At 73.0% G+C, this 448,876-nt stretch carries 430 protein-coding genes, 11 tRNA genes, 1 other RNA gene, 7 pseudogenes and 2 riboswitches; of the genes and pseudogenes, 189 read left to right on the top strand and 260 right to left on the bottom strand.

Annotation, left to right across the window (positions count from 1 at the left end; translation table 11 throughout):
* Positions 1-70: 70 nt before the first annotated feature.
* The 3 genes and pseudogenes from ACZLMO_RS02245 to ACZLMO_RS02235 form a co-directional block, all read right to left on the bottom strand.
* Positions 71-538, bottom strand: a pseudogene (locus ACZLMO_RS02245) (helix-turn-helix domain-containing protein); the annotation flags it as partial.
* The gene (locus ACZLMO_RS02240) at positions 535-933 is read right to left on the bottom strand and encodes a VOC family protein (protein WP_094450497.1); all 399 of its coding nucleotides are present in this window, start codon (positions 931-933) and stop codon (positions 535-537) included. The gene ACZLMO_RS02240 and the pseudogene ACZLMO_RS02245, both read right to left, overlap by 4 nt.
* An 11-nt stretch (positions 934-944) precedes the next feature.
* The gene (locus ACZLMO_RS02235; protein WP_411267718.1) at positions 945-1,181 is read right to left on the bottom strand and encodes a helix-turn-helix domain-containing protein; all 237 of its coding nucleotides are present in this window, start codon (positions 1,179-1,181) and stop codon (positions 945-947) included.
* A 33-nt stretch (positions 1,182-1,214) separates the two neighbouring features.
* Here ACZLMO_RS02235 and ACZLMO_RS02230 point away from each other — a divergent pair, with 33 nt between their 5' ends.
* The gene (locus ACZLMO_RS02230) at positions 1,215-1,394 is read left to right on the top strand and encodes a hypothetical protein (protein WP_229116000.1); all 180 of its coding nucleotides are present in this window, start codon (positions 1,215-1,217) and stop codon (positions 1,392-1,394) included.
* 361 nt (positions 1,395-1,755) lie between these two features.
* On the opposite strand, the gene ACZLMO_RS02225 is transcribed toward ACZLMO_RS02230, so the two are convergent.
* The 3 genes from ACZLMO_RS02225 to ACZLMO_RS02215 form a co-directional block, all read right to left on the bottom strand.
* Positions 1,756-2,376, bottom strand: coding sequence for a DDE-type integrase/transposase/recombinase (locus ACZLMO_RS02225; RefSeq protein ID WP_463652734.1), 621 nt, complete (start codon positions 2,374-2,376; stop codon positions 1,756-1,758).
* Positions 2,373-2,666, bottom strand: coding sequence for a transposase (locus ACZLMO_RS02220; protein ID WP_463652733.1), 294 nt, complete (start codon positions 2,664-2,666; stop codon positions 2,373-2,375). The genes ACZLMO_RS02225 and ACZLMO_RS02220 overlap by 4 nt, the downstream gene beginning before the upstream one ends.
* Positions 2,667-2,766: 100 nt before the next feature.
* The gene (locus tag ACZLMO_RS02215) at positions 2,767-3,057 is read right to left on the bottom strand and encodes a winged helix-turn-helix transcriptional regulator (RefSeq protein WP_463652732.1); all 291 of its coding nucleotides are present in this window, start codon (positions 3,055-3,057) and stop codon (positions 2,767-2,769) included.
* A 152-nt stretch (positions 3,058-3,209) separates the two neighbouring features.
* On the opposite strand from ACZLMO_RS02215, the gene ACZLMO_RS02210 reads away from it, so the two are divergent.
* A complete protein-coding gene (locus ACZLMO_RS02210) occupies positions 3,210-3,959 on the top strand; it encodes an NAD(P)H-dependent oxidoreductase (RefSeq protein ID WP_463652731.1) in 750 nt (249 codons plus the stop codon).
* Between the two features lie 4 nt (positions 3,960-3,963).
* Positions 3,964-5,130: an epoxide hydrolase family protein gene (locus tag ACZLMO_RS02205; protein ID WP_463652730.1), complete on the top strand. Its 1,167-nt coding sequence runs from the start codon at positions 3,964-3,966 to the stop codon at positions 5,128-5,130.
* Positions 5,131-5,236: 106 nt separating this feature from the next.
* Here the strand turns inward: ACZLMO_RS02205 and ACZLMO_RS02200 are convergent.
* The 5 genes and pseudogenes from ACZLMO_RS02200 to ACZLMO_RS02180 all read right to left on the bottom strand — a co-directional run bounded on the left by ACZLMO_RS02200 (position 5,237) and on the right by ACZLMO_RS02180 (position 7,942).
* Positions 5,237-5,680, bottom strand: a pseudogene (locus ACZLMO_RS02200) (SRPBCC family protein).
* Positions 5,673-5,981: pseudogene (locus ACZLMO_RS02195) on the bottom strand (ArsR/SmtB family transcription factor); the annotation flags it as partial. The pseudogenes ACZLMO_RS02200 and ACZLMO_RS02195, both read right to left, overlap by 8 nt.
* Before the next feature lie 409 nt (positions 5,982-6,390).
* Positions 6,391-6,696, bottom strand: a complete 306-nt coding sequence (locus ACZLMO_RS02190; protein WP_463652729.1) for an NIPSNAP family protein — start codon at positions 6,694-6,696, stop codon at positions 6,391-6,393.
* 78 nt (positions 6,697-6,774) lie between these two features.
* Positions 6,775-6,996, bottom strand: coding sequence for a hypothetical protein (locus ACZLMO_RS02185; RefSeq protein WP_463652728.1), 222 nt, complete (start codon positions 6,994-6,996; stop codon positions 6,775-6,777).
* A 73-nt stretch (positions 6,997-7,069) separates the two neighbouring features.
* Entirely contained in the window at positions 7,070-7,942 is an 873-nt protein-coding gene (locus ACZLMO_RS02180) for an alpha/beta fold hydrolase (RefSeq protein WP_463652727.1), read from the bottom strand.
* Positions 7,943-7,998: 56 nt separating this feature from the next.
* Here ACZLMO_RS02180 and ACZLMO_RS02175 point away from each other — a divergent pair, with 56 nt between their 5' ends.
* Together ACZLMO_RS02175 and ACZLMO_RS02170 are read left to right on the top strand one after the other, a co-directional pair.
* Positions 7,999-8,382 (top strand): helix-turn-helix domain-containing protein, encoded by a 384-nt coding sequence (locus ACZLMO_RS02175; RefSeq protein ID WP_463652726.1) that lies wholly within the window; start codon positions 7,999-8,001, stop codon positions 8,380-8,382.
* 123 nt (positions 8,383-8,505) lie between these two features.
* A protein-coding gene (locus ACZLMO_RS02170; RefSeq protein WP_463652725.1) for an IS3 family transposase occupies positions 8,506-9,653 on the top strand; the annotation gives its coding sequence in 2 pieces (ribosomal slippage) (positions 8,506-8,776 and positions 8,776-9,653; 1,149 coding nt in all).
* On the opposite strand, the gene ACZLMO_RS02165 is transcribed toward ACZLMO_RS02170, so the two are convergent.
* Positions 9,580-9,828, bottom strand: coding sequence for a hypothetical protein (locus tag ACZLMO_RS02165; RefSeq protein ID WP_463652742.1), 249 nt, complete (start codon positions 9,826-9,828; stop codon positions 9,580-9,582). The genes ACZLMO_RS02170 and ACZLMO_RS02165 overlap by 74 nt on opposite strands.
* Between ACZLMO_RS02165 and ACZLMO_RS02160 the strand changes: the two genes are divergently transcribed.
* The gene (locus ACZLMO_RS02160; protein ID WP_463652743.1) at positions 9,781-9,954 is read left to right on the top strand and encodes a hypothetical protein; all 174 of its coding nucleotides are present in this window, start codon (positions 9,781-9,783) and stop codon (positions 9,952-9,954) included. The two genes, ACZLMO_RS02165 and ACZLMO_RS02160, sit on opposite strands and share 48 nt — an antisense overlap.
* A 134-nt stretch (positions 9,955-10,088) precedes the next feature.
* Here ACZLMO_RS02160 and ACZLMO_RS02155 read toward each other — a convergent pair whose 3' ends face one another.
* On the bottom strand, positions 10,089-10,562 hold the full coding sequence (locus ACZLMO_RS02155; RefSeq protein ID WP_184241636.1) for a MarR family winged helix-turn-helix transcriptional regulator: 474 nt from the start codon (positions 10,560-10,562) through the stop codon (positions 10,089-10,091).
* Positions 10,563-10,622: 60 nt separating this feature from the next.
* Here ACZLMO_RS02155 and ACZLMO_RS02150 point away from each other — a divergent pair, with 60 nt between their 5' ends.
* Positions 10,623-11,870 (top strand): multidrug effflux MFS transporter, encoded by a 1,248-nt coding sequence (locus ACZLMO_RS02150; RefSeq protein ID WP_463652724.1) that lies wholly within the window; start codon positions 10,623-10,625, stop codon positions 11,868-11,870.
* A gap of 50 nt (positions 11,871-11,920) precedes the next feature.
* Complete coding sequence (locus ACZLMO_RS02145) at positions 11,921-12,574, top strand: NAD(P)-dependent oxidoreductase (protein WP_184241647.1); 654 nt, start codon at positions 11,921-11,923, stop codon at positions 12,572-12,574.
* Between the two features lie 601 nt (positions 12,575-13,175).
* Here the strand turns inward: ACZLMO_RS02145 and ACZLMO_RS02140 are convergent.
* Positions 13,176-13,248: transfer RNA gene (locus ACZLMO_RS02140), tRNA-Ala, on the bottom strand.
* A 286-nt stretch (positions 13,249-13,534) separates the two neighbouring features.
* On the opposite strand from ACZLMO_RS02140, the pseudogene ACZLMO_RS02135 reads away from it, so the two are divergent.
* Positions 13,535-13,729: pseudogene (locus tag ACZLMO_RS02135) on the top strand (integrase core domain-containing protein); the annotation flags it as partial.
* Between the two features lie 56 nt (positions 13,730-13,785).
* Here ACZLMO_RS02135 and ACZLMO_RS02130 read toward each other — a convergent pair.
* Positions 13,786-14,715, bottom strand: coding sequence for a hypothetical protein (locus ACZLMO_RS02130; RefSeq protein ID WP_463652723.1), 930 nt, complete (start codon positions 14,713-14,715; stop codon positions 13,786-13,788).
* Between the two features lie 104 nt (positions 14,716-14,819).
* Here ACZLMO_RS02130 and ACZLMO_RS02125 point away from each other — a divergent pair, with 104 nt between their 5' ends.
* A complete protein-coding gene (locus ACZLMO_RS02125) occupies positions 14,820-15,065 on the top strand; it encodes a helix-turn-helix domain-containing protein (protein ID WP_463652722.1) in 246 nt (81 codons plus the stop codon).
* On the opposite strand, the gene ACZLMO_RS02120 is transcribed toward ACZLMO_RS02125, so the two are convergent.
* The 8 genes from ACZLMO_RS02120 to ACZLMO_RS02085 all read right to left on the bottom strand — a co-directional run bounded on the left by ACZLMO_RS02120 (position 15,053) and on the right by ACZLMO_RS02085 (position 25,783).
* Complete coding sequence (locus ACZLMO_RS02120; RefSeq protein WP_463652721.1) at positions 15,053-15,298, bottom strand: hypothetical protein; 246 nt, start codon at positions 15,296-15,298, stop codon at positions 15,053-15,055. The two genes, ACZLMO_RS02125 and ACZLMO_RS02120, sit on opposite strands and share 13 nt — an antisense overlap.
* A 178-nt stretch (positions 15,299-15,476) precedes the next feature.
* Complete coding sequence (locus ACZLMO_RS02115) at positions 15,477-16,016, bottom strand: antirestriction protein ArdA (protein WP_463652720.1); 540 nt, start codon at positions 16,014-16,016, stop codon at positions 15,477-15,479.
* Positions 16,017-16,141: 125 nt separating this feature from the next.
* Positions 16,142-17,698, bottom strand: a complete 1,557-nt coding sequence (locus ACZLMO_RS02110; RefSeq protein WP_463652719.1) for a recombinase family protein — start codon at positions 17,696-17,698, stop codon at positions 16,142-16,144.
* 233 nt (positions 17,699-17,931) lie between these two features.
* Positions 17,932-19,029, bottom strand: coding sequence for a DUF3644 domain-containing protein (locus tag ACZLMO_RS02105; protein WP_463652718.1), 1,098 nt, complete (start codon positions 19,027-19,029; stop codon positions 17,932-17,934).
* A gap of 14 nt (positions 19,030-19,043) precedes the next feature.
* Entirely contained in the window at positions 19,044-22,019 is a 2,976-nt protein-coding gene (locus tag ACZLMO_RS02100; RefSeq protein WP_463652717.1) for a type III restriction-modification system endonuclease, read from the bottom strand.
* 3 nt (positions 22,020-22,022) lie between these two features.
* Positions 22,023-23,978, bottom strand: coding sequence for a DNA methyltransferase (locus ACZLMO_RS02095; protein WP_463652716.1), 1,956 nt, complete (start codon positions 23,976-23,978; stop codon positions 22,023-22,025).
* Positions 23,975-25,078: a redox-regulated ATPase YchF gene (gene ychF / locus ACZLMO_RS02090; protein WP_463652715.1), complete on the bottom strand. Its 1,104-nt coding sequence runs from the start codon at positions 25,076-25,078 to the stop codon at positions 23,975-23,977. Before ychF ends, ACZLMO_RS02095 begins: the two co-directional genes overlap by 4 nt.
* A 9-nt stretch (positions 25,079-25,087) precedes the next feature.
* Positions 25,088-25,783, bottom strand: coding sequence for a hypothetical protein (locus tag ACZLMO_RS02085; RefSeq protein WP_463652714.1), 696 nt, complete (start codon positions 25,781-25,783; stop codon positions 25,088-25,090).
* 113 nt (positions 25,784-25,896) lie between these two features.
* Here ACZLMO_RS02085 and ACZLMO_RS02080 point away from each other — a divergent pair, with 113 nt between their 5' ends.
* The 4 genes from ACZLMO_RS02080 (at position 25,897) to ACZLMO_RS02065 (ending at position 31,210) form a co-directional block, all read left to right on the top strand.
* Positions 25,897-26,598 carry a response regulator transcription factor gene (locus ACZLMO_RS02080; protein ID WP_463652713.1) on the top strand — a complete coding sequence of 234 codons (702 nt, stop codon included), beginning with the start codon at positions 25,897-25,899 and terminating at the stop codon, positions 26,596-26,598.
* Positions 26,595-27,908 carry a HAMP domain-containing sensor histidine kinase gene (locus tag ACZLMO_RS02075; protein WP_463652712.1) on the top strand — a complete coding sequence of 438 codons (1,314 nt, stop codon included), beginning with the start codon at positions 26,595-26,597 and terminating at the stop codon, positions 27,906-27,908. The genes ACZLMO_RS02080 and ACZLMO_RS02075 overlap by 4 nt, the downstream gene beginning before the upstream one ends.
* 120 nt (positions 27,909-28,028) lie before the next feature.
* The gene (locus ACZLMO_RS02070; protein WP_425714814.1) at positions 28,029-28,850 is read left to right on the top strand and encodes an ABC transporter ATP-binding protein; all 822 of its coding nucleotides are present in this window, start codon (positions 28,029-28,031) and stop codon (positions 28,848-28,850) included.
* Positions 28,851-28,852: 2 nt separating this feature from the next.
* On the top strand, positions 28,853-31,210 hold the full coding sequence (locus tag ACZLMO_RS02065) for an ABC transporter permease (protein ID WP_463652711.1): 2,358 nt from the start codon (positions 28,853-28,855) through the stop codon (positions 31,208-31,210).
* Positions 31,211-31,226: 16 nt separating this feature from the next.
* Here ACZLMO_RS02065 and ACZLMO_RS02060 read toward each other — a convergent pair whose 3' ends face one another.
* Positions 31,227-31,808 carry a YetF domain-containing protein gene (locus ACZLMO_RS02060; protein ID WP_425714812.1) on the bottom strand — a complete coding sequence of 194 codons (582 nt, stop codon included), beginning with the start codon at positions 31,806-31,808 and terminating at the stop codon, positions 31,227-31,229.
* A 225-nt stretch (positions 31,809-32,033) separates the two neighbouring features.
* Here ACZLMO_RS02060 and ACZLMO_RS02055 point away from each other — a divergent pair, with 225 nt between their 5' ends.
* On the top strand, positions 32,034-33,290 hold the full coding sequence (locus tag ACZLMO_RS02055) for a DNA recombination protein RmuC (RefSeq protein ID WP_425714811.1): 1,257 nt from the start codon (positions 32,034-32,036) through the stop codon (positions 33,288-33,290).
* A gap of 116 nt (positions 33,291-33,406) precedes the next feature.
* On the opposite strand, the gene ACZLMO_RS02050 is transcribed toward ACZLMO_RS02055, so the two are convergent.
* The 5 genes from ACZLMO_RS02050 to ACZLMO_RS02030 all read right to left on the bottom strand — a co-directional run bounded on the left by ACZLMO_RS02050 (position 33,407) and on the right by ACZLMO_RS02030 (position 37,755).
* On the bottom strand, positions 33,407-34,018 hold the full coding sequence (locus ACZLMO_RS02050) for a hypothetical protein (protein ID WP_425714810.1): 612 nt from the start codon (positions 34,016-34,018) through the stop codon (positions 33,407-33,409).
* A gap of 25 nt (positions 34,019-34,043) precedes the next feature.
* Positions 34,044-34,745 (bottom strand): hypothetical protein, encoded by a 702-nt coding sequence (locus tag ACZLMO_RS02045; protein ID WP_425714809.1) that lies wholly within the window; start codon positions 34,743-34,745, stop codon positions 34,044-34,046.
* 130 nt (positions 34,746-34,875) lie between these two features.
* A complete protein-coding gene (locus ACZLMO_RS02040; protein WP_425714808.1) occupies positions 34,876-35,106 on the bottom strand; it encodes a hypothetical protein in 231 nt (76 codons plus the stop codon).
* Positions 35,107-35,318: 212 nt separating this feature from the next.
* Positions 35,319-36,368, bottom strand: a complete 1,050-nt coding sequence (locus ACZLMO_RS02035; protein WP_425714853.1) for a 4-hydroxy-3-methylbut-2-enyl diphosphate reductase — start codon at positions 36,366-36,368, stop codon at positions 35,319-35,321.
* 100 nt (positions 36,369-36,468) lie between these two features.
* The gene (locus ACZLMO_RS02030; RefSeq protein ID WP_425714807.1) at positions 36,469-37,755 is read right to left on the bottom strand and encodes a hypothetical protein; all 1,287 of its coding nucleotides are present in this window, start codon (positions 37,753-37,755) and stop codon (positions 36,469-36,471) included.
* A 122-nt stretch (positions 37,756-37,877) separates the two neighbouring features.
* Between ACZLMO_RS02030 and ACZLMO_RS02025 the strand changes: the two genes are divergently transcribed.
* From ACZLMO_RS02025 to ACZLMO_RS02010, 4 genes are read left to right on the top strand one after another with little or no spacing between them, the layout of a single operon-like run.
* Entirely contained in the window at positions 37,878-38,294 is a 417-nt protein-coding gene (locus tag ACZLMO_RS02025) for a DUF3151 domain-containing protein (RefSeq protein WP_425714806.1), read from the top strand.
* Entirely contained in the window at positions 38,291-39,544 is a 1,254-nt protein-coding gene (xseA, locus tag ACZLMO_RS02020; RefSeq protein WP_425714805.1) for an exodeoxyribonuclease VII large subunit, read from the top strand. The genes ACZLMO_RS02025 and xseA overlap by 4 nt, the downstream gene beginning before the upstream one ends.
* Before the next feature lie 12 nt (positions 39,545-39,556).
* Positions 39,557-39,961, top strand: a complete 405-nt coding sequence (locus tag ACZLMO_RS02015) for an exodeoxyribonuclease VII small subunit (RefSeq protein WP_463652710.1) — start codon at positions 39,557-39,559, stop codon at positions 39,959-39,961.
* Positions 39,958-40,668, top strand: coding sequence for a carbonic anhydrase (locus tag ACZLMO_RS02010; RefSeq protein WP_425714804.1), 711 nt, complete (start codon positions 39,958-39,960; stop codon positions 40,666-40,668). The genes ACZLMO_RS02015 and ACZLMO_RS02010 overlap by 4 nt, the downstream gene beginning before the upstream one ends.
* An 85-nt stretch (positions 40,669-40,753) precedes the next feature.
* On the opposite strand, the gene ACZLMO_RS02005 is transcribed toward ACZLMO_RS02010, so the two are convergent.
* Both ACZLMO_RS02005 and ACZLMO_RS02000 read right to left on the bottom strand, forming a co-directional pair.
* Positions 40,754-42,007, bottom strand: coding sequence for a PhoH family protein (locus ACZLMO_RS02005; RefSeq protein WP_463652741.1), 1,254 nt, complete (start codon positions 42,005-42,007; stop codon positions 40,754-40,756).
* Positions 42,008-42,468: 461 nt separating this feature from the next.
* Positions 42,469-43,224, bottom strand: a complete 756-nt coding sequence (locus ACZLMO_RS02000; protein ID WP_425714803.1) for an isoprenyl transferase — start codon at positions 43,222-43,224, stop codon at positions 42,469-42,471.
* Positions 43,225-43,374: 150 nt separating this feature from the next.
* Between ACZLMO_RS02000 and trhA the strand changes: the two genes are divergently transcribed.
* The 3 genes from trhA to ACZLMO_RS01985 all read left to right on the top strand — a co-directional run bounded on the left by trhA (position 43,375) and on the right by ACZLMO_RS01985 (position 45,989).
* The gene (trhA, locus tag ACZLMO_RS01995; RefSeq protein WP_425714802.1) at positions 43,375-44,160 is read left to right on the top strand and encodes a PAQR family membrane homeostasis protein TrhA; all 786 of its coding nucleotides are present in this window, start codon (positions 43,375-43,377) and stop codon (positions 44,158-44,160) included.
* Between the two features lie 153 nt (positions 44,161-44,313).
* The gene (locus ACZLMO_RS01990) at positions 44,314-45,456 is read left to right on the top strand and encodes a PPK2 family polyphosphate kinase (RefSeq protein ID WP_463652709.1); all 1,143 of its coding nucleotides are present in this window, start codon (positions 44,314-44,316) and stop codon (positions 45,454-45,456) included.
* A 299-nt stretch (positions 45,457-45,755) separates the two neighbouring features.
* Entirely contained in the window at positions 45,756-45,989 is a 234-nt protein-coding gene (locus ACZLMO_RS01985; RefSeq protein ID WP_425714800.1) for a hypothetical protein, read from the top strand.
* 70 nt (positions 45,990-46,059) lie between these two features.
* Here the strand turns inward: ACZLMO_RS01985 and ACZLMO_RS01980 are convergent, their stop codons facing one another.
* Both ACZLMO_RS01980 and mca read right to left on the bottom strand, forming a co-directional pair.
* A complete protein-coding gene (locus ACZLMO_RS01980; protein WP_463652708.1) occupies positions 46,060-46,422 on the bottom strand; it encodes a hypothetical protein in 363 nt (120 codons plus the stop codon).
* Positions 46,419-47,393 (bottom strand): mycothiol conjugate amidase Mca, encoded by a 975-nt coding sequence (gene mca, locus ACZLMO_RS01975; protein WP_463652707.1) that lies wholly within the window; start codon positions 47,391-47,393, stop codon positions 46,419-46,421. Before mca ends, ACZLMO_RS01980 begins: the two co-directional genes overlap by 4 nt.
* 160 nt (positions 47,394-47,553) lie before the next feature.
* Here mca and ACZLMO_RS01970 point away from each other — a divergent pair, with 160 nt between their 5' ends.
* A complete protein-coding gene (locus ACZLMO_RS01970) occupies positions 47,554-48,051 on the top strand; it encodes a DUF4307 domain-containing protein (RefSeq protein ID WP_463652706.1) in 498 nt (165 codons plus the stop codon).
* 145 nt (positions 48,052-48,196) lie between these two features.
* A complete protein-coding gene (gene greA, locus ACZLMO_RS01965; protein WP_425714796.1) occupies positions 48,197-48,685 on the top strand; it encodes a transcription elongation factor GreA in 489 nt (162 codons plus the stop codon).
* Between the two features lie 85 nt (positions 48,686-48,770).
* Here the strand turns inward: greA and ilvA are convergent, their stop codons facing one another.
* On the bottom strand, positions 48,771-50,006 hold the full coding sequence (ilvA, locus tag ACZLMO_RS01960) for a threonine ammonia-lyase (RefSeq protein WP_425714795.1): 1,236 nt from the start codon (positions 50,004-50,006) through the stop codon (positions 48,771-48,773).
* A 1-nt stretch (position 50,007) separates the two neighbouring features.
* Complete coding sequence (locus ACZLMO_RS01955; RefSeq protein ID WP_425714794.1) at positions 50,008-51,486, bottom strand: AI-2E family transporter; 1,479 nt, start codon at positions 51,484-51,486, stop codon at positions 50,008-50,010.
* A gap of 191 nt (positions 51,487-51,677) precedes the next feature.
* Here ACZLMO_RS01955 and msrA point away from each other — a divergent pair, with 191 nt between their 5' ends.
* Positions 51,678-52,325: a peptide-methionine (S)-S-oxide reductase MsrA gene (gene msrA / locus ACZLMO_RS01950; RefSeq protein WP_463652705.1), complete on the top strand. Its 648-nt coding sequence runs from the start codon at positions 51,678-51,680 to the stop codon at positions 52,323-52,325.
* A 75-nt stretch (positions 52,326-52,400) separates the two neighbouring features.
* On the opposite strand, the gene ACZLMO_RS01945 is transcribed toward msrA, so the two are convergent.
* From ACZLMO_RS01945 to ACZLMO_RS01935, 3 genes are all read right to left on the bottom strand, one after another.
* The gene (locus ACZLMO_RS01945) at positions 52,401-54,611 is read right to left on the bottom strand and encodes an NADP-dependent isocitrate dehydrogenase (RefSeq protein ID WP_463652704.1); all 2,211 of its coding nucleotides are present in this window, start codon (positions 54,609-54,611) and stop codon (positions 52,401-52,403) included.
* A gap of 101 nt (positions 54,612-54,712) precedes the next feature.
* On the bottom strand, positions 54,713-57,223 hold the full coding sequence (locus ACZLMO_RS01940) for an excinuclease ABC subunit UvrA (RefSeq protein WP_463652703.1): 2,511 nt from the start codon (positions 57,221-57,223) through the stop codon (positions 54,713-54,715).
* Positions 57,224-57,353: 130 nt separating this feature from the next.
* Positions 57,354-58,190 (bottom strand): MerR family transcriptional regulator, encoded by an 837-nt coding sequence (locus ACZLMO_RS01935; protein WP_425714790.1) that lies wholly within the window; start codon positions 58,188-58,190, stop codon positions 57,354-57,356.
* A gap of 157 nt (positions 58,191-58,347) precedes the next feature.
* On the opposite strand from ACZLMO_RS01935, the gene ACZLMO_RS01930 reads away from it, so the two are divergent.
* The 3 genes from ACZLMO_RS01930 (at position 58,348) to ACZLMO_RS01920 (ending at position 61,284) form a co-directional block, all read left to right on the top strand.
* On the top strand, positions 58,348-59,604 hold the full coding sequence (locus tag ACZLMO_RS01930) for an LURP-one-related/scramblase family protein (protein WP_463652702.1): 1,257 nt from the start codon (positions 58,348-58,350) through the stop codon (positions 59,602-59,604).
* Positions 59,605-59,698: 94 nt separating this feature from the next.
* Entirely contained in the window at positions 59,699-60,265 is a 567-nt protein-coding gene (locus ACZLMO_RS01925; RefSeq protein WP_463652701.1) for an aspartate-alanine antiporter-like transporter, read from the top strand.
* Positions 60,266-60,339: 74 nt separating this feature from the next.
* Positions 60,340-61,284 carry an aspartate-alanine antiporter-like transporter gene (locus ACZLMO_RS01920; RefSeq protein ID WP_463652700.1) on the top strand — a complete coding sequence of 315 codons (945 nt, stop codon included), beginning with the start codon at positions 60,340-60,342 and terminating at the stop codon, positions 61,282-61,284.
* Positions 61,285-61,326: 42 nt separating this feature from the next.
* Here the strand turns inward: ACZLMO_RS01920 and ACZLMO_RS01915 are convergent, their stop codons facing one another.
* Positions 61,327-61,788, bottom strand: a complete 462-nt coding sequence (locus ACZLMO_RS01915; RefSeq protein ID WP_463652699.1) for a P-loop nucleotide/nucleoside kinase family protein — start codon at positions 61,786-61,788, stop codon at positions 61,327-61,329.
* Positions 61,789-61,872: 84 nt separating this feature from the next.
* Here ACZLMO_RS01915 and ACZLMO_RS01910 point away from each other — a divergent pair, with 84 nt between their 5' ends.
* The gene (locus tag ACZLMO_RS01910) at positions 61,873-63,078 is read left to right on the top strand and encodes a GNAT family N-acetyltransferase (protein ID WP_463652698.1); all 1,206 of its coding nucleotides are present in this window, start codon (positions 61,873-61,875) and stop codon (positions 63,076-63,078) included.
* Between the two features lie 7 nt (positions 63,079-63,085).
* Positions 63,086-63,661 (top strand): hypothetical protein, encoded by a 576-nt coding sequence (locus ACZLMO_RS01905; protein ID WP_463652697.1) that lies wholly within the window; start codon positions 63,086-63,088, stop codon positions 63,659-63,661.
* On the opposite strand, the gene ACZLMO_RS01900 is transcribed toward ACZLMO_RS01905, so the two are convergent.
* Entirely contained in the window at positions 63,623-64,354 is a 732-nt protein-coding gene (locus ACZLMO_RS01900) for a M50 family metallopeptidase (protein ID WP_425714784.1), read from the bottom strand. The two genes, ACZLMO_RS01905 and ACZLMO_RS01900, sit on opposite strands and share 39 nt — an antisense overlap.
* 54 nt (positions 64,355-64,408) lie before the next feature.
* Positions 64,409-65,431 (bottom strand): hypothetical protein, encoded by a 1,023-nt coding sequence (locus ACZLMO_RS01895; protein WP_463652696.1) that lies wholly within the window; start codon positions 65,429-65,431, stop codon positions 64,409-64,411.
* A 107-nt stretch (positions 65,432-65,538) separates the two neighbouring features.
* On the opposite strand from ACZLMO_RS01895, the gene ACZLMO_RS01890 reads away from it, so the two are divergent.
* The 3 genes from ACZLMO_RS01890 (at position 65,539) to ACZLMO_RS01880 (ending at position 68,004) form a co-directional block, all read left to right on the top strand.
* The gene (locus ACZLMO_RS01890; RefSeq protein WP_463652695.1) at positions 65,539-66,807 is read left to right on the top strand and encodes a sensor histidine kinase; all 1,269 of its coding nucleotides are present in this window, start codon (positions 65,539-65,541) and stop codon (positions 66,805-66,807) included.
* On the top strand, positions 66,804-67,433 hold the full coding sequence (locus ACZLMO_RS01885; RefSeq protein WP_425714781.1) for a response regulator transcription factor: 630 nt from the start codon (positions 66,804-66,806) through the stop codon (positions 67,431-67,433). The genes ACZLMO_RS01890 and ACZLMO_RS01885 overlap by 4 nt, the downstream gene beginning before the upstream one ends.
* Positions 67,434-67,593: 160 nt before the next feature.
* Entirely contained in the window at positions 67,594-68,004 is a 411-nt protein-coding gene (locus tag ACZLMO_RS01880) for an FKBP-type peptidyl-prolyl cis-trans isomerase (protein ID WP_425714780.1), read from the top strand.
* Between the two features lie 340 nt (positions 68,005-68,344).
* Here the strand turns inward: ACZLMO_RS01880 and ACZLMO_RS01875 are convergent, their stop codons facing one another.
* Positions 68,345-69,250 carry a Bax inhibitor-1/YccA family protein gene (locus ACZLMO_RS01875; RefSeq protein ID WP_425714779.1) on the bottom strand — a complete coding sequence of 302 codons (906 nt, stop codon included), beginning with the start codon at positions 69,248-69,250 and terminating at the stop codon, positions 68,345-68,347.
* Positions 69,251-69,493: 243 nt separating this feature from the next.
* On the opposite strand from ACZLMO_RS01875, the gene ACZLMO_RS01870 reads away from it, so the two are divergent.
* The 5 genes from ACZLMO_RS01870 to ACZLMO_RS01850 all read left to right on the top strand — a co-directional run bounded on the left by ACZLMO_RS01870 (position 69,494) and on the right by ACZLMO_RS01850 (position 75,319).
* Positions 69,494-70,420, top strand: a complete 927-nt coding sequence (locus tag ACZLMO_RS01870) for an ABC transporter ATP-binding protein (RefSeq protein WP_463652694.1) — start codon at positions 69,494-69,496, stop codon at positions 70,418-70,420.
* Complete coding sequence (locus ACZLMO_RS01865) at positions 70,417-71,241, top strand: ABC transporter permease (RefSeq protein ID WP_425714777.1); 825 nt, start codon at positions 70,417-70,419, stop codon at positions 71,239-71,241. Before ACZLMO_RS01870 ends, ACZLMO_RS01865 begins: the two co-directional genes overlap by 4 nt.
* An 11-nt stretch (positions 71,242-71,252) precedes the next feature.
* Complete coding sequence (locus ACZLMO_RS01860) at positions 71,253-72,770, top strand: sensor histidine kinase (protein ID WP_463652693.1); 1,518 nt, start codon at positions 71,253-71,255, stop codon at positions 72,768-72,770.
* Positions 72,767-73,471 (top strand): response regulator, encoded by a 705-nt coding sequence (locus ACZLMO_RS01855; RefSeq protein ID WP_425714775.1) that lies wholly within the window; start codon positions 72,767-72,769, stop codon positions 73,469-73,471. Before ACZLMO_RS01860 ends, ACZLMO_RS01855 begins: the two co-directional genes overlap by 4 nt.
* A 792-nt stretch (positions 73,472-74,263) precedes the next feature.
* Positions 74,264-75,319, top strand: coding sequence for a hypothetical protein (locus ACZLMO_RS01850; RefSeq protein WP_425714774.1), 1,056 nt, complete (start codon positions 74,264-74,266; stop codon positions 75,317-75,319).
* Between the two features lie 204 nt (positions 75,320-75,523).
* Here ACZLMO_RS01850 and ACZLMO_RS01845 read toward each other — a convergent pair.
* Positions 75,524-75,597 (bottom strand) — tRNA-Leu (locus ACZLMO_RS01845).
* Positions 75,598-75,751: 154 nt separating this feature from the next.
* Between ACZLMO_RS01845 and ACZLMO_RS01840 the strand changes: the two genes are divergently transcribed.
* The 7 genes from ACZLMO_RS01840 to ACZLMO_RS01810 all read left to right on the top strand — a co-directional run bounded on the left by ACZLMO_RS01840 (position 75,752) and on the right by ACZLMO_RS01810 (position 82,059).
* Entirely contained in the window at positions 75,752-75,886 is a 135-nt protein-coding gene (locus tag ACZLMO_RS01840) for a hypothetical protein (RefSeq protein ID WP_425714773.1), read from the top strand.
* An 85-nt stretch (positions 75,887-75,971) separates the two neighbouring features.
* Complete coding sequence (locus ACZLMO_RS01835; protein ID WP_463652692.1) at positions 75,972-78,893, top strand: DUF4040 family protein; 2,922 nt, start codon at positions 75,972-75,974, stop codon at positions 78,891-78,893.
* Entirely contained in the window at positions 78,890-79,354 is a 465-nt protein-coding gene (locus tag ACZLMO_RS01830; protein WP_425714771.1) for a cation:proton antiporter subunit C, read from the top strand. The genes ACZLMO_RS01835 and ACZLMO_RS01830 overlap by 4 nt, the downstream gene beginning before the upstream one ends.
* On the top strand, positions 79,351-81,051 hold the full coding sequence (locus ACZLMO_RS01825; RefSeq protein ID WP_463652691.1) for a monovalent cation/H+ antiporter subunit D family protein: 1,701 nt from the start codon (positions 79,351-79,353) through the stop codon (positions 81,049-81,051). The genes ACZLMO_RS01830 and ACZLMO_RS01825 overlap by 4 nt, the downstream gene beginning before the upstream one ends.
* Positions 81,048-81,410: a Na+/H+ antiporter subunit E gene (locus ACZLMO_RS01820; protein WP_463652690.1), complete on the top strand. Its 363-nt coding sequence runs from the start codon at positions 81,048-81,050 to the stop codon at positions 81,408-81,410. The genes ACZLMO_RS01825 and ACZLMO_RS01820 overlap by 4 nt, the downstream gene beginning before the upstream one ends.
* Positions 81,407-81,664 (top strand): MrpF/PhaF family protein, encoded by a 258-nt coding sequence (locus ACZLMO_RS01815; RefSeq protein WP_425714768.1) that lies wholly within the window; start codon positions 81,407-81,409, stop codon positions 81,662-81,664. The genes ACZLMO_RS01820 and ACZLMO_RS01815 overlap by 4 nt, the downstream gene beginning before the upstream one ends.
* Positions 81,661-82,059: a cation:proton antiporter gene (locus ACZLMO_RS01810; protein WP_425714767.1), complete on the top strand. Its 399-nt coding sequence runs from the start codon at positions 81,661-81,663 to the stop codon at positions 82,057-82,059. Before ACZLMO_RS01815 ends, ACZLMO_RS01810 begins: the two co-directional genes overlap by 4 nt.
* Positions 82,060-82,063: 4 nt before the next feature.
* On the opposite strand, the gene ACZLMO_RS01805 is transcribed toward ACZLMO_RS01810, so the two are convergent.
* From ACZLMO_RS01805 to ACZLMO_RS01765, 9 genes are all read right to left on the bottom strand, one after another.
* A complete protein-coding gene (locus ACZLMO_RS01805; RefSeq protein WP_463652689.1) occupies positions 82,064-83,011 on the bottom strand; it encodes a Ppx/GppA phosphatase family protein in 948 nt (315 codons plus the stop codon).
* A gap of 34 nt (positions 83,012-83,045) precedes the next feature.
* On the bottom strand, positions 83,046-83,546 hold the full coding sequence (locus ACZLMO_RS01800; protein WP_463652688.1) for a DUF501 domain-containing protein: 501 nt from the start codon (positions 83,544-83,546) through the stop codon (positions 83,046-83,048).
* Positions 83,546-84,313, bottom strand: a complete 768-nt coding sequence (locus ACZLMO_RS01795; protein ID WP_425714764.1) for an FtsB family cell division protein — start codon at positions 84,311-84,313, stop codon at positions 83,546-83,548. Before ACZLMO_RS01795 ends, ACZLMO_RS01800 begins: the two co-directional genes overlap by 1 nt.
* 380 nt (positions 84,314-84,693) lie before the next feature.
* On the bottom strand, positions 84,694-85,974 hold the full coding sequence (eno, locus tag ACZLMO_RS01790; protein ID WP_425714763.1) for a phosphopyruvate hydratase: 1,281 nt from the start codon (positions 85,972-85,974) through the stop codon (positions 84,694-84,696).
* Positions 85,975-86,181: 207 nt separating this feature from the next.
* Positions 86,182-86,718, bottom strand: a complete 537-nt coding sequence (locus ACZLMO_RS01785) for a hypothetical protein (RefSeq protein WP_425714762.1) — start codon at positions 86,716-86,718, stop codon at positions 86,182-86,184.
* A gap of 49 nt (positions 86,719-86,767) precedes the next feature.
* Positions 86,768-87,214, bottom strand: coding sequence for a hypothetical protein (locus ACZLMO_RS01780; protein WP_425714761.1), 447 nt, complete (start codon positions 87,212-87,214; stop codon positions 86,768-86,770).
* Positions 87,211-90,945 (bottom strand): transcription-repair coupling factor, encoded by a 3,735-nt coding sequence (gene mfd, locus ACZLMO_RS01775; protein WP_463652687.1) that lies wholly within the window; start codon positions 90,943-90,945, stop codon positions 87,211-87,213. Before mfd ends, ACZLMO_RS01780 begins: the two co-directional genes overlap by 4 nt.
* Before the next feature lie 190 nt (positions 90,946-91,135).
* On the bottom strand, positions 91,136-91,738 hold the full coding sequence (gene pth / locus ACZLMO_RS01770; protein ID WP_425714759.1) for an aminoacyl-tRNA hydrolase: 603 nt from the start codon (positions 91,736-91,738) through the stop codon (positions 91,136-91,138).
* Between the two features lie 91 nt (positions 91,739-91,829).
* The gene (locus ACZLMO_RS01765) at positions 91,830-92,486 is read right to left on the bottom strand and encodes a 50S ribosomal protein L25/general stress protein Ctc (protein WP_463652686.1); all 657 of its coding nucleotides are present in this window, start codon (positions 92,484-92,486) and stop codon (positions 91,830-91,832) included.
* 225 nt (positions 92,487-92,711) lie between these two features.
* Between ACZLMO_RS01765 and ACZLMO_RS01760 the strand changes: the two genes are divergently transcribed.
* Positions 92,712-93,464 (top strand): dienelactone hydrolase family protein, encoded by a 753-nt coding sequence (locus ACZLMO_RS01760; RefSeq protein ID WP_463652685.1) that lies wholly within the window; start codon positions 92,712-92,714, stop codon positions 93,462-93,464.
* Positions 93,465-93,487: 23 nt separating this feature from the next.
* Here the strand turns inward: ACZLMO_RS01760 and ACZLMO_RS01755 are convergent, their stop codons facing one another.
* From ACZLMO_RS01755 to ACZLMO_RS01745, 3 genes are all read right to left on the bottom strand, one after another.
* A complete protein-coding gene (locus ACZLMO_RS01755) occupies positions 93,488-94,462 on the bottom strand; it encodes a ribose-phosphate diphosphokinase (RefSeq protein WP_425714756.1) in 975 nt (324 codons plus the stop codon).
* Positions 94,459-96,021, bottom strand: a complete 1,563-nt coding sequence (gene glmU / locus ACZLMO_RS01750) for a bifunctional UDP-N-acetylglucosamine diphosphorylase/glucosamine-1-phosphate N-acetyltransferase GlmU (protein ID WP_425714755.1) — start codon at positions 96,019-96,021, stop codon at positions 94,459-94,461. Before glmU ends, ACZLMO_RS01755 begins: the two co-directional genes overlap by 4 nt.
* Before the next feature lie 77 nt (positions 96,022-96,098).
* Positions 96,099-96,170 (bottom strand) — tRNA-Gln (locus tag ACZLMO_RS01745).
* An 86-nt stretch (positions 96,171-96,256) separates the two neighbouring features.
* Between ACZLMO_RS01745 and ACZLMO_RS01740 the strand changes: the two genes are divergently transcribed.
* From ACZLMO_RS01740 to ACZLMO_RS01720, 5 genes are all read left to right on the top strand, one after another.
* Entirely contained in the window at positions 96,257-96,901 is a 645-nt protein-coding gene (locus ACZLMO_RS01740; protein WP_463652684.1) for a TetR/AcrR family transcriptional regulator, read from the top strand.
* A 172-nt stretch (positions 96,902-97,073) separates the two neighbouring features.
* The gene (locus tag ACZLMO_RS01735) at positions 97,074-98,075 is read left to right on the top strand and encodes an ABC transporter ATP-binding protein (RefSeq protein ID WP_463652683.1); all 1,002 of its coding nucleotides are present in this window, start codon (positions 97,074-97,076) and stop codon (positions 98,073-98,075) included.
* Complete coding sequence (locus tag ACZLMO_RS01730; RefSeq protein ID WP_463652682.1) at positions 98,072-99,274, top strand: ABC transporter permease; 1,203 nt, start codon at positions 98,072-98,074, stop codon at positions 99,272-99,274. Before ACZLMO_RS01735 ends, ACZLMO_RS01730 begins: the two co-directional genes overlap by 4 nt.
* A gap of 277 nt (positions 99,275-99,551) precedes the next feature.
* The gene (locus tag ACZLMO_RS01725; RefSeq protein ID WP_425714752.1) at positions 99,552-100,070 is read left to right on the top strand and encodes a MarR family winged helix-turn-helix transcriptional regulator; all 519 of its coding nucleotides are present in this window, start codon (positions 99,552-99,554) and stop codon (positions 100,068-100,070) included.
* Positions 100,071-100,310: 240 nt separating this feature from the next.
* On the top strand, positions 100,311-101,381 hold the full coding sequence (locus ACZLMO_RS01720; protein WP_425714751.1) for a tartrate dehydrogenase: 1,071 nt from the start codon (positions 100,311-100,313) through the stop codon (positions 101,379-101,381).
* 89 nt (positions 101,382-101,470) lie between these two features.
* Here ACZLMO_RS01720 and ACZLMO_RS01715 read toward each other — a convergent pair whose 3' ends face one another.
* On the bottom strand, positions 101,471-102,361 hold the full coding sequence (locus ACZLMO_RS01715; protein WP_463652681.1) for an alpha/beta fold hydrolase: 891 nt from the start codon (positions 102,359-102,361) through the stop codon (positions 101,471-101,473).
* Positions 102,362-102,497: 136 nt separating this feature from the next.
* On the opposite strand from ACZLMO_RS01715, the gene ACZLMO_RS01710 reads away from it, so the two are divergent.
* From ACZLMO_RS01710 to ACZLMO_RS01680, 7 genes are all read left to right on the top strand, one after another.
* Positions 102,498-103,409 (top strand): LysR substrate-binding domain-containing protein, encoded by a 912-nt coding sequence (locus ACZLMO_RS01710; protein WP_425714749.1) that lies wholly within the window; start codon positions 102,498-102,500, stop codon positions 103,407-103,409.
* A 30-nt stretch (positions 103,410-103,439) separates the two neighbouring features.
* Entirely contained in the window at positions 103,440-103,880 is a 441-nt protein-coding gene (locus ACZLMO_RS01705; RefSeq protein WP_425714748.1) for a hypothetical protein, read from the top strand.
* Positions 103,877-104,128: a hypothetical protein gene (locus ACZLMO_RS01700; RefSeq protein ID WP_425714747.1), complete on the top strand. Its 252-nt coding sequence runs from the start codon at positions 103,877-103,879 to the stop codon at positions 104,126-104,128. The genes ACZLMO_RS01705 and ACZLMO_RS01700 overlap by 4 nt, the downstream gene beginning before the upstream one ends.
* A 258-nt stretch (positions 104,129-104,386) precedes the next feature.
* The gene (locus tag ACZLMO_RS01695; RefSeq protein ID WP_463652680.1) at positions 104,387-107,539 is read left to right on the top strand and encodes a WecB/TagA/CpsF family glycosyltransferase; all 3,153 of its coding nucleotides are present in this window, start codon (positions 104,387-104,389) and stop codon (positions 107,537-107,539) included.
* Positions 107,526-108,434 carry a hypothetical protein gene (locus tag ACZLMO_RS01690; RefSeq protein WP_463652679.1) on the top strand — a complete coding sequence of 303 codons (909 nt, stop codon included), beginning with the start codon at positions 107,526-107,528 and terminating at the stop codon, positions 108,432-108,434. The genes ACZLMO_RS01695 and ACZLMO_RS01690 overlap by 14 nt, the downstream gene beginning before the upstream one ends.
* Positions 108,431-109,108, top strand: a complete 678-nt coding sequence (locus ACZLMO_RS01685) for a hypothetical protein (protein ID WP_463652678.1) — start codon at positions 108,431-108,433, stop codon at positions 109,106-109,108. The genes ACZLMO_RS01690 and ACZLMO_RS01685 overlap by 4 nt, the downstream gene beginning before the upstream one ends.
* Entirely contained in the window at positions 109,105-110,466 is a 1,362-nt protein-coding gene (locus ACZLMO_RS01680; protein ID WP_463652677.1) for an O-antigen ligase family protein, read from the top strand. Before ACZLMO_RS01685 ends, ACZLMO_RS01680 begins: the two co-directional genes overlap by 4 nt.
* Here the strand turns inward: ACZLMO_RS01680 and ACZLMO_RS01675 are convergent.
* From ACZLMO_RS01675 to metG, 21 genes are all read right to left on the bottom strand, one after another.
* The gene (locus ACZLMO_RS01675) at positions 110,403-111,683 is read right to left on the bottom strand and encodes a rhamnosyltransferase WsaF family glycosyltransferase (RefSeq protein ID WP_463652676.1); all 1,281 of its coding nucleotides are present in this window, start codon (positions 111,681-111,683) and stop codon (positions 110,403-110,405) included. The genes ACZLMO_RS01680 and ACZLMO_RS01675 overlap by 64 nt on opposite strands.
* Position 111,684: 1 nt before the next feature.
* Entirely contained in the window at positions 111,685-112,809 is a 1,125-nt protein-coding gene (locus ACZLMO_RS01670; RefSeq protein ID WP_463652675.1) for a glycosyltransferase family 2 protein, read from the bottom strand.
* On the bottom strand, positions 112,806-114,344 hold the full coding sequence (locus ACZLMO_RS01665) for an oligosaccharide flippase family protein (RefSeq protein ID WP_463652674.1): 1,539 nt from the start codon (positions 114,342-114,344) through the stop codon (positions 112,806-112,808). Before ACZLMO_RS01665 ends, ACZLMO_RS01670 begins: the two co-directional genes overlap by 4 nt.
* The gene (locus tag ACZLMO_RS01660; protein WP_463652673.1) at positions 114,341-115,549 is read right to left on the bottom strand and encodes a glycosyltransferase; all 1,209 of its coding nucleotides are present in this window, start codon (positions 115,547-115,549) and stop codon (positions 114,341-114,343) included. The genes ACZLMO_RS01665 and ACZLMO_RS01660 overlap by 4 nt, the downstream gene beginning before the upstream one ends.
* Positions 115,550-115,583: 34 nt before the next feature.
* Positions 115,584-116,762, bottom strand: a complete 1,179-nt coding sequence (locus ACZLMO_RS01655; RefSeq protein ID WP_463652672.1) for a DegT/DnrJ/EryC1/StrS family aminotransferase — start codon at positions 116,760-116,762, stop codon at positions 115,584-115,586.
* A complete protein-coding gene (locus ACZLMO_RS01650; RefSeq protein WP_463652671.1) occupies positions 116,762-117,712 on the bottom strand; it encodes a DUF6492 family protein in 951 nt (316 codons plus the stop codon). Before ACZLMO_RS01650 ends, ACZLMO_RS01655 begins: the two co-directional genes overlap by 1 nt.
* Complete coding sequence (locus ACZLMO_RS01645; RefSeq protein WP_463652670.1) at positions 117,709-118,920, bottom strand: glycosyltransferase family 4 protein; 1,212 nt, start codon at positions 118,918-118,920, stop codon at positions 117,709-117,711. The genes ACZLMO_RS01650 and ACZLMO_RS01645 overlap by 4 nt, the downstream gene beginning before the upstream one ends.
* Positions 118,917-119,633: a NeuD/PglB/VioB family sugar acetyltransferase gene (locus tag ACZLMO_RS01640; RefSeq protein ID WP_463652669.1), complete on the bottom strand. Its 717-nt coding sequence runs from the start codon at positions 119,631-119,633 to the stop codon at positions 118,917-118,919. The genes ACZLMO_RS01645 and ACZLMO_RS01640 overlap by 4 nt, the downstream gene beginning before the upstream one ends.
* Positions 119,633-120,835, bottom strand: a complete 1,203-nt coding sequence (locus tag ACZLMO_RS01635; RefSeq protein ID WP_463652668.1) for a DegT/DnrJ/EryC1/StrS family aminotransferase — start codon at positions 120,833-120,835, stop codon at positions 119,633-119,635. Before ACZLMO_RS01635 ends, ACZLMO_RS01640 begins: the two co-directional genes overlap by 1 nt.
* Positions 120,832-121,926: a dTDP-glucose 4,6-dehydratase gene (locus tag ACZLMO_RS01630; protein ID WP_463652667.1), complete on the bottom strand. Its 1,095-nt coding sequence runs from the start codon at positions 121,924-121,926 to the stop codon at positions 120,832-120,834. The genes ACZLMO_RS01635 and ACZLMO_RS01630 overlap by 4 nt, the downstream gene beginning before the upstream one ends.
* Positions 121,926-123,044 carry a Gfo/Idh/MocA family protein gene (locus ACZLMO_RS01625; protein ID WP_425714731.1) on the bottom strand — a complete coding sequence of 373 codons (1,119 nt, stop codon included), beginning with the start codon at positions 123,042-123,044 and terminating at the stop codon, positions 121,926-121,928. The genes ACZLMO_RS01630 and ACZLMO_RS01625 overlap by 1 nt, the downstream gene beginning before the upstream one ends.
* On the bottom strand, positions 123,044-124,699 hold the full coding sequence (locus ACZLMO_RS01620; protein WP_425714730.1) for a sugar transferase: 1,656 nt from the start codon (positions 124,697-124,699) through the stop codon (positions 123,044-123,046). The genes ACZLMO_RS01625 and ACZLMO_RS01620 overlap by 1 nt, the downstream gene beginning before the upstream one ends.
* 345 nt (positions 124,700-125,044) lie before the next feature.
* Entirely contained in the window at positions 125,045-127,735 is a 2,691-nt protein-coding gene (locus ACZLMO_RS01615) for a LuxR C-terminal-related transcriptional regulator (RefSeq protein ID WP_463652666.1), read from the bottom strand.
* Positions 127,732-130,338: a helix-turn-helix transcriptional regulator gene (locus ACZLMO_RS01610; protein WP_463652665.1), complete on the bottom strand. Its 2,607-nt coding sequence runs from the start codon at positions 130,336-130,338 to the stop codon at positions 127,732-127,734. The genes ACZLMO_RS01615 and ACZLMO_RS01610 overlap by 4 nt, the downstream gene beginning before the upstream one ends.
* A 912-nt stretch (positions 130,339-131,250) precedes the next feature.
* Positions 131,251-133,458, bottom strand: coding sequence for an alkaline phosphatase (locus ACZLMO_RS01605; RefSeq protein WP_463652664.1), 2,208 nt, complete (start codon positions 133,456-133,458; stop codon positions 131,251-131,253).
* A 135-nt stretch (positions 133,459-133,593) separates the two neighbouring features.
* Positions 133,594-135,504 (bottom strand): ABC-F family ATP-binding cassette domain-containing protein, encoded by a 1,911-nt coding sequence (locus ACZLMO_RS01600; RefSeq protein WP_463652663.1) that lies wholly within the window; start codon positions 135,502-135,504, stop codon positions 133,594-133,596.
* Positions 135,504-136,580 (bottom strand): 4-(cytidine 5'-diphospho)-2-C-methyl-D-erythritol kinase, encoded by a 1,077-nt coding sequence (locus ACZLMO_RS01595; protein WP_425714724.1) that lies wholly within the window; start codon positions 136,578-136,580, stop codon positions 135,504-135,506. Before ACZLMO_RS01595 ends, ACZLMO_RS01600 begins: the two co-directional genes overlap by 1 nt.
* On the bottom strand, positions 136,577-137,593 hold the full coding sequence (rsmA, locus tag ACZLMO_RS01590; RefSeq protein ID WP_425714723.1) for a 16S rRNA (adenine(1518)-N(6)/adenine(1519)-N(6))-dimethyltransferase RsmA: 1,017 nt from the start codon (positions 137,591-137,593) through the stop codon (positions 136,577-136,579). The genes ACZLMO_RS01595 and rsmA overlap by 4 nt, the downstream gene beginning before the upstream one ends.
* Positions 137,594-137,738: 145 nt before the next feature.
* Entirely contained in the window at positions 137,739-138,797 is a 1,059-nt protein-coding gene (locus ACZLMO_RS01585; protein WP_425714722.1) for an aggregation-promoting factor C-terminal-like domain-containing protein, read from the bottom strand.
* A gap of 328 nt (positions 138,798-139,125) precedes the next feature.
* A complete protein-coding gene (locus ACZLMO_RS01580) occupies positions 139,126-140,094 on the bottom strand; it encodes a TatD family hydrolase (RefSeq protein WP_425714721.1) in 969 nt (322 codons plus the stop codon).
* Positions 140,091-141,950 carry a methionine--tRNA ligase gene (gene metG / locus ACZLMO_RS01575; RefSeq protein WP_425714720.1) on the bottom strand — a complete coding sequence of 620 codons (1,860 nt, stop codon included), beginning with the start codon at positions 141,948-141,950 and terminating at the stop codon, positions 140,091-140,093. Before metG ends, ACZLMO_RS01580 begins: the two co-directional genes overlap by 4 nt.
* Before the next feature lie 130 nt (positions 141,951-142,080).
* Between metG and ACZLMO_RS01570 the strand changes: the two genes are divergently transcribed.
* Positions 142,081-142,692, top strand: a complete 612-nt coding sequence (locus ACZLMO_RS01570; RefSeq protein ID WP_425714719.1) for an isochorismatase family protein — start codon at positions 142,081-142,083, stop codon at positions 142,690-142,692.
* Positions 142,693-143,008: 316 nt separating this feature from the next.
* A pseudogene (locus ACZLMO_RS01565) lies at positions 143,009-143,809 on the top strand (IS256 family transposase); the annotation flags it as partial.
* Positions 143,810-144,228: 419 nt separating this feature from the next.
* Here the strand turns inward: ACZLMO_RS01565 and ACZLMO_RS01560 are convergent.
* From ACZLMO_RS01560 to ACZLMO_RS01530, 7 genes are all read right to left on the bottom strand, one after another.
* Positions 144,229-144,804, bottom strand: coding sequence for a TlpA family protein disulfide reductase (locus ACZLMO_RS01560; protein WP_425714718.1), 576 nt, complete (start codon positions 144,802-144,804; stop codon positions 144,229-144,231).
* Complete coding sequence (locus ACZLMO_RS01555) at positions 144,801-145,454, bottom strand: copper resistance CopC family protein (protein WP_425714717.1); 654 nt, start codon at positions 145,452-145,454, stop codon at positions 144,801-144,803. Before ACZLMO_RS01555 ends, ACZLMO_RS01560 begins: the two co-directional genes overlap by 4 nt.
* A 137-nt stretch (positions 145,455-145,591) precedes the next feature.
* Positions 145,592-146,383: a M23 family metallopeptidase gene (locus tag ACZLMO_RS01550; RefSeq protein WP_425714715.1), complete on the bottom strand. Its 792-nt coding sequence runs from the start codon at positions 146,381-146,383 to the stop codon at positions 145,592-145,594.
* A gap of 464 nt (positions 146,384-146,847) precedes the next feature.
* Positions 146,848-148,821 (bottom strand): bifunctional copper resistance protein CopD/cytochrome c oxidase assembly protein, encoded by a 1,974-nt coding sequence (locus ACZLMO_RS01545; RefSeq protein WP_425714714.1) that lies wholly within the window; start codon positions 148,819-148,821, stop codon positions 146,848-146,850.
* Positions 148,822-148,889: 68 nt separating this feature from the next.
* A complete protein-coding gene (locus ACZLMO_RS01540; protein WP_463652662.1) occupies positions 148,890-149,030 on the bottom strand; it encodes a hypothetical protein in 141 nt (46 codons plus the stop codon).
* 71 nt (positions 149,031-149,101) lie between these two features.
* On the bottom strand, positions 149,102-150,013 hold the full coding sequence (locus ACZLMO_RS01535; protein WP_425714712.1) for a cation diffusion facilitator family transporter: 912 nt from the start codon (positions 150,011-150,013) through the stop codon (positions 149,102-149,104).
* On the bottom strand, positions 150,013-150,393 hold the full coding sequence (locus tag ACZLMO_RS01530) for an ArsR/SmtB family transcription factor (protein WP_425714711.1): 381 nt from the start codon (positions 150,391-150,393) through the stop codon (positions 150,013-150,015). Before ACZLMO_RS01530 ends, ACZLMO_RS01535 begins: the two co-directional genes overlap by 1 nt.
* 94 nt (positions 150,394-150,487) lie before the next feature.
* Here ACZLMO_RS01530 and cmtR point away from each other — a divergent pair, with 94 nt between their 5' ends.
* From cmtR to ACZLMO_RS01485, 9 genes are all read left to right on the top strand, one after another.
* Positions 150,488-150,847, top strand: coding sequence for a Cd(II)/Pb(II)-sensing metalloregulatory transcriptional regulator CmtR (gene cmtR, locus ACZLMO_RS01525; RefSeq protein WP_425714849.1), 360 nt, complete (start codon positions 150,488-150,490; stop codon positions 150,845-150,847).
* Complete coding sequence (locus tag ACZLMO_RS01520) at positions 150,844-152,751, top strand: heavy metal translocating P-type ATPase (RefSeq protein ID WP_425714710.1); 1,908 nt, start codon at positions 150,844-150,846, stop codon at positions 152,749-152,751. Before cmtR ends, ACZLMO_RS01520 begins: the two co-directional genes overlap by 4 nt.
* A 61-nt stretch (positions 152,752-152,812) precedes the next feature.
* Entirely contained in the window at positions 152,813-153,421 is a 609-nt protein-coding gene (locus ACZLMO_RS01515) for a cadmium resistance transporter (RefSeq protein ID WP_425714709.1), read from the top strand.
* A 97-nt stretch (positions 153,422-153,518) separates the two neighbouring features.
* The gene (lspA, locus tag ACZLMO_RS01510; RefSeq protein WP_425714708.1) at positions 153,519-154,031 is read left to right on the top strand and encodes a signal peptidase II; all 513 of its coding nucleotides are present in this window, start codon (positions 153,519-153,521) and stop codon (positions 154,029-154,031) included.
* A gap of 107 nt (positions 154,032-154,138) precedes the next feature.
* Complete coding sequence (locus tag ACZLMO_RS01505; RefSeq protein ID WP_425714707.1) at positions 154,139-154,588, top strand: methyltransferase family protein; 450 nt, start codon at positions 154,139-154,141, stop codon at positions 154,586-154,588.
* 64 nt (positions 154,589-154,652) lie between these two features.
* Entirely contained in the window at positions 154,653-155,315 is a 663-nt protein-coding gene (locus tag ACZLMO_RS01500; protein ID WP_425714705.1) for a DsbA family protein, read from the top strand.
* 4 nt (positions 155,316-155,319) lie between these two features.
* Positions 155,320-155,952, top strand: a complete 633-nt coding sequence (locus ACZLMO_RS01495; RefSeq protein WP_425714704.1) for a vitamin K epoxide reductase family protein — start codon at positions 155,320-155,322, stop codon at positions 155,950-155,952.
* A 176-nt stretch (positions 155,953-156,128) separates the two neighbouring features.
* A complete protein-coding gene (locus ACZLMO_RS01490) occupies positions 156,129-156,578 on the top strand; it encodes a TlpA family protein disulfide reductase (RefSeq protein WP_425714703.1) in 450 nt (149 codons plus the stop codon).
* 3 nt (positions 156,579-156,581) lie between these two features.
* A complete protein-coding gene (locus ACZLMO_RS01485; protein WP_425714702.1) occupies positions 156,582-157,370 on the top strand; it encodes a cytochrome c biogenesis CcdA family protein in 789 nt (262 codons plus the stop codon).
* Between the two features lie 21 nt (positions 157,371-157,391).
* Here ACZLMO_RS01485 and ACZLMO_RS01480 read toward each other — a convergent pair whose 3' ends face one another.
* Positions 157,392-157,637 (bottom strand): M23 family metallopeptidase, encoded by a 246-nt coding sequence (locus ACZLMO_RS01480; protein WP_463652661.1) that lies wholly within the window; start codon positions 157,635-157,637, stop codon positions 157,392-157,394.
* Positions 157,638-157,677: 40 nt separating this feature from the next.
* Here ACZLMO_RS01480 and ACZLMO_RS01475 point away from each other — a divergent pair, with 40 nt between their 5' ends.
* Positions 157,678-157,908, top strand: a complete 231-nt coding sequence (locus tag ACZLMO_RS01475) for a hypothetical protein (RefSeq protein WP_463652660.1) — start codon at positions 157,678-157,680, stop codon at positions 157,906-157,908.
* Between the two features lie 196 nt (positions 157,909-158,104).
* On the opposite strand, the gene rsmI is transcribed toward ACZLMO_RS01475, so the two are convergent.
* Complete coding sequence (rsmI, locus tag ACZLMO_RS01470) at positions 158,105-158,947, bottom strand: 16S rRNA (cytidine(1402)-2'-O)-methyltransferase (protein ID WP_425714700.1); 843 nt, start codon at positions 158,945-158,947, stop codon at positions 158,105-158,107.
* 61 nt (positions 158,948-159,008) lie between these two features.
* Between rsmI and ACZLMO_RS01465 the strand changes: the two genes are divergently transcribed.
* On the top strand, positions 159,009-160,985 hold the full coding sequence (locus ACZLMO_RS01465; protein ID WP_425714699.1) for a dolichyl-phosphate-mannose--protein mannosyltransferase: 1,977 nt from the start codon (positions 159,009-159,011) through the stop codon (positions 160,983-160,985).
* 65 nt (positions 160,986-161,050) lie between these two features.
* Here ACZLMO_RS01465 and ACZLMO_RS01460 read toward each other — a convergent pair whose 3' ends face one another.
* Entirely contained in the window at positions 161,051-162,490 is a 1,440-nt protein-coding gene (locus ACZLMO_RS01460; RefSeq protein WP_425714698.1) for an aldehyde dehydrogenase family protein, read from the bottom strand.
* Positions 162,491-162,701: 211 nt separating this feature from the next.
* On the opposite strand from ACZLMO_RS01460, the gene ACZLMO_RS01455 reads away from it, so the two are divergent.
* On the top strand, positions 162,702-163,433 hold the full coding sequence (locus ACZLMO_RS01455; protein WP_425714697.1) for a DNA-3-methyladenine glycosylase I: 732 nt from the start codon (positions 162,702-162,704) through the stop codon (positions 163,431-163,433).
* Between the two features lie 89 nt (positions 163,434-163,522).
* Here ACZLMO_RS01455 and ACZLMO_RS01450 read toward each other — a convergent pair whose 3' ends face one another.
* Positions 163,523-163,780: a type II toxin-antitoxin system Phd/YefM family antitoxin gene (locus tag ACZLMO_RS01450; protein WP_425714696.1), complete on the bottom strand. Its 258-nt coding sequence runs from the start codon at positions 163,778-163,780 to the stop codon at positions 163,523-163,525.
* A gap of 188 nt (positions 163,781-163,968) precedes the next feature.
* Between ACZLMO_RS01450 and ACZLMO_RS01445 the strand changes: the two genes are divergently transcribed.
* From ACZLMO_RS01445 to ACZLMO_RS01420, 6 genes are all read left to right on the top strand, one after another.
* Positions 163,969-165,036 carry a homocysteine S-methyltransferase family protein gene (locus ACZLMO_RS01445; RefSeq protein ID WP_425714695.1) on the top strand — a complete coding sequence of 356 codons (1,068 nt, stop codon included), beginning with the start codon at positions 163,969-163,971 and terminating at the stop codon, positions 165,034-165,036.
* Positions 165,037-165,094: 58 nt separating this feature from the next.
* Positions 165,095-165,202: riboswitch (TPP riboswitch) on the top strand.
* Positions 165,203-165,249: 47 nt separating this feature from the next.
* The gene (locus ACZLMO_RS01440) at positions 165,250-165,969 is read left to right on the top strand and encodes a YkoF family thiamine/hydroxymethylpyrimidine-binding protein (RefSeq protein ID WP_425714694.1); all 720 of its coding nucleotides are present in this window, start codon (positions 165,250-165,252) and stop codon (positions 165,967-165,969) included.
* A complete protein-coding gene (locus tag ACZLMO_RS01435) occupies positions 165,966-166,565 on the top strand; it encodes an ECF transporter S component (RefSeq protein ID WP_425709303.1) in 600 nt (199 codons plus the stop codon). Before ACZLMO_RS01440 ends, ACZLMO_RS01435 begins: the two co-directional genes overlap by 4 nt.
* Entirely contained in the window at positions 166,562-168,424 is a 1,863-nt protein-coding gene (locus tag ACZLMO_RS01430) for an ABC transporter ATP-binding protein (RefSeq protein WP_425714693.1), read from the top strand. The genes ACZLMO_RS01435 and ACZLMO_RS01430 overlap by 4 nt, the downstream gene beginning before the upstream one ends.
* Positions 168,421-169,221: an energy-coupling factor transporter transmembrane component T family protein gene (locus ACZLMO_RS01425; RefSeq protein WP_425714692.1), complete on the top strand. Its 801-nt coding sequence runs from the start codon at positions 168,421-168,423 to the stop codon at positions 169,219-169,221. Before ACZLMO_RS01430 ends, ACZLMO_RS01425 begins: the two co-directional genes overlap by 4 nt.
* Before the next feature lie 49 nt (positions 169,222-169,270).
* The gene (locus ACZLMO_RS01420) at positions 169,271-170,716 is read left to right on the top strand and encodes an LLM class flavin-dependent oxidoreductase (protein WP_425714691.1); all 1,446 of its coding nucleotides are present in this window, start codon (positions 169,271-169,273) and stop codon (positions 170,714-170,716) included.
* On the opposite strand, the gene ACZLMO_RS01415 is transcribed toward ACZLMO_RS01420, so the two are convergent.
* Positions 170,683-171,366, bottom strand: coding sequence for a response regulator (locus tag ACZLMO_RS01415; protein ID WP_425714690.1), 684 nt, complete (start codon positions 171,364-171,366; stop codon positions 170,683-170,685). The two genes, ACZLMO_RS01420 and ACZLMO_RS01415, sit on opposite strands and share 34 nt — an antisense overlap.
* Before the next feature lie 203 nt (positions 171,367-171,569).
* Here ACZLMO_RS01415 and ACZLMO_RS01410 point away from each other — a divergent pair, with 203 nt between their 5' ends.
* Positions 171,570-172,271 (top strand): sensor domain-containing protein, encoded by a 702-nt coding sequence (locus ACZLMO_RS01410; protein ID WP_425714689.1) that lies wholly within the window; start codon positions 171,570-171,572, stop codon positions 172,269-172,271.
* The gene (locus ACZLMO_RS01405) at positions 172,268-173,464 is read left to right on the top strand and encodes a sensor histidine kinase (protein ID WP_425714688.1); all 1,197 of its coding nucleotides are present in this window, start codon (positions 172,268-172,270) and stop codon (positions 173,462-173,464) included. Before ACZLMO_RS01410 ends, ACZLMO_RS01405 begins: the two co-directional genes overlap by 4 nt.
* A 92-nt stretch (positions 173,465-173,556) precedes the next feature.
* Here ACZLMO_RS01405 and ACZLMO_RS01400 read toward each other — a convergent pair whose 3' ends face one another.
* A complete protein-coding gene (locus tag ACZLMO_RS01400; protein ID WP_463652659.1) occupies positions 173,557-174,285 on the bottom strand; it encodes a DUF1345 domain-containing protein in 729 nt (242 codons plus the stop codon).
* A 299-nt stretch (positions 174,286-174,584) separates the two neighbouring features.
* Here ACZLMO_RS01400 and ACZLMO_RS01395 point away from each other — a divergent pair, with 299 nt between their 5' ends.
* Positions 174,585-176,315 (top strand): hypothetical protein, encoded by a 1,731-nt coding sequence (locus ACZLMO_RS01395; protein ID WP_425714686.1) that lies wholly within the window; start codon positions 174,585-174,587, stop codon positions 176,313-176,315.
* Positions 176,316-176,395: 80 nt separating this feature from the next.
* Positions 176,396-178,156: a chaplin family protein gene (locus ACZLMO_RS01390; protein ID WP_425714685.1), complete on the top strand. Its 1,761-nt coding sequence runs from the start codon at positions 176,396-176,398 to the stop codon at positions 178,154-178,156.
* Positions 178,157-178,312: 156 nt separating this feature from the next.
* On the opposite strand, the gene ACZLMO_RS01385 is transcribed toward ACZLMO_RS01390, so the two are convergent.
* From ACZLMO_RS01385 to ACZLMO_RS01370, 4 genes are all read right to left on the bottom strand, one after another.
* Positions 178,313-179,113: a hypothetical protein gene (locus ACZLMO_RS01385; RefSeq protein WP_425714684.1), complete on the bottom strand. Its 801-nt coding sequence runs from the start codon at positions 179,111-179,113 to the stop codon at positions 178,313-178,315.
* A 269-nt stretch (positions 179,114-179,382) separates the two neighbouring features.
* Positions 179,383-180,633: an RNA polymerase sigma factor gene (locus ACZLMO_RS01380; protein WP_425714683.1), complete on the bottom strand. Its 1,251-nt coding sequence runs from the start codon at positions 180,631-180,633 to the stop codon at positions 179,383-179,385.
* Positions 180,621-180,992, bottom strand: a complete 372-nt coding sequence (locus tag ACZLMO_RS01375) for a YciI family protein (RefSeq protein WP_425714682.1) — start codon at positions 180,990-180,992, stop codon at positions 180,621-180,623. The genes ACZLMO_RS01380 and ACZLMO_RS01375 overlap by 13 nt, the downstream gene beginning before the upstream one ends.
* 121 nt (positions 180,993-181,113) lie before the next feature.
* The gene (locus ACZLMO_RS01370; RefSeq protein WP_425714681.1) at positions 181,114-181,710 is read right to left on the bottom strand and encodes a phosphoribosylanthranilate isomerase; all 597 of its coding nucleotides are present in this window, start codon (positions 181,708-181,710) and stop codon (positions 181,114-181,116) included.
* Between the two features lie 208 nt (positions 181,711-181,918).
* Between ACZLMO_RS01370 and ACZLMO_RS01365 the strand changes: the two genes are divergently transcribed.
* The 4 genes from ACZLMO_RS01365 to ACZLMO_RS01350 all read left to right on the top strand — a co-directional run bounded on the left by ACZLMO_RS01365 (position 181,919) and on the right by ACZLMO_RS01350 (position 185,823).
* Positions 181,919-182,476 carry a Uma2 family endonuclease gene (locus ACZLMO_RS01365; protein ID WP_425714680.1) on the top strand — a complete coding sequence of 186 codons (558 nt, stop codon included), beginning with the start codon at positions 181,919-181,921 and terminating at the stop codon, positions 182,474-182,476.
* A 124-nt stretch (positions 182,477-182,600) separates the two neighbouring features.
* Complete coding sequence (locus tag ACZLMO_RS01360; protein ID WP_425714679.1) at positions 182,601-183,800, top strand: DUF418 domain-containing protein; 1,200 nt, start codon at positions 182,601-182,603, stop codon at positions 183,798-183,800.
* 5 nt (positions 183,801-183,805) lie between these two features.
* Positions 183,806-185,170, top strand: coding sequence for a sensor histidine kinase (locus ACZLMO_RS01355; protein WP_425714678.1), 1,365 nt, complete (start codon positions 183,806-183,808; stop codon positions 185,168-185,170).
* A 53-nt stretch (positions 185,171-185,223) separates the two neighbouring features.
* A complete protein-coding gene (locus ACZLMO_RS01350; protein WP_425714677.1) occupies positions 185,224-185,823 on the top strand; it encodes a response regulator in 600 nt (199 codons plus the stop codon).
* Positions 185,824-185,894: 71 nt separating this feature from the next.
* On the opposite strand, the gene ACZLMO_RS01345 is transcribed toward ACZLMO_RS01350, so the two are convergent.
* Positions 185,895-186,740: a hypothetical protein gene (locus ACZLMO_RS01345; protein ID WP_425714676.1), complete on the bottom strand. Its 846-nt coding sequence runs from the start codon at positions 186,738-186,740 to the stop codon at positions 185,895-185,897.
* Between the two features lie 216 nt (positions 186,741-186,956).
* Between ACZLMO_RS01345 and ACZLMO_RS01340 the strand changes: the two genes are divergently transcribed.
* From ACZLMO_RS01340 to ACZLMO_RS01330, 3 genes are all read left to right on the top strand, one after another.
* The gene (locus ACZLMO_RS01340) at positions 186,957-188,468 is read left to right on the top strand and encodes a CHAD domain-containing protein (protein WP_425714675.1); all 1,512 of its coding nucleotides are present in this window, start codon (positions 186,957-186,959) and stop codon (positions 188,466-188,468) included.
* A 32-nt stretch (positions 188,469-188,500) separates the two neighbouring features.
* A complete protein-coding gene (locus tag ACZLMO_RS01335; protein ID WP_463652658.1) occupies positions 188,501-189,106 on the top strand; it encodes a dihydrodipicolinate synthase family protein in 606 nt (201 codons plus the stop codon).
* A 249-nt stretch (positions 189,107-189,355) separates the two neighbouring features.
* Positions 189,356-190,795, top strand: coding sequence for a CAP domain-containing protein (locus tag ACZLMO_RS01330; RefSeq protein ID WP_463652657.1), 1,440 nt, complete (start codon positions 189,356-189,358; stop codon positions 190,793-190,795).
* A gap of 314 nt (positions 190,796-191,109) precedes the next feature.
* Here the strand turns inward: ACZLMO_RS01330 and ACZLMO_RS01325 are convergent, their stop codons facing one another.
* The 8 genes from ACZLMO_RS01325 to ACZLMO_RS01290 all read right to left on the bottom strand — a co-directional run bounded on the left by ACZLMO_RS01325 (position 191,110) and on the right by ACZLMO_RS01290 (position 199,232).
* A complete protein-coding gene (locus tag ACZLMO_RS01325; RefSeq protein ID WP_425710257.1) occupies positions 191,110-191,901 on the bottom strand; it encodes a cytochrome c biogenesis CcdA family protein in 792 nt (263 codons plus the stop codon).
* Positions 191,898-192,461 (bottom strand): TlpA family protein disulfide reductase, encoded by a 564-nt coding sequence (locus ACZLMO_RS01320; RefSeq protein WP_425710258.1) that lies wholly within the window; start codon positions 192,459-192,461, stop codon positions 191,898-191,900. The genes ACZLMO_RS01325 and ACZLMO_RS01320 overlap by 4 nt, the downstream gene beginning before the upstream one ends.
* A gap of 277 nt (positions 192,462-192,738) precedes the next feature.
* Positions 192,739-193,053 carry a metal-sensitive transcriptional regulator gene (locus tag ACZLMO_RS01315; protein WP_425710259.1) on the bottom strand — a complete coding sequence of 105 codons (315 nt, stop codon included), beginning with the start codon at positions 193,051-193,053 and terminating at the stop codon, positions 192,739-192,741.
* A gap of 50 nt (positions 193,054-193,103) precedes the next feature.
* Positions 193,104-195,056: a heavy metal translocating P-type ATPase gene (locus ACZLMO_RS01310; RefSeq protein ID WP_463652656.1), complete on the bottom strand. Its 1,953-nt coding sequence runs from the start codon at positions 195,054-195,056 to the stop codon at positions 193,104-193,106.
* Positions 195,057-195,384: 328 nt separating this feature from the next.
* Complete coding sequence (locus ACZLMO_RS01305; protein ID WP_463652655.1) at positions 195,385-195,654, bottom strand: hypothetical protein; 270 nt, start codon at positions 195,652-195,654, stop codon at positions 195,385-195,387.
* Between the two features lie 33 nt (positions 195,655-195,687).
* Positions 195,688-198,012, bottom strand: coding sequence for a heavy metal translocating P-type ATPase (locus ACZLMO_RS01300; protein ID WP_463652654.1), 2,325 nt, complete (start codon positions 198,010-198,012; stop codon positions 195,688-195,690).
* Positions 198,002-199,018, bottom strand: a complete 1,017-nt coding sequence (locus ACZLMO_RS01295; protein ID WP_425714670.1) for a heavy-metal-associated domain-containing protein — start codon at positions 199,016-199,018, stop codon at positions 198,002-198,004. Before ACZLMO_RS01295 ends, ACZLMO_RS01300 begins: the two co-directional genes overlap by 11 nt.
* 1 nt (position 199,019) lies before the next feature.
* A complete protein-coding gene (locus ACZLMO_RS01290) occupies positions 199,020-199,232 on the bottom strand; it encodes a heavy-metal-associated domain-containing protein (RefSeq protein ID WP_425710264.1) in 213 nt (70 codons plus the stop codon).
* A 388-nt stretch (positions 199,233-199,620) separates the two neighbouring features.
* On the opposite strand from ACZLMO_RS01290, the gene ACZLMO_RS01285 reads away from it, so the two are divergent.
* The 4 genes from ACZLMO_RS01285 (at position 199,621) to ACZLMO_RS01270 (ending at position 202,793) form a co-directional block, all read left to right on the top strand.
* A complete protein-coding gene (locus ACZLMO_RS01285) occupies positions 199,621-200,082 on the top strand; it encodes a DUF6153 family protein (RefSeq protein WP_425710265.1) in 462 nt (153 codons plus the stop codon).
* 112 nt (positions 200,083-200,194) lie between these two features.
* Positions 200,195-200,785, top strand: a complete 591-nt coding sequence (locus ACZLMO_RS01280; protein WP_425714669.1) for a DUF305 domain-containing protein — start codon at positions 200,195-200,197, stop codon at positions 200,783-200,785.
* Positions 200,786-200,861: 76 nt separating this feature from the next.
* Positions 200,862-201,482: a CueP family metal-binding protein gene (locus ACZLMO_RS01275; protein WP_425714668.1), complete on the top strand. Its 621-nt coding sequence runs from the start codon at positions 200,862-200,864 to the stop codon at positions 201,480-201,482.
* A gap of 1,017 nt (positions 201,483-202,499) precedes the next feature.
* The gene (locus ACZLMO_RS01270) at positions 202,500-202,793 is read left to right on the top strand and encodes a SemiSWEET family sugar transporter (RefSeq protein WP_425714469.1); all 294 of its coding nucleotides are present in this window, start codon (positions 202,500-202,502) and stop codon (positions 202,791-202,793) included.
* Between the two features lie 254 nt (positions 202,794-203,047).
* Here ACZLMO_RS01270 and ACZLMO_RS01265 read toward each other — a convergent pair.
* A tRNA-Ala gene (locus ACZLMO_RS01265) sits at positions 203,048-203,120 on the bottom strand.
* A 145-nt stretch (positions 203,121-203,265) separates the two neighbouring features.
* Positions 203,266-204,465, bottom strand: coding sequence for a hypothetical protein (locus ACZLMO_RS01260; protein ID WP_425714468.1), 1,200 nt, complete (start codon positions 204,463-204,465; stop codon positions 203,266-203,268).
* Positions 204,466-204,676: 211 nt separating this feature from the next.
* Between ACZLMO_RS01260 and ACZLMO_RS01255 the strand changes: the two genes are divergently transcribed.
* Positions 204,677-205,471 carry a hypothetical protein gene (locus ACZLMO_RS01255; protein ID WP_425714467.1) on the top strand — a complete coding sequence of 265 codons (795 nt, stop codon included), beginning with the start codon at positions 204,677-204,679 and terminating at the stop codon, positions 205,469-205,471.
* 218 nt (positions 205,472-205,689) lie between these two features.
* Here the strand turns inward: ACZLMO_RS01255 and ACZLMO_RS01250 are convergent, their stop codons facing one another.
* Complete coding sequence (locus tag ACZLMO_RS01250; RefSeq protein ID WP_425714466.1) at positions 205,690-206,310, bottom strand: GNAT family N-acetyltransferase; 621 nt, start codon at positions 206,308-206,310, stop codon at positions 205,690-205,692.
* A gap of 127 nt (positions 206,311-206,437) precedes the next feature.
* Between ACZLMO_RS01250 and ACZLMO_RS01245 the strand changes: the two genes are divergently transcribed.
* A complete protein-coding gene (locus tag ACZLMO_RS01245) occupies positions 206,438-207,115 on the top strand; it encodes a 5-formyltetrahydrofolate cyclo-ligase (RefSeq protein ID WP_425714465.1) in 678 nt (225 codons plus the stop codon).
* Between the two features lie 9 nt (positions 207,116-207,124).
* Here the strand turns inward: ACZLMO_RS01245 and ACZLMO_RS01240 are convergent, their stop codons facing one another.
* Entirely contained in the window at positions 207,125-209,965 is a 2,841-nt protein-coding gene (locus ACZLMO_RS01240; protein WP_463652653.1) for a penicillin acylase family protein, read from the bottom strand.
* Between the two features lie 130 nt (positions 209,966-210,095).
* Between ACZLMO_RS01240 and ACZLMO_RS01235 the strand changes: the two genes are divergently transcribed.
* The 3 genes from ACZLMO_RS01235 (at position 210,096) to mscL (ending at position 211,696) form a co-directional block, all read left to right on the top strand.
* Entirely contained in the window at positions 210,096-210,476 is a 381-nt protein-coding gene (locus ACZLMO_RS01235) for an FmdB family zinc ribbon protein (RefSeq protein ID WP_463652652.1), read from the top strand.
* A 95-nt stretch (positions 210,477-210,571) separates the two neighbouring features.
* Entirely contained in the window at positions 210,572-211,225 is a 654-nt protein-coding gene (locus tag ACZLMO_RS01230; protein WP_463652651.1) for an SAF domain-containing protein, read from the top strand.
* Positions 211,226-211,309: 84 nt separating this feature from the next.
* Positions 211,310-211,696 (top strand): large conductance mechanosensitive channel protein MscL, encoded by a 387-nt coding sequence (gene mscL / locus ACZLMO_RS01225; protein WP_425714461.1) that lies wholly within the window; start codon positions 211,310-211,312, stop codon positions 211,694-211,696.
* Between the two features lie 186 nt (positions 211,697-211,882).
* Here mscL and ACZLMO_RS01220 read toward each other — a convergent pair whose 3' ends face one another.
* The 3 genes from ACZLMO_RS01220 to ACZLMO_RS01210 form a co-directional block, all read right to left on the bottom strand.
* Positions 211,883-212,098 carry a hypothetical protein gene (locus tag ACZLMO_RS01220; protein WP_463652650.1) on the bottom strand — a complete coding sequence of 72 codons (216 nt, stop codon included), beginning with the start codon at positions 212,096-212,098 and terminating at the stop codon, positions 211,883-211,885.
* Positions 212,095-216,591: a hypothetical protein gene (locus ACZLMO_RS01215; RefSeq protein ID WP_463652649.1), complete on the bottom strand. Its 4,497-nt coding sequence runs from the start codon at positions 216,589-216,591 to the stop codon at positions 212,095-212,097. The genes ACZLMO_RS01220 and ACZLMO_RS01215 overlap by 4 nt, the downstream gene beginning before the upstream one ends.
* 273 nt (positions 216,592-216,864) lie before the next feature.
* Positions 216,865-216,937: transfer RNA gene (locus ACZLMO_RS01210), tRNA-Arg, on the bottom strand.
* Positions 216,938-217,080: 143 nt separating this feature from the next.
* Between ACZLMO_RS01210 and ACZLMO_RS01205 the strand changes: the two genes are divergently transcribed.
* Positions 217,081-217,722, top strand: a complete 642-nt coding sequence (locus tag ACZLMO_RS01205) for an SRPBCC family protein (RefSeq protein WP_463652648.1) — start codon at positions 217,081-217,083, stop codon at positions 217,720-217,722.
* A gap of 2 nt (positions 217,723-217,724) precedes the next feature.
* A complete protein-coding gene (gene rocD / locus ACZLMO_RS01200) occupies positions 217,725-218,936 on the top strand; it encodes an ornithine--oxo-acid transaminase (RefSeq protein WP_463652647.1) in 1,212 nt (403 codons plus the stop codon).
* Positions 218,937-219,029: 93 nt separating this feature from the next.
* On the opposite strand, the gene ACZLMO_RS01195 is transcribed toward rocD, so the two are convergent.
* The 4 genes from ACZLMO_RS01195 to ACZLMO_RS01180 form a co-directional block, all read right to left on the bottom strand.
* A complete protein-coding gene (locus tag ACZLMO_RS01195) occupies positions 219,030-219,932 on the bottom strand; it encodes a universal stress protein (RefSeq protein ID WP_463652646.1) in 903 nt (300 codons plus the stop codon).
* A 252-nt stretch (positions 219,933-220,184) separates the two neighbouring features.
* The gene (locus ACZLMO_RS01190) at positions 220,185-221,024 is read right to left on the bottom strand and encodes a C40 family peptidase (protein ID WP_463652645.1); all 840 of its coding nucleotides are present in this window, start codon (positions 221,022-221,024) and stop codon (positions 220,185-220,187) included.
* Between the two features lie 3 nt (positions 221,025-221,027).
* The gene (locus ACZLMO_RS01185; protein WP_463652644.1) at positions 221,028-221,813 is read right to left on the bottom strand and encodes a C40 family peptidase; all 786 of its coding nucleotides are present in this window, start codon (positions 221,811-221,813) and stop codon (positions 221,028-221,030) included.
* Between the two features lie 7 nt (positions 221,814-221,820).
* A riboswitch (cyclic di-AMP (ydaO/yuaA leader) is annotated at positions 221,821-221,969 on the bottom strand.
* 370 nt (positions 221,970-222,339) lie between these two features.
* Positions 222,340-223,017 (bottom strand): metal-dependent transcriptional regulator, encoded by a 678-nt coding sequence (locus tag ACZLMO_RS01180; protein ID WP_425714453.1) that lies wholly within the window; start codon positions 223,015-223,017, stop codon positions 222,340-222,342.
* 190 nt (positions 223,018-223,207) lie between these two features.
* Between ACZLMO_RS01180 and serC the strand changes: the two genes are divergently transcribed.
* Positions 223,208-224,314: a phosphoserine transaminase gene (gene serC, locus ACZLMO_RS01175; RefSeq protein ID WP_463652643.1), complete on the top strand. Its 1,107-nt coding sequence runs from the start codon at positions 223,208-223,210 to the stop codon at positions 224,312-224,314.
* A gap of 52 nt (positions 224,315-224,366) precedes the next feature.
* On the opposite strand, the gene ACZLMO_RS01170 is transcribed toward serC, so the two are convergent.
* Both ACZLMO_RS01170 and ACZLMO_RS01165 read right to left on the bottom strand, forming a co-directional pair.
* Positions 224,367-225,701 carry an MFS transporter gene (locus ACZLMO_RS01170; RefSeq protein WP_463652642.1) on the bottom strand — a complete coding sequence of 445 codons (1,335 nt, stop codon included), beginning with the start codon at positions 225,699-225,701 and terminating at the stop codon, positions 224,367-224,369.
* 7 nt (positions 225,702-225,708) lie between these two features.
* The gene (locus ACZLMO_RS01165; RefSeq protein ID WP_463652740.1) at positions 225,709-227,139 is read right to left on the bottom strand and encodes an NCS2 family permease; all 1,431 of its coding nucleotides are present in this window, start codon (positions 227,137-227,139) and stop codon (positions 225,709-225,711) included.
* Positions 227,140-227,360: 221 nt separating this feature from the next.
* Here ACZLMO_RS01165 and ACZLMO_RS01160 point away from each other — a divergent pair, with 221 nt between their 5' ends.
* Entirely contained in the window at positions 227,361-228,308 is a 948-nt protein-coding gene (locus tag ACZLMO_RS01160; protein WP_463652641.1) for an NAD(P)-dependent oxidoreductase, read from the top strand.
* Positions 228,309-228,394: 86 nt separating this feature from the next.
* Here ACZLMO_RS01160 and ACZLMO_RS01155 read toward each other — a convergent pair whose 3' ends face one another.
* From ACZLMO_RS01155 to ACZLMO_RS01140, 4 genes are all read right to left on the bottom strand, one after another.
* A complete protein-coding gene (locus tag ACZLMO_RS01155) occupies positions 228,395-229,675 on the bottom strand; it encodes an MFS transporter (RefSeq protein ID WP_425714449.1) in 1,281 nt (426 codons plus the stop codon).
* Positions 229,672-230,613, bottom strand: a complete 942-nt coding sequence (locus tag ACZLMO_RS01150; RefSeq protein ID WP_425714448.1) for a hypothetical protein — start codon at positions 230,611-230,613, stop codon at positions 229,672-229,674. The genes ACZLMO_RS01155 and ACZLMO_RS01150 overlap by 4 nt, the downstream gene beginning before the upstream one ends.
* The gene (locus ACZLMO_RS01145) at positions 230,610-231,527 is read right to left on the bottom strand and encodes a DUF3027 domain-containing protein (protein ID WP_425714447.1); all 918 of its coding nucleotides are present in this window, start codon (positions 231,525-231,527) and stop codon (positions 230,610-230,612) included. Before ACZLMO_RS01145 ends, ACZLMO_RS01150 begins: the two co-directional genes overlap by 4 nt.
* A 135-nt stretch (positions 231,528-231,662) precedes the next feature.
* The gene (locus ACZLMO_RS01140; RefSeq protein ID WP_425714446.1) at positions 231,663-232,037 is read right to left on the bottom strand and encodes a cold-shock protein; all 375 of its coding nucleotides are present in this window, start codon (positions 232,035-232,037) and stop codon (positions 231,663-231,665) included.
* Between the two features lie 326 nt (positions 232,038-232,363).
* Between ACZLMO_RS01140 and ACZLMO_RS01135 the strand changes: the two genes are divergently transcribed.
* From ACZLMO_RS01135 to ACZLMO_RS01090, 10 genes are all read left to right on the top strand, one after another.
* Positions 232,364-234,358 (top strand): TPM domain-containing protein, encoded by a 1,995-nt coding sequence (locus ACZLMO_RS01135; RefSeq protein ID WP_425714445.1) that lies wholly within the window; start codon positions 232,364-232,366, stop codon positions 234,356-234,358.
* Between the two features lie 145 nt (positions 234,359-234,503).
* Positions 234,504-235,322, top strand: a complete 819-nt coding sequence (locus ACZLMO_RS01130; RefSeq protein ID WP_463652640.1) for a PspA/IM30 family protein — start codon at positions 234,504-234,506, stop codon at positions 235,320-235,322.
* 272 nt (positions 235,323-235,594) lie between these two features.
* Positions 235,595-236,776 (top strand): ABC transporter substrate-binding protein, encoded by a 1,182-nt coding sequence (locus ACZLMO_RS01125; protein WP_463652639.1) that lies wholly within the window; start codon positions 235,595-235,597, stop codon positions 236,774-236,776.
* A 91-nt stretch (positions 236,777-236,867) separates the two neighbouring features.
* The gene (locus ACZLMO_RS01120) at positions 236,868-237,725 is read left to right on the top strand and encodes a branched-chain amino acid ABC transporter permease (protein WP_463652638.1); all 858 of its coding nucleotides are present in this window, start codon (positions 236,868-236,870) and stop codon (positions 237,723-237,725) included.
* Complete coding sequence (locus ACZLMO_RS01115; RefSeq protein WP_463652637.1) at positions 237,712-239,511, top strand: branched-chain amino acid ABC transporter ATP-binding protein/permease; 1,800 nt, start codon at positions 237,712-237,714, stop codon at positions 239,509-239,511. Before ACZLMO_RS01120 ends, ACZLMO_RS01115 begins: the two co-directional genes overlap by 14 nt.
* Positions 239,508-240,266 (top strand): ABC transporter ATP-binding protein, encoded by a 759-nt coding sequence (locus ACZLMO_RS01110; RefSeq protein WP_463652636.1) that lies wholly within the window; start codon positions 239,508-239,510, stop codon positions 240,264-240,266. Before ACZLMO_RS01115 ends, ACZLMO_RS01110 begins: the two co-directional genes overlap by 4 nt.
* A gap of 475 nt (positions 240,267-240,741) precedes the next feature.
* The gene (locus tag ACZLMO_RS01105; protein WP_425714439.1) at positions 240,742-242,208 is read left to right on the top strand and encodes a dicarboxylate/amino acid:cation symporter; all 1,467 of its coding nucleotides are present in this window, start codon (positions 240,742-240,744) and stop codon (positions 242,206-242,208) included.
* Between the two features lie 270 nt (positions 242,209-242,478).
* Complete coding sequence (locus tag ACZLMO_RS01100) at positions 242,479-243,045, top strand: NYN domain-containing protein (RefSeq protein ID WP_425714438.1); 567 nt, start codon at positions 242,479-242,481, stop codon at positions 243,043-243,045.
* A gap of 67 nt (positions 243,046-243,112) precedes the next feature.
* A complete protein-coding gene (locus ACZLMO_RS01095; protein WP_425714437.1) occupies positions 243,113-243,871 on the top strand; it encodes a response regulator transcription factor in 759 nt (252 codons plus the stop codon).
* Complete coding sequence (locus tag ACZLMO_RS01090; RefSeq protein ID WP_425714436.1) at positions 243,871-245,775, top strand: sensor histidine kinase; 1,905 nt, start codon at positions 243,871-243,873, stop codon at positions 245,773-245,775. Before ACZLMO_RS01095 ends, ACZLMO_RS01090 begins: the two co-directional genes overlap by 1 nt.
* Before the next feature lie 107 nt (positions 245,776-245,882).
* Here the strand turns inward: ACZLMO_RS01090 and ACZLMO_RS01085 are convergent, their stop codons facing one another.
* The 4 genes from ACZLMO_RS01085 to ACZLMO_RS01070 are packed head-to-tail and all read right to left on the bottom strand — an operon-like array spanning position 245,883 to position 251,468.
* Entirely contained in the window at positions 245,883-247,574 is a 1,692-nt protein-coding gene (locus tag ACZLMO_RS01085) for an FAD-binding oxidoreductase (RefSeq protein WP_425714435.1), read from the bottom strand.
* Positions 247,571-248,425 carry a lysophospholipid acyltransferase family protein gene (locus ACZLMO_RS01080; protein ID WP_425714434.1) on the bottom strand — a complete coding sequence of 285 codons (855 nt, stop codon included), beginning with the start codon at positions 248,423-248,425 and terminating at the stop codon, positions 247,571-247,573. The genes ACZLMO_RS01085 and ACZLMO_RS01080 overlap by 4 nt, the downstream gene beginning before the upstream one ends.
* Complete coding sequence (locus ACZLMO_RS01075; RefSeq protein WP_425714433.1) at positions 248,422-249,201, bottom strand: SDR family NAD(P)-dependent oxidoreductase; 780 nt, start codon at positions 249,199-249,201, stop codon at positions 248,422-248,424. The genes ACZLMO_RS01080 and ACZLMO_RS01075 overlap by 4 nt, the downstream gene beginning before the upstream one ends.
* Positions 249,198-251,468, bottom strand: a complete 2,271-nt coding sequence (locus tag ACZLMO_RS01070; RefSeq protein ID WP_425714432.1) for an SDR family oxidoreductase — start codon at positions 251,466-251,468, stop codon at positions 249,198-249,200. The genes ACZLMO_RS01075 and ACZLMO_RS01070 overlap by 4 nt, the downstream gene beginning before the upstream one ends.
* A gap of 218 nt (positions 251,469-251,686) precedes the next feature.
* Here ACZLMO_RS01070 and ACZLMO_RS01065 point away from each other — a divergent pair, with 218 nt between their 5' ends.
* The 3 genes from ACZLMO_RS01065 (at position 251,687) to ACZLMO_RS01055 (ending at position 254,491) form a co-directional block, all read left to right on the top strand.
* On the top strand, positions 251,687-252,949 hold the full coding sequence (locus tag ACZLMO_RS01065; protein WP_425714431.1) for an HD domain-containing protein: 1,263 nt from the start codon (positions 251,687-251,689) through the stop codon (positions 252,947-252,949).
* Between the two features lie 243 nt (positions 252,950-253,192).
* Positions 253,193-253,483, top strand: coding sequence for a WXG100 family type VII secretion target (locus ACZLMO_RS01060; protein ID WP_425714430.1), 291 nt, complete (start codon positions 253,193-253,195; stop codon positions 253,481-253,483).
* Between the two features lie 57 nt (positions 253,484-253,540).
* Positions 253,541-254,491: a DUF4031 domain-containing protein gene (locus tag ACZLMO_RS01055; RefSeq protein ID WP_425714429.1), complete on the top strand. Its 951-nt coding sequence runs from the start codon at positions 253,541-253,543 to the stop codon at positions 254,489-254,491.
* Positions 254,492-254,624: 133 nt separating this feature from the next.
* Here the strand turns inward: ACZLMO_RS01055 and ACZLMO_RS01050 are convergent, their stop codons facing one another.
* Together ACZLMO_RS01050 and ACZLMO_RS01045 are read right to left on the bottom strand one after the other, a co-directional pair.
* The gene (locus ACZLMO_RS01050; RefSeq protein WP_425714428.1) at positions 254,625-255,935 is read right to left on the bottom strand and encodes an MFS transporter; all 1,311 of its coding nucleotides are present in this window, start codon (positions 255,933-255,935) and stop codon (positions 254,625-254,627) included.
* 52 nt (positions 255,936-255,987) lie between these two features.
* A complete protein-coding gene (locus tag ACZLMO_RS01045) occupies positions 255,988-256,395 on the bottom strand; it encodes a universal stress protein (RefSeq protein ID WP_425714427.1) in 408 nt (135 codons plus the stop codon).
* Positions 256,396-256,496: 101 nt separating this feature from the next.
* On the opposite strand from ACZLMO_RS01045, the gene ACZLMO_RS01040 reads away from it, so the two are divergent.
* Positions 256,497-257,258 (top strand): hypothetical protein, encoded by a 762-nt coding sequence (locus ACZLMO_RS01040; protein ID WP_425714426.1) that lies wholly within the window; start codon positions 256,497-256,499, stop codon positions 257,256-257,258.
* Positions 257,259-257,414: 156 nt separating this feature from the next.
* Here the strand turns inward: ACZLMO_RS01040 and groL are convergent, their stop codons facing one another.
* Positions 257,415-259,040 (bottom strand): chaperonin GroEL, encoded by a 1,626-nt coding sequence (gene groL, locus ACZLMO_RS01035; protein WP_425714425.1) that lies wholly within the window; start codon positions 259,038-259,040, stop codon positions 257,415-257,417.
* Positions 259,041-259,267: 227 nt separating this feature from the next.
* On the opposite strand from groL, the gene ACZLMO_RS01030 reads away from it, so the two are divergent.
* Positions 259,268-260,881, top strand: coding sequence for a glycoside hydrolase family 15 protein (locus tag ACZLMO_RS01030; protein ID WP_425714424.1), 1,614 nt, complete (start codon positions 259,268-259,270; stop codon positions 260,879-260,881).
* A gap of 39 nt (positions 260,882-260,920) precedes the next feature.
* Here the strand turns inward: ACZLMO_RS01030 and ACZLMO_RS01025 are convergent, their stop codons facing one another.
* From ACZLMO_RS01025 to ACZLMO_RS01015, 3 genes are all read right to left on the bottom strand, one after another.
* Complete coding sequence (locus tag ACZLMO_RS01025; protein ID WP_425714423.1) at positions 260,921-261,100, bottom strand: DUF5302 domain-containing protein; 180 nt, start codon at positions 261,098-261,100, stop codon at positions 260,921-260,923.
* 137 nt (positions 261,101-261,237) lie between these two features.
* Positions 261,238-261,864, bottom strand: coding sequence for a LytR C-terminal domain-containing protein (locus ACZLMO_RS01020; protein ID WP_425714422.1), 627 nt, complete (start codon positions 261,862-261,864; stop codon positions 261,238-261,240).
* 67 nt (positions 261,865-261,931) lie between these two features.
* Positions 261,932-262,231 (bottom strand): DUF3263 domain-containing protein, encoded by a 300-nt coding sequence (locus tag ACZLMO_RS01015; RefSeq protein WP_425714421.1) that lies wholly within the window; start codon positions 262,229-262,231, stop codon positions 261,932-261,934.
* Positions 262,232-262,645: 414 nt separating this feature from the next.
* Here ACZLMO_RS01015 and ACZLMO_RS01010 point away from each other — a divergent pair, with 414 nt between their 5' ends.
* From ACZLMO_RS01010 to ACZLMO_RS00990, 5 genes and pseudogenes are all read left to right on the top strand, one after another.
* Positions 262,646-263,617: an NAD(P)-dependent oxidoreductase gene (locus ACZLMO_RS01010; RefSeq protein ID WP_463652635.1), complete on the top strand. Its 972-nt coding sequence runs from the start codon at positions 262,646-262,648 to the stop codon at positions 263,615-263,617.
* Positions 263,614-264,144 carry an AbrB family transcriptional regulator gene (locus tag ACZLMO_RS01005; protein ID WP_425714419.1) on the top strand — a complete coding sequence of 177 codons (531 nt, stop codon included), beginning with the start codon at positions 263,614-263,616 and terminating at the stop codon, positions 264,142-264,144. The genes ACZLMO_RS01010 and ACZLMO_RS01005 overlap by 4 nt, the downstream gene beginning before the upstream one ends.
* The gene (locus tag ACZLMO_RS01000) at positions 264,141-264,764 is read left to right on the top strand and encodes an AbrB family transcriptional regulator (RefSeq protein WP_463652634.1); all 624 of its coding nucleotides are present in this window, start codon (positions 264,141-264,143) and stop codon (positions 264,762-264,764) included. Before ACZLMO_RS01005 ends, ACZLMO_RS01000 begins: the two co-directional genes overlap by 4 nt.
* 10 nt (positions 264,765-264,774) lie before the next feature.
* Complete coding sequence (locus ACZLMO_RS00995; protein ID WP_425714417.1) at positions 264,775-265,452, top strand: uracil-DNA glycosylase; 678 nt, start codon at positions 264,775-264,777, stop codon at positions 265,450-265,452.
* A 246-nt stretch (positions 265,453-265,698) separates the two neighbouring features.
* Positions 265,699-267,342: pseudogene (locus ACZLMO_RS00990) on the top strand (ABC-F family ATP-binding cassette domain-containing protein); the annotation flags it as partial.
* Here the strand turns inward: ACZLMO_RS00990 and ACZLMO_RS00985 are convergent.
* The 3 genes from ACZLMO_RS00985 to ACZLMO_RS00975 all read right to left on the bottom strand — a co-directional run bounded on the left by ACZLMO_RS00985 (position 267,329) and on the right by ACZLMO_RS00975 (position 270,748).
* Positions 267,329-267,404 (bottom strand) — tRNA-Thr (locus ACZLMO_RS00985). The pseudogene ACZLMO_RS00990 and the gene ACZLMO_RS00985 overlap by 14 nt on opposite strands.
* Before the next feature lie 45 nt (positions 267,405-267,449).
* On the bottom strand, positions 267,450-268,328 hold the full coding sequence (locus ACZLMO_RS00980) for a DsbA family protein (protein ID WP_463652633.1): 879 nt from the start codon (positions 268,326-268,328) through the stop codon (positions 267,450-267,452).
* A gap of 236 nt (positions 268,329-268,564) precedes the next feature.
* Positions 268,565-270,748 carry a serine/threonine-protein kinase gene (locus tag ACZLMO_RS00975; protein ID WP_463652632.1) on the bottom strand — a complete coding sequence of 728 codons (2,184 nt, stop codon included), beginning with the start codon at positions 270,746-270,748 and terminating at the stop codon, positions 268,565-268,567.
* Between the two features lie 198 nt (positions 270,749-270,946).
* On the opposite strand from ACZLMO_RS00975, the gene ACZLMO_RS00970 reads away from it, so the two are divergent.
* The 4 genes from ACZLMO_RS00970 to ACZLMO_RS00955 all read left to right on the top strand — a co-directional run bounded on the left by ACZLMO_RS00970 (position 270,947) and on the right by ACZLMO_RS00955 (position 276,089).
* Positions 270,947-272,596, top strand: a complete 1,650-nt coding sequence (locus ACZLMO_RS00970; protein ID WP_425714414.1) for an alpha,alpha-trehalose-phosphate synthase (UDP-forming) — start codon at positions 270,947-270,949, stop codon at positions 272,594-272,596.
* Entirely contained in the window at positions 272,593-273,444 is an 852-nt protein-coding gene (gene otsB / locus ACZLMO_RS00965) for a trehalose-phosphatase (RefSeq protein ID WP_425714413.1), read from the top strand. The genes ACZLMO_RS00970 and otsB overlap by 4 nt, the downstream gene beginning before the upstream one ends.
* A gap of 156 nt (positions 273,445-273,600) precedes the next feature.
* A complete protein-coding gene (locus tag ACZLMO_RS00960) occupies positions 273,601-274,725 on the top strand; it encodes an ABC transporter ATP-binding protein (protein WP_463652631.1) in 1,125 nt (374 codons plus the stop codon).
* Positions 274,726-274,865: 140 nt separating this feature from the next.
* Positions 274,866-276,089, top strand: coding sequence for a DUF4032 domain-containing protein (locus tag ACZLMO_RS00955; protein ID WP_463652630.1), 1,224 nt, complete (start codon positions 274,866-274,868; stop codon positions 276,087-276,089).
* Between the two features lie 88 nt (positions 276,090-276,177).
* Here ACZLMO_RS00955 and ACZLMO_RS00950 read toward each other — a convergent pair whose 3' ends face one another.
* Genes ACZLMO_RS00950 through cysS form a run of 3 tightly spaced genes read right to left on the bottom strand, consistent with a single transcriptional unit; the run spans position 276,178 to position 279,034 of the window.
* A complete protein-coding gene (locus ACZLMO_RS00950; RefSeq protein WP_463652629.1) occupies positions 276,178-276,534 on the bottom strand; it encodes a hypothetical protein in 357 nt (118 codons plus the stop codon).
* Complete coding sequence (gene rlmB / locus ACZLMO_RS00945; protein ID WP_425714409.1) at positions 276,531-277,586, bottom strand: 23S rRNA (guanosine(2251)-2'-O)-methyltransferase RlmB; 1,056 nt, start codon at positions 277,584-277,586, stop codon at positions 276,531-276,533. The genes ACZLMO_RS00950 and rlmB overlap by 4 nt, the downstream gene beginning before the upstream one ends.
* Entirely contained in the window at positions 277,586-279,034 is a 1,449-nt protein-coding gene (gene cysS, locus ACZLMO_RS00940) for a cysteine--tRNA ligase (RefSeq protein ID WP_425714408.1), read from the bottom strand. The genes rlmB and cysS overlap by 1 nt, the downstream gene beginning before the upstream one ends.
* A gap of 160 nt (positions 279,035-279,194) precedes the next feature.
* Between cysS and ACZLMO_RS00935 the strand changes: the two genes are divergently transcribed.
* Positions 279,195-280,628 carry an MFS transporter gene (locus ACZLMO_RS00935; RefSeq protein ID WP_463652739.1) on the top strand — a complete coding sequence of 478 codons (1,434 nt, stop codon included), beginning with the start codon at positions 279,195-279,197 and terminating at the stop codon, positions 280,626-280,628.
* A 286-nt stretch (positions 280,629-280,914) separates the two neighbouring features.
* Here ACZLMO_RS00935 and ispF read toward each other — a convergent pair whose 3' ends face one another.
* Genes ispF through ACZLMO_RS00920 form a run of 3 tightly spaced genes read right to left on the bottom strand, consistent with a single transcriptional unit; the run spans position 280,915 to position 282,764 of the window.
* Entirely contained in the window at positions 280,915-281,400 is a 486-nt protein-coding gene (ispF, locus tag ACZLMO_RS00930; protein WP_425714407.1) for a 2-C-methyl-D-erythritol 2,4-cyclodiphosphate synthase, read from the bottom strand.
* A gap of 7 nt (positions 281,401-281,407) precedes the next feature.
* Positions 281,408-282,208: a 2-C-methyl-D-erythritol 4-phosphate cytidylyltransferase gene (gene ispD / locus ACZLMO_RS00925; RefSeq protein ID WP_425714406.1), complete on the bottom strand. Its 801-nt coding sequence runs from the start codon at positions 282,206-282,208 to the stop codon at positions 281,408-281,410.
* A gap of 22 nt (positions 282,209-282,230) precedes the next feature.
* Entirely contained in the window at positions 282,231-282,764 is a 534-nt protein-coding gene (locus tag ACZLMO_RS00920; RefSeq protein ID WP_425714405.1) for a CarD family transcriptional regulator, read from the bottom strand.
* A 164-nt stretch (positions 282,765-282,928) separates the two neighbouring features.
* Here ACZLMO_RS00920 and ACZLMO_RS00915 point away from each other — a divergent pair, with 164 nt between their 5' ends.
* Positions 282,929-283,429 carry a hypothetical protein gene (locus ACZLMO_RS00915; RefSeq protein ID WP_425714404.1) on the top strand — a complete coding sequence of 167 codons (501 nt, stop codon included), beginning with the start codon at positions 282,929-282,931 and terminating at the stop codon, positions 283,427-283,429.
* Positions 283,430-283,498: 69 nt separating this feature from the next.
* Here ACZLMO_RS00915 and ACZLMO_RS00910 read toward each other — a convergent pair whose 3' ends face one another.
* Positions 283,499-284,188 (bottom strand): response regulator, encoded by a 690-nt coding sequence (locus ACZLMO_RS00910; RefSeq protein WP_425714403.1) that lies wholly within the window; start codon positions 284,186-284,188, stop codon positions 283,499-283,501.
* Entirely contained in the window at positions 284,188-285,402 is a 1,215-nt protein-coding gene (locus ACZLMO_RS00905) for a sensor histidine kinase (protein WP_463652628.1), read from the bottom strand. The genes ACZLMO_RS00910 and ACZLMO_RS00905 overlap by 1 nt, the downstream gene beginning before the upstream one ends.
* Positions 285,403-285,565: 163 nt before the next feature.
* Between ACZLMO_RS00905 and phoU the strand changes: the two genes are divergently transcribed.
* Entirely contained in the window at positions 285,566-286,270 is a 705-nt protein-coding gene (gene phoU / locus ACZLMO_RS00900; protein WP_463652627.1) for a phosphate signaling complex protein PhoU, read from the top strand.
* A gap of 91 nt (positions 286,271-286,361) precedes the next feature.
* On the opposite strand, the gene ACZLMO_RS00895 is transcribed toward phoU, so the two are convergent.
* The 8 genes from ACZLMO_RS00895 to topA all read right to left on the bottom strand — a co-directional run bounded on the left by ACZLMO_RS00895 (position 286,362) and on the right by topA (position 295,358).
* On the bottom strand, positions 286,362-287,099 hold the full coding sequence (locus tag ACZLMO_RS00895) for a phosphoglyceromutase (protein ID WP_425714400.1): 738 nt from the start codon (positions 287,097-287,099) through the stop codon (positions 286,362-286,364).
* A 105-nt stretch (positions 287,100-287,204) separates the two neighbouring features.
* Positions 287,205-287,555, bottom strand: coding sequence for a histone-like nucleoid-structuring protein Lsr2 (locus ACZLMO_RS00890; protein WP_463652626.1), 351 nt, complete (start codon positions 287,553-287,555; stop codon positions 287,205-287,207).
* Between the two features lie 386 nt (positions 287,556-287,941).
* Complete coding sequence (locus ACZLMO_RS00885; RefSeq protein WP_463652625.1) at positions 287,942-288,268, bottom strand: hypothetical protein; 327 nt, start codon at positions 288,266-288,268, stop codon at positions 287,942-287,944.
* A gap of 365 nt (positions 288,269-288,633) precedes the next feature.
* Positions 288,634-288,706 (bottom strand) — tRNA-Thr (locus ACZLMO_RS00880).
* Positions 288,707-288,860: 154 nt separating this feature from the next.
* Positions 288,861-290,435: an alpha/beta hydrolase gene (locus ACZLMO_RS00875; RefSeq protein ID WP_425714397.1), complete on the bottom strand. Its 1,575-nt coding sequence runs from the start codon at positions 290,433-290,435 to the stop codon at positions 288,861-288,863.
* Positions 290,436-290,617: 182 nt separating this feature from the next.
* Positions 290,618-291,880 carry a DNA polymerase III subunit delta' gene (locus ACZLMO_RS00870; RefSeq protein ID WP_425714396.1) on the bottom strand — a complete coding sequence of 421 codons (1,263 nt, stop codon included), beginning with the start codon at positions 291,878-291,880 and terminating at the stop codon, positions 290,618-290,620.
* Positions 291,877-292,557, bottom strand: coding sequence for a dTMP kinase (gene tmk, locus ACZLMO_RS00865; protein WP_425714395.1), 681 nt, complete (start codon positions 292,555-292,557; stop codon positions 291,877-291,879). Before tmk ends, ACZLMO_RS00870 begins: the two co-directional genes overlap by 4 nt.
* A gap of 62 nt (positions 292,558-292,619) precedes the next feature.
* Positions 292,620-295,358 carry a type I DNA topoisomerase gene (gene topA / locus ACZLMO_RS00860; RefSeq protein ID WP_463652624.1) on the bottom strand — a complete coding sequence of 913 codons (2,739 nt, stop codon included), beginning with the start codon at positions 295,356-295,358 and terminating at the stop codon, positions 292,620-292,622.
* Positions 295,359-295,513: 155 nt separating this feature from the next.
* On the opposite strand from topA, the gene rlmC reads away from it, so the two are divergent.
* Positions 295,514-296,659 (top strand): 23S rRNA (uracil(747)-C(5))-methyltransferase RlmC, encoded by a 1,146-nt coding sequence (rlmC, locus tag ACZLMO_RS00855; RefSeq protein ID WP_463652623.1) that lies wholly within the window; start codon positions 295,514-295,516, stop codon positions 296,657-296,659.
* A 57-nt stretch (positions 296,660-296,716) separates the two neighbouring features.
* A complete protein-coding gene (locus ACZLMO_RS00850; RefSeq protein WP_463652622.1) occupies positions 296,717-297,283 on the top strand; it encodes a hypothetical protein in 567 nt (188 codons plus the stop codon).
* Positions 297,284-297,292: 9 nt separating this feature from the next.
* Here the strand turns inward: ACZLMO_RS00850 and ACZLMO_RS00845 are convergent, their stop codons facing one another.
* Genes ACZLMO_RS00845 through ACZLMO_RS00830 form a run of 4 tightly spaced genes read right to left on the bottom strand, consistent with a single transcriptional unit; the run spans position 297,293 to position 303,656 of the window.
* Positions 297,293-298,309 (bottom strand): LLM class flavin-dependent oxidoreductase, encoded by a 1,017-nt coding sequence (locus ACZLMO_RS00845; RefSeq protein WP_463652621.1) that lies wholly within the window; start codon positions 298,307-298,309, stop codon positions 297,293-297,295.
* 50 nt (positions 298,310-298,359) lie between these two features.
* Complete coding sequence (gene mtr, locus ACZLMO_RS00840) at positions 298,360-299,799, bottom strand: mycothione reductase (protein WP_463652620.1); 1,440 nt, start codon at positions 299,797-299,799, stop codon at positions 298,360-298,362.
* Positions 299,796-301,349 (bottom strand): methyltransferase, encoded by a 1,554-nt coding sequence (locus ACZLMO_RS00835; protein ID WP_463652619.1) that lies wholly within the window; start codon positions 301,347-301,349, stop codon positions 299,796-299,798. The genes mtr and ACZLMO_RS00835 overlap by 4 nt, the downstream gene beginning before the upstream one ends.
* A gap of 9 nt (positions 301,350-301,358) precedes the next feature.
* Positions 301,359-303,656, bottom strand: coding sequence for a sodium-translocating pyrophosphatase (locus ACZLMO_RS00830; protein WP_463652618.1), 2,298 nt, complete (start codon positions 303,654-303,656; stop codon positions 301,359-301,361).
* A gap of 285 nt (positions 303,657-303,941) precedes the next feature.
* Here ACZLMO_RS00830 and ACZLMO_RS00825 point away from each other — a divergent pair, with 285 nt between their 5' ends.
* From ACZLMO_RS00825 to ACZLMO_RS00815, 3 genes are read left to right on the top strand one after another with little or no spacing between them, the layout of a single operon-like run.
* A complete protein-coding gene (locus ACZLMO_RS00825; protein ID WP_463652617.1) occupies positions 303,942-304,901 on the top strand; it encodes a hypothetical protein in 960 nt (319 codons plus the stop codon).
* Positions 304,901-305,818, top strand: coding sequence for a hypothetical protein (locus ACZLMO_RS00820; protein WP_463652616.1), 918 nt, complete (start codon positions 304,901-304,903; stop codon positions 305,816-305,818). Before ACZLMO_RS00825 ends, ACZLMO_RS00820 begins: the two co-directional genes overlap by 1 nt.
* A 15-nt stretch (positions 305,819-305,833) precedes the next feature.
* Positions 305,834-306,772, top strand: coding sequence for a hypothetical protein (locus tag ACZLMO_RS00815; protein WP_425714386.1), 939 nt, complete (start codon positions 305,834-305,836; stop codon positions 306,770-306,772).
* Between the two features lie 111 nt (positions 306,773-306,883).
* On the opposite strand, the gene ACZLMO_RS00810 is transcribed toward ACZLMO_RS00815, so the two are convergent.
* Both ACZLMO_RS00810 and ACZLMO_RS00805 read right to left on the bottom strand, forming a co-directional pair.
* On the bottom strand, positions 306,884-307,738 hold the full coding sequence (locus ACZLMO_RS00810) for an ABC transporter permease (protein WP_463652615.1): 855 nt from the start codon (positions 307,736-307,738) through the stop codon (positions 306,884-306,886).
* Positions 307,735-308,670 (bottom strand): ATP-binding cassette domain-containing protein, encoded by a 936-nt coding sequence (locus ACZLMO_RS00805; RefSeq protein ID WP_463652614.1) that lies wholly within the window; start codon positions 308,668-308,670, stop codon positions 307,735-307,737. The genes ACZLMO_RS00810 and ACZLMO_RS00805 overlap by 4 nt, the downstream gene beginning before the upstream one ends.
* Positions 308,671-308,763: 93 nt before the next feature.
* Here ACZLMO_RS00805 and ACZLMO_RS00800 point away from each other — a divergent pair, with 93 nt between their 5' ends.
* The 3 genes from ACZLMO_RS00800 to ACZLMO_RS00790 all read left to right on the top strand — a co-directional run bounded on the left by ACZLMO_RS00800 (position 308,764) and on the right by ACZLMO_RS00790 (position 311,037).
* Positions 308,764-309,534: a TetR/AcrR family transcriptional regulator gene (locus ACZLMO_RS00800; protein ID WP_463652613.1), complete on the top strand. Its 771-nt coding sequence runs from the start codon at positions 308,764-308,766 to the stop codon at positions 309,532-309,534.
* Positions 309,535-309,593: 59 nt separating this feature from the next.
* Positions 309,594-310,271, top strand: a complete 678-nt coding sequence (locus tag ACZLMO_RS00795) for a hypothetical protein (protein WP_425714382.1) — start codon at positions 309,594-309,596, stop codon at positions 310,269-310,271.
* A gap of 103 nt (positions 310,272-310,374) precedes the next feature.
* Positions 310,375-311,037: a GOLPH3/VPS74 family protein gene (locus ACZLMO_RS00790; protein ID WP_463652738.1), complete on the top strand. Its 663-nt coding sequence runs from the start codon at positions 310,375-310,377 to the stop codon at positions 311,035-311,037.
* A 7-nt stretch (positions 311,038-311,044) separates the two neighbouring features.
* Here ACZLMO_RS00790 and ACZLMO_RS00785 read toward each other — a convergent pair whose 3' ends face one another.
* On the bottom strand, positions 311,045-311,800 hold the full coding sequence (locus ACZLMO_RS00785) for an anaerobic ribonucleoside-triphosphate reductase activating protein (RefSeq protein WP_463652612.1): 756 nt from the start codon (positions 311,798-311,800) through the stop codon (positions 311,045-311,047).
* Positions 311,797-313,665 carry a ribonucleoside triphosphate reductase gene (locus ACZLMO_RS00780; RefSeq protein ID WP_463652611.1) on the bottom strand — a complete coding sequence of 623 codons (1,869 nt, stop codon included), beginning with the start codon at positions 313,663-313,665 and terminating at the stop codon, positions 311,797-311,799. Before ACZLMO_RS00780 ends, ACZLMO_RS00785 begins: the two co-directional genes overlap by 4 nt.
* A 175-nt stretch (positions 313,666-313,840) precedes the next feature.
* Between ACZLMO_RS00780 and ACZLMO_RS00775 the strand changes: the two genes are divergently transcribed.
* Positions 313,841-316,432 carry a DEAD/DEAH box helicase gene (locus tag ACZLMO_RS00775; RefSeq protein ID WP_463652610.1) on the top strand — a complete coding sequence of 864 codons (2,592 nt, stop codon included), beginning with the start codon at positions 313,841-313,843 and terminating at the stop codon, positions 316,430-316,432.
* 70 nt (positions 316,433-316,502) lie between these two features.
* Here the strand turns inward: ACZLMO_RS00775 and ACZLMO_RS00770 are convergent, their stop codons facing one another.
* The 7 genes from ACZLMO_RS00770 to ACZLMO_RS00740 all read right to left on the bottom strand — a co-directional run bounded on the left by ACZLMO_RS00770 (position 316,503) and on the right by ACZLMO_RS00740 (position 321,384).
* Positions 316,503-316,898: an Rv3654c family TadE-like protein gene (locus tag ACZLMO_RS00770; RefSeq protein WP_425714378.1), complete on the bottom strand. Its 396-nt coding sequence runs from the start codon at positions 316,896-316,898 to the stop codon at positions 316,503-316,505.
* Positions 316,895-317,233: a TadE family type IV pilus minor pilin gene (locus tag ACZLMO_RS00765; RefSeq protein ID WP_463652609.1), complete on the bottom strand. Its 339-nt coding sequence runs from the start codon at positions 317,231-317,233 to the stop codon at positions 316,895-316,897. Before ACZLMO_RS00765 ends, ACZLMO_RS00770 begins: the two co-directional genes overlap by 4 nt.
* Positions 317,234-317,337: 104 nt before the next feature.
* Positions 317,338-317,556, bottom strand: a complete 219-nt coding sequence (locus ACZLMO_RS00760) for a DUF4244 domain-containing protein (RefSeq protein WP_463652608.1) — start codon at positions 317,554-317,556, stop codon at positions 317,338-317,340.
* A gap of 153 nt (positions 317,557-317,709) precedes the next feature.
* Entirely contained in the window at positions 317,710-318,258 is a 549-nt protein-coding gene (locus tag ACZLMO_RS00755; protein WP_463652607.1) for a type II secretion system F family protein, read from the bottom strand.
* A complete protein-coding gene (locus ACZLMO_RS00750) occupies positions 318,255-318,782 on the bottom strand; it encodes a hypothetical protein (RefSeq protein WP_463652606.1) in 528 nt (175 codons plus the stop codon). Before ACZLMO_RS00750 ends, ACZLMO_RS00755 begins: the two co-directional genes overlap by 4 nt.
* Positions 318,783-319,213: 431 nt before the next feature.
* On the bottom strand, positions 319,214-320,413 hold the full coding sequence (locus ACZLMO_RS00745) for a TadA family conjugal transfer-associated ATPase (protein WP_463652605.1): 1,200 nt from the start codon (positions 320,411-320,413) through the stop codon (positions 319,214-319,216).
* Positions 320,410-321,384 carry a CpaE-like family protein gene (locus ACZLMO_RS00740; RefSeq protein ID WP_425714372.1) on the bottom strand — a complete coding sequence of 325 codons (975 nt, stop codon included), beginning with the start codon at positions 321,382-321,384 and terminating at the stop codon, positions 320,410-320,412. The genes ACZLMO_RS00745 and ACZLMO_RS00740 overlap by 4 nt, the downstream gene beginning before the upstream one ends.
* A 292-nt stretch (positions 321,385-321,676) precedes the next feature.
* Between ACZLMO_RS00740 and ACZLMO_RS00735 the strand changes: the two genes are divergently transcribed.
* The 3 genes from ACZLMO_RS00735 to acs all read left to right on the top strand — a co-directional run bounded on the left by ACZLMO_RS00735 (position 321,677) and on the right by acs (position 326,897).
* Positions 321,677-322,792 (top strand): hypothetical protein, encoded by a 1,116-nt coding sequence (locus ACZLMO_RS00735; RefSeq protein WP_463652604.1) that lies wholly within the window; start codon positions 321,677-321,679, stop codon positions 322,790-322,792.
* A gap of 117 nt (positions 322,793-322,909) precedes the next feature.
* Positions 322,910-324,856: a hypothetical protein gene (locus ACZLMO_RS00730; RefSeq protein WP_463652603.1), complete on the top strand. Its 1,947-nt coding sequence runs from the start codon at positions 322,910-322,912 to the stop codon at positions 324,854-324,856.
* 58 nt (positions 324,857-324,914) lie between these two features.
* A complete protein-coding gene (acs, locus tag ACZLMO_RS00725; RefSeq protein WP_463652602.1) occupies positions 324,915-326,897 on the top strand; it encodes an acetate--CoA ligase in 1,983 nt (660 codons plus the stop codon).
* Between the two features lie 23 nt (positions 326,898-326,920).
* Here the strand turns inward: acs and nth are convergent, their stop codons facing one another.
* Complete coding sequence (gene nth, locus ACZLMO_RS00720) at positions 326,921-327,625, bottom strand: endonuclease III (RefSeq protein ID WP_463652601.1); 705 nt, start codon at positions 327,623-327,625, stop codon at positions 326,921-326,923.
* 109 nt (positions 327,626-327,734) lie between these two features.
* On the opposite strand from nth, the gene ACZLMO_RS00715 reads away from it, so the two are divergent.
* A complete protein-coding gene (locus ACZLMO_RS00715; protein WP_425714367.1) occupies positions 327,735-328,412 on the top strand; it encodes a Crp/Fnr family transcriptional regulator in 678 nt (225 codons plus the stop codon).
* A gap of 118 nt (positions 328,413-328,530) precedes the next feature.
* Here ACZLMO_RS00715 and ACZLMO_RS00710 read toward each other — a convergent pair whose 3' ends face one another.
* Genes ACZLMO_RS00710 through ACZLMO_RS00700 form a run of 3 tightly spaced genes read right to left on the bottom strand, consistent with a single transcriptional unit; the run spans position 328,531 to position 329,523 of the window.
* Positions 328,531-329,001 carry a RidA family protein gene (locus ACZLMO_RS00710; protein WP_425714366.1) on the bottom strand — a complete coding sequence of 157 codons (471 nt, stop codon included), beginning with the start codon at positions 328,999-329,001 and terminating at the stop codon, positions 328,531-328,533.
* Complete coding sequence (locus ACZLMO_RS00705) at positions 329,001-329,162, bottom strand: DUF4177 domain-containing protein (RefSeq protein ID WP_425714365.1); 162 nt, start codon at positions 329,160-329,162, stop codon at positions 329,001-329,003. The genes ACZLMO_RS00710 and ACZLMO_RS00705 overlap by 1 nt, the downstream gene beginning before the upstream one ends.
* Before the next feature lie 55 nt (positions 329,163-329,217).
* Positions 329,218-329,523, bottom strand: a complete 306-nt coding sequence (locus ACZLMO_RS00700) for a WhiB family transcriptional regulator (RefSeq protein ID WP_463652600.1) — start codon at positions 329,521-329,523, stop codon at positions 329,218-329,220.
* A gap of 227 nt (positions 329,524-329,750) precedes the next feature.
* On the opposite strand from ACZLMO_RS00700, the gene ACZLMO_RS00695 reads away from it, so the two are divergent.
* The 3 genes from ACZLMO_RS00695 (at position 329,751) to ACZLMO_RS00685 (ending at position 333,455) form a co-directional block, all read left to right on the top strand.
* Positions 329,751-332,207 carry a transglycosylase domain-containing protein gene (locus ACZLMO_RS00695; protein ID WP_463652599.1) on the top strand — a complete coding sequence of 819 codons (2,457 nt, stop codon included), beginning with the start codon at positions 329,751-329,753 and terminating at the stop codon, positions 332,205-332,207.
* Complete coding sequence (locus ACZLMO_RS00690; protein WP_463652598.1) at positions 332,207-333,205, top strand: metallophosphoesterase; 999 nt, start codon at positions 332,207-332,209, stop codon at positions 333,203-333,205. The genes ACZLMO_RS00695 and ACZLMO_RS00690 overlap by 1 nt, the downstream gene beginning before the upstream one ends.
* Positions 333,206-333,378: 173 nt before the next feature.
* Positions 333,379-333,455 (top strand) — tRNA-Pro (locus tag ACZLMO_RS00685).
* 382 nt (positions 333,456-333,837) lie between these two features.
* Here the strand turns inward: ACZLMO_RS00685 and ACZLMO_RS00680 are convergent.
* The 7 genes from ACZLMO_RS00680 to ffs all read right to left on the bottom strand — a co-directional run bounded on the left by ACZLMO_RS00680 (position 333,838) and on the right by ffs (position 343,445).
* Positions 333,838-335,934, bottom strand: coding sequence for an acyltransferase family protein (locus tag ACZLMO_RS00680; protein ID WP_463652597.1), 2,097 nt, complete (start codon positions 335,932-335,934; stop codon positions 333,838-333,840).
* A 206-nt stretch (positions 335,935-336,140) separates the two neighbouring features.
* Positions 336,141-337,193 (bottom strand): aspartate-semialdehyde dehydrogenase, encoded by a 1,053-nt coding sequence (locus ACZLMO_RS00675; protein WP_463652596.1) that lies wholly within the window; start codon positions 337,191-337,193, stop codon positions 336,141-336,143.
* Complete coding sequence (locus ACZLMO_RS00670; RefSeq protein WP_425714359.1) at positions 337,190-338,461, bottom strand: aspartate kinase; 1,272 nt, start codon at positions 338,459-338,461, stop codon at positions 337,190-337,192. Before ACZLMO_RS00670 ends, ACZLMO_RS00675 begins: the two co-directional genes overlap by 4 nt.
* A gap of 149 nt (positions 338,462-338,610) precedes the next feature.
* On the bottom strand, positions 338,611-339,396 hold the full coding sequence (locus ACZLMO_RS00665) for a TSUP family transporter (RefSeq protein WP_463652595.1): 786 nt from the start codon (positions 339,394-339,396) through the stop codon (positions 338,611-338,613).
* A gap of 9 nt (positions 339,397-339,405) precedes the next feature.
* Entirely contained in the window at positions 339,406-340,005 is a 600-nt protein-coding gene (recR, locus tag ACZLMO_RS00660) for a recombination mediator RecR (protein WP_425714357.1), read from the bottom strand.
* A 9-nt stretch (positions 340,006-340,014) separates the two neighbouring features.
* Positions 340,015-343,224, bottom strand: a complete 3,210-nt coding sequence (locus tag ACZLMO_RS00655) for a DNA polymerase III subunit gamma and tau (protein ID WP_463652594.1) — start codon at positions 343,222-343,224, stop codon at positions 340,015-340,017.
* A 124-nt stretch (positions 343,225-343,348) separates the two neighbouring features.
* An RNA gene (gene ffs / locus ACZLMO_RS00650) (signal recognition particle sRNA small type) lies at positions 343,349-343,445 on the bottom strand.
* Between the two features lie 129 nt (positions 343,446-343,574).
* Between ffs and ACZLMO_RS00645 the strand changes: the two genes are divergently transcribed.
* From ACZLMO_RS00645 to ACZLMO_RS00575, 15 genes are all read left to right on the top strand, one after another.
* Positions 343,575-343,659: transfer RNA gene (locus ACZLMO_RS00645), tRNA-Ser, on the top strand.
* A 159-nt stretch (positions 343,660-343,818) separates the two neighbouring features.
* Complete coding sequence (locus ACZLMO_RS00640) at positions 343,819-344,988, top strand: tyrosine-type recombinase/integrase (RefSeq protein WP_463652593.1); 1,170 nt, start codon at positions 343,819-343,821, stop codon at positions 344,986-344,988.
* A 206-nt stretch (positions 344,989-345,194) separates the two neighbouring features.
* A complete protein-coding gene (locus tag ACZLMO_RS00635; protein WP_425714354.1) occupies positions 345,195-345,437 on the top strand; it encodes a hypothetical protein in 243 nt (80 codons plus the stop codon).
* A gap of 76 nt (positions 345,438-345,513) precedes the next feature.
* Positions 345,514-345,729 (top strand): helix-turn-helix domain-containing protein, encoded by a 216-nt coding sequence (locus ACZLMO_RS00630; protein WP_425714353.1) that lies wholly within the window; start codon positions 345,514-345,516, stop codon positions 345,727-345,729.
* Entirely contained in the window at positions 345,722-346,054 is a 333-nt protein-coding gene (locus ACZLMO_RS00625; RefSeq protein WP_463652592.1) for a hypothetical protein, read from the top strand. Before ACZLMO_RS00630 ends, ACZLMO_RS00625 begins: the two co-directional genes overlap by 8 nt.
* A complete protein-coding gene (locus ACZLMO_RS00620) occupies positions 346,051-346,311 on the top strand; it encodes a hypothetical protein (protein WP_425714351.1) in 261 nt (86 codons plus the stop codon). The genes ACZLMO_RS00625 and ACZLMO_RS00620 overlap by 4 nt, the downstream gene beginning before the upstream one ends.
* Positions 346,308-347,723 carry a DUF3631 domain-containing protein gene (locus tag ACZLMO_RS00615; RefSeq protein WP_425714350.1) on the top strand — a complete coding sequence of 472 codons (1,416 nt, stop codon included), beginning with the start codon at positions 346,308-346,310 and terminating at the stop codon, positions 347,721-347,723. The genes ACZLMO_RS00620 and ACZLMO_RS00615 overlap by 4 nt, the downstream gene beginning before the upstream one ends.
* A complete protein-coding gene (locus ACZLMO_RS00610; protein WP_463652591.1) occupies positions 347,720-348,004 on the top strand; it encodes a WhiB family transcriptional regulator in 285 nt (94 codons plus the stop codon). The genes ACZLMO_RS00615 and ACZLMO_RS00610 overlap by 4 nt, the downstream gene beginning before the upstream one ends.
* Positions 348,001-348,213 carry a hypothetical protein gene (locus ACZLMO_RS00605; RefSeq protein WP_463652590.1) on the top strand — a complete coding sequence of 71 codons (213 nt, stop codon included), beginning with the start codon at positions 348,001-348,003 and terminating at the stop codon, positions 348,211-348,213. The genes ACZLMO_RS00610 and ACZLMO_RS00605 overlap by 4 nt, the downstream gene beginning before the upstream one ends.
* 64 nt (positions 348,214-348,277) lie before the next feature.
* Positions 348,278-349,081, top strand: a complete 804-nt coding sequence (locus ACZLMO_RS00600) for a hypothetical protein (protein ID WP_463652589.1) — start codon at positions 348,278-348,280, stop codon at positions 349,079-349,081.
* On the top strand, positions 349,081-349,239 hold the full coding sequence (locus ACZLMO_RS00595) for a hypothetical protein (RefSeq protein WP_463652588.1): 159 nt from the start codon (positions 349,081-349,083) through the stop codon (positions 349,237-349,239). The genes ACZLMO_RS00600 and ACZLMO_RS00595 overlap by 1 nt, the downstream gene beginning before the upstream one ends.
* A 486-nt stretch (positions 349,240-349,725) precedes the next feature.
* Positions 349,726-350,076, top strand: a complete 351-nt coding sequence (locus ACZLMO_RS00590; protein ID WP_463652587.1) for a terminase — start codon at positions 349,726-349,728, stop codon at positions 350,074-350,076.
* A complete protein-coding gene (locus ACZLMO_RS00585; RefSeq protein WP_463652586.1) occupies positions 350,073-350,297 on the top strand; it encodes a hypothetical protein in 225 nt (74 codons plus the stop codon). Before ACZLMO_RS00590 ends, ACZLMO_RS00585 begins: the two co-directional genes overlap by 4 nt.
* 1 nt (position 350,298) lies before the next feature.
* Complete coding sequence (locus tag ACZLMO_RS00580) at positions 350,299-350,556, top strand: hypothetical protein (RefSeq protein ID WP_463652585.1); 258 nt, start codon at positions 350,299-350,301, stop codon at positions 350,554-350,556.
* Positions 350,557-351,105: 549 nt separating this feature from the next.
* Entirely contained in the window at positions 351,106-351,348 is a 243-nt protein-coding gene (locus ACZLMO_RS00575) for a hypothetical protein (protein WP_425714343.1), read from the top strand.
* 392 nt (positions 351,349-351,740) lie between these two features.
* Here the strand turns inward: ACZLMO_RS00575 and ACZLMO_RS00570 are convergent, their stop codons facing one another.
* Positions 351,741-352,361 carry a hypothetical protein gene (locus ACZLMO_RS00570; RefSeq protein WP_463652584.1) on the bottom strand — a complete coding sequence of 207 codons (621 nt, stop codon included), beginning with the start codon at positions 352,359-352,361 and terminating at the stop codon, positions 351,741-351,743.
* Positions 352,358-352,702 carry a DUF6907 domain-containing protein gene (locus ACZLMO_RS00565; protein WP_463652583.1) on the bottom strand — a complete coding sequence of 115 codons (345 nt, stop codon included), beginning with the start codon at positions 352,700-352,702 and terminating at the stop codon, positions 352,358-352,360. Before ACZLMO_RS00565 ends, ACZLMO_RS00570 begins: the two co-directional genes overlap by 4 nt.
* Before the next feature lie 381 nt (positions 352,703-353,083).
* Between ACZLMO_RS00565 and moaA the strand changes: the two genes are divergently transcribed.
* The 6 genes from moaA to moaC are packed head-to-tail and all read left to right on the top strand — an operon-like array spanning position 353,084 to position 357,465.
* The gene (gene moaA, locus ACZLMO_RS00560; RefSeq protein ID WP_463652582.1) at positions 353,084-354,205 is read left to right on the top strand and encodes a GTP 3',8-cyclase MoaA; all 1,122 of its coding nucleotides are present in this window, start codon (positions 353,084-353,086) and stop codon (positions 354,203-354,205) included.
* A gap of 1 nt (position 354,206) precedes the next feature.
* Positions 354,207-354,491 (top strand): MoaD/ThiS family protein, encoded by a 285-nt coding sequence (locus ACZLMO_RS00555; RefSeq protein WP_463652581.1) that lies wholly within the window; start codon positions 354,207-354,209, stop codon positions 354,489-354,491.
* A gap of 4 nt (positions 354,492-354,495) precedes the next feature.
* Positions 354,496-354,918, top strand: coding sequence for a molybdenum cofactor biosynthesis protein MoaE (locus ACZLMO_RS00550; RefSeq protein ID WP_463652580.1), 423 nt, complete (start codon positions 354,496-354,498; stop codon positions 354,916-354,918).
* Positions 354,915-355,721 carry a HesA/MoeB/ThiF family protein gene (locus tag ACZLMO_RS00545; protein ID WP_463652579.1) on the top strand — a complete coding sequence of 269 codons (807 nt, stop codon included), beginning with the start codon at positions 354,915-354,917 and terminating at the stop codon, positions 355,719-355,721. The genes ACZLMO_RS00550 and ACZLMO_RS00545 overlap by 4 nt, the downstream gene beginning before the upstream one ends.
* Positions 355,718-356,992 (top strand): molybdopterin molybdotransferase MoeA, encoded by a 1,275-nt coding sequence (locus ACZLMO_RS00540; protein WP_463652578.1) that lies wholly within the window; start codon positions 355,718-355,720, stop codon positions 356,990-356,992. The genes ACZLMO_RS00545 and ACZLMO_RS00540 overlap by 4 nt, the downstream gene beginning before the upstream one ends.
* Positions 356,989-357,465: a cyclic pyranopterin monophosphate synthase MoaC gene (gene moaC / locus ACZLMO_RS00535; RefSeq protein ID WP_463652577.1), complete on the top strand. Its 477-nt coding sequence runs from the start codon at positions 356,989-356,991 to the stop codon at positions 357,463-357,465. Before ACZLMO_RS00540 ends, moaC begins: the two co-directional genes overlap by 4 nt.
* Positions 357,466-357,569: 104 nt before the next feature.
* On the opposite strand, the gene ACZLMO_RS00530 is transcribed toward moaC, so the two are convergent.
* The 7 genes from ACZLMO_RS00530 to ACZLMO_RS00500 all read right to left on the bottom strand — a co-directional run bounded on the left by ACZLMO_RS00530 (position 357,570) and on the right by ACZLMO_RS00500 (position 367,008).
* Positions 357,570-358,697 carry an XdhC family protein gene (locus tag ACZLMO_RS00530; protein ID WP_463652576.1) on the bottom strand — a complete coding sequence of 376 codons (1,128 nt, stop codon included), beginning with the start codon at positions 358,695-358,697 and terminating at the stop codon, positions 357,570-357,572.
* A gap of 67 nt (positions 358,698-358,764) precedes the next feature.
* Positions 358,765-360,048: a benzoate/H(+) symporter BenE family transporter gene (locus ACZLMO_RS00525; protein ID WP_463652575.1), complete on the bottom strand. Its 1,284-nt coding sequence runs from the start codon at positions 360,046-360,048 to the stop codon at positions 358,765-358,767.
* Positions 360,045-361,613, bottom strand: a complete 1,569-nt coding sequence (locus ACZLMO_RS00520; protein ID WP_463652574.1) for a class I adenylate-forming enzyme family protein — start codon at positions 361,611-361,613, stop codon at positions 360,045-360,047. The genes ACZLMO_RS00525 and ACZLMO_RS00520 overlap by 4 nt, the downstream gene beginning before the upstream one ends.
* Positions 361,614-361,616: 3 nt before the next feature.
* On the bottom strand, positions 361,617-362,876 hold the full coding sequence (locus ACZLMO_RS00515) for a 2Fe-2S iron-sulfur cluster-binding protein (protein ID WP_463652573.1): 1,260 nt from the start codon (positions 362,874-362,876) through the stop codon (positions 361,617-361,619).
* Positions 362,873-363,775, bottom strand: a complete 903-nt coding sequence (locus ACZLMO_RS00510) for an FAD binding domain-containing protein (RefSeq protein ID WP_463652572.1) — start codon at positions 363,773-363,775, stop codon at positions 362,873-362,875. The genes ACZLMO_RS00515 and ACZLMO_RS00510 overlap by 4 nt, the downstream gene beginning before the upstream one ends.
* 1 nt (position 363,776) lies before the next feature.
* Positions 363,777-364,556 carry an enoyl-CoA hydratase/isomerase family protein gene (locus ACZLMO_RS00505; protein ID WP_425714323.1) on the bottom strand — a complete coding sequence of 260 codons (780 nt, stop codon included), beginning with the start codon at positions 364,554-364,556 and terminating at the stop codon, positions 363,777-363,779.
* Between the two features lie 22 nt (positions 364,557-364,578).
* A complete protein-coding gene (locus ACZLMO_RS00500; protein WP_463652571.1) occupies positions 364,579-367,008 on the bottom strand; it encodes a xanthine dehydrogenase family protein molybdopterin-binding subunit in 2,430 nt (809 codons plus the stop codon).
* 90 nt (positions 367,009-367,098) lie between these two features.
* Here ACZLMO_RS00500 and ACZLMO_RS00495 point away from each other — a divergent pair, with 90 nt between their 5' ends.
* Positions 367,099-367,659, top strand: coding sequence for a helix-turn-helix transcriptional regulator (locus ACZLMO_RS00495; RefSeq protein ID WP_463652570.1), 561 nt, complete (start codon positions 367,099-367,101; stop codon positions 367,657-367,659).
* Positions 367,656-368,471, top strand: coding sequence for an alpha/beta fold hydrolase (locus ACZLMO_RS00490; RefSeq protein WP_463652569.1), 816 nt, complete (start codon positions 367,656-367,658; stop codon positions 368,469-368,471). The genes ACZLMO_RS00495 and ACZLMO_RS00490 overlap by 4 nt, the downstream gene beginning before the upstream one ends.
* Here the strand turns inward: ACZLMO_RS00490 and ACZLMO_RS00485 are convergent.
* Both ACZLMO_RS00485 and ACZLMO_RS00480 read right to left on the bottom strand, forming a co-directional pair.
* Positions 368,426-368,977: a gamma carbonic anhydrase family protein gene (locus ACZLMO_RS00485; RefSeq protein WP_463652737.1), complete on the bottom strand. Its 552-nt coding sequence runs from the start codon at positions 368,975-368,977 to the stop codon at positions 368,426-368,428. The two genes, ACZLMO_RS00490 and ACZLMO_RS00485, sit on opposite strands and share 46 nt — an antisense overlap.
* 57 nt (positions 368,978-369,034) lie before the next feature.
* Positions 369,035-369,583 (bottom strand): nucleotidyltransferase family protein, encoded by a 549-nt coding sequence (locus ACZLMO_RS00480; protein WP_425714316.1) that lies wholly within the window; start codon positions 369,581-369,583, stop codon positions 369,035-369,037.
* Positions 369,584-369,825: 242 nt separating this feature from the next.
* Here ACZLMO_RS00480 and ACZLMO_RS00475 point away from each other — a divergent pair, with 242 nt between their 5' ends.
* Positions 369,826-370,059 carry a hypothetical protein gene (locus ACZLMO_RS00475; protein ID WP_463652568.1) on the top strand — a complete coding sequence of 78 codons (234 nt, stop codon included), beginning with the start codon at positions 369,826-369,828 and terminating at the stop codon, positions 370,057-370,059.
* A gap of 68 nt (positions 370,060-370,127) precedes the next feature.
* On the opposite strand, the gene modB is transcribed toward ACZLMO_RS00475, so the two are convergent.
* Both modB and modA read right to left on the bottom strand, forming a co-directional pair.
* Complete coding sequence (gene modB / locus ACZLMO_RS00470; protein ID WP_425714314.1) at positions 370,128-372,302, bottom strand: molybdate ABC transporter permease subunit; 2,175 nt, start codon at positions 372,300-372,302, stop codon at positions 370,128-370,130.
* Positions 372,299-373,072, bottom strand: a complete 774-nt coding sequence (gene modA / locus ACZLMO_RS00465) for a molybdate ABC transporter substrate-binding protein (protein ID WP_425714313.1) — start codon at positions 373,070-373,072, stop codon at positions 372,299-372,301. Before modA ends, modB begins: the two co-directional genes overlap by 4 nt.
* Positions 373,073-373,247: 175 nt before the next feature.
* Here modA and ACZLMO_RS00460 point away from each other — a divergent pair, with 175 nt between their 5' ends.
* The 3 genes and pseudogenes from ACZLMO_RS00460 (at position 373,248) to ACZLMO_RS00450 (ending at position 375,129) form a co-directional block, all read left to right on the top strand.
* On the top strand, positions 373,248-373,748 hold the full coding sequence (locus tag ACZLMO_RS00460) for a MogA/MoaB family molybdenum cofactor biosynthesis protein (protein ID WP_425714312.1): 501 nt from the start codon (positions 373,248-373,250) through the stop codon (positions 373,746-373,748).
* A gap of 216 nt (positions 373,749-373,964) precedes the next feature.
* Positions 373,965-374,258, top strand: a pseudogene (locus ACZLMO_RS00455) (type II toxin-antitoxin system VapB family antitoxin); the annotation flags it as partial.
* A 241-nt stretch (positions 374,259-374,499) separates the two neighbouring features.
* A complete protein-coding gene (locus tag ACZLMO_RS00450; protein ID WP_463652567.1) occupies positions 374,500-375,129 on the top strand; it encodes a LytR C-terminal domain-containing protein in 630 nt (209 codons plus the stop codon).
* Positions 375,130-375,213: 84 nt separating this feature from the next.
* On the opposite strand, the gene ACZLMO_RS00445 is transcribed toward ACZLMO_RS00450, so the two are convergent.
* Positions 375,214-376,587 carry a uracil-xanthine permease family protein gene (locus tag ACZLMO_RS00445; RefSeq protein ID WP_463652566.1) on the bottom strand — a complete coding sequence of 458 codons (1,374 nt, stop codon included), beginning with the start codon at positions 376,585-376,587 and terminating at the stop codon, positions 375,214-375,216.
* 202 nt (positions 376,588-376,789) lie between these two features.
* On the opposite strand from ACZLMO_RS00445, the gene ACZLMO_RS00440 reads away from it, so the two are divergent.
* Positions 376,790-377,311, top strand: a complete 522-nt coding sequence (locus ACZLMO_RS00440) for a DUF4190 domain-containing protein (protein ID WP_463652565.1) — start codon at positions 376,790-376,792, stop codon at positions 377,309-377,311.
* A gap of 42 nt (positions 377,312-377,353) precedes the next feature.
* Positions 377,354-378,088, top strand: a complete 735-nt coding sequence (locus tag ACZLMO_RS00435) for a glutamine amidotransferase (protein WP_463652564.1) — start codon at positions 377,354-377,356, stop codon at positions 378,086-378,088.
* A gap of 99 nt (positions 378,089-378,187) precedes the next feature.
* Here the strand turns inward: ACZLMO_RS00435 and ACZLMO_RS00430 are convergent, their stop codons facing one another.
* Positions 378,188-380,683 carry a choice-of-anchor I family protein gene (locus ACZLMO_RS00430; RefSeq protein ID WP_463652563.1) on the bottom strand — a complete coding sequence of 832 codons (2,496 nt, stop codon included), beginning with the start codon at positions 380,681-380,683 and terminating at the stop codon, positions 378,188-378,190.
* A gap of 304 nt (positions 380,684-380,987) precedes the next feature.
* Between ACZLMO_RS00430 and ACZLMO_RS00425 the strand changes: the two genes are divergently transcribed.
* Positions 380,988-381,179, top strand: a complete 192-nt coding sequence (locus tag ACZLMO_RS00425) for a CsbD family protein (RefSeq protein WP_463652562.1) — start codon at positions 380,988-380,990, stop codon at positions 381,177-381,179.
* A gap of 132 nt (positions 381,180-381,311) precedes the next feature.
* Here the strand turns inward: ACZLMO_RS00425 and ACZLMO_RS00420 are convergent, their stop codons facing one another.
* From ACZLMO_RS00420 to ACZLMO_RS00390, 7 genes are read right to left on the bottom strand one after another with little or no spacing between them, the layout of a single operon-like run.
* Positions 381,312-382,712, bottom strand: coding sequence for an MFS transporter (locus tag ACZLMO_RS00420; RefSeq protein WP_463652561.1), 1,401 nt, complete (start codon positions 382,710-382,712; stop codon positions 381,312-381,314).
* A complete protein-coding gene (locus ACZLMO_RS00415) occupies positions 382,709-383,491 on the bottom strand; it encodes an ABC transporter ATP-binding protein (RefSeq protein ID WP_463652560.1) in 783 nt (260 codons plus the stop codon). The genes ACZLMO_RS00420 and ACZLMO_RS00415 overlap by 4 nt, the downstream gene beginning before the upstream one ends.
* The gene (locus ACZLMO_RS00410) at positions 383,488-384,525 is read right to left on the bottom strand and encodes an ABC transporter ATP-binding protein (protein WP_463652559.1); all 1,038 of its coding nucleotides are present in this window, start codon (positions 384,523-384,525) and stop codon (positions 383,488-383,490) included. Before ACZLMO_RS00410 ends, ACZLMO_RS00415 begins: the two co-directional genes overlap by 4 nt.
* Entirely contained in the window at positions 384,522-385,445 is a 924-nt protein-coding gene (locus ACZLMO_RS00405; protein ID WP_463652558.1) for an ABC transporter permease, read from the bottom strand. Before ACZLMO_RS00405 ends, ACZLMO_RS00410 begins: the two co-directional genes overlap by 4 nt.
* Positions 385,432-386,376 (bottom strand): ABC transporter permease, encoded by a 945-nt coding sequence (locus ACZLMO_RS00400; protein ID WP_463652557.1) that lies wholly within the window; start codon positions 386,374-386,376, stop codon positions 385,432-385,434. The genes ACZLMO_RS00405 and ACZLMO_RS00400 overlap by 14 nt, the downstream gene beginning before the upstream one ends.
* Positions 386,373-387,941, bottom strand: a complete 1,569-nt coding sequence (locus ACZLMO_RS00395; RefSeq protein ID WP_463652556.1) for an ABC transporter substrate-binding protein — start codon at positions 387,939-387,941, stop codon at positions 386,373-386,375. The genes ACZLMO_RS00400 and ACZLMO_RS00395 overlap by 4 nt, the downstream gene beginning before the upstream one ends.
* A gap of 56 nt (positions 387,942-387,997) precedes the next feature.
* Positions 387,998-388,714, bottom strand: coding sequence for a tyrosine-protein phosphatase (locus ACZLMO_RS00390; RefSeq protein ID WP_463652555.1), 717 nt, complete (start codon positions 388,712-388,714; stop codon positions 387,998-388,000).
* Positions 388,715-388,861: 147 nt separating this feature from the next.
* Between ACZLMO_RS00390 and ACZLMO_RS00385 the strand changes: the two genes are divergently transcribed.
* From ACZLMO_RS00385 to ACZLMO_RS00365, 5 genes are all read left to right on the top strand, one after another.
* Positions 388,862-389,500, top strand: coding sequence for a TetR/AcrR family transcriptional regulator (locus ACZLMO_RS00385; RefSeq protein ID WP_463652554.1), 639 nt, complete (start codon positions 388,862-388,864; stop codon positions 389,498-389,500).
* A gap of 178 nt (positions 389,501-389,678) precedes the next feature.
* Positions 389,679-390,104: a YciI family protein gene (locus tag ACZLMO_RS00380; RefSeq protein WP_463652553.1), complete on the top strand. Its 426-nt coding sequence runs from the start codon at positions 389,679-389,681 to the stop codon at positions 390,102-390,104.
* Entirely contained in the window at positions 390,101-391,372 is a 1,272-nt protein-coding gene (locus ACZLMO_RS00375) for an RNA polymerase sigma factor (RefSeq protein ID WP_463652736.1), read from the top strand. The genes ACZLMO_RS00380 and ACZLMO_RS00375 overlap by 4 nt, the downstream gene beginning before the upstream one ends.
* A gap of 108 nt (positions 391,373-391,480) precedes the next feature.
* A complete protein-coding gene (locus ACZLMO_RS00370; RefSeq protein ID WP_463652552.1) occupies positions 391,481-393,478 on the top strand; it encodes a hypothetical protein in 1,998 nt (665 codons plus the stop codon).
* 120 nt (positions 393,479-393,598) lie between these two features.
* Entirely contained in the window at positions 393,599-395,599 is a 2,001-nt protein-coding gene (locus ACZLMO_RS00365) for a hypothetical protein (protein ID WP_463652551.1), read from the top strand.
* 72 nt (positions 395,600-395,671) lie between these two features.
* Here ACZLMO_RS00365 and ACZLMO_RS00360 read toward each other — a convergent pair.
* A tRNA-Ser gene (locus ACZLMO_RS00360) sits at positions 395,672-395,760 on the bottom strand.
* Between the two features lie 372 nt (positions 395,761-396,132).
* Between ACZLMO_RS00360 and ACZLMO_RS00355 the strand changes: the two genes are divergently transcribed.
* On the top strand, positions 396,133-397,011 hold the full coding sequence (locus ACZLMO_RS00355) for a Sir2 family NAD-dependent protein deacetylase (protein WP_463652735.1): 879 nt from the start codon (positions 396,133-396,135) through the stop codon (positions 397,009-397,011).
* A gap of 66 nt (positions 397,012-397,077) precedes the next feature.
* On the opposite strand, the gene ACZLMO_RS00350 is transcribed toward ACZLMO_RS00355, so the two are convergent.
* Positions 397,078-397,749 carry a hypothetical protein gene (locus ACZLMO_RS00350; RefSeq protein ID WP_463652550.1) on the bottom strand — a complete coding sequence of 224 codons (672 nt, stop codon included), beginning with the start codon at positions 397,747-397,749 and terminating at the stop codon, positions 397,078-397,080.
* A 54-nt stretch (positions 397,750-397,803) separates the two neighbouring features.
* Here ACZLMO_RS00350 and ACZLMO_RS00345 point away from each other — a divergent pair, with 54 nt between their 5' ends.
* Positions 397,804-398,274, top strand: coding sequence for a MarR family winged helix-turn-helix transcriptional regulator (locus ACZLMO_RS00345; RefSeq protein ID WP_463652549.1), 471 nt, complete (start codon positions 397,804-397,806; stop codon positions 398,272-398,274).
* Between the two features lie 124 nt (positions 398,275-398,398).
* Here ACZLMO_RS00345 and tadA read toward each other — a convergent pair whose 3' ends face one another.
* A complete protein-coding gene (tadA, locus tag ACZLMO_RS00340; protein ID WP_463652548.1) occupies positions 398,399-398,887 on the bottom strand; it encodes a tRNA adenosine(34) deaminase TadA in 489 nt (162 codons plus the stop codon).
* Positions 398,888-398,970: 83 nt separating this feature from the next.
* On the opposite strand from tadA, the gene upp reads away from it, so the two are divergent.
* Positions 398,971-399,609 (top strand): uracil phosphoribosyltransferase, encoded by a 639-nt coding sequence (gene upp, locus ACZLMO_RS00335; protein ID WP_425714298.1) that lies wholly within the window; start codon positions 398,971-398,973, stop codon positions 399,607-399,609.
* 7 nt (positions 399,610-399,616) lie between these two features.
* Positions 399,617-400,645: an alpha/beta hydrolase gene (locus ACZLMO_RS00330; RefSeq protein ID WP_425714297.1), complete on the top strand. Its 1,029-nt coding sequence runs from the start codon at positions 399,617-399,619 to the stop codon at positions 400,643-400,645.
* Here the strand turns inward: ACZLMO_RS00330 and ACZLMO_RS00325 are convergent.
* Positions 400,608-402,449 carry an MFS transporter gene (locus tag ACZLMO_RS00325; RefSeq protein WP_425714296.1) on the bottom strand — a complete coding sequence of 614 codons (1,842 nt, stop codon included), beginning with the start codon at positions 402,447-402,449 and terminating at the stop codon, positions 400,608-400,610. The genes ACZLMO_RS00330 and ACZLMO_RS00325 overlap by 38 nt on opposite strands.
* Positions 402,446-403,066, bottom strand: a complete 621-nt coding sequence (locus tag ACZLMO_RS00320) for a MarR family winged helix-turn-helix transcriptional regulator (RefSeq protein ID WP_463652547.1) — start codon at positions 403,064-403,066, stop codon at positions 402,446-402,448. Before ACZLMO_RS00320 ends, ACZLMO_RS00325 begins: the two co-directional genes overlap by 4 nt.
* Positions 403,067-403,494: 428 nt before the next feature.
* Here ACZLMO_RS00320 and ACZLMO_RS00315 point away from each other — a divergent pair, with 428 nt between their 5' ends.
* On the top strand, positions 403,495-404,322 hold the full coding sequence (locus ACZLMO_RS00315; RefSeq protein WP_463652546.1) for a tyrosine-type recombinase/integrase: 828 nt from the start codon (positions 403,495-403,497) through the stop codon (positions 404,320-404,322).
* 67 nt (positions 404,323-404,389) lie between these two features.
* On the opposite strand, the gene ACZLMO_RS00310 is transcribed toward ACZLMO_RS00315, so the two are convergent.
* Positions 404,390-404,989: a hypothetical protein gene (locus ACZLMO_RS00310; protein ID WP_463652545.1), complete on the bottom strand. Its 600-nt coding sequence runs from the start codon at positions 404,987-404,989 to the stop codon at positions 404,390-404,392.
* Between the two features lie 168 nt (positions 404,990-405,157).
* Between ACZLMO_RS00310 and ACZLMO_RS00305 the strand changes: the two genes are divergently transcribed.
* The 3 genes from ACZLMO_RS00305 to ACZLMO_RS00295 are packed head-to-tail and all read left to right on the top strand — an operon-like array spanning position 405,158 to position 406,306.
* Positions 405,158-405,346 (top strand): hypothetical protein, encoded by a 189-nt coding sequence (locus ACZLMO_RS00305; protein WP_463652544.1) that lies wholly within the window; start codon positions 405,158-405,160, stop codon positions 405,344-405,346.
* Positions 405,347-405,379: 33 nt separating this feature from the next.
* Positions 405,380-405,877 (top strand): hypothetical protein, encoded by a 498-nt coding sequence (locus ACZLMO_RS00300; RefSeq protein WP_463652543.1) that lies wholly within the window; start codon positions 405,380-405,382, stop codon positions 405,875-405,877.
* 27 nt (positions 405,878-405,904) lie between these two features.
* Positions 405,905-406,306: a hypothetical protein gene (locus ACZLMO_RS00295; protein WP_463652542.1), complete on the top strand. Its 402-nt coding sequence runs from the start codon at positions 405,905-405,907 to the stop codon at positions 406,304-406,306.
* Between the two features lie 101 nt (positions 406,307-406,407).
* On the opposite strand, the gene ACZLMO_RS00290 is transcribed toward ACZLMO_RS00295, so the two are convergent.
* From ACZLMO_RS00290 to ACZLMO_RS00020, 55 genes are all read right to left on the bottom strand, one after another.
* Positions 406,408-406,791, bottom strand: a complete 384-nt coding sequence (locus tag ACZLMO_RS00290) for a hypothetical protein (protein ID WP_463652541.1) — start codon at positions 406,789-406,791, stop codon at positions 406,408-406,410.
* Entirely contained in the window at positions 406,788-408,167 is a 1,380-nt protein-coding gene (locus tag ACZLMO_RS00285; RefSeq protein WP_463652540.1) for a peptidoglycan DD-metalloendopeptidase family protein, read from the bottom strand. Before ACZLMO_RS00285 ends, ACZLMO_RS00290 begins: the two co-directional genes overlap by 4 nt.
* A gap of 12 nt (positions 408,168-408,179) precedes the next feature.
* Positions 408,180-408,545: a hypothetical protein gene (locus ACZLMO_RS00280; protein WP_463652539.1), complete on the bottom strand. Its 366-nt coding sequence runs from the start codon at positions 408,543-408,545 to the stop codon at positions 408,180-408,182.
* A 3-nt stretch (positions 408,546-408,548) separates the two neighbouring features.
* Positions 408,549-409,037, bottom strand: a complete 489-nt coding sequence (locus tag ACZLMO_RS00275; RefSeq protein ID WP_463652538.1) for a hypothetical protein — start codon at positions 409,035-409,037, stop codon at positions 408,549-408,551.
* Positions 409,034-409,525 (bottom strand): hypothetical protein, encoded by a 492-nt coding sequence (locus ACZLMO_RS00270; RefSeq protein WP_463652537.1) that lies wholly within the window; start codon positions 409,523-409,525, stop codon positions 409,034-409,036. The genes ACZLMO_RS00275 and ACZLMO_RS00270 overlap by 4 nt, the downstream gene beginning before the upstream one ends.
* Before the next feature lie 5 nt (positions 409,526-409,530).
* Positions 409,531-414,162 (bottom strand): hypothetical protein, encoded by a 4,632-nt coding sequence (locus ACZLMO_RS00265; protein ID WP_463652536.1) that lies wholly within the window; start codon positions 414,160-414,162, stop codon positions 409,531-409,533.
* Positions 414,159-415,256 (bottom strand): hypothetical protein, encoded by a 1,098-nt coding sequence (locus ACZLMO_RS00260; protein WP_463652535.1) that lies wholly within the window; start codon positions 415,254-415,256, stop codon positions 414,159-414,161. Before ACZLMO_RS00260 ends, ACZLMO_RS00265 begins: the two co-directional genes overlap by 4 nt.
* Before the next feature lie 2 nt (positions 415,257-415,258).
* Positions 415,259-416,236: a hypothetical protein gene (locus tag ACZLMO_RS00255; protein WP_463652534.1), complete on the bottom strand. Its 978-nt coding sequence runs from the start codon at positions 416,234-416,236 to the stop codon at positions 415,259-415,261.
* 10 nt (positions 416,237-416,246) lie between these two features.
* Entirely contained in the window at positions 416,247-417,155 is a 909-nt protein-coding gene (locus tag ACZLMO_RS00250) for a phage tail family protein (protein WP_463652533.1), read from the bottom strand.
* Positions 417,152-421,465: a peptidoglycan DD-metalloendopeptidase family protein gene (locus ACZLMO_RS00245; RefSeq protein WP_463652532.1), complete on the bottom strand. Its 4,314-nt coding sequence runs from the start codon at positions 421,463-421,465 to the stop codon at positions 417,152-417,154. The genes ACZLMO_RS00250 and ACZLMO_RS00245 overlap by 4 nt, the downstream gene beginning before the upstream one ends.
* Before the next feature lie 29 nt (positions 421,466-421,494).
* A complete protein-coding gene (locus tag ACZLMO_RS00240) occupies positions 421,495-421,953 on the bottom strand; it encodes a hypothetical protein (RefSeq protein ID WP_463652531.1) in 459 nt (152 codons plus the stop codon).
* A gap of 59 nt (positions 421,954-422,012) precedes the next feature.
* The gene (locus ACZLMO_RS00235; protein ID WP_463652530.1) at positions 422,013-422,354 is read right to left on the bottom strand and encodes a hypothetical protein; all 342 of its coding nucleotides are present in this window, start codon (positions 422,352-422,354) and stop codon (positions 422,013-422,015) included.
* 25 nt (positions 422,355-422,379) lie between these two features.
* Positions 422,380-422,604 (bottom strand): hypothetical protein, encoded by a 225-nt coding sequence (locus ACZLMO_RS00230; protein ID WP_463652529.1) that lies wholly within the window; start codon positions 422,602-422,604, stop codon positions 422,380-422,382.
* Positions 422,605-422,698: 94 nt separating this feature from the next.
* Positions 422,699-423,370 carry a hypothetical protein gene (locus ACZLMO_RS00225; RefSeq protein ID WP_463652528.1) on the bottom strand — a complete coding sequence of 224 codons (672 nt, stop codon included), beginning with the start codon at positions 423,368-423,370 and terminating at the stop codon, positions 422,699-422,701.
* Between the two features lie 126 nt (positions 423,371-423,496).
* On the bottom strand, positions 423,497-423,871 hold the full coding sequence (locus tag ACZLMO_RS00220) for a hypothetical protein (protein ID WP_463652527.1): 375 nt from the start codon (positions 423,869-423,871) through the stop codon (positions 423,497-423,499).
* On the bottom strand, positions 423,871-424,182 hold the full coding sequence (locus ACZLMO_RS00215; protein ID WP_463652526.1) for a hypothetical protein: 312 nt from the start codon (positions 424,180-424,182) through the stop codon (positions 423,871-423,873). Before ACZLMO_RS00215 ends, ACZLMO_RS00220 begins: the two co-directional genes overlap by 1 nt.
* Positions 424,179-424,808 carry a hypothetical protein gene (locus ACZLMO_RS00210; protein ID WP_463652525.1) on the bottom strand — a complete coding sequence of 210 codons (630 nt, stop codon included), beginning with the start codon at positions 424,806-424,808 and terminating at the stop codon, positions 424,179-424,181. The genes ACZLMO_RS00215 and ACZLMO_RS00210 overlap by 4 nt, the downstream gene beginning before the upstream one ends.
* Entirely contained in the window at positions 424,805-425,248 is a 444-nt protein-coding gene (locus ACZLMO_RS00205; protein ID WP_463652524.1) for a hypothetical protein, read from the bottom strand. The genes ACZLMO_RS00210 and ACZLMO_RS00205 overlap by 4 nt, the downstream gene beginning before the upstream one ends.
* 21 nt (positions 425,249-425,269) lie before the next feature.
* Positions 425,270-425,692: a hypothetical protein gene (locus ACZLMO_RS00200; protein ID WP_463652523.1), complete on the bottom strand. Its 423-nt coding sequence runs from the start codon at positions 425,690-425,692 to the stop codon at positions 425,270-425,272.
* 1 nt (position 425,693) lies between these two features.
* Complete coding sequence (locus tag ACZLMO_RS00195; RefSeq protein WP_463652522.1) at positions 425,694-426,617, bottom strand: phage major capsid protein; 924 nt, start codon at positions 426,615-426,617, stop codon at positions 425,694-425,696.
* Between the two features lie 11 nt (positions 426,618-426,628).
* Positions 426,629-426,991, bottom strand: coding sequence for a DUF2190 family protein (locus tag ACZLMO_RS00190; RefSeq protein ID WP_463652521.1), 363 nt, complete (start codon positions 426,989-426,991; stop codon positions 426,629-426,631).
* 3 nt (positions 426,992-426,994) lie between these two features.
* Entirely contained in the window at positions 426,995-428,287 is a 1,293-nt protein-coding gene (locus tag ACZLMO_RS00185) for a head maturation protease, ClpP-related (protein WP_463652520.1), read from the bottom strand.
* 2 nt (positions 428,288-428,289) lie between these two features.
* Entirely contained in the window at positions 428,290-429,642 is a 1,353-nt protein-coding gene (locus ACZLMO_RS00180) for a phage portal protein family protein (protein ID WP_463652519.1), read from the bottom strand.
* A 17-nt stretch (positions 429,643-429,659) separates the two neighbouring features.
* On the bottom strand, positions 429,660-431,357 hold the full coding sequence (locus ACZLMO_RS00175) for a hypothetical protein (RefSeq protein ID WP_463652518.1): 1,698 nt from the start codon (positions 431,355-431,357) through the stop codon (positions 429,660-429,662).
* Complete coding sequence (locus ACZLMO_RS00170) at positions 431,354-431,986, bottom strand: terminase small subunit (RefSeq protein WP_463652517.1); 633 nt, start codon at positions 431,984-431,986, stop codon at positions 431,354-431,356. The genes ACZLMO_RS00175 and ACZLMO_RS00170 overlap by 4 nt, the downstream gene beginning before the upstream one ends.
* Positions 431,983-432,240, bottom strand: coding sequence for a DNA methyltransferase (locus tag ACZLMO_RS00165; RefSeq protein ID WP_463652516.1), 258 nt, complete (start codon positions 432,238-432,240; stop codon positions 431,983-431,985). Before ACZLMO_RS00165 ends, ACZLMO_RS00170 begins: the two co-directional genes overlap by 4 nt.
* A 1,071-nt stretch (positions 432,241-433,311) precedes the next feature.
* A complete protein-coding gene (locus tag ACZLMO_RS00160) occupies positions 433,312-433,602 on the bottom strand; it encodes a P27 family phage terminase small subunit (protein ID WP_463652515.1) in 291 nt (96 codons plus the stop codon).
* Positions 433,599-434,333: a hypothetical protein gene (locus tag ACZLMO_RS00155; RefSeq protein WP_463652514.1), complete on the bottom strand. Its 735-nt coding sequence runs from the start codon at positions 434,331-434,333 to the stop codon at positions 433,599-433,601. The genes ACZLMO_RS00160 and ACZLMO_RS00155 overlap by 4 nt, the downstream gene beginning before the upstream one ends.
* 236 nt (positions 434,334-434,569) lie before the next feature.
* The gene (locus ACZLMO_RS00150; protein ID WP_463652513.1) at positions 434,570-434,992 is read right to left on the bottom strand and encodes an ATP-binding cassette domain-containing protein; all 423 of its coding nucleotides are present in this window, start codon (positions 434,990-434,992) and stop codon (positions 434,570-434,572) included.
* 298 nt (positions 434,993-435,290) lie between these two features.
* Positions 435,291-435,527, bottom strand: coding sequence for an HNH endonuclease (locus ACZLMO_RS00145; protein WP_463652512.1), 237 nt, complete (start codon positions 435,525-435,527; stop codon positions 435,291-435,293).
* 147 nt (positions 435,528-435,674) lie between these two features.
* Positions 435,675-435,854, bottom strand: coding sequence for a hypothetical protein (locus tag ACZLMO_RS00140; RefSeq protein ID WP_463652511.1), 180 nt, complete (start codon positions 435,852-435,854; stop codon positions 435,675-435,677).
* A complete protein-coding gene (locus ACZLMO_RS00135; RefSeq protein ID WP_463652510.1) occupies positions 435,851-436,105 on the bottom strand; it encodes a hypothetical protein in 255 nt (84 codons plus the stop codon). The genes ACZLMO_RS00140 and ACZLMO_RS00135 overlap by 4 nt, the downstream gene beginning before the upstream one ends.
* The gene (locus ACZLMO_RS00130) at positions 436,102-436,302 is read right to left on the bottom strand and encodes a hypothetical protein (RefSeq protein WP_463652509.1); all 201 of its coding nucleotides are present in this window, start codon (positions 436,300-436,302) and stop codon (positions 436,102-436,104) included. The genes ACZLMO_RS00135 and ACZLMO_RS00130 overlap by 4 nt, the downstream gene beginning before the upstream one ends.
* A 48-nt stretch (positions 436,303-436,350) precedes the next feature.
* Positions 436,351-437,220, bottom strand: coding sequence for a hypothetical protein (locus ACZLMO_RS00125; RefSeq protein ID WP_463652508.1), 870 nt, complete (start codon positions 437,218-437,220; stop codon positions 436,351-436,353).
* A gap of 146 nt (positions 437,221-437,366) precedes the next feature.
* Positions 437,367-438,383, bottom strand: coding sequence for an HNH endonuclease (locus ACZLMO_RS00120; protein WP_463652507.1), 1,017 nt, complete (start codon positions 438,381-438,383; stop codon positions 437,367-437,369).
* Positions 438,384-438,885: 502 nt separating this feature from the next.
* A complete protein-coding gene (locus ACZLMO_RS00115) occupies positions 438,886-439,200 on the bottom strand; it encodes a hypothetical protein (protein WP_463652506.1) in 315 nt (104 codons plus the stop codon).
* Positions 439,193-439,342 carry a hypothetical protein gene (locus ACZLMO_RS00110; RefSeq protein ID WP_463652505.1) on the bottom strand — a complete coding sequence of 50 codons (150 nt, stop codon included), beginning with the start codon at positions 439,340-439,342 and terminating at the stop codon, positions 439,193-439,195. The genes ACZLMO_RS00115 and ACZLMO_RS00110 overlap by 8 nt, the downstream gene beginning before the upstream one ends.
* Before the next feature lie 184 nt (positions 439,343-439,526).
* Positions 439,527-440,249, bottom strand: coding sequence for a hypothetical protein (locus ACZLMO_RS00105; RefSeq protein WP_463652504.1), 723 nt, complete (start codon positions 440,247-440,249; stop codon positions 439,527-439,529).
* 1 nt (position 440,250) lies between these two features.
* A complete protein-coding gene (locus ACZLMO_RS00100; protein ID WP_463652503.1) occupies positions 440,251-440,655 on the bottom strand; it encodes a RusA family crossover junction endodeoxyribonuclease in 405 nt (134 codons plus the stop codon).
* A complete protein-coding gene (locus tag ACZLMO_RS00095) occupies positions 440,652-441,017 on the bottom strand; it encodes a hypothetical protein (RefSeq protein ID WP_463652502.1) in 366 nt (121 codons plus the stop codon). Before ACZLMO_RS00095 ends, ACZLMO_RS00100 begins: the two co-directional genes overlap by 4 nt.
* Positions 441,014-441,262, bottom strand: a complete 249-nt coding sequence (locus tag ACZLMO_RS00090) for a hypothetical protein (RefSeq protein WP_463652501.1) — start codon at positions 441,260-441,262, stop codon at positions 441,014-441,016. Before ACZLMO_RS00090 ends, ACZLMO_RS00095 begins: the two co-directional genes overlap by 4 nt.
* Positions 441,259-441,768, bottom strand: a complete 510-nt coding sequence (locus tag ACZLMO_RS00085; protein ID WP_463652500.1) for a hypothetical protein — start codon at positions 441,766-441,768, stop codon at positions 441,259-441,261. Before ACZLMO_RS00085 ends, ACZLMO_RS00090 begins: the two co-directional genes overlap by 4 nt.
* Positions 441,765-442,079: a hypothetical protein gene (locus ACZLMO_RS00080; RefSeq protein WP_463652499.1), complete on the bottom strand. Its 315-nt coding sequence runs from the start codon at positions 442,077-442,079 to the stop codon at positions 441,765-441,767. Before ACZLMO_RS00080 ends, ACZLMO_RS00085 begins: the two co-directional genes overlap by 4 nt.
* Positions 442,076-442,354 (bottom strand): WhiB family transcriptional regulator, encoded by a 279-nt coding sequence (locus ACZLMO_RS00075; RefSeq protein WP_463652498.1) that lies wholly within the window; start codon positions 442,352-442,354, stop codon positions 442,076-442,078. Before ACZLMO_RS00075 ends, ACZLMO_RS00080 begins: the two co-directional genes overlap by 4 nt.
* Positions 442,351-442,536, bottom strand: a complete 186-nt coding sequence (locus ACZLMO_RS00070) for a hypothetical protein (RefSeq protein ID WP_463652497.1) — start codon at positions 442,534-442,536, stop codon at positions 442,351-442,353. The genes ACZLMO_RS00075 and ACZLMO_RS00070 overlap by 4 nt, the downstream gene beginning before the upstream one ends.
* 10 nt (positions 442,537-442,546) lie before the next feature.
* Positions 442,547-443,317 (bottom strand): hypothetical protein, encoded by a 771-nt coding sequence (locus ACZLMO_RS00065; RefSeq protein ID WP_463652496.1) that lies wholly within the window; start codon positions 443,315-443,317, stop codon positions 442,547-442,549.
* Positions 443,314-443,709: a hypothetical protein gene (locus ACZLMO_RS00060; protein ID WP_463652495.1), complete on the bottom strand. Its 396-nt coding sequence runs from the start codon at positions 443,707-443,709 to the stop codon at positions 443,314-443,316. Before ACZLMO_RS00060 ends, ACZLMO_RS00065 begins: the two co-directional genes overlap by 4 nt.
* 3 nt (positions 443,710-443,712) lie before the next feature.
* Positions 443,713-444,102: a hypothetical protein gene (locus ACZLMO_RS00055; RefSeq protein WP_463652494.1), complete on the bottom strand. Its 390-nt coding sequence runs from the start codon at positions 444,100-444,102 to the stop codon at positions 443,713-443,715.
* Positions 444,099-444,533 carry a hypothetical protein gene (locus tag ACZLMO_RS00050; protein WP_463652493.1) on the bottom strand — a complete coding sequence of 145 codons (435 nt, stop codon included), beginning with the start codon at positions 444,531-444,533 and terminating at the stop codon, positions 444,099-444,101. The genes ACZLMO_RS00055 and ACZLMO_RS00050 overlap by 4 nt, the downstream gene beginning before the upstream one ends.
* The gene (locus tag ACZLMO_RS00045) at positions 444,530-444,853 is read right to left on the bottom strand and encodes a hypothetical protein (RefSeq protein WP_463652492.1); all 324 of its coding nucleotides are present in this window, start codon (positions 444,851-444,853) and stop codon (positions 444,530-444,532) included. The genes ACZLMO_RS00050 and ACZLMO_RS00045 overlap by 4 nt, the downstream gene beginning before the upstream one ends.
* Positions 444,853-445,224 carry a hypothetical protein gene (locus ACZLMO_RS00040; protein ID WP_463652491.1) on the bottom strand — a complete coding sequence of 124 codons (372 nt, stop codon included), beginning with the start codon at positions 445,222-445,224 and terminating at the stop codon, positions 444,853-444,855. The genes ACZLMO_RS00045 and ACZLMO_RS00040 overlap by 1 nt, the downstream gene beginning before the upstream one ends.
* On the bottom strand, positions 445,221-445,499 hold the full coding sequence (locus ACZLMO_RS00035; protein ID WP_463652490.1) for a hypothetical protein: 279 nt from the start codon (positions 445,497-445,499) through the stop codon (positions 445,221-445,223). The genes ACZLMO_RS00040 and ACZLMO_RS00035 overlap by 4 nt, the downstream gene beginning before the upstream one ends.
* A gap of 207 nt (positions 445,500-445,706) precedes the next feature.
* Positions 445,707-445,949: a hypothetical protein gene (locus ACZLMO_RS00030; RefSeq protein WP_463652489.1), complete on the bottom strand. Its 243-nt coding sequence runs from the start codon at positions 445,947-445,949 to the stop codon at positions 445,707-445,709.
* A 109-nt stretch (positions 445,950-446,058) separates the two neighbouring features.
* Complete coding sequence (locus ACZLMO_RS00025) at positions 446,059-446,283, bottom strand: hypothetical protein (protein ID WP_463652488.1); 225 nt, start codon at positions 446,281-446,283, stop codon at positions 446,059-446,061.
* The gene (locus tag ACZLMO_RS00020) at positions 446,280-446,513 is read right to left on the bottom strand and encodes a MerR family transcriptional regulator (protein WP_463652487.1); all 234 of its coding nucleotides are present in this window, start codon (positions 446,511-446,513) and stop codon (positions 446,280-446,282) included. The genes ACZLMO_RS00025 and ACZLMO_RS00020 overlap by 4 nt, the downstream gene beginning before the upstream one ends.
* Before the next feature lie 131 nt (positions 446,514-446,644).
* Here ACZLMO_RS00020 and ACZLMO_RS00015 point away from each other — a divergent pair, with 131 nt between their 5' ends.
* Entirely contained in the window at positions 446,645-446,965 is a 321-nt protein-coding gene (locus ACZLMO_RS00015) for a helix-turn-helix domain-containing protein (protein ID WP_463652486.1), read from the top strand.
* Here the strand turns inward: ACZLMO_RS00015 and ACZLMO_RS00010 are convergent.
* Together ACZLMO_RS00010 and ACZLMO_RS00005 are read right to left on the bottom strand one after the other, a co-directional pair.
* Positions 446,931-447,003: transfer RNA gene (locus ACZLMO_RS00010), tRNA-Arg, on the bottom strand. The genes ACZLMO_RS00015 and ACZLMO_RS00010 overlap by 35 nt on opposite strands.
* Before the next feature lie 105 nt (positions 447,004-447,108).
* Positions 447,109-448,662, bottom strand: a complete 1,554-nt coding sequence (locus ACZLMO_RS00005; protein ID WP_463652485.1) for an SLC13 family permease — start codon at positions 448,660-448,662, stop codon at positions 447,109-447,111.
* Positions 448,663-448,876 lie beyond the last annotated feature (214 nt).

Raw genomic sequence — 448,876 nt, 5'->3', positions numbered from 1 at the left:
TCCCATCACGGTGGCCAGCATCACCACCCAAGCGGGCAAACCAGCTGGCCACCAGTGGGCAGTTCTGATGGCCACCAGCGGGACGAAACACTGACCGCCTATGGGCAGAACTCAACGGCCCTTGACACCGAGCCGTGATCTTGCGGGGTGCTCGATTGGAATCGCCGTCGAGATCAATGGATCGTCGGCGGTTCAACCCAAGGGCGGCCAGGTGCCGGGTCACTGTGCGCCGACTGATGGTGATGCCTTCGGATTCGAGTTCGAACGCGATCCGCGAAGCGGACCACTTGTGGCTGCGACGCAGAGTTTCGATCCGCGCTACAACCTCGGCGGGGGTGGCTGTCGGCTGCCGACGTGGCGTCGAGGGACGGTCGAGCAGGCCGAGTTCGCCGTGGCGGCGGTAGCGATTGACCCACTTCGAGGCGCAGGCGCGAGATATCCCCATGTCGGCGGCAACGTGGGCGATCGGTCGTGTTCGGCAGCGCTCGATGAGTCGTCTTCGACCTTCGAACGATAGCGGAGCATTCCGGTGGGTCATTTGGACTGGCCCCGGAGCTCTCCACCGATGACCCACAGGTGGCCAAACGGGTCCTTGACCCGGCCTTGTCGCTTGCCGTAGGGACGGTCGTCGACTGGAAGCACCACTTCCGCCCCGTGCTCCACCATGTGGTCCGCTGTCGCGTCGGGGTCCGGCACGGTGAGCATGATCAGGACGGGCGAGCCGCCCATTGAGAGTGGATCGTTCCAACCCCACTCCTCCACACTCTGCGCCAGGGCGAAGGTGACGAAGTCGAGCGCGAGTTCAGCGTGGTTCACCACGCCTTGGTCATCTGCGACTCGGAGGTTGACCCGTGCGTTGAGTGCCTGGGTGTAGAACGTGATCGCTGCGTCGGCATCGGAGACCAGCAGTTTGGGGATTAGTTGGAGGTTCATGCCTCCAACGGTCATGGAGCGGGGCGTTGCCAGCCTTGTAGATTTCGGCCCTCCTCATCCAGCCACCCCGTCGGGGTCGTGCCCATGAGCCTGCGGAAATCATGTACCAGATGGCTCTGGTCGTGGTAGCCCGACTCTGCTGCTACTTCGGCCCAGGAGCCCGCCCCCGCGCTGGCGCGGCTCACCGCGCGCCCCAGACGGGCCACGCGGGAGGCAAATTTTGGAGTGGTTCCTAGTGTGTCCAGCATTACGGACCGCAAGCGCCGCGCACTCAGGTGCACGTGGCACGCGAGATCCTCAACCGAGACCGCACCTCCGGTCGCGCGGATGAGATCCAGCGCCTGGAGCGCGTCCTCGGCTCCGGTGGGGTGATCATCCCGGTTCAGTCGCTCAAGGAGTCGGGCTCGCAAGACACCTTCGCGGTAACCGACGGGATGATCTGTCAGTTCCTCGGCCAGTGAGGTCACCCATGGCAGAACCGCATCAGTGCTGACACCGCCTGCGTCCACCTCGCTGAGCGGTACCCCTGTCAGACGCCGCAGTGCCGATGGAGACAGCTCGACGTAGGCCGTTGGCTGCCCTGAGCGCAGCGTGGTAGTCGGACTCGCGAGGCCCGGCCGCATCAGCCCCGCGACGAACCCCGGGGCCTGCGCTACGTTCGCGCCGTACCGAACTTCAATCGGGCCGTCCAGGCTCACTACCAACCGAGCTGACAGTGCTGGCACGGTTCGATGCAGGCGAGGCTGGCCATTGTGCTCGCTGATGGTCACCACGCCGATGCCCGAGGCCCGACATGCCTGACGCAACTCCACCGCCGCATTATCACATCCGCTGAATCCTCACCCTCAAAGCCAGCGGCGCTCCGCGCGCGTCAACAGGGTCATGGCCAGCAACAGCTAGGTGCGACGTCATGCGTGAGTCGATGCTGTAGCCCACGATCCGCCCGGAGTAGGCGTCCTTGATCGCGCACAGGTAGAGCTTGCCTTCGTCGGTCCAGTGCTCGGTGATGTCGGTCAGCCACACCTGATTCGGTGCCGTCGTGCTGGTGAAGTCATGCGTGACGCGGCCCACCTCGTCCTCGATCGCGAGCCGGTCATCGTGCACCGGCGGTCCGGGCCGAGGACGAGCCGAACGCTTCTTCCCGAAGATCGACCACCAGGCGTTCGCTGAACAGATCCGCCACGCCGTACGGGCCGACATGCCTACCCCGGCGTCGGTGGCCTCCTCGTGGAGGTAGCGGTACCCGAAGGCGGGGTCATCACGGTGGGCGTCGAACAACGCGTTGGCGCGATGTGCCCACTCGAGCTCGGAGGCGGTGACCGGGGACGTGAGCCAGCGGTAGTACTGCGCACGACACAACTTCAGTACCCGGCACGTCACCGACACAGGCACCCGGATACGGGCGTCCTTGCCGGCCAGCTCGCGGACGAGCGGGAACATCATTTTGGGGGCAGGTTCGCCTGCGACAGGTACGCCGCCGCTCGACGCAGCACCTCGTTCTCTTGCTCCAACAGCCGGTTGCGGCGCTTAAGCGCACGCAGCTCGCTGTCCTGGGCCGCGCTGACACCTGCCGGGCCGGACTCGGCGGCGTCGGCTTTGCGCAACCACTTGTTCAACGTCATCTCATGGATCCCGAAGTCCTTCGCGACCTGCGCCAACGTCACGCCCGCTTCACGCGAACGAGCAACGCGAACGACGTCCTCACGAAACTCCTTGGGGTACGGCTTAGGCATAACAACATCCTTCCAGCCCGCCCTGGCCGGGCAAGCCAACTCAGATGTCACCTATCCGTGCAGCAGTCCCCCCCTGCGCCACGAGCCCTTGAGGAACCGCTCAGACCTGGGCTGCGTAGTCCTTGCCCCAGGCGTTCATGCTCGTGACGACCGCCCCGAGGGTCCGCTCCAGGTCCGTGAGCGCGTATTCGACACGCGGCGGAACTTCCGGATAGACGGTCCGCTGGACGATGCCGTCCTCCTCGAGCTCGCGCAGCTGCCGGGTCAGTGTGCGAGGCGGGCAGGCGGGCAGTCGGCGCCCGAGCTCAGCTGAACGCAGCGTGCCCTCCTGCAGGTGCTTCACGATCGTGAGCTTCCACGACCCTCCCAGGACCGCGATGGCCACCTCCACCGGGCACACCTCCATCGCTTGCCGAACAGGCCCGCGCATGCACTCCTCCTTACGGCCATGAATGACGGTATGTGCCGTCAATGTTGGTTCTTCCCCTTGATGAAGGCAAGTGCTTGCCTGGACTCATGTCCTGCCGATCGACAATCCTCTGGGTGCTCGCCCATCCCGACCCTGCCTCCCTGAACGGAGCGCTGTTCCGCCACAGTGTCGACCGGCTCGAGAAGACCGGCCATGAGGTGATCACGTCCGATCTCTACGCCATGGGATGGTCGCCCGTCCTGAGCCCCGAGGACATCACCCCTGCCCCGCACCCATTCCGCCCCTCACACGACATCCGTCAGGCCTACGCTGAGGGGCGGCTGGCTCCCGACGTGGCCGAGGAGCAGGACAAGCTCCGCGCGGCCGACGCCGTCGTCCTGCAGTTTCCGATGTGGTGGTACTCGGTGCCTGCCATCCTCAAGGGGTGGTTCGACCGGGTGCTGACAGCCGGATTCGCCTTCGGCACCGACCCCGAGACAGGCAGACGGCTGCGCTTCGAGCAGGGCCCGTTCCGTGGTACGAGGGCGCTGGTGATCACCACGCTCGGAGACCGTCCCGCGGCCATCGGCCCACGCGGAATCAGCGGAGAGATCCACGAGCTGCTGTTCGGCCTGCTCCACGGCACTCTCGCCTACACCGGCATGGACGTCCTTCGGCCGATCCCGATCCCCCGGGCCGACGTCCTGGACGAAGGCGAGCTTCCCGACGTGCTGGCGACACTGGAGCACCGCCTCTCGAGACTCTTCACCGACGACCCCCTGCCGTACCGCCGGCAGTTCAGCGGCGACTACAGCGACCAGTGGGATCTCAAACCGCACATCAGGCCGGGCGAGAGCGGCCTGTCGATCCATCTGGAGGCCTGAAGCCATGACGATTCACGACACCGCAATCCGCCCGTTCTCCTTCCACGCTGACGCCGCACAGCTGGACGCCCTGCGCTCCCGGCTGCAGACGACCAGATTCCCTGAGGCTGAGACCGTGGCGGGCGCCGACTCGCCGACCGGCCAGTGGTCCCAGGGAGCACCGTTGCGGGTGGTCCAGGATCTCGCCCGCTACTGGGCCTCGGCCTACGACTGGCGCGCATTCGAAAGGAAACTGTGCGCACACGATCAGTACACGACGACGATCGACGGCCTGAGCATCCACTTCCTGCACCGACGCTCGTCGCGTGCCGATGCCGTCCCGCTCGTCCTGACACATGGCTGGCCCGGGAGCATTGTGGAGTTCATCGACCTGCTCGACGAGCTGGCGGACCCCTCCGACACCTCAGCTCCCGCCTTCCACGTCGTCGCACCCTCGCTCCCTGGCTTCGGGTTCAGCGGCAAGCCGGAGACGACCGGCTGGGGCACAGAGAGGATCGCCGCAGCCTGGGTCCACCTCATGTCCCGGCTCGGCTACGAACGGTTCCTGGCCCATGGGGGCGACTGGGGTGGGGTTATCACGACCCTGCTGGGCGGACGCTTTCCCGACCACGCGATCGGAATCCACACGACGTTCGCCGAAGGACCGCCCGATCTCCCGGCGGACGGCCTGGACGACGACGCCGTGACATGGGCCGAGCAGACACGGCGATTTCAGGCGACGCGGCTGGCGTATGCCAAGGTGCAGGCCACCCAGCCCCAGACGATCGGATACGGGCTGGTCGACTCCCCCGTCGCCCTGCTCGCCTGGATCCTGGACAAGTTCGCCGAGTGGACCGACACCGCGGACAGCCCCTTCGAGGTCATCCCCATGGATGTATTCCTGGACAATGTGACTCTCTATTGGCTCACGGCATCTGGGGCTTCGGCTGCGCGCATCTACTACGAGAGCCACAATGCACTCGACCCGGCTCTCCAGGTGCACGTGCCCACCGCGGTGACGACCTACCCCGGTGACATCTCCAAGACCCCCCGAGCCTGGGCCGAGGAGCGCTTCCACCGGATCGTGCACTGGGTCGCCCCCGACGCCGGGGGGCACTTCCCTTCCCTGGAGAGACCCACGTTCTTCCTGAACGACCTTCGTGCAGGACTGTCGGCCGTCATGGACGCATGACACGCGTTGCGGCGTCAGCGTCCCTCCGGCCCCATGCAGCCCGAGGACTCCAGCCACCCCTCTCGTGGCTGGCCGACGTCTCCGGTCAGTACATCCAGTGCTCTATTCAGGCCAGGTAGGACGACAGCGAGTCGAGGGTCGAGACCCAGCCGTCGTAGAAGAAGCCGTCGCCCGGGTGGCCGTCCACGCCGCGCAGCTCGAGGGTCAGAAGGGTCCCCTCTCCCTCCGGGGCGAAGGTGAGGGTCAGCAGTGGGGTCTAGTCCGGGTCGGCGTCAGGCTCTCCCCACGTGAAGGACAGGCGCGAGTGCGGCTCGATCTCGCGGTAGACCCCTCCGGTCTCCACTCGGGTGCCGTCCTGGCTGTTCACCATGGCGTAGCGATAACGCCCCCCGACGCGGGCGTCGACCTCGACGCTGTCTTCCGGGGTGGTGGCGCCTTCCGGGTGCCACCACCGGGCGATCTCTGTCGGGTCGGTCCAGGCATTCCATGCCTCTTCGGGGGTGGCATCGAGGTGGCGAGTGAGCGTGAATCCTGTCGTCTTCTCAGTCATGGCGTCCCTCATAGGGAGCTTCTCGGGTGAGGTGGGCTTCGAGTCGGTCGAGACGGTCCTCCCACTCGCTGCGCTGCTGCTCCAGCCACGTCGCGGTGGCGCGGAGTCCGTCAGGGGAGATCTGGCATTCGATCCATCGGCCGCGGCGGACCCGGGTCACCAGGGATGCCTTTTCCAGCACGGAGAGGTGTTGGGAGACGGCAGCCCTGGTCATGGGGTAGTGGGCGGCGAGGTCTGAGACCGTGACGGGCCCGTGGGTCAGGCGGCTGACGATGTCGCGTCGGGTGTGGTCTGCCAGTGCGGCGAACTGGCTGCTGAGCTGGTCGGTCGTGGGACACCTCCATGCGTAAGTAACTGCTTACATGTTAGGAGATGAGCGGGCCGGGTCAAGAGGGGTTCAGGCTGGAGCAGTGCATCGAGCCGAGGTCGCGAGCCTGTTCCGCGGATGCCTCGGCCGTCTTTCTGACCGCCTTCGGGAGACGCTGAAACGTCACGTTCGCGCCCGTGCACCAGAGCGGGCAGGTGGCTGAGTCACCTCGTCGACGGAGCAGACCCGCCCCCCAAGCCCCCCTAGCTGTACTGACCGGACACGTTGATCGAAGGACAGTCGCTAGGTGCGGACGTTCCGTGCTCGATATGTGGCCGACTTGCCCCGGTTCTGGCACTGGAGGCTGTAGAAGCGCCGCTGGGCGTTGCGGCCGCGGGGTTCTTCACTGTGTGAGGGGGCGCATGAAGGTCCGGTCGTAGCGGATCACGCAACCGGAACGGTCGCGAATGAGATCCGCCTCGATGAACTCCGGATCGACGCCGAAGCGTTCGCGGTATGTCTCGTAGGCAGCCAAGCTCTCAAAGCTGAAGAGTGCCTCGGCCTGGTCGCTGGCGCCTTCGGCGGGCAGGAAGTAGCCGTGATGAGTGCCGCCGTGCTTGTTGACGAGACGAATCCACTCTCGAGCGAACTCCTCGAAGGCGTCCAGCTTGGTGGGGTCGATGGTGTAGTGGACGACGCAGGTGATCATCTTTCATCCTAATCATTGATGCCGAGCCTGCACTTCGGCCGTCTCGCGAGCCGAGCCCCCCAAACACGGCAAGCCCGATCAATCAACCTGTCCGATCAGTACATCTAGTTGCATGAAGCCTTGACCTTGTTGACGGCGGCCGGCGTGGCTGACGCTGGTGGTTGTCCGCGGTGCAACCGTGAGGTCGCTGGTAGTTGTAGTGCAGATTCCAGGCAAGAGGCCGTCAGCATGCTCTTGATCGAAGCGCCAGGTGCGCGCGTCGAGGAACTCTTCAGTCCGGATGTGGTTGTAGCGCTCCACTTTCCCGTTGTGCGCGTTGTGCAGGGAGTCTTCTTTCGGGCGACAGCGCTGCGTTCGCGTGCAATGACACGGCCTAAATCATGTCTGGGCCCTGCGGGAATCGCGTAAGCCAATCGCGAAGAGCCGATGATACCGCGGACGGGTCTTCATAGGGGGACAGATGCCCCACGTCGTCAAGCACGACAACGTCAGGGTCGCCGGGAATCCGGGACTGAAGTCTGTATGCCTGCCTAAGGGGGATCCAAGGATCGTCTCGACCCCAGCCTATGCGCGTCGGGCAACGTGTGGAGCCTAGCCTCTCGACCACAGGGCGGGTGTCGCCGACGTTGAGCGCGGCGATCTGCTGGTAGAAAGCCGCCTGCCCGACGGGACCCAACCAAGGAGATGCGAGCGCATAGATGTCCCGGTCGGACAGATTCCACAAGGCGGCACCGGCGATGTATTCCTTCACCAAGGCGCAGTGGAGATTCGCCGGGAGTTGTGCGAACACATGTGCGTTCGCTGCCACCAGTTGAAAGAAGGGCGATCCCCATGGCTCGAGTGTGACGATATCCCAAAGGAACAAGTCGGTGTAATCAAGACCGTGCAGCAGGTGAGCTCTCAGTGCGACCGCGCCGCCGATATCGTGCGCGACCACATGAGGCCGCTGAACGTCCCATGCCTGCATGAGGGAGACCAGCCTCTCCGCTTGCGTGGGCAGGTCGGTCGCCACAGTCGGTCCTTTCTCCGAGTCGCCATAACCCGGCATGTCCCAGAGGAGCACCCGATAGTCACGGCTTAGCTCCCGCGCGACGCGTCCCCAGACCTGTGAGGACCATGGCGTGCCATGGCACAGGACAACGTCGCCCGCCGCTGGGCGTGTGGGTTCCAGAATCCGGGTGGCGATGGACGTCCCGTCAACGACTACGGGGATCGGCTCGGGCAGGAGCGGCTCGTGTGTCATCATGGAGTAAGGCTAAAACCTCAGGTTAACCTGAGGTCAAGACGGAAGGGCGCGCGACGTTGAAGATCGGTGAGGTTGCCAGATGGGTCGGCGTCGATATTCATGTCCTGCGGCATTGGCACGACATGGGGGTTGTCGTTCCAGACCGTGCCGCATCGGGCCATCGGGTATACACCGAGGAGCACATCCGACGTCTGCGCATCGTTCAGGCCTGCCAGGGCATAGGCATGAGCCTTGCGGAGATACGCCTTGTGCTTCACAGAGACGACGAGGGGCGTACTGAGGTCATCGAGCAGAGGCTGCGATGGATCCGCTCACAGCGTGCTCAGCTGGAAGACGCGGAGAAATTCCTCGAACACGTCATCGGCTGCACGCATGATTTCCTCACCCGATGCCCGGACTGCACGAGATACGCTTCGGAGTACCCGCAGGCCACTCGCTAGATGTACTGACCGGGGACGTTGATCAATCGTGAGAAGGGCGTGGGCTGACCCCGTGATGTAGGTCCAGTCGTTGTGTGAGTCGTCTTGATGCTCGCTGCTGCGGGCAGGAAGACTGGTCTCATCATGACGAACACGAGGAAGCGGCACACGCCTGAGCAGGTCGTGCGCAAGCTCGGACAGGCCGACCGGATGCTGGCCGATGGCGCGGACGTCGCGGCGGTGTGCCGCGAGCTGGGCGTGTCGGAACAGACGTACTACCGGTGGCGCAACCAGTACGGCGGGCTCAAGGCCGACGACGCCAAGCGCCTCAAGGAGCTCGAGAAGCAGAACGCCACCCTCAAGCGTCTGCTCGCTGAAGCAGAGTTGGAGAAGGCGGCGCTGAAGGAGCTGGCAGAGGGAAACTTCTAGGCCCGGGCAGGAGGCGCGCCGCCGTCGCTCACCTCATCGCGAAGATGCGGGTGAGCGAGCGGATGGCGTGCCGGCTGACCGGGCTATCCAGGTCCGCCTACCGGCGCACCCTCAAGGCCGATACCGTCGCCGACCCCGACGCCGCCTTGCGTGAATGGCTGCGCGGTTACGCGAAGAAGCACCCCCGCTGGGGCTACCGGCGCGCGTACCACGACGCCCGCGGCGAGGGCTGGCAGGTCAACCACAAGAAGATCCAGCGGCTATGGCGCGAGGAAGGCCTACGCGTGCCCCAGCGACGTCGCCGTAAGCGCATCGGCTCCTCGACCGCGGACGCCCCCAGGGCGTGCGCTCCGAACGTGGTGTGGGCCATCGACTTCCAGTTCGACGTCGACGAGGCCGGGCGTCCGGTCAAGATCGCGTCGATCGTGGACGAGCACACCCGGGTCTGCCTCGGCGGGCTCGTGGAACGCTCCATCACCGCCGACCGTCTCACCGACCATCTCGACGACCTCGTCAAGCTGCACGGCCCGCCCGCGGTCCTCAGAAGCGACAACGGGCCCGAGTTCATCAGCCAGGCGATCGCCGACTGGGCCGGCACCCGCACCGGCTTGTCGTACATCCCGCCCGGCTCGCCGTGGCTCAACGGCTACGTCGAGTCGTTCAACTCCCGCCTGCGCGACGAGTGCTTGAACATCAACAGCTTCTACTCACTGCTGCATGCCCAGGTCGTCATCGGCGACTGGAAGGTCGAGTACAACACCGTGCGACGCCACTCGGCGCTGGGCTACCTCACCCCGGCCAACTATGCTCGCCACTGCACCCACGAAATGGAACCCGACGACTCACACAGAGACCGGACCTAACAACGGGGGCGGCCCACTGCCAGTAGAGCTGATCGAGCATGTAGTCCACGTCGACCAAGAGCGTCGTCAGGGTGGCGGTGCCCTCGGGCTCGTAGGTGAAGACCGTACGCGGGGCAATCAGCACGGCGTGACCAAAAGCGATCGGGTGTTGACGCTCCCCGACGGTGAAAAACACCGAGCCATCGCGGACGACGAGGAACGCCACGCAGTCGAAGACGAGCAGGCCGACCTGCTTCCGAGACTGCCTCGTATCCACCGCGAACGGCTGGAAGAGCGCCGCCCCTTTCAGCACTGCCAGTGAAGCCTTGTGTTAGCCGCAGCGTTCCGCTGCCCGCTTCTCGGTGCGGATGAAGACTGGTCATACGACCACGGGTTCACCTCGAAATGAGAGTGCCAGAGGCTCCAACGGTAGTCGCCTGCGCCTTGCTCCATAACTCAGCTCCGTGCGGGGTCGCTCAGGGCGGTGTCGATGGCCTGGAGAGTGCGCACAGTGGTCAGGACATCTTCGGCAGGCAGGTCGAGCGAGCCGAGCAGATCGCGGTACATGCCCCGCACGATCCCCACCGACCGTGCCGCTTCCTCGGTCAGATGCAGGCGTGCCGCGCGGCGGTCCGCCGGGTCGGGGCGGCGCTCGATCTGCCCTTTGGCGATGAGTCCGCGCAGCGCCGTGCTCGCGTTGCTCGATGTCAGCGACAGGCCCGAGGCCAGCCCCGAGGGGGCCACGCCGGGGTTGGCGTCGATGTGCAGCAGCACCAGGCACTCCAACGGTGACAACGGCGCGACCGCGGGGTCCTGCAACGGGTAGGCGCGCAGCTTCCGCTCCACATGCAGCACCGCGTCCGCGAGCCGCACCAACGGGTCCGCACCGGTTGGTGCCGGCCCGCTCACCGGCTTCTCGTCTTGTCGCATATGCTTATGCTAACATAGCGTTGTTTTCATAACTATAGTTTTAGAAGGAGCCGGGCGGGGATGACCGACACGGGAACAGGGCGACAGGCAGCGGGCACGCCCGTCCAGGCGACGGGCAAGGCGATCGGTGCGGGGCTGTTGTCGACGCTGGCGCTGCTGATGGGGCTCGCCTCGTTCGGGATCGACCTGTACCTGCCGGCGTTCCCGGTGATGACGACGGAGCTGTCGACCACGGCGACCGGGGTGCAGCTATCGCTGACGGCGTTCCTGATCGGCGCTGGGGCCGGGCAGCTGGTGTTCGGGCCGTGGTCGGATCGCGCCGGCCGGGTGGTGCCGCTGGTGTTCGGGGCGGTGCTGTTCGTCGCCGCGAGCGTGACCGCCACGCTCGCAGGCAGTATCGAGCTGCTCGTGGCCGCCCGGCTGGTCCAGGGCCTGGGCGGGGCGGCGGGGATGGTGATCGGCCGGGCGATCATCCTTGACCGTGCTCGCGGCACGGAGGCGGCACGGGCGTTGAGCATCATGATGCTCATCGGCGGGATCGCCCCGATCATCGCCCCGGTCGCCGGCGGTGCCCTGGTCGGCCCGGTCGGATGGCGGGGCCTGCTCGGGATCGTCACCGGCCTGGGCGTGATCGCCCTGGCATGCGTGCTCGTGTTCGTGCGGGAATCGCTGCCCCGCGAGATCCGCAGAGCCCGTGCGGGCACGGCGCGGCGCGGTGGCTGGCGGGGCCTGATCTCGCGGGCCTATCTGGGGAACACGGCCGCGTATGCGTTCGGGATGGCGATCATGATGGCCTACATCTCCGCCTCACCGTTCGTCTACCAGGACATGATCGGCCTGAGCGCGGCCGCCTATGGGATCGCGTTCGCGATCAACGCCGTCGGCCTGATGATCGCCACCACTGTCGCGGCCCGTCTTGCCGGTCGCGTCTCGCTGCGCGGGTTGACCCTCACCGGCCTGACGATCAGCCTGGCCGCGGTCGTCGCGATCGTGATCCTCACCCTCACCGACGCACCCGCCGGGTGGCTGATGGTGCCCCTGTTCGTCGCGACCGCCCCGCTCGGGCTGGTGTTCGGCAACGCGACCGCCCTGGCCATGTCCGCCGTGCCCCCGGCCGCGACCGGCGCAGGGTCGGCGCTGCTCGGGGCGGTGCAGTTCGCCCTCGCCGGCCTCGTCGCCGCCCTGGTCGGCATCGCCGGCGAGCACACCGCCATCCCCCTCGGGGTGACCATGCTCGCCGCCGCGATCATCGCGCTCCTCGGCCTGCTCCTGGCCACACCCCGACCACGGCGGGAACCCGCCGCCTGACCCCCGGCGGCCCTCTATCCATCTCGTTCGATCCATAAGGAGAAGAAACCATGACTCGCATCCATGTCCTCGGCGGCACCGGGTACGCCGGCAGCCGCATCGTCCGCGAGGCCGCCAAGCGTGGCCACCAGGTCGTCTCGTACAGCCGCTCCATCCCCGACAAGCAGACCCCGGGCGTCGAGTACCGGGCCGGTGACGTGCAAGACCCCGCGTTCCTGGCCTCAGCATTCGAGCACACGGACGTCGTGATCTCGGCACTGTCCACCCACGGCGGGCTCGCCGGCAAAGGCCGCCTCCGCGCCCTGCTGTCCACGGCGGCAGGGCTCGCCGCGGAACGAGGCGTGCGCTTCGGGGTAATGGGCGGGGCCGGCTCGCTCCTGATCGCACCAGACGGGCCCCGCCTGGTCGACACCCCCGGCTTCCCCGAGGTCGCCAAGCCCGAATCCCTCGAACTCGCCGGAGCCCTCGACGACCTCCGCGCGAACACCGACGACCGCCTCGACTGGTTCCTCATCAGCCCCGCCGAGAACTTCGGCAAGCACGCCCCCGGCACCGCCCGCGGCCACTACCGCATCGGTGGTGACATCCTCCTGCGCGACGAGAACGGCGTCTCGGAGATCTCCGGCGACGACATCGCCCTCGCCATCACCGACGAGATCGAGAAGCCCGCCCACCACCGCACACGCTTCTCCGTCGCCTACTGACCACCGAAGAGCGGACGCTCTCCACCGACCCCAGGCCGAAGGCCGCGTCGGTGAACGAGGCGAACCGAGAACCTAGTTCACCGTACCTGATGCGCCGATAGAAATAAGGCGGTACTGCCTCGAAACAGGAACACTGTCTTCCCTGCGGTCTCCAATCCTCCTCCTGCTCGCCGCGCCGAGCACGTGACTCAGGACTGATATGTGCCCTCCACTTAGCCCCAAGCATCTTCAGCCACTTACTACTCCGCCTGCCTCTTCTCTTCTGAATGGACGTATCGCTACCTGGCGATAGGTCATCCGCCCCGCTCCTGGTCTTGTGCTTGCCGACCCGAGGAACTGCCGTGAGCAGCCTGCCTGCCTACCTACCGTGGTCTATAGGCTGCGTGTCGGCCCCTCGCGGTGCGGCCCGCTGCGGTGGGGGTCGTGCGCGAATGGGTCGGGAAGCCGCTGTGCCCGCTCTGCGGCTCGCTGCCGCGCTTGCTCCTGCTCGGCGCGCTTGGCTTCGATGCGTTCGGCGGCTTCGTTCACGGGCAGGCTACGGAGTTCGTCGGCTTCGGCCCGAGTCATGGCGGCCCGGTTTCTGGTGTCGCGAGCCTTACGGTGGAGACTAGGGGGATCGAACCCCTGACCCCCGCCTTGCAAAAGCGGTGCTCTACCAGCTGAGCTAAGTCCCCGTGTCCAATAAAATGGATCCTGTAGGCAAAGTCGCAGGCCGAATGCCATCGCTGCGGGTCAGCGAGCTGACCGCGGGCGTCCAGGGCGCACCTGCGGCGCACATTGCGCCAGCCTCCTCAGTATTGCTGGTGCCCCCGAGAGTCCAAGCCGAGGGCTCGAAGGGTCGACGGGGCGCTCATCGCCCAGCCTAGAGCACCCCCGCAGTCGGCCGACGAGTCCACGGGACCGCCGTCACCACTCACTCCCCGACGGCCTCGTCCATCGCGGTCATGAGGTCACCGAGACCGCCTGCGCGACGAGTGCTTGAACATCAACAGCTTCTACTCACTGCTGCATGCCCAGGTCGTCATCGGCGACTGGAAGGTCGAGTACAACACCGTGCGACGCCACTCGGCGCTGGGCTACCTCACCCCGGCCAACTATGCTCGCCACTGCACCCACGAAATGGAACCCGACGACTCACACAGAGACCGGACCTAACAACGGGGGCGGCCCACGGGGCATTCAGTGTCGTGGTCGAAAAATCGTCCTGGTACTCAGCTGGTGATCCAGTTGTCGTTGGAGTCGCGCATGTACCCATCCACTTCACCGGAGACTCCGATGGTTCCATCGGTCATCACCGACAGTTGCACCGTCGCAGTGGCGTCGCTCTTCCCGTCGGCGTCAACCGATGGGAGCTCGATCTCGATCGAGTTGTCCGGGTCGGTCGCGGATGCAGCGCAGTCGCCTACTACGGTGAGCGTCGAGTAGTCATCAGCGATGTATGTGCCTTCCTCAGGTGCGGACTCGTCGAAGTCGGAGAGAGCGTTGGGTTCTTTGCTGGACGTGAGCCCCAGCGCCTGGGTGATGATCCCCGCGTTCGTCGTCTCGCCTTCGCTGCCGCCGCTGAGGTAGCCATCCACCACCTCTTGCCCGGTAGCACCGTCAGTGTAGAAAGTGCCCTGAATCCCGGCGAACATCTGGATGCTGTCTCCGATTTGCTGGGCTGTCAGACCGCGCTCCTCGCCGTCGGCGATGAGCTCATCCACCTCGGCGACAATCTCGTCGATCGAAGATGCTTCGGAGCGTTCCAGAAGTGCCTCCTCTGCCTGCGACCGCTGACCGGCGTCTGATCCTGCCGACACGAGGCCATCGGGCTGGCCGTCCATGTACGTGATCGCCAAGTCAGCCGCACAGACCTGCGCGTTGCCGAGGTCGTGACCGGTCACAGCGACCTGGTCAATGACCATGCCGTCGGCGTCCGCCGCCATCGCCTCGCGGAGGTCGTCGGGAACGCGAACCGTCATTTCACTCGACGGCTCAATGCCGTTCGTCTGGAACTCGTAGACATTGGCAGCGGAGTCGCTGCCGGTCCCGTCAGTCGGGGCCTCTGACGGGTCGGACGAGCATCCAGCAAGGGCGACGCCGAGGATCGCCACAGCGAGCGTTACCGCTGGTCGGTGCAGTGTTCTCTTCATCATTCGCATGCGCGGGTACGCGCGTTCCTCTCTGTTGTCTTGGTCTCAGCACTGATCCTAGTGGAAGCGATGAGTACCTGGTACTCTTCGCTTCCTTTTTTGAGGCTTGAAGAGTGAAGGAAACCCTCAAACACCGCCTGGGCCGGAACCTCCGCGCCCTGCGCGTGTCGAGAGGGCTTACTCAAGAGAAGCTGGCTGAAGATCTCGATGTGACTCCTCGCTATCTCGCGGGCATCGAACGGGGCGAGCGCAACCTCACGCTCGACTCGATCGACGCTCTTGCCGAGGCCCTTCGTGTGGACAACGTCGCGTTGCTCACGGTCGGCGTCGACGCCCCGGCCACGACTCAGCGCTTATAGCGACGGCGGGCAGCAGCGGGACTGATACTGAGGGCATCAGCGACAGTTGCCCAGGAGATGCCCTCGTATGTGGCGACCTGGTGAGCGTGCATGGCGATCTCGTACTCCACCGCATCGCGTAGCGCGGCGAGGTCCCGTAGCTCTGCTTCGGCGCGAGTCATCTCGGGGTTGCCCACCCACCACCGGAACGCGTGGATGTGGTCACGGGCATTGCTCTCTGCGGACATCTTCATTCCTCCTCTTGAGTGCTGACCGGCTTGACGGCGACCTCCGCTACAGAGACAGGGCCGTGGGTGGGGCAGGTGTGGACGCGCCACATTCCTCGGTCGGGTATGACGACATAAGCGCGGTCTGTGAACTCGGGTGGCGAGCAGTCGAAGCACAGGCAGAGCGTCAGTTCGTTGTCCGACATCACAGGCTCCGGAAGATGTAGACGCCGCCATCGGCTGCCGCCTCGACGGTGTAGTCAAAGGCGAGATCCCGCGTCCAAGCGTCCCAGTCGAAGTAGCGGGCTACCTCCTCGGGCACGTCGGCCAGCAGGCCGCTGTCTTCGACGAGTTGCTCGGCGTACTCGCGAAACGATGACCATTCCCCGCAGTAACGTTCTTCAAAGTCGCTGATGCTCGGCAGCCCGTCCCCGTCTTCGATGTAGTCGCCGGACAGGACCCAGGTATTGAGAGCGGGTCTCTCATGTTCAGGCACGTCTTCGAGGATGCGGGCCAGCTCGGCGGCGTCACGAGGTGAGCACTCCGCTGTGATGGGTAGGTTCTCATGATCGAGGCACCAGAGTTCTTCGTGGGTACCAGGGTCGATTGCGCGTCCGTGCAGCTGCGATGTCGTGATCTCATCTGCATCAGCTGCGTTGTGCCAGTCACCAACGAGATTCCCTTCGTTGTAGCACTGGAGGCAGCCGATCCAAACGCGGGGTGTGGTGTCGAAGCTCGTTGTCATAGCGGTCCCCTCTGTCTCGAGGAGAGCGGTGGCGCGACTGGCAGTCAGGCTCTAGTGAAATGACGCGCTTACGCCGCGTCAGCCGCTCTCGGGAGACCTCCCGGGTCCGCTTCGCGGACCGCGGCCTACTTCGACACGATCTCGACCGATGCTGGATCGAACCCTTTGCGCCCTCTTGGCTGCGGGAACACCGTGACAGCAACCAGCGCGTCGATCACTTGACGTCGGATCTCAAGCGATGCGGCTCTGAACGCGCCCGGCGGGTCATCGGTGCCGAGGATTGGTCGCAGCACACCAGCGCGTCCCCGAAGTGCCTTTTGGGCCTCCAGCTCCTGTATGCGCTCCTCGGCGGCGTCGCGCACGCGCTTGAGGTCGCGCCCCTCGATGATCTCCTCGTCGTAGTCGTGCTGCGCACGACTGATCCTGGCTCGTTGGTCGCTGATCGCAGCGTCGAGGGCCTCGGTCTGTGAACTGTCCTTGGGCTTGAGGATCTTCTTCGCCGCGTCATCCTTGGCGAGACGCGCGCTGATTGCGTCCGTGACGTATTCGTCTATGGCAGGACCAGAGCGGACCAAGTGGCCTGGGCACGTGTACCCGCGTGGCGCGCCTGTGACTTTCTTGCCGCAGACCTCTCCAGTCACAGAGACGACGACGCCACAGCGGTACAGTCCACTCCCGAGGCGCTTGCGTTTGGTTGCACCACTGGTGTTGGTCACGCGCTTCTTGTCGTCAAGAATCTCCTGGGCCTTCCACCAGGTTTCGTCATCGACGATCCGCTCCCACTGACCCCGGATCGGCTCTCCGGCGTCGTCGCGGAGGATTTGCGCCTTCCACATCCGGCGACGCTTCCCGTCCGCCTGGGCGAACTTCGGCGTGTAAGTGCTCAGCGCCGCATAACGCGGGTTGCGCAGGATGCCGAGCACGGTCGAAGGCGACCACGGACCGTCTTCGACGATCGGTCGGGGGTCGAGGCCCTGCTTCTCGCGGGCGGCGGCGCGCTCGACGCTCACTGTGTGCGTGTGCTTGGCAAGGGACGAGAGCCCTTTGATCTCCTCGGTACCGCTGAGCGCCCGAGCAAGCGAGCGCAGTGACTCGGGGCGTTCGATCCTCGTGAACAGGTCGTAGATCGCCTTCACTGCTTCGGCTTCGCCGGGGATCACTTCACCGTCGACGGCGTAGCCGAGCGGACGCATACCCTTTGGCGCGCGCCCTTGCATGGCGCGCTGACGCTGAGCTGCAGACTGTCGGGCGCTCTTGCGCTCCATCTCGGCGCGCGCCACTGCGGCCTTGATGCGTGCGTACATGCGCCCGCCGTCGGTAGAGAGATCCGCGTCGCCGTTGGCCGTGACGAGGGCGAGGCCGCGCAGCTCGGCGGCGTCGATCCAGTCCTCCAGTTGCCGGGGCTGCCGGGTGAGCCTATCGAGGTCATAACAGATGATCGCGTCGAACCGTCCGACCAGGTAGTCGGCGACCATGCGGTCGTAGTCCGGACGGATCGCGGACCGGTCGGTGGCGCTCTTGGACTGGTCCACGTATGTCTCGACGATCTCCCAGCGCCGGAACCGGGCGAGGTTCTCGCAGTCCTCGCGCTGGCGATCGATGGCGAGCCCATCCATCTCGCGGTCCTGCGAGATGCGGAGGTAGATGGCTGCCTTGCGGGGTGCGATGGAGCGCTCGTTCATGACTCAAGGTTACCGTTAGACATAAGTGTTGTCCATCACTAATACTGTCTCGCTCTTACATCATGGCCATAGTTCTGTCCCAGCGGGGGCACTGGCTGGCATAACGTACCGACGACCGCTGGTCGATCTGTCAGCGCTGTTCTGTTTGTCCAAACCGCGGAGAGAAGGGCACCTGCGTGTTGCATTGCAATCACCGCAGAGAACGGAAGCCTGGCACGAGCCCAGGCCCGACTTCAGCGCTTCTTTCTTGCTTTCCTAGCGTTGTGTTCGTTGTACTCGACGACCGCTACTTGGATGTCCAATCCGTCGTCCAAGGCTTTCCGTGCGTGCTCCAGGGCTCGATTACTCAGACCCTGCCATGCAATGTTTCCCTTGGAAGTCGTCTTGCACTTGTAGCACGCCGGATCTGATTTGAGACCGAGGTGATGAACCACTGCGTACGCCTGGTGCCGCGTCAGTCCGAGCTTCTCCCCCAGCTTGCTCAGCTTGAGCGAGTACCGGTCGAAAGTGTCGACCTCGCGATATGCGTCAGCTTCTTCGCCCTCACGCGCTGGCCGAACAGGCACCTCCCCTCGCTTGGGGTCGATCCTGAGGCTGATTTCCTGGACCTGATCCGAAGGGCGTGGCGAACCGACGAGCCGCAGGCCGACCACCCCTGGGAACGCCGAGGTCCAGTCGGAGCTCTCCTTCAGGCCCCGCAAAGCGCGATTGATCTCCGCTTCGGTCGGCGGCTCGGTCTCCCCGCGAGCGGCACGGTCGAGGGACATGAGCGGCAACAGGCGCGCCCGCGCCTCGGCGCTGCGCCGCTTGCCAGGACGCAATAGCTCCGCGATTTGCTCGGCCTCCTTGCCGACCACGAGGCCGACGTCGGTGGGCGGGGTAGCCGATACAGGGAGCACTCGCCCGGGCATCACGTCAGTGAGGTCCTGACCGGTGAGGCCGAGCAGCACCTTGCGGAAGATCGTCACAGCCGACCGCAAGTGCAGCCACAGCACGTCATCGCTCATCACAATGACGTCGTGGGTCGCGGTGTCCCGATCCTCCTTTAGAGCGAGCAACACGACTCGGTCCCCCTCGTCAATGACTCCCAACGACGTCTCCGCGACGGTGACGCACTTGCCGAGATCGAAGGAACGATCACTGCCGGAGAACTTGACCTTCTTGCGCTGCTCATAGATCGCGGCCTTCAACAGCATCTCGAAGGCGTGGGCAGCCATCATTACCGTCGCGTACTCCCGCCCTGTCGGGCTCGGCCGATTGAACAGCTCGATGGCGAGGGTCAGCGACTCGACGGCTGTCTCGACGTACTGCTTCGTTTTACGTGCGACCATCCCCAGCCCACCAATCAGTCCGCCAGAACCTGCTTGATCAGCGCCGCGATGTCATCCCGCTGCACCTGCTCACGGAACGTCACCTCGATACCCTCGGAGCTCATTGACTCGAAGAACCGTCGCGCCGCCGTCATCCTGAGCTTCTCGCTTTCTCGCAGGTCGGAGCGCTTCTTGACGTCCTTGGTCTCAATAATGAAGTTGAGCAACAGCCCGCCGTCCTCGCGCTTCAGCACGTACATGAAGTCCGGGCTCGTGGTGCCGCCGAAGTACAGGGGTACTTTGATCGACCGGCGCGGGATCTTCCCGAAGACGATGACCTCGTCGAGCTTGGAGTCGCGGATCGTCTCGGACTCCTTCGGGGAGTCGTACACGAACGCGTCGTACAGGAACTTGTCCGGCACGATGGCCTTCTCGTCGCGGAAGACGCCGATGTTGCCCTGGGTGATGCTCTCGAGAGGAGCACCATCGGCATCGGTGAGCTCCGTACCGAGCACGAGCCCCTCAATCTTCGAGTACGTAAACCGCTCGAAGTAGTTGCTCTCCATCCACTCCGTGAACCCGGCGGCGAATTCGTGCAGGGTCGCCTTGTTGAAGAAGTCCGCCGGGAGGTTCTTCTTCGCGTGGAGACGGACGAGCCCCGCGTGAACACGCTCAATCGGCAGAGCCGTCTGCGAGCGGACACGCTTCAGCCAGACGCCATACGGCATCGTCTCGGTCGCATCGAAGCGGTCCTTCGTCTCCGTTCGGACCTCCAGGGACGAGCTCTCCTCGTCCCTCACGACGACGTCCTGCGCGAACCGGCCGAACTCCTGCCGGTAGATCCCGGCGCTCAGCACCTCGTCGATGCACTCATCGATCTCGTCCGGCGAGAGCTCGTCTAGGCGGAGGTAGTACTTCGCGTTCAGCGTCTCCCAAAGGTCCTTAAGCTCGGAGTACCGCTCGGAACGGATGCCGACCTTGACCTTCTGATTGGCCTTCACGACCTTGTCAGGCTTCAGACCGGTCTTGTTGAACGCGGGGTAGGCGGCGAACAGGTCCTCTTCGCGCCCCGGCACGACGTTCTTGTCCGAATCGACGAGGCCCTGCTGCAAAAGCTCGATGAAGAGGTCCGTCTCCGACTTCCCGAGCTCGTCGGCGATTTTCGGAAGCAGCTCCTTCACCTTGGCCGGGCCCACGGCGACGTCGGAGTTGATCTCGTCGACGAGAGACTCGGCGAACTTCTGCTCCGTGTAGTCGATGAGGTATGTGAGGTAGAACTGCTCACCTGCGAGTCGGGTGCCCTTCGCGTCCACGGGCAGCCGGAGGCCACGGCCCACCTCCTGGAGCTTCGAGATCTCCGATCCCGACGACCGGAGCTTGACGATCTGGAACACGTTCGGGTTGTCCCAGCCCTCGCGGAGCGTCCACTTCGAAAACAGGAATCGACGAGTGTTCGGCGCACCGTTCGCCGTCTCGAAGGACAGCATCGCCTCCTTGTTGCGGAGGATGTCGTCGACCTCGCGCTGGATGGCCTCGTCGGTAGTGGAGTTGTCCGCGGAGAAGTATCCACCGTTCGTCGCCTCGACGTCAGCGAGCGACGCCCGCAGGTAGGCGACATACTCCTTCGCGACGGGCGAGGAGTCGCCCTCGCGCTTCTCGATCTCCGCGGTGAGCCGTGCAGCAAGGAGCTCCTCGAAGCGCTGCCTGAGGTGCCCTTTCGAACCGTCGCTGCCGCGATAGGACTCGATCGAGTCGATGAAGAACAGGGTTAACGTCTTGACCCTGGACGAGCGGCGGAAGTTCTCCCACTCGGTCTCGAAGTGGTTGTCGAGTGCCTGCCGCATCATCAGGCTCTGATAGGTGTCGGAGTAAACCCGGGCCGAGAGGATGTCACCTGTCCCCAGCGCCTGACCGTTGGACAGCGTGACGCCGGACTTGATAGTCGGGTTGTCGGTCTTACCGATCCCATCGATTGTGATGCCCGCGAATGCGCCGTCCGCAATGCCGAGGGACTCCCCCATATCGAAGGTGAGGGACTTCCCCGTGCCGATGTTCTGGAACGTCGCCTGCTTCGGCTTGCGCGCAGAGACGCTCGTGAGTTTCAGGCGCGTCGTATCGCTGCTGCTGTCCTGTGGGTACTGGACCTGGACGCCCTTGACCAACTGCTCGTTGAACGACTCGACGGCACCGAGATTGAACACGAGGTTGTTGTAGTCGGTCTTCCCCGTCTTGCCGAGCTCCGGGAACGTCGCGCCGAAGCGGAAGACTGCCAAGGGCTGGATCTCATCAATGAGCGTCTGATACGCCTTGTTGTCGCGTCGGAAGCGATGCGGCTCATCCATGATGACGATGGGGCGAGTCCCACGAAGCGCCTCGTAGGGGACACTGGTCGTGCCGAGCACCGTCTGGTCGTAGTCGAACGCCATCGTTTTCTTCGACTGCAGCATGCCGTCGGTCATGAGGAGAGCGGAGATCCGACCAGGCGAGAGTCGCGAACCGTGCACGAAGTTTACGACCGAGTTCGGCATCATCTTCCGCCCCTTCGATCGCTTCTGGGGATCGAGGACATCGAGGCGCAGCTCCATCTGCGGGCCGTACGCATCAGCGAAGTACTGGCGCGCGTAGTCCGACCGGATGAACGCCTTCGCGCCTTCCTTGATCGGTGTCGAGGGCACGAGAAGGATGAACTTCGTGAAGCCGTAGAGCCGGTTCAGCTCGTACATGAGTTGCGTGTAGACCAACGTCTTGCCGGTGCCGGTCTCCATCTTGGCGTCGACCCCGAGAACGCCGTCATCCACGTGTCGCCGCCATTGACGAGGGGTCGCAGCGATCCCGTCCACGACACCGGACTGGATCGCGCTGATGTTCTCGCGAATCTGAGGATCGGCCGGATCGAATGCGATGTTCGCCTCGGGCGAGGTACTGGTGTCGAAATCCACGTCCTTGAAGACGCGGGTCAGCGCATTCAGCGCACGCTGCTGATGCTCCAGAGTCTGAAGTCGGATCTGCATGGGTCAGTACCGCTCGATCACCGAGACGGTCTGTCCCGACCGAAGCGAAGTGAGATTCTGCTTCAGCTCGTGCATGACTGAGAACGGCACCGAATACCCGAAGACGACGAGACGCCGCAGATCGAGCTCGCCAGCCTCGATCTTGGCCACGAGCGCCATCACGTCGTCGCTGCCGAGTCCCGGCTCGATGACGTAACCGGAGTCCTCGTAGACCTTCAGCTTGTAGTCATCGAGCCCCACCTCGTTCACTTTCGGCGTCAGACCGAAACCGTCCTGAACGAGCCAAGTAGAAAGCGCGACCTGGTCTCCCGGCGTCCCGTGGGACGCGAACTTCGACACGAAATCGCCAGCAAACATCACGCCGTCCTCATTCGGATCGAAGGCCTGAAGCTGATCGAGCGTCTTCTCACTCGGCTTCTCGAGACGGAATAGACGGAAGCCGTAGTCGATCGTAGCGTTCGACTGATTCTGAATCTGTTCCGCTGAAGCCTGGATCCGCATCCGTCCAAGCTGGTCGATGGTATCGAATCCTGCCGTCGCCGCTTTCGTGCCGGGCGCTACCTTCTCCGGCCACTGGACTGCAATGTGGCGACGTGACCCCGCGTCCTCAGCATTCAACTGCATCACCGCATGAGCGGTCGTCGCCGAACCTGAGAAAAAGTCGAGAACCAGCGCGTCGTCGGGCGCGAACGAAACCAAGTAATTAATCAACGGGACAGGCTTCGGATATGGGAAGGGGCAACCCATCTCAGCAAGCGCGTTTCCCGCGGTCTCAACCGTCCCCAGATTCATAAGCACGGTTAGAATGTGCTGTTGGTCCGCACGCCGGATCTTGACGTTGTCGATGGCTCCTGTGTTCGTGAGTTCGAAGATCGTGTCCTGCCCTTTGGAATCAACAACCGGGGCATACTCGCCAGCAATGAAGCTCCGCAGCAAAGCACCGTTGGCCCAGCCGGTCCGTGCCGTCACTCGGTTGGTGAGCTTTCCTCCCGCGATAACCAAGTCCACGTCGTAGTTGGGAAACTTGTCGGTTCTCGCGGGGATAATCCCTTCGTCGAAACCCGCCGGAAACCCGGGTTCCAGGACGATCTCGGAGACAGGGTTCTTGGGACCATTCTTGACGACCGAGTTGCGGATCTCGGCGTTGAACAGCTTGCTCTCGTCGGACAGGTTCGGGTCCTTGACTCCGGCAATGAACATGTCTGGCACACGCTTCGCATACATGTGCACGTACTCGTGATTGATCTTGACTGTCGCCTGGTTGTCAAGATTCCCATCGGTCCGCCACGCAAAACTCGCGACGAAATTCTGTTCGCCGAACACCTCGTCGCACAGCGCCTTGAGATTCGCCTGCTCGTTGTCATCGATACTGATGAAGATGATGCCGTCGTCAGCGAGCAATTCTTTCGCAAGCTCGAGTCGGGGATACATGAAGGTAAGCCACGCCGAATGCGACGACTTGCCTTGGAGCGCCATCACCCGCTCCGCTTCGTCCGCGTCAAGCCCCACCTTTTCGACCAGGTCCTTCGCCGTGAAGCCGAAGTCGTCCACGTAGACGAAGCCATCGGACCCGGTGTTGTACGGCGGATCAATGTAGATGCACTTGACCTTGCCCGCATACGACCCCAGCAAATGCTTGAGTGCATCGAGGTTGTCCCCGACGATGTACAGGTTCTCCGAGTCAGCGTTCGTCGGCTCGCCGTTGTGCTCGAGATCGGGAACCACCACCGTCTCGGTCCTCGTCGAGGTCAGGTACTTGGCGTACGACTTTCCCAAGAACTTGAGCTCGTAGCCTTCGCGCGACATCGACACGTCGGCTGAGCTCAGCGCCTCTTGCAGGCGATCGAGCCTAAAGTCTCCGTCCGTACCGAAGTACTCTGGCAGGGCCGCGCGGAGGCGCGCCAGCTCGAAGTCGTTCGGCTTGGTGGTCTCGTTCGCGTCGTGCGCGTCTCTGATCATTTCTTGCCCCCAGACGTAAGCCCCGTCCTAAACTCCACGACGTCCCCGTCCTGCATGACGTAGTCCTTGCCCTCCATACGGGCCCGGCCGCGGGAGCGCGCCTCGGTCACGGAGCCGGCCTCGACGAGGTCGTCGAAGCTGATGATCTCCGCCTTGATGAAGCCCTTCTCGAAGTCGGTGTGGATGACACCGGCGGCCTGCGGGGCCTTCCAGCCCTTGCCGATCGTCCACGCGCGGGCCTCCTTCGGCCCGGCCGTGAGGTACGTCTGCAGCCCGAGGGTGTCGAAGCCGACGCGGGCGAGCTGGTCGAGGCCCGCCTCGTCCTGTCCGGACTCCGCGAGCATCTCCGCGGCCTCGTCGGGCTCGAGCTCGACGAGCTCGGACTCGAACTTCGCGTCGAGGAAGATCGCCTCCGCGGGGGCCACGAGCTCGCGCAGCCGGGCCTGCATGTCGGCGTCGGCCAGCCCGTCGTCGTCGGTGTTGAAGACGTAGATGAACGGCTTGGTCGTCATCAGCTGGAAGGTCGCGAGGATCTCCTGGTCGAGCTCCTTCGCGGCGCCGGCGGCGGACAGTGTCTCGCCGCGCTCGAGGATCTCGACTGCCGCCTTCGCCGTCGCGAGCACCTCGGGCTCCCCCTTCTTCACCCGCGCCTCCTTCTCGAGGCGCGGGATCGCCTTCTCGAGGGTCTGCAGGTCGGCGAGGACGAGCTCGGTGGTGATGGTCTCGATGTCCGCCGCGGGGTCCACCTGGCCGTCGACGTGCACGACGTCGGGGTCGCTGAACGCGCGCGTCACCTGGCAGATCGCCTCGGCCTCACGGATGTTGGCGAGGAACTGGTTGCCCAGCCCCTCCCCCTCGCTCGCGCCCTTGACGATGCCCGCGATGTCGACGAACGAGACCGTCGCCGGGAGGATCCGCTCGCTGCCGAAGATGTCGGAAAGCACCTGCAGGCGCGGGTCGGGCAGCGGGACCACGCCGACGTTCGGCTCGATCGTCGCGAACGGGTAGTTCGCGGCGAGCACGCTCGCGCGGGTCAGGGCGTTGAAGAGGGTCGACTTGCCGACGTTGGGCAGGCCGGCGATTCCGATGGTGAGTGCCACCGGGGGAGTCTAGGCGTCCTCGTCGGTTGGAAACCGGTGCGCGTCGGCCACGGACGGGAGCCGTTCGCCACGGTCCGGGGCGGACAGGGCGACCCCTAGGTGGAGGTCCCGGGCAGCGTTGACGAGGATCGCGACCTCGCGTGCGGACATGCCGACGACGCCGGGCAGGTCGATCGCCGGTGGCCGCCCAATCCACGAGCGCCGCACCCGCGCCCGGAGCCGGAACCAGTCACGCCCCGTCAGCTCACCCTCGACGAGCTGGATCCCGAGACCGGTGAGCGGGACGCTCCCCCGCCTGCCGCGCGCCTCGCCGTCGGCGCCGCGCCAGGTCGAGATCCGCGCCGGCCCGAGCGCGTGCCAGGGCAACGGGCCCACGCCCCGCATGGCGAGCCCGCGGGCGTCGAGCACCACGGGCTCCGCCTCGCTCGCCCGCAGGCGAGCGCTCCGAGTACCGACGACGGCGAGCGCGACGATGCCGGCCACGCACAGCACGATCACGCCGCCGAGCATCTGGACCACGGAGAGGAAGCCGAACTCCATGAATGCCGCCACGAGTGCGAGGGCGTGCAGCAGCACGCCCCCGATGAGCACGACGAGCACGATCGCGACGGTCTCGACCACCGGCGCCCTCGTCGCCGATCCCCGCAGCACGAGGGTGCCGGTGGCCCGGAGCCGAGCGACCCCCTCCGCCAGGTACGAGTGCATGCCGCGAAACTATCGACGACCGTGCGAGCCGTCCCCCGGTGATCCGGGGTACCCCGCCCCTGGTACAACTACGGGACAGGACCACCGGCGCGGACCGGCCGGGCGGAGGAGCGATGCACCACGACGTGCTGATGATCGACGACGAGGAACCCCTCGCCGCCTCGACCACCGAGTACCTCGCGAGCTTCGACGTCCGCTCCACCTACGTCACCACCGCCGAGGCCGCCCTCGACCTCCTCGCGACCGACACCGCGACCGTCCTGCTGCTCGACATCAACCTCCCCGGCATGTCCGGGTTCGAGCTGTGCCGCCGGGTCCGCGCCACGTCCGACGCGTCGATCGTCTTCCTCTCCGCCCGCGGCTCCGACGACGACCAGGTCCACGCCCTGACGATCGGCGGCGACGACTACGTCCGCAAGCCGTTCTCCCTCGCGGTCCTCCTCGCCAAGGTCCGCCGCATCCTCGACCGCAGGACCGGCCCGACGCCGCAGGGCACCTCGGGCGCGGACGCGGGCTACGCGGACGATCACCTGAGGGTCGACGCGGCCACGGGCCGCGTCCACGTGGCCGGCGCCGAGGTCTCCCTCACCGCGATGGAGGACCGACTGCTGCGCCGCCTGGTGGCCAACCGCGGGCGCGTGGTGCCCAAGGCCGAGCTGCTCGAGCAGGTGTGGGGCTCGACGTTCACCGGCGAGTCCACCCTGTCCGTCCACGTGCGCCGCCTGCGGACGAAGATCGAGCCCGACGCCGACGCCCCCACCTACGTCCGCACCGTGTGGGGCCGCGGCTACCTGTTTGAGGGCCGCACGCCGTGACGAGGCGGCGGTTCGTCGTCGTCGCCGTGCTCCTCCTCCTCGCGGCTGGCGCGTGGCTCCTCCTCGCACCGGCGCCGACCACGCCCGACGGCGACCCGGTCGCCGCCAACGACGTCCGCGCCCGCACCGAGGCCTCCTGGGGCGACCTATCGCTCGCCGACTACCCGCCCGGACCCGACTTCACGGTGCTCGACGACGACGGCACCGTCCTCCTGGCCCACGGCGAGCCCGTGGCCGACGAGCTCGACGCGGTCCGCGCCCGCGCCTCCTCGCTCGGGGTCGTCGTCGACGGCCGGCGCGTGGGGACGATCCTCGTGCGCGACGCGGAGGCGGACGCCCTGGCCGACGCCGCTCGCGCGGACCGGGTGCGGGCCGGCGTCCTCGTCCTCGCGGCCGCCGCCCTCGTCGCGCTGGTGTGGGTGTCGGTCGAGCGGGGCGTCCTGCGGCCGTTCGCGCGGCTGCGCCGGCACGCCACCGCCGTGGCCGCGGGCGACCTCGACGTGCCGCTGGCGATGGACCGCGGGCGCCCGTTCGGGGAGTTCACCGAGTCGTTCGACCTGCTGCGCACCGAGCTCGCCCGGGCGCGCGCCGCGGAGGCCGAGGCCGTCGCCGCGCGCCACGAGCTGGTCGCCGAGCTGAGCCACGACCTTCGCACGCCGATCGCGTCGATCGTTGCCACGACCGAGCTGCTCGCCCTGCGCACCGACGACCCTGCGGTACGCGAGCGGCTCGACGTGGTCCTCGCCAAGGCCGCGCAGATCGGCGAGCTCGCCGACGACCTCACCGCCGCCGGCGCCGACGCCGCCACCGACCTCGCGGTCGAGCCCCGCACGCTCACGCCCGACGACCTCACCGCCCTCGTGCGCGGGGCGGACACGGCGGGCCTCGTCACCGAGGCGTCGGTACCGGAGGTCCTCGTGCGCGCCGACCCGCGCCGCCTCGCGCAGGTGCTCGACAACGTCCTGCTCAACGCCGCCAAGTACGCGCGCGGCCCGGTGACCGTGACCGGCCGGGTGGACGCCGACGGGATCACGGCCGCCGGCGGGGACGCGGCCGGGGACGTCGACGGGGAGGCGACCGCGGACACGGTCACGCTTACCGTCACCGACTCAGGTCCGGGCCTGCCCGCCGAGGAGCTGACCGCCGTGCTCGGCAGAGGCGTGCGCGGGACGGGGTCCGCCGGCATCCCCGGCCAGGGCCTCGGGCTCTACACCGCCGCCCGGCTCATGGAGCGGATGGGCGGGCACCTCGAGCTGCGGGGAACCACCGCCGGGCTCGCCGTCGACCTCACCCTGCCGCTCGACCGCTGAGCGGGGGGCCGCCGGGGGTTCGTCGTCGGGCGGGGTTCTACCGGAGGTGAGGAGAAGAGTTCAGGAACTCGTCGGAACTCGGCAAGGACCCTCGCGCCTCCCCGCTCCTACGTTGAGGTCATGAGCCACGACACCGCCACCCGGGCCCCCGCCGGGACGCACCGCACCGACGCCACGCCGCCAGGGAGCGAGGACGTCATCGTGGCCCGGCGCCTCTCGACCACGTTCTCGCGCGACGGCGTCCAGCAGCACGTGCTGAAGAACCTCGACCTGACGATCCGGCGCGGGGACCTCACGGTGATCATGGGCCCGTCCGGGGCGGGCAAGTCGACACTGCTCTACGCGCTGTCCGGGATGGACCGCCCCTCGCTCGGCACGGTGACGATGGCCGGCACCGAGATCTCGTCGCTCGGCCAGGACCGGCTCGCCCGGTTCCGGCGCCGCCACTGCGGGTTCGTGTTCCAGCAGGTCCACCTCCTCGACGGCCTGTCGGTGCTCGACAACGTCCTCGCCGTCGGGCTGCTCGTCGACCGCGACCGGCGCCGGGTGACCGCGCGCGCCCGCGAGCTGCTCGAGCAGGTCGGCCTCGCGCCGGCGGACCACGACAAGCTCCCGTCGATGCTCTCCGGCGGGGAGGCGCAGCGCGCCGCCGTCGTCCGTGCGCTCGTCAACTCGCCCGACGTCGTCTTCGCGGACGAACCCACCGGCGCGCTCAACACCGCGCTCGGCGGCCGCGTGCTCGATCAGCTCACCGAGGTCAACGCGGGCGGCCAGACGATCGTCATGGTCACGCACGACACCCGGTCCGCCCTGCGCGGCAACCGGATCCTCTACCTGCGCGACGGCACGATCGACGGCGAGCTCGAGCTCGGCCGGTGGACCGGCGACGACGACGCCCGCCGCGAGCGCCTCACCGCCTTCCTCACCGATCTGGGGTGGTGAGGATGTCCCCGGTCCGGCTGCTGCTGCGCCGCCAGCTGAGGCGCCACCGCCGCCAGACGGTCGCCCTCGCCCTGCTCGCCGTGCTCGCCGGCCTGCTCGGCACGGTCGCCGCGGTGATGACCCTCGACTACCCCGGCCTCGTCGAGAGCCGCACCGAGGCCCTGGACGGCGCCGACGTCGTCTCCGTCGTCCCGGCCGGCGAGGCGACCGACGTGGCCGTGGCGGCGGCCACGGGCAGCGCCGGGGTCGAGGCGCACAGCGTCGAGCCCGTGCTCACCGCGCCGGCCGAGTACGCGTACGGGGACACGACGCAGACGGGCGACCTGCTCGTCGTCGACCTCGACGCCGACCGGCCGTTCGACGAGATCCGCGCGATCGACAACGACCACCCGCCGGTCGACAACCCCGTCCACCTGCCGCTCATCTTCTCCACCGGCGGCGGCTACGAGCCGGGCGACCCGTTCGTCGTCACTGTCGGCGCGCGGGAGGTGACGTTCCACGTCCAGGGTTTCGTCGAGACGGTCACGCTCGGCGTCCCGACGATGGGCTTCCCGCTCGTGGCACTCGACTCCGAGACGTTCGCGGCGACTGCCGAGGACCTCGGGGACGCGTTCGTGCCGGCGAGCCTGCTGCGGGCGCAGACCACCGACGCCGACGCTGCGAACGATGTCGCCCGCGCCGTCACGGACTCCCTCACCTCGGCGGGGCTCGTCTCGGCGACGGACAACACGTGGTCGTACACGATGACGCTCGAGACGATCGCGTCGACCATCGTCATCGGCAGCTCGATCTACGCCGCCATGCTCGGGGCGTTCGCGGTGGTCGTCACGGTCGTCGCCGCGGTCGTCGTCCGCTTCCTCGTGGCCAACCTCGTGCGCGAGGACGTCCGCGCGATCGGCGCGATGCGCGCGGTCGGTTTCTCCGCCGGGCAGGTCACCGCGTCGATCGTGCTCCTCGTCGCGATCCCGGTCGTGCTCGCGGCGTGCGTCGGGGTCGTGCTCTCCCCGCTCGTCCTCCCGCTCCTCGAGTCGTCGATGGCCGCACAGACCGGGCTGCCGTGGGAGGCGGGCATCTCGTGGCCGGGCGCGTTCGTCGTCGTCGGCGTGCTCGGGGCGGTGGCGGCGGGGACGGCCGCGCTCGCTGCGCGGCGGCTGCGGCGCATCCCCCCGGTGGTGGCGCTGCGCGGCGGGCAGCCGGCCCATGTGCCCGGGCGGGACCGGCTGCCGCTCGCCAGCACCCGCGGGCCGCTCAACCTCGTGCTCGGCCTCAAGCGGCTCGTGTCCGCGCCGGGGCAGGCGGTCGCGCTCGGGGTGGTGCTGGCGATCGTCGCGTTCACGGGCTCGACCTGGGCGGCGATCGCCGGGACGCTCGGCCGCTCCGAGCAGGACTTCGTCCAGCTCCTGGTCGGGGACCTCGAGGACGTGCTCGTGGTGGTCGGTGCGGACACGGACCGGACCGAGGCCCTCGAGACGGTCCGTGCGGTCGACGGGGTCGAGGACGCGTTCTACCGGCAGCTCGTGGGTCTGACCGTCGACGGCCTGCCGCTGCGGATCCAGGTCGCCGCCGACCAGGGGCACCCCGAGCGGAGCTCCCTGGCGGCCGGGCGCCACCCGGTCCACCCGAACGAGATCATGCTCGGCGTCACCGCGGCCGACCGGCTCGAGGCGGAGGTGGGCGACCAGGTCCCGGTGACGGTGCAGGGGGCCGAGGCCGACTACCTCGTGGTGGGGATCGTGCAGACCACGCAGCAGGCCGGGATGACGGGCGGGATGACCGAGGCCGCGTGGCACCGGCTCGAGCCGGACGGCGAGCTGACGTCGATGGCCGTGTACGCCTCCGCGGGGGACTCGCCGGCGGACGTCGCGGCGGGCGTGCGACCCGCGCTCGGCGACGACCTCGTGAGCAGCTACGACCTGCGCACGACCATCGGCGGGCAGGTGAGCGTCTACTCGACGATGATCAGCGGCCTCACGGTCGCCCTCGCCGCCCTCGGCGTCGTGATCGTCACCCTCGTGGTCGGTCTGCTCGTCACGACGATGGTGGTGCGCGAGCACCGGTCGTTCGGGATCCGCAAGGCGCTGGGCTTCACCTCACGGGACCTCGTCCGCCAGGTGCTCGCGACGATCCTCCCGGTGGTCGCGCTGGCCGCGGCGATCGGGGCCGGGGCCGCCAGCTTCGCGGCCGAGCCGGTGGCCGGATCGATGCTGGCGGGCGTCGGCCACAGCAGCATCGAGCTCGACGCTCCCCCGTGGCAGCCGCTCGCGATCGTGGCCGGGCTCGTCGCCCTGGCGTGGGTCTGCACGGCGCTCGCGGCGAGCCGCCTGCGGCGCATCTCGCCGTACGGGCTGCTGACGGAGTAGGTCGTCGGGTGCGCCGTCAGGTCCGGCGGGCCTCGATGAGCTCCCGCAGCTCGGCGACGGCCCGCTCGAGGTCGGCGCGGCTCGCGGACTGCTCCTCCGGTCGGATGTCGACCCCGACCTGACCGCCCTGCGTGATCGTCGCCTTCTCCACCTCCGCCGCCGAGTCGGCACCCTGCACGCGCAGGGCGATCGCCAGCTCCTCGCGCGTCATGCCGAGCCGGTGCAACGCCGCGTCGTCGATCCTGCCGTCCTCGATGAGGACGGTCGACCGCCCCTCGAGGAGGGTGCGTGCCCACCCCCAGCGTGCCGCCAGACGCTCGAGCCCCGCGTTCGTGGCGACGAGCACGACCACGCCGAGCACCGCTCCGGACACGGAGAAGTCGTCGCCGATGATCGCGTTCTGGATCGCCTCGCTCAGCAGGAGGACCACCACGAGGTCGAGGCTGTTCATCTGCGCGAGCATCCGCTTGCCCGCCACGCGCACGACGAGGACGACCGCGAGGTAGACGCCGATGGTCCGCAGGACCTTGTCCACCGGCGGGATCTCCATGACGAGGAGCTCCTGGACGAGCGACTGGCTGACGATCTCGAGCGTCATGGCGATCTCCTTCGCAGGACCACGCGGGCTCGCGACCACCGTCGGCCGCGCAGGGTCGCCATCGTCCCACCACGGACGACGCCGTGCCGAGGCCTCCTGTCCTGCTGCGGCGTGACCGGGACAGCGCTCGGAGGCCGGCACCGAGAGCCCGACGACCGCGTCCGGTGCCCGGGCGCCCATCCGGGCCGCCCGTCCGGTGTCGGCGGCTCCTGTGACGATGGCGGCATGACCGTCCCCGCCCCGGTGCTCGTGCTCGTCGTCCTCCTCGCCCTGATCGTCGGGGCGGCCGTCGGTGCCGGCGCTCACGCACTCGTGGTCGGGCGCCGCGAGGCTGCGCGGGCGAGCTCGGGTCGTGACCGTGCGGCGACCGACGCCGCCGAGCTCGGCGCCGCGCGCGCCCGGGCCGAGGAACTGTCCGCCCAGGTCGCGGAGATGCGCGAGCGGGCCACCTCCGACGCCGACGTCCTCCAGGCGCTCGCCCCCCTGCGCTCCGGGCTCGCCGACGTCGGCCGGCAGGTCCAGCTGCTCGAGCGCGAGCGTGCCGCACGCGCCGCCGCGCTGGACGAGCAGCTCGCGGCCGCCCGCCGCGCGGACGCCGAGCTCGTGGCCGCGACCGGCGAGCTCGGCCGGGCGCTGCGCGCGGGCGGGTCACGCGGCCAGTGGGGCGAGGTGACGCTGCGCCGGGTCGTCGAGTCCGCCGGGATGCTCGCGCACGTCGACTTCGACACCCAGCGCACCGCAGGCTCGATCGCCGGCTCGCGCTCGGCCGCCCGCCCGGACCTCGTCGTCCACCTGCCCGGGGGGCGCACGCTCGCGGTGGACGCGAAGGTCCCGATGGACGCCTACCTCGAGGCGAGCGCGATCGACCCCGGAGCACGGGGGGCCGACGCCGAGCGCCGCGAACGGCTGCTCGCTACCCACGCGAAGGCGCTGCGCGGGCACGTCGACGCCCTCGCGTCGCGCGGCTACCACGCGGAGCTCCCGGGGAGCCCCGAGCTCGTCGTGCTTTTCCTGCCCTCGGAGCCGCTGCTCGGGGCGGCGCTCGAGGCCGACCCGGGGCTCCTCGAGCACGCGCTCGCGCGCGGGGTGGCACCGACGTCGCCGTCGTCGCTCCTCGCCCTCCTGCGCGCGGTGGCCTCGGTGTGGAGCGGGGAGAAGGCGGCCGACGAGGCGGGCGAGCTGCTCGAGCTCGGCCGCACCCTCGCCGATCGCCTGGCGACCGTGGCCGGGCACCTCGGCCGGGTCGGGTCCTCCCTGCGTTCAGCCGTGGGGCACTACAACAGCGCCGTCGGTTCGATCGAGGGGCGCCTGCTCGTCACCGCGCGCTCACTCGAGTCGCTCGGCGCCAAGGACCTCGAGCTCGCGCCGATCGACGCCGATGACGCGCAGGTCCGGGCGTTCACGGCGCCGGAGCTCGCCGCGTCGGACGTCGAGGACGGGGCGGCGCAGGTGCGGGCCGTGCGCGGGGAGCGCGCCGGCTGAGGGGCGGCCGCCCGGGGCAGCCGCGGGTCCCCGACGGTGACCCGTGGCCGCTGGGCGGGGTGTGCCGCCGCGGCCCGCGTGGCGGAGCACGGCAGGGCGCAGGGACGCGGCTCGAGTCAGTCGTCCTCCACGCCGGCCGCGAGGGCCGCCCAGACGCCGCCGAGGCACGTGGTCACGGCGCCGATGACGACGACGATCTGTCCGTAGCCGACATCCATGCGGTTCCAGGCGTCCTCCGCCTCGATCCGTCCGCGCAGGGTGACGAGGTCGTGGACGGTGGTCGCCGCGACGGACAGCGCCGCGAGGGCACCGAGGACTCCCGGCCACGCCGGCGCGTGGACGACGAGGAACGTCACCCCGGCCGCCACGGCGACGAGCGCGAGAACGATCATCACCACCGCGGACGAGCTCTCGTCCGTCCCGTGGTGGATGAGGTCCGGCTGCAGCCCGCGCTCCATCGTGACCCACGGGAAGAAGAAGCCGACCACCGAGAGGACACCACCGCCCAGCAGCATCCACCCGTGGATCGGCAGCTCGTCGAGCCGGCGCCGGCGGACGCGGCGGCGCGGCGGGACCTCGACCGGCGGCGCCGAGAACTGGATCTGCGGCGCGCGCGGGACGTCCGCGGGACCGGTCCCATAGGTGCCGTGCAACCCGTAGCGCGGCGGGCGGCCGGCCTTCGAGCGACGCCTGGTGCCGCTGTGGCCCCAGTCCTTCCGCCCGCTCATCGGTCGCGCCGCGCGCCGCTCCGGGTCAGGCGTTCGTCTTCTTGACGAGCGCGATGATGCCGCCGACGAGCCCGACGACGCCGCCCGCGACGACCGCGTACAGCCCGAACCCGATGTCGATGAACTCCTGGGCGCCCTGCGCCTCGATCTCGTCGTTGACGTCGACGAGGTCGTAGAGGCCGATCCCGGCGACAGCCAGGGCGAGGACGAGCCCGACGATCGCCATCCATGCGGCGCCCTTCCGGATCCCGATGAGGACACCGCCGACCGCGGCGAGGACCGCCATCGGGAGGATGAGGAGACCGTCGTTGCCGTCCTCCATGCCGTTGATGCTGTCCGACTGCCCGAACACCGAGACCTCGAGCCAGGGCAGGAAGCAACCGATGGCGGCGATCACGGAGCCGATGACGAGGATCCAGCCGCCGACCGGCAGCGGGACGCGCCTGCCGACGGGCGCCCCGAAGCCCTGCGGGGAGCCGTAGGCCTGGGCGCCCTGGAAGCCCTGCTGGCCGGGCGCGCCGTACGGGGACTGACCGCCGTAGCCCGGCTGCGCCCCGTACCCCGGCTGCGAGCCGTAGCCGCCCTGCGCGCCGTACGGGTCCTGACCTCCGTAGGGGGACGGCGCGCCGTAACCCTGCTGCTCGCCCCATCCGCTCTGGCCGTAGGCGGGTGCCCCGCCCTGTTGGGGCTGGTTCCAGCCCTGACCCCCGTACTGCTGATCACTCATCGCGAGACCTCCGCTCCGTCGGTACGTGGCGCTCCGACGCATCGGCGTCGGGAGCGGGCCGCGTCCGGCGCAGCCACTCGGGCGAGCGTATCCGTCGCTCGTTCCGACGGCGCCCGCCCGGGTGGGGACCTCAGACGGTCGAGCGGGTCCGCCACCTGCGTACCGCTCGGACGACGCTCTCGATGACGCCGGCGCCGCGCCGGTCGTGCGGCTGCTCGTTGAACGGGGTGACCGGCTGGTTGTGCGCGCCGCGGGTGCGGTTGGCGAACGCCTTCCCGCGGGGGGCGAACGTGTGGTCGGACTGCGGGGTGTTCCAGCTCTCGCCGGACCAGTGCCCACCTGACCTCTGCGTCTCGGACATCTCCTCACCTCCGGACCGCCGCGCGCGGCCGACCACCACCGTGTGGTCCACGCGTCGCACGCGTGCGATTCGCCCGATCCTACCGCGCGGCGGCGCGGAACCGAAGGCCTCGCGCGGCATGTCGGGGCGAGCGTCACGCACCCCGGGGCGCGCCGTTCGCGGTCGAGCCGGAGGCCGAGGTCGTCAGGCCGAGGCTGGAAGGGGCAGCGCCGTCAGGCCTGGGCGCGCGGGGCGCGAGCCCGGCGCGGCTGGTCCACCTGGACGCCGGACGCCTTGAGGTCGGCGCGGAGGTTCTTCGGGAGGGAGAAGAGCACGTCCTCCGTGGCGGTCCGCACCTCCTCGACGGCGAGGAACCCGAGCTCCTGCAGCCGCAGCACCACGTTCCGCACGAGGATCTCCGGCACGGACGCCCCGGACGTCACGCCCACCGAGGTCGCGCCGTCGAACCAGGCCGGGTCGATCTCGTCGGCGGTGTCCACGCGGTAGGAGGAGCCGGCCCCGGCGTCGAGGGCGACCTCGACGAGGCGGACCGAGTTCGAGGAGTTCGCCGACCCGACGACGATGACCACGTCGGACTCCGGCGCCAGCTTCTTCACCGCGACCTGGCGGTTCTGCGTGGCGTAGCAGATGTCGTCGCTCGGCGGGTCCTGCAGCGCGGGGAACCGCTCGCGGAGCTTGTTCACGGTCTCCATCGTCTCGTCGACGCTCAGCGTGGTCTGGGAGAGCCAGATGACGCGCTCGGGGTCGCGGACCTCGACCTGGTCGACCTCGTGGGGGCCGTTGACGACCTGGATGTGCTCGGGCGCCTCGCCCTGGGTGCCCTCGACCTCCTCGTGGCCGTCGTGGCCGATGAGGAGGATGTCGAAGTCGTCGTTCGCGAACCGGACGGCCTCCTTGTGCACCTTGGTCACGAGCGGGCAGGTGGCATCGATCGTCGCGAGGTTGCGGGCCGCGGCCTGGGCGTGCACGGCCGGGGAGACGCCGTGCGCGGAGAACACGACGCGGGCGCCCTCGGGGACCTCGTCGGTCTCGGCGACGAAGATCGCGCCGCGGCGGGACAGGGTCTCGACGACGAACTTGTTGTGGACGATCTCCTTGCGCACGTACACCGGGGCGCCGTAGAGCTCGAGGGCCTTCTCGACGGCGTCGACGGCCCGGTCGACACCGGCGCAGTAGCCGCGGGGCGTGGCCAGGAGGATGCGCTTCCCCTCGGGCGAGTCGAAGGACTCGACCTGCTGCGGGAACGCCGACGCGCCGGCCAGGGACTGGATCGTGTCGGTGGAGGTCACGCCTCCAGGATAGGCGGCCGGTGCAAGCCCCGGCCGGGAGGAGGCTGGCCTCACACGGGGCCGGGTGGGGCCGTCAGCGGCCGAGGACCGCTCCCCGGGCGCGGCCGATCCCCCACACGAGGTACCCGCAGGCGAGCCACCCGCCGAGCAGGAACGCGACCGTCGAGACGAAGTCGGACGCCCCGGGATCGACGAACGGGTAGATCGCGTATCCCCAGCGGTCCGACTGCCACATGTAGAGCGCGAGGTAGGCGAACATCGGCAGCACCCACAGGACGGGCCAGTAGCCGGGGACCCGGTCCTGGTTGCGGCCCACCACGAGCCAGTCGAGGACCATCGCCACCGGCAGCACGAGGTGCACGACGAGCGAGAGCCGCTCGTCGAGGGCGCCCTCGAGGAGCGTGATGAACACGACCGAGGTCATCACCGAGTACGTCGTCACCATGCCCCGGAACCAGCCGTGCCGCCCCTCGAGCCGGTTCCGCGCGGGTCCGGGCCCCAGCACCCGCAGCACGGACAGCACCATGACGAGGGCGACGAGGATCGTGTTGACGGTGGTGAAGAACGTCAGCTGCGCGCCCACGCCTTCCCAGCCACCGGCCTCGTAGACGGGCACGAGCGTCTCGTACAGCGCCCAGATCGCGAGCGCCGCGACGGCGAGTCGCCAGAGCACCGAGAGCGTGACGACCGCCCCGTTCGCCGGCGGCAGACCGTTCCGGGTGCCCGCCGGCCGCGGGCCCGGGTAGGGAGCGGCCCCCGACGGCGGACGGCCCGGCGCGTAGGGAGCCCCGGGACCGTAGGGCGCGCCCTGGGCGCCAGGACCGGGACCACCCGGCCCGTACCCCGGGCCACCGGGTCCCGAGGGGCCGAACCCCGGCCCACCCGGGGGCGGGCCGGCCTGCCATCCCGGGCCGCCCTGTCCGCCGGGGCCCCAGCCCGTCGGGGCCGGCTCGGACAGGGCCGGGATCTCGGCGGTGGACACCTGCGCCCCGGGGTCCTGCGGGGTCGCGGCGGAGTCGAACGCACCACGTCCTGGAGTCGGGGCGGATCCGTCCGTGGGCACCCGGTAGGCCCCCTCCCCCTGGGCCTGCGTGGGCGGCAGGTCGCCGGTCGCCTGCGCGTCGACCGGCGCCAGCGGGGCGGTCGCGTCGGCCCCTGGCGCTCCGCCCGCACCGGACCGGCCTGCCGTGACGCCACCGGGACCACCCGGCGCGCCGTTCGTCGTCGTCGGACCGGCCGGTCCCGCCCCCGCCCCCGCCTGCCGCTCGGCCAGCGGTCGCCTCGACGCGCGCACCTGGGCGGCCATCGAGCCGGGGACGGCGACGGTCGGGTCGATCTCGTCGTCGTGGGGGTGAGTCATCGCGGGTCCTCGTCCGTCGTCGTGCAGGTGGTCCGACGTCGAGCGTAGGCAGGTCCGACCGAACCGGCAGCGCGCGGGGCGGACAGAGCGCCCCTGTCGGGCCGCGGTGCGACGATGGGCACATGGCAGACAACCTCCTCGCGCCCGACCCCGTCCGACTCCCCGAGGACGGCCCCGACGCCCCGGCCCGAGCCGCGCTCGACGCCGGCACCGACGCCCGCGAGGTCGCCGCCGCGCACCCCGCCTCGTCCCTCGCCTGGGCGACCCTGTCCCGCGCCGCGCTCGCGGACGACCCGGTCGCCGCCTACGCGTTCGCCCGGACCGGCTACCACCGCGGGCTCGACGCGCTGCGCAAGGGCGGGTGGCGCGGCCAGGGCCCGGTGCCCGCGTCGCACGTGCCGAACCACGGAGTCGTCCTCGCGGTCCTCGCCCTGCGCGAGGCGGCCCGCGCGATCGGCGAGACCCCCGAGGTCGAGCGGCTCTCCGCGCTCGCGGACGACTTCGACCCGGACGCCGAGGCGATCCTCGCCCGCGCGTGAGCGCCGAGAACGCCGGTGAGCGGGCGCCGCTGCCCGCCACCGCCGCCGCCACCACGCCCGAGGCGCCGTGGCCGGTCCGGCTGCTCTCGCAGAAGATCGCCGAGTACGTCGACCGCATGTCGGCGCTCTGGGTCGAGGGGCAGCTCGTCGAGGTCAACCGCCGGCCCGGCGCACGCACGGCGTTCCTCACGATGCGGGACACCGACGCCGAGATGTCGCTGCGGATCTCCATCGCGGCCCGCGCGCTGCCGGACGAGGTCGCGCCCGGCGCCCACGTGGTCGCGCACGCGAAGCCGAGCTTCTGGACGAAGAACGGCAGCTTCAACCTGTGGGCCGACGACCTGCGGGCGGTCGGCGTGGGCGGGCTGCTCGCCCGCATCGAGGCGCTGCGCAAGGTCCTCGCCGCCGAGGGCGTGTTCGACGACTCGCGCAAGCGTCCGCTGCCGTTCCTCCCCCGCGTCGTCGGGCTCGTCTGCGGACGCAACGCCAAGGCGAAGGACGACGTCCTGACGAACGCGCGGCTGCGGTGGCCGGCGGTCCGGTTCGAGGTCCGCGAGGTCGCCGTCCAGGGCGTCGACACGGTCCCTCAGGTCAGCGCCGCGCTCGCCGAGCTCGATGCCATGGACGAGGTCGACGTCCTCGTGGTGGCCCGGGGCGGCGGGTCCGTCGAGGACCTCTTCCCCTTCTCCAACGAGGCGCTCGTCCGCGCGGTCGCCGCGTGCCGCACGCCGGTCGTCTCCGCCATCGGCCACGAGGGCGACTCGCCGCTGCTCGACCTCGTGGCGGACGTGCGGGCCTCGACACCGACGGACGCCGCCCGGCGCGTGGTGCCCGACTTCGCCCGCGAGAGCGCCGGGGTGAACGACGCCCGCACGCGGGTGCGACGCGCCGTCCTCGCGCGCCTCGACCGCGCGGTCGCCGAGGTCGCGGCGCTGCGTGCCCGGCCGGTGCTCGCCCGCCCGGAGTCGATGCTCGAGGGGCCCACCGCCGAGGTCGCCGCGCTGCGGCACCGCGCCCGCGCCTCCCTCGACGGGCGGCTCTCCGCGGCGTCGGCCGAGCTCGCCCGGGCCCACGGGGGCCTGCTCGCACTCTCGCCGGCGGCCACGCTCGCGCGCGGGTACGCCGTGCTGCGGCGGCGCGACGGCCAGGTGGTGCGGGACCAGGCCGAGGTGGCCACCGGCGACCGGCTCGAGGCGATCCTCCACGCGGGCCGCCTCGGGGTCGAGGTCGTCGCCACCCGCGAGGTGTAGTTGACTGACGGCGTGAACGTGAGGATGCAGCACCCCGACTCCCTCGACCCGCAGCGCCGGGCCCGGACCGCCTCCGACCCCGGCTCCCCCGCCGAAGAGACCCGCGGTGACGCCGCGGATGCGGGAGCGGGGGCGTCCGACGCGTCGGCATCCGGCGACGCGCCCGCCCCCGCCGAGGGGGTCGCCGACCTGTCCTACGAGCAGGCCCGCGACGAGCTCGTCGGTGTGGTCCGTCGCCTCGAGTCCGGTGAGCTCTCGCTGGAGGAGGCCCTCGCGCTGTGGCAGCGCGGCGAGGCCCTCGCCGACCGCTGCCAGTCCTGGCTCGACGGCGCCAGACGGGCCCTCGACGAGGCGCGCAGCGAGGCCGAGCCCTCGGGCGAGGAGGACGGCACCGCCGGGACCGGGGTGACCGCGTGAGCGCCGGACCCACGCCCGCCGAGGCGTGGGCGCGCCTGCGCGAGGGCAACCACCGGTTCGTCGCCGACACGATGGAGCACCCCGACCAGTCCGCCGCCCGGCGGACGCAGGTCTCGGTCGACCAGAAGCCGTTCGCCGTCGTGCTCGGGTGCTCGGACTCCCGGGTCGCCGCCGAGCTGGTGTTCGACCAGGGGCTCGGCGACCTGTTCGTCGTGCGCACGGCGGGCCACGTCCTCGACACGACCGTCATCGGGTCGATCGAGTACGGGATCGACATCCTCGGGATCCCCCTCGTGGTGGTCCTCGGGCACGACTCGTGCGGCGCCGTCGGGGCCGCCGTGCAGGCGCTGTCGACCGGCCGGATGCCCACGGGCTTCGTCCGCACGATCGTCGACCGCGTCATCCCCTCGCTCGTCACGCGTGCCGTCCTGCCCGGTGAGGACGACACCGACGCCGGTCGGGAAGCGACGCCGGCCGAGGACGTGGCTCTCACGCTCCCGCCGACCGACCAGCTGCGTCGCCAGCACGTCCGCGCGACCGTCGAGATGCTCGTCGACTACTCGGCCCACGTGCGCCGGGCCGTCGAGGCCGGCGAGACCGCCGTCGTCGGCGTGGAGTACACGCTGGCCGAGGGGACGGCGCTGCTCGTCGACGCCGTCGGGGACGTCGGGGAGACGCCGCTGACGGCGCCCGCCCCCACCCCCTGACCGTCGAGACTGCGGTTCGTCGTCGTCGGACGCAGGTCGCCCCGGCCCCTGAGCGGGACCGGGGCGACGTGCGCGGTTCCGGCTCTCAGACCTCGTAGGTCTCCAGCAGGTCGGTGACCAGGGCGGACACGGCCGACCGCTCGGAGCGGGTGAGCGTGACGTGGGCGAAGAGCTCGCGGCCCTTGAGCGCCTCGACCACCGAGGCGACGCCGTCGTGACGGCCGACCCGGAGGTTGTCGCGCTGCGCGACGTCGTGGGTGAGGACGACCCGCGAGTTCTGACCGATCCGGGACAGGACCGTCAGCAGCACGTTCCGCTCGAGGGACTGGGCCTCGTCGACGATGACGAACGCGTCGTGCAGCGAGCGCCCGCGGATGTGGGTGAGCGGCAGGACCTCGAGGAGGTTGCGGCCCATGACCTCCTCGACCACCTGCGAGTCGACGACGGCGCCGAGCGTGTCGAAGACCGCGTCCGCCCACGGGTTCATCTTCTCGGCCTCGGTGCCGGGCAGGTAGCCGAGCTCCTGGCCGCCCACGGCGTACAGCGGGCGGAACACGAGGATCCGCTTGTGCTCGCGCCGCTCGAGGACCGCCTCGAGGCCCGCGCACAGGGCGAGCGCCGACTTGCCGGTTCCCGCGCGGCCGCCGAGGGAGACGATCCCGACGTCGGGGTTGACGAGGTGGTCGATCGCCACGCGCTGCTCGGCGGAGCGCCCGCGCATCCCGAAGATCTCGCGATCGCCGCGCACGAGCGTCAGGCGCCCGCCCGCGGAGGTCCGTGCGAGGGCCGAGCCGCGCGGCGAGTGAAGGACGATCCCGGTGTTGACGGGCTGGTCGGGCAGGTCCCCGGGGGTGGCGAGGTCCCCGACCGCGAGCGACTCGTCGCTCCACAGCTGGGCCATCTCGGACTCGGTGACGTCCGCCGTCGCCATGCCCGTGTAGCCGGTGTCGACGACCTGGCCGGCGCGGTACTCCTCGGCGTCGAGCCCGACCGCCGAGGCCTTGACGCGCATCGGCAGGTCCTTGGACACGACCGTCACCGCGTTGCCCTCGGCCGCGAGGTTCGCCGCGACGGCGAGGATCCGGGTGTCGTTGTCCCCGAGGCGCAGCCCCGAGGGGAGGACCTGGTCGCTGGAGTGGTTGAGCTCGACCCGCAGCGTGCCGCCGTCCGTGCCGACGGGCACCGGCCGGTCGAGGTGGCCGTGCTTGACGCGCAGGCTGTCGAGCAGGCGCAGCGCGGCGCGGGCGAAGTAGCCCAGCTCGCTGTGGTGCCGCTTGGCCTCGAGCTCGGTGACCACGACGACCGGCAGGACGACGTCGTGCTCCGCGAACTTCGTCATCGCCCGCGGGTCGGAGAGCAGCACCGAGGTGTCGAGGACGTAGGTGCGCAGCGCGGTGCCCTGCGGCTCCGGGACGCCGAGCTCGGCGGCGACCTCGCTCCCCGTGGTGGTGACGGGCTCGGACGCGGTGTGCTGGGCGGCAGTGGTGCTCACGTCGTGCTCCCTCCGGCGCTGGTGCGCGGGTCAGGACCCTCGGCCCGGCACTCGACGCGCCGGCCTCGGACTCGGGGCGGGCGGACGGCCCACGGGGGCCGGCCGGCCCCCGTCACGCGCAACGTGTGCGCCATGGGCGACCTCCCGGAGGACGGCGAGCGTGCCGTCCGTCGGTATCGAAACTACGCCGCGCCCGACAGCGTGGGCGTGAGGCTCGCGGGCGCGGCGAGCAGGTTCGTCAACTGTTCACGTGACCGACACGCGGGTGTCACGGAGATCACCGTCCGACGACGACGAACGGCGCGCGGTCAGCGGCCGAGGCGGCGTTCCCGGTGGGAGAAGTCGCGCAGCGCCCGCAGGAGGTCGACGCGGCGGAAGTCGGGCCAGTAGGCCTCGCAGAAGTACAGCTCGGAGTGCACGGACTGCCACAGGAGGAACCCGCCGAGCCGCTGCTCGCCCGAGGTGCGGATGAGCAGGTCCGGGTCGGGCTGGCCGGAGGTGTAGAGGTGGCCGTCGATGTCCGCGACCGTCAGCGAGTCGGCGACCTCCTCGAGCGACCGCCCCTCGGCTGCGCGCTCGCGCAGGAGCGCCCGCACGGCGTCCGCGATCTCCTCGCGCCCCCCGTAGCCGACGGCGATGTTGACGACCAGGGCGTCACCGGTCGGCGAGGCGGCGGCGCGCAGCCGGTCGGCGATGTCGGGCGGCAGCAGGTCGAGCGAGCCCACGAGCCGGACGTTCCACCGGGCGGTCGCGGCGATCGATGCGACCGAGCCCACGATGATCTCGAGCAGGTCGGCGATCTCGTCCGGGTCGCGGCGCAGGTTGTCCGTGGACAGCATCCACAGCGTGACGACCTCGACGCCGACCTCCTCGCACCACGCGAGCAGCTCGTGGACCTTGTCGGCCCCGCGTCGGTGACCGTCCGCGGTCTGCGCACCGACCGAGCGCGCCCACCGCCGGTTGCCGTCGAGCATGACCCCGACGTGCTTCGGCATCCGCGTCCGGTCGATCTCGGCCAGCAGGCGCCGCTCGTACAGCGAGTACAGCACGTCGCTCGAGCGCACCGTCCACCTCCGTCCGATCGTCGCCGGGTGCGACCATCCCCGCAGCGTAGCGACCATGGCCGGGGCGTCCGCGCACCGCCCGGCCTGGATCGTCGTCGAGCATCGGGGGCGGCGTACCGCGCGAACCTACACAGGTGTAGGTTGTTGGTCATGAACGCCGCTCCCGGGACGCCCGCGCCCGTCGCCCCGGACGACCACGTCGAGCCGGGTGCCCCGGCCGACGCCGCGCACACCGGGACCCCGGCCGACGCCGCGGGTACCGCGCTCCCCGGGGCGCACTCCGTCGCCCCCGGGGCCCACGAGGCCAAGCCGCTCGCCCGCGGCTGGATCCACCTCGTCACGGCGCCGATCGCGCTCGTCGTCGGCCTGGCCCTGGTGGTCACCGCACCGACGCTCACCGCCCGCGTGACGTGCGCGGTCTTCGCGCTCACCGCGGTCCAGCTGTTCGCCACCTCGGCGATCTACCACCGCGGGACGTGGCGGCCACGCCTGGCCACCCTGCTGCGGCGCCTCGACCACACGAACATCTTCCTGCTCATCGCGGGCACGTACACGCCGCTCGCCGCCATCCTCCTCCCGCCACGGACGGCCACGATCCTGCTCTCCGTGGTCTGGAGCGGCGCGCTGCTCGGCACGCTCAGCCGCATGTTCTGGCTCTCGGCCCCGCGGTGGGTCTACACGCCGGTCTACGTGGCGCTCGGCTGGGTGGCCGTGTGGTTCATGCCCGACTTCTGGCACACGGGCGGCCCCGCGGTCGTCTGGCTCCTCGCCGCCGGCGGGCTGGCGTACACGCTCGGCGCCGTGGCCTACGCGCTCAAGCGTCCGAACCCCGCACCGCGGGTCTTCGGCTTCCACGAGATCTTCCACGTCGGCACGGTGCTGGGGTGGGGCTGCCACGCCGGCGCCGTCGCGGTCGCCTGCCTCGCGGCGGCCTGACAGCCCCGGTCCCCCGGCTCCTCGGCGGGCCGGCCCCGTCTGGGCCCCGGCCCGATCGGTCGCGTCCGGACCCCGCCCGACGGCGCACCCCACCTGGGCGTCCGCGTCGCAGTCCTACTAGGGTCGAGGCCCCACCGCGACAAGGAGCTGACCGTGGCCGACGACCTCACCTGGACCGCCTCGCCCGCCGACCTGCTGAGGCCGGGGCCCGACTTCGACCTCGCCACGTTCGACCGCGGGGGCACCCCGGGGTTCGACGGCGACAAGGACGACGGCAAGGCCCTGACCGCCGAGCGCGGCCTGCTGCTCTCCGAGCTGCAGGAGCGGCTGTTCGCCGAGGGGCGGTCGGGCGGCGAGCGCTCCGTCCTGCTGGTTCTCCAGGGGCTCGACACCGCGGGCAAGGGCGGGATCGTCCGGCACGTCATGGGCATGGTCGACCCCCAGGGCATCGACCTGCACTCGTTCGGCGTCCCCACCGAGGAGGAGAAGAGGCACAACTACCTGTGGCGCATCCGCCGGGCCCTCCCGCGGCCGGGACGCATCGGGGTCTTCGACCGGTCGCACTACGAGGACGTGCTCGTGGCCCGGGTCGACGAGCTCGTCGAGGAGGAGGTCTGGCGCAGGCGCTACGCCGAGATCAACCGGTTCGAGCGCACGGTCGCCTCGCGGGGCACGACGATCGTCAAGGTCGCGCTCATGGTCTCCAAGCAGGAGCAGGGGCTGCGACTGCTCGAGCGCCTCGACCGGCCGGACAAGCACTGGAAGTTCAACCCGAACGACGTCACCACCCGAAAGAAGTGGGACGACTACCAGGAGGCCTACGCGGACGTCTTCGCGCGGACGAACACCGACGTCGCACCGTGGCACGTCATCCCCGCGGACAAGAAGTGGTACGCGCGGCTCGCGGTGACGGAGCTCGTCACCCAGGCGCTCATCGACATGAACCCGCGCTGGCCCCGGCCCCGCTGGCGGGTGGCGACGCAGACGGCCGCCCTCCTGCGGACGATGGATCCCGACAACGTCCCCACCAACGAGGAGCGTGAGGAGACGGTCGAGGAGACGCTCGCCGACGAGCGCGAGTTCGCCGCGGCCCTCGCCGAGGTCGCCGCCTCGCCTGCCGACCCGCAGGACGCCGCCGACGAGCAGGACGCGAAGGACACGAAGAAGGACGACAAGAAGGACAAGGACAAGAAGAGCAAGAAGGACAAGAAGAAGGACGACGACGACAAGCCGTCCGAGAAGAAGAAGAAGGACAAGAAGAAGGACGGCAAGAAAAAGAAGAAGAAGGACGACTGAGGCGCCTCCGCCGCGCTCTCGGCAGAAACCGCGCCGGTTGCCGTTCCCTCACCCGCACTCTCGACCACGAGCACGCCCCCTGCCGTTCCCTCACCCGCACTCTCGACCGCGAGGACGGGGACGGGGACGACGTCACCGGGCGATTCGTGACGGACCTCACCGGATTCCGCGTCCCGATCGTGTGACCTCCGCCTGTCTCGGCCGCGACGAGCCGGTTTGACCTACCCACCACCTCCCGGACGGGGGACCATAGGTCCAGGTGCTCGACCGACGCACCGCCGCCCCCCTTGGAGGACACCGTGTTCGCTGCCGACATCCCGCCCGCCGACCTCGTGGTCGACCAGTCCGAGATCGTGATCGTCGAGCACTCCGGTGCCGCCCGCTCGGCCGGTGACGACGGCGTGACCGTCCTCGTCGAGCCGGAGACCGACCCCGCCGCCCTCCCGCTCGAGGGCGCGGACAGCGACGCGACGGCGAGCCCCGACTCGGGCAAGGGCAAGCCCGGCAAGATCATCTGGCGCCCCTACCCCTGATCGGCCCGGCAGCCGGCGGGGGCGACGACGCCCCCGCCGGAGCGCCACCTGCGCGCCCGGCGACGACCCGCTACTCGGCCTCCGTCGACCGCGGAGCGTCCTGCTCGGCCTCCGTCGACCGCGGAGCGTCCTGCTCGGCCTCCGTCGACCGCGGAGCGTCCTGCTCGGCCTCCGTCGTCCCCGCGTCGCCGTCCGCCTCGGACCGCTCCTTGGCCTCCTGAGCCGCACGCACCCGCGCGTTCTGGTCGACCCGGCGCATCTGCCTCACGACGAGGAACCCGAGCGCCACGACCACGGCCGCGAGCGCGAAGAACGCGAAGAACCCCTCGATCCCCGGCGAGACGTCCCACGGCTGCAGCTCGCCGGTCGGTGTCTCGGCCCCCGCCGACCACGGGCCCGCGAGCCCGCCGGCCACGACCGCCCCGGGGATCACCGCGCGGTCCGGTCGGACCCGTGCCCGGTGCCCACGGCGTCGGAGTCAGTGCCCGCCCCCGCGAGGTCGGCCCCGAGGACCGTGACCGGCGACCCGTCGGCGAGCCCCTCGGGCACCACGCCGGCGAACAGGTCGTCCTCCACCGCGTCGGAGACCGGGACCCGGGAGAGCACGAGCTCGAACTCCTCGACCGGCCACACCTGCGCCTCGAGGTCGCGCGGGACCGAGAAGAAGAACCCGTCAGGGTCGATCTGGGTCGCGTGCGCGCGCAGCGCGGCATCGCGTGCCGCGAAGTGCTCGGCCACGTGCACGGCGGCCGTCGCGGGACGACGCTCCACCCCGGCGTCCTCGTCCCGCCTCTCCCGGCGCTCGATCCACTCGGCGAACGGGGACTCCGCGCCACGCTCGAGCAGAGCCTCGTGGACGGCGCGGATGCGGCCCCCGGAGAAGGAGACGTCGTAGTAGACCTTCTGCACCGCCCACGCGGGGCCGGCCTCGGGGTACTGCTCGGGGTCCGCGGCGGCGTCGAACGCGAGCATCGAGATCTCGTGCACGCGCACGTGGTCGGGGTGCGGGTACCCGCCGTTCTCGTCGTAGGTGGTCATCACGTGCGGACGGAACTCGCGGATCTGCGCCACGAGTGCGCCGACGACCACCTCGTCGGGCTCGAGCGCGAAGCACCCCTCGGGGAGCGGCGGCAGCGGGTCGCCCTCGGGGAGCCCGGAGTCGACGAACCCGAGCCACGCGTGCTCGATGCCGAGGGCCTCCGCGGACGCCGCCATCTCCGTCCTGCGCAGCTCGACCATGTTGGCCTCGACCTCGGGGTCGCCCTGCAGCCGAGGGTTGAGCACCGAGCCCCGCTCGCCGCCGGTCGCGGTGACGACCCGCACCCGGTGCCCGTCCGCCGCATACCGCGCCATCGTCGCCGCGCCCTTGCTGGCCTCGTCGTCGGGGTGGGCGTGCACTGCCATCAGCCGGAGCGTGCGGGTCGTCACGGTGGTACTCCTCGTCAGGTTCGGACCGCGGCGCGCGGCTCGGACGGCGGGGGCGCCGTCGGGGACAATGGTCCAACACCCGGGCCTCGGCACGCGAACGGCCCCCGGGTGGTGGACCCACGGAGGAAGCGTAGGCATGACGAGCGGCACGACGGCGAACGGGACCGACGAGGGCCCGGGCGCGGGCCCCGGGCCCGCCTCCGCGGACCCGCAGCCAGGAGCTGCGGCAGGCGCGGGCATCGACCCCGACCTCGTGCGCCGGCGCTACGGCCGCGGCCGCCCGACCGGCAACCGCCGCGCGCAGTGGCTGGTCCCCCTGCTCGGTGCGTTCGTGCTCGTCGCCGGCGCCACAGTCCTCGCCTGGCAGATGTCGAGGGAGCCGTCGGTCTCGGTCGAGCACGTGGGGTACACGGTCGAGGGGCCGGACGAGGTCGAGGTGCGGTTCGTCGTCGTCGCCGACCCGGGCACCGAGGTCGTGTGCACGCTGCGCGCGGTCAACCGCGACTTCACCGAGGTCGGGGTCCGCGAGGTACGCCTCGGCCCCGTGACCGAGCGGCGGACGGCGGCCGTCGAACCGGTCCTCACCTCCGAGCGCGCGGCGTCCGGGCACGCCGAGTCCTGCCGGGTCGCCTGACGTCCGAGAGCGGCCCGAACCCTTCCGAATCGGCGTCATGGTGCTAGGATGGCCGTTTCATGCACCGCCCGGACCCGCCTGGGGCCCGGGCGGTTTCCGTCCGCCGCCGGGCGGCGGACACCATCACTCGACGTAAGGAGCCGTGATGTCCCAGCAGACCGGGACCACCTGGCTGACCCAGGATGCCTACGACCGTCTCACCGCCGAGCTCGAGGAGCTGTCGGGGCCCGGTCGTCAGGAGATCGCCGAGCGGATCGAGCAGGCCCGCTCGGAAGGTGACCTCAAGGAGAACGGCGGCTACCACGCGGCGCGCGAGGAGCAGGGCAAGCAGGAGGCCCGCATCCAGCAGCTGACCGCGCTCCTGCGCGTCGCCCAGGTCGGCGAGCCCCCCGCGGACGACGGCGTCGTCGAGCCCGGGATGGTCATCACCGCCTCGATCGCCGGCAAGAAGCGCACGTTCCTGCTCGGTTCGCGCGAGGCCGCCGAGGGCCTCGACATCGAGGTCTTCTCGGAGTCCTCCCCGCTCGGCCAGGCCGTCCTCGGCCGCAGCGCCGGCGAGTCGACCTCCTACGAGGCACCCAACGGCGCGACCATCACGGTCGAGCTCGAGACGGTCAAGCCCTTCACGGTCTGACGCTGACGGGCCTCAGGTCCGCGACGCCCGAGGGCCCCGCTCGCCGATGCGCGAGCGGGGCCCTCGCGCGTCGGAGGCCCGGGCGTCACGGAGAGTCGTCGAGGACCCGGATCCCGTCCGCCGTGAGCGCCGCGCGGACCTCGTCGCCGTGCTCGGGCCCCTTGGTCTCGATCTCGACCGCGATCTCGACCTCGTCGACCGCGAGGCCGCCGGCGGTGCGCGAGTGCTCGACCGAGGCGACGTTGGCACCGAGCTCGCCGAGCCGGGCGAGCACGCCGGCCAGGGAGCCGGGGGCGTCGCTCACCCGCACGCGCAAGGACAGGAACCGGCCGGCCGAGGCGAGGCCGTGCCGGACCACGCGCAGCAGCAGCAGCGGGTCGACGTTGCCGCCGGAGAGCACCACCACCGTCGGACCGTCGGCGAAGTCGCCCGGGGAGGCGGAGACCGCCGCGAGCCCCGCCGCACCGGAGGGCTCGACCACGAGCTTGGCGCGCTCGACGAGGTGGAGGAGCGCCTGCGAGAGCTGCTCCTCCCCCACCGTCCGCACGTCGTCGACGAGCGCGCGCACGATCTCGAAGGGCACGGTGCCGGGCGTCCCGACGGCGATGCCGTCCGCCATCGTGCGCACCTCGTCCAGCGGCACGGGCCGCCCCTGCGCGAGGGAGGCTGGCCACGCCGCCGCGGACGCCGCCTGCACCCCGACCACCCGCACCCCGGGCCGGACCGCGTGGGCCGCTGCGGCGATCCCGGCGAGCAGCCCGCCGCCGCCCGTGGGGACGACGATCGTCGCGACGTCGGGGACCTGCTCGAGGATCTCGAGTCCCACGCTCGCGGCGCCCGCCACGATGTCGGCGTGGTCGTAGGGGTGGATGAGCGTGCGTCCCGAGGCCGCGCAGTCCGCCTCCGCCTCGGCGAGGCAGTCCATGAGGTGACGCCCGGTGAGGACAACCTCGGCCCCGTACCCGCGGGTGGCCGCGACCTTGGGCAGCGCCGCGTCGTCCGGCATGTAGATCCGGGCCGGGACGCCGAGCTCGCGCGCGGCGAGCGCCACGCCCTGGGCGTGGTTGCCGGCCGAGGCGGCGATGACGCCGTGCGCGCGCTCCTCGTCCGAGAGCCGGCCGAGTCGGACCGCGGCCCCCCGGATCTTGAACGAGCCCGTGCGCTGGAGGTGCTCGGCCTTGAGCCACAGCGGCGCCCCGGTGCGCTCGGCCATCGAGCGGAAGGACAGCACGGGCGTCTCGTGCGCGACCGGTCGGACGATCTCGCGCGCCGCGTCGAGCTCGGCGCGGGTGGGCAGGTGGTCTCCGGTCGGCGTGGTCACGTCAGCGTGCTCCCCCGGGTCGGTCGGACGGGTCACGCCCCACGGTAGGGGCGTCGGGGCGGGCCACGTGCTCCTCGGCGAAGACGTCCGCGAAGGGCTCCTCGTCGGGCTCGTCCGCCGTCGGGGCGTACTCGAGGACCGTCGGCGGCGGACCCCCGGTGCGGTGCAGGTCCTTGGCGAGGTGCGGCTGCGGGTCGCGTCCCGCGAGGTAGAGGCCGACCGAGTTGACGACCGCGACGACCGGGACCGCGAACAGCGCCCCGACCAGGCCGGCCACGGCGGTGCCGCCGGCCACCGCGAGCAGCACGGCGATCGGGTGCAGCTGGACGGCGCGCGACTGGATCATCGGCTGCAGCACGTGGCTCTCGATGAACTGGACGAACAGCACGGCCCCGAGCATGGCGAGCGCGATGTAGATGCCCGAGTCGACGACCGCGACGAGCACGGCGACCGTGCCGGAGATCAGCGCACCGATGATGGGGATGAAGGCGCCGAGGAACACGAGGATGGCGATCGGCAGGGCGAGCGGGACGCCGAGGAGCGCCGCGGCCAGGCCGATCCCGACGGCGTCGACGAAGGCCACGACGATCTGCCCGCGCGTGTAGCCGCTGACCGTGTACCAGGCCCGGATCCCGGCCTCGTGGATCGTGGGTCGGGCACGCGCCGGCGTCAGCCGCACGACCCAGCCCCACAGGGAGCGGCCGTCGGACAGGAAGAAGAACGTGCAGAAGATGGCGATGAAGAAGCCGGCAAAGATCTCGGCGACCGAGGACGTCACGGTGAGGACGCCGGTGGCCAGGGTCTCCGAGTTCTGCGAGATCGCCTGGGTGCCCTGCTCCATCGCCGTGTCGATGTCCGCCTGGTCGAGCCCGAGCGGACCGGTGCCGAGCCACGAGACGAGCTGGTCGATCCCCAGCAGCGCCTGGTCGGCGAGCCGCTGGAAGCCGGACGCGATCGACTGCCCCGCGAGGACGAGGAGCCCGGCGACGACCGCGACGAGCACGACGAGCGAGGCGAGCGCCGCGATCGCCCGGGGGAAGCGCGCGCGCCGGCGGAGGAAGCTCGCGAGCGGGGCGAGCAGGACGGACAGCAGCATCGCGACCATGAGCGAGACGACGATGGTGCGCAGCTGGACGAGCAGCCAGCCGATGATCGCGGCGGCCAGCGTGATGACGACGATCCGCCACGACCACGAGGCGATCGCCCGCATCGTCCACGGCACCGTGCGGTCGGGGGCGGCGCGCAGCTCGTCGTCCGCGCCGGCCGCCCCGGCGTCGACGTCGCCCGGCACGAGGCCCGCCCCCGTCCGGCTGAGCAGCCGCCCCTCCTCCGCCCGGAGCGACTCCCCCGGTCGGGCCGTCTCCCCCGGCCCGTCGTCGGGCTCCCTGCGCGCCGGACGCGCCGCGGCGGCGACCGCCGCGGTGGCCCGGCGCGTGGTCGATCCCAGCGCGGAACGGATGGAGCGTCGGAGGCGGGCCATGGCGTCCTTCGGGGTCGACGGGCGGTCTCCCAGCGTAGTTCGGGAACAGGCGGACGGCCGAGTACGTTGACGGGAGCAGACGCGAGGCGCGGGCCGTGCGTGATCGCGCCCGGGATGCCGCCGGCGCCGCGCGCAGTGCCACCGCGCACCGTCCCACCGCGCCTCCGGGCGCCCGACGAAGGGAGCAGCCCATGAGCCTGTTCGCCCGCCCCGTCCGCCCCACCTCGGCCGAGACCGCGCTCCCGGGCCGGTCCACGCCCGCGTACGCCCCGCCGGACCGCAACATCGTCCTCGACGCCCCGCTGCTCGGCCCGTGGCCCGAGGGCACCCAGGTGCTCTACGTCGGCATGGGCTGCTTCTGGGGTGTCGAGCGGATCTTCTGGCGCATCCCCGGCGTCGTCGGCACCGCCGCCGGCTACACGGGCGGCTACACCCCCCACCCCACGTACGAGGAGGTGTGCACCGCGATGACCGGGCACGCCGAGGCCGTCCTCGTGGCCTACGACCCCGCGGTCGTCACCCCGGACGAGCTGTTCAAGGCGTTCTGGGAGAACCACGACCCGACGACGAAGGACCGTCAGGGCAACGACGTCGGCTCGCAGTACCGCTCGGCGATCTGGTGGACCACCGAGGAGCAGCGCGACGCCGCCGAGCGCACGCGCGCCACGTTCCAGGCCGCGATCGACGAGGTCGGCGGCGGCGCCATCACCACCGAGATCGACGCGTTCGGCGACCAGCCGTTCTACGCCGCCGAGGACTACCACCAGCAGTACCTGGAGAAGAACCCGCGCGGCTACTGCAACCACGGCCCCAACGGGCTGACCTGCAACGTGGCCTGACGAAGGCCCGGGGACGACCGCGGCCGCCCACCTGCCGGTGGGCGGCCGCTGCGCGTCGGGGAGGGCTCTGGCCCGTCAGATCCCGTCGACGATCGCGTTGAGGGTCGCGGACGGGCGCATGACCGCGGAGGCCTTGGCGTCGTCGGGACGGTAGTAGCCGCCGATGTCGGCGGGGCTGCCCTGGACGGCGATGAGCTCGGCGTCGATGGCCTCGATCTGCTCGCCCAGCTGCGCGGCCACGGGGCCGAAGCGCTCGGCGAGCGCGGCGTCCTCGGTCTGCGCGGCGAGCTCGGCCGCCCAGTAGGTGGCGAGCCACGCGTGGGAGCCGCGGTTGTCGATCTGGCCGAGGCGACGGGCCGGCGAGCGGCCCTCGGTCAGCAGCTTCTCCGTGGCGCGGTCGAGCGCGTCGCCGAGCACCCGGGCGCCGGCGTTGCCGTCGACGTCCGCGAGGTGCCGCAGCGACTCGGCGAGCGCGAGGAACTCACCCAGGGAGTCCCAGCGCAGGTAGTTCTCGCCGACGAGCTGCTGGACGTGCTTCGGGGCGGAGCCGCCGGCGCCGGTCTCGAACAGGCCGCCGCCGTTCATCAGGGGCACGACCGACAGCATCTTCGCGCTCGTGCCGAGCTCGAGGATCGGGAAGAGGTCGGTGTTGTAGTCGCGCAGGACGTTGCCGGTCACGGAGATCGTGTCCTCGCCACGGCGGATGCGCTCGACCGAGTACCGGGTGGCCGAGACCGGGTCCATGATCTCGATCGTCAGGCCCTCGGTGTCGTGGTCCTTCAGGTAGGTGCGGACCAGCTCGATGAGGTTGCGGTCGTGGGCACGGGCCTCGTCGAGCCAGAACACGGCGGGGACGCCGGTCGCGCGGGCGCGGGTGACGGCCAGCCTGACCCAGTCCCGGATCGGGGCGTCCTTGGTCTGGCAGGCGCGCCAGATGTCGCCGGCCTCGACGTCGTGGGACATGTGGACGGTGCCGCTCGGGTCGACGACCTCGACCTTTCCAGGCGCGGAGATCTCGAAGGTCTTGTCGTGGCTGCCGTACTCCTCGGCCTTCTGGGCCATGAGGCCGACGTTGGGGACGGTGCCCATCGTGGCCGGGTCGAACGCGCCGTTGGCGCGGCAGTCCTCGATGACGGCCTGGTAGACGCCGGCGTACGAGGAGTCGGGGATGACCGCGAGCGTGTCGTGCTCCTCGCCGTCCGGCCCCCACATGTGGCCGGACGTGCGGATCATCGCGGGCATGGAGGCGTCGACGATGACGTCGGACGGCACGTGGAGGTTGGTGATCCCCTTGTCGGAGTCGACCATGGCGAGCTCGGGGCCGGCGGCGATCGCTGCGTCGAGCGCGGACCGGATCTCGGCGCCGTTCGGGAGGGCGTCGACGCCGGCGAGGATCGCACCGAGGCCGTCGTTGGCGCTGAGCCCGGCGGCCGCGAGGTCGTCGCCGAAGCGGTCGAACACGTCGGCGAAGAAGGCGCGGACCACGTGGCCGAACACGATCGGGTCGGAGACCTTCATCATCGTGGCCTTGAGGTGGACCGAGAAGAGCACGCCGTCGGCCGTGGCGCGCGCGACCTGCTCGGCGAGGAACAGGTCGAGCGCCGCGGCGGACATGAACGAGGAGTCGACGACCTCGCCGGCCTGGACCGGGACGCGCTCCTTGAGGACGGTCGCAGTTCCGTCGGCGGCCACGTGCCGGATCTGCCACACGTCCTCGGCGGGCGCGACGACGGACTGCTCGTTGTGCCGGAAGTCGCCGGCGCCCATCGTGGCGACGTTCGTCCGCGAGTCGGCGGACCACTCGCCCATGCGGTGCGGGTGCGCCTTCGCGTAGTTCTTCACGGCCACGGGCGCGCGGCGGTCGGAGTTGCCCTCGCGGAGCACCGGGTTGACGGCCGAGCCCTTGACGGCGTCGTAGCGGGCGCGGACGTCGGCGGCCTCGGGCGTGTCCGCGTTCTCCGGGTAGTCCGGGAGGTCGACGCCCTGCTCGCGCAGCTCGGCGATCGCGGCGCGCAGCTGCGGCAGGGAGGCCGAGATGTTGGGCAGCTTGATGATGTTGGCCTCGGGCCGGCGGGCCAGCTCGCCGAGCTCGGCGAGGGAGTCGGAGACGACCTGGTCGGCCGGGAGCCGGTCGCTGAAGGCGGCGAGGATGCGGCCGGCGAGCGAGATGTCCCGGGACTCGACCTCGATGCCCGCGGCGCCCGCGTAGGCCTCGACGATCGGCTTGAAGGAGTAGGTCGCCAGCCGGGGCGCCTCGTCGGTGAGCGTGAAGATGATCGTGGACATCGTCGTGCAGCCTCTTCCTCGGGGGCCGGGGATGGTTCGACGTCGAGATTATCCGATCGAGGAGCCCGACGACGCCGTGGCGGGGCCACGGACCGCCTCGCTCAGCGGGTGCCCAGGTGGCGGGCGAGGTACCGGCCGGTGAGCCCGGCGGGGTCGGCGGCGACCTCGTCCGGGGTGCCGGTGGCGACGATCCGCCCGCCGTCCTCTCCCCCGCCGGGCCCCAGGTCGACGACGTGGTCGGCGTTGGCGATCACGTCGAGGTCGTGCTCGATGACGACGACGGTCGCCCCGCGGTCGAGGAGCCGCTGGAGGACGTCGAGAAGCACGCGGACGTCGAGCGGGTGGAGGCCGACGCTCGGCTCGTCGAGGACGAACAGGGTGCCCTCCTGGCGGCGGGTGAGCTCGGCGGAGAGCTTGAGCCGTTGTGCCTCCCCGCCGGACAGCGCCGGGGTGTCCTCGCCGAGGGTGAGGTAGCCGAGCCCGAGGTCGACGAGGGTGCGCAGCCGGCGCGCGACCGGGCGGACGTCACCGACGACGTCGAGGGCCTGGGCGGCCGTCAGCCCCAGCAGCTCGGGCAGGGAGATCGTGCCGCCGCCGGGCACGGGGCGGCGGACCTCGTCGGCGTCGGGGGCGAACCGGGTGCCGCGGCAGTCCGGGCAGGGGACGTCGACGTCCGGCAGGAACTGGACGTCGAGGGTGACCTGGCCGGTGCCGTCGCACCTCGGGCAGCGCAGGGACCCGGTGTTGTGGGAGAGGTCGGCGGCGGTGAGACCCCGCTCCGCGGCGTCGGTCTCCTGCGCGAACGTGCGGCGCAGCTCGTCCATCACGCCGGAGTAGGTGGCGACGGTCGAGCGGACGTTGATCCCGATCGGGGTGGCGTCGACGAGCTGGACGCGCTCGATGCCCGCCGGGTCGAGGTCGCGCACGTGCGACGGGAGCCGCTCGCCGGCGGCGGCCGCGGCGAGCGCGGGGACGAGGCCCTCGAGGACGAGGGTCGTCTTGCCCGAGCCGGACGGCCCGGTGACGGCGGTGAGCCGGCCGCGCGGGACGTCGACGGTCAGCGGGTGGACGGTGTGGATCGCGTCGGTGGCGAGGTGGACGGCGCCGTGGGCGAACACGTCCCCCGCGGCTGCGCGCTCGCGCACGACGACGGGTTCGCTGCCGTCGAGGAAGCCGCCGAGGCGGGACGCCGGGTGCGCGACGACGTCGGCGACGCTTCCTGAGACGACGACGCGGCCGCCGTCGGGGCCGGAGCCCGGGCCGATCTCGACGAGGTGGTCCGCCTCCCGGAGCACCGCCACGTCGTGGTCGACGACGACGACCGAGTTCCCGTCCGCGAGAAGGTCGCGGACGACACCGAGCAGCCCGTCGACGTTCGCCGGGTGCAGCCCGATCGACGGCTCGTCGAGGACGTAGAGCACGCCGGTCGTCCGGTTGCGCACCGCGCGGGCGAGCTGGGCGCGCTGCCGCTCGCCGGTCGAGAGCGTCGAGCCGGCGCGGTCGAGGGAGAGGTAGCCGAGGCCGAGGTCGATGAGCCGGGAACCCATCCGGTCCAGCGTCTCGGCGAGGCCGTCCGCCATCGGGCGCATCTCCGCCGGGAGGTCGGCGCCGACGGTCCGCGCCCACGCGAGGACGTCGTCGAGCGTGCGCGCGGTGACGTCGGCGAGGCTGCTCCCGCCGATGCGGGGCGCGTGGGCCGCGTCCGAGAGGCGGGTCCCGCCGCACGCGCGGCACTCCCCCTCGGAGAGGAACTTCGACACCCGGGCCAGGCGCTTCTCGTCGCCGGCCCGGTCGAGCTCCTTGGTCACCGTGAGGCGCGCGTTGCGGAAGGTGAAGTCGAGCTCGTGCAGGCCGTTGCGGGTGGAGACCGTGATGTGGCGCTTCTCCTCGGGGCCGGACAGGACGATCGCCCGTTCGTCGTCGGTGAGGTCGCGGTAGGGGACGTCGGTGCGCACGCCCATCTCGCGCACGATGTCCGGCTGGACGTTGAAGTTGAAGGTCCGCCACGGCACGACGGCGCCCTCGTCGATCGTCAGCGACGGGTCGGGCACGAGGGTGTCGTCGTCGACGTCCCGGACGACGCCGGTGCCGGAGCAGGTGGGGCACGCGCCGGCCGCGTTGAAGGCGAGGTCCTCGGCGCCCGGCGGGTCGAACACCTCGCCGCACTCCGGGCACGTGAGGGGGACCTCGGCGGCGACGTCGAGGGTCGGCGGGTGGGTGTGGCCGTTCGGGCAGCGGTGCGCGGCGAGGCGGGAGAACATCAGGCGCAGCACGCTGAGCAGCTCGGTCGTCGTCCCGAACGTCGACCGGATGCCCGGGACGCCGGGGCGCTGACGCAGGGCGAGGGCCGCGGGCACGTGCTCGACGGAGTCGACCGCCGCCCGCGGCGCCTGGGCGAGCCGGCGGCGGGTGAAGGTGGACAGCGCTTCGAGGTACCGGCGCGACCCCTCGGCGTAGAGCACGCCCATCGCGAGCGAGGACTTGCCCGAGCCGGAGACGCCGGCGATGCCGACGAGGCGGCGCAGCGGCAGGTCGACGTCGATGCCGCGCAGGTTGTGGACGGCGGCGCCGAGGACGCGGATCGTCGTCGGCTGGTCGTCGGGATCCGTCACCCCCCGATCGTGCCAGCCACGCCCGGAGTCCGTGGACCGCGACGGCGGTCGCCCGCCCGCGAGGCGCGGACGACGGCGCCCGGCCGGTCCGCTCCGGCCGGCCGGGCGCCGTCGTCGGGCATGCCGCGGGTCAGCCGGCGACGACGGGGTGGTGGACCTCCGTCACCTGCTCGTCCTCGGGGGTGCTCGAGGGGTCGGAGTAGTAGGTGTTGAAGACCTTGCCCACGAGTCCGTCCGCCGCGGGCTCGGCGAAGGTGAGGCCGTCGGTGGTCACGCGGTCGCCGATGAGGGCGTGCGCGTCGCTGATCTGGTCGTACGGGCCCACGACGCGCGCGACCACGACCTCCTGGGCGGGCACGTCGACGACCTCCAGCGGGGCCTCGGCGGTGGTGCCCGGTGCCACGGGGAGGTAGACCGACTCGTCCGGGTCCCGCTCGACGTACGTCGGGTCGTGCTCGAACACGCCGCCCGGCCCGGTCGGCCGGATCCCCTGGCGTTCGAGCTCGGGCATCATCCGCCCCCACAGCTGCCCCTCGTCCGAGTACGTGGGGATGGTGCCGCGCAGAGCCACCACCGTCATGGGTACCGTGGTCCGTCGGTCGATCTCGATGCTCATGTCCTGTCCTCTCACCTGGTCGATCATGCGGTCGATGGCCCTCACCCGAGCGGCGGCGTCGCGGCGCTCCTGCTCGACGACGACGCGCTGCGCGCGCAGGGCGTCGGCGAGGGCGGGGGTGCCGCGGGCGGCGAGCAGGGCCGGCATGGCCGCGACGGAGAACCCGACGTCGCGCAGGCGCCGCACGTCGGCGGCGTCGGCGAGCTGCTCGGGCGCGTACCAGCGGCGGCCGCCGTCGTCGATGTGGTCCGGCACGAGCACGCCGTGCTGGTGATAGTGCCGGAGCATGCGGACGCTGAGGCGGCAGCGCTGGGAGAACTGCCCGATGGCGAGGGGTCGGTCGTCGGCCATGCGCACGAGTCTGGCCCCTGCCACGGTGTGAGGAGCAAGCCCCTGCACCGACGGCGCGAGGTCCGCACGTCGCGGCGTCGACGCGCCTCTCACAGGGTGGAGAGCGCTCCCCCGCTCCGACGGGTCCGCGGGGTCGGCGTCCTCCTACCGTGTCGGCATGGAGTCCTTCCTCGAGACCCTTGCCCCCCGTCTCCGGGCCGTTCTGGCCCAGGTCTTCCGCGAGCTGTTCGCCGGCCGCGACCCGGGGACCGTGCCGGCGGCGGCGGTCGTGCACTCCGCGGGTCGCTCGTGGGTCCCCGCGCTGGCCCCGGCGGACGCGGGCGGTGCGGTCGGCCCGGCTGCGGACACCTCGACGACCGGGTCCGACGACGGGGCACGGGCCCGGTGGTGGGCCCCGGGTTGGCCCACGACCGAGGTCGCGGCGTCGGCCGGGCTCCGCGCGCTCGAGATCGAGATCGGGCACTGGGCGGGCACGCACGTCTCCGAGGCCGAGCGCGAGGAGTGGGAGTTCCAGCTGTTCGCCGCCCTCGGTTCCGCCCTGGGCTCTCCCGAGGTGCGCGCCGAGCTGGGCCCCGAGCCCGTCCTCCTCGTGGCCGACCGCGGCGCGAACCCGCACCTGAGCGTCGTCAGCCTCCAGCTCCTCAACGAGAACCACCCGCACCCCGAGCGCGTGGCCGAGGCGAAGGCGTTCTGGGCCAGCGACCCGGAGCCGCTGCCGGAGGAGGCCACGCAGGCGCCAAGCGACGCGGAGCCGGACCCGGCAGCCACCACGGGGGACAGCGCCGCGGCAGGCGTCGCTGCAGGCGCAGCGGGTACCGGCGCCACCGCTGCGGACGGCAGCGAGCTGGGGCGGACCGGCGAGGACGCGGGAGCCCAGGCGAGCACGCCCTCGCTGGTCGACCAGGACGTCGTCGTCATGCACCAGGTGACGTCGTTCCTGTCCAACGACTTCGACATCCTCGACGAGCACGACCGGGCGGTCGGCCGCGTCCTCACCACCGGCTCGGGCTTCTGGGGAGGCAGCCGCACGTTCGAGGTGGCCGACGCCGACGGCACCGTCCTCATGCACGTGGAGGACACGCGCGACTGGGGCCGGGACCGGTACGTCCTCACGGACGGCGCCGGTTCCTCGCTGGCGCACGTCGTCCAGCGCAGCGCGTTCTTCGCGACAAAGGTCGAGGTCGAGGTGACCGACGGCGGGCTGCTCGAGCTGCACGGCAGCTTCTGGGACTTCGACTTCGAGGTCGTCGACGGCGGCACGCGCCTCGCCCGCGTGTCCCGGTCGTCGGCCGGCTTCCTCTCGGGCAAGGACCGCTACGTGGTCGAGCTCGAGGACCGGGCCGGCCCGCGGGAGCGCCTGGCGGTCATCGGGGCGACCATCGCGCTCGACCTCATCCGGGGCAAGAGGAACTGAGGACCGGCGGGCGGCACGGGTCCGTCCGCGAGCGCCGCGGGTCTGCCGCACGCATCACAGCCGCGCCCTCACCCGGCGGGGCTAGCGTGGATGTGTGCTCGACATCCTGGCGGGGACGCCGCTGCTGACGGTGTTCCTCGTCGTCGCGCTCGGCACCGCCCTCGGCGCGATCCCCTTCGGCCCGCTGCGGTTCGGGGCGGCCGGGGCGCTGTTCGTGGGGCTGGCGCTCGGCGCGCTCGACCCACGGCTCGGCGAGGGGCTCGCGCTCGCGCAGTCCATCGGGCTCACCCTGTTCGTCTACACCATCGGCATCGCGGCCGGCCCGTCGTTCTTCCGCGACCTCCGGCGTCAGGCGCCGCTCATGGGTGGCGCCACCGTCCTCGTCGTCGTGTTCGGGCTGCTCGCCGTGGTGGCCGGGACCGTGCTCGACCTCGGGCCCGGTATCACCGGCGGGCTCTTCTCGGGCTCCCTGACGGCCACGCCGGCGATGGCCGCCGCGAGCGACGCGCTCGGCGGATCGACGGACCCGGCCGTCGGCTACGCGATCAGCTACCCGATCGCGGTCGTCGTCACGCTGCTCGTCCTCTCCCGCGTGGCCCGCACCGACCTCCCGGCGCGCCGCGACCCGGCTCCCTTGTCCGCGGCCGGCCTGTCACGCTGACCGTCGACGTCACCCGTCCCCGGCCGATCGCCGACATCCCCGGCATCGCCTTCCTCCCCGGCGAGCCGGCGGGCGTGCGCGTCTCCTACCTCCTGCGGGACGGCGCGGTCACGGTCGCCGACCCCGACGACGCCCTGCGCACCGGGGACCGCGTCCTCCTCGTCGGCGTGCCGGACGCCGTCCGCACCGCCGCGGACGCGCTCGGCACCGCCGCACCCATCGATCTCGCGGACGACCACTCCGTGGTGACCTACCGGCGGTTCGTCCTGTCCGACCATGCGGTCGCCGGGGCCACGGTGGCCGACCTGAGGATCCCCGCGCGGTTCGGTGGCGTCATCACCCGCGTGCGCCGCGGGGACCGCGACCTGCTCGCCCAGCACGACATGACGCTCCAGCTCGGCGACCGCATCCGCGTCGTGTTCCCCCGCGAGCGGCTCGGCGACCTGCGCCGCGTGTTCGGCGACTCCGAGCGCCGCGTCACCGAGGTCGACTTCCTCCCGTTCGGCCTGGGCATCGCGATCGGTGTCGCCGTCGGTCTCGTCGCGATCCCGCTCGGCGGCGGCGCGAGCCTCGCGCTCGGCAGCGCGGCGGGGCCCCTCGTCGTCGGGCTCGTGCTCGGCAGGCTCGGGCGCACCGGGCCGCTCGTGTGGACGATGCCGCTGGCCGCCAACCTGACGATCCGGCAGTTCGGGCTCATGTTCTTCCTCGCCACCGTCGGCCTCGCGAGCGGGCAGGCGTTCGGCTCGACCGCGTTCACCGCCACCGGGCTCGCCGTGGCGCTCTCGTCGGTCGTCCTCCTGCTCGTCGTCCTCGCGCTGTTCGCGCTGCTCGGCCGTCTCGCCGGCCTGTCCACGGCGCGCACGGCCGGCGCCATGGCCGGCTTCATCGGTCAGCCGGTGCTGCTCGGGCACGTGACGTCCATCGTCGACGACGACCGGGCCGAGTCCGGCTACTCCGCCCTGTTCGCCCTTGCCGTGGTCGTCAAGATCGTCGTGGTGCAGGGCGTCGTCGCGCTGTGATCCCTGGCGGGCTCGGCGCTGCGGACCGGGGCGACACCCGGCTCACCGGAGGACCGTGAGCGGTCCCTCCTCCGGCGTCGGGACCTCGAGGTGGTCGTAGTACCGCTCGGCGAGCGCCGGGTCGAGGGCGAAGTCGTCCGCGTGCGCCGCCGCCCGGGCCCGGAGGCGGGCGAGGCACACGTCCTTCGGCGTGGCCAGGTAGATCGTCTCGGGCACGATCCCGGTCGCGCTCAGGATCTCCCGGTAGTCGTCCCGCATCGCGCGTGACCAGAAGGAGAGGTCGACGACCACGTCGCGACCCGCGCGGACGAGATCGAGCAGCCGGGCCCTGAGCTCGTCCTCGATCTCGTCCCGCACCCGCGGGTCGAGCGGCATCGTGCGCTTGCCTCGCACCCAGGCCTCGACGTCGATCGAGAGCCGCACCATCCCGCCCGATTCCAGCTCGCGGGCGACGGTCGACTTGCCGGAGCCGGCGGGGCCGCACATGAGGACGACGCGGGGCATGGCGCGCAGGCTACGGGCGTCCGGACCCTCGCGGCACGGGGATTCCGGTGGCGCCGTGCCTCGGCCGCGCGGGAGGCTGACCGCGTGCCCGACCTGATCTTCGATGACGCCCGCCTTGCCCCGATCTACGACCCGTTCGACCCCGACCGCTCCGACCTCGACGCCTACGTCGACCTCGTCGCCGAGGCGGGCGCGGCCCGGGTGCTCGACCTGGGCTGCGGGACGGGGACGCTCGCGATCCGCCTCGCCGCGGCCGGGGCCGAGGTCGTCGGCATCGACCCCGCCGCCGCCTCCGTGGACGTGGCCCGCGCCAAGCCCGGGGCCGACGCCGTGCGCTGGGTGGTCGGCACCGCCGCGGACGCACCGGCCGCGTGGGCGGACCTCGCGCTCATGACGGCGAACGTCGCCCAGGTCTTTCTCACCGACGAGGACTGGTCGGCGACGCTGCGCGACCTGCGGCGCTCGCTCGTGCCCGGCGGCCTGCTCGCGTTCGAGACGCGCCGCCCGGAGGACCGGGCGTGGGAGGAGTGGGGACGGCGGTACGCGCCCGAGACGATCGACGTGCCCGGCACCGGCGAGGTCACTCAGGAGTACACGCTCCTCGCCGTCGATCTGCCGCTGGTGAGCTTCCGGTTCACCCACACCTTCCACTCCGACGGCGCGGTCGTCGTCTCCGACTCCACCCTGCGGTTCCGCGACCGGGCCGAGGTCACGGCGGACCTGCTCGCGGCCGGGTTCGCCGTGGAGGAGGTGCGGGACGCGCCGGACCGCCCGGGCCGCGAGCACGTGTTCCTCGCGAGGCGCCGGCCGTGGACGGTCCGCCCGGCGGGCGCCGACGACGAGACCCACCTGTGGCGCGGGCTCGCGCGCGCGGAGGGCTGGCGGGGCGGAGAGGAGCGCACGGTCGAGGCACTGCGGGCCGACGGCGACGTGGCGCGCTACGTCGAGGGCTGGACGCCGGACCAGGGCGGCGTCGTCGCGGTCGGTGACGACGGCGAGGTGCTCGGCGCCGCCTGGCTCCGCCTCCTGCCCGCCGACGGGCCCGGGTACGGGTTCGTCGCCGAGGACGTCCCGGAGCTGTCGATCGGGGTGGCGCCGTCCGCGCGGGGCGCCGGTGTCGGCTCAGCGCTGCTCGCCGTGCTGCTCGAGCGGGCCCGCCGGGACGGCCGACGCGCGGTGAGCCTGAGCGTCGAGCGGGACAACGTGGGCGCCCGGCGGCTCTACCACCGCGCCGGCTTCGTGCGGGTCGGCGCGGTCGGCGGCGCGGACACCCTGCTGCGTGAGCTGTGAGCGCCCCGTGAGCGCGCGGTACGCGTTGGTGGTCCGCACCGGTCTCGACGCGGATCGGGCCCTCGCGCGGGTGCTCGACCCGGCGCTGCACGCCGAGGTCGTGCCGCTGACGACGCTGCGTGGCCGCGCTCGGCGTGGACCGCTGCTGCGGGGCGAGAGGTTCACCATGCGCACCGCCCTGGGACCGCTGCGCGTGGACGACCACATGCTCGTCGACCGGCTGCGCACCGACGCGGCGGTCGCCGCTCGTCGAGGGGCGGAAGGTCCGGGAGGCTCGGTCGCGTCGACCGGGGCGCCGACGCGCGACCGGGGAGGCTCGGGCGGCGCCGTGCGGTTCGTCAAGACCGGGCGCGTGCTGCGCGGCGTCGTCCTCGCCCGGGTCGCGCCGGCCGCCGGCGGCGCCGTCGTGCGGTGGGACGCGGAGCTCGCCGTGGCCGGGGTGCCGCGCGTGCTGGACCCGGCCCTCGCCGTCGTCGCGCGTCTTGCCTACGGAGCCGCGCTGCGCCGCATCCTTCGCCCCGGGGCGGCGCCCGGCATCAGCGGGTCAGAACGAGGACAGCAGGTCCGCCGGCAGGACCGGTGACAGCGCGGTCCACGCCCACCACGTGCACAGCGCCGCGACGAGCACGAACGTCCCGGTCCACAGCCAGGACGGCACGCGGGTGAGGTCGGCCAGCTGGGCGGGGTCGTCGCCGCGCCGGCCGGTCGTCGCCACCACGGCGATGTGCCGCCACGCGCCGAGCAGGAGGAACACGCCGGCCGCGAGCGTGAGGATCGCCGCGCCGTCGGGGCCGCCGAACCACCAGACGCCGCCGACCACGGCCGCCGCCCCGAGCACCGCGGCCACGGTGTGCAGCGAGCGGGAGAAGGCGAGCGAGACGAGGAGGACGAGCAGGGCCGCGAGCAGCGCGATCCCCGCCCAGCCCCGCAGGCCGACGTTGACGAGGGCGGCGCCGAGCAGCGCCGGCGCGGGGTAGCCCGCCCAGGTGGTGGCGACCCGGCCGAACCCGCGCCGAGGGCCCACGGTGACGGCGTGGCCCGACATGTCCGAGCTGACGACGAAGCCGGTGAACCGGCGCCCCACGAGGATCCCGACCCCGGCGTGCCCGAGCTCGTGGGCGATCGTCACGGCCGGACGGACGAGACGCCACAGCACCGGCACGAGGACGACGGCGAGCGCCGCGCCGAGCGCGACGAGCGCCCACGTGCCCACCTCGGGGGTATCGGTGGGCCGGGTGCGCTCCCACACGGCCGGCCAGATCTGATCGACGTCCACGGCCCCATCGTCGCAAGGACGAGGGGGCCGTGGACGTCGGGTCCCGGGGTCGGGCTACCGGCCGCTGCCGCGCAGCCGGGCGACGAGTGCGAGGCCGCCGACGATCCCGGCGAGCGCACGCAGGGCGGAGGCGACGACGGTGCCCCACGGGAGGTCGTCGTAGACCACGAGGTCGTTGGGCACGATCGTCACGACGCCGAGGTAGGTGCCCCACGCCGCGAGCGCGCCGGTCCCGGCGAACGCGAGCACGACGGCGACGCGCCGGGCGCCGTCGGTCCGCAGCGCCCACAGCGCGCCGGCGGCGACGCTCCCGATCCCGAGGTCGATGACCCGCTGGACCAGGCCGGCGTCCGTGACGAGGAGGTGGACGACGCTCGCGCCCAGCACGGCGGTCGCGGCGGTCGCGAGCCACGCGCGGGCGCCGCCGGTGACGGGCGGCATCGGGCGCCGGCCCCACCGCGTCCAGGTGTAGACGGCGAACGCGCCGAGGAGGCCGATGCCGAGGCCCGCGAACCCGGCGTAGACCATGCCGAACACCCAGCCGTCGATCGGCGGGAGCTCCGTGGTCGGCTCGGGCGGGTCGACGATCCCGGCCACGAGCTGGACCGGCATGGAGACGAGGATCTGCCCGAGCAGGCCGGCACCGATCCACAGCGGCGGGAGCATGAGCCGCGCGGGCGCCCGGATCCCCCTGCGCGTGATGAGCACGACGGCGAGGACGAGGGCGACGACGTCGAGCCCGGCGGTCGCGACGTTGAGGGCGATCATGCCGGGGCTGTCCCCGAACCCTGCCTCGGCGAGCCCGATGTCGGACCCGGCGAGCCAGGCGACCTTGAGGGCGAGGTACGGCAGCGTCATGAGGATGGCGAACGCCGCGAGGCCGCGCCGGACCGGGCCGACCGGCGGGAGCTCGTCGGTCTGCCGCCGGTCGGTCGGGGCCCCGGTGCTCGGGGTACCGGTGGTCGGGGCGCGGTCGGGCGGGAGCCCGCCGGGTGGGCGGTCGGGAGTCCGCACGGCGGGGCGCGGGCGGGTCTCGTCGTCGTGCGTGGTCGTGGTGGGTGTGTCGGTGGTGTGCATGCCCCGACGCTCCCGCCGGCCGCGTGCCCGTCACCACCCCCTGCCGGGTGGACGCGCTCCCTCGCGCGAGGGATCCCGGGCGCGGCGCGTGCTGCCACGATGTGCGGGTGGCCGGCCGCTGGATCCGAGGACTGCTTCACCTCCTGGTGGGCGGCGCGTGCGGCGCGCTCGTCGCGTGGCTCGGCTACGGCTTCACGGTGACGATCGTGTCCACCGACGGTCCGGCGCAGGTCGCTGTCGCCGCGCTGGTCGCGGTCTCGGCCGCTGTCGTCGTGGCCCTGCTGCTGGCTCCGCCGGTCCGGGCCGCCGAGGTCGCGCTCGCCCGCGCGCTGCTCGCGACCGACGTGCCCGAGCCGCTCGACACGACCTCCCTCGAGGCACGCGGGCGGGGGTTGCTGTGGGCCGGCGTCGTCCTGCTCCTCGGCAGCGTCTCGCTCGGCACGATCCTGTGGGCGGTCCCGCAGGGCGTGGTCCTCGTCGTCGCCGCGTTCGCCCCGGTCACGCGCGAGACGGCGGTGCCGTTCCAGATCGCCGACGCCCACCCGGCCGTGCTCGTCGGGCTCGGTGTGGCACTCCTGGCCGGCGGGATCGCGCTGCAACCGCTCCTCGTCCGGCTGCTCGAGCGGCTCGCCCCGCGCGTGCTCGGGCCGACGCCCGCCGACCGGCTCGCGCACGCCGACGCCGAGCGGACGCGCCTGCGGGCGGCGAACGCGCTCGCCCGGGAGCTGCACGACTCGATCGGGCACTCGCTCACGGCGATCGGCGTCCAGGCCGAGGCCGGCGCGCGCGTGGCCGCGCGAGACCCGGAGCTCGCCCGCGAGTCGCTCGGCCGGATCACCGGGCTCGCGCAGCGCGCGGTCGCCGAGCTCGACGACGTGCTGGGGATGCTCCGGCGGGGGGACGAGGCAGGGCGGACGGCGACGCAACCCGAGCGGAACGGCCTGCCCGACGTGCTCGCGCTCCTCGGGGACCTCGCCCCGGGCGGGACGGAAGGCGTCGAGGTCGGCGTGCGCCCCGGCGAGGTCGACGACGAGACGGCGGCCGTCGCCTACCGCGTGGTCCAGGAGGCGCTGACCAACGCGCAGCGCCACGGGGTGGACGGTCCGACGGGGAGCGTCTCGGTGACGGACGGCCTGCTTCAGATCGTCATCGCGAACCGGATGCGGGTGGAGGACCACCCGGGGCAGGGTCGCCCGGAGCAGAGCCGGCGGAGCCGGGGGCGGCGGAGCCCGGGACGTCACGGACTGCTCGGCATGCGCGAACGGGTCGAGGCGCTGGGCGGCTCGCTCGTCGTCGGCCTCGCGCCCCCCTCCGGGGGCGAGCCGATCTGGCAGGTCCGTGCGACGCTCCCGGCGCGGGTGGAGGAGGAGCCATGACGGCGGTGCTGGTCGTCGACGACGACGCGATGGTGCGGTCAGGGTTCGCGGCGATCCTCGCCGCCGAGGGGTTCGACGTCGTCGGGGAGGCCGAGGACGGGGCGGGGGCCGTCGAGGCCACGCGGCGACTCTCGCCGGACGTCGTCGTCATGGACGTGCGGATGCCGGGGATCGACGGGATCGAGGCCACCCGGCGGCTGCTGCGGCTCACCGACCCGCCGCGCATCCTCGTGGTCACCACCTTCGAGCACGACAGCTACGTCCTCGACGCGCTCGAGTCCGGCGCCCACGGGTTCCTGCTCAAGCGGGCGGGCGCCGACCAGCTCGTCCACGCCGTGCGCACGGTGGCGGCGGCCGAGGGGCTGCTGTTCCCGGCGTCGATCCGCGAGCTCGTGCGCGCGACGTCTCCGCCGGGACCCGCCCTCCCCGCGCTCTCGGCACGTGAGGAGGACGTCCTGAGGCTGCTCGCCCGGGGGCACAACAACGCGGAGATCGGGGCCGAGCTGTTCCTCGGCGTCGAGACCGTGAAGACGCACGTCGCGTCGCTGCTCGCCAAGCTCGGGGTGCGGGATCGGACGCAGGCGGTGGTGCGGGCGTTCACCTCGGGGTTCGTCGACCAGGGATGACGGGGTCAGGCAGGTCGTCGTCGGGCATGTCGTCGTCGGGCATGTCGTCGTCGGGCAGGCTGCCCCGACCGGGACCGACGCGGCTCCTGCCGACGGGCCCGCCTCCCGTAGCGTGGTCGCACCGGCCGCCCTGCGCGGCACCCCAGACGAAAGGATGTTCATGTCCGAGCAGCTGCCCACCGCCACCGGCTCCTTCGGCGAGAGCCCCACGCTCACGTTCCCGACCCCGACCGCGCCCGAGGGCCTCCAGGTCGAGGTCCTCTCCCCCGGCGACGGCGAGGTCGTCGAGGCCGGCGACACGATCGTCGTCAACTACCACGGGCAGGTGTGGGGCGGCGGCGTGTTCGACAGCTCCTACCCGCGCGGCGAGACGATCTCGTTCCCCATCGGCATGGGCGTCGTCATCGGCGGCTGGGACGAGGGGCTGCCGGGCAAGACCGTCGGCTCCCGGGTCCTGCTCTCGATCCCGCCGGAGCACGGCTACGGCGAGCGCGGCGTCCCGCAGGCCGGCATCGGCGGCGGGGACACGCTCGTGTTCGTCATCGACATCGTGGGCGTCGAGCGGCACTGATCCCGGGCGGCACTCATCTCGGTCGGCACTGATCCCGGGCGGCACTCATCTCGGTCGGCGCCGTCCGCGGGTGGTGCTCGATCGGGTGGCGGCGTCGTCGTCGGATGTGAAGCGCATTCTCGGCACCGCTGAGCCGCACGCTCGACCAGCAGGGACGCGCGCACGTTCGTCGAGATTGCGGTTGGGGCCCCAACCGCAATCTCGACGACGACGAACCGCAATCTCGACGTCCACCAACCGCAATCTCGACGACGACGAACCGCAATCTCGACGAACGGACGAACGACGGCGGCCGGTCACCGTGGGGTGACCGGCCGCCGTCGTCAGCGGGTGCCTCGGATCAGTCGTTGCCGCGCAGGATCGCGAGGATGCGCAGGATCTCGACGTAGAGCCAGATGAGCGTGACCGCGAGGCCGAACGCCGCCGCCCACGCGTACTTGCGGGGCAGGCCGGCGTTGACCCCGCGCTCGATCCCGTCGAAGTCGTGCAGGAGGCTGAACACCGCGAGGAGCACGGCGAACGCGCCGACGAGGATCCCGAGCGGGATGCCCATGATCTCGACGCCGGAGCGCATGCCCCACGGGTCGTCGGAGAAGCCGAAGATCATCATGCCGAAGTTGACGAGCGAGAACAGCCCGTAGCCCAGCATGCCGATGAGCATGAAGCGCGTGAGCTTCGGCGTCACGCGCACGGCGCGCGACGTGTACAGCAGGAGGGTCACGGTGGCGACGGCGAAGGTCGCGAGGACCGCCTGGATGACGATGCCCGGGAACTGGCCCTCGAGGACCATCGAGAACGCCCCGAGGAACAGGCCCTCGAGCGCGGCGTAGGCGAGGATCAGCGCCGGGCTGGGGCTGCGCCGGACCGCGTTGACGATCCCGAGGACGAGACCGCCGATGGCGCCGACGATCATCGGGAGGAACGCGTTCTCGATCGGGGTGAGGAACGCGGTCGCGAGGCCGACGAGGATGACGGTGCCGAGGACGAGGCCGGACTTGACGATGACGTCGTCGAAGGTGAGGCGGCCCGTGTCGGCCGGCGCGGCGGCCGCGCCCGAGTACTGCTGCTCGAACCCGCCCATCGGCATCGAGCCGGGCTGGGTCTGCTGGCCGAAGCCGGCCTGGCCCTGCTGCGCGTAGCCGGGCTGGCCGTAGCCCTGCGGGGCGGTGGCGGTCGATGCGGCCGCGCGGCTGCGCTGCCTCGGATCGTCGGAGAACACGCTCCGGTTGAAGTATGGGTTGCTCAAGGGATCCTCCTACCCGCTGAGGCACGGGGGGCGTGATGGGTGTCGCGACCGACGACGTCCGCCGACGGCGTGTCTCCACCCCAGACTATCCGGTGATCCGCCGGACGACAGGTCCCGTGCGGGGCGTTCACCCCAGGGCGTAGAGGAATATCCACCCACGGGGCACGACCGCCACGTACTAGGTTGGCCTGCGTACCGCGTCCGCGCCGGGCGCGGTGGACCACACCCGCCGGGGAGCGACACATGATCGAGGCCCAGGGCCTGACGAAACGCTACGGACCGACACTCGCCGTCGACCGGGTGGACTTCCAGATCCACCCCGGCACGGTGACCGGCTTCCTCGGGCCCAACGGCTCGGGCAAGTCGACGACGATGCGCATGATCATGGGCCTCGACCGCCCCACGGCCGGATCCGTGACGATCGACGGCAAGCGGTACCAGGACCTGCGGGCGCCGCTGCACGAGGTCGGCGCGCTCCTCGAGGCCAAGGCCGTCCATCCCGGCCGCAGCGCCCGCTCCCACCTGCGGGGCCTGGCCGCCACGCACGGGATCGGCCGGCGGCGCGTCGACGAGGTCATCGAGCTCACCGGCATCAGCAAGGTCGCCAGGAAGCGGGTCGGCGGCTTCTCGCTCGGCATGGGGCAGCGGCTCGGGATCGCCGCCGCCATGCTCGGCGACCCCAAGGTGCTCATCCTCGACGAGCCGGTCAACGGCCTGGACCCCGAGGGCGTCCAGTGGGTCCGCACGCTCGTGCGCCGCCTCGCCGACGAGGGCCGAACCGTCTTCATCTCCTCCCACCTCATGAGCGAGATGAGCATGACCGCCGACCAGCTGCTCGTCATCGGCAAGGGGCGCATCATCACCGGCGGCCCGGTCAAGGACGTCATCGACGCCTCGGTGCGTCCCGTCGTCGTCGTCCGCACCCCGCACGTCGACCAGCTTCTCGCCGCGCTCCCGCCGCAGGCCGTCGCCCGGCGGGCCGAGGACGGGTCGCTCGAGGTCGAGGACCTCTCCGCCCCCGAGATCGGCGCCGCCGCCCACCACGCCGGTGTCGAGCTCCACGAGCTCAGCCCGCGCAGCGCCAGCCTCGAGCAGGCCTTCATGACCCTCACGCACGACGCGGTCGAGTACCGCGCCGGCGACAACCCCGGCAGCGAGGTCACCCGATGAGCACCGCAGTCGCACCGCCCGCCGCCCGCGGCCGCGTCACCTGGCTCGGCACCCTGCGGTCCGAGTTCATCAAGTTCTTCTCGCTGCGCTCGACCTGGTGGGTGCTCGGGATCGGCGTCCTGCTCTACGTGGCGTTCCAGTGGGCCACCGTCTGGGGCATCACCGACTCGGTCGACCAGTCGGGCTTCCCCGGCCTCGGCGACATCAACGGCGTCTACCTCCTCGTCCTCGTGGCCGGCATGCTCGCCACCACCTCGGCGATACTCGGGGTGCTGACGATGACGTCGGAGTACTCGACGGGGATGATCCGCGCGACCCTAGCGGCCCAGCCGAGCCGGATCGTGGTCCTGCTCGCCAAGACCGTCCTCATCGTCATCGCGATCGCCGTGCAGACGCTCGTCGCCTTCCTCGCGACCTGGGCGGTGGGCAACCCCTACCTCAGCGACGTCATGGACTCCGTCAGCCTCACGGACGGCGACACGTGGCGCGTGGTCGGCCTGTTCGTCCTCTACACCGTGACGTGCGGGGTGCTCGGCGTCGGCTTCGGCGCGATCTTCCGCTCGACGGCGGCCGGCATCTCCGCCGTGCTCGTCCTGCTCATGCTCGTCCCGATCATCCTCGAGTTCCTCCCCTGGGAGTGGGTCTCGACGGTCCGCGACCTCCTGCCCTCCAACGTGGCGGCGGACTACCTCGCCCCGGAGACCGGCATGCTCGGGATGGAGAAGGCCTACTCCGACACGGTCGGCGCGCTCGTGTCGACCGCGTGGGCGGCCGTCCCGCTCGCCGTCGGCGGGGTCCTCATGGTCCGCCGCGACGCCTGACGGCACTACCGGTGGCGGTCGAGGAGGTCACGGCGCCCGGGGAGCGGCCAGGCTCCCCGGGGGCGACCTCCGCGCACCCGCGGCCGGACGGGGACGGCGCCTCGCGTTCCGGGGCCAGGACGGGGGCTGCCGGGAGGGGGACGGCCGGGACGGGAACGGCCGACGACGACGCCCTCGGGGCGGAGGGGTGGGCCGACCGGGGGACCGACCCGCTCCTGACCGGGGCACTCGGCCGACTCCTCGCCCGCTATCCGGGCGCCCTCGACCTCGTCCTCGCCACGGCGTACGTGGTCGTCATGCTGGGGCTCGCGATCGTCGGTGCCCTCAGCCGGTACACCCCGGTCGCGGTCGTGGGCATCGCCGAGACCCTCGCGCTCGGGGCCGTCATCCTCCTGCGGCGTCGCGCCCCGCTCGTCCTCCTGGGCGTCGCCCTCACGGTGCCAGTCCTCGCCCGCATCGCCGACTCCGGGCTCGAGCCCGACCCTCCGGTCGTCACCATCTGGTCCTACGACCCGACGACGCCGTTGCCGGTGTTCGACATCCTCGTCACCCCGCGGATCTCCCCTGTCGAGATCGTCGCCGTCGCCGTGCTCGTCCTCACCATCGCCCTCGAGCGGCCCGGGCGCACGACGGTCGTCGCCTCGGTGTCCGCCGTCGTCGTCGCCGTCTGCGCGTACCTCGTCTTCGGCGGCGAGGGGGCGCGCATGCTCGACGGTGCCGAGGCCGCCGGTGTCATCGCGGTGGCCGCGCTCGTCGGCTCGAACCTGCGCGAGAGGCGCCGACGGGTCGCCCAGCTCGGCGACCGCGCACGGCGCCTCGCGCTCGAGCGGGACCAGCGCGAGCAGCTCGCGGTGAGCTCCGAGCGCACCCGGATCGCCCGCGAGATGCACGACGTGCTCGCCCACTCCCTGTCCGTCATGGTCACCCTCGCCGACGGCGCCGTGCGCATCATGGACCGCGACCCCGCCCGCGCCCGCTCCGCGCTCGAGCGACTCGCCGGCACGGGGCGCGAGGCGCTCGGCGACACGCGCCGGATGGTGGGGATGCTGCGGGACGACACGCGCGCTGCCCCCGTCGTCGGGGCCGGTTCCCGCCTTCCCGGCGTGAGCGCGCCCCTCGCGCCGCAGCCGGTGGTCGGCGAGCTCGACTCCCTCGTCGAGTCCTTCCGCGGCGCCGGGCTGCCCGTCTCCCTCGAGGTCACCGGCCTGCCGCTGCCGGACGACACGACGCTCAGCCTCACCGTCTACCGGATCGTCCAGGAGTGCCTGACGAACGTGCTGCGGTACGCCCCGGGCTCCCCCGCCATCACGGTGACGATCGCGCGCACCGCGGGCCAGGTGACGATCACCGTGGAGAACGTCGCCGGGGGCGAGCCCACGGTGCCGGGCGGATCGGGGCGGGGTCTCATCGGCATCCGCGAGCGGGTGGCCGTGTTCGACGGCAGCGTGACCGCCGGCCCGACGGATACTGGGTGGCGGGTGGAGGCGCGCCTGCGAGTGGGCGCCGGGACGATGGAGGCACGGACATGACCGACCGGCACGAGTCGAGCGACCAGGGCGTGATCACCGTGCTCCTCGCGGACGACCAGGCGCTCCTGCGGATGGGCTTCCGCATGGTCCTCGACGCGGAGGACGACATCGAGGTGGTCGGCGAGGCCGGGGACGGCCGCACCGCGGTCGCCCAGGCCGCCGCGCTGCGCCCCGACGTCATCCTCATGGACGTGCGCATGCCCGAGCTCAACGGCATCGACGCGACGACCCGCATCGTGCGCTCCCACCCGGGCGCGCGGATCCTCATCCTCACGACCTTCGACTTCGACGAGTACGCGTTCGCCGGCCTGCGCGCCGGTGCCTCCGGCTTCCTGCTCAAGGACACGCCGCCCGCCGACCTCGTCGAGGCCATTCGGCGCGTGGCGAGCGGCGACGCCGTCATCACGCCGCGCATCACCCGCCGGATGCTCGACATGTTCGGCCCTCGACTGCCCGCGACGGGACGGGAGCAGACCCCCGCCGAGCGCGACCCGCGGATCGGCAGCCTCACGTCGCGGGAGCTCGAGGTCTTCACCCTCGTGGCCCAGGGGCTCTCGAACGCCGAGATCGCCGGGGAGCTCGTCGTCTCCGAGACCACGGTCAAGACGCACGTGGGGGCCGTGCTGGGCAAGCTCGCGCTGCGCGACCGCGTCCAGGCAGTGGTGCTCGCCTACGAGACGGGCGTGGTGCAGCCGGCCTGAGTGGCGGCGGGCGGTGCGGACGTCATCCGGGCCTGACTGGTGTGGCCGGCCCGAGTGGCGCGGGCGGTGCGAGCGTCATCCGGGCCTCACTGGTGTGGCCGGCCCGAGTGGCGCGGGCGGTGCGAGTCGCGGCTGAGCTCCGCACCTCCGCCGACTGCTCGGCACCCCACCGAGGGGTTGAAGAGTTGCCGAGGAGTCGGATCGCCGCCGAAGAGTCGGTCAACGCACCGAAACGACAGGCGGCGGAGGTCCACTCGACACGTCCACCGACTCCTCGACACATTCACCCGCTGTTCGACACGCCCACCGACTGTTCGACACGTCCGCTGCGCAAGCGGTCGGCCCGCCGAGGGGTTGAAGAGCCGCCGAGGATTCGGATCACCGCCGAACAGTCGGTCAACGCACCGAAACGACAGGCGGCGGGGGTCCACTCGACACGTCCACCGACTGTTCGACACGTCCGCTGAGCAAGCGGTCGGCCCGCCGAGGGGCAGTAGAGATGCCGAGGAGTCGGATCACCACCGAAGAGTCGGTCAACGCACCGAAACGACAGGCGGCGGGGGTCCACTCGACACGCCCACCGACTCATCGGCACGCCCACCGACTGTTCGACACGCCCACCGACTGTTCGACACGTCCACCGACTGTTCGACGCCCCCTCGGCGCCGCGGGTCCCGATCGCCGGACCACCCGGCAGCCACCGCAGCCCACAGGCGCCCCCCGGCCCCCGCTGTCCACAGGGCCAGCGCGGTACCACCGCCCGGCCGGCGCCCGTCGACCAGTCTCGAGCTCATGACGAACGCCGCACGGGTCCCACGGCCGCCGACGCCCCGGCTGCTCCTCGGCGACCGCCGCCGCTGCTCGGACCCGTTGGCCGGCGACCCCGCGCACGAGACCGTCAGGGTCCGGCGCGGCGCCGTCGCCGTGGTGCGGCGTGACCTCTCCGGTCCCGCTCGACGGCGGGAGGTCTACCGGGCGAGGTGCGTCGCGGTGCAACGACAGGCCCGGTCGAGGCGTGCCCTGACTCTCGAGTCGGCGGCGGCGCTCCACGGGCTGCACCTGTGGGGCTTCCCGACGAGCGTGCCCGTTCTCTACCCGGCGCGCGGGAGTGCGGTGTCTGCCGCGGACGTCGAGATTCACAGATTCTCGGTCCGGCCCGACGACGTCGAGTCCATCGACGGCATCCTCGTCACGACGCTCGAACGCACGGCGATCGACCTGGCTCGTCTGCGCGACCCGGAGTCCGCGATCCTTCCCCTCGACCACGTGTTCGCGAAGCTCTGCCGCGCCGATCGACGGGAACGGGAGCGGGTCGACCGGGACGCGGCCCAGCTCCGCGCGCGTCTGATCGATCGGCTCCGGACGGAGTTCCGCGGCGCTCGCGGCGTCCGTCGCGCCATCCAGCTGATCGGCTGGGCCTCACCGTGGTCGGAGTCGGCGTGGGAGTCCCGGCTCCGCTGGATCGTGCTCACCTGGGGCGTGCGGGACGCGGTTCAGCAGTGCCGGATCGAGACCGAGCACCACCGCTGGTGGGTCGACCTCGCGATCCGGTTCGGGACCTCCGACGACGGGCGTCCGCTCTGGCTCGTCGTCGAGTTCGACGGGCGGACCAAGTACGGCACCGATCCCACGACCACGTCGGACGCGTTGTTGAAGGAGCGCCGACGGTACCACGATCTCGAGCGGGCCGGGCACAAGGTTCTCCACCTCACCGCCGCGGAGGCCACCGATCCGGCCGTCGCCGTCCGCCGGATTCTCGATCGCCTGCCGGACGGCACCCACCTGGCCCTCGACCCCGTCGTCGAGCTCATGAACCCTGCGCCGAAGCCCAGCCGGCAGGCCAGGTAGGCGCGACCCGCACAGCAGGCGCGACCGGCCCGGCAGGCGCGGCCCGCACTGCAGGCGCGACCGGCCAAGCAAGCGCGGCCCGCACAGCAGGCGCGACCGGCCCGGCAGTCGCGACCGGCCCGGCGGGCGAGGTCGGCCCGGCAGTCGCGACCGGTCCGGCGGCGGACACGGCTGAGTCGGCAGGCGCCGCGCCGCGTCCTCATGTGCCCCCAGCGGGACTCGAACCCGCACTGGGCCGGGTTTAAGCCGGCTGCCTCTGCCGATTGGGCTATGGGGGCGCCCGCTCTCGCGAGGCAAGGGTCCATCGTGCCGTACCCGGGCACGATCCGAACCGACGACGACGCCGTCACCACCGCCGACACCACCGGCACCATCACGGCAACACCCTGAAACCGCGCGGGAGTCCACCGAGGCGTGGATACACTGCCGCCGATGCCAGTCACCGTCGACCTCGTGCCCGACGCCGCCGTCGCCGCGTCGGTCTGCACGCTGCCCGTGCACGTGGGCACCAACGGTCAGGTGTCATCCTGGGGCGCACCGCTGGCGGGATTCCCGCCGACCCGATGAGTGCGGCCGGCCCATCCGCGCGAGCGAGACCGTGCGGGTGCGGCCAGTGACAGACCAGTCCCCCATCACCTCCTAGGCGGCACCGTTGCTCACCCTTGCACTTCTGGCCACGCTCCTCGCGTGCGTGGCCGCGATCCCGCTCGGGCGCGTCCTCGGACGCGGCGCCGGCGTCCCGCTGGCCCTGCCACTGCTGATCGGCGCAGGGCTGCTGGTCACGGCCTACGACGGGGTCGGCGAGCCGGTCGACGAGGTGTGGTCGTGGATGCCCACGCTGGGCATCGACCTGGCGCTGAGGCTGGATGGCCTCGCCCTGGTGTTCGCCCTGCTCGTGCTCGTCATCGGCGGCGCGATCCTCGTCTACGCCAGCCGGTATCTCGGCCGCGGGACGCAGTCGCGGTTCTACCTCCTCATGACGCTCTTCGCCGCGGCGATGACGCTCCTCGTGCTCTCCGACGACCTCGTCGTCATGTTCGTCGCATGGGAGATCACGACCCTGTGCTCGTTCTTCCTCATCTCACGGTCCGGCCCCCACGCCCACGAGCCCGCGGTCCGCACCCTCCTCGTCACCGTCGCCGGGGGCCTGAGCCTGCTCGCCGCCGTCACGACGATGATCGCCACCACGGGTACGAGCAGGTTGAGCGAGGTGCTCCGCGACCCGGTGTGGACGCAGGACGGCACCTTCACCACGACGGTCGCCGTGCTCCTCGCCGTCGCCGCCTTCACGAAGTCCGCCCAGTTCCCGTTCCAGGCGTGGCTGCCCGACTCGATGGTCGCCATCACGCCGGTCTCCGCGTATCTCCACGCCGCCGCGATGGTCAAGGCCGGCATCTACCTGCTCCTGCGGTTCTCGCCCGTGCTGTCCGGGGTGCCGATCTGGTCGTGGCTGCTCATCTTCTCCGGCCTCGTCACGGCGCTCATCGGCGCGGCCGGAGCGATGCGCCGACACGACCTCAAGGAGCTGCTCGCCTACTCGACGATCAGCCAGCTGGGACTGCTCGTCGCCGCGATCGGCGTGGGGACCGAGGCAGCCCTCACCGCCGCGGTCGTCCACACGATCGCGCACGCCCTGTTCAAGGCCACGCTGTTCATGCTCGTCGGCGTCATCGACCACGAGGCCGGGACCCGGGACCTGCGCGAGCTCGCCCGGATGCGCATCCGTATGCCGGTGACGACGGGCGCCGCAGCCCTCGCCGCCGCCTCCATGGCGGGCGTACCGCTCCTCCTCGGCTTCGTCTCCAAGGAGTCCCTGCTCGACGCGTTCCTGGGCGCCCCGGGCCCGGGCTGGGTGCCCCTCGTCGTGACGGCGGCGGCCGCCGCCACGTCCGTCCTCACGTTCGCCTACTCGGCCCGGTTCGTGCTGGGCGCCGCCGGTCGCGGCACCGGTCGGCCCGAGATCGACCACCCGTCGACGACACGCCCGACGACGACAAGCCCGACACGCCCGACGACGACAGACCCGTCGAGCGCACCGGCGGCGTCGCTGCGTTCCTCCCCCACCGAGGTCCACGACGGCGATCCCGTGTTCCTCGCGCCCCCCGTGCTCGGCGCGCTCGCCACGCTCGTGCTCGGCCTCGCGCCGTTCCTGCTGGACACGCTGGCCTCCGCCGGCGCGAGCGGCTCGACCGGCGCGGGGCTCGACGTCCACCTCGCCCTGTGGCACGGCCTCACCCCGGCGCTGGGGGTGTCCGCCGGCATCATCTCCGTCGGCGTCGTCCTCGTCCTCACCCGCGCCCGGGTCGACCGCCTCCTCGAACCTCTCGCGTTCCCGTTCTCGGGGCTCGACGTCGTCGACGCCCTGCGCCGCGGCACGATCTCGTTCGGTGGCAGCATCGGCCGTCTCACCTCACCGATGAGCCCGCGCCGTCACCTCGCAATCCCGGCGGCGTCCCTCGCACTCATCGCCGCGTGGATGCTCCTGCGGACGGACGAGCTGCCGGCGCAGGTGGGCGACCCGACCCGACCGCTGGACTGGGTGCTCGTCGCACTGGTCGCCGCGGGCGTCGTCGCGGCCGTGCGGGCGCGGTCGCGGATCTCCGCCGTCGTCGTCACCGGCGTCGCGGGCTTCACGATCAGCCTGTGGTTCGTCGTCCTCGGCGCCGCGGACGTCGCCCTGACCCAGCTCCTCGTCGAGATCCTCACCGTCTGCGTGATGGTCCTGCTCCTGCGCCGGCTCCCCGAGAACTTCCGCCGATCCCCGCTCCGCAAGCGGGTCCCGGCCGCCGTCGTCGCGGCCGCGGCCGGCCTCGCCACGTTCGCCGGGGTATTCGTGCTCACGGGCCGCCGCGAACCGTCGTCGGCGAGCACCTACTACCTCACCGAGGGCGAGTCGATCACCGGCGGTGCCAACATCGTCAACACGATCCTCGTCGACTTCCGTGCCCTCGACACCCTCGGTGAGCTGACGGTGCTGGGCGTCGCGGGTCTCGTGGTCGCCGTCGTCGTGCGGTCGCGCCGCCTCACACCCAGCCGCCCGTCCCCGATCGACCCGCGTTCCCCCATCGCCGACCCCCGCGAGAACACCGTGTTCGTCCGGACCGTGGCGCGAGTCGTCGGTCCGCTGGCCGTGATCCTGTCGGCCGTCCTGCTCCTGCGCGGGCACCATGAGCCCGGCGGCGGCTTCATCGCAGCGCTCGTCGGCGGCAGCGGCTTCGCGCTGCTGTACCTCGCCGCCCCGGCGGACAGCAAGGCCCCGATCCGTTGGCCCTACCTCCTGCTCACGGGCCTCGGCATCATGGTCGGTGCCGGGTCCGGGCTCGCGGGCTACCTCGACGGCTCGTTCCTCGCCCCGTTGTCGACCGACATCCTCGGGTACCACCTCATGTCGTCGCTCGTCTTCGACATCGGCGTCTACCTCGCCGTCCTCGGCCTCGTCCTCGCCTCGTTCAACCTCCTCGGCCGGCCGACGACGCAGACCGGGCCCGGCACGCCGACGGCACAGACCGGCCCGACCGACGCGGCGCCCCGGCGCGAGCACGCCATCCCCACCGACACGGAGGAGGCACGATGACCGTCGCCCTCACCGCCGCGATCCTCGTGGCCGGCGCCGTCTACCTCATGATGCAGCGCGAGATGCTGCGGGTCGTCCTGGGCTTCGTCCTGCTCGGCCACGCCGCGAACCTCGTCCTCATCGCGGCGGGCGGCACGTCCCGTCGGGGCCTGCCGTTCGGCACGCCCGACGACCCGTCCTCGACTGCCGACCCGCTCCCCCAGGCATTCGTGCTCACCGCGATCGTCATCGCCTTCTCGATCACGGTCGTCATGCTCGTCCTTGCCGTGGCCGGGGGTCAGGACGACGACACCGCCGACGGCTCCATGGAGGACGACGACGGGGCCGGTCCCGAGCGGCTCGGCCCGTCCGACTCCGACGGGGACTGGAGCGAGCCCGCCGACGCCCCGGCCTCGCACCGGGACGCCGACCCACGCAGCACCCGCGCACGACCGGCCGAGGACCCGGCGGTGAGCTCGTGAACACCGCCGTACTTCCGCTGTTCGTCGCCGTCCCGCTCCTGGTCGGTGGCCTTCTCGTCGTCGTCGGGGATCGTCCGCGGGTGCAGGCGGTCACGTCCTTCGCGGTGCTCGCGGCGTCGCTCGCCGGCGGGGTCGCGCTCGTGGCCCACTTCCGCGACGGCGGGGCGATCGCTCATGACGTCGGCATGTGGGAGACGGGGATCGCGATCCCGTTCGTCGCCGACATGTTCTCCGCCCTCATGCTCGTCGTCACCGGCATCCTCACCCTGACCTGCACCGCGTTCGCCCACGCATCCGGACGCGCGGCCTCGCGCTACTTCGGCCCGCTGGTCCTCGTGCTCACCGCGGGCGTCAACGGCATCCTGCTCACCGGCGACATCTTCAACATGTTCGTCTTCATCGAGGTCATGGTGGTGCCGGCGTACGGCCTCTACGTGCTCGCGCGCCCCGCCTCCGCCACCCTCGGTCAGATCGCCGGCGCGCGACTGTTCGTCACCGTCAACATGCTGACGTCGACGCTCTTCGTCTCCGGCGTCGGGCTCGTCTACGGCGTGGCCGGCACGGTCAACCTCGCTGAGCTCCAGGGGGCCGCCGCGGAGGACCCGTTCGTGGCGGCCGCGGGCGCTGTGTGCCTGTTCGCACTCAGCATCAAGGCGGCCGTCGTCCCCGTGCACGGCTGGCTCGCCAAGGCCTACCCGGGCACCTCGCCGGCCGTGACCGCGCTGTTCTCCGGTCTCAACACGAAGGTCGCGATCTACGCGATCTACCGGATCTACGCCGTCCTCTTCGACGGCGACTCGCGGTACCTGTGGATCGGCGTGGTCGCGTTCGCCGCCACGATGGTCATCGGCGTGCTCGGCGCGGTCGGCGAGACGACGACCCGCTCGATCCTCGCGTTCCACATGGTCAGCCAGATCGGTTACATCCTCCTCGGGGTCGCCCTGTTCACGCTCGCCGGGCTCACCGCGGGGATCTTCTACCTGCTGCACCACATGATCGTGAAGGCGTCGCTCTTCCTGTCGACCGGGGCGATCGAGGTCCGCTACGGGACCGGGAGGGTCGGCGCGCTGAGCGGCATCGCCAGACGCGAACCCGTGCTGGCGGTCGCGTTCTTCGTCGCCGCACTCTCCCTCGCGGGCATCCCTCCCTTCTCCGGCTTCGTGGCCAAGCTCTCGCTGATCACCGCCTCGATCGGGGCCGGTGAGATCGGCGCCGTCGTCGTCATGCTCGCCGTCAGCCTCGTCACCCTGCTGTCGATGCTGAAGATCTGGTCCGGGATGTTCTGGGACCGGAAGGCCGGGTCCGCGGCCTCGGGCGGTGCGACCCAGCAGGACGCGGACGCAGCCACCTTCGCCGAGGAGGGTGACTCCGTGCCGCCGGCCTTCGCCGGTGCTCGCCCGGCGACGAACGACCAGGCGCCCCGCACGACGACGAACGACGCGGCCGCCACCGCGACGGCGACGGCCGCCCGGACGGCGACCGACCCCACGGACGACACCGCGACCGCCGCGGAGAGTCCCGTCCCCGAGGACGGAGGCAGGCGGGTCGGCGCCGCGCTCGCCGCCCCGGCGGTGGCCCTCGCGGCCGTCACGGTCGCGCTCGGCCTCGGCGGCGAGCTCCTCCTCGGGCTCTCGGAGACCGCCGCCCAGGGTCTTCTCGACACGTCCACGTACGTCGAGGCGGTGCTGGGTCGATGAGCTGGTTGACGTGGCCGTTCCGCATCGCGTGGTTCGCCCTCTGGTACGCGTGGCAGCTGGTGATCTCGAACGTCGCCGTGCTCAAGGACAACCTCACCCCGGGGCAGGACTCGACGCCGGGCATCGCCCGGCTCGTCACCCGGTGCCGCACCGACCTGGAGGTCACCCTGCTCGCCGCCCTCATCACGCTGACCCCGGGCACGCTGACGATCGGGAACGAACGATCCGGACCCGACGGCAGCCGCGTCCTGTACGTGCACGGCCTCTACTGCGCGGACGCCGAGGAGCTGCGCGCCGAGCTGCGGGACATGGAGTCCCACCTCCTGCACGCGGTGCGACGGACGGGGGTGGCCTCGTGACCGGCGTCGTCGTCGCGATCGTCATCGTCGGCGTGACCTCCGTGGTCGCCACCTACCGGATGTTCGTCGGCCCGACGGACGCGGACCGCGCCGTCGGCGCCGACCTGCTGTCCTTCGGGGTCATCGGACTGATCGCCCTCGCCGGCGTGCTCACCTCCATGGTCTTCGCCTTCGACCTCCTGCTCGTCGTCGCGCTCGTGGCCTTCCTCAGCGCGATCTCGCTCGGGCGCGCGGTGACGAGGGGGCGGCGATGACGGAGGTGATGGCAGTGGTCGGCAACGTCGTGGTGGTGCTCGGCGCGCTCGTGTTCGCGACCGCCGCACTGGGACTCGTGCGCTTCCCCGACGTGTACATGCGGATCTCGGGCGTCGGGACCGCCGGAGGCTTCGGCATCATCCTCGTCGTCGTCGGATGCCTCCTCATCATGCCGTCGTGGCGCAACCTCGGCCTCGCGCTCCTCGTCATCGGCATCCACCTCGCGACCTCGTCGGTCGGCACGATGGTCGTGGCCCGCGCGGCCTACCTCACCGGCGTCCCGCTTCGTCGGAGGAGCTTCGACGACCTGGCCGACGAGACCGAGCGCCGTGCCGTGCGGGGCGACACGGCCGCGCCCGACGACGACGAACGCGCCGCCGACCACCGCGACTAGCCCGTCAGGCGAGCGAGAGCGCGATGCCGTCGAGGATGTCGTGCTCGGAGGTGACGACGCCGGCCGCCCCCGCCCCGCCCGTCCGCTCGGACACGTGGCGCACGACCTCGCTCCACACGAGCGCGCCGCCGCCGATGACGTCGACCCGCCCCGGATGCATGAACGGCATCGCCTCGCGCTGCGCGCGGGTGGCGGCGAGCAGCTCGTCGCAGGCCGCGAGGACGGCCGCCTCGGTGAGGACCGAGCCGTTGATGGCGGCCGGGTCGTAGGCGGGCAGGCGGAGCGCGTGGGCGGTGACCGTCGTGACGGACCCGGCCACGCCGATGAGCGTGCGGACGTCACCGAGCGGGAGGTCGGCGTCCTCGAGGAGCCGCCGGACGTCCGCCCGCGCCGCCGCCTCCTGCTCGGCGCTCGGCGGGTCCCCGACCAGGTGCCGCTCGGTGAGGCGGACGCACCCGACGTCGAGCGAGACGGCCGCGTCCGGGCTCGCGGACCGCGGGTCCCCGACGACGAGCTCGGTGCTTCCGCCGCCGATGTCGACGACGACCACCGGCCCCGGCGTCCCCTCGGCCAGGACGGAGGCGGCACCGGCGAACGAGAGCGCGGCCTCGGCCTCCCCCGTGACGACCTCGGGCTCGACGCCGAGGATCTCGCGGATGCCGTCGACGAAGACCTGCCGGTTCTCGGCGTCACGGGTCGCGGACGTGGCGACGAACCGGATCCGCTCCGCACCGTGCTGCTCGCACAGCTGCGCGTACTCACGGGCCGCGGCGAAGGTCCGCTCGAGCGCGTCCTCCGCGAGGCGGCCGGTGCGGTCGACGCCCTGGCCCAGGCGGACCACCCGCATCTCGCGCACGACATCGTCGAGCGCCGCGCCGCCCGTCCCGGGCACGTCGGCGACGAGGAGTCGGATGGAGTTGGTCCCGCAGTCGATGGCTGCCGCTCGAGTCACCGGGTCATGCTGTCACGCGCCGGGGACAACCCGCTCAGCAGGTGCAGGTCTCGGGACTCCACATCCCGCGCGCGGCCAGGACGTCGCGCGTCTCATCGCCGAACGGGTTGATCCCGCGCCCGACGGCGAGGGTGTGCGCGAGCAGGGCGTGCAGGCACTTGACGCGCTCGGGCATGCCACCCGCCGAGATGCCGGCGATCTCCTCGACCTCGCCGAGCTCGGCGCGCCGCGCGAGGTAGTCCTCGTGCGCGGCGGCGTAGGCGGACCTCAGGTCGTCGTCGTCGGCGAGTCTGGACTGCATGTCCGCCATGAGGTGCTCGGCCTCGAGCGTGGAGACGGCGCGCGTGGCGGGCGGACAGGTGAGGTAGAAGCTCGTGGGGAACGGCGTGCCGTCCTCGAGGCGGGGTGCCGTCCGGACCACGGTGGGGCGGCCGTGCCGGCAGCGCGCGGCGATCGCGACAACGCCGCGCGGGACGCGTCCGAGCTGGTCCTGCAGCGCGTCGAGGTCGGCCTGGGCGACGGGGCTCTCGCTCATCAGTCCGGCACCGTCTCGCCCGACGGGATCTCCTGGTCGCTCGGCACCTCGGGCGGCAGCTCGGGCTCGGGGACGTCCTGCCCCTCCTCGCCCTCGGTCGCGTCGGCGCCCGGGATCGCGCCCGCCTCCTCGACCGACTCCTGGAGGTTGAGGTACCACGGGCGCGAGGCGGCGATCGCCTCCTCGCGGGCGGCCTCCTCGACCTCCTCGACCGGTCGGCCGCCGGTCACGGCCTCCGGGTCGACGACGACGAACGGCGTCTGCCCCGGCATCGTGTAGCCGAGCCGCTCGCGCGCCTGGGACTGGACGTACTCCGGGTCGTCCCACAGGGCGAGCTCGTCGGTGAGGCGCTGCTCCTCCTCCTCCGCGGCCGCGAGCGCGTCCTCGGCGGTGCGCAGCTGCTCGGCCTGGAGGAGGGCGTGACGGGCCGTCGGCGCGATGATCGCGAAGGCCACGAGGAGCGTGAGGACGAGCGCGAGGGCCCGCAGGGAGAGGATCGGCCGGTCGCCGTCGGACGTGGCGATCGCGAGGCGACGGTTGCCGCGCGAGCCGCCGCCGGACCCGGGCGACGGCGGTGTGCTGGAGCCGCGCGAGCCGCCGGCCCTCGTCCGGCCGGCGTCCCCGTCCCGGCCACGGCCGGTGGTGGTCGGCCTGCTCGCCCGGTCCGCGGAGGGGCGGGTGCGGCCCGTGGGGCGCGACCGTGCGCCGCGGGCGGCGGACGAGCGGGGTGCCCCGGGCTTGCGGGGGGCGGCGGGCGGACGACTCACCGCGTCATCGTCCCTCACGGGTCCGGCAGGGGCGGGGACCGGCGTGGCGCGAGTCGCGCCACACCCTCACCGAGACTGCGGTTGGTGCCCGCCGAGACTGCGGTTGGTGCCCGTCGAGATTGCGGTTGGTGCCCGCCGAGATTGCGGTTGGTGCCCGCCGAGATTGCGGTCGGGAACGGCGTCCCGGCCGAGAGTGCGGCGGGGAACGAGCCTCGGTCGAGAGTGCGGTCCGGAGACGTCGAGAGTGCGGGTGGAGCCAGGCCCCACCCGCACTCTCGACCACCGGGGGCGAGGGAGCTCAGCCCCCCACCCGCACTCTCGACAGCTGACAACCGGAGACTGTCCGGCTCCTAACCGCAATCTCGACGAAACGGGGAGGGTCAGGCCTGGTGACGCGGGAAGGCGCTGCGGCCGGCGTACTCGGCCGCCTCGTCCAGCTCCTCCTCGATGCGCAGCAGCTGGTTGTACTTCGCCACGCGCTCGCCGCGCGCCGGGGCGCCGGTCTTGATCTGGCCGGAGTTCACGGCCACCGACAGGTCGGCGATCGTCACGTCCTCGGTCTCGCCCGAGCGGTGCGAGACCATCGCGGTGAAGCCGGAGCGCTGCGCGAGCGCGACGGCGTCGAGGGTCTCGGTGAGCGAGCCGATCTGGTTGACCTTGACGAGCAGCGAGTTGGCCGCCTTCTCGGCGATGCCGCGGGCGAGCCGCTCGGGGTTGGTGACGAACAGGTCGTCGCCGACGATCTGCACCTTGTCCCCCACGGCGCCGACGAGCCGGCTCCACGCGCCCCACTCGTCCTCGCTCAGCGGGTCCTCGATGGAGACCAGCGGGTAGTCGGCCACGAGCTGCTGGTAGTACGCCACCATCTCGTCGCTCGAGGTCGACTTCCCCTCGAACTGGTAGGCGCCGTCGGAGAAGAACTCCGTCGAGGCCACGTCAAGGGCGAGCGCGATGTCCGTGCCGGCCGAGAGGCCCGTGCTCGAGATCGCCTCGAGGATGAGGTCGAGCGCCTCGCGGTTGGAGCCGAGGTTGGGGGCGAACCCGCCCTCGTCGCCCAGGCCGGTGGCCAGGCCGCGCTGCTTGAGCACGGACTTCAGCGCGTGGTAGACCTCGGCGCCCTGACGCAGCGCCTCGGCGAAGCTCGTCGCACCGATCGGCGCGATCATGAACTCCTGGATGTCCACGTTCGAGTCGGCGTGCGAGCCGCCGTTGAGGATGTTCATCATCGGCACCGGCAGCAGGTGCGCGTTGGGGCCGCCGAGGTAGCGGTACAGCGGCAGTCCGGCGGACTCGGCGGCGGCCTTGGCCACGGCGAGCGAGACGCCGAGGATCGCGTTGGCGCCGACCTTGCCCTTGTTGGCCGAGCCGTCGAGGTCGAGGAGCGTCTGGTCGATGAAGCGCTGCTCGGACGCCTCGAGGCCGAGGATCTCGGGCGCGAGGATCTCGAGCACGTTGTCGCGTGCCTGCTGCACGCCCTTGCCGCCGTAGCGCTTGTCGCCGGCGTCACGGAGCTCGACGGCCTCGAACGCGCCGGTCGACGCGCCGGAGGGGACGGCCGCGCGGGCGACGACGCCGTCGTCCAGCCCGATCTCGACCTCGACGGTCGGGTTGCCCCGGGAGTCGAGGATCTCGCGTGCCGCTACTTCGAGGATGGTGGCCACAGGTTCTCCTTGTGTCGGGGATGCCCGGATGTTGTCGGGCTCCACGCTAGTCCCCACGAGCGGCCGGGGTCAGTGCTGTCCGGCCTTCCGGGAGTACGTGCAGCGCTCGGGGCGATGCCCCCACCCATGCACGACGACGAACATCGCACCTTCGCCGCGGCGCACCGCACACGGACCCGGCCGGCTCACGACCGACGAGCGGCCCGGTCAGGGAACGACCGGCATGCCCTCCCCGGCGGGCGCCGCCTGCAGCCACGGATGCGCCGGCTGCGCGTACTGGCCGCCCTCGACGGTCCCGTACCGGGGGTTGAGCTCGATGTCGACCTCGCTCATCGCCTCCGTGACCTGGGTGGACAGCGCCTGGTCCGACTGGAGCTGGCCGGCCAGCATGAGGGACTCGACGATCTCGAGGGTCTGCGGGAGGTAGTCGCCGTCGGGCGTGTAGCCGCTCTGCTCCGTCATCGTGGCGAGCTGGTCGCGCACGGCCTGGTCGCTCACGGTGAGTCCGTTCTCGCCCGCGACGCGGGTGATGGCGTCGGAGTACGCGTAGTTCATCACGGCGTCGACGGTGGTCAGCTCCTGGCCGAACACCCCGACGAGCTCTCCGGCGACGGACTGCGCCTCGCGCTCGGACATCTCCTCGCCGTCGATGACGGCCGCCGTGCCGGGGTTGGCCGAGCAGCCGGCGAGCAGGGCGCCCAGCGCGAGCGCGGGCACGATCGCCGATCGGATGGTGCGAGCCACAGTTCCTCCTGTCGTCCTCGCCCGCGGCACGGCCGTGAGCGCCACCATGCTAACCGCGTCGCCGACCCGGTCTGCGCGGTGCGGAGGTGGCCGCCAGCACGACGCCGATGCCGGCGAGCGCGAGCGTGGTCGCCGCGGCGACGCGGACGAGCCACGGCTGCATCCCGATGGGCAGCTCCGCGGCCTCGAGGATCTCGAACCCGCTGCCCGAGTCGGTCGCGGACGCGGTGGCACCGTCGAGCAGCCCACCGCTGCCGGCCTCGGCGGACGCGTCGGTGCGCGACCCGTCGGAGCCTGCCTCGCCGGAGCCGCTCTCCCCCGCACCCGGCTTGTCGGGCTCGCCCGGGGACGTCGACGACGACGCCGCGGCGGCCGTGGAGGTGTCGGTGACGTCCGGGGCGGCAGCGGCCGCCGGCCCGGCGGCCAGCCCCACCACGAGCACGGCCGCGGCGAGGGTCGACCGCAGGGCGGTGCGTCCGGCGTCGTGCACGGTCATGCCCCCGCCGCGCCCGAGCCTGCACCCGCGCCCGCGCCGGCCCATGCACCGGCCGGCGCCCCGACCGGCGTGCCGATGAGGGCGACGACCTCCTCGACCCACGCGAGCAGGTCGACGTCCGCGAGCGGTCGCCCGCCGACCTTCTGCGTGAGCGGCCACGGCACGAGCGCGGTGCGCACGGCCGGCTTGAGCATCGTCCCGCGGTGGACGCGGGTGAGGCGCAGCGACTGGGACTCGGCGAGCTCGACCGGGAAGAACCGCACGTTCTTGCCCTGCGCGGTGATCTCCTGGATGCCGGCCTCCCGGGCGTGGGCCCGCAGGCGCGCGACGGCGAACAGCCGCTCGACGCTCGGCGGGACCGGCCCGTACCGGTCGACGAGCTCGGCGCGCACGGAGTCGAGGGCCTCGTCGTCGTCGGCCGCGGCGATCTTTGCGTAGACCTCGAGGCGGAGGCGCTCGGTGTCGACGTACTCGGTGGGCACGTGGGCGTCGATCGGGAGCTCGACCCGGACGTCGACGCGCTCGGGCTCGACCTTCCCGTCGCGCCAGGCGGCCACGGCCTCGGAGATCATCCGGACGTACATGTCGAAGCCGACGCCCTCGATGTGCCCGGACTGGTCGGAGCCGAGCAGGTTGCCGGCTCCGCGGAGCTCGAGGTCCTTCATCGCCACCTGGATGCCGGCGCCGAGCTCGGTGTGGGAGGCGATGGTGGCGAGCCGGTCGTGCGCGGTCTCGGTCAGCGGCTTGTCCGGGTCGTAGAGGAAGTAACCGTAGGCCCGCTCGCGCCCGCGACCCACGCGCCCGCGCAGCTGGTGGAGCTGGGACAGGCCGAACGTGTCGGCACGCTCGACGATGAGGGTGTTCGCGTTGGCGATGTCGAGGCCCGTCTCGATGATCGTCGTGCACACGAGCACGTCGATCGAGCGCTCCCAGAAGTCCTGGATGACGGCCTCGAGCTGGTGCTCGTTCATCTGCCCGTGCGCCACGCCGATGCGCGCCTCGGGGACGAGCTCGGCGAGGTGCTGGGCGGTGGCGTTGATCGAGCGGACCTTGTTGTGGACGTAGAAGACCTGACCCTCGCGCAGGAGCTCGCGCCGGATCGCGGCGCCGACCTGCTTGTCCTCCTGCGCACCGACGTACGTGAGAATCGGGTGCCGCTCCTCCGGCGGCGTGGCCAGCGTGGACATCTCGCGGATCCCGGTCACCGCCATCTCGAGGGTGCGCGGTATCGGGGTCGCGGACATCGCGAGGACGTCGACGTTGGTCCGCAGCTGGGTGAGCGTCTCCTTGTGCTCGACGCCGAAGCGCTGCTCCTCGTCGATGACCACCAGCCCGAGCTCCTTGAACCGCACCTGACCCGTGAGCAGGGTGTGGGTGCCGATGACGACGTCGATCGACCCGGCGGCCAGCCCCTCGCGGACCTCCGTGGCCTCGGCCGGGCTCTGGAAGCGGGACAGGGCGGCGACCCGGACCGGGAAGCCGGCGTACCGCTCGGCGAACGTGTCGAGGTGCTGGTTGACGAGCAGCGTGGTGGGCACGAGGACGGCCACCTGCTTGCCGTCCTGGACGGCCTTGAACGCGGCCCGCACGGCGATCTCGGTCTTGCCGTAGCCGACGTCGCCCGAGATGAGGCGGTCCATCGGCATGGCCTTCTCCATGTCGGCCTTGACCTCGTCGATCGCGCTCAGCTGGTCGGGCGTCTCCGTGTAGGGGAAGGCGTCCTCGAGCTCGCGCTGCCACGGGGTGTCCGGGCCGAACGTGTGGCCGACCGTGGCCTGGCGCGCGGCGTAGAGGCGGACGAGCTCGCCGGCGATCTCGCGGACCGCCTTGCGCGCCTTCCGCTTGGCCGCCGCCCAGTCAGAGCCGCCCATCTTGTTGAGCGCGGGCGCCTCTCCCCCGACGTAGCGGGAGACCTGGTCGAGCGAGTCCGTGGGCGCGAACAGGCGGTCGCCCGGCTGGCCCCGCTTCGACGGCGCGTACTCGATGACGAGGTACTCGCGGGTGGTGGCGGTCTCGCCCCTGCCGACGGTGCGGGACACGAGCTCGACGAACCGGCCCACCCCGTGCTGGGAGTGGACGACGAGGTCGCCCGGCCGCAGGGACAGCGGGTCGACGGCGGTGCGGCGCCGGGCCGGCATCTTGCGCATCTCGCGCGTGGAGCTGCCCGGGCGGCCGGTGAGGTCGGACTCGGTGAGGACGGCCAGGCGCTGCCCGTCGACGACGAACCCCCGGTCCAGCCCCGGGTGCGTGATGGTGACCAGGCCGGGCTCGGGGGCCTCGGGCAGGTCGGTGACGAGGCGGGCCGGGACGTCGGCCTCCGCGAGCGAGTCCCGCAGGCGGCGGGCGGGCCCGGCTCCTTGGGTCGTGAGCAGGATGCGCCACTCGTCGTGGACGAGGGCGGCGAGGTCCTTGAGCGCGCCGTCGACGTCGCCGCGGTACCGGCGGGTCTCGCGCGCGGCGACGGTGCGGGGGTCGTCGTCGGGGCCCGACGCGGCCGCGATCGCGGCGCGGGCGGCGGACCCGCCGGGATCGGCGGCGTCGTCGGCCGGGGTGCCGGAGCCGTCGGGCGCGCCGCCCGACCCGGCGGAACCGGGCACGACGGTCGCCCCGTCGTCGAGCCCCTCGTCGGTCGGCAGGGAGCTGACGCTCCACCAGCCCTGCCCCTTGGTCAGGGCGAGCGCGCGGGCCTCGGCGAGGTCGGCGAAGGCCGCGGCCCGCAGGTCGAGCGGGACCTCGGCCCCGGACGCGGCGGACGTCCACGCGGCGGCGAGGAACTCCTCGGTGGTCGCGGCCAGGTCGGCGGCCCGGCGGCGGATCCGCTCGGGGTCGACGAGGACCACGAGCGAGCGCTCCGGCAGCAGGTCGAGGAGGGGCTCGAGGCCGTCGGCGAGGACGGGGCTCAGGGCCTCCATGCCCTCGACGGCGACACCCTCGGAGATCCGCTCGAGCATCGGGGCGGCGGACGGCACGGTCGGGATGAGGGACCGCGCGCGCTCGCGCACGGCCGGGGTCAGCAGGAGCTCGCGGCACGGCGGCGCCCACAGGCCCTCCTCGGCGACCTCGAGGCTGCGCTGGTCGGCCACCGAGAAGCGGCGGATCTCCTCGACGTCGTCGCCGAAGAGCTCGAGGCGCAGCGGGTGCGGGTCCGTCGGCGGGAAGACGTCGACGATCCCGCCGCGCACGGCGTACTCGCCGCGGCGCTCGACCATGTCGGTGCGGGTGTAGGCGGCGGCCTCGAGGGCGCGGACGAGGTCGTCGAGGGCGATCGTGTCGCCGACCTGGACGCGGACGGGCTCGAGGTCCGCGAGGCCCGAGACGATCGGCTGGAGCAGCGCGCGCACGGGAACCGTGACGACGCGCGGGCGCGCGGTGCGCGCCTCCGGCCCGGGGTGGACGAGGCGGCGCAGCGTGGCCAGGCGGTGGGCCACGGTGTCCGAGCGCGGCGAGAGGCGCTCGTGCGGGAGGGTCTCCCAGGCCGGGAACGTGGCGACCTCGTCGGCGGGGAGGAACTCACGCACGCCCGTGGCGAGCTCGTCGGCGTCGCGGCCCGTCGCGGTGACGAGGACGATCGGGCGGTCGGTCGCGGCCAGCTCCGCGGCGAGCGCGGGGCGCACGCCGACGGGGGCGGTGGTCGCGCGGTGCGGCTCGAGGACGGGGGCCGAGGCGGCCGCGACGAGCGCGGCGATCGCCGGGTCCTCGCGCAGCAGGGGGAGCAGTCCGGTGAGGGACAACGTGTCCTCCGGTCGAGGAAGTGGGGAGCGGGAGGCAGTCTACGACCGGCGCGGGTGCCGGCGCGGGCAGCGGTCACCCGGCCGTGACGACCGAGCCGGTCGGCCGCGCCGGACGATCCGTGACCGGCGGCACGGGCAGACTCGGGGTCGGCGACGGATGGGACGTGACGCGGCGGCCTGCCGGCACCGGTCAGTCGGCCGTGTGCAGCCGCATCTGGGTGCGCTGCAGCCCCTCGGTGACGACGTCGGCCACCGTGTCGGCCGCGATCTCGAGCGTGACGCCGAGCTCGGTGCGCTCGGCGGCGGAGAAGTTCTGCAGGACGTAGTCGGCGGGGTCCATCCGGCCCGGCGGGCGACCGATGCCGACCCTCAGGCGCGCGTAGTCCTTGGTGCCGAGGGACCGGGTGATCGAGCGCAGCCCGTTGTGGCCGCCCTCGCCGCCGCCGATCTTCAGGCGCAGCGTGTCCGGGGCGAGGTCGAGCTCGTCGTGCACCACGAGGACCCGGCCCGGCTCGATCGAGTAGAACTGCGCGAGCGCAGCCACCGGCGGGCCGGAGAGGTTCATGTACGAGCCGGGGCGGGCGAGGATCACCCGAGGGCCGGGGACCCCGCCCGGACCGGTGCCGAGCCGCACGTCCGCGACGCTCGCGCGGGACTTGTGGGTGGTCAGCTCGGCGCCGCCCCGCTGCGCGAGGAGCTCGACGATCATCTGGCCCACGTTGTGCCGGTTGCCCGCGTAGCGCGGACCCGGGTTGCCGAGCCCGACGACGAGCCACAGGTCGCTGTCAGCCACGGGCGTTCACTCCTTGCGCGCGGGCGACGACGGCGAGGCCGCCCGCAGGGGTCGGTCCGCCCCGGCCCGCAGTGGGCCGGGGCGGGAGGGATCAGGCGTCGTCGTCGGAGGACGCGTCGTCGGAGGAGGACTCGTCCGAGGACTCGGCGGCCTCGCCCTCGGTCTCCTCGTCCTCGCCGCCCGGGGTCTCGAGGTCCTCCTCGGAGATGCGCGGGACCGTGACGAGGACGACCGAGGTCTCCGGGTCGGTGACGTACTCGGAGCCGGGGAGCGCCGGCAGGTCGGCGACGCGGACGACGGAGCCCTCCTCGAGGCCTTCGATGTCGACCTCGACGTACTCGGGGATCGCGGTCGCGTCGGCCGTGACCGTGACGGTCTGGCTCTCGACGGTGTGGATCGTGCCGGGGGCGGACTCGCCGACGGTGTGGACGGTGATGTCGACCTCGACCTTCTCGCCCTTGCGGACGAGGAGGAGGTCGACGTGCTCGATGGAGCGCTTGACGGCGTCGACCTGGACGTCCTTGGTCAGCGCGAGCTGCTCCGTGCCCTCGATGTCGAGCGTGAGGAGCGCGTTGGCGTTGCCGCGCAGCGCGAGGAAGGTCTCGTGGGCCGGCAGCGAGAGGTGCTGCGGGTCGGTGCCGTGGCCGTACAGGACGACGGGGATGCGGCCCTCGCGGCGGGTGCGGCGGGCAGCGCCCTTGCCGAACTCGGTGCGGACGTTCGCGGTGATGACGGTCTTGTCAGCCATGGGTGCTCCACTGGGTTCGTGACGGATCGGGGCGGCGGGCCTCGGCGCGGGACGGCGGACGGACGCGCTGGGCTCCGCCGCGTCGAATCACGGACGACCGGACCTGTGGCCCGGATGCGGGCACCTGCCCGTCCGTCGTCCCTCGCCGAGGCAACCCGGAGAGTCTAGCGGCTCCGTCCCTGCGCGACAGGGCCCGATCCTGCGGCCTGCGGCACACTGACGTCCATGGCGAGCGAACGCGTGACCGTGACCACCGATGCCGGGCCCATGCCCGCGGACCTCTTCCGCCAGACGACGACGAACGCGGACGGCGAGGGTGCCGGACCGCGCGGCGCGGGTGCGGGAACGGGCGGCGCGGGTGCGGGCCTCGTCGTCGTGCAGGAGATCTTCGGGGTGACCGGGTACGTGCTCGACCGCGCCGCCGACCTCGCGGCCCTCGGGTACACCGTGCTCGTCCCCCACCTGTTCTGGCGCACCGGCGACGAGGTGGTCGAGGGCGGGGACGAGGCGGCGCTCGGGCGCGCGATGGGGATCGCCGGCGCCACCGACTGGGAGGGGGCGGTCGCGGACACCCGGGCCGCACTCGCCCACCTCCGCGCGGAGGTCGACGGCCCGGTGGGGCTCCTCGGGTTCTGCTGGGGCGGCGGGGTCGCCTTCGACGCGGCGTCCAGGGAGGGCGAGGGTGTGGCGGCGCTCGTCGCGTACTACGGCTCGGCACTGCCGACCCTGCTCGACCGGGCACCCGGTGTCACCGCTCCGTCGCTGCACCACTGGGGCACCGACGACGCGTTCATCCCGGCGGACCAGGTGGACCGGATCGAGGAGGCCGTGGCGCGCGACGGCGTCCGGCTCGTGCGGCACCCCGGCGCCGGGCACGCGTTCGACAACCCGCTGCCCGAGTTCCACCACGCGGAGGCGTCGGCGGCGGCGTGGGCGGGGACGACCGCGTGGCTGGCCGAGGAGTTGCCGGCGGGCTGATCGGCGCCCGGCCCGGACAGTCCCTAGGAGCGGCCCTCGAACAGGGAGGTGACCGAGCCGTCGTCGAAGACCTCGCGGATCGCGCGCGCGAGCAGCGGGGCGATCGGCAGGACCGTCAGCTGCGGGAAGTGCTTGGTGATCGGCAGGGTGTCGGTGACGACGATCTCGCGGGCGCCGCAGTCGGACAGCCGCTGCGTGGCCGGGTCGGAGAGCACGCCGTGGGTCGCCGCGACGATGACGTCCTTGGCCCCCTGCGCCTTGAGGACCTTGACGGCCTCGGCGATCGTGCCGCCGGTGTCGATGAGGTCGTCGACGAGCACGCAGGTGCGGCCCTCGATGTCACCGACCACGCGGTTGGCCACGGCCTGGTTGGGCCGGGTGATGTCGCGGGTCTTGTGGACGAACGCCAGCGGGACGCCGCCGAACTTCGCGGCCCACTGCTCGGCCACGCGGATGCGCCCGGCGTCGGGCGAGACCACGGCGACGTTCTCGAGGTCCACGCGCCCGCGGACGTAGTCCACGAGGATCGGCATGGCGAACAGGTGGTCGACCGGGCCGTCGAAGAAGCCCTGCGTCTGCGAGGCGTGGAGGTCGACGCTCATCAGGCGGTCGGCGCCGGCGGTCTTGAACAGGTCCGCCACGAGGCGCGCGGAGATCGGCTCGCGGCCCCGGTGCTTCTTGTCCTGGCGCGCGTACGGGTAGAACGGTGCGACCACCGTGATGCGCTTGGCCGAGGCGCGCTTGAGCGTGTCGACCATGATCAGCTGCTCCATGAGCCACTGGTTGATCGGCGTGGTGTGGGACTGCAGGACGAACGCGTCCGTGCCGCGCACCGACTCGTCGAACCGGACGTAGATCTCGCCGTTGGCGAAGTCGTACGCGGTCGTCGGCAGCGGGTCGATCCCGAGCTCGCGGGCGACGTGGTCGGCGAGCTCCGGGTGCGCGCGGCCCCCGACGAACACGAGTCGCTTCTCGCCGCTGGCGTGGATGCCGGTCATCGGGTGCTCCCTTCACCGGGCGCCGCGGCGCCGTCGCTGTCCCGGCCCACGTCCGTGGTCGGGTCCTCCTCCGCGGCCGGCTCCGGGTCGGAGGCCGACGACGACGAGCTGCCGCCGGCACCTGCCCCCGAGCCGTTCGCGGCCGACGCCGCCTCCGCGGCCGCCGTGCCCGGCCGCTTCCTCTCGACCCAGCCCTCGACCACCTTCTGGCCGAAGTCGTTGAGCGCCAGCGCGCCCGCCGGGACGTCGTGGCGGACGATCGTGCCGGCGCCGGTGTACGCGCCGTCGCCGACCTGCACGGGCGCGACGAACATGTTGTCCGCCCCGGTCCGGGCGTGGGCGCCGATCGTCGACCGGTGCTTGTGGACGCCGTCGTAGTTGACGAACACCGACGCGGCGCCGATGTTCGTGCCCTCGCCGATGTCGGCGTCGCCCACGTAGCTGAGGTGCGGGACCTTGGCGCCGCGCCCGAGCGTGGAGTTCTTCAGCTCGACGAACGTGCCGACCTTGGCCTCGTCGCCGACCACGGTGCCGGGCCGCAGGTAGGCGAACGGGCCGACGCTCGCGCCGGCGCGGACCACGGCGAGCTCGGCGTGCGTGCGGACGACCTTCGCGCCCGGACCGACCTCGCAGTCGGTGAGCGTGGTCTCCGGACCGACGGTCGCGCCCTCGGCCACGACCGTCGTGCCGTGGAGCTGGGTGCCGGGCAGGATCGTCACGTCACGGGCGAGCTCGACGTCGACGTCGATCCACGTGGTGCCCGGGTCGACGATCGTCACGCCGGCACGCATCCACCGCGCGAGGAGCCGGTCGTTGAGGCGGGCGGCGGTCGCGGCGAGCTGGACGCGGTCGTTGATGCCCTCGACCGTCGACGGGTCGTCGACCTTGAGGGCCCGCACCGGCAGGCCCTTGCCGTGGGCGGCGGCGACGACGTCGGTGAGGTAGACCTCGCCCTGGTCGTTGTCCGAGCCGAGGCCGGCGAGCGCCTCCCGCAGGACGGCCGCCTCGAAGACGTAGGTCGAGGTGTTGATCTCGGTGATCGCCCGCTGCGCATCGGTCGCGTCCCGTTCCTCGACGACGCCGACCACCTGCTCGCCGTCGCGCAGGATCCGGCCGTAGCCGAACGGGTCGGGGACCTCGGCGGTGAGCACCGTGACCGCGTTGCCCGAGCCCGCGTGGGCCTCGAGGAGGGCGGCGAGCGTGTCGCCGTCGAGCAGGGGGGTGTCCCCCGCCATGACGAGGAGCGAGCCGTCGGCGGCCGCGGCGGCATCGAGGGCGTCGAGCGCGCACTGGACGGCGCGGCCGGTGCCGGGGATCTCGTCCTGGTCGACGAGCAGCGCGGCGGGGTCGGACTCGGTGACGAAGGCGGCGACGCGCTCGCGCTCGTGGCGCACGACGACGGCGAGACGCTCCGGGTCGACCTGGCGGGCGGCCGTGAGCGCGTGGCCCAGCAGCGTGCGACCGCCGACGGCGTGGAGCACCTTCGGGGTGGCCGAGCGCATCCTGGTCCCCGCCCCGGCGGCGAGCACGACGACAGCAGCCGGACGGGTCTGGGTCACGCGGGTTCTCCTCGGGTGCGACTCTCCTGGGCGTCGGCGCGGCCTGGCCGCGCGACCCGGCCACTGTACCGCCGGGGCTCCGCCCCCAGGACTCGAACCCGGACCTCAAGGCACCAAAGGCCTGCGTGCTGCCGTTACACCAGGGCGGACCGCCGCCGGCCGCCGACGCGGGCGGTCGAGGCGCTGCCCCATCCTGCCAAAGCCTGACCGCCCCGCGGACCGGGCGCCAGGCACAATGGCGGGCGTGGCGAGCGAGACGAGACGGCAGCGCACCCGGATGACGGCCGGGCAGCGGCGCGAGCAGCTCGTCGCCGTGGCCCGCACCCTGTTCGCCGAGAAGGGGTTCGACAGCACGTCGGTCGAGGAGATCGCGCAGCGCGCGAAGGTCTCGCGCCCGGTCGTCTACGAGCACTTCGGCGGCAAGGAGGGCATCTACGCGGTCGTCGTCGACCGGGAGGTCCAGCTGCTCGAGGGCGTGCTCATCGGCTCGATCCGCGTCGGCGGGCACCCCCGCACGATCGTCGAGCGCACCACCCTCGCGCTGCTCGACTACATCGAGGAGCACACCGACGGGTTCCGCATCCTCGTCCGCGACTCCCCCGTCGCCCAGGCCACCGGCACGTTCTCCTCCCTCATCGGGGACGTCGCCACGCACGTCGAGCATCTGCTCGCCGCCCAGTTCAAGGCGCGGGGATTCGACACGAGCGCGGCGCCGCTGTACGCGCAGATGCTCGTCGGGCTCATCGCCCTGACCGGTCAGTGGTGGCTCGACAACCGCACGCCGGGCAAGCAGGACGTCGCCGCGCACGTGGTCAACCTCGCCTGGCACGGTCTCGAGGGGCTGCGCCGGGAGCCCCGGATCCACGCCACCGGCGACTGAGCGGGCCGCCGGGCCGGACGTTCGTCGTCGGGCCCGGTGCAGAAGTCCCCGCGGACGCATGACGGACGTCAGGGTGGGAGGCGTCACGCACCCCGTACGGTTGTCGCGACCTGGGCCGGGACGGACGCCGATGAGGCGCACGCTCGCGGCGGAATCGGACGGAGGGGGACACGTGGGCGACCTGGAGATATCAGGGCTCAGCAAGGCGTACGGCACCGTGCGCGCACTCACAGACATGACGTTCACCGTGCGGGCCGGAGAGATCTTCGGCTTCGTCGGCTCGAACGGCGCGGGCAAGACGACCACGATGCGGATCGCCCTCGGCGTCCTCGCGGCGGACGCGGGCGAGGTGCGGCACGACGGCAAGGTGGTCGACCTCGACGCCCGGCGCCGCATCGGCTACATGCCGGAGGAGCGCGGGCTCTACCCGAAGATGAAGGTCGGCGAGCAGCTGATCTTCCTCGCCCGCCTGCACGGCATGTCGGCCGCCGACGCCAAGGCCGCGATGGAGAAGTGGACCGAACGCCTCGGTGTGGCCCACCGGCAGGGTGACGACGTCGAGAAGCTCTCGCTGGGCAACCAGCAGCGCGTGCAGCTCGCCGCCGCCCTCGTCCACGAGCCCGACGTCCTCATCCTCGACGAGCCGTTCTCCGGCCTCGACCCGGTCGCGGTCGACGTGATGAGCGAGGTCCTCAAGGACCGTGCCGCCGCCGGCGTGCCCGTCATCTTCTCGTCCCACCAGCTCGACCTCGTCGAGCGGCTCTGCCACCGGGTCGGCATCGTCGCCTCGGGCAAGATGGTCGCGCTCGGCACGATCGACGAGCTGCGCACCGTCGGCCGGCCGGTGTGGCGGGTCGTCGTCGACGCCGAGGGGCTCGACCTCGCCCCGATCGCGAGGGCGGTCGAGGGCGCCGTGGCCGAGAACGTCGAGGTGGGCGCCGGGAAGTCCGCGGCCCAGGTCATGCTGCCCGAGGGGTCCGTCGGCGCCGAGCAGGCACTGCTGACCGAGGCCCTCAGGCACGGCCCCGTCGTCGAGTTCGGGCCGGTGCAGCCCACGCTCTCCGACCTCTTCCGTGACGTCGTCTCCGACAGCTCGGCCGAGGAGAAGGACGGCAGCTCAGGGCGCGAGGGCGCCACCGGTACCGGCACGACGACGAAGGAGGCGCGTCGATGAGCGCGGTGGGTCTGGTCATCCAGCGGGAGCTGCGCACGCGGCTGCTCGCCAAGTCGTCGATCATCTCGATGATCGTCATGGTCGTCGTCTTCCTCGCGGCCGGCGTCGGCTACAAGATCTGGGACTCGAACCAGGGCGAGGACTCCGGCACGGTCGTCGCCGTCGAGGAGTCCGCCGCCTCGCTCGTCCCGTACCTGCAGACGAGCTCGAGCGCCCAGGAGCTCCCGCTCGACATCCAGGAGACCGCCGACGGGACGCACGCCGAGGAGCTCGAGCGCGAGGAGGAGCCGGCCGAGATCGTCGTCAGCCGGGACGGCGAGACCCTCACGGTCCACGCCCGCACCGACCCGGACCCGCAGCTCCTCGGCACGGTCGCCACCGCGGCGCAGACCGAGTCGCTGAGCACCCAGATCACTGAGCTCGGCGGGGACCCGGCCGAGGTCCAGGGCGCGCTCGCCGCCAGCGCGCCGCAGGTCGAGATCCTCGAGGGCGCCGCGACCGGGTTCAACAGCCCCGACTTCGACGGCCAGGCCTACGGCGCCGGCATCGTGACGATCTCCATCATGCTGTTCGCCGTCCTCACGGCGGGCACGACGGTCGCCACCGGCGTGGTCGAGGAGAAGACGTCCCGCGTGGTCGAGGTGCTGCTCGCGACGATCAAGCCCACGCAGCTGCTCACCGGCAAGGTGCTCGGCATCGGCCTCTACACGCTCGTGTACATGGTGGTGATCGTCGGCGGCATGCTCGGCGCACTGGCGATCGCCGGGCTCATGCCCTCGCTGAGCATCCCGCTCGGCACCGTCACGCTCTGGGCGTTCGTCTGGTTCTTCGTCGGCTTCGGGATCTGGACCGTCATCTTCGGCGGGTTCGCCTCCCTGGTCTCCCGCCAGGAGGAGATCGGCTCGGTGACGACCCCGCTGATGTTCGCCCAGTTCATCCCGTTCTACATCGCGATGTACCTCGTGCCGAACCAGCCGGACTCGCTGCTCACGCAGATCCTCGGCTACATCCCGTTCTTCTCGCCGTTCATGATGCCGATGCGTCAGGCGTTCGGCGCGAGCACGGTCGAGGCGCTCATCTCGGTGGCGATCGCCGCCGTGACGATCCCGGTGCTCATCTGGTTCGCGGGCCGCGTCTACCGCCGCGGCGTGCTGCACACGGGCGGGCGGCTCAAGCTGAGCGAGGCCCTCAAGGGCTGACACCCCTCACGACGACGACGGCGGGGCGGCGGGCGCGGGAGCGCCTGTCCCCCGCCGTCGTCGTGCGCGTCCCCACCCCGTTCGTCGAGATTGCGGTTCGTCGTCGTCGAGATTGCGGTTGGGGCCCCAACCGCACTCTCGATGAACGGGTGCGCGCCCCCATCTGGTCGAGAGTGCGGTCCAGGGTGACGGTCCATCGAGCCTGCGGTTCGTCGTCGTCCGTGCGGACCGTCCGCTCATTCGCCGGAGGTGTCTCGACGTCGAGTAATCTCGATCCATGGCGGAACGAGGCACGGACGAGGTCGACCGCATCGTCGCGGCCTGGCGTCGCGAGCGCCCCGACCTCGACGTCGCGCCGCTCGAGGTCTTCTCCCGCGTCACCCGCCTCGCCCGGCACCTCGACCTCGCCCGGCGACGCGCGCTCGCCGGCCCCGCCCTCGAGATCTGGCAGTTCGACGTGCTCTCCGCCCTGCGCCGTGCCGGTGCCCCGTACCAGCTCACCCCGACCCGGCTCGTGGCCGAGACGCTCGTGTCCTCGGGGACGATGACCCACCGGATCGACAAGATGGTGGCCGCCGGGCTCGTCGAGCGCACCCAGGACGCGGCGGACAAGCGGGTGGTGCGCGTCCGGCTGACCGACGAGGGGCTCGAGCGCGTCGACCGCACGATGACCGCCCTCCTCGCCGCCGAGCGGGAGCTGCTCGCCGGGATCTCGCCGGACGAGGCGGCCGAGCTGGCCGACCAGCTGCGGTCGCTCACCGCCCAGTTCGAGCCGGACCCGCCCTCGGGCCGCTGACGCCCGTGCGGGGGGAGACCCCCACCCTCGACGCACGCACGGACGCCTGGCGCCGCCCGCGGGGACATCCCGACGCTTGCCCGGACCGCCGCCGCTCAGTTCCCCCGGCGCCCAGCGTTGCGCCCCACGCAAACGACTCTTGCCCGGCCCGCCCGCGCGCGGGCGACGCGCCGCCCCTAGCGTGGACCCCCACGGCGTCGTGGCACCCGGCCCCGCCGGAGCTGCCCCGTGGAGGAGAGCATGAGCACCTACCGGATCGCCGTCATCGCCGGCGACGGCATCGGCACCGAGGTCGTCCCCGAGGGCGTCAAGGTCCTCGAGGCGGCCGCGGAGCGCTTCGGCCTCTCGCTCGAGCTCGAGCACTTCGACTTCGCCAGCGCCGCGTACTACCAGGAGCACGGCCAGATGCTCCCGGACGACTGGTTCGCCACGCTCAAGGGTTTCGACGCGATCTTCTTCGGCGCCGTCGGCTGGCCCGAGGTCGTGCCGGACCACGTCTCGCTGTGGGGCTCGCTGCTGCAGTTCCGCCGGCACTTCGACCTGTACGTGTCGCTGCGCCCCGTCAAGCTCCTCAAGGGCATCCCCTCGCCGCTCGCGGGCCGCGCCCCCGGCGACGTCGACTATCTCGTGGTCCGGGAGAACACCGAGGGCGAGTACTCCTCGATCGGCGGGAAGATGTTCGAGGGCACGGACCGCGAGACGGTGGTCCAGGAGACCGTGATGACCCGCACCGGCATCGACCGGATCCTGCGCTACGCGTTCGAGCTCGCACAGCAGCGGAAGAAGCACCTCACGTCGGCCACCAAGTCGAACGGCATCTCGATCACCATGCCCTACTGGGACGAGCGGGTCGTCGAGATGTCGGCCGCCTACCCGGACGTCGACGTCGACAAGTTCCACATCGACATCCTCACCGCCCAGGCGGTCCTCCACCCGGACTGGTTCGACGTCATCGTCGCGTCGAACCTGTTCGGCGACATCCTCTCCGACCTCGGGCCCGCCACCACCGGGACGATCGGCATCGCGCCCAGCGCCAACATCAACCCCGAGCGCACCTTCCCCTCGCTCTTCGAGCCGGTCCACGGGTCGGCCCCGGACATCGCGGGCAAGGGCATCGCCAACCCGATCGGCCAGATCTGGTGCGCCGCGATGATGCTCGACCACCTCGGCGAGACCGAGGCGGGCGCGGCGGTCGTCGACGCGTTCGAGAGCGTCATCGCCGAGGCGAGCACGCTCACCCCGGACCTCGGCGGGACGGCCACGACGGCGGAGCTCGGCTCCGCGATCGCCGCTCGCGTCGCGCAGGGCTGACGAGGGCGGCGCCCGGGCGGCCCGTTCGTCCCGGGCGCCCGCGGCATCGCGGCGCCGCGATGCCGCGGGCGCTCCCGGCGCCGCCCCACTCAGGCCCCGAGGAACTCCCGGATCTCGCGCACGATCTCGTCCGGCGCCTCCTCCGGGAGGTAGTGGCCGCAGTCGACGGCGTGCCCGGACACCTCGTCGGCGATCCGTCCCCACAGGGCCAGCGGGTCGAACAGCCGCTCGATGACGCCGTGCCGCGCCCAGAGCACCCGCAGCGGCACCTCGATCCGCCGGCCGGCCGCCCGGTCGGCCCGGTCGTGCTCGAGGTCGATGCCGTTCGCGGCGCGGTAGTCGTGGGCCGCGCCGGCCGCGCGCTCGGCGCCGTCGAACCCGGCCACGTACTCGTCCAGCACCTCGGGAGGGAACGGGGCGAGCCCCGCGTGCCGCGCACCCATCACGCCCTCGACGTAGCCGCGCGGGTTCGCCCCGGCGAGCGCCTCGGGCATCGGCGCGGGCTGGATGAGGAAGAACCAGTGCCAGTAGGCGCTCGCGAACGCGCGGTCGGTCGCCTCGTACATGTCGAGCGTCGGGGCGACGTCGAGGAGCATCGCGGCGCTCACCCGGTCCGGATGGTCCCCGGCGAGACGCGCCGCCACCCGGGCCCCGCGGTCGTGGCCGACCACCGCGAACCGCTCGTGCCCGAGAGCCGCCATGAGCTCCACGGCGTCGCGCGCCATCGTGCGCTTGCTGTAGGCGGCGTGGTCGGGTCCCGGGGCGGGCCGGCCGGAGCGGCCGTAACCCCGCAGGTCGGGGAGCACGACGTCGAACTGCCGGGCCAGCTGCGGCGCCACGCGGTGCCACATGACGTGCGTCTCCGGGTGGCCGTGGAGCAGGAGCAGGGGTGGCCGGCCGGTGCTCGGCCCGAGACGGCCGCGGACCCGGACACCGTCGAGCTCGACGTCGAGAGGCTGGAAGTCGGGGAACACGTGCACGCTCCTTCGTCGTCGGGCCGTCGAGGTGTCCCTCTCCCCCGACAGGTGGTCCCACACCGAGGCTAGACTTGCCGCCCGCGGCACGGGAGGGCGCTCGCGACACATGCGGCTTGCGCCCCGAGCAAGGGAGCGACGCATGCCCTCGGAGATCGACGACCTCGAGCTCGTCCAGGTCGTCGCCGCGGCCGGGACCCTCACCGGGGCCGCCCGGCACTGGGGGATGTCGATCTCCGCCGTCAGCCGCAGGCTGCGCGCGCTCGAGCAGCGCCTCGGCACCACGCTCGCCCACCGCCGCGCGCGGGGGCTCGAGCTCACCCCCGAGGGCCGCCGGTACGCCGAGCGCGCCGCCGAGCTCCTCCAGGAGGTCCGCGACCTCGAGGACTCGCTGCGCCCGGGCCCGGACCGGATCGCGGGGCCGCTCCGCGTCGTCAGCACGGTGGGGCTCGGCCGCAGCCACGTCGCCCCGCTCCTGCGCGAGCTGCAGGCCGAGCACCCCGGCCTCGACGTCCGCCTCGAGCTCTCGAGCCTGCCGCTGGGCGCCTCGCTGCCGGGCTTCGACCTGGCGGTGCGCGTGGGCCGCGTCCCCGACTCCACGCTCGAGCTCCACCTGCTGCTGCCCAACCGGCGCATCGTCGTCGCCTCCCCCGCCTACCTCGAGCGGCACGGCACACCGAGGACCGTCGAGGACCTCGCGCACCACGAGTGCCTGGTGGTCCTCGAGGACGAGGGGTCCTCCACGTGGGAGCTGGAGGTCGGCGGCGCGCCGGTCGCCGTGCCCGTGGACGGCCACCTCACCTGCACGGACGGGACCGCCGTCACGCAGTGGTGCCTCGACGGAGCAGGGCTCGCGATGCGGTCGACGTGGGACGTCGGCCGGCACGTGCGCAGCGGGGCGCTCGTCCAGGTCCTCGCCGACGTCCCCACCCCGGACGCCCACGTGGTCGCCCTGCACGACGGCGGCGGGCGCGCCCCGGCCCGCGTCCACGCCGCGGTCGAGCACCTCCGCGCGGGACTCGCCCGCCGGTGCGACCCGGCGGCGGTACCCTGACGGACGAGCACCGAGGCAGGAGAGGCACCCGTGAGCACCCGCACCGAGCACGACGCGCGCACGGTCGCGCCCGGGACCCGCTCGCCCGCCTTCCCCACCGACTCCCGCGAGACCGCGGCGGACCGCTTCATGCGCCGCCTGCTGCGGGTCCGGCGCACCAACCGCAGTCTCGACGCGGGGGCGCACCGGCGGCTGCGGCTCTCGCTCGTCGTCTCGGCGGTGCGCTGCCTCGTCACCTACGTCCTCATCCCGGTGCTCGTCCCGCTGCTCAGCATCGCCGGCGTCCTCGCCGCGCCGGTCGGCATCGCCCTGTGCGCGGTGGCGGTCGTCAGCGGCATCTCGGCGCTCCGGCGGTTCTGGGCCACCGACCACAAGGGCCGCTGGATGTACACGGGCTTCATCGCCGTCGTGTTCGTCGTCCTCGCGGTCGGCCTCGTCGCCGACGTCTCGCACCTGGCGGGTGCCGCATGAGCGCCGGTCAGGACCCGCGCCGCACCCGCGAGGAGGTCGGGCACGGAGGCGCGGTCGACGACCCGACCGCGGACGAGCTCCTCGACCAGAGTTCCGACCTCGACGACGCCACCGAGGCTCCCGAGGACGCGACCGAGGAGGACCCCGACGAGGTCCCCGAGGTCAACGCCTGGCTGACCGTCGTCATGTTCGGCTTCTTCGTCGTCGCGACGGTCGCCTGCTACATCTGGCTCGACGGCTGGCACTGAGCCGGGCCCGCGGGCGCTGATCCGGGCGCCCGGCGCGCGGCCCGTGCACCCGGCCACGTGCTCCGCGCGCACCCACCACCCGGCGACCACCCGGACGCACGTGCCCGGTACTCGACCGCCTCCCGGATCGGCCCGCGGGCGCCCGAACACCGTTGTCCGGCGCCCGGGGCAGTCCTAGCGTGAGCGCACCCGCAGGACCCCTGTCCCCCCAAGGAGCGTCGTGACGATGCCGCCCGCACCCCCCTCCCGGGACCCGGCATGACCACCCTCGCCGACCGGGACGCACTCACCGACCCGGCCTCGCCGGACCTCCCCCTCACGAGCGTCGACACGCGCGCCGGAGAGGCCGTCGTCGAGCCCGTCGTCCCCGGCGCGCCGGAGGCCGGCGCCGCTGCTCCGCACGCCGCGGCGCAGCACGCCGTGGCACAGCTCGTCCCGGCCCCGCACGCACCGCCGACCCCCGCGCCCGCGCCCGCTCCCCCGACGCCGCACCCGCCGCACGAGCGGGTGGACCTCGCGGGCATCGTCGTCGACCTCATGGGCGAGGCCGACGCCGTGTCGACGATCGTCCGGCGTGCGGCCCGCCCGGCGGGGATCGACCGCGACGACGACACCCCCGCGCTCCCGCCGCTCGCCGTCATCTCCGCGAACCTCGACCACATCGTCCAGTTCGGGTCCACCGGCCGCTGGCGCCACCAGCTCGGCGACTCGCTGCACCCCACGAGCACCGACGTGGACGGCACCGCCCGCCCCCTCGAGTGGCTCACGCTCCTCGACGGCGCGCCGCTGGTGTCCCGGGCGAACCGTCTGACCGGGCGCGCCTGGCCACGCCTCGCCGGCAGCGACCTCGCCGACCCGCTGCTCGACGCCGCCGAGTCGGCCGGGGTCTCGGTCGGCTTCGTCGGCGGCTCCTACCTCGTCCAGCGCCTGCTCTCGCGACGGCTCGCACGGACGCGTCCGGGTCTCGTCGTCGCCGGCATGTGGTCCCCCGACCGTTCCGACCTCTCCGACGACGCCGCCTCCCTCCGGTTGGCCGCGGACATCGCGGAGTCGGGGGCACAGCTGCTCGTCGTCGGCCTCGGCAAGCCCCGCCAGGAGCTGTGGATGTCCCGCTTCGGCCCGGCCACCGGAGCGAACGTGCTGCTCGCCTTCGGCGCCGTGGTCGACTTCCTCGCCGACGCCGTGCAGCGTGCCCCGCGCCTCGCGAGCGACCACGGCCTCGAGTGGGCCTACCGCCTGGCGCGCGAGCCGCGCCGGCTCGCGACCCGGTACCTGGTCGACGACCCGCCGGGCCTCGTCCAGCTCCGGCGCGACAGCCGGGCGCTGCCCCCGACCGACCCGCCGGAGGCGGTGCAGTCGCCCCCGGTCCGCTCGACGAGCGCACCGGACGCGACACCGGCTGCCCCCCGCCCCGCCGGGTCGACCACGTCCGGACCTGCCGTCCCCGGGAGGGGCGGCACCTTCGTCCCGGCCGACGCGCCGGCCGAGGTCGCCGCCCTCGTGGTCACCTACGACAGCGCCGAGCACGTCGAGTCGCTGATCGACAGCCTCCGCACCGAGGCCGAGGACCTGCGCCTCCGGGTGGTCGTGGCCGACAACTCCTCCACCGACGGCACGCTCGAGCGGCTCGCGGCGCACCCGGACGTCGTCGTCGTGCCCACCGGCGGCAACCTCGGGTACGCCGCCGGGATCAACGTCGCCGCGCGCGCGGCGGGCGACGCCGAGGCGCTGCTCGTCCTCAACCCGGACCTCGAGGTCCGGCCCGGGGCGGTCGCCGAGCTGCTGGCGGTCCTACGCTCGGGCCACGCCGACCTCGTGGTCCCCCGGCTCGTCGACCCGTACGGCGCCACGGCGATGTCGTTGTACCGGGAGCCCTCGGCCGCGTCGGTCCTCGGCGACGCGGTCCTCGGCAACCGGTGGCCCCGGCGACCGGCGGCCCTCGGAGGCACCGACCTCGCCCCGGAGAGCTACCAGTTCGGCCACGAGATCGACTGGGCGACCGGGGCGGCGCTCCTCGTGAGCGCGTCGGCGGCGCGCCGGATCGGCGAGTGGGACGAGCGGTTCTTCCTCTACTCCGAGGAGACCGACTACTTCCGCCGCGCACGCGACCTCGGGCTCGTCGCCCGGTACGAGCCGCGCGCCACGATGGTCCACGCCGGCGCGGGGTCCGGGACCTCCCCGCGCCTGCGGGCCCTCATGGCGGTCAACCTCGTGCGGTACGCGCGCAAGCACCACGGCGCGGGCGTCGCGCGGCGCTGGTGGGCGGGCACGCTGCTCTCCGAGGCGCTGCGGGCGCACCGTCCGGGTCGCCGTGGCGTGCTCGGGGTCGTGGCCGACGAGGCGCGGTGGGACACGCTGCCCGGGCCGGCAGCGGGACCGGCGTCGGGGGCGGTTCCCCTGACGGGGGCCGCCGCGGGTCCGGCGGCGGGACCGGTCGACGAGCCGGCGGCGCGTCCGGCACGCGTCCTCGGCGAGCACCCGCGCGGCACCGTCATCATCCCGGCGCACGACGAGGCGGCGGTCGTGGGACGGACCCTTGCCGCCCTCGCGCCCGCGCTCGCCACCGGCCGGGTCGAGGTCGTCGTCGTGTGCAACGGGTGCACCGACGGGACCGCGGCCCGCGCCGTGGCCGTCGCCGGTGTCCGGGTGGTCGAGATCGACGTCGCGTCCAAGACCGCGGCGCTCAACGCGGGCGACCGGGCGGCCACGCACTGGCCGCGCGTGTACCTCGACGCCGACATCGAGCTCGCCCCGGCCACGCTGCGGCGGCTGCTCGAGACGCTCGCCGACGGCGCGCTCGTCGCCCGCCCGACCTTCCGGTACGACACGGGCACGGCGCGCTGGCCCGTCACCGCGTACTACCGGGCGCGGCGCCGGCTGCCGAGCACGAGCGCGGCGATCTGGGGAGCCGGCGTGTTCGGGCTCAGCGAGGCGGGGCACGCCCGGATCGGGTCCTTCCCGGACGTCACGGCGGACGACTACTTCGTGGACCAGGCCTTCGACGACGACGAGAAGGTCGTCGTCGCCGCTCCGCCGGTCCCCGTCCGCACGCCGCGGGACGCCGCCTCGCTGCTGCGGGTGCTCCGACGGCAGCACCGAGGGCCGGCCGAGCAGCGTGGGCGGGCCGCGCGGCATCCACGGGCCGCGGCGTCGACGGGCGCTGCTCCGGCTGGTGCAGGGTCCGGCCGTTCGTCGTCGGGCCGTTCGTCGTCGTCGGCGGGGTCGACGGCGCGTGAGCTGCTCGCCTCGGTGCGCGGCCCGCGGACCCTCGTCGACGCCGCGGTCTACGCCGCGCTGGCGGCGGTCCCCCGACTGACCCGGCGGTCGCGGTCGGCGGACCCCGGGTGGGAACGGGACGAGAGCAGCCGGGTGCCCCGGGAACGAGGAGGAGCCCCTCATGCAGCTCAGTGACACGATCGCGACCCTGCTGCGGCGCTGGTACATCCTGCTGCTCGGCCTCTGCCTCACCGCTGCCGGCGGGTGGTACGCGTACCGGTCGATCCCCACCACGTACGAGGCCACGGGCAGTCTCCTGCTCATGCCGTCCACCGACACCGTGGGCGCCGAGGGAAACCCGTACCTCTACCTCAACGGCATGATCGACGCCCGCGACGTCCTGCTGCGCCGGGCGGGATCGACCGAGAACTACGCCTCCGTCGTGGCCGAGCACCCGGGGACCGCGTACACGCTCGGCTCCGACCCGACCACGCAGTCCCCGATCGTCACGGTGGCCGTGGAGGGCGCGACCCCCGAGGACGCCCTCGCCGTCATGCACGCCGCCCTGGCCAACGTCGAGGAGAACCTCGACGCGATGCAGGACGAGGTCGGGCTCCCCGACGGCCAACGGCTCGGCGCCTCGCCGCTGGTCCTTGCCGACTCGGCCGCCGCGAGCCGCACCGCTGCGGCCCGCATGGCCATCGTCGTCCTCGGCGCCGGCGGGCTGGGCACGCTCCTGGTCGCCGGTCTCGTCGACGGCGCACTGATGCGTCGCCGCGAGCGCCGGTCGGCCGCGACCGAGCCGTCCGCGACCGATCGAGCCGTGGGAGACGAGCCACCGGTGGAGCCCCTGAACGCGGTGACGGACACACAGGCCGCGGAGGCTGCGGAGACCGAGCCGGCGCACGACGGCACGACCGCTCCCGGAGAGACGACCGCCGACGTCCTCCCGGACGTCACGGAGGCAGCGACGGACGACGACGCAGCGGCGCTCGGTACGACCACCGAACCGCAGGACGAGCCCGCGGACGACGCCGTGCCGCGCGAGACGGAGCTGGCCACCGCGTCCGCGGGCCCGCCGGACCGATGAGGAGCGGTGCGGCGAGTCTCGTCCGACGCCGCTGGTACGTGTACCTCGTGGCCCTGGTGGCACTCGCCGTGGTGGTGCTGTCCGCTCCCGCCCCGCCGCGCGCCACCACGATCCGGGCGGAGCTCACCCTCAGCCCGCCGCCCGAGTTCTCGGCGGAGACGCCGTACGTCTTCTCCCTGGAGACGATGCTCGCCTTCACGGCCGCGGTCGACGAGGCGTACGACGCGCGCTATCCGTCGACCCGGCTCTCCACCCCGAACGCCTCCCTGTTCGGCAACCAGGTCCTCGACGGCGTCTCGGTCACCTCGTCCCGGTCCGGCACGCAGTGGCAGGAGTGGCAGGACCGGCCGTCGATGATCGTGACGGCGACGGGGCCGACGGAGGCCGCCGCCCTGGCCACCATCCGCACGACGATCGCCCAGGTGGCGCAGGTGACGACCGACATCCAGGTCGGCTCCGGCGTTCCCGCCGCCGCGCGGATCCGCCTGCTCTGGCAGGAGGACACGTTCACGATCGGTTCGATCGGCAGGACCGATTCCACCGCGGTCAAGGGGGCGGCGGTCCTCGGTCTCGTCGCGCTCGGCGCCGCGACCGCCGTCGCCTCCGGGTTGGACCGGGCGGGCACGCAGCTGCGCAGGGACCGGTCCGAGACGTCCGGGGGGCGGACCGGATGACGCTCGCCGACCACGCCGTCGTCGTCCCGCCGGACGGCACCCCCGCCACGCGCCGCGTCCGGTTGGACGCGGTGACCTTCCTGACCGTCTACCTCGTGCTGCTGCTCGGGATCCCGTCCTACCTCGTCATCCCCGCGCTGGGCACGATGGGGCAGCTCTCCCTCCTGTGGGGACTGGCCGGCCTCGCGTGGTGGGCGTTCACGGCGGTCTCCCGCGGCGGGCGCGGACACCGCCGCACGTCTCCCGTCGGGGTCGCCCTCGCCGTGCTCCTCGCGGTGGTCGCGACCGCGTACGGCATGGGAGCCCTGCACGGGTTGCCGACGCACCTGGCGGCCGCGGCAGACAGCGGTCTGATCCGCGTGCTCAGCTGGTCCGGCGTGGCGCTCGTCGCGCTCGACGGGATCCGGACCAGGGCCCGGCTGCTCGCCCTCGTGCGCCGGGTCGCCTGGGCCGGCGCGCTGATGTCCGTCCTCGGGCTGGCCCAGTTCGTCACCGGGCAACCGCTGGTCACCTCGATCTCGCTCCCCGGGTTTGCCGTCGACGGCTCCTTCGCGGGAGTGATGGACCGCGGCGGATTCGTCCGCGCGGCCGGCACCGCCTCCCACCCGCTCGAGTACGGGACGCTGCTGTGCCTCACCCTCCCCCTCGCCCTCGCCCTGGGGATGAGCGAGCTGCGTCGTCCGTGGTTCGTCCGGTGGCTGCCGGCCGGGCTGATCGCGCTCGCCGTGGCGCTGTCGGTCTCCCGGTCGACCCTCATCGGGGTCGCGTTCGGGTTGCTCGTCCTCGCCCCCCGCGTCCCCCCGGCCTACCGGCTCCGGGGGGCACTGCTCGGTGTCCTCCTCGGCGCGGCGATGCTGGTCGCGGTCCCCGGGCTGGTCGGCACGATGCTCGGCCTGTTCACCGCCATCGGGTCCGACGCCAGCACGGTGTCCCGCACGGGCAGCAGCGACGTGGTCCTGGAGATCGTCGGCCGGCACTGGTGGCTGGGCCACGGGTACGGGACGTTCCAGCCGAACGAGCTGATCCTCGACAACCAGTTCCTGCTCATCCTCGTCGAGCTCGGTGTCCTCGGCCTCGCGGCGTTCGCCGCGGTCGTCCTCACGAGCATCGCCTGCGCGTGGCGTTCCGCCCCTCGTCCCCGGGTGGCCGGCCCCGGCGGCGTACCGGCGCCGGCCGTCTCGCACTCGCTGGCCACCGGTCCTGCCCTCGCGGCCGGCATCGCCGCCGGATCGCTCACCCTCGCCTTCTTCGACGGGCTCTCGTTCCCCATCAGCGCGGGACTGCTCTTCCTCACCTACGGGGCCGCCGGCGCGTCCTGGCGGATCGCACGCACGGACCGCTCGGCGGCCGACGGGTAGCGCCCCGTGCCGGTCCGGACGCGGTCCTCCACCATCTCCGCGGTCATCCGCTGCGCCACGTCCCAGCCACGCGGCCGGCGGGCGGCGATGCGCGCGGCGCGGTCGGCCCGTTCACCCGGGTCGGTCACCGCGACGGCTGCGGCCAGGGCGTCGGCGAGCGCCTCAGGACGCCCGGGCACCCAGGCGACCTCCGGGTGCTCGAGGTCGAGCCGCGGTCCGGGATCGTCGTTGAGCACGGTGACGCTGCCGGCGGCCAGCATCTCGGCCGCCACGAGGGAGATGTTCGTGAACGACATCGCCAGGCCCGCGACCACCTCGTTGTACAACAGGTTGAGCTCCTGCGGCGGGAGCGAGCCGTGCTGGACCGCAGGGACCCGCCACCCCGGGATGCGGTCGCCGACCACATGGATCGGCTCGTCCGGGCACCGCTCGTGGAACAGCTCGAGGGTCCGTCTCGCGAGCAGGTAGCCGCGGCGGTCGACGTTCCGCTTGGCGTAGTAGACGACGCCGCGGCGCGCCCCCTGACGCCCGGGAAGCAGTCGGTAGGTCTCGACGTCGCAGCCGAACGGGACGACGAGGTCGGGCTCGGCACCCGCCTCCCGGCGCATCGCCGCAGCGACCATCCCGCCGAGGGCGATGGTCTGCAGTCCCATCGTGTACGTCGCCTCGGCGAGGTCGTAGAGGTAGCCACGCGGGTAGAAGTAGGCCTCGTAGTCCTGGACGAAGTAGAAGGGGACCGCACCGCCGTGCAGCGACGCCACGACGTGGGCGGTCTGCCACGAGCTCGCCACCACGGCGTCGTACCGGTCCAGACCGTCCGCGACGCTCGCGACGCCCGCCGGAAGTCCCGGCCACCACCGGCGGATCGTCTCCTCGCGGCGCGCGACGTCGTCGTCGGTGGCGTCGTAGAGGACGAGCGTGCACCGGTGACCGCGCTCGGCCATGGCTCGCACCATGCGGAACAGGGTCGTGTGCCCTCCGGAGCCGGCGCCCGGAGGCGTGCAGACCCAGCCCACCTCGAGGCTCTCCTTCTGCCGGCCGGGGATCGGCGGCGGAGGAGGGCCGACGTGGACGTGCTCGTCCCGCAGGGGCAGCCGCGGCTCGTCCCAGGCCCGCGCGGCGCCGAGGCGCTCGACCCCACGGCGGGCGATCGTGCCCGCGGTGCCACGCAGCCCGTCCCTGCGCAGGCTCGCTCGGACGTTCTCGGTCAGTCCCATGTCAGTACACCCCGTTCCGGTGCCAGCTGCGTTCGGTCCATGCGCGTCGCACGCGGTCACGGGCACGCCGGGCGGTCCCGGCGAGGACGTCCACCGGTCGGCGCCCGCGTGCCGCCCGGCGAGCGATCGCCCGCTTGCGTCGGAGGTTGGCTGCGGTCGGTGCGATCGCCATCCCGTCGAGCCGGAGGTAGGTCTCCGTCACCGCTCCGTGGACGTCGAGCTCGTGGGTCATCGTGTCGAGCACCTGCCGGTCGAGCGCAGCGTCGGCCGTCCGCCGGGCAGCGGCGGCCCACCCGAGTCCGCCGGCCGCGCCGTCGAACAGGGCGTGGAAGGCGAGCCGGCGCTCGGCGAGGTCGACGACGACGTCGACCTCGCGCGCGGAGAGGCTGAGGTCGTGGTCGCGGTGCCACGCCTGGTCCGCGCCGTGGACGTACCCGACGTCGCCGAACGCGGCGAGCCGCAGCCACATCTCCATGTCGTGCGTGTGGGCGAGCGGAAGCTGCCCGCCCACACGGGCGACGAGGTCGGACCGCATGACGACCTCGGCGGACGTGATGACGTTGTACCCGTCGGCGCACCGGTCCTGCACCCACTGCTGGCCGGGCCAGATCGTCCAGGCGGAGGCGGTGGTCCGCGCCGGGCGCCGCGGGCCGCCCTCGACGAAGTGGCTCGGGTGGCCGTAGACGAGTCCGACGGACGGGTGGGCGCGGACGAGTGCGACCGCACGGGCCAGGGAGCCGGGGGTCAGCAGGTCGTCGGCGTCGAGCCGGACGAGGAACTCGCCGGTGACGTGCTCGAGTCCGGCGTTGAACGCGGCGACCGGTCCCCGGTTCGCCGGCAGGCGGACGACACGGACCCGGTCGTCCGCTGCGGCCAGTCGGTCGGCGACGGCCGCACTGTCGTCCGTGGAGTGGTCGTCGACGACGACCACGTCGACGTCGACGCCGGGCTGCTCGAGCACGCTGGAGACCGACCCGACGAGGTAGCGCCCGTAGTTGAAGCACGGGACGACGACGGTGACGCTCGCGCGCTCCCCCGGCCCGACAGCCACCGGCACGGGGGGGACGCGCAGCCGTCGGCCGACCGGGTCACGTCCGGTGGCGCGGCGTTCCTGGGACAGGGTCATGCCGACTCCTTCGTGGGCGTGCGGACGGGGACGGGTGCGGGCACGGGTGTCGGGCCGGCGCCGTCCGTCGCGGGCTCCGCCGGTGCGTCGTCCGCGGTTCCGAGCACTCCGTCGGAGCCCAGCTCACGGGCTTGCGCGAGGCGCGCCAGGAACCAGCGGTGCAGGAGGGCGGCGTAGACGAGGGTGCCGAGCAGGCCACCGACCAGGAGCGCCGTCAGGTCGTTCTCGACGAACGCCGCCACGCCCCGCGCGGTCGCACCCGCCGGCACGGCAGCCAGAAGGGGCGGCCAGAGCGCCGCCCGGGCGGCGGCGACGTCGGTCCCCGCCCGGGCCAGCACCCACCCGACGAGGCAGACGAGGAGGAGCGCGGCGGCGACCTGCGCGAGGGCCGCCCCGGTCCCACCGGCCGTGCGCGCACCGAGCACGAGCAGCGGAACGAGTGCGAGCATCCATCCCACCTGCAGCCACAGCACCCAGCCCGACCGGCCGCGCGCCAGCAGGTAGGCGGTCGCCAGGTCGACCGGCGTGCGCAGCGCGCCGAACACGGCGAGCAGCGCCAGCAGCCCGACGGCGGGCGACCACCGTGCACCGTAGAGCAGGCCGACGAGGGGCTCGGACAGGGTCGCCAGCATGAGCCCGGCGAGGACCGAGAGCGTCCACACCGGTGCCAGGGCGGTGGCGAAGGAGGTGTCGCGGCGCCCCTCGGCGAGCCGGGCGAACGCCGGCAGCGAGACCGACCGGACGATCTGGCCGAAGACGCTCATCGGCCAGTTCGCCACGTTGAACGCGAGGTAGTAGAAGCCGAGGACGGTCGTGCCGGCCAGGGTGGACAGCACGATCTTGTCGATGCCGAGCAGCGCCCAGGACAGGAGGTTGGCGGCGGCCAGCGGGACGCCGAAGGCGAGGATGTCGCGGACGAGGAGCCGGTCGAACCCGAGGTGCAGGCGCCGCCCTGTGAGGACGAACTGGAGGACGACCGCGGTCGCCTGGGCGACGACCCGGGCCACGGCGAGCGCCATCACGCCCCACCCGGCGAGGATGAGCACGACCGTCACGGTCGTGCCGACGACGAAGTCGGCGACGCCGACGAGGAAGACCCGCTTCTGCTGGAAGTCCCGCTGCAGCGCCGCGTTCGGGACCACGCCCGCGCCGGCGACGACGAGGGTGAGGGACATGACCGCGAGGACCGGCCCGGCTTCGGGCGCTCCCAGGATCTCGGCGACGGTCCCCGAGCCGATCACGAGTGCGAGCGTCAGCGACGCCGACATGACGATCGAGAGGGTGGCGATCGTGGGCGCGCGACGTTCGTGGTCCGGCGAGCGGACGAGGTCGGCGCTGAGTCCGAGGTCGGCGAGCGTCATGAGCACGGTCTGGACGGTGAGGACCACCGCGTAGACCCCGAACTCCCCCGGGCTGAGCATCCGGGCGAGGAACACGCCGACCCCGAGCGACCCGAGACGGAGCACGGTGCTGCTCACCGTGCTCCAGGCCAGGCCGTGGCGGATACCCGCCCGCAGGTCGCGCGGCGCGCTCATGCCGCAGCCGTGGCCCGTGGGCCGCGGCGCGCGCCGGCCCGGTGGAGAAGGAAGCCGGACATCGCACCGGCGGAGCGCGCGAGGGAGGCCGCGCGCCGCGCGGTGGTCAGCACGGGACGACCGACGCGCGACCTGTCGTGGGCCTGCGCGTAGATGTCGAGCAGCACCGTGGCCGCCCGGTCGAGCCCGAACCGCTGCTCGACGAGCCGTCGGGACCACTCGCCGAGCCGGGTCCGCTCCGCGCGGTCGGTGAGCAGCTGCTCGAGGGTGTCGCGCAGGGCGTACGGCCCGCCGTCGCCGTGGCCGAAGAAGCCCTCTCGAAGGAACTCCGGCATCGTGTCCGCGCGCACCGCCCGGACGTACCCGCCCGCCCCGAGCACGACGGCGGGCCGGGCGTGGGCCATCCCCCGGAGGATCGAGCTGCCCATCCCGAGGACGACGTCGCCGGCGGCGTAGGCGGCGCCTGGGTCCAGGAGAGTGCCTGGCATGCGGACGACGGGTCGCCCGTGCCGGTCGTTCACCTCGTCGGCGGCGATCCGGACCCGGGCGGCGTCGTCGCCGTCGCCCGCCACGAGGAGGGTGACCGGGAGCCGCTCCGCGAGCGTGCCCACCGCGGCGATCGCAGCGATCACCCCCGCGGACTTGTCGAGGTCCGTGGTCAGCCGGCCGACCACGCTCACCACCGGTCCGCCCTCGTCCAGGCCGAGGCTGCGACGCGCGGGCCCCGCCGGACGCGGGGTGTCGAGCGCGGTGTCGATCGGCGGCTCGAGGACGTGGCGGTGCGCGAAGCCCTCCCCCGCGGCCTCGGCGGCGAGCCGTTCGGTGCCGACGACGAGGTCGAGATGGCGCGGCAGGAAGCCGGGGACCTCCATCGACAGCACCGTCATGACGAGCGGGGTGTCGAGCCACCCGTGCGCCCCGAGGGAGGCACCCATCGACGGCGCCCACTCGTAGGCGTGCACGAGGTCCGCGCGCCACTCGCGCACGAGTCGCATGAGCCCGAGGGCCCACGGCAGCGAGAGCCGCAGCCCCGTGGCCGCCGGACGCCAGTCCAGTCCGGCGGCCCGCGCGCGGTCGACGAGCGGACCGGGCGGGGCGTAGACCACCACCTCGTGCCCGCGGTCGCGGACCGCGGCAGCGAGGTCGAGGGCGTTGATCTGGCTGCCGCCCATGCCCATGTCGTGCGGGCAGACGACGATCCTCATGTCGAGGTCGCCTCCCGGGGGCGGACGACGGTCGTCACCGCGGCACCTCGACGGCGGCCCGCAGGACCTCGGCCACCCGTTCCTGCTGGTCCGGCGTGATGTGCGGGAACATCGGCAGCGAGATCATGGTGCCCGCCGCGGTCTCGGTGACAGGGAACGACCCGTGCGCGTGCCCGAGGTCGGCGTAGGCACCCGTGAGGTGGACCGGCACCGGGTAGTGCACGCCCGCACCGATGCCGGCGACCCGGAGCCGGTCGAGGACCGCGTCCCGGTCCGCGACCCGCACCGGGTAGAGGTGCCACACGTGCTCGTTCCCCTCGGCGGCGAACGGGAGGCGCACGCCCTCGACGTCCCCCAGGAGCTCGGCGTACCGGGCGGCGGCGGCTCGGCGGGCCTCGTTCCAGGCGGCCAGTCGGCGGAGCTTGGCGGACAGCACCACGGCCTGCACGGCGTCGAGCCGGGAGTTCATGCCGATGACGTCGTGGTGGTACTTCGTGGCGCTCCCGTGGTTCCCGAGCCGGCGGACGTGGGCGGCGGCGTCGGCGTCGTCGGTGAGGACGGCTCCCGCGTCGCCGGCCGCCCCGAGGTTCTTGCCCGGGTAGAAGCTCGTGCCGGCCGCGGCACCGAGCGAGCCGGCTGGCCGTCCGTGCCGGGTGGCGCCCTGGGACTGGGCCGCGTCCTCGACGATCACCGCGCCTTCCCGCTCCGCGACCACAGCGAGCTGCTCGACGAACGCCGCCTGGCCGAACAGGTGGACCGGGACGATCGCCTGGGTCCGGTCGGTGACGGCGGCCTCGACCGCGCGCGGGTCGATGAGGAGGTGGTCGGGGTCGACGTCGACGAGCACGGGCACCGCGCCGATCCGGCTCACCGACTCGGCGGTGGCGATGAAGGTGTTCGCCGGGAGGACGACCTCGCCGCCGGGCGAGACGCCGACGCCGCGCAGGGCGAGCTCGAGCGCGTCGGTCCCGCTGCCCACGCCGATGCAGTGGCCGACCCCGACGGCGTCGGCGTAGGCCCGCTCGAACCGGTCGACCCAGGGGCCGCCGATGAACCCGGCCGTGGCGAGCACCTGCTCCAGGCCCTCGCGGACCTCGGCGTCGACCTCGAGCTGTTGGGCGACGAGGTCGAGGAAGGGGACGGGGGCGGCGTCGTCCAGGGGCGTGGGATCGGCGGCCGGCCCTGCCGGCGCGGCGAGCTGCGTGGTGGACATCAGGCGTACTCCTTCTCGAGCTGCGAGACGATCGATCGGACGAGGGCGTCGTCCGTGTCCGACGTCGACTGGATGTGGACGGCCCGGTGCTCCGGTCCGAAGGCCTCGACGAAGTCGTCGGCCTCCGCGGCGTCCATCGGGGTCGGGGACCAGTGGCTGTGGCACCGGGGCGTCCCCGACTCGTAGTCCCTGTCCTTCGGTCGACCGAAGTGGCGCACGTACGTGCCGTACAGGACGTCCTCGCTCAGGTGCAGGTGCCGCGCGAGCGCCACCGCCCATGGCCGACCGGTGACCTCCTCCACCCGGCCCAGGCCGGCGTCCACGAGCTCACGGTCGTAGGTGACGATCCCCGCCACGTGGTCCGGGTAGGCGTCGCGGTCCTGCCACGGCAGGCCCAGGAGCTCGTGGGCGACCTGGCACCACCGGTGGTGGCGGTGCATGCTGCGGGTGATGCCGCCGTCCTTGCTGTAGAAGTGCACGGACCCGTCGCGGACGAAGTCGGACACGTGGGTGCGCCGAACGAGGACGACGTCGGAGTCGACGAAGACGAGCGCGTCGGCGTCGACGTGGGCCGCCATGTTGAGCTTGATGAGCTGCTGCATCACCCACCCGCGGATCGGCTGCCAGGGCCTCCGCCGACTCACGCCCGCGCAGTTGAGCCGCCGCGACAGGAAGGGCAGCCTCCGGGTGGCGGCGGCCAGCCGGTCGGTGGGGATGATGCCCTCGGGGACGACCTCCTGGTAGGACCAGACCGCGAGCCTCGGCGAGTCGATGCCCCGGTAGAGGTCGACGTCGATGCCCGGCACGGCCGCGTGGTGCACGACCGAGTCGTCGGTGTGCCTGAGCACCGACTCGTGGAGCCGCCGGAAGCTGTCGAAGTCCGGCCGGTAGGTCGGGGTGACGATGGCCATCGTCGAGGCAGCCCCGGTCGGCGGTCGGTGGGTGGTCATGGGAGTGCTCCTTCTCGGGCCCAGCGCTCGCGGGTGACCACGGAGCCGAGTCGTCGGTCGGCGTAGAAACGGGCCCCGGCGGCCGCGGAGGTCGCCAGCGAGCGCACCGCCTCCGTCCGGGTCGTGCGTCCGCCCGCGGTGTCGAGGTAGATGTCGGCCAGCCGGTCGGCCGCCCGGTCGAGGTCGTGGTGCTCGGAGACGACGTTCCGGCCGAGCTCGCCGAGGCGGACGCGGAGCGCCGGGTCGGCCGCGAGGCGGACGAGCGCGTCGCGCAGGTCGCGGGCGCCGGCACCACCGCGCCCGAACCACCCCTCGTGGCGGAGCTCGCGCACGGAGGTCCAGTCCGCGACCCGCCAGAAGCCCGCCTCGCCCTGGACGACGAGCGGTCGGGCGTGGGCCATCGCCCGGATCGCGGAGGACCCCATCCCGAGCACGACGTCGGAGGCGGCGTAGACCGGGTCGGGGTCGAGCCGGAGCCCGACCGTCCGTACGACGACCCGGCCGTGCCGCTCGTTGACCGCGGCGGCACGGGTCTCGACGGCCCGCCGCCCCTCACCGTCACCGGCGACCAGGAGGCTCACTCGCTCGGTCCCGGAGAGCCGGTCGACCACCCGGACCGCCTCGAGGACGCCCTGGAGCCGCTCGTGGTCCGTCGTGAGCATGGTGACCGTGCCGACGACGAGCTCGTCCGCGTCGATGCCCCACCGGGCGCGGGCGTCCGCCCGGAGCCGGCCCGCGCGGTCGCCCGCGCCCCCCGCGTCGCCCGTGTCCACGGCGGGCTCGAGGAGATGGACGGCGCCGCCGCGCACCGCCGCGCGCTCCGCCAGCGCCGGCGTCCCCGCCACGAGCGGCACGTGCGCGGGCAGGAACCGCGGCGCCCCGGCGGCCAGGACGGTCATGAGCAGCGGCAGCCGGCGGCCGGCGGAGAAGGCCGCGCGCAGGGACGGCGCCCACTCGTAGGTGTGGACGAGGTCGACGTCCCACCCGCGGGCGACCCCGGCGAGGCCCCGCGACCAGGCGCGGGAGGAGATGTCCGACGGCGCGGGGACCCAGGGCAGGCCGGCGGCCTCGACGAGCTCGGCGAGCACGCCGGTCGGCGCGTAGAGCACGGGCTCGTGCCCGCGGCGACGCACGGCGTCGGCGAGCCCGACCGCCTGGAGCCGGCTGCCGGCCATGTCGAGCGCGGGGGTGCAGACGAGGATCCTCATGGCACGCGTATCCGTCCGTGGGAGGTGAGCAGGGGCAGCACCCCGACGGGGCGCGGGTGCGGCAGTGCGGGACCACCGGCGCGGTCGCGACGGAGCTCGGCGGCCGGCGCGCCGACCCAGGTCCGGCCGGGCGGCACGTCGCGCAGCACCACCGCGCCCATCCCGAGCGTGGCGTCGGCTCCGACGCGCACGTCCTGGCGGACGCTCGTCTGCATCCCGAGGTAGGCCCGCTCCCCGATCCGCACCCGTCCGGCGAGCGTGACCCCGGCGGCGCACGTGACGCCGTCGGCGAGCTCGTCGTCGTGGGTGAGCACCGTGCGCGGCATGAGGACGACGTGCTCACCGACGGTGACGTCGCAGGTGAGGACGCAGCCGGCGAGCAGGATCGAGCCGGCGCCGACGGCGGAGCCGGCGCCGATGACGACCGAGGGGTGGACGTGCACGGCGTACCGCTCGGCACCCACGCCGAGGTCGGCCAACCGGGCGGCCAGCGCGATCCGCGCGGCCCCCTGCCCGGGGCAGAGCAGCAGCCGCTCCGACCGCTGCGCGGCCAGCGCGGCGGGTCCGAGGACCGGGACCCCCGACACGGTGGTCCCGGCGAGCGCCGGGTCGTCGTCGAGGATGCCGACCACCCGGTCCGTGCCGGCGTCCCGGACCGAGGCGAGCGTCTCCCGGGCGAGACCGCTCGCGGCGACGAGGAGGAGGTCGGCCATCACCGGCCCCCGTCCAGCGGGCTCCGGCGCGAGGGCCGCTGCGGGGACCGGGACGCCAGGACGAGGCTGTCGACCACCCGCCCCAGCTCCTCGGCCGTCATCGCGTGGAACATCGGGAGGATGATCGTCGAGCGCGTGAGCCGCTCGGTCGCGGGCAGTGGGCCGAGCGTGCCGGTGTGCCCTGCGTAGGCCGGCTCGAGGTGGGCCGCCATGATGCCGCGCCGGGCGGAGATCCCGTCGGCCGCGAGCCAGGCCAGCAGGTCGTCGCGTCCCATCGGGAAGCCGGGGAGGACCTCGATCCAGAAGGACTGGAAGTTGGTCGTCCCCCAGGGCGGGTCGGCCACGCAGCGCAGGTCCGGGAGGCTGTCGAGCACGGTGCGGTAGTCGGCCGCGAGCGACCGCCGGCGCCGCACCATCTCGGGCAGGCGGCCGAGCTGGACGAGGCCGAGGGCGGCCTGCAGGTCGGTCATCCGGTAGTTGAAGCCGATCTCGGTGTAGGACTCCTTGGTGGCGAGCACCGCGGTGTGCCGGTCGGCCGCGGACACGTCCATCGCGTGCTCGCGGAGGCGCCGCGCGCGCACCGCCCACTCGGGGTGACAGGTGGTGAGCATCCCGCCCTCACCGGTGGTCAGCAGCTTGCGGGGGTGGAACGACCAGGTGGTGAGGTCGGCGCCGGCACCGACCGGCTCCCCGGCGTAGGTCGAGCCGGCGCCGCACGCCGCGTCCTCGATCAGGACGAGCGAGCGCCGGTCGCACAGCTCCCGCAGAGGGCCGAGGTCGACGGGGACACCGCCCTGGTCGACGACGACGACGGCGGTCGTCGCCGGGGTGAGGGCCGCCTCCACCGTGGCGGCGGTGACGTTGCCGGTGGTGGGGTCGACGTCGGCGAAGACGGGGCGCGCCCCCACGTAGGTCGGCGCGTTCGCGGTGGCGATGAAGGACAGCGAGGGGACGACGACGTCGTCGCCCGGCCCGATGTCCGCCACCTTGAGGGCGAGGTGCAGGGCGGTCGTGCACGACGACGTCGCCACCCCGAAGGGGACACCCTGCGCCTGGCTGAACGCCCGCTCGAAGTCGGCGGTGCGCGGGCCCTGCGCCACCCACCCGGAGGTGATGACGTCGACGACGGCCTCGATCTCCTCGGCCCCGAGCCACGGCCTCATCACGCTGATGCGGTCCATCGCGGCAGCCTCGATACTCATCGTCCGGCCGCCTGCGCTGGTGCAAGAACGCGGCCGGCGGTCGTCCCGTCACGGGGGGCGGCGGGCACGGCCCGACCCCAGTTGGTCGTCGACGCCTCGGCGGCCAGCTCGTCCGCGGTCCTCCCGGACGCGCGGAACCACGAGACGAGCTCGGCGATCCCGTCGACGAGCTCCGTCCGCGGCGCCCATCCCGTGAGCGTCTCCATCCGCGTGGCGTCGACCATCAGCCGGCCGACGTCGCCGGGGCGTGCCGGCAGCAGCTCCGGCGCGAGGTCGGGCCGCCCCACGGCGTCGGCGATCACCTCGCAGACCTCGCGCATGGCGAGCTCCCTGCCGGTCCCGAGGTTGACGGTCTCGCCGATGGCCGCGGGGCACTCGGCGAGCGCGACGAGCCCGGCGGCGGTGTCGCGCACGTGCATGAAGTCGCGGGTCTGCTCGCCGGTGCCGTAGAGCACGGGTGCGTGACCGGCGAGCATCCGCACGATCGTGCGCGGGATGATCTCCCCGCTGTCCCCCTCGTGGTGGCTGCGGGTGCCGTAGGTGTTGAACGGTCGGGCGACGATCACGGGAAGGCCGTACGTCCGTCCCATCGCCCGCGCGTACGCCTCGCCGGCCAGCTTCGCTCCGCCGTAGACGGTCTCCGGCCAGGTCGGGTGTCGCTCGTCCATCGGCGCGTACTGGGCGGTGCCGAAGACCTCGCTGCTGCTCACGTGCAGCAGCAGGCGGACCCCGGCGTCGCGCGCCGCCAGCCCCACCGTCAACGAGCCGTCCGCGTTGACCGAGTGGTTCTCCTCGGGCGAGTGCAGGCTGTGGCGCACGCCCAGGCACGCGAGGTGCATGACCACGTCCGCGTCCTCGAGGACGGCGTCCATGACGGACCGGTCGCGGACGTCGCCGACGACGAGAGCCATCCGCGGGTCGTCGCTCCAGGTGGCCAGGTTCTCGCGCCGACCGTTGGTCAGGTCGTCCACCACGGTGACGGATCTCGGCCGCCGGTCGCGCAGCAGCGCGTCGACGACATGGCTGCCGATGAACCCCGCACCGCCGGTGACGACGACACGGGCACCGTCCAGCGTGGTCACCTCCGACATCACCGCACCCCCTCGAACGCGCGGGCGTCCCCCGCCCCCACGGCGACCGACCGGCCGAGGCCGACGTGCCGGCCCCTGCCGGCCAGGGAGTCGCTCGCGGCCTCGAGCACCTCGAGGACACGGAGGGCGGACCGTCCGTCGGTCGGGGGCACCGACCCGTCGCGGACGGAGGCCGCGAGCTGGCTGACCATGAGGCCGAGCGGCTCGAACTCGGACAGCGCGGGCGACCACGTGTCGCCCGTCCGGTAGGAGATCGTCACGTCCGTGCGCGAGGCGGTGTCGCCGAGGACCTCCTCCTGCCGCGCCAGGTCGACCCCGCGGTCGAAGATGCTCAGGCGCTGCTGCGGGTTGAGGTCGTCCCAGACGAGGGTGCGGCGGCTGCCACCGATGACCATCCGGCGGATCTTCGTCGGCGAGAGCCAGTTGACGTTGACGTGGACGTGGGCTCCCGAGCGCTGGGGCAGGGAGAGGTAGCCGACGCAGGCCTTGCCGGCGTCGAGCGGGTCCGCCCCCTCGGCCGCGACGCTGAGGGGGTCCAGGCCGCCGGGGAGCACGAAGTCGAGGATCGACAGGTCGTGCGGGGCGAGGTCCCAGAAGACGTCGACGTCGGGCTGGACGAGCCCGAGGTTGATCCGGGTGGAGTCCACGTAGAGGATCTCACCGAGCTCGCCCGCCTCGACGAGCTCCTTGATCCGTAGGACGGCGGGCGTGTAGCAGTACGTGTGGTCGGCCATGAGCACGGTCCCGGCGCGGTCGGCGGCCTCGACCATCTCGCGACCCCGCGCGGTCGTGTCCGCCAGCGGCTTCTCCACCACGACGTGCTTCCCGGCGGCGATCGCCGCCATGGCGATCGCGTGGTGGGTCCGCGCGGGGGTGGCGATCGCCACGGCGTCGACGTCGTCCCGGGCGAGCAGCTCGCCGACCGATCCGACGACGTCGGGCTGCCCCGTACGTCGGGCGAGCCGGCCGGCGCGCTCGAGGTCGGTGTCGCACACCGCCACGAGCTCCCACTCGGTGCTCATCGCGAAGTTGCGGGCGAGGTTCGGGCCCCAGTACCCGGCACCGATCACCGCCGCCCGCAGCGGGGGGTGCAGGGTGTCGTCGGGCTCGATGCTCATCAGTACGCTCCTTCGGGTCTGACCATGACCTTGAAGGTCCGCCACATGATCATGAGATCGCCTGTGACCGACCAGTTCTCGACGTAGTAGAGGTCGAGCCGGACGCTCTCCTCCCAGTCGAGGTTCGACCGCCCGCTGATCTGCCAGAGCCCCGTCAGGCCCGGCTTGATGTAGAGCCGCCGGCCGGTGTGGCCCTCGTACGCGGCCACCTCCTCGGGCAGCGGCGGCCGGGGACCCACGAGCGACATGTCGCCGCGCAGGACGTTCCAGAACTGCGGCAGCTCGTCGAGGGAGTGCCGGCGCAGCACGGCACCGAGCCTCGTCACCCGCGGGTCGTCCTTGAGCTTGAACAGCGGCCCGGCACCCTCGTTGCGTGCCGCGAGCGCCGCCCGGTCCGCCTCGGCGGTGGTGACCATCGTGCGGAACTTGTTCATCCGGAACGCCCGGCCGTGCCGGCCCGTGCGCGTCTGGGTGAAGAACGCGCCCCCGGGCGAGTCGCGCCGGACGAGGATCGCGATGACCGCGAACAGGGGCAGCATGAGCAGCAGCGCCGCGGTCGACCCCACGATGTCGAGGGCCCGCTTGACCACGTGGCGGCCGCCCTCGAACCGGGGCCGGTCGACGTGCATGAGCGGCAGTCCCTCGACGGGGCGCATCGTGATCCGGGGACCGGCGACGTCGAGGAGGCTCGAGACGAGCACGAGCTCGGTCCTGGTCGGCTCGAGCGCCCAGCCGAGCGTGCGGATCGCCCGGGTCCCGCCGGACAGGGGGCCGGCCACGATGACGGCGTCCGCCCCGAACTCGGTCACCGCCTGCGGCACGCGCTCGGTCCCGTAGTAGGTGGGCGGAGCCGTCGCCCCGGGCGGGGCGAGGGGCGCGGCCGGCTGCGGCGCGCCCGGGGTGGCCGGGTCCGCCGGCGGGCGGTCCGTGTCGAGGACGACGCCGACCACCCGGTAGCAGACGGCCGAGCGCCGGGCGATCTGCCGGGTCACGTAGGCGACGTCGGACTGCTCGCCGACCACGACGACGTCCGACAGGGCGGCGCCGCGCAGCCGAAGCGTGTGGAGCCAGGACCGCCACGACCACCGGCCGAGCAGGAGGGCGAGCAGGCCGACCGGGACGGTGAGGACGAGATGGGGGCGGACGGCCGCGAAGGCCACGGGGCCGAGCAGTACCGCGGCCGCGCAGGCCACCCCCGCCGTGGCCGCCGTCGCGTTGACCACCCGCTTGTACTCCTCGGCCCCGACCGCCATCCGCCGCGGGGAGCGCGTACGGAAGAGCTGGAGCGCGAGGAGCCACACGAGACCGAGCCCGACGCCGATCGCGACCTCCGCAGGTCCCTCGCCCCGGCGGGGCGAGGCCAGGGCACCGATCCCGACGACGAGGAGCAGGACCGCGAGGTCGGTGGCGAGGACGCGGTGGCGGTAGCTGGCGGACCAGTGGGTCGCGCGGCGGTCGGCACCCTGGCTCGGGGCGACCTCGGGGCGCAGGGGGCTCGGTGCGGCCGGCGCGGGGCTCGCGACGCCGACGTCGAGGCCGGTCGGAGGGGTGAGGAGGTCGACGGGTGCGCCGGCCCCGCCCGCGTCGGTGCGGGACAGGGTGCCGGTGCGCCGGTCGGTGGTGGCGTGGTCGGTCGTCGTCGACTGCTGAGGCACGAGGGGCTCCGGGGGGATGGCAGCTCCGGCGGTGTCGGGGGGACGTCTCCGGCGCTCCGGCGGCGGGTCCGCCGGCTCGGGAACGACACTAGGAACGGGCCCGTGGGGCGGCATCCGTGGCCGCTACTCGCTCACCGCCCGCTGCCACCTGCGCCGGCGGCCGCCTCGCGCACCGACCACCCGGACGGCACCTGGACCCGCGTCCCCCGCGCGCACGACCACCCGGACGCGGCGGGCGCGTGCGGTCCCGGGACCGCACGCGACGAGCGCCCCCGGTCGCGGGACCGGGGGCGCTCGGGCGATGGGGACGGTCGGCTCGTGGCGACGGTCAGGCGACGGGGACGGTCAGCGCCAGACGTCGCGCAGCTCGGCGCGGTCGCTGATGCCGAGCTTGTTGAACACCCGGTACAGGTGTCCCTCGACCGTACGGGGGGAGACGACGAGGATCCGGGCGATCTCCACGCTCCGGTGCCCCTCCAGTGCCAGGGCGACGATCTCCCGCTCCCTCGGGGTGAGGGCGCCGAGGTCGAGGGCCGCGCGCACGTAGCGGCCGGGTACCCCGCCGAGCGCACCGACCGCGTCCTGCAGGTGCCGCAGGGCCTCGCCGCGCCGCCGCAGGTCGTTCGCCCCGTGGTGCAGACGGACCACGCGCGCCCAGGTGTCGGCGGCGAGCGCCGGGTCGCCGTCGCCGCGACAGCGGTCGGCGACCTGCGCGAGGCGGACCGGGTCGTCGGCGATCGACGGGTCGTAGGCACGGGCGACCCGCTCGGCCCGTCTGCCGTCGAGCCTCGTGCTCGCCGCGTGGATGCCGGCGAGCAGCTCGGCATGGTCGCCGTCCGGGTCACGCACGGCGGCCGCGACCAGGAGGGCCTGCCAGAGCACGGCCGGGTGATCCGCGAGCCCCGGGGCCTCGGCGAGACGTCGCCAGAGCGGCGCCCGGTCCGGGTCGGGCGCGTCCGGGTCGTCGACGATCTCGGCGATCGTCAGGGCGAGCAGCCGCTGCTCGGTGGTGCCGTACCCGCCCTCGGCGCGCAGCCGGTCCGCGAGTCCGCCGGCGCGACCCGACGGTGCGCCGACGGGCAGCGGGGAGGCGGCGGCCTCGAGCGAGCGGACGAGCGGGGTGAGGTGGACCGGGTCCCAGCGGTCGAGGTCCGGGCCGGCGTCCCGGAGCAGCCGCAGCGCGAGCCGGGTCCGGCCGCGGGCGAGCTCGAGCGCGCCCCGCATCGCCTGGACCGTCCCCGCCCATGCGTGCCAGCGGTGGCTCGATCCGCCGTGCTGCTCGGCGAGCACCCGGTCCGCGCCGGCCAGGTCTCCCACCAGCAGGAGCGACTCCACCAGGTAGGCCGCGGCGTGACCGCCGACGCGCGCACGGGTCCGCGGGTCGGCCGAGGCGAGGGCGTGGGCGCGCGTGGCCTCCTCGACCGCGTCGACGAGCCGCCCCGCCCGCGTGAGGAGACGTCGGCGCACCCAGTGCGCGACGCACCGGAGCGCCGGCGGGAGCGTCGGGTCGGTCGTGAGCCCGGCCGAGGTGTCGAGCAGGCGGGCCGCGTCGCCGGGGGCGTCGAGCCGGTCGATCGCCGACAGCCAGGTGGCGACGCGCACGGGCACCACGGGGGCCGGTCGCCCGCTCCGCAGCGCCCGGGCCTGGCACTCGAGCCAGACCTCGGCGAGCGCGGCGACGGGGGTCGGGGCGCCGCCGCTGCAGACGCGGTCCATGGCGAGAGCGACCAGCGCCTCGACCAGCAGGTCGGTGTCGGCGGTGGTGTCGACGAGCCGGGTGAGGTCGGCGCCTCCGGAGTCCGACCGCGTCGCGGCGAGCATGACCTCGGCGCGCAGCGCCACGATCCGCTCGCACGAGGAGTCCTCGCTCCGGGCCGCGAGGAACCATGCGGCGGCCAGGTCGCGCGCGGCCAGGTGCTCGTACCCGGCGGCCACCCGGTCCACATCGGCCACGGGGAGCCCGTTGTCCAGCGCCCACGCCACGCTCCGGGCGGGCAGGCCCCGCAGGGCGCGGCCGTCGGCGTGACTCCCGGCGGCTCCCCAGCGGGCGAGGAGCTCGGCGCCGCGACCGGGCGGGGTGATCGTGCGGAGCACCTCGCTGTAGAGCTCGGCCGACAGCTCGACCGTCCCGCCCTCGGCGGGCCGCGTGACGTGCGTGTCGGCGAGGTCCTCCACCTGGTCGCCCACGTGCGCGCGCAGCTCCGCCGCCGGCATCCTGCCGGCCAGCGCCAGCATGGTCACCACCGTCTGCTGCTGCTCGGTGAGCTCGGACTGCATGCCCTCGACGACCTCGACGAGGCGTTCGTCGACCGCCGGCGCCGGGCGCAGCAGGGTCCACAGGTCCGCGCCGGGGCCGCCTCGGTGCTCGTCCTCCGCGCGCACGATCAGCCCCTGGCTCGCGGCCGAGGCCATGTAGGCGACGACGAGGCCGGGCATGCCTCCCGTCATCCCGAGGACTGTCCCGACGGCGCCGTCCGTGGGACGGCCGCCGGCGAGCGAGGCGCACAGGTCACGCGTCTGGTCGTGCCCCATGGGCGGCATCGTCACGGTGGCGAGGAGTCCGGTGTCGACCAGGGCGCCCAGGCCCGACTCCCCCCGCAGTCCCACGCTGGTGGCGACCAGGAGCGCCTCACGGTTCTGGGCGAGCAGCGCGAGGACGAACGCGCTGGCCGCGTCGAGGAACTGGCAGTCCTCCACCACGATGACGGGGCGCGAGCCGGCGCCGGCCGCCCCGCGCCCGGTCAGCCCGTCCAGGCGTGCCTGCACGGCCGCCAGCACGTCGACCGGGCCACGGACGGCATCGAGGTCCGTGAGGAACGGGGCGAGCGCCCCGTAGGGGACGTCGACGAGGGCGGGCCCGCACTGCAGGGTGAGGGAGGCCGGCCCCACCCCGTCGGCCAGGAGCGCCCCGACGAGCGAGGTCGTGCCGGACCCGGGGCCGCCGACGACGACGACCCCCGCGCGGTCGACGTCCGCGAGCCGGTCGTGCAGGGCGGCCAGCTCGGCACCCCACAGCGGGACGGCGGTGACCGTCATGCCGGGTCCCCGGCCGTGCGCAGCGCGGGCGACTCGGCGGCGAGCCGGCTCAGCCCCCACCGCCCGCGGACCTGCAGCTTGGCGTACACCTGGTTGAGGTGTCCCTCGACCGTGCGGACGGAGATGCTGTGCCGGCGGGCGATCGACGCGTTCGAGAGCCCGTCGACCACCATCCCGGCGATCTCCCGCTCACGCGGCGTCAGCGCCTGCAGCCAGCCCGGGGTGTCGTCCGCCGCCTGCGGGGCGGCGGGCACCTGGATCCGTGCCACCGCCCCGGCGAGCCGGCGCGCGTTCGCCGCCGGGAGGCTCGCGATCATCGACGCCGGGCCGCTGTAGCGCCAGGCCAGGTACCCGGCCTCGGCCATCTCCGTCAGGGCGGCCGCCGACCGCACGTGGTCGTCGTCGAGCACGGCGTCCCCGAGCGCTTCGCAGGCGCGCGAGACGACCGCCTGCGTCCGTGCGGCCACCGCCCTGAGCCGGTCGGCGACCCCGCGGTCGCCGACCAGGGCCGCGGACAGCAGCGCGTGCATCTCGACGAGGTGGTGGCCCGCCGCGGCCGCACGGTCGGCCAGCACCGCGAGGCGGGCAGGGGCGCCGGCATCGGCGCGGTCGGGATCGGGCGTCACCGCACCGATGACGGCCGTCAACCAGCCCAGCCGGCCCCACTGGGTCGGACCGTCCGCGGCCCGGCGCACCCGCTGCTCCGTCCACCGCGGCACCGACGTCTCGTCGAGACGTCCGGTCCCCGACCGGCACGACTCGACGATCGTCAGAGCCACCTCCTCGGCATGGTCGTTCCCCATCGCCCGCGCCTGCTCCACCAGCTCCAGGGCAGCCTCCTCCGCACGGTCGGGCAGGCCGGCGAGCAGGTCGACGGCGGCGAGCACCAGCTCGGCGTCGAGCACCGCCTGCGGGTTGCCGTGCCGGGCGACCACGAGCCCCTGGGCCATCGCCCGGGCGAGCTCGAGGTCCCCGCACCGCACGGTGGTCTCGAGCATGGACACCGCGATCGCCGCGCGGTCGTAGGGCCCGATCACGCTGTCGAGCACGCCCCGCGCGCGGTACGTGGACAGCGTGGAGTCGAGGCCGGCCACGAGCGAGCGCGCGGCGTCCTGGTCGTCACCGAGCGCGAGGAGCTCCGCGCAGGTCGCCTCGGCGCGCAGCCGCACGGTCTCGCGGTTGCGCCCCGCCGGGCGCGGGTCGAGCCGGCTGCCCTCCTGGGTCGCGCGCGTCTCGGCGAGCAGGCGCTCGCTGCGCGGCCGGTCGCCCACGAGCGCGGCGATCGTCGCGGACAGCACGATGAGGCACGGGTCCCCCGCACGTGCGGCGGCCGTCACCAGCGAGTCGGCCCCGCCGACGTCGCCGGCCGCGAGGAGTGCCCGGGCGCTCATCCACACCAGGTGGCCCCGCACATCCGCCGCCGCACCTGGCGGGGGTGCGTCGTCGTGCTCCTCGGGACCGTGCGGTGCGAGGTCGGGGTCCGCGGGACCTGGTCGCGGGTCGTCGAGTGCGGGGACGGTCGCGAGCACGGCGAGCGCGCCCCCGACGTCGACCGAGGCGAGGAGGTCCTGCGCACGGTTCAGCGTGCGGGCGAGTCCGTCGCGCGCCGTCGCTTCCTGCTCGAGGGCCTGTCTCCGCTCGGGCTCGAGCCCGGCGAGGACTCGGTCGCGCCACATCGGCTCGACCTGCGCCAGCGTGCCCGACGGCGTGCGTCGCATCGTGACGATGCCCTGGGCCTGGAGGGCGTCCAGCTCGCGTCCGGAATCGTCGTGGACGAGCCCGCCCACCTCGACGCAGCCGCGCACCGCCAGCGCCTCGAGGAGGGCGCGGCGGTCGGCGGGGAGGCGGCGCAGCACGACGTCCTCGCCCGGGATGCCCCGGCCGCTCTGCAGCGGGCCGTCGACGAGGACCCACCGGCCGTCCGACCGGCGCAGCTTCCCGGAGGCGACGCAGTCGTCGGCGATGCTGCGGAGCCTGCCGAGGTGCCCGCCGCCGTACCGCCACAGCACCGTGGCGGCCACGCGGGAGACGGGCCCGCCGAGATGGTCGACGAGGAGGGCACGGGTCCCGCTCGGCGTGAGCGGACGGACGCCGACCCGCGCGAGGTTGCCGGCCCGTGCGAGGGCGGCAAGATCGGCCGGCACGTCGGTCGTGCGGTCGCACTGCACGACGAGGACGACCCGCCGCTGGTGGGCCAGCTGGGCGAGCACGGTGATCGATCCCTGGTCCATCTGCCGCGGACGGCTGAGGAAGACCACGGCCGGTTCCTGCCCCTCGGGCGCGAGGAAGTCGCCGAGGACCTTCGCCATCCGGAACCAGGTCGGCTCGGGACCGACGTCCGAGCGGGCCTGAAGGATCGAGAGCGCACCGTACGGGAGATCGGCGACGAACTCGCTGCCGTGGAGGTGGTAGACCGGGCGTTCGGCCCGGAGCCGGTCGACGGCCTCCTGGGTCACCGCTCGACGGTCCTCGGGCGTCCCGACGAGCAGGGCGCCGACGTGGTCGACGGTGACCGCGCGCAACAGCTCCTCGACCGCGGAGTTCGGGTCGTCGCTCCAGATTCCGTCCGAGTCCGGGTTCAGCCAGGAAAATGCAGCGCGCATGATTCATTCACCCGTCCGGCACCATCTCTGAATACGCCCATTCCTGCAAATGGGCACGAAGGAAGGTGTGACGCCACAATGAATGGCCGTGCCATGGCGACGTGCTCCTTTGAAACATTCCGAGGGGACGCACGATCGTCGGCCGGGGGAAGCCGCGACCGGTGGCCTCGGCGTACCCGGCCGGCGTGGGGCCGGCCGGTCCCACGCCGTCCGACTGCGACGACACCACCCTCCGACAGGCCGGACTCGCGCGGTGTGCCGCGGATCAGCGCGAGCTGCGGCTCGATCCTCGCCGCCGCCGCTCGCGACGGTGAGCCCGACGGGCGGGCGCCGTGGGCACCACGGTCGTCTCGCGGGTCGAGGCCGCCCGGGCGCGGACGGAACTTCCTCACCGACACGTTCGCTCTGATCTGCGGGCCGCTCCGGCTTGACGGAGATGCCTTTTTGTAGGAAACCCCCGCACCGACGACCTGTCAACAACCACCTGACGGTCCGGACGTTTGCGCCGCGTCCGAAAGACGGAATCGGTCACGCACGGTCCCGGGAAACGAGGGGTGTCGAGAAATGCCGGGTGGCGACGTCGGACAATTGTCGAGTCGATGTCCAGACGGTGTCCAGACGCCGCCCGCCACCGGGTGCCGGGATCCAACGGACGAGCCGATCTCATGGCGTGAGGGCTGATCGGCACGCCGGCGAGCGGCTCGCGCCGGTCAGGAGGCTCGGACCGACCCGACTCCCGACGGGCACCCGGTGCGGGCCGGCAGCGTCGCTCGGCCCCACATCGACAACATTGTCATGGAGTGAGGTTCTGGTCAGCGAGTTCCGACATGTCTCCGCATCACAGATTGCGCGTGTCGCGCGGACGCCGGCGGCCGAGGGGACGCGTTCAGCACCCCCTCGGCCGCCTGCCGGTCAGGGCGCGCGCCGCAGGCCCAGGGTGTCGGCGCCGTCGCCGTCCCAGTCGCCGACGAGCACCTCGTCGCCGGACCGGCCGTAGTGCACGAGGACGTCCTCGTTCCCGCCGGACAGGCTGTTCTTCACGAAGTAGGCGTTGCCCCGGCGCACGGCGAACGTGTCGGTGCCGTCACCGTCCCAGTCGCCGGCGAGCGTGACGTCACCACTGCGCCCGTACTCGAACGTCCGGTCGGCGTCACCCCCGTCCAGGGTGTCGGCCACGAAGTACGCGTTCCCGCGACGCACGGCGAAGGTGTCCGTGGCGTCGCCGTCCCAGTCGCCGACGAGGACCTCGTCGCCCGAACGGCCGTACCGCAGCTCGTGGTCGGCGTTCCCACCGCCCAGCGAGTTGGCCACGAAGTACGCGTTCCCGCGACGCACGGCGAGCGTGTCGGAGCCGTCGCCGTCCCAGTCCCCGACCAGCACGACGTCGCTCTCACGCCCGTAGGACAGGACGTGGTCGGCGCTCCCGCCGCGCGGTGCGTTGGAGACGAGATAGATGTTGCCGCGGCGGACGGCGATCGAGTCCGTGCCGTCGCCGTCCCAGTCGCCGATGAGCACGTCGTCGGAGTAGCGGCCGTACCGGAAGGCGTGGTGCGTGGTGCCCTCCCAGTCGTTGCTGAGGAAGAACCCGTGGTCCTGGTGGGCCGGCGGCTCGGGCTCCGGCTCCGGCTCCGGCTCGGGGTCCGGCTCCTGCGCGGCCGCCCGGATCTGCGCGTGGATGACCTCGGCGATGTCGGTGTTCTCGAGGTAGTCCCCGCGCACCGGGTCGGTCGAGTCGGCGACCGCCGCGAACTCCTCGGCGGCAGCGCCGCGGGCGAAGAACGGCACGATCTGGTGCGTGTGATAGTGCGGGGTCTCCTCGTTCTCGTTCTCCTTGAGGTCGGTGAAGTCGGTGAACTCCGCCGCGGGCAGCTCGCCCGCCGTCCCGGTCAGGGGCTGGAACTCCCCCGTGATCTCGATGCCGTCCTCGCCGAGGGTGCCGCCGCCCCAGAGGTTCCCCGTCTCGTGGTCGGAGGTGACGATGACCGTGGTCTCCTCCCAGCTGGACTCCGAGTCGACCCACTCGACGACCGCGTCGACCGTGGCGTTGAAGTCGAGCATGTTCTCGATCGTGCGCCCGAGCTCGCCGGCGTGGCCGGCGCCGTCGACGTTCGCCTGCTCGATCATGGCGAAGAAGCCGTCGTCGCTCGCGTTCGACAGGACGTTGAGGCTCGCCGCCGCAAGCTCCGGGAGGCGAGCGACGTTCTCCGCGACGGGCGCGGCGTTCGGGATCTCCCGGTCGCCGGAGCGGTCATGGGTGAGGGCACCGGCCGTCTGGGCCACGCCGAGGACCTGGTCCGGGGTGTCACCGGTCGCGAGCGCCTGGAAGTCTGCGCGCTCGTCGACCAGGGTCCAGCCCGCGAGCCCCGTGCTCGTGTCGCCGGCCGCGATCGCCTCCCAGTCCTCGCGCGGGATGTTGTGGTAGCTCGGCGTCTGGGCCTCGCCGTCGCTCGAGTACGCGGGGTGGCCGCCGCCCATGACCACGTCGAGGTCCTCGTGGCGCAGGAGCTGGTCGATGATGAGGTCCTCGTCGCCGTCGTCGGCGTGGACGGCGAACCCGGCCGAGGTGTCGCCCCAGAACTGACCGCTGGTGACCACGCCTGTGGCGAGGCCGTGCTCGCTCGCGATGTCGACCATGTCCGTGAGCGGCTCCTCGTCACGGTCCCAGCCGAGATACCCGCCGCGCGTGCGCACGCCCGTGGACAGGGCGGTCGCCGCGGCTCCGGAGTCCGTGACGTTGAGCCAGGAGCCGTCGAGCTGGTCGCGGGTGGCGTTCTGCGGGTGCCCCCACGCGTCGATCGTCGAGTACTCGGGGCTGAAGACGTAGCCGGTGTCCACCGAGAGCTGCGTCTCGAACTCCTGGTAGACCTCCGACGTCACGCTGTCCGAGCCGTGGGCCGCGAGATAGGGGTTGTCGGCCTGGTCCTGGTAGGCCGCGGTGCCGTGCTCGTAGAGGCTGGCCGCGTCGATGTGGTTGTACCCCATGCCGTCGGCGATGAGCAGGATGACGTTCGTGCGGTCGTCCTCGACGTCGTCGGCGACCGCCGCCGAGGGGGCGAGAGTGGCGAGCAGGGCAGCCGTGACGGCGACCGCCGGGAGTCGCCCGGGGCGTGGGAAGGGCATGGGGGTGTCCTCGCGTCGTGGATGGGTACGGGTCCGCCCACGACATCACGGGGATATGAACATTCGATTGCTCGCGCACGACCGTCACGTGGTCGACCGGTGAACCCGTGCCGGTCGAAGACACCAGTCGTCGCGTCAGCCCTCGAGCTCCTCGGCGGTGAGCAGCCACTCCTCCTCGAGGGCGTCCGACTCCGCCCGCAGCTGGTCGGACTGCGCGGCGAGCGAGGTGATCCGACCGACGTCCTGCTGCTCGGCGGCCTCGGCCATCTGCGCGTCGAGCCGCTCGATCTGGCCGCTCAGCTTCGTCATCCGGCGCTCGATCCGCCCGAGGTTCTTCCGCGCCTCGCGCTCGCGCGCAGCATCGGTCGCGCCCGCCGGACGGCCCGCGCCACCGGCCACGGCTCCCCCGGCAGCCCCTCCCGGGGCGAGGTTCGTGCCAGACCCGCCCTCCGCCGTCGGGCGCTGCCCCGCGGCCTGGAGCCGTCCTTCCCCGGAGGACGCGCGCTGGGCGCGCCGCAGGGCGAGGTACTCCTCCACGCCGCCCGGCAGGTCGCGGATCGTGCCGCCGATGACGGCCACCTGGTGATCGGTGACGCGTTCAAGCAGGTAGCGGTCGTGACTGACGACGATCAGCGTGCCGGGCCACGAGTCGAGCAGGTCCTCGACCGCGGCAAGGGTGTCGGTGTCGAGGTCGTTCGTGGGCTCGTCGAGCAGCAGCACGTTCGGCCCGGCCACGAGCAGGCGCAGCAGCTGGAGCCGACGCCGCTCACCGCCCGAGAGCTCCGAGACCCGCGTCCACTGTCGCTCGCGGGCGAACCCGAGGCGCTCGATGAGCTGGCTCGCGCTGAGGTCGGCCCCGCCCATCGAGACGTGCTCGGCGACGTCGGCGACCGCCTCGACCACGCGCATCCGAGGGATCTCGTCGAGCTCACCGGTGTCCTGCGTGAGGACGGCGAGGTCGACCGTCTTCCCGCGCCTGACCCGCCCCGACGTCGGTTCCTGCAGCCCGGCGAGGAGGCGCAGCGCGGTCGACTTGCCCGCGCCGTTCGCCCCGACGATGCCGACGCGCTCGCCGGGCGCGAGTCGCCACGTGACGTCGTCGAGGATCGGGGGCGGCACGTCGTACTGCACGGTGACGCCCTCGAGGTCGAGGACGTCCTTGCCGAGCCGGGCGCCCGCGGCGTCGGTCAGGGCGAGGGAGTCGCGCGGCGGCGGCTCGTCGGCGATGAGGGCGGCCGCGGCGTCGAGCCGGAACTTCGGCTTGGAGGTCCGGGCGGGCGCACCCCGGCGCAGCCAGGCGAGCTCCTTGCGCAGGAGGTTGTTGCGCTTCTGCGCCGCCACCGCCGCGCTGCGCTCGCGCTCGGCCCGCGCGAGCACGTAGGCCGCGTACCCGCCGTCGTAGACCTCGACGTGGCCGGGTACCGGGGAGCGGCCGCCGGCGCCGTCGTGGCCGGGCACGACGTCCCAGACGCGCGTGCACACGGCGTCGAGGAACCAACGGTCGTGCGTGACGACGAGGAGTGCGCCGCGGCCCGAGGCGAAGCGCTCCTGCAGGTGGGCGGCGAGGAAGGCGACACCCTCGACGTCGAGGTGGTTGGTGGGCTCGTCGAGGACGAGCACCTCGGCGGGGGCGGCGAGGACGGACGCGAGGGCCACGCGGCGACGCTGGCCGCCGGAGAGCGTGTCGACGTCGACGTCGAGGGAGAGCTCGGAGATCAGGCCCTCGTGGAGCTCGCGGACCGCGCGGTCGCCGGCCCACTCGTGCTCGGCGAGCCCGCCGTGCACGGCGTCGAGGACGCTCGCCCCGGGCGGCAGGGTGTCCTTCTGGTCGAGCACGGCGATCCGGGTGCCCGACGGCGAGGTGACGCGCCCGCCGTCGAGCGGACGCCGGCCCGCGAGCGCGCCGAGCAGGCTCGACTTGCCGGCGCCGTTGCGGCCGAGGACGCCGATCCGCATGCCGTCGTCGACCCCGAGCCCGACGCCGTCGAGCAGCACGCGCGGGCCCGCCATGAGGCGCAGCCCTTCCGCGCCGAGCAGGTGCGCCATCAGGCCGCTCCCCCGGGGTGTGTCGCAGCGCCCGGTGCCGCGGGGCCCGGTGCCGCGTCGACGACGTGGGCGCCGCGCGCGGGCGCCGTCGTCGTGAGGACCCGGTCGGCCACCTCGGCCGCCCGGACGACGGCGGCGATCGACTCCGCGTGCGCGGCGTCGAGCGCGAGGGCGGCGACCGTGGGGCCGGATCCGGACAGCACGGCGCCGAGCGCACCGGCTCGCTCGAACGCCGCGAGGACGTCCCCGAGCTCGGGGCGCAGCTCGAGGGCCGGCTCGGTGAGGTCGTTGAGCAGGAGGCGGCCGAGCGCCGCCGGGTCGCCCTCGACGAGTGCGTCGCCGAGCGCGGCCTCGTGGGCGCCGGGGTGGAGACCGCCGGCCTCCGCGTCGTCGGAGTGCGTGTGGGCGTCCGGCGCGGCCGGCTCGTGCAGCATGCTCGGCGCCGACGGCGGCCCCCCGCGCGGGTACCCGTGCAGCGCGTCGTAGGCGTTGAACACGGCCGGGGTCGACAGGCCGGTCGCCTGCGTGGCGAGCACCCAGTGCCACGCCCCGGTGTCCGGCAGCACGACGAGGCGCTCCCCCCGCCCCGTCCCCAGCGCCGTGCCGCCGAGCAGCGGGAACGACACGTCGGAGCCGAGGTTGGCCGCGAGGGCGTGCAGGTCGAAGGCGCCGAGCGCGGTGCCCCACAGCGCGTCGCAGGCCATGAGCGCCGCCGCGGCGTCGGCGCTGCCGCCGGCCATCCCGCTCGCGGCCGGCACGTTCTTGTGGATCGTCAGCTCGACGCCCGCGTCCACGCCGGTCGCCGCCCGCAGCGCCTCGGCGGCCCGCGCCGCGAGGTTCGAGGCGCCGAGCGGCACGCCGTCCACGTGCTGCGCGAGCCGGACCGTCGTGCTGCCGCGAGGCGCCGGGGCCGCCGTCACGTGCTCGCCGAGGTCGAGCGCCTGGAAGACCGTGACGAGCGGGTGGAAGCCGTCGGCGCGCGGCGGGCCCACCCGCAGCGAGAGGTTGACCTTGCCCGGGGCGCGGACGGTGACCGGGCCCGGCAGCGCGCTCTCGGGCGCGGACATCTCGCTCATGCGTCCTCCTCGGTGACGGTCTCCCCCGTGGCGGCCGATGCACCCGGGCGAGCCTCCGCCGTCGGGGAGTCCCCGGTGGCGGACGTGACGTCGGGTGCCCCCGATGCACCCGGGCGAGGCTCCGGCGTCGGGGACGTTCCGGCGGCATCGGCGCGGGCGGCCGCGACCGCGGCGAGCTCGACGATCGTCAGGGTCTCCCCGCGCGCCGACGGATCCACGCCCGCCGCCCGCAGCGCCTCCTCGGCCGCGGCGGGCGAACCGGCCCATCCGGCCAGGGCCGAGCGCAGGGTCTTGCGCCGCTGCGCGAACGCCGCGTCGACGACGGCGAACACCTCGCGGCGATCCGCTCCTGCCACGGGCTCGGGCCGCCGGGTGAGCCGCACGAGCGCCGAGTCGACGTTCGGCACCGGCCAGAACACCTGCCGGCCGATCGTCCCGGCGCGCTCCGCCCTCGTCCACCAGGCGGCCTTGGCCGACGGAACGCCGTACGTGCGCGACCCGGGCGGGGCCGCGAGCCGGTCGGCCACCTCCGCCTGCACCATGACGAGGACCTCCGTCACCGTCGGCAGGTGCTCGAGCGCGGTGAGCAGGACGGGCACCGCCACGTTGTACGGGAGGTTGGCGACGAGCCTGGTCGGCGCCGCGCCCGGCAGCAGGTCCGGCTCCGCCAGGCGCATCGCGTCGGCGAGGACCACCTCGAACCGGTCCGCGGCGCCCGGTGCGCGCTCGGCGACGGTGGCGGGCAGCGCGGCGGCGAGGACCGGGTCGATCTCGACGGCGACGACGTCCGCCCCCGCCTCGAGCAGCGCGAGCGTGAGGGAGCCGAGGCCGGGCCCGATCTCGAGGACGCGGTCGCCCGGCTGCACGCCGGCGGCCCGCACGATGCGGCGCACGGTGCCGGCGTCGTGCACGAAGTTCTGGCCGAGGGTCTTGGTGGGGCGCACGCCGAGCCGCTCGGCCAGGGCGCGGACGTCCGAGGCGCCCAGCAGCGCGACGTCGGACGGCTCGTTCACAAGGGGACAGCCTACGTGCGTCGGGCAGGGGCGCCTGCCGGACGCAGAAGCGCCGAGCCGCACCCCGGTGGGATGCGGCTCGGCGCTCGGTCTGCGGGTCGGGCGATCAGGCTCCGAACCGGTCGGGCGCTCAGACCCGGGTCGCTCAGTACCAGCCGACGCTCTGCGAGTGGCCCCACGCACCGCACGGGGTGCCGTAGCGGCCGGCGATGTAGTCCAGGCCCCAGGCGATCTGCGTGGCGGGGTTGGTCCGCCAGTCGGCGCCGTGGCTGGCCATCTTCGAGCCCGGCAGCGACTGCGGGATGCCGTAGGCGCCGGACGACGGGTTCATCGCGGTGTGGTTCCAGCCCGACTCGCGCTCCCAGAGGGAGTTGAGGCAGGAGAACTGGTCGCCGCCCCAGCCGCGCGAGGCCATCATGCTCTGCGCGATCGAGCGGGGGTCGCCGCCGGTGTACGCGGGGGCGGGCTCCTCGGCCGCGGGGGCCTCGGCCTCGGCCGGCGCCTCCGCCGCGGGGGCCTCCTCGGCCGGCTCCGCCTGGACGGGCTCCGGCTCGCGCTCGCGGGTGCCCACGAGGACGACCTCGTCGACCCGCTCGTCGACCGTGACGCTGGCGACGAGCTCGCGCGCGTCCTCCTCACCCTCGGCCGAGATCACGCGGTAGGTGTTGACGACGCGGCCGTCGACGCCCTCGGTCTGCACCTGGGTCTCGCCGACGTAGAGCTCGTCGGTCTCCTGCTCCGTGGTGCCGTGCTCGTCGACGACCTCCTCGGTGACCGAGTCGGTGGTCACGCGGACGATCTCGACGTCGGTGACCGGGCCGGCCAGCGGGGCGGACACGCGGTCGTCGGCGCCGATCTGGATGCCGGCCTCGTGCAGCGCCTCGTCGAGGATCTGCGCGGTGGTCGTGAAGGTGAGGGTCTCGCCGTCGACGGTCACGGTGTAGGTGGTGGACGCCTCCTCGGCGGCGTCGAGGGCGATGCGCTGGGCGGTCGAGCGACCGGCGGCGTCGACACGCTCGACCGGCTCGACGAGTGCGGCGCCCGCGGCGGAGCCGGTGCCCGGGTCCGCTCCGAGGCCGGCGTTCGCGGCCATCACGCCTCCGGCGCCGAGCAGCGCGACGCCTGCCAGCACGGTCGCCATGACCCCGCGCTGGTGCCGGCGGAACCGGTCGGCGCGGTTGGTGGACGTGGCTGTGTCGGTCACGGGGGGTCGATCCATTCGTTCAGGGGCCGGGGGCGTGACCGAACGTAACCGTTCTGTGATCTGACAACAAGGTCGTCACGGTGCTCTGAGGTCAAGGTCACGACGACGGCGCGCACCTCCCGGTGCGACGTGGCCCACAACGCGTGGTAGAGCGGGGATCGACGACGACGAACGGCTCGTGACGGCGACCCTGTCCGCGCGGGCCCGCGACCAGGGGACGTGACCTCGCCGTGACCGGGCCGAGGCCCTCCCCCGACACGCGAGACGGCGCGGGTCGGCGGCGGATTCCCGGCCGGACTGAGCCCCCCGACGTGCAGGACGCAGCACGTCAGGCCACGGATCCCCAGAACCCGCCGTAGACCTCACGGGTCGTCGCGGTCAGCCGCTCGCACAGCTCGGCGAGGTCGAGGCCGCGCAGCTCCGCCAGCGCCCGCACCGTCCGCGGGAGCACGTAGCTCGCGTTGGGCCGCCCGCGGAACGGGACGGGCGTGAGGTAGGGCGAGTCGGTCTCGACGAGGAGCTGCCCGAGCGGCACGAGCGAGATCGCCTCGCGCAGCGCATCGTTGCTCCTGAACGTCACGGGCCCGGCGACGGACACGTACCAGCCGTTCTCGGCGCACTGCCGGGCGAGCCGCTCGTCCCCGGAGAAGCAGTGGAAGACCGTGCGCTCCGGGGCGCCGTCGCGCAGGAGGATCTCGGCGACCTCCTCGTGGGCCTCGCGGTCGTGGATCTGGACGGGCTTGCCGAGCTCGCGGGCGAGCGCGAGGTGGTCGCGGAAGGCGGCGACCTGCGCGTCGTGCCCCCGCCCGGCGGCCGTGCGGTAGAAGTCGAGCCCCGTCTCCCCCACGGCGACCACGCGGTCGTCCGTCGCCAGCTCCGCCACCCGGTCGAAGGCCTGCGCGGGGGTGAGCTCGTGGTGGTCCCGGACGTCGGGCTCGAGGCCGTCGGGCGCCACGTCGAAGGCGCGGGCGTGCAGCGCCGACTCGTTGGGGTGGATCGCGACGGCGGCGGCGATCGCGGCGTGCTCGTGGGCGAGCGCGACGGTTCCGGCGAGGCTCGGGACGTCGCAGGCCACGCTGAGCAGCCCGAGCACCCCGACCTCCGCCGCGCGCGCGAGCTGGTCGTCGGTCGTCAGGGGGTCGGCGCCGCCGGGCAGCCCGGCATCGTCGGGGTCGAGCGGTGAACCGTCGGCCGCCAGCAGCGGCAGGTGCGTGTGGTTGTCGACCACGCCCGCCGGCAGCGGGTCGCCCGCCGGCGGGAAGCCCCGTTCCTTCTTCTTCCCGTTCTCCCCGCTCACGAGGCGGAACCGGCCGGACCGGCCGCCTCCGTGGAACCCGAGGCCGCCGCGGCCCCGTCCACGCCGAGGCGGTCGAGCTCGTCGGCCACCACGGCGTCGTCGAGCTTGGTGAAGATCGGCGACGGCTTGCCCACCGGCGCACCGACCCGCACGGGCCGGGTCGCCCACGGCGTGGGGCTCGAGTAGTCCCCGGTGATGATCGGGTAGCTGCGGTCGTTCTCGAGGTCGTCGACCTCCTCGAGGCGCGGCATCGGCTGGATGTCCCCGGTGCCGCCGATCGCCGCGTCGACGGCGTTGCTCGAGTGCGGGAGGAACGGCGAGAGCATGACGTTGAGGTCGGACACGGCCTGGGCGAGCGTGTGCAGCACGGTGAGCAGGCGCGGGCGCTGCTCCTCGCTCTTGAGCCGGAACGGCTCGGTCACCGTGACGTAGGTGTTGGCCAGGCCCACGAGCCGCATGGCCTCGGCGATCGCCGCGCGCTGCCGATGGGCGCCGACGAGCGCGCCGACGGTCTCGAACCCGGCGGCGATCTCGGCGGCCAGGGCGCGCTCGACGTCGGTCACCTCGGACTCGACGGGGGCGGGCACCTCGCCGACGTTCTTGGCGATCATCGACGCCGTGCGGTTGACGAGGTTGCCCCAGCCGGCCACGAGCTCGCCGTTGGTGCGCCGGACGAACTCGGCCCACGTGAAGTCGACGTCGTGGGCCTCGGGCCCGGCGGAGGCGACGAAGTAGCGGAAGGCGTCGACCTGGTACCGCTCGAGCATGTCGCGCACGTAGATGACGACCCGCTTGGAGCTGGAGAGCTTGCGGCCCTCCATCGTGAGGAACTCCGAGCTGACGACCTCGGTGGGCAGGTTGAGCTCGCCGAGGCGGCCGGCGCTCCCGCCCTTGGCGCCCTTCCCGGAGTAGGCGAGCAGCTCGGCCGGCCAGATCTGGGAGTGGAAGGTGATGTTGTCCTTGCCCATGAAGTAGTAGGACAGCGCCTCGGCGTCGTTCCACCAGGCGCGCCATGCCTCGGGGTCGCCGCTGCGGCGGGCCCACTCGACCGAGGCGGACAGGTAGCCGATGACGGCGTCGAACCACACGTAGAGCTTCTTCGTGGGGTTCTCGCGCCACCCGTCCAGCGGCACGGCGATGCCCCAGTCGATGTCCCGGGTCATCGCGCGCGGCCGGATGTCCTTGAGGATGTTCTGGCTGAACCGGATGACGTTGGGGCGCCACGTGCCGGCGGCCTCTCGCTCGTCGAGCCAGCGGCCGAGCTCCTCGGCGAGCGCGGGCAGGTCGAGGAAGAAGTGCTGGGTCTCGACGAACTTCGGCGTCTCGCCGTTGATCCGCGAGACCGGGTCGATGAGGTCGGCCGGGTCGAGCTGGTTGCCGCACGTGTCGCACTGGTCGCCGCGCGCGCCGCCCGCCCCGCAGATCGGGCACGTGCCCTCGATGTAGCGGTCGGGCAGGGTGCGTCCCGTCGACGGCGACACCGCGCCGTGCGTGGTCTGCTCGATGAAGTACCCGTTGGCGTGGACCCCCTCGAACATCTCCTGCACCACGCTGTGGTGGTTGCCCGCCGTCGTGCGCGTGTAGAGGTCGTAGGTCAGGCCGAGGGCGACCAGGTCCTCCGCGATGAGGCGGTGGTTCCTGTCGGCGAGCTCCTGGGCGGACACGCCGGCCTCGTCGGCGGCGATGAGGATCGGCGTGCCGTGCTCGTCGGAGCCGGAGACCATGAGGACGTCGTGACCCGCCATCCGGGCGTACCTGCTGAACACGTCAGAGGGGACGCCGAAGCCGGCGACGTGGCCGATGTGCCGGGGGCCGTTGGCGTAGGGCCACGCCACGGCGGACAGGATGTGGGTCATGCGCTCCAGGGTAGTTGCGCGGCGACGTGCGGGAGGTCTCACCTGCCCATGTGTCATTGCGGCGACTCGGTGGCAGGATGGCGCGGCATCGAGTTCACCCGAACACGATCAGTCGAACGGAGCACATGCCATGAAGGGCGACCGCAGGCGCCGCACCAGGCGCGCACTGCTGGTGGTCGATGTCCAGCCCACGTTCTGCGAGGGAGGTGCACTGGCGGTCGAGGGCGGCAACGAGATCGCGCGACGCGTGGCCGAGTTCGCCCGGACCCACCGCGACGCCTACGACGTCGTGGTCACCACCCAGGACTGGCACGTGGACCCCGGGGACCACTTCTCTCAGACACCCGACTTCGTGGACTCGTGGCCGCCGCACGGCGTCGCCGGCACGGACGAGGCCGAGCTGCACCCCGCGCTCGACGACCTCGCCCCGGAGGTCTCCCTGAAGAAGGGCGCCTACGAGGCCGCCTACTCGGGCTTCGACGGCGTGGACGCGGAAGGGCGCACGCTCGCCGAGATCCTCGAGTCGCGGTGCATCGAGAGCGTCGACGTCGTCGGCCTGGCCGAGTCCCACTGCGTGAAGGCCACGGCCCTGGACGCACGACGACTCGGGCTCCCCGTCCGGGTCCTCACCGACCTCACCGCGCCGGTCTCGCGCGAGCTCGGGGAGATGGCCCGCGAGCTGCTCACGGCCCGCGGGGTCGAGCTCGTGGAGTCCGGGCTGCCCGTGGGCGTCCGCGGCTGACGCTGCTGCCCGAGACCCCGCGCGCTCTCCCGAAGGACCACTCTTTCGTCGAACACACGGGTTGTGTCAGCCCGCGCGCGCATTCCTCGTCGAACACACGGGTTGTGTCACGAGAACACCGACGGGGTCGGTGTTCTCGTGACACAACCCATGGGACCGATGGGCGAGGGGGGGGGAAGCGTGAGCAATGATCGGAACCTGTGGATGGCTCTCGACGAGGTGGCGTGAAGCGGGCGCACCTCCCGGGCAAGATCTGAAGCCCATGGAAGTTCTGATCAGGGTCGGCGTTGACGCGCCGGCTCGGGAAGGTGCGCCCATGCTCAAGGTAGTCCAGGAGAGCAGCGAGACCAACGACGAGCAGGCCGTGGCGGCCGGCGGGTCGCTGCTCGATGAGATCGTGCGCGACGGCGCTCGGCAGATGCTGGCCGCGGCGCTGCGCGCCGAGGTCGCCGCCTACATCGAGGACCACGCATACGAGGTCGACGAGAACGGGCACCGCCTCGTGGTCCGCAACGGCTTCCACGCCCCGCGTCAGGTGGCCACCGCGGCCGGCGCGGTGCCGGTCCGCCAGCCGCGGGTCAACGACAAGCGCGTCGACGAGGACGGCGTCCGGCGGCGGTTCGCCTCGGCGATCCTGCCCGCCTGGGCGCGGAAGTCGCCGCAGGTGGCCGAGGTGCTGCCGCTGATCTACCTGCACGGCCTGTCGTCCTCGGACGTCGGCCCGGCACTGGAGCAGCTCCTCGGCACCAGCGCGGGCCTGTCCGCGGCGACGATCACCCTGCTGACCAAGGACTGGCAGGACGAGGCCGCCGCGCTCAACGACCGCTCCCTGGCCGACACGGACGACGTCTACCTGTGAGTGGACGGCATCCACCTCAAGGTCCACCTCGACCAGGACAAGGTGTGCCTCCTGGTGATGATCGGCGTGAGGGCCGACGGCACCAAGGAGCTCGTCGCGCTCGATGACGGACACCGCGAGTCCACCGAGTCCTGGGCCGACCTGCTGCGCGACTGCAAGCGCCGCGGCATGCGTGCCCCGGTGCTCGCCGTCGGCGACGGCGCGCTCGGGTTCTGGGCCGCGGTCCGCGAGGTCTTCCCCACCACCCGCGAGCAGCGACCACACGAAGTGCACGACAACTACCAGTTGCTTTCAACCGCCGCCTAACAATAGCTCGGCCCCTGTCCGAGAAACCCCGAGCAGATCACTCTGAGGTGGCGGGCCTCCGCGGCCGCGAGCAGGCCCTTGCACGGCTTCTATCTGCCGCAGCGGGCTCTGGGGTGCCCTTCGCAGCTCTCGCGCCTGACTGCTGACCCGCGACGGGGAGGGCGCCCGGCGAACGCCAGCCGTCGGATCGGCTGAAGTCAGTAGCGCGATGTCCTAGGGAGTACGTCGAGCTCCCAGTCGGTGGTGACGGTGCGGACGGCGGCGCCACGCACGGCTTCAGGTGGTTGCTCGAGTCGGACGTGGATGCGTCTCGGTCGCCGTTCTCAACCCGTGGCAGGGTGCGCTACCCACGAAGGTGACGGCGCCCGTGGTCACGCCTCGGCGAGGACGTCGTCGACGAGACCTCGGAGGATGGTCGGGTCGAACTGGCCGACGATGCGGGCGGCGATGCGGCCCTCGCGGTCGAGGACGACGGTCGTCGGCATGGCGGCCAGCGGGACGACACCCTCGAAGGCGGCGACGGCCCGAGCGCCCTCGTCGTGGATCGACGGATAGGGGATATCGAACGTGTTCTCGAACGCCTGAGCGGTGGCGGTGTCGTCGCGGGGGTTGACGCCGAGCATGGCGATGTCGCCGTCGTAGTCCACGGCCATCTGCGCGAGGTCGGGGGCCTCGACGCGGCACGGCGGGCAGGCGGCGTACCAGAAGTTGACGACGACCGGTTGCCCGCGCAGTTCCGCCAGGTTGATCTCGGTCTCGTCGTAGGTCGTGCCCGTCAGTTCCACCGACTCACCGCGCTCGGTAGCTTCCCAGGTGGTGAACGAGCCGTCGCCGGACTGATAGCCGGCGCCGACGGCTCCCGCGTCGGCCGAGGTCCCGGCCGGCGCGCATGCCGAGAGTGTGGCCGCCAGACCGAGTGCGGCGAGCGCTGCGGAGACGGCCCTCACGACGCGTCCCCTGCGGACTGCGGCTGGTTCCCCTGCCGGCGACGGTAGATGAAGACAGCGATCACGGCGACGACCAGGATGGCGATCGGTATGAGGATCATGACGGCGACGGGCCATCCTGATGATGGAGTGGTGGTCTCCGCGGCATCGGCATCGGCATCGGCATCGGCACCGGCGTCAGGGCTGGCCTCGGTGGCCGGCGTCGTCGGCCCTACGGTGGCGTCTGCGGTTGAAGCCTCGCTTGGTGCGTCATCAGGAACGGTGACCTGCGGGTCAGCGTCCGGCCCGCTGGAGGCCACTGTGAAGCTGTACCCGTCTTCGGTGCGGTGTCCGTCGGAGGAAACCACCGACCACAGTACCTCGTACGTCCCGTTCTCCAGGGCGGGGGGGAGGTCGAGGACGACTGATCGGCCCTGGACTGTCGGTTCGCCTTCGACGACGACCTCGCCGTCGGAGTCGGTGACGAGGATGGCCGCCGGGAGGTCGAGAACCTCGGCGCTGTAGGTCAGGACGATCTCGGTAGGTGCGGCGTCCAGCACAGCGTCCTCACCAGGCTCGGCGTCGATGATGGTGTCGTGGGCGGCTGCGCTCGTGGCCGACGAAACGATCATCGCGCCGAGGAAGGCCACAACAAGTGCCAGCAAGGACACGAGGGCGATGAGGCGGGCCCACACACGTCGCAGACGGTGGCTGGAAACGAACATGGGGGCACCATATGACACCGCGGACGCTAGCTGTCAGCCCACAGGTGTCGCTCGAGAGCCACGGCGGCCAGCGTCGAGCGGAGCTACGCAAGAGCGCTGATGTCCACGGCGTCCTGCCCCTGGAGCCAGGCGATCGGGTCGGTGGTGCTCAGCTCGTCATCGGTGTGGATCTCGAAGTGCAGGTGCGGTCCGCTGGACCTGCCGTTGGATCCGACGCCGGCGATGACTTCACCGGCGCTCACGACTTGGCCTTCCTGCACGTACAGGTCGTCGGCGTACATGTGGTTGTACCAGCTGTAGAACCTCTGCCCCTCGACCTCGTGGGCGATGACGATGATCATGCTGGACCGCCCATCCCGGCCCGGTCCCACGTAGTCCACAACACCGTCGGCGACGGCGTAGATCGGTGCGCCCATCGGCGCGGCCAGGTCGACACCCTCGTGAAACGTCGGCGCACCGGTGAACGGGTCGGCGCGTCCTCCGTAGACGGAGGAGACTCGGAAGGAACTCTGCGCCAAAGGCAGTACTACCGTCGGCGGCGGTTCTGCGGGCGCGGTGGCCCGCTCCTCGGCGGCCACCTCGGGACCGTGCGTCGCCGCCTCCGGGGTCTCGCCGTTGACCGGGTCTCGCTCATCTGACCTCGCCGCCTGTTCCTCAGTGCGCGCGGGTGGTGGCACGTCGGCGACGACCTTGTCCGGCGTCTGGGTCGGGATGAGGGACGCGAGCTCCTCAGGGCCGGCGAGGTCTGGACTGGTGGGCGGCGTGAACTGCGGCGTCTCGTCTGAGTGGGCGTGTGCGGGATCGACGCAGATAGTGCCCAGCATCGGCGCCACGACTGTCACGGCTGTCAGGACTGCGATGGCTGAGTACCGCATCGCTCCGCGCCGGTGACCTCGCCGGGACGGCGAGCGTCGCCGTGCACGCGGTGGCGCCGGCTCGGTCCGCATGTCACGTCGTGACACCGGACGGTCGTTCGCCTCCCGATGAACTGGTTCATGTTGACCGAGGGCCTGGGTCGAGCGCGTCTTGCGTGAGACCCGCTCCGGGCGAGGTGTCGCGGCGGCGGATCCCGGGCTCGAAGAGAGGTCGGCGGTGGCCCGCCTGCTTCCCTTATCAGTGGCGCGATGCCTGGGGCGCTTGCGGTCGCCCGCACGTAGTTCGCGGCGAGTCACCGACGGCGTCGACGACGGCGAGAATGCATCCGAAATCAAACAGTCTCCAAGCAGCAGTTCACACAGGTACGCTCACCGGCTCTCGCGGGATCACCGGAAGGAGTGTAACGGAAAGGTCACGGCACATGGTGTGGCATGCACCGCATCGCCCATGGGGCTGTGCCTGCTCATGCCCCCGCAGACGGAGCTCGGACGTTGCGCTCGGGCGCAAGGGGCGCGCGCATCCAGACAACGATGAGTGCCAGAGCCAGGACAAGCATTCCGGCCTCTCCGATACCCCACAGCACCAGCCCGCCGGTCCGCTGGTCGGCCAGGGCATCAACCCCCCAGCTCAGTCCGAGCTGGCCGAAGTGGTCGGCAGCCAGCAGTGCGGTGCTGGAGACAAGGCCCGCGCCGGCGACCGCGTAGAACACCATCGCGGCGATCGCTGCGGCCAGGCGAAGCGCGAGGGGCGCACGACGCCTGCGGCTGGCCAGGAGGGCATGAACCAGGACGGAGCCAGCCGCGACGATGTACACGATGGACAGCGCGTGCCAGACGGGGCTGTCCAGGGCGCCCGCAAACAGCGGCGAGGAGTAGAAGACCACGAGGAACGCGCCAACGTGGAGAGTGGCGACGACGGGGTGCGTGAGAAGCGCCACGACCCGTGAGTCTCTCACGGACCCCATCCACTCTCGCGGTCCACGAGAACCGTCGGCACGCGGCGGTAGTGCCTTCAGGGCCAGGGCGAGGGGCGCTCCGAGAACGAGCAGTATCGGCACCACCACGAGGAGGACCATCTGGTGAGCCATGTGGGCGCTGAATGAGACGCTCCCGTAGACCGCGACGCCGCCGTTGGTGGCCCAGAAGAAGAGGAGCACTCCTGCCACCCAGCTGGTCGTACGAGCTGCCGACCAGGACGCCCCCCCGCGATGAAGCCGCCATACCCAGGAGAGGTAGGCCGCCAGTGCGGCGAGGGCCACGAAGGCGGTCAGCGGATCCGGGCGCCACTGTGCGAGATAGGCCCATGCTGTCGGGGCCGGGGGTTCAGGGTATCCGGTCAGCAGGTAGACCAGGCTGGCATCGACAGGTGGCTCCTGTGGTTCTGGTGGCGCGGAGGATCCGAGGGCCACCGCCACGCCGATCACCGCGCCCATGATGAGGACCTCGACCCCGGCCAACCGCCAGAACGCCCACCCGGCCCCCCCGCTCGGGGCGCGCGCCTGCCGGATCGCCGGGATGGTCTTCATGCGATGAAGCCAGCCTGCCAGGCCTAGCGCCACGGTCAGGATCACCTTGATCAGGATGAGCTGACCGTAGGGGTGCACGAACAGGTCCAGCGGCGTGGAGAGCCGGATCCACGCATTCGCCGCGCCGGCAACGGTCGCAACCGCAAAGGCCCAGAACGCAATGCGGGAGTACCGCTGAGTGACCTCCGCCAGGCCGGGTCCGATCCGGGAGGCGACCACGCACAGGACGCCCAGGCCCCCGACCCAGATCGCGACAGCTGCTACGTGCAACCACCACGAGGTCACAGCGAAGTCGTGGTTGGCCGCACCGGCGGCATGACCGGTCACTGAGACCGGTGAGAACGCGGCGATGGCCAGCACGGCGGCCCAGGCCGCCGACGTGTGGCCACCGATCGCCGCGGCCGCAGGTGCGACGGCCGCGGCCAGGAGAGTGGCCACACCCAGGTACCGGCCCATGTCGATCTGTGTGACGAACTGGATGAGCTGAGCACCGTATCCAGGCCCGTCGATCACCGTATCGAACGCCGCGGCATGGGTCAGGAGCAGGTGCGCCAGCTGCGCCAGTGCCCACACGGCTGCGGCGATGACGGCGATGTTGGCCACGCGCCGCCACGTCGGATCCTCGGGCACCGTGGCCGGACGGTCCGCGAGCGAATGATGACCACCAACGTCCTGCGCCGGCCCGGGCGTGTCGCGAGGCAGGACCACCGCGCACAGCACGAGCGCTCCGATCGCCACGGTCGCGGCTACGCGAGCCAGTGCGGTCACAAGTGGCAGGCCCCACCGCACCAGGGGACCGGGGTCGATGAGCTCGCGCGGAGCGGCCGCTCCACTGAGCGTGAGGCCCGCCACCATACCCACGACCACCAGCGGCAGGGCGGCCACCGCCCACGGCCACGCCGATCTGGCCACCGGCGTCCTCCCCGGGGGGAGACTGTCGAGCGTGCTCCTCGTCGGGGCGGTGCGGCCACCGCGCTCCGTCACCGCACCACCGTGGTCGCGGTCATCGCCACGGACGTCAGCGCGATCAGGTCGGCGCCGAGCCGCGCCACGAAATACCGAGCCCGGCCCGGTCGTCGGCCGTCACCGGGCCGAGGACCTCTGCCCTGCCGTGCTGCCATCGCGGACTCCTTGACATCGGCTTGAAGTTGAAGGTGCGTATCCCCACGCGCGAATGCTCGTGTTCTGGCTGCTACCAGCTCAGGTCGTGACAGCCGCCGCCGGCAACTGGTTCGACCTGCAAGGTGGCGTGGTCGATACCGTAACGATCACGCAGCACCCCGTGGGCGCCGGCAAGGACAGTGCCATGGTCGGCGCCTGTCTCGGCAACCAGGTGAGCGGTGGCCACGTTCATCCCCGACGTCAGGGTCCACAGGTGCAGGTCGTGGACCTGGGCCACGCCCTCGACCGCGTCCAGGGCGCCGGCGACATCCTCGGGGTCGATCCCCTGTGGGGCGTGCTGGGCCAGGACCGCCACCACCTGCCGGCCCAGGACGACCGCCCGGATGATGACGAAGACGGCGATGAAGGCCGCGACCACGATGTCCCAGATCGGCTGGCCGGTGAGGATGATCAGGACGCCGGCGACCATGACGCCCACCGACCCGGCGGCGTCGGCGATGACCTCGTAGTAGGCGCCCTTGACGTTCAGGCTCTCCTTGGACCCGCTGCGCAGCAGCAGCATGGAGGCGATGTTGATCACCAGGCCGGCGAACCCGACCGCGAGCATCGCCCCGGAGGCAACCTGCGGCGCATCGCCCAGCCGGCTGATGGCCTCGACCACCACATACACCCCGACCGCGAGCATCGCCAGCACCGCCAGGCCCGAGGCGAACACCTCGGCCCGGTAGGAGCCGTAGGTACGCCGGCCCGTGGAGTCCGGGCGACTCGCGATCCGGGTGGCCAGCAGGGCCGCACCCAGCACCACCACGTCCGCGGCCATGTGCCCGGCATCCGACAGCAGCGCCAACGACCCCGACACCAGCCCCGCGACGAGCTCGATGAGGAAGAAGCTGGCGGTCAGGGCGAACGCGCCGGCCAGCCGCCGGCGGTAACGGCCACCGGCGTGCCCGGCCGTCGGGGCGTGGCCGTGTCCCGCGCCCATCAGATCTGCCCCTCGTGCCGGGTGTGCTCCCGGGAGACGTCCAGCAGCATCCGCACGTGAGTGTCGGCCAGGCGGTAGTACACCATCCGCCCCTGGCGCCGGTTGGCTACCACCCCAGCGGTGCGCAGCACCCGCAGCACCTGGGACAACGACGCCTCCGGGACGTCCACGACGGCGGCCAGGTCGCACACGCACAGCTCGCCCGCCTCCAGCAACGCGTACAGCACCCGGGCCCGTCGCGGGTCCCCGAGCAGCTTGAACAGCGCGGCCAACCGGCCGGCCTCACCCTCGTCGGGGATCTTCTCCCGGGTCAGCGCCACCTTCTCCGGGTGATGAGCGGTGGCGACCTCACAGGCATCCGATGCCAACGCAACACTCATAGTATGACCATACACCTATAGAGATATGCAGGTATTGCGCGTGGCGAGCACCCGCGCCGACCGGAGAGTTCAGCGCCTGCTGTATGGTCAGCGCATGCTGACTATTGCTTCGCGGCTGGACGTGATGAACCGCTTGGGTCGGTCGATGGCCGACCCCACCCGCTCCCGGATCCTCATGACGCTCCTCGAGGGGCCGAGCTATCCGGCGGTGCTCGCCCGCGACCTGGGCCTGACCCGATCGAACGTGTCGAACCACCTCACCTGCCTGCGGCATTGCGGCATCGTCGTGGCCGAGCCCGAAGGCCGCCAGACACGGTATGAGATCGCCGACCCGCACCTGACGGCAGCGCTGACCGCGCTGGTCGAGGTCACTCTGGCCGTCGATGAGAACGCGCCGTGCGTGGATGCCACCTGCACGGTGCCCGGCTGCTGCCCGAGCGGGACCGTCGCATGAGCGCGACCACCCACGCCCCCGTCGAGCAGCACGAGAGCGACGACGAGCACGAGGCCCCGTGGTGGGGTGACCGTGCCGTCATGATCCCCGTCGCCTCGGGGGCAGCGTTCGTCGCCGGGGTCGCCTGTGAGTGGACCGGCGCCCCGACAGCGGCGCTGGTGCTGTTCTGGGTCGGCCTGCTGCTGGGGGCCTCCACGTTCGTTCCCGGTGCGCTGCGCAAGCTCGCCACCGGCAAGCTCGGCATCGCGCTACTGATGACGATGAGCGCCACCGGCGCGGTCATCCTGGGACACGTGGAGGAGGCCGCCGCCCTGGCCTTCCTCTACTCCATCGCCGAGGCCCTCGAAGACCGCGCCATGGACCGGGCACGCGCCGGGCTACGCGCGCTGCTCAAGCTCGTGCCCCAGAGCGCCACCGTGCTCACCCACGGCAAGACCGTGACCGTCCCGGCACGTGACCTGACCCCCGGGCAGGTCATGGTCGTCAGGCCCGGTGAGCGGATCGCCACCGACGGCATCGCCCGGACCGGTCACAGCAGCCTGGACACCTCCGCCATCACCGGTGAGTCCATCCCCGTCGAGGTCGGCCCGGGCGCCGAGGTATCCGCCGGGGCGATCAACACCGCCGGGGTCCTGCGGGTGGAGGCGACCGCACCCGGCACCGACAACTCCCTGACCACCATCGTGAGCCTGGTAGAGCAGGCCCAGGCCGAGAAGGGACAACGCGCGCGGCTCGCCGACCGCATCGCCCGCCCCCTCGTGCCCGGCGTCCTGGTCCTGGCCGTGCTCGTCGCCGTCATCGGCTCCCTCGCCGGTGACCCGCAGACCTGGATCACCCGCGCCCTGGTGGTGCTCGTGGCCGCCTCACCGTGTGCGCTGGCGATCGCGGTGCCCATCACCGTGGTCTCCGCGGTCGGTTCGGCCAGCAAGTTCGGCGTCATCATCAAGAGCGGCGCGACCTTCGAACGCTTCGGCGACATCAGACACGTCGCCTTCGACAAGACCGGGACCCTGACGGCCAACCGGCCCACCGTCACCGCTGTCGTCCCCACCACCGATGGCACCGAGGAGCGGGTCCTGGCCTGGGCCGCCGCGCTCGAGCAGCACAGCACCCACCCGCTCGCCGCCGCCATCACCCAAGCCGCCCCCGCAACCCCCGCGGCCCAGGGCATCACCGAGGAAGCCGGCCTCGGCATCCACGGCTCCGTCGACGGCGTCATGATCAGGGCCGGCAGCCCGCGCGGGGTCGACCCCGGCCACCTCACCGAACGGGTCCGTGACCTCGAATCGCAGGGGATGACCGTCGTTGTTGTCCACCGCGACGGCACGGTCGCCGGGGCGATCGGGGTGCGTGACGAGCTGCGTCCCGAGGTCCCCGAGGTCATCAAGACCCTGGCGGGCCAGGGCATCGGCGTCACGATGCTCACCGGGGACAACGAGCGGGCCGCCCGCGCGCTGGCCGCGCAGGCCGGCATCAGCGACGTCCGCGCCGAACTGCGCCCCGAAGGCAAGTCAGCCGCCGTGGACGAGCTCAGCGCCCGCCGGCCCACCGCGATGATCGGCGACGGCATCAACGACGCCCCGGCCCTGGCCGCGGCCGATGTCGGGATCGCGATGGGGGCCACCGGCTCCGACGCCGCGATAGAGTCCGCCGACATCGCCTTCACCGGCCAGGACCTGCGCCTCCTGCCCCAGGCCATCACCCACGCCCGACGCGGGCGGCGCATCGTCAACCAGAACATCGTCCTTTCGCTGCTCATCATCGCCGCCCTACCGCCGCTAGCCGTCACCGGCGTCCTGGGCCTGGCCGCCGTCGTCCTCATCCACGAAGTCGCCGAGGTCCTGGTCATCCTCAACGGCCTGCGCGCGGCACGCACCCACCACACCACCACCCCCGGACACTGACCGCCCGCCGCGGGCCATCGTCGTGCACCGGCGGCAGCCGGCTGCGCTCTGAAAGGTACTCATGGAACTGCTCACCCCCGTCCTGCAGGCCATCGGCCTGTTCGTGGCCACGAACATCGACGACATCATCATCCTGTCCCTCTTCTACGCCCGCGGGGCCGGCCAACCGGGCACCACCCGCAAGATCCTCGCCGGCCAATACCTCGGCTTCGGCGGCATCCTGCTGGTCGCCGTGGTGGTCTCGCTGGGAGCTCGCACCTTCCTGCCCGAGGCCGCCCTGCCCTACTTCGGTCTCATCCCCCTCACCCTGGGCCTGTACGCGGCCTGGCAGGCGTGGCGCAACCGCGGAGATGACGATGACGACGACGAGGCCAAGGTCGGTGACCGCCAGGTCGGGACCCTGACCGTCGCCGCCGTGACCTTCGCCAACGGCGGGGACAACATCGGGGTCTACGTCCCCGTCTTCGCCACCGCCTCCACCACCGCCGTCATCGCCTACTGCGTCGTCTTCCTCGCCCTGGTCGGACTGCTCGTGCTCACCGCGCGGTACGTCGCCACCCGCCGGCCCATCGCCGAGGTCCTCGAACGCTGGGAACACGTCCTCTTCCCGCTCGTCCTCATCGGCCTGGGCATCGTCATCCTCCTCGACGGCGGTGCCTTCGGCCTATGAGGTCGCTGACGCTCGACGCATCGTTTGAAGGAGCAACCGTGAGCCCTCACGTGCAGGATGCAGGAGTCCACGCGACCGACACAGGAACGGCGGCCCCATGACCACACCGAATCGCGCCTCACCGAGGAGCGGCACCAGGGCCCGGGTCACCCTCGTCATCACCGTCGTGCTGCTGGCGGCGGTAGACCTGGCGGTGAAGGCGTGGGCCGGTGGGGCACTGGCCGACGGTCACTCGATGGACTTGGGGCCCATCGAGCTTCGGCTCGGTTTCAACGCTGGAATGGCCTTCAGTCTCGGCGATCATCTGCCAGCCGGTGTCGTGCTCGCCACCACGGGGCTCGCCATCGGCGCGCTGGCTGTTTTCGCCTGGCGTGCCACCCGCACCGCAACACGCTCAACGTGGTTGGCGCTGACCGTGATCATGGCAGGCGCGGTGGCAAACCTGATTGACCGTGCCTCCGACGGTGTCGTGACCGACTACCTGCACACCGGCTGGTTCCCCACCTTCAACCTCGCGGACGTCTACATCACTGGTGGGGCCATAACCCTGGTGCTGGTAGCCCTCACCAGCGGCGACAGGACCGAGAACCCGACCGCCGCAGAACTGTGACTCGACCCGAGGAGACCCATGGCCGCCGAGACCGCCGCCGCTGCGGCACTGACCCTGTACCTGGCCGGCTTGGCGGCCGCATTCGGCGCGCCTCCTGGCGCAGAGGTGTGGACACCACCGAGCGCACCGACCTCGTGACCTCGGGCATGTTCGCCGTGGTCCGCAAGCCCATCTTTACCGCCATGCTCACCGTCATGCTCGGACTGGCCCTGCTGGTCCCCACCGGCGTGACCGTCGCGGCGCTCCTCTGCCTGTTCCTGGCCGTGGAGATCCAGGTCCGCCTCGTCGAAGAGTCCAACCTGCTGCGTACCCACGGCCCCGCCTACACCCGCTACGCCCAGCGCGTCGGCCGGTTCCTGCCCGGTCTCGGCACGCTCGCGCCGCATCCCTCCCAAGCCGACGAACGACCTCGATCGCCTGAGCTGGTGGCGCTCTATCGGTGGGGCGGCGCCGACGACGACACCCCAGACCGGCGGCCCGGGCCTCACCAGGCCGCGCAACGCGGTGGCCGTGGTACCCGGGCGAGAAGGTACGGTACAGCCGACGCCGCACTATGAGACCTAGCCGCCGCACACCGCACCGACGAGCCGGTGGAACGCATCGCGTGAAGCAAGGATCCGAATGACCAAGAACGTGAAGCTGTCGCTGCTCCTCGTGGGCTTCTTTGCCGCCGTGGTGGCGGCCATCGTCTTCATCACCACATCTGGCTCCGGCCCACAGACCACGGCCAACGCCTCCAACGAAGGCGCCGCCGCACCGCTGGTGCGCGACGACAGCCACCACCTGTCCACCGCCCCCGACGGGCGGGTGACGCTGGTGGAGTTCATGGACTTTGAGTGCGAGGCCTGCCGGGCCGCCTACCCAACGGTGGAGCAGCTGCGCCAGGACTACGCCGGAGAGGTCACCTTCGTGGCCCGGTACTTCCCCCTCCCCGGCCACGTCAACTCCGAGAACGCGGCCGTAGCGGTCGAGGCCGCCGCCCAACAGGGCCAGTTCGAGGCGATGTACCACAAGATGTTTGAGACCCAGCCGCAGTGGGGCGACCAGCAGACCTCCCAGGCCGACCTGTTCCGCACCTTCGCCCAGGACCTCGGCCTGGACATGGCCACCTACGACCAGACCGTAGCCGACCCGGCCACCCTCGACAGGGTCCGCCAGGACATGGCCGACGGGGTGGCGCTGGGTGTACAGGGCACCCCCACGTTCTTCCTCAACGGGCAGATGATCTCCCCGGCCAGCCTCGAGGAGTTCAGCGCCCTCATCGACGCCGCGCTGGCCAGCTGATCAGATGTTGCCCCTGGCACCACCTCGCGGTCAGCGGGCCGCGGACAGCGCCACGCCCGGCCCGCCGCGCCATCTGACGGCGCTGCTGGTCGCGGCCGGCACGATCGGGCTGGTCGCTGCCGTGGTGCTCCTGGTGGAGAAGATCGCCCTCATCGCCGACCCCACCTACGTGCCCAGCTGCAGCATCAACCCGGTGCTGTCCTGCGGGTCGGTGATGAACACCCCCCAAGCCGATGCCTTCGGGTTCCCCAACCCCATCATCGGGGTGGCCGGGTTTGCGATCCTGCTCACCGTCGGTATGGGTCTGGCGGCCGGCGGCAGGTACCGGCGGTGGTTCTGGCTGGGCCTGCAGGCCGGGGTCACCTTCGGGGCCGGGTTCGTGCACTGGTTGATCTTCCAGAGCCTGTACCGCATCGAGGCGCTGTGCCCGTACTGCATGGTCGTGTGGGCCGTGACCATCCCCGTGTTCTGGTACACCACCCTGCACAACCTCAGCGCCGCCCACCTGCCCGCGCCCCGCGTCCTGCGCCGAGTTCTGCTGGAGTATCACGGGGTGCTCCTCACCGGCTGGTACCTGGTGATCCTGACGCTCATCGGCGCCCAGTTCTGGACCTACTGGCAGACCCTGCTGCCCTGAACACCACCAACCACGCGAAAGAAAAGTCTTCACCGATGCTTGACCATGCCCCAGGCCCAGGCCCAGGCCCAGGCCCAGGCCCAGGCCCAGGCCCAGCCCCAGGCCCAGGCCGCCGGGCTCACCGCAGCTGCGCACAGTCGCGGCGACCCGGCTTGCCCTGGCCACCCTCCCTGGCCATGTGGACCCCCGACCAGCGCGGTGAACCGATCGACATGACGGGTACCAGCTACCCCGGGGAGAGCATCGACCTGGTCAACTGGCTCGGGAACGTGGTCATGCGGAACTTCTGGTACGCCGCACGCCCCCCGTGCCGGGCCGAGGCACCAAACCTCAAGGCCATCACCGAGGACAACCAGGACCAGGGGGTGCGCATGCTGGGAGTCAACCCCCGTGACGACGCCGCCACCGCCCAGGCCTTCGAGCGCACCTTCAAGGTCCCTTACCCCTCCTTGCATGATCGGGACGCCCGTGCCGCGGCGGCCACGGGTGGGGTCGTGCCGCTGCAGGCCATGCCCACCACCGTCGTCCTTGACCAGCAGGGCCGGGTCGCCGCGCGCATCCTCGGCCAGTTCGACCGCACCACGCCGCGCGGCCTGATCGCCGACACCCTCGCCGAGAGGGCCTGAACGATGTGGGACCAGCTCGGCTCCTTCTTCGCCAGCACCGTGCTCACCGGCCCCATGCTCGCAGCCCTTCCCGTGGCGGCGATCGCCGGCTTCATCTCCTTCGCCTCCCCCTGCGTGCTGCCCCTGCTGCCCGGGTACGTCGGCTACCTCAGTGGCATGGCCGGGGTCACCACACCCGACACGCCACTGATCGGCGGACCCCAGACCAAGGTCCGTGACCGCCGGCTGCTCGCCGGGGTGCTGCTGTTCGTGGCCGGCTTCACCGCCGTGTTCGTCCTGCTCGGCGTCATCTTCGCCTGGCTCGGGATCCTGCTCGCCCCCTGGCTCGACCTCACCACCCGCATCCTCGGCGGCGTCGTCGTGCTCATGGGCCTGGCCTTCATGGGCTACGTCCCCTTCATGCAACGCAACCGGCGCCTGCACCTGACCCCCCGGCAGGGCCTGTGGGGTGCGCCGCTGCTTGGGGTCGTCTTCGGACTGGGCTGGGCCCCCTGCATGGGACCGACCCTGGCGGCAGTCCTCAGCCTCGCGTTCAACGAGGCCGACCCCGCCCGCGGCGGGATCCTCGTGTTTGCCTACAGCCTCGGGCTGGGTATCCCCTTCGTCGCCGGCGCGATGCTGCTGTCCCGCTCAACCCGGGCACTGGGCTTCCTGCGCCGACACCGCCGCGCGTTCCAGCGCCTCGGCGGTGGGCTGCTCGTCCTCCTCGGACTGGCCATGGTCACCGGTCTGTGGACCTGGGTCTCGGGCTACCTGCAGGGCCTCGTCGCCAACTTCCAAACCCTGATCTGAGGACCCCGACCCGCGCCGAGCTCACGCGCACAGACGGCGCTCGCCCCACGTCCACCCCCACGTGGCCATGAAGGTCTCCGGCGCGGTGTGCCGACCCCGGTCATAGACCCTGAAATGCAGGTGACAACCGGTGGAGTTGCCGTCATTGCCCACGGCGGCGATGACCTGCCCGGCGCCCACCCGCTGCCCGACACGGACACCCACTCCGCCGGCGTACATGTGGTTGTAGCTGGTCTGCAGCCCGCCGCCGTGGTCGATGACGATCACGTGTCCCGTCAGGCCCAGCCGGGGACCGTAGGAACTGGTGATGGACCCGTCGACCGGCGTCACCGACTGGCCACTACCCGCCTGCCCGGGCGAGAGCGCGGCGGAGGCGGGCAGGCAGTCCAGCGCCCCCGTGCTCGCGGAGGGGGTCGGCCGCAGGTTCGCGTGGGGGTGGTCGTCGTGGTTCGCGGTCACCGAGCCGCGGCCGGGCAACGGCGTCCAGCCAGCCTGCGGCTCGACGGCGTGCCAGATGGCCTGGTGTCAGATGATGTAGTCCACCAAGAGACGATCGGCGTGCTCGGTGAGGTAGGCGACGACCCGATCCCCCAAGCCCGCAGTCTTGACCGGTCATGAAGTCCACGGCCAGCCCGGCCGGGTGCCCCCCTGCGTCGACGGCGCTGGCGCGGTATCCGCCGATGTCGGCGACGCCCTCTGGGTCAACCTTTGATGAGGCACTCGGATGTTCCGGGTCAGTGCGTGGAGCGCGCCTCCAGCGCGGCGGCGTACAGGTCGTTCTTGCGCAGCCCCGTGGCCGCGGCCACCTCGCCCGCGGCCTCCTTGAGCCGCATCCCGTCCGCGCTGAGAGCGAGGACCTCCCCGACGCCGTCCGTGAGCGTGACCTCCTTCGGCGCGGCTCCCCCGACGACGACGCAGATCTCCCCGCGCACCTCGCCCTCCCACGCGGCGAGCTCGCCGAGCGTCCCGCGCCGGACCTCCTCATATGTCTTGGTCAGCTCGCGCGCCACGGCGGCCGGCCGGTCCGCACCGAACGCCTCGGCCATCGCGGCCAGCGTCTCGAGCAGCCGGTGCGGCGCCTCGAAGAACACCAGCGTGCGCTGCTCGTCGGCGACGGCGGCCAGCGCCCTCGCCCGGTCGCCCGCCTTGCGCGGCAAGAAGCCCTCGAACGCGAACCGGTCGGTCGGCAGCCCGGACAGCGCGAGGGCGGCGAGCACGGCCGACGGCCCGGGCAGCGTGGAGACCCGCACCCCGGCGTCGACGGCGTGGCGCACCAGGCGGTACCCGGGGTCGGAGACGGCGGGCATCCCGGCGTCGCTGACGACGAGCACCGTCCCGCCCGCGAGCGCGGTGTCGAGGAGCTCGGCCGAGCGCGCGTCCTCGTTGTGCTCGTAGAGGCTGACGACGCGCCCGGTGACGCTGACCTCGAGGCGGCGGGCGAGGTCCCGCAGCCGGCGCGTGTCCTCCGCCGCGACGACCTCGGCCGACGCGAGCGCCGCGCGCAGGCGGGGCGACGCGTCGCCGGCGTTGCCGATGGGGGTGGCGGCCAGAATGACGACGCCGGACTGCTCGCTCATGTGGTCAGTGTCCCCCGCGGACGGTCACCGGTCGGGCCCGCCGTCTCCCTACACTCGCCGCGTGACGTCGAGCGGACCCGGGCCCTACCCCGCGGACGACCCGGACGGCGGCGGAGCGAGCGCAGCCCCCGGGCGCGTCGGTGACCCCACGGGCGACGGAGACCCCGGGCACGCGGGCGCCGGCGAGCACTCGGACGACCCAGCGGCGACCACGTCCCGTCGGGGACGCGCTGCCGGCAGGTTCCGCCGCGATGGCGTCCCCCGCCCGATGCACGGCTCAGCCGACGAGGTCGAGCAGAACCTGCGCGCGCGGCTCGGGCTGCGCCCGCTCGGCGAGGTCCTCGACCCGCGCACCCGCCTGCTCGGCTGGCTCGTCCCGCTGCTCATGGGTGTGCTCGCGGCGGCCGTCCGGTTGCCCCGGCTCGGCGTCCCCGGCCGCCTCGCGTTCGACGAGACGTACTACGTCAAGGAGGCGTACTCCCTGCTCACCCTCGGGTACGAGGGCGACTGGGAGGGCGACGACGCGAACCCCCGGTTCGCCGAGGGCGACTTCGGTGCCCTGAGCACCGAGGCCGACTACGTCGTCCACCCCCCGCTGGGGAAGTGGCTCATCGCCATCGGCATGCGCCTGCTCGGCCCCGAGAACCCCGAGTCCTGGCGGCTGAGCTCGGTGGTGGCGGGCGTGCTCATGGTCGTCCTCGTCACCCACCTGGGCACGCGGCTGTTCCGGTCGGCGCTGCTCGGCGGGGTCGCCGGGTTCCTCCTCGCGGTCGACGGCGTCGGCATCACCTCGAGCCGCATCGGCCTGCTGGACGTCTTCCTCGCCGTCCTCGTCCTCGCCGGGACGATGCTGGTCCTCAAGGACCGGGAGTCGACGCGGGCGATCCTCGCCCGCCGCTCCGCGGAGCAGATCGCCGCCTCCCCGGACGGACGCCTGCCCTCCGGGCCGGCCCCCCGCGTGGGGATCCGCTGGTGGCTCGTCGCGGCCGGCGTCGTGCTCGGCGCCGCGTGCGGCGTCAAGTGGTCGGGCGCCTACGCCATCGCCGTCCTCGGGCTCATGGTCTACGTGTGGGACACCGCGGCCCGGCGGGCGGTCGGGTCGCGGCGCTGGATCGCGGACGGCGTGTGGCGCGGCGGCGCACCGGCGTTCTTCGCCCTCGTGCCCACCGCCGCGCTCGCCTACCTCGCGAGCTGGGCGTCGTGGTTCGCGTCGTCGGCGGGGTTCAACCGCACGTGGGCCGCCGACCAGCGGGCGGCGGGGCTCGAGACCGGGTACCCGTCCTGGCTGCCCGACTCGTTCGTCTCGTGGTGGGCTTACCACGCACGGATGATGGAGTTCCACACGGGCCTGGTCAACCCGCACGAGTCGCAGGGGCACCCGATGGTGTGGCTGCTCCAGCTGCGACCCACGCTGTTCTACCGGGCCGGCGGCGAGGAGCGGTCGGCGCTCGGCATGTGCGGCGACGAGCAGTGCATCGCCGGCGTGACCTCGATCGGCAACCCGCTGACGTGGTGGCTCGCAGTCGTCGCCCTCGGCGTGGTCCTCTACGCGGCTCTCCGGCTGCGCGACTGGCGCGCGTGGGTGATCCTCTCGGGCTACCTGTCCATGTGGCTGCCCTGGGTGGTGCTGTACTCCCACCGCACGATCTTCCAGTTCTACTCGGTCGCGTTCGTCGCGTTCGTCGTCCTCGCCCTGACCTACGCGCTCGGCTGGCTCCTGGGGATCCTGCGGCCGCCGACCGACGCGCCGCTGGGTCGCGGACCGGACGTCGAGCGCGAGGCCGAGCGGTGGGCGTGGCTGCGCCGGCACTTCGCGCGTCCCGACGACCGGACCGCGATGCCCGACTCGCGTCCCCGCCCCTCCCTCCTCGACCTCGCGGTCGCGGAGGACGCCTCGACGACGACGAACCGCTCGGGCCTGCTCGCGCTCGTCGTCGTGCTGGGCTCGGTGGCCGCCGTCTCGGCCTGGTACTACCCGGCGTGGACGGCGTGGAACCTGTCCGAGGCCGCGTGGGAGCTGCGGGTCTGGGGCGGCTGACCCCTCCCGCGCACAGCATCGGCGGTCGGTGTGGCGCAGCGTGACCGGCCGACCCTCGGCGCGTCCTACCGCCGGGGCGAGACGCCGAACATCGCCCGGATCATCGCGCCCGTCCGACGGCCGTACGGCGGCCTGACCAGCGCGAGCGTGTCGGGGCGCAGCGGCTTGGCGAGCACCGACTTCTCGTGGCTGAACCGCCGCACGGACTCCTCCCCGTGGTACGCGCCCGTTCCCGACTCGCCCACGCCGCCGAACGGCAGACCGGGGACGGACAGCTGGAGCATGGGCGCCCCGAACGACATGCCGCCCGCCCGCACCTCGCGCACGAGGCGGGTGCGGTCGGCGTCGTCGTCCGTGAAGGCGTAGGCGGCGAGCGGGTGCTCGCCCGCGCGGATGTGCCCGATCGCCTCGCCGAGACCCTCGACGGCGACGATCGGGAGGACCGGGCCGAAGATCTCCTCGGACATCACGGGGTGGTCGGGACGGACGCCGGTGAGGACGGTCGGCTCGAGGTATCGCGAGGCGGCGTCGCGCCGGCCGCCGTGATGCAGGGTCGCGCCGGCGGCGACGGTGTCGTCGAGCAGCGCCGCGACGCGCGCGTGGTGGTCCCCGCTGACGATCTGGCCGTAGTCGTCGCTCGTCGACGGGTCGGCCCCGTACATCTCCCGCGTGACGGCGGCGAGGTGGTCGGCGAGCGGTTCCGCGGCCTCCGGGGTGGTGAACACGTGGTTGGGCGCCACGCACGTCTGGCCGGCGTTGAGCCACTTGGCCCAGGCGATGCGGTTGGCCACCGCCGCGAGGTCCTGGCGCGGGTCCACCCACACGGGGCTGCACCCGCCGAGCTCGAGCGTGACGGGCGTGAGGCGCTTCGCCGCGGCGGTCGCGACGATCCGGGCCACCCGGGCGCCGCCCGTGTAGAAGATGTGGTCGAGGCGCTGCTCGAGGAGGGCGGTCGTCGTGCCGGCGCCGCCCTGGACGGTCGCGACGACGCCCGGGTCGAGGTACCGCCCCACGAGCGAGGCCAGGGCGAGCGAGGTGGCCGGGGCGATCTCGCTGGGCTTGAGAACCACCGTGTTCCCGGCGGCAAGCGCACCGACCAGCGGGGCGAGCACGAGCTGGACCGGGTAGTTCCACGGCGCGATCACGGCGACGACGCCGAGCGGCTCGCGCACGACGCTCGCCGAGGCGGGCAGGAGCGTCGCAGGCACCGGGACCCGGCGGTTGCTCGTCCAGCGCCGCAGGTGGCGCACGGTGTGGTCGAGCTCGCCGATCGTGAAGGCGATCTCGGCGAGCCAGCTCTCGGTGGGGTGGCGGCCGAGGTCGGCGGCGAGCGCGTCCGCGAGCTCGGGGCCGCCCTCGACGAGGAGGCGCCTCAGGTCGGCGAGGTGTCCACGTCGCGCGGTGCGCGCCAGGGTCGCGCCCGCCTCGAACGTCCTGCGCAGTCGGGCGGTCGCGGCGGGGACCTCGGGGGCGTCCTCGGGGACGGTCGGGCGGGTCTCGGCCATGTGCTCGACGGTAACCGGCGGAGGTCCCGGGCGCCCGTGCGGGCCGATCCCGGTCGCCCACGACCGACGCCTCCAGCGTGCCGGCGCTCCCCGCGAGCGTCGGCACAGCGGCACACCGCACGGCGGTCCACAGGTGCCGGTCGCAGCGCCGCATCCACAGATGTGCCACCACGGGGTGCGTGGGCCTCCCGGCCCGGGCGACGATGCAGACATGGCGGGGACGGGCAGGGACGAGACGGACGCGGGAACGACGACGCCGGGCACAGCGTCGGGAGGCGCCGCGGCAGCAGGCAACGCCACGGCGGCGGGAGACGCCGGGTCGGGGGACAGCGGGACGCGAGCCGACGACGGGCTCGTCGTCGGCGCGGACGGCCTGGCTCGCCCGGCCTGGGCCGCGAGCGACCCGACGCTGCGGGAGTACTACGACACCGAGTGGGGCATGCCGGTGCGGGACGAGCAGGGGCTGTTCGAGCGGATCAGCCTCGAGGTCTTCCAGTCGGGGCTGTCCTGGCTGACGATCCTGCGCAAGCGAGAGGCCTTCCGGGAGGCGTTCGACGACTTCGACCCCGACGCGGTGGCGGCGTTCGGGGACGCGGACGTCGACAGACTGATGGCCGACGCCGCGATCGTGCGCAACCACCGCAAGATCGAGTCGACGATCGACAACGCCCGGGCGACCGTGGCGCTGCGGGCGGACGGCGGGCTGGCCGAGCTCGTGTGGTCGCACCGTCCCGACGTGACGCCGGAGCCGCAATCGTTCGCCGAGGTCCCGAGCTCGTCGCCGGAGTCGGTCGCGCTCGCGAAGGCGCTCAAGGCCGCAGGCTTCCGGCACGTCGGTCCGACGACGATGTTCGCGCTGATGGAGGCCGTCGGGATCGTCGACACGCACCTGGTCGGCAGCCACCGGCGCGGAACCTCAGCGGTGTGGGACCCGGCGGGCTGAACGCACCGCAACCGCGAGTTCGTCATCGTCGAGCGCGAACGTGTCGAGACAGCCCCGCTCGTGGTCCACGAGGACGTTCGTACCGAGAATCAGCGTTCGCCCCGGGAGGCCCCGGTCTCCGGGTCGAGCATGTCGACGGCGTCCGGAACGTCGGAGACGAATCGATCGTCGGGTGGTGCGATCCCGCCGAGCGCGGCTCTCAGTTCTCGCCCCGACGCACGGCGTGCGGGCCGGACCTCGGCGACCGGTCGATCGTCACGCATCACGATCACCGTCTCCCCGGCCTCGATCGCGTCGAGCAGCTCGGAGAACCGGCGTGACGCCTCCGCGGCAGTGACCGTTCGCATGACGGCATCGTCTCCGATCATCGGATTCGACGCGAGGGCAGCCATCCGGGCGCTCGCACGGGCTCGCCGTTGCCCGTCGTCGTCGAGCCCCCGTCTCACCAGGTGAGCCGTGGCCGCTCGCGCGAGCGCAGCGAGCGCCCCGCGCGGTTCACTGCGGCACTCGCCGAGACCACCACGAGGAGCACCGCATGACCGCGCACGCCACGACCACCGAGCCCGCCACCTTCTCCGAACGCCTCGACGCCGGGCCGGTGATCTGCGCCGAGGGCTTCCTCTTCGAGCTCGAGCGGCGCGGCTACCTCACCGCCGGCGAGTTCGTGCCCGAGGTGGCGCTCGAGCACCCTGAGGCGCTCAGGGCCGTGCACGTCGACTTCCAGCGCGCGGGCTCGGACGTCGTCGAAGCGTTCACCTACAACGGGCACCGCGAGAAGATGCGGGTGATCGGCAAGGAGGACCTCCTCGAGCCCCTCAACCGCGCGGCCCTGCAGATCGCGCGTGAGGTCGCCGACGCGGTGCCGGGGAACCTCGTGGCCGGCAACATCTCCAACACCAACGTGTGGGACCCGTCCGACACGGGCACCCAGGCCGAGGTCCGGTCGATGTTCGAGGAGATGGTCGGCTGGGCGGTCGACGAGGGCGCGGACATCCTCGTCGGCGAGACCTTCTACTACGCCGGCGAGGCTCTCACCGCGCTCGAGGTGGCGCGCGCGAGCGGCCTGCCGGTGGTCCTCACGCTCGCGCCGATGGCGCTCGAGGAGATGGCCGACGGCGTGGGAATCGTCGAGACGGCGCAGCGCCTCGAGCAGGGTGGAGCCGACGTCGTCGGGCTCAACTGCTTCCGGGGGCCGGACACGATGCTCCCGTGGCTGCGCCGGATCCGGGAGACCGTGAGCTGTCACGTCGGCGCCCTCCCGATCCCCTACCGCACCACCGAGGCCGAGCCGACCTTCTTCAGCCTCACCGACCCGGGCGCGAGCGTGCCGGCGCCGCACGGCCGGCCCTTCCCCACCGCGCTCGACCCGCTGTACGCGAACCGCTACGAGATCGGCGAGTTCGCCCACGAGGCCTACGCGCTCGGCGCGCACTACCTCGGGGTCTGCTGCGGCGCGTCCCCGATCCACATCCGTCAGGTGGCCGTGGCGGTCGGGCGGACCACGGAGGCGAGCCGGTTCTCGGAGAACATGGCCAACCACTTCATGTACGGGAGCCACGAGCGGCTGCCCGAGCACATCGCCGACCTCGGCGCCCGCGCCTGACCAGCGGGTCCAACGTGCGGTCGGGCCTCGACGCACCGAGGCCCGACCGGTAGCGTGCCGGCAACCCCCGGGGAGCGCCGAACGGCGCTGAGAGTGCGGAGAGTCCGCAGACCCGTCAACCTGATCCGGTTAGCACCGGCGTAGGGAGCAGGGCACCTGCCGGACGTCTCGCTCCGGGAGGTCTCGACGTACCCGCGGGCCGGGAGAGGCACCGTGAGCACGCACGCCGGCAGAACCCAGGCCCTCGACGACGCGCAGGTCGACCCGCGAACCGCTGCGGGCACCGGCTCCGCCGACCCGACACCCGAGCAGCTCGGGATCGGGATGCGGCTGAGCATCCACCCGCACGCCGACGACTTCGTCGACGTCATCCTCGGCTCGATCACCGACGTCGAGCAGCGCGGCCTCACCGACGGGCTCGTCGTCGAGAGCGATGCCGTCAGCACGTACGTCGGGGCGCGGCGCGCGCCGGCGGAGCAGCGCCTGGCCGCGTACGCCGTCGCGCTGGTCGAGGCCGCCTCCCGCCGCACCGGCGGCGGCCACGTGGTGGCGCACCTCCTGCTCTCCCGGGGCTGCCCCGGCGAGGTGACCTGCGACCCGCGGTCGTTCGTCGAGGCGACCGACCCGGCCGCACCGATCGAGCTCGAACCCACCGGCATCCCGGCCCGCGCCCAGTGGTCGCTGTACCCGCTGCTCGACGGCTCCTCCGCCGGCGGCGACCACATGGAGCCGATCATGGCGGCGATCACCGAGGCGCAGGAGCGGGGCGTGGCGAGCGAGGCCGCGCACTACGCGACGATGCTCACCGGCGACCTCGGGGAGGTCGTGGCGACGGCGACGGACGCGTGGGCGCGGGTCGGCGCGAGCGTCCCGCACGTCGTCACCCATCTCACGGTCTCGGTGGGTTCGCCGAGCGAGCAGGTGGCGTCATGAGCGGCGCGGACCAGAGCCACGGGTACGGCCCGTGGGCGCTGAAGGACCTCGTGATCGTGGTGGTGCTCGGCGCGGTCTTCGGGTTCGCCTACTGGGCTCTCGTCCAGGGCTGGAGCGGGCTGCGCGTCCTCATGGGCCCCGCGGGCGACCTCTCCGAGCACGTCCTCTTCGGTGGTTGGCTGATCGTCGCCCCGATCGCGGTGGCCATCGTGCGGCGTCCCGGCGCCGGCGTGCTCGCCGAGGTCCTCGCCGCGACCATCGAGTTCGCGTTCCTCGGTTCACCGGTCGGCCCGCTGCTCCTCGTGGCGGCCCTGCTCCAGGGCGTCGGCTGCGAGCTCCCGTTCTTCCTCACCCGCTACCGGAGGTTCGGGTGGGGCATCTTCGCCCTGGCCGGGCTCCTCGGCGCAACGCTGGTGTTCTTCTACTCCGCGTTCCGCTCGGGCTGGTACGGGCAGGACATCTTCGCGCTGCGCCTGGCGATCCAGGCGCTGTCCGGCGTCGTCCTGGGCGGGCTCCTCGCCAAGGTGGTCGTCGACGCGCTCGCGCGCACCGGGGTCGTGGACAACTTCGCCATCGGCCGGGCCGGTCAGGCATGACGGGCCTGTCGGCACGGCCGGCCCGGACCTCCCCCGACGACGGGGCCGCCACCGGGCACGACCGTCCGGCCGTGGGCACGGCGGCGGCGTCGGCCGTCGCGCTGACCGACGTGTCGGTGCACTTCCCGCGCCGGCCGGAGCCGGCGCTGAGCGGTGTCACGCTCGGCGCCGCGCCCGGCGAGCACGTGGTGGTCCTGGGGCCCTCGGGCTCGGGCAAGTCCACGGTGCTGCAGGTGATCACCGGGGTCGTGCCCCACACGGTGACGGCACGGGTCACGGGGGAGGTGACGGTGGCCGGGGCGCACGACCTCGGCACGCCCGTGGTCGAGCGCTCCCGCCGCATCGGCGCCCTCGCACAGGACCCGGGCGCCGCGGTGTGCCTCCCGGTGGTCGAGCAGGAGCTCGCGCTCCCGCTCGAGAACCACGGCACCGACCCGGCCGCGATCGACGACCGCATCGACACCGCGCTCGACGCCGTCGGCGCGGGCGCGCTGCGCGACCGGTCCTCCGCCGACCTCTCCGGCGGCGAGTCGCAACGGGTGGCGCTCGCGGCCGCGCTCGTCACGGAGCCGGAGGTGCTCGTCCTCGACGAGCCCACCTCGATGCTCGACCCGGCCGGCATCGCCGCCGTGCGCGACGCACTGGGCACGGCGGTGCGGCGCCACCACCCGGCGGTCGTGCTCGTCGAGCACCGGCTCGACGAGTGGGCGGGCCCGGCCGGCATCGCCGGGCTGCCCTCCCGCGCCGTTGTGCTCGGCCCCGACGGCACGCTGCTCGCCGCGGGCGACACCGTCGAGATCCTGCTCGCGCACGCCGAACAGCTCGTGGCGGCCGGCTGCTGGCTTCCGCTCGAGGCGGAGCTCGCGGCGGCCTGCGGTGGACCGGGCGGGCTGTCGTCTGCCCGCTGCACCGACCACCTGCGCGGGCTCGCCGCCGAGGTAGCACCGGGGTCGGGCCCGGGGACCGAGCCGGAGACCGATCCAGGACCGGGGCCCGAGCCTGTGTCGGCGCCCGAGTCGGCGCCGACCACTGCCGGACCGCCCCTCCTGTCCGCGCGCGGGCTGAGCGCCGGCCGTGCGGCCTGGCGCGGCGGACGTCGGCGCGCGGGGCGTCGCGGTGGGCGGGACGACGGACGGGGGGCCGGCCCGGCCCCCGAGGACCACCCGGTGCTCACCGGGATCGACCTCACGGTCCGAGCCGGGGAGGTCGTGGCGGTCCTCGGCCCCAACGGGGTCGGCAAGTCCACGCTGCTGCTCACGCTCGCCGGACTCCTGCCGCCGCTCGCCGGCACCGTCACGGGGGACGCTCCGGGCATGGTGTTCCAGAACGCCGAGCACCAGTTCCTCACGCACACCGTGGCCGCCGAGATCGGGCACGGGCTCACCGGCGAGGCGGGCGAGGCCGCGGTCGCGGACCGCCTGCGGCGTCACCGGCTCGAGCACCTGGCCGGGCAGAACCCGTTCCGGCTCTCGGGCGGGGAGAAGCGCCGGCTCAGCCTCGCGGCCGTCCTCGCCCACGACGCTCCCGTCCTCCTCGCGGACGAGCCCACCCTCGGGCTCGACCGGCGCGACGCGGTCGCGACCATGGAGACGCTGCGCGCGGAGGCGACCGCGGGACGCGGGATCGTGCTCTCCAGCCACGACCTGCGCACCGTCGCCACGCTCGCCACCCGGGTGGTCCTGCTCGCCGACGGCGAGATGATCGCCGACGGTCCCACGCACGAGGTGCTCAGCGATGCGGACCTCGTGCGGCGCGCGGGCCTCAGCCTGCCCCCGCTCGTGTCCTGGCTGCTCGCGCACGTGCCCGGCAGCTCGCTCGCACACGTGCTGCGCAGGCTCGACGAGCGGGTGGGCCGATGACCGCGCTCGCCCGGGCACCGCTCGGCGACGCCCCGCTGAGCCGCCGCAACCCCACGGTCAAGCTCGCCGCGCTCACCGCGGTCTCGCTCGCGGTCGTGTTCGTGCTCGACCCGCTCACGCCGCTCGCGCTCTACGCGCTGGCCCTGACCGCCGTGGCCGTGGGCACCCGGGCCGCGCCGCGCACGCTGGTGCTGGCGCAGCTCCCGTTCCTCGTGTTCGGCCTGGGCGTGCTGTCGGTCAACGTCCTCACCCGTCCCGGGGAGGTGCTGTGGCAGTGGGGCGTGCTGCGCGTGACGGTCGAGGGGCTCGAGGTGGGAGCCGCGCTCGGCGTCCGCTCGCTGGTCATCGGGGTCTGCGTCGTCGGGTTCCTGCTGTCCACCGACGGCGTGGCACTGATGACGAGCCTGCACCACAACGCCCGGCTCGGCGCGCGGATGACCTACGCCGTCCTCGCCGGGTACCGGATGCTGCAGGAGATGCCGCGCGAGTGGTCGACGATCCGGCACGCCCACGCGGCGCGCTCCCCCGACGTGCGGGGCCGGCCCCCACGAGGGGCGCGCCACCTGGCCGGGGTGGTGTTCACCCTGCTCGTGGTGTCGCTGCGCAAGGGCGAACGGATGGCTCAGGCCCTGGAGTCCCGGGGGCTGGGGCTCGCCCCCCGCACCACGTGGCGGCCCACCCCGGTGCGCGGCGCGGACTGGGCGCTGCTGGCCGGTGTGCTCGCCGTGCTGGCCGCCGTGCTCGTCGTCAGCCACCTCGCCGGGACGCTGCGGGGGCCCGGTGCCCTCTTCGGATAGCCGGATGAACACGCCCACCGACGGACCACCACCCCCGACGGAGAGACCCATGCACCTCGTCGCCCTGGTCAACGCCCCCACCAGCCAGTACGCGGAGTCGTGGCGCCATCCGCTCTCGCGTGGGGACTGGCTGGGCGCGTCGTTCTACGCCGACCTCGCCCGCACGCTCGAGCGCGGCCGGTTCGACATGATCTTCTTCCCGGACGCCCTCGCCGTCCCCGAGGACGCGGCCGGCGACTACGCGACCACCGTCCGCACCGGCGGCAAGGGGGCGATCTACCTCGACCCCGTCACCCTGGCCACGGTGGCGGCGTCGGCCACGACGCACCTGGGTGTGGGCGCGACGATGTCGACCACCTTCCTGCCGCCCTATGCCATCGCCCGCACCATGCTCAGCCTCGACCACCTCTCCGGCGGCCGGACGGCGTGGAACGTCGTCACCTCGACCACCGACGCCGAGGCCCGCAACATGGGCCTGTCCGCGATGCCCAGCAAGGCGGCCCGCTACGACCGGGCCGACCGCGTGGTGCGCACCGTCCTGGACCTGTGGGACTCGTGGGGGCCGGACGCCCTCGTGCTCGACCGGGAACGCCGGATGTTCGCGGACCCGGCGCACGTGCACCGGGTCCCGGACACAGGCGCGAGTGCGGAGGCAGACGCGGATGCGGGTGCGGGTGCGGGTGCGGGTGCGGACCCGGAGGCGGTCGCCCTGAGCCGAGGACCGGTCACGCTGCCGCGCAGCCCGCAGGGACGACCGGTGCTCATGCAGGCGGGCGCCTCGGAGCGGGGCCGGACCTTCGCCGCCCGCTGGGCCGAGGTGGTGTTCGTCGTCGCCGAGGACGCGGCCGCGATGCGCGCGCTGCGCACCGACCTGCGCGCCCGCGCCGCCGCGTGGGGCCGGGACCCGGACGACCTGCGGGTGCTGGCCGCGGTCCAGCCCGTGGTGGCCGCGACCGACGACGCAGCCCGCGCCCGCCTGAAGGAGATGGCTGCGCTGCTCGACGAACGCGAGATCCTCACGATGCTCGGACGCCTCCTGCACGCGGACGACCTCGACCCGGATGCCCGCGCCGCCGACCTCCTCATCGCCCACCGGGGCGCGACCGGGAGCGAGGGGTTCGAGGACATGCTGCTGCGCGCGAGCCGGGCGGAGGACCTCACGGTCCGCGAGCTCGCCCAGCGGCAGGCGATCAGCCAGCTCAAGCCCCAGCCCACCGGCTCCCCGGCGACGGTCGCGGACGAGCTGTGCGCGATCGTCGACGCCGAGGCCGCCGACGGTTTCGTCGTCATGTCGGCGCTGTACCCGTCCTCGCTGACGGAGTTCGTCGACGGCGTCGTCCCCGAGCTCCAGCGCCGCGGGCGCCTGCGTCGCGACTACCGGGGCGGAACGCTCCGCGAGCACCTCGCGCCGGGCGCACCGCCCGGCCGGACGGCCGACCAGCCGTCCGCTCAGCCGCCGGGTCACCGTCCGACGGCGACGAGCCCCGACTCGTAGGCCGTGACCACGATCTGCGTGCGGTCCCGCAGGCCGAGCTTGGCGAGGATCCGGGACACGTGCGTCTTGACGGTCTGCTCGCCGAGGAACAGCTCGCCGGCGATCTCGCCGTTGGACATCCCGGTCGCGACGAGGCGCATGACGTCGAGCTCGCGCTCGGTCAGCGGCGAGAGGACGGTGGGGTCCGGCCGACCCGAGGGCCGGGCCGCGTAGTCGGTGATGACCTTGCGGGTGATCGACGGCGAGAGCAGCGCCTCGCCGGCCGCCACCACGCGCACGGCGCCGGCGAGCTCGTCGGCGGTGGCGTCCTTGAGGAGGAACCCGCTCGCCCCGGCCTGGAGGGCGGCGAACACGTACTCGTCGGCGTCGAAGGTGGTGAGCATGACGACGCGGGGGTGCTCGTCCCCCGGCATGGCGAAGACGGCGCGGGTGGCGTCGAGGCCGTTGACCTTCGGCATGCGGATGTCCATGAGGACGACGTCGGGGCGGGTGCGGCGCACGAGGTCGACGACCTCGGAGCCGTCGGACGCGCTGCCGACCACCGTCATGTCCTCCTGCGCGTCGAGCAGGGCGCCGAAGCCCTGCCGGACCATCGCCTGGTCGTCGACGACGGCGACGCGCACGACGCCCGTACCGGTCGGTGTGCTCACCCGGACACGGTAGCCGGGGACGCCTCTCGTCGTCGGGGGCGTTCCGGCGCCTCCCCTCCCCCGTGCGTAGGGGACCGATTCACACCCGCGGGTGACGCGGAGCGGCGAGGCGCGCGGCGACAGTCCCTGTCATGCACACGACCACCGCGGCACCCGGCCGCTCCGACACACTGTCCTCAACCACCAGAGACGGACGTGACCACATGACCGCCACCGCACCGACCGACGACAGTCAGGGCCGAGCGGGCCGCACCCTGCGCACCCTCGGTCGCGACCTCGGCTACCTCCTGCCGGGGATGATCCTCTCGATCATCGCCTTCGTCCTGCTCGTCACGCTCTTCGCCGTCGGGGTCGCGACGTTCATCGTCTGGATCGGCGCGCTCGTCCTGCCGCTCACCCTCGTCGTCGCCACCGGGTTCGCCCAGATCTCCCGGGCGCGGCTGCAGGCCTGGGGCGCCGAGGTCGTCCCGCCCCGCTACCGCGAGCACCGCGGCGGGATCGGCGGCTGGATCAAGCTCCTGGGTGACGGACGCCGCTGGCTCGACCTGTTCTACGAGGGCCTGCTCGCCTTCCCCCTGCGCCTGCTCACCGGGCTCGTCGCCATCATCTGGCCGGCCGCCGCGCTCGGTGGGATCACCTACTGGTTCTGGGGACTTTTCCTGCCCGAGGACGACGCGATGTCCGGCCTCACCTGGCTCCTCACCCAGCTGCCCGACGGCTGGATCTCGGAGTCCGTGGCGCAGAGCTTCTGGCTCGACGCCCTCGTCACCGGGATCGCCGGGCTCCTGCTGGCGATCAGCACGCCGGCCGTCGTGCGCCTCATGGCACTGATGGACGCGGGCGCCACCTCCGTCGCGCTCTCCGGCACACCCACGGGCACGACGATCGGTGGGCAGCAGCGATGACCGGGCGGACCCCGTCCCACGACCCGGTGGGGAACCTCCTCGCCCTCCGGTCGCCGCGCACCGGCTGGACCTGGCTGGCGACGATCTACACGGCCGTCGTCCTCGTCCCGATCACGTGGCCCGTGCTGACGAACGTCCACGACGTCCACGTCGCGATCTCCATGGTCCTCGCGTTCGCGACCTCGGGGGCTCTCGTCCTCGCCGTGCGGTGGCCCGCCGTCTCGCTCGGTCTCGCCCTCGCGGGGGCCGTGGGCACGGCGGCGGCAGCGGCGTCGTCGTCGGCCCCGTGGCCCTGGCCCGTGCCGACGATGATCGCCTTCCTCCTCAACCTGCTCGTCCTCACGCTCCTGCACGGGTGGCGGTGGGGCGCCGGCCTCTGGCTCGGCGGGTCGGCCCTCTCGGTCGTGGCCGTCCTCCTGCGGCCCGACGCGGGCGGTGCGGTCGCCAACGCGATCGTCACCGCGGGCATCGGGGCCGGCCTGCTCGCGGCCGGCAGCGGGCTCCGGCTCCTCCTGCGCGGACGGACCGCCCTGACCGAGGAGCGGCGGGCCCGCGCCGAGGAGTCCGAGCGGCGCACCGAGCTCCAGGAGCGCAACCGGATCGCGCAGGAGATGCACGACGTCGTCGCGCACTCGATGTCCGTCATCTCCGTCCAGGCGACGACGGCGCCCTTCCGCCTCAGCGACACCTCGCCGGAGGTGGACGCGGAGTTCGCGTCCATCGCGCAGTCCTCCCGCTCGGCGCTCACCGAGATGCGCGGCCTGCTCAGCATCCTGCGCGGCACCGAGGACGCGGACCTCGCTCCGCAACCGTCGCTCACCGACGTGGCCGAGCTCGTCGACGGCGCGCGCAGCTCCGGCGCGACGATCACGTTCGACCACCGGGGCGCCGGCCCGGAGACCGTCCCGCCCGCCACCGGGCTCACCGCCTACCGCATCGTCCAGGAGGGGCTGAGCAACGCCCTGCGGCACGCGCCGGGCGCCGAGGTGGCCGTCACGCTCGCCGTCGGGGCGGACGAGGTGGGTGTCGCCGTCGTCAACGGGCCCGCCACGGGCGAGGTGACGGCGTCGGCCGGTGCCGGACTCGGGCTCGCGGGCATCCGCGACCGGACCCGCGCGCTCGGTGGCACCTCGGACATCGGCCCGACGCCGGAGGGCGGGTTCGCGGTCACCGCGACCCTCCCGGTGGGGTGAGGGAACGTTCCTCGCGGGCGGGCCGCGGTGGCCTCGATCCGCCGCGGCCTACCCTGGTCCCCCCGGCGCGGTCAGGAGCCGAAGCGGCGCGTTCAGGAACCGAAGCCACCGACGAGCAGGCTGACGGTCATCGCGACGATGACCGTGTTGAACGCGAACGCGAGCATCGAGTGGGTCCGCATGACCGACCAGGCGCCGCTCGTCCGGCACCGCACCCCGGACCCCTGCATGGTCGAGGTGAGCACGGACATCGTCAGGTAGTCCCGGTACCCGGGCTCGGAGAGCAGATCGAACTCGAGGGCCCCTCCGGAGTCGAGCCGCATGTACCTGGTCGCGTACGCGTAGACCATGAGCGCCCAGGACCCCGCGACGGCGGCGAAGCCCAGCAGGATCATCCAGATCGAGGTCCGGAACTGATCGGTCTGGGCGATCGTGAGGACGCCGATGGCCGCGACGAGCCCGCCCTGGACGGTCCACGACTCGGCGCTCGACTCGCCGAGGACGGACCGCCACCACGACCGGCCGGCGCGCCGCTGGACCGCAGCGAACCGGCGGAGATCCCGCGCCGACATCCGGGTGAAGACCCGGTGGGTGAAGAAGACGTGCGTTGCCGCGAAGAGCACCCAGTACATGAGGAAGATCGGCATGGTCAGGGACAGGAAGTAGTCCCGCAGCCACTCCGCGGTGGTCGCGTACTCGTCCACCTCGGCCACGCGGGAGATCATGATCGGGACGAAGGCCAGGAGCGTGAGCACCAGTGCGACACCCCCGGCGGCGTTGACCCGGAAGACCTCGCTCGCGAGCCGTGGGGTCCGGTCCATGCGTCTCCTCGTCAGGCTGTCGTCGTGGTGCGCTCGCCACCGGGTGTCGGTGTCGGCCCGTTGCGCGGCCCGCGCGTTCCGGCCGGTCGTCGCGGGCCCGAGGATGCCACGGCGCCACTCCTCCGCGTCGTACCTCACGCCGACCGTGCGACCGTCCGCTCGCATCGCCCTCCGGTCCTCCCCCTCCGTGAGGGCTCCACCGTCCCGGAGCCCGATCGTCCGGCCCCACGGGTTGCGGGCCCGGCCAGCCTCGATAGAGTGTGATCTACGCGATATTCGTCTGGGGGACGAGACAAGCCATGAGACCGGTCGAGGGCCAGGTGCAGAGCGGGCGCGGACGCCTGCCGCGCTGGGCCGACCGGAGCCTGCGGGCCCTCGGTGGGACCGGCGCCCTCGTCGTCGTCGGCATCGCGCTCGCCTCCCCGGCCGCAGCCGACGACGACGAGGGCGTCACCACGGGGGACACCCAGGACTCGGTGCTCACCTCCGTGCTCGAGGGAATCGGCGAGCACGTGGTCGATCCGGTGGCGGAGCACGTCATCGACCCCGTCGTCGAGCTGGCCGTCCCGCCATCGCCCGACCCCGAGCCGGCCGAGAGCGTTCCCGTGGCCGCCGACGAGGCGGCCACCGACGACCCGTCGGCGATCCCACCCGCTCCCGAGCACGACACCACCGTCGACGTCGACGTGCCGGCTGGAGCCGTCACCGACGACGCCGCCGCGGCCGACGAGCTCGCTGCGCCCGGCGAGGAGGTGGCACCCCCCGCCCCGGGCGACGCCGCCCCGGCCGACGATGCCGCACCGGGCCAGGAGGGCGCCGGCGACGCGGACACCGAGGGCCCGGAGCCTGGCACCTCCGACGTCGACGCGGACGAGTCGCACGAACCGGCCACGCAGACCGAGCCCGCACAGCCCGACGCGGCAACCGCGCCCGCACCGGCCGCCCAGAACGAGCCCACCCCGGAGCGCGACGCCGCCGCGGCCGACGACGCTCCGGTCGCCGACGAGGCGGGGCAGCCCGCCGACCGATCCCCGCTCACCTACCTGTCCGACGCCCTGAGCCCCGTCGTCGAGGAGGTGACCGCGCCCGTCGAGGAGCTGACGACGACGCTCGGCGAGCTCGTCGGAGAGGTGGTCGATCCGCTCACGCCGGTCACCGACGCCGTGCTCACGCCCGTGACCGACGAGGTCGTCGCGCCGGCCCTCGAGTCGGTCCGACCGGTGACGGACTCGCTGCGTCCGGTGCTCGAGCCGGTCGGCACGGTCGTCGAGCCCGTGACCACAGGCGCCGCTCCCGTCCTCGACGTCGTGGACCCCGTTCTCGACGCCGTCGCCCCGGTGGTCCGTGCGGTCGACCCGGTGGTCGCTCCGCTGCGGCCCGCCGTCGACGAGGTCGTGACGATCGCCGAGCCGGTCGTGGATGTCGAGGACGTCGTCGACATCGGCATCCTCGCGCCGTCGCTCGACGAGCCCGGCCCGACGCAGGACGACGCGCCCGCCGGCACACCGCCCGCAGCCGACGAGGTCCCGCCCACCGCCGTCGCGCCCGAGGCACCCGCGGGGGGCCCGGCGCAGACGCCCAACCCGGCGGAGTCGGTCGTCCCGTCCGGGTCGCAGAGCCCGGCGGTCGAGATCACCGCGAGCTCCACGCCCGCCGCGCGCACGGCCGTGGAGTCGGGCGTCGTCGTCGACGTCGCGACCGACCACGTCCCCGAGGTCGTTCCGGCCGCCGTCGCCACCTCCGTCCAGGTCGCCGACGACGTCGCCGCGCGGGTCGCTCCGTCGCAGGCACTGGCACCGGAGGCCGAGCACTCGGGTCCCCAGCACGGCCTCGACGCCGTCGCCCAGGCGGGCCACTCGTTCGCGGTCGTCACGCAGGGCGGCGACTCTCCGGTGCGGGCCGGCGGGGCCGACAGCACGCCCGGCGCCCGCTTCGAGTTCGACACGACCCAGCTGTCCTGGCCGGTCGGCGACTCCGCCGACCGTGCCCTCCTCGACGTCGATCACGAGGTCCCGGTCTCCCCTGCCTGAGTGATGCCCGCCGGCACGCGTGCCGGCACACGCATCCACGCGCATCCGCGCACTCACGGCAGATTCCAAGGAGACAGACCATGCATGCACTGCTACGCCATGCCCTGAGAGTCACAGTGCTCTCGGGCGGGCTGCTCGTCGCCGGGGCCGCAGCGGCCCACGCCGACGACGGCCTGCTGGACGACGACACCACGCTCGACGGCCTCGTCGAGGACGTCGTCGCCGACAACGTGGTCACCGCACCGGTGACCGCCCCGATCGACCTCGGGGACGTCACCGCCACCGTGCTCGGTGACACCGACGTCCGGTCCGAGGAGGTGCCGGCCGCCGAGGCGGTGCCGACCTCCACGGTGGAGATCACGACGGACGACGCGTCCGCGGGCGACGAGGCGCCCACCGAGCTGCCGGAGGCCGCCGGTACGGCCGTCCCGGCAGAGCCGGCCGAACCGGCGCCGACGACGGACCCCGACGAGCCGATCGCGCTCGACGTCGTCGCGGACAACACTGCCACCCTGCCGATCACGGCACCGGTCACGGCCGGCGACCCGGTCGTCACCGTGGGTGGCACCACCGACGTCGAGCGGACGGAGTCCGGGGTGACCGCGCCGGCCGCCGCACCCACGTCGACCACCAGCGTCGACGCGCCGGCAGCACCCGCTCCGGCGGACGACGCCGCGATCAGCGACGTCGTCGCGGACAACACCGTCACCGCGCCGGTGACCGTCCCCGTCGATGTCGGCGACATCACCGCCACCGTGCTCGGCGAGACCACGATCGACGAGACCGTGGCACCGAGCGACGGCGACACGGAGACGACGGGATCCGACGCACCGGTGTCGACCACCACCGTCGACGCGCCCGCAGCTCCCGCTCCGGCCGACGACGCCGCGATCAGCGACGTCGTCGCGGACAACACCGTCACCGCGCCGGTGACCGTCCCGGTCGACGTCGGCGACATCACCGCCACCGTGCTCGGCGAGACGACCGTCGACACCACCGAGACACCGGCCGCCCCGGCGCCGGTGTCGACCACCACCGTGGACACCTCGGCCCAGCCGGTCGAGGCCGCTCCCGTGGACGAGAACGGGGACAGCGGACCGGTCGACGGCCTGCTGGGCGACCTGCTCGGCGACGGACTGCTGAGCGACGTGGTCGCGGACAACACCGTCACCGCACCGATCACGGTGCCGGTCACGGTCGGCGACCTCTCGCTGTCCCTCCTCGGCGACACGACCATCGACCGGACCGCACCGGCTGCGACCACAGGACCGGTCGCCCCGGTCTCGGAGGTGGTCGTCACCCAGGAGCCCGGCTCCGACGCCGGCTCGTCCGGGTCGCTCATCGAGGACGTCCTGTCCGGCAACGTCATCACGCTGCCGATCACCGTGCCGATCGACGTCGGCGACCCGACGGTGACGATCATCGGGGAGACCGAGATCGTCGACGAGGTCACGCCGACCGACCCGACGGACCCCGTTGACCCGGTCGACCCGACCGACCCGACGGACCCCGTTGACCCGGTCGACCCGACCGACCCCACGGACCCGTCCGACCCGACGGACCCCGTTGACCCGGTGGACCCGACCGACCCGACGAATCCGAGCGACCCGGGGACCGACCCCGGCAACGGCCCGGACGTCGACGCCACCACTCCGGTCGTGGTCGAGGTCGTCGACCACGGCACCACTCCGCAGGCGCCCGCGACCGACGGGTCGGCGAACGCCGGGAGCCCGGTGAACGAGCTGCCGGAGACGGGGGCAGGAGCCTCGCTCCCGCTCGCCGCTCTCGCGGGCGGGCTCATCGTCCTCGGCCTGCTCACGCGAAAGCTCGCACGGGTCTGACCCAGGGCCCCTCGCGGTCGGACAACTGGTCGACGTCGGCCGGTCCCCGTGGCGGTATTCCGTCACGGGGGCCGGACCGGCGGCCGTGCTGTGCCCGCGGGCGCCCGCCCGATGAGGCACAACTGCACCCGCACCCCTTTGCGCAGAAGGTGCCTGTCAGCCCATCAGCCACCGGACGAGGAACACGATCGGGACGATCACGACGGCGGAGGCGCCGATCAACCCGACGATGAGGGCACCCTTGGCCTCGGCGCCCAGCTTCGGCTTCGTCCATCCCGCCCGGTCAAGGACCGCCTGCAGCGGGGTGTTGAGGTCGGCGGTGTTCAACGTGTAGTCCACGGGTGTCGTCGGTCCGTCGGCGCTCGTCCCGAGCTCGACGCGCTTCTCGAAGCGCCAGACGCGACCGCCCTCGCTGCTGCCCGTGAGCGCGCCCACGACCGGTACGCCCGCCTGCCAGTCGAGCGCGTAGTAGTGGTCGGACCGCGTGACCTTGCCGGGGCCCGCCATGACGAGGCGGGTCTCGAACACGCGGTTCGTCCCGTTCCGCTGGGCGAGCACCCACCAGGACCGGTCCTGCAGGTCCCACCGCACCTGGATGACCTCGTCGTTGTGGGCGACGACGTACGGCGTGTCCCGCAGCTCGTGGGCCAGCGCGGCGGCGACCGCGGCGAGCGGCCACGGGGTGTCGAGATCCTGGACGACCGGGTCCGGGACCGCGGGACGGAGGTCGTCGGCGCTCGACGTCCCCATCTCGCGCCTGGCGCGCGGCGCGAGGACGAGGGCGATGACACCGACGACGAGGAACAGCACGGCGACGAACCCGAGCGCGAGCCGGTCGCTCGTCCCAGATGCCACCGCCAGCGCCAGCACGGCCGCTCCGGCACCCAGGAGCGTGAAGATCACGCCGAAGATGATCATGCCGATCCACCGGTGCTGCGGCTGCAGCGTCCATCGCATACCTGCGCTCCTTCCTGGTCCGGTCACCGGTGCCCGGCGACCGCGGCGGACCACGCTAGGTGCCGTCCGCCGCGCCCCGACCGAGGGGGCGGGGGCAGATGTCCCCCGCCGACGCGCGCGCTCGGGTCCACCACCCGCACGCGCGCGAGGCGCACGAACCGCAATCTCGACGAGAGAACGCGGGCGCTGGGCCGCGCTCTCGACAGGAATGTGGCTCCCAACCGCAATCTCGACGTGCACCAACCGCAATCTCGACGAAGGGGGGCGGCTCAGGCGTGCTCCTGGCGGAGGCGAGTGAGGTGGCGGCGCTGGGCCGGGTCGTGCGTGAGGGCGATCGCCCGGTCGTAGGCGTCGGCGGCCTCGTCCGCTCGGCCCGCCAGCCGCAGCAGGTGGGCGCGCGTGGCCCAGGCGGGCTGGTACCCGCTGGTCCGGTCGGCGATCCGGTCGAGCACGGCGAGCCCGGCGTCCGGTCCGTCGGTGCGTCCAAGCACCGCGGCGAGTGCGGTGGCGCCGCCGAGCGACGGCGCGAGCTCGTCGAGCGCGAGGTGCAGCCGGCGCAGCGTCGCCCAGTCGATCGGCCCTTCCGGCGTGCGCGCGCAGTGGACGGCCTGGATCGCGGCCTCGAGCTGGAACCGGCCGACCTCGCCGCGCGCGTGGGCGGCGCGCAGGTGCTCGTGCGCCCGCGCGATCAGCGCACGGTCCCACAGCGCCGGGTCCTGCTGGTCGAGCGGGACGTACTCACCGCCCGGGCCGAGCCCCGCACCTGCGCGGGCGGCGGAGAGCAGGACGAGCGCCACGAGCCCCCGGGCCTCGGGGTCGCGCGGGGCGAGCTGGGCAACGAGCTCGGCCAGGTGCCGGGCCTCCGGCGGCAGCCGGCTCGGCTCCTGACCGGTGGACCACTCGATGACGTAGGCGCCGTACACGGCCTCGAGCACGGCGGCCATCCGCTCGGGCAGGGCGTGCCGGTCGGGGATCTCGAACGGGACCTGCGCTGCCTTGATTCGCCGCTTGGCCCGGGTCAGCCGCGTGGCCATCGTCCGGGCCGGGACGGCGAACGCCCGTCCCACCTGGGCGGCGGTGAAGCCGAGGACGACGTCGAGCATGAGCGGCGTCCGGGCCGCCCGGTCGACGTCCGGGTGGGCGCACGCGAGCAGGAGCTCGAGTCGTCGGTCTCCCACGGCGTCCGGGTCGATCTCGTCGACGACGGCGAGACGGCGGGCCACGTCGTCGTCGAGCGGGCCGGTCAGCCGGGACTCGCCGGATCGCCACCGGTCACGCATCCGGTTGCGCGCGACGGCGAGGAGCCAGGCGGCCGGGTCGTCCGGCACCCCGCGGTCCGGCCAGGTGCGCAGGGCACGCTCGAGGGCGTCGCCGACGGCGTCCTGGGCGGCCTGGAGGTCCCCGTCGGCGGCGGCGAGCAGAGCGACCACCCGACCGTAGGCGTCCCGGGCCGCGCGCGCCGCGGCGTCGTGCGCGACCTCGCGCGCGTCCCGGGTGGTGCCGGCGCTCAGGCGGTCCATGCCCCGTCGACGATCGACGTCGCGGCCGGGCGGACCTCGATCGTCCCGTAGGAGCTGGCGGGGCAGCGCTCGGCCCACGCCAGTGCGGCGTCCGCGTCGGGCACGTCGACGACGAACACGCCGGCGAGCGCCTCCTTCGTCTCGGCGAACGGCCCGTCCTGGACCTGTGTCTCCCCCGTCCGCCGCGTGACGGTGCGCGCGTCCCCGGGCGCGGTGAGGATGTCGGCGCCGACGAGCACGCCGGCCCGCGTCAGCGCGTCGGCGTACTCGCCGAACAGGCGCTGCATGTCCGCCATGTCCTCGTCCGACACCTGCCCCGGGTCCGGCACTCCGTTGTGCAGCAGCAGTGCGAATCGCATGATCGTCTCCGTCCGTCGTCGTCAGTCTCACGCAACCAGGATGTCGCGCACAGTGATGACGATCGGCCGGGGCCCGGATCGTCACCCCGGTCGATCCGGCCCGACGCCGTGGGGGGGGGGCCTACCGGTCGTGCACGCTGCGCGCGGCGGCGACGAACCGGTGGATGAGCGCGGGGTCCTTGACGCCGCGAGTGACCTCGACGCCGCTGGAGACGTCGACGCCCCACGGGTGGACACGGGAGATCATCTCGGCCACGTTGTCCGGCGTGAGCCCGCCGGCGAGCATCCACCGGCCGTGCGGGGAGGTCAGCTCCTCGACATCCCACGTGTCCCCGGATCCCGGGGTCGCCGAGTCCAGGAGGAGGACCTCCTCGTCGTGCGCCCGGACCTCGGTCGGTCCGTCGGCCCCGGAGGTGGCCCGCCACACGCGCGGGAAGGTCGCGGCACCGCGCAGGTTGTCGGCCTCGCCGTACCCGTGGAGCTGGAGGACGTCGACGCCGACGTCCCGCGCGAGAGCCACGGCGTCGTCGACCGGCAGGTCGTGGACGACGAGAACGGTGGTCGTGCCCCCCGCTGCGCGGACGAGCCCGGGGATGTCCTCGGGCGGCACGGCGCGGACGCTCGTCGAGCTGACGACGATGCCGACCGCGTCGGCGCCGGCGCCGCGGGCCTCCCGCACGTCCTCGACCGTGCGCATCCCGCAGATCTTGACGAACACCGGCTCTCCCTCCCTCGGCACGACGACGCCGCAGCTCCTCCCGGTCCGGGCCCCGCAGGACCCGGGGCGGGCCGGACGCCATTGTGCCCACAGGCCCGTGCCGGCCCACCCTGCCGCGCGACCTGTGGACGCGCACGGACGCACCGTCGGCCGCCGGGCCACGCTCGTGGCATGACGGGCAGTGACACGACGGCGGAGGTGGAGGACCATGAGCGTCATGACGGTGATGCCGCGCACGGACGGGTGGACGGTCGATGACCTCGACCGGATCCCCGACGACGGCCTGCAGTACGAGCTGCTCGACGGGATCCTCCTCGTGACCCCGGCGCCGGTCCTCGCCCACCAGCGCGCCATCGGCAACCTGCACCTCCTGCTCAGCGCCGCCCGTCCGCCCGGGTGCGAGGTGCTGCTCGCCCCGTTCGACTGGCGCCCGGACCGCCGCACCTCCCTGCAGCCGGACCTGCTGGTCATCGGGGTCGGCGACTCCGGCCCGGCGAACGTGACGACGCCGCTGCGGCTGGCCGTCGAGGTGCTCTCGCCGTCGACACGCCGCAAGGACCAGGTGCTCAAGCGCTCGAAGTACGAGGAGTCGGGCGTCGAGTCGTACTGGATCGTGGACCCTCAGGAGCCGGGCATCCTCGCCCTTGACCTCGTCGACGGCCGGTACGTGGAGGTCGCGAGTGCGAGCGGCGCCGCGGCCGCCCACCTCACCGCGCCGTTCGACGTCGACGTCGTGCCGGCCGAGCTCGTCCGCCCGCCCGACTGACCGCCGGACTCGATCCTGGCGAGCTTGCGCCATCGCGGGCGTCGTGCGCCAGTGCCGCGGTCCCGCGCCCCCCTCCGCCGATCGGCTGATCCGGCCGCGCGTCCGCGTCCATAGCGTCGACCGCATGGACCGATCAACCACCACCACGGACCCGGGACCGGCCCGCGCGCTCGCCCCCGATCTCGCCCGCGGTCTCATGCTCGCCCTCATCGCGGTCGCCAACGTGGCGATCTACCTGCACGACCGCCCCTACGGGCTACGCCAGCACATCGTCGAGGACGGCGTGCTCGACCGCGCCGTCACCCTCGTCGTCGCCCTGGCCGTCGACGCCCGCGCCTACCCGCTCTTCGCCGCGCTGTTCGGCTACGGGCTCGTGCGGATCGCCGACCGGCAGCGCGACCGCGGGCTCGGCGAGGACGACGTGCGGCGCCTGCTGCGCCGCCGCTCGCTCTGGCTCGTCGCGTTCGGCGCCGGCCACGCCCTCCTCGGGTTCTCGGGGGACATCCTCGGCTGGTACGGGCTTCTCGGTCTCGTCCTCGCCGGGGTGCTGCAGATCTCGGACCGGGCGCTGCTGCGCGCGGCCGTGGTCTGGCTCGTGGTCGCCTCCGCGATCCAGGGACTCGTCTACGCTGACGGCGCCGTGACGACCCAGCGCGGCCACATGTGGTCGTTCGCCATCGGCGACCCGATCGAGGCGCTCGTGTGGCGCCCGGTCGAGTGGCTGATGGGTCCGGTCGGCCTGCTCACCGTCGGCGCGCCGATGCTCGTCGGTGTCTGGGCGGGCCGGCGCCGGATCCTCGAACGCCCCGAGGCGCACCTCTCTCTGCTGCGCCGCACGGCCGGCGTCGGCATCACGGTCGGGCTGCTCGGCGGGGTCGGCACGGCGATGGCGACCGCCCGGGTGTGGACCCCGGGGGACATCGCCCTCGTCGGCTGGTCGTGGCTGCACATCCTCACCGGCGTCCTTGCCGGGCTCGGGTACGCGGCGGCGGTCACGCTGCTCGCCCGCCGCCTGGGCAGGGACCGCGACGGCGGCGCGGGCAGGCGCGTGATCGATGCGCTGCGGGCCACGGGCGAGCGCTCGCTGAGCTGCTACCTCGCCCAGTCCGTCATCTTCGTCGCGCTGCTGCCGGCGTGGACGCTCGGGCTCGGGGGCGACCTCGGTACCGCCGCGGCGAGTGGGCTCGCCCTGCTCGCGTGGCTGCTCACCGTGCTGGGCGCTGACGCCCTCGCCCGGCGGGGTCGACGCGGTCCTGCCGAGGCGGTGCTGCGCCGGCTCACGTACGGCGTCCCTTCGCAGCCGACGCGGTCCGCCGTACGGTGACCGTCATGGCGGACGCACCGCGCAGCAGCTGGACCGATCGGGTCTGGATCCTGCTGCCCTACGTCCTCCTCGTCGCCTCCGCGGTACTCACGCTCCTGGCCGACGGCACCGGCCGGGCCAACCTGCCCGTGCTCGTCGGCGGGAGCGTGGCGCTGCTGGCCTGGCACACCGGGTGGTTCTCCCTCCGCCCGGGAATCCTCGGCACCCGCCTCCTCCCGTCCGCCGTCTACTACGTGGGGCTGGTCGCGCTGTGCGCGGTCCTGCTCCACCAGTCGTTCAACTTCTTCCCGCTCTACGTCGTGTGCTTCCCACTCGCGTTCGACGCGCTGCCGGGCCGCTGGGCGTACGTCGGGGTCGCGCTCACGTCCGGGGTCGTCATCGCCGGACCCGGCGACGTCACCCCGACCGTGGAGAACACCGTCGTCACGCTCGCCGCGGGCCTCGTCGCCGGTCTGGCCGGCTGGTCGATCCGCACCGTCGAGCACGAGTCCGCCCGCCGACGCGCCGCGGTGACCGCGCTGGCCGCGGCCAACGACGACCTCGCCCGCAGCGTCGAGGAGAACCGCTCGCTGCAGGGCCGGCTCCTCACGGAGGCCCGGTCCTCCGGGGTGGCCAGTGAGCGGGCCCGCCTGGCGGGCGAGATCCACGACACGCTCGCCGCGGGGCTCGCCGGCGTCGTCGCCCAGCTCGAGGCCCTCGACGCGGAGCTCGGTGAGGACCACCCGGCCCGCGGGCGCGTCCGGACCAGCGTCACGCTCGCGCGGGACGGCCTGGCCGAGGCCCGTCGCTCGGTGCGGGCGCTGCGACCCGGGCCGCTGGCCCATCAGGCACTGCCGGCCGCCCTGGCGGAGTCCGCAGCGCGGGTGCAGCGGACCCACGGGCTGCCGGTCACGATGATCGTCACCGGCGAGGAGCGGGAGGTGGCCGCCGACGTCGAGGACGTCCTCGTCCGCAGCGCGCGCGAGGCGCTGAGCAACGTGGTGCGTCACGCCCGGGCCACCGAGGTCCGGGTCACGCTGTCCTACCTCGACGACGCCGTCGCGCTCGACGTCGCCGACGACGGCACCGGCACCACGCCCGCACCCGACGACGACGACGGAGGCTCCGGCTCGGGCGTGGGATCCGACGGCGGGGCCGGCGCGGGCAACGTCACCGGCACCGGCTCCGGCTCCGGCTCGGGATCCGGCCAGGGACTGGCGTTCATGCGCGGCCGGGCCGAGACCGCCGGGGGCACGATGACGGTGGACTCGACGCCCGGCGAGGGCACCGTCATCACCGTCACGGTGCCCGCAGCACCGGACGCGCGGAAGTCACCGAATCGGCCGGACGCGGCCGAGTGGCCCGATGCATCGACGGGGGCGCGCCCATGAGCGGCCCGGGCGACCGGACACCGGGCGGGTCCCCCGGTCAGGACCGTGTCCGGGTGCTCCTCGTCGACGACCACCCGGTCGTCCGCGACGGGCTGCGGGCCCAGCTCGACGCCGCCCCCGACCTGAGCGTCGTCGCCGTGGCGGCGAGCGCGGAGGAGGCGCTCGCGCTGCTGCGGCGGCACGCGGTCGACGTCGTCGTCACCGACCTGCGCATGCCCGGCCGCGGCGGCGTCGCCCTCGTCCGGGACGTCCGTGCCCACCACGAGGGGACCGAGGTGCTCGTCCTCACCACGTACGACACCGACGACGACGTCGCACCCGCCCTCGCCGCCGGCGCCCGCGGCTACCTCCTCAAGGACGCGAGCCGCGCGGAGATCGTCGCCGCGATCCACGAGGTCGTCCACGGCCGGGCCGTCCTCGCGCCCTCGGTCATCGGCCGGACCGGCGCGGCGGAGCGCCCGCCCCTGCTCTCGGCCCGCGAGAGCGAGGTGCTCGCCCTGATCGCCGAGGGGCGGACGAACCGGGACGTCGGGCGCGCGCTGTTCATCGGCGAGGCCACCGTCAAGACGCACGTGCAGAACATCCTCGCCAAGCTCGAGGTGCCGGACCGGGCGGCGGCCGTTGCTGCGGGCTACCGGCGCGGCCTGCTCTGAGCGGCGTCGCCGCCCGCGCCCGCCGGCGCACTCCCGCGTCGAGACCCGGCAGGCCGACCCAGCCGCAGCGCTCAGGGCCGCCGGCCGAGCGGCAGCGGAGATCCGGTCGGGTCGGCGAGCCGCTCGGCGGTCACGGCCACCGCGGGGACGAGCGCGCGCGGCAGTCGGAAGACGTCACCCGTGCGCTCGACGACGTCGAGGCGGGCGAGCGCGAGCAGATCGAGCCACACGAACCAGTCGTCGCTCGGCTCGGTCGTCCTGCGCGGCTCGGGCACGCTCAGGCCGTCCGGCCCAGCCGCCGCGAGCAGGGTGACGGCGGTCGCCGGAGCGGCCGCCGCGCGCCCGGGGTCGGTCTGCCAGGCGAAGAAGGCACCGAGGACGTTGGAGTGGAACAGTCGGGAGCGGCGCACCGTCTCGTCGATCGAGGGGCCACGGACGAGGACCGGCAGGCCGGGGCGGGCGCGGGTGGCGGCGAGGGTGACGGCGCCCGAGCCCACGAGCGCCGACCACACGACCGACAGCTCGAGGACGTCCCACATCGAGCTCCTGGGTTCGTTCCACGTCCTGATGCCGAGCAGCTCGGCGGCCTCCTCGGTGTCGCCACGTCGCAGTGCCCCGGTCCGCGTGGTCGGCCGGCCCTGCCCCAGCAGGTCGAGCAGCTGCCGCGCCCACCGGACCGCCCTCGAGGTGGTGAGCAGCGCCGCCTCCTCCTCGGGGCTCGGCCAGGTCCGGGCCTCGTCCGGCAGCGCGACGTCGTCGAGGAGCTCGGGCAGGCCGGGACCGAGCAGCACCGTGGGCAGCCCGTACGGGCCGCGCACGGACAGCTCGGGCGGGGGCACCAGGTCGGTCCCGCCGACCAGGCGCAGGTGGCCGCCCGTGCGCGCGTCGCCCGGCGGGGGTGTCCGTCTCCTGGCCATCCGTCCTCCGTCAGCGCTGCCGGCAACGACCGCAGGCGGCGGTGCCGTCTCGCGCGCCGCGGGCCCTCACGGCGACGCTAGCGGGATCCTGCCAGCACGTCCCGCAGGATCCACCGTGCCTGCCGCACTTCCGCATGCTGCCGCTCGCGTGGGCCCAGGCGTGGCCCTCCTCCCCGCACCTGGACCGACCGGACCGGGCGGCGCATAGCCTGGACCATGGCCCTGACGATCGCGGGACGGATCAGGCGGTACGGCGTCGCGGAGGACACCCCGCTCCCGGCGCGGCCTCGCGTACCAGGGGTGGACCGGCTGCGCGCGGGCCCGACGGTCCTCGTCCACGAGGAGCTCCTCGACACGCCCGACGGGACCCTGGCGGGTGAGGACGGGGTCCTGGCGACGCACGGGGCGGCGCTGCGCCGGACCTTCGACGGCGCCACGACGCTCGCCGTCGAGGTCCCGCACCGCGGGGGGCACCTCGTGCTGGTCGACCCGGACCAGGACGGGGAGGTCACCGACGAGGTCACCGACGCACTGCAGGCGCTGCTGCGCGGGCGCGAGGTGGACGTCGTCGCGGCACGCGCCGTGCGACGCTCACCGGTCGACGTCCTCGACCCCGGCGGACGGGTCCTCGCGACGTTCGACGACGACGTGGTCGGGAGCGCCACGCAGGGCACGACGACGACGTCGTCCCGCGAGTGGTCGATGACGTCGGACGACGCCGAGCTGCTCGAGGCGCTCGACGACGAGATCCGGACCGCCGGGGGTCGGCCCGTCCGGCGCGGGGCCGCGGCCGGGGGGCGGACCGGCGACCTGGCCGCGACCCTGTCGACTGCGCTGTCCGCCCAGGTGTCGATCCTCGTCGGCTGGGACCCGCTCGTGCGGTGCGACGTGCCGGACTCCGTCCATCGCATGCGGGTCGCCGCTCGGACGCTGCGCTCGATCGTCCAGGTCTACGCACCGCTGCTCGAGCCGGGGGCCGCGAAGGAGGTCTCGGCCATCCTCAAGGGCCTCGGCCGGGCGCTCGCGTCCGCCCGCGACGCGGAGGTGCTGCGCGAGTCGCTCGACGCCCGGCTCGCCGACCTGCCCGGAGGGGCGGAGGGTGCCGTGGCGGACCTGGTCCCCCGCAAGGCACGGCGGCGGCTGCGCCGGACCCGCGCGGCCAACTATGACAAGGCGCATCGCGCGCTTCTCTCGGCGATGGCCGGACCCGCACACTGGGCCGACCTCGAGCGGATCGAGCGGTTCGCGCGCGAGGTCCCCGTGCGGCGGGACGCCTCCCCGGACGACGCGGCGCAGGGGGCGGTGGCGAGCACGCTGGCGGGGCTCGGTCGGGCGCAGGTCGACGTCATCACCGACCTGGTCGAGCAGGCGGACGCGGAGACGGACGACGACCGGCGCCTCGAGCTCCTGCACGACGTGCGCAAGGAGGCCAAACGGCTGCGCTACGCCGTCGTGGCCGTGCAGGACGAGAACGGTACCGAGCTCGATCCCGAGCTGTCCGACCTCGTGGCTGAGGCGCACGCCGTCCAGAAACGCCTGGGCACGCACCGGGACTCCGTCATGCTGCAGGAGCACCTCCTCGACTGCGCGCGCAGGGCACGGAAGAAGGGCGAGGACACGTTCGCGTACGGGCTGCTGCTCACGGGCGAGATCGAGCACGGCGAGCGGGCGCTGCGCAGGGCCCGCAAGCGCCTCGCCCGCCTCACGGCCGGGTCACCCACGGTCTAGCGTGGCCGACGGCCGGGTCGAGCTCGGCGGGAGTGCTGCTGACGCCGATGACGTACCAGCCGCTGACCGACGACGACGTGCTCGAGCTGTTCCGCACCGTCACCGAGCACACGAACGTGCCGGTGGTCGTGTACGACAACCCCACGACCACCCGGTTCACCTTCACCACCGAGCTCTACGCCCGCGTCGCCGCACTACCCGGTATCGCGTCGATCAAGATCCCCGGCGTACCGGTCGACCCGGCTCAGGCCCGTCGGCACGTCGACGCCATCCGGGCCGTCGTCCCCGATCACGTCACCGTCGGGGTCTCCGGCGACGCCCTGGGGGCCGCCGGGCTCGTTGCCGGGTGCGACGCCTGGTACACCGCGGTCGGAGGCACGCTTCCCGCTCCGATGCTCACGATCACCAGGGCCGTGCAGGCCGGGCGTCCGGAGGAGGCGGCCGCGGAGTCGGCACGCCTCGCACCGCTCTGGGAGCTCCTCCCCGAGCTCGGCGGGAGCGCCCGGGTCTCCGCGGCGATCGCCCAGCACCTCGGCCTCGTCCCGGGCTGGTGCCTACCGCTGCCGATCCGGGCCCTCACCCGCGCTCAACGGGCGCGGGTGGCCGACGTCGTCGACGGGCTCGGGCTCGGCCGGTAGCAGCGCGGGAAGCGGCCCCCGCACGAGACGAGAACGACGTCACCCAGAGGCAGGACCGATCGGGCTCCGGTCACCATGGGTTGGCACTGAGCTTGTGCAGCTGTCCGGGCGGCGGCGCGGAGGCAACTTGACGCCTTCGGTGAGCCCCCGCCCGGAAGAGGTGAGATGTCACACAGGTTCTCGACGTGACCGATGGTAACGACTTAGTCTCACGTGGTCACGTTCCGATAACAAGGAGAACCGACCGTCGTGTTTGCACCCCCGCGCGGCCGCCACGTCCGGCGCCGCACCCTCGCCCCCCGGGTCGCCACCGCACTCCTGACCGTCGCCGCCGCGAGCGCGACCGTCACGACCGCCCAGGCGGCCGAGGCGCCCTCGGGCGTCCGCACCGTCAGCCCCGTCATCCGCACCGACGCCGGCTGGCAGAACCAGGTTGCCAACGCGATCGCCGCCCAGACCAACGCCTACCGCGCCGCCAACGGCCTGTCCCAGCTCACGCGAACCGGGTCCATCGACTCGGTCGCGCAGTCCTGGTCCAACCACCAGGCGAGCATCGGCTCGATGGTCCACCGTGGTGACTACGGCCGGTCGGCCGTGCCCGCCGGCTCGACCGGCACCTCGGAGATCCTGTCCTGGGGCATCTACCCGGACCACCGGGCCGACTACTTCATGAGCCAGTGGCGCAACTCGCCGGTGCACAACAACATCCTGCTCACGGGGTCCTACACGCACTTCGGCGTCGGCGTGGCGGTCTCGGGGGACGGTCGCGTGTTCGCCACCCAGAACTTCGCCACCTACCCGGGCGGCGGCCCCGGCGGCTCGACCCCCGCGCCGGCCGAGCCCGCGCCCGCGGAGCCGGCCCCGGAGCCCGAGGCCACGCCCCAGCCCGAGGCCCAGCCGCAGACTGACACGCAGTCCCAGGTCGCCCGATCCGACGCCGCCGCCTCGCGCGAGACCGCCCGCACGGAGCCGGAGCCGGAGCCGGTGCGCCCGCCCGGGACGCCCCGTTTCCTCCTGAGCGACGAGCTGGCCGGCGACGCCGCGCACAGCTTCCTCTACGGCGTCGAGGGCGACGAGATCTTCGTCGGCGACTGGGACGGCGACGGCACCGACACGGTCGCCGTGCGCCGCGGGAACGAGCTCCACCTGACGAACACCCTCGGGACCGGACCCGCCGAGCAGGTCGTCCGGCTCGGGGACGCCGACCACGAGATCGTCCAGGGCGACTTCGACGGCGACGGCACGGACACGTTCGCCGTTCGCCACGGCAACGTCCTGGACATCATCAACGACCTCGAGAACCCGGGCGAGATCGAGCTCGCCGCCTTCGGCGCCGACGGGGACACCCTCCTCGTGGGCGACTTCGACGGCGACGGCACGGACACGTTCGGCATCCGCCGCGGCTCCGACGTCATCTGGACGAACGACCCGACCGGCGCAGGCGTGGACGGCGAGATCTCGCTCGGCCGCGACGGCGACCTCGTCCTCGTGGGCGACTGGGACGGCGACGGCGCGGACAGCCTCGCCCTCCAGCGCGGCGCCGACTTCTTCGTGACGAACGAGATGGCCTCCGACGCCGAGGTGACCCAGACCCGCTACGGGCGCGACGGCGACGTCGCCGCGTTCGGCGACTGGGACGGCGACGGCGCGGACAGCCTCGGGGTCGTCCGCATCGAGCAGACCCGCTGATCCACGCTCGACCCGACGGGGTCACCGGCCGACCGGCCGGTGCCCCTTGGCAGCGGGACCCGACGGGGTCACCGGTCCATCGGACCGGTGACCGCGTCGTCGTTGACGGGACCGAGTCGTCCCGGCGCCGCGGGCAGGTGTCGGCACGAGCGCTGCGGGTGGCGCCGGTGGGTCAGCTGCTGCGGCGTGGGCAGGGCCGGTGAGCACGGAGAGAAAGGTCCCGTCACGGGCACGAAGTCAGTCAGGCGAAGGGGCCTGACTGTGGTCGACGCCCCTATCCCATCCTCAGCAGGCGGTGAAGGGACTCCTGACAGTCAGACGATGGTCTGGAAGTTGGCGGCGAGGCCCTGCAGGTAGCCCGAGATCCAGTTCCAGAGCCCGGTGATCATCGCCAGTCCGAGCAGGACGAGGAGCCCGCCGCCGAGGCGCTGGAAGGTGAGGCGGTGGCGCCGTAGGAACTTCAGCGCCCGGGTGGAACGGGACAGCAGCATCGCTCCGGCGACGAACGGGATCCCCAGCCCGAGACTGTAGGCGAACACGAGGATTCCGCCGCGGGCGGGATCGGCCTCGCTGAAGGCGAGGCTGAGCACCGCGGCCAAGGTCGGTCCCATGCAGGGGGCCCAGCCCAGCCCGAAGACGACGCCGAGCAGCGGCGCGCCCCAGAGGCCCTGCCGGGGGGTCAGGTGCAGGCGCCGCTCGCGCTGCATGAGGGGGACGTAGCCCATAAAGGCCAGGCCCATGAGCACCACGAGGACACCCAGGATGCGGGTGATCATGTCCAGCCAGGGAGCGAGCAGGATCCCCAGCCAGGCGAAGATGACGCCGAGCAGGACGAACACGGCGGTGAAGCCGGCGACGAACAGCAGTACCCCGGCCAGCAGGCGCCGGTCACGAACCTTGGTCTGCTGCCCGCCGGCCAGCTGCGCACCCGGGGTGGTGGCTCCGGCCATGCCGCCGAGGTAGCCGACGTAGCCGGGCAGCAGCGGCAGCACGCACGGGGAGGCGAAGGAGATGAATCCGGCCAGCGCGGCTACGGGCAGCGCGGCGAGCATGGGGCCGGTGAGCACGGTGCTGGCGAAGAACGAGCCGACCTGGTCCCAGCTCATGCGTCTTCGGCCCTCTCGGCGAGCGTGTCGTCGATGAGGCCGCGCAGGCTGGTGGGGTCGAACTCGCCCATGATGCGGGCCGCGACCCGCCCCTGGCGGTCCAGAACCACGGTCGTGGGCATGGCCTGCAGGGGCACGAGGCCCTGGAAGGCGGCCACGGCACGTGCGCTCTGGTCATGGATGGAGGGGTAGGGGATCTGGAAGGTACGTTCGAAGGCCTGGGCGGTGGCCGTGTCATCGCGTGGGTTGACTCCGAGCAGGCGGACCCCTTGGTCCTGGTAGTCCTCGGCGATGGCCTCGAGGGCTGGTGCCTCGGCCCGGCACGGCGGACATGCGGCGTACCAGAAGTTGACCACCGCCACCTCCCCGCGCCAGTCGGTCAGGTCGATGCTCTCCCCGGTGTAGCTCGTGCCCGTCATCTCGACCGGTGCACCGCGCTCGTCGGGCGTCCACAGCGACAGGGACCCGTCACCGGACACGTAGCCTGCGCCGGCCACCTCGGCGGGACTGCCGCCGCTGCCGGGTGCGCATCCGGCCAGCGTGATGGCAAGGGCGAACACGGTCGCTACGACAGCGCGCAGCCGTCCCGGGCCGCGGCGAGCCTGGTGGTCGGGATCAGGGTGTGGACGAGGGGCAGGCATTATCCGGAACGTCTCTTTCACGGTTGACATGGGGCAGGGCAGCGAGCTCTGCCCGGGCGTCCAGAACTGAGCGCAGATGAGCGTTGGGCGTGGTCGGTGTGCCAGAGCCCGGCGTTGTGATGAGCACGATGACGCAGCGGCGAAGGACCCCACGACCGTGCACCCACAACCGCGCGGGTCGTATCCATGCTGCGCCTCAGGACTTCACGAGGCGACTGATGGCTTCGGAGGCTTCCTTGAGCTTCTCGTCAGCGTCGGCGCCGCCGGCCTTGGCAGCCCGGACGACGCAGTGCTTGAGGTGGTCGTCGAGGAGGGCCAGGGCGACGTTCTCCAACGCGGAGGTGACGGCGCTGATCTGGGTGAGGATGTCGATGCAGTAGGTGTCCTCGTCGATCATGCGGTGGATTCCACGGGCTTGTCCCTCGATGCGCTTGAGACGAGCCAGGTAGCGGTCCTTGTCGCTGATGTATCCGTGGTCAGCTTCGGTTGCTGTCGCGGTGGTGGTGTCCATCGTGTCTTCTCCGGATTCGTGCGGTCTCTGCTACGACAGCAGACGGGTGCTCATTCGGTCGTGGCCTGGTCAAGGATCTTCGCCGTGCTGGACGCGGGGGTGAGGTCGAGGCGCCGCAGCAGCTGGGCATTGAGTGCAACGACGACGGTGGAGGCCGACATCAGGATTGCGCCGATGCTCATCGGCAGTACGAACCCGATCGGTGCGAGCACACCGGCGGCCAGGGGTACCGACATCAGGTTGTACCCGGCGGCCCACCACAGGTTCTGCTTCATCTTGCGGTAGCTGGCGCGGGAGAGGTCGATGACGGACAGCACCGAGCGCGGGTCGGAGGAGGCCAGGATGACTCCGGCGGACCCGATGGCTACGTCGGTACCGGCACCGATGGCGATGCCGACATCGGCCTGGGCGAGCGCAGGGGCGTCGTTGACGCCGTCACCGACCATGGCGACCTTCCTGCCTTCGTCCTGGAGCTCGGCGACCTTGGCAGCCTTGTCCTCTGGCCGCACGCCGGCGAAAACCCGGTCGATGCCCAGCTCGCGCGCGACGGTGTCGGCGACGGCCTGGGCGTCCCCGGTGATCATCACGACCTGGGCGCCGGCGGCATGCAGGGCGTCGACAGCATCGTGGGATTCGGGGCGGATCTCATCGGCCAGCCGTAGCGCCCCGATGACCTCGCCGTCGGCCAGGACGTGGAGGATGATCGCCCCCTCGTTCCGCCACTGGTCGGCGACCGACAGTTCGTCCAGCCCGTGCTGGTCGAGCAGGTAGGGGCCACCGACCTCGACCACGGAGCTGTCGACGGTTGCCTTGACCCCGACCGCCGGCGAGGAGGAGAAATCCTGAGCCTTCGCGACTGGAACCTCGCGGGCACTGGCTGCGCCGACGATGGCCCTGGCCAGGGGGTGCTCGCTGTCGGACTCCGCAGCCGCGGCCAGCGCCAGAACGTCCTCGGCACTGCGGTTCCCGACCGGTTCGATGGCGGTGACGGTGGGCTCGCCCTTGGTCAGCGTTCCGGTCTTGTCGAACAGCACGGAATCGACGGTGCGCATCGATTCCAGGGCGAGCCTGTCCTTGACCAGCACGCCCCCGCGGGCTGCGCGCTCGGTGGCGATGGACACCACGAGGGGGATCGCCAGACCGAGTGCGTGCGGACAGGCGATGACCAGGACGGTGATGGTGCGCACCACCGCGGCGTCCGGCAGCCCGATCAGCGACCAGATGACCGCGGTGATCAATGCGGCGCCGAGGGCGAACCAGAACAGCCAGGCAGCGGCGGTGTCGGCGATCCTCTGTGCGCGCGAGGACGAGGCCTGCGCGTCGGAGACAAGTTTCTGGATGCCCGCCAGGGCGGTGTCGTCACCGGTGGCAGTGACCTCGACCCGCAGCCCGGAGTCGGTGGCGACAGTGCCGGCGACGACCTGCTCACCGATCTCGCGGCGTACCGTCTTCGATTCTCCGGTGACCATCGACTCATCCATGGAGGCCGACCCGTCGACGATCTTTCCATCGGCGGGTACCGAAGAGCCGGGACGGACGACGACGACGTCGCCGACCACGAGATCGCCGGGGGAGACCGTCACGACCTCGTCGCCGTCAACCTTCTCGGCCTCGTCCGGGAGGAGCGCTGCCAGGGAGTCGAGGGCGGAGGTGGTCTGCGCCAGGGAACGCATCTCGATCCAGTGGCCGAGCAGCATGATGACCACCAGCAGCGCCAGTTCCCACCAGAAGTTCAGCTCATGGTCCAGGACGCCCAGGCTCGCACCCCAGGAGGCGAGGAACGCCACGGTGATGGCTAGGCCGATCAGCAGCATCATCCCGGGCTGGCGGGCGCGGAGCTCCGAGACCGCGCCGGTGAGGAACGGCTGGCCGCCCCAGACGTACATCACGGTTCCCAGGACCGGCGACACCCAACGGACCCATCCTGCCTCGGGCAACGGGTACCCGATGAGATCGGCGAACATGTCGTTGAACCCCACCACGGGCACGGCGAGGACCAGCATGATCCAGAACAGGCGTCGGAACTGCGCGACATGGTCTCCGTGACCCGCGTGCCCGCCATGTCCGTGATCGCCGTGTCCACCGTGGTTCCCGTGCGCCTCGGAGTGATCCGAGGCCTCGTCATGTCCCTGGGTGTGGGAGTGGTGGCCAGCATGCGGATCGGACCCGTGGTGCCGCGTGTCGTCGGGCGTCGAGGGTGATCGTGTTGAGTGGTCGTGGTGGCTCATGGTCGCCTCTTTCGTGTGTCCTCCAGGCTGGGAATGGAGCCTGAGCGAAGGGCCCGCGCTCTGCGAGGACGTGCGTCGAAGGAGCGCGGGAACGGATGCGGCCTCAGCCCACCGTCGCGTATCGATCGGGGTCGGCGTCGAACAATGGGCCGCAGGACGCGCAGCACAGCCAGTACCGCTGGCCGTTGTGATCGCGGACCAGACCGGCGTTCTCAGCTTCTGCCTTGACGACCGGGGTGCCGGCCATCACGGGGCACTCGGCCATCTCCTCGGCGGAGGTCGGTGCGACGGCGTCGGCGCTCGGCGCGTGTCCACAGCAGCTGCCTCCACTCGACGAAACGTCGGTCAGGTTCAGGTTCTCGTGTGCAGTCATCGGGTGTCCCTTCCTGTTGCGTGATGACGACGGTCAGGCGTTCACCGGCTCACGGGCCGGTGCCGTGCCAGCAGGAGCCGCCGCGCTCTCGTCGTCCGCGCGGGCCGTGAAGGTCCGCAGCCGCAGGCTGTTCGACACGACGAACACCGACGACAGGGCCATGGCCGCTCCGGCGAGCATCGGGTTGAGCAGACCGAAGGCGGCCAGTGGGATCGCGGCGGTGTTGTAGGCGAAGGCCCAGAACAGGTTGGTCTTGATCGTGCGCAGCGTCCGCCTCGCCAGCCGGATGGCGTCCGCAGCGGCGCGCAGGTCCCCGCGCACCAGGGTGATGTCGGCGGCCTCGATCGCCACGTCGGTGCCGGTGCCCATCGCTAGACCCAGGTCGGCCTGGGCCAGGGCGGGGGCATCGTTGACGCCGTCGCCGACCATCGCGACAACCTTGCCCTCGTCCTGGAGCCGGGCGACGACACCGACCTTGTCCTTGGGTAGGACTTCGGCGATGACTTGCTCGATGCCGACCTCGGAGGCGACCTGCTCGGCCACGGACTGGTTGTCGCCGGTCAGCAGCACCGGCGTCAGTCCGAGTTCCTTGAACTGGGCGACGGCCCGGGCACTGGTGGGCTTGATCTGATCGGAGACGACCAGGACCCCACGGGCGGCGCCGTCCCATCCGACCGTGATCGCGGTCTTGCCCTGGGCCTCGGCGGCCCGCTTGGCCGAACGCAGGCTCTCGTCCACGTGCATCGACCAATCGGCCAGGAGCGACTCCCGGCCAGCGACCACTGCGTGGCCGTCGATGACGCCCTGCACACCTTGCCCCTCGACATTGTCGAAGGACTCCGGCGCAGGCAGGTCCCCGACCTCGCTGGTGGCGCCGGCCGCGATGGCTTGGGCGATCGGGTGCTCGGAGTAGTCCTCCAAGCCACCGGCCAGGCGCAGCAGCTCGGCTCGATCGCCCCCGTCGGCGGTGATGACATCGGTGAGGGTCATCTTCCCGGTCGTGACGGTGCCGGTCTTGTCGAGCACGATCGTGTCGACCTTGCGGGTCGATTCGAGGGTCTCGGGGCCCTTGATGAGCACCCCCATCTGCGCACCGCGACCGGTGCCGACCAGCAGTGCCGTCGGAGTGGCGAGGCCCAGGGCGCAGGGGCAGGCGATGATGAGCACCGCCACGGCGGCGGTGAAACCTGCCGACAGGGGGAACCCGGCGCCGATCCACGCGCCCAGGGCTGCAACGGCGATCGCGATCGCGATCGGCACGAACACCCCGGAGACGCGGTCGGCGAGGCGCTGGATCTCGGCCTTGCCCGATTGAGCGTCCTCGACCATCTTTGCCATCTGCGCCAGCTGCGTGTCCGAGCCCACCCGAGTGGCCTTCACCACGAGCCGGCCGCCGGCGTTGACGGTCGCCCCGGCCACGGTGTCGCCTTCGCCGACCTCGACGGGAACGGATTCGCCGGTGAGCATGGAGGCGTCGATCGCGGACTTGCCGGAGCTGATCGTTCCGTCGGTGGCGATCTTCTCCCCGGGCCGGACGACAAACTCCTCGCCTACGGCCAGCTCCTCGACGGAGACCCGCTGCTCCCTTCCATCGCGCAGCACCGATACTTCTTTCGCCCCAAGCTCCAGCAGGGCGCGCAGGGCGGCACCGGCGCGGCGCTTGGAGCGCTTCTCGAAGTAGCGGCCGAGCAGGATGAACGTGATCACCCCGGCTGCCACCTCGAGATAGATGTGTCCGAGCCCGTCGGAGCGAGAGATGGTCAGCTCGAAGGGGTGAACCGTGCCGGGCTGGCCGGCGGTGCCGAAGAACAGGGCCACGATCGACCAGAGCATCGCCGCGGTCGTGCCCACCGAGATGAGGGTGTCCATCGTCGCCGCGCCATGGCGCAGGTTCATCCACGCCGCCTTGTGGAAGGGCCAGCCGGCCCACACCACGACCGGAGCGGCGAGCACCAGTGACGCGAAGCCCCAGTAGTCGAACTGCAGGGCGGGAATCATCGCCATGGCGATCACCGGCACCGCGAGGATGGCAGAGCCGATGAGCCGCTGGCGCAGCGAACGCAGCTCGGCGTCCGCGGCAGACTCACCCTCCTCGCCCGGGCTCTGATCGGAACCCTTGGTAGGGGTCGGGAGTGCGGCCGTGTACCCGGTCTTCTCGACTTCGGCGACCAACAACATCGGATCGAGATCGTCGGGGCCCGTGACGCTGGCCTTCTCGGTCGCGTAGTTCACGCTGGCGGTGACGCCGTCGAGCTTGTTGAGCTTCTTCTCGATCCGGTTCGCGCACGAGGCGCAGGTCATGCCACCGATCTGCAGCTCGATGCTGGCGATGCCCGTGCTGGTGTTCTCAGTGGTCATGGCCGTCTCCGCCCTCATTCTCGTCAGCGTTTCCCGGCTCCTGGCCGGGACGCCCGTCCTCGGAGCGCTCCCCGCCGCCGGGGCCTTCGCCTGGGTCGGTGGTCGTGTCGATCACCAGCGGCGCGGTGTGGACCTCGCCGTCGATCTGGAAGTCGAGATAAAGCAGGTACCTCCCAGGCGTGGGCGCGGTGGCCTCGAACACGATCTCGGGTCCGGAGGTCTCCCCAGCCTGGGGTTCGTCCCCGTGCGGGTGGACGTGCAGGTAGGCCAGGTCCCCGTTACGAAGGGCAACCAGGTGACCGAATGCGCCCAGGTAGGGCTCCAGTTCGGTGACCGGCTCGCCGTCACGAGTGATGGTCATGGTCAGCTCGGACGCCTCACCTGCGGTGAGGCTGCCCTCCACGCTGACGTCGAAGCCGCCCACGGTCGTCTCGGTAACCGGCTCGGTCGCCGGTCCCGGGTTGTAATCGCCGGCCACCTGGACCGAGGTCGAGAGTGTGAGGCCCTCTCCGGTGTCTGCGGGGACAAAGTCCGCGAAGACCCGGTAGGAGCCAGCTCCGTCCCACTGCCAGGGGATCGACCAGGTGCCCTCGTCATCCATCTCGGGGTGCACGTGGCGGAAGTGCTGCCCGTCAGCACGGACGGCGATCAGGTGCAGCTCCTGCTCGTGCTCCACCTCGAAGTCCGTCACCGCCATGCCGTCCGGGCCGGTCACGGTCAAGGACAGCTCGCCCTCGCTGGTCGTGTCGGTCGGCGCGATCACGGCGGCCAGCCGGTAACCCCCCTGGGCCAGGCTCAGGCCCAGTGACGACACTCCGGCCTCGCGACCGTCCTGCTCGACGGCGTTCATCAGACCTTCTCCGTCGTGGTGGGCGGTGTCGTCGGTGTCGTGCGTCCAGCCCTGCACGGTCTCCTCGGAAACCACCGCGTTCGCTACGAATCCAGCCACAGCGAACACAGCCACCAGGAGCAGCCCGTACAGGCCGAGCCGCGCAGGCGCCTTCATGTCAGCTCCTGACGGCGGCGTAACCAGCCTCATCGACTGCGGCGATCACCGCGGCATCATCTACCGGCCCATCGGCCGTCACAGCCAGGTGGCCGGTGGCCGCGCTGACGTCGATGCCGGTGACGCCGGGGACCTCGCCTACCTCGGCGCGGACCGCGCTCTCGCAGTGTCCGCAGCTCATGCCAGTCACCTGGTACTCGGTCGTGGTTGCCATAGCTTCCTACTCCTTCATCTGTGTACGACGACCGTCACCCTATACCCCTAGCGGGTATCAATCAATTGTTGGAGCCGCCACGTTCTGCCTCGACCCCGATGACGCGCCGCGGTTCATCTAGGCGATCCTGTTGCCGGCGTTCACTGCCTCCGCGACTCAGGAAGGAACGCGGTGAGCAGCTCCGCGATCGCGATCACCGGCGAGGGTCACCGCACGCCCGGTAACAACACCCGGCCTGTCTCCATCGACCCGCTGTTCACCGTCCGTCACCTCGGCGATACCCCGGTTGCGCTGACCGGGGCCGACACCGCCAGTGGTGCTCCTGCACATGAGTCAGGTGTCCGGGCGGCTTGTGGTCGACCACAGGGGCGGTCGGTAACCTGGCCCGATGGTGTCCGTGCCGGCGACGCGATCCGAGAGAGCCCCTCGGGGCATCTTCCGGCGCCTCCTCTGGGGTGGTCTGCTTGTTGCCGGGATCATCGTGGGCCTGGTCGCCATGCATACGCTGAACCTGCATGGCACTCCGACTGCCCAGGCGCCCGCAGCCATCTCAGTTTCCGCCCCTGAGGCCGGAGAGGCCCACCACGCGGCAGTAGGGCAGCAGACATCCAGCGACACGGCCAAGAATCACGAGGGTGCGTGTGCGGACTGCGGCGCCAGCGACCATCTAGAGATGGCGATGGCGTGTGTGCTCGCGCTTCTGCTCGCGCTGCTCGTCCTGATGCCGCCGCGTCTCCTCCCTGGATGGATGCACAGCAACCCACGATCAGATCATCCCCAGGTCCGCCTCACCGTCCGAGTGCCACTGAGGGCACCGTCCTTACACGTTCTCTGCATCAGTCGCACGTGAGGGGCCGGTGAACCCGGCGCGTCCCAGAACGCCCAGGGTTCCCCACCTCACTCACGCGATGCCATCGAGGTTCGCGTGCCATCCAAGCGACTGTTGATATTGGAGAACACTGATGACTACCCGAACTGCGGCGACCGCTGCGCTCGCCCTCGCCGCTGCCTTGGTACTGGCCGGCTGCTCCGCCGGGAGCGAGGACGACTCGACGCCGGTCACGGAAGACGACTCGACCGAGCAAGCAGCAGGCGTCAACGATGCGGACGTGATGTTCGCATCGATGATGATCGTCCACCACGAGCAGGCCATCGAGATGAGCAACATCGTCCTCGCCAAGGACGACGTCGACCCGGAGGTGGCGACGTTGGCCGAGGAGATCAAGGCGGCCCAGGGCCCCGAGATCAACCAGCTCAATGGTTGGCTCGATGACTGGGGCGTCGACCCGGACGAACGCGAGATGGACGGGATGGACCACGGCGACGGAATGATGTCCGAGGAGGATCTCGCCGCCCTCGAAGCGGCCAGTGGCACCGAGGCGTCGCGCCTGTTCCTGGAGCAGATGATCGTCCATCACGAAGGAGCGGTCGAGATGGCCCAGACCCAGGTCGAGGACGGAAGCGACCCGGCTGCGATCGAGCTCGCACAAACGATCATCGACGACCAGACCGCAGAAATCCAGGAGATGGAAGACCTCTTGGCCTCCCTCTAACGCTCCGTCCGGGCCGGTGTCGGAACGCTCGAGCGTTCCGACACCGGCTTGCCCCCACGTCTCAAAGGATCAAACTATGACCAACCCCACCAGGACCCGACGAGGGAGTCTGCTCACCGCAGCCACCATGGCGCTCATCTCTGGCCTCGTGCTCGCCGGTTGCGCAAACTCCACCCCCGAATCAGCAACGCCGCCATCCAGCAACCAAGCTTCCGACAGCGAGTTCTTCTCCACGCACGACCTGGCGGGACTCGACGCCGCGCAGGTCATCGAGCGGCTCGACACGATGCCCGTTGCCGATCGCCCATCTGATCTGCTCGCATCCGTTCAGCCTGACGCTCTCGTGCTCACCGATGACCAGGGCCGCGAGGCACAACTGCCGATGCCCGAGGACGAGGTATACGTCTCCGTCGCGCCCTATCGCGAGCAGACGCACGACTGCTATTTCCACAGCCTGACCACCTGTATCGGTGAACTCGGCAATGCGGACGTTCAAGTCGTGCTCACCGACGCCGACGGTGAAGTTCTCATCAACGAGACGCGCGAGACGTTCGACAACGGCTTCGTCGGGTTGTGGGTGCCTCGCGACATCGAGGGAACCCTCTCGATCGCGCATGAAGGACAGGAAGGGACAGTGGCAATCACCACGCTGAACGAGGATGACCCGACGTGCATCACCACCCTGCGAGTTACCTGACCATCAGATAACAGGTTCGACAGCGCGGCGGCGAGTACAGGCTCTTCGGACATCGGGGGCTGCTCGGGTGAGCGGTCGGGAGCGGGGCGCGCCGGGTTGAGGTTGCGGGGGTAGGCGTCGGGGTCCCCTGGATGACCAGCAGTGACGAGTCATGCTGATCACCCTCGGGGACCTCGACGTTGTGCCACGCTACTCAGTGGCCTGGTGCACCCTTCTACGACTGAACTACGCCAACGGCGGGACGACCTCGTGGGACAGCCCGGGGCGCACGTCGAGGCTCCCGAGTGCACCGAGGAACTGGTGACGGTCACAGTCTCCTCGCCGCGGCAGCTGATGGGGTGCCCAACCTACGGCGTCGTCACTCCTAGCCGTGGCCGCCAGCTGCGAGCCCTGCGGAATATGCCGGCGACCGTACCGGTGGGCGTGATGTGGCAACACGAACCGCCCTGAAGCCTGCGCACGCCCACCAACGAAATACGGCTGAACTCCCGGCGCCCGGGGGTCCAGCCGTTCACGAGTCGCTGTCTCACGACTTCCTCGAATGGACGCAGGTGGACTCGGACCGAACATCTGGCGGCGGTTCGAGCGGCTCGGTTTCGCGCGGAAACAGCCGAAGCTCAATGCTGACAAAGTGGTGCCCCTGAGACTGATCTTGCCGCTGGCGACCGCGCCCATATCTGAGACGACCACGAGGTCACCGCGCTGCACCACTATCCGGGACTCAACTGTGCGCAATGTGTCCTTCGCAGGGCATGCACACGTCTCATGACCTTCTAACATCGGCCGTGGCGAAGAGATGCTGGCTGCAAATCTACGCAGGCGTGGTGATACTCGGTCACTTCTCGAGACACGATTCGTCATCAGATGTGCGTATGTGTATGCGGTTAGTGCCGGATGGAGGATGGTGGCGATGTCGACGTTGAGGGCGCTGCTTCACATAGTCTTGATGCATCTTCGTGTCGCCCCCCGTGCACTATGGACGAGGACCAGAGCCAGGGTCAGCAGCAGGAGGCTCCCGTGGTGCTCAGCGACGTTCTTGGCCTGGCGGCGGCGGGGTGGGGAGTCGTCATGGCGATCGCCCCGACTCTGCAGATTCACAGGATGCTGCGAACTCGGTCCGCCGACGATGTATCACTCGGCTATTTCGCCCTGCTCATCCCGGGCTTCCTGCTGTGGGCCTTCTACGGACTGGCCCGGCACGACTGGCCGCTCGTCATCCCCAACACGGTAGCCACGGCCGTGGCACTCGTGACCATCGCCGTTGCGGCCCAACTCAAGAGGAGCAGCGCGCAAGCCGAACCGGACGTCTGAGTCGCACCTCTCGACCGCGAACGGACCCGGCAGGGCAGTCCGGTCGGCCCGAAGCGATTGACCATGCGGATCAGAATCGGCGCGACCTCCTCTGCCAGACGCGCGACAGCCTGGCAGGCTCCGGACGGGAGCGAGATCAATGTCCGAGCTCAACCGCCCTGACGCCCGCGCACTCCTACCGACGGAGAAACGGCCGGCTCCCCGCATCCGGGGAACCAGCCGCTGACGAGTCGCTGTCTCACGAACCACTCGAGTGGAGCTAGGGGGATTCGAACCCCCGACCTTCTCATTGCGAACGAGACGCGCTACCAACTGCGCCATAGCCCCATGCTCCCCGGCGGGCCGGTGAGCGAAGAAAAGTCTAGCACCGCGCAACCCCCTCACCAGCGCCTCGATCCGTGTCCTGCGTCATGCCGAGGGGCCCCGACGACGACGAACGCCACCGCTCGGCAGGGCCGGCCGCAGGTGCGGGTCAGGCGCCCTTCGCCCGGCGGCGCGCGAGTGCGGCGTCGAGGTCGAGGACGGGGGCCTTCGGTGCGTCCGGAGCCGGGGCGTCGGCGCCCGAGCCGGCCACGACGGACCCGGCCGAGCTCGGCCGGGTCGGGCGCAGCGGCACGCGGGCGGACGGCGCGACGGGCGGCTCGAAGGCCGGGGCGGTACGGCGCTGCGCACCCGAGCCGTCGCCGGACCACCGCGAGGCAGGCACGGGCACCGGCGTCCACGCGCCCGGGGCGTCCTCGGTGCGGGGGGCACGAGCAGGACCGTCCTCGCGGACCTCGCCCGACCGACCCAGGGGCTCGGCGGCAGGCTGCGGGTCGCTGTGGGGGGTGAGCTGCGCGGAGGCGACCGTGGCCCAGGTGCGGGCGGCGACGCCGTCGGGGGCGGACGTGGCGGCGCGCCCGGCGGGCGTGGCCTCCTGCTCGTCCGTGTCCGTGCGCTCGGCGTCGGCACGGCTCTCGGCGTCCGTCGAGCCGACCGCGGCGGGCAGCTGTGCGCGGGTCCGGTCCTGGCCCGCCCCGGTCGCGCGCTCCTCGGCGCTCTCACCGGCCTCGAGCTCGCCGGCCGCGCGCGGACGGCGGGCGAGCTCCTTGAGCTCCCCGTCGATCCGACGGATCTCGGCGCGGTCGACCGAGTTGAGCATCCGCCGCTCGCCGGCCGCCCGGACCGACAGGGCCACGACGGCGACGAGCAGCAGGCTCGGCACGATCGCGGCCGCCAGGTGCCAGCCGGCGTAGTGCACGAGCGCCCAGGCGGCGACGGCGAGCAGTCCGAGGACCACCTGGTACATCGTGCGGCGGTTGCGGGCAGCGTCGCGTCGACTCATCCGGGCAGCCCGCTGCGAGCGGGCATGGGCGAGGTCGCGGGCACGCCGCGCCGGCTCGGAGAGGCGGGGCTTGATCGTGCTCATGGCGCGTGACTCCGGTCCGACGGGTAGCAGCAGCGGTGCGGTGGGTCGGTCGGCCGCGCTGCGCGCGACCCGACCGGGATGGCCGGGCGAGGCCCGACCCCGGCGCCCGCCGTCACCGACGGTCGCCACGACCCGCAGCCGGTCGGAGTACCGGTCCTCGAGCCGCGTGGCGGCCATGAGGCGACGGCGGTCCGCGACGGCGGGCAGCGCGTAGACCAGGAGCATGACCACCGCCGCGGCGAGGACGTAGCCCTGAAGATCCACGAATCCCACGCTAGGTCGGCGCGCGGGCAGGATCCGGGAGGCGCGCGGACGTGACAGCGACCGCATTCCGCACCGTTGCGCCGAATCGGACGGCGCCCCTGGCTACGCTGCGACGAGCCCCCCGGGGCCGATGCAGCCGGGCGCCCGCCGCCCCGCATCCCCACCCGACGATCACAGGAGCTCCAGCCCTATGCGCACCACCACCCGGAGGATGACCGCCAGCGTCGCGCTCGCCGCGGCCGCCGCCCTCACGCTCGCCGCCTGCGGGAGCGACGGCGAGGACGCCACGCCCGCCGAGGAGCCGACCTCCGAGGAGGCACCGGAGGAGGAGGAGACCACCGAGGAGACCGAGTCGGAGTCCGAGGAGACCCCCTCCGAGGACGAGGAGTCGGAGTCCGAGGAGACCCCCTCCGACGACGCCGCCGGCGGCGAGTCCCCGAGCGAGTCCGCGAGCGACGAGGGCGGCGCGTCCGCCGGCGCCGGTTCCGCTGCTCCCTGGGCCAACGAGGTCACCGAGGACGGCGAGCTACTCGGCACGATCGAGGCCGGCGACGTGACGGTCGACGTCTACCAGGTCGGCACCGGCCAGGCGACGCGCTCGAGCATCTGGGCGGACCCGGACACCGACGAGCCGATCGTCAACGAGGGCGACGAGGTCCTCATCCTCAACTACGTCGTCACCAACAACGGCGACCCGATCACCCTGACCTACGGGCTGGTCGACGCGGGCCTGAGCTACGACACCTGGCCCTACATGCAGCAGCCGTCCGTCTCCGACACCGACCTGCTCGAGGAGAACGGCGTCAACGACAACGCGGTCAACGGCGACTCGCTCGGCGAGGACACCTACGTCCTCGGCACCGGCGAGCAGTACTCGGTCGGCGAGGTCATGCTCTACCAGCCGGGCGAGGCCTTCACGGTCGAGGTGTCCTACGAGCCCCGCGACGACGCCGGCGAGCGTCTCGGCGAGGAGTTCGAGGGCGAGCTCACCGGCACCGTCGAGTAGTCCGCCGCCGGCGCCCCGCGCGCCGCGCACTCACCGGCCCCGTCCCGCACCCGCGGGGCGGGGCCGGTCCCGTTCCACCGCCGGGCCGGGCCGGGTTCGACCGGCGCCTCGCCCTCGGGCCGTTCGGTCCCGCGTCCTCGGGTCGGTCCCGCGTCCTCGGGTCGGTCCCGCGACCTCGGGTCGGTCCCGCGACCTCGGGTCGGTCCCGCGACCTCGCGTCAGTCCGTCCCGCCCGACGACGAACCGCCGTCGAGATGGCGCCGCACCGCCCCGGGCCCGCGCCCGTGGTCCCCGGCCAGCAGCGCGAACGAACGATGGTCGCGCCAGTCGCCGTCGACGAAGATGAGCCCCCGCCTCGGGCCCTCCTCCGTGAAGCCCAGCTTGGCGACCACGCGCAGGCTCGCCGCGTTCTCCGGCCGCACGTCGATCTCGACCCGGTGGATGCCGAGCTCGTCGATGAGATGGTCGGCCACGAGCGCGACCGCCCGGGGCGCGATCCCCCGCCCGGCCACGTGCCTCGACACCCAGTACCCGATCGATGCCGTCCAGCTGGACCCGCGCGTGACCGGCTGGGCCGTGACGGCCCCGACGATCTCGCCGCCGAGCACGACGACGAACGGCAGCGCCTCCCCCGCGCGTGCCGCCCTGCGGTTGGCCACGACCTGCTCACCGACACTCATCGGTCGCCCGGGCGCGGGTGACCCGGCCATCCACGGCTCGAGCCAGGCCCGGTTCGACTCGAGCAGCGCCTGCCAGGGGCGTCGGTCGCGGCGGCGCAGGCCGCGCAGCACCAGCTCGTCGTCGTGCAGCTCGACGGGCCAGGTGGTAGGCGTGGGCACGCCTGAGAGGGTACGGCCCGCCCACGTCGGGCACCGCCGCGCCACCGCCTACGCCGGGGGCGAAACGGTGGCATCTTCCCCCCTGGTCGCCGCGCCTCGGACCCCGATCCTTGGCATGATGGTGGCCATGCACCGGCGCATCCTTGACCTTCCGCGCGTCGACCATCTCGAGGTCGACGACGCGAAGCAGATCCTTCGGGCGACCGTCAGGGACCACCGCGCGCGACGGCAGGACACCGACCGGGCCCGGGACGGGATCGCGATCGCCCGCCACGTGCTCCCGCTGCTCGACGGCGCACGGACGGTCGCGCACCACGTCTCCCGCCGTGCCGAGCCGCCGTCGCTCCCGACGATCGAGACCCTGCACGAGACGGGCGTGCGGATCCTCCTGCCGGCGCTCGGGCCGGGGCTCGCCCGGGCCTGGGCCACCTTCCGCGGCACCGACGACCTCGCGGAGCGCGCCCCGGGCCGCCCGCTCGAGCCCTCCGGCGACCCGATGCCATCCGAGGCGATCGCGGAGGCCGACGTCGTCGTCGTCCCCGCCCTGGCCGTCGACCGACAGGGCAACCGACTCGGGCAGGGCGGTGGCTGGTACGACCGGGTGCTCAAGCACCTCCCGCCGAGCACGCCGGTCTGGGCCGTCCTTTTCGACGACGAGCTGGTCGACGGCCCGCTCCCCCACGGCCCGCAGGACGTCCGGGTGGCCGGCGTCGTCCAGCCCTCGGGGACCACGAGCCTGCTGCCGCCCGACGACCCGTACGAGACGACGGCCAGCGGGGACAGCGCACCCGCGCGCGGGGCCTGATCCCGGCGCTCAGCCGCCGGGCGTGAGGACGAACCGGTCGTCCTCGGCCTCCTCGACCGCCGCCCGGCTGAACGCCCACGGGAAGGTCTCGCCCTCGGCCCACGCCTCGGCCTGGTCCGTGTAGTGCGCCGAGGCCGGGTGCCCGCTCGTCCCCGAGGTGGTCACCCAGGTCGAGGCGTCGAGGTCCGCCATGTCGACGACCATCCGCATCGACGGTCCCGCGGTGACCGCGTAGCTCGGCCGCCCGTACTCGTCGCGGGCCGAGGTGCTGTAGCTCGTCGCGTTGACGACCGCCGAGCCGCCGGGCACGCCGACCGGCTCGGGGTTGACGTACCGCCGCACGAGGCCGGGCACCCCGTCCCCGCCGAGCACCGGGTGCTGCGGCGCGAAGACATGGAGGTCGCCCCAGCGCCAGGTCGACGGGTCCTTCCCGAGGCGGGCGGTGAGCTGGTGGCGCCCCTCGACGAGCGCCTGGCCGAGGATCTCGTCCCGGGTCTCGACCACGTTGACGGTGGTCCGGTCGTCCCAGTGGCGGTCCGAGGGCTCGGCCAGCATCTGCTCGAGCACGAGGAGCCAGCGGTCCCCACCGTTCGGCGCCTGCGCGTCGGGCAGCTCGTCGCCGAGGGTCATCGCGAGGATCTCGACCCACACGGCGTTGAAGTAGGCGGCGCCGGCGGAGTCCACGTCGTTCGGGTAGCCCTGCTCCGCCCAGTCCTCGAGGAGGGCGACGGCCTCGGCCACGAACGGGTCCTCGACGTCGACCTCGAGGAGGTAGGGCACGACAACCTCGCCGAACGGGCTGGCGTCGTCGAGCATGATCTCGTTCGCACCGTCCACGGTCAGCGGCTCCCCCGCCGCGATCCGCTCCTCGAGGAGCGTGCGGATGCGCTGCGAGCGGTACCCCGCGTCGTAGTCCCCCGTGAGGAACGGCTCCGTCCCGGGCGGGAGCACCGCCTGGTTCGCGGCGACGACGAACCCCTCGGCCGGGTTGAGCGCGGCGGGCATGTCCTCCGGCGCGACGAACCCCTGCCAGGCGTAGCGCTCGTCCCACCCGGGGCGCGGCCACGAGCCGTCGGCGGGGAGCTCGGCGTCCGGGACCTCGCCGCGCACGGGGATCCGGCCGGGCGCCTGGTAGCCGATGTCGCCGTCGGCGGTCGCGAACACGATGTTCTGGCTGGGGACCTCGAACAGCTCGGCCGCGGCCGCGACGTCCTCGGCGGTCGCGGCGCGATTGAGGGCGAACACCGCGTCCCCGGTCCGGCCGGGGGTCAGTGCCGTCCACTGCAGCGCCACCGAGTACCCCTCGAAGTGCGCCTCGGGCGAGTCCTCGGGCACGGGGACACCGGCGGCCGCCCGGGTGTCGCCGAGCACCTCGGAGACGATCGGCCCCGCCTCGGTGGACAGGACCTCGAGGGTGACGGGGTCCCCGCCGTCGACGAGGATCGTCTCGGTGCGTCGCTCGAGCGCGAGGCGCTCCTCGCCGCGGAGGTAGGTGCCGTCGGAGAACACCCGCTCGAGCGTGAGGTCCATGACGTCGGCGCCGAGGTTCGTCAGCCCCCAGGACAGCTGGTCGTTGTGGCCGATGATGACGCCCGGCATGCCGGCGAACGAGAAGCCGGTGACGTCGAACGTGCAGTCCGCGTCCAGCTCCACGCAGTGCAGGCCCACCTGGTACCAGAGGTTGGGCTGCTCGAGCCCGAGGTGCGGGTCGTTGGCAAGGATCGGCTCCCCCGTCGCCGTGTGCTCCCCGGCCACGACGAACGAGTTGGACCCGATGCCGTCGCCCTCGCCCAGGAGCACCGGCACGGCGTCGAGCGCGCTGCCCGCCGAGCTCACGGCGTCGCCCGCCCGGTGCGAGGTCAGTGAGGAGGCTGTCCCCGCGATCGGGTCGGTGACGGCGCCGCCCAGCGGCCCGGCCTCCGGGATCGGGGCGGTGCCCGGACCGGTGTCGACCTCTGTGCCGGCCTCGGCACCCGGCTCCGGCCCCGCATCCGGTGCGGCGTCGGCGTCCGCCTCCTCGGTCGGCGCCTCCGAGTCATCCGAGGGACTCTCGCCGGGCTCCCCCGACGGGCTCTCGCCGTCCCCCGGAGCCGGGGCGTCGGACGCCGACTCCCCGCCCCCGTCGCCGCCCTCGGGAAGGATCGGGGCGTGCTCCCCGGCGGGGTAGGCCGGGAACAGGCCGTCGACGACCTCGACGTCGCCGAACATCGGCCGCAGGGCGCCCGCGCGAGCCACCTCGTCGTTGTAGTTCCCGCGCAGGTCCCAGGCCATGGCCTTGAGCCAGGCGAGCGAGTCGACGCCCGTCCACGGGTCGATGTCCTCGACGTCCGTGCTGAGGGACAGGACGGTGTACTCCAGGCCGAGCCGGGAGGCCTCGCGGTCGTCGAGGTAGGCGTTCACGCCGTCGGCGTAGGCCGTGTACAGCGCGCGGGACTCCTCGGTGAGCAGCTCCCACTCCTCCTCGGCGACCTCCCGCCAGCCCATCGTGCGGATGACCATGTCGGCCTCGACCGCCGCGGGGACGTCGCCGACGAGCTCCGAGAGCCGACCGGAGGTGACGTGGCGCCGGTAGTCCATCTCGAAGAACCGGTCCTGGGCGTGCACGAACCCGAGCCCCGCCATGAGGTCCTCGTCGGTCTCCGCGTACAGGTGCGGCACGCCCCGTTCGTCGCGCAGCACCTCGACCTCGGCGGTGAGGCCGGGCACCTGCTGCTCCCCCGAGTGGTCCGGCAGGGGGCGCCGGACGAGGTAGGTCGCGACCGCGACGACCGCCACGGACAGGACGAGCACCACGGCGAGAAGACTGACGAGCGCGGTGCGCCACCTGGAGGACGAGGATCGGGCTGCCACCGCCCGAGCGTATGGCGCGCGGGTCGACCGGCGACGCAGGTCACTGCGCGCGTCGAGCCGACGGCGCTAGCATTGGCACTCGACGGGGCCGACTGCTAGCGCCGCCCCACGAGACCGGAGGTCCTCCCAGGTGCCGACGTACGCCTACCGCTGCACGCTGTGCGGCCACGAGCTCGAGGCGAAGCAGTCCTTCACGGACGACGCCCTCACGATCTGCCCCGAGTGCGGCGGCGCCCTCCGCAAGCTGTTCAGCTCGGTCGGCGTGGTGTTCAAGGGCTCCGGCTTCTACCGCACCGACTCGCGCTCCGGGTCCGGCTCGAGCGGATCCGGCTCGTCGTCGAGCGTCGCCGGTTCCTCGTCGAGCTCCTCGTCCGACTCCTCGACCGGCACGACGCCGGCACCCGCCCCCGCGTCGACGTCCGGCTCCACGGGGGCCGGCTCGGGCGCGTCGGGTTCGCGGTCCTCGGGCTCGGGCTCCTCGGGCACGGCAGCGGCCGGCTCCGCCGCCTGACCCATCCGGGCGCACAACGCGCCCTGCCGAAGCCCCGTCCACAGGCGACGACGCCGCGGCGGCCTCCTGCTCTCCCCGCTGCCTAGCGTCGGAGCATGACGAGAGCCACCTCCCCACCCTCCCGCAGCGTCGGGGCCCGCCTGCGCCGCGGCGCGTGGCGCTGGCGCCATGCCGTCGCCGCGGTGTGCCTGGCCGGGGCCGCGTCCGTCGCGATCGGCGAGCTGAGCCCACCACCTCCGACCACCACGACGGCCGTCGCGCTGAGCACCGACCTGCCGGCCGGCCACGTCCTCGGCCGCGGGGACGTCGGCACCCGCGACCTGCCCGTGGGCGACGTGCCGGCAGGGGCGCCGGCCGACGTCGAGGCCGTGGTCGGCCGCCCCCTCGCCGTACGGCTCACCGAGGGCACGGTTCTCGGCGAGGGGATGCTCGCCGGCGCCGGGGTGGCCGCCGCGCCGGGCGAGGTGGTGGTCGCGGTGCTCGTCGCGGACGACGGGAGCGCGCATCTCGCCGAGCCGGGGCTGCGCGTCTCGCTGCTCGCCCCGCCCACCGACGGCGGACCGGCCGAGGTCGTGGCCGAGAACGTGCTCGTGCTGGGCGCCGTCGAGGACGAGGAGGGTGGTCTGCTCGGCGGCGGCGACGAGAGTGACGTCACTCGCATGTATGTTTCTGCAACGCCGGACACCGCTACCCTCCTCGTTGGCTCAAGTGCCTGGACCCCGCTGAGCGTCGTGCTCGGACCGAGCTGACCGGGGGCCGGCGTGGGCCGGCGCGCACCCGGCGCCACTCTCGTCACCCCCCGGTCCCACCTGCACAGATCCTCGGAGGTCAGCATGCTCAACGGTTTCAAGGAGTTCATCTCCCGCGGCAACGCGATCGACATGGCGGTCGGCATCATCATCGGCGGTGCGTTCACGCCGATCGTCACCGCCATCACGGACAACGTCCTGCTCCCGCTCATCGGCGCGATCTTCGGGCAGCCGAACTTCGACACGATCGGCCAGTTCGTCGTCAACGGCGCCACCATCTCGCCCGGAACGATCGTCACCGCGCTCGTCAACTTCCTCCTCATCGCCGCCGCCCTGTACTTCGCGGTGGTCATGCCGATGAACAAGCTCGCCGAGCGTCGTAAGACGGACGAGGAGGAGCCGGAGGAGAAGGCGGACGACGTGCTCGTCCTCGAGGAGATCCGCGACCTCCTGCGCACCCGCAACGTCTGACCGGTACCTCCGCGTCACGCAGGTCCGGCGCCGCCCACCGGCCGCGGACCGACGGCCCATCGCCCCCCGCGGGGCGGTGGGCCGCTCCCGTTCCTGCCCCGGGCAGCGTCCGCGGCACCGCCCCCGGCACGAGCGACGGCGCTCGCGGCGCCCCGGAGGTCCGAGGCGTCCCAGCTGCCGGAGACGTCAGAGGCGGCCGAAGTGCGGTGGGACCTCGCGCAGGAGCCGCTGGTCGGCGGCCGAGGGCGGCCCGGACGACGCCGCAGGGGCGTCGGCCGCGATTCCGTTCTCGACCGGCTCGGGCGCGTCGAACGCATCCTCCGGCCGGACGAGGTCGCCCTCGGCCAGCCGGCGCCGGTCGGCGGCCGACAGGGCGATGACCCGTCGGCGTCGTCCGGTCACGGCCAGGTTCCGTCGGTGCCCTGTCCGGCAACGTCGTCGGCGTCCGTGCCCGAGGCCGGCGCGGCCGGGGACACCCCGGAGTACGCGCCGCGGCGGGCCGCGACCTCGTCGAGCACCACGCGGCGCAGGCGGTCGGCCTCGGCCTGCGGGTCGAGGAAGATCGAGACGGTGAACGCGCGCTCGACGCGCCAGCCCGCACGCGCGAGCACGGCGCCCCGGTCGAGGCGGCGGCGCAGGCTGTGCTCGCCGGCGTCCTCCCCCGCGTCCGTGAGCACCGCGACGAGGCGCTGCCCCGGCAGGTCCGGGTGGCCGAGCGCGAGAGGCACGTCGACCGCCCCGCGCAGGTCCTCCTCGATGACGAGGCCGAGCCTGCGCAGCCGCCGCACGAGGTCGCCGAGGATCTCGTCCCGGGTGTCCTCCTCGGGCGACCCGGCCGTCTCCGCCGCCCGCACCTCGCCGTACGTCTCCTCGCGCAGCCAGGCCGGGACGGGATCGGGGGCGTCGTCGTCGGGGGCGTCGTCGTCGTGCGCCGCCTGGCCGGCGACCGGGTCGGCGGGGTCGTCCGCGGCGCGGCGCTCGTGGCCGTCGTCCTCCGCGTCGACCGCGCTGCCGTCCGCGGCGTCGAGCCGGGCCGTCGCCCCCGGGTCCACCCCGGCGTCACCCGCCGGCCGCTCGGCGGTGACGGCCTCGGCCTCCGCGCCCGACGACGGGGCGTGCTCCGCCTCGGCGTCGGGTGTCGACGCGCGCTCGGTGCCCGTCGTCGATCCGTCGCTCGCTCCGGCGACGACCTCGGGATCCGGGCCGGCCTCGCCCGCGGGCGGGGCGCCGACCGCCTGCTCGCCCGCGACCTCGGTCCCGCCGGAGGCCTCGCCCGCGGCGTCGGCCGGTGCCCCGGCGTCTGGCACGGTCCCCGCACCGCCGGCGAGGTCGAGGAGCTCGGCGAGCATGTGCGCGCCCTCGTGGTGGATGCGGGTGCGGTCGATGGCGCCGGGGCCGATCGTCGAGACGACGACCAGCGACTCCCGGGGCGCGGCGAGCGCCGTCACCATCCGGGTCCGGCCGTCGGGGCCGGACAGGTCGCCGAAGCGGTGGACGAACCGGCCGTGCGCGTTCGCGCCGAACCCGACCGAGAGCACCACGACGTCGCGACGCAGACCGCCGGCGTCCGCGAGGTCGGCCACGACGAGCGGCTCGACGAGCCGGGGGTCGAGCGCCGCCTCCAGGCCGGGGTCCTCGGCCGCCGCCTGGGACAGCGCCTCACGGACGCGCGAGGCGTGCCGCGGGGACGGGGTGACGACCGCGATCGAGGCGAGCGGGGCGTCTCGCACCTCCCGGCTCACGGCGTCGACCACCGCGCGGACCTCGGCGTCGACGCTCTCGACGACCTCCTCGCCCGGCGGGGGCGTCCCGTAGCCCTCGACCAGCTCGAGGCGGACGCCGCCGTCGGGGCGGACGGACGGGACCGGGGCGACGGAGTCCTCGTAGCCGTGCGTGGCGAGCAGCCGCGCCGCGCCGGGCACGAGGGGCCCGCGCACGGCGGGCAGCTCGACGGCGGGCAGGACCTCGGCGAGGGCGTGGGTGGCGCCGCCGGGGTTACGGCGCACGTCCCCGACGACGACGACCTGCCGCGCCCGGCCCGCCACCGAGGCGACCTGCGCGAGCGGCAGCAGCTCGGTGCCGTGCAGCACGACGAGGTCGACGGTGGGGCCCGGCGGGATGATCTGCGCGACCAGGAGCGGGGCGGCCGCCCGGACGGGCCGGATCGTCGGCGCCACCTCGGGATGATCGGCGAGCGCCCGGCCGAGGGTCGCCCCCCGGTCGGCCGCGAGCTGCTCCCACAGGTGGGCCGCCTGGGTCCGGTGGGTACGCACCGCGCGGCGCAGCCGGTCGGCGGTCGCGGACCGCACGGCCGGGACGAGCGTGGCCCGCTGCTCCGCCTCGCGCCGCTCGAGGTCCGCGAGGTCGGCGGTCAGCTCGGCGGGGTCGCGCCCGGCGAGCGCCGGCTCGTCGGCGAGGACCTGCTCGAGCACGGAGCTCCACCACGCGAGGTCGAGCTCGTCCGCGACGAGGTCGTCCGGCACGGCCCGCTCGACGAGGTCGTCGACGAGCTCGCCGAGCCCCTCGGCGCGCAGCTCGTCGACGAGACGGGTCCGCTCCGGCAGGGTCCGCAGCGCCGTCGTGTCGGCCTCGAGGGCATCGATCCGTCGCCGCAGCTCCGCCAGGTCGAGGTCCTCGAGCGCGACGGCATCGTCGTCGGGCTCGAGGACCGCGCCGAGCGCGGCCACGTCCTCGCTCGTCTCACGCTCGAGCTCGCGGATGTCGGCGAGCCCGTCGGGCAGCCGGGGCCAGCCGCCGCCGGTGGAGTGGCGCCGCCAGATCTCCCGCTGCTCCTGGACGCGCAGCAGCTCGGCGTGCAGGTCCGTGACCGACCGGCCGGGGCGCACGAGGTCACGAGCCTGCCGCGTGAGGCGACGGCGCATCCCCGCGGACAGCTCGACCTCCTGGCTGCGGCGCTCGTTGCGCGGTGCCGTCGCCGCCACCATGTCGGCGGCGGAGTGCTCGAAGATCTGCGGCAGGAAGACGTCGAGCGCGTCGGCCACGCCGTCGAGCATCGCGAGCTGCTCGCGCCATTCCCGCAGGGTGGTGGCCCGCCTGAGACCGGTCTGCACGGCGGTGCTCTGGACGAGGTCGTCGACGGCCGGGAGCTCGACCCGGGTGAGCCGCTGGACCCGGTCGAGCGCGTCGGCGGCCTGCTGGTTGGTGGTCAGCCGCGCGCCGTACCAGGAGGTGCTCGAGCGGCGCAGCGTGAAGGCGCCGAGGATCGCGGCACGCGAGAGCCGGACCGCGGCCCCGCGTCGGGCGTCCCCGGTCAGCGCCCGCAGGTCCTCCCCCGAGATGCGGGCACCGGTGCGGGGTCCGGGCGTGCGGGCGGTGAGGCGGGCGAGCGCCTGCAGGGCGTCGAACAGCGAGACGCCCCAGCCGTCGTGGCGGCGGTGGAGGGAGTCGAGCTGCTCGCGCACGCCGGCGCGCGTGGACCGCAGCTCCTCGCGCGTCCGGGCCACCGTCGCCTGGTCGACCGTGACGGCGGGCGCCTCCATGCCGCGGCGGATCGACCGGGAGGCCTCCTCCCGCCAGCCGCCGTCGGCCCGCAGGTCGAGGACGAGCTCGCCGAGGCCCAGCTCGTGCAGATGGGCGACGGTCGACCGGCCGGTGCGCCGGTCGCCGGGGACGTAGGCGACGGTCCGGCCGTCGGCCGCCGAGGCCGCGAGGATCGCCGCGACGACGCCCACGTCGTCCGCGCCGGGCGGGGCGTCGACGACGAGCTGGTACCCCTGCGTGACGAGGCGCACCGCGCGCTCGCCGGCCACCTCGACGTCCCCGACCGCGCGCTCCTCGTCCGGGTCCGGGTCCGTCCCGTCGTCGGGCGGGAGGGTGGTCGCGAGCGTGCTGCGCGCCTCGAGGTCGCCGGCCAGCGCGGCCACGACGTCGGACGAGGCGAGGTGCGGGACCATCGACTTCAGGTCCTCGACCGCGACCTGTCCCGGGTGCAGGAACGTGCCGACGACGACCCGGTCCTCGATCTCCAGGCCCGGCAGGTATCGCGCGGCGAGCTCGGCCACCCCCGCGAGCGCCTCGCGCTGGCTCGAGGCCGGTCCCGCCGCCGGGAGGTGGTCGGTCGGCTCGCCGGGCAGGCCGGCCTCGGTGAGCGCGCGGGCGAGCACGGGGTTGAGCTCGACGGCGCGCTCGAGGGTGAGCTCGACCTCGCCGTCGGCCGAGACCGGCTGCAGGCGGACGCCGCGCAGGAAGACTGGCGTGCGGATCGTGCGCGCGAGCGGGGCCTCCGCGCCCTCGTCCGCGCGTCGGCCGGCGGGCGGCGCGGTCGGGTCGAGGTCGGCGTCGTGCTCGTCGCCGTCGACCACCGGGGGCGGGAGCGCCGACCAGGTGGCGACCCCGGTCGCGAGGTAGGTCGGGGCCACCCCGAAGCGCTGGGCGAGGTCCTCGGCCCGGGCGCGGACGAGCCGGGCGTGCTGGTGGGCCGCGACGGCGGCGTTGCGCTCCCGCACGAGGTTGGACAGGCGCGTGGGGCGACCCGCGTAGAGCTGGGCGGTGCCGCCGGGGTGGGCGTGGGTGAGGTCGAGGACGGCCTCCCCGAGGTCGTCGTCGTCCCCCAGGCCCTCGGCGCCGAGCGCGGTGAGGTCGGCGACCCACCGCTCGACGGCGCGGGCGACGACGGCGGTCCGGCTCGAGCGCCGCTGCGGCGACGGCGTGCCCGCGCCCTGGCCGGACGCGTCGGACACCTCCTGCGCCGTCCCCGCACCACCGTCCGGGTGCTGCTCGGGGACGTCACCGTTCGCCGGGTCCTCCGGCGTCGAGGGGGCTGCTCGCCCCGGGCGACGGGCGGGCCTGTCGTGGTCTCCCCGGGCCACGGTCCGCTCGCGCGAGCGGTCGCTGTCCCGGCCGCGGCGGAAGGGCGGGATCGGGGGAGGCGTCATCCCACCAGGGTAGGCGGGGCACCGGCGTGGGGCGCGGAGCACGGGCGCACATCGCCGGAGATGTCGTGCCGCGATGTCGTGCGGCCCGGGCGCCGCACGGATCCTCGCCACGGGTCTCGTCGTCGGGACCTCGCAGGGTGCGGACATGAGAACGGAGCGTGACGCGCAGGGGGGGCAGGCGTCACGCTCCGTCGAGCACCCATTCTGCCGACGTCGACCGGTTCGCGCAAGCCCCTGAAGGTCGTGCGCGTCACGTCGGCGCCGCGGCGCTCGTGCCCTCGGGCGGATTCGAACCGCCGACACCCGCTTTAGGAGAGCGGTGCTCTATCCCCTGAGCTACGAAGGCCAGAAGGCCCGCCAAGTTTATCGCGCCCGGGCCGCCCGCCCCGCGCGGACCGACCACATGGCGGCCCGGACTGACGGAACGGCATCCCGTGTGGCAGGCTTCACGTCAGGCGCAACGTCGCGCCACGACGATCGGGGGCACCGATGATCGCAACCGTCTCGACGACGCCGACCGCGCTCGTGATCGAGAAGGTCCTGGACACACCGATAGACGCGATCTGGCGCGTCCTGTCCGTGCCCGCCCTCCACGTGGCGGCCGACGCCAGCGACATGCTCCGCGGGGCGCGCTCGCCGCGGCCGATCGAGGCCCTCGGGGACCAGTTCACGATGGACATGCAGCACGGCCAGGAGGGCGCCCACTACGTGACGGTCAACACCGTCAGCGACTTCATCCCCGGACGGTCGATCGGCTGGATCGTCAACGCGCCGGATCGTCGCCTCGGCTGGGGCTGGCGCTACGACCTCACCGCCGTGCGGACGGGCGGCACGCGCACCCGCGTCCGGCTGACCTATCACTGGGGCGACGCGTCACCCGAGGCGCTCGCGTCGATCGGCGTCCCGATGCCGGCGATCCCGGCCGAGGTCCTCGAGCGCGGCCTCGAGCTGCTCGAGGTCGAGGCGGCGCTGACCCCCGCGCCGGACGTCGACGAGGGCGCCCCGCCGGTCGCCGGGGCGCCCGGGATCAGCCCCTCCGCGCGGACGTTGCCGCCGTCCGAGCCGCTGCCGGACGGCGCGGAGGATCCGGAGCCGGCCACCCCGGTCGCGGCGCGGCCCGCCGAGGTCTGACGGTGCCTGCCCCCGCCTCCCGGCTGGCCCGGAACTACGCCCCGCTGCCGGTGACGGTGGTGCGCGCGGAGGGTGCCTGGGTCGAGGACGCGGACGGGGCGCGGTACCTCGACCTCCTCGCTGGCTACTCGGCACTCAACTTCGGGCACCGGCACCCGGACCTCGTCGCGGCGGCCCGTGCCCAGCTGGGTCGCTCGACCCTGGTCTCGCGGGCGTTCGACCACGACCTGCTCGAGCCGTTCGCGGCGGCCGTCACGGACCTGACGTCGACCGAGATGCTGCTGCCGATGAACACCGGGGCCGAGGCGGTCGAGTCGGCGATCAAGGTGGCCCGTCGGTGGGGCGCGCAGGTCCGTGGCGTCCCGGCGGAGCGGGCGACGATCGTCGTGGCCGACGGCAACTTCCACGGCCGGACGACGACGATCGTCTCGTTCTCCACGGACCCCGATGCCAGGGAGGGCTACGGCCCGTACACGCCGGGCTTCCGCCACGTCCCGTTCGGGGACGCCGAGGCGCTGGCGGACGCGGTCGACGACGACACGGTCGCGGTGCTCCTCGAGCCGGTCCAGGGCGAGGCCGGGGTGATCGTGCCGCCGGCCGGCTACCTGCGGGCCGCCCGCTCGATCACCGAGGAGGCAGGGGCGCTCCTCGTGCTCGACGAGATCCAGTCGGGCCTCGGCCGCACCGGCGCCACCCTCGCCCAGGACCTCGTGGGGGTCCGCGCGGACCTCACCACGCTCGGCAAGGCGCTCGGCGGCGGGATCGTGCCCGTCAGCGCCGTCGTCGGCCGTGCGGACGTGCTCGGCGTCCTCACCCCCGGCAGCCACGGGTCGACCTTCGGCGGGAACCCCCTCGCGTGCGCGGTGGGGATCGCCGTGTGCGAGCTGCTGGCGGACGGCACGATCCAGGCCCGGGCGACCCGCCTCGGCGAGCTGCTGGGCGCCCGCCTCGACGCACTCGTGGCCGACGGCCTGCTCGCCCGCGCGCGGCGCATCGGGCTGTGGGCCGGGATCGACCTGCCGGGCGGCCTCACGGTGGACGGACGGCGCGCCGACGGGCACGACCTCTGCGTCGCTCTCGCGCGCCGCGGGGTCCTGGCCAAGGACACGCACGGCGCCACCGTGCGCCTCTCCCCTCCCCTGACGATCGACGAGGCCGACCTCGAGGCCGCGCTCGACGCCCTGCGCGCGGCGCTCGTGGAGCTCGCGGCCTGACGGATGCTGGTCCAGGCCCGTTCCGTCGTCCCCCGCCGGCGCGCCCCTGGACCGGGCCGCGCCTCGGCCTGAGTCCGGGGCCGGGCCCCGCGGCTAGGCCGGGTCCGGGGTCAGGCCCGCATCCTCCACCCGGGACGGCGTGACGATGACGGGGCACGTCGCGTGCCCGAGGACCGCCTGCGAGGTGGAACCGAGGACGAGTCCGGCGAAGCCGCCGCGCCCGCGGCTGCCGACGGCGAGCAGGTCCACCTGCTCCGAGACCTCGGCGAGGACCGCCGCCGGGTTACCGTCGACGGCCCTGCGGTGGACGGTGATGTCCCGCCCGGCCAGGAGCGGCTCGACGACCTCGTCGATCGAGGCCCGCACGTCCGCGAGGATCTCCTCGTGGTCGACGGTCGAGGGGACCCAGGCCATCGCCGACGCTCCCGCCGTCAGGGGGGCGGCGGCGACGGCGTGGACCTCGGCCCCGAAGGACTCGGCGAGGTTGAGGGCCACCGTCACCGCGAGGCGGGCGGAGGGTGAGCCGTCGACGCCGACGGCGATCCGCCGGATCGGCACGAACGGCTCGTCGCGCGGAGCGGGCACGACCACGGCCGGGCTGTGGGCGTGGGCGGGCACCGCGGACGGCACGGCGCCGAGCAGTCGGTCGGTGAACCCGCCGCCCCCGCGCGTCCCGCACACGACCGCCCGCGCGTCCTTCGACAGCTCGATGAGCACGCCCGAGGGGTCCCCGGGGTCGACCGAGGTGCGCACGGGAACGCCGCGGTGGGCCACGCGGGCCGCGGCGTCGTCGACGACCGCCTGGGCAGCCTCCCGCACGCTGGCCTCGTCGACGACGACGGTGCCCGCACGGCCGGCGGCCAAGTAGCTGGGGAGCCGGTACGCGCAGACGATGTGCAGTCCGAGCCCGCGGACCGCGGCGACCTGGGCGGCCCAGTCCAGGGCGCCGAGGCTGATCTCCGAGCCGTCCGCACCGACGACGATGTCCTGCGTCATGGCACTCACCCTTCCTCGCGACGTGTGCAGGACCATTGTGCCGCCTGAGGAGCGATCGGCGACCGGACCAAGGTCACGAACCGGGGCGCATCTCCCGCGCGCTGCGCGGCCGGGCCTCGCCGTCGGGCGTGGCGTCCACGGGGGCGCAGCGCCGGGGTTCGTCGTCGGGCATCGAGCTCGACGACGACGGCACGACGACGACGCCCCGCCCCGCTCGAGGCGGGACGGGGCGAGGTCGGTGGTGCGGTGGTGTCAGCCGACGCGGATGTAGGTCGGCGCGCCGAGCCAGGAGTTCGGGCCCACGCGGGTGCCCATGCTCGGGTTCCAGGCGGCGATGTTCTGGCCGTTGCCCATGTAGATGGCGACGTGGCCGGGCCAGTACATGATGTCGCCCGGCTGCGCCTGCGAGGCAGGGATGCGGGTGCCGGCGGAGAGCACGGCGGCCGGGGTGCGGCCGACCTCGTAGCCGAGCTGGCGGAAGACGTAGCTGACGAAACCGATGCAGTCCCAGCCGGAGGGGCTGGTGCCGCCCCAGACGTAGGGGGCGCCCTGGTACTGCAGGGCGATCGACACGGCCGAGCTCGTCGACGAGGCGGGGGCCTGCTGCGGGGCGGCCTGCTCCTGGGGAGCAGCCTGCTCCTGGGGAGCAGCCTGCTCCTGGGGAGCAGCCTGCTCCTGGGGAGCAGCCTGCTGCTGCGGGGCGGCCTCGGCCTGCGGGGCTGCCTCCTCGGCGGCGGGCTCCGCCACCTCGGCGCGCTCGTCGGTCCGCGTGGCCGCGGCCTCCTCGCGGGGGGCGACCTCGGGCTCGGGCTCGGGAGCCGGCTCCGGCTCGGGGGCCGGGGCGGCGTCGGCGGTGCCGAAGACGGACGCGGTGTCGACGTCGTAGGCCGCGTCGGCGGTCACGGTCAGCGCGGCGTTGGTGGGGACCACGGCGTCCGAGATCTCGGAGACGCGCTCGGTGGTCTTGCTACCGGCGTCGGCGGCCGGGTCGGCGGCTGCGGAGGTCGCGGCGACCGCGACGATCATGGAGGCGGAGACCGCCGCGACGGCGCCTCGGCGCACGGGGATGCCCTGGAACGTGGAGGTGGCCATGGATCAGCCCGCCACGCGGATGTAGGTGGGGTTCGCGCGGTAGATCGGCGACTCGTGCGTGGGCGAACCCGGGTTGCGGGCCGCGATGTGGTTGCCGTCGCCGGTGTAGATGCCGACGTGGCCGGGCCACCAGACGAGGTCGCCGGGGCGGGCCTCGGCGGCGGACACGATCTGGCCGGCGCCGCGCTGGGCCGCCGAGGAGCGCGGGATCGAGATCCCGGCCTGGGCGAACACGTAGGAGGTGAAGCCGGAGCAGTCCCAGCCGCTGGGCGAGGTGCCGCCCCACACGTAGGGGACGCCGACGTACTGGCGGGCGATGGCGACGATCGAGCTGCCGGCGGCCGACGGGGCGGCGGCCGGGGCCTCGGGCTCCGGGGCGGCCTCGACGGCGGGGGCCTCGGCCGGCGCCTGCTCGGCGACGGGGGCATCCGCGGCGGGCGCCTCGGCGACCTCGGCCTGCTCCTCGGCGACCTGCTCGCGCTCGGCGTCGCGGGTGGCGGCCTCGTCCTCGCGGACGACCGGCTCGGGCGCGGGCTCCGGCTCGGGGGCCGGGGCGGCGTCGGCGGTGCCGAAGACGGACGCGGTCTCGACGTCGTAGGCCGCGTCGGCGGCCACGGTCAGCGCGGCGTTCGTGGGAACCACCGCGTCGGTGACCGAGGCGAACGTGCCCTGGGTCTTGTCGACGGCCGACTCGGGGGCGGGGGACGCTGATGCCGACGAGGCGGCGACCGCGACGACGATCGACGCCGAGACGGCGGCGAGCGTTGTGCGGCGGGTAGTGCTCTGCACGATGGGGGACCTCTCCTGTGACCTCTACGGGGTGAGCTGTCGGGTTCGGACTGGGAGAGCGTCCGGCGCAGCCCGGAAGGCCGCGCTTCACCCCAAGACCGGTCGCCCGGCCGTACTACCTGGTTCCCCCGCCCCTGCCGCGGTGGTTCGCACCTACCCGGGGCGGCGACAGGGCTCGAAGTCCGTCCGGGTGCGCCCCCAGCGGGAGGCACGGGTAGGACAGTAACCATTCCGAGACCAAAAGTCACACCTCGGTAACGACTCTGTGTGGAACGTCACGGAATGGACACGCGGCCCCGGTCAGGTGCCGGAATTCCGCGGAATCGTGCGGGAGATCGCGCCGTCACGCTCTGTCCACACCCCGGCCACCTGAGGGTTTGACCCGCCCTTGGGGCGGACCCGAAGGTCACGGAACCACATCGGCCGTGACCTGCGCGGGCCGAGGACACGCCCGGCGCCGGGGCGGGAGACACGCCCGGGGGCGGGGCGGGAGCGGCTCGTCGGGGCCGTTCGTCGCGCGGAGGCGTCAGGCGACGACGGCGAGGTGACGACCGTCGGCCGGCGTCATCTCGAGCACGAGCTCCTGCCCGGCGTCGAGCTCGAGCACGTCGTCCCGGCGCGTGACCGTGATCGACGCCCCGGGGAGCAGGCCGCCGCTGCGCATGTCGGCCAGCAGTCCGGTGTGCACCTGGAGCGGCTCGCCGATGCGTACAAGGGTGAGCTCGCGGCTCTCGCCGTCCTGCAGGTCGGCGACCGCCTCGGACAGCGAGGTCATGCCCGGGTCCGCCGCCGGGGCGTCCGTGCCCGGGATCGGGTTGCCGTAGGGGTCGTTGGTCGGGTCGCCCAGCAGGTCGACGAGGCGCTCCTCGACCCGTCCGGACATCACGTGCTCCCAGCGGCAGGCCTCCTCGTGGACGAACGCCCAGTCGAGACCGACGACGTCGACGAGGAGCCGTTCGGCGAGGCGGTGGCGGCGCATGACCTGCACGGCGGCGTCGCGGCCCTCCGTGGTGAGCTCGACCTCGCGGGAGGGGCTGAGGTGGAGCAGGCCGTCGCGCTCCATGCGGCTGACGGTCTGCGAGACCGTGGGGCCCGAGTGACCGAGCCGCTCGGCGATGCGCGCCCGCAGCGGCGGGACGCCCTCCTCCTCCATCTCGACGACAGCCTTGAGATACATCTCGGTGGTGTCGATGAGATCGCTCATGGTGTCTCCGGTGCACGAGGACGTGGCGGGGCAGCTGCCCCGCGTGCCCGCTCCGGGCACACCCTCGACCTTACCCGCCCGGCCCGACATCCGACCCGGTCGGCAGACGCCCGGCCACGAGCGACGGTCGCCTGGTCGCGGGCGGCGGACGCCCGGAGCCTCGGCCCTGCCGCGGTGGGATGATCGACCGGTGGCCGACGTGACGATCCCTTCCCACCTCCTGCCCGCCGACGGGCGCTTCGGCTCCGGCCCCACCCGGGTCCGGGCCGGCCAGCTCGCGGCGCTGACCGCCGCCGGGACCGGCGTGCTCGGCACCTCGCACCGGCAGGCGCCGGTCGAGCGCCTCGTCTCGCGGGTGCGCTCGGGGGTCGCGGAGCTGCTCGGGCTCCCGGACGGCTACGAGGTCGTCCTCGGCAACGGCGGGTCGACGGCGTTCTGGGACGCGGCCGCGTTCTGCCTCGTGCGCGAGCGCGCCCAGCACGCGGTGCACGGCGAGTTCTCGAGCAAGTTCGCGACCGTCACGGACCGCGCGCCGTTCCTCGCCCCCAGCGTGCGGGTCGAGGCAGCACCAGGGTCCGTCGCGCGCCTGTCCGCCGTCGAGGGCGTGGACGCCCACGCGTACCCGCACAACGAGACGTCGACCGGCGCCCTCGCCCCGGTCGAGCGGATCGGTGGGGCGGACGCGCTCACGCTGGTCGACGCCACGTCTGCCGCCGGCGCGGTCCCGGTCGACCTCGCCGCGACCGACGCCTACTACTTCGCGCCGCAGAAGGCGTTCGGGGGCGACGGCGGCCTGTGGGTCGCCACCCTCTCCCCCGCCGCGGTCGCGCGGGTCGAGGAGCTGACGGCGAGCCGCTGGGTGCCGGCGTTCCTCGACCTCGGAGCGGCGCTCGCGAGCTCGCGCAAGGACCAGACGGTCAACACCCCCGCGCTCGCCACGCTCGTCCTGCTGGCCGAGCAGCTCGACTGGATGCTCGAGCGCGGCGGGCTGGAGTGGTCCGCCGGACGATCGGCCGAGAGCTCCGCGCACGTGTACGCCTGGGCGGAGCAGCGCTCGTGGGCCGCGCCGTTCGTCGAGGAGGCGTACCGCTCCCCCGTCGTCGCGACCGTCGACCTCGAGGGCGTCGACGCCGCCGCGGTCGCCGCGGTGCTGCGGGAGCACGGGGTGGTCGACGTCGAGCCGTACCGCAAGCTCGGGCGCAACCAGCTGCGGTTCGGCCTCTTCCCCGCGGTGCCGCTCGCGGACGTCGAGGCCCTCACGGCGTGCATCGACCACGTCGTCGAGTCGCTGGGCTGACCCGCGCCTCAGGCACGGCCTCGGCGCAGGCTCCCGGCGCACCCGGGCGTCCTCAGGTCTGACGCCCCTCCTCGGCGGCGCGGGCCGCACGCTCGCGAGGCCCCTCGTAGGTGAGGTGCCGGCGCGGCTCGCGGTCGAACCCCACCCGCACGTCCCACGCGCGCCGCACCCACAGGGCGGCGATCGCGGCCACGAGGATCGAGGGCACGGCCCCGACGAGGATCGAGGTGCGGGCGCCGAACTGCTCGGCGATCCAGCCGACCAGGGGCGCGCCGAACGGGCCGGTGCCGAGCAGCACCATCATGTACAGGCTCATCACGCGACCCCGGTAGGCGGGGTCGGTCGACGTCTGCACGGTGGCGTTCGCGGACGTGAGCATGGTCAGCACCGTGAAGCCGACGGGCACGAGGGAGGCCGCGAACCACCAGAAGCTCGGGGCCAGCGCGGACAGCAGCGAGGACACCCCGAACGCGAACGCGGCGAGGATGACGGTCCGCACCCGCGGGTTGCGTCGTCGGGTGGCCATGAGCGCCCCGAGGAGCGAGCCGACCGCCATGACCGACCCGAGCACCCCGTACTCCTCCGGGCCGCGCTCGAAGACCTGCCGTGCCATGACGCCCTGGGTGACCGCCTGGTTCATCCCGAGGCTGGAGACGACGCCGACGGTCACCATGACGACGACGAGGTCGGAGCGGTGGCGCACGTAGGCGAGCCCCTCGCGGAACTGGCCGCGGGCGCGGGGCACGACGTCGCGGGGGTTGAGCTCACCGACCCGCATGAGCGTGAGGGCGAGGATCGTCGCGCCGAAGAACACGCCGTTGCCGACGAACACCCAGCCCGTCCCGACCCAGGCGATCGCGAGGCCCGCCAGGCCCGGACCGACCATGCGGGCGAGGTTGAACGACGTCGAGTTGAGTCCCACGGCGTTCGGCAGGTCCGCGGGCTGGACCATGTCGGAGACGAAGGTCTGGCGCACGGGCCCGTCGAACGCCGAGGCGCAGCCCAGGGCGAACGCGAAGCCGTAGACCATCCACAGCTCGACCGCGCCGGAGAGCACGAGGATCCCGAGGCCGAGCGCGAGGGCGCCCATCGCCCCCTGGGTGAGCATGAGCATCTTCCGCCGGTCGACCCGGTCGGCGGTCACGCCGGCGATCGGGCTGAGCAGCAGCGCGGGCAGGAACTGCAGCCCGGTGACGATGCCCATGGCGATGCCGGAGTCGTCCGTCAGCTCGGTGAGGACGAGCCAGCCCTGGGCGACGCGCTGCGCCCACGTGCCCGTGTTGGCGATCATCGACCCGAAGAACCACAGCCGGTAGTTGAAGTACCGCAGCGAGTGGAACGTCGAGCCGAGGAACCCGCGCCTCGGGCCCGTGGACGCCTGCGTCATCGATCGATCAGATCCCCAGCAGGTCCTGGATCGGGCCGAGGGCGAAGTAGATCGCGAACGCGACGACGACGCCCCACATGAGCGGGTGCACCTTGCGCACCTGCCCGGTCGCCGCCATGAGGATCGCGTAGGCGACGACGCCGACGCCGATGCCCACCGCGATCGAGTAGGAGAACGGCATGAAGATGATCGTGAGGAACGCCGGGATCGCGAGCGACAGGTTCTTCCAGGGGATGTCGACGACCTGCTGCATCATGAGGAACCCGACGACGACGAGCGCGGGGGTGGCCGCCTCGTAGGGCACCGCCTCCGCGAGCGGCGCGAGGAACGTCGCGAGCAGGAAGCAGGCGCCCGTGACGATCGTCGACAGGCCCGTGCGGGCGCCGTCGGCCACGCCGGCCGCGGACTCGACGAAGGACGTGTTCGAGGAGACACCGCCCGCGCCACCGGCGGCGGCCGCGATCGAGTCGACGACGAGGATGCGACGCGTGGCCGGCGGGTTGCCGTCGGCGTCGAGCAGGTCGCCCTCGGAGGCGACGGCGACCATCGTGCCCATCGTGTCGAAGAAGTCGGCGAGCATGATCGAGAAGATGAGGACGAGGACGGCGACGAAGCCGATCTTCTCGAACGCCCCGAACAGGGAGAACTGGCCGAGCGTGGCGAAGTCGGGGACCTGGACGATGCTGCCCTCGATCGCCGGGACGGTGAGGCCCCAGCCGCCGGGGTTCGACCCGTCGGGGGTCTGCGCGCCCGGGCTCGCGACCGCCTCGACGATCACCGCGATCACGGTGGCGACGACGATGCCGATGAGGATCGCGCCGCGCACGTTCCGGGCCATGAGGACGAGGATGAGGAGGAGCCCGATGATGAAGACGACGAGCGGCCAGGAGGCGATCGAGCCGCCGATGCCGAACTCGAGCGGCGTGCCCGCGCCGGGGCGGACGATGCCCGCGTTGACCACGCCGATGAGGGCGATGAACAGACCGATGCCGACCGAGATGCCGGTCTTGAGGGACGATGGGACGGCGCGGAAGATCGCCTCCCGCAACCCGGTGAGCACGAGGACGAGGATGACGATACCCTCGAGGACGATGAGGCCCATCGCGTCGCCCCAGGTCATGCCCTCCATGCCGACGACGGTGTAGGCGAGGAGGGCGTTGATCCCGAGTCCGGCGGCGATCGCGAGCGGGAAGTTCGCGACCGACCCCATGAGGATCGACATGATGCCGGCGACGAGCGCGGTGCCGGCGGCGATGGCGGCGAAGTTCGCGCCCTCGGTGCCGCCGCCGAGGTAGTGGCCGGTCGAGTCCGGCGTCGAGAGGATGATCGGGTTGAGCACGATGATGTAGCTCATCGCGAAGAACGTGACGAGGCCACCACGGACCTCGCGCCACGGGGTCGAGCCGCGCTGCCGGATCTTGAACAGTCGCTCGAGCATGTTGTCCGCCGGTACTGGGGTTGCGCGGCCGGAGGTGGGCTCCGGGGCGGTCGCGTCTGCGTCGGGGGTCACAGTCGGTCATTATGGACGCCTCCGGCCGTTCTCCCTAGTCCCTGACCACGGCGGGGGCCGGCGCGCCGCCGTCGGTCGTCCCCGGCCGCCGCCCCCTCGCACTGCCTGCCCACCGCCCGCGCACCCCGGTCCCGACGGAGGAAGTCGCCATGAAGCTGCTCGTCACCAACCGCTCCGACCTCGACCTCGAGATGCCCGACGGCGTCACCGTCGTCCCCCTCCGCGAGGGCCACGAGATCCCGCCGGAGGACCGCGACGCCGAGGGCGTCGTCGCGTGGGGCACACCGACGCTGCTCACCTCGGTGGCCCGCGACCTGCCGGACCTGCGCTGGGTGCAGTCCCTCGCGGCCGGCACCGACCTGTTCGAGGCGGCTGGCCTGCCGGACGACGTCGTCCTCACCTCGGGGCGCGGGCTGCACGACGCGACCGTCGCCGAGCACGCCGTCACCCTCGCGCTCACCGTGCTGAGGCGGATGCCGCAGCTGCTCGCGGCCCAGCGGGAGTCGCGATGGGCCGACGAGCTGCGCCGCCCCCGCTCGATCCAGCCGCCCGAGCGGGTCGCCTCGCTCATCGACGCGCGCGTGCTGATCTGGGGCTTCGGGTCCATCGGGCAGCGGCTCGCCGGGATCCTCACCGCCCTGGGCGCGAGCGTGCGCGGGGTGGCCCGGTCGGCCGGCGAGCGGGGCGGGTACGACGTCGTCGCCCAGGACGGGCTCGACGCGGCGCTGACGGAGACCGACATCCTCGTCATGGTCCTGCCCTCGACCCCGGAGACCGAGCACGCCCTCGACGCACGGCGGATCACCCTGCTCCCCGACCGCGCGATCGTCGTCAACGTCGGCCGCGGGGCCACCCTCGACGAGGACGCGCTCGTCGACGCCCTCGAGGCCGGCACCCTCTCCGGTGCCGGGCTCGACGTGAGCGAGCAGGAGCCGCTGCCGCCGGAGTCACGGCTGTGGCAGGCGCCGAACCTCGTCTACACGCCGCACGTGGCGGGCTACCGGGCGCACGGCGGGAAGCAGCTGATCGAGCACAACCTGGGCGCCCTGCTGGCCGGGGACGTCTCGGCCATGCGCAACGTCGTCGACCGCGGCTGAGCAGCCCCCCGTTCGTCGAGATTGCGGTTGGTGCTCGCCGAGATTGCGGTTGGGGCCCCAACCGCAATCTCGATGAGCTCGCCCGCTCACTCGTCGAGGCGGGTGGGGGTCGAGCCGTCGGGGTTGAGGCCCGCAGCCCGCCGCGTCGACCGGCTAGCGTGCACGGAGTAGCGCGGCAGCCACCGCCGCTGCACCGCGATGGACACCGCCGCCACCCCCGACGTCACCCACACGGCCACGGCCAGAGAACCCAGCGCCGGCCCCGCGGCGAGCACGAGCGGGCTCGCCGCCGCGCCGAGGTCGCCCTGCAGCCGCCACGCGGCGAGGAACTGGGCCTGGCCCTCGCGAGGGGCCGCGTCTGAGCCGATCGTCATGAGGATCCCCGAGGTCAGCCCGTTGCCGATGCCGAGCGCGAGGCCGGCCGCACCCAGCTCGGCGGCCGAGTCCGTCAGCGGGATGCTCGCGAGCGCGAGGCCCATGATCGCCATCCCGGGCACGCCCACCCACAGCCTCCCGAACCGGTCCATCACCTGCCCCGAGGGGTAGAAGAGCAGCATGTCCATCCCCGCGGCGACGCCGAAGATCACCGAGGTCGTGGCACCGTCGAGCCCGATGTGCTCCGCCCAGATCGGCAGCACCGTCTGCCGCGCGCCCCGCACCGCCGCGACCGTCACGGCCACGGCGCCCAGGCGCGCGAGCACGGCACGGTGCCGGCGGACCACCGAGCGCATCGTCGGCCGACCTGCCGTCCGCGCCATCACCGCGGGACGGTCGGCCTCGGACCCGCCGGCGAGCAGGACGACCGCCACCGCGAGCAGCGACGTCACCACGCCGACGGCGAACGCCCACCTCGTCGAGGCCGCAAGGAGCACGGCCGCACCGACGAACGGCCCGACGAACAGCCCGGCGCGGAAGACCCCGGCGATCGTCGACAGGACGCGCGCACGGCGTTGCGGCGCCGTCGTGCTCGTGAGGTACGCGTGACGCGCGATCGCGAACACGGACTGCGCACCACCGAGCAGGAGCGCCGCCACGCCGAGCGCCACGACCGATCCGGCGACCACCCCGAGGACGAAGCCGACGACGGCGACAAGACCCGCCGCGACCATCGCCCACCGGTCCCCCACCCGCGAGGTGAGGCCGCCCGCCGGCAGGTCCGCGAGGATCTGACCGACCGGGACGAGCGCGGCCAGGAGGCTCGCGACGCCGAGCGAGGCGCCGAGGTCCGTGGCCCGCGTGACGATGACCGGAAGGGCGGCGCCGATGCCGACCTCGAGGAGGAAGGTCGGCACCATCGCGCCGAGGACGACCGACCGGAACGGGAACATCGGCCCGTCCGCGGCCGGTGGCGCGGAGGAGGGGCTCACCGCGGGATGTCGTCGACCATGACGGCGATGTCCTCCGCCGTGTACAGCGCGTTGATCTGTGCGTCGTTGGCGCCGCCGTACCCGTTCGACTCGAACAGGCCGGTCTGCCAGGGCCGCTCGATCTCGCGGAAGTCCCGCGGCCGGTTGTGGACCTGGCGGACGCGGGTCCCGGTGCGCAGGGAGTGCCAGTGCAGCCAGATGTCGTCCGCCTTGGGGCAGCGCTCGGTGAAGGTCGTGCCCGACTCCCTCAGTGCCTCGAGCATGGCGGGCGGGTGGAGGACGCCCGAGACGCCGGTGGCGAAGTGCCGGTGCGAGGCCTGGGTCGAGCGCACCGGGTGCCACGTGAGGTACGGGGTGAGGATCTTCCCCTGCAGCCGGACGCGGTGGGCGCGCATCGCCACGACGTCGCCGGGGTGCTGGGTGTGCACGCCCCAGATCTGCTCGAGCCACCGGTAGGGGTAGATGACGTCGTCGTCCGCGGTGACGAGCGGGAGGTCGTGGTGCTCCCGGCTCGCGACGTACGGGTAGTACTTCTTGTGCGGCCCGTAGTTCTCGCACGGGAGGACCTCGACGCCGCGGGCCATGAGGCGGCGCAGGGTCTGCGGCGGGTCCTCGAGGACCTCGGGCTCGTCGACCCAGAGGATGAGGCGGGAGGGCCGCACCGAGCCGCGGGCGATCGACTCGAGCGCGAGGTAGGCCGTGCGGCGCAGGCGCTTGCCGTAGCTCGTCATCGACACGACGGCGGGGATCGTGCCGACCGCCGGCTCGTCCCGGTCGAGCACGTTGCGCACGCCGAGGCGGATCTCGTGCCCGGTCGCCGTCCAGCGGTGCCGGATGAAGCCGCCGGCCCAGCCGGCGACGTTCTTCAGCGCCAGCTTCTGGCGCTCCTGCTCCTGGGCCTCCCAGTCCGGAGCATCCCCCTGCTGCGGATCGGTCACGTCGGGTCCGACACCTCGGGCCCGTCCTGCGGGGCCGGATCGTCCCCGGTGGCCGGCTCCTCGGCCCCCGCCGGCTTCTCGACCGACGACTTGCCGGACGCCTCGTCCGTCTCCTCGACCTCCGCCGGCTCCTCGGGCACGGGGTTGAGCGGCGGGAGGACGATGAGGTCGGCCTCGTCGCGCACGGGCGGGGTCGCGTCCCACAGCGGGGCGGGCTCGGGCGCGCGGGTCTCGGAGTGGGCGCCGCACCCGTGGTCGAGGGCGACCACCCGGCCGTCGTCGGGCGACCACTCGTTCGCGCACACGCCGAACATCGTCCGCGCGGTGCCGGCGAGCTGCATGAAGAACCCGCACGACGAGCAGGGGCCCGCCGCGTTCTTCGCCACCGGCGCGTCGGGGCCGGCAGCCCCCTCGTACCACCGCTGCATGGCCTCGGCGCGGCCACGGGGCGAGAGCACCCGGGCGCGCGCGAGGCCGAGGTCCTCGGCGACCTGCCGCTCGGCGTCGTCCTCCTCGCCCGTGAACTCGTACCCCTGGACGAGCCGGTCGTCCTCGGCCACGTAGGGCAGGACGTCGTTCGTGCCGAGGTCGCCGGGGCGCAGGCGGTCGGCCCACGGCACCCACGCCGGGGCCAGCAGGGCGCCGTCTCCGGGGACGAGCTCGACCTCGCTCACGCTCGGGGTCCGGCCGCGCGGTACGCGGGCGACGGTCACCGCCCAGCGCCACCCCTGGTAGCCGGGGACCTGCGAGGCGAAGTAGTGCGTGCCGACCCGGTCGGCGTGGAGCTCGAAGCCCGTGTGGTCGCCGACGTGACCGCCGATGGCGACATCCTCGGCGGCAGAGCGGGCCACCTCGACGGCCCCGGACAGGACCTGATCCTTCGAGGGGGCACGGGCGGTGCGGGCTGCAGACACCCGGACAGTCTAGGCGTGACGCCGCGGGCAGGCGGCCCCGGGGTCGGCCGTGGGGGCGCCGCCGCGCATGCGGTCGGTCACCCGCGCGGGGGGCTCAGCCGTCGAGACGGATGGCCCAGAGGTCGAGACGGGCGTTCAGGCGTCGAACTGGTCGGCCACCGCGCGGAGCATCGCCGCGAGCTTGGCCCCGTTGTCCGGGTAGCGCCCGCGGTTGAGCGAGCTCGAGGCGCGGTCGAGAGTCTTGATGAGGTCCTCGACGATGGTCGCCATGTCCTCGGCCGGCCGGCGGTGCGCCTTGGCGACCGACGGCGGGGCCTCGAGCACGGTGACCGACAGGGCCTGCGGGCCGCGGCGGCCGTCCGCCACCCCGTAGTCGACGCGTGCCCCGGCGCGCGGGCTGGCACCGGCGGGCATGGCGGAGGCGTGCAGGAAGACCTCGGAACCGTCGTCCCCGGCGATGAAGCCGAACCCCTTGTCGGGGTCGTAGAACTTGACCTTGCCGGTGGGCACCGCGGAACCTCATTCGTCGATCGGGGCCGACGGCTGTCGGCGTGCGTGGGCGGGCCCGCCTCGGCCCGACCGGCACATGATACCCGCGGCCGCCGACACCCCGCCGTGCCTGGTCCGGCACCACACCGCCCGTCGTCGCGTGCCTCGGCCTACGTGGTCGCGCGTCGTCGTCCGTCCCGACGGACCGGGACCGGGCACGACGACGAGGGCCGGACCCGCCGGGGGCGGACCCCCGAGCGGCACCGACCGGGCAGGACGTGTCCGCCCGCGGCGGAAGGCGACGGACCCTCGTTGCGACGGCGGCCACATCACGCCAAGATCGTTGGGTGAGACCTGCCTCTCGTCGCCCCCGCCGCCTCGCCGCCCCGCTCGGTATCGCCGCGCTCGCGCTCGGCCCCGTCCTGCTGGCCGGACCGGCACTGGCGGCGGACCCGTCGAACCTGCCGGACGGCGTGCTCGACGAGGCCGACGTGCTGAGCGATGCCGAGGAGGCCGACCTCGAGGCGCTGTTCGACCAGATCGAGGCGGAGCACGACGTCCAGCCGTTCATCGTCTACGTCTCCGACTTCGGCGGGACGTCCGCGCCGCAGTGGGCCGAGGAGACCGCGCAGCTGTCCAACATGTCCGACGACGAGGTCCTCCTCGCGATCGCGGTCGACGAGTCCGCGTACGGGGTAGCCGTCGGCGAGAACGCACCGGTGTCCGACGGCGAGGTCCAGTCCGTCATCGACGGCGACGTGGCCGACCATTTCAACGCCGGGGAGTGGTCCGAGCTCGGCACCGCGTGGGGCGAGGGGCTCGGCGACGCGACGGGCGGCATCGGGATCGGTGGGTTCCTCATCGGCGGCGTCGCGGTCGTCGCCGTCGGGGCCGTCGGTTTCGCCGCGTGGCGCCGGAAGACCGGGAAGAGCGGCGCCAAGGACCCTCTCGAAGGGCTGCCCGAGAACCACCCGGCGCGACTCCCCCTGCCGGAGCTGCGGAAGGAGGCCGGGTCCGCGCTCGTCGGCGCCGACGACGCCGTGCGCTCCTCCGCCGCCGAGCTCGAGTTCGCCAAGGCCCAGTTCGGCCTGCGTCGCACGGACGAGTTCACCGAGGCGCTCGCCGCGGCGCAGAAGGCCGTCGACGAGGCCTTCCAGGCGCGGCGCACCCTCGACGACGAGCACCCGGAGTCCGAGGACGAGGAGCGCCGGCTGCTCCTGCGGATCCTCGACCGCAGCGAGGTGGTGCGCACGACGCTCAGCTCCCAGCAGGAGGAGTTCGAGCGGCTGCGCAACATCGAGTCCCGGGTCGAGGAGGTCCTCGAGGAGACCCGGACGCGTGCCGAGGAGGTGCGCGGCGAGGTCGAGAACTCCCGCATCCACCTGCGGGCGCTGACCGGCCGCTACCCGGCGTCCGCGCTCGCCTCCGTCAAGGACGACCCCGAGCAGGCCGAGCAGCTCCTCGACTCGGCGCTGCGCAGCGTGGACGAGGGGCTGGCCGCCGCCACCCGCAACCGGCGCGCCGCCGTCACCCACGCCCGCGTGGCCGAGGAGGCCGTCCACCAGGCCGCCGAGCTCGCGGACCGCGTGGCCGGCGCCGGCCAGCAGCTCGAGCACGCCTCGGCGAACCTCGCCAAGGCGATCGCGTCGATCTCCTCCGACGTCGAGGACGCCGACCGCCTCGCCCGCGACAACCCGGGCGTCCGCTCGGCCCGCGAGGAGGCGGTCGCCGCGATCGCCCAGGGCGAGGAGGCGCGTCAGGGCGGCGACCCGCTCGCCGCGCTCGACCGGCTCACCAGCGCCGAGACCGCGATCGACGAGGTCCTCGCCCCCATGCGCGAGCGCGCCGAGGTGGTGCGCCGCAACCGCTCGATCGCCGAGGGCCGGATCGAGGCGGCGGAGCGGCTGCACCGCTCGGTCGACCAGCTCATCAACACGCGGCGCGGCGCGGTGGGCCAGCACGCCCGCACGCAGGTCCGCGGCGCGGAGGACGAGATCCTGCGCGCCCGGTCCCTGCTCGACTCCTCCCCCGACGAGTCGATCCGCGCGGCCGGACGCGCCACGACGATGCTCCGCGAGGCGCAGCAGGACGTCGAGCGGGACCTCGCGTCCCTCCAGCTCGGCTCCGGCTACGGGGCCGGCAACCCGTACGGCCGCGGCTACCACCCGCGCCGGGGCGGGGTCGACGTCGGCTCCCTCGTCATCGGCGGCATCATCGGCGGGCTCCTCGGCGGGGGTGACGACCACCACGGCGGCTGGGGCGGCGGAGGCGGCTTCGGCGGAGGGTTCGGCGGCGGCGGCGGAGGCGGCTTCGGCGGCAGCAGCTTCGGCGGGCGCTTCTGACCGGCGTCGTCGACCGACCCCCGGCCGGGCCGTGACCGTCCCGGCCCCACGACCGGCCGGCACCCGCCGGCCCTGACAGACGGCGTCGCGAACGCGGCGCGGTAGGTACGACCGACAACCGCGACACCACCGACAGGGAGATCACATGGCTGAGAAGCAGAGCATCCTCGGGCGCATCGCCCAGCTGACGCGCGCGAACGTCAACGCGCTGCTGGACCGCGCCGAGGACCCGCAGAAGATGCTGGACCAGATGGTGCGCGACTACACGAGCTCCATCAAGGAGGCCGAGGACGCCGTGGCCGTGACCATCGGCAACCTGCGCCTCGCCGAGCGCGACTACCAGGAGGACGTCCGCGACGCCCGCGACTGGGGCCAGAAGGCGCTCGCCGCCTCGAACAAGGCCGAGGAGCTGCGCACCTCCGGGGACGCCGCCGGCGCGTCGAAGTTCGACAACCTCGCCAAGATCGCGCTCAACAAGCAGATCACCGCCGAGGGCGAGGCCCAGTCCGCCAAGCCGATGATCGACTCGCAGAACGAGGTCGTCGAGAAGCTCAAGGCCGGGCTCGTGCAGATGCGCGGCAAGCTCGAGGAGCTCAAGGGCAAGCGTGACCAGCTCGTCGCCCGCCAGAAGTCCGCGTCCGCGCAGAAGCAGGTCCAGGGCGCGATCTCGTCGATCAACGTGCTCGACCCGACCAGCGAGATCTCCCGCTTCGAGGACCAGGTCCGCCGCGAGGAGGCCTACGTCGCCGGGCAGGCCGAGATCAACGCCGGCTCGATCGAGGACCAGTTCGCCGAGCTGGCCGACCACAGCAAGGACATGGAGATCGACGCGCGCCTCGCCGCGCTCAAGGCGGGCCGCTCGCCGCAGGCGATCACCGCCGACGCCGGGTCCGAGGCCGGCGAGTACGTCCCCGGCGACGCCGCGACGAACGAGCCGCAGGCCGAGGACCGCACGGCCTACTGAGGCTCCGGCCGCCCGGACCCCGGCACTCTGGGGTTCGTGCCGGCGACCACCCACGAGGCGCCCGTGACCGTCGAGGTCACGGGCGCCTCGTCGTCCCGGCCCCGGCGGCTCGTCGTCTCACCTTCCGCAGTACCGGTTGTCCACCGTCCCCAAAGTTGTGACAATCGGGACGAAGGTGGCGCGCGGGACGCACAGCCGTCCGTCGGGCCGGCCCGCAGCGGAGCGGATCCGGCAGCCACAGGCATGCCGAGGCACAAGGAGACCCCCGCACGATGACGTCCCGCACACGCAGCACGACCACGCTTCTCGCCCTCGCCGCCACCGCTGCGCTCACCCTCGCCGCCTGCTCCGGCGGTGACGACGACGGCGCGGAGGGCGACCCGATCCGGGTCGGTGCGGTCAGCTCCATCACCGGCCCCGCCCCGTTCCCCGAGGTGCCCGCCGCCGCCGAGGCCGTCTTCGAGCGCGTCAACGCCGAGGGCGGCATCGACGGCCGGATGATCGAGCTCATCTCCGAGGACGACGGCGGCGACCCCGCGCAGGCGAGCCAGGCCGCGCGGCGCCTCGTCGACGAGAGCGGCGTCGTCGCCTTCGCCGGCTCCGCGAGCCTCGTCGAGTGCAGCGCGAACGCCGCGTTCTACGCGCAGCGGGACGTGGTGGCGATCTCCGGGACCGGGGTCGAGCCCTCGTGCTTCGAGTCGGCCAACATCGCGCCGGTCAACAACGGCACGATCCGCGGGTACGAGGCCCTGCTCCACTTCGCGTCGGAGGACCTCGGCCACGACCGCGTGTGCCCGGTCATCCAGGAGAGCGCCGGCCTCACCGAGCCCTACCTCGAGCTCATCGAGCGGTGGGAGGCGGACACCGGCTCCGAGGCCCCGCACGTCGACACCTCGGTGGTCCTCGGCGACGACCCGACGCCGGCCATCCTCGCCGTGCGCGACGCAGGCTGCGAGGCGGTCGTCTTCAACTCCAACGAGCCGGTCGCGGTGGCCTTCATGAACGCCGTCGACCAGCAGGGCCTGCTCGACCAGATCGACTGGCTCACCCTCACCTCGGCCTACAGCGTGAGCGTCCAGGAGTCCCTCGCGGAGCAGGGCACGCTCGGCCTCTACGCGAACTCCGAGTTCCTTCCCTACACCGGGGACGCCCCGGGCCTCGAGGGCTGGCGCACCACGCTCACCGACGCCGACGTCCCGCTCACCTCGCTGTCGATGGGCGGCTACGTGGCCGCCGAGGTCCTCGTCGAGGTGCTCGAGGGCATCGACGGCGAGATCACCGACGAGTCGGTGACCGAGGCGTTCCGCGCGCTCGACGAGATCGAGCACCCGCTCATGGGCATGCCCTTCACCTTCGGCGACGCGACCGAGCACAACCCCAACCGCTCGAGCATGATGGTCCAGGCCACCGAGGAGGGCTGGGAGACCGTCAGCGACTGGGTGCGCCTGCCGTGACGCCAGCGGCGCAGGGGGCCGCCTCGACCCGGGAGCCCTCGGCGACGAGGGCCGCCGCGGCCCCGTCGGCCACGGCGGCCAGGACCCGCTGATGCTCGACGGCGTCGTCTCCGGGCTCGTGTCCGGCTCCGCCTACGCGATCCTCGCGGTCTGCGTGGTGGTGCTGTACCGCCTGGTCGGCGTGCTCAACTTCGGGCAGGCCGCGCTCGGCGCCGTCGGCGCGTACCTCTGCTACGCGCTGCTCGGCTCGGGCGTCCCGCTCCCCCTCGCCGCGCTCGGCGGTCTCGCCGTCTCCGGCGTCGTGGCCGGGTTCGCCGGGTGGGTGATGGCCCGCTGGTTCGGCGAGCCGTCCGTCACCGTGCGGGCCGTCGTCACCGTGGTCCTCCTCGTCGTGCTCCTCACCGCCGGCTTCCAGATGTTCGGCGACTCGCCCCGGGTGATGCCGAGCCTCGTCCCGGACGTCATGTTCGACGTCGCCGGGGTGCGGGTCTCGCTCACCACCGTGGTCGCCCTCGTGCTCACCGTCGCGATCGCGTCCGCCCTCACCCTGCTCCTGCGCCACTCGCAGACCGGCCTGCGCCTCGAGGCCATGTCCGAGCGCCCGATGACCGTCCAGCTGCTCGGGATCGACTCGCGCCGCCTCGCGGTCACCGTCTGGGCGACGACCGGCGTGCTCTCCACCCTCGCGCTCCTGCTCGTCGCCCCGACCCGCAACCCCACCTTCGAGTCGATGTCCTTCCTCGTGGTCCCGGCCCTGGCCGCCGCACTGCTCGGCGCGTTCAGCCACGTGTGGATCGCCGTGCTCGGCGGCCTCGCCGTCGGGGCGGTCGAGGGGGCCGGCTCCCGGATCGACGCGATCGCCGAGTACCGGGGCGCGATCCCGTTCCTCATCATCGCCGTGGCCCTCATGTGGCTCCGGAGGCGGGAGGTCTGGGATGCGCCTCGCTGACGTGCGCACGGTCGCCACCGCGCTCCTCGTCGTCGTGCTCGTGATTCTCGGGCTCGTCCTGCCCGTCTACTGGGTCTACCTGCTGAGCACGGTGGCGATCACGGCGCTGGTCGCGCGCAGCATCGGCGTGCTGACGAACCGGACCGGCCTCATCACGCTGTGCCAGATGTCGTTCGCCGCGATCGGCGGCTGGGTGACGTCGTGGCTCGCGCTCGCCGTGCCCGACCTCCCGTTCCCGCTGCTCGTGCTCGCCGGGGGGCTCGTCGCGGCGCCGGTCGGCCTCGTCATCGGGCTGGCCACCGCCCGGATCCGCGGCGTCGAGCTGGCCGTGGTCACCCTCGGGTTCGCCACCGCGCTCGACCTCGTCCTGCGCCAGGGCAGCTTCCCCGGCGTCGGCTCGGGCACGCCGGTCCTGCCCGCCGACCCGTTCGGCGACCCGCGCTGGTTCTTCGCCCTGTGCTGGGTCCTCCTCGCGCTCGCGCAGCTCGGGCTCTCGGCGCTCGGCCGGTCGCGCCACGGTCTCGGCTGGTCGGCGGTCCGCGAGAGCGAACGCGCGGCGGCGGCCCTGGGCGTCCGGGTCGGCGGCGCGAAGGCGAGCGCGTTCATGTGGGCCGCCCTGATCGCCGGGCTCGCGGGCGGGCTGCTCGCCGGGCAGTACGGGCTCCTCACGCCGGCCGTGTTCTCGCCGATGACCTCGATGGTCCACCTCGTCACCGCGGTCCTGTGCGGGGCGGCGGTGCTCGGCGGCGCGGTCCTCGCGGGCGTCTTCTCGGTGTTCGTCCCCGAGCTCCTGCGCCGCGTCGGACTCCCCCTCGACGCCGCCGACGCCCTCATGGCACTCGGCGCCTTCGAGGTCCTGCGCCAGGGCAACGGCGGGATCATGGAGCAGGTGAGCGACCGCCTCGAGACGCGGGCCGTGCGCGGCAGGCGGCTGACCTGTGACCTCCCGGAGCCGACGACGCCGCCGCACCCCTCGACGTCGCCGACCCCCGTGGCGGACGGACCCGCGGCGGACGGTCCCCGCACGACGACGCCGCACCCCGCCACCTCGCCCATCCGGTCGGCGGACGCGACCGACCGGGGGCCCGCCCTCGAGGTGGCCGGCCTGACGGTGCGGCTCGGGGGCGCGACGATCCTCGACGACGTCTCCCTGCGCCTCGACCCGGCGGGCGTGCACGCGCTCATCGGCTCGAACGGCGCGGGCAAGTCGACCCTCGTCGACGCCGTCACCGGCTTCCTCCCCGCCTACGACGGCGAGGTGCGCCTCGGCGCGGCGCCCGTCGACGCCCTGTCCGCCCGGGCCCGCGCCCGGCTCGGTCTGCGCCGCACGTTCCAGCACGGGCACGCGATCGACGGCCTCACCGTCGGGCAGTACCTGCGGCTGGCCGGCGGGCGCGCGGGCGCGGACCGGGCCGCGCGGGTCACGGAGTTCCTCGGGCTGCCGGACGCCGACGTGCCGATCCGGCTGATGGACGCCGGGTCGCGCCGCATCCTCGAGATCGGCGGGGCGCTCGCCTCGGGCCCCCGCGTGCTCCTGCTCGACGAGCCCGCGGCCGGGCTCGGGGAGGCCGAGAGCCGCGCGCTGGCCGACCGGGTCCACCGCATCCCCGCCGAGCTCGGCTGCGCGACCCTCCTCATCGAGCACGACATGGAGTTCGTGCGGGCGGCGGCCACCCGCGCCACCGCGCTCGACGACGGGCACGTGATCGCGAGCGGACCCGTGGCGGACGTGCTCGACGACCCCCGCGTGGTGGCCGCCTACCTCGGGACGGAGGCGACGGCATGAGCGACGGGCTCGAGGTGGAGGCGCTGACCGTCCAGCGCGGCGACCTGACGATCTGCCGGGACGTCGACCTCGTCGTTCCCCGCGGCGAGATCACGGTGCTGCTCGGCGCGAACGGCGCCGGCAAGACCACGCTGCTCGACGGGATCGCCGGCATGCTCCCCGCCGCGTCCGGGACGGTCGCGCTCGGCGGGCGGCGGATCGACCGACTGGCCGTCCACCGCCGGGCGCGCGCCGGCCTCGGCTACGCCGAGCAGGGCCGCAGCGTGTTCTCCAGGCTCACGGTGGCGCAGAACCTCGTCGTCGTCGACCGGTCCGGGTCCGCCCTCGAGCGGGCCTTCGACCTCTTCCCGCGGCTCGCCGAACGGCGCGACGTGCGCGCCGGACTGCTCTCGGGCGGGGAGCAGCAGATGCTCGTCGTCGCCCGCGCGCTCGCGACCCGGCCGACCGTCCTCATGGTCGACGAGCTCTCCCTCGGCCTGGCGCCGCAGATGGTGCGCACCCTCGTCGACGCGCTGGTCGAGCTGGCGGCGTCCGGCGTCGGGATCCTGCTCGTCGAGCAGTTCGTCGAGATCGCGCTCGCCGTGGGGAGCACCGCCCACGTCATGCACCGCGGCCGGATCGTGCGGACCGACACCTGCGCGGCGCTGCTGGCGGAGCGCACCTCGGCGCTGTCGCCGTACTACCTCGGCGGAGCGGGCGGCAGCAGCGGCGGATCAGCCGGTGGCACGGCCACCCCTGCCGACGACGAGAACTGAGGCGCTCGCCTCATCGCCCGGCGCCCCGGCGGCTCCTCGCGGCCGCCTGGCACACCACGGTCCCGCACCGGACGCCCCGGGTTCGTCGTCGGGCAGAGCCCTGTCCACGATGCGGACGGTCCGTGCGGGTGGTTCCCGTCCGCCGTCGGGTGTGCTTGTATGTGAATCGTCAACTACCTGGTCCGCATCGCGGACCCGACCCGGGAGCATCGGTGGGCAACCTCTGGCACCTCACGGCGCGGCTCGACGTCGACCTCGGTCGGCGCTCGACGTGCTCGTGTCGGCCCGTGCCCGCGCGGCCGGTCCGTTGACCCGCCGCTCCCCCTCCCGCGCGGTACGTCGGCGCTGACCGCCAGGCCTGGGCCCACCCCGGCCGGCCCGAGGTCCCGGGTCCACCGGCACCTCTCCCATCGCGTCGCCCGCACGGGCGTGCGCAGGCGCGCCGTCGCGCCCCCTCCCCACGAAAGGCACCCCTGTGTCCACCCGCTCCACCACCGCGCCCGCGCGCCGCCTCCGGCTGCCGTCCTTCAGCGCGCAGATCGTCATCGGCCTCGTCGCCGGCATCCTCCTCGGCTGGCTCGCCCTCGAGCTCGGGACCGGTCCCGAGGACGAGCCCAACGCCCTGACGACCACGCTCGACACGATCGGCTCGACCTTCGTCGGACTCCTGCGCGCGATCGTCCCGCCGCTCGTGTTCCTCGCCATCGTCACCTCGATCGCCAACCTGCGGGGCATCGCCAACGGCGCCCGACTCGCCGCTCAGACGCTCATCTGGTTCGCGATCACCGCCCTCGTCTCGGTGCTCATCGGCATCGGCCTGGGCCTCGCGCTCCAGCCGGGCAGCAACGCCGGCGTCGACGCCCAGGATGCCTCCGCCCCCGGGCGTCAGGGCGGCTGGCTCGACTTCCTCACCGGCATCGTCCCGGCGAACTTCCTCGGGCTCGAGGTCAACGCCGGGCTCGAGACGGCGGCGGACGGGGCCGTGACCGGCGTCGGCGCGTCGCCGGGCTTCAACGTCCTGCAGATCATCGTCGTCTCCCTCGTCATCGGGATCGCCGCGCTCAAGGTGGGGCAGAAGGCCGAGCCGTTCCTCTCGGTGTCCGCCTCGCTGCTCGCGATCGTGCAGAAGGTCCTGTGGTGGGTCATCCGCCTCGCCCCGATCGGGACGGTCGGACTCATCGGCAACGCCATCGCGACCTACGGCTGGACCTCGATCGGGAGCCTGGGCACGTTCACGCTCGCGATCTACGTCGGCCTGCTGCTCGTGCTGCTCGTCGTCTACCCCGTCATCCTGCGCGCGCACGGCCTGTCCGTCCTGCGCTACTTCCGCGGCGCCTGGCCGGCGATCCAGCTGGCGTTCGTCTCGCGCTCGTCGATCGGCACCCTGCCCCTCACGCAGCGCGTGACCGAGCGGAATCTCGGCGTGCCGCGCGGCTACTCGTCGTTCGCCGTGCCGCTCGGCGCGACCACCAAGATGGACGGCTGCGCCGCGATCTACCCGGCGATCTCCGCGATCTTCGTGGCCCAGTTCTTCGGGCTCTCGCTCGGCCTGACGGACTACCTGCTCATCGCCTTCGTCTCCGTGGTCGGCTCGGCCGCGACCGCCGGCATGACGGGCGCGACCGTCATGCTCACCCTCACGCTGTCCACGCTCGGCCTGCCGCTCGAGGGCGTGGGCCTGCTCCTCGCCGTCGACCCGATCCTCGACATGGGGCGCACCGCGGTCAACGTGGCCGGTCAGGCGCTCGTGCCGGTCGTCGTGGCGCACCGCGAGGGCATCCTCGATCGCGAGCAGTACGACTCCGCCGACGCCGAGGACCTCTTCCGCGACGAGGACGAGGTGGCTGTGGGGGCCGGCGCCGACCGGGGAGCCGACGCCGGGTCCGCCACGGACGGCGACGGTCGGTCCACGGACCGCGAGCAGCCCGCACCGGTGCGCTGACCGGGCGCTCCTGACCGGCCGCCCGCCACGCGGCTGCCGAGATCAGGGGAGGCTCGCCGAGATCAGGGGTGCTCAGCGGCTCCGGGTCACGAGATCGGGGGAAGTGGGCCGAGACCCGGGGAAAAATCCCCGTCTCTCGCCCGCCTCCCCTGATCTCGCCACACGATGGCCGGTGGCCGACCGCCCGCCCGCACCGTCCCCCCACTGGTCCGCCCCACGCGGCACCCACCCCGGGCACGCGCACGCCCCCACCACGCCTAACCTGTCCTCATGAGCGACGCCCCCACCACGTACCTCGTCATCGACGGCGAGAACATCGACGCCACGCTGGGGGTGAGCATCCTCGGCCACCGCCCGAACCCCGAGGAGCGGCCGCGCTGGGACCGGGTCCTCACGCACGCGGGCGACGCATGGGGCGGCGAGGCGCGCGGCCTGTTCTTCCTCAACGCCACCTCGGGCAACCTGCCGACGTCGTTCATCCAGGCGCTGCTCGCGATGGACTACCGGCCGATCCCGCTGGCCGGGTCGACCACGGAGAAGGTCGTCGACATCGGCGTGCAGCGCATGCTCGAGGCGATCCTCGAGCAGGGCCACGGCAACGTCCTCCTCGTCTCCCACGACGGCGACTTCCTCCCCCAGATGGAGGACCTCCTCGACGCCGGCCACCGGGTCGGCATCCTCGCCTTCCGCGAGTTCCTCAACCACGAGCTCACCGCCCTGACCTCGCGCGGCCTGGAGATCTTCGACCTCGAGGACGACGTGCGCGCCTTCACCACCGCACTCCCCCGCGTCCGGGTCATCCCGCTCGCCTCGTTCGACGCCAGCCAGTTCCTGTAACCCGCCCGACGGCGACGTCCGGCGCGCTCCCAGGAATCGTCCAGGATCGGGGTGGATCATGGGTCCTATGCCCACCGCTGCCGGCTCCGGTCCCGCGCCGACCGAGGCCCACCTCCTCGTCGTCGACGACGAGCCCAACATCCGCGAGCTCCTCACCGCGTCCCTGCGCTTCGCGGGCTTCGAGGTGACCCCGGCCGCCGACGGCAACGAGGCGCTGCGCAAGGCCGCCGACAACCGGCCGGACCTCGTGGTGCTCGACGTCATGCTGCCGGACATGGACGGCTTCACGGTCCTGCGGCGGCTGCGTTCGCACGACGAGTCGCTGCCCGTCCTCTTCCTCACCGCGCGCGACGACCTCTCGGACAAGGTCCACGGGCTGACCGTGGGCGGGGACGACTACATCACCAAGCCGTTCAGCCTCGAGGAGGTCGTCGCGCGCATCCGCACGGTCCTGCGCCGGGTCGGCATCACGGGCCCCGAGCAGGACCCGGTGCTGCGGTACGCGGACCTCGAGATCGACCAGGATGCCTACGAGGTGCGGCGTGCCGGGGTCCTCGTCAACCTCGCGCCGACCGAGTTCAAGCTCCTGCGCTACCTGCTCGTCAACGCCGAGCGGGTCGTGTCCAAGTCGCAGATCCTCGACCACGTGTGGGAGTACGACTGGCACGGCGAGGCGACGATCGTGGAGTCCTACATCTCCTACCTGCGCCGCAAGGTCGACTCCGCGGACTTCCTCGGCCTCGAGGGCGAGCAGGCCGAGGCTCTGGTCCCGCTCATCCACACCCGACGCAACTTCGGCTACGTCCTGCGCCGGCCGACCAGCTGATGCACGCGCTCGGACGGCGTCGGGCGGGGCACGCGCCGACGGAGGGCTGGTCGCTGTCGGCGCGCCTCGTCGTCACGACGGTCCTCCTGCTCGGCCTCGGCCTCGGGCTGGCGGGCGCCACCGTGGTCGCGGTGCTGCGCAGCCAGCTGGTCGACCAGCTCGACGAGAACCTCCACGACACGGTCGACACGATCGCCCAGCAGGACCTCGAGGAGCTGCGCGCCGGCGGCGACCAGGTGGTGCCCACCCGCTACGTCGTCAGCATCTCCCTCGACGGCGAGGAGACGCAGACGATCGCGCACCCCCGCACGTCGTCCGCGGTGGGCCTGCCCGTCCTCCCGGACCAGGCCGCCGACCGGCCGACCACGTTGCGCGGCACGCACGACGACGTCACCTGGCGCGCGCTCGCCCTGCCACTGGTCAGCAGCGCCGGCGACCAGGTCGGCGTCCTCACGATCTCCACCCCGATGGACGACGTGGCCGCCACGGTCCGGCAGACCAGCAAGTACGTCGTCCTCATCTCGGTCTCGCTGGTGGTGCTCGGCGCGACGGGCGGGTACCTGCTCATCCGCCACGAGCTGCGCGACCTGCGGGCGATCGAACGCACCGCGGGCGCCATCGCGGCCGGCGACCTCACGCGCCGCGTCGCACCCGGCGTGCCCGGGACCGAGATCGGCAGCCTGTCGGAGTCGCTGAACTCGATGCTCGCCCAGATCGAGCGGGCGTTCTCCGCGCGGTCGGCCTCCGAGCGCCGCATGCGCCGGTTCGTCGCCGACGCCTCCCACGAGCTGCGCACCCCGCTGGCCACCGTGCGCGGCTACGCCGAGCTGCACCGCATGGGCGGCGTCCCCGAGTCGGAGGTGCCCGCCGCGATGGGCCGGATCGAGGCCGAGGCCCGACGCATGGGCACGCTCGTCGAGGACCTCCTCACGCTCGCCCGCATCGACGAGGACCGCCGGCTCACCCTGTCCGACGTCGACGTCACCGACCTCGGGACCGACGCCGTGCGCGACCTGCGGGCGCTCGACCCGACCCGGCGGGCGACGCTCCTGCCGCTCCCGGGTACCGCGGGGCCCACGGTCGTCCGCGCGGACGCCGACCAGCTGCGGCAGGTCTTCGCCAACCTCGTCGGCAACGCGGTCCGGCACACGCCCGCGGGCACCGACGTCGAGATCCTCGTCGGCCTGCGCTCGGCGGCACCGCAGGTGTCAGTCCCCTCGGCCTCGTCCGGGGCGGCGGCCGGGGCCGCTCAGGGGCACCCGGCGGCTCGTCCGGCGTCGTCGGGGGCCACGGCGTCGTCGACGGCGTCGACCGAGCCCGACCCCGCGGCGGCGTCCCCCGGCGCGTGGGCGGCGACGGGGCAGCTCGGTCCCGTACCCGGATCACCGGACCCGGGGACCGGGCACGACGGCGAGCACCCCAGCCGTGCCGCCGGTGCCCCGCCGTCCGAGGACGTGGAGCCGGAGCGCACCGTGCCACGCCGGGCGCCCGGACGCGGGTCGCAGGTCCCCGCGGCGCGACGTCCGCCGGACCGGCGACTGCTCGGGCTGCTCGCGGGCCGCGGTCCGACGCCGCCCGCGACGGCGCCGCTGCCCGCCGAGCCCCCTGCCCAGGACGAGGTGGTGCTGCGCGTGCAGGACCACGGTCCGGGCATCCCGGCGGAAGAGGCGAACCGGGTGTTCGCCCGTTTCTACCGGCTCGACCGCTCACGGGCCCGCTCCGCGGGCGGTGGCTCCGGCCTGGGCCTGGCGATCGTCGCGTCCGTGGCCCGCGCGCACGACGGCCGGGCACGCGTCCTCGCGACCCCGGGCGGTGGCACCACCGTCGAGCTCGTGCTTCCGGTGGCCGGACCGACGGCGGGCGGGATGCTCACCGGCGAGGAGCAGGCACCCCGCCCGGTCTGACGGTCGTCGAGGTCCGACGGACCCGCCGTCCACCGCCCGACGGCGCCATGCGGGCAGGTGCCTCGAGGGACGCCCTGACCGCTCGGGTCAGCGCGTCGCGGTTCCCGTCACCACTCGCGGTGCTCGGGCAGCAGCGTGCCGGGGTTGAGCCGGCGGTGCGGGTCGGCGGAGCGCAGCAGCCCGACCATGAGGTCGATGCCGGCCTCGGAGACGTCCTGCTCCATCCACGGAGCGTGGTCGGTGCCCACGCCATGGTGGTGGGACAGGGTGCCGCCGCCGTCGATGAAGGCCTGCTGGATCGCGGACTTGAGGTGCCAGTACTGGTCGAGCGGTGCCTCGGCGCCCTCGGACTCGTCCGCCGGGAACGCGAAGGTGAAGTAGAGGCAGGCGCCCGAGTGGTAGCTGTGCGAGAGGTGGCACATGATGTAGCCGCGCACGCCGAGCCGGTCGTAGGTGTCCTCGGCGGCGGCGACCACGCCCTGGTAGATGCCGCGCAGCCGCGACCACGGGGCCGCGGTCTCCGAGACGTCGGCCAGCGCCCCCATGTCGAGGAGGAAGTCGCGGATGTAGGGCGTGTCGAACTTCTTCTGGTCGTACAGCGCGCCGGGGCCGGTCCCGAGCGGGATGCCGCCGTGTGCGCCGACGATCTTCCCGACCGCCTTGCGCTGGTAGGCCACGTGCTTGGGCGACCCCTCGTAGCCCACGTAGCTGAGGCAGACCTCGTCGAGGTCCCAGCCGCGCCTGGCCAGCAGGTCGAAGATGCCGGTCGAGATCTTGCCCTTGATGCCGGTCTGCTTCTTCTGGGTGGACAGCGAGAACTGGGTCTCGGCAGGGTCGGAGACGCGGGTGATCGAGGGGTGCACGTCCGAGGTGGAGATGTCGTGCATCGCCTCGAGCGCGGAGGCCCAGTTCTGGTAGAGGTAGGCCACCACGAGGCGCTTCTCGGGCAGGCGGTGGACGTGGATCCACACCTCGGTGATGACGCCGAGGCGGCCCTCGGAGCCGATGATCATCTCGCGCACCGACGGGCCGGTCGAGGTCGACGGCAGCGGGCGCAGCGTGACGACCTTGCCGGGCAGCACCGAGCGCAGGCCGCGGGTGATGTCGGCGATGTCGCCGTAGCGGTCGGACTGCATGCCGGAGCTGCGGGTGGCCACCCAGCCGCCCAGGGTGGAGTGCCGGAAGGAGTCGGGCTGGTGGCCGGAGGTCCAGCCGAGCGCGCCCAGCTGCTCCTCCAGGTCGGGGCCGAGCACGCCGGCCTGCACGCGGGCGAGCCCGGAGTCCTCGTCGATCTCGAGGACCTTGTTCATCCGCCCCATGTCGAGGGAGATGATCGGGCGGGTCTCGGCCGGCTGCGGGGTGAGCGAGCCGGAGATGTTGGAGCCGCCGCCGAAGGGGATGATCACCGCGTCCGCGGCGTCGGCGAGGTCGACGACGGCGCGCACCTCGTCCTCGCTGCCGGGGTAGACGACGACGTCGGGCACGCGCGGGAGGTCGCCGGCCCGGACCCGGACGAGGTCCGAGATGCCCTTGCCGTAGGTGTGCACGACCCGGTCCATGTCCTCGACCGTCACGTGCGCGTCGCCGACGGCACCGCTCAGGCCGGCGGCGAGCGTGTCCGGCAGCCGCGGGGCGGGGACGTCGAGGTCCTCGAACGCGGGCGGCGGGGTGCCGCCCAGGGAGAGGTCGAGTCCGACCTTGTCCAGCACGAAGGGGGCGAAGTTGGGCTTGTTGTCGTGGGTGAACGTCACTCCCTCGACGCCCCACCCCCACCACTTCTGGTGCTGGACCTCGGTCACGATGCCTCCTCCTGGCCGCCGGTGCGGCCGCTGCTCCCGGTGCCCGGTCGGGCGACGACGACGTCGGGCGTCCGCGCCCGGTACATCGCCGCCACCTGGGCCTGGATGCGTTCGTTGAACTCCCGGATCCGCTCGCCGCGCCGGGGACGCAGCGGGCGGCCGATCACGACCTTGAGGTGCGGGCGGCCGCGGGAGACGAACGACTGGCCCACCGGCATCGCCTCGTGGAACCCGATGAGGGCGACCGGGATGCAGGGGATGCGGCGCGTGACGCACAGGGCGGCGACACCGGGTTTGAACCGGGCCATCTCGCCGGTGCGCGAGCGCGTGCCCTCGGGGAAGATGAGCAGCGGCACGCCCGCGTCGACCAGCCGCGCGGACAGGCCCGCCTTGCGGCGGTTGCCGGACCGGTCGACGGGGTAGGTGTTGAAGAACAGGGCGGTGAGCGCCCTCGTCACGCGCTTGGTGTAGAACGTGTCGCCCGCGGCGGCGGTGGCGACCCGGCCGGCGTGCTGCCACGGCATGATCGCGTGGATCACGGCGGCGTCGAGGTGCGAGCTGTGGTTGGGGGCCACGACGAACGGGCCGCGCACGCCCTTGAGGTTCTCGCGCCCGACGACGTCGATGCGCGTGACGGTGCGGACCAGCGCGTTGAGCGGACCCTTCTGGGCGGCCACGCGGCCGACCCGCCACAGGCCGGAGGTGTACTGCAGGAGGCTGTCGCCCGCCGCGTCGACCAGTCGGCCCGCCGCCTTGCGGGCGGCCAGCGCGGCCTGGTGGGCGTGCCTCGTGGAGGGCGCGGGGACGGCGTCCTCGCCCGTCCCGGCCCGCTGCACGGGTGCTGCGGTCATCGTCTGCCTCCCTGGATCACGCGGGACACCGCCCGCACCGCGGCCTTGGGCCCCTTCTCGGCCGCGAAGGCGATGATCTTGTAGCGCCACGACGGGACGACCCGGTAGTCGCCCCGCTCGGCCGCATCGAGCGCCTCGACCACGACCTGGTCGGGGTCGAGCCACAGGGCGTCCGGGATCTTCCCCGTCGACATGCCGGCCCGCTGGTGGAACTCCGTGCGCACCCAGCCGGGCATGACGCAGGTGACCGTGACGCCGGTGCCCTCGAGCTCGGTGGCGAGCGACTCCGCCCAGCTGTTCGTCCAGGCCTTGATCGCCGAGTAGTGTCCGGTGGCGATCGTGCCGGAGATCGAGCCGATGGGGATGATGACACCGTGCCCACGGGCGGTCATCGCCCGCGCGGCGGCCGCGCCCGTGTCGAGGACCGCGCGGATCATGAGGTCGATGGCGGCGTGGTGCGGCGCCGTGTCCTCGGTCGCGAGCGGCTCGTAGAGGCCGTGCCCGGCGTTGGCCACGTACACCTCGACCGGACGCTCCTCGTCGGTGAGGCGCTCACCGACGACGTCGGTCCCCTCCCGGGTGGCGAGGTCGGCGACGATCGTCTCGACCTCGACGCCGAGGGCCGTCAGCTCCGCCGCCGTCGACTCGAGCCGGCCCGGGTCCCGGGCGACGAGCACGACGTCGAGCCCCGCCAGCGCGAGCCTGCGCGCGAACCCGAGCCCGATGCCCGACGTCCCGCCGGTGACGAGCGCACGGCCGTGCAGCCGGGCGGTCACGAGCGTGTTCCCCGCACGGCGCGCCACACGGGGGCGAGCCGCGACTCGGCGGTGCCGGTCCAGCTGACGACCGGCCAGCGCCGGGCGCGGGCGAACGCGTACAGGGCGGAGTCCGGGTTGACGGCGGTCGGGTTCCCCACGACCTCGAGCCACGGCCGGTCGGCGTACGCGTCGCCGTAGGCGAACGAGCCGGAGAGGTCCCAGCCGTTCTCACGGGCGGCGCGCACGAGCCAGGCTGCGCGGGCCTCGCCGACGAGCGGGGAGACCTCGAGGTGACCGGTCCACCGCCCGTCGTCGCCGACCTCCATCCGACCGGCCTCGATGTGGTCGAACAGGTCGTGGAGCGGCTCGACGAAGACGTCGATCTCACCGGTGACGAGCACGGTGCGGTGACCCGCTGCGCGGTGCTCCGCGATGCGGGCGAGCGCCTCGGAGTGCAGGTTCGCGCGCAACGACGGTGCGAGTCGCTCCTGCACGAGCCGGCGCATCCGCTCGTCCGGCACGCCGGCGTAGCGGCGCATGACGCTGCGGATGAACTCGCCGCGGTCGTGCCGGTCAGCCGTGAGGAAGCCGGGGGCCTTGGAGACGACCTCGAGGACCGACCTCGGCCAGGAGCCGGGCGACTTCGCGGTGAGCTCGGCCCACAGGAGGTGCTCGACCGGCGTCGAGCGGGCGATCGTGCGCTGGAGGTCGAAGACGGCGACGACGTCCTCGCGCCGTGCGAGGTCCGCCCCGGCGGGCGGCCGCACGCCCTGGGAGGCCGACCGGCGATCGCGCATGAGCCCGGGCACGTTGGGGATGTGGACGTCCTGCAGGTAGACCCGCCAGTCGATGTCGGTGACGTCGAACCCGAACTCGGCCCGACGCTCCTCGGGGAGCGAGTGGTGGAGCTCCCGCGTGCGGCGGTCGTCGAAGATGACCTCGGTCTGCGTGTAGGGCTGGTAGAGCTCGGTGAACTTGCGCAGGGTGCGCAGGTCGCGGCCGGCCTTGTAGATGGTCGACGACCAGGCGCGCGACCGGTTCGACCCCGGCAGCGCGGAGACCGCCCTGTCGGCGAGCTCGACGAGGCGCTCGCGCCGGGCGAGCCCCCGCTCCACCGCGCGACCGTGGGGGAACGACCACGAGGGGACCGTGACCTCGGACCCCTCGGCGTCGGAGAGCGGGTGCTCCTGGAAGTACTCGCGCACGAGGGAGTAGAGCCGGCCGAACCGCAGCGGGTTCGTCAGCCCCGACCCCACCTGGTAGTACGCGGGTTCGCCACGCTCGGGCGGCGCGGCGGCGGCCGCGAGGATCGCACCGACCACGAAGTCGACCGGGATGACGTCGAGGACCGTGTCGGCGAGCGCCGGGAACTCCGGCAGCAGGCCGCGGCCGTAGGCGGCGATGAGGGGGTCGGCCACCTTGAAGCCGTCGATCCAGCCCGGGTAGGGGTGGCGGAGGGCGGACTCGATGATGGTGGGGCGGACCACGGAGAGCCGGTGCCCGGCACCCCAGCGGCCCTCTGCCACCCGCTCGCCGAGCGCCTTGGTGAACGTGTAGACGTCCGGCCAGCCCAGGGTGCGGGCCCGGTTGCGCCCGGCGGCCACGAGCTCGTCGCGGACGGCGGCCTCGCGGGCCTCCTCGGCGGCGGCGGAGACCGCCTGCGCGCCGGCCCGTCCGTGCTCCTTGGTCGCCCTGTCGAGGAGCCCGCCGAGCCGCTCGGCGTCACGGGAGGCATGGTCGGCGCGCGTACGCGCGACCCGCGAGGCCTCGAGCTCGGTCTCCCAGTCGACCTCGTGCTCGAGGGACGTCTCCTCGGAGACACCCTTGCGCAGGCCGGCGACGTAGGACGTGGAGACGTGCACGACGTGGGGATCGGCCCCAGTCGCGGCGATCGCGTCGTAGAGCGCGACGGGGCCACCGACGTTGGACGCGAACGCCTCGTCGATGGGCAGGTCGAAGGAGACGGTGGAGGCGGAGTGGACCACCACGTCGAGGTCGCGCGGCAGCTCGGGCACGTTCCCCAGGTCGCCCTCGAGGACGGAGACGCGCTCCGCCAGGGCGCGCTCGACGCCGTCGTCGCCGACGCTCTCGCGCCAGGAGGCGAAGACGGGCTTGCGGGTGAGGCGGCGGATCCGGTCGGCGCCGCTGATCTCCCCACGGGGGCGGACGAGCAGCGTCACGCGCGTGGTGGGGTACGCCGAGAGCAGTCGCTCGAGCACGGCCTGGCCGACGAAACCGGTGGCCCCGGTGATGAGGACGTGCGCCCCGTCCAACGGTTGAGTCACGCAGGCACTCTACTGGCCCCGGGCGGGCCCGCGAGGTCCCCGCCGGTCGCGAAGGTCACGCGCGGTCCGCCGGAGTCGCGGCGGACTGCGCCTCGCCCGTCCTCGCGCGGCCGACGGGGAGACCGGCCCGTGCGCGGGTCCCGGGGTGCGCGACTACGATCGTCGGCGCGGACCGCACGGCCCGCGCACGAGGCCCCGACCGGAGGAAGGCGCACGACATGGGCGTCACCGACGCTCCCCAGTGGCTCCCCGCCGCCTTCGCCCGCAGCGCCGCGGCCGTCGGCGCGACCGCACCCGCCGTCGAGCTCGAGGAGCACGCCCGGGACCTGCTCGCCCGGTGGTCGGCACCCGGCCGCCACCACCACGGGGTCAAGCACCTCACCTTCGTGCTGATGAAGGTCGACGAGCTCGCGCAGGAGACCCATCACCCCGACGTCGTACGGCTCGCCGCCTGGTACCACGGGGTCGTGTTCTCGGTGGCCGAGGAGCACGCCTACCGCCGCGCCGCCGGCGAGGACGAGGTGGCGTCCGCGGACGTGGCGCGCGCGGAGCTCGGCCGGCTCGGCGTGGCCGACGACGTCGCGGACCGGGTCGCGGAGCTCGTCGTCCACCTGCGCGGTCACGAGGGCGACCGCGGGGACATCGACCAGCTCGCGCTCGCCGACGCACACCTGGCGGTGCTGGCGAAGCGTCCCCAGGAGTACCGCGCCTACCGGGAGACCGTGCGCGCCGAGTACGCGCACATCCCCGTGCGCCACTACGTCCAGGCCCGCCTGGCGATCGTCGAGGCGCTGCTCGGGCGCCGGCGGATCTACGCCAGCCCGATGGCGGCCGACTGGGAGGACGCGGCCCGCGAGAACCTCACGTCGGAGCACGAGATCCTCCGCTCGGAGCTCGACGGTCTCGGCGCATCCGGGCCGGAGGGTGACGTCGCGGCGGCCGAGGCGGGCGTCGCAGCGGATGAGGCCGGCGGCCGTCCGGCGGCCGAGCACCCGATGCGCGTGCACCCGGACCACGATCTGCACCCGGACCAGCCTGGTCGCCGGCCCGAGGCCGACCGTCCCGGGACGTTCCGCCCCGCACCGGTGCAGCCCGCCGACGCGGCCGAGCCGGAGCCCGCGCGGGTCCCGATCGCCGACCGGCTGCCCGGCACCACCCCCGGCCCCGGACCTGGCCCAGGCCCAGGCCCCGGCCGTCCCGCGGACCGGCCCGGCCCGCTCACCTCGACCCTCGAGATGGGGCCGGACGAGCTGCTCGCCCGCCCACGAGCCGGAGGTGCCCCGCTCCCCCCGCCGCCGAGGCCGTCCCCGCCAGTCCGTCCGACCGAGCCCGAACGCGACGAACCGACCGAGCCCGCCCGCCCGGGCGAGCGACGCGTCCCGACGGACCTTCAGGAGTCCGCCCCGACGCCCGACGACCTCACCACGCGCTCGGGCATGGAGCGCGGGCCCGACGACGCACCCCGCCGTCGGCGTCGCTGACCGTCCGCGCGCCGGGACGGAGCCGCGCCCGGCCGTGCCGAGCCGTGCGGGCCCGAACCTCGCGGTCCGAGACTCGCGGGTCCGGCGCACGCCGAAACGGATCTGTCGGCACGCCGTCTCCACAGCTCGTCCCACGACCACCCTGTCCACCGGTGGGGCGTCGGCGCGCGGCGCCACGTCCGGCGCGTTCGTAGCGTCACCCCCGTTGGCCCCGCACCGGGCGGGGCCGGGACGGGGGAGGTCATGGCACGGTTCCAGGTCGACAGCGGCGAGGTCGCGACTGCGGCGGCGCAGGTGCGCACCACGGCGAGCTCGGTGCGCGGCGAGGTCGCCGCGATGATGGCGCACCTCGTGGCGCTGCAGAGCACGTGGACGGGTGGCGCGTCGGTCGCGTTCGGCACCTGCTCGGACCAGTGGCGCACGGTGCAGTCGCAGGTCGAGGCGAACCTCGACCAGATCTCGCTCGCGCTGGACTCGGCCGCGCGCGGGTACGACGAGGCGGAGACTGCGGCGCACGGCATGTTCGCGGTGTGAGCCGGGCGGCGCGGCCGGCTCGGACCCGCCGGCCGCACGGCCCCCTAGCATCGGGGCATGGCCCTCCTGGTGGACGACCCGCTGTGGCCCGCCCACGGCACCACGTGGTCGCACCTCGTCTCGGACGTCTCGCTCGAGGAGCTCCACGCGTTCGCGCGGGACCAGCGCCTCCCGCCGAGGTCGTTCGACCTCGACCACTACGACGTGCCGGCCGGCGCGCTCGACGCCCTGGTCGCTGCGGGAGCCGAGCGGGTGGACCGCCGCACCCTGCTCCGGCGCCTGTCCGGCTCGGGGCTCCGGGTCGCGCTCGTCCGGCGCACCGAGGAGCGGCGCCGGCGGCTCGTCGCCGACCTGCGCGCACGCTGGGCCGGCCTCGGCGAGCGCATCGCCGGGGTCGGCGCGACCGACGCCTGGGTCGGGCTCGGTGACGACCTTCTCGAGCGGTGGCAGGAGCCGCACCGTCGGTACCACGACGTGCGGCACCTCGACGGGATCCTGCTCGACCTCGACCAGCTGGCGGCCGACGGCGCGGAGGTCTCCCCCGCCGTCGAGCTGGCGGCCTGGTTCCACGACGCCGTCCACGGGGGTCGCACGCCGGACGACGAGCGGGCGTCGGCCGAGCTCGCCTCCGCCGCGCTCGCCGACCCGGCGATCGGCCCGGCCGGCTCCCCCGGGCTCGCGGACGAGGTCGCGCGGCTCGTGCTGACCACGGCGGAGCACGCGGGAGGCGACCGCGACGCCGCGCTGCTCGGCGACGCCGACCTGGCGATCCTCGCCGCGCCCGCGGGCCGCTACGCCGAGTACGCCGCGGACGTCCGGGCCGAGTACGCCCACGTGCCGGACGAGGACTTCGCGTCCGGCCGCGCCGCGGTCCTGCGGGCGCTCGCCGAGGGTGGTCCGATCTTCTCGACCCCCGAGGGTCGTGCCCGCTGGGAGGAGCGGGCCCGGGTCAACGTCGCCGCCGAGATCGCCGAGCTCGGGACGAGCAGCACGGATCCGGCCGGCTAGGTCGGGGGCCGCGGATCCGATCGGCTGGGTCGGGAGCCGCGGATCCGACCCGCGACGTACGTCAGACCGGCCGGTGCGCGCGCCCGCGCACGCCACGCACCCGGTGCGGACCGGGACGTTCCCGCTCGGGCGGTCAGGCCCCTCGCGGGAGGCCGAGCGGCCGGGGCGAGGACGCGGGGAAGCCCGTGACGACGAGGGCGATCGACAGCCCGAGCATGAGCAGGCAGCCGGCCACCCAGTCGCCGGTGAGCCCGTAGACCCGACCGAGCACCACCGGGCCGAATGCGGCGATCGCGTAACCGACCGACTGCGCCATCGAGGACACGCTCCGGCCGTGGACCACGTCGACCGGCCGCACCGCCACGAGGGTGAGGCCGAGGCTGATGCCCATCCCCTGCCCCGCGCCGGCGACGATCACCCACACGAGCCACGCGTCCGGGGCGACGAGCAGTCCGACCATCCCGATCGCCCACCCCGCGCCGGGCACGGGGGACGCCCGGCGGTAGCTCCCCAGCAGCCGCACGACGACGGGGGTGGCGAGCGCCCCGACGACGCCGAGGAGGAAGTAGACGGTGAGCGCGATCCCGCCGTCGGAGCGGCTCGCCTCCGCGCGATCGGCGAGGATCGAGGGCAGCCAGGCCGCCGCGGAGAAGAACAGGGTGGACTGGAGCCCGAAGAAGGCCGCGAGCCACCAGCTCGACCCCTCGGCCCACGCGGACCGTCGCTCCGGGTACGTCTCCACGCTCGGCCGCACGAGGGCTTCGGGGTCCGGCGTCGATCCGGTTGTCTTCGTCGCCTCGGGTTCCGGCGTCGATCCGGTTGTCGTCGTCGTGCCGGCCGGGTCGGCGTCCTCCCCCGAGGTGGCCCGCACCCGGACGGCCCACAGGAGGACGGCCACTGCGATCGGGGCCGCGAGCAGCGCGAGCGTGGCGCGCCAGCCGAGCCACTGCTCGAGGTCGACGGCCACGAGCGAGGCGAGGGCGGCCCCGGTGGACAGGGCGGCGGTCGAGACAGGCATGAGCGTTCCGACGCGCGTGGGAACGTCCCGACGGATGACGACCGGCTGGAGGACGTTGGCGATCGTGATCGCGGCGCCCACGAGGATCGTCCCGGCGAACAGCACGACCGCGCCGCCCCAGGGCCGGGCCGCCACCGCGACCCCGAGCAGGATCAGCCCGACGAGCATGAGCCGGTCCACCCCGAGCCGGCGCACGAGCGCGGGCACCACGAGGCCGACGAGGGAGAAGCAGACGAGCGGCACCGACGTCAGGGCGCCGGTGACCGCCGGGCCCATGCCGAGGTCGGACGCGATGACGTCCTGGATCGGCGGGATGGCCGTGATCGCCGGTCGCTGGTTGAGCCCGATGACGAGGACGGCGACGACGAGGAACGCCACGCTCGCGCCGCGCGGGAGGCGGCGGGACGGGCCGGTCGGTGCGCTCACCCGGCGCACCTCGGCCGGTCCGCCGGCGCGCGGCGGTCGGAGGTCGGGCCCGTCACGGCTCCGGCGCGCCCTTGACGGCCAGGACCGGGACGTCGGCCTTCATGAGGATCTGCTGGGCGTTCGAGCCGAGGATGAGCTTGCTGACCTGGGAGCGCCGGCGCAGCCCGATGACGATCATGTGGGCGTCCTCCGCGCGAGCCACCTCGACGAGGTCGTCGGAGGGGTCGTACCCCCGCACGAGCGTGCGCACCTCGTGCTCGACGCCCGCCGCCTCGAGGTCGGCGCGCACGCGGTCGAGGTCGTCCTCGAAGCGGGCGGCCTCCGCGGGGTCCCACGTGCGACCGCCGTGCTGGGAGCTGACGACGAGCAGCTTGGCACCGCGGACCCGGGCCTCCTCGGCGGCCCGACGCAGGGCGGAGCGCCCCTCGGGCGTCGGCACGTAGCCCACGACGATCGACACGGGACATCCTCTCGGTCGCGGCCGCCGACCGGCGGCCCGGTCGCATCATACGAACGCTCCGACCGCCTCCGTGCGCCGCCGATCTCTGCCACGCTGGGCCGATGAGCCTGCGCCCCCGTCCTGCCGTCGCCGTCGCGGCAGGTCTGCTCGCCCTCGGCCTGGCCTCGTGCGCCGACGACGCCCCGGTCGGGCCCGCCGGGACCGCCGGCGAGGAGGTCCCCGTCGAGACCCCCGACGCCGACGACGCCGACGGCGTCACCCGCTCCACCGCGGCGGACGGGCTCTCCCTCACGGTCGAGCTCGACACGACGGGCGCGGCAGCGGACCCGGCGCAGCCGTCGCTCGAGGCGGTCTACGAGGTGACGAACACCGGCGCGGCCGACATGCTGCTCGTCCGCGGCATCGGCACCGCGAACCCGACCGCCGAGGACCTTGCCTCCGACCCGGCCGCGATCCCGTCCGCGGTCGAGGTCGAGGGCGGGGTGGCCTGGCTGACGAGCCGGGCCGCGCCGCAGACCGTCGTCCCGCTCAACGCCCGCGGCATCGTGCTCGCCCCCGGCGAGACGTACGTGGGCCGGGCGTTCGCGCCGCTCCCCCTCGAGCTCGCCGACGGATCGCGCACGCCGAGCTCGTGGGGCGTGTGCATCGAGCACGGGACGGCCGCCGACGGCGGCGCGACGACCTCCGGCAGCGGGCCGGACCTCGGCACGGCCCCGAACCACGACGGGTCCGGCGAGCATCCGCTCGTCCTGCTCGACATCGAGCCGCTCCCCGGGATCACCGCCGACCCGACACCGATCACCGTCCTGTGCTCGGCCACCGCGCAGATCCTCCCCGCCCACGCGCTGGCGGACGACGCCTGACCGGCTCCTCCTGACTGCCTGCTCCTGACGAGGCGGCGCTGACCGGCCGGCCCCGACGGCCTGGTCCCGGCCACTCCCCGGACGGACGACGGCGGGCCGCCTCCCGCGAGGGGAGACGGCCCGCCGTCGACGTGCTGCCCGGGTGGGCTCAGCGGATCAGAAGCCGCCCATGCCACCCATGTCGTCGCCGCCCGGGACGGCCGGGGCGGCCTTCTCCGGCTTGTCGGCGACGATCGCCTCGGTCGTGAGGAACAGGCCCGCGATGGACGCGGCGTTCTGCAGCGCCGAACGCGTGACCTTCACCGGGTCGTTGACGCCGGCGGCGAGGAGGTCCTCGTAGTCGCCGGTCGCGGCGTTGAGGCCGTGGCCCGCGGGGAGGCCGCGCACCTTCTCCGCCACGACGCCGCCCTCGAGGCCGGCGTTGACCGCGATCTGCTTGAGCGGGGCGTCGACCGCGGTGCGGACGATGTTCGCACCGGTGGCCTCGTCACCCTCGAGCGCGAGCGACTCGAGCGCGGTGGCCGCCTGGATGAGCGCGACGCCACCACCGGCGACGATGCCCTCCTCGACGGCAGCCTTCGCGTTGCGGACGGCGTCCTCGATGCGGTGCTTGCGCTCCTTGAGCTCGACCTCGGTGGCCGCGCCCGCCTTGATGACGGCGACACCGCCGGCGAGCTTGGCGAGACGCTCCTGGAGCTTCTCGCGGTCGTAGTCCGAGTCCGAGTTCTCGATCTCGCCGCGGATCTGCTGGACGCGACCTTCGATGAGGTCCGCCTCGCCGGCGCCCTCGACGATCGTGGTCTCGTCCTTGGTCATGACGACCTTGCGGGCGCGACCGAGGACGTCGAGGTCCGCGCTCTCGAGCGTGAGGCCGACGGTCTCGGAGATGACCTGGCCGCCCGTGAGGATGGCCATGTCCTGCAGCATCGCCTTGCGGCGGTCGCCGAAGCCGGGCGCCTTGACGGCGGCGGACTTGAACGTGCCACGGATCTTGTTGAGAACGAGCGTGGTGAGCGCCTCGCCCTCGACGTCCTCGGCGATGATCGCCAGCGGCTTGCCCGACTGGATGACCTTCTCGAGCAGCGGGAGCAGGTCCTTGACGCTGGAGACCTTCGACTCGACGAGCAGCACGTAGGCGTCCTCGAGGACGACCTCCTGGCGGTCCGCGTCGGTGACGAAGTAGGGCGAGAGGAAGCCCTTGTCGAAGCGCATGCCCTCGGTCAGCTCGAGCTCGAGGCCGAAGGTGTTCGACTCCTCGACGGTGACGACACCCTCCTTGCCGACCTTGTCCAGGGCCTCGGCGATGAGCTCGCCGATGGCCGGGTCGCCGGCGGAGATCGCGGCGGTCGCGGCGATCTGCTCCTTGGTCTCGATCTCCTTGGCGTCGGCGAAGAGGCGCTCGACGACGACCTCGACGGCCTTCTCGATGCCGCGGCGCAGCGCGATCGGGTTGGCGCCGGCGGCGACGTTGCGCAGGCCCTCGCGCACGAGCGCCTGGGCGAGCACGGTGGCGGTGGTGGTGCCGTCACCCGCGACGTCGTCCGTCTTCTTGGCGACCTCCTTGACGAGCTCGGCGCCGATCTTCTCGTACGGCTCCTCGAGCTCGATCTCCTTGGCGATCGAGACGCCGTCGTTCGTGATCGTGGGGGCGCCCCACTTCTTCTCGAGGACGACGTTGCGGCCCTTGGGGCCGAGGGTGACCTTGACGGTGTCGGCGAGGACGTTGAGCCCACGCTCCATCCCGCGCCGGGCCTCCTCGTCGAAAGCGATGCTCTTGGCCATGCTGGTGTGTTCCTCCACGGTGTGGTGGCGTTCCGGCCGAGGTGCCCGCGACGGACGACCGCCGCGCGACGCGCTCATGTCCCGCGTCGGCGGACGGCCTCACCGGGCCGGTGGATTGTCACTCTCGGGTCGAGAGTGCTAACTCCGAGTCTGGCACTCTCGATGGTCGAGTGCAAGGAGACCGGGGCGTGGCCCCGCCGCGCGAGCGGCGCACGTAGGGTGCCCCGGTGGCCGCCGACCGACCGACCGCTCCGCAGGGTGCGGAGACAGGCACCGGGCGGGACCACGGCACCGGGCGCAGCTCCGACGCCACGCGCCCCGCACGCCGCCGCACCCGCACCCGGACCCGGGTGGCGATCGCTGCGGTGCTCGCCTTCGTCTCGCTCGCGCTCGTCACGGGCGCGAACGTGGTGCAGGGTCAGCGCGGGGGCACGTCGGCCTACATCGCGCTCTACCAGGACGGCCTCGGCACCGGGGCGGACGGCCTCGTGCGCTCGTTGCCCGCGGGGCGGGACGCCGAGTACCTGCCCGGGTCGCGCGTGGTGGTGCCGGAGAGGGCCACCGACCTCCCGGCCGCCCGCCTCCAGGCGGCGCGCGAGCGGCGGTGGCTCGCGGACGGGATCGTCCCCGGCGACGGCACGCAGTGGGAGGAGCTGGTCGCGGGCGCCCTGCTCGACCTGCACGCGCTCCAGGGCGGCCGCGGCACGTCCGGACCGGTCGCGGACACCGACGAGCGTGTGGTGCTGGCCGCCTGGCATCCGCGGTGGCAGTACGTGTGGCCGCGCGACACCGCGTTCGTCGCCGTCGCGCTCGCCCGGACCGGGCACGTCGAGGACGCGGCGGACGCGCTCGTCGCCGTCGGGGAGGCCCAGGCCGACGACGGGCTGCTCGCGCCCCGCTACCTGCCCGACCTGTCCGGGACGCCGGACGACCGGCCGCCCCAGGGCGACGGCCCCGGGTGGCTCCTGTGGTCCGCCGGGCTCACCGTCGAGGCCTGCGAGGAGCAGGCGGCCGGCGGGGGCGAGGAGGCCGGGACCGACGACGGTGCCGGCGCCGACGCCGACGCCGGGACCGGCGATCCCCCGGACTGCGCTGCGGTCCTCGAGGCGCTCGCACCGATGATCGAGCACTCGGTCACCGCGGTGCTCGCCGCGACCGACGGACCGAGCCCGCTCCCGGAGCCCACGTCGGACTACTGGGAGATCCCCGAGGACCGGCTGCCGCTCGGCGCCGTCGCGCCCCAGTGGGCGGGGCTGCAGGCCGCGCCCGCCCTGCTCGAGGCGCTCGGAGAGGACGAGCTCGCCGACCGGGCGCGAGGGCGTGCGGACGCGCTCGGCCAGGCGCTCGAGGCGTCGTACGGCGTGCGCGGCTGGACGCGGTACGCCTCGTGGGACCCGACTGCGGCGGTTCGCGGGGTGTCGGGCCGGGACGCCTCGACGTCGTTCCTGCTCCCGCCGTTCACCGAGGCACCTCCGGCGGGGGCCGAGGCCGCGTGGCTCGTGTCCGCGGGCGAGATGGCACGGCCCGCGGGCGGGCTGGCGCCGGGCAGCAGCTGGCGGCGGGACGGCATCTCGTGGACCCCGCAGACGAGCCTGTACGCGTGGGTCGCGGCGGTCAACGATCGGCCCGACGACGCCGTGCGTCGTCTCGCGTGGGTCGAGGCCCATCGCACGGCCTCGGGTGCGATCCCGGAGAAGGTCCTCGCCGACGGGTCGCCCGCCGCGGTCGCGCCGCTCGCGTGGTCCGCCGCGAACGTGGTGCTCGCCGTCCTCGCCCTCGAGGAGGCCGGTCAGCTGCCGGCGGAGATCCCGACCGCCGAGGGGCAGGGATCGGCCGACTGAGGTGAGCTGCGGCCGCCCGTGGACGGCCGCAGCCCCGGCTCAGCCCGACTTGCGTCGGAACGTGCGCTTGAGGTCGGGCGCGGCGACGTCATGCGCCTTGCCCTCGCCGTGGCCGCCGTCACCGTGGGCCGCGGTGCCCCGAGCCTTCTTCCGCTCGAGCGCCTCGCGCATCTTCGCCTTGACGTCCTCGGCGGTCGGCTGAGTCTCGCTGTCAGACATGACGCCTCCTCTCGCTCCTCGACGGTCCGGCTCCGCGGACCGGGTCACCCATCCTGCGCGAAGGTCGCAGGGGCGGCCAGCGAATTGAGGACGTCGGGGCCGGCGCGGGCCCGGCGCGCGGCCGGTCCGGGAGGCGGTTACTCCTGGAAGTCGGGACGGAGCACGACGACGACGGACGCCGCCGCGGCCTGCTCGGCGTCCTCCTCGACGGCCTCGATGCCCAGGGCGTCCGCGACCTCCTGCGCCGTGGCCTCGTCCGCGGGGTCCGCGTAGAAGACGGTGGACGTCTCGGGCGGGCCGTCGCCGATGTTGTCGGCCGTCACGTTGGTGAAGCCGGCCGCGCCGAGCGTCTCGGCCGTGCGGCCCGCGATACCGGCCACGCGGGCGCCGTTGAGGACCTGGACGTCGGTCGCGAGGTCGACGTCGCCCGCAGGTGCGTCCTCGCCGCCCTCGGACGGAGACTCGCCGCCACCCTCGGAGGGGGCCTCTCCCCCGCCGTCCGACGGTGCTTCGCCGCCGCCCTCCTCGGAGGGGCTCTCGACCGGTCCCTGGCTCGGGGCCGGGCCGGGCTCGGTCGCGGTCTCGTCGTCGCCCCCGCCGATGAGCAGCGCGGCCACCCACACGACCACCACGAGGGCGGCGAGGACCGCGATGAGCGGGAGCATGGAGGCGCGACGCGCGCGCTCGCGGTGCGAGCCGTGGGCCGCACGCTCGCGCGCGGCCCGGTCGAACTCGTCCTCGGGGTACTGGTCAGGAGCGCTCACGCGGGTCACGCTACCCGGCGACGGCGGGCAGTCACGGACCCTCGCTCAGGGGACACGGACCCGTCTCTCAGGGCAGCTGCAGCCGGCGCACGCTGCGCTCGCGGTGCCGCTCGGACCGGAGCCGGCGGAGCCGCTTGACGAGCATGGGGTCCTGGGCGAGCGCAGCCTCGGAGTCGAGGAGCTGGTTGAGGATCTGGTAGTACCGGGTCCCGCTCATGCCGAGCCGCTCCCGGATCGCCGTCTCCTTGACGCCGGAGTAGCGCCACCAGCGCCGCTCGACGTCGAGCACGCCGGCCTCGACCTCGGTAAGGCCGTCCGCCGCGGCGCGCCCCGTGCCCGATCCGGCCTCGGGTACCGCTGCCGACATGCCACGCTCCTCGTCCGTCCTGGTCGGCCCGTCGGCATCGGCCGGCGGGGGTCTCGCGATGGCCATGGTAGGGGCAGAACGACAGCGTTGTCATTCACCGCGCGGTGGTGCTCGGCACGGGTCTGGCCGACGTCGGGTACCGACCTGACTCCGCGGGGACGCGAACCGCCCGGGCACGGCTGGTGCCGTGCCCGGGCGGTCGCCTGCTCTCCTGGATCGAGGTCAGCTCGTGTAGTCGAACAACGACAGCCAGATCTCCGTGTCCGCGTCGACGTTCTCAAGGTACTCGTCCATCGTCACCCGGTACACACTCTCGTCGTCGAGCGGCGGCATCTCGCTGTCCCCGATCGCCGACGCGACCGCCGCCGTCGACCCCTCCGCCCAGGTCGGCCCGCCGGTCGCGGCAGCGACCGCATGAGCCCGCGCGTCGTCGTCCTCGACGACTGGGAGGGCCTCCTCGCCCGCTCCGAGGGCATCGCGCGCATGCGGACCCGCGCCGACGTCACCGTGCTCGATCGCCCGCTCGCCGAGGTCCCCGACGCGGACCTGGCGGACGTCGAGTACGTCATGGCCGTGCGCGAGCGCACCCGGTTCGACGCCGCCGCGCTCGACCGGCTCCCGTCGCTCAAGGTTCTCCTGCAGTCCGGCGGTCACGCATACCACGTCGACCTCGAGGCCGCGCGCGAGCGCGGGATCGTCGTCACCCACGGCCGGCGCGCGCACGGCCCCCGCGCGGCGGTGCCCGAGCTGACGTTCGCCCTGATGATCGGCGCGCTGCGGCACTTACCCACCGCGGTGCGCGAGATGAGCGCGGGCGGGTGGCCGGCGCTGACCGGCCGCACGCTGGCGGGGCGCCGCCTCGGGCTGCTCGGCACCGGGCGGCACGGAGCGAACGTCGCCCGGATCGCCGAGGCCTTCGGGATGGACGTCGTCGGCTGGGCCCGCCCCGGCGCGACGAGCCCCAACCCCGACATCCCGCGGGTCCCGCTCGACGAGCTCCTGCCCGCCTGCGACGTCGTCAGCATCCATCTGCGCCTCTCCGACGAGGTGCGCGGGCTGCTCGGGGCGGCCGAGCTGGCGTCGATGCGCGAGGGCTCGGTCCTCGTCAACACCTCGCGCGGGGCGATCGTCGACGAGCCTGCGCTCGTCGAGGCGCTGCGCTCCGGACCGCTCGCAGCTGCGGGGCTCGACGTGTTCGCGGACGAGCCGCTGGCCCCCGACTCTCCCCTGCGGACCCTGCCGAACGCCCTCATCACGCCACACATCGGGTGGACTGTCGAGGAGGTCCTCGACGAGTTCGCGACGATCGCGGCCGACCAGCTCGAGGCACACCTCGACGGCACCCTGTCCGACGACGAGGTCAACCCCGGGGCTGCTGGCCTGTGACGGACGGGCGCGGGCGGCTCGCATCCCTCGGCGGCATCGCGCGCGTCCTCGCCGGGGCGGCGGCGGGGGCGGCCCTGCTCGACCTTCTCGGCGTACCGGCCGGGATCCTCCTCGGCTCGGTCATCGGTGCCGCGCTCGCCAACCGGGCGATCCCGGGGACGTCGGCGGTGACGATGCCGCGCGGGTTCCGCGTCGTCGGGTTCGTCCTTATCGGGTGCCTGACCGGGGTGCGGCTCGAGCCGCACGCCCTGTCCGTGCTCGCGCGCATCGCGCTCCCCGTGCTCGCCTCGGTGGCCCTCCTCCTGCTCCTCAACGTCCTGCTCGCGCTCCTCCTCGTGCGCCGCTACAAGGTCGATGCGATGACGGCGGTCCTCGCCACCGCTCCGGGCGGGCTGAGCGAGATCGTCGCCGTGTCGATGGACTGGGGCGCACGCACGTCGGTGGTCGTCGCGATCCACACCGTCCGCGTCATGGTCATCGTGCTCGTGGCGCTCCCGCTGCTCGTCGCCTACCTCTCCACCCGATGAACTGGCTCGAGGTCCTCGCCATCCTCGGCGGCGGCGTGGCGGTGGCCGCGCTGTTCCGCCTCCTGCGCGTCCCCATGTGGCCGATCTCTGGCGGGGTCGTCGGCGCCGCGGCCGCCCACCTCGTCATCGGCGGCACCACCGTCATGCCCGCCCCCATGTCACCGGTCGCGCAGGTGCTCGTCGGGGCGGCGATCGGGGCCACGATCGGCCCCGAGATCTTCAAGGAGTTCGCCCGGCTGCTGACCCCGGGCGTCATCGCGGTCGTCCTCGTGGTCGGCCTCGGCGTCGGCCTCGGGTTCGCCCTGCACGGGCTCGGCCTGCTCCCTCCGGCCGAGGCCGTCCTCGGCATGGTGCCCGGCGGGGTCGGGGAGATGGTGGCGGCCGCGATCTCCCTCGAGGTCGACAGCGCGGTCGTCGCCGGCATGCACCTCGTGCGCCTGCTCGTCGTCATGTGGACGCTGCCGCTGCTCGTCCGCTTCGCCCGGTATCTCGGCGGGGGCGGCGGCGCGGCGGGTCCCGCTCCGGCCACCGGCCCGGACGCCGACCCGCCCCCGGGCTCGGACACCGGACCCGGTCCGGCCACGGGACGCGGCCCAGCCGCCGACCCGGTCCCCGACTAGCCTCGCCGGTATGCCGACCCGCCCGTTGACCGAGCTGATGGATCCCGGCTGGGCCGCCGCGATGGAGCCCGTCGCCCCGCAGATCGCCGCCCTCGGCGACAAGCTGCGCGGCGAGCTCGCCGCCGGCCGCACGTACCTCCCGCCGGCGGAGAACGTCCTGCGAGCGTTCACCTACCCGCTGGCGGACGTGCGCGTGCTCGTCGTGGGCCAGGACCCCTACCCCACGCCGGGGCACCCGATCGGGCTCAGCTTCTCGGTCGCGCCCGACGTGCGGCCCGTGCCGAAGTCCCTGCGGAACATGTTCACCGAGCTGGCCGACGACGTCGGGGCCCCCACCCCCTCGACCGGCGACCTCAGCCCCTGGGCCGAGCGCGGGGTCATGCTCCTCAACCGCGTCCTCACCGTCCGACCCGGCGCCGCGGGCTCGCACCGGGGCTGGGGCTGGGAGGCCGTCACCGAGCACGCGATCAAGGTGCTCGTCCGCCGCGACCAGCCGCTCGTGGCGATCCTCTGGGGGCGCGACGCCGGCACGCTCCGGCCGATGCTCGGCGACACGCCCGTGGTCGCGTCCCCGCACCCGTCGCCGCTGTCCGCCTACCGCGGGTTCTTCGGGTCGCGCCCCTACTCGCGGACGAACGAGCTCCTGGTCGCCGCCGGGGCGGAGCCGATCGACTGGCGGCTGCCGTAGACCTCGGCCCCGCACCCGTCCGCCCGTCGCCCGCCGCCCGTCAGCGAAAATCACCGGCACGTGCCGCGCGCGGCACCTACGATGGGTGCCGTGGCACATCAGCTCCTCTTCCTCTGAGGGACCCCGTCCCCGACCCGCCCGCCCCTGCGGCCCGCGGGTCGGCCGAACGGACCCCACCCGCTGACCGGCCCCGCGGCCGGCACCCGTGAGACGGAGCGCCGCACGCGCCTCCGTCCGGAGGACCTGATGACTCTCACCCCACCCCTGCGACCGACCCTGCCCGCGCGTGACCATGCGCAGCTCGCCGCCACCGACGTCACCCTGGCCCGCGGCGGTCACCCCGTCCTCACCGGGGTCGACCTCGCGGTCACGCCCCGCTCCCGCTGGGGGATCATCGGCGAGAACGGCCGGGGCAAGTCGACCCTCCTGCACGTCCTCGTCGGCGACCTCACGCCCGACACCGGCACGGTCGTGCGGACAGGCACGATCGGCGTCGCCGAGCAGGAGATGCCCTCCGGCGACGGGCGAACGGTCGGCGACCTCGTCGACGACGAGCTTGCCGACTCCCGGCGCGCGCTCGCCGAGCTCGACTCGGCTGCGGCGGAGCTCGCCGACGGTGTGAGCGGCGCCGACACGCGCTACGCCACCGCCCTCGAGACCGCGACCCTGCTGGACGCCTGGGACGCGGACCGCCGGGTCGACGTCGCGCTCGAGCGCCTCAGCGCCGTCACCGACCGCGCACGGCCCCTCGCCGAGCTGTCGGTCGGGCAGCGCTACCGGGTACGCCTGGCCGCACTCCTCGGAGCGGAGCACGACTTCCTGCTGCTCGACGAGCCGACCAACCACCTCGACGCCGCCGGCCTCGACCACCTCACCGAGTCCCTGCGCGGCCATGCGGGCGGTGTGGTGCTCGTCAGCCACGACCGGGCACTGCTCACCGACGTCGCGACGACGATCCTCGACCTCGACCCGAGCCCGGACGGCCGCCCCACCGTCTACGGCGACGGGTTCGCCGGCTACCAGGAGGGCCGCCGGGCCCAGTACGAGCGCTGGGTCGCCGACTTCGAGGCCGAGCGGGCCACCCGTGCACAGCTGAAGCAGGACCTCGCGGCCGCGCAGGACCGCCTCGTCACGGGCTGGCGGCCGGACAAGGGCACGGGCAAGCACCAGCGACAGTCGCGTGCGCCCGGGCTGGTCGCCTCGGTGCACCGGCGGCAGGAGGCCCTCGACGCGCAGGCGCTCTCGGTGCCCGAGCCGCCCCTGCGACTCTCGCTTCCCGAGCTGCGGGGGCGGTCCGGCGTGACGATGCTCCGCGCCGACGAGGTCACCGTCGACGGGCGCCTCGACCGGCCCGTCACCCTCGACGTCCCCTCGGGTGGCCGGCTCGTCGTCACGGGGCCCAACGGGGCGGGCAAGTCCACCCTGCTCGCCGTCCTCGCGGGACGCCTCGAGCCGACGTCGGGCACCGCCCGCCCCGCCCGACGGGCCCGGGTCGAGCTGCTCGGGCAGGAGTCGCCGCGCCCGGGCCGGCGATCCGCGCACGCGGTCTACCGGGACCATGTCGGCCGACTCGTGAGCGACGGCGTGCTGCCGGAGAGCCTGGTGGTCGGCCTGTCGAGCCTGGGTCTGCTGCGCGCCGCCGAGCAGCGCAAGCCCGTCGGCGACCTGTCGATGGGCCAGCAGCGCCGGCTCGACCTCGCGCTGGCGCTGGCCTCGCGGCCGCACGTCCTCCTGCTCGACGAGCCGACGAACCACCTGTCGATCGCGCTCGTCGAGGAGCTGACCGAGGCGCTCGAGGGCACGGAGGCGGCGGTCGTCGTGGCGACGCACGACCGGCAGCTGCTCCGCGACGTCGCGCACTGGCCGCGGCTGGCCCTGGAGCCGACTGCGGGACTCGAACCCGCGACCGTCCGCTTACAAGGCGGGAGCTCTACCAGCTGAGCTAAGTCGGCGCAGGCCCGGCCGGAGCCGGGCCTGCGCCGAGGGTACGCGAGGTGTCAGGGGGCGACCGTCTCGCTCTCACCGCTCGGCGACTCGGCCGGCGCATCGCTCGGCGTCTCGGCGGCGGGCTGCTCGTTGCCGGTGACCTCGAGGTAGAGGCCGCCCGGCGTGTACCGGCCCTCGGTGAACTCGTCGCCGTCGATGAGGATCGTGGGCGTGCCCTCGACCCCGTCGGCGACGGCCTGCTCGGTGGCCGCGGCCACGTACTCGGCGAACTCGTCGTCGGTGATGCTCGACGCCACGTCGGAGGGGACGCCGACGCCCTCGAGCGCGGCGATGATCTGCTCGTCCGTGGGCTCCTGGCCGGTGGACTGGGTGGCCTCGAGGCTGGAGAGCCACAGGTCGAACAGGGCGTCGTTGGCCTCGAAGATGTACTCGGGTGCACCGTCGGCGACCACGTACATCGCCTCGACACCGCGGCCGGAGTAGCCCGAGTAGTCGCCCGAGCGGTCGAGCAGGCCCACCGGGCGCAGCGCCGCCTGGGCCTCGCCCTCGGCCACCAGCATCTGCAGGCCCTCGCCGTTGGCCTCCTCGAAGTTCGCGCAGTAGGAGCACGTGTGGTCGGCGTAGACGTCGACGACCGGCGCGCCGTCGGTCGTAGAGCCGGCCACACCGTCCTGGCCGACCATGATCGCGCCGTCCTCCTCGACGTTCTCCGGCACGGGGCCGGCGTACTCGTCGAGGGGGGACTTCGTCCCCTGCCAGATGATGTAGCCGATGACGCCGACGACGAGCACGGCACCCGCGACCACGGCCGCGATCGTGAGGATGCGGTTCCGACGGGCCCGACGCTGCTGCTCGGCCTTGAGCTTGCGGGCGCGCTCGCGGGCTGCCTCGCGCCGCTCGTTGGCGGTGAGCCGGTCCTTGTTGGCCATGGGTGAAGTCCTCCGTCGTGCCGTGACCTCCCGCGACAGGCCGGAGGCGCCCCCACACTACGACGCGGGCGTCGCGCGGCGGGGCGGCGTCGACCACGCGGACGGATGAACGTGGCCGGTGTCTCAGCCGGGTGGGGGCGGGGGAAGGTCCGGGGAACGATCGCGGGCGAGCCGGCGAGGAGTCACGGTCCGACGGCGACGCGCCCCCGGAGGACGCACCCGGCGCCCGGCGCCGGTCAGTCGGCGACGACGGAGGTGAGGTCGGGAAGGGGCCACCACAGCGGATCGGGTGCCGCGCCGACGAGCGCGGTCCCACCGGCGACGACGGCGACCGCGAGCAGCGCGGCGACCAGGACGATGCGCGCGAGCCGCCCCGGTGCGAGGGTGCCGACGACCGAGCGGAAGCCCTCGCGCGCGTTGGAGCCCGTCGGTGCGAGCCAGACGCCGCAGACGGCGAGAAGACCGGCGAGCAGGAGGATGGGCGGAGTCGCCGGCTCGCCGGTGAGCAGCTCGGCGCCCAGGACGACCGACGCCGCAAGGACGAGGCCGATGACCACGCCGATCGCGCTCGTGAACGCGCCGACCACGAGGTGCCAGGGCATCGCGGCGAGCATCCGCCCCGTGTCCCCCGCCCGGACCCCGCGCCGCAGCCGGGCGTTGCGGCGCCCGCCGTCGGCCTGGCCCCAGGCCGCGAGGAGCACGGCGGAGAGCACGAGGAGCACGAGGAACCAGCCCGGCGCGTGCGGGGCGAGGGCCGCAAGTGCGAGTCCCGCGGCGGCCGCGATCCCCGTCCGCTTCGCGGGGGGCCGGGCCCAGTCCGGCACGCGCCCGTCCTCCCCGAGGAAGGAACGCGCGGTCTGACCGTCCGGGAGGGAGGTGCCCGTGTTGCCGTACGCCGCGATCCCCTCGGCGGTCTGGCCGTAGGGCCCGGCGGCGGGCTCGGGACGGTCGAGCCCGAGCGGGCCGGGGGGACGGCCGCCGGAGCCACCGCGCGACCGACCGTCACGCGTGCGGTCGTCCCGCGCCCGGTCACCGTACGCCGAGCCGCCGACGTCCTGACCGCCGCGCCCCTGGCCCCCGTGCGCCTGGTCGCCCGGCCAGCGGTCGCCCGAGCCGGGCGGGTAGCTGCGCGGTGCCGGGTAGACGGGCGGCGCCTCGCCTCCCGCCGTGGCGAAACCGCCCGCCGCGGCTGATCCGCCGGCGCCGGCCGCCCCGTAGCCGGCGCCCTGGGCCCACCCCTGGTCGGCCACCTGCGTGCGGCCCTCGGCAGCGTGGCCACCAGGGAGGCCACCGTGGTGTGCCGGCGCTTCGACACCATGGCCCTGCCCCGGTTGCCCGTATCCGGCGGGCTCGTACCGGTCGCCGGAGCCGTGGACCGGCCGCCGGGTCCAGCCGTCGCCGGACCCGGGGTCCGCGGCGGGAAGCACGCCCGTCGCGGCGCCGTCGGCGGGCAGCACCCCGTGCACGGCCGACGACGGCGCACGGCGCGCGCTCTCGGCGATCCGCGCGTCCAGGTCCGCCCCGGAGATCTCACCGTCGATGACCGCGAGCACGGTCTCCGGGTCGAGCCGGTGGGCGGGGTCCGGGCTGAGCGCGGCCGCGAGGGCGCGGGAGAGCATCGGGTCGACGCCCTCGAGGTCGACGCGCCCGGTGGCCACCCGGCCGAGGACGGCGGCGGTGGGCCCCTTCCCGAACGGGGGGCGCGCCGTCGATGCGTGGACGAGGACCGCGGCCCAGGCCCACCAGTCGCACGCCGGCGAGGGCTCGGCGCCGGCAAGCACCTCGGGGTCGAGGTAGCCCGGCGTTCCGGTGACGAGGCCCGTCTGGGTGAGGCGCTCGTCGTCGACGACCTGGGCGATCCCGAAGTCGATGAGGACGGGGCCCTCCGGGGAGAGCATGACGTTGCCCGGCTTGAGGTCGCGGTGGACGATGTCCGCCGAGTGGATGGCGCGCAGGGCGTCGGCGAGCCCGTGGGCGAGCATGACGATCTCCTCGCCGGAGAACGCACCGTGCTCCGCGACGTCCGCCTCGAGGGTGGGACCGTCGACGAGCTCGGTGACGACGAAGGCCTCCTCGTCCTCGACCTCGGCGTCGATGACCCGGGCCACCCCGGGCGCGCGGACCCGGTGGAGGAGCTGGACCTCGCGCGCGAGGCGGGCCCGGGAGGCGGCCTCGCGCGCCACGTGCGGGTGGAGCAGCTTGAGGGCCACGCGGTGGCCGTCGCCGTCGACGGCCTCGTGCACCTCCCCCATCCCTCCGGACCCGATCCGGCGCAGGAGCCGGTAGCCCCCCAGCTCCCGGACGTGCTCGCTGCTCCGTGCGCGTCCGGCGTCGCGCGACGTCACGGCGGCCCGGACGGCGGTCACGTCGGGACCGTCCCACCCTCCGGCCGCCCGCTCGGGGCCCGCAGCACTGTCCACGCGCCGAGGCTATCCGTGCCGCGCGCACCGTGCCGGTCCGCCACCCGGCGAGGCCTCCCCGCACGTCGCCCCGTCCTGATGCCCGGCCGGGGCCCGGGTACGGCCCCGCCGGCGCAGGGCCCGCACCCGGGTGCAGCCGCGCACGCGTGGGCCTACGGTGGGAGCGGCCGCCCAGGTGGCGCCGGAGGAGGACGCAGGATGACGCGCAGCACCACGAGCACGAGCACCACGGACGACGACGCGACCACCGGCCCGGTCGACGCGGCCGGCGACGGCTACGACCTCGTCGTCGTGGCCAACCGGCTCGCCGTCGACGCGGTCGAGGGACCGGACGGCGAGACCGAGTGGCGCCGCTCGCCCGGCGGCCTCGTCACCGCGCTGGCACCGATCATGCAGTCGGTCGAGGGCGCGTGGATCGGGTGGACGGGCGCCACCGCCGAGGACGAGGAGACGCCGGCCCCGTTCGACGCCGTCGGCATGCACCTCGTGCCCGTCCCCCTGCGCGCGACGGAGGTCGAGCGCTACTACGAGGGCATGGCCAACGGGACCCTGTGGCCGCTGTACCACGACGTCATCGTCCAGCCCGAGTTCCACCGCGAGTGGTGGGACGCCTACCGGCGGGTCAACCAGCGGTTCGCCGACGCCGCGGTCGAGACCGTCGCCGAGGGCGGCACGGTGTGGGTGCACGACTACCAGCTCCAGCTTGTCCCGTCGCTCATCCGCACCCGGCGCCCCGACGTCCGGATCGGCTTCTTCAACCACATCCCGTTCCCGCCGGTCGAGATCTTCACCCAGCTGCCGTGGCGCCGCCAGGTGGTCGACGGTCTGCTCGGAGCCGACGTCGTCGGCTTCCAGCGCGAGTCCGACGCCGGGAACTTCCTGCGCGCGGTCCGCCGCCTCACCGACCACCCCACGCGCGGCGACCAGGTCCGCGTCCGGCCGAGCTCGCTGCTGCCGGAGGAGCGCTCGGTGCGTGCGCGGGCGTTCCCCATCTCGATCGACTCCGAGGGGTTCGCCGAGAAGGCCGCCCGCCCCGAGGTCCGGGAGCGCGCCCGGGCGATCCGCAAGGAGCTCGGCGACCCGCGCACGGTGCTCCTCGGCGTCGACCGGCTCGACTACACCAAGGGGATCCTCCACCGGATCAAGGCGTACGGGGAGCTGGTCCGGGACGGCCTGCTCAAGGCCGACGAGACCGTGCTCGTCCAGGTCGCCTCGCCCTCGCGCGAGCGGGTCGAGCAGTACAAGGTGCTGCGCGACGAGGTCGAGGTCGCCGTCGCCCGGATCAACGGAGACCACGGCGACATCGGCTCGGCGCCGATCAGCTATCTCCACCAGTCCTTCCCGCCCGAGGAGATGGCCGCCATGTTCCTCGCGGCCGACGTGGCGCTCGTGACCTCGCTGCGCGACGGCATGAACCTCGTGGCCAAGGAGTACATCGCCGCCCGTGAGGACCTCGGCGGCGCGCTCGTCCTCTCGGAGTTCACGGGCGCAGCGGACGAGCTGCCGCAGGCGTTCATGGTCAACCCGCACGACATCGACGGGCTCAAGGCCGCGATCGTCCAGGCCACCCACCTCAACGCGCAGGAGGGCCGCCGCCGGATGCGGTCGATGCGCCGCCGCGTGATGACGCACGACGTCCAGCGCTGGGCCGACGACTTCCTCGGCTACCTCGCGCAGGCCCACCCGCGCGGCCTCGCCGAGGGCTCCGGCCACGGGAACGGCTCCGCCCACGCGGAGGGCTCCGGTCACACGTCCGACGACGCCGGACACGCACCCGACGACGACGGACACGCACCCGACGACGACGGTCCCGCCACCGGGGCCGCGAGCACCCAGGAGGACCGATGAACGAGCAGCCCGACGTGAGCGCCGACCGCGGCGTGCCCGGCCCGGGGATCGACTCCCCGATGTTCACGGTGCGCCTCGACCCCGAGCTCGACGAGGCGGTCGGCGCGCTCGCCCGCCACGAGCACCTCCTCGTCGCCCTCGACTTCGACGGGGTCCTCGCCCCGCTGGTCGACGACCCGCTGACCTCCCGGATGACCGACGCCGCCGTGTGGGCCGTCGACCAGCTCGCCCAGCTGCCGGGCGTCAGCGTCGCGGTCGTCTCCGGCCGTGACGCCACGACGCTCGCCTCGCTCGCCGACCTGCCGGAGGGGACCCGCATCGTCGCCTCCCACGGCGCGGAGCGCGGCCGGATCACCGCCGACGGCGGCATCACCGCGGACCCGATCGACCTCGACGACGAGCTCGTCGCCCTGCGCGCCGAGGTCCTGCGAGAGACCGAGCGGATCGTCGCCGAGCACCCGGGCACCCACCTCGAGGCCAAGCCGGCCTCCGTCACCCTGCACACCCGCGGCCTCGGCGAGGACGCAGCACGGGCCGCGACGACCGCGCTGCTCACCGGCCCCGCCGGCCTGCCGGGCGTCCGCGTCATCTCGGGCCACGACGTCCTCGAGATGGCCGTGCTCACCGTGACGAAGGGCGACGGGGTGCTCGACCTGCGGGCCGACACCGGCGCCGACGCCGTGCTCTACGCCGGGGACGACCGCACCGACGAGGACGCGTTCGCCGTCCTCACGGGGGCCGACCTCGGCCTCAAGGTCGGCGACGGGGAGACGGCGGCCCGGTTCCGGGTGGGCGACCCCGACGAGGTCGCCGCGGTGCTCGACCGGCTCGCCCGCCTGCGCGGCTGAGCAGCGGGACCTCCGGCCTGCCGCGGGACCCGGCCGCGTGCCATGATGCTCCTGCGGTCGGCCACGGGGGCGCCCGCGCGTGTCGGTGTAGACACACCCGCGCTCTTCACGACGGATCGTCCGGCACGTACCTGCCGGTGAAGGGATACCACCACCATGGCTTCAGTGACCTTCGACAAGGCCACCCGCGTCTACCCCGGCTCCGACCGGCCCGCGGTGGACGCGCTCGACCTCGAGATCGCCGACGGCGAGTTCCTCGTCCTCGTCGGCCCCTCCGGCTGCGGAAAGTCCACGTCCCTGCGCATGCTCGCGGGGCTCGAGGACGTCAACGCCGGTCGCATCCTCATCGGCGACCGCGACGTCACCGACGTCCAGCCGAAGGACCGGGACATCGCGATGGTGTTCCAGAACTACGCGCTGTACCCGCACATGAGCGTCGCCGACAACATGGGCTTCGCCCTGAAGATCGCCGGGACGCCGAAGTCCGAGATCGCCGCGCGCGTGGAGGAGGCCGCGAAGATCCTCGACCTCACGGACTACCTCGAGCGCAAGCCGAAGGCGCTGTCCGGCGGTCAGCGCCAGCGCGTGGCCATGGGCCGCGCGATCGTCCGCCAGCCGCGCGTGTTCCTCATGGACGAGCCGCTGTCCAACCTCGACGCCAAGCTGCGCGTCCAGACCCGCACGCAGATCGCGTCGCTCCAGCGCCGCCTCGGCGTCACCACCGTCTACGTCACGCACGACCAGACGGAGGCCCTGACGATGGGTGACCGCATCGCGGTCCTCAACTTCGGCGTGCTCCAGCAGGTCGGGACGCCGCGCGAGATGTACGACCGCCCCGCGAACGTGTTCGTCGCCGGGTTCATCGGCTCGCCCGCGATGAACATCGGCGAGTTCACCCTCGACGGCGACCACGCCACCCTCGGCGAGGCCCGCATCCCGCTGAGCCCGGCGAGCCTGGCGGCGCTGCGCGAGGAGGGGGCGAGCACGGTGACGATCGGCTTCCGACCGGAGTCCACGGAGCGGGTCTCGGAGGGCACCCCCGGCGCGCTCCCCGTCTCCGTCAACCTCGTCGAGGAGCTCGGCTCGGACGCCTACGTCTACGGCTCGCTCGTCGGCCGCGAGGCGGCGGCGAAGGTCGGCTCGGGCGAGGACCCCGACCAGGTCGTCATCCGGATCGACCCCCGCGACGTCCCGGACAAGGGCTCGACGATCCACGTGACCATCCGCCCCGAGGAGCAGCACGACTTCTCCCCCTCGACCGGCGAGCGCCTGCCCCACTGAGGCACCCACCCGGGGCGCGGCGCGCACGCCGCGCCCCGGGAACGCCCTCGGGAGCGCCCCAGGAAACGCCCCCGTCGCCGCGCCCCGGCGCCCCGAGCCGGGTCGCCGACGCCCGACCCCCAGCAGGAGGAGCTCCACCAGTGGCCCAGGAACGGCAGATCACCGCGTCCGTGGTCGACGCCGGCCTGCTCGCCCTGCCCTGGGACGTCCCGCTCGAGGAGTGGCCGGAGGACGTCCTCGCGGCACTCCCCCGCGGGCTCTCGCGGCACGTCGTCCGGTTCGTCCGCACCTCGACCGGACTCGTCGCCGTCAAGGAGATCGGCGAGTCGGTCGCCTACCGCGAGTACGAGGTCCTGCGGACCCTGGGGCGCCTCGAGGCCCCCGCCGTCGTGCCCCTCGCCGTCGTCACGGGTCGGACGGGGGCCGACGGCGAACCCCTCAACTCCGCCCTCGTCACCCGCCACCTCGAGTACGCCCTGCCCTACCGCGCGCTGTTCAGCCAACACATGCGCCCGGAGACGATCGGGCGGCTCATCGACGCCCTGGCCGTGCTCCTCGTCCGCCTCCACCTGCTCGGGTTCTTCTGGGGCGACGTCTCGCTGTCCAACACGCTCTTCCGCCGGGACGCCGGTGCGTTCGCCGCCTACCTCGTCGACGCCGAGACGGGCGAGCTGCACCCGCCGCTGTCCGACGCCAAGCGCAGCTACGACCTCGACCTCGCCCGCACGAACATCATCGGCGAGCTGATGGACCTCCAGGCCGGTGAGATCGCCCCGGAGGACATCGACACGATCGAGGTGGGCGACCAGATCGTCTCCCGCTACGAGTCGCTGTGGGCCGAGCTCACCCGGCGCGAGAGCTTCAGCGCCGGCGAGCTGTGGCGGGTCGAGCAGCGGATGAACCGGCTCAACGAGCTGGGCTACGACGTCGACGAGATCGACATCACGACCGACGTGTCCGGCACGACGGTCTCCATCCAGCCCAAGGTCGTCGACGCCGGCCACTTCCACCGGCAGGTCATGCGCCTGACCGGGCTCGACGTCCAGGAGAACCAGGGCCGCCGGATGCTCAACGACCTCGAGCAGTTCCGCGCCACCCGCGGCGGACCCGGGGACGACCTCGCCGTCGTCGCCCACGACTGGCTGGGCGAGGTCTTCGAGCCGACCGTCCGGGCGGTGCCGCGCGAGCTGCGCCGCAAGCTCGAGCCGGCGGAGATCTTCCACGAGATCCTCGAGCACCGCTGGTACATGTCCCAGGCGCACGGGCGCGACGTGCCGACCTCCGAGGCGGTGCAGTCCTACATCGAGACCGAGCTGCGGCACCGGATGGACGAGCGCCGGGTCATCGACACCGACAACCCCTGAACCGGTGCGCGGCCCCTCCGGGGCGCCCGGCCACGGCGCGACGCCCGGGGGCCGACAGCCCCTCGCCGTCAGGCCTCGTCGTTCCGGGTCAGGCCGAGGTGTCGCGCGGGCGCGGCGGCAGGACGAGGCGCCCGGCCCCGTCCGTGTGCCGGCGGGCGTAGGCCTGGAGGAAGAGCTCGCCGACCGCGTCGGCCAGGAGCAGGACACCGGCGGACCGGGCGCCGAAGGACCGCTTGCGCATGAGGAGGCTGGCCCCCCAGAGCTCGGCCGCGACCGCGCCCCGCAGGATCCACGGCCGGTCGACCGCGAGGGCCCGGTAGAAGCCCCACAGGTCGCGCAGCGGGAGCGGGACGTCCGGGTCGCGCTCGTCGAGCACGAGCCCGTCGCCGGCGAGCACCGACTCGGCGGCCTCGTCCAGGTACTGCGCCACGCCCGCGTCGCTCATCGCTGCTCCTCCGACCCCGCTGCCGGCCCCGCGTCCGCCGCGCGGTCGTCGAGCGCCTCTTCTCGTCGTCGGGAGATCTCGTAGAGCGCCACGCCCGTGGCGACGGCCGCGTTGAGGGACTCGACGTCGGGGGCGATGGGGATCGACGCGACGACGTCGCACGTGTCGCGCACGAGCCGCGAGAGCCCCTTGCCCTCCGAGCCCGTGACGAGCACGAGGGGCTCGGTCGCGAGCTCGAGGTCCCGGATCGAGGTGGTCGCCTCGCCGTCGAGACCGACGACGAAGCAGCCGGCCTTCTTCGCGTCCGTGAGCGCGCGGGTCAGGTTGGTCTCCCGAGCCACCGGGACGCGGGCGGCGGCGCCGGCCGACACCTTCCACACGGTCGAGGTGATGCCGGCGGAGCGGCGCTCGGGCAGGAGCACGCCGTCGGCGCCGAACGCCCCGGCCGACCGGAGCACGGCCCCGAGGTTGTGGGGGTCGGTGACGGAGTCGAGGGCGACGATCAGCGGCGCTCCCCCGCGGTGCTCGGCCCGGTCGAGGAGGTCGGTGAGGTCGGCGTAGGAGTACGGGGCGACGGCGATCGCCACGCCCTGGTGCACGCCGCCGTCGGTGAGGAGGTCGAGGTCGACGCGGGTGGTCTCGACCAGCGGGGCGCCGAGCGCCGTCGCGGTGCGCACGAGCTCGGCGAGCCGGGCGTCCGAGGCAGCGGCGCCGGAGATGAGGACGTGGGACATCGTCACGCCGGCGCGGACGGCCTCGGCCACGGGGTTGCGGCCCACGACGAGCTCGGCGTCCGCCGCGATGCCCAGGCGGTTGCGCAGCTTCGCGGCACGGTCGGCGGCGAGGGCGGCCTGCGCCTTGGGGTCGTTGGTCGCCCGGCGGCGGTTGGCCTCGGCCCGCTTCGCCGCCGGGTGGTACTCGCGGTCCTCGGCCTTCGGCGTCGGGCCCCGGCCCTCGAGCCCGCGGCGGCGCTGGCCGCCCGACCCCTTGGTGGGCGCCTTCTTCGAGCCTGCCTTGCGTACGGCGCCACGGCGCTGGGAGTTCCCGGCCATCAGGCACCTCCTGCCAGATGCCAGCGGGCCCCGCCCGCACCGTCCTCGACCGAGATCCCGGCCGAGGTGAGCCTGTCGCGCACGGCGTCCGCCCGTGCCCAGTCCTTGTCCGCCCGCGCCCGGGACCGCTCCTCGAGCGCGGACTCGACGAGGGCCGCGAGGGCGTCGTGCGCCGCGTTCCCCCCGGAGGCTCCCCCCGCAGCGCCGGTCGTCCCGGCCCGCCAGGGCTCGGCGAGCGGGTCGAGCCCGAGGACGTCGAGCATCGCGCGGACCCGGACCTGGCCGGTGTGCGCGTCGGCAGGGCGGGCGTCGGCGAGCGCCGCGTTGGCGGCCCGCAGCTCGGCGTGGACGAGGGCCATCGCGGCCGAGACGCCGAGGTCGTCGTCCATCGCGGCGGTGAACTCCGCCGGCAGCGCGTCTGCGGCGGCGAGCTCCTCGGCGCCCGCCTCCCCGGTCGCCTCGGCGGACCGCAGCACGAAGGAGGTGATCCGCTCCCACTGCGCCGCGGCCTCCGAGAGCGAGACGTCGGAGAACTCGACGGCGCCGCGGTAGTGCACCGAGGCGAGCGCGAGGCGGACGACGGGGGCCGGGGCCCGCGTGAGGACCTGCTCGACCGTGAGGGCGTTGCCGAGGGACTTGCCCATCTTCTCGCCGGCCACGACCACCCAGGCGTTGTGCATCCAGATCCGCGCGAACCCGTACCCGGCGGCGCGGGACTGCGCCTGCTCGTTCTCGTGGTGGGGGAAGCGCAGGTCGATGCCGCCGCCGTGGATGTCGAACGTCTCACCGAGGTAGCGGTGCGCCATCGTCGAGCACTCGAGGTGCCAGCCCGGCCGACCGCGGCCGTAGGGGGTGTCCCAGGCGGCCGACTCCGGCTCGCCGGGTCGCGGCGCCTTCCACAGGGCGAAGTCGAGCGGGTCGCGCTTGTCGGGCGCGACGTCCGTCTCGTCCACCACGGAGCTGCCCGCACGCTGGTTGGTCAGGGCCCCGTAGTCGTCGAAGGAGCGGACCGAGAAGTAGACGTTCCCGGCGTCGCCCGCGTAGGCGTGGCCGCGCTCCTCGAGGCGCCGCATGAGGGCGACCATCTCGGTCACGTGGCCCGTGGCCCGCGGCTCGTAGGTGGGCGGGAGGACGCCGAGCGCCGCGTAGGCCGCCGTGAACTCGCGCTCGAACCGGTAGGCCCACGCCCACCACGGGGCGTCCGCCAGCGCGGACTTCTCGAGGATCTTGTCGTCGATGTCGGTGACGTTGCGGACGAGCGTGACGTCGAGCCCGGAGCGCCGCAGCCAGCGCGCGAGGACGTCGAACGCGATCGCGGAGCGCAGGTGCCCCACATGGGGAGCACCCTGCACGGTGGCGCCGCACAGGTAGATCCCGACCTTGCCCGGGGTGACTGGGTCGAGGGGGATCTCCCGTCGGGAGGCGGTGTCGTGCAGGAGGAGGCTCACCGGGACAGCCTAACGACGACGCCGACGAACCCGCCGATGTCACCTTCCCGACACCAGGTGCGGCTAGGTTGCGCGGGTGACCACCCCGGAGCCCCCCGGCCACGACCGCCCCGAGCGGTCCGCGCCCGCCACCACCCCCCGCACCTCGACCACCGGCACCATGCCCGACGACGACGCCGCCCCCGCGGCGGGCCCGGACCCCGCGGCGGCCCGCCTGCGCGCGGAGGCCCGCCGGATCGCCCGCCCGTCGAAGGTTCTCGTCTGGGGGCTGTGGGACTGGGCCTCGGCCGCGTTCAACGCGGTGATCACGACCTTCGTCTTCTCCGTGTACCTGACGAACGAGGACCTGTTCGGGGAGGGGGCCGACGGCATGCTCGCCGCCGTGCTCGCCGTCGCGGGGGTCGTCATCGCGCTCATCGCCCCGGTGACCGGGCAGCGGGCGGACCGGTCCGGGCACCGCGCGCTCAACCTCGCCCTGTACACGGGTGTCATCGCGGTGGTCACCGCGTGCATGTTCCTCGTCGCCCCCGCCGTGCAGGCCGACGGGTCGTTCGAGGCCCAGTGGCTGTGGCTCGGGCTCATCCTGCTCGCGGTCGGCAACGTCGCGTCCGAGCTCGCGGGCGTCAACTACAACGCCATGCTCAACGACATCTCCACCCCGCGGAACGTCGGTCGGGTCTCGGGCTTCGGCTGGGGCATGGGCTACGTCGGCGGCATCGTGCTGCTGCTCGTCGTCTACTTCGGGCTCATCAACCCCGAGGTCGGCCTGTTCGGCGTGACGAGCGAGAACGGGATGGACGTCCGGGTGACCACGCTCGTCGCGGCCGCGTGGACGGTGCTCTTCTCCGCGCCGCTCGTCGTCACCTCCCTGCGCGACTCCGCCCGGCTCCGCGACCGCACCGGCGCCGAGGCCGAGGCGCCGAAGGAGTCGATCGTCCAGTCCTACAAGCGGCTCCTCGGCTCGATCGCCTCCCTCTGGCGCACCGACCGGCGCACCGTGTGGTTCCTCCTCGCCTCGGCCGTGTTCCGCGACGGCCTCGCCGGGGTCTTCACCTTCGGGGGCATCATCGCCGCCGGCACGTTCGGCTTCAGCGCCGGCGAGGTCATCATCTTCGCGGTAGCCGCGAACGTCGTGGCCGGCGTCGCGACCATCTCGTTCGGCCTGCTCGACGACCGGTTCGGGCCCAAGCGGGTCATCGTGATCTCGCTCGTGTCGATGGTGGTCGCGGGCATCGGGATCTTCGCGCTGCACGACCTGGGTGCATCCCTCTTCTGGGTCCTCGGGCTCGTGCTGTGCGTGTTCGTCGGCCCGGCACAGTCCGCCTCGCGCACCTTCCTCGCGCGGCTCATCCCCCCGGGCAAGGACGGCGAGGTGTTCGGCCTGTACGCCACCACGGGTCGCGCGGTGTCGTTCCTCGCGCCCTCGATGTTCGCGGTCGCGCTCTGGGTCGGCCGGCAGGTCACCGACCTGTCCGGCAACGACGTCCAGTACTGGGGCATCCTCGGCATCGTCCTCGTGCTCGCCGTCGGTCTCGCGCTGCTGATCCCCGTCAGCGCCCGCGACCTCACGCCGCCCCGGGACGCCCGCCGCTGACACCTCCCCCCACCCCGTTCATCGAGATTGCGGTTCGTCGCCGTCGAGATTGTGGTTGGGAGCCGCGCACCTGGTCGAGAGTGCGACTCAGTTCCGTCGAGATTGCGGTTCGTCGTCGTCGAGATTGCGGTTGGGGCCCCAACCGCAATCTCGACGAATCGGTCCGGCCGGTCGTCGCCGTGGCAACGGCTCAGCACCCCACCAGTGGTCGAGAGTGCGGTTCAGGGCCGTCAGACGTGCGGTGGGTTCGTGCCGGTCCGGCGTCCGCTCACGCGCCAGGATCCGCTCACGCTCCGGTGCGGGCGACGAGGGCCGTCGCCACCGCCGCCACGCCCTCGCGGCGACCCGTGAACCCGAGACCGTCGGTGGTCGTCGCGGACAACGAGACGGGCGCGCCCAGCGCGGCGGTCATCGCGGCCTGGGCCCCCTCCCGCCTCGGTCCGAGGCGCGGGAACGCGCCGATCACCTGGACGGCGACGTTGCCGATCTCCCAGCCCGCCGCCCGCACGCGCGCCGCCATCTCGGCGAGCAGCTCCGCGCCCGACGCCCCCTTCCAACGCGGCTCGCTCGTGCCGATCTGCGTGCCGAGGTCGGCCATGCCGGCGGCGGAGAGCACGGCGTCGCAGGCGGCATGGGCGGCGACGTCGGCGTCGGAGTGCCCCTCGAGCCCCACGACACCGGGCCACTGGAGGCACGCGAGCATCATCGGCCGGTCGGGGTCGGCCGAGACGGCGTGGACGTCGGTCCCGATTCCGGTGCGGGGCAACGACATGGCGGCCTCAGTCCCCCACCGCAGCCACGGCACCGTCCACGGCACCCGCACCGTCCGCGGCACCACCACGGTCGGCAAGGACGAGCTCGGCCACGCGCAGGTCGAACGGGGTCGTCACCTTGAGGGCGGCGGTCGAACCGGCCACAACCGCGACCGGCCCGCCGAGCGCCTCGACGAGACCCGCATCGTCCGACGCGGCCAGCGCCTCGTCGCCCGCGCGGTGGGCCCCGGTCTCGTGGGCGGACCGCAGGACGCCGATCGTGAAGCCCTGCGGAGTCTGGACGGCTCGCAGCTCGGAGCGGTCCACGGTGGCCACGACCGGCTCGACGCCGCCGAGCACCGGGTCGGCGACCCGCTTGAGGGTGTCGGTGACGGGGACGGCCGGGACGACGGCGCCGTGCCCGGCGCGGACGGCGTCGACCACGCGGCGCACCTGGTCGGTCGGGGTGAGGCAGCGGGCGGCGTCGTGGACGAGCACGACGTCGTCGTCGTCAGGGTTCGCGAGGGTGTCGAGCGCCGCGAGGCCGGCCACGACGGACGCCTGTCGCGTCGCGCCGCCCGCGGTGACGTCGACCCCACCGCGGTACCCGTGCTCGGCGAGCGTCGCCGAGGCGAGCCCGCGCACGTGGTCCGTCCGGTCGACCGGCGCCACGACGATCACGGAGTCGAGCACCCCGGCCAGGGCGAGCCCGCGCAGGGCGTGGACGAGCAGCGGTTCACCGCCGAGCTCGACGAGAGCCTTGGGCCCGCGCGCGCCGAGCCTGGTCCCGGACCCGGCGGCCACGAGGACGCAGTGGACGCGGGTCACGACCTGGTCCGGCCCGTCCCGCTCAGGAGGCGGGGGCGTCGGCGACGGGCTCCGCGGCCGCGGCGGCCTCGGCCCCGACGGCGAGGACCTCGTCGAGCAGGCTCTCGGCCTCTTCCTCGGTGATGTCCTTCGCGAGCGCGAGCTCGGAGGACAGGATCTGCCGCGCCTTGGCGAGCATGCGCTTCTCGCCGGCGGACAGGCCGCGGTCGGTGTCCCGGCGGGAGAGGTCGCGGACGACCTCGGCCACCTTGTTGATGTCACCCGACGCGATCTTCTCGACGTTGGCCTTGTAGCGGCGCGACCAGTTGGTCGGCTCCTCGGTGTGGGGCGCGCGGAGCACGTCGAGCACCTTCTCGAGCCCCTCCTCGCCCACGACGTCGCGGACACCGACGAGGTCGACGTTCTCGGCCGGCACCTGGATGCTCAGGTCGCCCTGGGCCACCTTGAGGTGGAGGTAGGTCTTCTCCTGGCCCTTGATCGTGCGGACCGTGATGTCCTCGATGAGGGCGGCCCCGTGATGGGGGTACACCACCGTCTCGCCCACTACGAACGTCATGTGTGAAGTACTCCCTCAGGCTTGGCGACAGGCCATTCTACCACGCCGTTTCGGCGTGATTCCGCGCCTCGTGAGACTCGACGGACCGCCTGACGGGGCCGACGTCGACGCAGGTCTAGTACCCTCGCGACAGGTCCCGACCACCCCCCTGAAGGAGCCTCACCATGGCCGTTCCCCAGCGCCTGACCCGCGTCGGCGTCGCCGTCGCGTCCGCCGCGCTGCTGTCGTCCTGCATGCTGGCGGCCGACGTGACGACGCTCAACCCGTACGCCCCGTCCGACGGCACGCGGGTCCAGGTCGCCGACGGGGTCGCGGTCGAGAACCTCCTCGTCCTCACCGAGGGCGAGGGCGAGGTCGGCCACGTCGTGGGGTCGATCGTCAACAACACGCTCGAGCCGGTGACGGTCCAGCTCGACGTCGGGGAGACCGGCGCACCAGCGCCCTTCGAGGTGCCGGCCGAGAGCCACATCCCGCTGCACGAGGCGAACGTGACGATCGAGGCGGTCGAGGGCGCTCCCGGCTCGACGCTGCCGACCGCGGTCCAGGGCCCCGGCGGCTTCAGCTCGGTCATCGAGATCCCCGTCCTCGACGGCACGCTCGCCGAGTACTCGGAGTTCCTCGAGCAGGCGGACTCGCCGGAGTCCGGCTCCGAGTCCTCCTCCTGAGTCGCGCCCTCCGCAGGACCGCCGGCCCGGGCGGGGCATCCGCCCCTCCCCTGCGCGACGACGCCGAGCTCAGTCGCCGTCGGTGACCAGCTTGTAGCCGAGCCCGCGCACGGTGTGCAGCATCTGCGGGTGCGCCGGGTCGACCTCGATCTTGCCGCGCACGCGCTTGACGTGGACGTCGAGCGTCTTGGTGTCCCCGTGGTAGTTCGGGCCCCAGATGCGGTCGATGAGCTGGCCGCGGGTGAGCACCCGGTCCGGGTTGCGCAGGAACAGCTCGAGCAGCTCGAACTCGCGCAGCGGCATGGCGACCGACTCGCCGTCGACCGTGAGCTCGTGCCGGTCGACGTCCATCCGGACGCGGCCGACGGTGAGCACGGACGACTCCCCCGCCTCGACGGCCGGGCCGCGCCGCAGGACCGCGTGCACGCGCGCGACGAGCTCGCGATAGGAGTACGGCTTGGTCACGTAGTCGTCGGCGCCGAGCTCGAGCCCGACCACCTTGTCGATCTCCGAGTCCTTCGCCGTCAGCATGATGACCGGGACCTGCGAGCGCTGCCGGAGCTGCCGGCACACCTCGGTGCCGGACAGGCCCGGGAGCATGAGGTCGAGCAGGACGAGGTCCGCGCCGTGCCGGTCGTAGGCCGCCACCGCCTCGGTCCCGTCGCCGACGGCCTCCACCGTGAACCCGTCCCGCTCGAGCTTGAACGTCAGCGTCTCGCGGTAGGTCTGCTCGTCCTCGACCAGCAGGATCTTCGTCATCAGCGCTCCTCCTCGGATGGCGGTCGACCGGGGTCGCCGCCGGTGGCGTCGCCCTCGTCGTCGGATGGTTCGGTGGGGCCCGGCTCCTGGGCCTCGGGCAGGACGAGCGTGAACGTCGAGCCCCGGCCCTCGGTGGACCACAGCTCGGCGCGACCGCCGTGGTCGGCCGCGACGTGCTTGACGATACTCAGGCCGAGGCCGGAGCCACCCGTCTCGCGGGACCGGGCGAGGTCGCCGCGGAAGAATCTCTCGAACACGCGGTCGCGGGCGTCCGCGGGGATCCCGGGGCCCTGGTCGACCACGGCGATGCGGATGAGACCGTCCGCGCGGGAGACCCCGACCGACGCGGTCGAGCCGGCCAGCGAGTACCGCACGGCGTTGTCGAGCAGGTTGCGCACGGCGGTGGTGAGCATGCCCTGGTCGCCGTACAGGCGCAGGCCCTGCGCGCCGCCGGAGCGGATCGACACCTCGCGGGCGTCGGCCTCGACACGGACGCGGTCGACGGCCTCGGCCACGACCTCGTCGACCTCGACGACCGCCGGGTCGACGAGCGCGTCGGGCTCCTGGAGCCGGGAGAGATCGATGATGTCCTGCACGAGCTCGGCGAGGCGCCGCGACTCGGTCTCCATCTTCCCGGCGAAGTGCCGCACGCTGTCCGGCTCGTCGGCGACGTCGTCCATCGTCTCGGCGAGCAGCGCGATGGCGCCGACCGGGGTCTTCAGCTCGTGGGAGACGTTCGCGACGAAGTCCCGGCGCATGTCCTCCACCCGCCTCGCGCGCGTGCGGTCCTCGGCCAGGAGCAGCACCCGGCCGCCCTTGAGCGCGGCGACCCGGACCTGGAGGTGCACCGTGCCGGCACCGGCCACCGGTCCGCGCGGGAGTGCCAGCTCGGCGTCGCGGATCTGCCCGTCGCGCCGCAACCGGGCCACCATCTCGGCGAGCTCGGCGTGCGCGAGGCGGTCGTGGCGCACGAGGCCGAAGCCGTAGGCGGCCGAGGAGGCGCGCACCACGTCGTCGTCGGCGTCGAGCACGACGATCGACTGGGGCAGCACCGTGAGGACCGAGATGACGTCGTCGTCGAGGCCCGGCGCGGTGCCCGCCGGCTCGAGCTCGGCGTCGCGCTCGCGGTCCGACGAGCGCAGGGCGAGACCCGCCCCGAGCCCGACGATCAGTCCGAGCAGGGCGACCACCCAGAGCTGCCAGGAGTCGTGCACGCCCACGAGATTAGGCTGGATCACGGACGTTCACCGACCTCGCCCCGCGGCGTTCCCCCCGGGCCACCGCCCGTCCACCACATGTTCACCGGGCGCGGCTTGGCTACCCTTGGACCGTGGGGCCGCGATGCGGTCGCCATCTCGAGAGCCGCGGAGGCCACCCATGCGCAAGATCTTCACGCACGACCTGGAGCAGCTGCAGGACAACCTCGTCCGCATGGCCGAGGCCACGAGCCAGGCCATGACCAAGGCCGCCGAGTCGCTGCGCACCGCCAACCTGCAGCTCGCCGAGCAGGTGATCGACGCCGACGACCGCATCGACGAGCTCGACCGTCAGCTCAACGAGCAGGGCATCGCGCTCCTCGCGCTGCAGGCGCCCGTCTCGCGCGACCTGCGCCAGGTCATCTCGGCGCTGCGCCTGTCCGGGACGATCGAGCGCATGGGCGACCTCGCCCAGCACGTCGCGTTCGTCGCCCGCGGCCGCTTCCCCGACCAGGTGGTCGGCGGCGCGGCGCACGAGCTGCTCGTCCAGATGGCCGACGAGGCGGTCCGCGTCGCGGCCGACGTCGTCGAGCTCGTCCGCGGGGCCGACCTCGACAAGGCCCGCGAGCTGGAGGAGAAGGACCACATCCTCGACGACCTCCACCTGCGCACCTTCGAGACCGTCCTCGACGACTCGATCGAGCTCAGCCGCCAGGAGATCGTCGACGTCATCCTCATCGGTCGGTACCTCGAGCGCTTCGGCGACCACGGCGTCTCGGCCGCCCACCGCATCAACTACCTCGTCACGGGTACGACGACGGACGCCATCAGCGAGGGGGAGCCCGGCCAGGCCGGGACCACCGACGAGCAGACCGGCGGTCTCTGACCCGTCCGCGCGGCCAGAGCCACGAACGACGGCGCCGCCCACCCGAGAGGGTGGGCGGCGCCGTCGTTCGTGCGTCGGACAGAGCTCGGGGTCAGCGGCCCTGGTTGGCCACGGCCTCGATCGCCGCGGCGGCGGCGTCGGGGTCGAGGTACTGGCCGCCCGGCGTCAGCGGCCGGAGGTCCTCGTCGAGCTCGTAGAGCAGCGGGATGCCGGTGGGCACGTTGAGACCCGAGATCGTCTCGTCGTCGATGCCGTCGAGGTGCTTGATGATGGCCCTCAGGGAGTTGCCGTGGGCCGCCACGAGGACGGTGCGGCCGGCCTTGAGGTCAGGCACGATCGCGTCCTCCCAGTACGGCAGGGCGCGCTCGAGGACGTCCTTGAGGCACTCGGCGGCCGGGATGGGCTCGCCGGCGTAGCGCGGGTCGGCGTCCTGGCTGAACTCGGAGCCGGCCTCGATCGGGGGCGGCGGCACGTCGTAGGAGCGGCGCCACTGCATGAACTGCTCCTCCCCGTACTCGTCGCGGATCTCCTTCTTGTTCTTCCCCTGGAGCGCCCCGTAGTGGCGCTCGTTGAGGCGCCAGTGGCGGTGGACCGGGATCCAGTGGAGGTCCGCGGCGTCGAGCGCGAGGTTGGCGGTCATGATCGCGCGGCGCAGCAGCGAGGTGTGGAGGACGTCCGGGCGCACACCGGCGTCGGTCAGCAGGGTGCCGCCGCGGCGGGCCTCCTCGACGCCCTTCTCCGACAGGGGGACGTCGACCCAGCCGGTGAAGAGGTTCTTGGCGTTCCACTCGCTCTCGCCGTGGCGGAGCAGGACAAGTCGGTAGCTCATGGCTCCATCCTTCCACCGATCACCCGGGAGGGAGGGGCCCGGCCGCGGACGCGGAACGGCCCGCGGACTGATGTCCGCGGGCCGCCCCTCGGCCGACCGGTCGGGTCAGCGGTTGTTGTACTGCTCGACGATCTCGGCCTTGATGCGACCGCGGTCGCTCACCTCGATGTCGTTCTCGCGCGCCCACTCGCGGATGGCCTGCGCCTCCGACGCGCTCTGGCTGCGCGAGCGGCGCTGACCGCCGGAGCGTGCGGCCCCACCGGACCGACGGGCGCCGCCGCCACGCACGGGGCGCGCACCGGCGACCCACGGCGCGAAGGACTCGCGCAGCTTGGCGGCGTTCGCGTCCGAGAGGTCGATCTCGAAACGCTCACCGTCGAGAGCAAAGGTGACAGTGCTGTCGGCGGGCGTTCCGTCGATATCGTCGATGAGCTTGGTAATAGTCTGGCGAACCATGATGCCCCTCCCCGGGATTCATACCGATCACAGGTCGTCAATCGGCTACTTGAAGCATAAACGCATTCATCGATCAGTGTCACGTCGAATGCACGGCATTCGATCGATCGCGGTGCGGGAATGAATTTGCACACACCGGTGAAGGTGTCGGCCACCCCGAACAATATGTGCTTCTCCCGTCCGAGAATCGGCCATCAATGGCATCACGGCAGATCGGGCACGGTTGCTCGAGCACCTCACGGGCGCCATGTGAGCAATTCGACGAACAATTCACGGCCCCGGGGGCTCTCGTTGCGGCGTCCGATCCACGGCGGCCGAATGCCGGGCCCCGGGGTTCCGCAGACGAGCACGTCGGCGGCGGCCGGGCGTTCCCCTCGTCCTCGGACCTAGCGGACGGAGCTCTCGGGGCGCTCAGGAACCGCCGGCTGGTCCGTGGCCTCCGATGCCTCGTCCGCGGCCGCCGACCCCGCAGATCGTCCGTGCGGGGCCTCACCGGCACCCTGCTCCGACGCAGCCCGCTCCTCGGCGGCCAGAGCGCCGGCGACGCTCGACGGCGACGCCGGGAGCGAGGCGAGATCGAGATCGGGGTGCCGTTCCCGGAATGCCTTCTCGGCCTCCCGCTCGGAACGATCCGCACCGAGGAATGCGCGCACGATCACCACGAGCGCGATCAGCAGTCCGATCGGCGGCACCAGGGCGATCACGTAGTCCACGCAGCCAGGATAGTCCCCGGATAACGTGGAGGTCAGGCCGGTGCGCCGAGCAGCGGGCCGTGCGGAGTGCCCGGCGATGCGCGCACGACCGCTCCGGCACGGACCCGGAAACGGTTTCCTCGACCGCCACGACGAGAGCGATCAGCGATTCGCGGTACACGCCGCACGGCAACCACGGGCGGAGTCGACGACGTCGTCGGGCACCGCCCACCGGCGCGCGGTCGGTTTCGGTGACGCGAACGACCCGATGAAGAAGCGCGCCGCGTCACGGCCCGCTGCACCTGCAGCCGGAGGTACCGAGCCTCGACCGAGCCGGGACAGAAATGCCCCTGACCGGCGGGATCGCCGGTCAGGGGCCTGTTCCGAGCCGCCTGGGAGAATCGAACTCCCGACCTATTCATTACGAGTGAATCGCTCTACCGACTGAGCTAAGGCGGCGTGCTGCCGTGGCAGCGCCGTCCATGCTAGCCGCGGACGACGCACCCACGCAGCCGGATCGACGCGCCATGCGTCACACCCGGGCACGCTCCCCGGGCAGGACGCCCGGGCGCTCTCACCGCGCGTCACGCCCGGGGGCACTCCCCCGCGCCGATCAGCAGGTGAGCTCGTCCTCGGGCGGCGTGCCCTCGAGGAAGAACTCGTCGACGGCGCCCTGGACGCACTCGTTGGAACGGCCGTACGCCGTGTGCCCCTCGCCCTCGTACGTGACGAGGACGCCCTCGTCGAGCTGGTCGGCGAGGCCGACCGCCCACTCGTACGGGGTGGCCGGGTCGCCCGTCGTGCCGATGACGACGATGGGGCCGGAGCCCTCTGCGGCCACCGGGCCGGGCTCGCGCTCGGACTCGTGCGGGTAGTTGAGGCAGAGCAGGTCGTTCTCGCCGCCGAAGAACTGGCCGAAGGTCGGGGCGACCTCCTCGAGCTGGGAGACCTGCTCGTCGAGCTCGGCCTGCGTGTGCTCCACGGTCGGGTAGTCGAGGCAGTTGATCGCCCAGTTGGCCTCGGTCGAGTTGTCCGCGAAGCTGCCGTCGTCGTTGCGCGTGTTGTAGATGTCGGCGAACTGGAGCAGCGCGGTGCCCTCGTTGAGGTTGATCGCCGCCTGGAGGGCCGCGGTGAGCATCGGCCAGGACGACTCGTCGTACATCGGCAGGATGATCCCGGTCAGCGCGAGCGCCTGGGTGAGCGGCCGGTCCGGGTCGCTCGTCGGCAGGGGGTTGGCCTCCGCCGACTCGAGGAGCTCGACGATCTGGGCGGCGCCGTCGTCGACCGAGCCGGTGAGCGGGCACAGCGCGCCGGACTGGCAGTCCTCGATGTAGGCGCGCAGGGCGCCCTCGAAGCCGCCGGCCTGGCCGACGGTGATGTCGAAGCCGGACGAGGTCGGGTCGAGCGCCCCGTCGAGGACCATGCGGCCCACGTTCTCCGGGAACAGGTCGGCGTAGGTCGAGCCGAGCAGGGTGCCGTAGGAGAACCCGAGGTAGTCGAGCTGGGTCTCGCCGAGCACCGCGCGCAGGACGTCCATGTCCCGGGCGGCCGAGACCGTGTCGACGTTGCCCGCGAGGTCACCGGACTCCGCCTCGCAGCCGGCGCCGATGAGCTCGGCGTCGGCCTGCCAGTCGGCGTCGCCCTCGGGCGTGTCCGGGTAGTCCTCCGAGAGCAGGCGGTCGAGCTCCGCGTCGTCCACGCAGTCGATCTGGGTCGAGTTCTGCACGCCGCGCGGGTCGAACCCGACGATGTCGTACGCGGCCGTGACCTCCGGCGAGATCGACGAGGTGGCGTACTCGACGAACTCGACGCCGGAGCCGCCGGGGCCGCCGGGGTTGATGAGCATCGAGCCCACCGGCTCGCCGTCGGAGGCCGGGAGCCGCTTGACGGCCAGGGTGATCGACTCGCCGTCGGGGGCGTCGTAGTCGAGCGGCACCTCGATGTCGGTGCACTCGAACTCACCGCAGTCGGTCCACTCGACGTCCTGCTCGTAGTAGGTCTCGAGCCCCTCGGGCACGGGCGGCATCTCCTCGCCCGCGCCGCTGCCGGTTGCGCCCGACCCGGACTCCGAGCCGGACTCGCCACCGCTGCCGGGGTCCGTCGTCGGGTCGTCGACCTCCCCACCACAGGCGGCCAGGACGAGCGTGGCAGCAGCCAGCGCGGGAACGATTCGAAGGAGCCTCGGCATGCCGACCAACCTAAGGCACGTGCCGGGCCGGCGGCGATCAGCCCCGCAGGGCACCACTCCCCGTCCCACCTGCGCGTCCGGGCGGTCGGGGGACGGCGGCTGCGTGCCTGGTGGGGCCGGTCGGCACCGCGCCCGGCCGGGGTCGACGCCACCCCCCGCGGGGGGCCGCCGGCGCCGACGCGTCAGACGCGCTCGAGGTCCGTGCCGGACCACAGCTCGACCATGAGCGCCTCGGTCGCGAGCAGCGGCGGCACGTTGAGCGTGAGCCGCGTGCGGGCGGTGGAGACGGCGTCGAGGCGCCGCAGCGTCGTCTCGGCGGTGGAGCCGCGGGCGAGCTCGGCCACGACGTCGGCGGCCGCGGTGTTGACGGGCTCGACCGTGGACCCGAGCTGTCGCAGGAGCACGTCCCGGTAGAGGGACATGAGCGCCAGCAGGGAGCCGTCGAGGACGTCGCGCTGCGCGCGGGTGGTGCGCCGCTTCTGGTCCTCCTCGAGCTGGCGGACCTGGGCGCGCAGCGCCGGCGGGAGCCGCCCGCCGTCCTCGGCCCCGAGGGTGCGCAGCAGCTCGGTGCGCTCGGCGGCGTTGCGGTTCTCGGTGGACGCCGCGGCGTCGGCGGCCGCAATCTCCACGAGGTGGGCGGCGGCGAGGACGGCGTCGCCCACGGACCGGAGCTCGAGCGGGACCCGCAGGAGGTCACGGCGCCGCTCCCGCGCGTCCTCGTGCAGGGCGAGGCGCCGGGCGAGCCCGATGTGGGACTGGGCGGCGTGGGCGGCCTCGAGCGCGACGTCCGGGTCGGCCCCGTCCCGGCGCACGAGGAGGTCCGCGACGGCGGCCGGGTCGGGGATACGCAGGTGGATCGACCGGCACCGCGAGCGGATGGTCGTGACGACGTCCCGCGGGCTCGGGGCGCACAGCAGCCACACGGTGCGCGGCGGGGGCTCCTCGATCGACTTGAGCAGGAGGTTGGAGGTGCGCTCGACCATCCGGTCGGCGTCCTCGACGACGACGACGCGCCACCTGGACGACCCGGGTGCGCGCTGCGCGAGGGTGACGAGCTCGCGCACCTCGTCGATCGAGATCGTCACCTTCTCGGTGGCCAGCACCGTGACGTCGGCGTGCGTGCCCGCGAGCGCGGTGGTGCAGGCGGCGCACTCGCCGCAGCCGGGCTCGCCCGGGGCGGTGCACATGAGCGCGGCGGCGAAGGCGCGGGCCGCGACCGAGCGGCCGGACCCCGGCGGTCCCGTGACGAGCCAGGCGTGCGTCATCCGTGCACCGACGGTGTCGCCACCCGCGGGGGCCGGGGCCGCTGCGGCGGTGGCCGGGGCGTCGGCGGAACCGGCGGAGAACTCGTCCCCGGTCTCGTCGGCGCCTCGCGCGGCGAGGGCGGCACCGCGGAGCGTCTCCACGACGGCGTCCTGCCCGACCAGGCCGTCCCAGACGCTCACGGCCGGTCACCGTCCCCGCCAGTGTCCGCGTCCGCGCCCGGAACGGCGCCGGGCGCCGCGCCCCCGAGCACCCTCTCGACGGCGACGCGCACCCGCGCGTGCACCTCGTCCGGCGTCCCGGCGGCATCGACGACGACGACCCGGTCCGGCTCGGCCGCCGCGATCCGGAGGAACTCCTCGCGCACGCGGAGGTGGAACGCGTCGCCGGCGCGCTCGAGGCGGTCCGGCTCCCCGCCACGGCGGGCGGCCGCGACGGTGGGATCGACGTCGAGCAGGATCGTCAGGTCGGGCGTGAGCCCACCTGTGGCCCACGCCGAGAGGTCACGCACCTCGCCCGGCCCGAGGTCCCGGGCGGCCCCCTGGTAGGCGACGGAGGAGTCGACGAAGCGGTCCGTGACGACGACCGCGCCGCGCTCGAGGGCCGGGCGGACGAGCGAGGCGACGTGGTGGGCGCGGTCGGCGGCGTAGAGCAGCGCCTCCGCGCGGGGGTCGACGTGCTCGCCATGGAGGATGAGGCGGCGGATCTCGGCGCCGAGCGGCGTCCCGCCGGGCTCGCGCGTGGCGACGGCCTCGCGCCCCCGCGCCACGAGCCAGGTGAGGAGCAGGGCCTGCTGGGTCGACTTCCCCGCGCCGTCGCCCCCCTCGAGGGAGATCAGCAGTCCGACGGGTGCGCTCACCGGGCCAGGGTAACGACGCCGGCCCACACCGATCGCCGCAGCACCGACACCTGTGGACGGAACTACGACGTCCCCGTCGTCGGCTTCTTGGCCGCCGGCTTCCGCGCGGCGGGCTTCTTCGCCGCGGGCTTCTTCGCAGGCGCCTTCCGCGCCGGCTTCTTGGCCGGTCCCTTCGCCCGCTTCTCGGCGAGCAGCTCGTAGGCGCGCTCGTTCGTCAGCGTCTCGATGGGGTCGTCCTTGCGCAGCGTGGCGTTCGTCGTCCCGTCGGTGACGTAGGGACCGAACCGCCCGTCCTTGACGATCACCGGCTTCTCGGAGACCGGGTCGGTGCCGAGCTCCTTGAGCGGCGGCCGGGCGGTCGCTCCCCGGCGGCGCTTGGGCTGGGCGTAGATCTCGAGGGCCTGCTCGAGGGTGATGCCGAAGATCTGGTCCTCGGTCTCGAGCGAGCGCGAGTCGGTGCCCTTCTTGAGGTAGGGCCCGTACCGGCCGTTCTGGGCGGTGATGTCGTCGCCGCTCGTGGGGTCCTGGCCGACCACGCGGGGCAGGGAGAGCAGCTTGAGCGCGTCGTCGATGCCGATCGTGGAGAGGTCCATGTCCTTGAACAGCGAGGCGGTCCGCGGCTTGGGCTGGCCCGGCTTCTTCCGGCCGGACGCGGTGCGCTCCGGCTCGGGCAGGACCTCGGTGACGTAGGGGCCGAAGCGCCCGTTCTTCGCGATGATCGTGTGGCCCGAGTCGGGGTCGGTCCCGAGCTCGCGCCCGTCGTCGGCCTGAGCCTCGAGCAGCTCCTTCGCCTTGGCCACGGTCAGCTCGTCGGGGGCGACGTCGTCGGGGATCGACGCCCGGCGGCCCACCGGCGCGGCGCCGTCCTCCCCCGGCTTCGCGTCCGCGGCCGGCGCCTCCTCGACGTAGGGACCGTAGCGGCCGACCCGGACCGTGATCCCCTCGCCGATGTCGATCGAGTTGACGGCGCGCGCGTCGATGTCGCCGAGGCCCTCGACGAGGGCGCGCAGGCCCTCGCGGCCCTCGCCGCCGCGGTAGAAGTGGGTGAGCCAGTCGACCCGGTCGAGGTCGCCGGACGCGATCTTGTCGAGGTCGTTCTCCATCTCCGCGGTGAAGTCGTAGTCGACGAGCCGCGGGAGGTTCTCCTCGAGGAGACGGACCACGGAGAACGCGAGCCAGCTCGCCACGAGCGCCTGGCCGCGGCGCGTGACGTACCCGCGGTCGGTGATGACGCCGATCGTCGCGGCGTAGGTCGACGGGCGGCCGATGCCGCGCTCCTCGAGCGCCTTGACGAGCGAGGCCTCGGTGTAGCGCGGCGGCGGGGAGGTCTCGTGGCCGGACGCCTCGGCGCCCTGGACCTCGAGCACGTCCCCGGCGGAGACGTCGGGCAGGCGGGCGTCCCCGTCGGCGTCGCTGTGCCGTTCGGCGTCGCGCCCCTCCTCGTACGCGGCGAGGAAGCCGCGCTCGGTGATGACGGTGCCGGACGCGGTAAGGATCGCCCGGTCGGCCTCGGCCGGGCTGCCGGCGAGGTCGGCGGCGACGCGCAGCGTGGCGGTCGACCCGGTGGCGTCGATCATCTGCGAGGCGACGGTGCGCTTCCAGATGAGGTCGTACAGGCGCAGGGCGGCCGGGTCGAGCTGGGTGGCCACCTCGTCCGGGGTGCGCATCTGGTCGCCCGCGGGCCGGATCGCCTCGTGCGCCTCCTGGGCACCCTTGGCCTTGCCCGCGTAGTACCGCGGCTTGTCCGGGATGCTCGCCGGGCCGTAGAGCTCGGTGGCCCGGCGGCGGGCCGCCCCGATCGCCTCGGACGAGAGGTTCGTCGAGTCGGTCCGCATGTAGGTGATGAAGCCGTTCTCGTACAGCCCCTGGGCCACGCGCATCGTCTCGCGCGAGGCGAGGCGGAGCTTGCGGGAGGCCTCCTGCTGGAGGGTCGACGTGGTGAACGGCGCCGCCGGCCGGCGACGGTACGGCTTGGTCTCCACGCCCTCGACGGCGGTGGTCGCCTCCTTGAGCGCCTCCGCCACGGTGGTCGCGGCGGCCTCGTCGAGCACGACGACGTCGCGGGCACGCCCGGTGAGCTCGCCGTCGTCGCCGAAGTCGCGGCCCGTGGCCACGCGGGCGCCGTCGAGCTCGAGGAGCTTGGCGTCGAACGTCTCGGGGGCGTCGGTCGCGGAGTAGGTGCCCTTGACGGACCAGTAGGACGCGGCGCGGAAGGCCATCCGCTCGCGCTCCCGCTCGACCACGAGGCGCGTGGCGACGGACTGCACGCGGCCCGCGGACAGGCCGGAGCGGACCTTGCGCCACAGCAGCGGGGAGACCTCGTAGCCGACGAGGCGGTCAAGGATGCGGCGGGTCTCCTGCGCGTCGACGAGCGGGGCGTCGATCTCGCGCGGGTTCTCGAGCGCGCGGCTGATCGCGTCGTTCGTGATCTCGTGGAAGACCATCCGGTACACGGGGATCTTCGGGTTGAGCACCTCGTGGAGGTGCCACGCGATCGCCTCGCCCTCGCGGTCCTCATCAGTGGCGAGGTAGAGCTCGTCGGCGTCCTTCATCTTGCGGCGGAGCTCGGCGACCTTCTTCTTCTTGTCGGCGTCGACCACGTAGTAGGGCTCGAAGTCACCCTCGACGTCCACGGCGAACTTCCCGTACGGGCCCTTCTTCATGTCCGCGGGCAGCTCGGAGGGCTGCGGGAGGTCGCGCACGTGCCCGATCGAGGCCTCGACCTCGAAGTCGGGGCCGAGATAGCCGCCGATGGTGCGGGCCTTGGCGGGCGACTCGACGATGACGAGCTTGCGGGGCATGCGCGGGAGGGTCCTTTGCTGTGGCGTGAGGGGGCGGGGCGCCGGAGGGTCTGTGGCCGACGGTAACAGCGCGTCGGCGCACCGCTCCCGGTCGCCCGGTTCCTCGGATGGTAGGCGACGGCGTCAAGCGGGTCGTTCGGGGCTACCGTGCGCGGGTGAGGTGCGAGTACTTCGACGACGGCCGCTGCCGCTCGTGCACGTTCCTGCGCACCCCGTACGAGAAGCAGCTCGCCACCAAGGTGGCGGGCCGGCGAGAGCTGCTGGACTCGGTGCCGGCAACCGCGTGGCTCGAGCCGGTCGCATCCGCGGACGAGTGGTTCCGCAACAAGGCGAAGATGGTGGTCGCCGGGACGACCGCGGCGCCGACGCTCGGGATCCTCGACCCGGCGGGCGCCGGGGTGGACCTGCGCGGATGTCACCTCTACCCGCCGCCCATCACCGAGGCCCTGCCGGTGCTGGCGGGCCTCGTCACGCGCGCGGGCCTCACCCCCTACGACGTGCCCGGGCGGCGCGGCGAGCTCAAGCACGTCCTCGTCACGGTCTCGCCGGACGGGGAGCTGATGGTCCGGTTCGTGCTCCGCTCGCGCGACCGGCTCGGCCGGATCCGGCGACACCTGCCGGAGCTGTTCGCGGCCCTGCCGAACCTCGCCGTCGTCACGGTCAACCTGCTCCCCACCCATGTCGCCCTGCTCGAGGGCGACGAGGAGATCGTGCTGACCGAGCGGTCGGTGCTGCCGATGCGGCTCTCGCTGCCCGGCGGACCGCTCGACCTCGAGCTGCCGCCGCGCTCCTTCTTCCAGACGAACACGGCGATCGCCGAGGCCATGTACGGCCAGGCGGCCGCGTGGGCGGCGGAGATCGGGCCCACGACGGCGTGGGACCTGTACTGCGGCGTGGGCGGGTTCGCGCTCGCGATCGCCGGCGGGTCACCCGCCACCCGGGTCGTGGGGATCGAGACGTCGGCGGACGCGATCACCGGCGCGCGCGGCGCCGCCAGGCGCGCCGGTCTCGACTCCCGGGTGAGCTTCCACGACGGCGACGCGACCGCCTGGGCCGCGGCGTCGTCGTCGGCCCCGGACCTCGTGGTGGTCAACCCGCCCCGGCGCGGGCTGTCCGCGGAGCTGGCTGCGTGGCTCGAGGGGTCGGCCACGGGGCACGTCCTCTACTCGTCGTGCAACGCGACGACGCTCGCGCGGGACCTCGCGCTCATGCCGTCGCTCAGGCCGGTGGCGGCGCGGCTGTTCGACATGTTCCCGCACACGGCGCACGACGAGGTGATGGTGCTGCTCGAGCGGGCGTGAGCGGGACGCCGCTATCGTGACCACGACCCCCCGCACCAGCGACGACAAGTGCCCCTCATGACCTCAGTGCTCACCTACGACAGCTACGTCGCGCAGCTCGGCGACCGGGAGGTTCCCGACGAGCTGACCGCGCTCTGGGAGTTCGACACCCGCGAGGACGGGGAGGGCGAGTACTACGCCGAGGGCTTCGAGCTCGAGGTCGTCCCGCAGGAGGCGCTGAGCTCGTGGTCGGACGACCCGGAGTTCCTCGGCGGTCTCGTCCCGTTCGCCCTGGCGACCGGGTCCGGTTCGAGCTACGCCTTCTGGGTCGCCGAGGGTCTCCCGCTCACCGAGTGCCCCGTCGTCGCGCTCGGGGACGAGGGCGGGACCCAGGTGGTCGCCGAGAACCTGCGGGAGCTCCTGCAGCTGCTCGGCTACGACGCCGAGCCGATGATCGATCTCGACGACGTCGACTACTACCGGGAGGACGACGACGAGCACTCCGGGCGCCACCACGAGTACGTCGCCTGGCTGCGCGGCACCCTCGGACTGGAACCGGTGACCGACCCCGAGCCGATCGTGACGGCCGCGCGGGAACGGCACCAGGAGCGCTTCGGCGCCTGGGTGGGGCGCTTCATCCCCTGAACGGGCGGCTCAGTCCCGACCGAGGGCCGGGGCGACGTGCGTGACGATCGACTGCAGCAGCGCCGCGTTGTAGTCCACGCCCAGCATGTTGGGGACCGTGACGAGCAGGGTGTCGGCCGCCTGGACGGCGGCGTCGGCGGCGAGCTCCGCGGCGACGACGTCGGGCTCTCCCGCGTACGTACGGCCGAACCGGGCGCGGACGCCCTCGAGCACGCCGACCTGGTCCTCGCTCTCCTCGCTGCGCGACCCGAAGTAGCGGTGGTCGAGGTCGGAGACGATCGGGAACACCGAGCGCGAGACGGACACGCGCGGGGTCCAGTCGTGGCCGGCCTCGGCCCACGCGTCGCGGAAGACCTGGATCTGCTCGGCCTGGAGCTCGTCGAAGGGCACGCCGGTGTCCTCGGTGAGCAGTGTCGAGGACATGAGGTTGTAGCCCTCCTCGGCGGCCCACCGCGCGGTGGCCCGGCTGCCCGCACCCCACCACAGGCGACGGTCGAGCCCCTCGGACAGGGGCTGGACGGCGAGCGGCACGCTCTCGCCGGTCTGCTTGGGGTCCGACATGACGACCCCGGCGCCGCGGATCGCCTGCCGCGCGATGTCCGCCTTGGTGCGGGCGACGTCCGCCATCGTCCCGCCCTCCGGGGCCCGGTAGCCGAACGCACCGGCACCGTCGAGGGCGGGCTCCGGTGAGCCCCGCGAGATGCCGAGCTGGAGGCGGCCACCCGCGATGAGGTCGGTGGCCGCGGCCTCCTCGGCGAGGTACAGGGGGTTCTCGTAGCGCATGTCGATGACGCCGGTGCCCATCTCGATGCGGGAGGTCCGGGCGGCGACGGCGGCGAGCAGCGGGAACGGGGAGGCGAGCTGCGGGGCGAAGTGGTGCACCCGGAAGTAGGCGCCGTCGATGCCGATCTCCTCGGCCGCCTCGGCGAGCTCGATGGACTGCAGATGGGCGTCGGCGGCCGAGCGGACACCGCTGCCGCCGATGTCCCGCCAGTTGCCGAAGGAGAGGAATCCGATGCGCTTCACGTGAGGGTCAACGGATCGGGCGGCGCGATGTTCCCGGGCGCTCGCAGCGATCAGGCGCCGGTTCGGTCGAGCTCGAGCCCCAGCAGCGCGTTCTCGGTGACCTCGGGCAGGGCCGGGTGGATCCAGTACTGCTGCGTCGCGACCTCACGGACGTCGAGGTCGAACGCGAGGACGGTGATCATCTGCTGGATGAGGGTCGACGCCTGCGGCCCCATGTAGTGCGCGCCGAGCAGCTTGCCCGTGGTCCGGTCGGCGACGAGCTTGGCGATACCCGTGGTGTCCTCCATGGCCCACCCGTAGGCGACGTCCCCGTAGGACTGCACCTTGACCGCCACGTCGTGCCCGGATGCCCGCGCGTCCTCCTCGGTCAGCCCCACGGTGGCGATCTGCGGGTGGGTGAACACCGCGGCGGGCACGTGCTCGTGCGGCATGAGCCGCAGGTCGCCGGGGTGGAGCAGGTTGTGCGTGACCGCCCGGGCCTCGGCGTTGGCCACGTGCTTGAGCATGTGGGGCGAGGAGACGTCGCCGAGGGCCCACACACCCTCGGCCGAGGTCGAGCGGCCGTAATCGTCGACAGACACGCGCCCGTCCGCGGTCGTCGCGACGCCCCCGGCGCCGAGGTCGAGGCGGTCGCCGTTGGGCACCCGCCCGGTGGCGACGAGGAGCACCTCGCCCGTCGCGGTCGTCCCGTCGTCGAGACTCAGGTGCACCGCACCTCCGGACTCGTCGACGCTCGTGACCGTCCGGCCGGCACGAACGTCGTAGCGCGCCTCGGCGAGCTCGTTGAACCGGTCGCGCAGGTCGGCGTCGAGGTGCCGCAGGAGCGGGGACCGGCTGACGATCGTCACCTCGGTGCCGAGCGACTCGAAGACGTGCGCGAACTCCATGGCGATGTAGCCGCCGCCGAGGATGACGATCGAGGCCGGCAGCTCAGGCAGCCGCATGATGTCCTCGTTCGTGCTGTACCGCACGCCCGAGGCCTCGATCGCCTCGGGCACGAACGGCCGCGAGCCCGCGGCGACGACGACCTGGTCGCCGGAGATCACCCTCGACTCACTCCCCTGCCCGGTGCGCAGGGTGCGGTCCCCGACGAACACGGCGTGCTGGTCGTAGACGTCGATGTTCGGGGTGCGCGGGCCGCGGCGGTACTCCTCGCCCCCGGCGGCGATCGGGTCGATGCGGCGTCCGAAGACCCGCTCGACGATGCCGGGCCAGTCCACCGAGTGCACGTGCGCGTCGAGACCGAGCCGGCCGGAGGCGGCGACCTCGTGGGCCACGTCTGCCGCGTAGACGTACATCTTCGTCGGGATGCACCCCACGTTGAGGCATGTCCCGCCGAACCGGCCCTCCTCGACGATCGCGACCGACATCTCGTCCATCTCCGGCCCGGGGATCGAGTTCCCGGACCCGGTCCCGATGATGATCAGGTCGTAGTGGGCGTCCACGGCAGGATCGGCGGGCGCGGAGGATGTGGTGGTCGAGGCGGTCACGGGTGCTCCTTCTCGGTGTGGTCGGTGGTGGGGACGAGCATCCCGGTGACGAGCAGCTCGCGCAGCCACCAGGTCAGCTCGGCCCGCAGGTCCGCGGCGTGAATCTCGAGCAGGCCGGCCACCGCGTCGACGAGGACGCCGAGCGGGAGCTCGCCGTCGCACGCCCCGACGACGGCGGACAGTCCCGTCGTCGCGCGGACCGTGCGCGCGTACCCGCCGCCCTGGACGAGCTCGATGACCTCGGGCTCGGCCGCGCCGGGGCGGTGGTGGCGGACCTCCGTGACGTCGGGGGCGACGAGGAGGGTCGCGGCGAGCAGTGCGTCGTCGTCGTCGAGGGCGGGCCGAAGGCGCGCGACGGCGTCGAGGACGGCGGCCACGTGGTCGCCGAGCCGTCCGCTGCCGTGGCTCTGCGCGTCCTCGAGGCGCCGCCACTGCGCACCCGCCGGCTCGTCCACGCCGGGCCGGCGCACGGTCACGTGCCCCATCCCGATCGCGGCCACGCCGCGCGCCCCGAGGTCACCGAGCCACCGTTCGGCGGCCGCCTCGAACGCCGCGCGGCCCGCGGCGGGGTGCGTGCCGCCGTCCCGCAGCCAGGTGTCGACGTAGGTGGCCGGGTCGATCGAGTCGCGACGGACGACCCACAGGTCGAGCGCGGGGTCCACCCAGCCGCCGACGCGCGCGGTCCAGTCCTCGCCGGCGCGCTCCTCCCAGTTCGCGAGCAGCTGGGCGGTGCCGCCGGGCTCGAGGTGGTCGCCGACGCCGCGCAGCAGCTCGGCCACGAGCGCGTCCCCGGGGGCCCCGCCGTCGCGGTACGTCGCCCCCTCGCCCGTGCGCCCCGAGACGACGAACGGCGGGTTGGAGACGATCCGGTCGAACCGCCCGCGCGCGGGGGCGAGCAGCGAGCCGAGTCGCGCGTCGACCGCGAGGCCGGAGAGGTCCGCGCCGAGGCCGGTCAGGGCGAGGGCGCGGGGGTTGACGTCGGTGGCGACGACCCGGGCCCCGGCCGCGGCGGCGCGCAGGGCGAGGTAGCCGCTCCCGGTGCCGACGTCGAGCACGCGGTCCCCGGCGGCCGGCCGCACGGCGAGTGCATCGAGGGTGGTCGTGGCTGAACCGATGCCGATGACGTGGTCGGACGCCGGCTCGCGGCCCGGGACGAGAAGGTCGGCGAGCGCCCATCCGGTGCGCTCCCCCAGGTCGACCGGGCGGACGGTCACGAGCGGGGTGACGCTCTCGCCGTCGGACGCCGCGATCCCGAGAGCGACGAGCACGACGACGAGGGACGGATCGTCGGTGCCGTCGCCGGACAGATCCTCGGCACGGACGCTCTCCCCGAGGACGAGCAGCCGCACCCAGGCCGCGAGCTCGCGGTCGCCCACGGCGCTCGCCCCCACCTCCTCACCCGCGCGCTCGAGCGCGCGCAGCGCGGGCGCGCGGTTGCCCGAGGCGAGCAGCGACTCGGCGAGCGGGCCGAGGAGGTGAGCGACGCCGTCGGGCGTGAACCCGACCCGGCGCCAGGCGGCGGCGAGGACGTCCTCGGGAAGCTCGGGCACCCGTCGAGACTACGAGAGTCCCGCCTCGGCGAGCTCGCGCTGCTCCTCGCGCACCGCGCGCCGGCGGGACAGCAGGACGGCCCCGACGGCGACCGCACCGGCCACCGTGGCGAGCACGATCCGCAGGGTGTGGTTGGCGTCCTCGGGCACGGACCACTCGACGACCATCGGAGCGATGAGCAGGGCGACGAGGTTCATCACCTTGATGAGCGGGTTGATGGCGGGACCGGCGGTGTCCTTGAACGGGTCGCCCACGGTGTCACCGATGACGACGGCCTCGTGCTGGGCGCTGCCCTTGCCGCCGTGGTGGCCGTCCTCGACGATCTTCTTCGCGTTGTCCCACGAGCCGCCGGAGTTGGCGAGGAAGACGGCCATGAGGACGCCGGTGGCGATGGTGCCGGCGAGGAACCCGGCGAGCGGGCCGACCCCGAGGCCGAAGCCCACGGCGATCGGGGCGAGGGCGGCCAGAAGGCCGGGGGTGGCGAGCTCGCGCAGGGAGTCGCGGGTGCAGATGTCGACGACCTTCCCGTACTCGGGGCGCTGCTCGCCGGTCATGATGCCGGGCAGGTCGCGGAACTGGCGACGCACCTCGCGCACGATCGCGCCGGCGGAGCGGGTGACGGCGTCGATCGTCAGGCCCGAGAAGAGGAAGACCGTGGCGGCGCCGAGGATGACGCCGACGAGCGTGACGGGGCTGATGAGCTCGTAGCTCATCATCGCGCCGACGATGCCGCCGGCCTGGGCGCGGCCGTCGGCGGCGAGGTCGGCGACGGCGGTGGAGACGACGTCGGCGTAGGAGCCGAACAGGGCGGTCGCCGCGAGGACCGCGGTGGCGATGGCGATGCCCTTGGTGATGGCCTTCGTCGTGTTGCCCACGGCGTCGAGGTCGGTGAGGATCTGCGCGCCGGCCTCGTCCACCTCGCCGGACATCTCGGCGATGCCCTGGGCGTTGTCCGAGACGGGGCCGAAGGTGTCCATCGCGACGATGACGCCGACGGTGGTGAGCAGGCCGCAGCCGGCGAGCGCCACGAGGAAGAGGGCGAGCCAGACGGAGCCGCCGGCGAGCAGGAAGCAGCCGCAGATGGCCGCGGCGATGACGCCGGCGGTGTAGACGGCGGACTCGAAGCCCACCCCGATGCCGGCGAGGACGACCGTGGCCGCGCCGGTCCGGGAGGTGGCCGCGACCCGCTGCGTGGGGCTCGTGCCGGTGCCCGTGTAGAAACCGGTGAGCCAGAGGATGACGCCGGCGAGCGCCACGCCGATGAGGACGGCGAGGGAGGCGACGACCCGGGGGTCGTCGATCGGGACGTCCGTGATCGCCCCCGTGGTCCCGAGCGTGTCGGCGAACGAGGCGGGCAGGTAGGCGAACGCGGCGATCGCGGCGAGGACGACGCCGGCGACGGCCGCCGTGTAGAACCCGCGGTAGATGGCCTTGAGCCCGGACTCCGCCCCGCGCACGCGGGTGGTGAGCACGCCGAGGACGGCGACGACGGCGCCGACCGCGGTGACGAGGAGCGGCAGGATCATGCCGTGCTCGCCGAGGGCGGCGCGGCCGAGGATGAGGGAGGCGACGAGGGTGACGGCGTAGGACTCGAAGAGGTCGGCGGCCATGCCGGCGCAGTCGCCGACGTTGTCGCCCACGTTGTCCGCGATCGTCGCGGCGTTGCGTGGGTCGTCCTCGGGGATGCCCTGCTCAACCTTGCCGACGAGGTCCGCGCCGACGTCGGCCGCCTTGGTGAAGATGCCGCCGCCCACGCGCATGAACATGGCGAGCAGCGCGGCGCCGAAGCCGAAGCCCTCGAGCACCGTGGGGGCCTCGGGGCCGTAGACGATGACCGTGAGCGCGGCGCCGAGCAGCCCGAGCCCGACGACGCTCATGCCGACGACGCCACCCGTGCGGAAGGCGATCCGCGCGCCGTCGGCCCGGCCGTCCGCGCGGGTCGCCGCGGCTGCCACGCGCACGTTGGCGCGGACCGCGAGCCACATGCCGAGGTACCCGATCGTCGCGGAGAACACGGCGCCGACGAGGAAGGCGACGGACCGGCCGATGCGCACGTCCATGTCCCCCGGCAGCAGCAGGAGCAGCCCCGTGATGACGACGACGAACAGCCCCAACGTGCGGAACTGGCGCGCGAGGTAGGCGGACGCCCCCTCCTGGACGGCCCTGGCGATCGAGACCATGTTCTCCGAGCCGGTCTGCTCGGCGAGCACCTGGCGGCGCAGCACGAGGGCGAAGGCGAGCGCCCCGATGGCGAGCACTCCGACGCACACGGCGATGACGAGGGACGAGGTCGACAGATCCTGCACGGGTCCTCCACGGTGAGGTGCGCCGCGGACGGCGCTGACGAGAGCCGTTCCCGGGGGCCGTCGGCGGCATCGTCGCGGCCGCCCCCGGGGCCGGCTGATCTTCGTTGGAGACTAACCGAACTCGGCGGGCGCGTCGTCCCTGGTGGACGTGCCACGCCGACGACGACGGACGCGGCCTGCCGGCCGCAACGCGTGTGGCATGCCGCGGGCGGGGGCAGGGCTCCCCGGTCAGCGCTCCCCCGGGACGGCGTTGTGGAGCCGCGCACGTTCAATCATCCTGCGTCCATGACCCTCCCTCCAGCTCCACGCCCGGGCGCCCGGCGCCCGGCCGTGGTCGTCGCGGCGATCGCCGCGCTGCTGCTGACCGCGTGCGCGGGGGCGGACGAGGGGTCGACCGGCGGCGACGGTGGCGCGACCGCGCCGGGAACCGGCGGGTCGACCGCACCGGGGACCGGGGGGAGCTCCGCGCCGGGAACCGGCGCTGCGTCCGGCCTCCCTGCGCCCTACGGCGAGCCGGTCGTGCCCCGCATCGCGCTCGAGCCCCGCTGCGAGGGCGGGACCGCCATCGACGGGCCGGACACCCAGATCGACCTCCCGGACGCGCCGCGGGACGACGGGACGGAGCCGGAGATGACCTCGACGACTACCGGTTCGACCGGTCGTGTCGTCTCGGCGGTCCAGGCGGCCCACGCCACCACCATCGGTCCACGCACCTTCATCCCCCCTGCCGACGGGGTCGTCGAGCGGGTCGCCGTCGAGGTCGTCTCCCCTCCCACGGACCCGGTGCTCGAGCTCGTCATCACCCTCACCGGGCCTAGCGGAGAGCCCCGCTACGCGGCCGACTCCGCACGGATCTGGTTCCGACCGGCGGACGACGAGGGTCCCAACCGGGGGTTCGTCGTCGTCGACGGTGAGATCGTCGACCTCGTGCCGTTCGACGAGCCGCTCGTCGTCTCACCCGCGGGCGGCACCGCGCGGATCGAGGTGGCCCCGTACGGGTGCCCGGCGGACCCGCCGCCCCCGACCGCGGCGGGCGACCCGTCGCCGGTCCTCATCGCCGAGCCGCTGCCCGACGGGGACTACCTCATGGTCGTCGAGGGAACCGCGGAGCCCGTGGAACGGCAGGACGACGACCCGAGCCTCTACACGAGCTGGGCGGTGGAGCCCATGCCGGTCACGGTGACCGACGGACTGGTCTCGGGCGTCGGCTACGACGGCCCCAACGCGGAGGAGGAGCAGGGCTGATGGGTACCGACACGGGTGGCAGGAACCGGATCGCGCTGCGGCGCCGGGGGTTCGCGGTGCTCGGCGCGGCGCTGCTCCTCGCCGGCTGCGGCGACACGGAGGCACCGGGGACGGGAGGGGGCGGCGGGTCCGGGGGCTCCGGCGGATCTGGCGTGACGAACCTGCCCGCCCCGTACGGCGAGCAGCTAACGATGAGCGGGAGCGCGGACGGTCTGTGCGGCACCGAGACGCGCATGACCGCCGACATGTACATCGACTGGCCCGGCACGACCGGTCCGGGCGGCGGCAGGAGCGGCGAGCAGGACACCGAGCGTGGCCCCGTGCAGGTGGGTGGCCGGCTCCCGGGTGAGGCAGAGGCCGTTCCGGCCGCGAGCGCACAGGCGCACCCGGCACGATCCGCGACGCCCTCCCCGCGGACGCTCATCATGCCGGACGAGGGGATCGTCGAGGAGGTCGGCGTCGAGGTCGTCTCCGACCCGGGCGACCCGGTCCTCCGGCTCGAGATCACCCTCACCGGCCCCGAGCGGGACGACCCCTACCTCACGGAGTCCCTCTCGGTCTCCTTCCTCACGACCGACGACGACCAGCGATGGGTCGGCTTTGCCGCGCACGACGGCGAGCTCACCCAGCGCCTCCCGCTCGACGAGCCGATCGCGCCGTCCCCCGAGGGGACGACCACCACGGTCGAGGTGGTGCCGGCGGCCTGCCCCGACGGCGATGCAGCGAGCTTCACGGCAGACCCCCTCGCCGACGGGAGCTACGACCTGTCGATCTTCGGCAGCCTCGCGCCCGCCGAGGAGCCGGAGGACGGCCGCACCGGGCACGCGATGTGGGGGCAGGACCACACCAGGGTCACCGTCACCGGCGGCGTCGTCGACGGCGCCGGCTACGACGGACCGAACTCGTACGGGTACTGACGACAGGAGACGACGATGTCGAGAGCGATCGCCCGCCGGACGGCGACAGCGCCAGGCCCCGCGTGGACGCGGGGACTTCCCGCGCTGGCTGCCCTCGCTCTCCTCACTGCCTCGTGCGGTGGCGGGACGGACGAGCCCACCACGACCGGAACCGGCACGGGCCCCGCGGAAGGCACGGAGAGCACGGAGGACGGCCCGGAGGAGCCGATGGTCGAGGTCACCGACGTGGCGCGCACCGAGTGCGGCCGGACCTGGGAGGAGGCGTACGGCAGCGGCGCCTCGGACGGCACCGACGGCGAGATCGACGGCTCCGCGCCGGCGGGCACTGACACCGGGGCGGCCGGCGCGCACGCGGGCGGACCGGCCGACGTCGCCGAGGTGGTGGACGACGGGAGCCACCGGGCCGCACCCGTGTCGGCAACGGTGCGCACGGCCGCTCCGCCGCCGGACCCCGAGCTCGTCCAGACCTACGAGCGTCGGGTGCTCCCCGAGCGCACGGCCGACGGCGTGCTCGCGCTCGAGCTCACCCTCCATGGTCCCGAGGACGCGACCTCCACGCAGCGCCTCGAGGAGGTGTCCGTCGAGATCCGCGACGCGGAGGCCCTGCGATGGGTCGGGCACGCCGTCGTCGACGGCGCCGTCAGCGCCGCCGTCCCCGCGGAACCGGCCGTCGACGTCGGCTCCGAGCCGGCAACCACGACCATCGAGATCGAGCCGTGGGCCTGCCCTGCCGAGCTCGCCGCGGAGGACGAGGCGGCCTGGGACCGACTGCCCGACGGCGACTACCAGCTCGTGCTCCGGGGTGACCTGGAGCCGGAGCCGGGGCAGGCGTCCGGCCCGCGAGGAACCTGGTCGACGGACCACATCCCGCTGACGGTCGAGGACGGCGAGCTGCACGTGGCCGACACGAGGTACCCGCACGACAACCAGTACCTCGTCACCGGCACGGGCTGAACGGCGACCGCCGCGCGAGCGTCAGCCACGCGGACGCCGGGCGAGCGAGCGTCAGCCACGCGGACGCCGGGCGAGCGAGCGCCAGCCGCGCGGACGCCGGGCGAGCGAGCGTCAGCCGCGCGCCCGGCGCCTGAAGAGGGACGCCGCCAGGACGACGCCGACGAGCGTGGCGCCCGCGAGCCAGAGTGCGGCGAGCCACCCGGCGTCGCCCACCGGCTGGTCGAGGAGTAGCCCGCGCAGCGTCTGGACCACCGGAGTCATCGGCTGGTGCTCGGCGAAGACGCGCAACGCCCCGGGCATCGACTCCGCCGGGACGAACGCGTCGGACGCGTACGGCAGGAAGAGGGCGAAGAACGCGAACGCGCCGGCGGCCTGCGCCGAGCGCACGAGGAGCCCCCAGACGACCCCGAGCGCCGACAGCGCGAGGATGTAGCCGGTCACCAGAGCGAGCACCAGCAGCCAGTCCGACGGCGAGGCCGCCGGCCGGAACCCGACCGCTACGGCAGTGAGCAGGGCGACCGCCGTCGTCACGAGGTTGCGAACCACCGAGGCGACGACGTAGGCGGACGGCACCGTCCACGACGCGACCGGGAGGGTGCGGAACCGGTCGACGATCCCGCCGGTCATGTCCTCGGCCACGCCGACGGCGGTGTTCGCCGCGCCGTACCCGGCGGCGAGCACGACGATCGCGGGCGCCACGAAGTCCACGTAGGAGAGGTCGGAGCCCCCGAGGTCGATCGCCCCGCCGAACACGTAGACGAATGCGAGCGTGATCATCACCGGCAGAAGGAGCGAGACGATGATGCCGTCGACCTGGCGGAGCTCGCGAAGCAGCGAACGCTGGGTGAGCAGTGCGAGGTCCCCGAGCGCGTGGCCGCGGCGGGACCCGTCCGATCCCGCGTCCGGTGGTCCCGACCGGGAGTCGGTCCGGGACGCGGTGGCGAGGGCAGTGGTCGGCGTGGTCATGCGCGGGCTCCTGTCAGGGTGAGGAAGACGTCGTCGAGGGTGGGGCGGCGCAGGTCGACGTCGTCGACCTGGAGCCCGGCGTCCGCCAGGACGGTGAGCGCCCGGCGGAGGTGGTCGGGGTCCGCGAGCGGGAGCTCGATCCCGGCCCGGTCGCCGATGGATCCCTCGACGGCGACGGCCGCCGGCCCGAGGAGCACGGCCGCCCGGGCGGCATCGCGGATCGGCAGGGTGAGCGCGAGGCGGTCGGTCCCGACCTGTCGCTTGAGGGCCGCCGGGGTGTCGTCCGCGACGATCTGCCCGCCGTCGATGACGGCGATCCGGTCGGCGAGCTGGTCGGCCTCCTCCAGGTACTGGGTCGTCAGCAGGATGGTGGTGCCGCTCGCGCTCAGCTCACGCACGACCGTCCACAGGTCCGCGCGGCTGCGCGGGTCGAGGCCGGTGGTCGGCTCGTCGAGGAAGAGGATGCTCGGACGGGCGACCATCGAGGCCGCCAGGTCGAGCCGACGCCGCATGCCTCCGGAGTAGGTACCCGCCGGCCGGCGTGCGGCGCCCGTGAGGTCGAACGTCTCGAGGAGCTCGGCGGCACGCCGTCGGGCGCCGTTCCGACCGAGACCGGTGAGCCCGCCGAACAGCAGGAGGTTCTCCTCGCCGGTGAGCAGGGGGTCGACCGTGGCCTGCTGGGCGGTGAGGCCGATCCGGGCGCGCACCTCCGGCCCCTCGTCCACGACGTCGAACCCCGCCACGCGCACCGTGCCCGCGTCGGCGGGGAGCAAGGTGGACAGGATCCGCACGGTCGTCGTCTTTCCCGAGCCGTTGGGGCCGAGGAGGGCGAGCAGCCCGCCCTCCTCGACCGTGAGGTCGATGCCCTGCAGGAGGCGTGCGGCGCCGAAGGATCTCTCGAGGCCCACGACCTCGATGGCTGGTGCCGACATAGGTGCTCCTTATTGCGTATTACCTACGGTGTGCTTCATACGCTAATGCCGGTGGCGGGCGACGTCTAGGGTGATCGCGAGGTGAGGAGGGACATGTCCGCAACGGACGACGAGGCGGCGGACGTCCTGGCGGCGATGCCAACGGGCCTCGCCCGGCAGTGGGGGTTCGTCGAGCCCTCCCGCCGTGGGCCGAAGGCCCGCCTGAGCTTCGCCCAGGTCGTCGGCTCCGCCGTGGCGATCGCCGACGAGGCGGGACTCGACGCGGTCTCGATGGCCGCGGTCGCGAGCCGGCTCGGCGTGGCCCCGATGTCCCTCTACCGGCACGTGGACAGCAAGGACCAGCTGCTCGAGGCGATGGCGGACGCCGTCCTCGACGAGCCACCTGAGGTCGGTGACTCGGGCTGGCGCCGCTACCTCGCCGGCTGGACCCGGGCGAGCCGCGACCAGCTGATCACCCGCCCGTGGCTCGTCGACACGCCGCGCAACGGGCCGCCGCTGGGACCGAGGTCGATCGCGTGGCTCGAGCACGGGCTGCAGGGACTGCGTGGCACCCCGCTCGACGGCGGCGAGAAGATCAACGTCCTCACCACGCTCAACGCCTACGCGTTCTCCGACGCGTCCCTCGCCGTGGCCATGGGTCGGGCCGCCGGTGCCCGCGCGGACGCGGGACTCGCCGAGGTCGAGGCGTACGGCAGGCTCCTCGCGGCGCTCGCGTCCACGCGCGGCCTCGACGAGGTGGCGGCGGTCGCGCGGGCCGGGGTGTTCTCGGGCGGTGAGGAATGGCTTCTCGACTCCGACTTCGTGTTCGGCCTCGACCTCCTGCTCGATGGTGTCGAGGCGTTGGTCGCACGCCGGACCGGCTGACGGACCTCTCCCCTCCCACGCCGTGCCACGCGCTGTCGCCCCTCCGGCACGATGACCGCATGGCATCCCACTCGGCACTGCCCACGCAGCGTCCCCGACGCTCCGCCGCACTCCTCGCCGCCGCGGGCTCGGCGCTCGCCCTGGCCGCCTGCACCGGCGGGCCGCAGGGCACGGGCGGACCGGAGGAGCCGGACACACCGTCCAGCGCCGCGCCGAGCGACGTCGCCTGGACCCAACGAGCGGTCGAGGTCTGCGGCACCCCGATCGACGAGGTCTACCGGCCCACGGGGGACACCTCGGCCGTCGACCACGTCGCGGTGACGCTCCTCGACGGCTCGACGTCCGCGCAGCTCGAGATCGAGGTCGAGCTCGGCGGCCCGGGCTACGACTCGATCGACCTGTTCGCGAGCGACGTCTTCGTCGTCCTCGTCGACCCGGCATCAGGTTCCGTGTCCGCCGTCATGGCCGCCGAGGGGGAGGCCGTGACGTTCACCGAGCTCGCGGACCCGATCGAGATCGGGGCCCCGGCCGAGAGCACGACGACCGCGGTCCCGGTGCCCTGCGGGGACCACGCACCGACCGACCAGGTCGGTGTCGAGCCGCTGCCGGACGGCGACTACGAGCTCGTCGTCGAGGGCGATCTCTTCTCCCCCGGCGCGGCGTTCGAGCAGCCGATCAGCTGGGCGGCCGAGCCGTTCCCGATCGAGGTCGCCGGCGGCGCCGTCACCGCCGGCTGAGCCCGACGACGGGCGCAACCGCGGGCGTGGCCACCGGCCGAGCCGACCAGGACGTGCGCGGGTCCGGGGCCCGCACCCTGACCGGCGCTACCGTGTCGGTGTGATGCTCCTCGCGGAAGACCTCACCCTGCTCCTGCTCGACGACGACTCGGGCCGGTTCACGGCGCACTCCTCCCTCGACGCCGCGCTCGGCGGCGCCCTGCTCGCCGAGCTCGCGCTCGGCGGGTGGGTCGTCATCGAGGACCCGTCGGGCATGTTCAAGCGGTCGACCGTCCGCCCGACCGACGCGCCGGCCCCCGGGCACCAGGTCCTCGCCGAGGCGCTCGCCGAGGTCGCGGCCAAGGAGCGCTCGACGAACGAGCTGGTCACCCGGCTCGGCCGGGCCGCCAAGGAGCCGTTGCTCGAGTCGCTCGCCACCCGCGGGATCCTGCGCCGCGAGCGCGGCCGGGTGCTCGGCCTCTTCCCGTCCACGACCTGGCCGACCGCCGACGCCACCCACGAGCAGCAGATGCGTGCGGCGCTCACCGACGGCATCGCCACCGGCAGGGGTGACGAGCGGGTCATCGCCCTCCTGTCCGTCCTCTCGGCGATCGACATGGCGCACAATGTGCTGCCGGTCGACGGGCTCGGCAACCGCGAGATCCGCCGCCGCGTGCGGGAGATGGCCGAGGGCGACCTGTCCGCCAAGGCCGTGAAGGACGCGGTCGGCGCCATCGACGCCGCGGTCACCGCGGCCATCGTCACCACCACCGTCACCTCCAGCTGAGCGCGGCTCAGGCGGGCCGCACGCGCAGCTCGCCCGGCCAGGCCGACCGCACCTCCGCGGTGAGCCGGTCGAACCAGCCCGGACCCACCACCGCCGAGGCGCCCCCGAGCGCGGCGCCGAACTCCTCGGTCGCGCCCCGGGCACGCGCCTCCTGCAGCGCGAGCACGGGCACCCCGAGAGAGTCGAGCCGGCGCGCGAGCTCGACCGCCCGGTCGGCACCGGCCCCGCCGGGGTGGACGGTCAGTCGGACCTCGAGCTCCAGGGGTCTTGCCCGGCGGGCGGCGAGCGCCAGCTCGAGGCTGCGCCACGCACGGCGGCCGGACCCGCCGCGGCCGACCACCACCGGGTAGTCCTCGGGCATCGCCTTGACGTCGAGCCCGAGGAACTCCAGGTGCGGCAGGACGGCGGCGAGCCGGTCTGGGTACGCGCCGGCGGTGTGCAGGCCGACGCCGAGGCCCGCCGCATGCACCTCGCGCACCGCCGGCAGCAGGGCCGGCTGCCGCGTGGCCTCCCCACTGGAGAACACGACGCCGTCGAGGAGGCCGCGGCGCCGACCGAGAAGGTCCCTCACCCGTTCCCACGGGACCTGCCCCGGGATCCGGGGGTCGATGAGCTCCACGTTCTGGCAGTAGCCGCACGCCCACGGGCACCCCTGGGTGAACACCGTGGCCACGAGGTGGTCCGGCCAGTCCACGCCGCTCAGAGGCACGAGGCCGGCGAGCTCGAGGTCGTCAGCGCTCACGGGCGCGCGGCCGGTCGTCATGCGCCCGCGCCCACCAGGTGCGGCTCGGCAGCCGCCTCGGTGAACATCGTCCGCTCGGCGTACTCGCCCTTCTTGCCGAAGTTGAAGCTCGACACGGGCCGGAAGTAGCCCATGACGCGGGTCCAGACCTCGCAGGGGACGGGTTCGGCGTCGGGCCGCTCCGCGGCGCACCGGTCGCAGAACAGGTGCTCGCCCGCGAGGTAGCCGTGCGCCGGGCACAGGGAGAACGTCGGCGTGACGGTGAGGTACGGGAGCCGGAACCGCTCGAGCGCGCGGCGCACGAGGGCGGCGCAGGCCACCCCGGAGGACAGCTGCTCGTTCATGTAGAGGTGGAGCACCGTGCCGCCGGTGTACTTCTGCTGCAGCTCGTCCTGCATCTCGAGAGCCTCGAAGGGGTCGTCGGTGTGCGCGACCGGCACCTGCGAGGAGTTCGTGTAGTACGGCTGCTGCTCGGTGCCGGCCTGGAGGATGCCGGCGAACCGCTTCCGGTCCTCCTTGGCGAACCGGTAGGTCGCGCCCTCGGCGGGCGTGGCCTCGAGGTTGAACATGTGGCCGGTCGACTCCTGCACGTCGACCAGACGCGCGCGCACGTGGTCGAGGATCCGCGCCGTCATCTCGTGGCCCTCCGGGTCGGTGAGGTCGAGCCGGTCGCCGGAGAAGTTGCGGACCATCTCGTTCATGCCGTTGACGCCGATGGTGGAGAAGTGGTTGTCGAGCGTGCCGAGGTAGCGGCGCGTGTACGGGTAGAGGCCACGGTCGATGAGGTCCTGGACGGTGGTGCGGCGCTGCTCGAGGACGTCGGCGGCGAGATCGACGAGCCGGTCGAGCTCGGCGACGAGGGCGCCCTCGTCCCCGGCGAACCGGTAGCCGAGGCGGGCCATGTTGACGGTGACGACACCGACGGACCCGGTGAGCTCGGCCGACCCGAACAGGCCGTTGCCCCGCTTGAGGAGCTCCCGCAGGTCGAGCTGGAGCCGGCAACACATCGACCGGATCATCCCGGGGTCGAGGTCGGAGCTGATGAAGTTCTGGAAGTACGGCAGGCCGTACCGCGCCGTCATCTCGAACAGGAGCCGCGCGTTGTCGCTGTCCCAGTCGAAGTCCTTGGTGATGTTGTACGTGGGGATGGGGAACGTGAAGACCCGCCCGGCGTCGTCCCCGCGGCTCATCACCGTGAGGAAGGCACGGTTGACGACGTCCATCTCCGCCCGCAGGTCGCCGTAGGTGAAGTCGCAGACCTCGCCGCCGATCACCGGGTGGACGTCGACGAGGTCTGCCGGGCAGGTCCAGTCGAGGGTGAGGTTGGTGAACGGGGACTGGGTGCCCCAGCGCGAGGGGACGTTGAGGTTGAAGATCAGCTCCTGCATGCACTGCTCGACCTCGTCGTCGGTCATCGAGTCGAGGCGGACGAACGGGGCGAGGTAGGTGTCGAACGAGGAGAACGCCTGCGCGCCGGCCCACTCGTTCTGGAGGGTGCCGAAGAAGTTGACGATCTGGCCGCACGCCGACGAGAGGTGCCGCGCGGGGGCCGAGGAGATCGCACCGGGCACGCCGTTGAACCCCTCCTCGAGCAGCCGGCGCAGCGACCAGCCGGCGCAGTAGCCGGCGAGCATGTCGAGGTCGTGGATGTGCAGGTCCCCCTCGCGGTGGGCGGCCCCGGCCTCCGGCGCGAAGACGTGGGAGAGCCAGTAGTTGGCGACGACCTTCCCCGAGGTGTTGAGCATGAGGCCACCGAGCGAGTAGCCCTGGTTGGCGTTGGCGTTGACCCGCCAGTCGGCGCGGTCGAGGTACTCCTCGATCGTGCTCCTGGGGTCGACGAGGGGTGCTGCGCTCACGGTGCGTCCTCCTCCGACGGTCCGGCCCATCGGCCGGGTGAGTTCCGCACGCTAGAGGTCACGCCACCAGATCTTGTGGTCAATTCTCTCTGCAACACAAGATGTAGTGGTGCATAACGGTCGCCCCGTGGAATCTCGACGACGGAGCGGGACCTTGGTCCCGGTCCGTCCCGAGGTGTTCACGGCCTCGGCGCACAATGTGCCGGTGACCTCCCTCGTCGACCTCCTGCGCCGCATCGGCGCCGACGACGAGCGCCTCGTCCACCTCGAACACCTGCCGGCGCGACCCGCGCGCACGGCCGACTGGCCCGACTGGGCCGATCCCGACCTCGTCGCCGGGTACCGCCGCCTCGGCGTCGCACGACCATGGACGCACCAGGTGACGGCCGCCCAGGCCGTCCACGAGGGGCGGCACACCGCCGTCGCCACCGGCACCGGATCGGGCAAGTCGATGGCGGTGTGGCTCCCCGTGCTCTCGGCCGTCCGCGCCGGGGCGCTCGCGGCCGTCGGGCCCGACGCCGGGTCGATCGCCCGCCACACTCGCCGCCCCACCGCCCTCTACCTCGCGCCGACCAAGGCCCTCGCCCACGACCAGGCGACGGCGCTGGAGTCCCTCCTCGCCGCGAGCGCACCGGCCTCGGCGCGCGTGGCGACGTGCGACGGCGACACCCCCGACGCCGAGCGGGACTGGGCACGCGAGCACGCCGACGTCGTCCTCACCAACCCCGACTTCGTCCACTACTCGGTGCTGCCCTCGCGCCGCCGTTGGGAGCGGATGCTGCGCGGGCTGTCCGTCGTCGTCGTCGACGAGGCGCACGCCTACCGCGGGGTGCTCGGCGCGCACGTCGCGCTCGTCGTGCGCCGGCTCCTGCGCGTGGCCCGGCACCTCGGCGCGGACCCGACGGTCGTCTGCCTGTCCGCGACGAGCGCGCAGCCCGGTGTCGCGGCGGCCCGGATCGTCGGCACGTCCCCCGACGAGGTGGTGGTGGTCGACGACGACGCCTCCCCCGCCGGCGACCGCTACCTCGCGCTGTGGCAGCCGGCCCCGGCCGACCGCTGGGGTTCCGCCACTGCCGAGAGTGCGGTTCAGGTGGACAACGTCGAGAGTGCGGCTCAGCGGGCGAGGACGGGCACCGCGGGCGGCGGCCTCGTCGACGACGCCCCACGCGGGGGCTCCGACGACGACCCGTGGGCGCTGCCCGCCGACGCCGTCGCCGCCGAGGAGGAGGGACTCGACCGGGACCAGGCCGACGAGGTCGAGCGCCGCTCCGCGCTCGCCGAGTGCGCCGAGCTCGTGGCCGACCTCGTGCCGGCAGGCGCCCGGACGCTCGCGTTCGTCCGCTCCCGCCGTGGGGCCGAGGCGCTCGCCGAGTCAGCCCGCCGGCACCTGGCGGTCGTCTCGCCGGCGCTCGCCGACACCGTCCGCGCCTACCGGGGCGGGTACCTCCCGGAGGAGCGGCGCGAGCTGGAGGCGCAGCTGCGCTCGGGCGAGGTCCTCGCGATGGCCACGACCAACGCGCTCGAGCTCGGCATCGACGTCTCGGGGCTCGACGCGGTCCTGCTGTGCGGGTGGCCGGGCTCGCGCGCCTCGATGTGGCAGCAGGCGGGGCGGGCCGGCCGCGCGGGCGCGGACGGCGTGGCGGTCCTCGTCGCCTCGGCCGACCCCCTGGACTCCTTCCTCGTCCACCACCCGGAGGCCGTCCTCGGGGAGCCGGTCGAGGCCACGGTCTTCGACCCGGCCAATCCCCACGTGCTCGCCCCGCACCTGTGCGCCGCCGCCGCGGAGCTCCCGCTGACGGAGCCGGACCTCGCGCTCTTCGGGATCGACGACGAGCGTGGTCTTGCCCTGCTCGACCACCTGACGAACGCGCTCGGCCTGCTCCGCCGCCGACCGACCGGGTGGTACTGGGACGTGGCCAACAGCGTGCGCGCGCAGGACCTCACCTCGCTGCGCGGCAGCACCGAGCGGCAGGTCCAGATCGTCGAGTCCGCCACCGGCACCGTGCTCGGCACGGTCGACGCGGCGGGCGCCGACACCGCCGTGCACCCGGGTGCGGTCTACGTCCACCAGGGCCGGGTGCTGCTCGTCGAGACGCGGGTCGACGACGTCGCGATGGTCACCGACGGCGCCCACCTCCCCTACCGGACGCGGGCGCGCAGCAGCTCGAGCGTCCGGTTCCTCTCCGAGGAGAGCGTGGTCGAGCGCGGCGGCGTGCGCTGGGCCACCGGCGAGGTCGAGATCACCGGCCGGGTCGACTCGTTCGTGCGCTACCGGGTCCCGGACCAGCGGCAGATCGGGGTCGAGCAGCTCGACCTCGAGGCCCGGACGTTCCGGACCGTGGGGACGTGGTGGACGCTCGACGAGGACACGGTCGAGGCGGCCGGCATCGATCCGGGCCGCCTCGGCGGGGCGCTGCACGCGGCCGAGCACGCCTCGATCGGCATGCTGCCGCTGCTCGCCACGTGCGACCGGTGGGACATCGGCGGGCTCTCGACCGAGGCGCACGACCAGACCGGACGGCCCACGGTCGTCGTCCACGACGGGTTCCCCGGCGGCGCCGGGTTCGCGCGCCGCGGGTTCGACGCCTCGGTCGAGTGGGTCCGCGCCACGCTCGAGACGGTGCGGACGTGCCCCTGCGTCGCCGGCTGCCCGCGCTGCGTGCAGTCGCCCAAGTGCGGGAACGGCAACTCACCGCTCGACAAGGCCGGGGCGATCCGGCTGCTCACCCTCCTGTCCGAGGCCGCCGATCAGCACCCCGACGCCGAGCCGTTCGTCCCGCCCGCCGGCGAGATCTGACCGGGTCCCGACCGACGGCCCGCGGTCGCCGCACAGCTCCCCGGGCGTCGGCGTGCCCCACGCCAGGCACTCACCGCACCGGTCCGGCCCGGGCGTGGGCCACGGCGTCGTAGGTCCCGAGCACGCCGAGGTCGACGACGACGGTCGCCGAGACGACCACCTCCTCGTCCTCGACCGTGCACGAGAGCGCGACCGCGTCGTTCTCCCCGACCACCCGGGCGGACCGCGCGCACGCCTCGGCGGGCACCGTGCCGTGCTGGACGGCACCCGCCGCGGCGAGCGACCCGAGGTCCGCTGCGCCCTGGGCCTCCTGGCGCGCGACCTGGACGCGGGCGAGGGCGAGCACGCCGACGAGGAGCACGAGCATGGCGGCGACGACCCCGGCGACGAGGACGGTCGCCGCTCCCCGCTCGGGGTCCGTCCGGGGCCGGCGCTCGCCACGCGCCTCCCGGGACCCGCCCGTCACGGCGAGCCCCCGACCAACGCCTCCTCCGGGACGGCGCTCGCGCTCGCCGTCACCTGGCCACCGGTCACCGCGAGGGGGCCGGGCCAGCCGGCGACGACCTCGACGACGACGAGGCCCTCGTCCCGCCGGACCGTGATCGTCGCGTCGTCCGGGGCAAGCTGCCGCGCGTGGGCGAGGACGACCTCGGAGCTCTCGCCCGCGGCGGCCGCCCTGGCACCGGCCTGAGCCGCGTCCGTCGCCCGGATGTGCTGCGCCCCGGTCGCGATGGCGGCGAGGACGAGCAGGAGGACGAGGGCGACGGCGGGCAGGACGACGGCGAGCTCGGCGGTGACCATGCCGCGCTCGTCGTCGTCGGGGCGGGGGTCCCCACGGGCGGGAGCCCGGCGCGCGGCCGGGGGCCGGGCACTGGGCCCGACCCCCGGCTGTGGGCGCGTGGACATCAGACCCCGAGCGCCCGCGTGATGAGCCCCGTCACCATGGAGAGGACGGCGTCGCCGTTGAGGATCCCGATGAGGGCGGCGGCCAGGCCCGCCGCCGCCACGGTGCCGATGGCGTACTCGGCGGTCGCCATGCCCGCCTCGGGGTCCTCCGCCGCGAGCTCGTGCCGCGAACGGAGCGTGGTGCTGAGGCGGTGGGCCGCCTGGGTGATCGTGTGCATGTCGTCAGTCCTTCCCCGGTTCCAACCGGTGTGCGCCCGACCCGGTGCCGGGCTCGCAGGACCAGGCTGCCGAGATCGCGCGGTCCGCCGTCGGGCACCCGCCTCGGCCTGTGCACAGGAATGCAGCACGGCAGCCTGTGGGGACCGGAGCGCTCAACCGCCGAGGAGGTCGAGGCCGGCGCCGAGCACCACCGGGAGGATGCCGAGCAGGACGAACGCCGGCAGGAAGCACAGGCCGAGCGGGAGGACGAGACGGACGCCGAGGCGCGCGGCGGCCTCCTCGGCGGCGCGCGCCCGGTCGGCCCGCAGGTTCGTCGCCCGCACGTCGAGGAGCGGGCCGGGGTCGGCGCCGTCGTTCCACGCCGGCTCGAGGCAGTCGGCGAGCGCCCGCGCGTCCGGCGGGACGTCGGCCCACGCCTCCTCCCAGGGCGCTCCGAGGAGCAGGAGCTCGCCCGCGGTGCACAGGGAGCCGGCGACCGTGCCGTCGCCGATCTCGGCCACCGAGTCCCCGAGGGCACGCAGGGCGCCGGGGACCGAGCTCCCGGCCGCGAGCGTCGCCGCGCACAGGTCGAGCAGGACGGCGGGGTCGAGGCGGAGACCGGGCAGCTCCGGGCGGTGGGGCGGCTCCGGCTCCGGGGCCGGACGGGTGAGCAGCCAGGGTGCGACGGCGGCCAGCGCGAGGAGGAGCAGCTGGAGGTTCATGCGTCGGCCGTCTCGGCCCGGCGCTCCTCACGGAGCACCCACCACCAGCCCGCGACGAGGAACGTCAGGCCGAGGACGAGGCAGACGGTACCGATCCCGCCGTCGAGGAGGACCGCGACCGGGTCGGCGCCGACGGCCGCCCCCAGCAGCAGGCCGAGCAGCGGGAGCCAGCCCAGGAGCCGGCCGGTCGCGCGCGGCCCGGCGAGGGCCACGGTGCGGGCGCCGGCGGCGCGGGCGGACTCGGCGATGCCGGACGCGCTGCGGTCGAGGATCTCGGCGAGCGGCGCACCGGTGGCGTGCGTGACGCGGCAGGCCGCCACCACGCCGGCGAGCGCCCCTCGGGCGGAGGCCCGCTCCGCCCGGCTGCCGAGCCTCGGCCCCTCGCGCCGTCCCAGGCCCGGACGACCGCCGGAGGGGTCGCCCCCGGCACCGGGACCGGCACCAGGCCGGGCACCCCGCCGGCCGACCCCGAGCCGCTCGGCCAGAGAGATGAGCTCGACCGGCACGCCGCTGTCGTCGAGCACGGCGCCGCGCACGGGTGTGCCCGACGATGCAGCCCTCGCCCCACCCGACGACACTCCCGACGATGCAGCCCTCGCCCCACCCGACGACGCTCCCGCCGATCCGACCGTCGGCGCACCTCTCGACGCGGCCGACGCACCCACGGTCGACACCCCGGAAGCCGCACCCGCCGGCGTGGCGATCCCGGAGCGGTCGAGCGCGAGCGCCCAGGCCCGGGCGGGGTCCGACCCCGCCCGCAGACGCATCGCCACCTCAGAGACGAGGAGTCCGGGGTCGAGGCGTGCCCGTCGCACGCGCCCGCGACGACCCCGAGCAGCGCCCACCCCGGCCACACCGCTCGCACGCCGGGCGAGCCGGCGCACCCGTCGCGGGGGCGGCGCGAGGAGCAGCACGGCGAGCGCCACGAGGAGGCCCGCACCCAGCGCGCCGGGGCTCATGCGACCGCCACTCTCGCGCCGGCCCCGAGCGCAGCAGCCACGGCCGCATCCCCGACCCGACTGGCCAGCCGGTCCACGCCCGGCCCGGCGCTCACCCGCCCGTCCGCCGCGACGGTCAGCGCCTCGACGCACTCGAGGCGGTCGCCGATCCGGTGCAGCACCCCGACCTGGGCGAGGTGCCGCCGTCCGTCGGTGCGCCGCAGGTGGACGACCGCGTCGATCCCGGAGGCGGCCTGCGCGGCGAGGGTCGACTCGGACATGCCCGCGAGCGCCGCGAGCGCGACGAGCCGGCTCGGCACGTCCTGCGCGGTGTTCGCGTGAACCGTCGCCCACCCGCCCTCGTGCCCGGTGTTGAGGGCGCCGAGGACGTCCCGGATCTCGGCGCCCCGGCACTCGCCGAGCACGATGCGGTCCGGGCGCATGCGCATGGCGGCCCGGACGAGGTCCGCGAGGGTGATCTCGCCGGCCATCTGCACGTTGGGGCGCCGTACCTGGAGGTGGACGACGTGCGGGTGGGCGGGCCGCAGCTCGACCGAGTCCTCGAGGCACACGATCCTCTCGCCGGGGTCGGCGAGGCCGAGGAGCGCGGCGAGCATGGTCGTCTTGCCCGTGCCCGTCGCGCCCGAGAGCACGACGTTGGCCCGCGCGGTCACGAGCGCGCGCAGCACCGGCGCCGCGTGCGCGGGCACGGCTCGCAGCGCCACGAGGTCCGCGAGCGAGAGGGTCGTGTCCCGGAAGGTGCGCAGCGAGATCGTCGTGCCGTCGGCGGCGAGCGGCGGGATGACGGCGTGCAGCCGGGTCCCGTCGGGCAGGGTGCCGTCGACCACCGGAGCGGCGTCGTCGAGGCGGCGGCCGCACGCCGCGGCGAGCCGGGTGGCCAGTCCCCGCACCGCGCCCTCGTCACCGAGGACCCGCCGCGGGTCCGGCACGCGCACGAGCCCGTCGCCACGGTCGGCCCACACGCCGGTGGGACCGTTGACGAGGACGTCCGTGACGTCGGGGGCGGCGAGCAGCGGGGCGAGCAGCGTGCCCGCGCCGAGGAGCTCGGCCCGCAGGTCGTGCTCGAGCCGCAGGAGGGTGCCCGAGCCGAGCGCCCCGGCGGTCCCGGCGTCGAGGGCCTCGCCGAGGGTGCGGCCCGCCGCGACCTCGGCGCGCACCCAGGACGCACCGGACCGGGCGGTCGGGCGCGCCCTCACGAGGCGATCCCCAGCGCCCCGGCGGCCTCCTCGGCGGCGCTCCGCAGTGGGCCGCGCCGCGTGCCCGGCACCACCCCGTGCTCGACCCCGGCCTCGAGGGAGCGCACGTGCTTGACGACGGTGCGCAGCGGCAGCCCGCAGGCCTCCGCGACGTCGGTCGCGAGGACGTCCTCGCCGGCCCGACGGCGCACGACGAGGGACACCTCGGGCCCGCCCGGCGTCGCCGCCAGCGACCTCGCCACGGCCGCCGCCGCACCACCACCCCGCAGGCCGGCGCCAGCCACGAGCAGCAGGTGGTCGAGCTCCTCGACCAGGGGGTGCCGTCCGTCGTCGGAGCGAGCGAGCACGGTCCGCGGCAGGTCGAGGACCATGACGTCGGTGGCCTGGGCGACCGCTCGCACGGCGCGGGTGACGACCGGCTCGTCGACGTCGGCCCCGCCGCGCAGGTCGCCGCCGAGCAGGCGGACGTGCTCGAACGCCGGCAGCGAGGTGGTGAGTCGGTCGGGCAGCAGGGTGCCCTCCTGGCGCCTGAGGTCCGCCCACCGGGTGCCGGGGTCGCGCTCGAGCCCGGTGAGCAGCTCGACGACCCCGCCGGCCGGGTCGAGGTCGACGAGCACCGTCGGGGTCCCGGCCCGCACGGGCACGCGGGACAGCGCGACGGCGAACGTCGTGGCGCCCGCCCCGCCGTGCGCACCGACCACGCCGACCCGGACGGCACGCGCCGTGACGGCGCCCAGCAGCAGGTCGAGCAGCCGCTCCTCGTCCCGGGGCACCTGGAGGCGGGCACCCACCTCGGGTCCGGCGACGACGACGAGCTCCCCCGCGCCCACGTCGTCCAGGACGATCGCTGCGCCCCGCCAGTCGTCGCTCACCCGCAGGCCGCCGAGGTCGGCGAGCCGCCGCACCGCGGCACGACCGGCCGAGTCCGGGTCCCCTCCTCGCACGGCCGCGACCGCCGTCGTCCCACCCATGGTCCTCCCCACTCCCCGGCGCACCCTGCGCCGTCCGGACCGACGCTGCCGCAGCACGAGCTCGGCGCGCTCCCCCGGCGTCCCACCTGTGGACAGATCGCCGTGAGGACGCCCTGTGGACCCGCGTGCCCGTGCGCCGGTCGCCCGCCGACCACCCCGGCGCCGCCGACCGGAGAACCGTCGAGGCGGGGAGCACGGCCCCCTCCCGGCGTCGCTCGGCACCTCGGCCGCGCGACTACCCTGGTCCCGACTCGCCCGACCCGCGGGCGCCCGACCGGAGGGCCAGTGCTCGATGTCGTCGCCGTCGGGAGTCCCTCCCACTCCGGAGTCCGCGGAGACGCCCGACGAGACCGACGGAGACCCGCCCCGCCCCGACACGGACGGAGCCACCACGGTCGGAGCCGCCACCCCCGGTGCCACCGGCACGCGAGCCGCCCGCGCCGGCGCTACCTCGGCCGGACGCGCCCGTCGCCGCCGCCCGTACCGGCGCCGCACCCGGCTGCCCCAGCACGCCTGGGCCGTCGTGTTCGCGATCCTCCTGGTCCCCGGCACGGTCGGGGTCCTCGCGGTCCTGCCGTGGGCCTCGGACCGGGTGGTCGCGGCGTCCGGTACGGGTACCGCGCTCGGCCCGACGGCCGCGCTCCTCGGCCTCACCCTCGCGGCCCTCACGCTCAGCTGGCTCATCGGGTGGGCGACGGCCGTCTTCTCCTCCCTCACGTCCTGGCTGTACGCGCTCGGCGCCTGGCTCGTGGTCTCGCTCTCGTCGGACCGGCTCGCGCAGGCCGAGGTCGCCGCGCCGTTCCGCCGGGCCGCGGACGGCCTGCGCGTCCTCGCCGAGCACGGGACGGCCACGGTCGCGGTCGTCCTCGTCGCGGGCGTCGCGATCGGGACCTCGATCGCCCGCCGCAACGGCCGGTCGGACGAGCGCGCCGAGGCGACGACCGGCCACGAGCGCCCGCGCCGCGGCGACCACGTCCTCGCCACCGCGCCGGCGGTCGCCCTCGGGGCCCTGGGCGCGTGGCTCGTCGCTCTCGCGTCGCCGGGCGTGCCGGACGGCAACGGGTGGACGTCGTGGCTCCTTCTCCTGGGCGCGCTCGTCCTCGCCGCCTGCGCAGCCACCGCCGGCATCTCCTCGATCGGCGGGCAGATCGCCGGCGGCCTGCTCGTCGTGCTCTGCCTCCTGCACACCTCGGTCCTCGGCACCGGCCCCTCCCCGGTCGAGCTGGACCCGGGGCAGTCCTCGAGCGCGCTGGCGGACGGCACCCTGCTCGTCCTCGGCATCGTGCTGGCGATGGGGGTCTCGGGGGCGCACTGGGCGCGCCGCTCCGGGAAGCGCTACGAGCGCACCGAGATGGCCATCGCCCAGGTCTCCCGTCCCGCGCGGCAGACAGGCTCCCGCCGCGTGTGACGCCCGCAACGCGCCGGGGCGCCTCCGCGGTGCGTGCCTGGTGCGGTCGTAGCGTGGCGTGACGAGCGGTGGGAGGCGGTCCCGCCGTACCCACGCCAGGCCGAGGAGGCAGTCACGGTGACGGACAACCCGAGCACGGACGGGTCGCGCACGTCGGCCGACGACGAGCTCGCGGCGGCCCGGCGCCGCGCCCTCCTGCCCACCTCCTCCCCCGAGCGGCTCCGACCGCACGGCGTGGACGACACGCTCGCGCGCATGCCCGCGGTCGGGTCCGACGAGGCGGAGCGGTCCGTGGCAGGCACGAACGCCCCCGACGACGACGCACCCCGCGACGTCCCACCCGCCGGCGACGCCACCGCGCCGGTCGCGGACGACGCCACCGCGCCGATCGACGAGGTCGAGGTGGCCCCCGACGCGCCGCTCGACGAGGTCGAGGTGGCCCCCGACGCGCCGCTCGACGAGGTCGAGGTGGCCCCCGAGGCGCAGGTCGACGAGCCCGGCGCGATCCCGGCCGCTCACGCCGACGAGCCGCAGACCGACGAGCCGCTCGCCGGCGAGCCGCAGGCCGACGGCGCGGTTCCGGCGGACGATCAGGCCCCGCACGGCGCAACCGGGAGCGGTGCGCGCGCGGCCGACCCGGCGGAGGCATGGGAGACGTCGATCGACGCGCCGCCCGCGCCCACCGGCGAGGACCTCGACGAGCACCCGCAGGGCGGTGCCGGTGACGACACCCGGGCCGTCGGCACGAACGAGACGCGGCCGATGACGGCTCCCGCCGGCGACGAGACCCGGCCGCTGGACGGCCCCGCGCAGGAGCAGGACCGGGACGCGGACGCCGCCAGCACGGCCACCCACGCACCCGGCGACGCATCTCCCACCGAGGACGACGTCGACGCCGACAGCTGGGACGCGGCCTTCGCCTCCGGCGGTGACGGGGTCCCCACGGCCACCGACCGCCCCGCCGGTACGGGGGCCGCCGCAGCCGCCGCCGGTGCGACCGCTGCCGGTGCGACCGCGACGGGCGCAGCGACCGCCACGGCCGACGACGGCTCCCCGGCCGACGGCTCGGAGGCCATCGACGCGTCCGGCACCGAAGCGTCCGCCGCCGAGCCCTCCGACACCGACACCTCGGAAGACGACGACTCCTGGACGCCGCTGTTCGCCGCGTCCCGCGCGGCCGTCGCCCGCAGCGGCAGCAGCGCCGGGTCCGCCGACTCGGCCACCGGGCACGCCGCCGGGTCCGCCGATTCCGACGGGACGGCCACGACCCGCACACCGGATGCCGCCGGCGACACCACCACCGACGACCCGGGGACCGGCTCCGGCGCGGCGACCGCCACGCTCGCCACCGGCGCCGCCGGCCTCGCCGCCCGCGGCCGCCGCACGCCCGAGGGCACCGCCGCCGGAGCCGCGGGCGGGACCGGCGCCACCTCGGCCGACGCCCGGACCGCCGGGCGGACGAGCGGCACCCGAGACACCGACGGACGCTCGACCGAGGACGGCCTGCCCGACACGTGGCGCGGGGACGCCCCCCAGGACACCCCTCCGAGCCGCGGCGCCGGCACCCACCTGTGGGTCCTCCTCGCCTCGCTCGTCCTCGCCCCGGTCGCCTGGTACCTCGTCACCGACGCGGGCCGCCGGCTCACCAACGGGGAGAACACCGCCTGGGTGACCGGCGACGTCGTCGTCGAGCACGTGGCCGAGCTCGGGGCGGGCGCCGTCCTCGTCCTCCTCCTCGTCCTCCTCGCCCGGGTCAGCTCGATCGGCGCCTGGGTCTGGGGAGTCGTGGGCACGCTGCTCGGCGCCGCCTGGCTCGTCGTACCCGGCCCGCTGTCCGACCTGATCCAGCCGGTCCTCGACGGGATCAGCGACCTCTCGGGGGTCGGCGCGCTCGGCGAGAACGTGGCCGCCCACCTCGTCACCGACGGATCGTCGGGCCGTCTGCTGCTGTACGGGCTCGCGCTCGTCGGCGTCGCCGCCGCCACGCACGGGGCGCGCCGGGCCGGTCGCGCGGAGGGCGTCTTCGCCGCGGAGGAGCAGCGCGCCACCCGGCCCCGGGGCTAGGCTCGATCCCGGACACGAACCGGGCCCGCGTGGCCCGCAACGGCAAAGGGGCCCCGAATTGACGACCGACGACCTGACCGGCGGCGTGGACAACCTCCTCACCGAGACGCGGACATTCGCGCCCGACCCGGACTTCACCGCGCAGGCGAACGCCGGCGCGGAGCTCTACGAGCGCGCCGCCGCCGACCGCGAGGCGTTCTGGCTCGACCAGGCCCGCGACCTGCTCACCTGGCGCACGGTGCCTACCGAGTCCCTCGACTGGTCGGGCGCGCCCGTCGCCCGCTGGTTCGCCGACGGCACGCTCAACGCGTGCGAGAACGCCGTCGACCGGCACGTCGCGGCCGGCAACGGCGACCGCGTGGCCATCCATTTCGAGGGCGAGCCGGGCGACCGCTACGACCTCACCTACGCGGAGCTCCTCGAGCAGGTCTCGCGCGCCGCGGGCGCGCTGGAGGCGCTCGGCGTCACCACCGGGGACCGCGTGGCGATCTACCTGCCGATGATCCCCGAGGCCGTCGTCGCGATGCTCGCCTGCGCGCGGATCGGCGCCGTGCACTCGGTCGTGTTCGGCGGGTTCTCGGCCGACGCCCTCCACTCGCGGATCATCGACGGCGACGCCCGGCTCGTCGTCACGGCCGACGGCGGCTGGCGCCGCGGCAAGCAGCTCCCCCTCAAGCGGGCCGTCGACGACGCGCTGGCCAAGGGCGGCACGAACGTCGAGCACGTCCTCGTCGTGCGCCGCACGGGGCAGGACACGGACTGGACCGAGGGCCGCGACGTCGAGTGGGCCGAGGCCCTCGCCGCCGCGCCGGCCACCCACGAGCCGGTCGCCGTCGAGGCCGAGCACCCGCTGTTCATCCTCTACACCTCGGGCACCACGGGGAAGCCGAAGGGCATCCTCCACACGACCGGCGGCTACCTCACCCAGGCGCAGTACACGTTCCGCAACGTGTTCGACCACAAGCCGGGCCAGGACGTCTACTGGTGCACGGCCGACGTCGGCTGGGTCACCGGGCACTCCTACGTCGCCTACGGCCCCCTCGCCGACGGCGCCACGCAGGTGGTCTACGAGGGCACGCCCGACTCCCCGCACCAGGGCCGCTGGTGGGAGATCGTCGAGCGCTACGGCGTCACGCTCCTGTACACGTCGCCGACCGCGATCCGCACGTGCATGAAGTGGGGCGAGGAGGTCCCGGGGAAGTTCGACCTCACGAGCCTGCGGCTGCTCGGCAGCGTCGGCGAGCCCATCAACCCCGAGGCGTGGATGTGGTACCGCCGCGTCATCGGCGGCGAGCGCACCCCGATCGTCGACACGTGGTGGCAGACCGAGACCGGCGCCATCATGATCGCCCCGCTGCCCGGCGTCACCGAGACGCAGCCCGGCTCCGCGACCCAGCCCCTGCCAGGCATCTCGGCCGAGGTCCTCGACGACGCGGGCGAGGTCGTGAGCAACGGCCAGGGCGGCTACCTCGCGCTGACCGCCCCGTGGCCGTCGATGACGCGCGGCATCTGGGGCGACCCGCAGCGCTTCGTCGACACGTACTGGTCGCGGTTCCCGGGCCGCTACTTCGCCGGCGACGGCGCCCGGAAGGACGACCGCGGCGACATCTGGTTCCTCGGCCGGGTCGACGACGTGATGAACGTGTCCGGGCACCGCCTCTCGACCACCGAGATCGAGTCGTCCCTCGTCTCGCACCCCAAGGTCGCCGAGGCCGCGGTGGTCGGCGCGAGCGACGACACCACCGGTCAGGCCGTCGTCGCGTTCGTCATCCTGCGCGGGGACGCGGTCCACGAGGCGGACGAGGTCGGGGAGGGCGCCGACGTCGTCGCCGAGCTGCGGACGCACGTCGCCACCCAGATCGGCCCGATCGCGCGCCCGCGCACCGTCCATGTCGTCGCCGAGCTGCCGAAGACCCGCTCGGGGAAGATCATGCGGCGCCTGCTGCGCGACGTGGCCGAGGGCCGCGACGCCGGCGACGTGACGACGCTGGCCGACACCACGGTGATGGACCAGATCGCCAGGGGGATGTCCCAGGCCTGACGGCCCGGACCTCTGCCCCCGGGTCAGGCCACCCCGACGCGGGGGCAGAGGTCCGCGAGCACGCACGCGCCGCAGGCGGGCGCGCGCGACGTGCACACGGCGCGCCCGTGGGCGATGAGCCGGTGGCAGGCGAAGGTCCAGTCCGCCTCCGGGAGCTCGCGGGCCAGGTCCTTCTCGACGGCGAGGGGCGCGTCCGCCGCGGTGAGCCCGAGGCGCCGCGCGAGCCGGCCCACGTGGGTGTCGACCGTGATCGCCGGGACGTCGAAGACGTTGCCGAGGACGACGTGGGCGGTCTTGCGCCCGACCCCGGGCAGCGCGGTCAGGGCGTCCCGGTCGGCGGGGACCTCCCCCGAGTGGTCACGCTCGAGGGCGGCGGCCAGACCGATCAGCTGGCCCGCCCGCCGCGCCTGGAACCCGAGCACGCGCACGACGGCGCGCACGTCGTCCTCGGACGCGGCGGCGAGATCGGCGGGCGTGGGCCAGCGGTCGAACAGCTCGGGGGTGACGGTGTTGACCCGTTCGTCCGTGGTCTGCGCCGACAGCACGGTGGCCACGAGCAGCTCGAACGCGTTGCGGTGGTCGAGGGCGCAGCGGGCGTCCGGGTAGGCGCGCTGCAGTGCGGCGTCGATCTCGCGTCCCCGCCGGGTGCCGCCGCCACGGCCCGCACCACCTCGTTCGCGGCGCCCGACCGTCACCTCGGCTGCCGTCTGCGCAGATCCCCGGACCACAACGCGATGGTACGTCGCGGCGAGGCTGGGTGCCCCGCGTCACAGGTGATGGCAGGATGGGGAGGTAGTGCCCCGAGGTACTGCCGCCGCGAGAAGAAGGAGAAGCGCCGTGGATGGTGACGTCATCGACTCGGTCCCGCTGTTCGAGGACCTCGAGGAGGCCGATCGCGCCGCCCTGTTGCAGGTCATGGGGCAGATCAAGCTGCGCCGTGGGGAGATCCTGTTCCGGGAGGGTGAGCCCGGCGACCGGATGTACATCCTCCTCGACGGCAAGGTGAAGGTCGGGCACCGCTCGGCCGACGGCCGCGAGAACCTCCTGGCGGTGCTCGGCCCCGGCGAGCTCCTCGGCGAGCTCACCCTGTTCGACCCGGGACCCCGCTCGACGACGGCGACCGCTGTGGCGCCGACCCGGATGCTCGTCCTCGAGCACCGCGACCTCATGGAGTACATCGACACCCGTCCGGGCCTGGGCAAGCGCCTCCTGCGCTCGCTGGCCCAGCGCCTGCGCCGCACGAACACCGCGCTCGGCGACCTCGTGTTCTCCGACGTGCCGGGCCGCGTGGCCAAGGCGCTGCTCGACCTCGCCGACCGGTTCGGCGAGTCGACCTCCGAGGGCGTCCACGTCCCCCACGACCTCACCCAGGAGGAGCTGGCCCAGCTGGTCGGCGCCTCCCGCGAGACGGTCAACAAGTCGCTCGCCGACTTCGTCTCCCGCGGCTGGATCCGCCTCGAGGGTCGCGCCGTGCTCCTCCTCGACATCGAGCGCCTGCGCCGCCGCGCCCGCTGACCCGACCACGGCGTGACGGCGCCCCGGCCTGCGGGCCGGGGCGCCGTCGTCGTGCATGGGTCCCGTCGTCCCGCGCAGGCTCCGCCGCCGTGCACGGGTCGGCGTCCACGGGCCGGGCTCAGGCCTCGTCGGGCGAGACCTCGACGAGCAGCTCGACCTCGACGGGGACACCCAGCGGGAGCACCGCGACCCCGACCGCGGAGCGCGAGTGCGTGCCGAGGTCGCCGAAGATCTCCCCGAGCAGCTCGGAGGCGCCGTTGACGACCTGCGGTTGCCCGGTGAAGCCGGGGTCGGAGGCGACGAAGCCGGTCACCTTGACGACCCGCGTGATCGCGTCGAGCGACCCGGTGAGCGAGCGGACCGCCGCCAGGGCGTTGAGCGTGGCCGTGCGGGCGGCGGCGTAGGCGTCCTCGGGCGAGACACCCGCGCCGACGAGGCCGACGTGCGTGGGCTCGCCGCCGACGACGGGCAGCTGGCCCGAGGTCTGGACGTGCGTGCCTGTCCGTACGGCGGGGACGTAGGCGGCGACCGGGGTGGCCACCGGCGGCAGCTGGATCCCGAGCTCGGCCAGGCGGGCCTCGGCGCCCATCAGGCGCCCGTCGGACGCTTGAGGTAGGCCACCGGGTTCGTCGTGCCCTCGGGGCCGGGGACGATCTGGACGAGCTCCCAGCCGTCTGCGCCCCACTGGTCGAGGATCGCCTTGGTCTGGTGGCTGATGAGCGGGATGGTCGCGTACTCCCAGGTAGTCATGCGCCGATCCTATGGCGGCGGGACCTCCGGGGGTACCTGCCGCCCGCCCGGTGGATCAGCTGCCGGCGCGGGCCATGAGCAGGCGTGGCGCCTCGGCCTGGCTGAGCTGTGCGATGACGGCGTCGTCCTCGCGCCGCAGGGCCTCGCTCCAGGACGTGACGGCGGGGTACCGGCGCTGCAGCGCGCGGCGCTCGCGCTCCGTGAGACCGCCCCACACGCCCTGGACCGGTCCCGCCTCCAGCGCGTCGGCCAGGCACTCGAGTCGGACGGGGCAGGCGAAGCACACGGACCGGACCTGCCGTTGCGCGGGGCCCTCGGCGAACAGCACGTCGGGGTCCAGATCAGCGCACGCTGCCCTCATCGTCCAGCTTGCGTCACTCAACGCGATACACCTTTCTTTGCAGCCGGTGCCGCGACGAACCGGGACGGACGTTGCCGGAACGAAACGCGACCCGCCGAAAGTAGCCCGGATTCCTGGGTTATGGGAAGACCCATTCTCACAGATGAGACCAATTCGCCACGAAGTCCTCTCCCCCGCGTGACCTGTCGCTCACCCCGACGGGCACCGCGCTGCGTACCCTGACGCACATGAGTCGCAGCTCCTCACGGCCCCGTCGCGCCCTGCGCGTGGACCAGGCGATCGTCACGCTGCTCGCCTTCGTCCTGGTGTCGGTGATGGGCGGGCTGCTCGGCGCGGCGCTCGTCATGCCGGCCGTGGCGACGACCGGCCAGGTCACGCGGGCCGGGACGGAGCTGTTCAGCGACCTGCCGGCCGAGCTCGGCATCCCCGAGCCCTCCGAGCGGTCGACGATCCTCGCCTCCGACGGCACGGTGCTCAGCACGTTCTACGCGGAGAACCGGATCGTCGTCGAGTCCGAGGCGATCGACGCCGACATGAAGAACGCCGTGGTGGCGATCGAGGACGAGCGGTTCTACGAGCACAACGGGGTCGACCTCCAGGGCATCATGCGGGCGACCGTCAACAACCTCACCGGCGGCGCGCTCGCCGGGGCGTCGACCCTCACGCAGCAGTACGTGAAGAACCTCCTCATCGAGCAGGGCCGCCGGTCCGGTGACGCGGAGGCCATCGAGGGCGCGGTCGAGACCTCGCTCGGCCGCAAGCTCCGCGAGGCCCAGCTCGCCATCGCGCTCGAGCAGCAGCAGTCGAAGGACCAGATCCTCACGGGCTACCTCAACATCGCCCAGTTCGGCCCGTCGGTCTACGGCGTGGAGTCGGCGGCGCAGCACTACTTCAACCACTCGGCCGCCGAGATGAGCGTCGCCGAGTCGGCCCTGCTGGCCGGCATCACGCAGTCCCCGGCCCGCTGGGACCCGGTCGCGCACCCGGACAACGCGGAGGTGCGCCGCAACCTCGTCCTCGACAACATGCTGCGGCTCGAGTACATCACCGACGAGCAGCACGAGGAGGCGGTGGGCACCCCGGTCGAGGAGATGCTCGACGTCACCTACACCCAGAACGGGTGCGGGGCCGCCGGCAACGCCGCCTACTTCTGCGACTACGTGGTCAAGGAGCTCCTCGCGAACGAGTCGTGGGGCGAGTCGCTGGCCGACCGGCAGGGGATGCTCTACCGCGGCGGCCTGACCATCACGACCACCATCGACCTCGAGCGGCAGGCCGCGGCCTACGAGACGGTGACCGCGAACGTCCCCGTCACGGACCCCTCGGACATCCGGATGGCGCTCAGCTCGATCGAGCCCGGCACCGGACGCATCCAGGCCATGGTCCAGAACACGAACTACGGGCCACCGATGGAGACGGACCAGGACGCCACGCTCATCAACCTCAACGTCGGCACGGACCGCGGCGGCGGCAACGGCTTCCTCACGGGGTCGCTGTTCAAGACGTTCACCCTCGTCGAGTGGGTGAACTCCGGTCACTCGATCCGTGACCGCGTCAACGCCACCGACCGCATGTTCCCCCGCGGGGAGTGGAACATCTCGTGCGCCCCGGAGCTGCGGGACAACTACGAGCCCGGCAACCTCGAGAGCGGCCTCGGCGCCGCCAACGGCATGGTCACCGTGCAGGACGCCACGGCCCGCTCGATCAACACCCCGTTCATCGAGATGGCCGCGGACATGGACCTGTGCGCGATCCTCGACACGACGGCCGCGATGGGCGTCGACACCCAGGCCAACGGCACCGAGATGATGCCGCGCCCCTCGATGGTGCTCGGCACGAACCAGAACACGCCCCTGCAGATCGCCGAGGCGTTCGCGACCCTCGCCGCCGGGGGCGTGCACTGCGACCCCGTCGCGATCCTCGAGGTCACCGACTCGGCCGGCAACGACGTGCCGGTGCCGCCCTCGAACTGCGCGGAGGTCCTCGCGCCGGAGGTGGCGGCGGAGGTGACGACGGCCCTGGAGTCGGTCGTCCAGCCCACGGCCACCGGGTCCAACGCCGTGCTCGAGGACAACCGTCCGGCGGCCGGCAAGACCGGTACCGCCAACGCCGACGCCGCCGCCTGGTTCTCCGGGTACACCCCCCAGCTCGCCACAGCGATCTGGATGGGCCACATCGACTCCAACGAGTCGATGTTCGACTCGACGATCAACGGCCAGTTCCACCCCGAGGTCTACGGCGGTCTCTACCCGGCGATGGTGTTCTCCGAGTACACGAACCGCGCCCTCGAGGGCGAGCCGGTGCTGCAGTTCCCGGACGCGACGGCGAACCGGCCCTCCACCTCGGACGACGACGACGAACCCAGCGTCGCCGTGCCCGACGTCGTCGGATACTCGGTCGACGACGCGACGACCCTCCTCGAACGCGCGGGCTTCGAGGTGAGCGTGGGCGCCGAGCGCTCGTCCGAGTGGCGCGCGGGCGGCGTCGCGGCGAGCAGCCCCGCCGCCGGCTCGTCCGCGCCGCGCGGGTCGACCGTCAACATCTACCCGTCCTCGGGCCCGGCGAGCGAGGAGCCGAGCTCCGAGCCGCCGACCACGCCGGATCCCACCACGGAGCCACCGGACGAGGACGACGGGACGGACGAGGACCCGACCACCGAGGCGCCGTCGGGCGGTGACGACTGATGGCCGCACCCTGGCGCGGCGTCCTGCGCAGCGTCGGCCGGGGGGCCGCCACGGTCGGACGCGCGGCGTGGCCGTACGCCCTGGCCGCCGTTCCCGCGGGCGTGGCCACGTGGGGCCTGGCCGAGACCCGGATGTTCACGCTGCGGCACGACCGCGTGACGACCCTGACCGCCGGCAGCGAGCCGCTGCGGATCCTCCACCTCTCGGACCTCCACCTGCTGCCCACCCAGCGAGCCAAGCTGCGCTGGCTGCGCTCGCTCAAGGACGTCGAGGTCGACCTCGTCGTGGTCACCGGTGACCTCATCGCCTCGCCCGACGCGATCGAGCCCCTGCGCCAGGCGCTCGGCGGCTTCCTCGACGTGCCGGGTTTCGTGGTGTTCGGATCGAACGACTACGTCGCCCCGCGCTGGCGCAACCCCCTGCGCTACCTCGCGGGCCCTTCCTCCGAGGACGAGGAGGACCACCCGCCGACGACTCCGCTGCCGACCGACGAGCTGCGCGCGATGCTCACCTCGGGGGCGTGGGTCGACCTGACCAACCGCCGGGGATCGGTCGAGGTGCGCGGCGTGCGCGTGACCGCGGTCGGCGTGGACGACCCCCACCTGGACCGGGACCGCTTCCCCGCCCCCGACGCCGAGGCGGCGGAGGTGCCCGAGGGGCCGAGCGTCCACCTCGGCGTCACCCACGCGCCCTACACGCGCGTGCTCGACGACATGGCCGACGACGGCTGCGACCTCATCCTCGCCGGGCACACGCACGGCGGGCAGGTGCGCGTGCCCTTCTACGGGGCGCTCGTGACGAACTGCGACCTCGACACCGGGCGCGCGTCCGGGCTGCACGGTTGGCCCGGCGAGCGCCCCGACCGCAAGGGCGGGGAGGTCTCGACCTGGCTGCACGTCTCGGCCGGCCTCGGCACGAGCCCCTACGCCCAGGTGCGGTTCGCGTGCCGGCCGGAGGCCACCGTGCTCACGCTCGTCACGCCCCGCGGCGAGGGCTGACCCCCGGAGGCACCGCCCGGGTGGGCGGCACCCGGTGGGCAGCACCGGTCGGTGTCCGCCGGTCGCGCGACGACAGGCGGGCTCGGACGTCACGCGGCCGCGGCATGTGTGGCGTGCCACCTGGTCGGCGGCAGGCGGGTGCCGGTCGAGCGGGTATTCTGGTCCGGTTGCCACGGGGTGTGGCGCAGCTTGGTAGCGCGCTTCGTTCGGGACGAAGAGGTCGCAGGTTCAAATCCTGTCACCCCGACCAGCTGGAGGGCCGTCGGCCTGCCGAGAGGCAGGGAGGCGGCCCTTCGTCATGCGTGGCCCCACGACGAGTCCCGGACACGAACGAGGGGCCGCAGGCTGTGTGCCTGCGGCCCCTCGTGAAGATCTGCGCTGTCCCGACGAGTCCCCCTGCGACCCGTCCGGACGGCGGAAGCAGATCCGTGGCGCATCCCGGCTGTCCCCCCGGATCGTCCGGGACGCGCCACGGTGTACTGCTGCGGACGCCCCCGCGCCCACAACCCATCTTGCCTTCCGCCCGGTCCGCACCTCACCCTCACGAGGGTGAATTCCCGGCCGGAAGTCTCCGTCCCGAGGAGGAGAGACCTCTCCCCACGCTCAGCCGCTGCGCGCGGCGCCGGAATGTGCTAGGAGGGGCAGGATCCGAGCGCCTGGTCGACGGTCGCCGCGTACTGCCGCGCGCCGTCGTTGCCCGGGTGGATGTGGTCCTGGCCGACGAGCTCCGGATCGTCCTCGACGGCGGCGTGCCAGTCGGCGACGACGACGCTCTCGTGCCGCTCGGCCGACTCGTGGATCGCCCCGTTCGCCTCCGGGATCCAGGTCGCGCTGTCCTGCCCGTAGCCGGTGACGAGGACGACGCACCTGTCCCCCGCGGCCTCGACCAGCTGGTCGATCTCGGACTCGCGGACGGTCCCGTTCGTCGCGCCGGCCACGACCACGTGGTCGGCGAGCGTGCCGGCCCGAGCCATCTGCTCGACGATCCCCACCTCGGAGCCGAACGAGCGGGAGACCTCCGCGTCGACGGTCACGCCGGGCAGCACCTCGCCGATGGCCGGACCGGACGCGAGCGTGACGGAGTCCCCGACCACGCTGACGTCGGCGCCGGCCACACCCGACCCGGCGCTGGGCGCGCCGTCTCCGGAGGGGGACTCCCCGGACGCGCTCTCGCCGCCCTCGCGCCCGCCCTGCCCCGGCTCGCCCTGCTCCGAGCGGGACTCACCGGACGGGGGCTCGTCGTCGTCGGGGCTCGCGCCGGTCGTTCCGGGCTCCCCCTCGGCGGACGGGTTCTCTCCGGCCGGGTCCTCGGCGCCGCCGGGCTCGCCGGTCGGGCCGTGCTCGTCCGCCCCGGCAGACCCGTCGCCGGCGCCGTCGTCCGGGGTCTCACCGGCGTCGGACCCGCCGGCGTCCCCGGTCTCGTCGGACTCGCCGGGCGCCGGATACGTCCGCACGCCGCCCGTGCCGGGCCCGGAGGCAAGGAGCTCCTCGGTCGAGGTGCGGTCGGGCGCCTGGTCGACCGCCCACGCGGTGCCGGTGAGGACGACCGCGGACGCGGCCACCACGGGCACGCCGAGGGTGAGAGACCGGCGCCTGAGCGAGGCGGCGGCGCCGCGGACGCCGAGGCGTCGCACGGGGGTCTCGACCCACCGGTAGCTCGCCTCGGCGGCGAGAACGGTGCCGGCGAGCACGCCGGCGGCGACGAGGCGGGGATCGGCGTAGGGCCATTGCGCCTGGGCGAGGACGAGGAGCGGCCAGTGCCACAGGTAGATGGAGTACGACCGCTCGCCGAGCCAGACGACCGGCGGCAGCTCGAGCACGCGGACGAGCGTGCGCCCGGCCGGCTGCTCGAGGACGGCGGGCGTCATCGCCTGCACCACGAGGGCGGCGAGGACCGAGGCGGCCAGCAGGAGCCACGGGGTGGCGAGGTCGCTCGCGGCCGAACCCACGACGGCGAGGACGACGAGGGCGAGCAGGGCAGCCCAACCGGCGCCCCCGCGGACGGCGGCCTGCACCGGACCGACGGTCCCCTCGGCGCTCCGGCGGGCGGGGTGCCCGGCGGGGTACCAGAGGCCGTCCCGGCTGCGCGGCCGGCCCGGGGCGAGCGCGAGGGCGAGCGCGGCGCCGAGCATGAGCCCGTAGAGGTGGGTGTCGGTGCCGAGGTAGGCGCGCGAGCCGCCGAGGCCGGCGGCCAGCGCGACCGAGGCCGCGCCGATCGTCAGCGCGAGCCAGGGGCGGACGCCGCGCGGCGCCTTCCAGACCAGGAGCAGGGCGAGCGGCCACACGAGGTAGAACTGCTGCTCGACCCCGAGGGACCACGCGTGGGTGAGGAGCGCCGGGGTCTGCTGGTCGAAGTAGCTCTGGCCGTCGGCGACCTGGAACCAGTTGGCGGTGAAGGTCAGGGTGCCGACGAGCTGGCGGCCGACCCGGACGAGCACGTCGCCGCCCACGAGCGCGGCGAGCGCGGTGACGGCGAGCGCGCACGTGACGACGGCCGGGGCGAGGCGCCTGACCCGTCGGACGACGAAGCCGGGGACGTCGACGGACCCCGTGCGGCCGATCTCGCGCACGAGCAGGGTGGTGATGAGGAAGCCCGAGACGACGAAGAAGACGTCGACGCCCACGTTCCCCGCCGGGGCGAGCCCGGGCAGCAGGTGGTAGACGAGGACGAGCGCGCAGCCGAGCGCGCGCAGGCCGTCCAGGCCCCGGATCCGTCCACCGATCGCCATGCCGTGTGCTCCCTCCGTTCGGCGCCACCCGCCGGGCGGCGCCCCCCTATGGAACACCATGAGTCACACGAGTAACAGCAGCCACGCTGGTTACGGCGTGCCGGAGCTGGGGACCACATGCGCACCGAGTGCTGCCCGGCCGCGAACGCCGAACGGCCCGTCCCTGCCGAGCTCGGCAGGGACGGGCCGCGTGCGGCTGTCCGGGGTCAGCGGCCGAGCTCGGCGGCGACCAGCTCCCCGATCTGGACGGTGTTGAGAGCGGCTCCCTTGCGCAGGTTGTCCCCGACGACGAACATCGCGATGCCGTGCCCGTCGGGCGCGGCACCGTCGGCGCGGACGCGACCGACCAGCGTCTCGTCGCGGCCGGTGCCCTTGAGCGGGGTCGGCAGGTCGTCGAGCGCCACGCCGGGGGCGGCCTCGAGCACCTCGAGGGCGCGCTCGGGGGTGAGCTCCCGCTCGAACTCGGCGTTGACGGCCATCCCGTGGCCGGTGAACGTGGGCACGCGCACGCACGTGCCGGACACGCGCAGCTCGGGCAGCTCGAGGATCTTGCGTGACTCGTTGCGCAGCTTCTGCTCCTCGTCGGTCTCCCGCGAGCCGTCGTCGACGAGGTTGCCGGCGAGGGCCACCACGTTGAAGGCGATCGGCTCGGCGTAGACCTCGGGGACCGGCAGGTCGATCGCGGAGCCGTCGAGCGCGAGCGCCTCGACGTCCTGCTCGACGCCGGCACGGATCTGGCCGGCCAGCTCCTTCACGCCGGCCACGCCGGAGCCGGAGACGGCCTGGTAGCTGGTGACGGTGAGCCGGACGAGCCCGGCGGCGTCGTGCAGCGCCTTGAGGGCCGGCATCGCGGCCATCGTCGTGCAGTTGGGGTTGGCGATGATGCCGTGCGGGCGGTTCGCCGCGGCGTGCGGGTTGACCTCGGACACGACCAGCGGGACCTCAGGGTCCTTGCGGAACGCCGAGGAGTTGTCGACCACCACGGCGCCGGCCTCGGCGAACCTCGGCGCCCACGTCCGCGAGGTGCCGCCGCCGGCGGAGAAGAGGGCGACGTCGATGCCCGCGAGCTCGGCGGTCTCGATGTCCTCGACCACGACCTCGCCACCGGCGAAGGGCAGCCGCGTGCCCGCCGAGCGCGCGGTGGCGACGAACCGGACCTGCTCCGGCGTGAGCCCCCGCTGCTCGAGGAGCGCGCGCATGACGCGCCCGACCTGGCCGGTCGCCCCGACCACCGCGACCTTGAGTCCTGTCATCGTCATCGTCCGGTCCCTCCGTACACGACCGCCTCGGTGTCCTCCGCGTCCAGGTCGAAAGCCGTGTGGACGGCGCGCACCGCGGCCTCGAGGTCCTCCGAGCGGGTGACGACGGAGATGCGGATCTCCGACGTCGAGATCATCTCGATGTTGATGCCCGCGTTGTACAGGGCGTCGAAGAGCCGGGCGGAGACGCCGGGGTTCGAGCGCATGCCGGCGCCGACCAGCGAGAGGAGTCCGACCTCCTCGTCCGCGCGGAGCTCGCCGTAGCCGATCTCCTCGCGCGCCGCCTCGAGCGCGCGGCGGGCGGCCGCGACCTGGTCGGTCGGCAGCGTGAAGGAGATGTCCGTCGTCCCCGTCGCCTTCGCGGAGACGTTCTGGACGATCATGTCGATGTTCGCCTCGGCGGCGGCCACGACCCGGAACAGGCGCGACGCGGAGCCCGGGATGTCCGGCACGTCGACCACCGTGATCTTGCTCTGGCTCTGGTCGTGGGCGATGCCGGAGATGATCGGCTCTTCCATGTCGTCTCCTTCGTACGTGTTCTCGGAGGTGACCAGCGTCCCCTCCAGGTGCGAGAACGACGAGCGCACGTGCAGCGGCACGCCGTAGCGGCGGGCGAACTCGACGGCCCGCAGGTGAAGGATCTTCGCGCCGTGGGACGCGAGCTCGAGGGTCTCCTCGAACGAGATCCGGTCGATCTTCCGCGCCTTGGGCACGATCCGCGGGTCCGCGGTGAACAGGCCGTCGACGTCGGAGAAGATCTCGCAGACGTCGGCGTCCAGCGCGGCGGCGAGCGCCACGGCGGTCGTGTCGGAGCCGCCGCGGCCGAGCGTGGTGACGTCGTTGTTCTCGTTGACGCCCTGGAACCCGGCGACGATGGCGACCTGCCCGTCGTCGAGGGTCTTGAGGATCCGGCCGGGCGCCATCTTGAGGATCGAGGCTCGCCCGTAGGACGTGTCCGTGACGAGGCCGGCCTGCTGCCCCGTGTAGGAGCGGGCGCTCACGCCCTCGGCGGTCAGCGCCATCGCCAGCAGCGACATGGAGATGCGTTCCCCCGCGGTGAGGAGGATGTCGAGCTCGCGGGCGGGCGGATCGTCCGTCACCTGACCGGCGAGGTCGAGCAGGTCGTCCGTCGTGTCACCCATCGCGGAGACGACGACCACCACCTCGTGGCCGGCCTTCCGCGTGGCGGCGACCCGGCGCGCGACCCGCCGCATCGCCTCGGCGTCACTGACGGAGGACCCGCCGAACTTCTGCACGACACGTGCCACTGGTGGTGCCTCCAAGATCTCGTCGGTGGACCGACGGTCAGGGCACCGCCGACTCCGTCGTGCCGACAAGGATAGGGGGGTGCCCGGAAGGTGGACAGGTGGTCCCGGTCCGCGGACCTGAGTGACGGCTCACGCGGACACCCCGGTGGCTACCACCAGCCGAGCTCGTCGCCCATCTGCCAGCCGAGCCGCAGGACGAGCACCGACACGACGACGACGAACACCACCCGGACGAACCCCGATCCGCGCGCGACCGCCATGCGTGCGCCGAGGTAGCCGCCGGCGAGGTTGCCGACGCCGACGGCGAGACCGGCCGCCCACACCACGTGCCCGGCGGGGACGAAGAAGAGGAGCGCGCCGAGGTTGGTCGCGACGTTGACGATCTTCGCGATGCCCGAGGCCTGGAGGAACGCGTAGCCGAGCAGGCCGACGAGGCTGATGACGAGGAACGACCCGGTGCCCGGGCCGATGACCCCGTCGTACAGGCCGATGACGGCGCCGATCCCGCAGGCGGCCGCGAGGTGGCGCGCACCGGTGAGCCGCAGCGCGTTGTCGCGGCCCACGTTCGGGCGCGCCACGGTGTAGACGAGGACCGCGACGCAGGCCGCGAGGATGATCGGCGTGAACGCCTGCTCGGGGATCGAGGAGGCGATGACGGCGCCGCCGATCGCCGCGAGCAGAGCCGCACCCGCCATCGGGAGGGCGGTGCGCAGGTCGACGTAAACGCGGCGGTAGTAGGTGATCGAGCTGACGGTCGTGCCCATGATCGAGCCGACCTTGTTGGTCGCGACGGCCGCGAGCGGGCTCATGCCCGGCACGAGGAGGAGGGCGGGAAGCTGGATGAGGCCGCCGCCGCCGACGACGGCGTCCACCCAGCCGGCGGCGAGCCCGCCGAGGACCAGCAGGAGGAGGACCGTGAGGTCGATCTCGGGCATGACCGGGGGTCAGGAGGAGATGCGCGTGCGGCCCTCGAACGACCGGCCGAGGGTGACCTCGTCGGCGTAGTCGAGGTCGCCACCGGCGGGGAGCCCGACGGCCAGGCGGGAGACCGGGATCTCGAGCTGGCCGAGCAGGCGGATGAGGTAGGTGGCCGTGGCCTCGCCCTCGATGTTCGGGTCCATGGCGAGGATGACCTCCTCGACCGGGTGCTTGCCGATACGCGTGAGCAGGTCGGCGATCCGCAGGTCGTTCGGCCCGATGCCGCGCAGCGGGTCGATGACGCCACCGAGCACGTGGTAGCGGCCCCGGAACTCGCGGGTGCGCTCGATGGCCACGACGTCCTTGGGCTCCTCGACCACGCAGAGCAGCGCGTAGGTGCGGCGCTCGTCGGCGCAGATGCGGCACAGCTCGGCCTCGGCGACGTTCCCGCACTCGTCGCAGAAGCGGACCTTGGCCTTGACCTCGACCAGCGCGGTGGCGAGGCGGGCGATGTCGTCCGGCTCGGCCGCGAGCACGTGGAACGCGATGCGCTGGGCAGACTTCGGACCGATCCCGGGCAGCTGCCCGAGCTCGTCGATCAGATCCTGAACAGCGCCGTCGTACACGCGGGCAGCCTACGTCCCCGGGGGGACGTCGGAGCTCGGCGACCGCCTCTCGAGGATCCGCGCGCCGAACGCGGAGATCAGCAGGTCCACGCCCATGAGCCCGGACTGCTCGGCGTCCTCGTCGTCCGGCGAGGGCTGGTCGTCCGCCGGGTCGACCCGCGGGACGCCGAACCCGCCCGGGCTCGGCGGCTGCCCGGGTCCCGCCGGGTGGGGGTCGGGGGTCCCGTCGAGCGGGCGCTGGCCGGGCAGGACGACGGGCGCCTCCGGACCGTCGTCCTCGGGCGCGTAACGGTCGTCCGGCGGCGGGTAGTCGTCGTTCGGCCGGTCGGTGCTCTCACCGTCGTCGTCGGTCCCGTGGTCCGGCCCGACGACGGAGCTCTCGTCGACGGCCTCGTCCACCGGTGCGCGGTCGCCGGCCGGCTCCGACCAGCCGTCCTCGGTGGTGATGTCGGGGCCGGGGAGGTCGGCGAGGTCGTCCTCGTCGGGGCTCGGGGCCGCGACGGGACCCGTGGGGGTGACGGTCGAGGCGGGAACGGAGGGCGGGACCGCGGAGGTCGTTGCGGGTGCGGGCGCGGCTGGAACAGTGGCGCCAGGAATGGCGGCGGGGTCAGGGGCGACAGAACCCGCTGCCACGGAGGGTGCGCTCGGTCCCGGATCCTCGGCCGCGGCGGCGCGCAGGGCGCGCCCGGGTACGGCGACGGCGGGCCAACCGTCCGGGCCGACCGGGGCCGGCTCGGGCGCTCGCGGGGCCGGGTCGGGGCGGGCGGGAGCGGCGGGTGCCGGGCCGGCGGTCGGGTCGGCAGTCGGGTCGGCCACACGGTCGTCGTCGGCGTTCGGCTCGGCGTGAGCGTCCGTGGACGGACCATCATCGACGTGCGGCTCGGCGTGGGCGTCGGAGGACGGGCCGCCGTCCGGGTCGACGGCGAGCTCACCCTCGGGCGTCAGCGGGACGCCGGGAGCTGCGCCCGGCGCGTCCGTCGGAACGTCGTCCGGTCGACCATGACCGGTGTCGTCACTGGGCCGGCGATGACCGGGGTCGTCGTCGGACCCGTTGCCGCGCGAGCCGACGGGGCGCTCCGGACGGGGCGAACGACCGCGCGCACCGGCACCCTGGCCACCCGCTCCCCCACCCGGGGCCGGAGCGGCTCCCGCGATGCCGGCGGTCGCCCGGAGCCGCACGCCGAAGGTGCGCCGGAGCGCTTCCTCGACCGGCTCCGCGTGCCCGCCGTTGCGGAACGCGTCGGCCAGGCCGGCGCTCGGGAAGTCGAGCCGCACCTCGTCGGCCGTGACGCCGCCGACGACCGCGTTCTGGGACACGAGCGCCCAGGAGGCACGCCGCAGACCCGCCAGGACCTCGACGACCTCGAACCAGCGTCCGGCCACGGCCTCGGGGCCGATGCCGTCGGCCCCGCCGGCGTCCGGTGGGGTCGCGTCGGCGGGAGCCGGGGCGCCGGCGGTCGCGGAGGTGTCGGGCGCAGGCCGCCCGCCGTCCTGGCCGGTGCTCGGCCCGGGTGCCGGGCCCGGAACCGACGCGGGCTCCTCCTCGCGCGCCGGCGGTGCCGACCGCTCGGGTACCTGTCGGGGAGCTGACGCGGTCTGCTGCTCGGGCGCCGACGGGTCACTCCGGACCAGCGACGGTTCCTGCGCGGACGAGGCCGGCTGCACGGCCGCCGGCGCGGAGTCCGGCGCCGGCCGGCTCGCTCCGGGGGGCGAGAGCAGGTCGCGCCAGTCCGGTGCGGCGGGCGCGGCCGCCTGCGGCTCGGACGTGCCACGGCCCGGGGTCACTGCGCCTCCACCGGCATTCGCACCGACGCCCTCCCGCGCGCGGCTCGGCTCGGCCGCGCCACGGCCGCCCGCCGGCGCACCGCCGTGCTCCGACGATGCCTCCGCCCCCGTCGCGCCACCTGGGCCGCCGGGCCCCGCCGTCGGGCGACCGCCAGGTGAGGTCCCGTCGGACGGTCGCCCGCCGTCGAGCGTGCGTCGATCCGAAGGTGCGCTCCCCCCGGCCCTAGAGGACTGCGGGAGCGAGGCTCCGGCGTCGTGCGCGGGAACTGACCCGGAGGCGAGCGCCTGCTCGACCGTCTCGACCCGCGCGAGGATGCCGGCCTCGGCGTCCCCGACGCCGGGCAGGAGGATCCGCGCGCAGAGCAGCTCGAGGTGCAGGCGCGGGCTCGTCGCGCCGGTCATCTCGGACAGGGCGGCGTTGGTGAGGTCGGCCGACCGGCTGAGGCGGGCGGGGCCCATCCGCTGAGCCTGCTCCTGCATGCGCGTGAGCTGGTCCTGGGGCACGCCGCGCAGGACGGTCTCCGCCTGCTCGCCGGCGACTGACAGGACGACGAGGTCGCGCAGGCGCTCGAGGAGGTCCTCGACGAAGCGCCGGGGGTCGTGGCCGGTGGCCACCACGTCGTCCACGACGTCGAAGAGCGCGGCCCCGTCCCGGTCGGCGAGGGCGTCGACGACCGAGTCGAGCAGCGCGGAGTCGGTGAATCCGAGCAGCGCGGAGGCGCGGTCGAGCGCGAGGGTGCCGCCGGACGAGCCCGCGACGAGCTGGTCGAGCACCGACAGGGAGTCCCGGACGGACCCGCCGCCCGCGCGAACGACCATCGGCAGCACGCCCTCGGCGACGTCGACGCCCTCGGCCTGCGCGAGCGAACCGAGGTAGCCGGTGAGGACCCGGGGGCCCACGAGCCGGAACGGGTAGTGGTGGGTGCGCGACCTGATGGTGCCGATGACCTTCTCGGGCTCCGTCGTGGCGAACACGAACTTCACGTGCTCCGGCGGCTCCTCGACGAGCTTGAGCAGCGCGTTGAACCCCTGCGGGGTGACCATGTGCGCCTCGTCGAGGATGAACACCTTGTAGCGGTCCCGCACCGGCGCGTACGAGGCGCGCTCGCGCAGCTCGCGAGCGTCGTCGACGCCGTTGTGGCTGGCCGCGTCGATCTCGACGACGTCGAGCGACCCCGGCCCCCCGCGCGCGAGCTCGACGCACGAGTCGCAGGTCCCGCACGGAGTGTCGGTCGGTCCCTGCGCGCAGTTGAGGCAGCGGGCGAGGATGCGCGCCGAGGTGGTCTTGCCGCAGCCGCGCGGGCCGGAGAACAGGTAGGCGTGCGTGATGCGGCCGGTGCGCAGCGCCGCCATCAGCGGTTCGGTGACGTGCTCCTGACCCACGACCTCCTGGAAGGTGTCCGGGCGGTACCGGCGGTACAGGGCTGTCGTCACGGGGTCGACCCTAACCGGGGGCGGGGACGTCGCGCGGCGCGCAGGGACGACCTGGGGACGAAGGTGCAGCCCGAGTGGTTGTGGAGCCGGGATGTGCGTGCGTCGTCGCACGGGCGTCCGGGCATGAAGGGACCCCCCGCGCACCCGGTAGAGCCCGCCTACCCTTGCTGCCTTCCGGCCCTGGGGGGGTTCAGCGAGATGCCGCCGCACGGGGGGTCTGCCGGGCAGTCTACAAGCCGTCGGGCCCGACGCCGAGGACTGTGGCCCGTCCCTCGCCCGAGGGGGGCGAGGGGGCCGGTCGGCTCGGGTACGCTGGATCCTCGGTACCGCGAGCTCCGGCCCGCGGCCCAGGAGGATTCGCCTAGTGGCCTATGGCGCACGCTTGGAAAGCGTGTTGGGTGCAAGCCCTCGGGGGTTCGAATCCCCCATCCTCCGCAGGGAGAAGCCCCGGATCCGCAAGGGTCCGGGGTTTTTCGTTGCCACGCCGCCGTTTCCGGCCCTCTGTCCTGTTGTCAGTAGTAGGCACTAGTATGCACCTATAGGCAGGATATTAGGACTATGACAGGACGCCGTCAAGGACGGAGCGAGGACCACATGGCGAGCAAGCCGGCGAAGAAGCTGCCGCGGGGCATCGACCGGCGCACCGACGGCATGTTCCGCGCGCGCGTTACGTGGCGCGGGCATCAGTACTCGATTGGTTCGTTCTGGACGATCGGCGACGCACGTGCTGCCCTCGAGATCGCTCGGAGCGAGATCGCCCGGCAGGTGTTCATCCCGCCCGCCGAGCAGCGCCGCACGATCCGGGACGAAGAGCAGCTGGCCCGCCTGAACGCGCTCACCGTCAAGGAATGGTCCGAGGACTGGCTCAAGCGCCTCGAGTCGCTCGACAAGGCCGAGGGCACTCTGAGGTCCTACCGCTCGACCCTCAAGGTCCACGTGCTCGAGAAGCTCGGACGCCGCCAGCTCGTCAGCATCACGCCGGCGGAGATCGACGAGTTGATCGACGAGGTGAAGGCGCGCGGCGGTCCGTGGATGAACGTCGCGCGCACGGTCCGCGCAATGTTCCACGCCGCCGTCGCCGCCCGGGCCGGCGGACTCACCGAGTCGCCCGTGCAAGTGTCCGTCCCGAAGGAGGCCCGCACGGTCGAGCGCATCGACGGCGAGGACATCGCGTCCCCTGCGGACGTCCGTGCCATGGCGGCCGGGATGCCGGAGCACCTGCGCATCGCCGTGATGCTGGCCGCGTGGTGCGCACTCCGCCAGGGTGAGGTGCTCGGGCTGCAGCGGCGCGACTTCGAGCACCTCGACGACCCGACCAGGACCCTGCTGCACGTGCGCCGGCAGTGGAACTCCAAGGCGACCCCGCCCGGCTACACGGCGCCGAAGTCCGGTTCGGTGGGAGCCGTCGCGGTCCCCGCCTCGGTCGTCCCCGAGCTCGCCCGGCACGTCGAGCGATTCGTCGCGCCGGACCCCACCGCGCCGCTGCTGCCGAGCCCACGAGACTCGCGGGCTCCGATCTCACAATCCGCGTTCGACCGCGCGTGGAGGGTCGCCCGGGATGCCGTTCGTCCCGGGTTCCGCTTCCACGCGCTACGACACACCGGCCTCACCGAGTACGGGAAGGCCGGCGCGACGCTCGAGGACCTCAAGCGGCGCGGCCGGCACCGGAACATCGAGACCGCGATGCGCTACCAGCACTCAACCGCTCAGCGGGACCGCGAGCTCACGGACCGGCTGAACGCGACGATCGGGGACGGACGATGAGGGTGACCGCAATGTGGATCGTCTGCGACTCCCCAAAACACCCGGGGAAGACAGCCAACGTGGCACTGTTCGCGCCGGCCGCCGACGTTAGTGCGCGACTGCTCGCCCCTCGCGAAAGCGGGTGGGTCATGGTGAACCACACGCCGAGTGGACCGGCGCGCCCGAACCTCGCGGGCCTCGCTGACGCGCCGAGCTCGTCTACGTGGGTGCTCTCCGAGGACGATGAACGCAACCGGGCCGCGCGGCCACTCCTCGAGGGACTGTTCCCCGGGCAGGCCGCAATCGCCCCTGGGCCGACGCACAATCAGACGTCGCTCGAGTGCCGGTACTGCTCCGAAACAGTCCGGGCCACGTCGTCGGCCCTCGACACCGCGCTCGACCTCGTGCGCACTCAAGGCGTGTCGCGCATCAATCTGCACACCCTTGCGCGTATCCTGACCCGCGTATGACGAGCGGTGGCGACACCACCGCGGTAATGCCTCCTAGTGGACGGCGCTCTTTCAGCGTCCCCAGGAGGCATTTCTCATGTCCCGCCCCACCCCAGGACTTCACGACGAGCTCCTGACGATCCCGAGGTCCGCCGAGATTCTCGGCACCTCGAGAGACACCGTCCGCCGGATGATCTCTCGCGGCGAGCTCAAGGCCGTGAGATTCGGCCGGAACATCCGCATCCGCCCTCACGACCTCGAGAAGGCGCTCAAGCCGGTCACCACGTACCGCGGCGGTGATCGCGTTGCTTGAGCCCAGACATGCCGCCGCCCCCGGCCGCACAACCGGGGGCGAGCGAGAGAACTGCGAAGCAGACCAACCGATCCCAAGCCTAGTCGACGCGGCTGACGTCAGCCCGGCCGCCACGCCCCTGCCGACGATCTCCGAGCACGACGTCGTCGAGCACGTCAGCGACGCGCTCGTCCTCGTCCTCTACTCGCCGAAGAACAACAGGTTCCGCCGGCGCGTGCTGTTCAATCTGCCGGCCGCGCAGGCCGCGGTGCGCAGGGCGGACGAGCGCGGCGACGCGGCGTGGATCGTCCTGTCTCGGATCGTGCCCGAGGCGGTGGTTCGGTGATCTCGCCAGACCTGTGGGCGATGGCCCCGCGCGCGCAGACCATCGCGCTCGAGTGGTTCGAAGCCGGCTACGTGGCCGGGGTCGAGGTCGGTCGTCGTCTCGAGGAGGCCGAGCTCGCAGCGATCCAGCGGGTCGCGGTCGCGTCAGCTCGAGGTGCTGCCGACCGGGGCCCGTTCGCGCTCGCCGCCGAGCGTCGTGGTGAGCACGAACGTGCGGCTCGTCAGCGGGCGTTGCTCGCGGATCGGGGGATCTCGTGAGCGAGCAGAAGAGCATCTACGAGCTGTTCGACAAGCCGGCAGCGGAGGACGTCCCCGGCGGTGAAGACCCGTTCGAGGTCGCGTCGACGTCCGCCGCTTCCGCACGTTCCGCCGCTCCCTCCGGTTCATATGAGGGGGTGGGGGGTGAAGCGGCGGAGACCGGCGGAGCCCTGCTCGACGAGGTGCGGGCGTGGCTCGCCCGGCACATCGTCGTGATGCAGCCCGGAGACCTTGACGTGCTGACCCTGTGGGCCGCACACACTCACGTCGCCCCGAGGCTCTACACGACTCCGCGACTCCAGATCGACTCTCCGGTGCCCGAGTCCGGGAAGACGACCGTCCTGGAGCACCTCGAGCGGCTCACGTACCGGCCCATCCAGGCGTCGTCGCTCTCGTCGCCGGCGCTGCTCGCCAGGGTGGTCGGGGAGGACCCGCGCACGGTCCTGCTCGACGAGGTCGACCGGACGCTCGACCCGAAGAGGGACGGCGTCGGGGAGATCGTCGCGATCCTCAACTCGGGATACAAGGTCGGCGGCACCCGGCCGACGCTCGTCCCGGTCAAGGGCGGCAGCTGGGAGGCCAAGGAGTTCTCGACGTTCGCCCCCGTCGCGATGGCCGGCAACCAGCCCCAGCTGCCCGACGACACCCGGACCCGGATCGTGCGCGTGCTGCTCCTGCCGGACTGGCGCGGACAGGCCGAGGAATCGGACTGGGAGCTCAAGGACGACGAGGCTCGTGACCTCGGCGACCGCCTGTTCCGGTGGGGCGTGACGGCCAACGTCACCGAGCGCCCCGAGCTCCCGCCCGGCGTCGTGGGCCGGTTCCGAGAGAAGTGGCTCCCGCTCGCCCGGGTCGCCAACGCCGCCGGCGGCCGGTGGCTCGAGACCGTGCGCGAGCTCGCCGCCGAGGACGTCGAACAGGTCCGCCGAGATCGAGAGGAAGGACTCGCCGTGGAGAAGCCCGCTGTCCTGCTGCTGCGTCACATCGTCCAGGGCTGGCCCGAGGGGGAGAAGTTCTGGCGCACGACCGAGCTCGTCGACTCCCTGGTCGCCTGGCACCCCGACATGTGGGGCGACAGCTCGAGCTACGGCAAGGCCCTGACCGCTCAGCGACTCGGACGCATGCTCAGCAGTGGCTACGGCATCCGCAGCACGCGCGAGGACATCGCAGTGAAGGACAGCCCACGCGGGTACCGACGCGACCAGTTCGGGGCCGCTGCCGAGGCTCTGACGTCACGTTCCGCCGGTCCGCCGGTCTCCGCCACTACCCCTCCCATCAAACCGGAGGCACCGGCGGAAGCGTCGGAACCGGCGGCACCCGGTTCGACCACCTGCTCGGTCTGCGGGACCGCCCTCGCGTTCGACGACGGCACCGGCACACACCCGTCCTGCGACACCGGGAGGGCGGCATGACGATCCCGCTGCTCGCCACCGAGGACCAGCTCGCCGCGCACGGCCGGCTGCTGGCCCGCGTCGCGGAGCTCGACCCCGAGGACGTGCCGTGCCTGCGCATCCCGGACCCGCTGTGGACGACCGAGGACGCCGACGATGCCCGGTTCGTCGCCCGGCTGTGTGCCGACTGCCCACTGCTGGACCGCTGCCGCGACTACGCCCTGACGTTCCACGAGCCCGTGGGCGTCTGGGGCGGCCTGACCCCCACCGAGAGACGACAGACCCGACGGAGGACCGCATGACGACCACGACGACCGACCACCGCACCGAGGAGAGCCCCGTGACCGACACCGACATCAGCGTCGAGCCCCTGCCGGCCCCGTACATCTGCCGTGGCTGCGCGCACCCGCGCTACGCGCTCGTCACCCTGCGCCGCATGGCCCTCGCGCAGCGTCGCTGCACCAAGTGCGGCGACCAGCTGATCCCGAGCCCCGAGGGACAGGCGTCGTGATCCCCCTGCCAGACCCACAGACCTCCGTCGCCGACCGGCGACGGACCAACCGAAAGGAACGCACGTGAACTTCGACCTCACCAACGAGCGGACCCGTGCCGCAGACCAGGTCCTGCGGGACCTGTCTCGGCTCGGCGTGAAGCTCCCCAAGTCCATCACCACGATCGACGAGGCCTGCCGCGCTACCCTCGCCGACCTCGAGGCCCTGCAGAGCAAGGCCACCGACGAGGCTCTCGTCGGCCTCGTGGGCAGCTACCTCGCCGGGGACAAGATCGACCCCGAGCAGGTCACCGGGGTCATGCTTGTCTCGACGCTCGCCACCCGCCCTGCCGTCCACGCCAGGATCAAGGGCAACGTCAGCCGCCGGCGGGCGGCCGCGGTCAAGAGCCATGTCGACGAGATCATCGAGGCCATGCGACCCGTGTTCGACGCGGCCGCGAAGGCCCTCGACGACGCGGCGAAGATCCTCGGCGACGTCGACCTCGACGACCTCGAGGCCGTCACCCGCAAGGGCGGCGACGCGGCCGAGCAGTGGAAGCGCGCCACCGAGGCCGAGAAGAAGATCGGGGCCGTCACCGACATCATCGGCCGGCTCGGGACCGTCGGCGGCTACCCCGGGTCGAACGATCCTCGCGAGCGGAAGCTCGCCATCTTCGACGCCGAGCTCGACGGGTACAGGCACGTCGGCAACCAGACCCGCGCGTGGGAGCTCCGCAAGCACGGGACCCTCGCCCTGGGCACCCCCGAGGAGTTCCGGCGCCGGAAGGCCGTCATCGACGAGCAGTGGTCCCGCCACCCCGACAACCCCTCCACCCGCATCCCCCGGGGTGTCGGGCAGATCCCCGCTGCCACGATCGGAGTCCAGTGATGAGCACCCCCGCCCCCGACAACACCCCGGTGTCCGACGAGGCCGCACGGGCATTCCTCGGCCTGCCTCCCGCGGCCGAGCGTCCTGAGCGCTCGGCCGAGGAGCTCGTCGCGATGAAGTTCTTCGGTCTCAGGGACAGCGAGGACGACTACAGCTAGACCACTCGCGCGCTGCCGCTGGTCGAGAGACGCACCGGCCGCGCGTGAGGCCCGACCTCGAGGACGGCCACCGCAACGACGCCCACGAGGACGAGGACGAGGACGAGGACGACGAGGATGCCAGCACCAGGTGCTCGAGCGCACCACGATCACCAGCCACGCACCACCGCGACGACCACCTCGACGGAGACCAGCAGCACGTGCGCCTCGGTCATACGCAACGCGCACGAGGTCGACCTCGACGTGCCCGACCCTTACGGACACACACAGGCCGCGTTCGCCCGCGTCGTGCACACCGTCGAGGCCGCCGAGCCCGCCACCATCGCCGAGCTCGACGACGGGGAGGCCGACGGCCGCGCCCTCAGAGGACCCAGGGGACCGAGGCCCCTCCTAGACCTCTCTCGCCTCTACGGGCATAGGCAAGATACCTGACCGCGACCTGAGTGATTCGACCTATTTCCGACCCTCCTGAAAGGAATCGCCGACATGGAACACAAGACACCACCTGGACTCAAGGCCGGTGGCCGGCGCCTGTGGCGCTCGGTCACCGAGGAGTTCGAGCTCGCCGAGCACGAGCTGTCTGTCCTGCTCGAGGCCGCCCGCACGGTCGACGCGCTGGCCGAGCTGGAGAAGATCATCAGGGCCGAGGGCGTCACGAACGTCTCCCCGCAGGGGCTGCGCGCGCACCCGGCGCTCGTGGAGGCCCGGCAGCAGCGGGTCACGCTGGCCAAGCTCGTGGCGTCGCTGCGGATCCCGCTGGACGACGAGCAGGGCGAGGGACGGCTCCCTCAGCAGCGCTCCGGGGTCCGCAAGGCATCGCTGAGCGTGGCCCGATGAGGCGCCGCACCCGTGCCGACCGCGGGCTCGTGCCCGACGTCCCGGTCGAGCTGCGGGAGTTCCGTGACGAGGACTGGCCCCAGGGCACGCAATACCGACGGTTCCAGGCGTGGTTCGACCGTCGACTCGAGTGGGAGCGCGAGCACGACGATCCCGACGTCCGGGCGGCGCTGGACCAGTACCCGGTCCCCGACGGCCCGTTCGACCTCTCGGAGATCTGACGTGCGACGCAAGCGACGCGACATCGGCGGGGTCCCTGCCCGGCTGCTCGTCTTCGATCCCGCGCACTGGCCGGGCCGCTCGTGGCGGGACCGGTTCGATGCCTGGCGCTCCTCCCTCGAGGAGTTCGACGCTGAGCACGGATGGCCCGCCGGCCGGCTGGACATGTTCTACCGGACCGTGATGACCCGACAGCTGCACGAGAAGCGCGCGCTGCACCGTGGCGTCACCGAGCACTTCGGACTGCCGCCCGAGCGGTGACCGCTACGGCCGCGGATCGGTCATCATCCCAGCGTTGGAGCGGCACGCCCTGTTCGTGCACTTCCGCTTGGGCAGCCAGTGACCGCCGGCGTCGGCCAAGCTCGACACGTCGTTCCATCCCACGACCACGACTCGGGAACCGCACACCGCGCAGGGCTCGGGCCTGTAGTTCTTTTTCTCGGCAGTAGTCATCGAGTCGGCCATGCTCGGGACCGTACCGCCCTCCACCGGCTCCCGCGCGATGTCCACCGCGCTCGTGCTGAGCGACGCGGGGCGTCGGGAGAGCGGGCGCTGGAAGCGCGGCAGTGTCGCTATTACCGAATCCGGTAATAGCGGGAGCACGTGGTGCAACGCGATCAACCTGGCGGGCACCGTCCTTGACCACGCTCCCGACTCTATCCGTCACGGCGTGTTCCCTTGTGACGGATGCAGGGCCGTGGCACTATCTGTCACATGCCAGTGACGTGTGACGTTTGTGGGGATGAGTTCGATCCTGTTCGGGCCGATGCGCGGTACTGCTCGGGCCGCTGTCGCACGCAGGCGTACCGGGTGCGCCTCGAGGGAGAGAAGCCCAAGCGTCGGCGCAGGCCGCTGCCGGATGCGTTCCACGATGCGAGCTACGACCTCCGCCGGGTCGTCGAGCGGCTCGAGCGGCTCGCGGGCGACGAGCGCTTGCCGCGCAACCGGGCGGCGCTGTCCGAGCGGGAGTACCACGACCTGGCCCGCAGCCGTGAGGCGATCGACCGAGTCCTCGACATCCTCGGAGAGCCGTCACCGACGACCTGGCCGTGACGGGTTCGGGATCGCTATTAACGGATCCGTGAATAACGCGAGGCTCGGAGGCCGGCGGCACCACAGAGTCGGTCACCGAACGGCGCGGAGCCCTGCGGGCACTCTTCGCCCTGAGCATCCCCCGACCCTTCGGGTCACCCCCGAACTTGCCCACGGACCAGCACCCCTACCGCGTCGGGCCACGACGAGCGGCCCGCCCCCGAATCGGGAGCGAGCTTCGCCGTGACACCCGCTCGGGCCCTGAGCAGGTGAGGCCGCACGCCGTTCGTGCAGCTGATTGACCGGACCCTCCTGAGTTCGCGCGGGGAGGGCAGGAACGCGCCGAGAGACTCACTGCGAGCCGCTCAGGGAGGCCCAGGGGAGTGGATCGAGCCCACACCCCTGGACGACCCTCAGCGGCCCGCTACGGGCGCGCGGAGCTCGTCGACCCGGGCGCGTGCGCTGGCGACGGCGCGCAGGACGGCGTGCGCGTATGCCTCCGCCTCGTCGAGCGTCAGCTCGGTGTTGTGCTCCTCGCTCTCGCAGGCGCCCAGCAGGGCGATGTGCGGGGCGTGGCCGGGAGCGACGACGGGCTCGACGGCGATCCGCTCGAGGTCGGTCCGGCGCACGGTGTCCGGCAGGCCGCCGGGCTCGAGGTCGACGAGGTAGGTCGGTCCCACGATGCCCGTCCACGAGCCTTGCCAGTCCTCCGCGACGTAGGCGCGGGAGACCGGTCGAGGGTCCACGGCGTCCTCGGCCTGCTGGGCGAGCTCGAGCAGGGCGGTCCCGATCTCGCGTGCCTGCGCGGCCGTGATGACGTCCTGTGCGCCGCCCTCGAGCCACACACCGACCGGCTCGTCGGGCTCCACGCCGTCGTGGTTCTCGACGTCGGAGACATACGCCTCGAGGGACCCTCCGCGGTAGGAGAGCCTGACGGGCGTGGATCGGTGGATCGTCCACACCCCGTCGTCGGTCGTGCACACGTCGGGGTCGCACCAGGGTCGGTGCGTCGGGATCGAGGTCGTGGTGGTCACCGGTCCGTCCCCTCGAGCAGGTCCGCGGTCTCCACGATCGACCGGGCCAGCGACCGAGCCTCGGCGGCCGTAAGTCGGAGCTCGACGTCATCGGCCACGCTGTAGAGCACGACCGCCGCCGGCTCGCGAGGCCCGGCCCAGCAGAAGACGTCCACCTGCCGGGCGTGCCATCCGCCCTGGACGTCATCCCACATCGGGGCCAGGCTGCGAACCGTGCTGTCGTCCTCGGACTGACACCGCTGATCGTCGACGTGGACCTCGTCGCCGTGCCCGTCCCCGTCGCGACACCAGGGCTGGCAGACGATCGGCGGAACTTTCGGGCGGGTCGTGGTGGTCGGCATGGTCTTGGTCCCCTCCGAGAGGTTCGGGACCGGAGTAGGACAGCACTTCACGAACCTGCGTTGTCGCAGGTCACGAATGGTTGGCCGGAGAATCCCCCATCCTCCGCCGATGTGACGTCCCAGGACATCGCGAACGGCCGGTCCCCTGCAGCGGGGGCCGGCCGTTTCGTCGTTCGGTCGTACGGGGCCGGGGCGACGGGGCTGCTTCGGACGTCCCGGCGGACCGCGTCGACGGGCGACCGCGCCGCGTGCCCACGCCTGTCGTCGACCCGCGTCCACGACCCGGTCACTGTGCGGCACCCCACTGTTCGCGCTGGTCACAGTTGATAGATTGGACGGTGCTGCACGCACAGGAAGTTCGTCGTCGTCGAGGGAGGCGAAATGACCGCCCAGTCCTCGCAGGCGCCCGTCCTCCTGCCGGTCCCGACGGTGCCGTCGGCCGCAGACCGTGGCACCACGCCCGGCACCCCGCTCCCGGCCGGCGCCCGCGGCCTGCCCGACCGGTTCGGCCGCCGCGCCACCGACCTGCGGGTCTCACTGACGGACCGCTGCAACCTGCGCTGCACGTACTGCATGCCGGCCGAGGGCCTCGACTGGCTCCCCACGCCGGACGTGCTGACGGACGAGGAGGTGGTCCGCCTCGTCACCATCGCCGTGCGCGACCTGGGGGTGCGCACGGTCCGGTTCACCGGCGGTGAGCCGCTGCTGCGGCGCGGCCTCGAGCACATCATCGCGGGCACCGCGGCGCTGCGGGACCACGACGGGAACAAGCCGGACATCGCGCTGACGACCAACGCCCTCGGCCTGGACAAGCGCATCGACTCGCTCGTCGACGCCGGCCTCGACCGCGTCAACATCTCGATCGACTCCCTCGACCGCGAGCGGTACGCCGCGGCCGCGCGCCGCGACCGGCTGCACGACGCGCTGAGGTCGCTCGACGCCGTCGACCGCGTGGGGATCCGACCGGTGAAGATCAACGCCGTCCCCCAGGCCGGCTCCTACCGCGACGACGCGCCCGAGCTCCTGCGCTTCTGCCTCGAGCGCGGCTACCAGCTGCGGTTCATCGAGTACATGCCGATCGGCCCGCGCGAGTCGTGGAAGCGCGGCGAGGTCGTCACCGCCCAGGACCTGCGCGACGCCCTGACGGACGCCGGGTTCACCCTCACCCAGCGGCCCGGCCCCCGGGGCTCCGCCCCCGCCGAGGTCGAGGACGTCACGGCGCCGGGCCTGCCGGACGGGACGGTCGGCCTCGTCGCGTCGGTCAGCGAGCCGTTCTGCGCGGCCTGCACCCGCACCCGCATCACCGCCGACGGCCAGGTCCGTTCCTGCCTGTTCGCCACGTCCGAGACCGACCTGCGCGGCCTGCTCCGCGACGGCTCCGACGACGCCGCCGTCTCGCGCCGCTGGCAGGAGGCCATGTGGGGCAAGCCCCGCGCCCACGGCTTCGGCACCGACGACTCCTTCGCCGCCCCGTCCCGCACGATGTCCGCCATTGGAGGCTGACGTGACCACAGAGGCCACGCCCACGACGACGACAACCCTCACGACCACCGTCCGGTTCTTCGCCGGCGCCGCGGAGGCGGCCGGCACGGGCACCACCACGGTCGAGGTCCCGGCCGGCGCGACCGTCGACACGGTCGTCGCCGCGCTGCGGGAGGGCGCCGACGAGCGCCTGAGCAAGGTCCTCGACGTGGCGACCTGGCTCCTCGACGGCCGCCGCACCGAGGGCTCCGCCGAGGTGCCCGCGGGCGCGACGGTCGACTGCCTCCCCCCGTTCGCGGGCGGCTGAGCACGTGGCACGGCGCGTCGCCGCCGACGTCCTCGACACCCCGCTCGACCCGACGGCCCTAACCGAGGCGTGCGCGGACGACCGCTGCGGCGCCGTCGCATCGTTCTCCGGCGTGGTCCGCGACCACGACGGCGGCCGCGGCGTCACCGGCATCGCCTACAGCTCCCACCCCGACGCGGCGCGGTTCCTCGCCGAGGTCGTCGACGAGTTCCTCGACCGGCCCGGCATCCACGCCGTCGGCGCGCAGCACCGGGTGGGCGACCTCGCGATCGGGGACCACGCGCTGATCGCCGCCGTCGCGGGCGAGCACCGCGCCGAGACGTTCGCCGCCCTGGCCGAGCTGATCGAGCAGATCAAGTCCCGCGTGCCGATCTGGAAGCACCAGGCCTTCACCGACGGATCCACCGAATGGAGCGAACTGCCGTGAGTCCCGCCCCCGCACCGCTGCCGTCGCTCGAGATCCCGCTCGGCCGGCCGCTCGAGCCCCTGCCGCCGGGCGCGTACGACCGCCACCGCCGGTCGCTGCTCGTCGAGGGCTACGGCGAGCGCGGGCAGCAGCGGCTCGCGGCGGCGCGGATCCTCGTCGTCGGGACCGGGGGTCTGGGTTCGCCCGTGCTGTTCTACCTGGCGGCGATGGGCGTGGGCACGATCTACGTCTCCGACGCCGACGAGGTCGAGCTCAACAACCTCCAGCGGCAGTTCATCCACACCGAGGCCACCGTCGGCACGCTCAAAGCCGACTCGGCCGCGGCGGCGCTGCGGGCGCTCAACTCCGAGATCGAGATCGTGCCGATGGGGCCGGCGACCACGGATTCGCTCGACGCGCTGCGCGACGACATCGACCTCGTCATGGAGTGCTCCGACGTCTTCGCCACGAAGTACCTGGTCGGCGACTGGTGCGCCGCGAACGGGAAGCCGCTCGTGTGGGCGAGCGTGATGGCGATGATCTGGCAGGCCTCGGTGTTCTGGACGGCGCCGCCCGCCCCGTGGCGGCCGCTCGGCCTGCGGGACCTGCACGCCAAGGCGCCGGCAGCCGGCACCGTGCAGACCTCCCACGAGATCGGGGTGCTCGGCCCCGTCGTCGGGCAGGTCGCCTCCACCCAGGCCGTCGAGGCCGTCAAGCTCATCGTCGGGACCGGGTCGCCGCTCTTCGGACGGGTGCTCGTCGGGGACGCGCGCACGCAGCAGATCGACCAGCTCGAGTACGCGGTCCCTCGGGAGGACGCATGAGCCCGCTCGTCGACGTCGAGACCCACCTCGGCCGCATCCTCGACACGGCACGCGAGGTCGTCGCCGCCCAGCCGGAGCGCACCCTCGAGCGAGTGCCGCTCGGCGAGGCGCGCGGCCGCGTGCTGGCCGCCGATGTCGAGGCGCTCGCTCCGGTCCCCCCGTTCACCAACTCGTCGATGGACGGGTTCACCGTGCGCGCGGCGGACCTCGCGGACCTGCCCGACGACGCCCTCGAGCTCCCCGTCGAAGGCGACGTCGCGGCCGGCGCCGTCGGCTCCCCGCTCGCGGCCGGCACGGCCCAGCGGATCATGACCGGCGCGCCGATCCCCGAGGGCGCCGACGCCGTGGTCCCCGTCGAGGCCACCGACCACTCCCCCGGGCCCGGGCCCGCCCCCGCGCGCGTCCGCCTGTCCGAGCGGCCGGCCGCCGGCGCCTACCTCCGCCACCGCGGGGAGGACGTGGCCGTGGGCGACCAGGTGCTCACCGCCGGCACCCTGCTCGCGCCTGCCCAGGTCGCGGCCGCGGCGTCGGTGGGGCACAGCAGCCTCACCGTGGCGCGCCGGCCGCGGGTCCTCGTCGTCACCACCGGGGACGAGCTCGTCGCCCCGGGCGAGATCCCCGGCGAGGGCCACATCCCCGACTCGAACTCGCTCCTCCTCGCGGGGCTCGTCGCCGAGGCGGGCGGGACGACCGTGCACGGGCGCAGCCGGGACGACGTCGACGCCTTCCTCACCACCCTCGATACCTCGCTGCCCGAGGTCGACCTCGTCGTCACGGCCGGGGGCGTCTCGGCCGGCGCCCACGAGGTGGTGCGGCAGAGCCTCGAGACTCGCGGCATCGACTTCCTCGGGGTCGCGATGCAGCCCGGCAAGCCGCAGGGCTTCGGGACGGTGGCCGACTCCACCGGACGGCGCGTCCCGGTGGTCGCGCTGCCCGGCAACCCCGTGAGCGTGTTCGTCACGTTCCACGTGCTCGTGCGCCCACTCCTCGCAGTGCTCACCGGCGCGGACCCGGACCGGCGGACGTTCGAGGTCGTGGCCGGCCGCGACTGGCCGACGCCCCCGGGCCGGCGCCAGTACGCCCCGGTGGTCCTCTCCCGCGGGGAGGACGGGGAGATCCTCGCCGAGCCGCCGCACCCGCAGGGCGCCAAGTCGCACTTCGCCGCCACCCTCGCGCTGGCCGACGCGCTCGCGATCGTGCCCGCCGAGGTGGACGGTGTGCGGACGGGGGACCGCCTTGAGGCGTTCGGTGTCCGAGGATGGAGCGCATGAGCGAGCTGACCCACCTGCGCGCGGACGGCACGGCCTACATGGTCGACGTCACCGCCAAGACCCCGACCGTGCGCGAGGCGACCGCCGCCGCCACGGTGACCTGCGCCCCGGAGACGATGGACGCGCTTCGCGCCGGTGGCGTCCCCAAGGGCGACGTGCTGGCCGTCGCGCGCATCGCCGGCATCCAGGGGGCCAAGAAGACCCCCGAGCTCCTGCCCCTCGCGCACGTCATCGGCGTGCACGGCGCGAGCGTGGATCTCGCCCTCGACGACGACGCGATCGCGATCCGTGCGACCGTCCGGACCGCCGACCGCACCGGCGTCGAGATGGAGGCGCTCACCGCTGTGACGGTCGCCGCGCTCACGGTGGTCGACATGCTCAAGGGCATCGACCGCACGGTGGCGATCCGCGACGCGATGATCGTGGCGAAGTCCGGCGGGCGGTCCGGGGACTGGGTGCGGCCCGAGGGCTGACGGTCCTCCCGGGCGACACGGAGCGGGCCGCGCGCCTCGCGCGCGGCGGGCGAACGACGCGGAGGCTGAGGCCCGCGCGAGGGCGTGTGCTCGGGCGACTCCCGTCAGGACGCCGCGACCCGCAGCTTGCTGCGCACCGGCACCTCGGCCGGACCGTGGATCGGCGTGCTCAGCTCGCCGAGCGGCAGGCCGCTGCCGCCCCACCGTGCGGCGACGATCTCCGCGCCGATCGAGACCGCGGTCTCCTCGGGCGTGCGCGCGCCGAGGTCGAGCCCGATCGGCGACCGCAGCCTGGCGAGCTGGCCCTCGGTCACGCCGTGCTCGCGCAGCCGGGCGTTGCGGTCCTCGTGGGTACGCCGGCTTCCCATGACCCCGATGTAGGCGGCGTCGGTCCCGAGCGCCTCCAGCAGGACGGGGACGTCAAACTTCGGGTCGTGCGTGAGGACGCAGAGCACCGTGCGCTCGTCGAGGTCCGTGGCCGAGGCCAGGTAGTCGTGCGGCCAGGCGCAGACGACCTCGTCGGCCTCGGGGAACCGCGCACGGGTGGCGAACACCGGTCGGGCGTCGCACACGGTCACGCGGTAGCCGAGGAACCTCCCGAGGCGGGCGAGCGCGCCGGCGAAGTCGATCGCGCCGAAGACGATCATCCGGGGCGGTGGTGCGTAGGACTCGACGAACACCGTGACGTCACCCTTGCGCCCCTCGCCGTCCCGGCCCAGGTGGATCGTGCGGGTGGCACCGTTCTGCAGGAGACCGAGCGCGTCGCTGACGATCGCCCGGTCGAGGAAGTAGTTCCCCGTCGACCCATGCCGCTCACCGTCGACCATGAGCATCATGGTCCCCGGCCGCTGGCCGTCGACCACGGTGGCGACGACGGCGGGTGTCCGCGCCTCGACCGCCTCGGCAAGACGGGCAACGACACCGTCGGACGGGTCCACCCGGCGCACGAGGACCTCGAGCTCGCCCCCGCACGTGAGCCCGACGGCGAACGCCTCGTCGTCGCTCACCCCGTACCGGACCACCTCGGCGACTCCGGTCTCGAGCGCCTCCTGGCAGCGCAGGTAGAGGTCGCCCTCGACGCAGCCGCCGGACACGCTGCCGACGACGCGACCGTCCGCGTGCACCGCCATCGATGCGCCCGCCTGTCGCGGCGACGACCGCCACGTGTCGATGACGGTGGCGACCGCGTACGGCTCGTCCCAGCCGCGGACCGCGTCGAGGATGTCCTTCATCGAGTTCTCCTTCAACGATTGGTTCGGGCGTGCGGCGGCAGGGAACTGCCGCCGCACGCCCGTGAGATCAGGCCTCCTCGCGGCGCATGAAGTCCTTCGGCTCGAGGACGAGCGAGGTGACGACCCCGATGACGAGCGACCAGAAGGGCGCCGAGATGTGGAACAGGGTCAGTCCGCTCATGGCGACGACGAGTGCGACGAGCGCTCCGATCTGGAAGCGCTTGTCCCGGAAGCTCGACTGGAACGCCTGGAGCAGCACGCCGATCATGGCCAGTCCGGCGAGCGCCGCGGTGAGCTCGGGCGGCAACGTGCTGACCGCCCCGACGGCCACGCTGGCAAGCACACCGAACAGGACGAAGAGGATGCCGTTGATGACGGCGGCGGCGTAGCGACCGTCCTTGTCCTCCCCCGCCTGCTCCGAGGAACAGATCGCGGTCATGGGCCCCGCGATGTTCGCGTTGTGCCCGCCGAAGAGGGGCGCGAGGATGCCGCCCACTCCGCTGATGATCGTCATCGAGTTGAACGGCGGCCGGTACCGCTCGACCATGAGCACACCCATCGCCTGCGCGTTCTCGGCGCCGATGACGAGCAGGGCGAGCGGGACGCCGACGGCGAGGATCGCGCCGAGGCTGAAGGACGGCATGACGAGCTCGGGGGCGGTGAGCACGAGCCCGCCCGGCAGCGGCGTGAACGATCCGGTGATCGCCGCGGCGACCGCGCCGAAGACGAGCGCACCGACGACGCCCGGGACCTTCTTGATGAACCGCGAGAGCAGCAGGTACCCGACGATCGCGGAACCGACCACGACGGGGAGAGCCTGGGCGGCGTCGACGACCCCGGTGCCGAACCTGATGAGCGCCCCGGCGATCATCGCCATGACGATCGGGAAGGGGAGCCAGGTGGCGACCTTCCGCACGAGGCCGGTCAGACCGATGACGAGGACGATGACGCCGGCCGCGATGAACGCTCCGACCATCTCCCCGAACGTGTAGTCGGCCAGCGCTGCGACGACGAGGACAGCTCCCGGGATGCTGTACGCCCCGACGATCGGCAGCTTGTAGTACAGCGCCATGACGAACGAGATGAGCCCGCCGAAGACGTAGATTCCGAAGATCCACGACGAGATCTGGACATCCGTCAGGCCGTTGGCCTGCCCGCCGTTGATGACGATGAGTGCCGGACCGGTGCACCCGAAGATGGCGGCGACGAACGCGGCGCCGATGGTCGAGATGTTGAGGTGCTTGGGCAGGTCACGCAGACCGGACGCGAAGCCGGGCCCACCTTCGACGAGAGTTCGCTCGACGACGGTGGGTGTGGGTTCCTGATCGTGCTCCTGCTCGTGGATCGTCATGATGCGCTGGACTCCTTCGTCTCGATACGCAGCTGGTAGTCGCCGGCCAGGAGCTTGCGGCGCAGGATCTTCCCGACCGGGCTCTTGGGGATGGCGGAGATGACGAGGACCTTCTTGGGCCTCTTGTACTGCGAGAGGGGAGCCTCGTTCCGGCTCCACTCCTGAAGCTCGGCCGCGAAGGCGGTCGGGTCGACCCCGTCGTCGCTGGGAACGACGAACGCGGTGACGGCCTGGCCCCACTTCTCGTCCTTGAGACCGACGACGGCGACCTCGGACACGCCGGGGTGGCGTGAGAGGACGTCCTCGACCTCGATGGGGTGGACGTTCTCCCCGCCCGTGATGATCATGTCGTCGACCCGCCCGTCGACCCAGAGGTCGCCGTCGGCGTCGATGTGCCCGAGGTCGCCCGTGTGGTACCACCGACCGCGGATCGACTTCGCGTCCGCGTCGGGTCGCTTCCAGTAGCCCTGGAACGCCTCGTCGGAGTCGAGTGAGGCGACGATCTCTCCGACGACGTCGACGGGCAGCTGCTCGTGGACGTCCGTCGAGCCGGGGTCGACCACACGGAGGCGGGAGTAGAGCCCGGGACGGCCGGCGCTGCCGGGCTTGCGGGCGGCGTTCTCCTCGATGGCGAAGGTGTAGACCTCGCTGGAGCCGTAGTGGTTGACGAAGACCTCGGGCTCGATGGCCTTCTCGAGCTGCTCGCACAGGGTCGACGTCATCGCCGCACCTGCGAAGGCCAACTTGCGCACGGACCGCCCGACCCGGTCGAGCTGCCCGGTCTGCGCGAGGGCCCAGAAGGCGGTCGGCACGAGGTAGAGGGCCGAGATCTCCTCGGCCTCGATGAGCTCGACAGCCTTCGGGGCGTTGTAGACAGGCATCTCGACGAACGTGCCGCCGACGATGAGCATCGACTGCAGCGAGCGCAGGCCCATCGTGTGGTACATCGGCATGGCGCCGAGCGTGGACTCGCCATACTGGTAGCTGCACTGCATGACGTGCGCTGCCGAGGCGGCGAACTCGTTGCGCTGGGTGCGCGGCACACCCTTGGGCTTCGCCGTGGTCCCGGACGTGTAGAGCATGACGGCCGGGTCGTCCTCGGTGACGACGATGTCCGGGGCCTCGGTACCCGCCTCGGCGACCGCGGTCTCGAAGTCCTGCGCGCCGGCGAGAGGCTCCGAGCCGGCGTGCAGGAGCACCGGGGCGACGGTCGCCATCCCGAGGGCCTCCTCGGCGACGGCCCGGGCAAGGTCGTCGACGACGACCACCTTGGGCTCGGCGTCATCGAGGCAGTAGGCGAGCTCAGGCCCGGAGAGCCGGATGTTGAACGGGGTCGAGAGCACCCCGAGCTTCTGCAGGGCGAGGTGGGTCGAGGCCATGACCTCCGAGTTCGACAGGAACATCGCCACCCGGTCGCCCGGCTGCACGCCGAGCGCCAGCACGGCGTTGGCGATCTGATTCGTGCGCTCGTCCCACTCGCGATACGTCATGCGCCTCGACCCCGCGAATCCGAGCCGGTCGGGGAACCGCTCCGCGGTCCAGGCGAGCGTGCGTCCGATCTCCATCGATCAGTTCCTCCTCGTGATGCGGTTGACGACGCCGCGCAGGCGCGCGGCGGTGAGCTGCGTGACCATGGCGATCGCGCTCGGCGGTGCGGTGGTGACGGGCTCCTCGCCGCGCGCGGTGGCGTCCAGCGCGCGTGTGAACTGCCCGAACATCTCTCGACTCACGTCCCCCGCGAGGGACCGCCCGAACTGGGCGATCCGTCCTGTCATGTGAAGGTCGGCCTCGGCATGGACGGCGCTGCCCTCACCGTCCGGCGAGACGGAGAGGAGGACCTCGGCCTGCACGTTCCCGCCGCCCGCGTCCTCGGCCTGGGCGAGCGCGACGATCCGTCGGTCGGTCTCGTCCCGCTCGGCCACGTGGATGTCCCCGACGAAGGCGAGCTTGACCGGGCCGAGCGCCACACGGATGCGGCCCTTGTAGCGGTCGTCCCCGAGGTCGGCGACGAGCTCGGCGCCCGGCAGGCAGCGGGCGAGCCGATCGGTGTCCGCCATGACGGCCCACAGCTCGTCCGGGGTGGCCCGGACCTGCTCGTCGACCTCGATCGCCACGGTCGGCTCGGTCTGCGGCATACGGATCTCGACGGGACCGGTGTCCTCGTCCTCCGCGTGCTCCGCGGCGGCGGACGCACGCCCGCCCACGTTGTCGCGCGGGAGGAGCGCGGCCGAGGCGCAGTTGCGGGGCGCCGGGACGCCGTCCGGATGCTCCTCGGCGACCTCGGCGACCGCGTCCATGATGTTGCGATACCCCGTGCAGCGGCACAGGACGCCGGACATCTTCTCCGGCAGCTCCTCGCGGTCGATCCCGGGCTCGTGGTCGAGCAGGTCGTAGGCGCTCATCAGCTGGCCGGGCGTGCAGAACCCGCACTGGAGCGCGTGGTGCTTGCCGAAGGACTCCTGGAGCGGGTGGAGGTCGTCCGGCTTGCCGAGGCCCTCGACCGTCATGATCTCGGCGCCCTCGAGCTGGCAGGCCAGGAGGAGGCAGGCCCGCGCGGCGTCGCCGTCGACCACGACGGTGCACATCCCGCACACCCCGTGCTCGCAGCCGATGTGCGTGCCCGTGAGGCCGAGGTGGTCGCGCAGCGCGTCCGAGAGCGTGACGCGGGGCGCGACGTCGACGGTGGCGGGGCGGCCGTTGACGGTGAAGGAGACCCGCAGGGTCTCCCCCGCCTCGACCCTGAGGGTCTCGGACGCAGCTTCCTCCTGTCGCCCGGAGCGGCCGGTGAGGCGGTCGAGCGTGGCGGACAACGGGCGTGGGGGGTTCATGCGGCGACGCTCCGGAGGGTCGAGGTGTACGCGCGGGCCAGCTCGCGGGCGGCGAGCGTGCGGACGAGCCGACGCCGGTAGGCGGGCGACCCGCTCGAGTCGCCCCCGGTCGTCACGACGTCGGCGGCCATGGCGTCGGTCGCCTCGGTCAGCCGGGACGCCAGGTCGGTGGCCGAGCCGTCGGAACGCGTGATGGCCTCGGCCAGCGCGGGGCCGAGGTCCCGGCGCTGCGGGCGGTCGGAGACACCGAAGCTCGTGACGTGGGCGTCGCGGATCTCGCCGTCGCGGGTCCGCACCCGGACACCGACGCCCGCGAGGGCGAAGTCGCCGTGCCGGCGCGCGACCTCGGAGAACCCGAACCCTTCGCCCCGCCCCGGCAGGGGCATCCGCACCGAGGTCACGACGTCGGTCGGCCCCAGCGCCGTCGTCATCGCGCCGACGAAGAAGTCGTCTGCCGCGACCTGACGCCGGCCGTCCGGCCCTGCGACGTCGAGCGTGGCCCCGAGGCACAGCGCGACCGCCGGGAGCTCCGACGAGGGGTCGGCGTGTGCGAGCGAGCCGCACACCGTGCCCCGGCTGCGGATCTCCCGGTGGCCGATCCACGGCAGCGCCTGGCTGAGCAGCGGAACGGTGCCTCGGTACTCACGCTCGATGCGCCGCTGGCGGACGGCCGCCCCGATCCGCAGGACGCCGTCGGACACACCGACCTGACCGAGCTCGGGGACCTGGGTGATGTCGACGAGGGTCCCCGGCCGGCCGAGCCGCATCGCGAGGACGGGGACGAGCGACTGTCCACCGGCGATGACCTTGCCGCCGCCCTGCTCGTCCGCTGCGACGAGCTCGGCGACGACGTCCGCCAGCCGGGTCGGACGGACGTAGGCGAAGGGGGCGGCCTTCATGTCAGCGGCCCTCGAAGACCGGCGAGCGCTTCTCGGTGAACGCGGCGACGCCCTCGGCGAAGTCGTGGGTCGCGCGCAGCATCGAGTACGACTTGCGCTCGAGCTCGACACCGGTGGCCAGTGGGCCGTCGATCCCGCGGTCGAGGACCTCCTTGGCGGTGCGCAGGGCGACCGGCGAGTAGCCCAGCAGCGTCGACACGATGCGCTCGACCTCGGCCTCGAGCCCGTCCCGGTCCTCGGACACCGACGCGAGCAGGCCCCAGTCGAGACCCTGCTGCGCCTTGATCCGCTCGGCCGTGAGCACGTGGTACTTGGCCCGCGAGAGCCCGATGAGGCGGGCGAGCCGCTGCGTCCCGCCGCTGCCCGGCATCATCCCGAGCCGCATCTCGGGCAGCGCGAACTCCGAACGAGCGGTCGCGAGGCGGATGTCGGTCGACAGGGCGAGCTCGAAGCCGACGCCGAAGCAGTAGCCGTCCACCGCGGTGATGACGGGCTTGGGCGAGCGCGCCGGCGCGGTGATGTCCTGGCCGAGGTCGGTGAGGTCGAACGGCTCGACCTCCATGAAGCCGGCGATGTCACCACCCGAGGTGAAGTGCTCGCCCTCGCCCCGGATGACGACGACGCCGATGTTCTTGTCGGCGTCGATCTCGGCGAACCGCTCCGCCATGAGCGCGCGGGTCTCCATCGTCACGATGTTGAAGCGCCCGTGGTCGAGCGTGAGGTTGGCGACGCGGCCGTCGTGGCTGCGCTCGAGTCGGATGTCTCCACCGGTCAGGGGCATGTCGGCTCTCTTCCTTCGTGGGTCAGCGGGAGGTGGTCAGCAGGTCGTGGATGACGTTGCCGTGGAGCGGGAGGCGCGAGATCTCGACGTCGTGCTCGGACAGCGCGTCCTCGACGGCGTTGGCGACCGCGACGGGGAAGCTCATCGAGCTCCCCTCGCCGGAGCCCTTCGCGCCGAGGCGGGTCACCGGGGACGGCGTGACGATCCGGTTCCCCACGAGGGGGAACATCGCCTCGGCCGACGTCGGCACGAGGTAGTCCATGAACGTCGAGGTCGGCTGGCCGGACTCGGTGTAGGCCATCTCCTCGTAGAGCGCGCCACCGAGCCCGTGGACGATCGCGCCGTGCACCTGGCCCTCGATGAGGAGGGGGTTGAGCACGGTCCCCGCGTCGTGCACGCCGGTCACCTTCTCGATGGAGATCTCGTAGGTCTCCGGGTCGATCCGGACCTGGACGAGCTCGGCCACGAATCCGTAGCACAGCGAGGAGTTGACCTGGTCCGTGCGCGAGGGGGCCTTCGCCTCGGGCGGGGTGAAGGCCGCCTCGGCGTAGAGGGACGCGTCCACGCCATCCGGCAGCGAGCCCGGGTCCCAGTGCACGACCCCCGCCGCGTGGCGGAACTTCACCGACCGGTCGGGCTCGGCAGCCACGCGGACGAGGCCGTCGGCGAGCTCGAGCTCGTGCGGCTCGGCCTGGAGGAGGACGCTCGCGGCCACCTTGATCGAGGCCGAGATCCGATCGGTCGCCTCGACGATCGCGGAGGTCAGCAGCGGCGAGAACCGCGAGGAGTAGCTGCCCGAGGTCACTGTCCACGGGGTGCTGTCGGTGTCCATGTCGACCTTGGGGACCACCTGCTCGAGCGGCAGGCCGAGCTGGTCGGCGACGACCTGACGGGCGACGGTCGCGTGCCCCTGACCCTGCGGGACGGTGCCGAGGAGGACCGAGACCACCCCGAACGGGTCGACCGTGACGCGGACGTGCTCGGTCGACCCGGACTTGTCCCGCCCCGGCGGGCGGTCCTCCGCCGGCGTGGCAAGACCGACGTAGCCGATGTTCGTCGCGGAGGGCTCGACGACGAGAGCGACCCCGCTGCCGACGAGCTCACCCCGGGCGCGCGCCTCGGCCTGCTCGGCGCGCAGCTGCGCGTAGCCCGTCGACTCGAGCAGCATCTCGACGGCTCTCTCGTAGTCCCCGGAGTCGTAGATGCCGCCCGTCGGCGTGGCGTACGGGAACGAGCCGGTGCGCACGAGGTTGCGGCGGCGCAGCTCGACCGGATCGGTGCCGATCGTGCGCGCGATCTTGTCCATCACGCGCTCGAGCCCGAAGTAGAGCTGCTGTCCGCCGAAGCCCCGGTTGAGCCCGGTGGGCGTCTTGTTCGTGACGACGGCGCGGGACCGCAGCCGGACGGCGTCGATCCGGTAGGCCCCGGTGATGTTGCCGAAGCAGCGGTAGAGGGTCGCGGGTTCCGGGGGTCGGAGGTAGGCGCCGACGTTCTCGGTGAAGTCGACATCGAGCGCCTGGACCATCCCGTCGGCGTCGATGGCGGCGGAGAAGCGCATGAGCCGGTCCGAGCCGGCCGAGCTCGCGAGCAGGTGCTCGTTGCGGTCCTCGGTCCAGCGCACGGGGCGCCCCGCGTGCCGGCTCGCGAGCGCCATGAGCGCGATGTACGGGTAGATGCCGGCCTTGATGCCGAAGCTCCCCCCGTTGTCCTCGGGCACGATCAGCCGGAGCTGGGCGGGCCCGATCCCGAGCGCGCCGGACAGGACCGGGACCATGGAGAACGGGCCGTGGAAGTTGGAGTACGCGGTCACGTGCGGACCGTCGGCCTCGTCGCGCCACTCGGCGACCACCGAGTAGCACTCCATCGGGGTCGACGAGTACCGCGGGAAGCTGTACTCGCCGGTGACCACGCGGTCGGCGGCGGCGAACGCGTCGTCGATCTCGCCGAACGTGAAGGTGCGATCGCTGGCCACGTTGCTGTCCGCCGTGTCGTGCAGCAGCGGCGCGTCGGGCTCGAGCGCCTTCGCGGTGTCGACTACTGCGGGAAGCAGCTCGTAGTCGACCCGGACGAGCTCGGCGGCGTCCTCCGCGGTGTACCGGTCGGTCGCGACGACGACCGCGACCGGCTCACCGACGAACCGCACCTTGTCCGTGCCCGTGGGGTAGTACGGCATGGGGGCCCGCAGCGAGAGCGGGAACGGCTTGAGCGTCTCGAGCACCTCGTCGGGACCGATGACGGCAGCGACGCCGGGGTACGCGCGCGCCCGCTCGAGGTCGACCGACCGGATGTAGGCGTGCGGGTGCGGACTGCGCACCACGGCGGCGACAAGCGTGCCGGGCAGCGGGTCGAGGTCGTCGAGGAATCGCCCGCGACCCGTGAGCAGCGCGGGGTCCTCGAGGCGCGCGAGGCCCTGCCCCACGAACTTCTCCCGTCCCGGCTCGTCCCCGGTCATGCGTCCTCCGTCCGTGGAGGCGTCGTCGCCTTCCACCATCTGTTCCATATGGTCCGTCCCGGAGGATGAACCTAGAGTACGGTCGACGGCATGTCAAAGGTGCGGCTCTCGACGACGTCCTACGTCGTCCTCGGACTCATCGGGCTGCGCGGTCCGTCCACCTCGTACGACCTCAAGCGGGCCGTCGGCAGGTCGGTCGGCTACTTCTGGCCCTTCCCCCACGCCCAGCTCTACTCCGAGCCCCGCCGGCTCGTGGAGGCCGGCCTCCTCGAGGTCGAGGCCGAGTCCGCGGGGCGGCGCCGCCAGACCTTCTCCCTCTCCCCGGCCGGACGCTCCGAGCTCAGGCGCTGGCTCGCCGAGCCCGCGACGGACCCGATGCAGATCCGCGACGTCGCCGAGCTCAAGCTCTTCCTCGGCGAGCTCGCCACGGACGACGACACGCTGCGGCTCGCCGAGGAGCAGATCCAGCAGCACTCCGAGCGCCTCGGTGTCTACGACGACATGGCTGCCCGGTACGAGGGCGATCCGCGACTCGCCCCGCGACTGCGCTCCCTGCGGCTCGGGCAGCGCATCGAGCGTGCGGCCCTGGAGTTCTGGACGGAGCTCGCCGACGAGCTCGGCGCGCAGGTCGAGCGGCGGCAGGGGGCATGAGCGGCGGCGTCCACGCGCCGGAGACGGGGAGCGGCCCGCGCGCGGTGCTCCTGCACTGCGACGCCGCCACGGGTGCGTCGGGGTGGCGCATGCAGCGGGGGCTTGCGAAGCGGTGGACGCTCGTGACGCCGGACCGCCCCGGCTACGGCCGCAGCCCGCGCGTACAGGTCGACTTCGAGGCGGAGGCGCCCGGGCACGCACAGCTCCTCGACGGCGACGCGCACCTCGTGGGGCACTCGAACGGGGGCGTCTCAGCAATGTACGTCGCCGCCCTCGCCCCGCACGCCGTCCGGTCGCTCACCCTGGTCGAGCCGCCCGCCTTCGGCGTCTCCGATGCCCCTGCGGTGGTGGAGACCCGCGAGCGCCTCATGGCGCTGTGGGCGGAACAGGTCGAGGACCCCTTCGAGTTCTGGGACCGCTTCTCCCGCACGATCGGCGAGCGCCCGTGGCCACGGCCACCGCTTCCCGCCGCGCTCGAGGACGGCGTCCGCGCCGTCATGGGCTCCCGCGGCCCCTGGGAGGCGCGGCCCGAGCTCGCCGCCCTCCGTGCGGCACCGTTCCCCGTACTCGTCGTCTCCGGCGGGCACCATGCCGGGTTCGAGGCGGTGGCCGACACGCTCGCTGCCGGCACGGGGGCCGAACGTGCGGTGCTGCCCGGGCGGAACCACATGGTGCCGCTGGTCGGCGAGCCGTTCAGCGCTCTCGTCGAGGACTTCTGGCTGCGGGCCGACGCCGCGGCCGGGCGGGCGGCGGGAGACGCGGACGCTCAGGCCTCACCCGCGGCCGAGTGGGTCTCCGACAGCTCGAGATAGGTCTCGGCGTTCCGACGGATCGCCTCGACCTCGTCGTCGGTGGTCTGTCGGCGCACCTTGCCCGGGACCCCCGCGACGAGCGAGCGCGGCGGGATCTCCGTGCCCTCGAGGACGACCGCCCCCGCGGCGATGAGACTGCCGGCCCCGATCCGGGCGCCCGTGAGCACGACCGCGCCCATGCCGATGAGCACGTCGTCCTCGATCTCGGCGGCGTGGACCACGGCGTTGTGCCCGACGGACACGCCCTCGCCGATGCGGGTGGAGTGCCCGACCTCGACGTGGACGCTCACGTTGTCCTGGATGTTGCTCCGCGCACCGAGGACGATCTCCTGGCCGTCGAGGTCCGCCCGCAGCACGGCGCCGTACCAGACGCTCGATCGCTCGCCGGCGCGAACGCGGCCGACCAGGGTCGAGCCGGGGGCGACGAACGCGTCGGGCGCGATCTCGGGCGCGGCGCCGTCGGGCAGCGACAGGACCTGCGCGGAGCGGGCGGTGTTCTCGGGCATCGGGTTCTCCTCGACGTCGACGGTCGTGCCATCCAATCATCGCGTCCTCCCCCATCGTCACCGCGGGGTGTCGACGTCCTCACCCCCGGCCAGGTCGCCGCACTCGACCAGCCGGACCTCCTGGGTGCGCAGGTAGGGGGCTGCGCCGTCGTCGTCGGTCAGTTCCGCCAGCAGGGGGCCAAGGTGCGCGGCCGGGACCACGACCGGGTGCCGGGCCCGCCCGGCGAACGAGGCCCGGACGAGGTCGTCGTCGGCGGCGGCGAGGACCCGCGCCACGACGTCGGGCCCGATGTCCGGGTAGTCGACGAGGTGGATCGCCATGCGCCGGGTCCCCGCCGGCACCGCGTCGAGACCGGCGCGCAGCGAGGCGCCGATCCCCCGCTCCCACCCGGGGCAGTGCACCTTGGCCGCGCCGTCCGGCAGCTCGGGCCTGGCCGCACCGGTGACGACGAGGACCTCGTCGCACCCGCCGACGCGGAGCGCGTCGACGCCGTGCGCGAGCCAGCCCGGCACGAGGATCTTCGGCATGCCGTAGCGCCGCCCCGCACCGGCGGCGAGCAGCATGCCGACCGTCGGACCCGGGTCGTGCGCCCTGCTCGTCACCATGCGGTCAGCCTCCCCCGGTCGCAGCCCCGCGCCAAGTCCGCACCACCCGTCGCGACTCGCACCACCGACCGCCGCTCGCGACACACGCACGTGGGTCCACAGGCGCGCCGCTCGGGCCACCCGGAGAGAACTGTCCACGTGTCGTCCCCCGTCATCGCGCGTCCTCGTGATGAACTACGGTCACGCATCTACCAGGGACGGTAGGTCCCGGGTACACCGACGAACCTGGAGGGAGACCCCCGATGGTCAGCAACGACGCGACTACCAGCCCCACGAGGCCGCACGCGACCGTGCCCGGGGACGACCTCCAGGGCGCACCCTCGGCACTCTCGCCCGACGCCGCCTGGATGCTCCCGCCCAGCGAGCTGGTCGACGACGTCGAGTCGTCGTTCCGCACTGCCGCGATCACGACCCCACCGCCGTACGGGGGCCTGCGGTACACGGCCGACTGGTGGGAGTCCCGCGCCACCCACTGACGACGCCGGCACCGCGCGTCTCCGGCGCGGCGCATCGCAGGCACCACCCGCTTTCTGCGTCCCGGCCGTCAGCGGTCCGCCCAGACAGTTCCGTCGTCGTCGCTCGTGACGAACCGTTCGACGCTGACCTGGACGACGTCCGAGTCGAGCCCCGGCCAGCCGGGCGGGACGTCGACGTCGAGCGTCTGACCGTCGTCGAGCTCGACCTCGAGGCGGATCGCGCCGATCGAGGCCGTCACCGCGACCGGGCGGGCTCTCAGCACGCCGGGGCCGTCGTCCAGGCTCGCCCGGGCGTCCGCGGCTCGCACGTGCACGAGGCATCGACCCCCGGCGGGCGCGTCGCCGTCCGACCCGGAGCGCGCAGCCGTACCTCCGCCCGCCCCGTCGGAGGCCGTCCCGACGCCGATGAGCTCGACCCCGGCGACCGCAACCCCACCGCCGGCCGTCCGCTCGCCGACGAGCGAGGTCACCCCGGTGAGGCGGCGCCCGAAGCCCGAGCGCGGCGCCGCGAGGAACTCCGCCACGGGCGCGGACTCGGCGACGCGGCCGTCGGTGAGCACGACGACATGGTCCGCGAGCGTGGCCACGTCGAGCAGGTTGTGGGTGACGAGGATGCCGGTGCGACCGCGCATGACGTCACGGACCACCGCCCGGACCTCGGCGGCCGCCCCCACGTCGAGGGCAGCGAACGGCTCGTCGAGCAGGAGCACGTCGGGATCGACCGACAGCGCCCGCGCGAGCGCCACCCGGGCGCGCTGCCCACCGCTCAGCGTGCCGACGCGGCGGTCCGCCAGGTGCGCGGCACCGACACGGCGCAGCGCCGCCCGCGCCTGCTCCCGGGCGGGCTGGGTGCGCGCGCCGCGGATGCGCGGCCCGAGCGCGACGGCGTCGACCGCCCTCTGACTGACCAGGAGCCCGGGGTTCTGGCTGAGCAGGGCCGTCCTCGGCGCGATCGCACCGGCGGGGCCGTTCGTGGCGGGTGTGCCGTCAGCCTCGTCGGTGCCGTACGCGGGATTCGAGCCGACGCCGGCGCGCACGTCGGTCTCGGCGTCGGGCAGCAGTCCGGCGAGGGCGGACACGAAGGTCGATTTCCCCGCGCCGTTGGGCCCGACCACCGCGACGACGGAGCCGGCCGGGACGGTCACCTCGACGTCGACGTCCCGGACGGGGTGGGCGACGCGGACGTCGAGCCCGACCGGTCCCGGATCGGTCCCTGCACCGGCGCCCTTAGCCGCACTCTCGGCAGAAGAAGGCTCGGCACGCGAGCTCCCACCCGCACTCTCGGCAGAAGGAGAGTCGACGCGCGGGCTTCCCACCGCGTCGTCGGCGTCGGAGGGACGGGCGGTCGGCAGCGGCACCCGATCGTCGTCGTCGGGCTCGGGATCGTCCTCGACGCCCCGACGCGAACCGCCGGCGGCGAGCCGGCCCGCGAGCCACATGCCGGAGCCGATGAGCACGATCGCTGTGAGGATGAGGACGAGCGCCAAGGCATACGCGCCCTCGGGGTCGGAGACGCGGGAGAGGTAGATCGCCGTCGGCATCGTCTGCGTCTCGCCGGGCAGGGAGCCGGCGAACGTGAGGGTCGCGCCGAACTCTCCGAGGGCCCGGGCGGCGGCGAGCGCCGCGCCGGTGACGATTGCGGGTGCGACCGCGGGAAGGATGATCCGCACCAGCACCGTCCAGCGCCCCGCACCGAGGGCGCGCGCGGCGTCGGCCGGCGCCGGGTCGAGCACGCGGAGGGCCGACTCGACCGTCACCACCACGTAGGGCAGCGCGACGAAGACCTGCGCGAGGACGACGGCGGTGGTCGTGAAGCCGATGTCGAGGCCGATCGCGCCGAGCACCGCGCCCACCGGCGAGTTGCGCCCGATGGTCGCCACGAGGGCGAGGCCGGCCACCACGGGCGGCAGCGTGAGCGGCAGGAGGACGAGGAGCCGCGCCACCGGGGCGAGTCGCGCCTGCCCGGACAGCCACAGCGCGAGCGGCACGCCGAGGAGCATCGTCACCACGGCCGCCGTGGCCGAGGTGCGCAGCGAGAGCCACAGGGCCTCGAGCAGGTCGGGACGCCGGAGGGTCTCCGGCAGGCCGGCCCAGTCCACCCGGGAGACGAGCCCCAGCAGGGGGACGACCAGGCAGGCGAGACCGAGGAGCCCGACGGCGACGACCGCCGGGTGCCGGCCCGCCCCACCGACCGCGGCGGACGGTGGGGCCGCGGCCGGGCGGGGGGAGCTGGTGCGGGTCACGGGCGGCCGAAACCCTCCTCGTCGAGGCTCGAGCGCACGTCCTCGGACAGGAAGTGGTCGAGCAGGCTCTGCGCGTCCTCGCCCGCGTCCGCGGTGAGCGCGACCTGCGAGACGTTGACGACCTCGTCGGCCTGGTCGAGCTCGACGAACTCGAGGTCGCCGACGTCGGTCTGGTAGACGATGCCGACGTCGGCCTCGCCCGTCTCGACCTTGCCGACCGTGTCGGTGACGTTGGGCTCGAGGGAGACCGGGTCGTACTCCGCGCCGCTGAGCTCGGCGAGCGACTCGGTCGCGGTCCCGCAGGGCACCTCGGGGGCGCACACCACGAGCCGGTCGGAGCCCCACGCGTCGTCGCTCGTCTCGATACCGCCGGGGTTGTCCGGGGCGAGCGCCGCGACGAGCGTGTTCGAGGCGAGGTCGGTCGGGTCCTCGGCCGCACCCTCCTCGACCGCCCGCTCCATCGTGGGCGTGTTCGCGGTGACGAGCAGGTCACCGGGCGCGCCCTCGACGAGCTGGTCGACGAGGTCGTTCGAGCCGCCGCCGACGACGGAGACCTCGACACCCGACGTCTCCGTCCACTCGTCGGCCGCGGCCGTGAGGACGTCGACCATGGAGGCGGCGACGTAGATCGTCAGCCCGCCGCCGTCGCCACCGCCGGCGCCGTCCGAGCCGGACTCGCCCTCGTCGTCGCCCGACCCGCAGGCGGTGAGCGTGAGGGCGACCGAGAGCGCGCCGGCGGCGTACGCCACCCGTCCGATGCTGCGTCGCACGACAACCATCCGTTCCGATCCGGGGAGACGCCGAGGAATCGGCGCGGCGGTCAGATTAGCACCGCACATGCGGGGTACGTCCGGGGCGTTTGTCGCACATGCGGAATCCCCGACGACGACGAACCCCCGGCGGTGAACCGTGCGGCATCCGCCCCGGCCCTCCTACGGTGGGGGCATGCCGAGCTCACCGGACGTGCCCGCCGCCGTCATCACCGTCTCCGACCGCTGCCACGCCGGGACCCAGGAGGACCGCTCGGGCCCGCTGGCCCGGGACCTGCTCGCGTCCGAGGGGCTCGTGGCGGGGGACGTCGTCGTCGTGCCCGACGAGGTCGACGCGATCCAGGGCGCGCTGCGCTCGGCGCTCGAGGCCGGCGCCCGGTTCGTGCTCACGACCGGCGGCACGGGGGTCGGTCCGCGGGACGTCACCCCGGAGGCGGTGGCGCCCCTGCTCGCGCTCGACCTGCCGGGCGTCGCCGAGCAGGTCCGCGCGCACGGCCTCGCGGCCACGCCGCACGCCGTCATCTCCCGGGGCGTGGTGGGCCTGACCGACCGGGGCGAGCGGGCCGCGCTGGTCGCCACCGCGCCCGGATCGACCGGCGGCGTGCGGGACACGGTCGCCGTCGTCGCCCCCCTCGTCCGGCACGTCCTCGGGCAGGCGGCCGGCGCCGCGCACTGAGCCCCCGGGCCGGCCACCGAGCTCCCGAGCCGGATCCCGGCCACCGAGCCCCTGCACGGTCGCGTGCCTCCGTGACGCAACGGCAACCAGACGCCGGGGCACGGATCGAGCGGGCGGACGGCCCCCCGCCTACGATCGAAGGCGCACCACCCTGCCGTCGGCGGCCACGAGGCCCGGCGCAGGCCCCCGGCACGAGCAAGGAGCAACGAGCACGCGATGATCTTCAAGGCTGTCGGCGAGGGGCGCCCGTACCCCGACCACGGCCTGGTCACGCCCAAGGAGTGGGCGGTCGTCGCGCCCCGCCAGGTCCGGCTCGACCAGCTGGTGACCACGCGCGCAGAGCTCGACCTGCACTCCCTGCTCTCGTCGGACTCGACGTTCTTCGGCGACCTCTTCGCGCACGTCGTGCGCTGGCAGGGCACGCACTACCTCGAGGACGGGCTGCACCGCGCGCTGCGGGCCGCGCTCCAGCAGCGCACCGTCATCCACGCCAGGGTGCTCGACCTCGACGACCCGACGAACCCCACCGGCACCCACACCGCGATCGATGCGCCGATCCGCCGGTCGAGCCGGTCCCGCGGCACGCGCCCGGACCTCGGGTCGGCCCCTCCCCCTCCGCCGCGCTCCTCCCTCGGACCACCGCCGCCCCCGCCGCCGTCCGCGGCGCAGGAGAGCAGGGTGCGCCGCCAGCCGCTCGCCCACCGGCGGCCGCCTACCGATCGCACGTGACCGCGTCGATTACGGTGGCCCGGTGAACCCGGCCCGCAACAAGCTGACGCCGCACGAGCGCAGGCAACGCGCCATCCGGCAGCGGCAGACGACCGTCATCGGTGGCCTCGTGGCCGTGCTGCTGCTCGTCGCGCTCGTCGCCGCCGCGATCTGGGCGCAGATCCTGCCCAGCCCGTTCGACCGCGAGTTCAGCGCGGACCCCGAGTCCGGCTCCGACGGGACCGGGGCGGCCGACTCCGCCCAGGTGTGCCCGCCGCCTGGCGCGACCCCGCGCCCGCTCGACGAGATCACCGCGAACGTCTTCAACGCGACCGACCGCGGTGGGCTCGCCGGCACCACGGCGCAGCAGCTGACGGCCACGGGGATCGTCGTCAACCAGCAGGGCAACTGGGCGGGCAGCCCGCTGACCGGTGCGGTCCGCATCATCGCCGGCGCGCCGGGCGTGGTCCCCGCCTACTCGGTGGCACGGGTCTTCCCCAGCGCCGAGGTGACGATGGACGACCGGACCGACGAGTCGATCGACATCGTCCTCGGCGAGGCCTACGACGCGATGCTCCCGCCCGAGGAGGTCTCGGCACTCGACCCGTCGCAGCCGCTCGCCGCACCGGAGGGCTGCCAGCCGATCGAGGAGGCCCCCACCGCCGAGGGGTGACCGGCGGCGCCGCCCCGCGGAAGCACCCCGGGGACGGCACCCGCGACCGGACGCGGGCGCCGGTCCCGGCCCGGGACGAACGCCTCAGTCCTCGGCGCCCTCGCGCCCGCGGACCTCGTCCCCGCCGGGCACAGACGCCGGCGAGGCCGCCTCCTGGCCCGTCCCGCGCAGCCACGCGATGAGCCGCATGCCGTGGTAGACGATGAGCGTGGCGAACGAGCCGAGCGCGATGCCCTCGAACGTCATCTCCCCGATCACCAGCGTGAAGTTCGCGATGCCGATGACGAGCGCGACGGCCGCGGTGTTGAGGTTCACGGGGTCGGAGAAGTCCACGCGGTGCTGCACCCAGATGCGGGCGCCGAGCATGCCGATCATCCCGTAGAGCACGGTGGCCGCGCCGCCGAGGACGCCGGCGGGGATCGTCGCGATGAGCTCGCCGAACTTGGGCGACATCGACAGCACGAGGCCGAACAGGCCGGCCACGAGGTAGGCCGCCGTCGAGTACACGCGGGTCGCGGCCATGACGCCGATGTTCTCCGCGTACGTGGTGGTCCCGGACCCGCCGCCGGAGCCGGCGAGGACGGTGGCCAGGCCGTCGGCCATGAGCGCCCGGCCGGTGACCGGGTCGAGGTCCCGTCCGGTCATCGAGGCCACCGACTTCACGTGGCCGACGTTCTCGGCGACCAGGACGAGGACGACGGGCACGAACAGGCCGAGGACGTTGACGTCGAAGCTGGGGGTGGTGAGGTCGGGGAGCCCGATCCACGCCGCGTCGCGCACCGCGTCGAGCTCGACCTCGCCGCGCACGAGCGCCGTGACGTAGCCGACGAGCACGCCCACGAGGATCGACAGCCGCCCAAGCAGGCCCGTGAACAGCACCGTGACGAGCAGGATCGACACGATGGTGACGACGGCGGTGACCGGCGCCAGCTGGACGTTGTCCCACGCCGCCGGGGCCAGGTTGAAGCCGATGAGCGCGACGATCGTGCCGGTGACGACCGGCGGCATGACGAGGTCGATCCACCGCGAGCCGGCCAGGTGGACGAGCAGGCCGACCAGCGCGAGCACCGCGCCGGTGACGAGCACGCCGCCGAGCCCGAGCGCCATCTCCTCCGGCGTCGGGTCCCCGGGGACGGTCTGGACCGCGGTGATCGGGGCGATGAAGGCGAAGCTCGAGCCCAGGTAGCTCGGCAGGCGCCCGCCGGTGATGACGAGGAACAACAGGGTCCCGACGGCGGAGAAGAACAACGTCGTCGCGGGCGGGAACCCCGTGAGCAGCGGGACGAGGAAGGTGGCGCCGAACATGGCCACGACGTGCTGGGCCCCGATGCCGATCGTCGCCGGCCACGAGAGCCGCTCGTCCGGGGCGACGACGTCACCCGCGCCCACGACCCGGCCGTCCCCGTGGACGGTCCAGAGACCCTTGCGACTGCTGCGTTCCGTGCGACCCGACGCCATCCGTGCTCCTTCGACCAGCGGCCCCGGGCGGGACCCGCGCCATGCTACTGGCGCGCCGACGCGCTCCCGTCCGGCGGCGCGGCGCCGCCGGTCGCACGACCGGGGTGATGTGGGATGCTGCCCACGGCCCGGCGCGTCGCCCGGCACCCCGCGCGCCCGGCGGCCGTGGGCTCGAGCACGAACCGCGAGGGACGGAGGAGCGATGAGCGACCAGGGCTGGCAGCTCCCCTCCGGCACCATCGGCCGCTTCGGCGGGACCGGCACCGTCCCCGCCGGCCCGGACGCCGGGCAGACCGGCACCTCCTACGGCGCCGCCCCCGCGCCGGGCGGGCCGGCGACCGCGCCCTACGGCGTCGCCGAGCTGCCCTGGGCCTCGTCGGGCGCCCCCGCCCCCACCGCCCCGGCCGCGGCCGGGCCCCAGCCGTTCCCGGGCACCGAGTTCGTCGACCTCGACGCCACGCTCGGCGGGCCCGGGTACTCCGGCCGGCCGCCCCGCACGGACGGGCTCGCGATCCTCACCCTGATCGTCGGCCTCCTCGGGATCATCCCGTGGGTCGGGCTCGCCGCGATCGCCCTCGGTCACGTCACGCTCTACCGGCTCTCGCACCAGCCGTACACCGGCGGCCGCGGGGTCGCTCTGACGGGCACCGTGCTCGGCTACCTCACCGTCGGCGTCCACGTGCTCATCCAGCTCTTCGTCGAGACGTTGCGCTCATTCTTCTGAGCCCGCGCGCCGCCGCCGGGGCGCCGACCTAGCATCGCGCCCATGAAGCCGTTCCTCCTCCTGGCGACGCGCCCGGAGACAGCCGTCGCCGACGCGGAGTACGAGCAGCTGCTCAGGTACACGGGCCTGGGCCCCGACGAGCTCGTCCGCGTCCGGCTCGAGCAGGGGCCGTTGCCGGACATCGACCTCGGGGACCTGTCGGGCATCGTCGTCGGGGGAAGCCCGTTCACCGGGTCGGTCCCGCAGGAGACGAAGTCGGACACGCAGCTGCGGGTCGAGGCGGAGCTCGCCGAGCTGCTCGACGTGGTGGTCGCCGAGGACTTCCCGTTCCTCGGCGCGTGCTACGGCGTCGGCACGCTCGCGCGCCACCGGGGCGCCGTGGTCGACGGGACGTACGCCGAGCCGATCTCGGCGCCGACGGTCGAGCTGACCGACGCGGGCCTCGACCACGAGCTGTGCGCCGGGATGCCGCGGCGGTTCCAGGCGTTCGTCGGCCACAAGGAGGCCGTCCGCGAGCTCCCCGAGGGGGCCGAGCTCCTCGCGACCTCCGAGCGCTGCCCGGTGCAGATGTTCCGTGTGCGGGACAACCTGTTCGCCACCCAGTTCCACCCCGAGCTCGACGTGCCCGGCATCCTCCAGCGCATCGAGGCCTACCGGATGGCCGGCTACTTCGACCCCACCGACCAGGCCCTGGTCGAGCGTGCGGTGCAGGACGTCGACGTCTCGGCCGCCCACAAGGTGCTGGAGAACTTCACCCGCATCTACGCCCGCCACTGACGCGCGCGAGGGGCGGACGACCCGCAGGTCGCCCGCCCCTCGTTCGTGCGGAACCATCCCCTCACTCGTCAGCCTTGCTGACTCGCGAGCCGGGGATCGTCAGCGGCGGACGCCCAGGGTGTCCGTGCCGTCGCCGTCCCAGTCGCCGACGAAGACCTCGTCGCCGGAACGGCCGTAGTTCTGCTCGATGTCCGCCCAGCCCGACTCCAGGCTGTTGGAGACCAGGAACAGGTTGTCGCGACGCGAGGCGAAGGTGTCCACGCCGTCCCCGTCCCAGTCACCGACGAAGACCTCGTCGTGGTCGCGCCCGTACTCGAGCTCGACGTCCGCCCAACCCGACTCCAGCGAGTTCGAGACGAAGTACCCGTTCCCGCGGCGCACCGCGAAGGTGTCGGTGCCGTCCGCGTCGTAGTCGCCCACGAGCACCTCGTCCGCCGCACGGCCGTAGGTGAGCTCGGTCTCGGCCCAGCCCGACTCGTGGCTGTTGGAGAGGAAGTAGGCGTTCCCGCGGCGCACCGCGAAGGTGTCCACGCCGTCGCCGTCCCAGTCACCCACGAGCACCGTGTCGCCGGCGCGGCCGTAGGTCAGCTCGATCTCCGCATCGCCGCCGAACAGCGAGTTGGTGAGGAAGTAGGCGTTCCCGCGACGCACGGCCAGGGTGTCCTGCCCGTCGCCGTCCCAGTCGCCCGCGAGCACGTCGTCACCGCGACGACCGAAGGAGAACTCGTGCTCGGCCTGGCCGTCCCACCCGTTGTTGAGGTAGAACCCGCGACCCGGGGTCGGGGGCGTCGGCTCACCCGGCTCCTCGGGCTCCTCCGGGTCCTCGAGCAGGTCGGTGACCTGGAAGAACGTGGTGGTGCCGGAGACCTCGCTGCCGACGATGAGCAGCGGCGCCTCGGTGGGCGACTCCTCGGCGGTGACGAACGCGAGCCCCTCGGGGCCGAGGTCGCCGGCCTGCGGGAGCGCGGCCTCCGGGTTCTCCTCGTCCTCCATGGAGATCGAGAAGTCGCGGTTGTTGACGTAGGTGACGAACTCCGAGGCCGCGGGGTCGGTGATGTCGTAGACGGCGATGCCACCCACGCGCTCGAACCCGATGAAGGCGTAGGTGCGGTCGCCGACCTCGCCGAGCACGAGGCCCTCGGGCTCAGGCCCCTTGTCCTCGGAGCGGCCCTCGAGGTTGGACTCGGAGTGGTTGGAGTTGAAGAACTCGGGCGCGGCGGCGTGCGTGATGCGCTCGAAGTCCTCGCCGGAGTCGAAGACGAGCTCGCCGTCGGCGGAGAAGATCGAGAACGAGCGGGAGCCGAACGCGTAGAGCTCCTCGTACTGCCCGGTCTCCTCGTTGAAGCCCTCCTCGATGCTGACGTTGAGGCGGCCGAGCTGGTCGTCGCCGAGCAGGCCCGGGAAGGCGTCCTCGGAGACGGGGCCGAGGCCGTCGTCCTCGAGGTCCTTCACGCGCACGGACTCGACGTACTCGGCGTCGGTGTCCTCGCCCCACTCGCGGGCGTCACCCTCGTTCGCGGTGACGATGTAGTCCTGGTCGCCCACCGTGTACGCGCCGACGGTGTCCGGCATGGGGATGCCGAACAGGTTGTCGAACGTGCGGATGTTGAACGTCGGCGCGTCCTCGGGGTCGCGGTCCGAGGGGTCGATGCCGTGGCCCTCGACCGAGTGGTCGACGAAGCCGAGCGGGAGCAGCGCGGTGAGGGTCGCCGTCGGGATGTCGACGACGGCGATCGCGTTGGCCTCCTGGACGGAGACGTAGGCGGTGGTCCCGGCGGTCGTGACGAACTCGGGCTCGAGGTTCTGCGAGATGCGGCGCTCGGGCTGGTCGTTCGTGTTCGGCACCTGGGGGCCGAAGACGCGCACGCCCTCGGGGAGGGTCTCGGGAGCGTCGTCGTACTGGTGGAACGTGACGGTCTCGACGTCGTCGGCCGTGGCGGCCGAGACCTCGGCGGGGAGCGCGACGACGGAGATCGAGCCCTCCGGGTCGACCGAGAAGTCGTCCGCGGGCTCGCCCTCGTTGGCGACGACCGCGTGGCCGCCGTCCTCGGTGACGGCCACGGAGTCGGGCAGCGGGCCGACCTCGACGGCGCCGAGCGCGGTGGGCTCGCCGCTCACGTCGACGAACATCAGCCAGCCGTTGTCGGTCTTGGTCGGGTTCTCCACGGCGACGACCGCGAGGCCGTCCGCGCGCACGTCGATCGAGTTGGCGATCGCGCCCTCGGGGATCGTGCCCCCGCCGTCGACCGCGACGCCGGCGGCGGCGATCTGGTCCGCCTCGACGGGGTTCGCCGGGTCGGCGCTGTCGATGACCTGGACGACGCCGGCGAGGGCGTTGACGACGAACGTGCGCTGCGTGGCCGGGTGGAACGCGACGATCTCGGAGGCGGCCTCGTCGAACGCGCCGGACTCGAAGGTGCCGAGCGGGTCGAGGGAGACCGACGGGTCGTCGGCGGAGTGGACGATCGGCTCGGGGACGATCGCGGTGCGGCCCGGGACGGAGCCGGGGCCGGCGACGGCGGGTGCCGCGAGCGGGAGGACGAGGGCGGAGCCGAGGATCGCGGCTCCGCACGCGCGGAAGCGCCTGAGGGTCATGGGGGAGTCACCTTCGTCGGTGGGGCGGGAGAATCCTCAACGTACGAGCGGGCGGTGGCCGGACCGTGTCCTCCGGGTGAACATCTCGAGCGGCGGGACGGCGTGGGACAGGAAGCCGTCGGGAACGGGGTCCGCGCCGAGTTTCCGGGCGGGGCCGCGCTCGGCGGGCCCGGGCAGCAGGCGGTGGGCGGCGGGTGCTCACCCGTCGGCACGCCCGTCCGGTTGCGGCGCGGCACCGGGCGCGGAACAGTGGAATGCACGCCCGGCGATCGCCGGGAGGTCGACGACATCAGGAGGTGGCCCGATGGGCCTCGGTGACAAGTTCGACGAGATCAAGGGCGCGGCCAAGGAGAAGCTCGGCGACGCCACGGACGACCGCCGCACGCAGGCGGAGGGCAACATCGAGAAGAACACCGCCAAGGCGAAGCAGGGCGCGGAGAACTTCAAGGAGGGCGTCCAGGACCGCGTCGACGGCGACGACGCCCCGCGCGCCTGATTCTCACGGTCGCGCTCGATCGATCCCCGCGGGTTCCGACAGCTCGAGCGTCGATCCGGGCCCCCGGCCGGTGAGGCCGGGGGCTTCGCGCGTCGGTACCGCGCCACCGACCTCAGATCGTGGCCGGACCACTCACGAGCCGGCCCGTGTCGTCTCGTTCTCGACGTCGGTGTCGAGGGGGTGCGCGAGCTCGTCCGCAGGCATCCGACCGACAACGATCGCGACGACGCCGACGAGGATCGGGAGGACGCCCGCGCCCACGAAGATCCACCGGATCGGAACAACCTCCGCGAGGGGCCCGGCGATCGCGATCGACACCGGCATGAGCGCCACCGAGACGAAGAAGTCGAGGCTCGCGACGCGACCGATCATGTCGGGCGGCACGCGTCGCTGGAGCAGCGTGCCCCAGACGACGAGACCGGCGGCCGTGAGGAACCCGACGACGAACAGCGCACCGAGCATCACCCAGAACGAGTCCGTCCAGCCCATCACAGCCAGCGGGACCGAGCCGCCGCCCCAGGCGAGCACCATGACGGTGAGGTATCGGCGCGGAAGACGCCACGACGACAGGACGAGCGAACCGACGGCCCCGCCGGCACCCCATCCGGCGAGCAGCAGACCGAACGTCTCCTCGCCGTTGGCGAAGCTCTCCCGCGTGAGAAAGGGCAGCAGCACCTCGATCGGCCCCATGATGAGCAGCGAGCTCATGAAGGCGAAGACGAGGGTCCACAACAGCCAGCGGGTGCCGACGACGTAGCGGACCCCGGCCGCGAGGTCCGACACCAGGGACGCCCACGCGCCGCGCGACTCCGAGCCGGGCGCCGCGGCGTCGGTCGGTTCGGCTCCCTCGGGGGCGACGGCGCCGGAGGGCACCTCGGCGCCCTCCGGCGTCGCGGCGTCCGCAGCGTCGGGCTGCGGCCGGAGCGCCAGGGTGAGCAGCAGGGCACCGGCGTACAGGGCGGCGACGACGGCGGCGCCGATGCCCGGGTAGAAGGCGCCGACGACCGCACCGCCGAGAGCCGGACCGAGCGCCTGCTGCATCGTCGGGCGCAGGGCCCCCTCGAGCCCGTTGGCGGCGAGGAGCTCGTCGGCCGGGAGGACCCGCGGGAGGTATGCGGTGTAGGCCGGGTAGAAGAACGCGCTGACCGCGCCCACGGTGCCCGAGGCGATCATCAGGTGCCACAGCTCGACGAGGTCGGTGACCGCCAGTACCGCGACCGCGGCCATGACAGCCGTGACGACGAGCTGCGCCACCTGCAGCACCCGGCGGTGGGGGAACCGGTCGGCAGCGATCCCTCCGACGAGCGAGAACGCGAGCAGGCCGACACTCAGGCACGCCGCCACGAGGGACAGCGACGACGGCGAGTCGTCGATGGCGAAGACCTGGAAGACCATGACGATCGTCCACATCCCCGTGCCGAACAGCTGAAGACCGAGGGCACCGACGAGGAGGCGGTACTCCCGGTGGCGCAGCGGACGGACGGCGCGCAGGCGCGAGGTGGTGGGTGCCGTCGGAGACTCGTGGCTCGTCATGCGTGGATTCCTTCCCGGGAGCCTGCCGGCTCGTCGTCGATGTCGGGGACCGCGGCGACGAGGCGGCGCGTCCATGGGTCCTGCGGCTGGGCCAGCACCTCGGCCGTCGGACCGTGCTCGCGCACGACCCCGTCCCCCAGGACGACGATGTCGTGGCACAGCGCGCGCACGACGGCGAGGTCGTGGGAGACGAACAGGAGCGCCGTCCCGCGCTCGGTGGTCGCGTCGTGCAGGAGGTTGACGAGCGCAGCCTGGATCGAGACGTCGACGCCGGAGACCGGCTCGTCGGCGACCAGCAAGTCGGGCTCGGCGAGCAGGGCGCGGCCGATCGCGGCGCGCTGGGCCTGGCCGCCGCTCAGCTGACCGGGCCGGCGCTCGGCGAAGATCTCGGGGGCGAGGCCGACCTCGGCGAGCATCGCCCTCGCACGCGCGCGGCGTTCTCCCCGGTCGACGCCGGCGATCGTCAGCGGTTCCGAGACGACGTCGACAACCTTGCGGGCCGGGTTGAGGGAGGCGATCGGGTCCTGGAAGACCATCTGCACGCCGCCGGGTCCGCGGCGGCGCACGACCGGGCGCCCGTCGAGCCGCACCGTGCCCGAGGCGGCCGGCGTGAGGCCGACGATCGCGCGGGCGATCGAGCTCTTGCCCGAGCCGGACTCACCGACGAGGCCGAGAGTCCCGCCGGACGGGACGTCGAAGGAGACGCCGCGCACGGCGTCGAGGGTCCCTCCGGGGACGGCGTAGCGCACGTTAAGGTCGCGGACCTCGAGGCCGGTCACAGGGCGCTCCCTGCGCTCGCCCGCACCGCGGGCGCGGCCTGGTCGTCGGCGGTGCGCCAGCAGGCGGAGACGTGCCGCCCACGGGGCCCCGGGACGGGTACCGCGGGTGGCCGGTCGGTGAAGCAGCGGTCGTCGGCGAGCGTGCAGCGCGGGGCGAAGGGGCAGCCGACCCTGGGCAGGTCGAGACGCGGCATCGCCCCACGGATGGCCGGTAGCGGCAGCGGGTGCGGGCGTCGTAGGCGCGGACGGACCTCGAGCAGCGCACGCGTGTAGGGGTGCGCCGGCCTCGCCAGGACCTCCGACGTCGGGCCGTCCTCCATCACGCGGCCCGCGTAGAGCACGACGACCCGGTCCGTGCGGCCGTGCAGGAGCGCGAGGTCGTGCGTGATGTGAACGAGTGCGAGCCCTCGTTCGCGGCGCAGGTCCTCGAGGAGGTCGAGGACCACGGCCTGCACGGAGACGTCGAGCGCGGTGGTCGGCTCGTCGGCGAGCAGGAGGCGCGGTCCGCCGGCGATCGCGGCCGCGATGCCGACGCGCTGGCGCTGTCCACCCGACAGCTCGCCCGGGTGGGCGCGGGCGATCCGGGTTTCGTCGTCGAGGCCCACTGCGCGCAGCAGCCCGGCGACCCGGTCACGCCGCGCGGACCTCGATCCGCGCTCGCTCCGATCGACAGCCTCGAGCACCTGGGGCCCGACCCGGACGACCGGGTTGAGGGACGAGGAGGGGTCCTGGAAGATCATCGAGACGTCGGTGCCGAGTGCCCGCCGGCGTTCCTTCGGGCGCAGGCCGACGAGCTCGGTGGACCCGAACTGCACGGAGCCGGTGACGTCGGTGCGCACGCCGGGCGGCTGGAGGCCGAGGACCGTGCGGGCGAGGACCGACTTGCCCGATCCGGACTCGCCGACGAGGCCGACGCTCTCGCCGGCCCCGACGCCGAGGGAGACCGACTCGAGGACGTGGGTGGTGCGACCGGCGGCGTCGGCGAGCGAGACGGAGACGTCGTCGAGGCACAGCAGGGGATGGGCGGGGGTCATGCGGTCCTCGAATCGGTGGTCGTTCGTTGGCCGAGGAGGTTGACGGCCAGAATGGTGGCGCACAGGACGAGCGACGGCGCCAGGGTGATCCAGGGAGCCGCGCCGATGTGGGTCCGGCCCTCGGAGATGAGCCCGCCCCAGGACGGCGCGGGCGGCTGCAGGCCGAAGCCGAGGAAGCTGAGCGATCCCTCGGCGACGACGGCCCCGGTGACCGCGGTGAACGCGTAGGCCCCGACGGCGGGCATGACGTTGGGGACGACCTCGGTGAGCATCGTCCGCGCCCGGCCGGCGCCGAGGAGGCGCGCGGACTGGACGAAGGGCCGGTCCCGCACGGCGAGCGTCGCCGACCTGGCGATCCGGGCGAAGGGAGCGATCATGAACACGCCGATGAGCGAACCGATCGTCCAGTAGCCGGGACCGAGCAGGGTGATGACGACCATGACGAGGATGAGTCCAGGCAGGGAGAGCAACAGTTCGAGCAGCATGCCGACGATCGCGTCGAGGACCCCGCCGAGATAGCCGCCGGCGATGCCGAGCCCACCACCGACGACGACGCCGATCGCCACGGTCAGTGCGGCGACGACGATCGAGGACAGGGCGCCGGTGAGGGTGCGGTCGAAGACGTCGCGGCCGTTGGAGTCGGTGCCGAACCAGTGCTCGGGCCCCGGCGGGGCGAGGACGGCACTGAAGTCCTGGTGGTAGGGGTCGATCTGGTCCAGCGTGAGCGAGAGCAGGGCGCCGACCACGAGAGCGACGAGGTAGAGCACGCAGAGGATGTCGACGATCCCGAACCGGCGGCGGGCACGACCGGTCGCTGCGGTGTCCGGTGGAGTGGCGATGCCTGGCGGAACGGCGATGCCCGACCCCGTGGCGGCGGGCGGCATCGCCCCGGCACGGGCGGTGGTCTCAGGTGCGGGCACGGCGGGTCCTCGGGTCGATGCGGGTGTAGAGGAGGTCGACGACGGCCATGGCCACGATGACGGCGACGGCGGAGAAGATGATGACCGCCTCGATGACGGGGAAGTCACGCGCGCCGATGGCGGAGACCGCGAGCCGGCCCATGCCGGGGATCGCGAACACGGACTCGATGAGGGCGGAGCCGCCGAAGACGGCGCCGAACCCCAGGCCGACGAGCGTGACGGTCGACAGGCTGGACGGACGCAGGACCCGCGTGAGCATGAGTCGGGGCAGGCTCATGCCGCGCGACCGGGCCGCCAGCACGTAGGGCTGCCCCAGCGTGCCGATGAGATCGGCGCGCAGCACCCGGACGAGGACGGCGGCCTCCGAGAGACCGATCGTCAGCACGGGCAGGACGAGGTGGCGGGCGTGTCCCGCCAGGTCGTCGAGCGGGTGCACCCAGCCGGTCGCGGGCAGCACGCCGAGCACGACGGCGAACACGACGATCGCGAACAGCCCGAGCACGAACGTCGGGATCGAGATGAGCACGAACGAGAACGTCGTCGCGACCCGGTCGAGGAGACTGCCCGGCCGCCAGGCCGAGGCCATCGCGACCGGGAGCGTCACGAGCAGCGCGACGACCTGCCCGAGAACGAGCAGCTCGATCGTCACGGGAAGGCGGGTGGCGATCTCGTCGGTCAGCTCGCGGTCCGTCACGAGCGAGGTGCCGAGGTCGCCCTGGAGGGCGTTGCCGAGCCAGTCGACGAGGCGCGCCGGGGCGGGGTCGTCGAGACGGAGGTCGGCGAGGAACGCAGCGATCTGCTCGCGCGAGGCCTCCGGGCCGAGCACCGCGATCGCGGGGTTCCCGGTGGTCAGGCTCGGCAGCGCCATCGTCAGCAGGCCGACGAGGACGAGGACGAGGGCGGTCCGGAGGCCGCGCGCGAGCGTGCTCACGACTCGTCGATCCACAGCTCCCCGGGGAGCACGGAGATGACGTTGCGCACCGAGAGGTCGGGAAGGCCGCCGACGTCCGGCGAGGCGAGGAAGCCCGCCGGCGACTCCGTGAAGAACAGGGTCGGGACCTCCTCGACGATCGTGCGGGCGGCGTCGCCGTAGATCTCGGCGCGCTCCTCGTCGTCGGGCGTGGCGCGTGCCTCGGCGACGGCCGCGTCGACCTCCTCGCTGGAGTAGCCGCCGAAGTCGCTGCCGGACCCGGTCTGGAACACGGACCACACCGTGTCGGAGTCGCCGTAGCCGCTCGTGACGAACTCGATGAGGTCGAAGTCGCGCTCGAAGAGCCGGCTGCCCCACGTCGCGGCGTCGGCGGCGTCGATCTCCATCTCGACCCCGACGTCGGACATCATCTGCTGAATGGCCGTGGCACGCTGCATCGACTGCGGGCTCGAGTCGGTCGAGTAGGAGAACGAGACGGGCTCGCCGTACTCGGCGAGCAGCTCGCGTGCGCGCTCCGGATCGTGCTCGGGGTACTCGACGTCCTGTGCATATCGTGAACGGGAGCCGAGCGGGCCCGACGACAGCCCACCCATCCCCTGGTCGACCACCTCGGCAAGTACCTCGCGGTCGATCGCGGCCTGAAGCGCCTGCCTTACGCGGACGTCGTCGAAGGGCGCCTCGGTGACGTCGAAGATCGCGGTGGCCGTCGTCGCGTTCGCGATCTCGACGGTGTACCCGTTGTCCGCAGCCTCGCTCATGTGGTTGGGGGTCTGCGTCCAGGTCATGTCCATCGTGCCGGCGAGCAGGCTCTGGTGCCGCGAGTCCGCGTCGGGCAGGAAGTGGAAGGTGATCTCGTCCGCGTGGGCGGGCTCGCCGGCGTAGGCGTCGTTGCGGGCGACCGTGACCGACACGCCCGGCGCCTGGTCGGTGATGACGAACGGGCCGGCGCCGAGCGGGTTGCCGAGCTCGTCGGTCGCGGTCGTCGAGGCGATCATGCCGAGGTTGCGGGAGAAGTAGCGGTCGAAGGCGGCATTCGGGGAGACGAGGGTGAACCGGACGGTCGTGTCGTCCACCGCCTCCATCGACTCGATCTCGGCGGCGGCCACTGCCACCGCCGACTCCATCCCGCGCGCACGCTCGATGTGGTCGATGACAGCCTGCGCGCCGAGCGGGCTGCCGTCGGAGAACGTGAGGCCGCTCTGGAGCGTGAGCGTCCACTCGACGGTGTCCTCGGTGGTGAGGGACTCGGCCAGGCGCGGCTCCATCGAGCCCTCGGAGCCGTCGACGAACAGCGGCTCGTAGACCGCGTTGGCGACGACGAGGCTCGACTGCTGGCCGAGGCTGTTGCCGAGCGGATCCATGTCGGTGACCTCGAGGTCGATGCCGATGTCGATCGAGCCGCCGGAGACCGGCGAGTCGATGGAGCCGCCGTCGGTGGCACTCCCCTCGTCGTCGCCCGAGGCGCCGGAACAGGCGGCGAGGACGAGGACGAGGACGGCGGAAGTTGCGACGGCAGTTGCCGTGCCAGCGGTGCGGGTGGGTCGGAGACGGGTCCTGCGGGACATGCTGTGCCTCTTCTCGTGGGGGTGGCGGCGGGGAACGAGCGTCAGGGAGGGAGCGGTCAGGCGAGACGGGCGTGGGCGCTGGACTCGAGCGCGTCGAGCTCGGCCGCGGGCAGGGCGCGGCCGAGAAGGCCCCGGACCCCGCCGACGGAGTCGAGGTGGTCGAGCACCATCTCGATGTCCGACTCGCGGCACCTGAGGTCGATGCGCTGCATGAGCCCGTCGGTCGGTCCGCTCGGTTGGCGGGCGAGGTTGTCGACGAGGTCCTCGTTGGTCGCGACGTAGTCGGCCACGACAACCTCGCGCGGGGCGCCGGCGAGGCCGAGGAGGAGCGCCGTCGTCATGCCCGTGCGGTCCCGACCGCCGGCGCAGGCGATGACGACCGGGCCGTCGATCGCGAGGAGCCGTGTGAGGGCCGAGGCGAACCGGTCGGCGGCATCTTCGAGCAGCTCGATGTACTGCGCGGCCCACCGCACGGTCCCTGCCTCCAGGTCGCGGAGGAGGAGGGCCGTGCTCGACTCGATCTCGGCGAGGTCAGGGTCGGCGAGCGGGTGATGCACGTGTGTCCATGCCGGCGGAAGCGTGATCCTCGGGTCGTTGTCGAGCTCCACGGTGGTCCGCAGGTCGAACCACGTGAGGTCCGGAGGGCAGGCGGCGCGTTCCTCGTCCGTCGCGAGCGTCAGGGCGGCCGAGCGGAAGACCGTCGGCGGATCCGTGCGACCGGGCGCCGTCGGCACCGGACGCCAGTTGAGGGGGCGAAGGACGGTTTCTGACATGACTGCCACTTTAGGAAAGTGGCATAACTGCCAGGTTGACGCTCGGTGAACACTTCACGCCGACTCGCGCAACGGCCGGTACCGGTGCGCACGCCGTGCTCGCCGTTCGGACGTGCTTGGATGAACGCCACGATCGAACGGAGGCGCATGCCAGCGGAAGAAGGCCGACGGGCACGGCACAAGAGCCGGACGCGCCAGGCGATCCAGACGGCTGCCGTGGAGCTCTATGAGGAGCGCGGGTACGACGGGACGACCGTCGACGACATCGTGGCGCGTGCCGGCGTCTCACCGCGCACGTTCTTCCGCTACTTCCCGCGCAAGGAGCTCACGCTCTTCAGCGAGGACGCGTCCCCCTTCGTCGTCTCGATCATCATCTCCGCCCCGGCCGACCTCTCCCCGGTCGGCGTGCTGCGCTGGAGCATGCACCAGGTGCTTCGGGCCGAGGCCTCGGACCTCGACCGGCGCCGGCAGCGGATCCGCAGCGAGATGCGCACCCGGCCCGACGTCTCGCTCGAGATGAGCTATCTCGAGGAACACATGCGCACGCGGCTGCACGACGCGTTCACGGAGCTCCTGCGCGCCTCCGACGCCGCGGACCCGCCGCCCCACGACGGCCCGAGCGTCGACATGCGCGCCCGCGTGCTCCTGTCGCTCTATACCGGGGTCGGCCGCGCGATCCTCGAGCTCGACCGCCCGGACACCGATGTGGTCGACGAGTTCTTCGAGGCGGTCGACGGACTCGGTCTTGGCTCGACACCCCCGCCGCGCAGGCGATCGGCGTCATAGGCGTCACAACGACCGACCCATGGCCGGCGAATCCTCTCGACCTGCCCCCGACCGGCTGGAAGGCTGTCGCCCGTCCCGCCGCTCGAGATTCCGTCACGGCCGATGTCGATCCGGGCGCGCTCCGTTCGACGGGAGGGTAGGAGGCGCACCGGCGCCTCCACGACGAAGGGGCACCACCATGAGGTACATGCTGATCATGCGCAGCACCGACGCCGCGCTCGAGGCCTCCCAGGAGATCGACTTCGAGGAGATCTTCAACGCCATGGGCCGGTACAACGAGTCGATGATGGAGGCCGGCGTGATGGTCGCCGGCGAGGGACTGGCGGGACCGGAGGAGGGATTCGTCGTCGACTTCGACGGCGAGACGCCGATCGTCACCGACGGCCCCTACGGCGAGACCCACGAGCTGTTCAACGGCTACTGGGTGATCGAGGTGGCCACCAAGGAGGAGGCCGCGCAGTGGGCGAGCCGCTGCCCGCTCGGCCCCGGCAGCAAGCTGGAGGTCCGCCGCGTGCACGAGGAGGCCGACTTCGCCGACCTCGAGGGCAACGAGTTCCTCGAGAAGGAGCGCGGGTGGCGCAAGGAGCAGGAGGCCCGGGGCTGAGCGCCTCCACGCCCGACGACGACGCGGTACGCGAGGCGGCAGACGCGGAGGCGCGCCGCACGGTCGAGGCGGTGTGGCGCATCGAGGGCGCGCGAGTGGTCGCCACGCTCGCGCGGGTGACGGGTGACGTCGGGCTGGCGGAGGACCTTGCCCAGGACGCCGTCGCAGACGCGCTGGTCCGGTGGCCCGAGTCAGGCGTCCCGCGCAACGCGGGCGCCTGGCTCACGGCCGTCGCCAAGCGGAGGGCCATCGACGCGTGGCGTCGTCGGGAGCGGCTCGACGTCCGCTACCGGGAGATCGCCCGCGATCTCTCGGAGACCGAGGAGATCGAGTGGGAGCCGATCCCCGACGACGTCCTGCGCCTCGTGTTCACCGCGTGCCATCCGGTGCTCTCGCGCGAGGCGCGGGTGGCCCTCACGCTCCGGGTCGTCGCGGGCCTGACGACGGAGGAGATCGCCCGGCTGCTGCTCGTCCCCGTGCCCACGGTCCAGCAGCGCATCGTGCGGGCGAAGCGGACGCTGACCGCGGCGAGGGTCCCGTTCGAGACGCCCGAGCCGGACGAGTGGCGCGAGCGGCTCGGTCCCGTCCTCGGGGTGGTCTACCTGCTCTTCACCGAGGGGTACTCCGCCACCGCCGGCGAGCGGTGGGTCCGGGCAGACCTCGCGCACGAAGCGATCCGGCTCGGCCGCGTCCTCGCCGCACTGCTGCCGCGCGAGGCCGAGGTGCACGGTCTGCTCGCGCTCATGGAGCTCCAGTCCTCACGGTTCGCCGCGCGAACGGGGCCGGACGGGAGCCCGGTGCTGCTCGCGGACCAGGACCGCAGCCGGTGGGACCACGGGCGGATCCGTCGGGGGCGGGCCGCGCTGAGGCGTGCCGACGCCGTCCGACGTGGCAGAGGGGCCTACGCGCTGCAGGCCGCGATCGCCGAGTGCCACGCGGTGGCGCGCCGCTTCGAGGACACCGACTGGGAGCGGATCGTCGTGCTCTACGAGGCGCTCGGCCGACTGGCGCCGAGTCCGGTCGTCGCGCTCAACCACGCGGTCGCCGTCGCCCAGGCGCACGGCCCCGCTCCGGCGCTGGTGCTCGTCGACCGGCTGGCCGACTCGGCGGGGCTGCGCGGCTCCCACCTGTTGCCGAGCGTGCGGGGCGAGCTGCTCGCCCGCCTCGGCCGCACCGACGAGGCGAGGTCCGAGCTGATGACCGCGGCGGGGCTGGCGAGGAACGAGCGGCAGGCGGAGGTGCTGCGGGCCAAGGCGGCCGCGCTCTGACGTCCGGTCCTTCGACGGCGCGGGCAGGGGTGCCCGTGCCCGCCCGAACCGCCTCCCCGGCATCAACTGTGCGCAAGCATGGTGATCCCCGACCCGAGGAGGCCTCCCGTGCGACGCGCCACCGCCGCCCTGACCGCCGCCACCCTGGCCTGCCTCGGCCTGGCCGCGTGCGGCAACAGCGACGACGACCGTCCCTCCGCCGAGGGCGGGACCGGCGAGACGTGGCAGGACCCGGTCCCCGCCGGCGAACCGGTCGAGATCGCAGGCGCTTCGGTGACCGTCGAGGAGACGGAGATCGAGCTCGGCGAGGAGGATGCCGGGGAAGGGGAGCACGACGAGCCTGGTGAGGGTCGCGCACACGTGACGGCCCGCGTCTCAGTCGACCTGACCGACGCCGGTGGTGCCGTCGAGCTGCACGACACCCTTGTCCTCGACGTTCTCGATGCCGACGGGCACGCGCCGTTCGGGCAGGGGTACTGCTCGGCCGACGACTCCCTGAGCCAGGCTGCGTCGGACGCCGACGACGCCGGCGACGACACGTTCGAGGGCTCGATCTGCGTCGACGTGCCCGCCGACCTGGTGGCGGGCGACGGTGCCCAGTGGCTCCTGCGCACGGGCCGCACCCCGGAAGAGCCCGAGGCCCGGTTCGCGTCCTTCGACGACCGCCTCCCCCACGTCGCCGTGCCGGCGCAGCCCGACCTGGTCGACCCGGGGACGACGTCGGCCGTCGCACCCGTGCCCGTCGGCCGTGCCACGGAGGTCGACGGGCTGGCCTTCGCCGTCTCCGAGTCGACGGTCGCTCCGCCTGCCGTCGCCGGTTCTGGTGCCGGGACCACCGAGGTCTCGACCCGGCTCACGCTGACGAACACGGGAGACACCACCGTCGACATCGGCGAGGTCCAGGTCCCGTGGGTGGAGACGCTCGCGGGCAGGATGGCGTTGGAACCCTGTGCCCGGTCCCAGAACGGGCACCTGCGACGGGCCGATCTCTCCGGCCACCTCGTTCCTGGCGCATCGATCTCGACCGACCTGTGCGTCCTGGTGCCCGAGGCCTGGGTCCCCGTCGCGGCCTGGGGTGTCGGGGACGCCGGCTGGTCGGAGCCTCCCGGCAGCGAGGGTGTCCGCCAGCTCGAGCTCGACGCCCCGGACGCACCCGCCGCGGATCCGGCCGACACCGTCGGACACCTGCCGGCCGCACCCGCCGCGACCGGACAGTCGGTCCGGCTCTCCGACCAGGGCACCGTCTCGGCGGCGCCCTCGACGGTCGAACCCGGGCCCGGACCGGACCCCCGGCTCGCCGCGCACCATGCGAGCTCGTCGCTCGAGTCCGTCTCGACCGTCCTCACCGTGACGAACACGGCCCCGACCGCCCGCACCGTCGACGACCTCGTGGGATACACGGCCTTCGTCATGCCCGACGGCGCCACTCGTCGGAGCTTCGTCTCAGCCGTCGGGGACGACGTAGGGGCCGACCCGCGGGTCGAGGTCGGGGAGTCGGTCGACGTCCGACTTGCCACCCTCCTCCCCGAGGGGCCGACCGACGGCGTCTGGCTGGTCGGTCCTGGATCTACGGCCGACAGCCAGATCTATGGGGTCCGCTACCTCGCCCAGGACGAGACTGGCGCAGGTGTCGATCTCGCCGACACCGAGCCGGCAGAGTCGTCGCAGCTCGGCGACGCCCTGGACGTCCCGGCGCCGGCGGGCGCCCTCGTCGAGCTGGCGCCGTGGCAGCTGGAGATGGGGCCCGCAGAGGTGCTGGGTCGCGATGATGCGGCGGAGTCCGGCGTGCACGTCGAGGACGACGTCCCCTCCGCTGCCGTCCTGGTCGTCGCACCGGTGACGGCCGCCCACCTACCGGGGGAAGACGCCTATGCGGCCGACATCGGTGCGCTCATCCCGGTGCCCGAGCTGGTCGGACCGAACGGAGAAGTGATCGGCGTGGGGTCCGGCTGCCGGCCGGCCGAGTCCTGGTGGTGGGTCTCCGGCGTGCTCGCGGGCGGTCGCGCCTCGTTCGACGTGTGCGCCGCCGTGGCCCCCGAGGACGTCGAGGGAGCGGTCTGGCGCGTCGACATCGCCCTGGGCACGCGATACGTGGCGCTCGACTGACACCGTCGGACGCCCGGTCCCGCCGGTTCGGGGGGGAAGGGGTGCCCGTCCCCGCCCGAACCGCCTCCCCGGCGTCGGCTGTGCGCAAGCATGGTGATCCCCGACCCGAGGAGGCCTCCCGTGCGACGCGCCACCGCCGCCCTGACCGCCGCCGTCCTCGCCTGCCTCGGCCTGGCCGCGTGCGGCGAGGACGACGACCGTCCCTCCGCCGAGGGCGGGACCGGCGAGACGTGGCAGGACCCGGTCCCCGCCGGGGAGTCCGTCGAGATCGAGGGCTGGCAGATCACCGTCGAGGAGACGGAGATCGATCACGGCGAGGAGGGTGATGGCGAAGGCACCATCGAGGAGCCCGGCGAGGGGCACGCGCATGTCCGGGCGCGGGTGACGGCCGACCCGACCGACGGCGCATCGAGTACCTACCCGACCAGCGACGTCGAGTTCCACGTGCTCGGCGCCGACGGTTTCGCCTCGCAGACAGAGGCCGGGTGCACCGTCGACGACTCGCTGCGCGACGCGGCCTTCGAGGCCGAGGCCGACTCCGACCACGAGGGTCCGCTCAAGGGCTGGATCTGCCGGGACGTCCCCGCCGAGCTCGCCGAGGGTGGGCAGTGGCTCGTCAGCACGGCGCCCGACCCGGACGCGGACGACGACGAGGAGGCCGACCCCCCGCAGTACCGGTTCGCCTCGTTCGACGACCGGCTGCCGACCACCGAAGAGCTGCCCGAACCGGACGCCGTCACCGACGCCGGCGGTTCTGTCCTCGACCCGGTGCCGGTGGGCGAGCCGATCGAGCTCAACGGCGTCACGTACTCGGTCGCGGAGTCGAGCACTCGCCCCGCCCTCGACGCCGTCGACGTCGAGGCCTCGACCACGTTCACCGTGACGAACACGGGCGAGGAGATCGTCGACCTGGACGCCCTGCCCCACATCCGTTTGGCCGAGCCGTCGGGCCGGCCCGTGACGGACAGGTGCGAGGGGCTCGGCGACGACGCCTATGCCGCGTTCGGGAACCCCACCGGCGTCCTCATGCCCGGGTCGTCCGCACCGGTCGAGATCTGCAACGAGATCCCGGCCGATCTGGCGCCGGCCGCGAGCTGGCGCGTCGACAACCGGACGACGGACGCGCTGCCGACGGAGGTGCGGCACCTCGAGCTCGTCGACCCCGACGCCCCGCCGGCCGAGCCCGCCCTCACCGACGGCCACCTCGTCGCGACCCCCGCCGCCGCCGGCGACGAGGTCCACCTCTCGCCGGACGCGACCGTCTCGTTGTCGGCCACCACCGTCGGCGACCCGGACCCCGCCGCAGCGGGCGACGGACCGTCCTTCGTCGACGTCGAGACCGTCCTCACCGTGACGAACACGACCGACTCCTCACGCAGCCTCATCGAGCTCCTGGACGGCGTGGAGTTCGTCGGGTCGGACGGCGCCGTCCGGTGGGCCGAGCGCACCGAGGTCGACGACGACTCGGGCGAGCGGATCGACACCAGTCAGAGCGTCCCTGCGGGCGGTGACCTCGACGTCCGGGTGACCGCGAGCGTCCCGGCGGGGGCCACGGACGGCCTCTGGCAGGTCGTGCGCGGGCCCGACGCGGACGCCCCGTCCTACGACCCCAGGTACGTGTCCGTCGACGAGGCCGGGACCGGCCTCGACCTGGCCGAGCCGCCCGCCGGAGATGCGGACCTCGGCCTCACCGCCGACGACCCCGCACCGGTCGACGCCCGCCTCGAGGCGGAACCGTGGGCGGTGAGCCTGGGGGCGGCCGACACGGACGCGCGCGCACTCGTCGAGGCCGAGGGCGAGCTCGACGACGTCCCGGCGGACGCCGCCGTTGTCGTCGTCCCCGTGACGGGGGGCCACCGGCCGCCGAGCCCCGACGCCGATCCGTGGACGTACAGCCACCTGCCGGAGGTCGCGCTGATCGACGGGAACGGCGAGTCGCACGCCGCCTTCGACACCTGCCGGCTGGAGGACCGGCTCTGGGAGGTCCTCCCCGGCGGCGAGACCACCTACCGGGTCTGCGTCACACTGCCGCCGGAGGACCTGGAGGGCGCCGTCTGGGAGATCACGGTCGGGAGCGTCGACGGCGGCGAGGACGAGATCCGCTACGTCGAGGTCGGCTGAGCCGCGGACCCGCGCGACAATGACGAAGGCCCCGAAACTGTTGGAATCCCAACGGTCTCGGGGCCTTGCGCGTGGCGGTAGCGGTGGGATTTGAACCCACGGTGGCTGTTAACCACACAGCATTTCGAGTGCTGCACCTTCGGCCGCTCGGACACGCTACCTCGGCGCACCACTGTACCCGCGGCCCACCGGCGCTCCGCACCGATCCGGCGCGAGACGCGTCACGCTCACGCGTCGCACACGCCTGCGTCACCTCTCCCCCATACCCTGACCTGGTGACTCAGCCGCCGTCGTCGACCGGGAGCGGCCACACCCTCGAGGACTACTTCCCGGGTGTGGGCGCCGGGGAGACGCGCGGCCACGACGCCGGACGGGACCTCGCCTCGGGCGCCGCCACGACGCCGGTCTCCGGCACGCAGCCGGGCACGTCCGCGCCGGCCGTCACCCCCGGACGCACGAGCACGACGACTACCAGGCCGACGACGCCGCGGCTCCGCCTCATCCCGCCGCCCCCTCCCCCGCCCGCGGGCTCGCTGCCGCCGGAGCCGACCGACATCGACGCCGCCGTCCAGCCGCTCGCCGACGCGCTCGACGGCCGCCGGTTCCTCGTCATCACCGGCGCGGGCATCTCGACCGACTCGGGCATCCCCGACTACCGCTCCCCCGGCTCCCCGGTGCGCCGGCCGATCACGTACCAGCAGTTCCTCACCTCGCCCGCCCACCGCGCGCACTACTGGGCGCGCAACCACCTGGGCTGGCGGTACATGGCCGACCGGCGCGCGAACCTCGGGCACCGGGCCCTCGCGCAGCTCGAGCGGGAGCGGTTCACGACCGGCGTGGTCACGCAGAACATCGACCTCCTCCACGCGCGCGCCGGCCAGCCCACCGTCGTCCACCTGCACGGCCGCTACGACCGGGTGCGCTGCCTGAGCTGCGGCCGCACGATCCCGCGCGCCGAGCAGGACGACCGCCTCGTCGCCGCCAACCCCGGCTGGCGCGAGCGGCTGCTGCGGCTGCGGGACGTCGAGGTCGCCCCGGACGCCGACGCGGTCCTCGAGGACACCACCGACTTCCACGTCGTCGACTGCGAGGTGTGCGGCGGCATCCTCGTGCCCGACGTCGTGTTCTTCGGCGGCACCGCCGACCCCTCCCGCACGCGCCGCGCCGCCGAGCTCGCCGAGGCCTCGACCGCCCTGCTCGTGGCCGGCTCGACCCTGTCCGTGTTCGGTGTGCGCCGCATCGTCAACCGGATGGTCAGGGCCGGGTTCCCGCTCGTCGTCATCAACCGGGGACCGACCCGCGCCGACGACTCGGCGACCGCCACCCTCTCCGCCTCCACCACCCGCGCGCTGCCCGCGCTCGACCGGGCCCTGCGCGAGCGCCGAGCGGCACGCCCCGCCTGGCAGCGCTGACGACGACCGGCCACCCGCGTGGCGACGGGTGACCGGTGGGGGTTCGTCGTCGTCGGGGACGTGGCCCTACCTGGCGGCGCGGCGCCGGACGAGGACCACGACGCACGCGACGACCCCGATCGTCGCCGCGAGCATCCCGGCGCCCATCGTGGCGAACTTCGCCACCGCGAACGAGGAGTGCAGCAGCGCGAGCGCGCCCGGGAAGCCGGCGGGGTCCGCGATCATGCCGAACGAGACGAGGTTCTCCAGGGCGTCGAAGGCCGCGCCGAGGACGAGTCCGACGGCGGTGACCCGGCCCAGCAGCCGCCACCGACCGGGGAGCAGGCGGACGAGGAGCGCCCCGAGGACCAGGCCGGACAGCCCGTACGCGACGAGGAAGCCGAAGTCGGTCAGCTGGGTGCGGGTGAAGTCGTCGAGCGTGCCGAGCGACTCGAGGACCCCGAGGTGCTCACGGACGGTCGCGGCCGAGAATGTCGTCTGCCCCTCGGCGAGGGTGACGGGGTAGCCGGTCGCGTCGTACATGCGCTGGAGCACGGTGTTGACCACGCCGACGACGACGAGCGTCGCGATCGTGGCGCCGACGTGCGCGGCGAGGGAGAGTCGCGCCGGCGCGTCCCACCACGAGCTCGTGCGGCGCGGCGTACGGGTGGGGCCTGCGCCTGCCGTTGCTGCGTCGCCGTCGCCGGGCCTCGCGATCGCGCCGGCCTCGTGCGTCTCGTTCGTCGTCGTGCTGGTCATGGTGCTGCCCTCCGGGTCGATGTATTCCCCGGAATGCATGTTACGGTCCGCGGAATGGATCCACAAGAGGCAGATCGATCGGGGACGACGGGGCGGCTCGTCGGCGACCTCGGCATGCTCGCGCAGGTGTTCCAGTCGCGGTCGCGCGAGATCCTCGCGCCGCTGGGCACGTCGCTCACCCACATGACGCTGCTGACGCACCTCGAGCGGCACCCGGACGGGCAGGGCGTGGCGGCCATCGCGGCGGCGATCGACATCCAGCAGCCGGGAGTGTCGAAGGCGGTGGCGCGGCTCGCCGAGCTCGGCAGCGTCGTGGTCGAGACGGATCCGGCCGACCGCCGCGCGCGCCGGGTCAGGCTGAGCGAGCGAGGGGCCACCGAGCTCGCCGGGATGCGCGCGCGGCTGGCCGGCGAGGTCGAGGCCTGGTTCGAGGACTGGGACGACGCGCGGCTCGCACAGCTCGGTGAGGACGTCCGCCGGCTCGCCGGCCGGATCGACGCCCGCCGGGACGACCGCCGGGGCTGACGGGTCGGGGCGCGCGGGTCCCGACCGCGCTCTCGATGCCGCTACGCCGCACTCTCGACCAGTAGCGCGGCTCCCAACCGCAATCTCGACGACGACGAACCGCAATCTCGACGAAGGCGGTGGGTCAGCGGCGGGAGCGGAAGAAGGTCTCGAGCACGGCGGCGCACTCGGCCTCGCGCACGCCGGAGACGACCTCGACCCGGTGGTTGAGGCGGGCGTCGCGCACGACGTCGCGCACCGAGCCCGTCGCGCCGGCCTTCGGGTCCCACGCCCCGATCACCACCCGCGCGACGCGGGCGAGCACGAGCGCCCCGGCGCACATCGTGCAGGGCTCGAGCGTGACGACCAGGGTGCAGCCGTCGAGCCGCCACTCACCCCGGGCCGCGGCGGCCGCCCGCAGGGCGAGGACCTCGGCGTGCGCGGTGGGGTCGGCGTCGGCCTCCCGGCGGTTCGCGCCCTCGCCGAGGACGGAGCCGTCCGGCCCCAGCACCACGGCGCCCACGGGAACGTCGCCGGCCGCCCCCGCCGCCCGCGCGAGCTCGAGCGCCCGCGCCATCGGCGGGTCCCACCCGGGTCCCGGCGCCGGGGTCCCTCCGGTCGCGGCGCTCGTCATGACGCCATCGTGCCAGCGCGCGGCGCACCCGCCGCGCTCCCCCGTTCGCCACCGGCCCGCCCCCGCGACGGTAGGTTCGTCACATGCGCGTCCACCACGTCGAGCACCCGCTCGTCGCCCACAAGCTCACCACCCTGCGCGACGAGCGCACCGAGTCGCCGACCTTCCGGCTCCTGGTCGAGGAGCTCGTCATGCTCCTCGCCTACGAGGCCACGCGGGACGTCCAAACGGAGCCGCGCGAGATCACCACGCCGGTGACGACGACGACGGGCGTACGCATCGCCCGCCCCCGGCCGCTCGTCGTCCCGATCCTGCGCGCCGGCCTCGGCATGCTCGAGGGCATGAGCCGCCTCGTCCCCACGGCCGAGATCGGGTTCCTCGGCATGAAGCGTGACGAGGAGACGCTCGAGGCGATCACCTACGCCAACCGCCTCCCGGACGACCTCTCGGGCCGCCAGTGCTTCGTCCTGGACCCGATGCTCGCCACCGGCCACACCCTCGTGGCGGCGATCGACTACCTGCTCGACCTCGGCGCGCGCGACGTCACCTGCATCACGCTGCTCGCGGCGCCCGAGGGCCTGCGCCACCTCGAGGAGTCCATCGGGGCACGCGGCGACGTCACGGTCGTCACGGCCGCGATCGACGAGGGCCTCAACGACAAGGCCTACATCGTGCCCGGGCTCGGCGACGCCGGGGACCGGCTCTACGGCATCGTCGACTGAGCGCGTCGTGGCACCGTCGTCCCCCCGCCGTGCCTCGACGACACCCCCGGTCACGACGAGCGCGGACTTCTCCGCACCCGTCTCGGACGTCCTCGGCACCCCGTACGTCACGCGGACCGTCCCGCTCAGCCTCACCGACGGCGGCCACTCGCGCCGCGTCCGCGACGTCGCCACGGTGGTCCATCGTTCCGGCGTGGGCCGGCACGGCCGGGCCGTCGTCTACCTCCACGGCTTCATCGACACGTTCTTCCACGCCGAGCACGAGGCCGCGTGGCACGACGCCGGCTGGGACCTCTACGCCCTCGAGATGCGCCGGTCCGGCCGTTCGCTGCGTCCGGGGCAGGTGCGCGACGACATCCGCATGATGCACGTGCGCCACGAGGAGGTGGGGCTCGCGGTGGACCTCGCCCGCAGCGAGGGCGCCGAGGAGGTCGTCCTGCTCGGCCACTCGACCGGGGGCCTGCAGGCGGTCCTGTTCGCGCACGACCACCCGGGCGCCGTCGACGCCGTCCTGCTCAACTCGCCCTGGCTCGACCTCGGGCGCGGCTGGCCCACGGACGTCGTGGCGACCGCGCTCGTCGACCGCCTCGCCCCGCTTGCGCCCCGCCTGCCGATCTCCTCACTGACGGGGACGTACGGCGACTGGCTGACCAGCCCCGACGGCGGCGGCTGGGACGTCCCACCCTCGCTCAAGCCGACGACGTCCATGCCCGTCCACGCCGGCTTCTTCCGCGCGGTGCGTCGCGCGCAGCGCGCGGTCCAGCGGGGCCGGGCCGACGTGGCCGAGCCGGTCCTGCTGGCGATGTCGCGGCGCTCGGGCGCCCGCGTGGACCCGGGGCCCGCGGACCTGTCGAGCTCGGACGTGGTCCTCGACGTGCGCACGATGCGGCGCAGCGCCTCCCTGCTCGGGGAACGGGTCGACGTGCTCGAGGTGCCGGGCGGGATCCACGACCTCGCGCTGTCGCCGGAGCCCGCCCGGTCCTTCTACGCCTCCGAGGTCATCGCCTGGGCGTGCGCGCGCCCCTGGGACCGCTGACGCCGGCGGGCTCCCTGCCCCCGGGGTCCTTGCGGACGACGACCGGCGCGTCGTCGCCGGCCTCGGCGCCCGCACCCGGCGACCGCCGCTGGTCCGGGTCCTCGAACCCGCGCCCCGCCGGGGCGGCACTCCCCTCGAGCGTCGCGGCGTCGTCGTCGGGCGCGGTCGTCCCGCGGGGGGCGACGATCCCGGACGAGGAGGCGGCCGGGTCGGGGGCGACGATCTTCTCGACGTCGACCGTCTCGCGCAGCGACGTGCCGCGCATGAACAGCGCGGCGACGAACCCGATGCCGGCCATCAGGGCGCACACCAGGAACACCGGGCCGATGCCCTCCGCGTAGCCGGTGCGGAACGCGGCCTCGACCGGCGCGGGGAACGCGTCGAGGTCGAGCGAGCCCTGCGCACCGGAGCCCTCCGGAAGCGAGAGACCGGCGGAGCGCATGTGGCTCGCCACCTGGTTCGCGTAGAGGATGCCGAGCACCTGGATCGCGAGGGCGCCGCCGAGGTTGCGGAAGAAGGTCACCGAGCTGGTGGCCGCCCCCATGTGCTCGAGGCCCACCGTGTTCTGCACCGCGAGCACGATGTTCTGCAGGCACATGCCCATGCCCCAGCCGGCGACGAACAGCAGCGTGGAGGTGATCCACAGCGACGTGTCCTGGTGGACGATCAGGCCGAAGGCGAGCGTCCCGAGGGTCATCAGCCCCATGCCGGAGGCGACCGCCCACTTCCAGCTGCCGCGGGCGGTGACCATCCGGCCCGACCAGGTCGAGGCGATGAGCAGCCCGAACATCAGCGGCAGCCCGAGGAAGCCCGCGATCGTCGGCGAGAAGTCACGCCCGTACTGGAAGTACTGGCCGAGGAAGACGTTCGAGCCGAACATCATCGAGCCCACGCCGATCGAGGCGACGATCGCGAGCACGGTGGTCCGCGAGCCGAGGATGTGCAGCGGGATGAGCGGGTCGGGGACCCGCGTCTCGACGACGACGAACAGCGCCGCCGCCGCGAGCGCCCCGCCCACCATGAGGTACGACTGCCACGACGACCAGGGGAACGAGGTGCCCCCGATCGAGATCCAGATGAGCAGCGCGGACGCCGAGACGGCGATGAGGAGCGCCCCGAGGTAGTCGATGTGGACCCGGCCGCTCCGCCTGACGGCGGGCAGCTTGAGGCGCGAGCTGACGACCCAGGCGGCGAACGCCATGAACGGGATCATGACGAAGAAGCACCAGCGCCAGCCGAGCCACGGGGTGTCGACGATGACGCCGCCGACGAACGGGCCGGAGACCGTGGCGACGGCCATGACCGCGCCCTGGTAGCCGTTGTACCGGCCGCGCTGCCGCGGCGGGATGATCGTGGCCATGATGACGATCGACATCATCACCTGACCGCCCATCCCGATCCCCTGCAGGGTGCGCACGGCGATGAGCATCTCGGCGTTGACGGCGAGGCCCGAGAGCAGCGAGCCCAGCATGAAGATGCCGATGAAGATGATGAGCAGCCGGCGCTTGTCGAACAGGTCGCCGAGCTTGCCGGCGATCGGCGTGAGGACCGTGTTGGCGAGGATCGCCGCGGTGATGATCCAGACGTACTGGCTCGGGGCGGCGCCGACCTCGGCGGCGATGACGGGCATCGCGTTGCCGACGATCGTGTTGGCCATCATCCCGAAGAACTGGGTGAGCAGGAGGCCGGTGAGGACGGCCATGATCCGCCTGTGCTCGGCCTCGGCGGCCTCGGCCTGCTCGAGGGTCATGCCGGCATAGATGCGCTTGCTCGTGAGGTCCTTCGTGCGGCGTGCCGCGGTCATTCGGTGCTCCTGCTCGTGCTGGTGGTGGTGTCGGTGGTGCCCGGCTCGGCGGCGTCGGCCGCGGCCACGGCGGACTCGGGCTGGTGGGTGCCCAGGCGGTGCAGGCCCGCGGCGAGCGTCTCGAGCTCGGCGGTGTCCCACTGCGCGGTCATGCGGGCGATGGCCTCGGTGTAGAGGCGCCGGTTGTGCGCGATCGTCTCGCGGCCCAGGTCGGTGACGGAGACGACCTGCGCGCGGCCGTCGTCGGGGTGCGGGCTGCGGGAGACGAGGCCGAGCTCGTCGAGGGAGGCGATCTTCCGGGAGATGACGGAGACGTCGAGCTCGAGGCCCGCCGCGATGTCCGAGATGCGGCAGGCGTCGGACTCCTGGATCCGCAGCAGCGTGAGGTAGTCGGCACGGCGGATGCCGGTCAGCTTGTTGACGGCCTCCCCCAGGCCGCGAGTGACGCGGCCGGCCTCGAGCACCGCGAGGACGAGGTCGGCGACGACGGCGAGGCGGTCGTCGGACGTGGCGTCAGGCGTGGCGCCGGCGACGACGTGGTGCGCAGCGGCGTCCGTCGGGGACGCGCCGCTCGCCGGGTCGGGCGAGGGGGACGAAAGGGATGAAGCGTCAGGCACTGGTCCGACGATACTCCGTTGCTTGCAGCATGCAACTAGTCGTGAGCGGGGGCACAGCGTCGTCGTCGCGGGGCACGGCGTCGTCGTCGCGGGTGGCGAGGGGCCCGGGACCGGCGGGGTCGAGGTCGAGGTCGAGCGGGGCCGTACAGGGGCGCGGCCCGGCACGGGGCCCAGGAATGGCGAATGCCCCGGTCGCATACGCGACCGGGGCATCTGCGCGCCCGAAGGGACTCGAACCCCCAACCTTCTGGTTTGGATCCGACGGCGCCGACACCAGCATCGACACCGGCCACGCGATCGAAGGCGACCACCTCGCCGACGTGATCGCACTGCCCGAGCGACCCGCCCACGGCAACGAAACGGACACAATCGCTCCGGTCCTCTCCCTACGCTCGCGAGCCTGACGCGCTATGTCCAACATCACGGACATGAGATCGAAGACGACTCCTCCATCCTGGAAGACCCCCCTCGACGCATGGCACACCGAGCTCCGTGCCGCCGGCCGCTCGCCCGGGACGATCGCCACCCGCATCGACCACCTCCGACGATGCGCCCGCGCCCTGGGCGGCACCCCGTGGACCGTCACCCCCGATGACCTCATCCACTGGACCGGCCAACAGACGTGGTCCATCGAGACCCGCCGCAGCGTGCGCGCCAGCCTGCGCAGCTTCTACGAATGGGCCGGCCGTACCGGCCGCACCACCACCAACCCCGCCGAAGCACTCCCCCGCGTCGCCCCCGTCCGACACCGACCACGCCCCACCCCCGACCACGCCCTCCGCGACGCCCTCGCCGCAGCCGAACCCCGCACCCGCCTCATGATCGAGATCGCCGGCTACGTCGGCCTCCGCCGCGCCGAGGTCGCCCGCATCCACGCCGACGACCTCCACCCCGACCTCAGCGGCTGGTCCCTCCTCGTCCACGGCAAGGGCGGCCACGACCGGCTCGTCCCGCTACCCGCACACCTCGCCGACCGCATCCGCAAGGCCACCCTCGCCGGCGGCGGGTGGGCCTTCCCCGGTGACGACAACGGCCACCTCTCACCCCGCTGGGTTGGGAAGCTCGTCGCCCGCGCGCTCCCCGAGCACTGGACCATGCACAGTCTCCGCCACCGATTCGCCACCCGCTCCCTACGGGGCACCCGCGACATCCGAGCCGTCCAAGAACTCCTCGGCCACCGCTCGCTCGCCACCACGCAGATCTACACCGACGTCGAACACGACCGCCTCCGCGCCGCACTCGACGCCGCCGCCTGACCCACGCACCACGAACAGCGCCCCCGGCCACCTGATGGTGGCCGGGGGCGCAATCGGTCTGGTCGAACTACTCGGCCGCCTCGAAGAACACCTCGACCCGGTCGTGCGCGGACCAGTCATGGATCCGCCAGACACCCGACGTCGTTCCCGACGGGATCTCCTGCATCATCACCGCCTCGACCGACGAGCCGGCGTACACCTCGGCCGCGTCCATCACGTCATCCTCGACGGTCTGGAACGGCGCGTCCTCGATCACCACCCCGTCCTCGCCGATGAACGACACCGCCAGCCCGTCGCCGATCCGCCCCGAGCCCTCGCCCACGTAGGTCACCTCGATCGGCGCCGTCGCGTACACGTGGCCCGACTCCGGCGGCGGCACCCACCCCAGGTCGCCGTCGTAGAGCTCGTCGGCCTCGGCCTGACGGATCTCCTGAGTCTGATCGAAGTCCGTCGCCCCGACCGTCAACTCCCAATCGCCCCACGTAACCGTCTCCCTGACGGCCGCCGGCTCGTCCCGGCTCGATCCCACGCCGGCCTGCTCGGGCACGGCCTCGTCGGCCGGCGCCGCATCACCCCCACCGGAACCATCACCGACGGACGAGCAGGCGGACAGGACCAGGGCGGCGGCCGCGAGCACCGCGGCGGCAAGGGGGCGGTGGGTGCGCATGTCCAGACATTAGCTCTGGAGCAGCGCGAAGGGGCGGGTTCCAGAACGCCACGATCAGCATCACACCGAACCGAATCACCACCCCCGCCGAGTTGTATAGGACCATACCCTCATGGTATAGTCCTATACAACGGAAGGGCAGGAGATACCAGCCCACGAGAGGACACCATGACCACCACCGACAGCGTCAAGCAGCTCGCGAAGCGCAACAACCTGACCCGCGCCGCCGTCCGCGAGATCGCCCGGGACCTCGGGCTCGCCATCACCTACTCCTCCGGCCGGCGCGACTGGATCATCGACGAGCCCGCCGCGACGGTCTCGGCCTTCAACACGCACCTCACCGACATCAACGCCTGACCCACCCGCCGAGACCGACAGGAGCCCCACGCCATGCCCCTCACCGACACCCCCCGACCGGCCCACGTCGCCGGCGCCCTGAACGCCTACAACTCGCAGACGCTCCCCGACCAAGCCGCACAGCAGACCGATCGCTGGATCACCCTGATCCCCCACCTGATCAACATCGGCACAGCCGACTGGCTCCTCCGCGGAACCTGGGCCGAGGCGACCGCAGCCGGAGCCGCCCCCGCGGTCCGGGCCGCACTCACCGACGAGCAGCTCGTCACCATCGACCGGCTCGAGCACCAGCCGATACACCCGGAAGACCTCACCCCCGACGAGCTCGCCCGCGACCTCGCCACCGACCTCTTCGGCGCCACAGCCACCGACGAGGACGTCGCCCGACTCGCCGACATCGCCCACGCGACCGCGATCCGCTACCCCGACTTCGACGACCAGGACAAGGCCACCGACGTCCTCGAAGCCCTCGCCAACGCCTACGCCCGCAACCGCAAGCACGAGCGCCGCTACAGCCACCCCGAAGCCTGACCCGCACCCCCGAAAGGACCGAGCACCATGGCACACCGAGACGACATCGAGGCATGGGTCAACCCCGAAGCATGGGACGACCCCCAGCAGGCGCAGCGCGCGATCGACGCCATCGAGGAATCTGGCAGCGACAGCGAAGCCGAATGGGTGCGCATCGTCGCCCAGCTCGACGGCCTCACCGACGAGCAAGCCGCACCGGCCGTGGCCGACGCCCAGGACCGGGACGACGTCCGCGTCGACGAGCATCTCGACACCGCGCACTGGCTCGCCCGCGCCGAGCACGCCGCCGACCAGTACGAGACCGCCAGCCGCGAGCGCCGCGAGGCCGCCCTCGCGGCCCACCGGCTCGGAGCCACCAAGCGCGCCACCGCCAAGGCCGCCGGCGTCACCCGCGTCACCCTCGACGCCTGGATCAACGCCGCAGACTAACCGCACCGCGAACACGACAACGATGGCCCCCGGCCCGAGCACACAGCTCGGACCGGGGGCCATCAGGCGCTGGCCGACAGGACACCGGCCAGACGGGAACGTCAGTCGCCCGAGGAGTCGGACGACAGCTCGGCCGGCGGGGTCTCGGTGTGCACGCCGGTGGCGAGCCATCCCAGGTGCCGGCGCAGCCACGCCTCGACACCGGGGACAGCCATCACCCGCGACACGAGCGAGGTGATCACGAGCGCGACTGTACCCGCGCCGGCGAGCGCCGCGACGAGCCAGCCGGGCACGCCCTCGACGGCGGCGACCTCGTCGGCGATGAGGGGCAGCAGGAGCAGCAGCCCCCAGACGGCGAGCGCCCACGGGAGGGCGGCCTGCACAGCGGTGCGGAGCGCCGTCCGGACGGGGTGGGCGACCTGGGTCGGCGTGCCGGCGTCGGTGCCGTCGACCGGCCGGGTGTCGTCCACGTGGTAGCCGGTCATGCTGCCAGCCCCTTCGGGTGGACCTTGGCCGGTCCGGCGTAGGCGACTGCGCCGAGCATCCACGCCTCGCCGAGGTCGTCCTTCGCGCCAGTGGGGCGGCCGGGGAACTTCGACCAGTCGTAGAACTCGTCCTCGGGCCACAGGCGGGTGATGTTGGCGCGGATGGACTTCTTGTCGTCCATCTCGGGCAGGTGGGTGACGACCCCGCTTCGGGGGTTGAGCCAGTACCAGGACTTGCCGGCGCCCTCGGTGTGGGGCGCGACGAAGAACACGTGACGTGCCATGCGATCCTCCTCGTGGTCGATGACCGGGTTCGTCCCGGCCTGCATGAATCGGGTGACGTGGGCGAAGAACAGGGACCACGGGAAGTCCGCGCCGGGGTCGGTGCGCCGGCCGGGATCCATGGTTCCGTGAGCGACGAAGCCCGGCGTGCCGGCCAGCGCCTGGGCCCGGGTGATCAGTCGCGCCGGGACGGTGACGCCCCGGTGCTGGTGCAGCCACGCGGCAGCGTCTGCCGCCTCGGCAGCGCCGCGGATGATCATCGGTTCGGCGTTCGCGCCGAGAACCTTCCAGTCGGCCGCGCGGATCGCGAAGCTGATGCCGATGCTGTGCCGATTGGTGTGGGTCTCATGGAAGGTCTCGGCGGACCAGGGCGCCATCCGGACCGTGGAGTCCCGGTCCACGATCCGGTGGTACGACCCGTGGTCCGGCCGGTCGAGGATCCAGCGGGCGACGTTCTCCGCCCCGGGATCGGCGGGACCGAACCCGGTGTTGTTCTCGGCGGTGTGGATCACGATCACGCCGGACGGCTTCATGCCGTCACGCCGGGTGGCGTTCATCTGCGGGATCCGGCTGTCCTGCTGCACCAGGACGTACCCGTCATGCGTTGCCGAGGGGACGACGGTCCGCTTCGCGAGCACCGGCTTCGAGCCCGGGTTGAAGCCGGCGGCCCGGAACTCCACGCGCGGCTGGTACGGCGTGCCGGCCGGGGTGCGGGTCTCGAAGTGCACGTGCGGTCCGCTCGTGATCCCGGACAGGTCGATGTGGCCGATCACGTCCCCAGCTCTGACCCGGGTACCGACCTTGAGGCTCGACAGCACATGCCCGTAGACCTGCTGGTAGCCGTTCGTGTTCTTGATCGTCGGACCGTTCCCGGACAGGCCGGGCTGGGCGCCACCCATGCTCGCCGGCTGGCCGGGCTTCTTGTGGGTGACGTTGCGCGTCACGGTCCCGCCGTACATGGCGCGGACCGGAGCCCCGACGCGGACCTTGGCGTTCCGTGGCGGCGCGATGTCGATACCGGAGTGGGTGGGGCGGGCGGCGCTGAACGCCTCCGAGCTGACGTAGCCCTGCAGCGGGCTCACAGCAGTGACCATGGGTACTCCTCCTCAGAGGTCGTCGGTGATCAGGTCGGGCTTGTCGGGCACGGGGTCAGGGATGTCGGCGTCGGTCGGTGTGCGCTTCGCGATCCACCGCAGCAGCTCGCGGATGAACTCCAGCGCCGCCTCGTACTTCGCGCGGATCTTCCGCGCCCGCTCGCGGGTCTCCTTGAGGTCGTCCTTGAGCAGCGCGATGTGCTCGGCGAGGTCCTCGTGCAGCCCGGAGTACTGCTCGGTCATCGAGCTGCCGGCCTTGAGGTCTTGGTCTCGAACGCCACGCCGGTGGTCGTCCCGGTTGCGCAGGATCCCGGCGACAGCGACCACGAGAGCGGTCACCGCACCGACGAGAGACACGACGGTGGGAGCGTCCAGCACGAGCTACTCCTCCCGGTCGTCGTCGCCGTCGTCGGCCAGGTCCTCCGTCGCGCGCTTGAGCAGATGCAGAGTCCGCTGCCGGGCGGCCACCGCGTCGATCTCGATCGCCCGGTCCACGAGCAGCAGGATCAGCACCGCCACCCACGTCGCCTGCGTCATCCGGGTCGGGGTCTCGGTGACCACCAGCGTCCACACGCCGATCCCGTACCCCACGGCCCCACCCACGGCGAGAGGGGCAGCCCATCGCTCCATCCGCCAACGCTCCCGGCCGACCTCGGGGCGATCAGTCGCGATCGCGTACACACCGCAGATGCCGCCGACGATCGCCAGCGCAGCCCACAAGTACGTGATCCACTCCCCCAGCGCGCCAGCGATCGTGCGCGGAGTGAGCAGAAGCGCGGACACCCCCGCGACCGCGACGCCGATGTAGGCGCCACCGATGAACAGGCTCCGCATGATCCGGTGCCGTCGGGACAGATCTCGGAAACTCACGGAGCCCCTCCCTCGCCAGGCACGAGCTGCCAACCCGCCGGATACGCCGCCGGGCTCCACGTGTTCGAGTCGATCAGCGACTCCCACACCGAGCCCTCGAACAGCACCCGGTCCCCCGTCTGGTAGGCGTCGTGCGCGCCCGTGGGCTGCACCCACTCCGCCGGCCCCCCACCCGAGGCGACCTCACGCCACCCCGACACGCCCGGCTCCCAGACGTTCGCCGGCGTCAGGCTCACCCACTCCCGGCCACCGTGAGCGACGACCGCACCCTCGGGGTACGCATCCAGCGCGTGCCGGGGCTGCACCCACGCATCCCCGTCCACCCGGCCGTTGATCGCCGCCCACGCCGCCGCGAGCTCATCCGCACGACGCGGCAGATCCGCGAGCGTGCGCCGGCGATCCAGCTCGGCCGAGATCGCGGCCGACTCCTCCTGCAGTACCTCGAGCCGCTCCACGAGCTCGGCATCACTCTGGTCGTCGAACGCCACGGTCATCACCTCTTCACCACGAACCGCACCTGCGACCCCGCAGGATCGATGACCCCGTACCCGGCTCCGTAGATCACGAGCCGCCGGTAGTTCTCGTTGATGATTCGGCTCGCCGTCACACCCGTGACCCGCACGGTCCGGGTCTGGCCCGCACGCATCGACACCGTCGCGAAGTTCGACGGCGGAGAGGCCAGCGACCCCGGCAGCGTCGTCCCGGCCATCGCACCGATGCCGAACGTGACCGCGCCGCCGTTGGTGTGCACGCAGCGCAGCGTGATCTCCACGTACTCCACGCCCGCATGCCCCGAGGTGTCGGAGTACAGGCCGGCCGGGATCATCATCACCGAGCGCAGCACGCCGGCCCCGGCGACGACCGCCTGCCCCTGATAGGCGTGGTACGCCGGCCGCGCCCGATCCAGGTACTGCGCCCCGTTGCCCTGATAGATCCGGGTCGCACCCCGCGACAGCCCCGAGAAGTAGTGGTGCGGCGTCCGGACCACGGTGCCGCCCCCGCCTCCATCGCCACCACCTGGTGGCGTTCCCGGAGGCGACGCCTCGATCGTCCCGGCGTTGATCACCACTCCCGAGCCGGCGTCCTTGACCACCATGCCCGTCTGACCCGAGTGGATCGTCAGCGGGGCGCCCGCGTTCGTCGTCACCGCCAGCACCACATACAGGCGCCGCGACTCAAGCATCGAGTTCGCCAGGTGCCCCGTCGAGATCGACAGCCGGCCGGAGAACTGCTTACGGGCAGGCGTCGTGCCCGATGCCACCGTGAACTGGTCGACACGCGTCTCGACCAGGAACGCCGAGCTCGGGATGCCCGACGGGACCGAGTTCGAGTGAGCCACGTACAGCAGCTGGTTCACTGCCGTCCCACCACCGGACGCCCGCGAGATGTCCAGGTTCCAGTCGATCTCGAGCTCACGGTTCCCGGTGCCCGGCACAGTGATCAGCGCAGCGAAGATCCGGTTCCCGGACCCGTCGAACGCCCCCGCCTCGGACAGCTGCATCTTGATCAGCACCGGGTCGACCTCACCCGCGCCCGGGAGCCGGTTCATGACCTCGACCAGCGAATGCCCCTCCGGCCCGTAGGTCAGGTCCGTCGGCGTCGACAACGACCGGCCCGTCACGTGCCCCTCGGCATCGACGCCGCCCGCGACGTTGCCCTCCTCATCGAGGACCGACAGCAGCACCGGCATGTCCGAGCGGACCGCGAACAGCGGGTTCCCCTCGGGCCCCACGAGCGAGAGGCCCTCCGGCACCAGGTGCATGCCCTGCGAGCCCTCGCCGTCGGCCGGCACGATCCCGAGGTGCTCGGTCTGCACCGACTTCGGCGCGAGCAGCCGCGGCGTGATGATCGCCTCGGTCGCATACAGCGTGCCCGTCGAGATGATCCGAGCCCACAGGTCCGCCACCGCGATCCGCGCAGCCGCGAGCTCACCCGTCGTGATGACGCCTGCATCGAGCTCGAGGATCGTCGCCACCGCAGCCGCGATGCCCTGCGCGCTCAACCGCTCGGTGTCGATCGTCCCCGACGCAATGCTGCCGGCGTTCAGCTCGATCACGTTCGCGATCGCCACCGCAAGCTCGTTCACCGCGATGCGATCAGCACCGAGCTCGCCCGTCGTGATCCGACCGGCGTTCAGCTCGATCACGTTCGCGATCGCCACCGCAAGCTCGGAGACGTTGATCCGCTCCGCACCCAGCTCACCGGTCGTGATCCGACCGGCGTTCAGCTCGATCACGTTCGCGATCGCCACGGCCAGCTCGTTGACCGCGATGCGGTCGGCACCGAGCTCGCCGGTCGTGATCCGACCGGCGTTCAGCTCGATCACGTTCGCGATCGCCACCGCAAGCTCGGAGACGTTGATCCGCTCCGCACCCAGCTCACCGGTCGTGATCCGACCGGCGTTCAGCTCGATCACGTTCGCGATCGCCACCGCAAGCTCGTTCACCGCGATCCGGTCGGCACCGAGCTCACCGGCGGTGATCCACTCGGCCGAGAAGTTCCGCGTGTCCCACTCGACCGAACCGAGACGGCTGGCGAGCGCCGGCAGGGTCGTGTCCCGGACCGTGGCGAGTTCCGACGCCGCGGCCGCGAGCTCGGTCTGCAGCGTCCCGACCTGCCCCTCAAGCGCCGCAGCACGGTTGTGCGCGGCATCGGCACGGTCCTGGGCGGCCTCAGCATCCGCGAGCGCCTGAGCGACGCCCGCATCCGGGACCGCAACCCACGCAGGCCCGTCGTAGAGGGAGGTCGATGCGTGACGGTCTCCCGACCATCGCGCTCCTGGCATGTCGCCGTCGAAGTAGGGGCCGGCGGTCTCGCCTTCCTCCATGAGGACCTCGCGCGCGTCGAGCGCGTCACCGAGCGCGAGTCCTCCATGGGTCGAGGACCAAGACAGGTACAGAAGGATGCGCGCCCGGACCGCACCTTCGGGCGCAACGAGCCCTTCGTAGATGAACTCCTGCCAGTCCCCCGCCTGCATGTCCGACGTTCCGCGGTACTGCATGTTGTTGCCGATGTTCGTGCCGCCGGCGTTGATCCACTGCACGTAGAAGGCCATCGCGCGCGGAGTTACTGTCCGGTACCGAGCGCGGAACGAGTACGGCTGTCCGGGCGTCACCGGGCGCGCTCCCGGCGTCAGGCCGAACAGGTTGTACCCCGCACCTCCCGAGTAGATGGCGGGCTCCTCGTTCTGCCACGCGGTCCGCGTGAATCCGTCCATCCGCGTGCGGACATAGGTCCCACCCGATCCGGCCGCAAACGTCCAGGATGCGCCATCTGGATGGATCTGCGGATTGATGACCCAGTTCTCGCGCGGCCCCGGCCCGTAGTCGGCCCACACCTTCGGGGTGTTGCCGTCGGAGGTGTCGATCCAGAGCACCGAGCCGTCTGGCTCAGGCGGCAGGGCCTGCGCGACGACCCGTGACCGCCCCGATGCCTCGAGCAGCGCCGCCTCGGCTTCGGCGTGGGCGGCATCGGCCGCGGACTGCGCCGCGTCGGCCGCGGACTGTGCGGCCGCGATGTCAGCCGGCAGGGCACCGACCGTTGCCGCGAGCGCGGGGATCGTCGTCTCCCGCAGCGTCGACAGGTCGCCAGCGAGCGCCGGGATCGTCTCGTTCTCGACGGTCTGGATGCGGCCGGCGGCGACGTCGAGGTCGGTGCGGAGCGTGCCCACGAGGCCGTCGAGCTCGTCCGCGCGGTCGTGCGCCTCGTCGGCGCGTCGGCGGGCGGCGTTCGCTGCTTCCTCGAGCCGGACCACGTCGGTGACGTCGCGCAGGGTGACGTCGTCGATCAGCCAAGCCGCACTCTCCGGCGCCGCCGACGAGCGGCCGATGCGGAAGACGATCTGGTCGACGTCGGCCGGGACGGTGAAGCGCAGTGCGCCAGAGTCTTGCCACTCGCGCGTGGCCGTAGAGTTCGTGAGCCACGGTGACACGCGGGTGCCCGCGCCGTCGTAGAACGTAGCGAAGTGGCTCTGACCGACCGCGTCGTCGTTGTCGGCCTTGAAGTAGTACTGCAGCTCCCAGATCTGCCCCGCGACCACGGGCATGAGGGACTCGGGCCGGATCGAGCCGACGCGCGCCGACTGCGTGCCGGAGTGGCCCTCGTCGGCGAGTTCGCCGCCGGTCCAGTACTTGAGCCCGTCCTCGAAGTTGCCGTTCGCGAGCCGCGTCATCGCGCGGTTGTTGGCCTCGGTCGCACGCGCCTCCGCAGCCGTTGCCGCGTCCGCAGCCGCCCCAGCCGCGTCGGCCGCGGCCTGCACCTGCCCCGGCAGCGGACCCACGATGCCCTCGAGCTCGGGGATCGTCACGTCCCGCAGCGTCGACAGATCACCGGCGAGCGCCGGCAGGGTCTCTTCCTGGACGACGTCGAGGCGTTCCTCGGCGGCCGTGACGCGGGTGAGGGAGTCGGCCAGGTCGCTGGTCACGGTCTCGAGGCGGGTGTCGAGACCGGCGAGTGCTTCGTCCGCGGCGGTGAGCCGCGCCTCGAGCTCGGTGTCCTTCTCGTCGAGCTCGGTGCGGGCCCGGGCGAGGTCGTCGCGCGTCTCGGCGAGGTCGCCGGTGACCTGGTCCAGGATCGCGCCGATCTGCTCGGCGTCCGCGGGCACAGCCACGTGCCCGACGACGACCGCGGAGGCCGGCGAGCGCCGGCCCGCGTGGGTGCGGGAGACGAGGACGACGTGCCACGCTCCGGCGGGCAGGGCGATGGTCTTGGTCCCGCCGGCCTGGGCGGTGATGACGCCCTGCAGGTGGCCTGGGCCGACGACAGGGGCGGTGTCGGGGGCGGCGTAGATCTCGACGGACTCGAAGTCCAGGGGGAGGACGGGGGCGCCGGCGAGGTGGCCGTCCCAGCGGACGGCGAGCAGGCCGGCACCGCCGATGACGGTCGGCGCGTGCGGGGTGGCGGGCGCGGGCCCGTTGAGGGTGGAGGCACCCCAGGTGCCGTCGTGCTGCAGGCCGACCTCGCCCATGAGGGTGCCGTCCGCGTCGCGGACGACGACGGAGCCGGCGTCGATGGCGGAGCGGGTGAGCTGGGGGGTGGTGGCGAGGTCGCGGACGGTCTGCTTCACGTCAGCGATCTGGCCGGCGAGGGCACGGACCTCGGCGGCGAGGCGGGGGTCGATGCTCACGCGGGGATCACCTCCATGGTCGTGTCGCCGGACTCGCAGTCGGTGGTGAGCTCGAGGACGCGGACCCACTGGTCGAGCTGGATCCAGCCGGCGTCGCCGGCGACGCGGATCTCGTCGCCGGGGTCGAGGGCCCAGGGGTCGAACGTCGGGGTGGGGCGGACGGTGAGCGTGGAGACGACCCGCTCACCGGTGCGGGCGTCGGCCTCGCGGCGGGCCCGGTTCTGGGCGGTGGCCTTCCGGCCGATGCCCTTGGCCTCGATGGCGACGGCCCGGCGGAGCCGGTCGGTCGCGCGGCCCGCTTCGGCGTTGACCATCGCGGAGCCTTCGCCGGCGCCGATGACGATCACGTCGGAGGCGTACTCCTCGAGCGCGACAGGCGGGACGGCCACGATCTCCGCGCCGACGGTGATCGTGAGATCGCGGCGGACCCCGAGCCGGGGGAACGCGCGCCGCACGTGCCACTGGACGGCCCGCGCGTCGCCGGCCGCCCACGCGGGCACCTCGACCCACTCGATCCCGGCGTCGTCGACCAGCGACGTGAGCGCCTGGCCGACGTCGGAGGTGTTCCACCACGCCAGCCGGTACGGGCCGGCCTGGAAGGACACCTGCTGGCCGGCGCCGGTCTGGAACTCCACGTCCCGCTCGGGCTCGCCCACGCGCTTCGTCGTCGTCAGCGGGTCGAGCGTGACCCCGAGGAACCCGCCACCCCACGCCTGCATGTCGGCCCAGATGTCCTCCTGGATGCGGGCGGGGTCGGCGTCGATGTACTCCCGCGGCGCGGACAGCCACGGCTGACCGTGCAGCCACGACGTCGGCCCCACCGCGGACAGGGACACGGACTGGCCGTCGAACGACACCGCGCCCGAGGGGATGACCCCGCCGCCGCGCAGCTGCTCGCCCTCGACCGCGTACACGGCCGTGCCCCACTCGCGCAGCCGCCCGGCCAGGTGCGGGACCTCGACCGGCAGCGACCCGGAGAGCATCATCGACGCCCCCAGCGACCTGGTCACCGACGCGCCCGACAGGGGTGCGGCGAGGTCGACCCACTCACCCGAGGGCAGCTCCTGGACCAGAAACGACCACGCGCCGGCCACGACTAGATCGGCTCCTCGGAGAACTCCCACTGGATGGAGATCGTCGACTGGTAGTCCGACCACCACAGGCCGTTACCGGAGGACCGCAGGCCCTGCAGGTTGATCGTCTGGTCCGTGCCCCGACGCACCGCCTCGATCGGCTGGTGCCCGATGACCGTGTAGTGGCTCCGCAGACCCGAGTTGCCGTACCGGCCGTCGTCGTCCTCCTCGATGAGGATCCCGTTCTGCGACCACGACGACCCGATGCCGAGCCGCATCCCCGCCACCGACCGCGTGTCCCCGGTGTAGAGGATCCCGGACATGTGCGCGATCGTCGTCAGGTGCGTCGCCCACTCCGGCACGAACACCACCGGCCGGTCGTTCGGGCGGATCGGCCACGCCGCATACGACCCACCATCAGGGATGCGGTGCGCCGTCCCGTCGGCCGCCGACCCCGTCGGGAACACGACCTTCGACCCGGTCTCCCGGCGCGGCCGCGACAGCCGCCGCAGGTCCGTGATGTGCGCGGCCGTGACCGTGCCCGTCGACGCCGGCAACGTCACCCGCGCCAGCGCCGCCGACGGGTACGCCAGCCCCAGCGCCGCGGCCGACTCCGTGCCCGCCGGCACCCCACCGATCCGCTCGACCCGCACCCCGGGCGCCTCGCCCGCGTACTGCGGGTCCTCCACCCGGGCCACGATGAGATCCGTGCGAGCACCCGCCGACGACGACGCCGGCACGTCGACCTCACCGGCGACCGGCATCCGGGCCGCGTAGGCCTGCTGGCCCCCGCCGGCGTAGCTGTTCGCCATGATCGCCGCACCCGGCATCACCCGGACACCACCACCGGGCACGTCCAGCGGCACCACCCGCAGATCTGTTGCAGCCACCACGCCCGACGCACCACCCGAGGACAGGTACGCGAGCAGCCGGCCGACCTCGACCTGGTGCTCGTACCCACCCCCGAACGCCCAGCCCTGCATCTCCAACGTCTCGGCCATGTGGTCCTCCTCAGATCGTTTCGTGGGCGTCGCGCCACGCGATGCGAGCGCTGCCGGTGCCAGTCGGGTCAGTCGCGATGAGCGTGAACTCGGACTCGCCGGGGTCAAGCACGAGGCGGTCCAACCGCGAGCGCCGCGTCAACCGCGTCGACGCGTTCCGCGCCGGCCCACCACCGACACGGGCCGTCACCGTCCGCGAGACCCCGTCCAGGACCACGACCTCGTCATAGGCGATCGGACCCACGACGCCGACCTCCCAACCGGCCGAGTGCACGAGCCGCGGCGACGTCATCGGACCGCGCAGCTCGACCCGCACCGGCGTCGCCACCGACCCACCGGCCCGGACCATCCCCGACCGGGACGCCGCCGTGCCCCCCTCGCCCCACACCACCGGGAACACCACCGGGAACAGCAACCCCGACGCACCCGCCGCCGGCACCGTCCCCACCGTCACCGACCGTTCCTCGTCGGCGTACACGCGCGGGTCGGTGATCTCGAAGCTGCACGTGATCTGCCCCGACCCCGTAGACGTCCGCACGTCCCCCGAGGGGCCCGCGAACTGCCGCGGCCGCCCGTAGACCCGCAACCACCGGCTCGCACGCCACAACCGCAGCGCCACCGTCTCTCCCGGCCCCAGCGCCTGCGAGCGCCGCCAGGCACGGGCCAGCGTCGCGGCGAGCGCGTAGGACTCCGCGTTCGTGCGGCCGAGCGTGCGGATCGTCCACGTCCACACCGCGCCGCCGAGGAAGTCGCGGCCGACCATTGACCCGTGAGAGTGCGGCCGGTCGGTGACCGTGGACCGGGTGGCCCACGGGGCGGGGTCGAACTCGGAGACGACCAGGCCAGAGTCGCCGTGCCCGCCGAACGTCACGCTGTCGAGCTCGAAGACGATGCCCCGGCCAGGGTTGAAGTCGGTCACGCTCGCACCCCCGCACGTGCGCCCCAGGATCGGCGCTGGACCTCGAAGTTCACGGCGCCGACGACCTGCGCGACGTTGCCGTCGTGGACGTTGACGATCGCGACGGGCTCGCCACCGCCGCCGTTGGGGGCGGCCTGCATGGCGAGCAGGTGGATGTCGTTCCACTGCTGGTTGGACAGGATCGCGTCGGGGTCGCGCATCTTCGGCGAGTGGTAGGCGAGCATGCCCGGGTCGAGCCACCCGTTCCCGCCGTCGAACAGGCCGGTCACGGTCGGGTTGATGGGTGCCTGGAAGTTCCCGCGGTTGACCTCGAAGTGCAGGTGCGGGCCCGTGGAGCGGCCCGTGTTGCCCGACCGGGCGACGACCTCACCGGCACGGAACGTCGCGCCGGCGCCCTTGAGGACGCTCGAGAGGTGCCCGAAGTAGGTGCCCCACCCGGCGTGCTGCATCAGCAGGCCGATGCCGGACCGGCCTGCCAGCGTGTTCCAGCCGGAGCGGATCACGCGGCCGGCGCGGGGGGCGCGCAGCGGCGTCCCGACCGGCATCGCGAGGTCGATACCCGAGTGGTGACCACCCCACCGAGGGCCGAAGCGGCTCGTAACCGGGCCAGGACCGGGGCGGACCCAGCCGCCGGAGGTCGCCTTGCCGACGTCGAACGAGTCCGACCCCGTCGTGAGCAGCTGCCGCTCGAGGTACTCCTCGTCGTGCCCGCGGATCCAGGCAACCAGGTTGTCCTTCGCGCTATGGAACGCGTCGGCGCCGAGACGCCCCACCGGCCCCCACTGACCGACCGTGGAGTCCACCACCGAGAACAGCGGGTTGAGCAGCGCCTCAGCCGTCGCGGCGAGCGCCCCGCGGACCCACCCGACGAACGGCTCGACGATGTCGTGCTCGCCGTGGTTGATGCCCGACGCGCGCTGCTGAAGCTCGCGCAGCTCGTCGTCCGACATGCCGCCCGCGGGGCCGGCCGACGGGCCCATGGGGAGCAGCGCCTGCGAGGCGCGAGCGCCGGCGGCTGCACGACCCTCTGCCGGCGTGAGGTCCTCGCCGCGGATCGCCGCGGACATCGCGGCGGTCTGCTCGGCGGTGTACACGCGGCCGGGCGTGCGCAGGTCGATGAACTCGGGGCCCTCTTCACCGACGAGCGCCCACCCGGGCGGCGCGTAGCCACCCTTGGCGAAGGCCCGAGCCGACCCATTGGCGCCCCGCGGCCCACGGCCAGACGACGCGCTGTCGGCGAACCACGTGAACTCTGGGATCAGCGGCGCCTCGGGGAGCCGCGCGGTGGAATCGATGGCCTTGGCGACCTCGTCGAAGGCCCACTTGATGCCCTCGTTCCAGACCTTGCGGATCACGAAGTTGATCGGCTGACGGAAGAGGTTGGCGACCATCCGGAAGGCGCCGCCGATCTTCTCGACACCCCACTCCACCCCGGGCAGCACGTGATCCTGCAGGAAGCTCGACATGGTTTCCCACACCGGCTTGATCACGTTGTCCCAGGTCCACTTGATCGCGTTTCCGACGTCGTCGAATCCGGACCCGATCCACGAGAACACCGGCTGCAGGACTTCGTTCCACATCCACTGTGCCCCGAACACGAGGAGGTCCCAGGCGAGCTTGATGACGTTCACCCACACGTCCATCACCCAGCCGCCGACGCCCTGCCAGGCCGAGATGATGAACCCGAACACGGGCGAGAGGACCGTGTCCCAGAGCCACGTCGCCGCGGTGGAGATCGCGGTCCACGCCGGCTGGATGAGGTTCTCCCACGCCCATGCGATCCCGGCCGAGAGGTACTCCCACCCGACCTGGATCGCGGACCACACCGGCGAGAGGACGTGCTCCCACATCCACGACGCGCCGGCGCTGATCGCCTCCCACGCACTGGTCAGCCAGGGCACACCGGTGCCCTGGAACCAGGACGCGACCGCGGAGATCGCCGGCTGAATCTTGTTCTGCCAGGTGTCGATGATGAAGTCGCGGAACGCCTCGTTGTTGTTCCACAGGTACGTGATCGCCGCGACAATGCCCATGATCGCGATCACGAGCAGGTTCTTCCGTATGACCCCGTTCAGCAGCGCGAACGCGATCCGGATGCCGGTCACCGCCAGGGCGACCTTCCCGAGGTTCGTGGCGATCGGGAGGATGTCGTCCTTGTTGTCGCGGATCCAGGACCAGACCTCGTCGACCTTGTCCTTGAGCGAGTCGATCTTCTCCGTCACCGACCCCAGCACCGAGGGCAGGGACCCGAAGATCGACTCCTCACCGTCCTCGCCGCCACCGCCGAGCAGCGACGCGCCGAACCGGGACAGGGCGGCCCTCGTGTTCGCCCACGCGCCACGCACGGTCTCCCCAGACGCCTGCGCAGAGCCACCGATCCGCTCGGTCATGATCCGCTCGAACTCGTCGGCGGACACCTCGCCCTCGCTGACCATCCGGCGCAGCTCCTCGATGGAGACACCGAACCCCTCGGCGAGCATCGACGAGGCCTGCAGGCCGTTGTCCGTCATCTGCGCGAGCGTCTCGCCGGTGAGCCGCCCGTCGCCGCGGACCTTGTTCAGGATGATGCCCATCGAGTTGAAGTCGGTGTTCGACTGCTGCGTCATGTCACCGACCAGGGCCAGGTAGCCGGTGAGCTCCTCGCCCATCTCGACGCCCGCACCGAGCGCACCCGTGGCCGTCGACGCGGCGGCGTCCAGCCCGTAGGCCGTGCCGGTCACCGCGTCGGTCGCGGACGTGATGACGGTCGCGATCTCCTCGGCCTCGTAGCCCAGGCCCCGCAGCCGCGACTGTGCGTCGTCGATGTTCGCCAGCCGGTTGAACCCGGAGAACAGCACCGACCCGGCACCGAACACCGCGGCGAGCGGCCCGAGGCCGGCCATCATGCCGCCGGAGAACCCCGCGCCGACCTGACGACCCGCAGCAGCCGCGACCCCGACGCCGGCCCGCAGCGTCGCACCGACGGCCGTCGTGACCGCACCCGCGCCGGCGCGCACACCGGCAGCGACGCGGCTCACGAACGCAGTCGCGGTCGCCATACCGGGGATCGACGCGGCACCAGAGGCCGGGGCCAGGAGCCGCCCCACGGCGCCGACCACGGAGGCAGCGCCGGCCCGGATCGCCCCGACCGTGGTCGTCACGAACGCCGAACCGGCGATGCCCCCAGCGATGGCAGAGGCCACGCGAGAGGCCCCGCCGACCACGGTCGACACCGCGGAGGCGACCGAGCTCGCACCCATCCGGATGCCGACCACCAGGTTCGACACGAGCAGCGACCCGGCGATCCGCCCGTAGGCCGACGTAGCCGCACCGGTGATCGTGGAGAACGTCGACGTCACCGCCGACGACAGAGCTCCCGCGCCGGACCGGACCGCGGCCACGCCGCTGCGCAGCGCAGTCGCGGTGCCCGTCACGAACGACGACCCCGCGATCGACCCCGCGAGCGAGGACGCCGCCGAGCCCGCACGAGCGAACAGCGTCGACACCGCGGACGTCACCGCAGTCCGACCCGACTGCAGCGCCGACACCGTCCGGGTCACGAACGCCGTCCCGGCCACACGGCCGGCAGCCGCAGACGCGACCCGACCCGCGGCCTGGAACACGGGCTCAACCGCACGCCGCACGGCACGGGCATCAGTACCGATCGCGGTCACCGCCGCACGCACGTACCCCCGGCCGGCAACCCGGCCCGCAGCAGCAGCCTGCGCGCCGGTGGGCGCGAGCGCCTCGGATGTGGCCGCGAGCATCGAGGCCGACCCCGCACGGACCGCACCTGCAGCTCGAGCAGCCCACCCCGCACCGGTGCGCCGGCCGGCCCGCTGCACCCCCCGCATCGCGGCCTCGAGCCGACCCTGCGCCGCAGCGCTGTTCGTCACCGCAGTCGCGTGCGCCTGCTCCGCGGCCGTCGCCCGCGTAGCCGACGAACGATGCGCACGGCGAGCGGTGTTGACCCGCTCCTCCGCGGCCGCCAGCTGCCCGGCCTTCGCCGTTCCCGTTGCCTGCAGGTCCTGCAGCCGGGTCTCCGCGACCCGCAGCCGGCCGGCCGCGTTCGCGGCGTTGTCCTGCGCCTTGACGCGAGCGGCCATCGTCGTCGTCACCGCACGCGAGGCCCGCTCCGCGGCACGCTGCAGCGCCGGCACCTCGTCCGCGAGACCGGCCACGACGCCCCGGCCCGTCGCCCGGCCCAGAAGCCCACCGGCCCGGCGCCCCACCCCGGGCATGACCCGGTTCATGGCCTTCTCCGAGTCCCGCTGGAAGTTGCGGAACGTCGGTGTCACAAGGATCTGAGCGGCGCCGATGGTCGCGTTCACCGAGACACCCCCCTTCACCTATGCGGCAGTCAGCCGTCCTCAGACGACGCGGAAGGATTGGCTGGGGAGAACCACGACATGAGCTGCGCACCGAGCTGACGCAGGTGCTCGTCACGCGCCTCGTCCAGAGCCGTGCGGGGCCTCGGGTACGGGCGGACGTCGATCTTCGACGGCGCCTTGAGCTGGCGCACCGACACCGTCGGGATCCCCGACTTCAGGGCGATCACGCTCTTGACCACTTCACCGAGCCGGTCGAGGATCGCGGCCTGCATGTTGACCGACATGTCCCACTCGGTCAGCGGCGGCGACCACTCCGTGTCGCTGGTCGACGAGCCGTGCTCCCGCTCAGCTTCGAGCAGCTGCCGAGCAGCCTCGGGGTCGTCAGCCATGGCCGCGCGCCACCGGGCAGTGCGTGGCGCCTGCTCAATCAGATCGAGCAGGGCCAACCACCGCCGCTGCTGCCACCACAACGCGAGGTCGACCCCCACGTCCTGCAGATCAGCGCGGATCGCTGCCCGGTAGCGCGAGACCAGGACCCCGAGGCGGACTATTCCCCCGAGCCGCCAACCGCCTTCGTCAGCCGCTCGACGATCTTCCCCGTCAGCACGGTCACGTCCGACCAGGACCAGCCCTTGATGGCCTCCCGACCCTCCGGACCGATGACCTGGTGCAGCGCCCGGAACGCACGGATCGAGTCGCCGTGCGAGCTCATGTCCAGCGCCGAGATGATCTCGGCGGCCTCGATGTAGTCGGCGTCGTTCAGCCAGTCCTGGAACTCAAACTTCTTGTTCTTGTACCGGATGACCAGCCGCGTCCCCGAGACGACCTCGTCGTCCAGGTCATCAGCGTCGGTCGGCACGTCGACTTCGTCGGTCTTCTTCACAGCCATGGGTGTCTCCTCGATGGGTTGGGTGTCAGCTCGCCGGCGACGAGGCGTCGCCAGAGCCCTCCGGAGCAGCCGCCCCGGACGTCTTCTCGGTGGGTCCCGCAGCCGACCCGCGACGCGCACGCGCCTCGTCGGCTGCCCGCACGTCGCGGGTGCGCGCCTTGCGAGCAACGAACCCCGACGCGCGCAGCCGCACGCCGGTCCCCGGGTGCGCGGTCTCGAAGACCACGCCGTCCTTCTCGTAGCGAGGCATCACAGAGCCCCTTCCTGGTAGCAGCGGTGGGTGCCAGAAGCGGTGGAGACCGGCCGGCGGGACGGACACCCGCGCCCCGCCGGCCGGAGCTCGATCACGGCGTCGTCGGCACCGTCCAGCCCAGCGCCGCCGCGTGCTTGCGGAAGCCCGCGCCACCGAACGCGCGCGCCTCGATGTAGCCCAGGTCGGTGTCCATGTACGCCGTCAGGCCGATCTCCGCGCTACGTGCCTCGGTCTTCGACCACGTGTCCGACGGGAACGACGTCACCGACACCTTCGGGTAGAACCGCATGTCGAACACCGGCTCCTCCACCGACCCGTCCCACCCGATCGCCAGGGCACGGTAGACGCGCCTGTTCGGCGCGTCGGGCAGCTCGAGACGGACCTCGCTGGTCGCCGGGTCGAGCTCGCGGTCGGTGATCTCGATGCCCTCGGAGAGCTCGAGGATCGCGGGACGGTGCACCTCATAGGCCGAGAACGTCAGACGACGCGACGCCGACGAGATGTCCTCACGGACCGGCGCGAAGAACCCCAGAGCCTCGACCGGCTCCGTGGACACCTCACGCTCGAAGTTCAGGCCGTCCGGCGTGAACAGGCCGGCCGACTCGTAGCCGTCCGGCAGCGGCTTGATCTGCACGCCGTTCTCGGTGATGCCGTCCGGCGTCGCAGCGTCGTCGGGCGCGAGATAGAGCACAGCGGCAGCGATCTTGCGCACCGCATCGGTGGACACCGATGCGGCGAGCAGCTCGGGCATGGAAGTGGACATGTTGAACCTCTCTTCTTGGGTTGCCCCGCCAGACGACTCGCCACGGGGACAGCAGAAACGGCCCCCACCACCGGCGAGCGCCGGATGGACGTAGGGGCCGTGCAGGGGACCGTCAGACGGTCTGGTCTAGAGCGCGAGCCACCCGCGCAGCTCGATCCGGTAGATGCCCTGCCACTGGTGCAGGGTCTGGTCCGGGTACGGGATAGGGCGGGGCCCGGTCTCCACTCGGCCGGAGTCGATGCGGCCGTGCTCGTTGGTGATGGGCATGCCCGTCAGGATGGTCTTCACGGCTTCGGCGCCGTCGCGGGCCGCGTCGCGGTCCGGCGCGTAGGTGTCGATCGTGATCCGGGACTCGCGCAGCGGCCCGTTGTCCGTGCCGCCGACCTTGTACACGTGGTGGACGAGCCCGTCGGGGTTCCCGAGCTGCAGGACCGCGTCCCCAACGCCGGCGTCGGTGATGCCGACGGCGGCGATCTTCTCCTCATCGGGGAACGCGAACATCAGGCCAGGCCCTTCTCGATCGGGTCGACCGCGAGCTTGAGGACCCGGCGGGCGCCCTCGACGGCGAGCGCGTAGTCGGCGTCGTTGATCAGGACCGCGCCGGCGCGTCGCTCGGAGCCGCCCCCGTAGGGCACCTCGTGGGGCTCGACCCGGAACGCGCCCTTGTAGTTGCCGGTCACGACGGGCGAGATCGACTCGGCGAACCGCTGGCCGGCCTGCGCGCGCTGCACCATCGCCGCACCCATCGCGGGCGAGCGCCCCAGGGCGCGCAGGCCGCCGGAGTCGGGCCGGTAGTTCACTGCACGGTTCATGGGGCACCTCTCTGGGAGACGAGGCGGACCTCGACGCTGTTCGGGTGCAGCCGGGGCCTGCCGTTGACGGCCCACTCACCGGGCGCGAGTGCGCCGGCGGGGACGGTGATGCGGTCGGTGGACTGGAAGTCGAACGGCGCCGTGGGGGCGCCTCGGCGCCGGTAGAGCACCGCGGACGAGGACGTGAGGTCGGTGAAGGCGCCGACGTCGGTGGAGTCGGCCCACAGGACCAGGCAGTCCTCGACGGGGACGGTCTCGCGGATCGGGGCGCCGAACCGGTCGTGGTCGATCACGTGGTTGACAGTCACGGTGGTGAGAAGCTCGACGGGGAACCGCTCGGCGAGGGTGACCTCGACGTGGTCGATCGATGAGGCGTAGAACTCCGCGGGCCGGCCGTCGAGGTCGTAGAACCGACCACGGTGGATCACGACCCGGCCGGCGGCGAGCTCGGCGGACATCGGGCCGGAGGCACGCAGTCGGTCCTGCCCCATGGGCTCGCGCCCGAGCTGGGCCGAGGACGCGGCCACCGACGACTGCACGTTGTAGCCCGTCAGGTCCACGGTGGACCCGTCCTCACGGATCACGGTCAGCGACTCGCGGTGCAGGTCCGAGGGCCACCAGTTCACAGCAGGCCCCGCACGGTCGCGGGCTCGGGCCACGGCTGGGCCGGCGGGAAGTGCCCGATGACGCCGGGCAGGGCAGCCCCGGGCGCACCGTCGAGGATGGCAAGCATCCACTGCTCGAACGTCATCCGGTTCGGGTCACCGCCGGCGGCGCCGAGCGTGATCGACCGGGACTCCGAACCGGAGGTGACCTGCCAGGACCGGGCCCCGGGAAGGGGCGCCAGCGGCAGTGCCTGCAGCACGAGGCCCACGACGACGTCCCGCAGGTCAGCCGCGCTGACCCGGCCCGCCCGCAGGCGGTCGTCGATGCCGGGCCACCGGTTGCGGATCCGCCGGCTGGCGAACCCGATCAGGTACTCAGCGCGGCCGGTCTCCTCGGTGGAGAGGGGACGCCATGCTTCGACCACATCGCTCGCCTTCGCGAACTCGCCCTCGTTCGCCATGACGTCCCCTCCCCTCCTCGACTACTTCCGGGCCCGCGACGCGGCCGGCGCCTTGCCGGTCGGCTTCGCACCGGTCGGCGTCTCGGGATCTGCCGGCAGGTCGCCGGCCCCCGTCTCGGCAGCAGCCCCCTCGCCGTCCCCGTCGCCGGTGGACTGCTCGTCGCCGGAGCTGTCGCCGTCGCCGGTCGACTCCTCGTCGGAGCCCCCGTCACCGGTGGACTGCTCCGACGCCGCGGAACCCTTGCCCGAGGACGCGGCGGCGGCCCGCCCGCGCGGGCGGGACACCGGCCGAGCCTTGACGACCTCGACGAGGCCGATCCCGGCGAGGCGCTTGCGCTCCTCCTCCGAGACGGACTCGGGGAGGATCGCGCCCCGGTAGAAGTACTGCTCGGTGCTGCCGACCTTCGCGACGACAGCACCGGCGGTCACCTTGTAGTCAGCCATCTCAGATCCCCGTTCCCGTGATGCGGATGCCGGCCCGCGGCTCGACGACGACCGGCACCGTCACGCGGCGGCCGCGCACCCGGTAGCGGTCGTTCTCGTCCTGCCGGATCGACTTGGTCTGGATGCCGTCCAGGTTCGCGTAGCCCGGGCCGCCGATGTTCTCGTCGGCCATGCCACCGAGCTGGTCGCGGTCCACGAGCAGCGGGTCGGAGAACGGGACGTTGAGGCCCGTCGTCCAGGTCAGACCCAGGTAGTCCTGGATCACGCCCGTCAGGACCGCGTTCTGCGACTCACGCGGCAGCTTGTCCGAGTTGACCAGCGCGGCCGCGACCTTCGCGAACTGCGTCGGCTTGAGCACGACCGTCGAGAAGTCGAACGCCTCGTCGGAGTCCAGCGCCTCCTCCTCGATCGTGGCCTTAGCCAGGAAGACCCCCTCGATGATCGAGTCCGCGCTCGACCACGCCGACGTGGAGTAGGCCCGGGTGATGCGCGACGCGATCACGCCGAGCGCGACGCTGTCGACGTGCCGGATCATCCCGTTCGCGATCTTCCGCAGCGCGCGGTCGACCGGGCTCAGCGTGAGCCGGGAGATCGCCTCGTCGGTGACCAGGGAGTCCTGCCCCCACTTCACCGTCTTCGCCGCGGCGAGCTCGCCGGCCGTCATCACGGTCAGCGGGTACTCACCACCCGGAGCGATCGCCTCGGGTGCGTCCGACGGGAAGATCTCCTCGCCGGTCTCGTAGAGGATCGCCCCGCCGACGGCCTGGTAGCGGCCGGCGAGCAGGTAGTCCGCGATGAACTTGCCCTCGAGCAGGGTCGCGAGACGACGACGCAGAAGCGTCGGCGTCTTCATGATGTGGTGCACCTCGGTCGTGGTGAGGTCAGAACCCACCGACGCCGGAGGCGACGGGTACGTGTACGACATGACTTGCCTCCTCAGGCGTCGAACTTGATCTGGACGGGCTCGCCGTCGCCGGCCGTGGTCAGCGCGAGCCCGATCGACGGGGACTCGACCCCGTCGGTGGTCGCGACCGTGCCGTCGGCCGCAGCCGCGACGCGGTCACCCGCGGTCACCGCGCCCGACGCCACCGGCTCCTGGATGCCGCCCGCGTAGACGACGACCGAGTCGCCGGCCTTCACGTCGAAGCCGGCGACACCGACCACGACGTCGGATCCGGCCGTGGCCGGCCCGGCAGCGCGGTCGCCGGTCAGCTCCACGACCTGACGCCCGGTGACGTCGGCCGTGACCGTGTAGGTCACGGCCTGACCGGGGAAGAACTTAGGCAGGTAGTCGGCCATGGATCAGCCCTCCGAGCTCGTAGCGGCGGGGGCACCCCACGCCTTCGTGTACAGGTGGTCCTCGGTCGAGGACTCGTCCACGCCACCGGTCGCGCCGATGGCCTTCACCGGGACGAGGTTCTTGGCGTGCATCTCGATCAGGGCGAGCGCCCCCTCCTCGTCGGCGCCGAGGGCGTCGAGGAAGTGCTGACGACGCGCCGGCGCGAACCGGCCCTCGTCCACGGCCTTGTCGACGATCGCCTCGTGGCGGGCGCGCACCTGCTCGGCGCGAGCCGCCCGGGCGTCCTCGGCCGCGGCCGTGAGGTCCGCGAGCTTCTCGGCGTCGATGAGCACCGACCCCTCGGGCGGGCTGTAGTTGGTCGTCGTGTCCGGCTCCGAGCGCTCCTCGAGCGCCTCGTCGACGGCCGCGAGCAGCGCGTCGACGTCGAGCTCAGCGTCGGCCTGGATGCCGAGCCGCTCACGAAGCCCCTGGATGATGGTCTCCGACATGGTGTCGGCTCCTTCCTGGGTGGTTGTGTTCCCGTCCGGCTCGGCCGGAGGCATGTGGGCCGCCCGAGGGGCGGCAGTGGACGCGGTCAGCGCGAAGCGCTCCGCGTGGGGCGGCACCGGGGCCTCGGCCACGACCGACAGGTCGAACCGGGCACGGGCCGCGGGCTTGTCCTCGTCGACCTCGGAGCCGTCGACACGGTCCGCGAGCCCGAGCTCGACGGCCTCGTCGGCGAGCAGCCAGGTGTCCTTGGACATCAGCGCACGGAACTCGGCGGGCGTCTTCTTCGCGCGCGCCGCGTAGATCCCGGCGATCGTGTCGGACACCTTGTCGAGCACGTCGGCCTGTTCCCGCATCGTCGACGCGGTCCCGATCGCGAAGCCCGCCGCGTCGTGGATCATCATCATCGCGCCGTGCCCCATCACGACCTCGTCGCAGCCGGCCGCGATGAACGACGCCGCCGACGCCGCGAGCCCGTCCACGATCGCCACCACCCGGGCGTCGTGCTGCCTCAGGTAGTTCAGGATCGCGAGCGCCTCGAACACCATCCCGCCGGGCGAGTTGATGTGCAGGTGGATCTCCTTGGCGTCCCCGACGCGGGTCAGCGCCTCAGCGACCTCGGACGCGGAGACGCCCCAATCGCCACCCCAATCGTCGATCGGGTCCGCGAGGTAGATCTTCGCGACACCGTCCTCGACGGTGGGCTCGAGCACCGAAGCGCGAATACCGGCGCGCGGCTGCACGGAGCCCCGCCACCGGTACGGCGAAGTCTCGTGCGAGATGGGCAGGGCCATGGTCTTCTCCTTCACGATCAGCTCCCCGGCCAGACCGGACGCGGGGCGGGTGGCGCGTCCTCGTTCGGCGCCGGCGGCGGAGCGGGAGCAGGTTCCGGCGTGGCCGGTGCGTGGTCGTGCCGGGAGCTCAGGTCAGCGGGCGGCAGGCCGAACGCGGTGCGCAGGTGCTGCTCGAGGATCTCGTCGGGGTGGATCGCGCCGGAGTCGAGCAGCTGCTTGACGGCGTCCGCGGTCGCCGGGTGTCGGGCGCCGATCTCGTCGAACACCAGCCGCGGCGCGGGCTCGTCCTCGCCCCAATTCAGGTCGACCAGGTCCTCGATGACGTGCTGGTTCGTCACGTCCTGGATCTCCATGGCGACGGTCTGCAGCGACAGGGTGAAGAAGTCCGCGAAGGTCGCGCCGAGCGCCCAGGAACCGGTCTGGGTGCCGAGGTTGAGGAAGTGCGCGAGCACGGACCGGGCGATCTGCTCGTCGTAGTACCGGACCCACGCCTCGGCGTCGGGCAGCGTCCCGGTGACACCCATGAGCTTCGTGTCGGACCCGTGAGGGGCGGAGATCCCCGACCGGGCGCCGGCCCGCAGCCCGGTGACCATCTTCTGACCGTCCTTGCGGTACTGCTCCTCGAGGATCCGCCGCTCGTCGAGCGCCATGTGGTCCGGTGTCGGAGGTGCCGTGTACGTCGGGATGCCCATCCCGTTGCGCTCGACGGTCTCCACACCGACCCGGAGCAGACGGTCCTTGAGCAGCCACGCCTTGTAGGCCGAACGCAGCAGCGAGATGCCCAACCAGTTCCCGCCCTCGCGCTCCGAGACGTGCGCGACGAGACGATCGACGGGGATGCGCGGGGACATCCCGCCACCGAGCGATCCGTGCTGCTCGATCGCGACGAGCCCGCCGTCGGCGGCGACGTCGATCTTCGAAATCGTCTTCGGCGGCCGCCACCCGAGCTTCCGCAGCCGGGCCATGCCAGCCTCGTCGATCCGGTAGGTCTGCTCGAAGAACGAGTGCCCGAACACGAGCTTGAGCAGCGCGAGCCGCAGGTGATCCGACCACGAGAACCGGTCCCGCGTGCGGAGCACCTGCCGGTTCTCCTGCCCCTTGATCGGCAGGCCCAAGTCGTCGGCCACGAGCTCCACGACCTCGTCGCGAACACCAGTCGGGTCGATGCTCCACGGCGTCCGGCGGATCGGCAGCGTCACCGCGCGCAGCACGGAAATGACCTGCGAGTCGTGCGTGCGCATCCGGTCGAAGATCCCGACCGAGTTAGGCCACCGGAGCTCCGGGGTCTGCTCCTCGTCGATTCCCTCCCAGAACGCTGAGGACGACGCCTGGAACCCGAGCTCGGTCGTGGGTGCCTGCTCAGCGGCCATCGGTGCCTCCCGTCATGTCAGAACCCGACGGTCATCGGGTCGAAGTCGTCGTCCTGGTCATCGGGCGCGAGGTCGATGACCTCGGGAGGCGAAGCCGGCGGGGCCGTCACGGGCTGGTACTGGCCGAGCAGCCACAGCGCGCCGGTGAAGGCCACCAGCGGGGCCGCGTCGACGGGCGAGCGAGCGCGGTCGATCATCGCCGCGTCGCCCAGGGTGCGGAGCACCGTGGCGCCGGCTGCGGTGTCCAGCGGCGCCTGTGGGTTGTGACGGACCTGCCCGTCCCGCACGGCGTCGAACGTGACGCCCCACGCGCCCGACAAGTCCGACCCGGACCACTCCTCGACCGGCACCAGGAAGTCCGGGTCCGCGCCGAGACGTCGCATGTGCTGCGAGACCGGGGCCCCACGCCACTGCCCCGTCACCGCCAGGATCCGCGAGCGCCGGCGATCGTCCATCAGCCAGTCCCGCGTCCACTCGACGCCGAACCGGCCGGCGACGATCTCGACCTGCGCGAGCCCGTCCGCCCGGCGGCCGGCAAACGCGATGTACGTCTGCTCGCGGTCGTGGCTCGTGTCCACACAGGCGACAACGTCGCCGACGATCCGGTCGGCGGGCTCGAGGACGAGCACGCCGTCGGGGCCCTCGACGGGCTCGTTCGTCGTGGCCTCCCACGTGCCCGGCTGGAAAGGGCCGGCCGTGAGCCCCTCGGACCACTGGCACAGCACCTCGGTGCGGAACACGTCCTCGGTGTCGGTCGCGCAGTCACCGGCGATCGTGCGCAGCCGGATGCGGTAGCCCAACGCCGGGTTCGCCTGCGCCCACCCGTCCCGGTCCCACTTGTCGCAGCCCGGCGGGGCAGACCACTCGAAGATCGCGAGGTCATCGCCACTGAGCGACTGCAGCTCCGCGAGCGCCTCGGCGTCGGCAGCATCGTCGAGGTCGTCCGCGTCGTCACCGAGCAGCTCGTCGACGGATGGGGCGGTGCCGAGCAGCGACGGCTCGTCGGCGCCGAGCCCGTCAGGGTCCCCGAGGGCGAGATGCCCGATCTTGCGGAAGTGCCGCAGCACCACCGAAGTCACGTCGCCAGCGTTGGACAGGCCGAGAATGAGGCGATCGTCCTGAGCGTTCGTGGTCTTGGTGATCGCGCCCCAGGCCATCCAGTTCTGGTGCTCGCGCAGCTCGTCGAGCAGCACGAGGTTCCCGGACAGGCCGCGACCGGCCTTCCGGTTCGCGGCCTTGACCTTGTACTTCGTCCGGTTCGTCAGAACCAGCGCCTTCTTGCCGTTCGTCTTCACGACGTGGTGGATCAAGCCGTTGAGCCCGTCGGGGTCGTCGTCCTCAAGGAGCTCGACGGCGCCCTCCCAGAGCCCCTCTGCGACGTCGAGGTCCTGCGCGGTGCCGAGCACGAGCGGCCACTCGCGCACGAGCATGAACCACAGCGACAGCACCTGCGCGAGCGTGGACTTACCGTTCTGCCGGCCCACGAGGACCACGACCTTCGCGAACCGGGGCCGCCCGTCCGATCCGAGCTCGAGCAGATGCACGAGCAGCCACCGCTGCCAGGGCATCAGGTCCACGCCAAGCACCTGATCTGCGAAGTCGATGACCCGGTACCCCCAGGTGCGGGCCTCGGTCTCGGGCGATCGGGGCTCAAGCGGCGCGAGCGGCGGGGTGAACACCCGGGGCTCGGTGCGCCCCTTGAGCACCGCCGTCACGACGCCGACTTCCCACCCTGCATGACGGCGAGCGCCGCGCGGCGCGGGTTCATGCCGGGCTCGCTCTTGGACTGGCCGGCGTTCTGCCGGGCGGCCGGGGTCGCGAGCATTTCGCGGAGGATGTTGACCAGGTGCGGCATGAGGTACAGCGCGCGGGTGGCCTCGGCGCCTTCGCCGAGAGCCGTCGCCGCGTCGATCCGGTCGGCGATCTTCTGGCCCGCGGCCACGAGAGCGGCATCGACCTTCTCGTCGAGCTGCTTGGACGCCTCCACCGTGGCGTCCAGCGCCTGGCGTAGCGCGTGCTCGTTGTCGGCTGGGTCGGCGCGCAGTCGCATCCGCAGCTCGGTCAGCTTGATGACCCGGTCGAACGCGTCCTTGTCGCCGCGCACGGCCTTGACCCACATCGCGGCGTGCAGCGTGTCCAGCCGCTGCAGCTCGAGCTCACGGACCTCGGCCGGCGTCGCCGCAGCGTCGGAGGACGCCAGGGCCCGCAGGTACGCCTTCCGTGCGGCCGACGCGTTCGCGTACCCGGTCTTCGCGGCGATCGCCGCGAACGTCATCCCACCCTTGCGCAAGGTGAGCACGTCGGCCTGCTTCTTGCGGACCTCCTCAGCGGTGGGACGGGTCATGACGAGGCCCCCTCCCTTGCGAAGTCCACCACCTCGCCGGTGGAGCGCCGGACCGGCAGCACGCCGGTGTGGGCCTGGAAGCGGCGGCAGATCACGTCAACGAACCGCGGGTCGAGCTCCACGAGCGCAGCCCGGGAACGGTGCGCGTGCGCCGCGATCAGCGTCGACCCCGAGCCACCGAACAGGTCGAGCACGAGGCCACCCGGCGGGCACGAGTTGCGGAGCATCCGCAGCACGAGCTCGACGGGCTTCATCGTCGGATGGTCGGCGTTCCGGGGCGGCTTGGGGACCTCGAACACCGTCGACTGCTTGTTGTCCCCGTGCCACGCAGGACCACCGCGGCCGAGCCGCCCCGAGCCCCCCCCCTGTGAAGCCGTACAGCACGGGCTCGTGCCCGACCGTGTCGTCGGCCGCGTCCTCACCGGCGTCGGCGGCCGGTACGGCCCCCTCGAGGACGGGCTCGTGCTTGTAGTGGTAGTCCGAGCGGCCCATCACGATCGTGTTCTTCACCCACACGAGGTTCTGCCGCACGAGCAGCCCCGCCTCGAGCATCGCCGTCTCGAAGGCGACCCGCTCGGTGTCGGCGTGCGCGACGTAGACCGGCGCCCCCGGCCGCGCGACGGCGGCGAGCGTCCGGAACGCTCCGAGCAGCAGGTCCGGCAGGCCGGCCGCGCCGTCGTTCATGATCGTCAGCGCGTCCTTCGTCTTCCCGACGTACTCCACCCCGTAGGGAGGGTCCGTCCACACGCAGTCCGGCACCAGGCCGGCGAGCGCCTCCCGCACGGCCTCGGTGTCGGTGGAGTCCGCGCACGCCACGAGCGAGGGGCCCAGGTCCCAGACGTCGCCTGGCCTCGTGATCGGGTCGGGCGCGAGGCCGGGAACGTCGTCGGGGTCGGTCAGCTGCACGGGCTCGTCGTCGCCGAGCAGCGCGATCAGCGCGGCCTCGTCGTAGCCGGTACCGACGTCAGGGTCCTCGAGGGACCGCAGGATCTCGGTCAGGGCGTCCTCGTCGTAGCCGGCGAGGTCGTTGGTCCGGTTGTCGACGAGCACGATGCGTGCCGCGGTGTCGTCGTCGACGTCGACCCACGACACGGCCACGTGCGTCCAGCCGAGCTTCTTCGCGGCCTGCAGCGTGTGGTTGCCGGCGAGCACGACGTTGCCGCGACGATTGACGACGATCGGCCGGTACTGGCCGTGCACCTGCAGGGACTCGGTGATCGCGGCCAGGTTGCCGCGGCGCGGGTTGCGGTCGTAGGGCCGCAGGTCCCGGACCGGCACCGCGAGCTCGGACAGCGAGTCGGGGATGCCGGTGTAGGTCGCCATGGTCAGACCAGGCCGCCCGGCGGACGGAACTCCGCGCCCCACGCCCGGACCTGGGCCTGCGCCGCGCGCTCGACCTCGATCGCCGGGTGTGGGATCGGGTGCCCCTTCGGGTCCGCGATCACCATGCCCTCGTCAGCGATCCGGCGACCGGCCGCACGCATGCGCGCGACCTGCCCGCAGTACGCCTCGAGCGAGGGCCCGATGATCGTGGTGGCCTCGTCACCCCAGGCGGACACGACCTCGTCCCACACCTGCTTCACGTCGGCCGGCACGTGTTCGGGCGCTTCGGTCACAGCTTCACGGCTCCCATCGTCAACGGCCCGGCGATCTCGATTCCGAGGTCGGGCTGCACGGTGTCCAGCCCGTGCAGGCCGGGCATGCGGCGGTCCTGGGTCGCACCCGACGGCAGCTCGGCGAACAGCTTGTCGACGATGCCGTTCACGAATGCGCAGGCGTCGACGTCCTCGATCATGGAGAACTGCTCGGAGCGCATGTTCTGGTTGAGGTTCATCGACGACTGGATCAGGACGTTCCACTCGTCGTTGACGAGCGTCGCGAACTTGGCGTGAGTCCGGGTCGTGCGCACCGCGTCATCACCAAACAGCGAGCTCAGCTCCGTGCCAGTGGCCTGGCCACGCTTCGACCCATCGGACGAGTCCACGAGCACCCGCACCGAGCGGAACACGCCGGCCTCGACGAGCCGGCTCAGCTTCTCCGCATCCCACAGCCCGACCGTCCACGTCGAGATCGCCAGATCGCACGGGCCCGTGATCTCCGCGGCGGCTTCGATCAGGTCGAGCTGAGAGAACTGCCCGAACGTCAACGCGAACGCGATATCCATGTCGCGGCCGAAGCCGGCGATCGTAGAGCGCGCGTTCGCGACCTTCGACAGCCGCGAGCGCCGGCGGGACTTCGGACGGAGTACGGCCTCACCGGTCCCGAGCTCGGTGCCGCACTCGAAGCACTTGTGGGGCTCGGCGGCACGGCGAATGGTCGGCACAGGGAAATCGAGAGTGGAATTCACGGGAATGCTCCGTCCTTGGGGTGTCCCGATAACTCTAACTCGTGTCCCGGCCCTTTCCCGCGGCGTCGCAACGCATTTCGAGGAATGTGTCCCGAATATGCGGAATGGGGGGGTGCCCCGACTTGACAATGACCGGGGGAGGGGGTTCCGAGGGGGGAGAGGCCGGTCGCGGCGCCCAGGGACCGGGAAGACGCGGCCTGGATTTTCTGGCGCCCCCTCACCCCTCCCCGTGACCTTCACCACTGGTCGGACGTGACCCCGAGCCCGACGCCACCGAGCACCGCCGGCCACCCCGGAAAGGGCTGCACCCCGTCATTCCGATCGAATTGCTCGAACCATCTCGGAATTGCCGCGCGCGTATTCGCCACATCATGTCGATCACGAATTGCGACCCGACGCATTAGGGCGGCGCGGTCGGCCATCACGAGGAAGACGTGCGTCGCGCCGACGAGCTGAGCAGCCTTCGCCCGGGCCGACGACGTCGCACCCGCACGGATCACCACCGCGCGCACCCGGCGCCGCTGCCCGAGCTCGGCCAGCGCCCGACGGAAGTCACCCTCCCCCGACCACTGCACATCGTCCCGGTCGAAGACCTCGAGCCCGGACGCCCTGGCCAGGGTCGTCTTCCCAGCTCCGGGGGGCCCGGCCAGCACGACCACCAGACGACCCGGGGAGCTCACCTGCCACCCCCGGGGACCTCGTCGACCCGGACGGGGACACCCCACCCGAGGACCTCCACGGCCACGACCTCCCCCGGCACCCCGGGATCAGGCGGAGCCGGCCGGTGACTAGCCCGGCCAGCACCACCCGGGACCTCTCCTCGGGACCCATCCCGGGCACCCCCGGGGACCTTGCCCCGGTACCCCCCGGGGGCAACCAGCCGGGGCCCCGGGGAGACACCCCGGGGGCTGCCGCTACAGCCCCCGGGGCTCTCCTCCCCCGCACCCCAGCGGAGTCTCACCATTGCTCGGACACCACCCCGAGCCCCACGACCTCGCCGTCGCTAGCCGACTTGTTGCAGCTCAGGTGCGCGGGAGACCAGTTCGACGGCTCCCACCGCAGATGCGGATGCGAGATCTGAGGCTTCACGTGCTGCACCGAGCACGAGTCCGGGTGCGGGTACTCGAGCGAGTAGTCGATCGGCTGCTCGCAGATCACGCACGGGGCGCCGGCAGCACGGCCGGCAGCCTTCACCCGACGGAGGGCATCAGCTCGACGCCGGCCCGACCACGGCGGATTGTGGAACCCCGCGTCAACCACGACGCATCCCACATCTAGAGACACTTGTGCCCGGGCACCATGTAACACCACGAATCGTCCCGCGTCGACAAGCGCTAGCCATCACGGCGTGTCGTGCTCGATCTGCTCGCCGTAGATTGTCCCTGCCGTAATCCCCTCGGCATGAATCGTCGAGACGTCAGCGTGCGCCCAGAAGTGCTCCCACGCCGCGGCGCTCACCTCCGGATCGGGATGCAGCAGTGCGGCCGCGTACTCAGCCGGCGTCAGTGCCTCCTCGCTCAACTCGGCACCTCTCGGATCGTGCAAGGCCCGACGAGAGTGACGTCGTGCGCATCGCACCACCCTCGGTCGGACCGATACCGCACGCCGATGAGCGTGACCGTCCGACGATCGATTCTCGGCTTGACGTTGAGCTCGGCGATGCCGTCGCTGATTTCATAGTCCGTCGACGTGGCCGACCACCACGCATAGGTCACGCCGCCATGGTCGACGACGTACCGACCGAGATCCGAATCCTGCACGGGAATGCTCACGATCGATCCTTTCGATTGAAGACGGCAGCCGCGGCGATCGTCCCGACCAACCACACGATGACAGCCGTGACCGCGACCCGGCCGTAGATCCCCCACGACACCGCATCCCAGATCGCGGCCACCAACCCCCCGAGGAGGGCCAGGCCGGCGATCGCGGTCACCACCCACATCGCCCGGTCGTAGTTGCTGGAGCTCATAGCGTCATCCTCCACTCATCTCGGCAACGTGCACTAGCACGCACCCACTCACGATCGATCACCGGCACCTCGCTCCGCCTCCTCCATCGCCCGACCCACAGCACCCGGCGAGACCACCGCCGCGATATCCCCGAGCCGATACACCGCCGACCCGTCACGCCGACCACGCTCCGGAATCCGACGCATGTACGGCCGGCGCCCGGTGTCGGTCCTCATCGCCCGCGCCCGGTCCCGCGAGATCGCCATCCGCACCGTGGCCTCCGACAGATGCGGGAAGCACTTCCGCGCCTCGACCTCGGTCACGAGCGTGTCCGGCTGCTCCACCGGCGCCGTCGACAGCCGCTCGAGCGCCGCCAGCCGGAACGACGCATCGGTGTACTCCCGACCACACACCTCGCACGACACCTCGTCCCCGAGCCCCTCCTGCTCCCACCGGCGCACCAGCGGGCCACCGCAGTCCAGACACCTCGGCCCGAGCCGCAGCGGCGTCAACGGGTCCAGAGCACGAGCCCGCGACCGCAGCTGCCGCACCTCCTCCCGGTACACCCACCAGCTCGAGGCCGACGGCGTCGACGCCGCCCAGACCAGCCGGCCCCGCAGGAAGTCGATCCCATCGCCCGACGAGCCGGCGAGGTCGAGCGCTTCCCGCCACGACGACACCCACCCCTCGAGCACCGACTCAAGGCCCGCCCGCGTCTGCTGCCCAGCCACCGACCGATAGTCGTCATCCGTGACCAGGTCCAGCCCGAACGGCAGCCGCACCGGATCGGCCGCCCCACGGGACCGACCCATGTCGTAGGCGATCGCCCGCACCGGTGTCCGCTCCCCGTTGCGGTCCCACGGCACCCGCGACAGATGCACCCGCAGCTCGTCGAGGACCCGCTCCTCACCGCGCAGACACGACTCGCAGATCAGCACCGCCGAGCCCGTCGCCCGACCCCGATCACCATCGAAGCCCGGCCGAACCACGCATGTCCGGCACGCAGCAGACTCCACCCCGCACGCTGCGCACCCCCAGCCATCACCGGCAGGCACCCACTCATGCGCCGAGCACACGACCCCGGTCACTGCTCACCACCCCCAGCAGCAGAGCGGCCACGACCCCGAGCACCACGACGACGCCTGCGCCTACCCCCCGCAGGTGGCGGCTCCCCGTCCAGGCCCGTCCCGTCCCGAGCCCGACCCGGACCCGACCCGGACCCGGCCAGGCCAGACCCGTCCAGACCCGTTCCCGTCCCGTCCCGACCCGTCCCGAGGAATCTAGACTCCGGAGGGCTCGAGTCCTCCACTAGTGGGCGGACTCCCACCGGACTCGGGGCCGTCCCCGAGTCCGAGCTCACCGCGGGCGCAGGGTCCGCGCTGCCGGTCGGCGCTGCAGAGCGCTCCTCGTGCCCAGCGGGCACGGGCGCTGCTTCTGCGCTGCTCGACGGCGCTGCATGACGCTGCTCGTAAGCGCGCACCGCGTGATGGAAGCCATGACGGTTCAGGTACTTCATCGTCGAGGGCGAGTAGTAGAGCTCGTCGGGCGACGGCGGCGGCTTGAGGTCGTGCTCGTCCCACGCCGGGTTGGCCTGGCGCGAGGTGTTGCACGTGTCGCAGGCGACGACGAGCGTCTCCACTGTTGCCGCGTGGCCGGGCACCACATGGTCCAGGTGCGCCGACCTTCCAGTCCGTGGCCCCGACCAGTAGACCGAGATCAGGCAGTACCGGCACCGGTCCCCATCTCTGGCCCGCACGGGTCCACCGAGCCGCGGGTTGGAGTTGTCGCGCTTGCGCTGCCGATCCCACTCGAGCTCCTCGCGAGACCGCATGTGCAGGAACTCCGGGTCCTCGACGATTCGATACCCGGCCGAACCGCCATCGGCGCCAACCTCAACCATCAGGCCGGCGGCGATCGCGAGCCCGAGCAGGTCGCGCGTCCGCGCCCCGCCGAACATCGCGACCTCGCCGACGTTGACCGTGTAGTCGCCCTCATGTGCAGCGGCCTGCGTAGCGCACCGGAACACGAACCCGGCGAGCTCGTTCACCGTGCGCTCATCCGCGCCAGGAAGCCCGGCAGCGGCGAGCAGCTTCGGGAACATGCCAGCCTTGTCGCTGGTCTTCAACCACCCCATGCGGTCCAGCCCGTCCTCTCGTCGTTGTCAGCCCTTGAAGCACCGGCAATTGCCAGTCCTGGGGTCCGGCCATGCGTCACACGACGGGCATCGCTCACTCTCCGCGAGCGCCCGCCGGTCATCGGTCCTGGTCGTCATCTCGTGTCACCTCCTCGGGGTGGTCTCGGAGCTCGTGATCCCGGGCGAGGCTCGGGACCGGGAAGTAGCGGCGTGGCCGGCAGTACCGGCACGCCCACGGGTCACCCACCTCGACCCACATAGCGGGTGCCAGCGACCCGGGTCTCGAGGAACTCTCGGAACGACCGGTCGTCGATCCGGTCCTGCGCCGATGTGCGGGGCTGCCGAGAAAGCCAGTCGACCTGCCAGTCCGTGAGCTCGAAACCGCCGATTCGGCGAACCGCAGCCGCCACTCGTGCCGCGGTCGTGCGCTCACGGCGGTCCGCGCGGTGGCGGCGGTCCCTGCTGCGGCTCACGACTGATCCCCATCCGCGATGTCCTCGAGTCGACGCAGGTCGGGCATCAGCCATCCGTCGAGGATCTGCAGGCGGACAGGGCGGTCCTGGGCGCGCTGCCACCACCAGTACGGGGTCGGCCGGACGATCCCTCGGTCGAGGGCCTGCGAGTAGTCGCAGTCGCGCAGGTCGATGCCCGAGTCCCGGCACCGCTGCGAGTGCAGGACGTAGACGACCTGCTCGGCCGACACCGCACGGCCGATGTGCGCCTGCCGGTGCCGGCGAGCGCCCACGATCCGCTCGATGTCTTCGGCGGGTACGAGGTCAGCCACGGGGCGCCGCCTTGGCGTCCGGCATAAACCCACGCACGTAGGCGCAGCCGTCGGCCGCCACCTCATAGACCCGGGCGTAGCCGTCGGCCGAGACGGTCACGAACCGTTCGCCGACCTCATACACCGTCAACTGCTCCGCCACGGTCACCACCCCCATGCCCATGCGGCCGGTCGAACGATGAGCCCGACCACCGCGACCAGAGCCGCGAGCGCCCCGACGGCCAAGACGACGACGATGAGAGCGCCGATTGCCCGGCCGACCCGGCGGGCGCGTGTCGATCGTGAGTTGGTGCCGAGACGAGCCGGCCGCTTCGGTGCACGCTCGATCACAGCCCTGCCCCTCTGCGCGTGAAGTGGACCTCGGTGGGGAGCAGGTCGATCTCGACCTCGCCGTCGTCGGTCTCACGGATGCCGTCGCGCTGCACGAGCACGGGCGTCCCGCAGAGCTGGACCGACTTCCCGGATGGGGCGACGTCGACGAAGCCCGGCGGGACCGTGAGCGTCACGACCGTCACCGGCGCGTGCGTAGTGTCGTCAATCGGGCCGAACACGACGCGCCGGCACCGCACGAGCACCCCGTCGACACGGACCTCGACGGTCTTGTGCGCCAGCTCGGACCCGGGATAGTCGAGCAGCTCGATCACATTCCGCGGCCAGCTCCGGCTGCCCATCGCGGCGGCGCTCACGACCGCCACCCCCATGTCGATGCGCTCGAGGTCATCGACGTGGACCTGGTAAGGGAAGGGACCGTCACTGGTACGCACCCAAGCCACCCGACCAACGACCTGCTCCACCGTTCCTTTCTTGCCCACGAACGCCGGCATGCTGGGCATCGCGGTAATCCGCACGCGGTCGCCCACCTTGAGCGGCCGTTCCTCAGGCAGGTCCGGGGCGAGCACCTGCGACGCGATGCCGGCCATCGCGTCGAGCACGTCGTCGGACACGATGCCGTCGACGTTCGGCCCGCCGGCGGACTCGCGCCACGCATGACGGATGCGGTCAGCCGGCGTGGCCAGCGTCGTCGAATCGATGGTCTCGTCAGGTCCCATGTCAGATCTCCTTCTCGGTGGTGTCGGGCATCGGGTCGAGCCGGAACTCGAGCAGGTAGAGGGTCGAGGTCGTGCGGTTGCGAGACGCGAGCTCGGGCAGCGGGCCACGCACCCACGCGTGGGAGTCGTCCGGCCACACGCCGGCATCCACGAACCCATCGACGATCGGCTTCCACGTCGGCTGCAAGTTGTCCGGGTCCCGCAGGCGCCCGCCCCTCGGCCGGTGGATCGTGAGCATCAGCAGCGACGGCGGCTGATCCCGAAGACCGCTCTGCCGGGCGGCGAGCGCCCCCAACTGCCGGATCCAGCCGGTCCGTCGGTTCTTGTCGGACCAGTGGGGGCGGTGGTTCGAAGTCAGCACCCACGCGGTAGGGACCTCGACGGTGATCGTCGGCCGGGCCCTCATAACTTCGCCCCGAATTCGATCGTCGTCTGGCCGGCCGCAACGGCGGCTTCGTGGCGCGCCCTCGCCCGGGTCTCGGCGTGATGGTCGCGGTCGTGGTGCAGGTGGCAGCCCTGGCACATGGCCCTGACGTGATCCCGACACTCCGGTGTGTGGCAGAGGTGGGCGACGGTGAGCACCACCCGCGACCCGGTGCCGTAGGCGGGACGGTCGTGCTCGTTGGGGCAGCGGCCCTCGTGGGTGCCGCGACCGCATTCGCCCTCGCATTCACAGCGTCCGGCGGCACGGCCGAAGCGGATGGACACGGAGAACACGGGCCAGTCGTCTCCGTATCGGTGCCGGTTCTCCGGCCGGATCGGGCTCATGCGTCCTCCAGCAGGTCAAGCATGGACGGGGTTCCGAGGTCGTCGGCGGTCACCGCGAGGTGGGCGCGGACGGCGCCGACGACGGGGTCCATGAGCGCCCGGTAGGTGTGGCGGTCATGGTCGGTGAGGTCCTCCCACTGCCAGGGCTGCCCGTCGCCACGCAGTCGGCCGTGGTCGAGGCGCGTCGCCTGGCCGCGGTCGAACCACGCCTTGGCGGCGACGTCGAGCATGTCGTCGGCGGTCATGCGATCGCCCGGTCTCGGGCGTCGTGAAGGATCGAGATCGTGGTCTGCCAGGCGGCCAGACGCTCGGCCCAGCCGGGCCGGTCGTGGTCACCCTCGATCCACGACGGGTGCCAGCCCTCCGGGTCGGGCCACAGCTCGAACGGCCGACCCCGGTCACGCCAGGCGTCGACAGCGGTCAGCGACTCCGACCACGCCCGGACCTGCTCGATGCGCTCGTCGCCGGCAGTGAGCGTGTCGAGCTCGGGCCAGGTCACCATCCCGGTGGGCCGCGAGTACCAACCGCCCCACGTGGCCACGTCCTCGAAGTAGAACCCGTCCTTGCGGACCGAGTACGCCCACCGCCCAGACTTCCCGATCTTGATCTCGCCCCGGTCCGGCCGGCGGGTACCGATCAGGACCTCGAGCGCATCCGGGTGGACGTCGGCAAGACACGCCAGCGCGTCCCGATGCCGGCGCTGCTCGTCGGCGAGGATCTCGCCGAACAGGTCCAGCTGCAGAGTGCTCATGCCCGCTCACCGCCGTCCGGGAACGCCTGCCGGGCGCACTGCCCGAACCGGCGGGGCCACGGGCCCGAGTGGCCGTGCCCGGCACGGCCGACACGGCGCATCGCAGCGACGTCGCCCTCGCCCCGGCAGTAGCGGCAGCACGCCGGCCGCTCGTACTCGGCGCCCGCGGCGCGGTCGACAGGGTCGGTGGGCAGGTGCAGCTCACCGGTGAACGGGTCGTACCAGCGGGCGGGCCAGCCGCCCTTGTCGCCGTCACGGGGAGCGTCGTCGGTGCGCGTCATGTGGGTCAGCGCGTCGAGAAGGTCCGTCATGCCGACACCTCCGCGGCCTGCCGGCGCAGCTGGCGCCGTTCCCATGGGGTCATGCCGCCCCGGATTCCGAACCGGTCCACCGCCGGCGGAGAAGCCAGCGCGTCCCGCAGGCACGCCTCCACCACCGGGCACTCCTGGCAGATCGCGAGCGCGAGCGCCTGGCCGGACGCGTCGCCCCCGTCCGGGAAGAACACCTCCGGGTCGGCGTCGCTGCACGCAGCTCGGGTCCGCCAGTCGGAGTCGGCCGGCATCGGGCGGGGCGTCGGGGCGCTCATGCGAGCACCAGCCACGGGTCGTCGACGAGGACGTCGAGCGCGGCGAACTGGCACCGCACCCGGGCCCGACCGGATCGACTCAGCGACAGCTCGGAGCAGTCCAGGCACATCAGCACGAGCTCGGCGCCGTGCCGGACCTCGACCGTGACCCGCAGCTCGCGGCAGAACGTGCACATCGTCATCACCCGGCACCTACCCCGTGACCCCGGAGGCGGCGAGCAGGTCGTCGTCCTCCCGATCGGCCGTCAGGTGGTGGTCGGCAGAGACGGGCTGGACGTCGCTCTCCTCGACGTGGAGCGCACCCTGGTGGGCCACGGCCGTGAACCGGCCGCCCACGGAGGCGAGCAGCTGTCCGAGCACGGGCACGAGCCGCACCCGGGTGCCCCAGCAGGCAGCCGACTTCGTCAGTACCGACAGCGCGTCCGTGTGCGCGTACAGGTCACCGCCGGCGTCCTCGCCGTAGAAGGCCGCCGCGACGACCTCACGCAGGTTGCCCCGCACGTCCGGATACACATCCTTGCCCTTCACCACATGCGTCGGCTCGGCCAGCGGGACCACGACCTCACGCGACCAGAACAGGGTGTCGACCTCAGCGACCCGCAGCCGGCGAGCGCCCCCGTCGACGTGGGCGGGCGGGTCGAAGACGCTGAGCTCGACAGGCGCCTTGTCCCACGCGGCGGCCATGTCCTTGCCCGGCGGGCGGCGCAGGACGCCGAGCACGACCTTGACCTCGGCGACGCCGAGGTCGAAGGTGTCGAGCTCGCCATCGAGGTGGTCGAGGACGTCGACGCTGGACATCGCCTCGACGGCGAAGTCCGTGGTCCATGCGTACAGGTACTTCTCGTCGGGCTGGAACCGGATGCGTCCGAGGTCGGGGGTGTCGTCGGTGGCGCGGCCGGCGAGCGGCTGCAGGGAGGTGAGCAGCGCGCGGAGCTGGCCGCGCGGCACGGTGAACCGGGTCATCGCAGCCACCTCCGCACGAGGTGCACGAGACCGGACGCCCCGGCGATCACGACGCCCACGGCGACGAGGCCGACGAGCTCGGCGCGCGCGGACCGGCGGGTGGGCTCGACGGGCACCGGCGCCTCGAAGTGCAGGTGCGGGCCCTCGGCGATGAGCTCGTTCACGCCCTTCAGGGCCACGTGTGAGAGCACGGGCCGAGGGACGCCGAGGCTGCACCGCCGGCACCCGCCCCTGGCACGCGCACCGAGCTCCCGCTCCGCTTCCTCGAGCCCGGGGTGCACGCTCCACGCCCCGCAGAAGGTGCACCTCACGGTGACCGCACCCGTGGAGAACGTCAGCTCGAAGGCGTCCCGGAACCCATCGAGGTCCGAGCCTGCAGGTGGTGTCTTCATCGCCTACTCCTCCTCGCGGGACTCGCCCGCCGCGTAGTCACGGCCGCTCGGAACACCCGGCGGCAGATGCGCCGCGCGCGCGGTGCACAGGTAGTTGTGGTGGTGGTGTCGGGTCTCGTCCCGGGAATCAAACGGCCGTCCCGACGTGATCGACCGAGCGAGCCCGTCGAGCCGACTCACCGCGTACTGCGCCGACGAGTCGTCCTCAGCCGCCGGCATCGCCTCGAGCTCGATCCGCGACCGGCGAGCACCAGGGCCCGCGGTCGTCAGGTCCGGCATGAACATCACGCGCAGCACGAGGCGGCCGCAGGCGTTCTCGCAGGGCTCGGCCCGGCGGGCGAGCGTCGTGGTCATCCCTGCCGCCCTCAGGGTCCGCAGGTCGTCGGCGGTCACCACAGCGGCACGTCCTCAGCGTCGGGTCCGATGACCGGAGATGGCGAAGGCGCGGACGGGTCGGCGGGCTGTGCGTGGCCGCCGCTGATCAGGCCAGCGCGGGTGCGGCGGTAGACGCGGACCGTGGCCTGGTGCGCGCTCGCGCCGGTCGACTTCTCCCGGACCTCGATCACGCCACCGAACGGATCCTGCATGACCACCGGCTCGAGCAGGCCGGCCCTCACTGCCGCCACGAACAGTCCACCCCGCATCGAGGCGGGGATCTCGGCCTCGTCGAGCTCGTCGCGTAGCCGGTTCACCGACACCCGCGTCCCGGGCGAGACCTCGGAGACCAGCCGCATGAACCGTGCCCGCTCCTCGGCCCGGCCAGCGACCGACCGCTCCTGGCCCTCGACCTTCGCCGCCGCGGCGGCCAGCACGTCGCCGCTCACCGCAGCAGCTCCGAGACCGCATCCACGACCGCCGCACGCGAGTCGACCGCCTCGTCGTCGACGTCACCCACCTCGAGCCACGCACCGGCCATCCCATCAAGACCGGTCGCGTTCCCCTCGTCCCACGCCTCACCGACCGCACCGACCACGCCAGGCGCGACGGCCTCGAGCGTCACGGCCGCGATGTGTCGGACCAGGTCCTCCGGCTCGTCGAACACCACCCGTGCGCACCGGCACCGGACACGGCCCTGCCAGTGGTCGAAGCCGCTCGTCTCCGGCCCATGCTCGAGCACCACCCGCGACACCGCACCCCCGGCCATCACGACACCACCCGCAGCCCACGACGACGCCCCGACGGCCCCGACGGCCCCGACGGCAGACCCTCGGCCAGCCCGGCCGCCAAGCGGTCGCGAGCGGCCTGCACGCGCTCGGCCTCACGCCACGCGGCCACGACAGCCGCCATCGCGTCCTCGAGCGACGCCGCCGTGCCCGACGGGTACTCACCCGCGTGCAGCATTGTCAGCGCCTCCCACGCCCACGGACCGTCGTCGCCGGAGCGGGTCGCGGTACCGATCAGGACCCACACCGTGGAGCGCTCACCGCGGATCGGGACCAGCACGTCCCGCTCGAGCGCGGACACCCACCTCGCTGCCGCGTCCGCCCACCGGGCTCCCCCGAGAATCACCGTCACGACGACGCCTCCTCGACCTCGTCGTCGTCCTGCCCGAGCTCGACAACGAGCGCCTCGCTGACCTCGTGGACCACGTCGACTCCGAGCGCACCGAGGTGCACGGAAAGGTCCCGCAGCAGCGGGAGCAGCACCGTGATGGACTCCGCTCCGGCGGGCACGCGGATCGCGATCCCGACGTCCATCCCGAGTACGTCGCGGACGTAGAGGTCCCCGTCCTCGGAGTCGAACGACAGCAGGTAGCCCGGCTCGATCTCGATCACCGTGTGCGGCATCACCGCCGGCCCCCACTCCGCCGGCCGTACCGCACCGACGCGACCACCGCGCAGGCGAACGGCACGACGATGAACAGCAGCACGAGGACGAGCGCGACCGCGCGGTCCGGGCTCACCGTGGCGCTCCGAACAGCAGAACGCCGGCGAGCGTGATCGCTGCGAGGCACAGCAGCCCCCACCCGATCCAGGGTCCGTCGTCGTCGTGGCGGCTCACGCTGGCACCGCCTCGAGCTCGATCGCCGGCAGGCCCGCGGCCGACGCGACCGCACGCAGCGACACGCCCGCACGGAACGCCCGCTCGAGCACCCGCTTCATCGCGAGCTCCGCCCGGTAGACCTCCATGAAGTGCACGGGGGACGTCGTCCTGGCACGCACCCGGTACCAGTAGTCGGCCGCGGCGGCGACGTCGGCCACCAGCCGGCGGCGATGAAGTTCGATCTCGAAGTCAGTCACGGATACCCTCGTCTCGGTTGGTGCCCCCGCCGGGCTTGGACGGTCAGTGGCGGGGGCGCTGCTCTGTCAGCGGTCAGAGATCCCGGGACGGCGAGCGCCCCGGAGTGGTTCAGGTGTCGGCGGGGTCGTCGACGTCGAGCAGGTCCAGACCGCGCATGGCGGCGCGGTACGCGAGCGAAGTAGCGGAGCGGCTCATCGGCCGGTCGACCGGGTAGCCGAGCCGGAGCGCGCTCCCGAGCAGCTGGTCAGCCTCGCGAAGCAGGTTCTGCGCGGCCTGGAGGTTCTTGCGGCGAGCCGTCGCAGCGACCTCGGCCTTGAACTCGGAACCCATCACGCACCCGCCTTCGCGGGCTGGTCAGCGAGTGCCGCGGGCGGGTTGAAGTCGACGAACATCGCGACGGGCACGTTCCAGTGCTCCGCGAGCAGGTGGAGTTCGTCGACCTTCCAGGCGCTTCGGCCACCGATTCGGTCCCGGATCGTTCGGGTGGAGACGCCGACGACTTCGGCCAGCTCGGCGCTGGTGGCGAGGCGTCGGGCCGCTTCGGCGCGGACCTCGGCTGCCACCGCAGCATCGTGGTTGCTCATGCGTTCTAGGTTCTGCCTTTTTGGCAACCCTGTCAAACGACACGCCCGACGTTTCGCGAGCACCCTTGCCGACCTAGCGCTTTTCTTGCCGTTTCGGTAGACTTAGCAGCATGACAGCACAGCTCGCGCACTCATTCAGCGCTGACGACTTCGTGAATCTCGTCGCCGCGAACGTCCGCGCAGAAGCCGCGCGCCGCGGCCTCACGCAGAGCGACCTCGCGCGCCGACTCGGGTGGTCGACCTCGACCGTCAGCCGGCGCTGGACCGGCGCGCGTCAGTGGCAGCTCGAGGACCTCGAGATCGTCGCCTCGGTGCTCGGCACCACGCCATGGGCGCTGTGCATGCCGGGCCCAGACACAGGAAATGCCCCGGCCGCATACGCGGCCGGGGCACCTGCGCGCCCGAAGGGACTCGAACCCCCAACCTTCTGATCCGTAGTCAGATGCTCTATCCATTGAGCTACGGGCGCACGCCTCGAGGGCAGGGACCAGGTTACAACGGCCCCGACCCCCTGGCCTCCCCCACCTGCGTGAGTGTGCTCACGGGCGGGCGAGGGAGGCCGGGGGCCACGGAGCTACATCGCGATGCCGAGGACCCACTGGCCCAGCGTCATCACCGTGAGGGTGATGAGGGCGATGCCGATGATGTTGAGCCAGAGCCCCGCCTTCACCATCTCCGAGATCTTGATGTACCCCGAGCCGTACGCGATGGCGTTCGGCGGGGTGGCGACCGGCAGCATGAACGCGCAGGTGGCGGCGAGCGCCACCGGGACCATGAGCAGCATGACGTCGACGTCCATACCGGTGGCGACGCCGCCCATGATCGGCAGGAACGCGGCGGCGGTGGCGGTGTTCGAGGTCATCTCGGTGAGGAAGATGACCAGGGCCGTCACGGCGGCGACGATGAGGATCACCGGGGCACCCGCCAGCCCGCCGGCGGCCTCGCCGATCCAGTCCGACAGGCCGGTGGCGGTGAACATCGCGGACAGGGACAGGCCGCCGCCGAACAGGAGCAGGACGTCCCACGGGACCTCCTTCGCGGTGTCCCAGTCGAGCAGCTGCACGCCCTTGTTGACGTCGGCCGGGACGATGAACAGCACGAGCGCGAGGATCATGGCGATGACCTCGTCGGAGAAGTTCGACTCCTCCCAGATGAGCGGCACCGTGACCCACGCCAGGGCGACACCGACGAAGATGATGAGCGTGAGGATCTCCTGCCGGGACATCGGGCCGAGCTTGCGGTACTCCTCCTGGATGACCCCACGCCCGCCGGGGATCTCCTTCATCTCCGGCTTGTAGAAGACGTTGACGAGCAGCCACCAGCAGATGAGCGTGAACACGATCGCGAGCGGGGTGGCGAACAGCATCCACGTGCCGAAGTTGAGGTTGATGTCGTAGTTGTCGGCGAGGTTGGCGCGCAGCAGGGCGTTGGGCGGCGTGCCGATGAGCGTGGACAGGCTCATGATCGACGACGAGTAGGCGATGCCGAGCATGAGCGCCGTGCCGAAGTTCGACCGCTTGGTGTCGTCGCCCCGCAGCGTGCCGACGAGCGCGAGGACGGACAGGCCGATCGGCAGCATCATCACGGCGGTGGCGGTGTTCGACACCCACATCGTGAGGAACCCGGTGGCGACCATGAAGCCGAGCACCAGCTGCTTGGGCTTGGTGCCGACGGCGAGGACCACCGCGAGCGCGATGCGGCGGTGGAGGTTCCAGCGCTGCATGGTCAGGGCGAGGAAGAACCCGCCGAGGAAGAGGAAGATCGTGCCCGAGGCGTACGGCGAGGCGGCGTCGGAGACTCCGACGACGCCGAGTCCGGGGAACGCGACGAGCGGCACGAGCGCCGTGGCCGCGAGCGGGATGGCCTCCGTCATCCACCACACGCCCATGAGCACGGCGATCGCCGCGGTGAGAGCGATGTGGTGGCCGGACGCCTCGATCTCCTTGCCGGCCAGGCTCTCGACGAGCTCCGGCGAGAGGTCCTTGGGGAAGATGAAGTAGATGATGACGGCGAGGACCACGCCGAGCGTGAGCCCGATCCAGCGCCTGTTGCGGGTCCTCGGGTCGGCGGGGAGGTCGTCGAGACCTGCCGCGCGCGACGTGCTCTCCTTGATCTCGGGGGTCGACATCGACTGCTCCTTGCGTCGTCGCAGGCGGCAGTCGGTGGGAACCGTCCCCCACCACGCCCCGCTGCGTGGTTCCGGTTACGGCGCAACGTATCAGCGGTCACATCCGATGTCGCGCACATGAGCACGTCGGGACAGCGGTGGGGGGGGGGGGGGGGGGGGGGGGAGGGGGGGGGGGGGGGGGGGAGGGGGGGGAGGGGGGGGGGGGGGGAAGAGG

The organism is Georgenia sp. G2120, from assembly GCF_055326485.1.
This window is presented reverse-complemented; position numbering and strand designations above follow the sequence as displayed.

Excerpts from the sequence above, each read along its gene's own strand:
- ACZLMO_RS01055 (WP_425714429.1), top strand. The coding sequence starts at position 253,541 with ATGGCCCTCCTGGTGGACGACCCGCTGTGGCCCGCCCACGGCACCACG.
- ACZLMO_RS00305 (WP_463652544.1), top strand. The coding sequence starts at position 405,158 with ATGACCACCACCGACAGCGTCAAGCAGCTCGCGAAGCGCAACAACCTG.
- ACZLMO_RS01340 (WP_425714675.1), top strand. The coding sequence starts at position 186,957 with ATGGCCCTGACGATCGCGGGACGGATCAGGCGGTACGGCGTCGCGGAG.
- ACZLMO_RS02225 (WP_463652734.1), bottom strand. The coding sequence starts at position 2,376 with ATGATGTTCCCGCTCGTCCGCGAGCTGGCCGGCAAGGACGCCCGTATC.
- ACZLMO_RS00820 (WP_463652616.1), top strand. The coding sequence starts at position 304,901 with ATGGGTACCGACACGGGTGGCAGGAACCGGATCGCGCTGCGGCGCCGG.
- ACZLMO_RS00525 (WP_463652575.1), bottom strand. The coding sequence starts at position 360,048 with ATGACGATCCACGAGCAGGAGCACGATCAGGAACCCACACCCACCGTC.
- ACZLMO_RS01520 (WP_425714710.1), top strand. The coding sequence starts at position 150,844 with ATGAGCGCGACCACCCACGCCCCCGTCGAGCAGCACGAGAGCGACGAC.
- ACZLMO_RS00875 (WP_425714397.1), bottom strand. The coding sequence starts at position 290,435 with ATGCCGAGGCTCCTTCGAATCGTTCCCGCGCTGGCTGCTGCCACGCTC.
- ACZLMO_RS01695 (WP_463652680.1), top strand. The coding sequence starts at position 104,387 with ATGACCACCCTCGCCGACCGGGACGCACTCACCGACCCGGCCTCGCCG.
- ACZLMO_RS00120 (WP_463652507.1), bottom strand. The coding sequence starts at position 438,383 with ATGTTCCCGAAGCTGCTCGCCGCTGCCGGGCTTCCTGGCGCGGATGAG.
- ACZLMO_RS00390 (WP_463652555.1), bottom strand. The coding sequence starts at position 388,714 with ATGTCAGAAACCGTCCTTCGCCCCCTCAACTGGCGTCCGGTGCCGACG.
- ACZLMO_RS00890 (WP_463652626.1), bottom strand. The coding sequence starts at position 287,555 with ATGGTTCGCCAGACTATTACCAAGCTCATCGACGATATCGACGGAACG.
- ACZLMO_RS00165 (WP_463652516.1), bottom strand. The coding sequence starts at position 432,240 with ATGAAGCCCGTCGAGCTCGTGCTGCGGATGCTCCGCAACTCGTGCCCG.
- ACZLMO_RS01315 (WP_425710259.1), bottom strand. The coding sequence starts at position 193,053 with ATGGACACCACCACCGCGACAGCAACCGAAGCTGACCACGGATACATC.
- ACZLMO_RS01915 (WP_463652699.1), bottom strand. The coding sequence starts at position 61,788 with ATGCCCCGCGTCGTCCTCATGTGCGGCCCCGCCGGCTCCGGCAAGTCG.
- ACZLMO_RS00780 (WP_463652611.1), bottom strand. The coding sequence starts at position 313,665 with ATGGGCCGGACCGTCGGAGGAGGACGCACCGTGAGCGCAGCACCCCTC.
- ACZLMO_RS01080 (WP_425714434.1), bottom strand. The coding sequence starts at position 248,425 with ATGACCGCAGCACCCGTGCAGCGGGCCGGGACGGGCGAGGACGCCGTC.
- ACZLMO_RS01650 (WP_463652671.1), bottom strand. The coding sequence starts at position 117,712 with ATGACCACCCACCGACCGCCGACCGGGGCTGCCTCGACGATGGCCATC.
- ACZLMO_RS02190 (WP_463652729.1), bottom strand. The coding sequence starts at position 6,696 with ATGATCACCTGCGTCGTCCACTACACCATCGACCCCACCAAGCTGGAC.
- ACZLMO_RS00085 (WP_463652500.1), bottom strand. The coding sequence starts at position 441,768 with ATGAGCACTCTGCAGCTGGACCTGTTCGGCGAGATCCTCGCCGACGAG.
- ACZLMO_RS01865 (WP_425714777.1), top strand. The coding sequence starts at position 70,417 with ATGAGCACCGCAGTCGCACCGCCCGCCGCCCGCGGCCGCGTCACCTGG.
- ACZLMO_RS00440 (WP_463652565.1), top strand. The coding sequence starts at position 376,790 with ATGAGCGACCAGGGCTGGCAGCTCCCCTCCGGCACCATCGGCCGCTTC.
- ACZLMO_RS01820 (WP_463652690.1), top strand. The coding sequence starts at position 81,048 with ATGAGCTGGTTGACGTGGCCGTTCCGCATCGCGTGGTTCGCCCTCTGG.
- ACZLMO_RS01550 (WP_425714715.1), bottom strand. The coding sequence starts at position 146,383 with ATGCGGTACTCAGCCATCGCAGTCCTGACAGCCGTGACAGTCGTGGCG.
- ACZLMO_RS01895 (WP_463652696.1), bottom strand. The coding sequence starts at position 65,431 with ATGCACACCACCGACACACCCACCACGACCACGCACGACGACGAGACC.
- ACZLMO_RS01430 (WP_425714693.1), top strand. The coding sequence starts at position 166,562 with ATGACGGGCCTGTCGGCACGGCCGGCCCGGACCTCCCCCGACGACGGG.
- ACZLMO_RS02115 (WP_463652720.1), bottom strand. The coding sequence starts at position 16,016 with ATGACAACGAGCTTCGACACCACACCCCGCGTTTGGATCGGCTGCCTC.
- ACZLMO_RS01680 (WP_463652677.1), top strand. The coding sequence starts at position 109,105 with ATGACGCTCGCCGACCACGCCGTCGTCGTCCCGCCGGACGGCACCCCC.
- ACZLMO_RS01230 (WP_463652651.1), top strand. The coding sequence starts at position 210,572 with ATGACGAGAGCCACCTCCCCACCCTCCCGCAGCGTCGGGGCCCGCCTG.
- lspA (WP_425714708.1), top strand. The coding sequence starts at position 153,519 with ATGACCACACCGAATCGCGCCTCACCGAGGAGCGGCACCAGGGCCCGG.
- ACZLMO_RS01120 (WP_463652638.1), top strand. The coding sequence starts at position 236,868 with ATGCTCGACGGCGTCGTCTCCGGGCTCGTGTCCGGCTCCGCCTACGCG.
- ACZLMO_RS01930 (WP_463652702.1), top strand. The coding sequence starts at position 58,348 with ATGGAGTCCTTCCTCGAGACCCTTGCCCCCCGTCTCCGGGCCGTTCTG.
- ACZLMO_RS01685 (WP_463652678.1), top strand. The coding sequence starts at position 108,431 with ATGAGGAGCGGTGCGGCGAGTCTCGTCCGACGCCGCTGGTACGTGTAC.
- ACZLMO_RS01010 (WP_463652635.1), top strand. The coding sequence starts at position 262,646 with ATGAGCCCGCGCGTCGTCGTCCTCGACGACTGGGAGGGCCTCCTCGCC.
- ACZLMO_RS00825 (WP_463652617.1), top strand. The coding sequence starts at position 303,942 with ATGACCCTCCCTCCAGCTCCACGCCCGGGCGCCCGGCGCCCGGCCGTG.
- ACZLMO_RS01100 (WP_425714438.1), top strand. The coding sequence starts at position 242,479 with ATGAGCGACGCCCCCACCACGTACCTCGTCATCGACGGCGAGAACATC.
- ACZLMO_RS01445 (WP_425714695.1), top strand. The coding sequence starts at position 163,969 with ATGACCGCGCACGCCACGACCACCGAGCCCGCCACCTTCTCCGAACGC.
- ACZLMO_RS01295 (WP_425714670.1), bottom strand. The coding sequence starts at position 199,018 with ATGAAGGCGCCTGCGCGGCTCGGCCTGTACGGGCTGCTCCTGGTGGCT.
- ACZLMO_RS01275 (WP_425714668.1), top strand. The coding sequence starts at position 200,862 with ATGACCAACCCCACCAGGACCCGACGAGGGAGTCTGCTCACCGCAGCC.
- ACZLMO_RS01325 (WP_425710257.1), bottom strand. The coding sequence starts at position 191,901 with ATGAGCTGGGACCAGGTCGGCTCGTTCTTCGCCAGCACCGTGCTCACC.
- ACZLMO_RS02155 (WP_184241636.1), bottom strand. The coding sequence starts at position 10,562 with ATGCGACAAGACGAGAAGCCGGTGAGCGGGCCGGCACCAACCGGTGCG.
- ACZLMO_RS02180 (WP_463652727.1), bottom strand. The coding sequence starts at position 7,942 with ATGATGACACACGAGCCGCTCCTGCCCGAGCCGATCCCCGTAGTCGTT.
- ACZLMO_RS00665 (WP_463652595.1), bottom strand. The coding sequence starts at position 339,396 with ATGCCCGAGATCGACCTCACGGTCCTCCTCCTGCTGGTCCTCGGCGGG.
- ACZLMO_RS00520 (WP_463652574.1), bottom strand. The coding sequence starts at position 361,613 with ATGGAGATCGGACGCACGCTCGCCTGGACCGCGGAGCGGTTCCCCGAC.
- ACZLMO_RS01755 (WP_425714756.1), bottom strand. The coding sequence starts at position 94,462 with ATGACCGGCATCCACGCCAGCGGCGAGAAGCGACTCGTGTTCGTCGGG.
- ACZLMO_RS00810 (WP_463652615.1), bottom strand. The coding sequence starts at position 307,738 with ATGACCACGCCGACCACTGCCCTCGCCACCGCGTCCCGGACCGACTCC.
- ACZLMO_RS02145 (WP_184241647.1), top strand. The coding sequence starts at position 11,921 with ATGACTCGCATCCATGTCCTCGGCGGCACCGGGTACGCCGGCAGCCGC.
- ACZLMO_RS02050 (WP_425714810.1), bottom strand. The coding sequence starts at position 34,018 with ATGAGCGGGCGGAAGGACTGGGGCCACAGCGGCACCAGGCGTCGCTCG.
- ACZLMO_RS00765 (WP_463652609.1), bottom strand. The coding sequence starts at position 317,233 with ATGGTCACCGCCGAGCTCGCCGTCGTCCTGCCCGCCGTCGCCCTCGTC.
- ACZLMO_RS01290 (WP_425710264.1), bottom strand. The coding sequence starts at position 199,232 with ATGGCAACCACGACCGAGTACCAGGTGACTGGCATGAGCTGCGGACAC.
- ACZLMO_RS00410 (WP_463652559.1), bottom strand. The coding sequence starts at position 384,525 with ATGACCCCCGCCCATCCCCTGCTGTGCCTCGACGACGTCTCCGTCTCG.
- ACZLMO_RS02065 (WP_463652711.1), top strand. The coding sequence starts at position 28,853 with ATGTCCCCGGTCCGGCTGCTGCTGCGCCGCCAGCTGAGGCGCCACCGC.
- ACZLMO_RS00460 (WP_425714312.1), top strand. The coding sequence starts at position 373,248 with ATGCCGAGCTCACCGGACGTGCCCGCCGCCGTCATCACCGTCTCCGAC.
- metG (WP_425714720.1), bottom strand. The coding sequence starts at position 141,950 with ATGACCCACATCCTGTCCGCCGTGGCGTGGCCCTACGCCAACGGCCCC.
- ACZLMO_RS00235 (WP_463652530.1), bottom strand. The coding sequence starts at position 422,354 with ATGGCTGTGAAGAAGACCGACGAAGTCGACGTGCCGACCGACGCTGAT.
- ACZLMO_RS01310 (WP_463652656.1), bottom strand. The coding sequence starts at position 195,056 with ATGCTGGTCCTCGCCGTGCCCGTGGTGGGGTTCAACGACATGTTCGCC.
- ACZLMO_RS01660 (WP_463652673.1), bottom strand. The coding sequence starts at position 115,549 with ATGAGGATCGTCGTCTGCCCGCACGACATGGGCATGGGCGGCAGCCAG.
- ACZLMO_RS01780 (WP_425714761.1), bottom strand. The coding sequence starts at position 87,214 with ATGACCGTGCACGACGCCGGACGCACCGCCCTGCGGTCGACCCTCGCC.
- greA (WP_425714796.1), top strand. The coding sequence starts at position 48,197 with ATGTCCCAGCAGACCGGGACCACCTGGCTGACCCAGGATGCCTACGAC.
- ACZLMO_RS00200 (WP_463652523.1), bottom strand. The coding sequence starts at position 425,692 with ATGGCTGACTACAAGGTGACCGCCGGTGCTGTCGTCGCGAAGGTCGGC.
- ACZLMO_RS00800 (WP_463652613.1), top strand. The coding sequence starts at position 308,764 with ATGTCCGCAACGGACGACGAGGCGGCGGACGTCCTGGCGGCGATGCCA.
- ACZLMO_RS00100 (WP_463652503.1), bottom strand. The coding sequence starts at position 440,655 with ATGAGGGCCCGGCCGACGATCACCGTCGAGGTCCCTACCGCGTGGGTG.
- ACZLMO_RS01040 (WP_425714426.1), top strand. The coding sequence starts at position 256,497 with ATGAGCCTGCGCCCCCGTCCTGCCGTCGCCGTCGCGGCAGGTCTGCTC.
- ACZLMO_RS00705 (WP_425714365.1), bottom strand. The coding sequence starts at position 329,162 with ATGACTACCTGGGAGTACGCGACCATCCCGCTCATCAGCCACCAGACC.
- ACZLMO_RS01515 (WP_425714709.1), top strand. The coding sequence starts at position 152,813 with ATGGAACTGCTCACCCCCGTCCTGCAGGCCATCGGCCTGTTCGTGGCC.
- ACZLMO_RS00205 (WP_463652524.1), bottom strand. The coding sequence starts at position 425,248 with ATGGCGAACGAGGGCGAGTTCGCGAAGGCGAGCGATGTGGTCGAAGCA.
- ACZLMO_RS01945 (WP_463652704.1), bottom strand. The coding sequence starts at position 54,611 with ATGTCCACGATCATCTTCACGCTCACCGACGAGGCGCCCCGGCTGGCG.
- msrA (WP_463652705.1), top strand. The coding sequence starts at position 51,678 with ATGAGCCTGTTCGCCCGCCCCGTCCGCCCCACCTCGGCCGAGACCGCG.
- ACZLMO_RS00315 (WP_463652546.1), top strand. The coding sequence starts at position 403,495 with ATGAGATCGAAGACGACTCCTCCATCCTGGAAGACCCCCCTCGACGCA.
- ACZLMO_RS00130 (WP_463652509.1), bottom strand. The coding sequence starts at position 436,302 with ATGAGCTCCAGCAACTACGACCGGGCGATGTGGGTGGTGACCGCGATC.
- ACZLMO_RS01530 (WP_425714711.1), bottom strand. The coding sequence starts at position 150,393 with ATGAGTGTTGCGTTGGCATCGGATGCCTGTGAGGTCGCCACCGCTCAT.
- ACZLMO_RS01870 (WP_463652694.1), top strand. The coding sequence starts at position 69,494 with ATGATCGAGGCCCAGGGCCTGACGAAACGCTACGGACCGACACTCGCC.
- ACZLMO_RS01300 (WP_463652654.1), bottom strand. The coding sequence starts at position 198,012 with ATGACCACTGAGAACACCAGCACGGGCATCGCCAGCATCGAGCTGCAG.
- ACZLMO_RS01760 (WP_463652685.1), top strand. The coding sequence starts at position 92,712 with ATGGCGAGCGAACGCGTGACCGTGACCACCGATGCCGGGCCCATGCCC.
- ACZLMO_RS00310 (WP_463652545.1), bottom strand. The coding sequence starts at position 404,989 with ATGCGCACCCACCGCCCCCTTGCCGCCGCGGTGCTCGCGGCCGCCGCC.
- ACZLMO_RS00285 (WP_463652540.1), bottom strand. The coding sequence starts at position 408,167 with ATGGTCACTGCTGTGAGCCCGCTGCAGGGCTACGTCAGCTCGGAGGCG.
- moaC (WP_463652577.1), top strand. The coding sequence starts at position 356,989 with ATGAGCGAGCTGACCCACCTGCGCGCGGACGGCACGGCCTACATGGTC.
- ACZLMO_RS00300 (WP_463652543.1), top strand. The coding sequence starts at position 405,380 with ATGCCCCTCACCGACACCCCCCGACCGGCCCACGTCGCCGGCGCCCTG.
- ACZLMO_RS00345 (WP_463652549.1), top strand. The coding sequence starts at position 397,804 with ATGGATCCACAAGAGGCAGATCGATCGGGGACGACGGGGCGGCTCGTC.
- ACZLMO_RS00220 (WP_463652527.1), bottom strand. The coding sequence starts at position 423,871 with ATGTTCGCGTTCCCCGATGAGGAGAAGATCGCCGCCGTCGGCATCACC.
- moaA (WP_463652582.1), top strand. The coding sequence starts at position 353,084 with ATGACCGCCCAGTCCTCGCAGGCGCCCGTCCTCCTGCCGGTCCCGACG.
- ACZLMO_RS00895 (WP_425714400.1), bottom strand. The coding sequence starts at position 287,099 with ATGAGCTACCGACTTGTCCTGCTCCGCCACGGCGAGAGCGAGTGGAAC.
- ACZLMO_RS00790 (WP_463652738.1), top strand. The coding sequence starts at position 310,375 with ATGCTCCTCGCGGAAGACCTCACCCTGCTCCTGCTCGACGACGACTCG.
- ACZLMO_RS00785 (WP_463652612.1), bottom strand. The coding sequence starts at position 311,800 with ATGACGACCGGCCGCGCGCCCGTGAGCGCTGACGACCTCGAGCTCGCC.
- ACZLMO_RS00735 (WP_463652604.1), top strand. The coding sequence starts at position 321,677 with ATGTCGTCGCCGTCGGGAGTCCCTCCCACTCCGGAGTCCGCGGAGACG.
- ACZLMO_RS00005 (WP_463652485.1), bottom strand. The coding sequence starts at position 448,662 with ATGTCGACCCCCGAGATCAAGGAGAGCACGTCGCGCGCGGCAGGTCTC.
- ACZLMO_RS01635 (WP_463652668.1), bottom strand. The coding sequence starts at position 120,835 with ATGAGTATCGAGGCTGCCGCGATGGACCGCATCAGCGTGATGAGGCCG.
- ACZLMO_RS02025 (WP_425714806.1), top strand. The coding sequence starts at position 37,878 with ATGGCAGACAACCTCCTCGCGCCCGACCCCGTCCGACTCCCCGAGGAC.
- ACZLMO_RS00015 (WP_463652486.1), top strand. The coding sequence starts at position 446,645 with ATGACAGCACAGCTCGCGCACTCATTCAGCGCTGACGACTTCGTGAAT.
- ACZLMO_RS01280 (WP_425714669.1), top strand. The coding sequence starts at position 200,195 with ATGACTACCCGAACTGCGGCGACCGCTGCGCTCGCCCTCGCCGCTGCC.
- ACZLMO_RS01570 (WP_425714719.1), top strand. The coding sequence starts at position 142,081 with ATGAAGGGCGACCGCAGGCGCCGCACCAGGCGCGCACTGCTGGTGGTC.
- ACZLMO_RS02110 (WP_463652719.1), bottom strand. The coding sequence starts at position 17,698 with ATGAACGAGCGCTCCATCGCACCCCGCAAGGCAGCCATCTACCTCCGC.
- ACZLMO_RS02085 (WP_463652714.1), bottom strand. The coding sequence starts at position 25,783 with ATGCACTCGTACCTGGCGGAGGGGGTCGCTCGGCTCCGGGCCACCGGC.
- ACZLMO_RS00710 (WP_425714366.1), bottom strand. The coding sequence starts at position 329,001 with ATGGGCGCCGAGGCCCGCCTGGCCGAGCTCGGGATCCAGCTGCCGCCG.
- ACZLMO_RS00225 (WP_463652528.1), bottom strand. The coding sequence starts at position 423,370 with ATGTCCACTTCCATGCCCGAGCTGCTCGCCGCATCGGTGTCCACCGAT.
- ACZLMO_RS01495 (WP_425714704.1), top strand. The coding sequence starts at position 155,320 with ATGTTGCCCCTGGCACCACCTCGCGGTCAGCGGGCCGCGGACAGCGCC.
- ACZLMO_RS01610 (WP_463652665.1), bottom strand. The coding sequence starts at position 130,338 with ATGCGCGCTGCATTTTCCTGGCTGAACCCGGACTCGGACGGAATCTGG.
- ACZLMO_RS02240 (WP_094450497.1), bottom strand. The coding sequence starts at position 933 with ATGAACCTCCAACTAATCCCCAAACTGCTGGTCTCCGATGCCGACGCA.
- ACZLMO_RS00680 (WP_463652597.1), bottom strand. The coding sequence starts at position 335,934 with ATGGCGATCGGTGGACGGATCCGGGGCCTGGACGGCCTGCGCGCGCTC.
- ACZLMO_RS00995 (WP_425714417.1), top strand. The coding sequence starts at position 264,775 with ATGCCGACCCGCCCGTTGACCGAGCTGATGGATCCCGGCTGGGCCGCC.
- ACZLMO_RS02235 (WP_411267718.1), bottom strand. The coding sequence starts at position 1,181 with ATGCTGGACACACTAGGAACCACTCCAAAATTTGCCTCCCGCGTGGCC.
- ACZLMO_RS00500 (WP_463652571.1), bottom strand. The coding sequence starts at position 367,008 with ATGACCGGGGACGAGCCGGGACGGGAGAAGTTCGTGGGGCAGGGCCTC.
- ACZLMO_RS00045 (WP_463652492.1), bottom strand. The coding sequence starts at position 444,853 with ATGGCCGGGGGTGCGGTGTCGCGGGTGGTGCTCGAGCATGGGCCGGAG.
- mscL (WP_425714461.1), top strand. The coding sequence starts at position 211,310 with ATGCTCAACGGTTTCAAGGAGTTCATCTCCCGCGGCAACGCGATCGAC.
- ACZLMO_RS00590 (WP_463652587.1), top strand. The coding sequence starts at position 349,726 with ATGGAACACAAGACACCACCTGGACTCAAGGCCGGTGGCCGGCGCCTG.
- ACZLMO_RS00190 (WP_463652521.1), bottom strand. The coding sequence starts at position 426,991 with ATGGCCGACTACCTGCCTAAGTTCTTCCCCGGTCAGGCCGTGACCTAC.
- ACZLMO_RS01670 (WP_463652675.1), bottom strand. The coding sequence starts at position 112,809 with ATGACCCTGTCCCAGGAACGCCGCGCCACCGGACGTGACCCGGTCGGC.
- ACZLMO_RS00295 (WP_463652542.1), top strand. The coding sequence starts at position 405,905 with ATGGCACACCGAGACGACATCGAGGCATGGGTCAACCCCGAAGCATGG.
- ACZLMO_RS00605 (WP_463652590.1), top strand. The coding sequence starts at position 348,001 with ATGACGACCACGACGACCGACCACCGCACCGAGGAGAGCCCCGTGACC.
- topA (WP_463652624.1), bottom strand. The coding sequence starts at position 295,358 with ATGCCCCGCAAGCTCGTCATCGTCGAGTCGCCCGCCAAGGCCCGCACC.
- ACZLMO_RS00350 (WP_463652550.1), bottom strand. The coding sequence starts at position 397,749 with ATGACCAGCACGACGACGAACGAGACGCACGAGGCCGGCGCGATCGCG.
- trhA (WP_425714802.1), top strand. The coding sequence starts at position 43,375 with ATGAACGCCGCTCCCGGGACGCCCGCGCCCGTCGCCCCGGACGACCAC.
- ACZLMO_RS01655 (WP_463652672.1), bottom strand. The coding sequence starts at position 116,762 with ATGTCCACCACGCAGCTCGCCGCGCCGGCAGGGCCGGCCGCCGATCCC.
- ACZLMO_RS00920 (WP_425714405.1), bottom strand. The coding sequence starts at position 282,764 with ATGACGTTCGTAGTGGGCGAGACGGTGGTGTACCCCCATCACGGGGCC.
- phoU (WP_463652627.1), top strand. The coding sequence starts at position 285,566 with ATGCGCAAGATCTTCACGCACGACCTGGAGCAGCTGCAGGACAACCTC.
- ACZLMO_RS01625 (WP_425714731.1), bottom strand. The coding sequence starts at position 123,044 with ATGAGCATCGAGCCCGACGACACCCTGCACCCCCCGCTGCGGGCGGCG.
- ACZLMO_RS00325 (WP_425714296.1), bottom strand. The coding sequence starts at position 402,449 with ATGACCGCGGCACGCCGCACGAAGGACCTCACGAGCAAGCGCATCTAT.
- ACZLMO_RS01600 (WP_463652663.1), bottom strand. The coding sequence starts at position 135,504 with ATGGCGCACCTGCTCGGCGCGGAAGGGCTGCGCCTCATGGCGGGCCCG.
- ACZLMO_RS00970 (WP_425714414.1), top strand. The coding sequence starts at position 270,947 with ATGACGCGCAGCACCACGAGCACGAGCACCACGGACGACGACGCGACC.
- ACZLMO_RS01830 (WP_425714771.1), top strand. The coding sequence starts at position 78,890 with ATGACCGTCGCCCTCACCGCCGCGATCCTCGTGGCCGGCGCCGTCTAC.
- ACZLMO_RS00585 (WP_463652586.1), top strand. The coding sequence starts at position 350,073 with ATGAGGCGCCGCACCCGTGCCGACCGCGGGCTCGTGCCCGACGTCCCG.
- ACZLMO_RS02040 (WP_425714808.1), bottom strand. The coding sequence starts at position 35,106 with ATGTCCGAGACGCAGAGGTCAGGTGGGCACTGGTCCGGCGAGAGCTGG.
- ACZLMO_RS00935 (WP_463652739.1), top strand. The coding sequence starts at position 279,195 with ATGCCCGACGACGACGCCGCCCCCGCGGCGGGCCCGGACCCCGCGGCG.
- ACZLMO_RS02045 (WP_425714809.1), bottom strand. The coding sequence starts at position 34,745 with ATGAGTGATCAGCAGTACGGGGGTCAGGGCTGGAACCAGCCCCAACAG.
- ACZLMO_RS01725 (WP_425714752.1), top strand. The coding sequence starts at position 99,552 with ATGGCGGAACGAGGCACGGACGAGGTCGACCGCATCGTCGCGGCCTGG.
- ACZLMO_RS00815 (WP_425714386.1), top strand. The coding sequence starts at position 305,834 with ATGTCGAGAGCGATCGCCCGCCGGACGGCGACAGCGCCAGGCCCCGCG.
- ACZLMO_RS00475 (WP_463652568.1), top strand. The coding sequence starts at position 369,826 with ATGGTCAGCAACGACGCGACTACCAGCCCCACGAGGCCGCACGCGACC.
- ACZLMO_RS01380 (WP_425714683.1), bottom strand. The coding sequence starts at position 180,633 with ATGGACCGCCTGAGCGCCGGCACCACCCGGGACGCGCGCGAGGTCGCG.
- ACZLMO_RS01485 (WP_425714702.1), top strand. The coding sequence starts at position 156,582 with ATGTGGGACCAGCTCGGCTCCTTCTTCGCCAGCACCGTGCTCACCGGC.
- ACZLMO_RS00430 (WP_463652563.1), bottom strand. The coding sequence starts at position 380,683 with ATGACCCTCAGGCGCTTCCGCGCGTGCGGAGCCGCGATCCTCGGCTCC.
- ACZLMO_RS00640 (WP_463652593.1), top strand. The coding sequence starts at position 343,819 with ATGGCGAGCAAGCCGGCGAAGAAGCTGCCGCGGGGCATCGACCGGCGC.
- ACZLMO_RS01170 (WP_463652642.1), bottom strand. The coding sequence starts at position 225,701 with ATGACGCAGGCGTCCACGGGCCCGAGGCGCGGGTTCCTCGGCTCGACG.
- ACZLMO_RS01365 (WP_425714680.1), top strand. The coding sequence starts at position 181,919 with ATGAGCGTCATGACGGTGATGCCGCGCACGGACGGGTGGACGGTCGAT.
- ACZLMO_RS00505 (WP_425714323.1), bottom strand. The coding sequence starts at position 364,556 with ATGCCCCTGACCGGTGGAGACATCCGACTCGAGCGCAGCCACGACGGC.
- ACZLMO_RS01455 (WP_425714697.1), top strand. The coding sequence starts at position 162,702 with ATGGCGGGGACGGGCAGGGACGAGACGGACGCGGGAACGACGACGCCG.
- ACZLMO_RS01355 (WP_425714678.1), top strand. The coding sequence starts at position 183,806 with ATGGCGGACGCACCGCGCAGCAGCTGGACCGATCGGGTCTGGATCCTG.
- ACZLMO_RS00565 (WP_463652583.1), bottom strand. The coding sequence starts at position 352,702 with ATGCCGACCACCACGACCCGCCCGAAAGTTCCGCCGATCGTCTGCCAG.
- ACZLMO_RS02150 (WP_463652724.1), top strand. The coding sequence starts at position 10,623 with ATGACCGACACGGGAACAGGGCGACAGGCAGCGGGCACGCCCGTCCAG.
- ACZLMO_RS01700 (WP_425714747.1), top strand. The coding sequence starts at position 103,877 with ATGAGCGCCGGTCAGGACCCGCGCCGCACCCGCGAGGAGGTCGGGCAC.
- ACZLMO_RS00980 (WP_463652633.1), bottom strand. The coding sequence starts at position 268,328 with ATGGCCAACAAGGACCGGCTCACCGCCAACGAGCGGCGCGAGGCAGCC.
- ACZLMO_RS01435 (WP_425709303.1), top strand. The coding sequence starts at position 165,966 with ATGAGCGGCGCGGACCAGAGCCACGGGTACGGCCCGTGGGCGCTGAAG.
- ACZLMO_RS00060 (WP_463652495.1), bottom strand. The coding sequence starts at position 443,709 with ATGAAGACACCACCTGCAGGCTCGGACCTCGATGGGTTCCGGGACGCC.
- ACZLMO_RS01385 (WP_425714684.1), bottom strand. The coding sequence starts at position 179,113 with ATGCGATGGACGCTGCAGCCGCAGCACCGGTGGATCGGCATGATCATC.
- upp (WP_425714298.1), top strand. The coding sequence starts at position 398,971 with ATGCGCGTCCACCACGTCGAGCACCCGCTCGTCGCCCACAAGCTCACC.
- ACZLMO_RS00510 (WP_463652572.1), bottom strand. The coding sequence starts at position 363,775 with ATGAAGGCCGCCCCCTTCGCCTACGTCCGTCCGACCCGGCTGGCGGAC.
- ACZLMO_RS01540 (WP_463652662.1), bottom strand. The coding sequence starts at position 149,030 with ATGGCAGCACGGCAGGGCAGAGGTCCTCGGCCCGGTGACGGCCGACGA.
- ACZLMO_RS00740 (WP_425714372.1), bottom strand. The coding sequence starts at position 321,384 with ATGGGTGGGACGACGGCGGTCGCGGCCGTGCGAGGAGGGGACCCGGAC.
- ACZLMO_RS01855 (WP_425714775.1), top strand. The coding sequence starts at position 72,767 with ATGACCGACCGGCACGAGTCGAGCGACCAGGGCGTGATCACCGTGCTC.
- ACZLMO_RS01195 (WP_463652646.1), bottom strand. The coding sequence starts at position 219,932 with ATGACGCAGGACATCGTCGTCGGTGCGGACGGCTCGGAGATCAGCCTC.
- ACZLMO_RS01015 (WP_425714421.1), bottom strand. The coding sequence starts at position 262,231 with ATGTCGGCAGCGGTACCCGAGGCCGGATCGGGCACGGGGCGCGCCGCG.
- ACZLMO_RS01360 (WP_425714679.1), top strand. The coding sequence starts at position 182,601 with ATGGACCGATCAACCACCACCACGGACCCGGGACCGGCCCGCGCGCTC.
- ACZLMO_RS01885 (WP_425714781.1), top strand. The coding sequence starts at position 66,804 with ATGACGGCGGTGCTGGTCGTCGACGACGACGCGATGGTGCGGTCAGGG.
- ACZLMO_RS00700 (WP_463652600.1), bottom strand. The coding sequence starts at position 329,523 with ATGAGGGCAGCGTGCGCTGATCTGGACCCCGACGTGCTGTTCGCCGAG.
- ACZLMO_RS01490 (WP_425714703.1), top strand. The coding sequence starts at position 156,129 with ATGTGGACCCCCGACCAGCGCGGTGAACCGATCGACATGACGGGTACC.
- ACZLMO_RS00630 (WP_425714353.1), top strand. The coding sequence starts at position 345,514 with ATGTCCCGCCCCACCCCAGGACTTCACGACGAGCTCCTGACGATCCCG.
- ACZLMO_RS00395 (WP_463652556.1), bottom strand. The coding sequence starts at position 387,941 with ATGTCCCGCAGGACCCGTCTCCGACCCACCCGCACCGCTGGCACGGCA.
- mca (WP_463652707.1), bottom strand. The coding sequence starts at position 47,393 with ATGGCAGTGCACGCCCACCCCGACGACGAGGCCAGCAAGGGCGCGGCG.
- ACZLMO_RS01640 (WP_463652669.1), bottom strand. The coding sequence starts at position 119,633 with ATGGCCGACCTCCTCCTCGTCGCCGCGAGCGGTCTCGCCCGGGAGACG.
- ACZLMO_RS00795 (WP_425714382.1), top strand. The coding sequence starts at position 309,594 with ATGGCATCCCACTCGGCACTGCCCACGCAGCGTCCCCGACGCTCCGCC.
- ACZLMO_RS01970 (WP_463652706.1), top strand. The coding sequence starts at position 47,554 with ATGACGAGCGGCACGACGGCGAACGGGACCGACGAGGGCCCGGGCGCG.
- ACZLMO_RS02055 (WP_425714811.1), top strand. The coding sequence starts at position 32,034 with ATGACCGTCCCCGCCCCGGTGCTCGTGCTCGTCGTCCTCCTCGCCCTG.
- ispF (WP_425714407.1), bottom strand. The coding sequence starts at position 281,400 with ATGTCGTTGCCCCGCACCGGAATCGGGACCGACGTCCACGCCGTCTCG.
- ACZLMO_RS02130 (WP_463652723.1), bottom strand. The coding sequence starts at position 14,715 with ATGCGAATGATGAAGAGAACACTGCACCGACCAGCGGTAACGCTCGCT.
- ACZLMO_RS00490 (WP_463652569.1), top strand. The coding sequence starts at position 367,656 with ATGAGCGGCGGCGTCCACGCGCCGGAGACGGGGAGCGGCCCGCGCGCG.
- ACZLMO_RS01500 (WP_425714705.1), top strand. The coding sequence starts at position 154,653 with ATGACCAAGAACGTGAAGCTGTCGCTGCTCCTCGTGGGCTTCTTTGCC.
- ACZLMO_RS02030 (WP_425714807.1), bottom strand. The coding sequence starts at position 37,755 with ATGACTCACCCCCACGACGACGAGATCGACCCGACCGTCGCCGTCCCC.
- ACZLMO_RS01810 (WP_425714767.1), top strand. The coding sequence starts at position 81,661 with ATGACGGAGGTGATGGCAGTGGTCGGCAACGTCGTGGTGGTGCTCGGC.
- ACZLMO_RS01215 (WP_463652649.1), bottom strand. The coding sequence starts at position 216,591 with ATGACGCCTCCCCCGATCCCGCCCTTCCGCCGCGGCCGGGACAGCGAC.
- ACZLMO_RS00215 (WP_463652526.1), bottom strand. The coding sequence starts at position 424,182 with ATGAACCGTGCAGTGAACTACCGGCCCGACTCCGGCGGCCTGCGCGCC.
- ACZLMO_RS00070 (WP_463652497.1), bottom strand. The coding sequence starts at position 442,536 with ATGACGATGTGCACGTTCTGCCGCGAGCTGCGGGTCACGGTCGAGGTC.
- ACZLMO_RS01730 (WP_463652682.1), top strand. The coding sequence starts at position 98,072 with ATGAGCGCGGTGGGTCTGGTCATCCAGCGGGAGCTGCGCACGCGGCTG.
- ACZLMO_RS02060 (WP_425714812.1), bottom strand. The coding sequence starts at position 31,808 with ATGACGCTCGAGATCGTCAGCCAGTCGCTCGTCCAGGAGCTCCTCGTC.
- ACZLMO_RS01345 (WP_425714676.1), bottom strand. The coding sequence starts at position 186,740 with ATGGCCAGGAGACGGACACCCCCGCCGGGCGACGCGCGCACGGGCGGC.
- ACZLMO_RS00380 (WP_463652553.1), top strand. The coding sequence starts at position 389,679 with ATGAGGTACATGCTGATCATGCGCAGCACCGACGCCGCGCTCGAGGCC.
- ACZLMO_RS01305 (WP_463652655.1), bottom strand. The coding sequence starts at position 195,654 with ATGACTGCACACGAGAACCTGAACCTGACCGACGTTTCGTCGAGTGGA.
- ACZLMO_RS01180 (WP_425714453.1), bottom strand. The coding sequence starts at position 223,017 with ATGAGCGATCTCATCGACACCACCGAGATGTATCTCAAGGCTGTCGTC.
- ACZLMO_RS01535 (WP_425714712.1), bottom strand. The coding sequence starts at position 150,013 with ATGGGCGCGGGACACGGCCACGCCCCGACGGCCGGGCACGCCGGTGGC.
- ACZLMO_RS01285 (WP_425710265.1), top strand. The coding sequence starts at position 199,621 with ATGGTGTCCGTGCCGGCGACGCGATCCGAGAGAGCCCCTCGGGGCATC.
- ACZLMO_RS00675 (WP_463652596.1), bottom strand. The coding sequence starts at position 337,193 with ATGACGATGACAGGACTCAAGGTCGCGGTGGTCGGGGCGACCGGCCAG.
- ACZLMO_RS01110 (WP_463652636.1), top strand. The coding sequence starts at position 239,508 with ATGAGCGACGGGCTCGAGGTGGAGGCGCTGACCGTCCAGCGCGGCGAC.
- ACZLMO_RS01060 (WP_425714430.1), top strand. The coding sequence starts at position 253,193 with ATGGCACGGTTCCAGGTCGACAGCGGCGAGGTCGCGACTGCGGCGGCG.
- ACZLMO_RS00760 (WP_463652608.1), bottom strand. The coding sequence starts at position 317,556 with ATGCACACGATCACCCAGGCGGCCCACCGCCTCAGCACCACGCTCCGT.
- ACZLMO_RS01165 (WP_463652740.1), bottom strand. The coding sequence starts at position 227,139 with ATGCTCGAGCGACTGTTCAAGATCCGGCAGCGCGGCTCGACCCCGTGG.
- ACZLMO_RS01615 (WP_463652666.1), bottom strand. The coding sequence starts at position 127,735 with ATGACGGTCACCGCCGTCCCGCTGTGGGGTGCCGAGCTGGCCGCCCTG.
- ACZLMO_RS00850 (WP_463652622.1), top strand. The coding sequence starts at position 296,717 with ATGACCTCAGTGCTCACCTACGACAGCTACGTCGCGCAGCTCGGCGAC.
- ACZLMO_RS00595 (WP_463652588.1), top strand. The coding sequence starts at position 349,081 with ATGAGCACCCCCGCCCCCGACAACACCCCGGTGTCCGACGAGGCCGCA.
- ACZLMO_RS01665 (WP_463652674.1), bottom strand. The coding sequence starts at position 114,344 with ATGAGCGCGCCGCGCGACCTGCGGGCGGGTATCCGCCACGGCCTGGCC.
- ACZLMO_RS01130 (WP_463652640.1), top strand. The coding sequence starts at position 234,504 with ATGGCTGAGAAGCAGAGCATCCTCGGGCGCATCGCCCAGCTGACGCGC.
- ACZLMO_RS00495 (WP_463652570.1), top strand. The coding sequence starts at position 367,099 with ATGTCAAAGGTGCGGCTCTCGACGACGTCCTACGTCGTCCTCGGACTC.
- ACZLMO_RS01420 (WP_425714691.1), top strand. The coding sequence starts at position 169,271 with ATGCACCTCGTCGCCCTGGTCAACGCCCCCACCAGCCAGTACGCGGAG.
- rlmB (WP_425714409.1), bottom strand. The coding sequence starts at position 277,586 with ATGGCCGGGAACTCCCAGCGCCGTGGCGCCGTACGCAAGGCAGGCTCG.
- ACZLMO_RS01190 (WP_463652645.1), bottom strand. The coding sequence starts at position 221,024 with ATGGCCACCTCCACGTTCCAGGGCATCCCCGTGCGCCGAGGCGCCGTC.
- ACZLMO_RS00180 (WP_463652519.1), bottom strand. The coding sequence starts at position 429,642 with ATGGCCGCTGAGCAGGCACCCACGACCGAGCTCGGGTTCCAGGCGTCG.
- ACZLMO_RS01125 (WP_463652639.1), top strand. The coding sequence starts at position 235,595 with ATGACGTCCCGCACACGCAGCACGACCACGCTTCTCGCCCTCGCCGCC.
- ACZLMO_RS02095 (WP_463652716.1), bottom strand. The coding sequence starts at position 23,978 with ATGATCAGAGACGCGCACGACGCGAACGAGACCACCAAGCCGAACGAC.
- ACZLMO_RS01395 (WP_425714686.1), top strand. The coding sequence starts at position 174,585 with ATGAGACCGGTCGAGGGCCAGGTGCAGAGCGGGCGCGGACGCCTGCCG.
- ACZLMO_RS00445 (WP_463652566.1), bottom strand. The coding sequence starts at position 376,587 with ATGGCGTCGGGTCGCACGGAACGCAGCAGTCGCAAGGGTCTCTGGACC.
- ACZLMO_RS00095 (WP_463652502.1), bottom strand. The coding sequence starts at position 441,017 with ATGAGCCCGATCCGGCCGGAGAACCGGCACCGATACGGAGACGACTGG.
- groL (WP_425714425.1), bottom strand. The coding sequence starts at position 259,040 with ATGGCCAAGAGCATCGCTTTCGACGAGGAGGCCCGGCGCGGGATGGAG.
- ACZLMO_RS00080 (WP_463652499.1), bottom strand. The coding sequence starts at position 442,079 with ATGACGGACCTTCTCGACGCGCTGACCCACATGACGCGCACCGACGAC.
- ACZLMO_RS00090 (WP_463652501.1), bottom strand. The coding sequence starts at position 441,262 with ATGACCGCCGACGACATGCTCGACGTCGCCGCCAAGGCGTGGTTCGAC.
- ACZLMO_RS01595 (WP_425714724.1), bottom strand. The coding sequence starts at position 136,580 with ATGAGCGAGATGTCCGCGCCCGAGAGCGCGCTGCCGGGCCCGGTCACC.
- ACZLMO_RS01410 (WP_425714689.1), top strand. The coding sequence starts at position 171,570 with ATGACCGCCACCGCACCGACCGACGACAGTCAGGGCCGAGCGGGCCGC.
- ACZLMO_RS00385 (WP_463652554.1), top strand. The coding sequence starts at position 388,862 with ATGCCAGCGGAAGAAGGCCGACGGGCACGGCACAAGAGCCGGACGCGC.
- ACZLMO_RS00170 (WP_463652517.1), bottom strand. The coding sequence starts at position 431,986 with ATGACCCGTCCCACCGCTGAGGAGGTCCGCAAGAAGCAGGCCGACGTG.
- ACZLMO_RS01740 (WP_463652684.1), top strand. The coding sequence starts at position 96,257 with ATGGCGGGCGTGGCGAGCGAGACGAGACGGCAGCGCACCCGGATGACG.
- ACZLMO_RS01160 (WP_463652641.1), top strand. The coding sequence starts at position 227,361 with ATGAAGCTGCTCGTCACCAACCGCTCCGACCTCGACCTCGAGATGCCC.
- ACZLMO_RS02105 (WP_463652718.1), bottom strand. The coding sequence starts at position 19,029 with ATGGTCGCACGTAAAACGAAGCAGTACGTCGAGACAGCCGTCGAGTCG.
- ACZLMO_RS01630 (WP_463652667.1), bottom strand. The coding sequence starts at position 121,926 with ATGTCGGAGGTGACCACGCTGGACGGTGCCCGTGTCGTCGTCACCGGC.
- ACZLMO_RS00910 (WP_425714403.1), bottom strand. The coding sequence starts at position 284,188 with ATGACGAAGATCCTGCTGGTCGAGGACGAGCAGACCTACCGCGAGACG.
- ACZLMO_RS01115 (WP_463652637.1), top strand. The coding sequence starts at position 237,712 with ATGCGCCTCGCTGACGTGCGCACGGTCGCCACCGCGCTCCTCGTCGTC.
- ACZLMO_RS01840 (WP_425714773.1), top strand. The coding sequence starts at position 75,752 with ATGCCAGTCACCGTCGACCTCGTGCCCGACGCCGCCGTCGCCGCGTCG.
- ACZLMO_RS00435 (WP_463652564.1), top strand. The coding sequence starts at position 377,354 with ATGAAGCCGTTCCTCCTCCTGGCGACGCGCCCGGAGACAGCCGTCGCC.
- ACZLMO_RS00515 (WP_463652573.1), bottom strand. The coding sequence starts at position 362,876 with ATGAACCCCCCACGCCCGTTGTCCGCCACGCTCGACCGCCTCACCGGC.
- ACZLMO_RS00425 (WP_463652562.1), top strand. The coding sequence starts at position 380,988 with ATGGGCCTCGGTGACAAGTTCGACGAGATCAAGGGCGCGGCCAAGGAG.
- ACZLMO_RS01765 (WP_463652686.1), bottom strand. The coding sequence starts at position 92,486 with ATGGCTGACAAGACCGTCATCACCGCGAACGTCCGCACCGAGTTCGGC.
- ACZLMO_RS01690 (WP_463652679.1), top strand. The coding sequence starts at position 107,526 with ATGCAGCTCAGTGACACGATCGCGACCCTGCTGCGGCGCTGGTACATC.
- ACZLMO_RS01000 (WP_463652634.1), top strand. The coding sequence starts at position 264,141 with ATGAACTGGCTCGAGGTCCTCGCCATCCTCGGCGGCGGCGTGGCGGTG.
- ACZLMO_RS01390 (WP_425714685.1), top strand. The coding sequence starts at position 176,396 with ATGCATGCACTGCTACGCCATGCCCTGAGAGTCACAGTGCTCTCGGGC.
- ACZLMO_RS00480 (WP_425714316.1), bottom strand. The coding sequence starts at position 369,583 with ATGGTGACGAGCAGGGCGCACGACCCGGGTCCGACGGTCGGCATGCTG.
- ACZLMO_RS01025 (WP_425714423.1), bottom strand. The coding sequence starts at position 261,100 with ATGTCTGACAGCGAGACTCAGCCGACCGCCGAGGACGTCAAGGCGAAG.
- ACZLMO_RS01205 (WP_463652648.1), top strand. The coding sequence starts at position 217,081 with ATGATCGCAACCGTCTCGACGACGCCGACCGCGCTCGTGATCGAGAAG.
- ACZLMO_RS01800 (WP_463652688.1), bottom strand. The coding sequence starts at position 83,546 with ATGAGCGAGAGCCCCGTCGCCCAGGCCGACCTCGACGCGCTGCAGGAC.
- ACZLMO_RS00420 (WP_463652561.1), bottom strand. The coding sequence starts at position 382,712 with ATGACGAGCCACGAGTCTCCGACGGCACCCACCACCTCGCGCCTGCGC.
- ACZLMO_RS02120 (WP_463652721.1), bottom strand. The coding sequence starts at position 15,298 with ATGAAGATGTCCGCAGAGAGCAATGCCCGTGACCACATCCACGCGTTC.
- ACZLMO_RS00065 (WP_463652496.1), bottom strand. The coding sequence starts at position 443,317 with ATGACCCGGTTCACCGTGCCGCGCGGCCAGCTCCGCGCGCTGCTCACC.
- ACZLMO_RS01460 (WP_425714698.1), bottom strand. The coding sequence starts at position 162,490 with ATGGCCGAGACCCGCCCGACCGTCCCCGAGGACGCCCCCGAGGTCCCC.
- otsB (WP_425714413.1), top strand. The coding sequence starts at position 272,593 with ATGAACGAGCAGCCCGACGTGAGCGCCGACCGCGGCGTGCCCGGCCCG.
- ACZLMO_RS00255 (WP_463652534.1), bottom strand. The coding sequence starts at position 416,236 with ATGGCCGAGACGTTGGAGATGCAGGGCTGGGCGTTCGGGGGTGGGTAC.
- ACZLMO_RS00610 (WP_463652591.1), top strand. The coding sequence starts at position 347,720 with ATGACGATCCCGCTGCTCGCCACCGAGGACCAGCTCGCCGCGCACGGC.
- ACZLMO_RS01955 (WP_425714794.1), bottom strand. The coding sequence starts at position 51,486 with ATGGCCCGCCTCCGACGCTCCATCCGTTCCGCGCTGGGATCGACCACG.
- tadA (WP_463652548.1), bottom strand. The coding sequence starts at position 398,887 with ATGACGAGCGCCGCGACCGGAGGGACCCCGGCGCCGGGACCCGGGTGG.
- ACZLMO_RS01400 (WP_463652659.1), bottom strand. The coding sequence starts at position 174,285 with ATGGACCGGACCCCACGGCTCGCGAGCGAGGTCTTCCGGGTCAACGCC.
- ACZLMO_RS02080 (WP_463652713.1), top strand. The coding sequence starts at position 25,897 with ATGCACCACGACGTGCTGATGATCGACGACGAGGAACCCCTCGCCGCC.
- ACZLMO_RS01095 (WP_425714437.1), top strand. The coding sequence starts at position 243,113 with ATGCCCACCGCTGCCGGCTCCGGTCCCGCGCCGACCGAGGCCCACCTC.
- ACZLMO_RS00915 (WP_425714404.1), top strand. The coding sequence starts at position 282,929 with ATGGCCGTTCCCCAGCGCCTGACCCGCGTCGGCGTCGCCGTCGCGTCC.
- ACZLMO_RS00105 (WP_463652504.1), bottom strand. The coding sequence starts at position 440,249 with ATGGGACCTGACGAGACCATCGATTCGACGACGCTGGCCACGCCGGCT.
- ACZLMO_RS01405 (WP_425714688.1), top strand. The coding sequence starts at position 172,268 with ATGACCGGGCGGACCCCGTCCCACGACCCGGTGGGGAACCTCCTCGCC.
- ACZLMO_RS02100 (WP_463652717.1), bottom strand. The coding sequence starts at position 22,019 with ATGCAGATCCGACTTCAGACTCTGGAGCATCAGCAGCGTGCGCTGAAT.
- ACZLMO_RS00755 (WP_463652607.1), bottom strand. The coding sequence starts at position 318,258 with ATGAACCTCCAGCTGCTCCTCCTCGCGCTGGCCGCCGTCGCACCCTGG.
- ACZLMO_RS02070 (WP_425714814.1), top strand. The coding sequence starts at position 28,029 with ATGAGCCACGACACCGCCACCCGGGCCCCCGCCGGGACGCACCGCACC.
- ACZLMO_RS00695 (WP_463652599.1), top strand. The coding sequence starts at position 329,751 with ATGAGTCGCAGCTCCTCACGGCCCCGTCGCGCCCTGCGCGTGGACCAG.
- ACZLMO_RS01450 (WP_425714696.1), bottom strand. The coding sequence starts at position 163,780 with ATGCGAACGGTCACTGCCGCGGAGGCGTCACGCCGGTTCTCCGAGCTG.
- ACZLMO_RS01880 (WP_425714780.1), top strand. The coding sequence starts at position 67,594 with ATGTCCGAGCAGCTGCCCACCGCCACCGGCTCCTTCGGCGAGAGCCCC.
- ACZLMO_RS01850 (WP_425714774.1), top strand. The coding sequence starts at position 74,264 with ATGACGAACGCCGCACGGGTCCCACGGCCGCCGACGCCCCGGCTGCTC.
- ACZLMO_RS01425 (WP_425714692.1), top strand. The coding sequence starts at position 168,421 with ATGACCGCGCTCGCCCGGGCACCGCTCGGCGACGCCCCGCTGAGCCGC.
- ACZLMO_RS00540 (WP_463652578.1), top strand. The coding sequence starts at position 355,718 with ATGAGCCCGCTCGTCGACGTCGAGACCCACCTCGGCCGCATCCTCGAC.
- ACZLMO_RS01645 (WP_463652670.1), bottom strand. The coding sequence starts at position 118,920 with ATGAGGATCCTCGTCTGCACCCCCGCGCTCGACATGGCCGGCAGCCGG.
- ACZLMO_RS01090 (WP_425714436.1), top strand. The coding sequence starts at position 243,871 with ATGCACGCGCTCGGACGGCGTCGGGCGGGGCACGCGCCGACGGAGGGC.
- rsmI (WP_425714700.1), bottom strand. The coding sequence starts at position 158,947 with ATGAGCGAGCAGTCCGGCGTCGTCATTCTGGCCGCCACCCCCATCGGC.
- ACZLMO_RS01935 (WP_425714790.1), bottom strand. The coding sequence starts at position 58,190 with ATGGCCGACGACCGACCCCTCGCCATCGGGCAGTTCTCCCAGCGCTGC.
- ACZLMO_RS01675 (WP_463652676.1), bottom strand. The coding sequence starts at position 111,683 with ATGGGACTGACCGAGAACGTCCGAGCGAGCCTGCGCAGGGACGGGCTG.
- ACZLMO_RS01720 (WP_425714751.1), top strand. The coding sequence starts at position 100,311 with ATGAGCACCTACCGGATCGCCGTCATCGCCGGCGACGGCATCGGCACC.
- ACZLMO_RS01475 (WP_463652660.1), top strand. The coding sequence starts at position 157,678 with ATGGACCCGTCGACCGGCGTCACCGACTGGCCACTACCCGCCTGCCCG.
- ACZLMO_RS02205 (WP_463652730.1), top strand. The coding sequence starts at position 3,964 with ATGACGATTCACGACACCGCAATCCGCCCGTTCTCCTTCCACGCTGAC.
- ACZLMO_RS00290 (WP_463652541.1), bottom strand. The coding sequence starts at position 406,791 with ATGACCGGCTACCACGTGGACGACACCCGGCCGGTCGACGGCACCGAC.
- cmtR (WP_425714849.1), top strand. The coding sequence starts at position 150,488 with ATGCTGACTATTGCTTCGCGGCTGGACGTGATGAACCGCTTGGGTCGG.
- ACZLMO_RS01065 (WP_425714431.1), top strand. The coding sequence starts at position 251,687 with ATGGGCGTCACCGACGCTCCCCAGTGGCTCCCCGCCGCCTTCGCCCGC.
- ACZLMO_RS00950 (WP_463652629.1), bottom strand. The coding sequence starts at position 276,534 with ATGAGCGACGCGGGCGTGGCGCAGTACCTGGACGAGGCCGCCGAGTCG.
- ACZLMO_RS00805 (WP_463652614.1), bottom strand. The coding sequence starts at position 308,670 with ATGTCGGCACCAGCCATCGAGGTCGTGGGCCTCGAGAGATCCTTCGGC.
- ACZLMO_RS00075 (WP_463652498.1), bottom strand. The coding sequence starts at position 442,354 with ATGAGCGCCCCGACGCCCCGCCCGATGCCGGCCGACTCCGACTGGCGG.
- ACZLMO_RS01245 (WP_425714465.1), top strand. The coding sequence starts at position 206,438 with ATGCACCGGCGCATCCTTGACCTTCCGCGCGTCGACCATCTCGAGGTC.
- ACZLMO_RS00690 (WP_463652598.1), top strand. The coding sequence starts at position 332,207 with ATGGCCGCACCCTGGCGCGGCGTCCTGCGCAGCGTCGGCCGGGGGGCC.
- ACZLMO_RS01375 (WP_425714682.1), bottom strand. The coding sequence starts at position 180,992 with ATGCGATTCGCACTGCTGCTGCACAACGGAGTGCCGGACCCGGGGCAG.
- ACZLMO_RS00195 (WP_463652522.1), bottom strand. The coding sequence starts at position 426,617 with ATGTCGTACACGTACCCGTCGCCTCCGGCGTCGGTGGGTTCTGACCTC.
- ACZLMO_RS01255 (WP_425714467.1), top strand. The coding sequence starts at position 204,677 with ATGACCGCCAGCGTCGCGCTCGCCGCGGCCGCCGCCCTCACGCTCGCC.
- ACZLMO_RS02005 (WP_463652741.1), bottom strand. The coding sequence starts at position 42,007 with ATGACGAAGTTCGCGGAGCACGACGTCGTCCTGCCGGTCGTCGTGGTC.
- ACZLMO_RS00485 (WP_463652737.1), bottom strand. The coding sequence starts at position 368,977 with ATGCCCGAGAACACCGCCCGCTCCGCGCAGGTCCTGTCGCTGCCCGAC.
- ACZLMO_RS01710 (WP_425714749.1), top strand. The coding sequence starts at position 102,498 with ATGCCCTCGGAGATCGACGACCTCGAGCTCGTCCAGGTCGTCGCCGCG.
- ACZLMO_RS00230 (WP_463652529.1), bottom strand. The coding sequence starts at position 422,604 with ATGCCTCGCTACGAGAAGGACGGCGTGGTCTTCGAGACCGCGCACCCG.
- ACZLMO_RS02220 (WP_463652733.1), bottom strand. The coding sequence starts at position 2,666 with ATGCCTAAGCCGTACCCCAAGGAGTTTCGTGAGGACGTCGTTCGCGTT.
- ACZLMO_RS01605 (WP_463652664.1), bottom strand. The coding sequence starts at position 133,458 with ATGCCCTTCCCACGCCCCGGGCGACTCCCGGCGGTCGCCGTCACGGCT.
- ACZLMO_RS00530 (WP_463652576.1), bottom strand. The coding sequence starts at position 358,697 with ATGAAGGACATCCTCGACGCGGTCCGCGGCTGGGACGAGCCGTACGCG.
- ACZLMO_RS00960 (WP_463652631.1), top strand. The coding sequence starts at position 273,601 with ATGGCTTCAGTGACCTTCGACAAGGCCACCCGCGTCTACCCCGGCTCC.